At 61.0% G+C, this 461373-nt stretch carries 404 protein-coding genes, 2 tRNA genes, 12 pseudogenes and 2 riboswitches (2 of these 420 cut by a window edge); of the genes and pseudogenes, 189 read left to right on the top strand and 229 right to left on the bottom strand.

Annotation, left to right across the window (positions count from 1 at the left end; genetic code table 11):
- The 4 genes and pseudogenes from KSS96_RS16720 to KSS96_RS16700 form a co-directional block, all read left to right on the top strand.
- Window positions 1–112, top strand: a pseudogene (locus KSS96_RS16720) (ribonucleoside triphosphate reductase); it begins 2075 nt to the left of the window's first position.
- The gene (locus tag KSS96_RS16710) at window positions 109–804 is read left to right on the top strand and encodes an anaerobic ribonucleoside-triphosphate reductase activating protein (protein WP_217855112.1); all 696 of its coding nucleotides are present in this window, start codon (window positions 109–111) and stop codon (window positions 802–804) included. Before KSS96_RS16720 ends, KSS96_RS16710 begins: the two are co-directional and overlap by 4 nt.
- Before the next feature lie 68 nt (window positions 805–872).
- Complete coding sequence (locus tag KSS96_RS16705; RefSeq protein ID WP_065878807.1) at window positions 873–2492, top strand: methyl-accepting chemotaxis protein; 1620 nt, start codon at window positions 873–875, stop codon at window positions 2490–2492.
- Between the two features lie 165 nt (window positions 2493–2657).
- Entirely contained in the window at window positions 2658–3914 is a 1257-nt protein-coding gene (locus KSS96_RS16700) for an IS256 family transposase (RefSeq protein ID WP_217855110.1), read from the top strand.
- Window positions 3915–4087: 173 nt separating this feature from the next.
- Here the strand turns inward: KSS96_RS16700 and KSS96_RS16695 are convergent, their stop codons facing one another.
- The 4 genes from KSS96_RS16695 to KSS96_RS16680 are packed head-to-tail and all read right to left on the bottom strand — an operon-like array spanning window position 4088 to window position 7121.
- Window positions 4088–5428, bottom strand: a complete 1341-nt coding sequence (locus KSS96_RS16695) for a 4Fe-4S binding protein (RefSeq protein ID WP_217855108.1) — start codon at window positions 5426–5428, stop codon at window positions 4088–4090.
- Window positions 5425–6258, bottom strand: coding sequence for an FTR1 family iron permease (locus KSS96_RS16690; protein ID WP_017527376.1), 834 nt, complete (start codon window positions 6256–6258; stop codon window positions 5425–5427). Before KSS96_RS16690 ends, KSS96_RS16695 begins: the two co-directional genes overlap by 4 nt.
- A 9-nt stretch (window positions 6259–6267) precedes the next feature.
- Window positions 6268–6591: a cupredoxin domain-containing protein gene (locus tag KSS96_RS16685; RefSeq protein WP_065878812.1), complete on the bottom strand. Its 324-nt coding sequence runs from the start codon at window positions 6589–6591 to the stop codon at window positions 6268–6270.
- Entirely contained in the window at window positions 6591–7121 is a 531-nt protein-coding gene (locus KSS96_RS16680) for an iron transporter (RefSeq protein WP_065878813.1), read from the bottom strand. Before KSS96_RS16680 ends, KSS96_RS16685 begins: the two co-directional genes overlap by 1 nt.
- Window positions 7122–7300: 179 nt before the next feature.
- Between KSS96_RS16680 and KSS96_RS16675 the strand changes: the two genes are divergently transcribed.
- Window positions 7301–7510, top strand: coding sequence for a DUF3079 domain-containing protein (locus tag KSS96_RS16675; protein WP_065878814.1), 210 nt, complete (start codon window positions 7301–7303; stop codon window positions 7508–7510).
- Here the strand turns inward: KSS96_RS16675 and KSS96_RS16670 are convergent.
- Together KSS96_RS16670 and KSS96_RS16665 are read right to left on the bottom strand one after the other, a co-directional pair.
- Window positions 7499–7771, bottom strand: coding sequence for a hypothetical protein (locus KSS96_RS16670; RefSeq protein WP_065878815.1), 273 nt, complete (start codon window positions 7769–7771; stop codon window positions 7499–7501). The genes KSS96_RS16675 and KSS96_RS16670 overlap by 12 nt on opposite strands.
- A gap of 82 nt (window positions 7772–7853) precedes the next feature.
- Window positions 7854–8330, bottom strand: a complete 477-nt coding sequence (locus KSS96_RS16665) for a PA2171 family ribosome-binding persister protein (protein ID WP_065878816.1) — start codon at window positions 8328–8330, stop codon at window positions 7854–7856.
- A 293-nt stretch (window positions 8331–8623) separates the two neighbouring features.
- Between KSS96_RS16665 and KSS96_RS16660 the strand changes: the two genes are divergently transcribed.
- Entirely contained in the window at window positions 8624–8830 is a 207-nt protein-coding gene (locus KSS96_RS16660) for a PLDc N-terminal domain-containing protein (RefSeq protein WP_135196914.1), read from the top strand.
- A 64-nt stretch (window positions 8831–8894) separates the two neighbouring features.
- On the opposite strand, the gene KSS96_RS16655 is transcribed toward KSS96_RS16660, so the two are convergent.
- Window positions 8895–9455, bottom strand: a complete 561-nt coding sequence (locus KSS96_RS16655; protein ID WP_017527383.1) for a type 1 glutamine amidotransferase domain-containing protein — start codon at window positions 9453–9455, stop codon at window positions 8895–8897.
- Between the two features lie 24 nt (window positions 9456–9479).
- Complete coding sequence (locus KSS96_RS16650) at window positions 9480–9983, bottom strand: DUF4142 domain-containing protein (protein WP_065878820.1); 504 nt, start codon at window positions 9981–9983, stop codon at window positions 9480–9482.
- A gap of 184 nt (window positions 9984–10167) precedes the next feature.
- Between KSS96_RS16650 and KSS96_RS16645 the strand changes: the two genes are divergently transcribed.
- Complete coding sequence (locus tag KSS96_RS16645; protein ID WP_065878822.1) at window positions 10168–10392, top strand: hypothetical protein; 225 nt, start codon at window positions 10168–10170, stop codon at window positions 10390–10392.
- Between the two features lie 28 nt (window positions 10393–10420).
- Here the strand turns inward: KSS96_RS16645 and KSS96_RS16640 are convergent, their stop codons facing one another.
- Complete coding sequence (locus KSS96_RS16640; protein WP_017527386.1) at window positions 10421–11206, bottom strand: DeoR/GlpR family DNA-binding transcription regulator; 786 nt, start codon at window positions 11204–11206, stop codon at window positions 10421–10423.
- A 121-nt stretch (window positions 11207–11327) separates the two neighbouring features.
- On the opposite strand from KSS96_RS16640, the gene KSS96_RS16635 reads away from it, so the two are divergent.
- Window positions 11328–12488, top strand: a complete 1161-nt coding sequence (locus tag KSS96_RS16635) for an alpha-hydroxy acid oxidase (RefSeq protein WP_017527387.1) — start codon at window positions 11328–11330, stop codon at window positions 12486–12488.
- Window positions 12489–12679: 191 nt separating this feature from the next.
- Here KSS96_RS16635 and KSS96_RS16630 read toward each other — a convergent pair whose 3' ends face one another.
- A complete protein-coding gene (locus KSS96_RS16630) occupies window positions 12680–13606 on the bottom strand; it encodes an alpha/beta hydrolase (RefSeq protein WP_017527388.1) in 927 nt (308 codons plus the stop codon).
- A 143-nt stretch (window positions 13607–13749) separates the two neighbouring features.
- On the opposite strand from KSS96_RS16630, the gene KSS96_RS16625 reads away from it, so the two are divergent.
- A complete protein-coding gene (locus KSS96_RS16625; RefSeq protein ID WP_017527389.1) occupies window positions 13750–14337 on the top strand; it encodes an NUDIX domain-containing protein in 588 nt (195 codons plus the stop codon).
- A gap of 266 nt (window positions 14338–14603) precedes the next feature.
- Here KSS96_RS16625 and KSS96_RS16620 read toward each other — a convergent pair whose 3' ends face one another.
- Window positions 14604–14903, bottom strand: a complete 300-nt coding sequence (locus KSS96_RS16620) for a hypothetical protein (protein ID WP_017527390.1) — start codon at window positions 14901–14903, stop codon at window positions 14604–14606.
- A complete protein-coding gene (locus tag KSS96_RS16615) occupies window positions 14900–19504 on the bottom strand; it encodes an RHS repeat-associated core domain-containing protein (protein WP_217855106.1) in 4605 nt (1534 codons plus the stop codon). Before KSS96_RS16615 ends, KSS96_RS16620 begins: the two co-directional genes overlap by 4 nt.
- Window positions 19505–19768: 264 nt before the next feature.
- Between KSS96_RS16615 and KSS96_RS16610 the strand changes: the two genes are divergently transcribed.
- The 3 genes and pseudogenes from KSS96_RS16610 to KSS96_RS28385 form a co-directional block, all read left to right on the top strand.
- Entirely contained in the window at window positions 19769–22270 is a 2502-nt protein-coding gene (locus KSS96_RS16610; RefSeq protein ID WP_217855104.1) for a TonB-dependent siderophore receptor, read from the top strand.
- 91 nt (window positions 22271–22361) lie between these two features.
- Window positions 22362–22691 (top strand): hypothetical protein, encoded by a 330-nt coding sequence (locus KSS96_RS16605; RefSeq protein WP_026067479.1) that lies wholly within the window; start codon window positions 22362–22364, stop codon window positions 22689–22691.
- Window positions 22692–22995: 304 nt separating this feature from the next.
- Window positions 22996–23097, top strand: a pseudogene (locus KSS96_RS28385) (DUF1652 domain-containing protein); the annotation flags it as partial.
- Here the strand turns inward: KSS96_RS28385 and KSS96_RS16600 are convergent.
- Window positions 23094–23234: a hypothetical protein gene (locus tag KSS96_RS16600; RefSeq protein WP_017530580.1), complete on the bottom strand. Its 141-nt coding sequence runs from the start codon at window positions 23232–23234 to the stop codon at window positions 23094–23096. The pseudogene KSS96_RS28385 and the gene KSS96_RS16600 sit on opposite strands and share 4 nt — an antisense overlap.
- Window positions 23235–23458: 224 nt before the next feature.
- Here KSS96_RS16600 and KSS96_RS16595 point away from each other — a divergent pair, with 224 nt between their 5' ends.
- The 7 genes from KSS96_RS16595 (at window position 23459) to KSS96_RS16565 (ending at window position 29909) form a co-directional block, all read left to right on the top strand.
- A complete protein-coding gene (locus KSS96_RS16595) occupies window positions 23459–23770 on the top strand; it encodes a YXWGXW repeat-containing protein (RefSeq protein WP_017530581.1) in 312 nt (103 codons plus the stop codon).
- Window positions 23771–23788: 18 nt separating this feature from the next.
- Window positions 23789–24367, top strand: a complete 579-nt coding sequence (locus KSS96_RS16590) for an RNA polymerase sigma factor (protein ID WP_135197023.1) — start codon at window positions 23789–23791, stop codon at window positions 24365–24367.
- On the top strand, window positions 24364–24795 hold the full coding sequence (locus KSS96_RS16585; RefSeq protein WP_217855102.1) for a hypothetical protein: 432 nt from the start codon (window positions 24364–24366) through the stop codon (window positions 24793–24795). Before KSS96_RS16590 ends, KSS96_RS16585 begins: the two co-directional genes overlap by 4 nt.
- Window positions 24792–25274, top strand: coding sequence for a periplasmic heavy metal sensor (locus KSS96_RS16580; protein ID WP_017530584.1), 483 nt, complete (start codon window positions 24792–24794; stop codon window positions 25272–25274). The genes KSS96_RS16585 and KSS96_RS16580 overlap by 4 nt, the downstream gene beginning before the upstream one ends.
- Window positions 25275–25382: 108 nt before the next feature.
- Window positions 25383–25823, top strand: a complete 441-nt coding sequence (locus tag KSS96_RS16575) for a c-type cytochrome (protein WP_017530585.1) — start codon at window positions 25383–25385, stop codon at window positions 25821–25823.
- Between the two features lie 3 nt (window positions 25824–25826).
- A complete protein-coding gene (locus KSS96_RS16570) occupies window positions 25827–27248 on the top strand; it encodes a cbb3-type cytochrome c oxidase subunit I (protein WP_065878833.1) in 1422 nt (473 codons plus the stop codon).
- Between the two features lie 819 nt (window positions 27249–28067).
- Window positions 28068–29909: a nitric oxide reductase activation protein NorD gene (locus KSS96_RS16565; RefSeq protein ID WP_065878835.1), complete on the top strand. Its 1842-nt coding sequence runs from the start codon at window positions 28068–28070 to the stop codon at window positions 29907–29909.
- On the opposite strand, the gene KSS96_RS16560 is transcribed toward KSS96_RS16565, so the two are convergent.
- Together KSS96_RS16560 and KSS96_RS16555 are read right to left on the bottom strand one after the other, a co-directional pair.
- Complete coding sequence (locus KSS96_RS16560; RefSeq protein ID WP_017530698.1) at window positions 29903–30094, bottom strand: hypothetical protein; 192 nt, start codon at window positions 30092–30094, stop codon at window positions 29903–29905. The two genes, KSS96_RS16565 and KSS96_RS16560, sit on opposite strands and share 7 nt — an antisense overlap.
- Entirely contained in the window at window positions 30091–30774 is a 684-nt protein-coding gene (locus KSS96_RS16555; protein ID WP_065879140.1) for a Crp/Fnr family transcriptional regulator, read from the bottom strand. The genes KSS96_RS16560 and KSS96_RS16555 overlap by 4 nt, the downstream gene beginning before the upstream one ends.
- Before the next feature lie 135 nt (window positions 30775–30909).
- Here KSS96_RS16555 and KSS96_RS16550 point away from each other — a divergent pair, with 135 nt between their 5' ends.
- From KSS96_RS16550 to KSS96_RS16510, 9 genes are all read left to right on the top strand, one after another.
- Window positions 30910–32100, top strand: a complete 1191-nt coding sequence (locus KSS96_RS16550; protein WP_065878837.1) for an NnrS family protein — start codon at window positions 30910–30912, stop codon at window positions 32098–32100.
- 9 nt (window positions 32101–32109) lie between these two features.
- Complete coding sequence (locus KSS96_RS16545) at window positions 32110–32529, top strand: hypothetical protein (protein ID WP_068937263.1); 420 nt, start codon at window positions 32110–32112, stop codon at window positions 32527–32529.
- Between the two features lie 100 nt (window positions 32530–32629).
- Complete coding sequence (pdxH, locus tag KSS96_RS16540; RefSeq protein ID WP_017530694.1) at window positions 32630–33277, top strand: pyridoxamine 5'-phosphate oxidase; 648 nt, start codon at window positions 32630–32632, stop codon at window positions 33275–33277.
- A gap of 84 nt (window positions 33278–33361) precedes the next feature.
- Entirely contained in the window at window positions 33362–33916 is a 555-nt protein-coding gene (moaB, locus tag KSS96_RS16535; RefSeq protein WP_017530693.1) for a molybdenum cofactor biosynthesis protein B, read from the top strand.
- Window positions 33913–35139 (top strand): molybdopterin molybdotransferase MoeA, encoded by a 1227-nt coding sequence (locus KSS96_RS16530; RefSeq protein WP_017530692.1) that lies wholly within the window; start codon window positions 33913–33915, stop codon window positions 35137–35139. Before moaB ends, KSS96_RS16530 begins: the two co-directional genes overlap by 4 nt.
- Window positions 35140–35148: 9 nt before the next feature.
- Entirely contained in the window at window positions 35149–36144 is a 996-nt protein-coding gene (gene ubiU, locus KSS96_RS16525; RefSeq protein WP_017530691.1) for a ubiquinone anaerobic biosynthesis protein UbiU, read from the top strand.
- A gap of 10 nt (window positions 36145–36154) precedes the next feature.
- Window positions 36155–37045: a U32 family peptidase gene (locus KSS96_RS16520; RefSeq protein WP_017530690.1), complete on the top strand. Its 891-nt coding sequence runs from the start codon at window positions 36155–36157 to the stop codon at window positions 37043–37045.
- Window positions 37039–37506, top strand: coding sequence for a ubiquinone anaerobic biosynthesis accessory factor UbiT (gene ubiT, locus KSS96_RS16515; protein WP_017530689.1), 468 nt, complete (start codon window positions 37039–37041; stop codon window positions 37504–37506). Before KSS96_RS16520 ends, ubiT begins: the two co-directional genes overlap by 7 nt.
- 82 nt (window positions 37507–37588) lie before the next feature.
- Window positions 37589–38302: a transporter substrate-binding domain-containing protein gene (locus tag KSS96_RS16510; RefSeq protein WP_137220139.1), complete on the top strand. Its 714-nt coding sequence runs from the start codon at window positions 37589–37591 to the stop codon at window positions 38300–38302.
- Here the strand turns inward: KSS96_RS16510 and KSS96_RS16505 are convergent.
- Window positions 38288–38650: an NUDIX hydrolase gene (locus tag KSS96_RS16505; RefSeq protein WP_017530687.1), complete on the bottom strand. Its 363-nt coding sequence runs from the start codon at window positions 38648–38650 to the stop codon at window positions 38288–38290. The two genes, KSS96_RS16510 and KSS96_RS16505, sit on opposite strands and share 15 nt — an antisense overlap.
- Before the next feature lie 127 nt (window positions 38651–38777).
- On the opposite strand from KSS96_RS16505, the gene KSS96_RS16500 reads away from it, so the two are divergent.
- The 3 genes from KSS96_RS16500 to KSS96_RS16490 all read left to right on the top strand — a co-directional run bounded on the left by KSS96_RS16500 (window position 38778) and on the right by KSS96_RS16490 (window position 42051).
- A complete protein-coding gene (locus tag KSS96_RS16500) occupies window positions 38778–39758 on the top strand; it encodes a Gfo/Idh/MocA family protein (protein ID WP_017530686.1) in 981 nt (326 codons plus the stop codon).
- Between the two features lie 37 nt (window positions 39759–39795).
- Complete coding sequence (locus KSS96_RS16495; RefSeq protein ID WP_017530685.1) at window positions 39796–40425, top strand: ribonuclease T2 family protein; 630 nt, start codon at window positions 39796–39798, stop codon at window positions 40423–40425.
- Window positions 40426–41463: 1038 nt separating this feature from the next.
- On the top strand, window positions 41464–42051 hold the full coding sequence (locus KSS96_RS16490; protein WP_017528584.1) for a LysE family translocator: 588 nt from the start codon (window positions 41464–41466) through the stop codon (window positions 42049–42051).
- On the opposite strand, the gene KSS96_RS16485 is transcribed toward KSS96_RS16490, so the two are convergent.
- From KSS96_RS16485 to gloB, 10 genes are all read right to left on the bottom strand, one after another.
- A complete protein-coding gene (locus KSS96_RS16485) occupies window positions 41993–42868 on the bottom strand; it encodes an AraC family transcriptional regulator (RefSeq protein ID WP_065878841.1) in 876 nt (291 codons plus the stop codon). The two genes, KSS96_RS16490 and KSS96_RS16485, sit on opposite strands and share 59 nt — an antisense overlap.
- A gap of 64 nt (window positions 42869–42932) precedes the next feature.
- On the bottom strand, window positions 42933–43523 hold the full coding sequence (locus KSS96_RS16480) for a hypothetical protein (RefSeq protein WP_217855101.1): 591 nt from the start codon (window positions 43521–43523) through the stop codon (window positions 42933–42935).
- On the bottom strand, window positions 43495–44073 hold the full coding sequence (locus KSS96_RS16475; protein ID WP_135196823.1) for a hypothetical protein: 579 nt from the start codon (window positions 44071–44073) through the stop codon (window positions 43495–43497). Before KSS96_RS16475 ends, KSS96_RS16480 begins: the two co-directional genes overlap by 29 nt.
- Window positions 44074–44281: 208 nt before the next feature.
- Window positions 44282–45886, bottom strand: a complete 1605-nt coding sequence (locus KSS96_RS16470; protein ID WP_017528581.1) for an ABC transporter ATP-binding protein — start codon at window positions 45884–45886, stop codon at window positions 44282–44284.
- A gap of 1 nt (window position 45887) precedes the next feature.
- Window positions 45888–46907, bottom strand: coding sequence for an ABC transporter permease (locus tag KSS96_RS16465; RefSeq protein WP_065878847.1), 1020 nt, complete (start codon window positions 46905–46907; stop codon window positions 45888–45890).
- Between the two features lies 1 nt (window position 46908).
- Window positions 46909–47982, bottom strand: a complete 1074-nt coding sequence (locus tag KSS96_RS16460; RefSeq protein ID WP_017528579.1) for a microcin C ABC transporter permease YejB — start codon at window positions 47980–47982, stop codon at window positions 46909–46911.
- On the bottom strand, window positions 47983–49821 hold the full coding sequence (locus KSS96_RS16455) for an extracellular solute-binding protein (RefSeq protein WP_065878849.1): 1839 nt from the start codon (window positions 49819–49821) through the stop codon (window positions 47983–47985).
- Entirely contained in the window at window positions 49818–51647 is a 1830-nt protein-coding gene (locus tag KSS96_RS16450) for an extracellular solute-binding protein (protein ID WP_217855099.1), read from the bottom strand. The genes KSS96_RS16455 and KSS96_RS16450 overlap by 4 nt, the downstream gene beginning before the upstream one ends.
- Before the next feature lie 205 nt (window positions 51648–51852).
- Complete coding sequence (locus KSS96_RS16445; protein WP_017528576.1) at window positions 51853–53259, bottom strand: lytic transglycosylase domain-containing protein; 1407 nt, start codon at window positions 53257–53259, stop codon at window positions 51853–51855.
- 98 nt (window positions 53260–53357) lie between these two features.
- Window positions 53358–54125, bottom strand: coding sequence for a hydroxyacylglutathione hydrolase (gene gloB / locus KSS96_RS16440; protein ID WP_017528575.1), 768 nt, complete (start codon window positions 54123–54125; stop codon window positions 53358–53360).
- A 65-nt stretch (window positions 54126–54190) separates the two neighbouring features.
- Between gloB and KSS96_RS16435 the strand changes: the two genes are divergently transcribed.
- From KSS96_RS16435 to KSS96_RS16415, 5 genes are all read left to right on the top strand, one after another.
- Window positions 54191–54949 (top strand): class I SAM-dependent methyltransferase, encoded by a 759-nt coding sequence (locus KSS96_RS16435; protein ID WP_017528574.1) that lies wholly within the window; start codon window positions 54191–54193, stop codon window positions 54947–54949.
- 45 nt (window positions 54950–54994) lie between these two features.
- Window positions 54995–55447, top strand: a complete 453-nt coding sequence (rnhA, locus tag KSS96_RS16430) for a ribonuclease HI (RefSeq protein ID WP_017528573.1) — start codon at window positions 54995–54997, stop codon at window positions 55445–55447.
- An 82-nt stretch (window positions 55448–55529) separates the two neighbouring features.
- Window positions 55530–56270 carry a DNA polymerase III subunit epsilon gene (gene dnaQ / locus KSS96_RS16425; protein WP_175404218.1) on the top strand — a complete coding sequence of 247 codons (741 nt, stop codon included), beginning with the start codon at window positions 55530–55532 and terminating at the stop codon, window positions 56268–56270.
- 134 nt (window positions 56271–56404) lie between these two features.
- Entirely contained in the window at window positions 56405–58660 is a 2256-nt protein-coding gene (locus KSS96_RS16420; protein WP_065878857.1) for an Orn/Lys/Arg family decarboxylase, read from the top strand.
- A 20-nt stretch (window positions 58661–58680) separates the two neighbouring features.
- Window positions 58681–59250, top strand: a complete 570-nt coding sequence (locus tag KSS96_RS16415; RefSeq protein ID WP_017528570.1) for a GNAT family N-acetyltransferase — start codon at window positions 58681–58683, stop codon at window positions 59248–59250.
- Here the strand turns inward: KSS96_RS16415 and KSS96_RS16410 are convergent.
- On the bottom strand, window positions 59247–60140 hold the full coding sequence (locus KSS96_RS16410) for a LysR substrate-binding domain-containing protein (RefSeq protein WP_017528569.1): 894 nt from the start codon (window positions 60138–60140) through the stop codon (window positions 59247–59249). The genes KSS96_RS16415 and KSS96_RS16410 overlap by 4 nt on opposite strands.
- A gap of 195 nt (window positions 60141–60335) precedes the next feature.
- On the opposite strand from KSS96_RS16410, the gene KSS96_RS16405 reads away from it, so the two are divergent.
- Window positions 60336–60674, top strand: a complete 339-nt coding sequence (locus KSS96_RS16405) for a hypothetical protein (protein ID WP_065878859.1) — start codon at window positions 60336–60338, stop codon at window positions 60672–60674.
- A gap of 61 nt (window positions 60675–60735) precedes the next feature.
- On the opposite strand, the gene KSS96_RS16400 is transcribed toward KSS96_RS16405, so the two are convergent.
- Window positions 60736–60972 (bottom strand): hypothetical protein, encoded by a 237-nt coding sequence (locus KSS96_RS16400; RefSeq protein ID WP_016979714.1) that lies wholly within the window; start codon window positions 60970–60972, stop codon window positions 60736–60738.
- A gap of 228 nt (window positions 60973–61200) precedes the next feature.
- On the opposite strand from KSS96_RS16400, the gene KSS96_RS16395 reads away from it, so the two are divergent.
- Entirely contained in the window at window positions 61201–61758 is a 558-nt protein-coding gene (locus KSS96_RS16395) for an NADPH-dependent FMN reductase (protein ID WP_017528567.1), read from the top strand.
- Between the two features lie 54 nt (window positions 61759–61812).
- On the opposite strand, the gene poxB is transcribed toward KSS96_RS16395, so the two are convergent.
- Together poxB and KSS96_RS16385 are read right to left on the bottom strand one after the other, a co-directional pair.
- Window positions 61813–63537: a ubiquinone-dependent pyruvate dehydrogenase gene (gene poxB, locus KSS96_RS16390; protein ID WP_017528566.1), complete on the bottom strand. Its 1725-nt coding sequence runs from the start codon at window positions 63535–63537 to the stop codon at window positions 61813–61815.
- 77 nt (window positions 63538–63614) lie between these two features.
- A complete protein-coding gene (locus KSS96_RS16385) occupies window positions 63615–64847 on the bottom strand; it encodes an NADH:flavin oxidoreductase/NADH oxidase family protein (protein ID WP_065878860.1) in 1233 nt (410 codons plus the stop codon).
- 71 nt (window positions 64848–64918) lie between these two features.
- Here KSS96_RS16385 and KSS96_RS16380 point away from each other — a divergent pair, with 71 nt between their 5' ends.
- Window positions 64919–65329 (top strand): MerR family transcriptional regulator, encoded by a 411-nt coding sequence (locus tag KSS96_RS16380; protein WP_135196820.1) that lies wholly within the window; start codon window positions 64919–64921, stop codon window positions 65327–65329.
- Window positions 65330–65443: 114 nt separating this feature from the next.
- Here the strand turns inward: KSS96_RS16380 and KSS96_RS16375 are convergent, their stop codons facing one another.
- Window positions 65444–65938: a DUF934 domain-containing protein gene (locus KSS96_RS16375; RefSeq protein ID WP_017528563.1), complete on the bottom strand. Its 495-nt coding sequence runs from the start codon at window positions 65936–65938 to the stop codon at window positions 65444–65446.
- Complete coding sequence (locus KSS96_RS16370) at window positions 65922–67580, bottom strand: nitrite/sulfite reductase (RefSeq protein WP_065878862.1); 1659 nt, start codon at window positions 67578–67580, stop codon at window positions 65922–65924. Before KSS96_RS16370 ends, KSS96_RS16375 begins: the two co-directional genes overlap by 17 nt.
- A 422-nt stretch (window positions 67581–68002) precedes the next feature.
- On the opposite strand from KSS96_RS16370, the gene KSS96_RS16365 reads away from it, so the two are divergent.
- Window positions 68003–69082: an ABC transporter substrate-binding protein gene (locus tag KSS96_RS16365; RefSeq protein WP_217855097.1), complete on the top strand. Its 1080-nt coding sequence runs from the start codon at window positions 68003–68005 to the stop codon at window positions 69080–69082.
- Window positions 69083–69099: 17 nt separating this feature from the next.
- Here the strand turns inward: KSS96_RS16365 and KSS96_RS16360 are convergent, their stop codons facing one another.
- On the bottom strand, window positions 69100–69318 hold the full coding sequence (locus KSS96_RS16360; RefSeq protein WP_065878864.1) for a DUF2970 domain-containing protein: 219 nt from the start codon (window positions 69316–69318) through the stop codon (window positions 69100–69102).
- A 52-nt stretch (window positions 69319–69370) separates the two neighbouring features.
- Window positions 69371–73081 carry a methionine synthase gene (metH, locus tag KSS96_RS16355; protein ID WP_135196818.1) on the bottom strand — a complete coding sequence of 1237 codons (3711 nt, stop codon included), beginning with the start codon at window positions 73079–73081 and terminating at the stop codon, window positions 69371–69373.
- Between the two features lie 165 nt (window positions 73082–73246).
- Here metH and KSS96_RS16350 point away from each other — a divergent pair, with 165 nt between their 5' ends.
- Window positions 73247–75538 carry a fatty acid cis/trans isomerase gene (locus tag KSS96_RS16350; RefSeq protein WP_068936627.1) on the top strand — a complete coding sequence of 764 codons (2292 nt, stop codon included), beginning with the start codon at window positions 73247–73249 and terminating at the stop codon, window positions 75536–75538.
- 94 nt (window positions 75539–75632) lie between these two features.
- Window positions 75633–76217: a Fe-S biogenesis protein NfuA gene (gene nfuA / locus KSS96_RS16345; RefSeq protein WP_017528557.1), complete on the top strand. Its 585-nt coding sequence runs from the start codon at window positions 75633–75635 to the stop codon at window positions 76215–76217.
- A gap of 176 nt (window positions 76218–76393) precedes the next feature.
- On the opposite strand, the gene cobM is transcribed toward nfuA, so the two are convergent.
- The 4 genes from cobM to KSS96_RS16325 form a co-directional block, all read right to left on the bottom strand.
- Window positions 76394–77140 carry a precorrin-4 C(11)-methyltransferase gene (gene cobM / locus KSS96_RS16340; protein WP_017528556.1) on the bottom strand — a complete coding sequence of 249 codons (747 nt, stop codon included), beginning with the start codon at window positions 77138–77140 and terminating at the stop codon, window positions 76394–76396.
- A 70-nt stretch (window positions 77141–77210) separates the two neighbouring features.
- On the bottom strand, window positions 77211–77603 hold the full coding sequence (locus tag KSS96_RS16335) for a cobalamin biosynthesis protein (RefSeq protein WP_065878870.1): 393 nt from the start codon (window positions 77601–77603) through the stop codon (window positions 77211–77213).
- The gene (locus KSS96_RS16330; RefSeq protein ID WP_017528554.1) at window positions 77600–78304 is read right to left on the bottom strand and encodes a CbtA family protein; all 705 of its coding nucleotides are present in this window, start codon (window positions 78302–78304) and stop codon (window positions 77600–77602) included. The genes KSS96_RS16335 and KSS96_RS16330 overlap by 4 nt, the downstream gene beginning before the upstream one ends.
- An 11-nt stretch (window positions 78305–78315) precedes the next feature.
- Entirely contained in the window at window positions 78316–78504 is a 189-nt protein-coding gene (locus KSS96_RS16325; protein ID WP_017528553.1) for a CbtB domain-containing protein, read from the bottom strand.
- Between the two features lie 97 nt (window positions 78505–78601).
- Window positions 78602–78806, bottom strand: a riboswitch (cobalamin riboswitch).
- Between the two features lie 42 nt (window positions 78807–78848).
- A riboswitch (cobalamin riboswitch) is annotated at window positions 78849–79047 on the top strand.
- Window positions 79048–79141: 94 nt separating this feature from the next.
- Here KSS96_RS16325 and cobW point away from each other — a divergent pair.
- The 4 genes from cobW to KSS96_RS16305 are packed head-to-tail and all read left to right on the top strand — an operon-like array spanning window position 79142 to window position 85628.
- Window positions 79142–80203: a cobalamin biosynthesis protein CobW gene (cobW, locus tag KSS96_RS16320; protein WP_017528552.1), complete on the top strand. Its 1062-nt coding sequence runs from the start codon at window positions 79142–79144 to the stop codon at window positions 80201–80203.
- 3 nt (window positions 80204–80206) lie between these two features.
- The gene (gene cobN / locus KSS96_RS16315) at window positions 80207–83974 is read left to right on the top strand and encodes a cobaltochelatase subunit CobN (protein ID WP_116078528.1); all 3768 of its coding nucleotides are present in this window, start codon (window positions 80207–80209) and stop codon (window positions 83972–83974) included.
- A complete protein-coding gene (locus tag KSS96_RS16310; protein ID WP_116078529.1) occupies window positions 83974–84972 on the top strand; it encodes a magnesium chelatase ATPase subunit I in 999 nt (332 codons plus the stop codon). The genes cobN and KSS96_RS16310 overlap by 1 nt, the downstream gene beginning before the upstream one ends.
- Before the next feature lie 53 nt (window positions 84973–85025).
- Entirely contained in the window at window positions 85026–85628 is a 603-nt protein-coding gene (locus KSS96_RS16305; RefSeq protein WP_065878878.1) for a vWA domain-containing protein, read from the top strand.
- Window positions 85629–85668: 40 nt separating this feature from the next.
- Here KSS96_RS16305 and KSS96_RS16300 read toward each other — a convergent pair whose 3' ends face one another.
- The gene (locus KSS96_RS16300) at window positions 85669–86616 is read right to left on the bottom strand and encodes a DUF1853 family protein (protein ID WP_065878879.1); all 948 of its coding nucleotides are present in this window, start codon (window positions 86614–86616) and stop codon (window positions 85669–85671) included.
- 156 nt (window positions 86617–86772) lie between these two features.
- Here KSS96_RS16300 and KSS96_RS16295 point away from each other — a divergent pair, with 156 nt between their 5' ends.
- The 10 genes from KSS96_RS16295 to KSS96_RS16250 all read left to right on the top strand — a co-directional run bounded on the left by KSS96_RS16295 (window position 86773) and on the right by KSS96_RS16250 (window position 96504).
- On the top strand, window positions 86773–87663 hold the full coding sequence (locus KSS96_RS16295; protein WP_003217892.1) for an NAD(+) kinase: 891 nt from the start codon (window positions 86773–86775) through the stop codon (window positions 87661–87663).
- Window positions 87660–88634 (top strand): metallophosphoesterase, encoded by a 975-nt coding sequence (locus KSS96_RS16290; RefSeq protein ID WP_161979896.1) that lies wholly within the window; start codon window positions 87660–87662, stop codon window positions 88632–88634. Before KSS96_RS16295 ends, KSS96_RS16290 begins: the two co-directional genes overlap by 4 nt.
- Window positions 88631–89500, top strand: a complete 870-nt coding sequence (locus tag KSS96_RS16285; protein WP_068936621.1) for a rhomboid family intramembrane serine protease — start codon at window positions 88631–88633, stop codon at window positions 89498–89500. Before KSS96_RS16290 ends, KSS96_RS16285 begins: the two co-directional genes overlap by 4 nt.
- Before the next feature lie 14 nt (window positions 89501–89514).
- Window positions 89515–89775: a YeaC family protein gene (locus KSS96_RS16280; protein WP_017528545.1), complete on the top strand. Its 261-nt coding sequence runs from the start codon at window positions 89515–89517 to the stop codon at window positions 89773–89775.
- Window positions 89772–90602: a DUF2797 domain-containing protein gene (locus tag KSS96_RS16275; protein WP_017528544.1), complete on the top strand. Its 831-nt coding sequence runs from the start codon at window positions 89772–89774 to the stop codon at window positions 90600–90602. Before KSS96_RS16280 ends, KSS96_RS16275 begins: the two co-directional genes overlap by 4 nt.
- A gap of 13 nt (window positions 90603–90615) precedes the next feature.
- Window positions 90616–93273: an aminopeptidase N gene (pepN, locus tag KSS96_RS16270; RefSeq protein WP_217855095.1), complete on the top strand. Its 2658-nt coding sequence runs from the start codon at window positions 90616–90618 to the stop codon at window positions 93271–93273.
- 344 nt (window positions 93274–93617) lie between these two features.
- Entirely contained in the window at window positions 93618–94334 is a 717-nt protein-coding gene (locus KSS96_RS16265; RefSeq protein ID WP_026067310.1) for a helix-turn-helix transcriptional regulator, read from the top strand.
- Window positions 94335–94385: 51 nt separating this feature from the next.
- Entirely contained in the window at window positions 94386–94721 is a 336-nt protein-coding gene (locus KSS96_RS16260) for a nuclear transport factor 2 family protein (RefSeq protein ID WP_017528541.1), read from the top strand.
- 15 nt (window positions 94722–94736) lie between these two features.
- A complete protein-coding gene (gene zapE / locus KSS96_RS16255; RefSeq protein WP_017528540.1) occupies window positions 94737–95840 on the top strand; it encodes a cell division protein ZapE in 1104 nt (367 codons plus the stop codon).
- Between the two features lie 169 nt (window positions 95841–96009).
- A complete protein-coding gene (locus KSS96_RS16250) occupies window positions 96010–96504 on the top strand; it encodes a GNAT family N-acetyltransferase (RefSeq protein WP_017528539.1) in 495 nt (164 codons plus the stop codon).
- Window positions 96505–96603: 99 nt separating this feature from the next.
- Here KSS96_RS16250 and KSS96_RS16245 read toward each other — a convergent pair whose 3' ends face one another.
- From KSS96_RS16245 to KSS96_RS16230, 4 genes are all read right to left on the bottom strand, one after another.
- On the bottom strand, window positions 96604–96813 hold the full coding sequence (locus tag KSS96_RS16245; RefSeq protein WP_017528538.1) for a hypothetical protein: 210 nt from the start codon (window positions 96811–96813) through the stop codon (window positions 96604–96606).
- 142 nt (window positions 96814–96955) lie between these two features.
- Window positions 96956–99178 (bottom strand): TonB-dependent siderophore receptor, encoded by a 2223-nt coding sequence (locus KSS96_RS16240; protein ID WP_217855093.1) that lies wholly within the window; start codon window positions 99176–99178, stop codon window positions 96956–96958.
- 114 nt (window positions 99179–99292) lie between these two features.
- Window positions 99293–101050, bottom strand: coding sequence for a phosphoethanolamine transferase CptA (locus tag KSS96_RS16235; protein WP_017528536.1), 1758 nt, complete (start codon window positions 101048–101050; stop codon window positions 99293–99295).
- A gap of 160 nt (window positions 101051–101210) precedes the next feature.
- Window positions 101211–101390: a DUF6026 family protein gene (locus KSS96_RS16230; protein WP_256095647.1), complete on the bottom strand. Its 180-nt coding sequence runs from the start codon at window positions 101388–101390 to the stop codon at window positions 101211–101213.
- Between the two features lie 271 nt (window positions 101391–101661).
- On the opposite strand from KSS96_RS16230, the gene gnd reads away from it, so the two are divergent.
- The 3 genes from gnd to KSS96_RS16215 are packed head-to-tail and all read left to right on the top strand — an operon-like array spanning window position 101662 to window position 104995.
- Window positions 101662–102645 (top strand): phosphogluconate dehydrogenase (NAD(+)-dependent, decarboxylating), encoded by a 984-nt coding sequence (gene gnd, locus KSS96_RS16225; RefSeq protein WP_065878886.1) that lies wholly within the window; start codon window positions 101662–101664, stop codon window positions 102643–102645.
- Window positions 102642–104165, top strand: coding sequence for a glucose-6-phosphate dehydrogenase (gene zwf / locus KSS96_RS16220; RefSeq protein ID WP_217855091.1), 1524 nt, complete (start codon window positions 102642–102644; stop codon window positions 104163–104165). Before gnd ends, zwf begins: the two co-directional genes overlap by 4 nt.
- Window positions 104162–104995, top strand: coding sequence for a Cof-type HAD-IIB family hydrolase (locus tag KSS96_RS16215; RefSeq protein WP_017528532.1), 834 nt, complete (start codon window positions 104162–104164; stop codon window positions 104993–104995). The genes zwf and KSS96_RS16215 overlap by 4 nt, the downstream gene beginning before the upstream one ends.
- A gap of 58 nt (window positions 104996–105053) precedes the next feature.
- Here KSS96_RS16215 and KSS96_RS16210 read toward each other — a convergent pair whose 3' ends face one another.
- Window positions 105054–105314: a hypothetical protein gene (locus KSS96_RS16210; RefSeq protein WP_017528531.1), complete on the bottom strand. Its 261-nt coding sequence runs from the start codon at window positions 105312–105314 to the stop codon at window positions 105054–105056.
- Window positions 105315–105657: 343 nt separating this feature from the next.
- Here KSS96_RS16210 and KSS96_RS16205 point away from each other — a divergent pair, with 343 nt between their 5' ends.
- Window positions 105658–106980 (top strand): sigma-54 dependent transcriptional regulator, encoded by a 1323-nt coding sequence (locus KSS96_RS16205; protein ID WP_017528530.1) that lies wholly within the window; start codon window positions 105658–105660, stop codon window positions 106978–106980.
- Between the two features lie 68 nt (window positions 106981–107048).
- Here the strand turns inward: KSS96_RS16205 and fapF are convergent, their stop codons facing one another.
- From fapF to KSS96_RS16165, 8 genes are all read right to left on the bottom strand, one after another.
- Window positions 107049–108350 carry a fibril amyloid transporter FapF gene (gene fapF / locus KSS96_RS16200; RefSeq protein ID WP_068936613.1) on the bottom strand — a complete coding sequence of 434 codons (1302 nt, stop codon included), beginning with the start codon at window positions 108348–108350 and terminating at the stop codon, window positions 107049–107051.
- Between the two features lie 49 nt (window positions 108351–108399).
- The gene (gene fapE, locus KSS96_RS16195) at window positions 108400–109143 is read right to left on the bottom strand and encodes a fibril amyloid subunit FapE (RefSeq protein ID WP_017528528.1); all 744 of its coding nucleotides are present in this window, start codon (window positions 109141–109143) and stop codon (window positions 108400–108402) included.
- 38 nt (window positions 109144–109181) lie between these two features.
- Window positions 109182–109862: a fibril amyloid maturation endopeptidase FapD gene (gene fapD / locus KSS96_RS16190; RefSeq protein ID WP_017528527.1), complete on the bottom strand. Its 681-nt coding sequence runs from the start codon at window positions 109860–109862 to the stop codon at window positions 109182–109184.
- 61 nt (window positions 109863–109923) lie between these two features.
- On the bottom strand, window positions 109924–110667 hold the full coding sequence (gene fapC, locus KSS96_RS16185) for an amyloid-like fimbrin subunit FapC (RefSeq protein ID WP_065878893.1): 744 nt from the start codon (window positions 110665–110667) through the stop codon (window positions 109924–109926).
- 67 nt (window positions 110668–110734) lie between these two features.
- Window positions 110735–111283, bottom strand: coding sequence for a fibril amyloid subunit FapB (gene fapB, locus KSS96_RS16180; protein ID WP_017528525.1), 549 nt, complete (start codon window positions 111281–111283; stop codon window positions 110735–110737).
- A complete protein-coding gene (fapA, locus tag KSS96_RS16175) occupies window positions 111283–111732 on the bottom strand; it encodes a fibril amyloid chaperone protein FapA (RefSeq protein ID WP_026067309.1) in 450 nt (149 codons plus the stop codon). Before fapA ends, fapB begins: the two co-directional genes overlap by 1 nt.
- A 328-nt stretch (window positions 111733–112060) precedes the next feature.
- Complete coding sequence (locus KSS96_RS16170; RefSeq protein ID WP_017528523.1) at window positions 112061–113056, bottom strand: FecR family protein; 996 nt, start codon at window positions 113054–113056, stop codon at window positions 112061–112063.
- 220 nt (window positions 113057–113276) lie between these two features.
- A complete protein-coding gene (locus KSS96_RS16165) occupies window positions 113277–114386 on the bottom strand; it encodes a DUF6543 domain-containing protein (protein ID WP_217855089.1) in 1110 nt (369 codons plus the stop codon).
- 172 nt (window positions 114387–114558) lie between these two features.
- Here KSS96_RS16165 and KSS96_RS16160 point away from each other — a divergent pair, with 172 nt between their 5' ends.
- The gene (locus KSS96_RS16160; RefSeq protein WP_017528518.1) at window positions 114559–115593 is read left to right on the top strand and encodes an Ldh family oxidoreductase; all 1035 of its coding nucleotides are present in this window, start codon (window positions 114559–114561) and stop codon (window positions 115591–115593) included.
- A gap of 17 nt (window positions 115594–115610) precedes the next feature.
- Here KSS96_RS16160 and KSS96_RS16155 read toward each other — a convergent pair whose 3' ends face one another.
- Window positions 115611–115931 carry an ElaB/YgaM/YqjD family protein gene (locus KSS96_RS16155; RefSeq protein ID WP_017528517.1) on the bottom strand — a complete coding sequence of 107 codons (321 nt, stop codon included), beginning with the start codon at window positions 115929–115931 and terminating at the stop codon, window positions 115611–115613.
- Between the two features lie 164 nt (window positions 115932–116095).
- Between KSS96_RS16155 and KSS96_RS16150 the strand changes: the two genes are divergently transcribed.
- The gene (locus tag KSS96_RS16150) at window positions 116096–116350 is read left to right on the top strand and encodes a hypothetical protein (protein ID WP_003190904.1); all 255 of its coding nucleotides are present in this window, start codon (window positions 116096–116098) and stop codon (window positions 116348–116350) included.
- Here KSS96_RS16150 and KSS96_RS16145 read toward each other — a convergent pair.
- Window positions 116322–117242 (bottom strand): LysR family transcriptional regulator, encoded by a 921-nt coding sequence (locus KSS96_RS16145; RefSeq protein ID WP_116078548.1) that lies wholly within the window; start codon window positions 117240–117242, stop codon window positions 116322–116324. The two genes, KSS96_RS16150 and KSS96_RS16145, sit on opposite strands and share 29 nt — an antisense overlap.
- A gap of 91 nt (window positions 117243–117333) precedes the next feature.
- Here KSS96_RS16145 and KSS96_RS16140 point away from each other — a divergent pair, with 91 nt between their 5' ends.
- Window positions 117334–118260, top strand: a complete 927-nt coding sequence (locus KSS96_RS16140; RefSeq protein ID WP_065878903.1) for a carbon-nitrogen hydrolase family protein — start codon at window positions 117334–117336, stop codon at window positions 118258–118260.
- A gap of 49 nt (window positions 118261–118309) precedes the next feature.
- Here the strand turns inward: KSS96_RS16140 and KSS96_RS16135 are convergent, their stop codons facing one another.
- Both KSS96_RS16135 and KSS96_RS16130 read right to left on the bottom strand, forming a co-directional pair.
- Entirely contained in the window at window positions 118310–118771 is a 462-nt protein-coding gene (locus KSS96_RS16135) for an LEA/WHy family protein (RefSeq protein WP_017528514.1), read from the bottom strand.
- A gap of 13 nt (window positions 118772–118784) precedes the next feature.
- Entirely contained in the window at window positions 118785–120212 is a 1428-nt protein-coding gene (locus KSS96_RS16130) for a nucleobase:cation symporter-2 family protein (protein WP_065878905.1), read from the bottom strand.
- 233 nt (window positions 120213–120445) lie between these two features.
- Between KSS96_RS16130 and KSS96_RS16125 the strand changes: the two genes are divergently transcribed.
- A complete protein-coding gene (locus KSS96_RS16125) occupies window positions 120446–122071 on the top strand; it encodes a methyl-accepting chemotaxis protein (protein WP_065878908.1) in 1626 nt (541 codons plus the stop codon).
- Window positions 122072–122134: 63 nt separating this feature from the next.
- Here KSS96_RS16125 and KSS96_RS16120 read toward each other — a convergent pair whose 3' ends face one another.
- Genes KSS96_RS16120 through KSS96_RS16100 form a run of 5 tightly spaced genes read right to left on the bottom strand, consistent with a single transcriptional unit; the run spans window position 122135 to window position 127220 of the window.
- On the bottom strand, window positions 122135–123112 hold the full coding sequence (locus KSS96_RS16120) for a 2-hydroxyacid dehydrogenase (protein WP_065878911.1): 978 nt from the start codon (window positions 123110–123112) through the stop codon (window positions 122135–122137).
- On the bottom strand, window positions 123109–124401 hold the full coding sequence (locus KSS96_RS16115; RefSeq protein WP_017528510.1) for an MFS transporter: 1293 nt from the start codon (window positions 124399–124401) through the stop codon (window positions 123109–123111). Before KSS96_RS16115 ends, KSS96_RS16120 begins: the two co-directional genes overlap by 4 nt.
- Window positions 124402–124446: 45 nt before the next feature.
- Window positions 124447–125388 carry a sugar kinase gene (locus tag KSS96_RS16110; RefSeq protein WP_017528509.1) on the bottom strand — a complete coding sequence of 314 codons (942 nt, stop codon included), beginning with the start codon at window positions 125386–125388 and terminating at the stop codon, window positions 124447–124449.
- Window positions 125381–126163, bottom strand: coding sequence for a sugar phosphate isomerase/epimerase family protein (locus KSS96_RS16105; protein ID WP_217855087.1), 783 nt, complete (start codon window positions 126161–126163; stop codon window positions 125381–125383). Before KSS96_RS16105 ends, KSS96_RS16110 begins: the two co-directional genes overlap by 8 nt.
- A 43-nt stretch (window positions 126164–126206) precedes the next feature.
- Window positions 126207–127220, bottom strand: a complete 1014-nt coding sequence (locus KSS96_RS16100) for a LacI family DNA-binding transcriptional regulator (RefSeq protein ID WP_068936601.1) — start codon at window positions 127218–127220, stop codon at window positions 126207–126209.
- 234 nt (window positions 127221–127454) lie between these two features.
- Between KSS96_RS16100 and KSS96_RS16095 the strand changes: the two genes are divergently transcribed.
- The 3 genes from KSS96_RS16095 to KSS96_RS16085 all read left to right on the top strand — a co-directional run bounded on the left by KSS96_RS16095 (window position 127455) and on the right by KSS96_RS16085 (window position 134095).
- Window positions 127455–129383: a hypothetical protein gene (locus tag KSS96_RS16095; RefSeq protein ID WP_217855085.1), complete on the top strand. Its 1929-nt coding sequence runs from the start codon at window positions 127455–127457 to the stop codon at window positions 129381–129383.
- Between the two features lie 169 nt (window positions 129384–129552).
- Window positions 129553–131598, top strand: a complete 2046-nt coding sequence (locus KSS96_RS16090) for a hypothetical protein (protein WP_217855083.1) — start codon at window positions 129553–129555, stop codon at window positions 131596–131598.
- 235 nt (window positions 131599–131833) lie between these two features.
- Complete coding sequence (locus KSS96_RS16085; protein WP_068936597.1) at window positions 131834–134095, top strand: autotransporter outer membrane beta-barrel domain-containing protein; 2262 nt, start codon at window positions 131834–131836, stop codon at window positions 134093–134095.
- Between the two features lie 121 nt (window positions 134096–134216).
- On the opposite strand, the gene KSS96_RS16080 is transcribed toward KSS96_RS16085, so the two are convergent.
- The 3 genes from KSS96_RS16080 to KSS96_RS16070 all read right to left on the bottom strand — a co-directional run bounded on the left by KSS96_RS16080 (window position 134217) and on the right by KSS96_RS16070 (window position 139244).
- Window positions 134217–134858 (bottom strand): DUF1345 domain-containing protein, encoded by a 642-nt coding sequence (locus KSS96_RS16080; protein ID WP_065878924.1) that lies wholly within the window; start codon window positions 134856–134858, stop codon window positions 134217–134219.
- Between the two features lie 126 nt (window positions 134859–134984).
- Window positions 134985–138083: an efflux RND transporter permease subunit gene (locus KSS96_RS16075; protein WP_017528502.1), complete on the bottom strand. Its 3099-nt coding sequence runs from the start codon at window positions 138081–138083 to the stop codon at window positions 134985–134987.
- A gap of 6 nt (window positions 138084–138089) precedes the next feature.
- Window positions 138090–139244, bottom strand: coding sequence for an efflux RND transporter periplasmic adaptor subunit (locus KSS96_RS16070; protein ID WP_217855081.1), 1155 nt, complete (start codon window positions 139242–139244; stop codon window positions 138090–138092).
- A gap of 206 nt (window positions 139245–139450) precedes the next feature.
- Here KSS96_RS16070 and KSS96_RS16065 point away from each other — a divergent pair, with 206 nt between their 5' ends.
- From KSS96_RS16065 to KSS96_RS16055, 3 genes are all read left to right on the top strand, one after another.
- Complete coding sequence (locus tag KSS96_RS16065) at window positions 139451–140152, top strand: response regulator (protein ID WP_017528500.1); 702 nt, start codon at window positions 139451–139453, stop codon at window positions 140150–140152.
- A 3-nt stretch (window positions 140153–140155) separates the two neighbouring features.
- Window positions 140156–141460: an ATP-binding protein gene (locus tag KSS96_RS16060; RefSeq protein WP_017528499.1), complete on the top strand. Its 1305-nt coding sequence runs from the start codon at window positions 140156–140158 to the stop codon at window positions 141458–141460.
- Window positions 141461–141706: 246 nt separating this feature from the next.
- Complete coding sequence (locus KSS96_RS16055) at window positions 141707–142492, top strand: sulfite exporter TauE/SafE family protein (protein ID WP_017528498.1); 786 nt, start codon at window positions 141707–141709, stop codon at window positions 142490–142492.
- Window positions 142493–142565: 73 nt separating this feature from the next.
- Here the strand turns inward: KSS96_RS16055 and KSS96_RS16050 are convergent, their stop codons facing one another.
- Window positions 142566–143804, bottom strand: coding sequence for an acyl-CoA dehydrogenase family protein (locus KSS96_RS16050; protein ID WP_017528497.1), 1239 nt, complete (start codon window positions 143802–143804; stop codon window positions 142566–142568).
- A 269-nt stretch (window positions 143805–144073) separates the two neighbouring features.
- Between KSS96_RS16050 and sfnG the strand changes: the two genes are divergently transcribed.
- Both sfnG and KSS96_RS16040 read left to right on the top strand, forming a co-directional pair.
- On the top strand, window positions 144074–145159 hold the full coding sequence (gene sfnG / locus KSS96_RS16045) for a dimethylsulfone monooxygenase SfnG (protein ID WP_017528496.1): 1086 nt from the start codon (window positions 144074–144076) through the stop codon (window positions 145157–145159).
- Window positions 145160–145444: 285 nt separating this feature from the next.
- Complete coding sequence (locus tag KSS96_RS16040; protein ID WP_217855079.1) at window positions 145445–146464, top strand: 2-oxoglutarate and iron-dependent oxygenase domain-containing protein; 1020 nt, start codon at window positions 145445–145447, stop codon at window positions 146462–146464.
- A gap of 59 nt (window positions 146465–146523) precedes the next feature.
- Here KSS96_RS16040 and map read toward each other — a convergent pair whose 3' ends face one another.
- Together map and KSS96_RS16030 are read right to left on the bottom strand one after the other, a co-directional pair.
- Window positions 146524–147276 carry a type I methionyl aminopeptidase gene (gene map / locus KSS96_RS16035; protein ID WP_068936593.1) on the bottom strand — a complete coding sequence of 251 codons (753 nt, stop codon included), beginning with the start codon at window positions 147274–147276 and terminating at the stop codon, window positions 146524–146526.
- The gene (locus KSS96_RS16030; RefSeq protein WP_003190946.1) at window positions 147276–147476 is read right to left on the bottom strand and encodes a ParD-like family protein; all 201 of its coding nucleotides are present in this window, start codon (window positions 147474–147476) and stop codon (window positions 147276–147278) included. Before KSS96_RS16030 ends, map begins: the two co-directional genes overlap by 1 nt.
- A 271-nt stretch (window positions 147477–147747) precedes the next feature.
- Here KSS96_RS16030 and ilvA point away from each other — a divergent pair, with 271 nt between their 5' ends.
- Together ilvA and KSS96_RS16020 are read left to right on the top strand one after the other, a co-directional pair.
- Window positions 147748–148758, top strand: a complete 1011-nt coding sequence (gene ilvA, locus KSS96_RS16025; RefSeq protein ID WP_017528493.1) for a threonine ammonia-lyase, biosynthetic — start codon at window positions 147748–147750, stop codon at window positions 148756–148758.
- Window positions 148759–149004: 246 nt separating this feature from the next.
- On the top strand, window positions 149005–149277 hold the full coding sequence (locus KSS96_RS16020; protein WP_026067307.1) for a DUF1652 domain-containing protein: 273 nt from the start codon (window positions 149005–149007) through the stop codon (window positions 149275–149277).
- A gap of 59 nt (window positions 149278–149336) precedes the next feature.
- Here KSS96_RS16020 and KSS96_RS16015 read toward each other — a convergent pair whose 3' ends face one another.
- The 10 genes from KSS96_RS16015 to KSS96_RS15970 all read right to left on the bottom strand — a co-directional run bounded on the left by KSS96_RS16015 (window position 149337) and on the right by KSS96_RS15970 (window position 160406).
- On the bottom strand, window positions 149337–149594 hold the full coding sequence (locus tag KSS96_RS16015; protein ID WP_017528491.1) for a DUF2790 domain-containing protein: 258 nt from the start codon (window positions 149592–149594) through the stop codon (window positions 149337–149339).
- A 100-nt stretch (window positions 149595–149694) separates the two neighbouring features.
- A complete protein-coding gene (locus KSS96_RS16010) occupies window positions 149695–150633 on the bottom strand; it encodes a carbohydrate kinase family protein (protein ID WP_065878928.1) in 939 nt (312 codons plus the stop codon).
- Between the two features lie 12 nt (window positions 150634–150645).
- Window positions 150646–152127 carry a xylulokinase gene (gene xylB / locus KSS96_RS16005; RefSeq protein ID WP_017528489.1) on the bottom strand — a complete coding sequence of 494 codons (1482 nt, stop codon included), beginning with the start codon at window positions 152125–152127 and terminating at the stop codon, window positions 150646–150648.
- A gap of 56 nt (window positions 152128–152183) precedes the next feature.
- Window positions 152184–153665 carry a mannitol dehydrogenase family protein gene (locus KSS96_RS16000; RefSeq protein WP_217855077.1) on the bottom strand — a complete coding sequence of 494 codons (1482 nt, stop codon included), beginning with the start codon at window positions 153663–153665 and terminating at the stop codon, window positions 152184–152186.
- 18 nt (window positions 153666–153683) lie between these two features.
- A complete protein-coding gene (locus KSS96_RS15995) occupies window positions 153684–154787 on the bottom strand; it encodes an ABC transporter ATP-binding protein (RefSeq protein WP_068936589.1) in 1104 nt (367 codons plus the stop codon).
- Between the two features lie 23 nt (window positions 154788–154810).
- Complete coding sequence (locus KSS96_RS15990; RefSeq protein WP_017528486.1) at window positions 154811–155641, bottom strand: carbohydrate ABC transporter permease; 831 nt, start codon at window positions 155639–155641, stop codon at window positions 154811–154813.
- 10 nt (window positions 155642–155651) lie between these two features.
- Window positions 155652–156542 carry a carbohydrate ABC transporter permease gene (locus KSS96_RS15985; protein ID WP_065878930.1) on the bottom strand — a complete coding sequence of 297 codons (891 nt, stop codon included), beginning with the start codon at window positions 156540–156542 and terminating at the stop codon, window positions 155652–155654.
- A gap of 94 nt (window positions 156543–156636) precedes the next feature.
- Entirely contained in the window at window positions 156637–157920 is a 1284-nt protein-coding gene (locus KSS96_RS15980; RefSeq protein ID WP_370737729.1) for an ABC transporter substrate-binding protein, read from the bottom strand.
- 218 nt (window positions 157921–158138) lie between these two features.
- The gene (locus KSS96_RS15975; protein ID WP_017528483.1) at window positions 158139–159044 is read right to left on the bottom strand and encodes an AraC family transcriptional regulator; all 906 of its coding nucleotides are present in this window, start codon (window positions 159042–159044) and stop codon (window positions 158139–158141) included.
- A gap of 72 nt (window positions 159045–159116) precedes the next feature.
- Window positions 159117–160406: a glycosyltransferase gene (locus KSS96_RS15970; protein ID WP_065878932.1), complete on the bottom strand. Its 1290-nt coding sequence runs from the start codon at window positions 160404–160406 to the stop codon at window positions 159117–159119.
- A gap of 159 nt (window positions 160407–160565) precedes the next feature.
- Between KSS96_RS15970 and tpx the strand changes: the two genes are divergently transcribed.
- The 7 genes from tpx (at window position 160566) to KSS96_RS15935 (ending at window position 173361) form a co-directional block, all read left to right on the top strand.
- Window positions 160566–161066: a thiol peroxidase gene (gene tpx, locus KSS96_RS15965; RefSeq protein ID WP_065878933.1), complete on the top strand. Its 501-nt coding sequence runs from the start codon at window positions 160566–160568 to the stop codon at window positions 161064–161066.
- 232 nt (window positions 161067–161298) lie between these two features.
- Window positions 161299–162597: an MdtA/MuxA family multidrug efflux RND transporter periplasmic adaptor subunit gene (locus KSS96_RS15960; protein WP_065878934.1), complete on the top strand. Its 1299-nt coding sequence runs from the start codon at window positions 161299–161301 to the stop codon at window positions 162595–162597.
- Window positions 162594–165695, top strand: a complete 3102-nt coding sequence (locus KSS96_RS15955; RefSeq protein ID WP_017528479.1) for an MdtB/MuxB family multidrug efflux RND transporter permease subunit — start codon at window positions 162594–162596, stop codon at window positions 165693–165695. The genes KSS96_RS15960 and KSS96_RS15955 overlap by 4 nt, the downstream gene beginning before the upstream one ends.
- On the top strand, window positions 165692–168799 hold the full coding sequence (locus KSS96_RS15950) for an efflux RND transporter permease subunit (protein ID WP_017528478.1): 3108 nt from the start codon (window positions 165692–165694) through the stop codon (window positions 168797–168799). Before KSS96_RS15955 ends, KSS96_RS15950 begins: the two co-directional genes overlap by 4 nt.
- Window positions 168796–170268: an efflux transporter outer membrane subunit gene (locus KSS96_RS15945; RefSeq protein ID WP_017528477.1), complete on the top strand. Its 1473-nt coding sequence runs from the start codon at window positions 168796–168798 to the stop codon at window positions 170266–170268. The genes KSS96_RS15950 and KSS96_RS15945 overlap by 4 nt, the downstream gene beginning before the upstream one ends.
- Before the next feature lie 193 nt (window positions 170269–170461).
- Entirely contained in the window at window positions 170462–172558 is a 2097-nt protein-coding gene (locus KSS96_RS15940) for a putative bifunctional diguanylate cyclase/phosphodiesterase (protein WP_017528476.1), read from the top strand.
- Between the two features lie 56 nt (window positions 172559–172614).
- Window positions 172615–173361, top strand: a complete 747-nt coding sequence (locus tag KSS96_RS15935; protein WP_017528475.1) for an SDR family oxidoreductase — start codon at window positions 172615–172617, stop codon at window positions 173359–173361.
- Window positions 173362–173421: 60 nt separating this feature from the next.
- Here KSS96_RS15935 and mapR read toward each other — a convergent pair whose 3' ends face one another.
- The 3 genes from mapR to KSS96_RS15920 all read right to left on the bottom strand — a co-directional run bounded on the left by mapR (window position 173422) and on the right by KSS96_RS15920 (window position 176822).
- The gene (gene mapR, locus KSS96_RS15930; RefSeq protein ID WP_017528474.1) at window positions 173422–174831 is read right to left on the bottom strand and encodes a GntR family transcriptional regulator MpaR; all 1410 of its coding nucleotides are present in this window, start codon (window positions 174829–174831) and stop codon (window positions 173422–173424) included.
- A gap of 157 nt (window positions 174832–174988) precedes the next feature.
- Window positions 174989–176398, bottom strand: a complete 1410-nt coding sequence (gene ccoG, locus KSS96_RS15925; protein WP_217855076.1) for a cytochrome c oxidase accessory protein CcoG — start codon at window positions 176396–176398, stop codon at window positions 174989–174991.
- 184 nt (window positions 176399–176582) lie between these two features.
- The gene (locus tag KSS96_RS15920) at window positions 176583–176822 is read right to left on the bottom strand and encodes a DUF3203 family protein (RefSeq protein ID WP_017528473.1); all 240 of its coding nucleotides are present in this window, start codon (window positions 176820–176822) and stop codon (window positions 176583–176585) included.
- Between the two features lie 121 nt (window positions 176823–176943).
- On the opposite strand from KSS96_RS15920, the gene KSS96_RS15915 reads away from it, so the two are divergent.
- Complete coding sequence (locus KSS96_RS15915; RefSeq protein WP_017528472.1) at window positions 176944–177438, top strand: MgtC/SapB family protein; 495 nt, start codon at window positions 176944–176946, stop codon at window positions 177436–177438.
- Here the strand turns inward: KSS96_RS15915 and KSS96_RS15910 are convergent.
- Window positions 177416–177592: a hypothetical protein gene (locus KSS96_RS15910; RefSeq protein WP_178084527.1), complete on the bottom strand. Its 177-nt coding sequence runs from the start codon at window positions 177590–177592 to the stop codon at window positions 177416–177418. The two genes, KSS96_RS15915 and KSS96_RS15910, sit on opposite strands and share 23 nt — an antisense overlap.
- 203 nt (window positions 177593–177795) lie before the next feature.
- Between KSS96_RS15910 and KSS96_RS15905 the strand changes: the two genes are divergently transcribed.
- The 4 genes from KSS96_RS15905 (at window position 177796) to KSS96_RS15890 (ending at window position 186667) form a co-directional block, all read left to right on the top strand.
- Window positions 177796–179784 carry an alpha-1,4-glucan--maltose-1-phosphate maltosyltransferase gene (locus KSS96_RS15905; RefSeq protein WP_217855074.1) on the top strand — a complete coding sequence of 663 codons (1989 nt, stop codon included), beginning with the start codon at window positions 177796–177798 and terminating at the stop codon, window positions 179782–179784.
- Window positions 179785–179867: 83 nt separating this feature from the next.
- On the top strand, window positions 179868–183215 hold the full coding sequence (gene treS / locus KSS96_RS15900) for a maltose alpha-D-glucosyltransferase (protein ID WP_217855072.1): 3348 nt from the start codon (window positions 179868–179870) through the stop codon (window positions 183213–183215).
- Window positions 183212–185449: a 1,4-alpha-glucan branching protein GlgB gene (glgB, locus tag KSS96_RS15895; RefSeq protein ID WP_217855070.1), complete on the top strand. Its 2238-nt coding sequence runs from the start codon at window positions 183212–183214 to the stop codon at window positions 185447–185449. Before treS (KSS96_RS15900) ends, glgB begins: the two co-directional genes overlap by 4 nt.
- 51 nt (window positions 185450–185500) lie before the next feature.
- Window positions 185501–186667 (top strand): GGDEF domain-containing protein, encoded by a 1167-nt coding sequence (locus tag KSS96_RS15890; RefSeq protein ID WP_017528468.1) that lies wholly within the window; start codon window positions 185501–185503, stop codon window positions 186665–186667.
- A gap of 8 nt (window positions 186668–186675) precedes the next feature.
- On the opposite strand, the gene KSS96_RS15885 is transcribed toward KSS96_RS15890, so the two are convergent.
- The 3 genes from KSS96_RS15885 to KSS96_RS15875 all read right to left on the bottom strand — a co-directional run bounded on the left by KSS96_RS15885 (window position 186676) and on the right by KSS96_RS15875 (window position 191176).
- On the bottom strand, window positions 186676–188862 hold the full coding sequence (locus KSS96_RS15885) for a GAF domain-containing protein (RefSeq protein WP_135196797.1): 2187 nt from the start codon (window positions 188860–188862) through the stop codon (window positions 186676–186678).
- Between the two features lie 166 nt (window positions 188863–189028).
- Window positions 189029–189880 (bottom strand): CAP domain-containing protein, encoded by an 852-nt coding sequence (locus tag KSS96_RS15880; protein WP_017528466.1) that lies wholly within the window; start codon window positions 189878–189880, stop codon window positions 189029–189031.
- An 81-nt stretch (window positions 189881–189961) separates the two neighbouring features.
- Window positions 189962–191176, bottom strand: a complete 1215-nt coding sequence (locus KSS96_RS15875; protein WP_217855068.1) for an MFS transporter — start codon at window positions 191174–191176, stop codon at window positions 189962–189964.
- Between the two features lie 113 nt (window positions 191177–191289).
- Here KSS96_RS15875 and KSS96_RS15870 point away from each other — a divergent pair, with 113 nt between their 5' ends.
- Window positions 191290–192171 (top strand): LysR family transcriptional regulator, encoded by an 882-nt coding sequence (locus KSS96_RS15870; protein WP_137220125.1) that lies wholly within the window; start codon window positions 191290–191292, stop codon window positions 192169–192171.
- Between the two features lie 55 nt (window positions 192172–192226).
- On the top strand, window positions 192227–192904 hold the full coding sequence (locus KSS96_RS15865; protein ID WP_017528464.1) for a GNAT family N-acetyltransferase: 678 nt from the start codon (window positions 192227–192229) through the stop codon (window positions 192902–192904).
- 40 nt (window positions 192905–192944) lie between these two features.
- Here the strand turns inward: KSS96_RS15865 and KSS96_RS15860 are convergent, their stop codons facing one another.
- Both KSS96_RS15860 and KSS96_RS28380 read right to left on the bottom strand, forming a co-directional pair.
- Entirely contained in the window at window positions 192945–194009 is a 1065-nt protein-coding gene (locus KSS96_RS15860; protein WP_439653356.1) for a methyl-accepting chemotaxis protein, read from the bottom strand.
- Window positions 194010–194237: 228 nt separating this feature from the next.
- A pseudogene (locus tag KSS96_RS28380) lies at window positions 194238–194510 on the bottom strand (PAS domain-containing protein); the annotation flags it as partial.
- Between the two features lie 162 nt (window positions 194511–194672).
- On the opposite strand from KSS96_RS28380, the gene KSS96_RS15855 reads away from it, so the two are divergent.
- Window positions 194673–196874: an OsmC domain/YcaO domain-containing protein gene (locus KSS96_RS15855; RefSeq protein WP_065878960.1), complete on the top strand. Its 2202-nt coding sequence runs from the start codon at window positions 194673–194675 to the stop codon at window positions 196872–196874.
- Between the two features lie 67 nt (window positions 196875–196941).
- On the opposite strand, the gene dapA is transcribed toward KSS96_RS15855, so the two are convergent.
- The gene (dapA, locus tag KSS96_RS15850; protein ID WP_017528461.1) at window positions 196942–197796 is read right to left on the bottom strand and encodes a 4-hydroxy-tetrahydrodipicolinate synthase; all 855 of its coding nucleotides are present in this window, start codon (window positions 197794–197796) and stop codon (window positions 196942–196944) included.
- 282 nt (window positions 197797–198078) lie between these two features.
- Window positions 198079–198576 (bottom strand): VOC family protein, encoded by a 498-nt coding sequence (locus KSS96_RS15845; RefSeq protein WP_017528459.1) that lies wholly within the window; start codon window positions 198574–198576, stop codon window positions 198079–198081.
- 239 nt (window positions 198577–198815) lie between these two features.
- Between KSS96_RS15845 and KSS96_RS15840 the strand changes: the two genes are divergently transcribed.
- Together KSS96_RS15840 and KSS96_RS15835 are read left to right on the top strand one after the other, a co-directional pair.
- Window positions 198816–199691 carry an AraC family transcriptional regulator gene (locus tag KSS96_RS15840; protein WP_065878962.1) on the top strand — a complete coding sequence of 292 codons (876 nt, stop codon included), beginning with the start codon at window positions 198816–198818 and terminating at the stop codon, window positions 199689–199691.
- A 115-nt stretch (window positions 199692–199806) separates the two neighbouring features.
- Window positions 199807–200526 (top strand): type 1 glutamine amidotransferase, encoded by a 720-nt coding sequence (locus KSS96_RS15835; RefSeq protein WP_017528457.1) that lies wholly within the window; start codon window positions 199807–199809, stop codon window positions 200524–200526.
- A 62-nt stretch (window positions 200527–200588) separates the two neighbouring features.
- Here KSS96_RS15835 and KSS96_RS15830 read toward each other — a convergent pair whose 3' ends face one another.
- From KSS96_RS15830 to KSS96_RS15800, 7 genes are all read right to left on the bottom strand, one after another.
- A complete protein-coding gene (locus tag KSS96_RS15830; protein ID WP_017528455.1) occupies window positions 200589–201926 on the bottom strand; it encodes an MFS transporter in 1338 nt (445 codons plus the stop codon).
- Window positions 201927–202013: 87 nt separating this feature from the next.
- Window positions 202014–202985, bottom strand: coding sequence for an EamA family transporter (locus tag KSS96_RS15825; protein WP_032883464.1), 972 nt, complete (start codon window positions 202983–202985; stop codon window positions 202014–202016).
- 587 nt (window positions 202986–203572) lie between these two features.
- Window positions 203573–204355 carry a hypothetical protein gene (locus KSS96_RS15820; RefSeq protein ID WP_223495731.1) on the bottom strand — a complete coding sequence of 261 codons (783 nt, stop codon included), beginning with the start codon at window positions 204353–204355 and terminating at the stop codon, window positions 203573–203575.
- A 74-nt stretch (window positions 204356–204429) separates the two neighbouring features.
- Window positions 204430–205158 (bottom strand): hypothetical protein, encoded by a 729-nt coding sequence (locus KSS96_RS15815; protein WP_017528451.1) that lies wholly within the window; start codon window positions 205156–205158, stop codon window positions 204430–204432.
- Between the two features lie 165 nt (window positions 205159–205323).
- On the bottom strand, window positions 205324–206031 hold the full coding sequence (locus KSS96_RS15810; RefSeq protein ID WP_223271464.1) for a hypothetical protein: 708 nt from the start codon (window positions 206029–206031) through the stop codon (window positions 205324–205326).
- 497 nt (window positions 206032–206528) lie between these two features.
- A complete protein-coding gene (locus KSS96_RS15805) occupies window positions 206529–208391 on the bottom strand; it encodes a TonB-dependent siderophore receptor (protein WP_137220123.1) in 1863 nt (620 codons plus the stop codon).
- A gap of 21 nt (window positions 208392–208412) precedes the next feature.
- Window positions 208413–208904: an Lrp/AsnC family transcriptional regulator gene (locus KSS96_RS15800; RefSeq protein WP_217855064.1), complete on the bottom strand. Its 492-nt coding sequence runs from the start codon at window positions 208902–208904 to the stop codon at window positions 208413–208415.
- 121 nt (window positions 208905–209025) lie between these two features.
- Here KSS96_RS15800 and KSS96_RS15795 point away from each other — a divergent pair, with 121 nt between their 5' ends.
- On the top strand, window positions 209026–210063 hold the full coding sequence (locus tag KSS96_RS15795) for a histone deacetylase family protein (RefSeq protein WP_217855062.1): 1038 nt from the start codon (window positions 209026–209028) through the stop codon (window positions 210061–210063).
- 61 nt (window positions 210064–210124) lie between these two features.
- Entirely contained in the window at window positions 210125–211531 is a 1407-nt protein-coding gene (locus KSS96_RS15790; protein ID WP_065878971.1) for an amino acid permease, read from the top strand.
- Between the two features lie 45 nt (window positions 211532–211576).
- Here the strand turns inward: KSS96_RS15790 and KSS96_RS15785 are convergent, their stop codons facing one another.
- The 20 genes and pseudogenes from KSS96_RS15785 to KSS96_RS15695 all read right to left on the bottom strand — a co-directional run bounded on the left by KSS96_RS15785 (window position 211577) and on the right by KSS96_RS15695 (window position 236189).
- Entirely contained in the window at window positions 211577–214108 is a 2532-nt protein-coding gene (locus KSS96_RS15785; protein ID WP_217855060.1) for an autotransporter family protein, read from the bottom strand.
- 281 nt (window positions 214109–214389) lie between these two features.
- Window positions 214390–215151, bottom strand: a complete 762-nt coding sequence (locus KSS96_RS15780) for a PIG-L deacetylase family protein (RefSeq protein ID WP_017528444.1) — start codon at window positions 215149–215151, stop codon at window positions 214390–214392.
- Between the two features lie 176 nt (window positions 215152–215327).
- Window positions 215328–215987, bottom strand: coding sequence for a glycosyltransferase family 2 protein (locus KSS96_RS15775; protein WP_068931958.1), 660 nt, complete (start codon window positions 215985–215987; stop codon window positions 215328–215330).
- On the bottom strand, window positions 215984–216583 hold the full coding sequence (locus KSS96_RS15770; RefSeq protein ID WP_068931957.1) for an SAM-dependent methyltransferase: 600 nt from the start codon (window positions 216581–216583) through the stop codon (window positions 215984–215986). The genes KSS96_RS15775 and KSS96_RS15770 overlap by 4 nt, the downstream gene beginning before the upstream one ends.
- On the bottom strand, window positions 216580–217338 hold the full coding sequence (locus KSS96_RS15765; protein WP_017528441.1) for a PIG-L deacetylase family protein: 759 nt from the start codon (window positions 217336–217338) through the stop codon (window positions 216580–216582). The genes KSS96_RS15770 and KSS96_RS15765 overlap by 4 nt, the downstream gene beginning before the upstream one ends.
- Window positions 217335–218360, bottom strand: a complete 1026-nt coding sequence (locus tag KSS96_RS15760; RefSeq protein WP_017528440.1) for an acyl-CoA dehydrogenase family protein — start codon at window positions 218358–218360, stop codon at window positions 217335–217337. Before KSS96_RS15760 ends, KSS96_RS15765 begins: the two co-directional genes overlap by 4 nt.
- A complete protein-coding gene (gene glgX, locus KSS96_RS15755) occupies window positions 218332–220491 on the bottom strand; it encodes a glycogen debranching protein GlgX (protein ID WP_065878983.1) in 2160 nt (719 codons plus the stop codon). The genes KSS96_RS15760 and glgX overlap by 29 nt, the downstream gene beginning before the upstream one ends.
- Window positions 220492–220624: 133 nt before the next feature.
- Complete coding sequence (locus tag KSS96_RS15750) at window positions 220625–220891, bottom strand: DUF2934 domain-containing protein (RefSeq protein ID WP_017528438.1); 267 nt, start codon at window positions 220889–220891, stop codon at window positions 220625–220627.
- A gap of 24 nt (window positions 220892–220915) precedes the next feature.
- Complete coding sequence (locus KSS96_RS15745) at window positions 220916–223666, bottom strand: malto-oligosyltrehalose synthase (RefSeq protein WP_217855057.1); 2751 nt, start codon at window positions 223664–223666, stop codon at window positions 220916–220918.
- Window positions 223663–225747 (bottom strand): 4-alpha-glucanotransferase, encoded by a 2085-nt coding sequence (gene malQ, locus KSS96_RS15740; protein ID WP_065878989.1) that lies wholly within the window; start codon window positions 225745–225747, stop codon window positions 223663–223665. Before malQ ends, KSS96_RS15745 begins: the two co-directional genes overlap by 4 nt.
- Entirely contained in the window at window positions 225744–227489 is a 1746-nt protein-coding gene (gene treZ / locus KSS96_RS15735) for a malto-oligosyltrehalose trehalohydrolase (RefSeq protein WP_068931955.1), read from the bottom strand. Before treZ ends, malQ begins: the two co-directional genes overlap by 4 nt.
- Before the next feature lie 19 nt (window positions 227490–227508).
- Window positions 227509–229062, bottom strand: a complete 1554-nt coding sequence (gene glgA, locus KSS96_RS15730) for a glycogen synthase GlgA (protein ID WP_026067302.1) — start codon at window positions 229060–229062, stop codon at window positions 227509–227511.
- A gap of 473 nt (window positions 229063–229535) precedes the next feature.
- Window positions 229536–230489 carry a D-2-hydroxyacid dehydrogenase family protein gene (locus KSS96_RS15725; protein WP_017528433.1) on the bottom strand — a complete coding sequence of 318 codons (954 nt, stop codon included), beginning with the start codon at window positions 230487–230489 and terminating at the stop codon, window positions 229536–229538.
- Between the two features lie 24 nt (window positions 230490–230513).
- Entirely contained in the window at window positions 230514–231515 is a 1002-nt protein-coding gene (locus tag KSS96_RS15720; RefSeq protein WP_137220120.1) for an alpha/beta fold hydrolase, read from the bottom strand.
- A 47-nt stretch (window positions 231516–231562) separates the two neighbouring features.
- Window positions 231563–232006, bottom strand: coding sequence for a YqaA family protein (locus KSS96_RS15715; protein WP_189654375.1), 444 nt, complete (start codon window positions 232004–232006; stop codon window positions 231563–231565).
- A gap of 3 nt (window positions 232007–232009) precedes the next feature.
- The gene (locus KSS96_RS15710; RefSeq protein ID WP_017528430.1) at window positions 232010–232456 is read right to left on the bottom strand and encodes a DUF411 domain-containing protein; all 447 of its coding nucleotides are present in this window, start codon (window positions 232454–232456) and stop codon (window positions 232010–232012) included.
- An 82-nt stretch (window positions 232457–232538) separates the two neighbouring features.
- Window positions 232539–232997 carry an SRPBCC family protein gene (locus KSS96_RS15705; protein WP_017528429.1) on the bottom strand — a complete coding sequence of 153 codons (459 nt, stop codon included), beginning with the start codon at window positions 232995–232997 and terminating at the stop codon, window positions 232539–232541.
- 81 nt (window positions 232998–233078) lie between these two features.
- A pseudogene (locus KSS96_RS28375) lies at window positions 233079–233591 on the bottom strand (methyl-accepting chemotaxis protein); the annotation flags it as partial.
- A gap of 348 nt (window positions 233592–233939) precedes the next feature.
- Window positions 233940–235073 (bottom strand): annotated as a pseudogene (locus KSS96_RS28370) (HAMP domain-containing protein); the annotation flags it as partial.
- 120 nt (window positions 235074–235193) lie between these two features.
- Window positions 235194–236189 (bottom strand): aldo/keto reductase, encoded by a 996-nt coding sequence (locus KSS96_RS15695; protein WP_137220119.1) that lies wholly within the window; start codon window positions 236187–236189, stop codon window positions 235194–235196.
- A 115-nt stretch (window positions 236190–236304) separates the two neighbouring features.
- On the opposite strand from KSS96_RS15695, the gene KSS96_RS15690 reads away from it, so the two are divergent.
- The 3 genes from KSS96_RS15690 (at window position 236305) to KSS96_RS15680 (ending at window position 238471) form a co-directional block, all read left to right on the top strand.
- Window positions 236305–237216: a LysR family transcriptional regulator gene (locus KSS96_RS15690; RefSeq protein ID WP_217855055.1), complete on the top strand. Its 912-nt coding sequence runs from the start codon at window positions 236305–236307 to the stop codon at window positions 237214–237216.
- Between the two features lie 97 nt (window positions 237217–237313).
- Complete coding sequence (locus KSS96_RS15685) at window positions 237314–237616, top strand: hypothetical protein (protein ID WP_217855053.1); 303 nt, start codon at window positions 237314–237316, stop codon at window positions 237614–237616.
- A 660-nt stretch (window positions 237617–238276) separates the two neighbouring features.
- Window positions 238277–238471 (top strand): hypothetical protein, encoded by a 195-nt coding sequence (locus tag KSS96_RS15680; RefSeq protein WP_017530556.1) that lies wholly within the window; start codon window positions 238277–238279, stop codon window positions 238469–238471.
- A gap of 1 nt (window position 238472) precedes the next feature.
- Here KSS96_RS15680 and KSS96_RS15675 read toward each other — a convergent pair whose 3' ends face one another.
- Window positions 238473–238853, bottom strand: coding sequence for a hypothetical protein (locus tag KSS96_RS15675; RefSeq protein WP_017530555.1), 381 nt, complete (start codon window positions 238851–238853; stop codon window positions 238473–238475).
- Between the two features lie 236 nt (window positions 238854–239089).
- On the opposite strand from KSS96_RS15675, the gene pvdQ reads away from it, so the two are divergent.
- From pvdQ to KSS96_RS15655, 4 genes and pseudogenes are all read left to right on the top strand, one after another.
- Window positions 239090–241378 (top strand): bifunctional acylase PvdQ, encoded by a 2289-nt coding sequence (gene pvdQ / locus KSS96_RS15670; RefSeq protein ID WP_065879006.1) that lies wholly within the window; start codon window positions 239090–239092, stop codon window positions 241376–241378.
- 212 nt (window positions 241379–241590) lie between these two features.
- Window positions 241591–241664: transfer RNA gene (locus KSS96_RS15665), tRNA-Cys, on the top strand.
- 268 nt (window positions 241665–241932) lie between these two features.
- Window positions 241933–242163: pseudogene (locus KSS96_RS15660) on the top strand (IS1182 family transposase); the annotation flags it as partial.
- 419 nt (window positions 242164–242582) lie between these two features.
- Entirely contained in the window at window positions 242583–243440 is an 858-nt protein-coding gene (locus KSS96_RS15655; RefSeq protein WP_065879011.1) for a class I SAM-dependent methyltransferase, read from the top strand.
- 402 nt (window positions 243441–243842) lie between these two features.
- Here the strand turns inward: KSS96_RS15655 and KSS96_RS15650 are convergent, their stop codons facing one another.
- The gene (locus KSS96_RS15650) at window positions 243843–244364 is read right to left on the bottom strand and encodes a DUF2846 domain-containing protein (RefSeq protein ID WP_017530550.1); all 522 of its coding nucleotides are present in this window, start codon (window positions 244362–244364) and stop codon (window positions 243843–243845) included.
- 65 nt (window positions 244365–244429) lie between these two features.
- The gene (locus KSS96_RS15645; protein ID WP_017530549.1) at window positions 244430–244903 is read right to left on the bottom strand and encodes a hypothetical protein; all 474 of its coding nucleotides are present in this window, start codon (window positions 244901–244903) and stop codon (window positions 244430–244432) included.
- 243 nt (window positions 244904–245146) lie between these two features.
- On the opposite strand from KSS96_RS15645, the pseudogene KSS96_RS15640 reads away from it, so the two are divergent.
- Window positions 245147–245332 (top strand): annotated as a pseudogene (locus KSS96_RS15640) (IS66 family transposase); the annotation flags it as partial.
- A 54-nt stretch (window positions 245333–245386) separates the two neighbouring features.
- Here the strand turns inward: KSS96_RS15640 and KSS96_RS15635 are convergent.
- On the bottom strand, window positions 245387–245644 hold the full coding sequence (locus tag KSS96_RS15635; RefSeq protein WP_017530547.1) for a hypothetical protein: 258 nt from the start codon (window positions 245642–245644) through the stop codon (window positions 245387–245389).
- 297 nt (window positions 245645–245941) lie between these two features.
- On the opposite strand from KSS96_RS15635, the gene KSS96_RS15630 reads away from it, so the two are divergent.
- From KSS96_RS15630 to KSS96_RS15620, 3 genes are all read left to right on the top strand, one after another.
- Entirely contained in the window at window positions 245942–246550 is a 609-nt protein-coding gene (locus tag KSS96_RS15630; RefSeq protein WP_026067474.1) for a LysE family translocator, read from the top strand.
- A 342-nt stretch (window positions 246551–246892) separates the two neighbouring features.
- On the top strand, window positions 246893–247873 hold the full coding sequence (locus tag KSS96_RS15625) for a GlxA family transcriptional regulator (protein ID WP_032883602.1): 981 nt from the start codon (window positions 246893–246895) through the stop codon (window positions 247871–247873).
- A 49-nt stretch (window positions 247874–247922) separates the two neighbouring features.
- Window positions 247923–248852 carry an ADP-ribosylglycohydrolase family protein gene (locus KSS96_RS15620; protein ID WP_217855051.1) on the top strand — a complete coding sequence of 310 codons (930 nt, stop codon included), beginning with the start codon at window positions 247923–247925 and terminating at the stop codon, window positions 248850–248852.
- Window positions 248853–248877: 25 nt separating this feature from the next.
- Here the strand turns inward: KSS96_RS15620 and KSS96_RS15615 are convergent, their stop codons facing one another.
- The 3 genes from KSS96_RS15615 to KSS96_RS15605 all read right to left on the bottom strand — a co-directional run bounded on the left by KSS96_RS15615 (window position 248878) and on the right by KSS96_RS15605 (window position 252169).
- Window positions 248878–250125 (bottom strand): NAD(P)/FAD-dependent oxidoreductase, encoded by a 1248-nt coding sequence (locus KSS96_RS15615; RefSeq protein WP_217855049.1) that lies wholly within the window; start codon window positions 250123–250125, stop codon window positions 248878–248880.
- 137 nt (window positions 250126–250262) lie between these two features.
- Entirely contained in the window at window positions 250263–251210 is a 948-nt protein-coding gene (locus KSS96_RS15610; protein ID WP_017530542.1) for a dihydrodipicolinate synthase family protein, read from the bottom strand.
- Between the two features lie 32 nt (window positions 251211–251242).
- On the bottom strand, window positions 251243–252169 hold the full coding sequence (locus KSS96_RS15605; protein ID WP_017530541.1) for a 4-hydroxyproline epimerase: 927 nt from the start codon (window positions 252167–252169) through the stop codon (window positions 251243–251245).
- A 196-nt stretch (window positions 252170–252365) separates the two neighbouring features.
- On the opposite strand from KSS96_RS15605, the gene KSS96_RS15600 reads away from it, so the two are divergent.
- Together KSS96_RS15600 and treS (KSS96_RS15595) are read left to right on the top strand one after the other, a co-directional pair.
- Window positions 252366–253145, top strand: a complete 780-nt coding sequence (locus KSS96_RS15600; protein WP_217855047.1) for an AraC family transcriptional regulator — start codon at window positions 252366–252368, stop codon at window positions 253143–253145.
- 83 nt (window positions 253146–253228) lie between these two features.
- On the top strand, window positions 253229–255292 hold the full coding sequence (treS, locus tag KSS96_RS15595) for a maltose alpha-D-glucosyltransferase (protein ID WP_065879020.1): 2064 nt from the start codon (window positions 253229–253231) through the stop codon (window positions 255290–255292).
- A gap of 64 nt (window positions 255293–255356) precedes the next feature.
- Here the strand turns inward: treS (KSS96_RS15595) and KSS96_RS15590 are convergent, their stop codons facing one another.
- The 5 genes from KSS96_RS15590 to KSS96_RS15570 are packed head-to-tail and all read right to left on the bottom strand — an operon-like array spanning window position 255357 to window position 263073.
- Window positions 255357–256586, bottom strand: coding sequence for an alginate lyase family protein (locus KSS96_RS15590; RefSeq protein ID WP_065879023.1), 1230 nt, complete (start codon window positions 256584–256586; stop codon window positions 255357–255359).
- Window positions 256583–259651: an efflux RND transporter permease subunit gene (locus tag KSS96_RS15585; RefSeq protein WP_217855045.1), complete on the bottom strand. Its 3069-nt coding sequence runs from the start codon at window positions 259649–259651 to the stop codon at window positions 256583–256585. Before KSS96_RS15585 ends, KSS96_RS15590 begins: the two co-directional genes overlap by 4 nt.
- A complete protein-coding gene (locus tag KSS96_RS15580; protein ID WP_065879027.1) occupies window positions 259648–260766 on the bottom strand; it encodes an efflux RND transporter periplasmic adaptor subunit in 1119 nt (372 codons plus the stop codon). Before KSS96_RS15580 ends, KSS96_RS15585 begins: the two co-directional genes overlap by 4 nt.
- Before the next feature lie 16 nt (window positions 260767–260782).
- Window positions 260783–261595: a MipA/OmpV family protein gene (locus tag KSS96_RS15575; protein WP_217855043.1), complete on the bottom strand. Its 813-nt coding sequence runs from the start codon at window positions 261593–261595 to the stop codon at window positions 260783–260785.
- Window positions 261592–263073: an efflux transporter outer membrane subunit gene (locus tag KSS96_RS15570; RefSeq protein ID WP_217855041.1), complete on the bottom strand. Its 1482-nt coding sequence runs from the start codon at window positions 263071–263073 to the stop codon at window positions 261592–261594. The genes KSS96_RS15575 and KSS96_RS15570 overlap by 4 nt, the downstream gene beginning before the upstream one ends.
- Before the next feature lie 96 nt (window positions 263074–263169).
- Here KSS96_RS15570 and KSS96_RS15565 point away from each other — a divergent pair, with 96 nt between their 5' ends.
- The 4 genes from KSS96_RS15565 (at window position 263170) to KSS96_RS15550 (ending at window position 267301) form a co-directional block, all read left to right on the top strand.
- Window positions 263170–263859: a response regulator gene (locus KSS96_RS15565; RefSeq protein ID WP_017530533.1), complete on the top strand. Its 690-nt coding sequence runs from the start codon at window positions 263170–263172 to the stop codon at window positions 263857–263859.
- A gap of 5 nt (window positions 263860–263864) precedes the next feature.
- Window positions 263865–265040 (top strand): sensor histidine kinase, encoded by a 1176-nt coding sequence (locus KSS96_RS15560; protein ID WP_017530532.1) that lies wholly within the window; start codon window positions 263865–263867, stop codon window positions 265038–265040.
- Between the two features lie 345 nt (window positions 265041–265385).
- Window positions 265386–266867, top strand: a complete 1482-nt coding sequence (locus KSS96_RS15555) for an APC family permease (protein ID WP_017530531.1) — start codon at window positions 265386–265388, stop codon at window positions 266865–266867.
- A gap of 170 nt (window positions 266868–267037) precedes the next feature.
- Window positions 267038–267301, top strand: a complete 264-nt coding sequence (locus KSS96_RS15550; RefSeq protein WP_080598193.1) for a hypothetical protein — start codon at window positions 267038–267040, stop codon at window positions 267299–267301.
- A gap of 83 nt (window positions 267302–267384) precedes the next feature.
- Here KSS96_RS15550 and KSS96_RS15545 read toward each other — a convergent pair whose 3' ends face one another.
- Entirely contained in the window at window positions 267385–269316 is a 1932-nt protein-coding gene (locus tag KSS96_RS15545; RefSeq protein WP_068931941.1) for an acyltransferase family protein, read from the bottom strand.
- 90 nt (window positions 269317–269406) lie between these two features.
- On the opposite strand from KSS96_RS15545, the gene KSS96_RS15540 reads away from it, so the two are divergent.
- Window positions 269407–269598, top strand: coding sequence for a hypothetical protein (locus KSS96_RS15540; RefSeq protein WP_065879031.1), 192 nt, complete (start codon window positions 269407–269409; stop codon window positions 269596–269598).
- A 37-nt stretch (window positions 269599–269635) separates the two neighbouring features.
- Here KSS96_RS15540 and KSS96_RS15535 read toward each other — a convergent pair whose 3' ends face one another.
- Window positions 269636–270238: a helix-turn-helix domain-containing protein gene (locus tag KSS96_RS15535; protein WP_065879032.1), complete on the bottom strand. Its 603-nt coding sequence runs from the start codon at window positions 270236–270238 to the stop codon at window positions 269636–269638.
- A 161-nt stretch (window positions 270239–270399) separates the two neighbouring features.
- On the opposite strand from KSS96_RS15535, the gene KSS96_RS15530 reads away from it, so the two are divergent.
- Entirely contained in the window at window positions 270400–271095 is a 696-nt protein-coding gene (locus KSS96_RS15530; protein WP_217855039.1) for a B3/B4 domain-containing protein, read from the top strand.
- A 26-nt stretch (window positions 271096–271121) separates the two neighbouring features.
- Here KSS96_RS15530 and KSS96_RS15525 read toward each other — a convergent pair whose 3' ends face one another.
- On the bottom strand, window positions 271122–272006 hold the full coding sequence (locus KSS96_RS15525; protein WP_217856487.1) for an alpha/beta fold hydrolase: 885 nt from the start codon (window positions 272004–272006) through the stop codon (window positions 271122–271124).
- A 412-nt stretch (window positions 272007–272418) separates the two neighbouring features.
- Window positions 272419–272505 (bottom strand) — tRNA-Leu (locus KSS96_RS15520).
- 281 nt (window positions 272506–272786) lie between these two features.
- Between KSS96_RS15520 and KSS96_RS15515 the strand changes: the two genes are divergently transcribed.
- Window positions 272787–272978 carry a DUF2188 domain-containing protein gene (locus KSS96_RS15515; protein ID WP_083221580.1) on the top strand — a complete coding sequence of 64 codons (192 nt, stop codon included), beginning with the start codon at window positions 272787–272789 and terminating at the stop codon, window positions 272976–272978.
- Between the two features lie 150 nt (window positions 272979–273128).
- The gene (locus KSS96_RS15510) at window positions 273129–273587 is read left to right on the top strand and encodes a GFA family protein (protein WP_017528104.1); all 459 of its coding nucleotides are present in this window, start codon (window positions 273129–273131) and stop codon (window positions 273585–273587) included.
- Between the two features lie 2 nt (window positions 273588–273589).
- On the opposite strand, the gene KSS96_RS15505 is transcribed toward KSS96_RS15510, so the two are convergent.
- The 5 genes from KSS96_RS15505 to KSS96_RS15485 form a co-directional block, all read right to left on the bottom strand.
- Window positions 273590–274117 carry a DinB family protein gene (locus KSS96_RS15505; protein WP_065879036.1) on the bottom strand — a complete coding sequence of 176 codons (528 nt, stop codon included), beginning with the start codon at window positions 274115–274117 and terminating at the stop codon, window positions 273590–273592.
- A 5-nt stretch (window positions 274118–274122) separates the two neighbouring features.
- Window positions 274123–274734 carry a LysE family transporter gene (locus KSS96_RS15500; protein WP_017528102.1) on the bottom strand — a complete coding sequence of 204 codons (612 nt, stop codon included), beginning with the start codon at window positions 274732–274734 and terminating at the stop codon, window positions 274123–274125.
- Between the two features lie 82 nt (window positions 274735–274816).
- Window positions 274817–275287, bottom strand: coding sequence for an arsenate reductase ArsC (locus tag KSS96_RS15495; RefSeq protein WP_217855037.1), 471 nt, complete (start codon window positions 275285–275287; stop codon window positions 274817–274819).
- A gap of 1 nt (window position 275288) precedes the next feature.
- Window positions 275289–276572, bottom strand: a complete 1284-nt coding sequence (locus tag KSS96_RS15490; protein ID WP_017528100.1) for an arsenic transporter — start codon at window positions 276570–276572, stop codon at window positions 275289–275291.
- A gap of 19 nt (window positions 276573–276591) precedes the next feature.
- A complete protein-coding gene (locus KSS96_RS15485) occupies window positions 276592–276948 on the bottom strand; it encodes a metalloregulator ArsR/SmtB family transcription factor (RefSeq protein ID WP_116078745.1) in 357 nt (118 codons plus the stop codon).
- A gap of 174 nt (window positions 276949–277122) precedes the next feature.
- Between KSS96_RS15485 and KSS96_RS15480 the strand changes: the two genes are divergently transcribed.
- From KSS96_RS15480 to KSS96_RS15465, 4 genes are all read left to right on the top strand, one after another.
- A complete protein-coding gene (locus tag KSS96_RS15480; protein ID WP_017528098.1) occupies window positions 277123–277338 on the top strand; it encodes a hypothetical protein in 216 nt (71 codons plus the stop codon).
- A gap of 71 nt (window positions 277339–277409) precedes the next feature.
- Window positions 277410–278105 carry an AzlC family ABC transporter permease gene (locus tag KSS96_RS15475; protein WP_065879037.1) on the top strand — a complete coding sequence of 232 codons (696 nt, stop codon included), beginning with the start codon at window positions 277410–277412 and terminating at the stop codon, window positions 278103–278105.
- Window positions 278102–278413 carry an AzlD domain-containing protein gene (locus KSS96_RS15470; RefSeq protein WP_065879038.1) on the top strand — a complete coding sequence of 104 codons (312 nt, stop codon included), beginning with the start codon at window positions 278102–278104 and terminating at the stop codon, window positions 278411–278413. Before KSS96_RS15475 ends, KSS96_RS15470 begins: the two co-directional genes overlap by 4 nt.
- Window positions 278414–278583: 170 nt before the next feature.
- Window positions 278584–278937 carry a hypothetical protein gene (locus KSS96_RS15465; RefSeq protein ID WP_026067277.1) on the top strand — a complete coding sequence of 118 codons (354 nt, stop codon included), beginning with the start codon at window positions 278584–278586 and terminating at the stop codon, window positions 278935–278937.
- A gap of 142 nt (window positions 278938–279079) precedes the next feature.
- Here KSS96_RS15465 and KSS96_RS15460 read toward each other — a convergent pair whose 3' ends face one another.
- From KSS96_RS15460 to KSS96_RS15415, 10 genes are all read right to left on the bottom strand, one after another.
- Window positions 279080–279784, bottom strand: coding sequence for a YoaK family protein (locus KSS96_RS15460; protein WP_017528094.1), 705 nt, complete (start codon window positions 279782–279784; stop codon window positions 279080–279082).
- Window positions 279785–279877: 93 nt separating this feature from the next.
- Window positions 279878–280906: a DNA topoisomerase IB gene (locus tag KSS96_RS15455; protein WP_065879039.1), complete on the bottom strand. Its 1029-nt coding sequence runs from the start codon at window positions 280904–280906 to the stop codon at window positions 279878–279880.
- 73 nt (window positions 280907–280979) lie between these two features.
- Window positions 280980–282065 carry a molybdenum ABC transporter ATP-binding protein gene (modC, locus tag KSS96_RS15450; RefSeq protein ID WP_065879040.1) on the bottom strand — a complete coding sequence of 362 codons (1086 nt, stop codon included), beginning with the start codon at window positions 282063–282065 and terminating at the stop codon, window positions 280980–280982.
- On the bottom strand, window positions 282065–282745 hold the full coding sequence (gene modB / locus KSS96_RS15445; RefSeq protein ID WP_065879041.1) for a molybdate ABC transporter permease subunit: 681 nt from the start codon (window positions 282743–282745) through the stop codon (window positions 282065–282067). Before modB ends, modC begins: the two co-directional genes overlap by 1 nt.
- On the bottom strand, window positions 282746–283498 hold the full coding sequence (gene modA / locus KSS96_RS15440; protein ID WP_065879042.1) for a molybdate ABC transporter substrate-binding protein: 753 nt from the start codon (window positions 283496–283498) through the stop codon (window positions 282746–282748).
- A gap of 114 nt (window positions 283499–283612) precedes the next feature.
- Window positions 283613–284671, bottom strand: coding sequence for an NAD(P)H-dependent flavin oxidoreductase (locus KSS96_RS15435; RefSeq protein WP_017528089.1), 1059 nt, complete (start codon window positions 284669–284671; stop codon window positions 283613–283615).
- Window positions 284672–284776: 105 nt separating this feature from the next.
- Window positions 284777–285823 (bottom strand): bifunctional DNA-binding transcriptional regulator/O6-methylguanine-DNA methyltransferase Ada, encoded by a 1047-nt coding sequence (gene ada, locus KSS96_RS15430; RefSeq protein ID WP_017528088.1) that lies wholly within the window; start codon window positions 285821–285823, stop codon window positions 284777–284779.
- Window positions 285824–285898: 75 nt separating this feature from the next.
- A complete protein-coding gene (alkB, locus tag KSS96_RS15425; RefSeq protein WP_068931863.1) occupies window positions 285899–286564 on the bottom strand; it encodes a DNA oxidative demethylase AlkB in 666 nt (221 codons plus the stop codon).
- Window positions 286565–286567: 3 nt separating this feature from the next.
- Window positions 286568–286735, bottom strand: coding sequence for a hypothetical protein (locus KSS96_RS15420; RefSeq protein WP_017528086.1), 168 nt, complete (start codon window positions 286733–286735; stop codon window positions 286568–286570).
- A 25-nt stretch (window positions 286736–286760) separates the two neighbouring features.
- On the bottom strand, window positions 286761–287063 hold the full coding sequence (locus KSS96_RS15415) for a DUF1883 domain-containing protein (protein ID WP_003173824.1): 303 nt from the start codon (window positions 287061–287063) through the stop codon (window positions 286761–286763).
- A 212-nt stretch (window positions 287064–287275) separates the two neighbouring features.
- On the opposite strand from KSS96_RS15415, the gene KSS96_RS15410 reads away from it, so the two are divergent.
- Window positions 287276–287626, top strand: coding sequence for a hypothetical protein (locus tag KSS96_RS15410; protein WP_017528085.1), 351 nt, complete (start codon window positions 287276–287278; stop codon window positions 287624–287626).
- Between the two features lie 22 nt (window positions 287627–287648).
- Window positions 287649–287879: a hypothetical protein gene (locus KSS96_RS15405; RefSeq protein ID WP_017528084.1), complete on the top strand. Its 231-nt coding sequence runs from the start codon at window positions 287649–287651 to the stop codon at window positions 287877–287879.
- A 7-nt stretch (window positions 287880–287886) separates the two neighbouring features.
- Here the strand turns inward: KSS96_RS15405 and KSS96_RS15400 are convergent, their stop codons facing one another.
- Window positions 287887–288168: a hypothetical protein gene (locus tag KSS96_RS15400; protein ID WP_017528083.1), complete on the bottom strand. Its 282-nt coding sequence runs from the start codon at window positions 288166–288168 to the stop codon at window positions 287887–287889.
- A gap of 142 nt (window positions 288169–288310) precedes the next feature.
- Window positions 288311–288496, bottom strand: coding sequence for a hypothetical protein (locus KSS96_RS15395; RefSeq protein ID WP_017528082.1), 186 nt, complete (start codon window positions 288494–288496; stop codon window positions 288311–288313).
- Window positions 288497–288807: 311 nt separating this feature from the next.
- Here KSS96_RS15395 and galU point away from each other — a divergent pair, with 311 nt between their 5' ends.
- Window positions 288808–289647 carry a UTP--glucose-1-phosphate uridylyltransferase GalU gene (gene galU, locus KSS96_RS15390; protein ID WP_003173830.1) on the top strand — a complete coding sequence of 280 codons (840 nt, stop codon included), beginning with the start codon at window positions 288808–288810 and terminating at the stop codon, window positions 289645–289647.
- 106 nt (window positions 289648–289753) lie between these two features.
- Window positions 289754–291112, top strand: coding sequence for a glutathione-disulfide reductase (gene gorA, locus KSS96_RS15385; protein WP_017528080.1), 1359 nt, complete (start codon window positions 289754–289756; stop codon window positions 291110–291112).
- Here the strand turns inward: gorA and KSS96_RS15380 are convergent, their stop codons facing one another.
- Window positions 291113–292120 carry a DNA-binding protein gene (locus KSS96_RS15380; RefSeq protein ID WP_068931862.1) on the bottom strand — a complete coding sequence of 336 codons (1008 nt, stop codon included), beginning with the start codon at window positions 292118–292120 and terminating at the stop codon, window positions 291113–291115.
- A 171-nt stretch (window positions 292121–292291) separates the two neighbouring features.
- Here KSS96_RS15380 and KSS96_RS15375 point away from each other — a divergent pair, with 171 nt between their 5' ends.
- The 3 genes from KSS96_RS15375 (at window position 292292) to ahpF (ending at window position 295614) form a co-directional block, all read left to right on the top strand.
- Window positions 292292–293224 carry a site-specific integrase gene (locus KSS96_RS15375; RefSeq protein ID WP_065879046.1) on the top strand — a complete coding sequence of 311 codons (933 nt, stop codon included), beginning with the start codon at window positions 292292–292294 and terminating at the stop codon, window positions 293222–293224.
- A gap of 133 nt (window positions 293225–293357) precedes the next feature.
- Window positions 293358–293921 carry an alkyl hydroperoxide reductase subunit C gene (gene ahpC / locus KSS96_RS15370; protein ID WP_003191303.1) on the top strand — a complete coding sequence of 188 codons (564 nt, stop codon included), beginning with the start codon at window positions 293358–293360 and terminating at the stop codon, window positions 293919–293921.
- 127 nt (window positions 293922–294048) lie between these two features.
- Window positions 294049–295614 (top strand): alkyl hydroperoxide reductase subunit F, encoded by a 1566-nt coding sequence (gene ahpF, locus KSS96_RS15365; RefSeq protein WP_068931860.1) that lies wholly within the window; start codon window positions 294049–294051, stop codon window positions 295612–295614.
- 50 nt (window positions 295615–295664) lie between these two features.
- Here the strand turns inward: ahpF and gloA are convergent, their stop codons facing one another.
- Window positions 295665–296186: a lactoylglutathione lyase gene (gene gloA / locus KSS96_RS15360; RefSeq protein ID WP_017528076.1), complete on the bottom strand. Its 522-nt coding sequence runs from the start codon at window positions 296184–296186 to the stop codon at window positions 295665–295667.
- Between the two features lie 198 nt (window positions 296187–296384).
- Between gloA and KSS96_RS15355 the strand changes: the two genes are divergently transcribed.
- Window positions 296385–296921, top strand: a complete 537-nt coding sequence (locus KSS96_RS15355; RefSeq protein ID WP_017528075.1) for a DUF4946 domain-containing protein — start codon at window positions 296385–296387, stop codon at window positions 296919–296921.
- Between the two features lie 113 nt (window positions 296922–297034).
- Here KSS96_RS15355 and KSS96_RS15350 read toward each other — a convergent pair whose 3' ends face one another.
- The 3 genes from KSS96_RS15350 to KSS96_RS15340 all read right to left on the bottom strand — a co-directional run bounded on the left by KSS96_RS15350 (window position 297035) and on the right by KSS96_RS15340 (window position 300089).
- Window positions 297035–297394, bottom strand: coding sequence for a histone-like nucleoid-structuring protein, MvaT/MvaU family (locus KSS96_RS15350; protein WP_017528074.1), 360 nt, complete (start codon window positions 297392–297394; stop codon window positions 297035–297037).
- Between the two features lie 198 nt (window positions 297395–297592).
- Window positions 297593–299134: an EAL domain-containing protein gene (locus KSS96_RS15345; protein ID WP_068931859.1), complete on the bottom strand. Its 1542-nt coding sequence runs from the start codon at window positions 299132–299134 to the stop codon at window positions 297593–297595.
- Between the two features lie 85 nt (window positions 299135–299219).
- On the bottom strand, window positions 299220–300089 hold the full coding sequence (locus tag KSS96_RS15340) for a LysR family transcriptional regulator (protein ID WP_065879051.1): 870 nt from the start codon (window positions 300087–300089) through the stop codon (window positions 299220–299222).
- A gap of 76 nt (window positions 300090–300165) precedes the next feature.
- Between KSS96_RS15340 and KSS96_RS15335 the strand changes: the two genes are divergently transcribed.
- The gene (locus tag KSS96_RS15335; protein ID WP_065879052.1) at window positions 300166–301089 is read left to right on the top strand and encodes a DMT family transporter; all 924 of its coding nucleotides are present in this window, start codon (window positions 300166–300168) and stop codon (window positions 301087–301089) included.
- A 241-nt stretch (window positions 301090–301330) separates the two neighbouring features.
- On the top strand, window positions 301331–302407 hold the full coding sequence (hppD, locus tag KSS96_RS15330) for a 4-hydroxyphenylpyruvate dioxygenase (protein ID WP_017528070.1): 1077 nt from the start codon (window positions 301331–301333) through the stop codon (window positions 302405–302407).
- Between the two features lie 54 nt (window positions 302408–302461).
- Here the strand turns inward: hppD and rarD are convergent, their stop codons facing one another.
- The 3 genes from rarD to KSS96_RS15315 form a co-directional block, all read right to left on the bottom strand.
- On the bottom strand, window positions 302462–303343 hold the full coding sequence (gene rarD, locus KSS96_RS15325) for an EamA family transporter RarD (RefSeq protein WP_017528069.1): 882 nt from the start codon (window positions 303341–303343) through the stop codon (window positions 302462–302464).
- A gap of 186 nt (window positions 303344–303529) precedes the next feature.
- The gene (locus KSS96_RS15320; RefSeq protein ID WP_065879053.1) at window positions 303530–304540 is read right to left on the bottom strand and encodes an aldo/keto reductase; all 1011 of its coding nucleotides are present in this window, start codon (window positions 304538–304540) and stop codon (window positions 303530–303532) included.
- 83 nt (window positions 304541–304623) lie between these two features.
- Complete coding sequence (locus KSS96_RS15315; RefSeq protein ID WP_017528067.1) at window positions 304624–305526, bottom strand: LysR family transcriptional regulator; 903 nt, start codon at window positions 305524–305526, stop codon at window positions 304624–304626.
- A gap of 101 nt (window positions 305527–305627) precedes the next feature.
- On the opposite strand from KSS96_RS15315, the gene KSS96_RS15310 reads away from it, so the two are divergent.
- The gene (locus KSS96_RS15310) at window positions 305628–306332 is read left to right on the top strand and encodes an SDR family oxidoreductase (RefSeq protein ID WP_017528066.1); all 705 of its coding nucleotides are present in this window, start codon (window positions 305628–305630) and stop codon (window positions 306330–306332) included.
- A 48-nt stretch (window positions 306333–306380) separates the two neighbouring features.
- On the opposite strand, the gene KSS96_RS15305 is transcribed toward KSS96_RS15310, so the two are convergent.
- The gene (locus KSS96_RS15305) at window positions 306381–307691 is read right to left on the bottom strand and encodes an MFS transporter (RefSeq protein WP_065879055.1); all 1311 of its coding nucleotides are present in this window, start codon (window positions 307689–307691) and stop codon (window positions 306381–306383) included.
- Window positions 307692–307866: 175 nt separating this feature from the next.
- Between KSS96_RS15305 and KSS96_RS15300 the strand changes: the two genes are divergently transcribed.
- From KSS96_RS15300 to KSS96_RS15285, 4 genes are all read left to right on the top strand, one after another.
- Window positions 307867–308973 (top strand): sugar diacid recognition domain-containing protein, encoded by a 1107-nt coding sequence (locus KSS96_RS15300; protein ID WP_065879145.1) that lies wholly within the window; start codon window positions 307867–307869, stop codon window positions 308971–308973.
- 91 nt (window positions 308974–309064) lie between these two features.
- Window positions 309065–310204, top strand: coding sequence for a glycerate kinase (locus tag KSS96_RS15295; protein ID WP_065879056.1), 1140 nt, complete (start codon window positions 309065–309067; stop codon window positions 310202–310204).
- Between the two features lie 52 nt (window positions 310205–310256).
- Entirely contained in the window at window positions 310257–311327 is a 1071-nt protein-coding gene (locus tag KSS96_RS15290; protein WP_065879057.1) for a DUF1176 domain-containing protein, read from the top strand.
- 61 nt (window positions 311328–311388) lie between these two features.
- The gene (locus KSS96_RS15285) at window positions 311389–311901 is read left to right on the top strand and encodes a GNAT family N-acetyltransferase (protein WP_065879058.1); all 513 of its coding nucleotides are present in this window, start codon (window positions 311389–311391) and stop codon (window positions 311899–311901) included.
- Here the strand turns inward: KSS96_RS15285 and KSS96_RS15280 are convergent.
- Window positions 311898–312590 (bottom strand): aspartate/glutamate racemase family protein, encoded by a 693-nt coding sequence (locus KSS96_RS15280; RefSeq protein WP_065879059.1) that lies wholly within the window; start codon window positions 312588–312590, stop codon window positions 311898–311900. The genes KSS96_RS15285 and KSS96_RS15280 overlap by 4 nt on opposite strands.
- A 193-nt stretch (window positions 312591–312783) precedes the next feature.
- Between KSS96_RS15280 and KSS96_RS15275 the strand changes: the two genes are divergently transcribed.
- The gene (locus KSS96_RS15275) at window positions 312784–313455 is read left to right on the top strand and encodes a DUF3313 domain-containing protein (RefSeq protein ID WP_017528059.1); all 672 of its coding nucleotides are present in this window, start codon (window positions 312784–312786) and stop codon (window positions 313453–313455) included.
- Here the strand turns inward: KSS96_RS15275 and KSS96_RS15270 are convergent.
- The 5 genes from KSS96_RS15270 to KSS96_RS15250 all read right to left on the bottom strand — a co-directional run bounded on the left by KSS96_RS15270 (window position 313452) and on the right by KSS96_RS15250 (window position 322038).
- Complete coding sequence (locus KSS96_RS15270; RefSeq protein WP_065879060.1) at window positions 313452–314438, bottom strand: DUF3829 domain-containing protein; 987 nt, start codon at window positions 314436–314438, stop codon at window positions 313452–313454. The genes KSS96_RS15275 and KSS96_RS15270 overlap by 4 nt on opposite strands.
- Window positions 314435–315985 carry a J domain-containing protein gene (locus KSS96_RS15265; RefSeq protein WP_065879061.1) on the bottom strand — a complete coding sequence of 517 codons (1551 nt, stop codon included), beginning with the start codon at window positions 315983–315985 and terminating at the stop codon, window positions 314435–314437. Before KSS96_RS15265 ends, KSS96_RS15270 begins: the two co-directional genes overlap by 4 nt.
- 37 nt (window positions 315986–316022) lie before the next feature.
- A complete protein-coding gene (locus KSS96_RS15260; protein WP_065879062.1) occupies window positions 316023–317423 on the bottom strand; it encodes a DUF1254 domain-containing protein in 1401 nt (466 codons plus the stop codon).
- A gap of 152 nt (window positions 317424–317575) precedes the next feature.
- A complete protein-coding gene (locus tag KSS96_RS15255) occupies window positions 317576–317938 on the bottom strand; it encodes a response regulator (RefSeq protein WP_217855035.1) in 363 nt (120 codons plus the stop codon).
- A 251-nt stretch (window positions 317939–318189) separates the two neighbouring features.
- Entirely contained in the window at window positions 318190–322038 is a 3849-nt protein-coding gene (locus KSS96_RS15250) for an Mcf1 protease effector domain-containing protein (RefSeq protein ID WP_225913292.1), read from the bottom strand.
- Window positions 322039–322298: 260 nt separating this feature from the next.
- Between KSS96_RS15250 and KSS96_RS15245 the strand changes: the two genes are divergently transcribed.
- From KSS96_RS15245 to KSS96_RS15225, 5 genes are all read left to right on the top strand, one after another.
- Window positions 322299–325796, top strand: coding sequence for a response regulator (locus tag KSS96_RS15245; protein ID WP_065879064.1), 3498 nt, complete (start codon window positions 322299–322301; stop codon window positions 325794–325796).
- On the top strand, window positions 325797–326627 hold the full coding sequence (locus KSS96_RS15240) for a CheR family methyltransferase (RefSeq protein WP_017528052.1): 831 nt from the start codon (window positions 325797–325799) through the stop codon (window positions 326625–326627).
- Window positions 326624–327223 (top strand): chemotaxis protein CheB, encoded by a 600-nt coding sequence (locus tag KSS96_RS15235; protein ID WP_017528051.1) that lies wholly within the window; start codon window positions 326624–326626, stop codon window positions 327221–327223. Before KSS96_RS15240 ends, KSS96_RS15235 begins: the two co-directional genes overlap by 4 nt.
- Window positions 327217–328410, top strand: a complete 1194-nt coding sequence (locus KSS96_RS15230; protein ID WP_116078774.1) for a hybrid sensor histidine kinase/response regulator — start codon at window positions 327217–327219, stop codon at window positions 328408–328410. The genes KSS96_RS15235 and KSS96_RS15230 overlap by 7 nt, the downstream gene beginning before the upstream one ends.
- A gap of 78 nt (window positions 328411–328488) precedes the next feature.
- On the top strand, window positions 328489–328866 hold the full coding sequence (locus KSS96_RS15225) for a response regulator (protein ID WP_068931852.1): 378 nt from the start codon (window positions 328489–328491) through the stop codon (window positions 328864–328866).
- Window positions 328867–328910: 44 nt separating this feature from the next.
- On the opposite strand, the gene KSS96_RS15220 is transcribed toward KSS96_RS15225, so the two are convergent.
- From KSS96_RS15220 to KSS96_RS15205, 4 genes are all read right to left on the bottom strand, one after another.
- Window positions 328911–333614, bottom strand: coding sequence for an Mcf1 protease effector domain-containing protein (locus KSS96_RS15220; RefSeq protein ID WP_217855033.1), 4704 nt, complete (start codon window positions 333612–333614; stop codon window positions 328911–328913).
- A gap of 139 nt (window positions 333615–333753) precedes the next feature.
- Window positions 333754–335424: an ATP-binding protein gene (locus KSS96_RS15215; RefSeq protein ID WP_065879066.1), complete on the bottom strand. Its 1671-nt coding sequence runs from the start codon at window positions 335422–335424 to the stop codon at window positions 333754–333756.
- Window positions 335424–336923, bottom strand: a complete 1500-nt coding sequence (locus KSS96_RS15210; protein WP_026067273.1) for an ATPase domain-containing protein — start codon at window positions 336921–336923, stop codon at window positions 335424–335426. The genes KSS96_RS15215 and KSS96_RS15210 overlap by 1 nt, the downstream gene beginning before the upstream one ends.
- Before the next feature lie 144 nt (window positions 336924–337067).
- On the bottom strand, window positions 337068–338126 hold the full coding sequence (locus KSS96_RS15205; RefSeq protein WP_017528045.1) for a tetratricopeptide repeat protein: 1059 nt from the start codon (window positions 338124–338126) through the stop codon (window positions 337068–337070).
- A 269-nt stretch (window positions 338127–338395) separates the two neighbouring features.
- Here KSS96_RS15205 and KSS96_RS15200 point away from each other — a divergent pair, with 269 nt between their 5' ends.
- The 4 genes from KSS96_RS15200 to KSS96_RS15185 are packed head-to-tail and all read left to right on the top strand — an operon-like array spanning window position 338396 to window position 342285.
- Complete coding sequence (locus tag KSS96_RS15200; protein ID WP_217855031.1) at window positions 338396–339163, top strand: SDR family NAD(P)-dependent oxidoreductase; 768 nt, start codon at window positions 338396–338398, stop codon at window positions 339161–339163.
- Window positions 339164–339175: 12 nt separating this feature from the next.
- Window positions 339176–340360 carry an acetyl-CoA C-acyltransferase gene (locus KSS96_RS15195; RefSeq protein ID WP_217855029.1) on the top strand — a complete coding sequence of 395 codons (1185 nt, stop codon included), beginning with the start codon at window positions 339176–339178 and terminating at the stop codon, window positions 340358–340360.
- 12 nt (window positions 340361–340372) lie between these two features.
- On the top strand, window positions 340373–341500 hold the full coding sequence (locus KSS96_RS15190; protein WP_135196678.1) for an acyl-CoA dehydrogenase: 1128 nt from the start codon (window positions 340373–340375) through the stop codon (window positions 341498–341500).
- An 11-nt stretch (window positions 341501–341511) separates the two neighbouring features.
- A complete protein-coding gene (locus KSS96_RS15185; protein WP_017528040.1) occupies window positions 341512–342285 on the top strand; it encodes an enoyl-CoA hydratase in 774 nt (257 codons plus the stop codon).
- A gap of 76 nt (window positions 342286–342361) precedes the next feature.
- Here KSS96_RS15185 and KSS96_RS15180 read toward each other — a convergent pair whose 3' ends face one another.
- The 12 genes from KSS96_RS15180 to arnC all read right to left on the bottom strand — a co-directional run bounded on the left by KSS96_RS15180 (window position 342362) and on the right by arnC (window position 355339).
- Window positions 342362–343513 carry an acyl-CoA dehydrogenase family protein gene (locus KSS96_RS15180; protein ID WP_017528039.1) on the bottom strand — a complete coding sequence of 384 codons (1152 nt, stop codon included), beginning with the start codon at window positions 343511–343513 and terminating at the stop codon, window positions 342362–342364.
- Window positions 343514–343516: 3 nt separating this feature from the next.
- A complete protein-coding gene (locus KSS96_RS15175) occupies window positions 343517–344623 on the bottom strand; it encodes an enoyl-CoA hydratase/isomerase family protein (protein ID WP_017528038.1) in 1107 nt (368 codons plus the stop codon).
- A 139-nt stretch (window positions 344624–344762) separates the two neighbouring features.
- A complete protein-coding gene (locus KSS96_RS15170; protein WP_017528037.1) occupies window positions 344763–345473 on the bottom strand; it encodes an HPP family protein in 711 nt (236 codons plus the stop codon).
- Window positions 345474–345636: 163 nt separating this feature from the next.
- Entirely contained in the window at window positions 345637–345846 is a 210-nt protein-coding gene (locus KSS96_RS15165; RefSeq protein ID WP_017528036.1) for a type VI secretion system contractile sheath small subunit, read from the bottom strand.
- A gap of 190 nt (window positions 345847–346036) precedes the next feature.
- Entirely contained in the window at window positions 346037–347659 is a 1623-nt protein-coding gene (locus KSS96_RS15160) for an ArnT family glycosyltransferase (RefSeq protein ID WP_217855027.1), read from the bottom strand.
- A gap of 3 nt (window positions 347660–347662) precedes the next feature.
- Window positions 347663–349042 (bottom strand): UDP-glucose dehydrogenase family protein, encoded by a 1380-nt coding sequence (locus tag KSS96_RS15155; protein ID WP_017528034.1) that lies wholly within the window; start codon window positions 349040–349042, stop codon window positions 347663–347665.
- Window positions 349039–349440 (bottom strand): 4-amino-4-deoxy-L-arabinose-phosphoundecaprenol flippase subunit ArnF, encoded by a 402-nt coding sequence (arnF, locus tag KSS96_RS15150; protein WP_065879072.1) that lies wholly within the window; start codon window positions 349438–349440, stop codon window positions 349039–349041. Before arnF ends, KSS96_RS15155 begins: the two co-directional genes overlap by 4 nt.
- Complete coding sequence (gene arnE, locus KSS96_RS15145) at window positions 349437–349784, bottom strand: 4-amino-4-deoxy-L-arabinose-phosphoundecaprenol flippase subunit ArnE (RefSeq protein ID WP_017528032.1); 348 nt, start codon at window positions 349782–349784, stop codon at window positions 349437–349439. The genes arnF and arnE overlap by 4 nt, the downstream gene beginning before the upstream one ends.
- Entirely contained in the window at window positions 349781–351436 is a 1656-nt protein-coding gene (arnT, locus tag KSS96_RS15140) for a lipid IV(A) 4-amino-4-deoxy-L-arabinosyltransferase (RefSeq protein WP_065879073.1), read from the bottom strand. The genes arnE and arnT overlap by 4 nt, the downstream gene beginning before the upstream one ends.
- Entirely contained in the window at window positions 351433–352317 is an 885-nt protein-coding gene (arnD, locus tag KSS96_RS15135; protein ID WP_017528030.1) for a 4-deoxy-4-formamido-L-arabinose-phosphoundecaprenol deformylase, read from the bottom strand. Before arnD ends, arnT begins: the two co-directional genes overlap by 4 nt.
- On the bottom strand, window positions 352317–354308 hold the full coding sequence (gene arnA / locus KSS96_RS15130; protein WP_017528029.1) for a bifunctional UDP-4-amino-4-deoxy-L-arabinose formyltransferase/UDP-glucuronic acid oxidase ArnA: 1992 nt from the start codon (window positions 354306–354308) through the stop codon (window positions 352317–352319). Before arnA ends, arnD begins: the two co-directional genes overlap by 1 nt.
- Complete coding sequence (gene arnC / locus KSS96_RS15125; protein WP_017528028.1) at window positions 354305–355339, bottom strand: undecaprenyl-phosphate 4-deoxy-4-formamido-L-arabinose transferase; 1035 nt, start codon at window positions 355337–355339, stop codon at window positions 354305–354307. The genes arnA and arnC overlap by 4 nt, the downstream gene beginning before the upstream one ends.
- Before the next feature lie 413 nt (window positions 355340–355752).
- On the opposite strand from arnC, the gene KSS96_RS15120 reads away from it, so the two are divergent.
- Window positions 355753–356565, top strand: coding sequence for a M949_RS01915 family surface polysaccharide biosynthesis protein (locus KSS96_RS15120; protein ID WP_217855025.1), 813 nt, complete (start codon window positions 355753–355755; stop codon window positions 356563–356565).
- A 108-nt stretch (window positions 356566–356673) separates the two neighbouring features.
- Window positions 356674–357588 (top strand): site-specific integrase, encoded by a 915-nt coding sequence (locus KSS96_RS15115; protein WP_017528026.1) that lies wholly within the window; start codon window positions 356674–356676, stop codon window positions 357586–357588.
- 5 nt (window positions 357589–357593) lie between these two features.
- On the opposite strand, the gene KSS96_RS15110 is transcribed toward KSS96_RS15115, so the two are convergent.
- Window positions 357594–358802 carry a multidrug effflux MFS transporter gene (locus KSS96_RS15110; protein ID WP_017528025.1) on the bottom strand — a complete coding sequence of 403 codons (1209 nt, stop codon included), beginning with the start codon at window positions 358800–358802 and terminating at the stop codon, window positions 357594–357596.
- Between the two features lie 158 nt (window positions 358803–358960).
- On the opposite strand from KSS96_RS15110, the pseudogene KSS96_RS28365 reads away from it, so the two are divergent.
- The 5 genes and pseudogenes from KSS96_RS28365 to KSS96_RS15090 form a co-directional block, all read left to right on the top strand.
- A pseudogene (locus tag KSS96_RS28365) lies at window positions 358961–359716 on the top strand (MCP four helix bundle domain-containing protein); the annotation flags it as partial.
- Window positions 359711–360574 carry a methyl-accepting chemotaxis protein gene (locus tag KSS96_RS28360; RefSeq protein ID WP_370737697.1) on the top strand — a complete coding sequence of 288 codons (864 nt, stop codon included), beginning with the start codon at window positions 359711–359713 and terminating at the stop codon, window positions 360572–360574. The pseudogene KSS96_RS28365 and the gene KSS96_RS28360, both read left to right, overlap by 6 nt.
- A 147-nt stretch (window positions 360575–360721) precedes the next feature.
- Complete coding sequence (gene rbsK, locus KSS96_RS15100; protein WP_065879076.1) at window positions 360722–361642, top strand: ribokinase; 921 nt, start codon at window positions 360722–360724, stop codon at window positions 361640–361642.
- A 28-nt stretch (window positions 361643–361670) separates the two neighbouring features.
- Window positions 361671–363002, top strand: a complete 1332-nt coding sequence (gene fucP, locus KSS96_RS15095; protein ID WP_017528022.1) for an L-fucose:H+ symporter permease — start codon at window positions 361671–361673, stop codon at window positions 363000–363002.
- The gene (locus KSS96_RS15090; RefSeq protein ID WP_217855021.1) at window positions 362999–364045 is read left to right on the top strand and encodes an aldose 1-epimerase family protein; all 1047 of its coding nucleotides are present in this window, start codon (window positions 362999–363001) and stop codon (window positions 364043–364045) included. The genes fucP and KSS96_RS15090 overlap by 4 nt, the downstream gene beginning before the upstream one ends.
- On the opposite strand, the gene deoR is transcribed toward KSS96_RS15090, so the two are convergent.
- On the bottom strand, window positions 364042–364800 hold the full coding sequence (gene deoR / locus KSS96_RS15085; RefSeq protein WP_065879078.1) for a DNA-binding transcriptional repressor DeoR: 759 nt from the start codon (window positions 364798–364800) through the stop codon (window positions 364042–364044). The genes KSS96_RS15090 and deoR overlap by 4 nt on opposite strands.
- Window positions 364801–364928: 128 nt before the next feature.
- Between deoR and deoC the strand changes: the two genes are divergently transcribed.
- Entirely contained in the window at window positions 364929–365612 is a 684-nt protein-coding gene (gene deoC, locus KSS96_RS15080) for a deoxyribose-phosphate aldolase (protein ID WP_068931844.1), read from the top strand.
- 188 nt (window positions 365613–365800) lie between these two features.
- Here the strand turns inward: deoC and KSS96_RS15075 are convergent, their stop codons facing one another.
- Window positions 365801–366223 (bottom strand): hypothetical protein, encoded by a 423-nt coding sequence (locus tag KSS96_RS15075; protein WP_139113510.1) that lies wholly within the window; start codon window positions 366221–366223, stop codon window positions 365801–365803.
- A gap of 202 nt (window positions 366224–366425) precedes the next feature.
- Here KSS96_RS15075 and KSS96_RS15070 point away from each other — a divergent pair, with 202 nt between their 5' ends.
- From KSS96_RS15070 to KSS96_RS15040, 7 genes are all read left to right on the top strand, one after another.
- Window positions 366426–368603 carry a type VI secretion system Vgr family protein gene (locus KSS96_RS15070; RefSeq protein ID WP_065879080.1) on the top strand — a complete coding sequence of 726 codons (2178 nt, stop codon included), beginning with the start codon at window positions 366426–366428 and terminating at the stop codon, window positions 368601–368603.
- A 17-nt stretch (window positions 368604–368620) separates the two neighbouring features.
- Window positions 368621–369067 carry a DUF6484 domain-containing protein gene (locus KSS96_RS15065; protein WP_017529828.1) on the top strand — a complete coding sequence of 149 codons (447 nt, stop codon included), beginning with the start codon at window positions 368621–368623 and terminating at the stop codon, window positions 369065–369067.
- A gap of 15 nt (window positions 369068–369082) precedes the next feature.
- Window positions 369083–370195, top strand: a complete 1113-nt coding sequence (locus tag KSS96_RS15060) for a DUF2169 family type VI secretion system accessory protein (RefSeq protein ID WP_017529827.1) — start codon at window positions 369083–369085, stop codon at window positions 370193–370195.
- Window positions 370192–371232, top strand: a complete 1041-nt coding sequence (locus KSS96_RS15055) for a 3-oxoacyl-ACP synthase (protein WP_026067418.1) — start codon at window positions 370192–370194, stop codon at window positions 371230–371232. The genes KSS96_RS15060 and KSS96_RS15055 overlap by 4 nt, the downstream gene beginning before the upstream one ends.
- Complete coding sequence (locus tag KSS96_RS15050) at window positions 371232–372422, top strand: PAAR-like domain-containing protein (protein ID WP_217855019.1); 1191 nt, start codon at window positions 371232–371234, stop codon at window positions 372420–372422. The genes KSS96_RS15055 and KSS96_RS15050 overlap by 1 nt, the downstream gene beginning before the upstream one ends.
- 224 nt (window positions 372423–372646) lie before the next feature.
- Window positions 372647–373369, top strand: coding sequence for a hypothetical protein (locus KSS96_RS15045; RefSeq protein WP_217855017.1), 723 nt, complete (start codon window positions 372647–372649; stop codon window positions 373367–373369).
- Between the two features lie 45 nt (window positions 373370–373414).
- Window positions 373415–374653 carry a TIGR02270 family protein gene (locus KSS96_RS15040; RefSeq protein WP_116078801.1) on the top strand — a complete coding sequence of 413 codons (1239 nt, stop codon included), beginning with the start codon at window positions 373415–373417 and terminating at the stop codon, window positions 374651–374653.
- A gap of 5 nt (window positions 374654–374658) precedes the next feature.
- Here KSS96_RS15040 and KSS96_RS15035 read toward each other — a convergent pair whose 3' ends face one another.
- Both KSS96_RS15035 and KSS96_RS15030 read right to left on the bottom strand, forming a co-directional pair.
- On the bottom strand, window positions 374659–375993 hold the full coding sequence (locus KSS96_RS15035; protein ID WP_065879084.1) for an LLM class flavin-dependent oxidoreductase: 1335 nt from the start codon (window positions 375991–375993) through the stop codon (window positions 374659–374661).
- 20 nt (window positions 375994–376013) lie between these two features.
- Window positions 376014–376970: an ABC transporter substrate-binding protein gene (locus tag KSS96_RS15030; RefSeq protein WP_065879085.1), complete on the bottom strand. Its 957-nt coding sequence runs from the start codon at window positions 376968–376970 to the stop codon at window positions 376014–376016.
- 302 nt (window positions 376971–377272) lie between these two features.
- Here KSS96_RS15030 and KSS96_RS15025 point away from each other — a divergent pair, with 302 nt between their 5' ends.
- The gene (locus KSS96_RS15025; RefSeq protein WP_017530672.1) at window positions 377273–378142 is read left to right on the top strand and encodes an isocitrate lyase/PEP mutase family protein; all 870 of its coding nucleotides are present in this window, start codon (window positions 377273–377275) and stop codon (window positions 378140–378142) included.
- A gap of 64 nt (window positions 378143–378206) precedes the next feature.
- Here KSS96_RS15025 and KSS96_RS28355 read toward each other — a convergent pair.
- Both KSS96_RS28355 and KSS96_RS28350 read right to left on the bottom strand, forming a co-directional pair.
- Window positions 378207–378683, bottom strand: a pseudogene (locus KSS96_RS28355) (methyl-accepting chemotaxis protein); the annotation flags it as partial.
- Between the two features lie 111 nt (window positions 378684–378794).
- A pseudogene (locus tag KSS96_RS28350) lies at window positions 378795–379472 on the bottom strand (PAS domain-containing protein); the annotation flags it as partial.
- A gap of 335 nt (window positions 379473–379807) precedes the next feature.
- Between KSS96_RS28350 and KSS96_RS15015 the strand changes: the two are divergent.
- On the top strand, window positions 379808–380188 hold the full coding sequence (locus KSS96_RS15015) for a RidA family protein (RefSeq protein ID WP_017530670.1): 381 nt from the start codon (window positions 379808–379810) through the stop codon (window positions 380186–380188).
- Window positions 380189–380256: 68 nt separating this feature from the next.
- Window positions 380257–382236 (top strand): peptidase U32 family protein, encoded by a 1980-nt coding sequence (locus KSS96_RS15010; RefSeq protein ID WP_017530669.1) that lies wholly within the window; start codon window positions 380257–380259, stop codon window positions 382234–382236.
- Here KSS96_RS15010 and KSS96_RS15005 read toward each other — a convergent pair.
- Window positions 382214–383116 (bottom strand): DMT family transporter, encoded by a 903-nt coding sequence (locus KSS96_RS15005; protein WP_065879086.1) that lies wholly within the window; start codon window positions 383114–383116, stop codon window positions 382214–382216. The genes KSS96_RS15010 and KSS96_RS15005 overlap by 23 nt on opposite strands.
- A gap of 109 nt (window positions 383117–383225) precedes the next feature.
- Between KSS96_RS15005 and KSS96_RS15000 the strand changes: the two genes are divergently transcribed.
- Window positions 383226–383669 carry an Lrp/AsnC family transcriptional regulator gene (locus KSS96_RS15000; RefSeq protein ID WP_065879087.1) on the top strand — a complete coding sequence of 148 codons (444 nt, stop codon included), beginning with the start codon at window positions 383226–383228 and terminating at the stop codon, window positions 383667–383669.
- Between the two features lie 71 nt (window positions 383670–383740).
- Here KSS96_RS15000 and xylB (KSS96_RS14995) read toward each other — a convergent pair whose 3' ends face one another.
- The 6 genes from xylB (KSS96_RS14995) to KSS96_RS14970 form a co-directional block, all read right to left on the bottom strand.
- Window positions 383741–385201 (bottom strand): xylulokinase, encoded by a 1461-nt coding sequence (gene xylB, locus KSS96_RS14995; RefSeq protein WP_217855016.1) that lies wholly within the window; start codon window positions 385199–385201, stop codon window positions 383741–383743.
- A gap of 7 nt (window positions 385202–385208) precedes the next feature.
- Window positions 385209–386210 (bottom strand): LacI family DNA-binding transcriptional regulator, encoded by a 1002-nt coding sequence (locus KSS96_RS14990; RefSeq protein WP_017530665.1) that lies wholly within the window; start codon window positions 386208–386210, stop codon window positions 385209–385211.
- 29 nt (window positions 386211–386239) lie between these two features.
- Entirely contained in the window at window positions 386240–387172 is a 933-nt protein-coding gene (locus KSS96_RS14985) for an ABC transporter substrate-binding protein (protein WP_065879090.1), read from the bottom strand.
- A gap of 34 nt (window positions 387173–387206) precedes the next feature.
- Entirely contained in the window at window positions 387207–388193 is a 987-nt protein-coding gene (locus KSS96_RS14980; RefSeq protein ID WP_026067484.1) for an ABC transporter permease subunit, read from the bottom strand.
- The gene (locus KSS96_RS14975; RefSeq protein WP_017530662.1) at window positions 388186–389718 is read right to left on the bottom strand and encodes a sugar ABC transporter ATP-binding protein; all 1533 of its coding nucleotides are present in this window, start codon (window positions 389716–389718) and stop codon (window positions 388186–388188) included. The genes KSS96_RS14980 and KSS96_RS14975 overlap by 8 nt, the downstream gene beginning before the upstream one ends.
- Window positions 389719–389884: 166 nt before the next feature.
- Complete coding sequence (locus KSS96_RS14970) at window positions 389885–390427, bottom strand: cytochrome b (protein ID WP_065879092.1); 543 nt, start codon at window positions 390425–390427, stop codon at window positions 389885–389887.
- Between the two features lie 182 nt (window positions 390428–390609).
- Between KSS96_RS14970 and KSS96_RS14965 the strand changes: the two genes are divergently transcribed.
- Genes KSS96_RS14965 through KSS96_RS14935 form a run of 7 tightly spaced genes read left to right on the top strand, consistent with a single transcriptional unit; the run spans window position 390610 to window position 396907 of the window.
- A complete protein-coding gene (locus KSS96_RS14965; RefSeq protein ID WP_017530660.1) occupies window positions 390610–391287 on the top strand; it encodes a thermostable hemolysin in 678 nt (225 codons plus the stop codon).
- The gene (locus KSS96_RS14960) at window positions 391277–392755 is read left to right on the top strand and encodes an AMP-binding protein (RefSeq protein WP_065879093.1); all 1479 of its coding nucleotides are present in this window, start codon (window positions 391277–391279) and stop codon (window positions 392753–392755) included. Before KSS96_RS14965 ends, KSS96_RS14960 begins: the two co-directional genes overlap by 11 nt.
- A complete protein-coding gene (locus KSS96_RS14955; RefSeq protein WP_017530658.1) occupies window positions 392752–393426 on the top strand; it encodes an iron-containing redox enzyme family protein in 675 nt (224 codons plus the stop codon). Before KSS96_RS14960 ends, KSS96_RS14955 begins: the two co-directional genes overlap by 4 nt.
- Complete coding sequence (locus KSS96_RS14950; RefSeq protein WP_065879094.1) at window positions 393413–394222, top strand: SDR family oxidoreductase; 810 nt, start codon at window positions 393413–393415, stop codon at window positions 394220–394222. The genes KSS96_RS14955 and KSS96_RS14950 overlap by 14 nt, the downstream gene beginning before the upstream one ends.
- A complete protein-coding gene (locus KSS96_RS14945; protein ID WP_017530656.1) occupies window positions 394219–394863 on the top strand; it encodes a tetratricopeptide repeat protein in 645 nt (214 codons plus the stop codon). The genes KSS96_RS14950 and KSS96_RS14945 overlap by 4 nt, the downstream gene beginning before the upstream one ends.
- 11 nt (window positions 394864–394874) lie before the next feature.
- A complete protein-coding gene (locus KSS96_RS14940; protein WP_017530655.1) occupies window positions 394875–395537 on the top strand; it encodes a response regulator in 663 nt (220 codons plus the stop codon).
- Window positions 395534–396907, top strand: a complete 1374-nt coding sequence (locus KSS96_RS14935) for a sensor histidine kinase (RefSeq protein ID WP_017530654.1) — start codon at window positions 395534–395536, stop codon at window positions 396905–396907. The genes KSS96_RS14940 and KSS96_RS14935 overlap by 4 nt, the downstream gene beginning before the upstream one ends.
- A 9-nt stretch (window positions 396908–396916) precedes the next feature.
- On the opposite strand, the gene KSS96_RS14930 is transcribed toward KSS96_RS14935, so the two are convergent.
- Window positions 396917–398155, bottom strand: a complete 1239-nt coding sequence (locus tag KSS96_RS14930) for an MgtC/SapB family protein (protein WP_017530653.1) — start codon at window positions 398153–398155, stop codon at window positions 396917–396919.
- A 228-nt stretch (window positions 398156–398383) separates the two neighbouring features.
- Between KSS96_RS14930 and KSS96_RS14925 the strand changes: the two genes are divergently transcribed.
- From KSS96_RS14925 to KSS96_RS14910, 4 genes are all read left to right on the top strand, one after another.
- Window positions 398384–399307, top strand: coding sequence for a universal stress protein (locus KSS96_RS14925; RefSeq protein ID WP_026067483.1), 924 nt, complete (start codon window positions 398384–398386; stop codon window positions 399305–399307).
- 213 nt (window positions 399308–399520) lie between these two features.
- Window positions 399521–400867, top strand: a complete 1347-nt coding sequence (locus tag KSS96_RS14920; protein ID WP_065879095.1) for a sensor histidine kinase — start codon at window positions 399521–399523, stop codon at window positions 400865–400867.
- Entirely contained in the window at window positions 400852–401235 is a 384-nt protein-coding gene (locus KSS96_RS14915) for a response regulator (protein WP_017530650.1), read from the top strand. The genes KSS96_RS14920 and KSS96_RS14915 overlap by 16 nt, the downstream gene beginning before the upstream one ends.
- 9 nt (window positions 401236–401244) lie before the next feature.
- The gene (locus tag KSS96_RS14910) at window positions 401245–402486 is read left to right on the top strand and encodes an EAL domain-containing response regulator (protein WP_065879096.1); all 1242 of its coding nucleotides are present in this window, start codon (window positions 401245–401247) and stop codon (window positions 402484–402486) included.
- A gap of 60 nt (window positions 402487–402546) precedes the next feature.
- Here KSS96_RS14910 and KSS96_RS14905 read toward each other — a convergent pair whose 3' ends face one another.
- Window positions 402547–403347 carry an alpha/beta fold hydrolase gene (locus KSS96_RS14905; protein ID WP_065879097.1) on the bottom strand — a complete coding sequence of 267 codons (801 nt, stop codon included), beginning with the start codon at window positions 403345–403347 and terminating at the stop codon, window positions 402547–402549.
- Window positions 403348–403489: 142 nt separating this feature from the next.
- Here KSS96_RS14905 and KSS96_RS14900 point away from each other — a divergent pair, with 142 nt between their 5' ends.
- Window positions 403490–404341, top strand: a complete 852-nt coding sequence (locus tag KSS96_RS14900) for an AraC family transcriptional regulator (RefSeq protein WP_017530647.1) — start codon at window positions 403490–403492, stop codon at window positions 404339–404341.
- 30 nt (window positions 404342–404371) lie between these two features.
- Here the strand turns inward: KSS96_RS14900 and KSS96_RS14895 are convergent, their stop codons facing one another.
- The 3 genes from KSS96_RS14895 to KSS96_RS14885 form a co-directional block, all read right to left on the bottom strand.
- Window positions 404372–404509, bottom strand: coding sequence for a hypothetical protein (locus tag KSS96_RS14895; protein WP_175404216.1), 138 nt, complete (start codon window positions 404507–404509; stop codon window positions 404372–404374).
- Between the two features lie 11 nt (window positions 404510–404520).
- The gene (locus KSS96_RS14890; protein WP_017530645.1) at window positions 404521–404733 is read right to left on the bottom strand and encodes a hypothetical protein; all 213 of its coding nucleotides are present in this window, start codon (window positions 404731–404733) and stop codon (window positions 404521–404523) included.
- 68 nt (window positions 404734–404801) lie between these two features.
- Window positions 404802–405347 carry a hypothetical protein gene (locus KSS96_RS14885; protein ID WP_017530644.1) on the bottom strand — a complete coding sequence of 182 codons (546 nt, stop codon included), beginning with the start codon at window positions 405345–405347 and terminating at the stop codon, window positions 404802–404804.
- 399 nt (window positions 405348–405746) lie between these two features.
- Between KSS96_RS14885 and KSS96_RS14880 the strand changes: the two genes are divergently transcribed.
- Together KSS96_RS14880 and KSS96_RS14875 are read left to right on the top strand one after the other, a co-directional pair.
- Window positions 405747–407156 carry a circularly permuted type 2 ATP-grasp protein gene (locus KSS96_RS14880; RefSeq protein WP_017530643.1) on the top strand — a complete coding sequence of 470 codons (1410 nt, stop codon included), beginning with the start codon at window positions 405747–405749 and terminating at the stop codon, window positions 407154–407156.
- A gap of 3 nt (window positions 407157–407159) precedes the next feature.
- Window positions 407160–408110, top strand: coding sequence for an alpha-E domain-containing protein (locus KSS96_RS14875; protein WP_017530642.1), 951 nt, complete (start codon window positions 407160–407162; stop codon window positions 408108–408110).
- Between the two features lie 64 nt (window positions 408111–408174).
- Here KSS96_RS14875 and KSS96_RS14870 read toward each other — a convergent pair whose 3' ends face one another.
- Together KSS96_RS14870 and KSS96_RS14865 are read right to left on the bottom strand one after the other, a co-directional pair.
- Window positions 408175–410433: an ATP-dependent DNA helicase gene (locus KSS96_RS14870; protein WP_217855014.1), complete on the bottom strand. Its 2259-nt coding sequence runs from the start codon at window positions 410431–410433 to the stop codon at window positions 408175–408177.
- Window positions 410430–412079: a VRR-NUC domain-containing protein gene (locus KSS96_RS14865; RefSeq protein ID WP_217855013.1), complete on the bottom strand. Its 1650-nt coding sequence runs from the start codon at window positions 412077–412079 to the stop codon at window positions 410430–410432. The genes KSS96_RS14870 and KSS96_RS14865 overlap by 4 nt, the downstream gene beginning before the upstream one ends.
- 186 nt (window positions 412080–412265) lie before the next feature.
- Between KSS96_RS14865 and KSS96_RS14860 the strand changes: the two genes are divergently transcribed.
- Window positions 412266–412490: a YgdI/YgdR family lipoprotein gene (locus KSS96_RS14860; protein ID WP_017530639.1), complete on the top strand. Its 225-nt coding sequence runs from the start codon at window positions 412266–412268 to the stop codon at window positions 412488–412490.
- 82 nt (window positions 412491–412572) lie between these two features.
- Here KSS96_RS14860 and KSS96_RS14855 read toward each other — a convergent pair whose 3' ends face one another.
- The 8 genes from KSS96_RS14855 to KSS96_RS14820 form a co-directional block, all read right to left on the bottom strand.
- Window positions 412573–413997 (bottom strand): polyurethane esterase, encoded by a 1425-nt coding sequence (locus KSS96_RS14855; RefSeq protein ID WP_217855012.1) that lies wholly within the window; start codon window positions 413995–413997, stop codon window positions 412573–412575.
- Window positions 413998–414038: 41 nt separating this feature from the next.
- Window positions 414039–415376 (bottom strand): TolC family outer membrane protein, encoded by a 1338-nt coding sequence (locus KSS96_RS14850; protein ID WP_017530637.1) that lies wholly within the window; start codon window positions 415374–415376, stop codon window positions 414039–414041.
- 2 nt (window positions 415377–415378) lie between these two features.
- On the bottom strand, window positions 415379–416692 hold the full coding sequence (locus tag KSS96_RS14845; RefSeq protein ID WP_017530636.1) for an HlyD family type I secretion periplasmic adaptor subunit: 1314 nt from the start codon (window positions 416690–416692) through the stop codon (window positions 415379–415381).
- The gene (locus tag KSS96_RS14840; protein ID WP_068931830.1) at window positions 416689–418440 is read right to left on the bottom strand and encodes a type I secretion system permease/ATPase; all 1752 of its coding nucleotides are present in this window, start codon (window positions 418438–418440) and stop codon (window positions 416689–416691) included. Before KSS96_RS14840 ends, KSS96_RS14845 begins: the two co-directional genes overlap by 4 nt.
- A gap of 102 nt (window positions 418441–418542) precedes the next feature.
- Complete coding sequence (locus tag KSS96_RS14835) at window positions 418543–418911, bottom strand: AprI/Inh family metalloprotease inhibitor (protein WP_135196251.1); 369 nt, start codon at window positions 418909–418911, stop codon at window positions 418543–418545.
- A gap of 49 nt (window positions 418912–418960) precedes the next feature.
- Window positions 418961–420394, bottom strand: a complete 1434-nt coding sequence (locus tag KSS96_RS14830) for a serralysin family metalloprotease (protein ID WP_017530633.1) — start codon at window positions 420392–420394, stop codon at window positions 418961–418963.
- 366 nt (window positions 420395–420760) lie between these two features.
- Entirely contained in the window at window positions 420761–421864 is a 1104-nt protein-coding gene (locus KSS96_RS14825; RefSeq protein WP_065879103.1) for a DmpA family aminopeptidase, read from the bottom strand.
- Window positions 421865–421873: 9 nt separating this feature from the next.
- Window positions 421874–423238 carry an APC family permease gene (locus KSS96_RS14820; RefSeq protein ID WP_017530631.1) on the bottom strand — a complete coding sequence of 455 codons (1365 nt, stop codon included), beginning with the start codon at window positions 423236–423238 and terminating at the stop codon, window positions 421874–421876.
- A 199-nt stretch (window positions 423239–423437) separates the two neighbouring features.
- Here KSS96_RS14820 and KSS96_RS14815 point away from each other — a divergent pair, with 199 nt between their 5' ends.
- Window positions 423438–424223: a helix-turn-helix transcriptional regulator gene (locus KSS96_RS14815; RefSeq protein WP_017530630.1), complete on the top strand. Its 786-nt coding sequence runs from the start codon at window positions 423438–423440 to the stop codon at window positions 424221–424223.
- 54 nt (window positions 424224–424277) lie between these two features.
- Here the strand turns inward: KSS96_RS14815 and KSS96_RS14810 are convergent, their stop codons facing one another.
- The 4 genes and pseudogenes from KSS96_RS14810 to KSS96_RS14795 all read right to left on the bottom strand — a co-directional run bounded on the left by KSS96_RS14810 (window position 424278) and on the right by KSS96_RS14795 (window position 427813).
- A complete protein-coding gene (locus KSS96_RS14810; protein WP_065879104.1) occupies window positions 424278–425357 on the bottom strand; it encodes a polyamine ABC transporter substrate-binding protein in 1080 nt (359 codons plus the stop codon).
- 60 nt (window positions 425358–425417) lie between these two features.
- Window positions 425418–425513: pseudogene (locus tag KSS96_RS14805) on the bottom strand (cupin domain-containing protein); the annotation flags it as partial.
- A gap of 34 nt (window positions 425514–425547) precedes the next feature.
- Window positions 425548–426954, bottom strand: coding sequence for an NAD(P)/FAD-dependent oxidoreductase (locus tag KSS96_RS14800; protein WP_068931828.1), 1407 nt, complete (start codon window positions 426952–426954; stop codon window positions 425548–425550).
- Window positions 426955–427003: 49 nt separating this feature from the next.
- Window positions 427004–427813 (bottom strand): helix-turn-helix transcriptional regulator, encoded by an 810-nt coding sequence (locus KSS96_RS14795; protein WP_017530627.1) that lies wholly within the window; start codon window positions 427811–427813, stop codon window positions 427004–427006.
- Between the two features lie 256 nt (window positions 427814–428069).
- On the opposite strand from KSS96_RS14795, the gene KSS96_RS14790 reads away from it, so the two are divergent.
- Window positions 428070–428342 carry a DUF1652 domain-containing protein gene (locus tag KSS96_RS14790; protein ID WP_003174017.1) on the top strand — a complete coding sequence of 91 codons (273 nt, stop codon included), beginning with the start codon at window positions 428070–428072 and terminating at the stop codon, window positions 428340–428342.
- A gap of 65 nt (window positions 428343–428407) precedes the next feature.
- On the opposite strand, the gene KSS96_RS14785 is transcribed toward KSS96_RS14790, so the two are convergent.
- Window positions 428408–430855 carry a UvrD-helicase domain-containing protein gene (locus KSS96_RS14785; protein WP_068931826.1) on the bottom strand — a complete coding sequence of 816 codons (2448 nt, stop codon included), beginning with the start codon at window positions 430853–430855 and terminating at the stop codon, window positions 428408–428410.
- 217 nt (window positions 430856–431072) lie between these two features.
- Between KSS96_RS14785 and KSS96_RS14780 the strand changes: the two genes are divergently transcribed.
- On the top strand, window positions 431073–431768 hold the full coding sequence (locus KSS96_RS14780) for a pirin family protein (protein WP_017530625.1): 696 nt from the start codon (window positions 431073–431075) through the stop codon (window positions 431766–431768).
- A 117-nt stretch (window positions 431769–431885) separates the two neighbouring features.
- Here KSS96_RS14780 and pgm read toward each other — a convergent pair whose 3' ends face one another.
- The 4 genes from pgm to KSS96_RS14760 all read right to left on the bottom strand — a co-directional run bounded on the left by pgm (window position 431886) and on the right by KSS96_RS14760 (window position 438177).
- Window positions 431886–433532, bottom strand: coding sequence for a phosphoglucomutase (alpha-D-glucose-1,6-bisphosphate-dependent) (gene pgm / locus KSS96_RS14775; RefSeq protein WP_065879108.1), 1647 nt, complete (start codon window positions 433530–433532; stop codon window positions 431886–431888).
- Between the two features lie 96 nt (window positions 433533–433628).
- Window positions 433629–435035: an aminotransferase-like domain-containing protein gene (locus KSS96_RS14770; RefSeq protein WP_017530623.1), complete on the bottom strand. Its 1407-nt coding sequence runs from the start codon at window positions 435033–435035 to the stop codon at window positions 433629–433631.
- Window positions 435032–436450, bottom strand: a complete 1419-nt coding sequence (locus tag KSS96_RS14765) for a hypothetical protein (RefSeq protein ID WP_137220089.1) — start codon at window positions 436448–436450, stop codon at window positions 435032–435034. Before KSS96_RS14765 ends, KSS96_RS14770 begins: the two co-directional genes overlap by 4 nt.
- A gap of 704 nt (window positions 436451–437154) precedes the next feature.
- The gene (locus KSS96_RS14760; RefSeq protein ID WP_017530621.1) at window positions 437155–438177 is read right to left on the bottom strand and encodes a zinc-dependent alcohol dehydrogenase family protein; all 1023 of its coding nucleotides are present in this window, start codon (window positions 438175–438177) and stop codon (window positions 437155–437157) included.
- A gap of 268 nt (window positions 438178–438445) precedes the next feature.
- On the opposite strand from KSS96_RS14760, the gene KSS96_RS14755 reads away from it, so the two are divergent.
- Together KSS96_RS14755 and KSS96_RS14750 are read left to right on the top strand one after the other, a co-directional pair.
- Complete coding sequence (locus tag KSS96_RS14755; protein ID WP_010210548.1) at window positions 438446–439360, top strand: LysR family transcriptional regulator; 915 nt, start codon at window positions 438446–438448, stop codon at window positions 439358–439360.
- Window positions 439361–439939: 579 nt separating this feature from the next.
- Complete coding sequence (locus tag KSS96_RS14750; RefSeq protein ID WP_217855011.1) at window positions 439940–441319, top strand: DUF6035 family protein; 1380 nt, start codon at window positions 439940–439942, stop codon at window positions 441317–441319.
- A 233-nt stretch (window positions 441320–441552) separates the two neighbouring features.
- Here the strand turns inward: KSS96_RS14750 and KSS96_RS14745 are convergent, their stop codons facing one another.
- The 6 genes from KSS96_RS14745 to KSS96_RS14720 form a co-directional block, all read right to left on the bottom strand.
- Complete coding sequence (locus tag KSS96_RS14745; RefSeq protein ID WP_217855010.1) at window positions 441553–442050, bottom strand: GIY-YIG nuclease family protein; 498 nt, start codon at window positions 442048–442050, stop codon at window positions 441553–441555.
- Window positions 442051–442119: 69 nt separating this feature from the next.
- The gene (locus KSS96_RS14740; RefSeq protein ID WP_217855009.1) at window positions 442120–442929 is read right to left on the bottom strand and encodes a TIGR02391 family protein; all 810 of its coding nucleotides are present in this window, start codon (window positions 442927–442929) and stop codon (window positions 442120–442122) included.
- Window positions 442930–443024: 95 nt separating this feature from the next.
- The gene (locus KSS96_RS14735) at window positions 443025–443810 is read right to left on the bottom strand and encodes an aldo/keto reductase (protein WP_217855008.1); all 786 of its coding nucleotides are present in this window, start codon (window positions 443808–443810) and stop codon (window positions 443025–443027) included.
- Complete coding sequence (locus tag KSS96_RS14730) at window positions 443807–444388, bottom strand: AAA family ATPase (RefSeq protein WP_217855007.1); 582 nt, start codon at window positions 444386–444388, stop codon at window positions 443807–443809. Before KSS96_RS14730 ends, KSS96_RS14735 begins: the two co-directional genes overlap by 4 nt.
- On the bottom strand, window positions 444385–444999 hold the full coding sequence (locus KSS96_RS14725) for a 3'-5' exonuclease (protein ID WP_217855005.1): 615 nt from the start codon (window positions 444997–444999) through the stop codon (window positions 444385–444387). Before KSS96_RS14725 ends, KSS96_RS14730 begins: the two co-directional genes overlap by 4 nt.
- Complete coding sequence (locus tag KSS96_RS14720) at window positions 444999–446135, bottom strand: radical SAM protein (RefSeq protein WP_217855003.1); 1137 nt, start codon at window positions 446133–446135, stop codon at window positions 444999–445001. The genes KSS96_RS14725 and KSS96_RS14720 overlap by 1 nt, the downstream gene beginning before the upstream one ends.
- Window positions 446136–446482: 347 nt before the next feature.
- Between KSS96_RS14720 and KSS96_RS28115 the strand changes: the two genes are divergently transcribed.
- Entirely contained in the window at window positions 446483–446614 is a 132-nt protein-coding gene (locus KSS96_RS28115) for a hypothetical protein (protein ID WP_256585992.1), read from the top strand.
- Window positions 446615–446674: 60 nt separating this feature from the next.
- On the opposite strand, the gene KSS96_RS14715 is transcribed toward KSS96_RS28115, so the two are convergent.
- From KSS96_RS14715 to KSS96_RS14700, 4 genes are all read right to left on the bottom strand, one after another.
- The gene (locus tag KSS96_RS14715; protein WP_217855001.1) at window positions 446675–447181 is read right to left on the bottom strand and encodes a hypothetical protein; all 507 of its coding nucleotides are present in this window, start codon (window positions 447179–447181) and stop codon (window positions 446675–446677) included.
- Window positions 447182–447241: 60 nt separating this feature from the next.
- A complete protein-coding gene (locus KSS96_RS14710) occupies window positions 447242–447913 on the bottom strand; it encodes a hypothetical protein (RefSeq protein WP_217854999.1) in 672 nt (223 codons plus the stop codon).
- 68 nt (window positions 447914–447981) lie between these two features.
- Window positions 447982–448413, bottom strand: coding sequence for a hypothetical protein (locus KSS96_RS14705; RefSeq protein ID WP_217854997.1), 432 nt, complete (start codon window positions 448411–448413; stop codon window positions 447982–447984).
- A gap of 96 nt (window positions 448414–448509) precedes the next feature.
- Window positions 448510–449301: a pentapeptide repeat-containing protein gene (locus KSS96_RS14700; protein ID WP_225913291.1), complete on the bottom strand. Its 792-nt coding sequence runs from the start codon at window positions 449299–449301 to the stop codon at window positions 448510–448512.
- A gap of 342 nt (window positions 449302–449643) precedes the next feature.
- Between KSS96_RS14700 and KSS96_RS14695 the strand changes: the two genes are divergently transcribed.
- Window positions 449644–450806, top strand: a protein-coding gene (locus KSS96_RS14695) for an IS3 family transposase (protein WP_217854995.1) whose coding sequence is annotated in 2 segments (ribosomal slippage) — window positions 449644–449899 and window positions 449899–450806 — 1164 coding nt in all. Because the reading frame shifts where the segments join, the coding sequence is not laid out codon by codon here.
- Here the strand turns inward: KSS96_RS14695 and KSS96_RS14690 are convergent.
- Complete coding sequence (locus KSS96_RS14690) at window positions 450737–451666, bottom strand: hypothetical protein (protein WP_217854993.1); 930 nt, start codon at window positions 451664–451666, stop codon at window positions 450737–450739. The genes KSS96_RS14695 and KSS96_RS14690 overlap by 70 nt on opposite strands.
- Window positions 451667–452256: 590 nt before the next feature.
- Between KSS96_RS14690 and KSS96_RS14685 the strand changes: the two are divergent.
- The 5 genes and pseudogenes from KSS96_RS14685 (at window position 452257) to KSS96_RS14665 (ending at window position 460335) form a co-directional block, all read left to right on the top strand.
- Window positions 452257–453407: pseudogene (locus KSS96_RS14685) on the top strand (IS3 family transposase).
- A gap of 335 nt (window positions 453408–453742) precedes the next feature.
- Entirely contained in the window at window positions 453743–456286 is a 2544-nt protein-coding gene (locus KSS96_RS14680; protein ID WP_123333254.1) for a DEAD/DEAH box helicase family protein, read from the top strand.
- 121 nt (window positions 456287–456407) lie between these two features.
- A complete protein-coding gene (locus KSS96_RS14675) occupies window positions 456408–457412 on the top strand; it encodes a hypothetical protein (RefSeq protein WP_217854991.1) in 1005 nt (334 codons plus the stop codon).
- Entirely contained in the window at window positions 457412–458932 is a 1521-nt protein-coding gene (locus tag KSS96_RS14670; RefSeq protein WP_217854990.1) for a phospholipase D-like domain-containing protein, read from the top strand. The genes KSS96_RS14675 and KSS96_RS14670 overlap by 1 nt, the downstream gene beginning before the upstream one ends.
- The gene (locus KSS96_RS14665) at window positions 458929–460335 is read left to right on the top strand and encodes a sigma-54-dependent transcriptional regulator (protein ID WP_217854989.1); all 1407 of its coding nucleotides are present in this window, start codon (window positions 458929–458931) and stop codon (window positions 460333–460335) included. Before KSS96_RS14670 ends, KSS96_RS14665 begins: the two co-directional genes overlap by 4 nt.
- A 428-nt stretch (window positions 460336–460763) precedes the next feature.
- Here the strand turns inward: KSS96_RS14665 and KSS96_RS14660 are convergent, their stop codons facing one another.
- Window positions 460764–461373 carry the 3' end of a protein NO VEIN domain-containing protein gene (locus KSS96_RS14660; RefSeq protein ID WP_217854988.1) on the bottom strand. It continues 3686 nt past the right edge of the window, so only the last 610 of its 4296 coding nucleotides appear in the window; the start codon falls outside the window, past its right edge; it ends in the stop codon at window positions 460764–460766.

The following is a 461373-nucleotide window of genomic DNA, read 5'->3' as shown; positions in this document are numbered from 1 at the left end:
CCGGGTGATGGGTTACCACCGGCCGGTGTCGGCCTTCAACCCCGGCAAACAGTCCGAGCACAAGGAGCGTGTGCATTTCACTGAAGCGGCCGCCGTGGCCGGGCGCCAATGAGTCGAGCGCTACGGGTCGGGGGCCTGGTGCCCCTGACCACCCTCGACTATCCCGGCATGCTTGCCTGCGTGCTGTTTTGCCAGGGCTGTGCCTGGCGCTGCCGTTACTGCCACAACCCGGACCTGATCCCGCCGCGCGCAAGCACTGAGGTGGATTGGCGCCGGGTGTTGCTGTTTTTGCAACGGCGTCAGGATTTGCTCGACGCCGTGGTGTTCAGCGGCGGCGAACCGACCTTGCAGGAAGGCTTGCCGGCGGCCATGGATGAAGTGCGCGCGATGGGGTTTCGGGTCGGCCTGCACAGCGCGGGGATCAAACCGACCGGTTTTGCCAACGCGCTGCGCCATGCCGATTGGGTCGGTTTTGATGTGAAGGCGCTGGCCGAAGACTGCCGCTCGATCACCCAGGTCAAGGGCAGCGGCGCCGCCAACTGGCGCAGCCTGGAGGCCTTGCTGGCCAGTGGCGTGGACTACGAATGCCGCACCACGGTGCACTGGCACCTGATCGACCCCGCCCGCCTGCTACTGCTGGCCCAGCGTTTGCAAGCCAGTGGCGTAACGCGTTTCGCCGTGCAGCTGGTGCGCACGGCCAGCATGCTCGACCCGCACTTGGCGCGCGCGCCGGTACAGGCGGCACTGCCCGAGCTATGGGGCCGACTGCGGGCGTTATTCCCCGCGTTTGTACTGCGAGGGTGATGCACGCCCTCAACAGGATTTTTATAGATGCTGCCCATGTTGGGCAGGCTTTCATCAGGGATATCAGAATGAAGCAATTAACCACGGCTCAACGCATTGTCATCGGTTTCGCGATTGCGCCGTTGGCCCTGGTCGGCTTGGTGTTTTACGCCCTGCACGACCTGGCAACCCTCAAGCAGCAATCGGAACAGATCGTGCAACAGGACTGGCCGAAAATCGCGCCGATCATGGTGATTGCCACCGGTGTGCGCGATAACGGGCGCAACACCCGCGACCTGCTGATCGACCAGGACAACCCACAGGCCCAGGCCGCCATCGGCACTACGCGCCAGCGCATCACCGACGCTTTCGGCGCCCTCGAACCGCTGCTCGATACCGCCGAGGGCAAGGCCGCGTATGCCACCTTGAAAACCCATCGTGAAGCCTACGTGGCCGCGTTTACCCAGGTGCAGGCGCTGATCAGACAGGGCGCCCGCGAGCAGGGGCTGGCGCAGCTCAAGCAACAGGTGATGCCGGCCGAACTGGAAGTGTTCAAGAGCCTGGATGCCCTGATGACCCTGCAGGGCCAGGTGTTCGCCGAGCGCCGGCAGGCGGCGCAGAGCCTGTATGACGAGGCGCGGCGCAACATGCTCGGGCTGTTCGTGCTGTGCCTGGCGCTGGTGATAACGGCTGCGGTGATGGTTACCCGCAGCGTGCTCCGGCCCTTGGGCGGCGAGCCGTCTGAAGCGGCGCGGGTGTTGAACCATATCGCCGAGGGCGACCTGACCATCGTGGTGCCCGTGGGCAACAGTGCCGAGGGCAGCGTGATGCGCAACCTGCACCGGATGCAGCAGAACCTGAACCAGATGGTGCGGCACATCGCGGCGTCGGTGGACGGCGTGGCCAGCTCCTCCGAGGAGTTGAGCGCGGTCAGCGGCCAGACCAGCAGCAGCTTGCAGGCCCAGGGCCAAGAGATCGAACAGGCCGCCACGGCGGTGAATCAAATGACCGCCGCGGTCGATGAAGTGGCGCGCAATGCCGTGAGCACCAGCGAGGCCTCGCGTCTGTCCGAGCAGACCGCCCAGCGCGGCCAGGCCCAGGTGCAGCAAACCGTGGCGTCGATCAACACCCTGGCCAACGGCGTGGTGGAAACCTGCGAACGCATCCAGCAACTGGCCGTGCGCGTGCAGGACATCAGCGGCGTGCTGGAGGTGATCCGCAGCATTGCTGACCAGACCAACCTGCTGGCCCTCAACGCCGCCATCGAAGCGGCCCGCGCCGGGGACGCCGGGCGCGGTTTTGCCGTGGTCGCCGATGAGGTACGTGCGCTGGCCCATCGCACTCAAACCTCGACCCAGGAGATCGAGCAGATGATCGGCAACATTCGCCATGACACCGAACACGCGGTGGCGGCGATGCACAGCAGCAGTGAGCGGGTGCAGACCACCTTGGGCGTGGCGCAGCGTTCGGGGGAGGCGTTGGAGGAGATCACTCGGTCTATTTCGCAGATCAACGAGCGCAACATGCTGATTGCCAGCGCCACCGAAGAGCAGGCGCTGGTGGCGCGGGAGGTGGATCGTAACCTGGTGGGGATTCGTAGTTTGTCCCAGCAGGTATTGCAGGGCGCATTGCATACAGAGACGGCAGGGCACGACTTGGCGGGGATGGCGGGGGCGCTGCATCAGATGGTGGCGCGGTTCAAGGTCTAGTAACCGACCGGTATTGTTCGTCGATCACAGTTCCACAGGTGGATCTGCCTAAATCGGGTGGACCTCAGTCTGTTGCGCCGTTCAAACGCGAGCCGTTACCCAAACAACGGATGGGCCTGTCATAAATTTTGTGTTCGGGCATAACATGTTGATAGAGGTGCATGTATGCCGACCAAAAAGAAACCGGCCCGTGAGGCCCCGCGAGACCTTCCATCCATTCCCCAAGAGCTGATCGACCAGTTCGTCAGCGGCCCGATGAGTGCCGAAGCCATTCAGGATGCCTCGATGGCGTTCAAAAAGGCGCTGATCGAGCGAGCTCTTGGTGCCGTGGGCCACCACCTTGGCTACCCTCAGGGCGCGGAGCGCCCTGAGGAATCGAGTAACCAGCGCAACGGCAAGAGCGGAAAAACGGTGCTAACCGATGACGGTCCGCTGCGTTTGGACATTCCCAGAGACCGTGATGGAAGCTTTGCTCCGATTCTGATCCCCAAACACGAACGGCGTTTTACCGGCTTCGATGACAAGATTATCGCGATGTATGCCCGAGGCATGACGGTTCGCGAAATCCGGGCGTTTCTCTCTGAACAGTACGGAACAGACGTCTCTCACGATTTCATCAGCTCAGTCACTGACGCAGTGTTGGAGGAGGTTACCGCCTGGCAACAGCGACCGCTTGAACCGATGTACCCGGTAATTTTCTTCGATGCATTGCGAGTCAAAATTCGCGACGAAGGCCTGGTTCGCAACAAAGCGATCTACTTGGCACTGGGAGTATTGCCGGACGGAACGCGAGATATTCTGGGCATTTGGATTGAAACAACCGAAGGCGCCAAATTTTGGATGAAGGTCTTTAACGACCTGAAAACCCGAGGCGTCGAAGACGTCTTGATCGCCGTAACTGACGGTCTCAAAGGCATGCCCGAAGCGCTGAGTGCTGTGTTTCCTGAGACGACGTTGCAGACCTGCATCGTCCACCTGATCCGTAACAGCCTCGATTACGCCCCGTGGGATAAGCGCCGTGAGCTGGCCAAGGCACTGAAACCGATCTATCAAGCACTCAATGCTGACGCCGCAGAACAAGCGCTACTGGCTTTCGAAGCCGGGCCTTGGGGTAAGCAATATCCGACAGTCGTATCGGCTTGGAAACGTGCTTGGGATCGAGTTATACCGTTCTTCGTGTTTCCCCCGGCAATACGCAAAGTGATCTACACAACCAATGCCATCGAGAGTATCAATGCCCAGTTGCGCAAGGTCATCAAAACGCGAGGCCACTTCCCAACGGATGAGGCCGCGACAAAGCTAATCTGGCTGGCATTACGAAATATCACCGCGAACTGGGGCAGTGCGGCTCATGATTGGAAGAACGCAATGAATCAATTTGCGATTCTGTACGGAGATCGATTTATCAGGCCGACCTGGTAAAGATAGGGCCTGCCTGACGGCAGGCCTTAACCGGCCCGAACACAAAAAATCTGACACTCTCACCGGTATTGTTCGTCGATCACAGTTCCACAGGTGGATCTGCCTAAATCGGGTGGACCTCAGTCTGTTGCGCCGTTCAAACGCGAGCCGTTACCCAAACAACGGATGGGTACTCATCCCCAAAACTGCAACCACCCTCCAAATCCCACCACCCCGTTACTCACCAGAACACACAACCAAGCCGCCCACCGCGACTGCACCCCACCCAGCTGCCGCCACCCCAACCACAAACACCAGCCCATCGCGCCGAGCAAAATCGCCGCGCGAACCGGCTGCACCCAGCCCAACACCCACCCCTCATAGCGCAACAACTTCACCGTGGTCGCCGACAAGCCCAGGAACAACCCCGCACCACCCAAGGGCGTCAAGGTCAGGGCCAGGGGCCGAAACAGTGCGCGATCACCCGCTACGCGCGCGGCCAGGCGCAGCAGCAGCCAGCATCCGCCACCGAGCAGCAATGAGCTGCCCGCCAGATACAGCACGATGCAAACACCGTCGAGCCAACTGAAACTGTCATTGAGCTGCGGATAATGGGTCAGCAGCCACCACGGTGCATTGTCTTGCAGCGGCCATAGCCAATCATGGCTCACCAGCCATTCGGCCAGGCCCTGCTTGAGGGCGATGAACCACGGGCTGATGGTCCAGTGGAACGCGCCCATGGCCAAGCCGATCACGCCAAACAGCAGCAGCCGTGCATCCCACACCGAGCCGGGTTGGCGCGGTGCCTGGAGGATTTCCTGGTTGCACGAGCGCGCGATCAGTTGGACCGCCCCCCGTTGCCCGCTGCAGCGCCCGCACGCGTGGCACTCGCTGGCGCCTTGCAGGCGGCGGATGTCCAGCAGTGGCGCGCAGTTGGGTAATGGCAGGCGCGGGGCGCTATTGGCTTTCCAGCGTTGTTCATCCACCGCAAAGTGCACGGGCGCCAGGCGGGCGAGCAGGGCGAATACGCCGCTGACCGGGCACAGGTAGCGGCACCACACGCGTTTGCCGCGTACGAACAGCAGGCCGACGATCACCGCCGCCACGGTCGAGCCACCGAGGATCAGCAACGCAGCCTGAGCGTAGTCATACACGCTGATCAACTGGCCGTAGAGGGTGGTCAGACCAAAACCTACGGTGGGCCAGCCACCCCAGCGCAGCCAGTGTGGAATGCCCAGGCCACGGCCATGCCGGCTGGCCCATTCGCTCAATGAGCCTTCCGGGCAGAGCACGCCGCACCACAGGCGCCCGAATAACACCATCGACAGCAATACGAACGGCCACCAGACACCCCAGAACAGAAATTGTGCGAGCCGCGTCAGGTTGTCCAGCAGGCGCGCCTGGCTGTCCGGTAGCGGCAGCAGGGCGGGCACCACCAACAGCACGGCGTAGGCCAGCACCACCACCCATTGCACGGCGCGGATCAACCGGGCATGGCGGCGCATACCATCGCCCAGGGGCTGCAGCCAGTTCATGGCCGTGACCGGCGCAAGCCGTTGCCCACCGCCAACCAGTAGCCCAGCAGCACCAGCAAGGTGATCAGGCTGGGTGCGGCGCGGTAGCCGGCAAAGTCGGCGAGCAGCGCGCCCAGGCCATGGCTGTCACTGAGCAGGGCGCTGCTGTCCCAGCGGCTTTCGCCGACAGCGCTGTAGACCCAGTCGGGCATGTCCATGGCCAGCAGTTGCCCGCTGATGCGGTCCACGGCGGCGACCAGCAAGGCACCGCCCAACAGCAGCAACAGCGCTTCGCTGAGGGCAAAAAAGTGCGACCACGAGATAAAACGCCGACTGCTGCGCAACAACACCACCGTGAGACCGGCCAACACCAGGCCCAGCACGCCGCCGATGGCGAACAAGCCCAGCGCCGTATCGTGCAGCCGTGCGCCGGCACCGTACAGGAACACCACGGTTTCGCTGCCTTCGCGGCTCACCGCCAACAGCGCCAGCAGCATCAGCCCCCAACCGCCCTGATGGGCCAGGCGCTGGTCGGCTTCGCGTAGCAGGCTGTGCTTGAGCGTGGGCGCGTGGCGGTGCATCCAGAACACCATCTGCACCATCAACCCGCTGGCCAGCAGCGTCATCAGCGCTTGCAGCCATTCACCCTCGGCGCCGGTCATGGTGTCGCCGGCCCACAGCATCAACCCGGCCAGGCCCGCCGAACCCAGCAACCCCGCCAACACCCCGGCCCAAAGGAAACGGGCCAGGCGCGAATGGCCGCTCTGGCGGCTGATCCAGGCCTGCAAAATGCCGATCACCAACAGCGCTTCGACGCTTTCGCGCCACACAATAAACATCGCTTGATTCATCAACGGCTCCTAATCGGCGCGGATGCTGCCTTCGGGCAGTTGTGGGTTGAATTCATCGAAAAACGGGTACACGCCGGGTTGCAGGGGATGGATCACCACAAACGTGGTCACGCCGGGTGACAGCACTTTCTCCACGCGCAGCGGTGTGCTCTCGAATTCGGCAGGCCCAAGGCCCGTGTTCTTGAGCACGATCTTGAAGCGCTCGCCGGCCTTGACCACCAATTGCGGCGGGGTGAAATGACCGTCTTGCAGGCTCAGCTCATAGGTGGGCAGCGCTGCCGCCCACGCCGCGCCGTTCAGCAAAAAGCCGCCCAACAGCAGGGCGCGGCGCATCAGTAGCCGCCTTTTTTACCGATACCGGCATAGACGAATTCGTAATGCACCTCGCAGCGTTCGAACCAGGGCGCCACGCCGGTTTCCTTGTCGGTATGACGGCCCAGGGCGTGGTGACCGGTGGGCGGCCGCACGCTGAAGGTAAGGGTGTATTTGCCGGGGCCTTGCAGCTTGACGTTATCGCCATAGTGCGGCCCATCGTTGGCGACCATGGCGTGAAAGTCACCGCTGATTGGCGTATCGCTGCCCTGTTTTTTCAGCGAGAACGACAGGTTCAGATAGGGCACGAAACTGCCTTCCTGAAAGCCCTGGGCATTGTCCGCCGTGGCCCGCACATCGGCTTCCAGGTGCACGTCGGAGTCGGCGGTGGCGCGCATCATGCCGGCCGGGGCCATTTCAATCGGTTGCAGGTACACCGCGCCGATTTCCAGGCCGGGGCACTGTTGCGGTTCGCCGATGGGGTACTCCTTGGCGAGCGCCGCAGAGGTGGATAACAGCAGGGCGATGGGGAGCAGGGGGAGGGTACGCATAGGGGCTTCCAGACGGGTAAGTAAAGAGAGCCCGAGTCTAGGAAGGTCTGGCGTAAACAATAATGATTCTTGTCAAGTTCGCACGATATTTCATGCGTGCCAGGCTTGATATCGGTCAAGGCTGGGGGCGGGTATCAGGGCTAGGGTGGTGAGGTCGCCCTTCGGTAAGGAGCACTGCAATGGCCAAGCCTTTTCCGCTGCACCCCAAACACCCCGAACGCATCTGCTGGGGCTGTGATCGCTACTGCGGCGCCGCCGACCTGGCGTGCGGCAATGGCGCCGACCGCACCATGCACCCGGCCGAGATGCTCGGCGACGACTGGTACGAACACGGCGACTGGGGGCTGGCGCCCGAGCCGCCGAGTGCGGATGAGCCGTCAGCTGCCTGAGCGCGGTTTTTTCTGGGGTTCTTTATCGGAATCGGCAGGTTTGGAGGTCTTTTCCTGTTGTTTGTCGGTGTCCTGGGTTTTTTTGTCGCTGTCGGAAGGGCTGCTCGGGTAAGTCCCCGGCGGCAGGGCAGAACCGGCAGCGCTGTCGCCGGCCAAGGTGTTGGCCGCGCGTGTGGGGTTGTCACCAAACGCGGCGAGGGCGGGTGGACCGGACAGGGCTGTGAGGCACAGAGCAAGCAGCATCCTTTGCACGTACTTCATGGTTCAATCCTCTTCCTCTTGATCAAGAACCGGAGCCTTTCCAACAACCGGCCCCGGTGGCGGAACCAGGCGACAAGCAGCGTCAGGCCGCTATCGACTTGGCGCTCATGGTTTTTTTATACGCAGCTTTCATGGCTTCCATTTCGGCACCCAGCTCTTCGAGTTGCGCTTTGCCCAGCAGTTTTTTCGCTTGAGGGAACATCTCGGTTTCCTCTTCTTCGATGTGATGTTCCAGTAACTCCTTGACCACTTTGACCCGCCCGGAAAACTCGGTGGTGGAGGGCTCGGTCTGCTTCAAGTCAGGCAGCACCAGGGTGTCGACGGTGCGGTGCTCTTCCTTGGCTTCGTGGTACATGATGTCCTGTTCCTTGCCACCGGCTTTACGGAAGGCGGGGTAGAGAATCTCTTCTTCAAGCTTGGTGTGCAGGGTGATTTCCATCTCCAGCTTGGCCAGCAGTTCAGTGCGCTTTTTCACGCCGCGCTCGGTGGACTCGCTCAGTTGGGTCAGCAGCGCTTTTACACGTTCGTGGTCGGCTTTGAGAAGGTCGATGGCATTCATGATGAAACCTCACAGACTGGGTTCGGGCGCGTCGAAGTGCGCGCCTCGTCTGGTAGAAGATTGCATCAGCTGTACCAACTTGAGCGATTACATAAATCGTATGTTTATCAATGGGTTAAGTAGGTTCTGCGCGGGTTGGGATCGTGCAGCTTGCATGGTCGTGGCCGCAGCGGATTGCATTACACCCTGAGCGCTTGATGCCCTCGGTGGGCAGCCACCACGCCCCTTGGTAAATCCGATGGAACCCTTGGCGCAGATGCTTGACTTAACCCATAGACCTCAGGAGGTGAAGCATGCAAATAGAATATGTCTGGATCGGGTTGGCGGTGATTCTGCTGCTGTTGGAATTGTGGGCGATCAATGTGGTGTTGCGCAGCACCGGCGGCTGGGAGACCAAAGGCTTATGGTTGGTGATTCTGATTTTCGTGCCGTTGTTGGGGCTGATCGCCTGGGCGATGTTCGGGCCCAAGCGCGAGATGGCGCAACAGCGTAAAAGCTGAGGGTTGAAGCCTTTGGCAAACAGGCGCCCCATGGGGCGCCTGTTTGCGTTCAGGGGCGCCGCAATCAGCCGGCCAGCGCCTGGGCAATCGCCGTGTTGAACGCAGGCAGATCATCCGGCGTGCGCGAGGTGATCAAGGTCCAGCCATTGGCTTTGCATTCCTTGACCTGAGCGTCGACCCAACCGGCGGCGCCGGCGTTTTCCAGGTCGATGCGCACGCTTTTATACGAGGTCAGCGTCTTGCCCTGGACCACGCCCGCGTCGATCAATGTCCAGGGGCCGTGACAGATGGCCGCGATGGTCTTGCCGGCGTCGGCGAACTCTTTGATCAAGCGCAGCGCCGCAGCGTCCTGGCGCAGTGTGTCGGCGTTGACGGTACCGCCGGGAATGACCAGCGCGTCAAAATCGCTGCTCAGCACATCCGACAGTTGCACGTCGGATTCCACGGTCTTGTCTTTTTCGGTATCACCGACAAAGGTCTGGGTGGTACCGCCCTTGCTCGAACCGTGGGTCACGGTCGCGCCAAACTCGCGCAGTGCTTGCAGCGGCTTGACCAGCTCATCGCGCTCGATGCCGGTGTTGGAGGTGATGATGAGGATTTTCTTACCGTTGAGTTGCGAGCTCATGGTCGAGGGTCTCCTGGTCGGGGATTAATGGTCGTATTTGGCCTGCAGCTCCTTGGCCATTTTCAGATGGGCTTCAAGGGTGGGCAGGGTCTTGGTGGCGAATGCTTTCAGCTCGGCGTTATCCGAGGAAGCGGCTTCTTTCTTGAACAGCTCGACGGTTTTTTCATGAGCCGCCACCTGGTTGTTGGCGTAAGCCTTATCGAACGACTCGTCGCGCATTTCCAGGATGGCTTTCTTGGCCTTGTCGGTCAGGGCGGCATCATCCGGCACTTGGATATCGAGCTTTTTCGCCAGTGTCATCAGTTCCTGATTGGCCTTGGTGTGGTCGGTGACCATGTGTTGGGCGAAGGTCTTCACGTCGCCAGCGCTGCTTTTTTCCAGGGCCAGTTTGCCGGCCTCGATTTCGGTGATGCCACCTTCGGCCGCGTTGTCGACGAAGTCGTTGGAGGTGGCGGCCATGGCGGTGGACATTGCGCCGGCGACCAGTGCGAAGGTCAGGCCCATCTGTTTGATCAGCAGAGTAGTCATGGTGGTTCTCCTTGAACGTGGTGGGATGCCGTTACCTGACTGTTGAGCGGATGCCTGGGCAAAAGGTTTAAATTTTTTTTGCGTTGATTTCGCGGCTGCAATTTCCTTGAACTATCGAAATACCCCAGGGCTCTGCTGCACAACGGCGCATGTTTTTTTGCGCCTCATTGCCTGGAGAGACTTCGTGACCGATCACAGAACTGCCGACAAAACATCCAACCCCATCAGCTCGGAACAAGCCCAGAAAGGCGCCGGCACCCCCGACAAGGACCAGGCGCTGGAGCGTCCAGATCCGAACACGGAAAGCGTCGACAAGGTGCTGACGCCCACGTCGATCAAGGACGCTGAGCGCCAGGCCGGTGCGATCAAAGAGCAAGCCGCCAAGGCTGAGCGCAAGCTGGGCCACTGAGGGGGATCGGCGCCACCGCCACGTCTAGCTACTCGACCTCAACCCGCAGCACTTCCAGCCCCAACTGCTCATACGCCTGCACGTTCGGCACATGCCACTCGGTAATCAACGTGTGAATACGGCTGCACGGCGCCACCACAAACGGCTCTACCGCGCCGAGTTTGTCCGCCATGGTTACCGCCACCACGTGGGAGGCGCTATCGAGCAAAGCTTGCTTGACCGCCACTTCATCAAAATGCAGCGAGCTCATGCCTACCTGCGGGTGCAGCGCGCACACGCCGGTAAACAGCAGGTCGGCCTTGATGCTCTGGATCAGGCGTATGGCGTCATGGCCGCCAGTGGAGAGCGTGGCCGGGTTGAGTTGGCCGCCAGCCAGAATCACCTTCACGTCACGATGGTCAGCCAGGGCGATGGCGATCATCGGCGAAGCGGTGACCACGGTCAGGCGTATGGAGTGCGGTAGTGACTGGGCGATCTGCAGCGTAGTGGAACCGGAATCGAACAGCACAATCTGGCCGTCTTCGACTCGGTTTGCCGCCAGTTGCGCGAGGTGGCGCTTGGCAGCGTTGGTCTCGCCGACGCGGGTGAAGAAGTCCTTGCCGGTATCTTTGGGCCGAGGCAAAGCGCCCCCGTGGACCCGTTGCAACAGGCCGGCGGCGGCAAGCTCGCCAAGATCACGGCGGATGGTGTCCTGGGACACGGCAAAGTGCTCGACCAATTGTGCAGCGGTGACTTTGCCGTCGCGTTCCAGCAGCAATAGGATCTTCTGTTTGCGCAGGGAAGGCAGGTCAATGGCTTGATGGGAGTTGTGCATGTTTATGCGCTATTTTGCGGGTTTGTGCGAGGTTAGTCTGCCGTCGCTATAAACGCAATGGCTGGTTGGGCGACCGTTGGCCGGTTACTCTCTGGGCTCAGTTCAGGGAGAGGTGACCTAGATGTCGTTGATCACAACCATCGAAGACTTACGCAGGCTGGCGCAAAAACGTGTTCCAAGGATGTTCTACGATTACGCCGATTCCGGTTCCTGGACTGAGAGTACCTACCGGGCGAATGAAAGCGATTTTGCCGCGATCAAATTCCGCCAGCGGGTGGCGCGCAATATTGATGAACGCTCGATCCGCGCCAGCATGCTCGGCCAGGACATGGCCATGCCGGTGGCGCTGGCGCCCACCGGCCTTGCGGGCATGCAGCATGCCGACGGCGAGATTCTCACCGCCCGCGCCGCCGCCGCGTTTGGCCTGCGCTACACCTTGTCGACCATGAGCATTTGCTCGCTTGAAGACATTGCCGAACACGTCGGCCAGCCGTTCTGGTTCCAGTTGTACGTGATGCGCGACCGCGCGTTTATCGAACAGTTGATCGAACGGGCCAAGGCCGCAGGCGTGGATGCCTTGGTGCTGACCCTGGATTTGCAGATCCTCGGGCAACGGCACAAGGACTTGATCAACGGCCTGTCGGCACCGCCCAGACTGACCCTGCCGAACATCCTCAACATGGCGACCAAACCGCGCTGGGTGATGGGCATGCTCGGTACCCGACGCCGTGGTTTCGGCAATATCGTCGGGCATGTGAAGGGCGTTGCGGACATGAGTTCGCTGTCGGCGTGGACCGCCCAGCAATTCGACCCGCGCCTGAGCTGGGACGATGTGGAATGGATCAAAAAATGCTGGGGCGGCAAGCTGATCATCAAGGGCATCCTTGATGTGGAAGACGCGCGCCTGGCCGCCAATTGCGGCGCGGATGCGTTGGTGGTGAGCAACCACGGTGGCCGTCAGCTGGATGGCGCGCCGTCGAGCATCAGCCAGTTGCCGGCGATTGTCGACGCGGTGGGCGAGCGTATTGAAGTGTGGCTTGACGGTGGCATCCGCTCCGGCCAGGACGTGCTCAAGGCGATGGCCTTGGGGGCCAAGGGCACCATGATCGGTCGGCCGCATTTGTACGGTTTGGGTGCCTTGGGCGAGGCGGGCGTGACGAAGGCCCTGGAGATCATCGCTCGGGAGTTGGACGTGTCGATGGCGCTCTGTGGGTATAACGATATACGCGATGTGAATCGCCAGATTTTGTTGCCGGGGACATATCCAGAAAGCAACGGATGAGCAAAAAAATCGTAAAAAAATAAAAAGAGTTGTCCACGAAAACCGTGGGTATCTCTGTGGATAACTTTGCGAACGCCCGGCTGGCTTGGCGATTTAACCTACGGTTAATATTTGATCAACTTTCGATTTGGGCCAGCATGGGCAGGGTTTGCGCTTGACAGCCAAGCGCGAAGCCAGTGCCGAAAAGCACTTTATGAGTCGCCTTTACGGCCTGTGGAGTGCGTGACAACCTGCGCCGGCATCCTGGCCTGCATCAGGTGGTCGAGTGCCTGGCGATAGCTGCGACCGGCCAGGCTCATGCTGTTGTTATGGCTGGCGCCGGGCACCAATAACAACCGCTTGGGTTCCTCGGCGGCTTCAAACAATTGCTGGCTGAAACGCGGCGGCACATAGCGGTCATCAAGACCGTGTACCACCAACAACGGCATATGGATGTCGGCAATCTTGTCGATGGAGTCGAATTTCTGCGACAGCAGCCAACGGACCGGCAACGAGGTGTTGGCCACCGCCGTGGCCACATCCGCCAGGGACGTGAAGGTGGATTCGATCACCAGCCCGCGCACCGGCAGCGGCGTCTGCTGGCCCAGTTCAACGGCCAGGTCGATGGCCACCGCGCCACCCAGCGAGTGCCCGTAGATCAGGCGCTTGCTCGGGTCCGGCTGCAGCAGCTTGAAGCGTTCCCAAGCGATGCGCGCGTCTTCGTATACCGTCGTTTCCGAAGGCAGGTCACCTTGGCTTTGGCCAAAGCCGCGATAATCGATGGCCAGCACCGAATAGCCGAGTGCATGCAATTGCTCGATGCGAAACAACTGCCCGGTAAGGTTCCAACGCACGCCGTGCAGATAGAGCACTGCCGGTGCATCTTTGTTGCCCGCCGGGTACCACCAGCCGTGAATGTTCTGCCCCGACTTGAAACTGGCGGGCTTGAGTTCGAATTCCTGCACGGCCTTGGGCAAACCGCTGTACCAACTGGCGGTGCCCGGCTCGATGCGGAACACCAGCTCACGCTCCTTTTGTTGCAACACGCTGCAACCCACCGGCAGGCCGACGATCAACAACGCCATGCACAGCAAGGGCAGCCAGCGCAGGCGCAGGCGCGGCAGAAAACGAGAAGACATGAAGGTACCCAGGTGAAGGTGAAGCAGGGGTTTTACCAGATGGCCTACACCCACAGGTATAAATTCGACAGCCGTTGAGGGTGATTGCTTGCAAAGTGTTACAGCGTTGACAATGCTCCCCACTTTGAACAAAAGGCCTGACCATGGACAACAGCCCCGTTCGCATCACCGCCGAACAAACCCTCTCGGACAACTGGTACCTCCTCAAGAAATACAGCTTCGACCTGCGCCGCCGCGACGGCAGCTGGCAGGCCCAGACCCGTGAGGTCTACGACCGTGGCAATGGCGCGACCATCCTGTTGTACAACCGCGAGCAGCGTACGGTGTTGCTGATTCGCCAATTCCGCATGCCCACGTTCGTCAATGACTACCCCGGCTACCTGATCGAGACAGCGGCCGGGTTGCTGGACAATGCCAGCCCCGAGGAACGTATTCGCCTGGAGGCGGAAGAAGAAACGGGCTACCGCGTGGGGCATGTGGAAAAAATCTATGCCGCGTTCATGAGCCCGGGCTCGGTGACTGAGCGAATTCATTTTTTTATCGGCGAGTATCAGCCGGCGGATCGAGTTGGCAGCGGTGGTGGGCTGGAAGAAGAGGGCGAGGATATCGAAGTGTTGGAGCTGGGGTTTGAGCAGGCGCTGGGCATGGTGCAGAGCGGGGAGATTGTGGATGGGAAGACGATTATGTTGTTGCAGCATTTGGAGTTGCGGATGTTGAAAGAGGGGTGGTGAATCGGCAAATTCGGTTGATCGGGTTGTTGGCTTGTGGAGAGCGGGTTTGCGCTGTGTGGGGCTGCGAAGCAGCCCTTGAGTGGGTGGTTGTTGTTTGCACTGACTTGAGTGGCGTTCACATATGTGTGGGATAGAGCTGGATTCTTATTGGGCTTATCTCAACAAAACCTGCCTTTACAGCCATCATCGTGGTGCTTTTAAGCTCTGGTGTTCAGGTCTCCTCAGGGTAGTTTAAGGGGAGCGTGGGCTATAATTTTGGCGTTTTTTTAGCGCTGCATTAATTGAGATTGTGTGAGCAGAAGCTGCTTAATCAGAGCCCTAATTGATTGCGCGGTAAACTTTAAAACAGGGGAGTCCCAGTCATGGTTTTTGACGACTTTTATTTGAAAGTGTCCTTTTACATCGAATGAAGGAAACCAGCCTACGTCAAGTAATAGTCCGTCTGGGTACACCACCTGAAGCATATCCTCCTTCAAGTTGTGTACTTGATCTTCAATCGCGGAGTCTTCCAGCAAAGAAAGATCATCGTAGGTGATGTTGCCTTGTATGAAGTCTAATGAAATCACTTGATTAATCTCCGGAATTCTTGCTCTGAAATGGGGTGGCCGTGAATCGTTTTCGAGCTTAGTTCTACCCGGATCCAGCGACTTGGAGCCCCCTCGCTTGCGCCGATGCTTTCAGCGTACTCCATGACCTTCCAAGGTTTGCCATTCGTAGTCATCCTGCCGTTTTTATAGGCTTCCCTCTCTAGGCTTTCAATATCTATCCCTGGCCTGTATTTTGCCGGACCAGATTTTGTCGTTGCCAAAATATCTTTCCAAGGTATTTTCTTTGAAGGACTGTGCTTATAGCCATGGGCCGTCCATTCAATATCTTCAGGAGAAGGGAGCGGTGGTTGACCTTCATTCGCTTTCGCGCTGCTCGAAAAACTCTCAGAGCTTTTAGCCGGATCACAGTTGCCAGGGCATTTGCTTAGCCCTAGCGGATCCACCCACCCCGTAGGGTTAGGCACGTACTGGTATGCGTTGATCCCACCCGCCAGCTTCACCGGATCCGGCGTCAGGTAGCGACCAATGTCCGGATTGTAGTAGCGATGGCGGTTGTAGTGCAGTCCGCTTTCCGGATCGAAGTATTGGCCTTGGAAGCGCAGCGGGTTGTCGACTTTTTTTACGTCGAGACGGCTGATTTGGCCGTAGGCGCGGTAGTGGGCGGACCAGACGATTTCGCCGTCTGGAGTGGTGAGTTCCTGGGGCGTGCCGAGGTGGTCGAGTTGGTAGTGGTAGGGCTTGGTGTCTTGTGGGCCGAAGCCTTCCAGCAGGGCGAGCGGCCTAAAACTATCGGGTTCGTAGAGGTAGCTGCGATGCCGATCCGCATGGTGTTCGGCGATCAGTTTGTCGCCTTGCCAGAAAAACTCGGTCGTTATGCCATCGACGGTTTTGCTGATGCGTCGCCCAAACGGGTCGTAGCGGTAACTCGCGGTTTGGCCGTTGGGCTGGGTGAGGCCGATCAATCGATGCTGGCAGTCGTAGCGGTACTCGGTAACGAGTTGATGGCCCTTGCCGCGCCGTTCACGGATCAGGTTGCCGAAGGCGTCATAGTCGTAGTGCCGGTCGCCCTGGATCATCAACCGATTGCCGGCGACGATGTCCGGGCCGGGGCGGTCGTGCATCAGCAGGTTACCGGCAGGGGTGTGGCCGAAGCGTTCTTGCAGGTCTTGCGAATGGTCTGCGCGGGTGAGGCGGGCTAGCGGGTCGTAGCGGTAGTGGTGTTCGCCCTTGCGGGTGTCGTTCAGGCGGGTGAGGTTGCCGGATTTGTCGTAATCGTAGTGGCGTTGGTAGAGGTGGTTTTCCTGTTGGGTGATGGTGTGGGCGTGCAGGCGGTGTTGGTCGTCGTAGTGGTAGTGGCTGAGGAGTTGGCCTTGTTGGCGTTGGTGTTCTTGGCCGGATTTGAAGAGGTGAGAAGTCAGTAGTGCACCGTTGAGTTCGACGGTAGCGAGGTCGCCGCCTCTACCGTGACTAAAAACCAGTCGGTTGTTGTCCGGCAGGCGCAGGTGTTGCAATTGGCCGCAGGCGTCGTAGCCATAGCGCAAAGTGCCCCAGCCCTGATGCTCGCCGGTGAGGCGGTTTTGCGAGTCGTACTCGTACGCCAGCGCCCAGTGGCCGTCGTCGACGCTGAGGAGGTTGCCCTGGCGGTCGTAGGCGTAATCAACGGTATTGCCGTCGGGTAAGGTTTTTCGTACGAGTCGGCCGGCGTGGTCGCGCTGGTAAACGGTAACTAGCTGACGGCCATCGTCGCCGTGTTCGGTTTTTTCCTGCAGGTGGCCGTTAAGGTCGTAGACGTAGGCGGTGCGCTGGCCGTCAAAGCCGATTTCCTGCTGGATCAGGCCGTTGGGGTGGTAGTTGAGCCGGTAGGTTTCGCCGACTTCGTTTTCGATTTCGGTGAGCAACAGCCGAGCGTTGTCGTAGCGGTAGTTGACCTGGCTGCCATCGGCGTTGAGGCGGCGGCTGATCAGGTGCAGGCCGTCGGCGTATTCGTAGCGGGTGACGTGGCCGAGTTCGTCGCGTTCGGTGGTGATTTTTCCGTAGGGGTTGTAGCTGTATTCTCGCGTGGCACCGCCTGGCAACACGATGCGAATCAACCGGCCGACGCTGTCCCATTGGTATTGGGTCAGCGCGCCTTGTTCATCCTCGCGGGCAATCTGGCGGCCCAGATCATCGTAGCGATAGCGCTTGGCGCCGCCATTGGGCCGTTGTTCTTCAATGAGCTGACCGCGTTCATTCCACACCAGGCGGTGACAACTGTGGTCGGGATACCAAACCCCCGTCAGTTGCCCATATTTGTTGTAGCTGTAGTCCGTCACCTCACCATCGGGATCGGTCCTGCGCGTCACGTCGCCCTGATCGTTACGCTCATATTTCCAAACCGCCTCGCCACGCCGCACGACCCGTACGAAACCGTTGTCATGCTCGTAGGATGTCGGCTCGTCATCGCCGGGAAACACCGCCACCAAGCGTCCGGCATCGTCGTACTGATACGCCGTCACCGCCCCCAGCGGATCCTGCTCGACTGTCAGTCGACCCTTGTCATCGTAGGATTTGAAGTGCTGGGCGCCGTCCGGATCAATGCGCTGCACCAGCCGTGCGCGGTTATCGTGGACATACTCTTCCTGACTGCCATCGGCGTTATGCACGACCACGCGGCCGTTGTCCTCCCAGACATACCGCGTATCCATCTGCGAAAAACTGGCCCAGTGCCGGACACACCGCGCCGCCTTGCCAGACCGCTCCCATTCCCAAAAGAAGCTCGCGCCACCGGCCAAGCCCCGCTCAAGAATCACATGCTGCTCGTCGTACCGATAAACCTCGCTTTCGCCGACGGCGTTGGTCGCCGAAAGCAGTCGTCCCGCGTCGTCATAGGCGTAGGAAGCAACGTTCTGTTCCGTGATCCATTCGTAAGGCTCGTACCCCTTGGCCCGCTGAACCTGGTAATCCACCGCCACCATGCGGCCCAGTTCATAGCGCAAACACAACGAGCGCCCGACGCCGTTATCCAGCCGTGCAATACGCCCCAACACATCCCGCGAAATCCGCAGGCGGTTGTCATACGCATCGCTGATCGAGACCAGCACCCCGTCGCGAAAGTGATAAAACCGCGACGCCTGGGCCAGCACTAACTCATCCGGCGAAGATCCCAAATAAATCGCCGCTTCAGCCAGGCTGTTGGTGATCGCCGGTCGCGCAACAGTCGGCAGTGGAAACGAAACAGCGCGGTTTTCATGGTCGGTCCACACCACCGAATCGCCCGAAACAGAAAGCCGCTGCGCCAGCGAATGACTCCAGCCAAACCCCAACCCAACATCCACGTCCACCGCGCTGGTGCGGTACAACCGTGTCCACTCAAACGGCAAAATCCCGTCTAAAACGCCATCGGTGAGGGTGAGCAGTTCTTCCCCGGTGACCATCGACACCGGGCAGCCATTGGTGACGGTCTTGTCCGCCGAAGCCGCCGCATCTCCGTTCGGGGTTTTCCCCGAAACAGGCACATCGTCGACATGCTCCTTTTGCTTCAGCACCGCGTTCTGCCGCGCCCGCCAGCGCATCTGCAGCGTGCCTTGCTTCACCCCACCGACGACCCCGCGCACCGCCACCGCTTTGTAGCGATCCACCGCTTGCATGAACTTCGCAAGAATCGCCAGCACGCTCTGAACAAAACCAACGGCCGCCTTCACAATCTGCGCGCCGTACCTGGCCAGCCGCAGGCTCAGATACGCCACAGCCGCCGCCGGCAATGCGATGGTCAGCACCGCGCCAATCACAAGGTCAATCAGCAGCGACACCACAAACCCAGCGGCCACTTGCGCAATCTCACTGGGCGGCAATGCGTCCAGCCAGATCATCGCTGTGCGCACCAGCAGAAACAGCGCCGCCTCGTCACTGGCGAGCAACATCGCCTGTTCCATGACCTTGGGCGCGTCGGTGGCGATCTGCGCCAATTTGGCGGCCTGATCACCGAGCTCTTCGACGTATTTAAGCGGGTCTTCAAGAACCGCCTGCACCCGCTTGACGCTGTCCCACACGTCCATGATCGCGGCCCAACTGCCCGCCAGCACGCCGCTGCCAATCGCACTCGCGGTGGACTGTTCCCAATAGGGCTTGAAGGTTCGCCACTGCTCGCGAAGCCACTGCTCCAGGTCCGCTGTCAGCCCGGCATAGGAGGTAAACAGTGCATCGACCTGTTCTGCCGACACGCCGCCCTGCACCCGCACTTGATAGCGCCCGCCGGCAGCGCAGTGGTGCGAGCCCTTGCCGTGCTCATCCAGCATGACTGGCGTGGAGCTGCCGTCATCCAGCCCGACCACCTCGACCGCAATGCCGCCAATCGGCACGTCATACAGCGACTCGAATTTGCTCTCGATCTTCAGCTCGCCGCCCGCACGGCAGCGGGCCACGGTGGAAAAATCCGCATCGGAAATACTTACCGAACGCTGCGAGTCCCCGACCCGCACCACCCGATCCATCCCCAACAAGGACGGTATATCTGCCGCGTGGCTCACCGAATCCAGCGCCCGCGAATACCAGGCACCCATCTGCTGGCGATAAATCACCAGGCTCTGATGAAAGCCATCCAGCTCATGTTCGATAGAGGCAATGTGGGAGGCGTGTGTCATCCGTGACGTCTCGGCAGAAGGCAAGGCGTCGGAGTCTGCCGCAGCAAAAAGCGGCTGGATGAACGCTTGGAAAAATCAGAATGAGCTGACCGACGACGGGGAAAAAACGCCTGAACCCGCCTCAACGAGCTACACGAAAAAACGACCCGACTGATTGCAGCAAGGGCTGAAAAAACACTCTCAAATAAAAATCGCTCTCATCCTTACCCGATTTTCCGACCTGGCCGTCATGGTTAATAGAACCTCCCTTACGCAGGATTTCCCATGTCGCGCCTCGCTCGTCCCTTGCATCCACTGGCCCTGTCAGTGGCGATGGCTTTTGCTGTTGTGCCGTTGCTGACTGTTCAGACTTCCGTCGCCGAAGAAAGCACCCAGGCTGTGCACAGCTTTCAGGTCCCGGCCGGTGACTTGAGCCAGGCGCTCAATAGCCTGGCCGAGCAGGCGGGGTTGGTGTTGGCATTTGATGCACGTTTGACCCGAGGCAAACGCAGCGATGGCCTGAGCGGGGAATACGCCATTGATGTGGCCCTGAACCAGTTGCTGGCCGGCAGTGGCCTGCAGGCTTTGAAGATCTCCGCCGACCGCTATCGCCTGGAGGCCATTGCGGATAACGGCGGCGCCATGGAGTTGCAGGCCACTACCATCAGCGGCGCCTACCAGGCCGAAAGCCCCACTGGGCCGGTGTCCGGTTATGTGGCGACGCGCAGCCTGTCGGGTACCAAGACCGACACCGCGTTGATCGAAACCCCGCAGTCGATCTCTATTGTCACCAAAGACCAGATGCGCGCGCAGAACGCCGAGAGCCTCAACCAGATCCTGCGCTACAGCGCTGCCGTGGTCCCGGAAACCCGTGGCGCGACGGCTTCGCGCCTGGACCAACTGACCATCCGTGGTTTCTCCCCGGCCACCTACCTCGATGGCCTGCGCATGCCATCGAGCCGTGACGCGTTGCCGCAAAAAGACGCCTTCGACCTGGAGCGCGTTGAAGTCCTGCGCGGCCCGGCGTCGGTGCTGTACGGGCAGGGCACGCCGAGCGGGGTGATCAACATGGTCACCAAGCGCCCGTTGGACACGCCGTTTCATGAAGTGGGCGTCGAATACGGCACCTTTGACAAAAAGCGCACCACCTTCGATTTGAGTGGGCCGATTGACGATCAGGGTGTTTATTCCTACCGGGTTGCCGGGCTTTTCGATGATGCGGACGGCCAGGTCGAGCACACGCAGACCCGCCGCCAGTCGCTGTCCACCGCTTTCACTTGGCGCCCTGATGACGCCACCTCGCTGACCTTGCTCGGGCATTTCCAAAAAGACCCCAAGGGTGCGTCCTACGGTTCGGTGCCGGCCTGGGGCTCGGTATTGCGCAGCCCGACGGGGCGCAGCATCGATGTGGACTTTTACGACGGCGAAAAGAGCTTCGAGAAGAGTGACCGCGAGTATTACTCCCTGGGCTATGCCTTCGAACATCACTTCGATGAGGTCTGGACGGTGCGCCAGAATGCGCGTTACCTGCGCAGCGAAGGCCAGTACCGCAGCCTCTACAACAACTACCTGATGGCGGATTATCGGACCATCCGCCGCTCGACCATCGCCACCGACGTGGACATGGACGCCTACACCCTCGACAACCAGGTGCAGGCCACATTCGACACCGGCCCGCTGCAGCACACTGTGTTGATGGGGCTCGATTATCAGAACACCCGCACCGACACCCTGTCGGGCTCAGGCACTTACACCGCCGGGCCGACCCTGGATATTTTCAACCCGGTCTACGGCGCGGCCGTTGCGGTACCGGCGTACACCACCGACGGCACGTCGCGCAGCGAACAGACCGGCGTGTACCTGCAAGAACAGCTCAAATGGGACAAATGGGTGCTGCTGCTGGGAGGGCGTTATGACTGGGCCAGCACCGATAGCAGCACCAAAACCCTGCGCACCGGGGGCAAGAGCCAGTCCTCCCTGGACAGCAAGGCCTTTACCGGCCGGGTCGGTCTGGTCTATCTGTTCGATAACGGCCTGGCGCCTTATGCCAGCTACTCGGAGTCGTTCAACCCGCAGTCGGGTACGGGGTATGGCGGTTCGGTATTCAAGCCGACCGAAGGCAAGCAGTATGAGGTCGGTATCAAGTACCAGCCGCCGGGTAGCAATAGCTTCATCACTGCCGCGATCTTCGACCTGCGCCAGACCAACGTGCTCACCACCGACCCGGACCCCACCCACCTGTGCGGCACCGGGCGCTGCCAGAGCCAGGACGGCGAGGTGCAATCGCGTGGCTTTGAGCTGGAAGGCAAGGCCAGCCTCAACGACAACCTGGATATCACCGCGGCGTACGCTTACCTCGATAACCGCATCAGCCAATCCAACAGTACCGTGAGCTATGCGCCCATCAGCGACATCGGCGTAGGCCCGGCGATCAATGCCGAGGGCACCACCACTTACGCGGTGCCACGCCACACGGCCTCGGCGTGGGCGGATTACACCTTCCATGACGGCAACCTCAAGGGCTTCGGCATGGGCGCCGGTGCGCGTTATATCGGCTCCTCGTGGGGCGACACGGCCAATACCTTGAAAGTACCGGGTTACACCTTGTTCGATGCGGCGGTGCACTACGACATCAAGCACCTCCTCAACCTCAAGGACAACCTGCGCCTGGCGCTCAATGCCAGCAACCTGGCGAATAAAGAGTACGTCGCGTCGTGTTACTCGTACTCGTGGTGCTGGTATGGCTCCCAGCGCACGGTGCAGGCGAGCGCGACCTACCAATGGTAATGACGCGCCGATAAGGCAATTTAATGGCCCCTTTGTAACAAAATCCTCGCCAGAATCGCGTTCATTTTCAGGTGGTTAGGTGGGGATGCAAATGCGTAATGTTGGAATCATGCTGATCGCCTGCTCCCTGGCCGGCGGCGCGGCCGGTGTGCAGGCAAGGGAGCTGCGCGAGGGCGACAAGTACATGTGCAGTTGGGGCGCCGGCACCGCCGCCAGGGCCCAGGAACTCAAGCTGTCGGGGGTGTCGCTGTACGCCGCCCGGCAGAAGATCCAGACCCTTAAGTTCAATAAATCGTGGATGCGCATGATGGCCATGGGCATCACCGAGCAGACGTACGACAGCCGTTCAAGACTCAAGCCCGAAGCGATCCGCCAGAGCTTCTATCAAGACTGCGTGCGCTACAAAGTGGCGCGTAAATAGCGCCTGGTTATTGAGTTAATAACCCTCATATGTAAGCGGGTATATAGGCGGTAGTTGCACCAAAAAGTGGCATAAATAGGTTTCACTACCTTAAAAAACATGTGGTTATTGAAGGACTTACAGCGTTTAGAATCCGACGAAAGGATCAAAATAATCTTGTTACACGTTATTGCAGTGGTTACTATAGCCCGGCGTTCACCTCCCACGGTTTATGCATTTTTAAATCCCAAGTTTCCATCAGCTACTTGGGATTTTTTTTGCCTGCGATTTGCGCTCCGGCACTTTTGCCGCTGCTGACCATGCAGCCCCCGAGGGGTTGGACGGCATCCATGCCATATCGAACCTCATTGGCGAACTGCGCACCGAGATCAAGGCCGGGCGCCACGGGTTTGCGGTGCTGAGCTAGCCGTTGACGGTGCTGGTGGGGGCATCGGTTGCGCCGTAGTAACGCCAGCAGCAATGGCGATGCTCGGGCACGATCACGCAGCCGCTGAGGCTGACGATCAACAGGGCGGCAACCAGCATGGATAGACGACGGGACATGGTATTTCCTCTTGGTGTGCGCAGCGTTATTCCTTGAACGCCGCCACGGGGGAAAATCCGTCGCGATCCTTTCAAATATTTCATCAAGTCCCGCCAACACCCAGGCAATACTGCCCTCGACCCCCTGCCCGAAGAAAAATCCATGCCGCCGCGACGGATTTCTCGCTACCCGCCGTTCAACCCTACAGAGGCGTGTACGGGTACACGTCGATGAAGGAGTTGCCATGAAAGTCCTGACGCTATTGCGCTATGCCTTGCTTGCTCCACTGGCCTTTGCCGCGTTTGTCAGCACGCCGGCCTTTGCCCAGACCGAGATCATCATTCGCCAGGCACCGCCACCGCAGCGTGTGGAAGTGGTCCCGGTCGAGCGACCCGGTTACGCCTGGGACCGGGGGCACTGGCGCTGGGAAGGGCAGGGGTATGCGTGGGTGCCGGGCCACTGGCAGCCGGTGATGCGAAACGCACGCTGGGAGCCTGGCCACTGGGAAGCCCATGGCCCCAATTGGTATTGGCGTGAAGGGCATTGGGTCCGCTGATTTTTTGGAACTGCCCGATTGAAAGACATTGATCCGGACGTTGAGCTGCTGGCGCGTATCGGCAACAACGAACCTGCCGCCGTCAACGAGATGGTCACGCGCAAGCTCCCGCGTTTGCTGGCGCTCGCCAGCCGGTTGCTGGGGGATGCCGACGAGGCCAAGGACGTGGCCCAGGAAAGTTTCCTGCGCATCTGGCGGCACGCCGCCGGTTGGCGCAGCGGCGAGGCGCGTTTCGATACGTGGTTGCACAGGGTGGCGCTCAACCTGTGCCACGACCGTTTGCGTCGGCGCAAAGAGCGAGCTCTGCACGATAAAGACGTGCTTGAGCTGCCGGACAGTGCGCCATCGGCCGATGAGCAACTCGAAACCGCCGAGCGCAGCGCGCGCATGGCTGCCGCCTTGGCCGCGTTGCCCGAGCGCCAGCGCGAAGCCATTGTGTTGCAGTACTACCAGGAGCTGTCGAACATTGACGCCGCAGCCCTGATGAATATCAGCGTCGAGGCACTGGAAAGCCTGCTGTCGCGGGCCCGCCGCCAGTTGCGCAGCCAACTTGCCGACACACCCGGGCTTGCCCGCCCAGGAAGGGGAACCACATGACACTTGAACGCTTTGCCTACCTGGCCGATGCCTACGGCGCCGATCTGCGGCGCTGGCCTGCCGCTGAACAGGACGCGGCCCAAGCCCTGCTGGACAGCGGCAACCTTCACGCGCGCCAGACCCTGGCGACGGCGGGTTGGCTGGATCGGCAACTGGACAGCCATCAACCGGCATGCGCCGCCCCGGCGCTGGCCCGGCGGATTCGTCAGTCGGCAACCGTACGCCGCTCTTTCTGGTCGCGCTATGCCGATTGGCTCTCGCCCGCGAGCCTTGTTGGCGCGGGCATCGCCGGTGTCGTCACCGGGATGTTGGTGGCGTCCTTGAGCATGCCGTTGCCCAGCCTGCCAGCCGAGATATTGCCCAGTGTCTTTGATCAGGGCGATGCGCAGGTCGTCTTCAACGTCAACGCGCAGGAAGCCGAACAATGACAGCCAGATCCCTTAAGCCTTGGTTGTTCGTGTCGGTGTTGCTCAACGTGTTTTTGATCGGTGGGGTAGGGGGCGGCCTTTATCACTGGATGACCGTTGCCGAGCCGGCTGAAGCGATGGTCAACCAACATGGGTTGCGCCAGGCCATGTTCAAGTTGCCGCCGCAGCGCCGCAAGGAATTGCGTCAACTGCTGCGGCACAACCGTGCCGACAGCCAGCCGCTGGTCATGGCCGGGCGTGAGGCGCGCATGGGCGTGATCAGGCAACTGCAGGCGCCGACCCTGGACCGCGACGTACTGGTGGCCGAACTGGCCAAGGCGCGCGAGGCGGATGCGGCGCTCCGGGCGTTGGTGGACACGACGTTGGCGCAGTTTGCCAGTGGGTTGCCTCAGGATGAGCGGCAAAAGCTGGTGGAGGCGTTGTATCTGCGCGGGCAGGCCAAAGGCAAGGCGCAGCAAGCGCTTGAAGCGGTGCATTGAGCGGCGAAAATATCCCAGCGCTTCGATCAACAATTCTTGATCGCCATCAAGCAGCTTTGCCTCCCCACCTTCCTATCATGGCCACCGCCAAGCCATGAGGAAGCGAGCATGTCAGAGACCTTCACCAAAGGCATGGCCAGGAATATTTACTTTGGAGGAAGCGTGTTCTTCTTCCTGATTTTCCTGGCCCTGACCTATCACACCGAACAAACCTTTCCCGCCCGCAGCAACGTTGACCAACTGACCGACGCGGTGGTGCGCGGCAAAGGCGTATGGGAGCGCAACAACTGCGTCGGCTGCCACACCTTACTGGGCGAAGGCGCGTACTTTGCGCCGGAGCTGGGCAATGTGTTCAAGCGCCGGGGCGGTGAAGAGGGCTTCAAACCGTTCCTGCATGCCTGGATGAAGATGCAGCCTCTGGGTGTGCCAGGACGCCGGGCCATGCCGCAATTCAACCTCAGCGACCAGGAGGTGGACGACATGGCGGAGTTCCTCAAGTGGAGCTCGAAGATCGATACCAATAACTGGCCACCGAACAAGGAGGGCTGAGCCATGCGCAGCGCCAATCCCTATCTGAAATTCCAATCCCAGGCCGTGGCCAAACCCTATTTTGTGTTTGCCTTGATGCTGTTTGTCGGCCAAGTGCTGTTCGGCCTGATCATGGGCCTGCAATACGTCGTGGGTGACTTCCTGTTCCCGCTGATCCCCTTCAACGTGGCGCGGATGGTTCATACCAACCTGCTGATCGTGTGGCTGTTGTTTGGCTTCATGGGCGCGGCTTATTACCTGGTGCCTGAAGAGGCCGACCGCGAACTGCATAGCCCCAAACTGGCGATCCTGTTGTTCTGGGTATTTGCGGTGGCGGGCGTATTGACCATCCTTGGCTACCTGCTGGTGCCCTATGCGGCGCTGGCCAAGCTGACCCACAACGAACTGCTGCCGACCATGGGGCGTGAGTTCCTGGAGCAGCCGACGCTCACCAAGATGGGCATTGTGGTGGTGTGCCTGGGCTTTTTGTACAACATCGGCATGACCCTGCTCAAAGGCCGCAAGACCACCGTGAGCATGGTGATGATGACCGGGCTGATCGGCCTCGCGGTGTTCTTCCTGTTCTCCTTCTACAACCCCGGCAACCTGGCGCGGGACAAGTTCTACTGGTGGTGGGTGGTGCACCTGTGGGTGGAAGGTGTGTGGGAATTGATCATGGGTTCGATGCTGGCGTTCGTGTTGATCAAGGTCACCGGCGTCGACCGCGAGGTGGTGGAGAAATGGCTGTACGTGATCATCGCCATGGCCTTGATCACCGGCATCATCGGCACCGGCCACCACTTCTTCTGGATCGGCGCACCGCAGGTGTGGCTGTGGGTCGGTTCGATCTTCTCGGCCCTCGAACCATTGCCGTTCCTGGCGATGGTGATGTTCGCCTTCACTATGGTCAAACGCCGCCGGCGCCAGCACCCCAACCGTGCGGCCACGTTGTGGGCCAAGGGCACCACCGTCACGGCATTCTTCGGCGCGGGGGTTTGGGGCTTTCTGCATACCTTGGCACCGGTCAACTTTTACACCCACGGCACCCAACTTACGGCGGCTCACGGGCATCTGGCGTTCTTCGGTGCCTACGCGATGATCGTGATGACCCTGATCAGCTACGCCATGCCGCGTCTGCGGGGGCTGGGTGAAGCGCCGGATGCGCGTGCGCAGACGGTTGAGGTGTGGGGCTTCTGGATGATGGTGTTGTCGATGGTGATGATTACCCTGTTCCTCACCGCCGCGGGTGCCGTGCAGGTGTGGTTGCAACGCTGGCCGGTGGACGGTGTGGCGCTGCCGTTTATGGCCACGATGGATCATCTGAAGGTGTTGTTTTGGGCGCGGTTGGGCAGTGGTGTGGTGTTTTTGGTGGGGTTGCTTTGTTACCTGTATAGCTTTCGGCAGCGTGGTCGGGTGGCTGAAGCAGCGGTGCGGATCGTTTACTGAGGGTGCTGCGATTCAGATGGGGTTGAGGGGGGCGTGGCGGCCTTAGGGCCGACCAGGTTCTTGGGTTGGGGCGGGTACATATCCGTTGCTGCGGTCACGGCGGCTATGGGTTCCGCTCTTACAGCGGGTCACTTTTGGAAAAGCCGGAATGCCGGACCAGCCAAAAGTAACCAAAAACGCTTCGCCCCACCACTCGGCACCTCGCCTAGGCTCGGTGTGCCCGTAATCCGACAGTGATTTGGGGGGCCGCCGCCACGCGCCATCCATGGCGCGGGGCGGCTAAACCGGCATCCCTGCCGGTTTACCCCCCAAATCACTATCGAATTCCGGCCAGCGTGGTTAACGGGGCGCTCCAGATCAAAAACAAAGCGAGGCGGCCTTAGAGCCGACCTGATCAGTGAAGCGTACGCGGTGCAGCTTCTACTTCCTTAACTGCTGACGAAGTCAGCAATCTTTTGATCTGGCTTTTGCTTTTGCTTTTGATCTTAGGCGCCCCGTTAAACACGCTGGCCGAACGCAGGCTTGAATCCGTGGGTAACCCGGCAGGACGCCGGGTTAGCCGCCCCGCGCCATGGATGGCGCGTGGCGGCGGCCCACGGATTCAAGCCTGCGTTCGGGCACACCGAGCCTAAGCGAGGTGCCGAGTGTTGGGGCAAGAGCCTTTTGGTTACTTTTGGGCTCTTTCCAAAAGTGACCCGCTGTAAGAGCGGAACCCATAGCCGCCATTACCGCAGCAACGGATATGTACTCGCCCCAACCAAGAACCTGGTCGGCCCTAAGGCCGCCACGCAACCCCTCCCAACAATCGGAGCACACCCAATGGCCTTTACCCTGGAACTGGAAGAGTGGGTCGGCAGCGCCTGGCACCGCTTCATCACGCGCCGCGCCAGTGTGGCCTTCCCCGAAGCGCAGGTTCAATTGGCCGACCACCAGCGCAGCCTCGCCCTGCTGTTTCGCGCCCTCGGCGGTGCCGCCGGTATCACCCTGGAAGCCGCCGCCGAGCGCGATCTGCTGCTGCGGCGCAATGTGCTGATGCGCATCGCCGGCACCTGCAAGCAAGCACCGTTGGCCAGCTGTGACGGCAGTCGTCTGCGCCTGCCGGCGAGCCTCGCGGTGTTCCCCCAGGCCGCGCTGAACCGCGAACTCTATCGGTGGCTGGCGCTGCTGGCGGCGCAGTCGGGGCCGATGACACATTGGGCACGCGACAACCAGCGCTGGACCTGGCTGCTGTTGCAGCGTTACCCGGCACTGCGGCCCAGCTACCGGCGCCTGGTGGACGCGCACATTGCCCTGCGCCCTGAACCCGCCAGCTTGCCCCCCGACGAAGCGGCCGTGGAAAAAGCCTTGCGCAAGGCCCTGCGCGAGCCCGGCAGCGTGCGCCATGTGCCGCGCAGCGAGCGGGCCGCCTGGCCGTTGCCCCTGTGGTTGTACCCGCCCTTGCAACTGGACACGCCCCAGGGCGGCGCCCTGGATGACGACGGCGAAGACCTGGCGACCCCGCCAGGCCAACAAACCGGCGCCCCCAAGCGCGCCACGCGCCTGGACGACAACAGCCGCGACGGCGGCCTATTGGTGGTGCGCCTGGAAAACCTGTTCAGTTGGACCGAGCACATCGACCTTGATCGCTGGTCCGACGACAGCCAGGACCCGGACGCCGCACGCGTCGCCGAAGACCTCGACCAGTTGAGCCTGTCGCGCCAGCGCGTGCGCAAGAGTGGCGGCCTGAAACTGCACCTGGACCTGCCACCGGCCGACGTCGACGATATCCCTCTGGGCGAGGGCATCAAATTGCCCGAATGGGACTACCGTCAACAACGCCTGCAAGACGGCTTCGTCAACCTGCAACTGATGCAACCGCGCGACGCGCAACCCCAGCCGTTGCCGCAGCGTCTGGTTGCCCAGGCCCGGCGGCTGCGCCGGCAATTCCAGCACTTGCGCACTGACCGCCAGTGGCAACGCCAGCAACCCCAGGGCACAGAGCTCGACGTGCAAGCCTGGCTGGATTTTCACGTGCAGCGTCAGCACGGTGCCTGTGCCGAGCGCGGCCTGTTCATGGAGCAGCGCCACACCCACCGCGACCTGGCATGCCTGCTGCTGGCGGATCTGTCGATGTCCACCGATGCGCACTTGAACGATACGCAAAAGGTCATCGACGTGATTCGCGACAGCCTGCTGCTGTTCGCTGAAAGCCTGGCGGGGGCGGGGGATCGGTTTGCGCTGTACGGCTTCTCATCATTGCGTCGGCACCAGGTGCGCCTGCAGGCGCTCAAGGCATTCCAGCAACCTTACGATGATCAAATACGCGGGGCGATCCAAGGGCTGAAACCGGGTTATTACACCCGCATGGGCGCGGCGATTCGCCAGGCCACGAACCTGCTGGGCGCATGCCGGCAGCGGCGCAAATTGCTGTTGCTGCTCACCGACGGAAAACCCAATGACCTGGACCTGTACGAAGGCCGCTATGGCGTGGAAGACACCCGCCAGGCGGTGCTGGAGGCGCGGCGCCAAGGCTTGGTGCCGTTTTGCATCACCATCGACAAACAGGCCGGCGACTATGTGCCGTACATGTTCGGCGCCCACGGTTTTACCTTGATCCGCCAGCCCGAACAGTTACCGCAGCGCTTGCCGCAGCTGTACCGCCAACTCACCGAGCGTCAGTAGAAACTGCGCGGCAGCCAAAAGAACATGGCGATGCAAAACAGCGTGAGGCCCAGGCAAAACCATTGGAAGCGACTCAGCCGTCGCGCCTGGGTGACGGCTTCGGAGGCGGGCAGGGGCATCGCGCAGCGTTCGCAGGTGTCGCGCTGCTCGGCATTGCGCTGTTGGCAATACAGGCACTTTTTCACTCAAATTGCTCCAGGCGCGGGCGGTCGAGTATGGCGATGTGGCGACCGTCCTGAGTGATGATCCGTTCGTCGATCAAGCGTCGGATAATCCGTGAGAACGTTTCCGGCTGGATCGACAAGTGCCCGGCGATCAATTGCTTGGCCATGGGCAACTCGAAGCGCGTCGCGTCGGCGTGCAGGTGCATCAGTTGGGTCAACAGGTAGCGCACCACGCGGTGGGTGGCGTTTTTCAGCGACAGGGTTTCGATCTCATTGACCCGCTGATGCAGGCGCACGGACAACTTGGCCAGCAGGGCAAACGTGAGGCGGCTGTTGCTCTGCAGCAGGCGCATGTACGTGGCGTTGGACAGGCGATACAGCTGGGTGGGGCACACCGCTTCGGCACACGCCACGTAGTTGGGGGTGTCCATCAGCATCATCGCTTCGGCGAAGGTCTGGCGCTCGCCGATGACCTCGAACACTTTCTCCTGGCCGTCCGGGGTCAGACGGTAGATCTTCACCGCGCCGGCAATCACAAAATAGAACGCGTCGGCGGGCTCGCCCTGGCGAAACAACGGCTCGCCTTTGTCGACGCTGAGCAATTGGCTGCTGCTCATCAGCTCATTGAGTTGGGCCTCGTCCATGGGCTCGAACAGGTGATGGCTGCGCAGGATCTGGTGATGGACACGATGGAGCACCATCATTACCTCGGTACACAAGGGGGGGAAGGGGCTCAAGGTTAATCCAGGGCGCCTTGGCGCAGCTTGATCTGCGACAAGGGCAACGCCCGCGCACCGGCGCAAAATTCGCGCAATGATGAGTGGAGGAGCCGTGGCATGCACGTACTGGATCGGCGCAAGGCAATGTCGATTACCCCGTTGTTTCGCTTGGCCTTCCGGCCATTTTTCCTCGGCGCGTGCCTGTTGGCGGCGCTGGCGATTCCCTTGTGGTTGCTGGCCCTGGGTGGCGCCACCGGCGGTTGGCAGCCGGCCGGCGGCTGGCTGGCGTGGCATCGGCATGAGTTGCTGTTTGGCTTTGGCGTGGCAACGATCGCCGGGTTCCTGCTCACGGCCGTGCAGACCTGGACCGGTCGCCCCGGCCTCAGCGGCGGGCCGTTGGCGGCGCTGGCCGGGCTGTGGCTGGCGGCGCGGCTGGGCTGGTTGCTGAACCTGCCATGGCCGTTGCTGGCGCTGCTGGAACTGAGTTTCCCGCTGGCCGTGGCCGGGGTGATGGGGTGGACACTGTGGCAGGTACGGCAGAAGCGTAACTACCCGATTGTGCTGGTGCTGGTGCTGCTGGCCGTGGCGGATGGGATTTCGCTGTACGGGCTGTTGCGTCAGGACGATGGCTGGCAGCGCCAGTCGGTGCTCACCGGGTTATGGCTGGTGGCGGCGATGATGGGCCTGATCGGCGGCCGCGTGATTCCGTTTTTTACCCAGCGCGGGCTGGGCCGGGTCGAGGCGGTAAAACCCTGGCCCTGGCTTGATCGCCTGTTATTGGGCGGCGCGATCCTGGTGGCGCTGGCCTATGCCGCAGGTCTGGCGGCTGCGCCCGGAGTGTGGCTTGGCGGCTTGTTCGCCGCCCTGGGCCTTGGCCATCTGTTGCGCCTGGCGCGTTGGCATGATCGTGGCCTGTGGCGCGTGCCGCTGCTGTGGTCGTTGCACCTGGCGTATGCCTGGCTGGCACTGGCGTGCCTGGGCATGGCGCTGTGGCACTTGGGGGCGCCGCTCAACCCGAGCCTGGCGGTGCATGCGCTGACCGTAGGCGCCATGGGCGGTTTGATCCTGGCGATGATCGCGCGGGTCAGCCTGGGCCACACCGGCCGGCCCTTGCAGCCGCCAAGCGGAATGACCCTGGCCTTTGTGCTGCTGAACCTGGCGTGTGTCTGCCGGGTGTTGATGGTGCCGGTGTGGCCGGTGGCGGCGTTGTGGTTGGCCGGCCTGTGCTGGTCCGTCGGCCTGGGGTTGTACCTGTGGCGTTATGGGCCGATGTTGTGGCAGGCGCGCGTCGACGGGCACCCCGGTTAGGAGAACCCCATGCTGTATTCGTGGCTGTTGATTGTGCATCTGCTGGCGGCCGTCGCCTTTATCGGCACGCTGTTTTTTGAAGTGGTGATTTGGCACAGCGCCCGGCAAGAACTGGCCTGGTCGGCGCAGTTCACCGCCGAGCAGGCAATTGCCCGGCGTTCACGCCAGGTACTGCATGGCGTGGTGGTGCTGCTGTACGGCGCGGGCATCGGTTTGGCCTGGCACTATTGGGGCATGCCGTGGACCGGACGTTTTGCGCTGCTGTTGAGCCTGAAAATCACCCTGGCCCTGAGCATCATCGGCCATTACGTGTTGCTGGCGTACTGGCTGACCCACCAACGCCTGAGCCCCCGGCGCGCGGTGTGGATCCGGCGCAGCATCCTGCTGCATATGGTGTTGATCGTGATCCTGGCCAAGTCGTTGTGGTAGCGGTTGTGCGGCGTCATGCCGCGCACGAATGTTGATCGCGATCAAGGGATAACGCAGCGGCAGTTCCCACACTGTGGCGAACTTTCTGGAGGACCGCGCCATGCCCCTGTCTCTTGCACAACTGCGCCGCAACTACACCCTGTATGGCTTGAGGGACGACCTGGTACAGGACGATCCCGTGGCACTGTTTGGCCAGTGGCTCGATCAGGCGCGCAAGACCGAAGTGCCCCCGGCCGAGGCCAACAGCATGGCCCTGGCCACGGTCGACCGTGACGGGCATGCCCATTGCCGCATCCTGTTGCTTAAGGGCTTTCGCGCTGACGGTTTTTTCTTCTTTGGCCATTATCAGAGCGCCAAGGGCCAGGAGCTGGCGAGCAATCCCCACGCCGCCATGACGTTTTTCTGGCCGGGGCTTGAGCGCCAGGTGCGCGTCGAAGGCCCGGTGGTACGGGCGGATGCGCAGCTGTCGGACGACTATTTCGACGCCCGTCCCGCCGCCAGCCAGTTGGGCGCCTGGGCCTCGCCGCAAAGCCAGCCGCTTGGCCATCGCAGCGAACTGGAAAGCCGCTTGCGCGAGGTCACCGAGCGTTTCGCCGGCCATCGCCCGCCACGGCCCGAGCATTGGGGTGGCTACTGCCTGCAACCGCGGCGCATCGAGTTCTGGCAAGGCCGCCCCGACCGCCTGCATGACCGTCTCGACTATCGCCTGCACGATGGCGCATGGCAGCGCACACGCCTCGCCCCCTAACGGCATACCTCCTCCGAGGAATAGGCCCTGCGCCCATTGCGGTGCAGGCTGACGACTACTTTTCTGACGTTTGGAGCCTCCATCATGGCCCATTTGAAACAACGGCATTTCGTCCCCCTGAACATCGCCGTACTGACCATCAGCGACACCCGCACCCTCGACACGGATACCTCTGGCCAGACCCTGGTGGACCGCTTGCTGGGCGCCGGGCATGTGTTGGTGGACCGTGGTTTGGTGACGGACGATATCTACCAGATCCGCGCGCAGGTCTCCCTGTGGATCGCCGACCCTGAGGTGCAAGTGGTGCTGATGACCGGCGGCACCGGCTTCACGGCGCGCGACAACACGCCTCAAGCGGTACTGGCGTTATTGGATAAACAGGTCGACGGCTTTGGCGAGCTGTTCCGCCAGGTGTCGCTGGCCGAGATCGGCATGTCGACCCTGCAATCGCGTGCCCTGGCCGGCATGAGCAACGGCGTGTTGGTGTGTTGCCTGCCCGGTTCGCCTGGCGCCTGTCGCACCGCGTGGGACCAGATCCTGCTCAGCCAACTGGACAGTCGCACCGGCCCGTGCAATTTCGTGCCGCACCTTAAACCGCAGGCCGCTCAAGTACTCGGCGTCTGCGAGGCGCGGTCATGAGCGTGTGCGACAGCGGCGACTTGCTGGCGGTGGACGCCGCCATCGAGCAGTTGCTGGCCCAGGCGCCGCCGCCACCGTCCACCGAAGTCATTGCGTTGGGCCAGGCCCTTGGCCGGGTGACCGCCGAAGAGGTGTTCTCGCCTCTGGACCTGCCGGGCTGGGACAACAGCGCCATGGACGGCTACGCCCTGCGTGCCTTTGATGTGCCGGAGCAGGGCGGTTACCTGATGCTGGCCGGGCGGATCGCCGCCGGTCACAGCAGCGATGTGCCGTTGCAAGCCGGGCAAACCGTGCGGATCTTTACCGGTGCGCCACTGCCGCCTGGTGCTGACAGTGTCGTGCCCCAAGAGCGTTGCCGTGTGTATGGCCAGCGCATCTGGTGCCCGCCGTTGCGCCTGGGTGAACACGTGCGCAAGCGTGGCGAAGAACTGCAACGCGGCCAGCGCGTGTTGAGTGCCGGAAGGCGTCTGCGCGCCCAGGAAATCGGCTTGTTGGCGGCGGCGGGCATCGGGCGGGTCAAGGTCTACCGGCCGCTGCGGGTGTGCCTGCTCAGCAGCGGCGATGAACTACGCGAACCTGGCCAGCCGCTGGCGCCGGGGCAGATTTACAACAGCAACCGTCACCTGGTCGCTGCGTTACTGCGCGGTTGGGGCGTGGAGGTGCATGACTACGGCGTGATGGCCGACGCCCTGGCGGCCAGCCGCGACGCCTTGGTGCTGGCGTCGTCCGAGTGCGACCTGCTGCTGACCACGGGCGGCGTGTCGGTGGGCGAGGAGGACCATCTCAAACAGGCGATTCAGGCATTGGGCAATGTGGATTTCTGGCGCCTGGCGATCCAGCCCGGCAAGCCCCTGGCCTTTGGCCGCGTGGCCGGCAAACCCTGGATCGGCCTGCCCGGCAACCCCACCGCCGCGCTGGTTACCGCGCTGGTGGTGGTGCGTCCGTTTTTGCTGCGCGCCCAAGGCGCGGAGCGGGTGCTGCCGGTGCCGGTCAACGTGATGGCCGGCTTTGAATGGCTTAAGCCCAACAAGCGTCGCCAATACCTGCGTGCCCGCTTGAAACCAGGCGTGGATGGGCAATTGCGCGCCATCCTTCACCCCCAGCAAAGCTCGGCGATGCTCACGGCGGCGTGTTGGGCCGATGGCCTGGTGATAATCGAGTGCGAGCAACAAGTGCTCAAGGGCGCGCCGGTCGCGTTCGTGTCGTTTGCCGATTTTGAATAAGGAGCTGTGATGCAACTGGTCTGCCCGGCAGGCAACCTGCCCGCCCTCAAAGCCGCTGTGCGCCAAGGTGCCGACGCGGTGTACGTGGGGTTTCGCGATGACACCAATGCCCGACATTTTGCCGGGTTGAACATGGACGACAAGCAGTTCGACGCCGCCGTCGCGCATATCCGCCAACACCAGCGCAAGCTCTACGTGGCGGTCAACACTTACCCGCAACCGAAGATCTGGCCGCGCTGGCAACGTGCGGTGGACCGCGCCGCCGACCATGGCGTGGATGCGCTGATCGCCGCCGACCCCGGCGTGCTCGGCTACGCGGCCGAGCGCCATCCGCAGATGGCGTTGCACCTGTCGGTGCAGGGTTCGGCCACCCATGCGGCGGCGCTCAAATTCTACGCCGAGCGCTACGGTATTCGCCGCGCGGTGTTGCCACGGGTGCTGTCGCTGGCGCAGGTCAAGCAAGTGGCGGCCAGCAGCACGGTGCCCATCGAAGTCTTCGGCTTTGGCAGCCTGTGCATCATGGCGGAAGGGCGTTGCCACCTGTCTTCTTACATCACCGGCGAGTCGCCCAACCTGTGCGGCGTATGCTCGCCGGCCAAGGCGGTGCGCTGGAGCGACGACGCCGAGGGCCTCAGCGCACGTCTGAGCGAAGTGCTGATCGACCGCTACACCCCCACCGAACCCGCCGGCTACCCGACCCTGTGCAAGGGCCGCTTCCTGGTTGGCGGCAAGCGCTTTCATGCCTTGGAAGAACCCACCAGCCTCGACACTCTGGACCTGTTGCCCGAGCTCAGTGCGATTGGCGTGGCAGCGATAAAAATCGAGGGCCGCCAACGCAGCCCGGCCTATGTGGAGCAAGTCACCCGCGTGTGGCGCGCGGCGCTCGACGCGTACCGCGGCGCCCCGGCCAACTTTGTGGTGCAGGAGCCGTGGCGACGCGCGCTCGCCGGGCTTTCCGAAGGCAGCCAGACCACTCTGGGGGCTTACCACCGTGCATGGCAATGAGGAAAAATCGATGAAACTCAGCCTCGGACCGGTGCTGTTTTATTGGGATAAGGACCACCTGGGGCGCTTTTATGCCGACATGGCCGGCTTGCCCCTGGACGTGATCTACCTGGGCGAAACCGTGTGCTCCAAGCGCCGTGCGTTTTCCCTGGACCATTGGCTGGGCCTGGGCCGTGAGCTGCAGGCGTGCAGCTCGGCGCAAATCGTGCTGTCGAGCCTGACCCTGATCGAAGCCGCCTCGGAACTCTCCAGCCTGCGCCGCCTGTGCGACAACGGCCAATTGTTGGTGGAGGCCAACGACATGGGCGCGGTGCAATTGCTGATCGAACGCAACCTGCCCTTTGTCGGTGGCCCGGCGCTCAACCTCTACAACGGCCACGCCCTGGTGCAACTGCTCGATGCCGGCATGCAGCGCTGGGTGCCGCCGGTGGAATGTTCCCAAGGCCTGATCGCCGATGTGCTGGCGCAAGTGCGCGAACTGGGCCGGCCGTTGCCCGAGGTGGAAATCTTCGCCTACGGCCATCTACCCCTGGCCTACTCGGCGCGCTGCTTTACCGCCCGTGCCGAAAACCGCCCCAAGGACGATTGCCAGTTCTGCTGCCTCAACTACCCCGACGGCATGGCCCTGACCAGTCAGGAGGGGCAGCCGTTGTTTACCCTGAACGGCATACAGACCCTGTCCGCCGACGTCACCAACTTGCTGGCTGATTATCCCGCGTTGGTGCATTGCGGCGCCGACCTGCTGCGCCTGAGCCCGCGGGCCGAAGGCATGATCGAGGTGGTACGCGCCTTCGACCAGGTGCGCCAGGGCGCCACGCCGCCATTGTTTGTCGAAGGCTGCAACGGCTACTGGCATGGCCAGGCCGGCATGCTGCGGGTCGAGGAGGTGGGGCTGTGCTAAGTCGCAAACAATGGCTGCTCAAGGGGGCGGACCGCGTGTTGCCGCTGATCCGCCGTGTGCCGTTCGGCATGCAGCGGCTGGCCTTGCAACAGGCCCTCAACCGCTGCCTGGCCGAGCCGTTGCGCGAGGGCGGCTTCGACCTGCTACGTGGGCGCTGGCTGTGTTTACGCATTCCGGACCTGGGGTTGTGCTGGTACCTGACCCTCGGGCGTGACGGGCTGCGCATCGCGCAACAGGCTGAGGCGCAGGTGACTATCCGTGGCAACTGGCGCGAGTTTTTGTTGCTGGCCAGCCGGCAGGAGGATCCGGATACGTTGTTTTTTCGGCGACGCTTGGTGATCGAAGGCGACACGGAGCTGGGGCTGGGGTTGAAGAACCTGATTGATAGTCTGGACCCCGACGTGCTGCCCGGCTGGCTGTGGCGGGGGTTGGAAAGGGCTGGGCGAGGCGTGGCGGTTTGATCGGCTGGGTAGACGCCGCGTTGCAGGGCATAATCGGCCCGATCACCCAATGCCGCGCCACGAACCTGACAAGGAAGCCCCGATGATTGATCCCCAAGTCCTACACCAACTGGCCCCCAATGGCGTGCTGCGTGCCGCCATCAATTTCGGTAACCCGGTACTCGCCCAACGCGGTCCACATGGCGAGCCCCAGGGCGTCAGCGTGGTGCTCGCCAATGCACTGGCCGAGGCGCTGGGTGTCACGCTGGAATTGATCACCTTCGAGGCGGCGGGCAAGGTCTTCGCCGCGTTGGCCGATGATGTGTGGCGCGTGGCGTTCCTCGCCATCGAGCCGGTGCGTGAACGGGAGATCGCCTTCAGCACGCCGTACGTAGCGATCAAGGGAACCTGCCTGGTGCCGGCCAATTCGCCGCTGACCCACGCTGCGCAGTTGGACGCACCGGGCACGCGTATCGCCGTGGGCCAGGGGGCCGCCTACGATTTGTACCTGAGCCGTACGCTGCAACACGCCGAACTGGCGCGTGCGCCGACGTCCGCGGCTGCGGTGGACTGGTTTATCGAACAGCGCCTGGAGGCGGCAGCCGGTGTGCGGGATTTCTTGCGTACCCGGGTTTCGGAGCAATGGCGCCTGCTGGAGGATGACTTCATGACCATCCGCCAAGCCATGGCGGTACCGGTGGCTCATGCGGCGGCTGCCGCGTTCGTCAATTCCTTTGTCGAACGGCAAAAAGCCAACGGTGAGGTGAAACGAGGGTTGCTGGGCAGCGGGCAGAGCGCTGAACTACAGGCGTCGTAGAAAGGATTTGACGATGTGCCGGGTGGCGTCGGTGGTGTCCAGTTGCTCCAGGGCGTTATAGGCATGCCACTGGCAGTCGACGATTTCGTTGCAAGGCCGCGCTTCGTCGATATTGATTACCGAGGCTTCAAACACATGGTGCAGCGTGTCGCGCGCCTTCAGCTCTTGCAAGTACAGCAACCCGTCAACGTTCAGCCCGGTTTCTTCTTCCAACTCGCGCTCGGCGGCGCCCACCGGGCGTTCGTCGCGTTCGACCTTGCCGCCGGGCAAGGCCCATTTCGATCTGGCCTTGCGCACGAAGAGGATATGCCCCTCGTTTTCGCAAATAACCGTTGCCCTGATTTTCATCGTCTGTGCCCCCGCAGCGGGATGAGTGTCACAAAAGTGTAATGCAATTGTCATGCTAAGTGGTTATGGCGCGCGGGCGCCTGTATGTGGATACTGCCCGACGGACCAAAACGCACGAGGAAAACTGATGAGCACCGTACGCTGGGGCATGATCGGCTGTGGCAGTGTCACTGAGGTAAAGAGTGGACCCGCTTTCTACAAAGCGCCAGGTTCGGCCCTGGTAGCGGTGATGGGGCGCCGTGAGGCCGCAGTGCGCGATTATGCTGCACGCCATGGCATTGCCCGTTTCTATACCGACGCTCAGGCACTGATCAACGACCCTCAAGTGGACGCGGTGTACATCGCCACGCCGCCTGACAGCCACCTGGAATACAGCTTGATGGTGGCGGCCGCCGGCAAACATTGCTGCGTCGAGAAGCCGATGGCGCTGAATGCCGAACAGAGCGCATTGATGCAACGCACCTTTGAGCGCGCCGGCCTGCACCTGTTTGTGTCTTACTATCGCCGCTCGCTTCCACGTTTCCAGCAAGTGCGCGAGTGGCTGCGCAAAGGGCGCATCGGCGAGTTGCGCCACCTCACCTGGACCTTATGCAAACCGCCGGCTGCCGAGGATGCCAGCGCCGCCAACTGGCGCACCGACCCGCTGATTGCCGGGGGTGGCTACTTTGCCGACCTGGCCAGCCATGGCTTTGACCTGTTCCAGTACCTGGCCGGAGACATCATTGAAGTCTCGGGCTTTACCGCGCGCCAGGCCGGACGCTATGCCGCCGAAGACGCGGTGACGGCGTGCTGGACGTTCAGCTCCGGCGCGTTGGGCATGGGCTGCTGGAACTTTGTCGCGGATCGCCGTGAGGATTGGGTCGAGTTGGTCGGCAGTCGCGGGCGTATCCGCTTTTCGGTGTTCGAAGACCAACCGCTGCACCTGGAAGGCGAGACCCACGAAGTGCTGGAAGTGCCATGCCACGCCCATATCCAGTGGCACCATGTGGTGGCCATGAACGCGCATATTCGCGGTGAAGCCGAGCATCCGTCGCTGGCGATCGAAGCGCTGAAGACCGACCGGATCCTGGACAAGGTGCTGCAACGTAACCCCTATTTGCCTGGGTAGTCGTGGTTGGCTGGTTTTTTTTCAAGGAATTGGACGGATGAAATATTGGATCGCGTTGTGGCTCGTAGTTGCTACCAGCGCAATGGCTGCCCCGCGCAACCAGGGTGCGCCTGGGGAGTTTGATTTTTATGTGTTGTCGTTGTCATGGTCGCCGACGTTCTGCCTGACGCACCCCGACAACGAACAGTGTTCAGGCAAGGGTTACGGTTTCGTACTGCACGGGTTATGGCCGCAATACGCACGGGGCGGGTGGCCGGCCTCCTGTGATTCGCAGTCGCGCTTGTCGGGTGAGGCGATAGACAAGGGCGCCACGCTGTTCCCCACGCGTTCGCTGCTCAAGCACGAATGGGCCAAGCACGGCACCTGCAGTGGGCTTGAACCGCTGGCGTACCTGGAAAAAACCGACGCGGCACTGGGGGCGGTGGTCATTCCGCCACAATTGCAGCCATTCAATACCCCGCCTGCGTTGCCGGCCCGTGAGATCGAGGCGCTGTTTCGCCAGAGTAACCCGCGTATGGGCAACCATGGGCTGGCGGTGATTTGCAAAGGCAAGGTGTTGTCGGAAGTGCGGGTGTGTCTGACCAAGGACCTGGCCTTTGCTGGGTGCCCGCGCAGTGTGAAAACCCAATGCCGTGAGGGTGATATCCGCATTCCTGCGCAGCGTTAGGGCAGCATCGCCAGGCGATAGTGCTCATTAAAATCTTTGGCCAATTGCGCCAGTGTCATTGTGTTCAGGTGCTTCAACAGGGTGAGTTAGGCGATGGGCCGATGGGGTCTTATCGGCATACCAATGAAACTCGCCAGACTTGCGTGCCGGGGGGAAGGGGCGGGCATTTGTACTTTAATGGTCTGAGTACATATCCGTTGCTGCGGTAACGGCGGCTATGGGTTCCGCTCTTACAGCGGGTCACTTTTGGAAAAGAGCCCCAAAAGTAACCAAAAGGGCTCTTGCCCCAACACTCGGCACCTCGCTTAGGCTCGGTGTGCCCGAACGCAGGCTTGAATCCGTGGGCCGCCGCCACGCGCCATCCATGGCGCGGGGCGGCTAACCCGGCGTCCTGCCGGGTTACCCACGGATTCAAGCCTGCGTTCGGCCAGCGTGTTTAACGGGGCGCCTAAGATCAAAAGCAAAAGCAAAAGCCAGATCAAAAGATTGCTGACTTCGTCAGCAGTTAAGGAAGTAGAAGCTGCACCGCGTACGCCTCAACGGTCAGGTCGGCTCTAAGGCCGCCTCGCTTTGTTTTTGATCTGGAGCGCCCCGTTAACCACGCTGGCCGGAATTCGACAGTGATTTGGGGGGTAAACCGGCAGGGATGCCGGTTTAGCCGCCCCGCGCCATGGATGGCGCGTGGCGGCGGCCCCCCAAATCACTGTCGGATTACGGGCACACCGAGCCTAGGCGAGGTGCCGAGTGGTGGGGCGAAGCGTTTTTGGTTACTTTTGGCGCTTTTCCAAAAGTGACCCGCTGTAAGAGCGGAACCCCATAGCCGCCGTTACCGCAGCAACGGATATGTACTCACCCCAACCCAAGTACATGGTCGGCCCTAAAGCCGCCACGCAAACAAGCTCTCTCGCTCGAAAAACGCCCCGTACTCCGTCGACAGACTCGTCAACCTAACCCAGGGCAATTTTGTTCAATACCCTTCCAGCCTAGCCCTATACCGTGGTGACCTCTTTACGCTCCTCATAAAAAAAGGTAACCCCAATGAGCTTGATCATCTCCATGGCCGCCTTCGCACTGGCCACCTCCATCACCCCGGGACCGGTCAATGTGGTGGCGCTGAGTTCCGGCGCCCGCTTCGGTTTTGTCGCCAGCCAAAAACACGTATTCGGCGCCGCCGTCGGCTTTACCCTGCTGCTGGTGTTGATCGGCCTGGGCCTGCATGAAGTGCTGGTGCGCTGGCCCCTCCTGACCCAATTGATCCAGTGGGGCGGGGTCGCCTTTTTGCTGTACATGGCCTGGAAACTGGCCGCGGACAATGGCCAGTTGGATGCCGATGGCAGCGCCACCGCGCCGTCGATGCTCTATGGCGCGATCATGCAGTGGCTCAACCCCAAGGCGTGGCTGGCGTGTGTGGCGGGGATGGGCTTGTTTGTCGCCGATGGCGATGCGGCACAAGTCTGGTTGTTTGCTGGCCTCTACCTGGTGATCTGCTACTGGTCGGTAGCGTGCTGGGCCTACGCCGGGACCTTTCTGCGTCGTTACCTGAGCAACCCGAAGGGCGTGCGGTTGTTCAACCGTTCAATGGCCGCGTTGCTGGTGGCCAGTGTGGGGTATTTGCTGATGGCTTGAGCCGGTCGCGATATTGCCCCGGCGTGGCGGCGACGTGTTGTTTGAAGGTGCGCTGGAAGTGCGCCTGGTCGGCAAAGCCGGCGGCCAGCGCCACCTCGGCGATCAACTCGCCCTGGCGCAGTTGGCTGCGGGCAAACTGGATACGCTGGTTCACCAGGAAAGCATGGGGTGTAAGCCCGTAATACTGTTTGAAGGCGCGGATCAGGTAAGACGGCGACAGCTCGGCCGCCAGGCAGATGTCCTCCAGTTTCAGCGCCTGAGTGCAGTGCTCGCGGATGTAACAGGCGGCCCGCTCCAGCTTGTGGTTGACCTCCCGCACGGGCGCAGGCGACGGGTTCAGACGCTCCTGGAGCTCGCTGAAATAACTCACCAGCGCGCTCTGTTTTTGCAGGAGTTCAGCCTGCTCATCCACCAGCATCCGATAGAGCTCCAGCAAGCCGTTGTACAACAGCGGGTCGCGGGTATGGGGGGTGTTGAACGGGCGGTAGCCCTGCTCGGTGCTGAAACCCAGTTGGTATTGCAGGTCGGTCAGCCAGGCCGTGTCGAGATAGAGCATGTGGTAGGACCAATGCTCGTTTTCGATGGGGTTGCAGGCATGCACATCGCCTGGGTTCATCAATACCAGCGTGCCGGCGCTGATCTCGAACGTCTGGGTGCCATGGTGGTAATAGCTGCGCCCCCGAGTGATTGCCCCGATGGAAAAATGCTCATGGGCATGCCGGGTGTAAGTCACGTTGCGCCCGTCGGCAATGGTCCGTGCTTCGACAAAAGCCAGCGCAGGGTCACGCCAGAAAAGCGGTGCGGTGGCGGCGGTCATGAGCGGGGCGTCCAGGCGATGAGCGGACAGCCAGCCTTATATAAAAACCGTGATTGTTCAAGTATCAGTCGGGCTCAAGCGCTGCGTTGCGCAGGTAATCGGCCCAGGGGGCACTGCCGCTGACCGCTTCTTGCAGGGTGAGCGGTTGCTTGGCTTTTGCTTGTAAGGCCAGGCTGTCGAGCAACATATGCTGCTCCAAGATGACATTCGCCAGGGCATGGGAGCGCGGGGAGTCAAAGGTCCGTGGCACGCGTCGCCCTGCGGCATCCAGGGGTGGCGGGTCGGCGATTTCACCCAGTTCGTGGCCAAGGTTGTCGATCAACAGATCGGTTATCGCTGAAGTCTGCGCCCATTCGGCCGGCTCGGAGCCGAATGCATAGGCTGGCCAGTCGAAGCGCATCCACGGTTGGTTGGTGACGGTGTCGACGGCGTGCAGGAGTTGTGTGTAGTCGAGGTCGGCTCGTTTGCGGATCAATAGGCGTCTGGGGAAGAACTCATAGAAGGCGCTGTCGCTGTAATACGAGACGTACACCAGCACGCCATATCGGCCCACAGTGGAGGGATCGCCGGGCCCCGAGCCGCGCATTTTCAAGCGGAAAAACTGCACGTAACCGTATTCCAGCGCTTCACGCCAACGCAGGGGCAGGTGAGACATGCCCTGACAGAGGTATTCCCTGTAAGCGGCTTTCAACTGTTCGAGTTTCTGATTGAACGCGTTGGAAAACAGCGTATTGATCTGCCCCAACAAATGAAACCGCTTGGCCATTTCCCGGTATTTGATAGCCCTGTCCGAGGAGTGCCAGTGTTTGGAGGTGGCATCCAGTTCGCCGGCCATAACCGACATGCTGTCGATAGCGGTACAGCTCTTTAAACGAACGCGCGGTGGGCAGCACGACAGGCGTCGCCGGAGCTGGCCATTGGCGCAGGCGTTTGACCAGCGCGCGGATCTGCATCTGGCTGCGCGGGCGCTTGATGGCGTAGGCCTGCAATGCACTCAACACGCTGAGGCTTTGATCGGCGTAGATGTCGAGCGCCAGGTGTTCGCCGAGCAGCGCCAGCCGCGACCAGCGCGTATCGGAGGCGACAGGCATGAGGGTTTTGCGCCGGTATGCGTAGTCGGGCGCCATGACATAGATGACCTTCAGTTGATGGTCGAAATACCCGGTTGCCGGTGTGTTTGAAGACTCGGGGTCGTTTTCATCCATAAGCGTCTGCACCAGCTGCGCGCCTTGCTTGAGACGTCCCACGCCAGGGCGAGGGGCTGAAAGTCATCCATGAGGGGGTTCCGTGTTGAGGAAACCCCGATGATCCCGCGAGATGCCGGTGCGTCAGTAGCAGGTGGTTCCTGCAATGGCGTGGCTTGTGTCAGTCAACTCGGCAGGAGGCAGCCAGGGCCAGGCTCCTCCCGCCGTTTCATCCGGTGGGTGCCAGAAACGCCGCCTCCAGCAATTGCCGCGTATACGCATGCTGTGGGTCAGCAAAAATGGTCCGCGCGTCGCCTTGCTCCACCACCTGCCCATGCTTGACCACCATCAACTGGTGACTCAGCGCCTTCACCACCGCCAGATCGTGGCTGATAAACAGATAGGTCAGGTTGTACTTGACCTGCAGGCTGCGCAGCAATTCGACCACCTGGCGTTGTACCGTGCGGTCCAGCGCCGAGGTGGGCTCGTCGAGCAGGATCAGGCGCGGCTTGAGCACCAACGCGCGGGCGATGGCGATGCGCTGGCGCTGGCCGCCGGAAAATTCATGCGGGTAACGGTGCCGGGATTGCGGGTCCAGGCCCACTTCCTTGAGCGCGGCAATGATCGCCGCTTCCTGTTCGGCCGGGGTGCCCATCTGGTGAATGCGCAGGCCCTCGCCGACGATCTCGCTGACGCACATGCGCGGGCTGAGGCTGCCGAACGGGTCCTGGAACACCACCTGCATTTCCCGGCGCAGGGGGCGTACCTGTTGCTGGGTCAGGCGGTCCAGTTGCTGACCTTCGAAGCGGATCCCGCCTTTACTGCCGATCAGGCGCAAGATCGCCAGGCCCAGAGTAGATTTGCCCGAGCCACTCTCGCCGACGATGCCCAGGGTCTGCCCCTGGGGCAGGCTGAAGTTGATGCCGTCCACCGCCTTGACGTAGTCGACGGTGCTGCGCAAAAAGCCCTTCTTGATCGGGAACCAGACTTTCAGGTCATCGACCTCCAGCACCGGCGGCCCGATCTGGGTATCGGCTGGGCCGCCGCTGGGTTCGGCCGCCAGCAGTTCCTGGGTGTAAGGGTGTTGCGGCGACTGGAACAACGTCTCGCAGTCGGCCTGCTCGACGATGCAGCCCTGTTGCATCACGCACACTCGATGGGCAACGCGCCGTACCAGGTTCAAGTCATGACTGATCAGCAGCAACGCCATGCCCAGCCGCGCCTGCAACTCCTTGAGCAGCTCCAGGATCTTCAGTTGTACGGTCACGTCGAGGGCGGTGGTCGGCTCGTCGGCGATCAGCAGCTCCGGCTCGTTGGCCAGCGCCATGGCAATCATCACTCGCTGGCGCTGGCCACCGGAAAGCTCATGGGGCAGGGCCTTGAGACGTTTGTGCGGTTCGGGAATACCCACCAGTTCCAGCAGTTCCAGGGTGCGCAGGGTCGCGACTTTGCCGGTGAGCCCCTTATGCAGGCCGAGCACTTCGTTGATCTGCTTTTCGATGGAGTGCAGCGGGTTCAGCGAGGTCATCGGCTCCTGGAAGATCATCGCGATGCGGTTACCGCGAATATGCCGCAGGGTCTTTTCCTTGAGCGTCAGCAGGTCTTGCCCAGCGTATGAGAGGGTGCCGCTGGGGTGGCGGGCCAGCGGGTAGGGCAGCAGGCGCAGGATCGAATGCGCGGTCACCGACTTGCCCGAGCCGCTTTCGCCGACCAGGGCCAGGGTTTCGCCGCGCTTGATATCGAAGCTGACGTTATTGACGACCCGGTGGACGTGCTCGCCGGTGACGAACTCGACGCTGAGGTCGCGGATTTCGATCAGATTGTCCTGATTCATCTCATTTCCTCGGGTCGAACGCATCGCGAGCGGACTCGCCGATAAACACCAGCAAACTCAACATGATCGCCAGTACGGCAAAGGCACTCATGCCCAGCCACGGCGCTTGCAGGTTGGATTTGCCCTGAGCCACCAGTTCGCCCAGTGACGGTGAACCGGCGGGCAAGCCAAAGCCTAAGAAGTCCAGGGCGGTGAGGGTGCCGATGGCGCCGGTGAGAATGAACGGCATGAAGGTCATGGTCGAGACCATGGCGTTGGGCAGGATATGGCGGAACATGATCGCGCCGTTCTGCATGCCCAGCGCCCGTGCCGCGCGCACGTATTCCAGGTTGCGCCCGCGCAGGAACTCGGCGCGCACCACGTCCACCAGGCTCATCCATGAGAACAGCAGCATGATCCCCAGCAGCCACCAGAAGTTGGGCTGCACAAAACTGGCGAGGATGATCAGCAGGTACAACACCGGCAAGCCGGACCAGATCTCCAGGAAGCGCTGCCCGGCGAGGTCGACCCAGCCGCCGTAAAAGCCCTGCAAGGCCCCGGCGATCACGCCGATGATCGAGCTGAGCACGGTCAAGGTCAGGGCAAACAACACCGACACGCGAAAGCCGTAGATGACCCGAGCCAGCACGTCGCGGCCTTGGTCATCGGTGCCCAGAAGGTTCACCGAAGAAGGTGGCGCCGGGGCCGGCACGCGCAAGTCGTAGTTGATGCTCTGGTAGCTGAACGGGATCGGCGCCCACAGGGTCCAGGCGTCCTTGGCCTTGAGCAGTTCGCGGATATACGGGCTCTTATAGTTGGCCTCCAACGGGAATTCGCCGCCGAAAGTGGTCTCTGGGTAGCGCTTGAGCGCCGGGAAATACCAGCCGCCGTCGTAGTGCACCACCAGCGGTTTGTCGTTGGCGATCAGCTCCGCGCCCAGGCTGAGTACGAACAGCGTCAGGAACAGCCACAGCGACCACCAGCCACGCTTGTTGGCTTTGAAACGTTCGAAGCGGCGGCGATTGAGGGGGGACAGGTTCATCTCAATGCTCCCGGCTGGCGAAGTCGATGCGCGGATCGACCAGGGTGTAGGTGAGGTCGCCGATCAGTTTCACGATCAACCCCAGCAGGGTGAAGATAAACAGCGTGCCGAACACCACCGGGTAGTCGCGGTTGATCGCCGCTTCAAAGCTCATCAGGCCCAGGCCGTCGAGGGAAAAGATCACTTCCACCAGCAAGGAACCGGTGAAGAAAATACCGATAAAGGCCGAGGGGAAACCGGCGATCACCAGCAGCATCGCGTTACGGAATACATGGCCGTACAGCACGCGGTGGTTGGTCAGGCCTTTGGCCTTGGCAGTGACCACGTACTGCTTGTTGATCTCGTCGAGAAAGCTGTTTTTGGTGAGCAGCGTCATGGTTGCGAAATTGCCGATCACCAGCGCCGTGATGGGCAAGGCCAGGTGCCAGAAGTAGTCGAGGATCTTGGCGCCCCAACTCAGTTCGTCGAAGTTGTTGGACGTGAGCCCGCGCAGCGGGAACCAGTCGAAGTAACTGCCGCCGGCAAACACCACGATCAGCAGGATAGCGAACAGGAACGCCGGGATCGCATAGCCGACGATGATCGCCGAACTGGTCCACACATCGAAATGGCTGCCATGGCGCGTGGCCTTGGCGATGCCCAGGGGGATCGACACCAGGTACATGATCAGCGTGCTCCATAACCCGAGGGAGATGGACACCGGCATCTTTTCCTTGATCAGGTCGATCACCTTGGCGTCACGAAAGAAGCTGTCGCCAAAATCCAGCCGGGCGTAATTCTTGACCATGATCCATAAACGTTCCGGCGCCGATTTGTCGAAGCCGTACATTTTTTCGATTTCCTTGATCAGCGCCGGGTCCAGGCCCTGGGCGCCGCGGTAGCTGGAACCGGCCACCGCCACTTCGGCACCGCCTCCGGCGATGCGGCTGGTGGCGCCGTCAAAGCCTTCGAGCTTGGCGATCATCTGTTCCACCGGCCCGCCGGGGGCGGCCTGGATGATCACAAAGTTGATCAACAGGATCCCGAACAGCGTAGGGATGATCAGCAACAGGCGGCGAATAATATAGGCCAGCATTTAATCGCCTCCGCTCGCCGTGTCGGCGCTCGTCTGGGGTTCTGGGGCCACTGCGGGGGGCACGTCGGGCTTGCTCCACCACGTGGAGATGCCAACGTCGTACAGCGGTGACACTTTTGGATGACCGAGGTTGTTCCAATAGGCCACGCGGAAGGTCTTGATGTGCCAGTTGGGGATCACGTAGTAGCCAAATTGCAGCACGCGGTCCAGAGACTTGGCGTGGGCAATCAGGCTGGCGCGGGTGTCGGAATCGATCAATTGTTCCACCAGTTGATCGACGGCCGGGTCTTTGAGGCCCATGTAATTGCGGCTGCCGGGTTTGTCGGCGCTGGTGGATGTCCAGAATTCGCGCTGTTCGTTACCCGGCGACGAAGACTGCGGAAAGCTGCCCACGAGCATGTCGAAATCCCGCGACCGCAGGCGTGTGACGAATTGCGACACGTCCACCCGGCGGATCACCAGGTCGATGCCCAGGTCCGCCAGGTTGCGCTTGAACGGCAGCAGGATGCGCTCGAACTCGGTCTGGGCCAGCAGGAACTCGATGGTGACCGGTTTGCCGGTGGTGTCGACCATCTTGTCATCGACGATCTTCCAGCCGGCCTCTTGCAACAACTGGTACGCCTCGCGCTGCTGGGCGCGGATCATGCCGCTGCCGTCGGTCTTGGCCGGTTCGAACGCTTCGGTGAACACCTGCGGCGGGATTTTGTCGCGCAGCGGTTCGAGAATCTTCAGCTCGTCGGGGCCGGGCAAGCCCGTGGCGGCCATGTCCGAGTTTTCAAAATAGCTGCGAGTGCGAGTGTAGGCGCCGTTGAACAGCTGCTTGTTGCTCCATTCGAAGTCCAGCAACAGGCTGATGGCCTTGCGCACGCGCACATCCTGGAACATTGGCTTGCGCATGTTGAACACGAAGCCCTGCATGCCGGTGGGGTTGCCGTTGGGGATCTCTTCCTTGATCAGGCGGCCCTGCGTCACGGCGGGCACGTTGTAGGCATTCGCCCAGTTCTTCGCGCTGAATTCCGCCCAGTAATCGAACTGCCCGGCCTTGAGCGCTTCCAGGGCCACGGTCGCATCGCGATAGTAGTCGGTGATGCGCTGGTCGAAGTTGTACAGGCCTTTATTGATTGGCAGGTCTTTGCCCCAGTAATCCTTGACCCGTTCGTAGCGCACCGAGCGCCCGGCATGGACCTGCGCCACTTTATAAGGGCCGCTGCCGAGGGGGAACTCCAGGTTGCCCTTGGTGAAGTCGCGCGTGGCCCACCAATGTTTGGGCAGTACCGGCAGTTGGCCGAGGATCAGCGGCAATTCGCGGTTGTTGGTGCGCTTGAACTTGAACAGCACACGCAACGGGTCCTCGGCGACCACTTCGTCGACATCGGCGTAATAGGTGCGGTACAGCGGGGTGCCATCTTTGATCAAGGTCTGGAAGCTGAACACCACGTCGTCGGCGCGTATGGGGTGGCCGTCATGGAAGCGCGCCTCGGGGCGCAGGTAAAAGCGCACCCAGCTGTTGTCCGGGGCTTTTTCGATTTTGCCGGCCACCAGGCCGTATTCGGTGAAGGGTTCATCCAGGCTCTGGGTGGCCAGGGTGTCGTAGATCAGGCTGATATTGTCGGCAGGCACGCCTTTGCTGATAAACGGGTTGAAGCTGTCGAAGCCGGCCAGGCTCGATTCGCGAAACGTACCGCCCTTGGGGGCGTCTGGGTTGACGTAATCGGTGTGCTTGAAATTGGCCGGGTATTTGGGCGGTTCGTTGTATAGGGTCAGCGCATGCTGCGGGGCCGCTTGGGCCGCGCCGCACAGCAAGAGGGTGCTGATCAGAGCGTTGCGCACATACATCATTGGGCTTTCTCCGAAGCTTTCAGCCACCACGCGCTCAGGCCCAGGCTGTAGGGCGGCGTGGTGACAAAGGCGAACCGGTTGCGGTACGCCAGGCGATGATAGTTGAGGTACCAATTGGGAATGCTGTAGTGCTGCCACAGCAGCACCCGGTCCAGGGCGCGCCCGGCGGCCAGTTGTTCTTCGCGGGTCTGCGCCGCCAGCAGTTGTTCCAGCAGGTGATCGACGATGGGGTTGGCGATGCCTGCGTAGTTCTTGCTGCCTTTGATCGCGGCCTGGCTGGAGTGGAAGTACTGCCACTGCTCAAGGCCGGGGCTCAAGGTTTGGTTGAGGGTGATCAGGATCATGTCGAAGTCGAACTGATCCAGGCGTTGTTTGTACTGCGCACGGTCGACGGTGCGCAAGCGCGCGTCGATGCCGATGCTGATCAGGTTCTCGACGTAGGGCTGCAGGATGCGCTCCAGGTTCGGGTTGACCAGTAATATTTCGAAGCGCAGCGGCTGGCCTTCTTTATTGACCAGGCGCTGGCCCGACAGCTTCCAGCCTGCGTCGCCCAGTAGGGCCAGGGCACGGCGCATGGTTTCGCGAGGAATGCCGCGCCCATCGGTCTGGGGCAGGCTGAACGGCTGGGTGAACAGGTTGGCCGGCAGTTGCTCGCGGTAGGGCGAGAGCATCAGCCATTCATGGCCCACCGGCACGCCAGTCGCCGAGAACTCGCTGTTGGGGTAGTAGCTCAACGTGCGTTTGTAGGCATTGCTGAACAGGGTGCGGTTGGTCCACTCGAAGTCGAACATCATGCCCAGGGCTTCGCGCACCTGGGTCTGGCTGAAGGTGGGCCGCCGGGTGTTCATGAACAGGCCCTGGCTCTGGGTGGGGATCTGGTGCGCGATCTGCGCCTTGATCACTTCGCCACGGTTGACCGCAGGGAAGTTGTAGCCGTTGGCCCAGTTTTTGGCCTGGTGCTCAATGTAAATGTCGAACTCACCGGCCTTGAAGGCTTCGAAGGCCACGTCGCTGTCGCGGTAGAACTCGACTTCGACCTTGTCGTAATTGTAGAAGCCCTGGTTGACTGGCATGTCCTTGCCCCAATAATCCTTGACCCGTTCGAACACCAGCTGCCGGCCGGGGGTGACTTTGCTGATGCGGTACGGCCCGCTGCCCAGCGGTGGCTCAAAGGTGGTGGCCTTGAAGTCGCGGTTTTTCCAGTAGTGCTGGGGTAGTACCGGCAACTCGCCCAGGCGCAGGATCAGCAGCGGGTTGCCGGCGCGCTTGAACACAAAGCGGATACGGTGACGGTTGAGCACATCCACCCGCGCCACTTCCTGAAGGTTGGTGCGGTACTGCGGATGGCCTTCGGTGAGCAAGGTGCGATAGGAAAATGCCACGTCATCGGCGGTGATCGGCTTGCCGTCGTGAAAGCGTGCTTGCGGGCGCAGGTTGAACACCACCCAACTGCGGTCTTCGCTGTATTCCACCGACTGCGCGATCAGCCCGTAACTGGACGTCGGCTCATCGCCCGAGGGCGCGTATTGGCCGGTGCCGACCATCAGCGGTTCGTTCAGCTCATTCACGCCGTATTGCAGGAAATTGGGCGTGGAAACCGGGCTGGAGCCCTTGAATGTGTAAGGGTTGAGCGTATCGAAGGTGCCAAATGCCATGACCCGCAAAGTCCCGCCTTTCGGCGCCGCAGGGTTAACCCAATCGAAGTGGGTGAATTTGGCCGGGTACTTGAGCACGCCGAACTGCGTATAACCGTGGCTCTCGGTAATCGTCGCGTTCGCGCAAAAGCTCAAGGCCAGACTTATTAGTAGAAGGAGGGGACGCTTCAAGTCAGAGATCCGATCCAGGCGGCTTGGGCTTTGTGATCGGTACAGTAACAGCTTGTTCCGGTTGGAAAAAGCCGGTGGGACGATGTAGGTCCAATGTGGGAGGGGCTTGCTCCCGATAGCAGTTTGTCAGTCACCAGATTCGCTGGCTGATACACCGCTATCGGGGTGCCCCCTCCCACATTAGCTCGCCAGTGTTCTCGAAGTCTTAGCGCGGCCCGGAAACCACCAGCATCTGGCCCGGCTTCAATGCCTGGCCGGTACGCGGGTTCCAACGCTTGAGATGTTGCATCTCGACGTTGAAGCGCTTGGCGACGATGTACAGTGAATCGCCTTTCTTGACCTTGTACTGCACCGGTTTCTTGCTGCTGGCCGCGGCGCGGCGCGTGTCCTGCATCACCAGGGTCTGGCCGACCTTGAGTGCCTGGCCGTTGAGCTGGTTCCAGCGTTGCAGGTCATGCACGTCGACCTTGTTGGCCTTGGCGATCAGCGTGAGGTTGTCGCCGTTGCGCACTTTGTAGCTACGGGTACGCCCGGCCACACGTGCGTTCTCGACTTCGTCGAACACCTGTTTTTTCGGGCGCATGGCCAGCAATTCTTCCGGCTTCATCGTCGACAGCGTGCTGGTGAGCAATTGTGCCTTGGAACTGGGTACCAACAGATGCTGCGGGCCATCCAGGGTGGTGCGTTGTTTCAGGGCCGGGTTGAGCTGGAACAGTTCGTCCTCATCGATTTCCGCCAGCGCGGCGACCCTGGACAAGTCCATGCTTTGCTTGACTTCAACCACTTCGAAGTACGGCGTGTTGGCAATCGGGTTCAGGTTGACGCCGTAGGCCTCGGGCGCCAACACCACTTGGGACAGCGCCAGGAACTTGGGCACGTAGTCCTTGGTTTCCTGGGGCAGGGGCAGGTTCCAGTAGTCGGTAGGCAGGCCGAGCTTTTCGTTGCGCTCGATGGCCCGGCTCACCGTACCCTCGCCAGCGTTATAGGCAGCCAGCGCCAGTAGCCAGTCACCGTTGAACATATCGTGCAGACGGGTCAGGTAGTCCAGGGCGGCGGTGGTGGAGGCGGTGATATCGCGGCGGCCGTCGTAGGCGCGGGTCTGGCGCAGGTTGAAGTAGCGCCCGGTGGACGGGATGAACTGCCACAGGCCGACCGCATCGCTGCGCGAATAGGCCATTGGGTTGTAGGCACTTTCGATCACCGGCAGCAGTGCCAGCTCCAGGGGCATGTTGCGTTCTTCAAGGCGTTCGACGATGTAATGGATGTAGAGACTGCCGCGTTCCCCTGCGTTTTCCAGGAACGACGGGTTGCTGGCGAACCACAGGCGCTGTTGCTCGATGCGTGGGTTGACGCCGAGGTTGTCCTGCAATTGAAAACCCCGGCGCATGCGTTCCCAGACATCCTGGGGCACTTCGGGGGTAGGCTTCTCTGAGAGCCAGATGGGTTTTTGCTTGATCTTGGCGGCAAGATTCGGTTTGGGTTGCACGGTGGATTGTGCGGCGAAATTTGTCGATTGGCAGCCCGCCAGCGTTGCGCAGACGCCCACCGCCACAGCTTGAGCCAGGCGGGTCAATGCGTCTGAATGGTTGGATTTACGAATAGATGACGACATTGGCTGGAAGTAAGTTCCGGGCAAAAATGTCGGGCGATTCTAGAAAGCGCTTCGGTTCCGGTCAACCATTCAGAAATTACGTATCAGATTGCGTCCCGTTAGAACGTATCTTTCCATGCCCTCAAGCTAGCAAACACCTCGGCCCCAGCGCGGTTGTCGCGCCCATTCCGTTCGTCCGCTTTTTGTTTAACAGATGTTTCGGTGGTACGTAAAAAGGGGTTGGTGCGCAATTCCAGGGCCAGTGTGGAGGGCAGCGTCATTTCGCCGCGAGCCCTTAATTGGCGCACGTTTTCGACGCGCTCGGCGATATCGGCATTGTGCGGTTCCACCGCTTGGGCAAACTTGAGGTTACTTTGTGTGTATTCGTGGGTGCAGTACACCAACGTGTCGGCGGGCAGCGCGGCCAGACGCTCAAGGGAGGTGTGCATCTGCTGCGGCGTGCCCTCGAACAGGCGGCCGCAGCCGGCGGCGAACAGGGTGTCGCCGCAAAACAGCACGCCCTGGTGATAGAAGGCGATATGACCGAGGGTGTGTCCGGGCACGCTATATACGTCGAAGTTCCAGCCGAGCACCGAGAGGCGATCGTTGTCCTGCAGGGCGACGTCCCGCGCCGGGATCTGTTCGTTGGCCGGGCCGTAGACCGTGGCGCCGGAGGCCTTTTTCAGCTGTTCGACACCGCCGACGTGGTCATGGTGGTGGTGAGTGATCAGGATGTCGCTGAGAGCCCACTCGGGGTTTTGTTTCAGCCAGGCAAGCACCGGCGCGGCATCGCCGGGGTCGACCACGGCGCAGCGTTGGGTGGCAGGGTTGCGTAACAACCAGATGTAGTTATCGGTGAAGGCGGGCAGGGCACTGATCTGTATCATTCTTCGATTCGCCAAGCTGAACACATTGGTGCATCTTAGAACGTCTAGGCGAGTTGGAGAATGCAATGACTGATAAAGCGTTCGCCCAGGCCGATCCTGAGTGGCTGGCCCTCATCGGTGCGGCCCGTGAATGGCTGTCCGGGCCTGTCGGGCAATTTCTGTTGGACGAAGAACGCCGCATGCTCGAAGACGAGCTGGAGCGTTTCTTTGGCGGTTACCTGGTGCATTACGGCCCTTCCGCGCAAACGCCGCCCTCTGCGCCGCAGGTGCAACGCAATGTGCGCCTGGGCGCGCCATTGCCGGGGGTGGAGATCGTCTGTGAAGAACAGGCCTGGCCTTTGAGCGAGCATGCGGCCGACGTGGTGGTGTTGCAGCATGGCCTGGACTTCTGCTTGTCGCCCCACGGTTTGCTGCGCGAAGCGGCGAGCAGCGTCCGGCCGGGTGGCCATTTGCTGATTGTTGGCATCAACCCCTGGAGTTCCTGGGGCCTGCGCCGCGTGTTCGCCCATGATGGCTTGCGTCGGGCGCGCTGCATCGCGCCGTCGCGGGTAGCGGACTGGTTGAACCTGCTGGGCTTCGCGCTGGAGAAACGCCGCTTCGGGTGCTATCGTCCGCCGCTTGCCTCGACCACGTGGCAGGGCCGCCTGGCCGGCTGGGAACGCCGCGCTGGCGCCTGGCAGCTGTCGGGCGGCGGCTTCTATCTGTTGGTGGCGCGCAAGATCGTGGTCGGGCTGCGGCCGGTGCGCCAGGTCGCGCGCCAGCCCATGGGCAAGCTGGTGCCGATGCCGATGGCCAAGGTCAACCGCAAGCAAAGCCAACCGTAAACCTCTTTCTGATTTCAGACCTGCCTGCTTTGATGGATGTAACCGATGACCGATAGCGTTGAACTCTTCACCGACGGCGCCTGCAAGGGCAACCCCGGCCCTGGCGGCTGGGGCGCCTTGCTGGTATGCAAGGGCGTCGAGAAGGAACTGTGGGGCGGCGAAGCCAATACCACCAACAACCGCATGGAGCTGATGGGCGCCATTCGCGGCCTGGAAGAACTCAAGCGTCGCTGTAGCGTGCTGCTGGTGACCGACTCGCAATATGTGATGAAGGGCATCAACGAGTGGATGGTCAATTGGAAGAAGCGCGGCTGGAAAACCGCAGCCAAGGAACCGGTCAAAAATGCCGACCTGTGGCAGTTGCTCGATGAACAATGTAATCGCCATGACATCACCTGGAAGTGGGTGCGCGGCCACATCGGCCATCCCGGCAACGAACGCGCCGACCAACTCGCCAACCGTGGCGTGGACGAAGTGCGGGGCTACAAGCAGAGCTGACGTCGGCTGACGTGTTAACATCGCGCCCTTTGACGCACACCACACTGCACACCACACCGTTGAGAGCTGAACCCTGATGGCCATCCGATCTGTTGTACTCGATACCGAAACCACCGGCATGCCGGTGACCGACGGCCACCGGATCATTGAAATCGGCTGTGTTGAACTCATGGGTCGGCGCCTCACCGGGCGCCATTTCCACGTTTACCTGCAACCGGACCGCGACAGTGACGAAGGCGCGATCGGCGTCCACGGCATCACCGACGAATTCCTCAAGGGCAAGCCGCGTTTTGCCGAAGTGGCCGATGAGTTCTTCGAATTCATCAACGGCGCCCAGTTGATCATCCATAACGCGGCGTTCGACGTCGGCTTCATCAATAACGAATTTGCCCTGATGGGGCAGACCGATCGCGCGGATATCTCCAAGCACTGCTCGATCCTCGATACCTTGATGATGGCCCGTGAACGTCACCCAGGCCAACGCAACAGCCTCGATGCCTTGTGCAAGCGTTATGGCGTCGACAACTCCGGCCGTGAACTCCACGGCGCCTTGCTCGACTCCGAGATTCTCGCCGACGTTTACCTGACCATGACCGGCGGGCAGACCAGCCTGTCCCTGGCCGGTAATGCCTCCGACGGCGCGGGTTCGGCGGAAGGCTCGGGCAACCGTCCTTCGGAAATCCGTCGCTTGCCGGCCGATCGCAAGCCGACGCCCATCATTCGTGCCAGTGAGCAGGACCTGGCCGAGCACGCGGCACGGTTGGAAGCGATTGCAAAGTCGGCGGGTGCGCCGGCGCTCTGGACTCAACTGACCCAACACTGAGAGTGAGGTCAAGACGGTGGGAGGGAGCTTGCTTGCTCCCACAGTCGATCTCCCTTGCCGATGAAATCTTCATTCGCCACATCCGCGCCTAGCTTCTACCCTTGAGTGCATAGCCCTCAGGACTCCACGCCCTCATGTACAAAGACCTGAAGTTCCCTGTTCTTATTGTGCATCGCGACATCAAGGCCGACACCGTTGCCGGCGACCGGGTTCGAGGCATCGCCCGCGAGTTGGAACAAGAGGGCTTCAGTATTTTTTCCGCCGTGGACTACGCCGAAGGCCGGCTGGTGGCGTCCACCCATCATGGTTTGGCCTGCATGCTGATCGCCGCCGAAGGCGCCGGCGAAAATACCCACCTGCTGCAAAACATGGTTGAGCTGATCCGCCTTGCGCGGGTGCGGGCGCCGAACCTGCCGATCTTTGCCCTCGGCGAGCAAGTCACCCTGGAAAACGCTCCGGCCGATGCCATGAGCGAGCTCAACCAGTTGCGCGGTATTCTCTATTTGTTCGAAGACACCGTGCCGTTTCTAGCCCGGCAAGTGGCCCGCGCCGCACGCACCTACCTTGATGGCCTGCTGCCGCCATTCTTCAAGGCCTTGGTGCAGCACACCGCCGACTCCAATTATTCCTGGCACACCCCCGGCCATGGCGGCGGCGTGGCTTATCGCAAAAGCCCGGTAGGGCAGGCGTTCCACCAGTTTTTTGGGGAAAACACCCTGCGTTCGGACTTATCCGTATCAGTGCCCGAACTGGGGTCGCTGTTGGACCACACCGGGCCTCTGGCCGAAGCCGAGGCGCGTGCCGCACGCAACTTCGGCGCCGACCACACCTTCTTCGTGATCAATGGCACATCGACCGCCAACAAGATCGTCTGGCACTCCATGGTCGGCCGCGATGATCTGGTGCTGGTCGACCGCAACTGTCACAAATCGGTGTTGCACTCGATCATCATGACCGGCGCCATACCGCTGTACCTATGCCCTGAGCGTAACGAATTGGGCATCATCGGCCCCATCCCCTTGAGCGAATTCAGCCCTGAGTCGATCCGCGCCAAGATCGACGCCAGCCCCCTGGCCCGTGGCCGTTCGTCGAAAGTGAAGCTGGCCGTGGTCACCAACTCCACCTACGACGGCCTGTGCTATAACGCCGAGCTGATCAAGCAGCAACTGGGCAACAGTGTCGAGGTATTACACTTTGACGAAGCCTGGTACGCCTATGCGGCGTTTCACGAATTTTTCGCCGGGCGCTACGGCATGGGCACTTCGCGTACCCCGGAGAGCCCGCTGGTGTTCACCACCCATTCCACGCACAAGCTGCTGGCGGCGTTCAGCCAGGCTTCGATGATCCACGTGCAGGACGGCGGCGCGCGCCAGCTGGACCGTGACCGTTTCAACGAAGCCTTCATGATGCATATTTCCACCTCGCCCCAATACAGCATCATCGCCTCGCTGGACGTGGCCTCGGCGATGATGGAGGGCCCGGCCGGCCGTTCGTTGCTGCAGGAAATGTTCGACGAAGCCCTGAGCTTTCGCCGCGCCCTGGCTAACCTGCGTCAGCATATCGCCGCCGAGGACTGGTGGTTTTCCATCTGGCAGCCGCCCTCGGTGGCGGGTGTCGACCGCGTTATTACGGCGGACTGGCTGTTGCAGCCGCAGGATGATTGGCATGGCTTTGGGGATGTGGTCGAAGACTATGTGCTGCTCGATCCGATCAAGGTCACCCTGGTGATGCCCGGCCTGAATGCCGGTGGTGCCTTGAGCGATTGCGGGATTCCCGCGGCGGTGGTCAGTAAATTCCTTTGGGAACGCGGGCTGGTGGTGGAAAAGACCGGGCTGTATTCCTTCCTCGTGCTGTTTTCCATGGGTATCACCAAAGGTAAATGGAGTACCTTGCTCACCGAGTTGCTGGAATTCAAGCGCAGTTACGACGCAAATGTCAGCCTGGCCAGTTGTTTGCCTTCGGTGTTTGCCCAGGGCCCGACACGCTACCAGGGCCTGGGGTTGCGCGACCTCTGCGACCAGCTGCACAGCTGTTATCGCAGTAACGCCACCGCCAAACACCTCAAGCGCATGTACACGGTATTGCCGGACATTGCGATGAAACCGGCCGACGCCTACGACCAATTGGTCAGGGGCGAAGTGGAGGCAGTGTCCATTGATGCCTTGCCAGGGCGCATCGCAGCCGTGATGCTGGTGCCCTATCCGCCGGGCATCCCGTTGATCATGCCGGGCGAGCGCTTTACCGAGTTGACGCGCTCGATCATCGACTACCTGGCGTTTGCGCGCACGTTCGATAACAGTTTTCCCGGTTTTGTCGCAGACGTTCACGGGCTACAACACGAAGATGACGGCAGTGGTCGTTGTTACACCGTCGATTGCATCAAGGGTTAAGGATGTTTATGCAAGCTGTAATGAACCCGAAGTATCCAGGGCTCAGTGTGCGGGTCGCCGATGAAGGCTTCGACGCCTATGTGTGGGGCAATGATTTCAGTTTCGAGGTCAGCGCCTATGGAGTGCCGCAGATGGGCGCGCGCGTCGATAAGTGGCCAGTGGAACGCATTGTGCCGTACCGCAAGTGCTATGGGATTGACCCGGAGGAATTCGCCAGCTTTCGCGACGCCCCAGACAGTGCCATCTTCATGGCCTTCCTGGACGACTGCCCGGTGGGGCATATCGTGGTCAGCACCAATTGGAACGGTTTTGCCCATGTCGATGAACTGGCCGTGGCCTTGCCCGCGCGTCGCCACGGCGTCGCCAAGGCATTGCTGGACGTGGCGCAGTTCTGGAGCCGCAAGAAAAACCTGCCGGGCATGATGCTCGAAACCCAGAACAACAACCTTGGCGCCTGCCGTCTGTATGAACGTTGTGGCTATGTGATGGGCGGCATCGACCACTTGCGCTATCGCGGCATCGACCCGCAAACCCGTGAAGTGGCGATTTTCTGGTATCGCCTGTTCAAGACCGAAGCCGACCGGGGTTAGCTCACCAGCAGGCTTTCGGCCTTCTGGGTGACGATCTCCAGCAGCGCATTCAAGGCGGGTGAGGCTACGCCCTCCTTGAGCGTCAACGCATACAGGCTGACCATGATCGGCGGCGACACGGGGCACGCGTCCAGCCCGGCCTCGCGCGCGCCAAAGGCCGTAAACGGGTCGACAATCGCCAAGCCTTCTCCCGCCTCCACCATGCTGCGCATCATCTGGTAGGTCTGTACCCGTGTCTGCACCACCGGCAACGGTCGCAAGGCTTGCAGCTTGGCATCCAGCAGGCGGCTCAGCGGGTCGTGGCCCTCCAGCCCGATCATCGACTGCCCGGCCAGGTCCGGCAGCGCAATGTACTTCTGCTTGGGTTTGAGCCAGCCATGGGGCGCCAGCAATTGCAGTTTGCCCTGGGCCAGCACCGTGCTGTGGATTTGTGGATGTTCCGGATCATGCAGGCCCAGGCCCACATCGGCTTCGTGCAACAACAGGCTTCTGACGATTTCCCGGGTCGGCTGGCTCGACAGGTTGCACGGAGTGTCCTGGAAACGCCGGCGCAGCACGGCGATGCTTTGCGGTAGCAGTTGATTGGCCAGCGGCGGGGTGCACAGGGCACGCAAGGTGGGGGCGTGATGGTGTTTGAGGCGGCCGGCCAGGCGTTGCACCGGCTCCAGCGCTTCGTACACATGGGCGATTTCTGCCTGCAGCTCCAGGGTTTCCCGGGTCGCCTGCAAACGTCCGCGCACGCTGGCGAACAACATGAAGCCCAATTGCAGCTCAGCCTCCTTGAGCGCTGCGTCCACATCGCCCACGGAGAGTTGCAACCATTCGGCGGCCGTGCCGAGGTGTCCGGTCTGCAAGATGGCCTGAATCACTTCGATATGACGTAAACGCATGGCCGGAGTCTATGTGCAGCGCGGTGGGTATTCAATGGCGCGAACCCGCCTGTGAAAAAAAGTGTGCGTAAAAAAGACGGTGTGGGTCGCTCAAGCCTATGGCGTTCGGTCGCGACCCCACTAAAATGGCGGGTCTGATCATCAACGACCAATGCCGGGTACCGGCACATACAACAAAAACAGGTCTGGTCTCATATGCTGATTCCCTCGACGTTCTTCGGGGTAACGGCCAAGCAACTGATGGTCCTGGTGACCGTGGGATGCGTGGCTGCTTATCTCTTGCGTAATCAAGACGACACCCCGCCGGAAAACCTCGCGCTTGAAGCGTTTATCCGTTCCCAGGAACAGGTGAGCGAGCAGGTGGGGACAGTGTTGGGGCTCACGCTGCTCAGGCAGGTGCAGGCGTACCCCGCGTACAACACGTCGGGCTACACGCGTTCGATGTACGCCGTGGAAGGGGAGCGGGGGCATTTGACGGTGACGCTCAAGCAGGATGAGCAGGGCATTGAACTCACGCAGATCCGCAATCCCTGATCACGCCAGCCCAGTCAATGCCATCAATGGCCAGGACTGAGCAGGTCGTTAAGGCGAGATCTTATGACGCGAGGGTGGTTTGCGACTCGCGGACAAGAATCGTGCCCGACTGAATCAGTTTGAATTCATCGCCTTCCAGTTTTTCTACACGATCGCCAATGGCCAGCTTGTAGGTAGTGGTGGGCGCCGAGCCAGCCAGGTCGCCTTGCGCCGGGTTGGATTCCTGGAATTCATGCACGGAATACACGCGGCCTTCCGCGTCTCTGGCATGGAACTGTCCGACAAGTACTGCTGCCATCTGTTTAGAACCTCTGGAGATAAAACACTCGATATATGGTTGTGTAGACCGTCATAAAGAGGCGTAGTTTGCCTACGGAAAAAAAATACTATTCGTTGAGGTTTTTGGACGTTTCCTACAGGGCATAGCCTGAGCCAAACGTCTGAAAGGTTCTCAAAACCTGCTGGTGATCACGCCACGAAGCCTCTATAACTACAAGCTCCTTTAATCAGACGTCGGGAACCCCCAATGAGCAAGGTCTACACGATTGCCGTCCTGGTTGGCAGCTTGAGAAAACAGTCGATCAACCGCAAGGTCGCCCTGGCATTGGCCGAACTGGCCCCTGCCAATCTGAAATTGAATATTGTGGAAATTGGCGATTTGCCGCTCTACAACGAGGACATCGACGGTGATTCACCGCCGGCAGCCTACAGTACTTTCCGCCAGCAAGTGAGCTCATCCGACGCGGTGCTGTTCGTGACCCCGGAATACAACCGTTCGGTACCGGCCCCGTTGAAAAACGCAATCGATGTAGGCTCGCGCCCTTACGGGCAAAGTGCCTGGAGCGGCAAGCCGGGCGCTATCATCAGCGTGTCGCCGGGTGCGATTGGCGGTTTCGGCGCCAACCATCACCTGCGCCAGTCCCTGGTATTCCTGGACGTGTGGTGCATGCAGCAGCCCGAAGCCTACCTGGGTGGCGCGGGCAGTGTGTTTGATGAGTCGGGCAAGGTATCGGAAAAGACCAAGCCGTTTTTGCAGGCGTTCATCGATGCCTACGGCCAGTGGGTGGAAAAACACAAGGGCTGACAGACGCAGGCGCCAAATGTGGGAGGGGCCTCCCACATTTGAATCAGCTTTGAGTCAGCGCAGCCAGTTGGTGCGTGCCAGCTCGATCACTTCATCCCCGCGCCCACTCATCACCGCCTTGAGCATATACAGGCTGAACCCCTTGGCCTGTTCCAGCTTGATGCTCGGCGGCATCACCAGTTCCTGGGTGGCGGTCACCACGTCCACCAGCACCGGGCCGTCATGGGCCAGGGCGCGGCGCAAGGCCGGTTCCAGCTCTTCGGATTGCTCCACGCGGATACCGAGAATGCCCATGGCGTTGGACATGGCCGCAAAATCCGGGTTTTTCAGCTCGGTGCCGGCCTCCAGATAACCGGCGGCCTTCATTTCCATGGCGACAAAACCCAGGGATGAGTTATCGAACACGATGACTTTTACCGGCAATTTCAACTGCGCCAGTGAGATGAAGTCGCCCATCAACATGGCGAAACCGCCGTCGCCCGACATCGAAATCACCTGCCGGCCCGGGAACGCAGCCTGCGCGCCAATGGCCTGGGGCATGGCGTTGGCCATGGACCCATGGTTGAACGAGCCGATCAGGCGGCGCTTGCCGTTCATTTTCAGATAGCGCGCCGCCCACACCGTGGGCGAACCGACGTCGGCGGTGAAGATTGCATCCTCGTCCGCCAGTTCGCTGAGCAACCGCGCCACATATTGCGGATGAATCGGCCGATTGGCCTTGGACGGTTGGGCCAGGTCATCCAAGCCCTGGCGGGCTTTTTCATAATGCTTCAAGGAGGTGTCGAGAAAGCGGCGATCCGTCTTGCGGGTCAGGCGCGGCAACAGGGCGTCGAGGGTTTCACCTACATCGGCGGCGATCCCTAGGTCCAGCGTGGCGCGACGGCCGAGGGCCTGCGGGTTGCGGTCGACCTGGATGATTTTCGCGGCGGTGGGGTAGAACTGGCGATAGGGGAAGTCAGTGCCGAGCATGATCAGCGTGTCGCAATTGAGCATGGCGTGATAGCCCGAGCTGAAGCCGATCAGGCCGGTCATGCCCACGTCGAACGGGTTGTCCCATTCCACATGCTCCTTGCCGCGCAGGGCATGCACCACCGGGGCGCCCAGCGTATCGGCCAGCGCCACCACTTGTGCATGGGCGCCGGCGCAACCGCTGCCGCACAGCAACGTGACTTTGTCACTGCCCTTGAGGATTTCGCTCAATTGCACCAGGTCGGCTTCGGCCGGCAACGTGCGCGGCGCGTTCAGTACCGGCCAAGGCTTGAGCGTGTCTTCGACTTCCAGCAACGACACGTCCCCCGGAATCACCACCACCGCCACGCCGCGATTGAGGATCGCCGAGCGCATGGCACGGTGCAGCACGTGGGGCATCTGTTCGGGGTTGGTCACCAGTTCGATAAAGTGGCTGCACTCCTTGAACAATTCCTGGGGATGGGTTTCCTGGAAATAGTTGAGACCAATCTCTGAGGAGGGGATCTGCGCGGCAATCGCCAGCACCGGCACATGGTTGCGATGACAGTCGAACAGGCCATTGATCAGGTGCAGGTTGCCCGGCCCACAACTGCCGGCGCATACCGTCAGCTCACCGGTGGCCGCGGCCTCGGCACCGGCGGCGAACGCGGCGACTTCTTCGTGGCGCACGTGCATCCATTCGATGCTGTCCATGCTGCGCAACGCATCGGTGAGGCCATTGAGGCTGTCGCCGGTCAGGCCCCAGATGCGCTTGATACCCGCCTGTTCAAGGGTGGTCGCCAGTTGCTGGGCCAGGTTGATTTTCGCCATGAGGCACTCCAATCGTCAGTGAGGTTAAGAACAGCTGATCAATAGGGGACAGTTCGATCACGGCGAATGCTGCGCCTTTAATGTGAAGATTGCTTCATGGCCGCGCGATATTGCCGGGTGCGGCGCGCGGTAAACCACTGGTCGCACGCCAGGGCCAGCCAAGGGGCGACGTTGGGGTTGGGGCGGCGGCCACGGCTCAAGCGGCGCATCTGGTCACGCACCACGGCCAGGGTGGCGAGTGAGGCGAGGGGCTTGCGCTTCCAGTCGATAGGCTTGAGTTGCGGGTCGAGGTCGCGACCTGCGCGCCACTGTTTGATCAACTGCGGTTCCAGGGTCAGGGCGGTGGCGATCCCGGCCATGGCGATGCCGCTATCGAGTACTTGCTGCACGATTGGTAGGCGTCGGATGCCGCCGGTGACCATCAGCGGCATGCGAGCGACACTGGCCATTTGCGCGGCAAATTCGAGGAAGTACGCTTCTCGGGCCAGCGTGCGGCCGTCCCGCGCTTCGCCTTGCATGGCCGGCGCTTCATAGCTGCCGCCGGACAATTCCAATAAATCGATGGGCAATGGATTGAGCATCTCTACCACCGCGCGCGCATCGGCCTCATCGAAGCCGCCGCGTTGGAAATCCGCTGAATTGAGTTTTACCGACACGCAAAACGCCGGGCTGACGCTAGCGCGCACGGCGTGGATCACTTCCAGCAACAGCCGCGCGCGGTTCTCCAGCGTGCCGCCCCAGCAGTCGGTGCGGTGGTTGCTCAGCGGGGAGAGGAACTGGCTCAGCAAGTAGCCGTGCGCCCCGTGGATCTGCACCCCGCTGAACCCGGCTTTCTCGGCCAGGCGCGCACTGGTGGCGAAGCGCTGGATCACGTCCTGGATCTCGTCTTCGCTCATGGCCTTGGGTGTGGCGAACATCTTGGAAAAACTGCCCAGGTCAAGGGCGAGGGCCGATGGCGCGAGGGCTTGTTGACCCAGGTTGGCCATGGTCTGGCGCCCTGGGTGGCTCAGCTGTACCCAGAAGTGCACGCCCTTGGCCCTGGCCACGTCGGCCCATTCGCGAAAGCTGTCCAAGTGTTGTTCGTTTTCCAGCGCAACGCCGCCGGGGCCGGTCATCGCACGCCGGTCGATCATCACGTTGCCGGTGATCAGCAGACCGGGTTCGCCGTCCGCCCAGGTCTTGTACAACTGCTTCAATTCGCGGGACGGTGCCTGATTGATATCGGCCATGTTTTCTTCCATCGCCGCCTTGGCGATGCGGTTGGAAATGATTTGGCCATTGGGCAGTTGCAGCGCTTCAAAGGGTGACATGGGTTGACTCCTTAGCGGGGGAGGCCTCAGGCTAAGCTTAAAGTTAACTTTAATGTCAAGCAGGTGTTGTGATGAATATTGGTGAGCTGGCAAAACAGAGCGGCCTGGCGGCATCGCGTATCCGCTTTTATGAAGCCGAAGGGCTGATCAGCCAGGTGGGCCGCCAGGCCAACGGTTATCGGCGCTATGCGCCCGAAGCCTTGCAGACGCTGCAATTGATCCAGAGCGCGCAACAGGCCGGGTTCACCTTGCAGGAACTCAAGGCGTTGATGCCGGCTCCCGGCGAGCACAAGCGCGAGGAATTGATTGAGGCATTGGAGCGCAAGGTGGCGCAGATCGAAGTGATGCAGGCGCAGTTGGCGCACAACAAGGCGCAATTGCTGGGCGTGATCAAAGCGGTACGGGCGCAGCCGGAAGGCGTGCCGTGCTCCATGGGGCAGAAACAGGTGCTGGCGTCGATCAAGATCAACCCGCCATCCTGAACGTGAGGAGTTTGCACTGTGAGAGGGGGCTTGCTCCCGATGACGGAGTTTCAGTTACCGGATAAGTAGCTGAACCACCGCTATCGGGAGCAAGCCCCCTCGCACATTTGTTACTCAGCGTCGGCGAAAGAGTGGTAGCGGTTCGTCCGTTGCGGCCTGATAGGTCACCGAGAAGTCCTTGAGGCTTTCCAGCGCTTCGTACGGGTCTTTGTCGGCGCGCAGGGCGAAGGCATCGAACCCGCAGCGGCGCAGGTAAAACAGTTGGTCGCGCAGCACATCGCCAATCGCACGCAGCTCGCCTTTGTAACCGTAGCGGTCACGCAGCAGGCGTGCGTTGGAGTAGTTGCGCCCATCGGTAAAGGCCGGGAAGTTCAGGGCGATGACTTGGAAGTGCTGCACGTCATCACCGATTTCTTCGGCTTCTTCATCCGCGTCCAGCCACACACCCAGGCCACCGTCACGGGCCTTGAGGGCGTGGCCGTGTTCGCGCCACAGCGCCAACGGCACGATCAGGTCGTCGCAGTTGGAAATACCGTCGAAGCTCGCGTCCTTGGGCAGCAGGTGCCAGGTTTCGTCGACGACTTCGTTGTTCTTAATGATTCGCTGCATAGACGCGCTCCTTGAACAGGTCAATGCCGATGCGCTGGTAGGTATCGATGAAACGCTCATCTTCGGTGCGCTGTTCGATGTACACATCGATCAGTTTGCCGATCACCTCGGGCATGGCTTCCTGGGCGAAGGACGGGCCGAGGATCTTGCCCAGGCTCGCGTCGCGGCTGGCGCTGCCACCCAGGGACACTTGGTAGAATTCTTCGCCTTTCTTGTCCACGCCCAGGATGCCGATGTGGCCGACGTGGTGGTGACCACAGGCGTTCATGCAACCGGAGATGTTCAGGTCCAGCTCGCCGATGTCGAACAGGTAGTCCAAGTCGTCGAAACGGCGTTGGATCGATTCGGCGATCGGGATCGACTTGGCGTTGGCCAGGGAGCAGAAATCACCCCCCGGGCAGCAGATGATGTCGGTCAGCAGGCCGATGTTCGGCGTGGCGAAGCCGCCTTCACGCAGTTCGCCCCACAGGGTGAACAGTTGGCTCTGCTCAACGTCTGCCAGGATGATGTTCTGCTCGTGGGAGGTGCGCAGTTGGCCGAAGCTGTAGCGTTCGGCCAGGTCGGCCACGGCGTCCAGTTGCTTGTCGGTGATATCGCCAGGGGCGACGCCGGTGGGCTTGAGCGACAGGGTCACGGCCACATAGCCCGGCTTTTTGTGCGCCAGGGTGTTGCGCACACGCCAGCGGGCAAAGCCTGGGTGCTGTTGGTCGAGCGCGGCGAGTTCGGCGTCCTGGTTGCTCAGGGCCTTGTACTCGGGGTCGACGAAATGCTTGGCGACGCGATGCACTTCGGCTTCGGTCAGGGTGGTCTGGCCGCCGCGCAGGTGTTCCATCTCGGCGTCTACCTTCTGGGCGAACACCTCGGGGGTCAGCGCCTTGACCAGGATCTTGATCCGGGCCTTGTATTTGTTGTCGCGACGGCCGTAGCGGTTGTAGACCCGCAGGATCGCGTCGAGGTAGCTCAACAGGTCCGGCCATGGCAGAAACTCGTTGATGAACGCGCCGACCACTGGCGTACGGCCCAGGCCGCCACCCACCAGCACACGGAAGCCCAGTTCGCCTGCGGCGTTGTACACCGGCTCCAGGCCGATGTCGTGGACTTCGATGGCCGCACGGTCCGAGGTCGAGCCGTTGATGGCGATCTTGAACTTGCGCGGCAGGTAGGCGAATTCCGGGTGGAAGGTGGTCCATTGACGGACGATTTCGCACCACGGGCGCGGGTCGATCAGTTCGTCGGCGGCAACGCCGGCGAATTGGTCGGTGGTCACGTTACGCAGGCAGTTGCCGCTGGTCTGAATGGCGTGCATCTGCACGGTCGCCAGCTCAGCCAGGATGTCCGGCACATCTTCCAGTGCCGGCCAGTTGAACTGCACGTTCTGGCGGGTACTGATGTGGGCGTAGCCTTTGTCGAAGTCGCGGGCAATCTTGGCCATCATGCGTGTCTGGCGCGAAGTCAACTGGCCGTAGGGCACGGCCACCCGCAGCATCGGCGCAAAGCGCTGCACATAAAGGCCATTTTGCAGGCGCAGAGGGCGGAACTCTTCTTCGCTCAGTTCACCTGCCAGATAGCGTCGGGTCTGATCACGGAACTGCTTGACGCGGTCCTCGATGATGCGCTGATCGTATTCGTCGTATACGTACATATAGGTCCTGTTCTCGGCAAATCTGCGCGCACGGCCGCGCACTCCCAACGGAGCCGGCGCACGATACCAGTTTGCGTTTATGCGCAAAAGTGATGTTTGAGTATATGCACATAACCAAAATGACTAATGAGAAGGTTTATCGCGATACCCACATTTGTCATGCGGGCAATCCTGGACTTTACTGTGCTCGTGTCTTAGTGCAATCACCTATAAAACCGACAAGAGGCGATGCGATGAGCAATCCGACTAAAGCCCGTAAACCCGACAGTACCGTGGACGCCTGGGCCATCCTGTTCTTGATCATCCTGGTAGTGGGAACCGCTGTGTTCTGGGTCAGCCATCAATAAGCAGGGTTGCCTGAACCTCGATTGACAGCCGCATTGCCACTATCATGGCGGCTTCTTTTGAAGGTTCAAGCCAGCATGTTGAAGGTTCTGATTGCGTCTGTGGGGTTGTGGGGAGCGACCTTCGGGTTGATGGCCCATGCGACATCGGTGGTGTTTCTCAACCCAGGCACGTCGACGGAAACCTTCTGGGTCGGCTACACGCAGTTCATGCAGGCCGCGGCCAAGGACCTCGGCCTGGATTTGCGTGTGCGTTATGCCGAGCGCGATAACCAGAACACCTTGAGCCAGGCGCGTGAAGCTCTTCAAGGCGGCCGGCGGCCCGATTACCTGGTGCTGGTCAATGAGCAATACGTGGCGCCCCAGGTCCTGCGCATGGCGCAGGGCAGCGGGGTGAAGTTACTGATGGTCAACAGCACGCTGACGACCGACCAGGCGCACCTGTTGGGCGCCCAAAGCGGCATTGATGTGATCGGCAGCCTGGTCGCCGATGACGAACGGGCCGGCTACCTGATGCTCGTTGACCTGTTGCGTCAGCACGGCCCCATTGCACCGGGCGAATCCCTCGACCTGTTGGCGTTTTCCGGGGTCAAGACCACGCCGGGCGCGCAGCTGCGCGAGCAGGGCTTGCGCCGGGCGCTGGCCGAACATCCCCAGGTGCGACTGCGCCAGTTGGTTTACGGCGAGTGGACCCGCGAACGCGCCTTTGAGCAGGCCACGCAGCTGTTCAAGCGCTATCCGCAGACCGCGCTGGTGTGGTCGGCCAATGACCAGATGGCGCTGGGTGCCATGCAAGCGCTTGAGGACAGCGGGCGATCGCCGGGCAAGGACGTCCTGTTCAGCGCGGTCAACAGCTCGCCGCAGATCCTGCAGGCGCGCCTGGACGGGCGCTTGTCGAGCCTGGTCGCCGGGCATTTCACCCTGGGCGGGTGGGCCATGGTGCTGATCAACGATGATGCCAAGGGCATAGATATCCGCCGTCATCGGGACCACGAACCGCAGGTGGCGCTGTTCGAACTGATAGACCCGGCCCAGGCGCGACAGCTGCTTGAACTCCAGGCCAAACACCACTATCGCGTGAACTTCAAGGCGCTTTCGGCGCAGGCCAAGCCCGAGGGTTATCGTTACCCGTTCGGCTTGGAATTGTTGATGCGTTAAGCGTGCGCCTGTGTGCCTTAAACCCCGGCCAGGTGCAGCACCAGTTTGACGATACCGAATAGCGTCAGGGCAAACACCCCCGTGAATAGAATGCCCAGCATCACAAAGTGGCTGGGCTTGCCGTGGGTAAAGTCGCGGGCGCGGTTCTTGCCGCTTTGCACGCCAAAGGCGGCGGCCACCACGCTGTGCAGCATCTGCCAGAAGGAAGGCGGTTTGTTATTGACTGGATCGTCCATAAGTCCCTCGACACCCGGTGTGTGAGGGACAGCATAGACAATCCTGGCGGGCTTAGTTGTCGTAGCCCAGGTTGGGCGCCAGCCAGCGCTCGGTCACGGCCAGGTCCTGGCCTTTGCGCGCGGTGTAGCTCGTGACTTGGTCTTTGTCGACTTTACCCACCGCAAAGTACTGCGCCTGCGGGTGGGCGAAGTACCAGCCGCTCACCGCCGCCGCCGGGAACATCGCGTAGTGTTCGGTCAGGAACACACCGCTGCGACCGGCCTGCATTTCGCGGGCCTCGGGGTCGAGCAATTGGAACAGCTGGGCCTTCTCGGTGTGATCCGGACACGCCGGGTAACCGGGGGCAGGGCGGATGCCGCTGTATTGCTCTTTGATCAGCGCCTCGTTATCCAGCTGCTCGTCTTTGGCGTAGCCCCAGTAATCTTTACGCACTTGCTGGTGCAACCATTCGGCGCAGGCTTCGGCCAGGCGGTCGGCGAGGGCCTTGACCATGATCGAGTTGTAGTCGTCGCCCGCGTCCTGGTAAGCCTTGGCCACTGCCTCGGCGCCGATGCCGGCGGTGGTAATGAAACCACCGATGTAGTCGGTGATGCCGCTGTCTTTGGGCGCGACGAAGTCGGCCAGGGAGAAGTTCGGTTTGCCGTCGGTCTTGATGATCTGTTGGCGCAGGTGGTGCAGCCTGGCAATCGGCTGGCCGTCGTCACCGTAGACTTCCAGGTCATCGTCCCGCACCTGGTTGGTCGGCCAGAAACCGAACACGGCACGTGCGCTGATCAGCTTTTCATCGATCAGCTTGCGCAGCATTTCGCGGGCGTCGGCATACAGCGCGGTGGCGGCTTCACCCACCACTTCGTCAGTGAGGATGCGCGGGAATTTACCGGCCAGGTCCCAGGAGATAAAGAACGGTGTCCAGTCGATGTACTCGGCCAGAACGTTGAGGTCGATGTTGTCCAGCACCTTGGCGCCGGTAAACGTCGGCACAACCGGGGTATAGCTGCTCCAGTCGAACTGCGGCTTTTTGGCGATGGCCGCCGGGTAACTCAGGCGTTCGGTGCGGGCGCTGCGGTTGGAGGTGCGCTCGCGTACGTCGATGTATTCCAGGCGGGTTTTCTCGACGAAGCCGGCCTTCAGTTCCTTGGACAGCAACTGCGTGGCCACGCCCACTGCGCGCGAGGCGTCGGTGACGTAGATCACCGCATCGTTGCTGTACTTGGGCTCGATCTTCACCGCCGTGTGCGCCTTGGAGGTGGTCGCGCCGCCGATCATCAGCGGCAGGTGGAAATCCTGGCGCTGCATCTCACGGGCCACGTGCACCATCTCGTCCAGGGACGGCGTAATCAGCCCGGACAGGCCGATAATGTCGCACTTCTGCTCTTTGGCGACTTGCAGGATCTTCTCCGCCGGTACCATCACGCCCAAATCGACGATGTCATAACCGTTGCAACCGAGCACCACGCCGACGATGTTCTTGCCGATGTCGTGTACGTCACCCTTTACCGTGGCCATCAGGATTTTGCCCTTGGCCTGCGGCTTGTCGCCTTTTTCCAGTTCGATGAACGGGATCAGATGGGCCACGGCCTGTTTCATGACACGGGCGGATTTGACCACCTGCGGCAGGAACATTTTGCCGGCGCCGAACAGGTCGCCGACGATGTTCATGCCGGACATCAGCGGACCTTCGATCACTTCGATCGGGCGCGCGAACGACAGCCGCGACTCCTCGGTGTCCTCGACGATATGCGTGGTGATGCCCTTGACCAGCGCGTGTTCCAGGCGCTTGTTCACCGGCCAGCCACGCCATTCTTCGGTTTCGGCTTCCTTGACGCTGCCGTCGCCCTTGTACTTGTCGGCGATGGCGAGCAGGGCGTCGGTGCCGTCCGGGGTGCGGTTGAGCACCACGTCTTCCACCGCGTCGCGCAGCTCGGCCGGGATCTGGTCGTAGATCTCCAGCTGGCCGGCGTTGACGATGCCCATGGTCAGGCCGTTGCGAATGGCGTACAGCAGGAACACCGAGTGGATCGCCTCGCGCACCGGGTTGTTGCCGCGGAACGAGAACGACACGTTGGACACGCCGCCCGAGGTCAGCGCGTACGGCAGTTCGTCACGGATATAGGCGCAAGCGTTGATGAAGTCGACGGCGTAGTTGTTGTGCTCCTCGATGCCTGTGGCGACCGCAAAAATGTTCGGGTCGAAGATGATGTCTTCCGGCGGGAAGCCGACTTCATTCACCAGGATGTCGTAGGAGCGTTTGCAGATCTCTTTCTTGCGTGCTTCGGTGTCGGCCTGGCCGGCTTCGTCGAAGGCCATCACCACCACCGCGGCGCCGTAGCGCTTGCACAGCTTGGCATGGTGAATGAACTGCTCCACGCCTTCCTTCATGCTGATGGAGTTGACGATGCCCTTGCCCTGGATGCACTTGAGGCCGGCTTCGATCACGTCCCACTTGGAGGAGTCGATCATGATCGGCACGCGGGAGATATCCGGCTCGCCGGCGATCAGATTGAGGAAGGTCACCATGGCCTTCTTCGAATCGAGCATGCCCTCGTCCATGTTGATGTCGATCACCTGGGCGCCGGCTTCAACCTGCTGCAGCGCGACTTCCAGGGCTTCGGTGTAGTTGTCCTCGCGAATCAGGCGGGCGAACTTGGCGGAACCGGTGATGTTGGTGCGCTCGCCGACGTTGACGAACAGCGAGCTGCGATCGATGGTGAACGGCTCCAGGCCCGACAGGCGGCAGGCCTTGGGAATGTCCGGGATCGGGCGCGGGGCATAACCGGCCACGGCCTTGGCGATGGCTTCGATGTGGCCTGGGGTGGTGCCGCAGCAGCCGCCGACAATGTTCAGGAAGCCGCTCTGGGCGAACTCTTCGATGACCTTGGCGGTTTGCGACGGCAGTTCGTCGTACTCGCCGAATTCGTTGGGCAGGCCGGCGTTGGGGTGCGCCGAGACGTGAGTGTTGGCCTTGTTGGACAGCTCTTCCAGATAAGGGCGCAGTTCGCTGGCGCCGAGTGCGCAGTTCAAACCGACCGAGATCGGCTTGGCGTGGGCCACGGAGTTCCAGAACGCTTCGGTGGTCTGGCCCGACAGCGTACGGCCGGAGGCGTCGGTGATGGTGCCGGAGATCATGATCGGCAGTTCGATGCCCAGTGCTTCAAACACCCCTTGCACGGCGAAGATCGCAGCCTTGGCATTGAGGGTGTCGAAGATGGTCTCGATCAGGATCAGGTCGGCGCCGCCTTCGATCAGGCCTTTGGTGGCTTCGGTGTAGTTTTCCACCAGCTCATCGAAGGTCACGTTGCGGTAGCCGGGGTTGTTCACATCCGGCGACAGCGAGCAGGTACGGCTGGTCGGGCCGAGCACGCCGGCGACGAAGCGTGGCTTGGCCGGGTTCTCGGCGGTCTTGGCGTCGGCGATCTTGCGTGCCAGGCGTGCGCCTTCGACGTTCAGCTCGTAGGCCAGCTCTTCCATGCCGTAGTCGGCCATGGAAATGCGCGTGGCATTGAAGGTGTTGGTTTCGAGGATGTCGGCGCCGGCATCCAGATAAGCCTTCTCGATGCCGCCGATCACGTCCGGACGGGTGATCACCAGCAGGTCGTTGTTACCCTTGACGTCGCTCGGCCAGTCGGCGAAGCGTTTGCCACGGTAATCGTGCTCTTCCAGTTTATAGCTCTGGATCATCGTGCCCATGCCGCCGTCGAGGATCAGGATGCGTTCCTTGAGGGCGTGGTGAAGGGCTTGCAGACGAGCGCTACGATCGGACATGGGACTACTCTGGTCAGGCATTACGGAGGGGGTGGATCATAGCAAACCTGTGCGGATTTGCGGCATGTGCGGGTTTTGCATGAATATCGCTCATGTTGGGCGGAGTCATGGCCCGGTAGAATCACCGCCACTTTTTTACCGCACGTATTGATCGGGACCGGATACATGTCACTTCGTCTTATCGTCAGCGCCTTCCTGGCCTTGATTGCCAGCGCTGCCCAGGCTGAAGGTCCCGCGCCGGCGATCTCCTACACCCGCGATATCCAACCGATCTTCACCGAAAAGTGCGTGGCCTGTCACGCCTGCTACGACTCCGCCTGCCAGCTCAACCTGGGCAGCGCCGAAGGGGCGGCGCGCGGCGCGAGCAAAGTCCCGGTGTACGACGGCGAGCGTAGCCAGGCCACGCCGACTACCCGTTTGTTCTATGACGCCTTCGGCAAACAGGCGTGGCGGCAGAAGGGCTTTTATTCGGTGCTCGACGCCCAGGGCAGCCAGGCCGCGCTGATGGCGCGCATGCTGGAGTTGGGCCATAACGCGCCGTTGCAACCCAACGCCAAGCTGCCCGAAGACATCGTGCTGGGCTTGAATCGCGAAAACACGTGCGCCATGCCCGCCGAGTTCAACGCCTACGCCGGCAGCCATCCCAAAGAAGGCATGCCGTTGGCGGTCACCGGCCTGACTGACCAGCAATATCAAACCCTGCAACGCTGGCTGGCCTCCGGCGCGCCCATCGATGAACAGGGCCTGGCGCCGAGTGCCAGCGAAGCCTTGCAAGTGCAGCAGTGGGAAAACCTGTTCAACCAGCCAGGCGCCCGTGAAAGCCTGGTGGCGCGCTGGCTGTACGAGCATTTGTTTCTCGCCCATCTCTACTTTGAGGGCGGCGAGCCGGGGCATTTCTTCCAGTGGGTGCGCTCGCGTACGCCAAGCGGGCAGCCGATCGACTTGATCAATACCCGCCGTCCGAATGACGACCCCGGCACCCGCGTGTATTACCGCCTGTGGCCGGTGCAGGGCGTGATCGTGCATAAAACCCACATCACTTACCCGTTCAGTGCGCAGAAGATGGCGCGCATCAAGGCGCTGTTCTACGCCGGCAACTGGCAGGTCAGCGCCTTGCCGGGCTATGGGCCGGGGCGTCGGGCCAACCCGTTCGACACGTTCGAAGCTATCCCGGCCAAGGCCCGTTACCAGTTCATGCTGGATAACGCCGAATATTTCGTGCGCACCTTCATTCGCGGGCCGGTGTGCCGGGGGCAGATCGCCACGGACGTGATCCGCGACAATTTCTGGGCGCTGTTCCAAGACCCTGACCATGATTTGTATATCACCGATGCGCGGTATCGCGGCCAGGCGACGCCGTTGTTGGCCATGCCGGGGCAAAACGACGACGTGGGCAGCGTGCTGAGCCTGTGGCTGGCCTACCGCGACAAGCGCAACGAATATGAAGCGCTGCGCCGCGACAGTTACGCCGATTTGCCACCGCCGAGTTGGTCAAGCCTGTGGGCGGGTAACGACAGTGCCTTGCTGAGCATCTTCCGTCACTTTGACAGCGCGTCGGTGACCAAGGGCCTGATCGGCGAAGTGCCGCAGACGATGTGGTTATTCGATTACCCCCTGTTGGAGCGCACCTATTATCAGTTGGCGGTGAATTTCGATGTGTTCGGCAACGTCTCGCACCAGGCCCAGACCCGCCTGTACTTCGACCTGATCCGCAACGGCGCGGAGCAGAACTTCCTGCGCCTGATGCCTGCCGACACCCGCGACGGGTTTATGGACGACTGGTACCAGAACAGCGGCAAGATCAAACTCTGGCTGGACTACGAAGCCATCGACGACGACAAGCCGAGCGGTCTGCACCTGGATGAAAAAGACCCCAAGCGCGACTTTGCCAACCAGTTGCTCACCCGTTACGGCGATTTGAATGCCAGCCCGGACCCGATCAACCGTTGCGCGGGCGCCTATTGCTCACGCAACGGTATCTCCGCGACGTTGCAGGATGTGGAACAGGCCCTCAGTCGCCTGACCTCGCGCCCGGCGGCGGGGCTCAAGGTGATCGATCAATTGCCCGAAGCGACGATGTTGCGTATCGAGACCGCCAGCGGCCAGCGCATGGTCTACAGCCTGCTGCGCAACCGTGCCCACAGTAACGTGGCGTTCCTGCTGGGTGAGGCCTATCGCTATCAGTCGGGCCTGGATACCTTGACCGTTTACCCGGGCGTGCTCAGCAGCTACCCCAACTTCATGTTCAATATCCCGGCCCGGGAAGTGCCTGCATTCGTTGCGCAGATGGAACAGGCCAAGGACGCCAAGCAGTTCGAAGCCATCGTTGATCGTTGGGGCGTGCGCCGCAGCCATCCGCTGTTCTGGCAGTATTTCCATGATTTGTCGCAGTACATCCGCGAGACAACGCCTGTGGAAGAGGGGGTGTTGGACATGAATCGTTATGAAAACCTCTGACAGGCAGGTCGACGCTTTTCCGACAAAAATACTCGGACTTTGTACCTGCGTAATATTTTGGCGTAAACTGCCGGCAAGCCTGTGAGGAGTTTCCATGACTGCCATAACCATTACCGACGCCGCCCACGATTACCTGGCCGACCTGCTGTCCAAGCAGAACACCCCAGGAATCGGTATCCGCGTCTTCATCACCCAGCCCGGCACCCAGTACGCCGAGACCTGCATTGCCTACTGCAAGCCTGGTGAAGAGAAGCCTGAAGACACCGCCCTGGGGCTGAAAAGCTTCACCGCGTACATCGACAGCTTCAGCGAAGCCTTCCTTGATGACGCCGTGGTCGACTACGCCACCGACCGTATGGGCGGCCAGTTGACCATCAAGGCGCCCAACGCCAAGGTGCCGAATGTCAACGCCGACAGCCCGGTCAACGAGCGCATCAACTACTACCTGCAGACCGAGATCAACCCGGGGCTTGCCAGCCACGGCGGCCAGGTCAGCTTGATCGACGTCGTCGAAGACGGCATCGCTGTCCTCAAGTTCGGCGGCGGCTGCCAAGGCTGCGGCCAGGCCGACGTGACCTTGCGTGAAGGCATCGAGCGCACCTTGCTCGAGCGTATTCCGGAGCTCAAGGGTGTACGTGACGTGACCGACCATACGCAGAAAGAAAACGCCTACTACTGAGTAAGGCGTTCACTGCGAAAATAAAAAACGGCGCCCCGTGAGCGCCGTTTTTTATACTTTTAATTCAGTGGGTTACGTTGTTTATCTCAGACGGAAGATTAGGTGTGGGGCTTGCTTCCGATAGCGGTGCCTCAGTCGCCTCGACCGCTGGCTGATACACGCATCTGGTAAAAAAGCTAAGGTCGATAAAGATGCGCATGCCCAGCCCGATACAGCGATGACTCGCTGAAACTGTCATTGGCCAGCACCCGACCCACCACAATCAGCGCCGTGCGCCGAAAGCCCTTGGCGGCGACTTTGCCGGCGATATCAGCGAGCGTGCCGACCGCCCAATCCTGGTCCGGCCACGTCGCGCGGTGCACCACGGCAATCGGGCAATCCGCGCCGTAATGCGGCAACAGCTCGGTGACGATCTTTTCCAGATGATTGACCCCCAGGTGAATCGCCATGGTCGTGCCGTGGCGGGCCAGGCTGTCGAAGTCTTCGCCGACCGGCATGCTGGTTTTATCGGCGTAGCGCGTCAGGATCACGCTTTGGGCGATGTCCGGCAGGGTCAGTTCGGCCTCCAGCAACGCAGCGCAGGCCGCCACTGCGGTGACGCCGGGGATGATCTGGAAGGGAATGTCCCATTCGCGCAACTGGCGGATTTGCTCGCCAATCGCGCCGTACAGGCTCGGGTCGCCGGAATGCACACGTGCCACGTCCTGGCCTTTGGCATGGGCGGCCTTGATCAGGTCGATGATTTGCTCCAGGTGCAATTCGGCGCTGTTGACCACCTGTTCCGCCTGATGGCCGTCCAATACCGCTGCGGGCACCAGGGAGCCGGCGTAAATGATCACCGGGCAACTGCGGATCAACCGTTGGCCCTTGATGGTAATCAATTCCGGGTCGCCGGGGCCGGCGCCGATGAAGTAGACGGTCATGGAGAGTTCCTGTCGAAAAACGGGCGAGCATGAAGGATGCTCATGATCGGAAAGCGCGATTATCGGGATTTTAGCCGGCGCAGGCCAACGCAAAGGTGGCCTGGGCGGTTTTCCGGCGGGTGATCAACAAGCGGGCAGGGCCGCCGCAGAGCTGTTCGGCCAGGGCCAGGGCGGCGCTTTCGGCGATGCCGTAACAGCCGGTATGGGCGAAGGCAACTGCGGATTTATGGCTCAGCCGCGCTTCATAAACGGCCAGTTGCCCGGCGCTGAAGCACCGCAAGGGCAGGTCGAGCCATCGGGCCAGGGCGAGTAGCCCCGGCTCGTTTTGTTTACGGTCGATGCTGGCCAGTGCCGTGACACGGTGACGCTCGATGCCGCCCTCGGCGAGGGCCGCATCAAACAGGCTCAACAGGGTGGCTGCATCACAACCGCGCTGGCAGCCCAGGCCGACCACGTAGGTCATGCCGAGTAGCGATCATCGCGGTTGCGACGGAACAGCCAGGCGCTGATCAGGCCTAGGGCCAGCCAGAACGCCATATTGGTCAGCTGCGAGGCGATCTTGAACTGCGCCTCCAGGGCTTGCGGCGCGAGCATTGAATGCACTAGCGGCTGCGGCGCGCCGAGTATGTGCGGCACCGCGAGGATGGCTGCGCCCAGCACTTTGAGCAGCCCATTGCGGCCGAAAACGATCAGCGCAATACCGGCGGCAGTAGAGGCGGCGGTGCCGATCCACCATGCCTGGCGTAGCGCCAAGTCAGCGGCGGCAGTGCCCGGCAACTCCGGTGGCAGGCCGAGGGTTGGCGCCAGCACAAAGGTCGCGTAACCCGCCAGGCCCCACAGCAGGCCCTGGGCGGTGCGAGTCGGCGTGCGCAAGGTGTAAAGGCCAGCCAGCATCAGCGCAAAACCGACGGCTACCACCAGGTTGGCGCCCGTGGTCGAGAGCACGCGCTGCCAGCCGTCTTCCGGCTCCCAGGCTTCGGCGTCATGGGTGTGCGCGGCAGCGCCGGCGGCGTGCTCATGCACAACCTCTGTGGCGGCCGGGGCTTTTTCAAAGGTTTCCGCCTGCAGAATCAGCGGGGCAACCCAGAAGCTTTGCAGCAGGGTCAGCAGCAGGGCGGCCAACAGGCCGCTGAACCCTGCGGTTTGCGCAATACGCTTGATCATGTCGGCAGGTCTCAATGGCACGGGAACGCGGCGCTGTGGCGGGTATCGTGGGCAGCGTTGTGCACCGCCTCAATGTGCGAGAAACCGGCGAAATACACCAGGCACGCACCGAGGATCGACGCGCCGATAGCGGCGCTCAGGCGTTGGCTCAGGGTGGAGGTGCTGCTGGCGGTGTGCGAGGTGCTGCTGATGATCGACATGGCGCGTCCCTTTCAGGTGTCAGGGTGAAACGAGCGCATGAAAACCCCGCGAGCCAGGCCCACAGGGTTCTGAACAGCGCCCGCCCACCGCGGGTTTGTTATCTGAAGTTTTCGGGCCGGTCTCCGGGCTTGCGAGGGACACTGGGTCTATAAAGCATCGCCTTCCCATGCCGTACAGGCACAGTGGATCTGACGCTTCGCTCGCTTACCGTTGCGGGGGCAGCACCGGACTTGCCATACGGATATGACGTACCGGTTTCCCGTTTCACCCTGTGAAGGGCACCCGAAACAAGGCTTGTAGGAAAGCATGCAGAGCGGCGGTAGTCAAATTGACCGAGCCCCTGTAGCCTTGCACCCTTCGAGGTTCTTCGGCCCAGGCCGAAGCTAAGAAGGGAACGCGGTTCAAGCCGCGGCTGCCCCCGCAACTGTGAAGGGTTTACCGACTGCCATGCCACTGCCGATCAGGCGGGAAGGCGCAGCCGGCGCCGGTCGTACGGCCCGCAAGCCCCAAGCCAGGAGACCTGCCTCGCAACCGATTTTCCAATTCAACCGGGCGGGGTGATCCGGTGACGAAATCCGCTGCTGCGCGCTGTCGCAGGGCCAATCGTCCCGTATGCCCGCCCCAAAAGGGCATCCGATGAAAACACTGGCCAAACTTCCCGTCACCATCGTTACCGGCTTCCTCGGCTCGGGCAAAACCACCTTGCTGCGCCATATGCTCGACAACGCCCAGGGCCGTCGTATCGCGGTGATCGTCAACGAATTCGGCGAGCTGGGTATCGACGGTGAAATCCTCAAGCAGTGCTCCATCGGTTGCACCGAAGAAGAAGCCAACGGCCGTGTCTACGAATTGGCCAACGGCTGCCTGTGCTGCACGGTGCAGGAAGAGTTCTTCCCGGTGATGCGCGAACTGGTGGCCCGTCGTGGCGACCTCGACCATATCCTCATCGAAACCTCGGGCCTGGCCCTGCCAAAACCGCTGGTGCAAGCGTTCCAGTGGCCGGAAATCCGCAGCGCCTGCACGGTTGACGCGGTGATCACCGTGGTCGACAGCCCGGCCGTGGCCGCCGGCACCTTTGCCGCGTTCCCGGACCAGGTCGACGCCCAGCGCAAACTCGACCCGAACCTGGACCACGAGTCGCCGCTGCACGAGCTGTTCGCCGACCAACTGGCCAGCGCCGACCTGGTCATCCTCAACAAGTGCGACCTGATCAGCCCTGAAGACCTGGCCCGCGTGCGCCTGGAAGTCGCCGAAGAGCTGCCGCCGGCCGTCAAGGTCATTGAAGCGAGCAGCGGTCGCCTGCCGCTCGACGTGCTGATCGGCCTGGGTGCCGGCTCCGAGGAGCACATCGATGGTCGCCACAGCCATCACGATCACCACCATGAAGGCGAAGACGATCACGACCACGATGCGTTTGATTCGATCTCCATCGACCTGCCGCAAGCCGACGAAGCGCTGCTGCTCGACGCCCTGACCCAACTGGTGGTGCAACACGGCATCCTGCGCATCAAAGGGTTCGCCGCGATCCCCAACAAGCCGATGCGCCTGCTGATCCAGGGCGTGGGCACGCGTTTTGACAAGCATTTCGACCGCGCCTGGGGCGCAGACGAAGCGCGCATTACGCGCCTGGTGCTGATCGGCCAGGAGCTGGATGCCGCCGCCCTTGAAGCGCAATTGCGCGCCGCGCTCAGCGCTTAACCCATGCACCTGCTCAGGACTCAGCCCGGTGGTTTCGTCGCGGACGACAATATTGCCGACCTTGGTCAAACCCCCGCCGAACTGGTGATCCTGTGTAGCGGCGATTCGAGCCTGGCGCTGCTGGCCGAAGCGGCGCAGCAACTGCCCGAGGATTACCCCAGCCTGCGCCTGGCCAACCCGATGCAGGTGCAGAACCACGCCTCGGTCGACCTCTACGTTGACGAAGTGCTGCGCCACGCCAAGGTCATCCTGATTTCGTTGCATGGCGGCATCGCTTATTGGCGTTACGGCATCGAACGTCTGGTGGCGTTGGCCGAGCGCGGCGTCACGCTGATCCTGGTGCCGGGCGATGATCGTCCCGACCCCGAACTCAGTGGTCTCAGCACGGTCAACGCCGAGCAACGCGAGCGCCTGTGGCAATTTCTGCGTCAGGGCGGCTTGGGCAATGCGCTGGATTTCTATCGCTGCCTGGCCAGCGGTTATCTGGGCCGTGATTACCCGTGGGCCGAGCCGCAACCCCTGGCGCGCACCGCGATCTATCACCCGCGTAAAGCCAACGCCCGGCTCAATGACTGGCAGGCCGATTGGCATGCCGAACGGCCCGTGGTCGCGGTGTTGTTCTACCGTTCGCATTTGCAGGCGGCGAATACCGGTTTTATCGACGTGTTCTGCCAACGCTTGCAGGTGGCGGGCCTGAACCCGTTGCCGATGGCGGTGGCCAGCCTGAAAGAGCCCGGTTGCCTGACGGTGGTCGAGGACCTGCTGGACGAGGTCGGCGCGGCGCTGATTCTCAATACCACCGGCTTTGCTCAATCAAGCCCCGAAGCTCCGCACCTGCGCCCGTTTCGCCGCAATATCCCGGTGATCCAGGCCATTTGCGCCCAAGACAACAGGCCCGGCTGGCAGGCCAGCGAACAGGGCCTGGGCCCGCGCGATTTGGCCATGCACATCGCTTTGCCGGAGCTGGATGGGCGCATCATCAGCCGCCCCATCAGCTTCAAAGACCTGGCCTGGCGCAGCGAGCGCAGCCAGTCTGACGTGGTGTGCTACCGCGCAGCGCCCGAGCGCATGGATTTTGTCGCCGAACTGGCACGGCGCTGGGTCGAGTTGGCGCGGGTACCGAATGCAGACAAGCGCATCGCGCTGATCCTTGCCAATTACCCGACCCGCGACGGGCGCATCGGCAACGGTGTGGGCCTGGACACCCCGGCGGCGGCGCTGAATATCCTGCGGGCGCTGCAAGCCGAAGGGTATTCGCTGCCGGATGCATTGCCGGACAGCGGCACGGCATTGATCCATGAGCTGCTCGGTGGCGTCACCAATGATCTGGACAGCCTTGACCTGCGCCCTTGCCATCAAAGCCTGGGCCTGGATGACTACGAGGCGATGTTCCTGCGCTTGCCCGAGGCCAATCGCCAGGCCGTGCTGGAGCGCTGGGGTACGCCCCACAACGACCCGATGTTTCGGGATGGCCGCCTGATGATTGCCGGGCTGCGCCTGGGCCTGACTTTTGTCGGCATTCAACCGGCGCGGGGTTACCAGGTGGATGCCAGTGCGGTGTACCACGACCCGGACCTGGTGCCGCCGCATGGTTACCTGGCGTTCTATTTTTGGTTGCGCCACACCTACGGCGCCCATGGCGTGATCCACGTGGGCAAGCACGGTAACCTCGAGTGGCTGCCGGGCAAGGGCGTGGGCTTGTCGGAAAACTGCTGGCCCGACGCGCTGCTGGGGCCGCTGCCGAATATCTACCCGTTTATCGTCAACGATCCGGGCGAGGGCGCCCAGGCCAAGCGGCGCACCCAGGCGGTGATCATCGACCACCTGATGCCGCCGCTGACCCGCGCCGAAACCTATGGCCCGCTGCGTAACCTGGAGCTGTTGGCGGACGAGTACTACGAAGCTCAATTGCTCGACCCGCGCCGCGCCCGTGAGCTGCAAAAAGACATTCTCAAGCTGGTGCGCGAAACCCGTATCGACCAGGAGCTTGAACTGGACGGCGACGCCGATGCCGATGCCGCCATCTGGCTGCCGCGCCTGGACACCTACCTGTGTGACTTGAAGGAGTCGCAGATCCGCGACGGCCTGCATATCTTTGGCGAGTCGCCCCAAGGCCGTCTGCGCATTGATACCTTGCTGGCCTTGCTGCGTATTCCCCGTGGGGATGGCCGTGGCCCGCAATCGAGCGTGCTGCGGGTGTTGGCCAAGGCGTTCGAGCTGGGCTTCGACCCGCTGGACTGCGCCCTGGCCGAGCCCTGGACCGGACGCCGCCCGGGCGTGTTGCAAAAGATCGATACGCAACTGTGGCGTACCGCCGGTGATACTCGCGAGCGCCTGGAGTTGTACGCCGCGCGCTTGATCGAACAGGCGCTGGAAGGCCCGGTGGAGCAGTTGCAAGCGCCCGGTTGGGAGGATGTGAACGCGGTGATCGAAAGCCTGCGCAGCGTCGTGGCCCCGCGCCTGGATGCCTGCGGCCCCGCCGAAATGCGCGGCCTGCTGGACGCCCTGGGCGGTCGTTTCGTACCCGCGGGGCCGAGCGGCGCGCCGAGTCGCGGGCGCCTGGATGTACTGCCCACGGGGCGCAATTTTTTCACGGTCGACGTGCGCAACCTGCCCACCACCACGGCATGGCGTATCGGTTTTCAGTCGGCCAACCTGGTTCTTGAGCGGCACTTGCAGGATCACGGCGACCACCTGCGCCAACTCGGCCTGTCGGTGTGGGGCACAGCCACCATGCGTACCGGCGGCGACGATATCGCTCAGGCCATGGCGCTGATGGGCGTGCGTCCGGTCTGGGCCACGGGCAGCCAGCGAGTGGACGACTTTGAAATCCTGCCGATCAGCCTGCTCGACCGCCCGCGTGTCGATGTGACGCTGCGCGTGTCCGGGTTTTTCCGCGATGCGTTCGCCAACCTGATCCGCCTGTTCGATGCGGCGGTGCAAGCGGTGGCTGCCCTGGATGAACCAGATGACATGAACCCGTTGGCCGCCAAGGTGCGCAGCGAGCGCGAAGCCTTGCGTTTGTCGGGCCTGGACGAAGACGCGGCCGCGAAACAGGCCGGCTGGCGTATTTTCGGCGCCAAGCCCGGTGCCTATGGCGCGGGCGTGCAAGGGGCGATTGACGGCCGCCTGTGGCAAAGCCGCGAGGATCTGGCCGAGGTCTATCTGAACTGGGGCGGTTACGCTTACGGTGGTTCCGATGAGGGCACCGCCGCCCGTGGGCAATTTGCCCAACGCCTGAGCCAGGTGCAGGCTGTGCTGCAAAATCAGGACAACCGCGAGCATGACCTGCTCGACTCCAACGATTACTACCAATTCCAGGGCGGCATGCTCGCCGCCGTGGAGACCCTGAGCGGCGACAAGGCCGCCAGCTACCATGGCGACCATAGCCAGCCGGACCTGCCGAAGATCCGCACCTTGAAGGAAGAGCTGAACCGGGTGATCCGTTCCCGCGCGGCGAACCCCAAGTGGATCGACGGCGTGAAGCGCCATGGTTATAAAGGCGCCTTCGAGATGGCGGCGACGGTGGACAACCTGTTCGCCTTCGATGCCACTACCGCGCTGATCGACGATCATCAATACGCCTTGCTCGCCGACGCCTACCTGCTCGACCCGGATACCCGGGCGTTTGTGCAACAGCACAACCCTGCGGCACTGCGCGACATGACCGAACGCATGCTCGAAGCCCAGCAGCGCGGCCTGTGGCAGGAGCCGGGGGCGTACCGTGAGGCCTTGGAAAACCTGTTGCTGGATATAGAAGAAGACAGCTGATGACTGACATTCCCCATTTTCCGCTGTCCGCCGTGGTCGGCGCCGATGACCTGAAGCTGGCGCTGTGCCTGACTGCCATCGACCCGAAGATCGGCGGTGTGCTGATCGAAGGACCGCGCGGCATGGCCAAGTCGACCCTGGCCCGTGGGCTGGCCGACCTGTTGGCCAGCGGCCAGTTCGTGACATTGCCCTTGGGCGCCACCGAGGAGCGCCTGGTGGGCACCCTTGATCTCGACGCGGCACTCGGCGAAGGCCGCGCACAGTTTTCCCCCGGTGTATTGGCCAAGGCCGATGGCGGCGTGTTGTATGTCGATGAGGTCAACTTGCTGGCTGATCACCTGGTCGACCTGCTGCTGGATGTCGCTGCCAGCGGCACCAACCTGATCGAGCGTGACGGTATTTCCCACCGGCACGCGGCGCGCTTTGTGCTGATCGGCACCATGAACCCGGAGGAGGGTGAGTTGCGCCCGCAACTGCTCGACCGCTTCGGTTTCAATGTGGCGCTGGGCGGGCAGACCTTGCCGGCCGAGCGCGGACAAATTATCCGCCGTCGCCTGGATTTCGACAGCGACCCGGTGGCGTTCTGCGCGCAATGGGCCGCGCCGCAGGCAGCCTTGCGTGAACGGTGCACGGCTGCGCGGGCACGCTTGGGCGGCGTCGCGATGGACGACCAGGCCCTGGCGCGGATTACCGAGCGCTGCTTTGCCGCCGGTGTCGACGGGTTGCGCGCCGACCTGGTCTGGTTGCGCGGCGCCAGGGCTCACGCGGCATGGCGTGGCGCAGATGAAATTGGCGAAGAGGATATCGAGGCCGTGGCCGAATTTGCCCTGCGCCATCGCCGCCAGGAGCACTCGCCACCGGCCAGCCCGCCAGAACAAGGGCAATCACCCAAGCCGTCGGACACCTCTCCCGGCCAGGGCCAATGGGGCGATATGCCCGCACCGGCCTTGCCCACCGGCGCCCGCCGCAATGTGCCCACCTGGCCAAAAAAGCCCTAGGCATCCGCCCCCGGCCTGACACGGGGGCGGATGCCCGTCCCAAGGCGGGGCGCTTGAATGCTGGCAGGCAGGGCAAGGCCCGCAGCGCACAACAGGGGGCGGTCAACTGGCCAGGCACCTTGCTTGGCGGTCGGCCGCAGGCCCGTGAAGACCTGTTGTTTCACCTGCGCAGTCGTTCGGCCCAGGCGTTGTGGCTGGTGATTGTCGATGCGTCGGCCTCGACTCGCCGGCACCGCGCATTGACCGATGCCAAGGGCTTGTTGGCCCAACTGTTTGATGATGCCTACCGCCAACGCGCGCGCATGGCGTTGCTGACGGCCAGCGGGCCGTCGCCGAAATGGCAGGTGCAGGGGCTCAAAGCCGCGAAAAGCTTGACCGGCTGGCTGGATCAGCTGGGTGCCGGCGGCGGTACGCCGTTGCTGGCGGCGTTGAGCGAGGCGCAGCAGTGGTTGGCGGCGCGGCGCAAGCGCTATCCCGCCGAGCAGCAACAGCTGTTGGTGATTACCGATGGGCGACTCAAGGACATCAGCGGGCTGCCGTTACTGGCGTGTGCGGGGGTGCTGGTGGATATCGAGCGTGGGCCGATCAGGTTGGGGCGGGCCCAGGCGTTGGCGGCGGGGTTGCAGTTGGATTATCGGCATATCGATGAGATGTAGTGCCTGTACCGCCGCCATCGGGGCAAGCACTGCAAGACCATCAGCCCGCCCCCGGCACATTCGGCCAAAGATCCGCTACCAGGAACAAGCGCTCCGCTTCCTGCCAATCCTCGCCGGTGCGCACCATCCGTACCAGCAACTGCGCGGGTGCCATCGGGTCGAGATCGGTCAGCCATGCCTGCATGCGCTCTTCGCTCCACACCTCATCCGCCAGGTAATGCGCCGGCGCCAGCCATGCATGCCGGGGCAGGGGTTGCCAGCGCCCGGGCGGGCTGGCACTGACAAAGGCCTTCCAGTCCCGTTGATGCAACCAGCGCCCGCGCAAATGCTGCGGGTGGGCGCCGTGAGGCGAGGTGGCAAGGCCCGGCCAGGGGTAGAGCAAATACCCGCCCAGCCACAAGTGCGCATCGAACTGCTGGATATCCAGCGCCGCCAGCACTTCGCGGCTCTCCGGGCGGGCCGAAATCGGCAGTTGGTGCTGCGCCAGGTGCGCCAGTTTACGGTCGAGCCGGTCATGGCAGCCGGGGCCCAGCCACTGGGCGGTGTCCAGGCCGTCGCCGTTCTGCGGCCCGAGGTAGAGTTTGATCGCCAGTTCCAGGTGGTGCACGCCATCACGGTCCCGCAGCAGCATGTCCAACTCGCCCAGGGTGTGCCCGGCGCGGCGGATCGGCAGGTTGGCGGCCAGCAACTCCACACCCGGCGCATGCTGCACCGCGAACTGCCACAAACGCTCGTAATACAGGCCCAGGCGGCGCGTGCGTGACAGGCTCAGCCACTGCTGCAAGGCGCGGCTGTCCTGGTCCAATTGTCGCAGCCAGTGCTCGAGCCGGTCGGGCGCCTGCACCCAGTCGCTGCCGGCCAGCGGGTGGCGCTGCGGCCAGGGCGTGTGCGCGAGCATCGGCGGGGCGAGCATCACCCACGCCAGGTCGCGCACTTCGGGGTGGCGCAATTGGCGGGGCAAGGTGTGCAGATCGGGGAATAGAGTCATGGTCCGAGCATAGCCTTTCAAGCCGGGAGCGGAGGCCGCAGGACCCCTGAGAACCATTGTCATCAAGGCTTCACGGCGACAAAGGATTTTGCCTCAAGCGGCCTTTCGCCCATAATCGTTTCTTTTTTGCCACACCCCACATCCCGCAGGAGCCCCATGGAGCAATTTCGCAATATCGGCATTATCGGTCGCCTGGGCAGTACCCAGGTGCTGGACACCGTCCGCCGGCTGAAAAAATTCCTGCTGGAACGCCACCTGCATGTGATCCTCGAAGACACCATCGCCGAGATTCTCCCCGGCCACGGCCTGCAAACCTCGTCGCGCAAGATGCTCGGTGAAGTCTGTGACATGGTCATCGTGGTGGGCGGTGACGGCAGCCTGCTCGGCGCGGCGCGGGCGTTGGCGCGGCATAACGTGCCGGTGCTGGGGATCAACCGGGGCAGCCTGGGGTTTCTGACCGATATCCGCCCCGATGAGCTGGAAGTGGAAGTGGCCAAGGTGCTTGACGGCCATTACCTGGTGGAAAACCGCTTCCTGTTGCAGGCCGAAGTGCGCCGTCATGGTGAAGCCATCGGCCAGGGCGATGCGCTCAATGACGTGGTGCTGCACCCCGGTAAATCCACGCGCATGATCGAGTTCGAGCTGTATATCGACGGCCAGTTCGTGTGCAGCCAGAAGGCCGATGGCCTGATCGTCGCCACGCCCACCGGGTCGACTGCCTATGCGCTGTCGGCCGGTGGCCCGATCATGCATCCCAAGCTCGATGCCATTGTGATTGTGCCGATGTATCCCCATATGTTGTCCAGCCGGCCAATTGTGGTCGACGGCAACAGTGAGCTGAAAATCGTGGTGTCCAAAGACATGCAAATCTACCCGCAAGTCTCCTGCGACGGGCAAAACCATTTCACCTGCGCCCCCGGTGACACCATCACCGTGAGCAAAAAAGCGCAGAAACTGCGGTTGATCCACCCACTGGATCACAACTACTACGAAGTGTGCCGCACCAAGCTTGGCTGGGGCAGCCGCTTGGGGGGTGGAGGCGACTGATGCTCGATCCCGCGCGTAGCTACGACCTGATTGGTGACGTGCACGGATGCGCCCATACCCTTGAGCACCTGCTCGACCAGATGGGTTATCACAAGCAGGGCGGCACCTGGCGCCATCCGTCGCGCATGGCGGTGTTCCTCGGCGATATCATCGACCGTGGCCCGCGCATCCGCGAGGCGCTGCACATCGTGCATGACATGGCCGAAGCCGGCCAGGCGCTGTGCATCATGGGTAACCACGAGTTCAACGCCCTGGGCTGGGTCACACCCGCACCGCCCGGCAGCGGCCGCCAGTTCGTGCGTGAGCACACGCCGCGGCATGAACGGTTGATCCACGAGACCCTGACGCAGTTCGAGCACCACCCGACTGACTGGCATGACTTCCTTGGCTGGTTCTACGACATGCCGCTGTTTGTCGACGCCGGGCGTTTTCGCGTGGTGCACGCGTGCTGGGATGAGGGCTTCATCCAACCGCTGCGCGCGACCTTCCCGGATGGCTGCATCGACCAGCACTTCCTGCAAGCCGCCGCCGTGCCGGGCAGTTTTGCCTGTAACGCATTCGACCGCCTGCTGCGCGGCACGGATATGCGCCTGCCCGATGGGCTCACACTCACCGGCGGCGATGGCCTGACGCGTTCGTTTTTTCGCACCAAGTTCTGGGAAGACGACCCGAAAACCTACGGCGACATTGTGTTCCAGCCCGATGCATTGCCGGAGCCGGTGGCGCGTACGCCGTTGTCATCGACGCAAAAAAATTCCCTGCTGCGCTACGGCGTCGACGAGCCCTTGTTGTTCGTCGGCCACTACTGGCGCAGCGGCACACCGGCGCCGATCCGCCCGAACCTGGCCTGCCTGGATTACAGCGCGGTGCTGTACGGCAAGCTGGTGGCGTATCGACTGGACCAGGAAACCCGCCTGGACCCGCGTAAATTCGTATGGGTCGACGTTGAGCGGCCTGAGGTCATTAAATGAGCACCGTGGCTGTATTGCGCTTGCCCCTGAGCGTTGACCTGGGTGGTTTCGTCAGCCTGCTGCAACGCATGCAAGTGCCCCACCGCGTCAGTGAGGAGGCGGGGGAACAAGTGTTGTGGGTGCCCGAGAGCATCAGCGATGACGTGCGCGTGTTGTACCAGCGGTTTCCCGCCGGTGATCCGGACCGGCAATTGGACATTCCCGAACAGGCGCCGTCGACTCGACCCGGCTTTGCCCAACAGGTGCGGCACAGCCCGGTGACGGCGCTGGTGCTGCTGGCCAGCCTTATCGTCGGCGCGGTGACCCTGCTCGGCGAGAACCTGCAAGCCATGGCCTGGCTGACGTTCCTGCCATTCCGGGTGATGGGGGAGTACATCCAGTTCACGCCGTTCGCCGACATGTTGGCGTCGGGGCAGTGGTGGCGGTTGGTCACGCCGATGCTGATCCACTTCGGCATCCTGCACCTGGCCATGAACGGCATGTGGTACTGGGAATTGGGCCGGCGCATCGAAAGTCGCCAGGGTGGTATCAACCTGCTGGGCCTGACGCTGTTGTTCAGTCTGGTCTCCAACTACGCTCAATACGCCTATGGCGGCCCTGGCCTGTTCGGCGGTTTGTCCGGCGTGTTGTATGGCCTGCTCGGGCATTGCTGGATTTTTCAATGGTTGTCGCCCAACCCGGCTTACCGCCTGCCCCGTGGGGTGCTGGTGATGATGCTGGTGTGGCTGGTGCTGTGCCTGTCGGGGCTGGTCTCGATGATCGGCTTCGGTGAAATCGCCAACGCGGCCCATGTGGGCGGCTTGGCTATCGGTTGCCTGACCGGTTTGCTCGGCGGTGTGTACAACCGTCGCAAGTCGTCTATTTGATAAGGAAGAGCCGCATGTCCTCTTTTGCTGAAATGATCGAAAACATCACGCCCGACATCTATGAGAGCCTCAAGCTCGCCGTGGAAATCGGCAAGTGGTCCGATGGGCGCAAGCTCACCGCCGAACAGCGCGAGCTGTCGCTGCAAGCGGTGATCGCCTGGGAAATCCAGAACCTGCCGGAAGACCAGCGCACCGGCTACATGGGCCCGCAGGAGTGCCAGTCCAAATCGACCACCGTGCCGAACATCCTGTTCAAGTCGGATGCGATCCATTGATTGAGATTGGTCGCGGTGCAGTCAGCAAAATGTCGGCGCAACTCGGTGAGCCGACCGTTCAATACGCGTTTCGTCTGGGCGATACCGAGGTGCCGGTCAACCCGCTGATCGGTACCCATATACGCCTGGAGTACCTCGGTGCCATCCATTGCAGCCATTGCGGCCGCAAGACCAAGACCAGCTTCAGCCAGGGTTATTGCTACCCGTGCATGACCAAGCTGGCCCAGTGCGACCTATGCATCATGAGCCCCGAGCGTTGCCATTACGACGCTGGCACCTGCCGCGATCCAGGCTGGGGCGAGCAATTTTGCATGACCGACCACGTGGTGTACCTGGCCAACTCGTCAGGCATCAAAGTCGGTATCACCCGCGCCACCCAGTTGCCCACGCGCTGGCTGGACCAGGGCGCGAGCCAGGCGTTGCCGATCATGCGTGTGGCCACGCGCCAGCAATCGGGCTTCGTCGAAGACGTGCTGCGCAGCCAGGTGGCCGACAAGACCAACTGGCGCGCACTGCTCAAGGGCGATGCCGCGACGGTGGACCTCAAACAGGTGCGCGATGAACTGTTCGCGTCCTGTGCCGATGGCCTGTTGCAATTGCAGGAACGCTTTGGCCTGCAGGCCATCCAACCGGTTACCGACATCGAGCCGCTGGAAATCCGCTACCCGGTGGAGCAGTATCCGGCCAAGATCGTCAGCTTCAACCTGGACAAGAACCCGATTGCCGAAGGCACGCTGCTGGGGATCAAGGGCCAATACCTGATCTTCGACACCGGCGTAATCAATATTCGTAAGTACACGGCCTACCAGCTCGCCGTGCATCAGTAAAAGGATGCCACCCATGCGCACCGAACAACCGAAGATGATTTACCTGAAGGACTATCAGGCGCCGGACTACCTGATCGACGAGACGCACCTGACCTTCGAGTTGTTCGAGGACCACAGCCTGGTCCACGCGCAGTTGGTGATGCGCCGTAACCCCGAGCGCGGCGCCGGTTTGCCGCCGCTGGTGCTGGACGGTCAGCAACTGGAGCTGTTGAGCGTCAATTTGGCCGATCTGGAATTGACCGACACTGACTATCAGTTGACCGACAGCCACCTGACCGTGCACCCAAAAAGCGCCACGTTTACCCTCGACACCACGGTCAAGATCCACCCGGAAAGCAACACCGCACTGGAAGGCCTGTACAAGTCCGGCAGCATGTTCTGCACCCAGTGCGAGGCCGAAGGCTTTCGCAAGATCACCTATTACCTCGACCGCCCGGACGTGATGAGCACCTTCACCACCACGGTGATCGCCGAACAGCACCGCTATCCGGTGCTGCTGTCCAACGGCAACCCGATCGCCAGCGGCCCCGGCGAAGACGGCCGCCACTGGGCGACCTGGGAAGACCCGTTCAAGAAGCCGGCCTACCTGTTCGCGCTGGTCGCCGGTGACCTGTGGTGCGTCGAAGACAGCTTCACCACCATGACCAATCGTGAGGTGGCGCTGCGCATCTACGTCGAGCCGGAAAACATCGACAAGTGCCAGCACGCCATGACCAGCCTGAAAAAATCCATGCGCTGGGACGAAGAAACCTACGGCCGCGAGTACGACCTCGACATCTTCATGATCGTCGCGGTCAATGACTTCAACATGGGCGCCATGGAGAACAAGGGCCTCAATATCTTCAACTCCAGCGCCGTGCTGGCCCGCGCCGAAACCGCCACCGATGCCGCGCACCAGCGCGTCGAGGCGATTGTTGCCCACGAATACTTCCATAACTGGTCGGGCAACCGCGTGACCTGCCGCGACTGGTTCCAGCTGTCGCTCAAGGAAGGCTTTACCGTGTTCCGTGATTCGGGCTTCTCGGCCGATATGAACTCAGCGACGGTCAAGCGCATCCAGGATGTGGCGTACCTGCGTACCCACCAGTTCGCCGAAGACGCCGGCCCCATGGCCCACGCCGTGCGCCCGGACAGCTTTATCGAAATCTCCAACTTCTACACCCTCACCGTGTACGAAAAGGGCTCGGAAGTGGTCGGCATGATCCACACCTTGCTCGGTGCCGAAGGCTTCCGTAAAGGCAGCGACCTGTACTTCGAGCGCCACGACGGCCAGGCCGTGACCTGCGACGATTTCATCAAGGCCATGGAAGATGCCAACGGCGCTGACCTGAGCCAGTTCAAGCGCTGGTACAGCCAGGCTGGCACCCCACGCTTGGCGGTGAGCGAGTCCTACGACGCCGTGGCCAAGACCTACAGCCTGACCTTCCGCCAGAGCTGCCCGGCAACCCCGGACAAGGTGGAAAAACTGCCGTTCGTGATCCCGGTGGAATTGGGCCTGCTGGACGGGAAGGGCGCGGGCATTGCCTTGCGCCTGGCCGGTGAAGCCGCCGCCGCTGGCACCTCGCGGGTGCTTTCGGTGACCGAAGCCGAGCAGACCTTCACCTTTGTCGATATCGCTGAACAGCCGCTGCCTTCGCTGCTGCGCGGTTTCTCGGCACCTGTGAAACTGAGCTTTGCGTACAGCCGCGATCAACTGATGTTCCTGATGCAGCACGACAGCGATGGCTTCAACCGCTGGGATGCCGGCCAGCAACTGGCGGTGCAGGTGTTGCAGGAGTTGATTGGCCAGCATCAGGCCGGCCAGCCGCTGAAGCTTGACCAACGCTTGATCGACGCGCTGCGCACGGTGTTGAGCGATGAGCGCCTGGATCAGGCGATGGTCGCGGAAATGCTGTCGTTGCCCGGCGAAGCCTACCTGACGGAAATCAGCGAAGTGGCGGATGTCGACGCCATCCACGCCGCCCGCGAGTTTGCCCGCCAGCAACTGGCAGAGCACCTGTTCGAAGCGCTGTGGCTGCGTTATCAAGCCAATCGTGAACTGTCCAAGCAGACGCCTTATGTCGCAGCGGCCGAACACTTTGCCCGGCGTGCGTTGCAGAACATCGCGCTGTCGTACCTGATGCTCAGCGGCAAGCCTGAAGTGTTGGCGGCCACCCTGGACCAGTTCGACACCAGCGACAACATGACCGAACGCCTGACCGCGCTGGCGGTGTTGGTGAACTCGCCGTTCGAAGCGGAAAAGGCCAAGGCACTGGCGGTATTCGCCGAGAACTTCAAGGACAACCCGCTGGTCATGGACCAATGGTTCAGCGTACAGGCCGCCAGCACCCTGCCGGGCGGCTTGGCGCGGGTGCAGGAGTTGATGGAGCACCCGGCGTTCACCCTCAAGAACCCGAACAAAGTGCGCGCATTGATCGGCGCGTTTGCCGGGCAGAACCTGATCAACTTCCATGCGGCCGATGGTTCGGGCTATCGCTTCCTGGCCGACCTGGTTATCCAACTGAACGGCTTCAACCCGCAGATCGCATCGCGCCAATTGGCGCCACTGACCCGCTGGCGCAAATACGACAGCGCGCGCCAGGCGCTGATGAAGGCCGAGTTGGAGCGCATTCGTGCTTCGGGCGAGCTGTCGAGTGATGTGTTCGAAGTGGTCAGCAAGAGCCTTGCGTAAGCATGGGTAAATGCACTTGAACTTGTGGTGAGGGCGCTTGCTCGCGTGACGGCCGGGCAGGCGATCAAGTTGCAAGACAAGTAAGCGGTTCAAATGTGGGAGCGGTGCATCAGGTCAGTACCGGGGCGCCAGTCAACTCGTCACGGGAGCAAGTGCCCTCGCCACAGGCTCAACCTGGCACCTGAGATACGTAGATAACCATGCTTGCATGAGCGTAGCTATTGAAAAAACGGTCATGACAGGCCGTTTTGTTCTTTAACCGAAAGGCCTACCTTGCTGCTGACACTTTCTGTCAGGGCGCTCTGCTAAGCTGCGGCACTTTTGGCTTTTTCGGTGGGATCAACGTGTCGCGTACCGCTCGCTTACTGACCTTGCTGCAGGCCCTGCGGGGTAAGAAACGTCCTGTCACCGCCGCCGCGCTGGCGGCGCAGTTGGAGGTGTCCGAACGTACGCTGTACCGCGATATCGCCGAGTTGACCGCCCTGGGAGCGCCTATCTTCGGGGAGGCCGGCGTGGGTTACGTGTTGCGCAATGGCCTGTTTTTACCGCCGCTGATGCTCAATGCCGAGGAAACCGAAGCCGTGGTGCTGGGCTTGCGTTATGTGGACCAACGTGGGGACGAGGTGCTCAGTCGCGCGGCTGCCAACGCGTTGGCCAAGATTGCCGATGTACTTGACCCCGCCGCCCAGGAGGCCTTGCGCAACCCGACGCTGTTGCCCGGCCCGCCGGGGTTTGGTTACCCGGAAAACCGCGTGCCGCTCAATGTGTTTCGCGAGGCCATTCGCACTCAGGCCAAGCTGCATATCGATTATGCGGACGCCAGCCAGACCCAGAGCCAGCGACTGATCTGGCCGCTGGCCCTGGGCTTTCTCAATGAAGTGCGGGTGATCGTGGCGTGGTGTGAGTTGCGCGGCGCTTATCGCACCTTTCGCACCGACCGTGTGGCGAGTGCGCAGGTTCAGGGCGAGCGTTATCCGGGGCGGCGTAGCGACTGGTTGCGAGCCTGGCGCAAGCTGATGGAGCAGAACGAATCCGCGCCGTTCACTCCTGACAAAAACTGACACACCCTTGGCATAGCATGGCGCTATAAATCACCAACAAGGAGTTGTGCCATGTCCCTTCCCGAATTGGCCCCCGCCATCGCGGCCTATCTCGTGGCGACCAATACCCATGACACCTCGGCCGTCGCCCAGTGTTTTGCCGACGACGCCAATGTGTTCGATGAAGGCCAGCACCAGGTCGGAACCGCCGCCATTGCGCGCTGGATGGAAGACACCGCGCGGCGCTACCAGCCCCGGGTGGAGGTGCTCAAAGTGCAGCATCGCACCGGCAAGGTGTTGGTCAGCAACGTGGTCTCCGGCAATTTCCCCGGCAGCCCTTTGGAGCTGCGCTACACCTTCCGTCTCAACGAGCAGGGCAAGATTTCACGGCTGGATATCTCGCTGTAGGTCATAATCGCGGGCATGACTTTCGACTCGCCCCTCGCCGCCTATCAACACGCCATCGCCCAACAGGGCTTCGTCGCCGACGCTGCCCAGCGCCGGGCGGTGGACGCCCTGCAAAGCTGTCATCAGGCCCTGCATCAAGGTCATGCGCCGATCAACGGCGTTTACCTGTGGGGGCCGGTGGGGCGCGGCAAAACCTGGTTGATGGACCAGTTCTACCAAAGCCTGCGGGTACCCGCGCGTCGTCAACACTTCCACCACTTCATGGCGTGGGTGCATCAGCGCTCGTTCCAACTGACCGGCACCCCCGACCCGTTGCAGGCCCTGGCGCGTGAACTGAGCCAGGCTGTGCGTGTGCTGTGTTTTGACGAATTGTTCGTCAATGACATTGGCGACGCGATCATCCTTGGTCGCCTGTTCCAGGAGATGTTCGCGCAAGGCGTGGTGATGGTCTGCACGTCCAACCAGCCGCCGGACCAGCTGTACGCCGGAGGTTTCAACCGTGAGCGGTTTTTGCCGGGTATCGCGGCGATCACGCGGCACATGCAGGTGGTGGCGGTGGATGGAGCTGAAGACCACCGGTTGCATCCAGGCATCGGCCTGCAGCGCTATTGGGTGAATCAGCCTGACGCGCTGGCCGGCGTATTCAAGCAATTGGCCGCAGGGCAGGGGGGCGGCAGCGGGCCGGTGGTCGTCGGCCATCGTTGCATCACTGCCGTGCACGCCAGTGACAGCGTGCTGTGGTGCCGCTATGCCGACCTGTGCGAGCAGCCCTTGGCGGCGATGGACTTTATGCTGCTGTGTGATCGCTTCAAGGCGATTTTGCTGGGTGAAGTGCCCGACCTGAGTGCGCAACAGCGCCCGGGCCGAATTGCCCGTGGTACCGAAGATGGCGTTCAGCGTGTAGCGGCGGGCGACCGCGAATTGCCGCAATTGTCGGTGCACGATGACAGTGTGCGCCGGTTCATTGCCCTGGTGGATGAGTGCTACGACCGCAAGGTGCCCTTGTTTATCGAAGCGCGGGTACCGTTGGAACGCCTCTATACCGAGGGCTACCTGGCGTTTCCTTTCCGACGCACCCTGAGCCGCTTGCAGGAAATGCAGCTACAGCGTTTCGGCTGAGTGCTGTGCGAAAAACACCGGGCGTGTGCAGCCGGCGCGTTTTTATCGGCGTATCTTTCGTGCTTTCGGGCCGACATTTGTAGTTAATCTCCTTCATCCGCTGCCGACTCCGCGCTTACAATCGAGGCCCCAAAGGGAGACGATTCCCTTGTTGTGATCGAGGAAGGCAATGGAAACCCCAGATATCCTGGTGCTGCAAGCCAGCTACACCAACCCTGTGCATGCCGAGGCGATTGGCCGCGTGCTCAATAACTACGCTGAAGACCCGATGGGCGGTGGCCATAGCCTGCCCGCTGATTTATTGGCGCAACTGCCCGGCGAACTGGCCAAGCGCCCCCATGCCTTCAGTGTCCTGGCGTTTGTGGGTGGTGAGCCGGCGGGGCTGGTGAATTGCTTCGAAGGGTTTTCCACGTTCGCCTGTCGGCCGTTGGTCAATATCCACGATGTGGCGGTAATGGATGAGTTTCGTGGCCTGGGCTTGAGCCAGAAGATGTTGCAGAAAGTCGAAGAGATTGCTCGCCAGCGCGGCTGCTGCAAGATCACTCTGGAAGTACTTGAAGGTAACGCTGTGGCTCAGTCTGCGTACAAAAAGTTTGGTTTTGATGATTCAAGATTTGATCCGGCGTACGGGCGTATGTTGTTCTGGAATAAATCGCTTTTATAAATAACCGGCAAAAAAAGGGCGCCACTTAATGGCGCCCAGAGGTACCGATGCCAAAGGAGCGGAATGGCAAAGGGGAGTGCGGATTAACTAAGTATTAAATTAACTTTTCGGTTGTGCCTGATCAGCGGTGTCGCTCTTCAGTGTTTTGCCGTCGGCGGATGCCATTTGTTCGGCGGTGCCATGAAGTTCTTGCTGGACGAAGGCGAAGTCGTTATAGAACGCCTTGGAACGCTCCGAGCCGCCCTCGGCAAACGCTGCGGCGGAGGTCAGGGTGATCAGGCTGGCAAGCATCAAGGTCGACAGTTTCATAGCAATGTTCCCATTAAGAGTGATAGGTACCCGGTCACGTCGTGATCAGATTCATGGCGCGACTATGGGGCTATCTTATTAAGTGGGAGTTAACCCCGGGATGACCCGACGTTAACTATTTTGTTAGCGGTGCCGAGCGTGTTTACAGTGTCCAGTCCAACGCGAGCGTGAGGGTGCGCGGTGCTCCCCAATAAACGCCGTTATAAAAACCGACACGCTCGTAATATTTTTTATCCAGTAGATTATTAATAGTCAGCGAAGTGGAAAGATGCTCGTCGAATTGGTAGCGGGACATCAGGTTGACCACCGTATAAGCCTGTTGAGTGATCTTTGTCGATTGCGTGTTCAGATTGCCGTCGGCGTCTCGCCCACCGGTAGGGCGTTGGGCAAATTCAAAGAAATCGCTCTGCCAATTCACGCCGCCACCCACCGTCAACCCGCGCCATGTACCCGGCAGGCGATAGGTGGTCGAGGCCTTCAGCATATTCAGGGGCAAGTTGGTGTTGTTGCGTTGCTTCTCGCCGTTGAGTGAATGGGTATAGGTGTAACCCGCCGTGAGGTTCCAGTCCGGCATGACCTCGCCGGATATCTCCATTTCAAAACCCTGCACCTTGTTGCCCTTGCCGCCGGTTTTATAGAACTGCTCGCCGGTTTTGGGATCCGGCGGGGCGGTGTTGTCGAGTTCCGCCACGTTATCCTGGGTGCTCCAGAAAAACGCGGTGGCCAGGTTCAAGCGCTCGTTCAGCAGGCTGCCCTTAAGGCCTATTTCGTAATTGCTGCCCACCACCGGTTCCAGGTATTTCTTGCCGGCGTCGCGTTCGTCCTGCGGGTTGAAGATGTCGGTGTAGCTGGCGTACACCGTGTATTCGGGCGTCAGGTCGTAGAGCACACCCGCATAAGGGGTCCACATATCATTGTGGGTCTGGCTGGTTTTGCTGGAGGAGGTCAGTTGGTTTGCGAGGTTGTAGTCCGGGGAAGTGCTTTGGATCTCCCAACTGCCATATCGGCTGCCCAGCACCGCGTGCAGTTTGTCTGTAAGGCTCAGGCGTGTGGCCAGGTAGCCTGCCTTCTGTTTTTTGCTGCTGTGTTCGCCCTTGAGGCCGGTGGTGCGATCGGCAAATTTGCCGATGCCGCCCATGTGTTTCCAGTCTTGAATTGTTTCATAGCCTGCCGGCGTCGAAAAACGCTGGAAGGGCGACGAGTCCCGTTGCGCGGACTCACCATAACCCACCATTAACTCGTGCTCGCGCCCCAGCAATGAATAGGCGCCGGCAAGGTTGAAATCGAGCGCATCCATTTTGGAGGTGCCGACCATCTGGCTGGTCCAGGCGGTCATGCCGCTGCCGTCCGCGTTTGGAAACCCCGAGCCGCCGTAATACACCTTGCCGTCGCTGTCGCTTTGCCGGTGGGTATAGGCCGCTTTGAGGCGCCAGTTCGCGGTGAGTTTGTGGTCAATCGAGGCGAAGGTGGTTTGGTCTTTCAGCGGCCAGGAACTCCACGTTGTCGCCAGGTTCGCCGAGCGCGATAGCCGAGCCTTGCTGCCGTCACTGTTCCAGTACGGTAGCGTGCCCCAGGAGGAGCCCTGGACGTGCTTGTTCTGGTAATCGAAGCCGACGGCCACCACGGTATCGTCCGTCATGTCGGCTTCAAGAATGCCGTAACCCACCTCGCGTTGTTGCGCGTAATTGTCGCGATAGGACTGGCTGTCGCGGTAGGCGAACACCGTGCGCCCGCGCAGGCGTCCGTCAAAGGCCAGGGGGCCGCCCACATCCAGGTAGCTGTAGTAATTGTCATGGCTGGCGCCGCTGACGCCGGCCTTGGCCTGCCACTGTGAGGTGGGGCGTTTGCGGATCATGTTGACCGTGGCGGATGGATCGCCCGCGCCGGTGGTCAAGCCCGTGGCCCCACGCACCACCTCGATACGGTCGTAAATAATGGTGTCGGAGTCGGACTTCATGCGCCCGAACGTATTGAGCATGCCGTCGACCTGGAAGTTATTGATTGAATAACCTCGGGCGGAATAACCCGCGCGGTCCGAATCCATATGTTGCACGGTCACGCCGGTGGTCTGGCGCAGCACGTCGGTCAGGGTATTGAGGTTGAAATCATCCATCTGCTCGCGAGTGATCACCGAGATCGATTGTGGGGTTTCCTTGACGGACAGGTTCAAGCGCGTGGCGGTGCTCATCGAGCCGGTGGTGTATGCCCCGGTGTGCTCGGTAGTGGCGCCCAACCCTTCGGCGGTGATGCTGGTGGCATCGAGTTCAAGGGCTTTGGTGGTGGCTTCAGCCAGCAGAACCGGGCTCAGGGCTACGCTGAAGAGGCCAAGTGTGAAGCGCATGGTACGGGTGGAAGGCACGAACATCGCGGGAGACTCCTTGTCGTCTTTGCGGCCTTCCCGGTAGGGAAAGGCCATGGTTCAAAGACGAAAGGAGTGGTGGAACTTTAGGCTTAAACGAGAATGATTGTTATCTTTGTGTTACGGAGCGGGTTTTTCCTGGAGCACCACATCAGTCGGATTGGGCTTTTTCGGCTTGATCAGGCTGAAATCAATCAAGGCTTTCTGCTGACGCTGGTAAGGGTCGCCGATCAGCAGCGGGCGTGGCTTGAAGCTGTCACTTACCAGGCTTTTGCTACGGTCCAGTTCGTTGAAACTCAGCCCGGCCAGGTCGGCCCAGGTGTGTATCAGTTGCGAGCTGCTGTAGGGGCGCTGCAGGTCGCCGGCAAAATTCCAACTGTGGCTTTCGCGCCATTTGGGCGAGGCATAGGCCATGAACGGAATGGTGTACATCGGTGCCGTCGGTTTGCCTTCGTTACGGCCCAGCGTGGTATGACCGGCCGAGTCGAATACGTCTTCGCCGTGGTCCGACAGGTACAGAAGAAAACCGTTGGGGTCAGTCTTGGCGTAGTCCTTGATCAGGCTTGACACCACGAAGTCGTTGTATAGCACCGCATTGTCGTAGCTGTTGTAGACCGGCAGTTGATCGTCGCTGATCCCGGCCGGTACGCCTTGGCGGTCGGTGAACGTGTCGAAGGTCGGCGGGTAGCGGTACTGGTAGCTCATGTGGGTGCCCAGCAGATGCACCACGATGAACTTGCGCTCAGCCGGATCGGCCAGGGCCTTGGCAAACGGTGCGAGCACGTCGCCATCGTATTGGCGGGCGTTCTGGTTGCGGTTGTTGTTCAGGTACACCTGCTCATCGGCTTGTTCGGAGAACGTGGTGAGCATGGTGTTGCGCTTGGTCATGGTCTGCTGGTTGGTGATCCAGTACGTCTTGTAGCCGGCCTGCTTCATTACGCTGACAATCGACGGCGTTTTGAGGTACAGGTCCGGGTTCTCCTCGTCGGCGAACGTCAGTACCTGTTGCAGCGCTTCGATGGTGTAGGGGCGCGGGGTGATGACGTTGTCGAACACCGCCAGTTGGTCGCGCAGTTTGTCCAGTTCCGGCGTGGTGTTGCGCGGGTAACCGTAGAGGCTCATGCGCTGGCGATTGGTGGACTCGCCGATCACCAACACCAGGGTCGAAGGCTGGTCTGCCATGCTGTCTTTAAAACCAGTCAAAGGCGGGATCTGGCTGGCGCTGTCGAGCATGCCCTGCATGTTGTCCAGTTGCTCGGTGTAGCGGCGATACGCAACGATCATCTGCCAAGGCACGGCGGGCTCGATACGGGTTTCGAAACCGTCGATGGCGTGTTCCAGGTTGTCGTTGGTGGCGATCTGCTTGACCAGCGGGTAACCGACCACCGCGAGCACGATTGCCGCCGCTGCCAGCATGGCCTGGCCACGGGGCAAGTACACCGGGCGCAGGCGGGTCCACAGGAAAATCGCCATGGCGGTGTGGGCAATAAAGGCCAATACGATCCACCAGGCGAAGTACTGGGTGGCGTATTCACCGGCTTCAGAGATGTTCGACTCGAACATGATGAAAATGACGCTTTGCGAAAATTCCTGCTGGTAGATGAAGAAATAACCCAGGCTGGCCATTGAGCAGGCCCACAGGACTACGCCGATCAGTGCCGCGAGCAAGCGCGTGCGGCGCGGGAACAGCAACATGGGGGCGAGCCAAAGTGCGCTCATGAAGAAGGCTTGGCGAAAGCCACTGAAGCCGGAAGTGCCGCTGAGCTGGATCAGCAGTTGGGTGATACCCGAGAAATACCAGAAAAACAGGAATAGCCAGCCAAGACCGGCCCAATCAAAGCCTTTCGCAGACGTGGTGCTGCGTTCGAACATCGCCATCCAGCGCTCCAACCCGATAATTTGTCAGTTGACGCGCAGGTGTGCACGCAACAGAGGCCATCCTGCGTGGGATGGCCCTTGGGGGCGGGAGTATCGAGAACAGCGTGTGAAAACTTTGTGAGATTTTTGTAGCCGTTATCTTACAAAGTGATGACGGGACTCAGCAGAGCGCTGGCTGCACACCGGCGGGCTGGTCCAGTTGGGCCTGGATGATATGCGCGCGCAGGCGCAGGATTTCCTGCTGCAGGTGATCGCGTTCGTCTTTCAACTGGCGCAACTCATCGCGACGGATAGAGACGTAGAGAGTCTGTGGGGGGCGGGTCATCTGTGCTGTGCTCATTGCTTGCCTCGCAAATAGGCGGTGTGTCGCGGCGTGCCAGAACGCTTGAGTCGAGGTTCTCGGCAACAGTCGGAAGCAATTCTGAATTCTTTTTCGCGGCAATGGAACTTTTTTATTTTTGGCGGTCGTGTGACTTTGGTGGCAGTGATGGTGAAACGATGGCAACTTTTTTGCCATGAAACTACACGGATCTGGCCCTGACTAACCCTCATTAGCCTCATTGCGCTATAAACTATGTCACACATTTTTTAGTAGTTAGGAGCATCAGCACATGCAACTGGGGATTATCGGACTAGGCCGCATGGGCGGGAATATTGCACGGCGCCTGATGCTCAATGGGCATACCACCGTTGTCTACGACCGTAACGAAGCATTTGTCAAAGGCTTGAGCGAGGAGGGCGCCACCGGCGTCGCCAACTTGCAGGCCCTGGTTGCCGGGCTGCAAAAGCCTCGCGCCGTCTGGGTGATGTTGCCGGCAGGCGACCCCACCGAAAGCACCATTAATGAACTGAGTGAGCTGCTGGAGCACGGTGACGTGATCATCGACGGCGGCAACACCAACTACAAGGACGACGTGCGTCGCGGAAAAGCACTCGCCGAGAAGGGCCTGCATTACGTGGATGTCGGCACCTCCGGCGGCGTCTGGGGCCTGGAGCGTGGCTACTGCATGATGATCGGTGGCGACACCGAGACCGTGCAACGCCTGGACCCGATCTTCAAAAGCCTGGCCCCTGGCCTGGGCAGCATCCCGCGTACCAAAGACCGTTCGGCCGCTGCCGACCCGCGTGCCGAGCAGGGCTACATCCACGCCGGCCCTGCAGGCTCAGGGCATTTCGTCAAGATGATCCATAACGGCATCGAGTACGGGATGATGCAGGCGTTTGCCGAAGGCTTTGACATCCTCAAGACCAAGAACTCGGACAACCTGCCGGAAGATCAACGCTTTGACCTGAACGTTGCCGACATTGCCGAAGTCTGGCGCCGTGGCAGCGTGGTCTCGTCCTGGCTGCTGGACCTGACCGCCGACGCCTTGGCCACCGACCCTAAACTGGACGGCTACTCCGGTTCCGTGGCCGACAGTGGCGAAGGCCGCTGGACCATCGAGGCTGCGATGGAGCAGGCCGTGCCGGTGCCGGTGTTGTCCACGTCGTTGTTCGCGCGTTTCCGCTCGCGCCAGCAGAGCACGTACGGTGACAAGATGCTGTCTGCCATGCGCTTCGGCTTTGGTGGTCATGTGGAGACCTCCAAAAAATGACCGCCAACGGCAAGAAACCCAAGGCCGAACCTGCTCCACCCACCACCTTGTTTCTGTTTGGCGCCCATGGCGACCTGGTCAAGCGCCTGCTCATGCCGGCGCTGTACAACCTCAGTCGTGACGGTTTGCTGGGCGATGGCCTGCGTATTGTCGGCGTCGATCACAACGCGATCAGCGATGCCGACTTCGCCGCCAAGCTCGAGGCGTTTATCCGCACCGAGGCCGCGAGCAAGGTCAAGGGCAATGCCGATAACGCCCTTGACCCGGCTTTGTGGGCGCAACTGGCAAAGGGCATCAGCTATGTCGAGGGCGACTTCCTCGACGACCGCACCTATGCCGACATCGGCAACAAGATCGCCCAAAGCGGCACCGGCAACGCGGTGTTCTACCTGGCCACCGCACCGCGTTTCTTCAGTGACGTGGTGCAGCGCCTGGGCAATGCGGGCCTGTTGACCGAGACCGATGACAGTTTCCGTCGCGTGGTCATCGAAAAACCGTTCGGTTCAGACTTGGCCACCGCTGAAGCCTTGAACGCCTGCCTGCTCAAGGTAATGAGCGAGAAGCAGATCTATCGCATCGACCATTACCTGGGCAAGGAAACGGTGCAGAACATCCTCATCAGCCGTTTCTCCAACGTGCTGTTCGAGGCGTTCTGGAACAACCACTACATCGACCACGTGCAAATCACCGCCGCCGAAACCGTCGGCGTGGAGACCCGGGGCAATTTCTTCGAAAAAACCGGCACCCTGCGCGACATGGTGCCTAACCACCTGTTCCAGTTGCTGGCGATGGTGGCCATGGAACCGCCGGCGGCGTTTGGCGCCGATGCGGTGCGGGGTGAAAAGGCCAAGGTCATCGGCGCGGTACGCCCCTGGTCGCTGGAGGATGCGCGGGCCAACTCGGTACGGGGCCAGTACACTGCGGGTGAAATCGCCGGCAAGCCCTTGCCGGGCTATCGCGAAGAGGCCAACGTCGCGCCTGACAGCAGCACCGAGACCTTCGTGGCGCTCAAGGTGATGATCGACAACTGGCGCTGGGTTGGCGTGCCGTTTTACCTGCGCACCGGCAAGCGCATGAGCGTGCGCGACACCGAGATCGTGATCTGCTTTAAACCGGCACCGTATGCGCAGTTTCGCGACACCGAAGTCGATGAGCTCAAGCCTACCTACCTGAAGATCCAGATCCAGCCCAATGAAGGCATGTGGTTCGACCTGTTGGCGAAAAAGCCCGGGCCGACCCTGGACATGGCCAACATCCAACTGGGGTTCGCCTATAAGGACTTCTTCCAGATGCAGCCTTCGACCGGGTACGAAACCCTGATTTACGACTGCATGACCGGTGACCAGACCTTGTTTCAGCGCGCCGACAACATCGAGAACGGCTGGCGTGCGGTGCAGCCGTTCCTGGATGCGTGGAAGCAAGACGATGGGATCCAGGCCTACAAGGCCGGTGAAGATGGCCCGGCGGCGGCCGATGCGTTGCTGGCCCGCGATGGCCGTACCTGGCACACGCTCGGATGAGTGACGCCGCGATCCATCCCATCCGTTTTATCCTGAGTGACGTGGACGGCACTTTGCTGCATCCCGATCACCGCTTCAGCCCACGTACGTTGGATGCGGTACACCAGCTGCGCGAGGCTGGGGTGTTTTTCAGCCTGGCCAGCGGGCGCCCGCCCAAGGCCATGCTGCACTTGGTCGAGGCGTTCGGCATCGATATTCCGGTGGCGGGCTTCAATGGCGGCACACTGATCAACCCGGATGGCAGCATCCTGGTTGCCCACCATCTGCCGGCCGAGGCGGCGCTGATTACGCTGGCGCTGTTTTCGGCCGAGCCGGAGGTGGAAGTCTGGGTGTTTGCTGACGGTGACTGGTTGCGCCGTGATCCACCGGGGCCGATGGTGCAGCGCGAAGCCGACGGCCTGGGGTACGGGCCGGTGGTGGTGGAGAGTTTCGAGCCCTACCTGGACCGGGTCGACAAAATTGTCGCGGCCAGCAACAACGCCCAATTGCTGGTGGAGCTCGAAGCACGGCTGCAGCCCAAGGTGCAGGGGCTGGCCCAGGTGTCGCGTTCGCAACCGGTGTATCTGGATGTCACCGCCATGTTGGCCAACAAGGGCGAAGCCTTGAAGACCTTGGCACACCATCTTGGCGTACCACTGGAGCAAACGGCGGCGATCGGCGATGGCGGCAATGACCCGGCGATGTTTCACGTGGCCGGGTTGTCGATTGCCATGGGGCAGGCCGAAGAAACGGTCAAGCGCCAAGCACGCGTGGTCACCGGCAGTAATGTCGACGATGGCGCGGCCGAGGCGATTGAACGGTTTATTCTGGCGGCGCGACGAGCACCATAAGTGATACGACGCAACTTTCGATCACTGTTTTGCAGTGATCGAAAGTGTGCACGTTGACTTACTTGGGCATTGCCCAGGACTGCAACTGGTGGCCATCTTTGTCGAGCTCGGCGCGGGCTTGCAACAGCAAGTTTTCCAATTGCGCCGGGTCGCTATAAGTATGCGACGACAGTTGTTTGCGCCCGATACGGGTATTGGTACGGTCGATGACGCTCAGGCTGAGGGCGCCGTTGCCATCGTGCCAGGCCACGCACTGAAAGGGTTGGAAAGCACGGTCTGCGATCAAAAGAGCTTCGTTGATGCGGAGCGGGGCGTTCATGTGGGTCTCTCTCTAAATGCCCATTCAAGTGAGTACCGGCGGTTGGGCGGACCGTGCGGTGGGTTACTTGTACTGATGCACGATGGCGGGGTACGGGTCACATGTTAGCGCCACAATTTTCAACTTTCTGTGATTGGCGTCAGGTAAGCGGCTGTTTTAAAAGCTGAATGAAAGTTTCCAAGGCCTGCAACTTTTTTGTCTGAAGTCTGCGCAAGTGGCTTTTTGCCAACTCTTATAGCAAAACGGTACAAGCCCCGCGTCAATAGCTTGCTAGTGTTAGCGCCAGGCATCACAAACCGTTGTTTCTAAATACTTTTAACAATTTTGACGCCAAGGAACAGTCATGGGTGTGCCCGCCGTCCAACGCCGTTTGCTCGTGGTCGACCCCTGCGACGATTGCCATGGCTTATTGCCCGGCTTGCGCACCGCCGGCTGGGAAGTCGATAGCTGTGCGTTGGAAGCGGTAGGTGACCGATCCTGCGATATCGGCCTGCTGCGCCTGCAGCCCTATCACCTGGAACGACCCGAAGCCGTCAAGGAACTGATTGGCCGCAGCGGCACCGAGTGGATCGCCGTGCTCAGCCAGGATGTGCTGCGCTTGCAAAACGTCGGTGACTTTGTGTGCGAATGGTTTTTCGACTTCCATACCTTGCCCTTCGACGTTGCCCGCGTGCAGGTCACCCTGGGCCGCGCTTTCGGCATGGCGCGCCTGCGCGGCAAGGGCCATACCCCGGTGGACGAGGGCCATGAACTACTGGGTGACAGCCGGCCCATCCGCGAACTGCGCAAGTTGTTGTCCAAGCTGGCACCGACGGAGTCCCCCGTGTTGATCCGGGGTGACAGCGGTACCGGCAAGGAATTGGTGGCCAAGACCCTGCATCGCCAATCCCAGCGTCACGCCAAGCCCTTTGTGGCGATCAACTGCGGGGCGATCCCTGAACATTTGATCCAATCGGAATTGTTCGGCCATGAAAAGGGCGCGTTTACCGGTGCCCACCAGCGCAAGGTCGGGCGTATCGAAGCGGCCCACGGCGGTACCTTATTCCTCGATGAGATCGGCGATCTGCCGATGGAACTGCAAGCCAACCTGCTGCGTTTCCTGCAGGAAAAACACATCGAGCGCGTGGGTGGCAGCCAACCCATTCCGGTGGATGTGCGCGTGCTGGCGGCCACCCACGTCGACCTTGAGGCTGCGGTGGCCAAGGGCCGATTCCGCGAAGACTTGTATTACCGGCTCAACGTGTTGCAAGTGGTCACTGCGCCCTTGCGGGAGCGCCATGGTGACGTGGCGATGCTGGCCAACCACTTTTCACGTTTCTACAGTCAGGAAACCGGCCGTCGGCCCCGCAGCTTCAGCGAAACCGCGCTGGTGGCCATGGGGCAACACCCGTGGCCCGGCAATGTGCGTGAGCTGGCCAACCGTGTGCGCCGTGGCTTGGTACTCGCCGAAGGGCGCCAGATAGAAGCCGTTGATCTGGGCTTGCAAGGCGAGCAGGCAATTTCACCCCCGATGGCTACACTGGAAGACTACAAGCACCGCGCCGAACGCCAGGCGCTGTGCGATGTACTCAACCGGCACAGCGACAACCTGAGTGTCGCGGCCCGCGTGCTGGGAATTTCCCGGCCCACGTTCTACCGGTTGCTGCACAAACACCAGATCCGCTAGGGCGGGTAAACCGAAAAGCCCCGCAACGACCCTTATCGTTGCGGGGCTTTTCCTTGTGTGAACCTCAGTTAGAAGTAGTAAGGGAATTTCAGGCTGAACGTAAAGTCCGGCGCATCGTCGGTCATGCCGATCGCCAGGTTCGGCACGATCGTCAGGTTATCCGAGGCCGCAATCGTCATCCCCACGTTGAAATACCCGGCGTTGGCATCGCTGGATACCACCGACTGCCAGTCGCCGCCATCGGGCTTGAGTTTGCTTTTGCGCTGCACCAGGTCGGACACCGAGAACGACATACTCATCTTCTCGTTGAGGGCAAAGGCTACGCCGACGCCGAACTGGAAGCTGTCGCCCAGCCTGACTTTGCCGCCGACTTTCTGGTTGACGTCGCTGCTGATGTCATCGAACGAGTCTTCGAAGTTGTGGGTGTAGGACACCGAACCAAACAACACCGCCGGGTCGAAGGTCTTGACCAGCGAGATCCCCGGAGTGACCGACCAGACGCCGTTGCCCGTGGGCAGGCTTTCCGGCACGTACAGGTTGTCGTTGCCCGGCTTGTTGACCAGCTTGATGCCAAACGGCTCTTTACCTGTGGGCGCCTTGACCCGCACCGACACCACGGCATCGGGCAGGGTAGGGGTTTCGTCGAGGAACTTGTAGGCCACGCCGAAGTTGACGTCGCCAATGGTCGGGTCGCGGGTGACCGACTGTTCGGAGGTGGCGGTGCCGTTGTTACCCGCGCCGGCAGACTGGTAGGTAGAGTCGCGGTAGACCACCGGCACGTTCACGTCGAACTGCCAGCGGTTATCGACGTTGTAGCGGCCGGTGAGGTCCAGGGTCCAGTTGTCGGACTTGATGCGGTCCAGGTTGATATTGCCGAGGAAGATCGAGTCCAGCGCCAGGAAGCCGTTGAGCGTCAACTGGCGAGCGTCGTAGCGGGCGTAAGTGATGCCGGTTTCAAAGCTGAACTTGCCGTTGCCGAAAAAGCCGCTGGCTTCGTTATACAAGTTGCTCACACTTTGCGCGGGGGCCGAATCGTCCTTGAGGGACTGGCCATAGGAACTGCCGCCACCGGCGCCGCCGGATGCCGCCGCGGCGCCCGTGCCCGCCACCGTGGTGCCGTTGGCTTTTTGAAAGTCTGCCGGGGATTTGGCCAGGCGCCGTGGCGCGGGAGTCGCCGGCTGGTCTTCGACTTGACGCACCCGTTGTTCCAGCACGGCCAGGGCTTTTTGCTGCACTTCGTACCGCTGCTTGAGTTCCAGGAGTTCCTGTTTGAGGGTTTCGATATCGGCATCCGGCGCGGCATACAAAACGGATGCGGGCAAGAGCGTACTTAAACAGACCACCGCACGGAGCGATAACGATCGATGCATGAAATAAGCCGTCCTTTTCTAATGCGTAAGTGTCGAGGGTCAGCGTAGTTCAATAACCGAGGGTGCGTAGGCCTTTGAGTTGATCCAAATTGCAGTTCAATGCGCCGTTGTTCAAACCGTTATTGTTCATTACCACGTTGAGTTGGGTCATGTTGTTGACGAAGTTGGTGTTGCCGGTCAAAACCGTGCCTTGCAGCACGTTTCCACCGCCGATCTGTTGCAGGCTGTTGCCCTGGTTATGGTTGGCCTGGATCGCCATCTGTAACCCGCCGTTATTGGCCGACACGCTTACACGGCCAGCCGCGCTGTCGCCGGTCACCGTACCGCCGGCCACCAGCACCTGCCCCGATTGCGCGAGGTTGGCGGGGGCAAGGCCGTTCTCGACGGTGATCCCCACGTTGTTGTAGGCGGTGTTGCCGTCGCCGGCGGTGCGCACGCTTTGCGTCACCCCCTGGCCGCTGCCCAGGCCGGCGCCGCCGGTGACAGTGCCGGTACCGGTGTTCGGGTTCGTACCGTTGCCGGTCGAACCGGTGGTTTGCACATAAAATTGCGGAGTGAGGGTGGACGAGTCGACCTGCATGCTCGCCTTGCCGGTGATGCTGTCGCCCACGGCATTGGTCCAGGTGCTGCTCATGACAATGCCGAAACTGATGATGCGCCCCGGCATGACATAACGGCCGCGCAGGTCGGCCATTTCCGAATCCTTGAGTTCGATCGGTTTGAATGCCGATGAAGCATAAGCGGGCATCGAGGCTGCCAGACACATGACCGTCAGCCAACGGGAAGTGTTCATCTTCTGCTCCTGGAGCGTCCTGCCCCTTATTGCGCTTCTTAAAAGAAGTCGCTCTGTATGAAACCGAAATCCATCAGCTCGGCATCGCCTACGGGCCTGAACTCATTCAACTGGTTCTTGGCGGTCAGCGGCGCAGGTGGGTCGAGCAAGACATTGGCCTTGTCGTAACCCTCACCCAGCACGGCGAAGACGATGCCATTCCAGCCCTTGACGAAATCATCGTGGGAATAGCGCTTATGGCCCAGCACCGGGTCGCCGATATAGACCCAGTCCTTGTCGGCTCGCTGCAGCACCACGAAGTGCTTGTAGCCACGAATTTCCAACAGCACCACCACGGGGATCTTCACGGTAACCAGAGTGTCTGGCGCAATTTTGTAGCCCCGGGCACGCATGCCGATACTTTCGAGGTAGCGCTTCATGTCCAGCATGGAAAAACCCTGGGTACGCACCAGGTTCTGGTCGGCGGTGACCAGCATGCCTTTGATGATGTGATCTTCGTCGACGTCCAGCCAGTAGGCTTGGCGCAGGATGGTGGCGAGTGCCGCGGCACCGCAGCTGAAATCGGTTTTCTGTTCCACCAGGTTGGCGAACCGGCGTTCACGAATACTCTCGACCTTCTTGAAAATCACTGCACCGCCAGGCATGGCGGAGATCGCCATGGTGCCTGCCCACGTGGGGCCGGTGAGCAACATCAGGAGGGTGAGGGTCGCGAGGCGCATGATCGTATGACCTGCTGGACACGGGAATAAAAAAGGGCCTTGTCGCCAAGGCCCCGTTGGATCAGAAGCGCACGCCGCTGGCGCAGACGGTGCAACCTTGACCGATCGACAGGCTGTTGCTGCCTTGGTTGCCCGAGCCCGATTGCAGGTTCACACCCACGTTGCCGGAGTTGCGGTTAACCGAGTTGTCGAGGCTGGAGTTGTTGGACACGTATTGGGCCTTGCCGCCATGGCCATAGCCGTGGCTGGTAGCGGCCGTGTTGAGGTAGCTGTTGGCGAGCGAGTTTTGCTCGGTGTTGGCGGCCGCGGCGATGTTTTTGCCGTCGGCGGTCACGATTGCCAGGTTGTTTTTACCCTGGTTGCCTTGACCGGCCTGGCCGTTGTAACCCAGGTTGCCGGAGTTACCGTTAACCGAGTTATCCAGCGAAGCGTTGTTTTGGGTGCCTTTGTTGACGAAGCTGTTCGCCGCGCTGTTTTGGTTCACATCGACCACGCCGAAGACGGTGGCGGCATCACCTTTGGCGCTGGAGATGGCGGCTGAGTTGTCTGCCTGGTTGCCACTGCCTGACTGGACGTTGACCCCAACGTTACCGCTGTTGCCGTTTACCGAACCATCGGCCGAGGCGTTGTTTTCGGTTTTGGTGTCGTCAAACTTGTTGATCGCGCTGTTTTGTACATCCGTCACGACAGCGGCGATGGTGCCGGTAGGTTGAGGCGCAGGGTGCCAGCCACCTGCTTGAGCTGCGGCAGCCATGAGTGCGGCGAGAGCGAAAACCAGTGGTTTCAGAGCCATTTGAGGTTTCATGGTGTTTCTCCTTGCTTCTAATTAGTGAGTTAAGTGTTGGTACGGTCCAGCCAGTGCTACCAAGCGATTACTTGATAGTGATACCCAGGGTGTTAGCCACTCGGTTCCCCACCCCGGCACTCTGGTTCACCTGAATCACTCCTCGGCTGCCTGTGAAGGCCTGGTCGCTGGTAACGACAAGGCGGCTGCCAGTGGTGGGGGTGAGCCCTGAGTCGGTCAACTGCGTCGTGTTCTGTTGCAACAGGACGCTGTCATCGATGCTTTGCGGGCCAGGGTTGATGCTGATCCGCACGGCGTTGATGGATTGGTTATTGGCCCCGGCCGACTGGTTGATGCCCAGTACACCGTTGCCGCTGGTAAAGGCGTGGCCCTGGATCGCCGCCTTGGCGTTCAGGGACGGGTCGACGCTGCCGTCCATACGCTGGATGTTCACGTTGGTGGCCTGGCCACCAACGGCAATGGCGCGACTGTTGGACGTTTGGTTCTGGTTGCCGGCGGCCTGGTTGATCGACAGAACACCGCCGTACTGTGTGCCGCTGTTGTTGATCACGGCGCTGTCGTCGGCGAATGCGGGGGCGCCGGCCAGCAAGGCGAGGATGAGCAGGGAGCGATTCATTACTTGCCCCCCATCATGCTGCCGATGTTATTCAGGGGCGCCATGCCGCGTTGGATCGAGTCGCTGATCTGCCCGCCCATATTGCTGCCGCTGCCATGACCGGCGGCTGAGCCGGCCCCCAGGGTCGACAGGCTGCTTTGGGTGGCATGCGGGCCGGTCAGGCTGCCGCTGGTCTGTATGGCGCGCACGATGCTCGAGCCGCTGCTGACACCGCCGATATCGCGGTCACTGAGTTCGCCGGTGGCGGCCATGATTTCTTGGCTGGGATTGGCGTTGGCGGTGGTGGGGTAGGGGTCCTTGCCAAAGGCGGCGCGGCCGTACATATGCGCCTGCACGTTGCGGCCGGTCACGATCACGCCGTCACCGGCAACGCTCGGCGCACTGATGCCGACGCTGAGTACACAGCTGATCAGCAGTACGTTCATCGAACCTTGAGTGAGTGTGGTCACGGCGGCATTCCTTATTGTTCGCGCTGACCCTAAACAGCGCTGTAAGGGACAGAGCAGAAGCCGTGCCGTTTTTTATTTATTGTTGTTATTCAAAGGCTTGTGATTTTTTGCGTAGCGCGTGATGTTGCGGCTGTTTCATGGCTGATACAGCTTGTCGTTCAGGCGCGCTTATACCGTCACACCCCAAACGATTCACCCGTCTGTATCAGCGCTGTAACACTGCACATGACAAAACGATGAATCCGCTCACGGCGTGCGGTTCAGGGCGGGGAGGTGTTTCAAAAATGGACACAACAGGCACGCGTAAACCCCGGCCTGCGGGCAAGGCTCAGCCTTTTGGGGTTTTACGCGGGATGGAGTTGAGTACGGGGTTGCCGTCCTGGTTCTGGGTCAGGTACACCGGCAGAACCTTGGGCAGGGAGGGGATGAGGTTGTTGACCTCATGGGTGTTGTAGATGCCGCCAATCCGAATGGCCCCGGTGGTGGCGTCCGCCAGCATCACCGGTTTGCTCAGGTAGCGGTTGATCAATGGCAACGCATCGGCCAGGGCCAGGTTGTCGAGGATCAGCTTGCCCTGGCGCCAGGCCAGCGCGCTGTCATTGGGGTTGATCGTTTTTACCCGTGGCGTGGCGTCGCCCAATTGATAGCTGGCCTGCATGCCGGGGGTCAGGGGCACACTGCCGTGTACGGGGTCGCTGGCAATTTGCACCGAGCCTTCTAGCAACGTCACCCGCACTTGGTCGCCATATTTCCAGACGTTGAATTGCGTGCCGGTGACCCGTACCTGGCCTTCGCCGGCACGCACGATAAACGGATGCGCGCTGTCATGACTGACGTTGAAAAAGGCTTCGCCTTTTTTCAGCGTGACGCGGCGTTGGTCCTTGTAATTGCTATAGACCAGCTGCGTGCCCAGGTTGAGTTCCACCTGGCTGCCATCACCCAACGTCACCTGGCGCAAACCGGTGGTCGCTTCGAAGCGTTGATAGGAACTCGGGAGCCAGCCCGCTTCCCAGCCGGTAAAGGCGGCCAACGGCAACGCAGCGAGGCAGATCGCCGCCGCTACGGCGTAAGTGCGCAGCCGGCTGCGGGGTTTGAACGGCACCACCACCGCCACAGGTGCAGTGCGTGGCAGGTGGTCGGCGACGTCCCAGATTTCCAGCATGGCCGCGTATTCAAAGGCGTGCAGCGGATGCGAGTCGTGCCATTGCTCAAAAGCCAAACGTTCATCGCGGGTGCAGTCACTCGCATGCAAGCGCATGCACCAATGCGCGGCGGCGTCGGTGATGGCGTCATATTCGGCTTCTAAAAGGGGCTTTTCGCTCATTGACTCATCCTGATTTCGCACATTCTAACCCCCACAGGACTACGACGAGAACAGCCGTCATGGCGATTGCACATCAATTGGAAGCTATTCTCGTTTGGACGCGCCTTGAAGTTTCAGCACATTCGCGCCATGGCATGCGAAAAATCTGCGGAAACCCCCGGTTGCCCTGAGCCACCAGCGCGCGGCTCAGGCTCACGGGTCCAGCGCGCGACCCGCTTGGCTAATCATGTAGGCCACCGAATCGGCATTGGCCAGGAGGGTGTCGATGCGCTTGTCGCTGTTGCTCATGAAGATCGCGCGGGCATCCTCCAGGGTCTTGGCACCGGTGGTCGTCAGCACTGTTTTTTTCTGCGTTGAGGTTGAACTGTCGGAGCCGAAATCCTCCCATTCCTGAGTGAACGAGTCCCACGTTCTGAACAGCATGCTCGCCGGGGTAGAGAGCGACAACGCGCTTTTTCAAGCAGTTTTGATAGATGTCTATCGGAGGGGGCGAAAAAACGGTCCAGCAGGTAGATTTTATGCTCTGCATCCTTGAGCAGGATGAACGCAATGGTGTCCTGTTGGGTTTCGCGAGCGGTGCCGCTGACAAAACGCATTGAGTCAGGCCCGACAGCGTGTGGTTGATCAACTCATCCAGCACTTCGTCCACCCGCCGCTCGACTCGTTGTACCTGCTCGGGCGTCAGTGCGATAACGCCGAAGAGTTCGCTGAAAAAGCGCCCCAGACGACTGTCTGGCCCGCGCAGTGTCGCAAAGTTTTCAAGATGGCGTTTGGCGGTCACCGCATAGTACGTCGCGACATTGAGTGCTTCATTGATACATTGGGCTTTCCAACTCGACATCGCGGTAATTGCGCGCATGCCCACCGCCTCTACATTGATGGCGTCTCTTTCATCAAGCCACGTAGACACCTGACCCATATAGCGACTCAAGATTTTGCCGTAGCGCGGGTGATGCGTGTCGAGGTCTAGCGTCCATTGGCCCTGCGCATTGCGCAGCAGATAGGGGCCGTGCTGCTTACCCTTGCTCAGGCGCCAGTGCTCACCGGCTTTTTTTACCGCGTACACCTTGCCCGCCAAGGGCACAACGTTCTGGGCGCCGCTCTTGTCCCGGTAAATATGACTCAGCGTGCTGTGCTCCAGGTCGTTCAGGGCAACCTCGTGGTTTTCGAAGATGTGCAGTTGCGTGCGTTCAGGCGCCGTCAGGTCCAGCTCAGCCGGCGTGATGGTGGCCGGCTGGCGCGGCTTGAGCCATTGCTCCAATGAAACCGGCATTTTGTCGGGCCGGGCTTGTGGAAAGGGTTGTTGCAGTTCGCGGCGCAGTGAAGCCAACTCGGCCCCGCGGTTTGGAGTCGAGCCAGCGGCGCTCGTCCCCAATCGAAGCAACACCGCGCGCAAGGCGGTAGATAACTGAAGCGGGCGTTGACAGGTGGCAGGTGAAGCATTGTTTAATCAGCGGTCTGGATGCTTGTTGTCTCTTCCAATTACAAAATCGGAGCTACAGATGTCTGCCCAGTCTTCCCTCATTGACCACGCAACGGCGCTTATTGGTTTCGACGAACTGGTGGGACTGCTGCACGCGGTGTTTGTAAAGCACGGAACATCCCCGGAGGCGGCGGCGATCCTGGCGCACAATTGCGCCAGCGCCGAGCGCGACGGCGCCCATAGCCACGGCATCTTCCGCATTCCTGGTTACCTCAGCACGCTGGCCAGCGGCTGGGTTGACGGCAACGCCACGCCGGTTGTCACGGATGTGGCATCGGGCTTCGTGCGGGTAGATGCATGCAACGGTTTTGCTCAACCGGCATTGGCGGCGGCGCGGGCACTGCTAATTGAAAAGGCACGCAGCGCCGGCATTGCGCTGCTGGCCATTCATAACTCCCATCACTTTGCCGCCCTGTGGCCCGACGTCGAACCCTTCGCCGAAGAAGGGCTGGTGGCGCTGAGCGTGGTCAATAGCATGACCTGCGTAGTGCCCCACGGCGCCGACCGCCCCTTGTTCGGGACCAACCCCATCGCCTTCGCCGCGCCGCGTGCCGATGGCGCACCGATCGTATTTGACCTGGCCACCAGCGCCATTGCCCATGGCGACGTGCAGATCGCCGCGCGCAAGGGCGAGCGGTTGCCGCCGGGGATGGGCGTCGACAGCCTCGGCCAACCCACCACCGACCCGAAAGCCGTGTTGGAGGGCGGTGCGTTGCTGCCGTTCGGCGGCCACAAGGGTTCGGCGTTGTCGATGATGGTGGAGTTGCTGGCGGCGGCCCTGACCGGGGGCAACTTTTCCTTCGAGTTCAACTGGGCCGACCATCCGGGAGCGCGTACGCCCTGGACCGGGCAGTTGCTGATCGTGATCGACCCGAGCAAAACCGCCGGGCAAAGCTTTGCCGAGCGCAGCCAGGAGCTGGTGCGGCAGATGCATGCGGCGGGTTTACGGCGCTTGCCGGGGGATCGACGTCATCGCACGCGGGCGAAGTCGTTGCAGGAGGGGATCACGGTGGAGGCGCAAGCGCTGGCGCAGTTACGCGACTGGGCGCTCTGAGCCCCCACCGCTGTCAATCAGTTGCGGCGGCCCAGCAACAAGCCGACCACCAGGCCGAAGCCTGCGGAAATCGCCACCGTCTGCCACGGATGACCGCCGATATAGGTTTCGGTGGCATCCACCACCGGCTTGCTGCGCTCGCGCACATTGGACACCGAGTCCAGGGCTTGCTTGAGTTTGATCGCCACCTGCTCGCGCAGGGTTTCGCCTTCTTCACCGACCAGGGAAGCACTGCTCTTGAGCAATTTGTCTGATTCTTCGATCAACGCCGTGAGTTCGCTGAAGGCTTGATCCTTGATTTGTTCTTCGACGGCTTGGGCAGCGGTTTTGCGGGCCATTGTGTGACTCCTTGCGGGTGAATGTGGCAGTGAACAATGGAGTATCGGGCGTGCGCAAAAGTTGCAGTTTTTTTGCGCAAGCGTGGCCTTGAGCCAAATCCGAATCTGGAAATTTCGACCTACAGTGTAAGATGTCGCCTATTTGTGCAGCAGGTAATTCAACCATGAGCTTCAATCTCGCCAACAAGACCCTCGCCGAACGCGCCGAGCTGGAAGATGAAAAGTCGCGCCTCTACGACCTGTGGCAAACCAACCTGGGCAAGGCCAAGGGCGAAGCTGCCCGGTTGTTCGGTGAGCGCGCCAAGCGCAAGGGCAAGTGGGCCGAATGGGTTCGCGCTGAACTCGACGGCATGTCGCCGCCGGAGTTTTCCAACATGGTGCGCAGCGAAGTCAACAAACTGATGGCGGCGGCGAAGTAAAGCTCGCCACAATCGCCTCGCGCACTTTGAGCAACATTGGGTCCAACTGGGCCTGGGTGCGCCAACCCAGCTCGACCGGGTAACGCGGCAGCGCCAGCGGGCAAGCCAATACACGCAGGCCGGTCATGTGCGCGATGGCCAGCGCCGCGTGCCCGGGAATGGTCGCCACTGCCTGGCTGCCCGTGAGCAAAAAAGGCAGGGCGGCAAAATGGCTGGTCGAGGCGCACACCTGCCGGCTCAGCCCTTGGGCCGCCAAACCTTCGTCGGTAATCCCGATAAAACCGCCGGATGACACCAGTACATGCTCGCGGGCGACGAATTCTTGCAGGCTGATGCCGTGCTGATCCGGGGCCAGGCTGGCGGGGTCTACCAGGCAGCGGTAATCGCCTTCGGCCAGCACCTGTCGACTCAAGCGGCTCTGTGCAAAGCCCCCGGCGGTAATCGCCAGGTCCAGCGTGCGGTCGAGCAGGGCGCCCGCCACGATCTGGCTGTGGGTCTGGCGGAAAATCACCCGCAGTTTCGGCAAGCGCTGTGCGATTTCGAGCATCAGCCGACGGCCATAGGCAATTTCAAAATCATCGGACAGCCCCACCACCACGGAGCGCCCCTGATAATCCGGGTGATCGGGGTTGACCATGGCCAGGCTCTGGCGGCAGCGCTCCAGCGCTTCACTGATCACCGGCTTCAACTGATTGGCCCGCAACGTCGGCGCCAGGCCTCGGCCGGTGCGCACGAACAACGGGTCGCCATACACCTGGCGCAAACGTCGCAAGCCCGCGCTGATGGCCGATTGGGTGACGCCCAGGCGCACTGCCGCGCGGCTGGCGCTGGACTCGTCATGCAGGGCTTCGAAGGTTTTCAGTAGGTTCAGGTCGACCTGGGCGATATTCATTGGGTTCATATCATTCAGTACTGAGGTGGGCTTTATTCATGATCCGGGCTGGCGCGAGAATGGGCAACCCCCCTTACTCGGAGTGATCGTGATGCCTGTTTCTACTGTGGCGGCGTTGCAAATTGGCGCATTGCCGGGCGGCAAGGCTGAGACCTTGGCGCAAATCCTCGGCTATGAGGACGACATCAAGCGCAGTGGCGCGCAATTGGTGGTCATGCCTGAAGCGTTGCTCGGCGGCTATCCCAAAGGTGAAGCGTTCGGCACGCAGCTGGGCTACCGCCTGCCGGAAGGCCGTGAAGCCTTTGCCCGTTACTTCGCCAATGCCATCGACGTGCCGGGCACCGAGACCGAGGCGTTGGCCGGCCTGTCGGCGCGCACCGGGGCCAGCCTGGTGCTCGGTGTGATCGAGCGCAGTGGCAGCACCTTGTACTGCACTGTGTTGTATTTCGAGCCGGCGGGCGGCCTGGTCGCCAAACACCGCAAACTGATGCCTACCGGCACCGAGCGGCTGATCTGGGGCAAGGGCGACGGTTCCACCTTGCCGGTGATCGACGCGGCGGTGGGGCGTATCGGCGGCGCCGTGTGCTGGGAAAACATGATGCCGCTGCTGCGCACCGCCCTGTATGCCAAAGGCGTCGAGGTGTGGTGCGCACCTACCGTGGACGAGCGCGAAATGTGGCAAGTGAGCATGCGCCATGTGGCCCACGAGGGGCGCTGTTTTGTGGTGAGTGCCTGCCAGGTACAGGCCTCGCCCGAGGCGTTGGGTTTGGCGATTGCCAATTGGCCTTCAGACCGCCCATTGATCGCCGGCGGCAGCGTGATTGTCGGGCCCATGGGCGACATCCTCGCCGGGCCGCTGCTGGGGGAAGCGGGGTTGCTGACCGCGCGGATCAATACCGATGACCTGGTACGGGCCAGGTATGACTACGACGTGGTGGGCCACTATGCCCGGCCGGATGTGTTTGAGTTGGTGGTGGACGAGCGCGAGAAGCCCGGTGTGCGCTTCATCACTGACTGACCGCACGCGCTCTAAAGGCGCAGCATTCGCCGTAGTGTGAACAAGGTGCTCACCAGGTTGCAGTGTTCGGCAGGTCCAACGTGCCACGGTCGACAAAGCGCATCGTGCCGAACAGGCCGCCCGCCAGTTTGCCCCGCAGCACATAGGGCAGGTTGTTCAAGCTCTGGGTCTGGCTCAGGCCCAGGGTTTGGCGCAACACCGAAAACGCCGAAACGCTGACCGGTACCACCAGCACGGTCTCGGAAAAGCGCGGGATGCTTCCGGCCTGGTCGCTCACGCCCGCCGCCAACGGCCGGCCGTTGACCTCCAGGTCCAGAGCCACGCCGTTGTAGTCGATCGCCGTTTCATTCGGGTTCTGTATCCGCAGTTTCACCGCGAAGCGCACTTCCAGGTCCTGGCTTTGCAGCGGCTCGATGCCGACCACGTTGATGTTGACCGGGTCACGGTTGGGGAACAGCGCGCAGCTGCTCAAGGTCAGCAGCAACAGCGATAGAACCATGAGCGTGCGCATACACAAGGTGCTCCTATTTCGTGACGTCCGGGTCTTGCATGACTTTGAGGGTAGAGGACTCCGGATCAAATTCATCTTCCTCCAGCTCTATGAACGCCTCCGGCAGGAAAATGTTCAGCAAGATTGCACAGAACGCGCCCACGGTGATCGGCGACTCGAAGATGTTGTGCAGCGCCTTGGGCAATTCACGCAGCACTTCGGGCACGGCGGCAACGCCCAGGCCCATGCCAAGGGAAATCGCCACAATCAGCACATTGCGCCGGTGCAGCCCGGCTTCGGCGAGGATCTTGATGCCGGCCACGGCCACCGTGCCGAACATGATCAGCGTCGCGCCGCCCAGCACCGGCTTGGGCATCAGTTGCAGCACCGCGCCGATCATCGGGAACAGGCCCAGCAACACCAGGAGCCCGGCGATAAAGTACGCCACATAGCGGCTGGCCACGCCGGTCAACTGGATCACGCCGTTGTTCTGGGCGAAGGTCACCATCGGCAGGCTGTTGAACGTGGCGGCCATCGCCGAGTTGAGGCCGTCGGCCAGCAGCCCGGATTTGATGCGCTTGATGTACAACGGGCCCTTGACCGGCTGTTGGGAAATCATCGAGTTGGCGGTCAGATCACCGGCCGCTTCCAAGGGTGAAATCAGGAAGATCACCGCCACCGGCACAAACGCCACCCAGTCGAACGAAAAACCGTACTTGAACGGCACCGGCACGCTGATCAGCGGTACCTGCGGCAATGCCGCCAGGTCCACGCGCCCCAACAGCCAGGCCACCACAAAGCCCAGGGTCAGGCCGATTACGATCGAACCCAGGCGCAGGAACGGGTTGTTGAAGCGGTTGAGCACCACGATGGTCAGCAGCACCAGGCCCGCCAGGCCCATGTTGCCGGCTGCGCCGAGGTCGCTGGCGCCAAAGCCGCCGGCCATGTCGGTGACCGCTACCTTGATCAGCGACAAACCCATCAGGGTAATGATGGTGCCGGTCACCACCGGGGTGATCAGTTTGCGCAGCTTGCCAATGAACTGGCTGAGCACCACTTCGATAAACGCCGCGAAAAAGCAGATGCCGAATATCGTCGAGAGGATCTCATCGGTACCGCCGCCCCGGGCCTTGACCATGAAGCCGGCGCTGAGGATCACGCTGATAAACGAAAAACTGGTGCCCTGCAGGCACAGCAATCCCGAGCCGATCGGGCCGAACTTGCGCGCCTGCACAAAGGTGCCGAGCCCCGACACGAACAGCGCCATGCTCACCAGGTACGGCACTTCGCTTTGCAGGCCAAGTACGCCGCCGACAATCAGGGTAGGCGTGATGATCCCGACGAAACTGGCCAGCACATGCTGCAACGCGGCAAAGATCGCCGCGCTGAAGTGCGGGCGGTCTTCAAGGCCGTAGATCAGCTCGGATTTATAGCGGGGGCGCGGGGCTTGAGCGTCAGACAAGGTGAGGGCTCGGGTCAGAAAAGGGAGGCGCAGGATGCCAGAAACCGCCTATCGTCAGAAGTGTAAAAAAATATTTATGAATGCCCTGCATAAAACCCCTGAGCCAGCCGATAGCTCTTACAGGCCCACCGATCAGCAATCACAGTGGTGACCAAGGTCTGAGCGGTGCGTTGACACCGATTGATCGTTTCGCGGCAGGGATGCACGCAAACATTACTTTTGAGAATTCTCTTATGTCACTTCGCCATCTGAATATTGCTCCGCGCGCTTCTCTCGGTTTCGCATTTATTGCGTTGTTAGTGGTGGTGCTGGGGGTGTTTGCGGTCAACCGCATGACGTTGATTCGCGAGGCGTCGATGGCGATGAGCGCCAACCAACTGCCCAGCGTGACGAACCTGGGCACGATGATGGAGAACGTGCTGCGCATGCGCATCCTGTCGTTTCGCGTACTGGTCAACCGCGAACCGGCCGGGTTGCAGGAGGCTGAAACCCGCATAGGCGTGCTGACTGACAAGGTGAAGACCGCCCAGGCCGCGTACTCCGCGCTGCCTGCCGGGCCGGAAGAAGCGGCGCTGTTCAAGGTCTTTGGCGTCACGCTGGAGAACTATTTGAAGGCTCAGAGTGAGATGCTCGCCCTGTCCAGGCAAGGCAAGGTCGATGAGATGCGTGCGCTGATCAACAGCCGCATTAAGGAAGGCACCGACCAGATGGGCGAGCAATTGAACAAGCTGATCGCCATCAACGCTGCCGGCGCCAAGGCAGCCGACGCCGATGCCGGCCATGGGTACGACGTCGCGATCACCGGCGTAATCATCGTATCGGTGGCTGCCGCGTTGCTCACCGTGTTGCTGGCCTGGTTGCTGACCCGCAGCATCGTCACGCCGTTGCGCAAAGCGGTGGCAGTGGCTGAAACTATCGCCGCCGGCAACCTCAGCAACGTCATTGAAGATGATGGCAAGGATGAGCCCGCGCGCTTGATCGGTGCCTTGGCCGCGATGCAGGCCAACCTGCGCCAGACCATCCGGCACATCGCCGGTTCGGCCACGCAACTGGCCTCTGCCGCCGAAGAGCTGAGCGCGGTCACCGAAGAAGCCTCCAAAGGCTTGCAGCAGCAGAACAATGAAATCGACCAGGCCGCCACGGCGGTCAACGAGATGACCGCGGCGGTGGAAGAAGTGGCGCGCAATGCGGTGTCCACCTCCGAGGCGTCGGGCCAATCGAACCTGGCGGCGCGCGAAGGCCGTGATCGGGTGGTGGAAACGGTCGGCGCGATCCAGACCATGACCCAGGATGTGCAAAATACCGCCGCGATGATCGAGGGCCTGGCCACGCAAGGTCGTGACATCGGCAAGGTGCTGGATGTGATCCGCGCGATTGCCGAGCAGACCAACCTGCTGGCCCTTAACGCCGCCATCGAAGCGGCCCGCGCCGGTGAGGCCGGACGCGGTTTCGCGGTGGTGGCGGACGAAGTACGCGCCCTGGCCCACCGTACCGCGCAGTCGACCCAGGAGATCGAAAAAATGGTCGCCGGCATTCAGAACGGCACCGGTGAAGCCGTGCAATCGATGCAGCAGAGCAACCAGCGCACCCAGAACACCCTGGAAATGGCCCGCGCCGCTGGCGTGGCGCTGGAGCAGATCACCCAGTCGATCAGCCTGATCAACGAACGCAACCTGGTGATCGCCAGCGCTTCGGAAGAACAGGCCCAGGTGTCTCGCGAAGTGGACCGCAACCTGGTCAACATCCGCGACCTGGCCACGCAGTCGGCGGCGGGCGCCAACCAGACCAGCGCGGCCAGCCATGAGCTGTCGCGCCTCGCGGTGGACTTGAATGCGATGGTGGCCAGGTTTGTGATCTGACCCTTTGCAATGCAGCCAAAGGTGGGAGGGGCAAACCCCTCCCACATTGTGGTGGTTCAGGTATTACGGTTTCCAGGCTGCGAGGTTCACCAGGTTTTTCGGTTTTTCGCCGGCTAACGCCGCCAGCAGATTATCCACCGCGCACCGGGCCATCGCCTCTCGGGTCTCATGGGTCGCCGAACCGATATGCGGCGTCGCCACCACGTTGTTCAAACGCAGCAACGGCGAGCCGTGATCCAGCGGTTCCTTCTCGAACACATCCAGCCCCGCTGCGCGAATTACGCGGTGTTGCAACGCCTCGACCAGCGCGGCTTCATCCACCACTTTGCCGCGCGAGATATTGATAAAGATCGTCTCCGGGCCCATCCGCGCGAATTCCTCGGCGCCAATCAGCTTCTCGGTTTCAGCGGTGAGCGGCAGGGTCAGGCAGACAAAATCGGCTTCTTCAAGCAATGCCTGCAAGCTGCGGTACTGCGCGCCAAAGCGTTGTTCTACCTGTGGCTTGGGCGAATGGCTGTGGTAGATCACCGGCATGCCGAAGCCAAAGTGCCCGCGCTGGGCCAGGGCTTCGCCGATGCGGCCCATGCCGATGATGCCCAGGGTCTTGCCATGCACATCGCTGCCGAAGTGCGCCGGGCCGATGTTCTTGTTCCATTGGCCGGCGCGCACCATGTCGGCCAGCTCGACCACGCGTCGAGCGGTGGCCAGGATCAGCGCAAAACCGGTGTCGGCGGTGGTTTCGGTGAGCACGTCCGGGGTATTGCTCAGCAGGATGCCGCGCCCGGTCAGGTAGTCGATGTCGTAGTTGTCGACGCCCACGGACACGCTGGCCACCGCTTCCAACTGCGGCGCCAGGTCAAGTAATTGCGCATCCAGGCGCAGGCTGGCGCCCAACAAACCATGGGCGCCGGGCAGGGCGTCGCGCAGTTTGGCCAGGCCGCCGGCATCGAGTGCCTCGATCAGCGTGACCTCGGCGTGTTCGTGCAGGCGGGCCATCAGCGGCGCGGAGAGCGTTTTGTACAACACCACAGACTTTTTCATGAGGTCTTTACCTTCAACTCCAGAGTGGGGGCCGGCGAGCGGTCGCTGGCGCCGGGCTTGAGGAACATCGTCAGCACCACCGACAGCATCAACGCGCCGCTCATCAGCAGGTACGAAGCGCCGGGTGAGCCGGTGCTGCTGTTGAGGTAACCCACCAGGTACGAGCCGCCGAACGAGCCGAGCGCGCCCATGCTGTTGATCAGCGCCATGGCGCCACCGGCGACGTTGGCCGGCAGGATTTCCGGCACGATGGCGAAGAACGGCCCATAAGGCGCGTACATGCACGCCCCGGCAATCACCAGCAGGGTGTAGGACCACCAGAAATGTTCTGCACCGAGCACGTAGGACGCGTAGAACGCAATCGAGGCGATCAGCAGCGGCGGCCACACAAAGCGTTTGCGCTTTTGCAGCTTGTCCGAACCCCAGCTCACCACCAGCATGCCGATCACGGCCGCCAGGTAAGGCAGCGCCGAGAGCCAGCCGGCTTCGACCATGTCCATCTTCAAGCCGGCCTTGAGAATCGACGGCAGCCACAATACAAAGCCGTACACGCCGATGCTCCAGCAGAAAAATTGCAAGGCCAGGATGATCACCTTGGGCGAGCGGAACGCTTCGCCATAGTTCTTGACTGCCTTGATGCCTACCTGTTCGGCGGCGAGGGCGGTTTCCAGTGACTGTTTCTCGGCGTCGCTCAGCCATTTGGCGTCTTTTGGCCGCTCATCGGCCAGGCGCCACCAGATAAACGCCCACAACACCGCCGGCAAACCTTCGATGATAAACATCCAGCGCCAGCTGTAATGCTGCACCAGGTAGCCCGACACCACCGACATCCACAGCATGGTCACCGGGTTGCCGAGGATCAGGAAGGTGTTGGCGCGCGAACGTTCGGCACGGGTGAACCAGTGGCACAGGTACACCAGCATCGCCGGCATCACCGCCGCCTCGACCACCCCGAGCATGAAGCGAATGGCGATCAGCATGTAGGCGTTGGACACCACGCCGGTCAGGGTGGCCAGGCTGCCCCAGAGGATCAGGCTGACGAAAATCAGCTTTTTGACGCTGCGCTTTTGCGCGTAGATCGCCCCCGGCACCTGGAAGAAAAAGTAGCCGAGAAAGAACAGCGCGCCGAGCAACGAGGACATGCCCGGCGTGATCATCAGGTCTTCGGCCATCCCGGAGGCGGCGGCAAACCCGTAGTTGGCACGGTCCAGGTACGCCAGGCTGTAAGTGATAAACACGATGGGCATGATGTACCACCAGCGGCGGGTGGCGAGTTTCACGGTTTCCATAAGAGTGCTCCTGAGCTTGTTGTAGTTGTGGCAACAGGGAATCGGTTATGCGACGGATCGGGTGGTCAGTTCGGCGCGGGTCGGCAGGCCTTCCATATCGCCACGGCTTTGCACGGCGCGGCTGCCGATCCAATTGCCGCGCCGCACCGCCTCGGGGAAGCTTGAGTTTTCCAGCAGGGCGCTGATCATGCCCACGGCAAACCCATCGCCGGCGCCGACGGTGTCCACCACCTTGTCTACGCGCACGGCGGCGACGAAGCCCTGGTCGAGGTGAGTGCGGTAGTAGGCGCCGTCGGCGCCGAGCTTGATGGCCACGGCTTCGGCGCCCTGGTCAAGGTAGAACGCGGCGATGTCGGCCGGGTCGTCAAAACCCGTGAGCAAACGGCCTTCGCCCAGGCCCGGCAATACCCAGTCGGCCAGGCCGGCGAGGGCGTTGATTTCGCGGATCATCTGCTGCTCGTTGGCCCACAGCGAAGGGCGCAGGTTGGGGTCGAACGAGACGCTGCGCCCGGCCTTGCGCATCTGCGTCATCAGCTCGCGGGACAGCTCCTGGGTGGCGGCGGACAAGGCTGGCGGAATGCCGGTGGCGTGCAGGTGGCGCGCTTGCAGCAGTGCAGGGCTGATGGCCGCGACAGACAAATGGCTGGCGGCGGAGCCTTTGCGAAAGTACTCCACTTGCGGGTCGGCGCCGGCGTCTTCGCGGGACTTGAGCTGAAAACCCGTGGGGTGCAGCGGGTCGACGGCCACGTGGCGACAATCCAGCCCTTCTTGCGTGAGCGTATCGACCACAAAGCGCCCCAGGGAATCATTGCCCACCCGGCTCAGCCAGGCGACCTTGAAACCCAGGCGCGACAAACCAATCGCAACGTTGCTGTCGGCGCCGGCAATGCGTTTATCAAACTGCGCCACGTGGGCCAGGTCGCCGGTCTGCTCGGCCACGAACATCGCCATGGTTTCGCCAAACGAAAGGATATCGATCTCAGACATGGGCATTCTCCCCATGGGGTTGGCCAAGGCGGGCGAGGGTGGCGACCTGTCGCGCGGTGACGTCGACCAGGTCGTCGCCTTGCAGTGGGAATTCCACCGCGCGGGTAATTCCTTGGGCCATGTGCTTGAGCAGTTGTTCCCACAGATGCAGGTCGGTGGCGCCGGGCGGCAGCGCCACCAGCTTGCCGTCCGGGCGGCGCGCCACGGCCTTGCAATGCAGGTAGTCGACATGCCGGCCCAACAGGCGCGCAGCGGTGATGGCGGACTGGTCCTGCCACTGCCAGTTGCCGATATCGAAGGTCATTTTTACCGGCAGGCCCAGGCGTTCGACTTCGCTGAAGAAACGCTGCATCGGTTCGATGCGCCCGCCGTGCAGGGTCTGGTCGTTTTCCACCAGCAACTGCACCGGGTGGCGGTTGAGCAACGCGTGCAGGCTGCCCAGGTCGTTGGTGTCGGTGAAGTAACCCAGGGAGACTTTCAGCCAGCGCGCGCCGAAGGCCCCGGCGCGATCCAGGGTGGCGGCGAGCTCGGCGTTCGGCTGGGCACGGCCGGCCACCCACAGCTCCAGCGGTGATGAGAACACGGCTTCCAGGCCCTGATCGGCCGCAGCCTGGGCCAGCTCAGTGGGTTGCTCGACGGTCAATAGCTCCTCACGCCATTCGATGCGCTGGGCACCGGCGCTGGCGAGCAACGGGACAAAACTCAACTGGCCTTGCTGGCGAACCAACTCGGCGCCGTAGCTGGAAAGGCTGATGGAGACGGGGTATTTGTGCATTGTTGTTTACCTCTGAAACCGGTTTCATTTTTGTGCAAAAAATTTAAATGGGCTGAGTCGAGCCGCGAATCATCAGCTCCGGTAAAAAATCCAGGGTGCGTGTCGGCGCAGTGTCGCCGCGCAAGCGCTTGAGCAGGCAGGCGAAGGCGCTGGCGCCAATCGCCTCGGTGGGCTGGGCGAGGGCGGTGATGCCGGTGCCCACCAGCGGGTACCAATCCAGGTCATCCAGGGCGATCAGGCCGACGTCGGCAAACAGCTCAACGCCCAAGGCTTTGAGCGCGCGGGTGCAGGCCAGGGCGGCGACGCCGTTGGCGCAGAACAACGCCTTGGCGCCGGGTTTTGCGAGAAAAGCCTGCAGATGAATAGGCAGCGCGTCATCCAGTTCCAACACCGCGCCGCTCAAGCCTTGGCGCGCGGCGATTTCAGCCTTGAAGCTGGCCAGGCGCTCCAGGCGTGAGCTGGTGCCATCGGTGGCTTCGCTCACCAGTAACACCTCGCGATAACCTTGTTGCTCAAGATGTTCCACCGCCATGCGCACCGCCGCCGGGTTGTCCAGCCCCACCAGGTCGCTGTGCAGCGGCTCGACCTTGCGGTCCACCAGCACCAGCGGCATTTCCCGTTGCAGTTCCAGCAATTGGTCGAGGTGGTGGCCGAGCGTGTTCACGATCAGCCCTTCGATGTTGTACGACCGCAGCGCGGCGAGGTGCTGGGACTCCTGCGCGTCATCGCGGTCGGTGTTGCACACCACCAGGCTGTAGCCGTGTTGGCGGCAGGCGGTTTCGACGCCGTGCATCACGGCAATGGAATAGGGGTTGCGGATGTCGGCCACGAGCATGCCGATCAGGCGGGTGCGCCCGCGTTTCAAACCACGGGCCATCTGGTTGGGGCGGTAGCCAAGTTCGCTGATGGCCTGTTCGATGCGCAGGGCGATGGCGTCAGAGAGCAATGCACGGTCATCCCCGATGAAGCGCGACACGCTGGCCTTGGATACGCCGGCGCGCTCGGCCACATCAAGCATCGTCACACGGCTGCGCTGGGCGGCAGAAAAAGTGGTCACGTTGGCAGGCCTTTCTTATTGGAAGTTGTGAAGCGTTGAAACCGGTTTCAGGAAACCGCAACAACCTGAAAACGTCAAGTGTATTTGCGTGAAAACGTGGAAATCGCCGGTGCCCTCGCCCGACGAACGGCAGCGTCACCTGTCAACTTTGACAGTATCGGTAGAGCGGCATTGGGTATTCACTCTGTTTTAACGCAGTTCGTAATAGTGACTCACCGACGCGGCGGGAAAATCATGGACACGACTTCAACGGGTAATGCGATTAACACTAACGACACACCGACGCTTCCGGCACTTGAAGTTGTCAACTTGCAGCCAGACGGATTGCTTCCCGTAAAATATTTGTTTTCGGACTTGGAGATTCAAATAACGACTCCTTGGTCGCAGCTGCCTCCTAGTGGTACGAGTGATTGGATTACGTTCGTTTGGGACGTTAAGGGAGCCGCCGGTGATGAATTTCTAACAGTGGAGTTGAAGGGGCCGATTACGGACGCTGATTTTCCTTACTCAATATTCATTTCTTCAGATTACTTTCAAACTAGCGCGACAGTTGAGATTTTTTATCGTATCAGAAACGAGTTTTCAGACAGCCAAGTGTACGAGACTTCATTTACCCGCACTATCATTATCGATAAAAATCCACCGGGTGCTGGTCAGGTCCTGAATCCCGCAAAGTTTCTGATTAATCCGATTACCGAGTCCGCCTTAAGCAACCAACTGTCGGTGGAAGTGGAAGTGCCGGGCGATTACCTAGATCGCAAGACGGGAGACACCGTGTTATGTTTTTTGAGAGGCAGTGACACGCCACCCACAGGACTGGACATTCACAGGCAAGCCTTTGCCCCCATCAGTGGGCCAATGATTGTGAATATTCCAGTAGCGGAGATTCGGAAGTTTGCCGGCTTCCCCATACTTTATTTATTTTATAAGTTACGGGACCGCGCCGGTAATACTTCTGGCAATTCGCTAGTTGGCTATGTACCAATTGATTTGACCGCGCCGCCAGCCAATTTGTCGATGCCTGAGGTGCCGGCGTATGACTCGGATCTGCTGGTTAATCGGGCAGATGCACGCGCTGTTGTTTCGGTCAGGGTGCGTCAGTATGACAACGCCATGCCTGATGACCAGTGTGTGGTTGAGTGGGACGGTAGCTTGCTTCCTGCCGTGCCTGTCAACACGTTGCCTCTCACGGTTCCCGTGCCGTGGAGTGTATTAATTGCCAAGGGCGCGAACCTGCGCCGGATCATTGACTTACCGGTGCGTTACTACATTCGCCGTGCAGGGGATACGGGCCAAGGCGTGCGTTCCCGACCTAAACAGGTGACGGTGGACATGACGATCGCAGGCCAGGAAAACCCGCTGGCGCCCGCATTGCTGAACAGTCAATTGGCCTTGGTTAACATACAGGGCCAGGTTTCCAACGTTCCCAATGTCCTGGATAGCCGCGATTCCGTTGGGCCGGTGAGAGCTTACTTCACGTTGTTCGATAAACCGGTTGAGGGTCAGAAAGTAAATCTTTTCTGGCCAGGCCAGGCGGCACCCGTTGCGACTTATACCGTGAAGCTCAATGATCAAGCAGGGGCGGTTGTTGAATTTGATAATCCGATTCCCTGGCCGGTGATCCAAGCCGCCGGCAGCAATTCGACAACGTTGGTGTATTACCAAACAGATAATGGCGTCAATCAACAGTCGTCGCCTGACCAAATAGTTGCGGTCAACCTTATTACGCCTGTTGTTTACTCAAAACCGAGTTTTCCTCAGTCGTTTCTACACTCAAGCAGATTTCTTAATTGTGATACTCAACCACCTATTTGGCAGGTGGTGAACGTGGTGGTCAATCCGGCGCCGAATGTATTGAAGCCAGGGGATCTGGTGGTGCTGACATGGCAGGGGTTTCGGAGATATCTAAATGAAGATGCCATTCTCTCGACGGCTCATACCATGAGTCATGTATGGCAAGCAGGTGAAACATCTCATACGTTCCAGATAACGGACTATGAAAACCTGATCAAGCCGTTACGTGATTATTCCGCAGGGTCGGCAAAATACTCTGTGGTGCGAAATGGTGTTGAGATAGGGTATTCAGATACCAAATATGTGCCAATTGACCGCAAGAATGGAGCAGGGGGCTTTTGTGGGCCATCGGGTACCGGGTCTGAATAAAAGTATTCCTCGGTGTATTGAACGTCCGGGCGGTAACCGGAGTTGTGTGTGTTATGCGTGTCGTATGTAAATGCGTTGACAAGTAGTTTGTATGAAAAAACCGAACTCTCTTTGAATGTATGTATTTGCTCGATGAGCAGAGCATGCCGGTGATAATGGAGAACATGAAATGATAGATAAAATTTCTACAAAGGCGGTAATTATTGGCGGCTCGCCTACCTTGGAAGTTATCGAGGTCCAAGATGTAATTGATACTGCCATAGGCCTTGTTTCAAGGGTGGCGGCGACTAGCAGCCTGAGGCTGTTATGCCCTTCCGGCGACTTTTCAGAGGACGGTGATTGGATCGAAATTTTCTCGCGAGACCCGGACAGTTCACTACCCGACGCCTGGACCAGAATATTTGGTCCCGTACAGTTTTTCGGTGCGACCGCAGGCGGCAATATTTCTGTAGTGATTGATGCACCGGCAGGCTCGGGCGGATTTCCGCATGGTAAAAGACGGCTCCGTCATCAATTGTTTGTTAACGACTTTGCGGACCCGAGCATTCCAGGCAGCGTGGACAGACCCTCTGACGTGGGGGAGTACTCGCCAGAAGTGAAGGTGGAGTTCGACCAATATACTGCCTATGAAAGCATCGGCAATAAGGTGCGGCCACCCGCACCGCAATACACGGGGTCATTGCCGGCGGGTGCTCCGGTTACGGCTGCTCACCTCGCCACGGCGGGCGGTCTGCCATTTAGCATTCCCGACAACGCTTATGCGATTGAAAGCGGGAAGTGGCATCCGGGCGATGTCATCCGCTTTTACTGGACCAAAGGCGATACGGCGCTGGACGCGGAAGAAGTTGGAGGGCTCGTTCCACCACGGCCGATGCTGCAAACCGGTAACGTCTTTACATTGCCTGCAAGTGCTATCACCCAAAGTGGTGAATACAAGCTTATTTATACAATCAGTGACCGGATGGACCGGCCCGGCTTGCCATCAGTGGCTTCCAGGCCTTTCACCGTAGCGTTGGCGCCGGCACCAGAGAATCTACAGCCGATCATTATTGACCAGGCCCCGGACCTTATTGATAACTTGCTCAATATTGCCGACCTTACCCCAGGCCCTACGGGAAGCCTTGCAGCCTACACAAACTTCGACCTGACCAAAGACCAATATCAGATCATATGGGGCGGGCAGCCAGCGAGCCAGTGGTTCCCTGTTACCCAGTTCCCCATCACGCTCAATCAAGCCCTCCTGACCCCACTGGCCCTGGCTGACTACGGGACGACAAAAGGGCCGAAACCGACCGCTGTGAAATATAACCTGCGCCGAGACGGTGAGGTTATCGACGGCCCGACCACAACGATCAATGTGGATTTCAGTGTCACAGGGCCGGACAACCCCGGAACACCCGGCAGCCCGAACACCAGACTGCTCCCTGTGAAGATTTTTGGTCAGGGGTCGACTGAGCTCAACACGCTGAGATTTGCGCACGCCGGCAACCCTGTCACTGCTGAGGTTGAGTTATGGGTCGGCGCTGACGTGCCGGCACCTGGCATGTGGATTCACCTGGTATGGAGCGACGGCAGTTTAGTGGCTCCTCCCTTTGAAATTACCACTCAAGCAGAAGGCGCAATCGTCAGGTGGGAATTCCCTTGGAGCTATGTAGCTGCGGCAGGGAACGGCATTAAAAATGTCCATTATTTCATTGCATCAACGCCTGTCCCAACGGCGGCCGATAACCGCAATCGTTCGCCGGATACACCGGTCGAGGTTATAGACGCCGTGACGTCTACGCTGGTAGCGCCTCGATATTTGGGGGTCCGGGGAACAGGGCTAACTGAACAATGGAACTGCGATTCGTTAAGGGTCCTTCCGTTGACGACGCCAAACACGTTTGTAGGACAGATCTTTGTGCCGGCGGATACGAGGATGGCCGAGGGTCAACAATTGAAGCTGGAGCTGCGGTTGTTCCGACCTCGTACCGGCACTCCGATTGACGACCGCAAGCAGACTTACAGCGTGACTGTCACAAGAGTCATCAAGGACAACGGTCATACCTTCAATATACCGTTCAGTTTTCTTAAAGAAGCTCGCCTCGGGCGCGCGGAGGCGGTTGTCACGGTGGCGTTGGACGACGGCACTACCGGGCGCGGTGAGGCCGCCGTCAACATACGTACGACGCTGTCGACGAGTTATTGCGACTTGTCTCCAGTTGTCGGTCCTTAGGGCTTGTTAGTCAGATAGCGGCAGGTTCCCCCTTTCTTTCGTGGGAGGGGGAACATTCTGATCATATTGCATTTGATAGATCACTCCGCTCACAGCGGTTTAACCGTGGGAGTGCAGATTTTTCCTACATAAAAGAAAGCGTTTAATTTTTATTCTGGCGCCGCAGAGGTAAGGCCCTATTCGCAGGTAGCGAGCCGAACCGATTTTGTTGGCCTCATATTAAGAGTGATTGACCATGTCGGCACTGAATACGTTCGAGCTCAAGCCATTGAGTGCGATGATGAAAATCCCCACCGTTACATTCTGTTTGTTTGCCGCGCTGCAGGGTCAGGCACAGGCGGTGCAGGTGGGTAACGGTGAGCAAAGAACCATTGATGACACTACGCAGTCAACGGATTGGCAATTGTCGGGCCAGTCGACGCTGAATATGAATCGCGCGACAGCAACAGACATTGGCCTGACAACCTCCACGTTAAACATGAACAGTGGCAGCGTGGCGAACAGTATTCGTGCTGAACGCGGTTCTACCGTCAATATCAACTCAGCACAGGTTTCTTCGAGCGACCCTATTCTGGGCGCCGTGCGTCTTGAAAGCAGTAACGCTTTTATCAACGACAGTACGATTACCAATAGTCGCGGCGTAGCCTTGCAGGCGTTTGGTGTGTTGGGTACGTCAAATGGTTCATCGGTTCAGGTCGCCAACAGTACGATCAGCGGAGCTATTGGCGGCGCGGAAGCCAGCAGCGGCAGCGAGTTGCACTTCGAACGGGGCACTGTGGTGCAGGGTACGGGAACCGGGGCATTCGGGCTCGCCCTGTCCGGGGGCACGGCGACAGCCAGCCAAAGCACCATTCTCGGCGCCGGTCATGGGGTATCGTTCACCCGCGGTCGTGCAGATACAACAGATGGCAAACTGGTTCTGGACAACTCCATGGTCGAGGGAGCTATTGGTTCGGCTATCTCCGTCAGGGGTACGCCAAACCGAGTTCCGGTGGTAGCCATCGATGTGTTGAATGGCTCCACATTGAAGGGCGGCAATGGCAATCTGCTGAGCGTTTCTGGCGGTGCCACGGCGACGATGAATGTGGATAACAGCCGGAATCTGGTCGGCAATGTGGTTGCCGACGCCACCAGCACTGTCCATTTGAGCCTGCAGAACAACGCCGAGCTGACAGGCCAATTGCAGAATGTCTCCAGCTTGAACGTGGGCGCCGCTTCCAACTGGAACATGACCGGTGACAGTCAGGTGGGTGCGCTTAACATGGCCGGTGGCACCGTGACCATGGGCGCGCCGAATGAGTTTTATCAACTGAACCTCTCGACACTGTCCGGCGACGGCACGTTCGTCATGGGCACCGACTTTGACCAAGGCAAGACGGACTTCATCAATGTGACCGGCCAAGCTACGGGCAATCACAGCCTGGCGCTGTCGGCCAGTGGTGCCGAATTGGTCAAAACCCAGGTTGTGCACACCGGTGGCGGTGATGCGGCCTTTGCCCTCAAGGACGGTCCGGTTGACATGGGCGCCTATGCCTACAACCTGAAAAAGGAAGGCAATGACTGGTTCCTGGATACCCAAACCCGAGTCATGAGCCGCAGCGCCCGCGTGGTGACGGCATTGTTCAACACCCCGGTGACCATCATGACCGCGGAAGAGGGCTCGTTGCGCGCGCGGATGGGCGAATTGCGCTACTCCCCGAAGAGCACAGGCCTGTGGATCCGTGGTTTCGGCAGCAAATATGAGGTATCCCAGAGCTCAGGGACCGGCTACACGCAGAACTTGCAAGGTTTCTCCCTGGGTGCCGATATGCCGCTGGGCGATAGCCAATGGAAGGTAGGTGTATTTGGTGGTCACAGTAATTCCGACGTGAACCCGGTTCGCGGCTCCTCCGGTACGGTCAAGAGTTACTTCCTGGGTACTTATGCAACCTGGATGGATGAAGAAAGCGGTTTCTACTTTGATGCGGTTGCCAAAGCCAACCGGTTCCAGAATGAAGTCAAGGCAACCCTCAGTGATAACACCTCCACCAAGGGCAACTACAGCAATGTGGGCGGTGGTCTGTCGGCGGAGTTCGGCCGTCATATCACACTCGGGGAAAGTTCCTATATTGAACCTTACGGCCGACTGTCGACCATCGTGGTTCAGGGCGGAACATACAGCCTGAAAAATGGTTTGCAAGTGGAAGGTGAGCGTACCCGCTCAAGGACAGCCGAGGCCGGTGCGACCGTTGGGCATGAGTTCCAGCTCGACGACGGCACACTTATTAAACCTTACTTGCGTATGGCCGTGGTCCACGAGTTTGCCGACAACAACAAGGTCCTGATCAATAATCAGGCGTTTAACAATGATTTGTCGGGCTCGCGTACCAAGTATGGTGCCGGTGTGGCGGTGAAGTTTACGCAGGATCTGCAAATGCACGCCGACGTTGAAACCAGTACCAGTGACAAAATCAAGCAGAAAGCGGCAGTGAACGTTGGCCTGCGTTATGCCTTCTAAATAAACAAGTTGTACAAAAAGCTCTGATCGAAAGATCAGGGCTTTTTTTGTAGGCGCTGTTCAACAGTTTCCCTGCTTATAAGATGATGTTCGCCCGCTGCCGGCGAAAAAACATGCAGCTTTAACTGAACAGCCCGGCGGCTATATTGATCGAGAAACCCAGGATCGCCGTATTGAACAAAAAGCCAATCAGCGACTGCCCCAGCACTACCTTGCGCATACTGCGCGTGGCCACCCCCACATCGGCCGTTTGCACCGCCACGCCGATGGTGAACGAGAAGTACAGGAAGTCCCAATAGTTGGGGGTGCGCAACCCTTCGGCAAAACGCAGCGCAGGTTCGTCACCGTCCCAGGTGTAGAACAGGCGGGCATAGTGCACGCTGAAGATCACCCCGATCAGCAGCCAAGAACCGATTACCGTCAGTGCGGTGAAACCGTAGTGAAGCAGGCGTGCGGAGCGGTCGAGGTCTTTGATGCCTATCAGGTTGAGCGTGATGGCCGCCAGGCTGGCGATCGCCGCGATGCACACCATGAACAACACCAGGCCGGCGTTCTCATCCTCGATCTCGGCGATGCGCTTTACATCGTCGGCGCGCGAGCGGCTGGTGAGCCACAACATCAGCAGCAGGTAGGTCCAGACGCCGGCATTCCAGCCGATGAGGATTTTGCTGATCAGCGTATCGGCTGGGGCCAGGATACCCACGGCAAGGCCGAGCACGGCGGCGGTCGAAAGGCGAGGGTGGGTGCGGGCGAGCAAGGGCATGGTGGTTCACGACTGGGTAGTTCAGAGCACCATAGCTTATACGGTTGTACCCAATGATGAAGGTGACCGATAACGCGTGGCGAGGGCGCTTGCTCCCTCGCCACAACTGCATCGTGTTCCGCCGGGTCAGCCTGTCTTGTGACGCTTGCGCACCAGCTTCATCACCACCACAAAGAACACCGGCACAAACACCACCGCCAGTGTCGCGGTGATCATCCCGCCGATCACGCCGGTGCCGATCGCCTGCTGGCTGGCCGAGCTGGCCCCGGTGGCAATCGCCAACGGCACCACGCCGAGGATAAACGCCAGTGAGGTCATGATGATCGGCCGCAGGCGCAACCGCGCCGCTTTCAAGGTGGCGTCGATCAGGTCTTCGCCCTGGTCATACAGGTCCTTGGCGAACTCGATGATCAGGATCGCGTTCTTGGCCGACAGCCCGATGATGGTAATCAAGCCCACCTTGAAGAACACATCGTTGGGCATGCCGCGCAAGCTCACGGCCAACACCGCGCCAAGCACGCCCAGGGGTACCACCAGCAGCACCGAGGTCGGGATCGACCAGCTTTCATACAGCGCGGCCAGGCACAGGAACACAATCAGCAGCGACAGCCCCAGCAGCAACGGCGCCTGGGCACCCGACAAACGCTCCTGCAGCGACAGGCCGGTCCATTCCTGGCCCAGGCCGGCCGGCAGTTGGCCGACCAGGCGCTGAATCTCTTCCATCGCCTCACCGGTGCTGTGTCCGGGGGCGGCTTCACCACTGATGGCAATCGCCGGGTAACCGTTGTAACGGGTCAACTGCGCCGGGCCCTGGGTCCATTTGGCTTTGACGAACGCCGACAGCGGCACCATGTTGCCGGCCTTGTTGCGCACGTTGATCTTCATCAAGTCCGCCACCTGGCTGCGCTGATCGCCTTCGGCCTGCACCACCACGCGCTGCATGCGACCCTGGTTGGGGAAGTCATTGACATAGGCCGAGCCAACCGCCGAAGACAGCACGCTGCCCACGTCTGCGAACGACACACCCAGTGCGTTGGCTTGCTTGCGGTCCACTTCCAGCTGCACCTGCGGCGCTTCGGCCAGCGCGCTTTCGCGCACATTGGCCAGCACTGGGCTCTTCGCGGCGGCTGCCAGTAACTCGGTACGCGCCGCCATCAAGGCCGCATGGCCGACGCCGCCGCGATCCTGCAGGCGAAATTCAAACCCGCTGGAGGTGCCCAGGCCGTCCACCGGCGGCGGCAGCACCGCGTAGGCCATCGCGTCCTTGAGTTCGCTGAAGGCCATGTTGGCGCGCTCGGCAATGGCCGCCGCGGAATCGTCGCTGCCGCGTTGCGACCAGTCCTTGAGCGTGGTAAACGCCAGCGCGGCGTTTTGCCCCGAGCCGGAGAAACTGAAGCCCATGATCATGGTGGTATCGCCCACCCCCGGCTCACCCGCGTTGTGCGCTTCGATCTGCTCGGCGACCTGCACCGTGCGGTTCTTGCTCGCGCCCGGCGGCAACTGGATATCGGTGATGGTGTAGCCCTGGTCTTCCACCGGCAGGAACGAGGCGGGCAGGCGCGTGAACAACCAGCCCAGCCCTGCCAGCAGCACCAGATAGATCAGCAGGTAACGGCCGCTGCGTTTGAGCGCATAGGCCACCCAGCCTTCGTAACGGTTGGTCAGTTGCTCGAAGCGCTGGTTGAACCAGCCGAAGAAACCGCCCTTGGCATGGTGCTCGCCCTGGGCGATGGGCTTGAGCAAGGTGGCGCACAGGGCCGGCGTGAGGGTCAGGGCGAGGAACGCCGAGAACAGGATCGAGGTAGCCATCGACAGTGAGAACTGCTGGTAGATCACCCCCACCGAACCCGGCATGAACGCCATCGGCAAAAACACCGCCACCAGCACCAGGGTAATCCCGATGATGGCGCCGGTGATCTGGCCCATGGCTTTGCGCGTGGCGTCCTTGGGCGACAGGCCCTCGGTCGCCATGATGCGCTCGACGTTCTCTACCACCACAATCGCATCGTCCACCAGAATGCCGATGGCCAGCACCATGCCGAACATGGTCAGCACGTTGATCGAGAAGCCCAGCAACAGCAGGGTGGCGAAGGTGCCCATCAGCGCAATCGGCACCACCAGGGTGGGGATCAAGGTGTAGCGCACGTTCTGCAGGAACAGGAACATCACCGCAAACACCAGCGCCATGGCCTCAAGCAAGGTGTAGACCACCTTGGTGATCGAGACTTTGACGAACGGCGAGGTGTCGTACGGGATCTTGTATTCCACATTGGCCGGGAAATAGCGCGACAGCTCATCCATCTTCGCGCGCACCAGGGTCGCCGTGTTCAGCGCGTTGGCCCCCGGCGCCAGTTGTACGCTGACGGCGGTGGACGGCTTGCCGTTCAGGCGCGTGGAGAACTGGTATTCCTGGCTGCCGATTTCCACCCGCGCCACATCGCCGATACGCACCGTGGAGCCGTCCGGGTTGGCCTTGAGTACGATGTCGGCGAATTCCGCCGGCGTCGACAGTTGCCCCTTGACCAGGATCGCGGCGGTGATTTCCTGGGTCTGGGGGCCCGGCAAGTCACCGATGCTGCCCGCCGACACCTGGGCGTTTTGCGCACTGATCGCGGCGTTGACATCGGCCGGGGTCAGGTTGAAACCGATCAGTTTCTGCGGGTCGATCCAGATGCGCATGGCACGTTCGGCGCCATACAACTGGGCCTTGCCCACACCGTCCAGGCGCTTGAGTTCGTTCATCACGTTACGCGCCAGGTAATCGCTGAGCGCCACGTCGTCGAGCTTGCCGTCGTTGGAGGTGAGGGTCACCAGCAGCAGGAAACCGGCGGAGACTTTTTCCACCTGCAAGCCTTGCTGGGTCACGGCCTGGGGCAGGCGCGGCTCCACCGCTTTGAGGCGGTTTTGCACGTCCACCTGGGCCATTTCCGGGTTGGTGCCCGGCTGGAACGTCGCGGTGATGGTGGCCGAGCCGAGGCTGCTCTGGGATTCGAAATACAGCAAGTGATCGGCACCGTTGAGCTCCTGCTCGATCAGACTCACCACGCTTTCATCCAGGGTCTGCGCCGACGCGCCGGGGTACACCGCGTAAACTTCCACTTTCGGCGGCGCGACGTCGGGGTATTGCGCCACAGGCAACTGCGGAATGGCGAGGAAGCCGGCCAGCAGGATAAACAGGGCAACCACCCAGGCGAAGACCGGGCGGTCAATAAAGAACTGCGGCATGGCGGGTTATTCCTTTACGGGCTGGCCGGAGGCGGGGCTGTCGTCCACTTCGACTTTGTCACCGGGGCGCGCGTGTTGCAGGCCTTCGACGACGATGCGGTCACCGGCCTTGAGGCCATGGCTGACCACCCAGCGATCATTGATCACCGGGCCCAGTTCGACCGGTTGCAGGCTGACGGTCTGCTCGGCGTCCAGTAGCAGCACCATCGGGATGCCGGCGCTGTCACGCGTAATGGCACGTTGCGGCACGCTGAGGCCTTGCTTGTCGACCGCTTGCTCCAGGCGCACGCGCACGAAACTGCCGGGCAACAGGTCCAGGTCCGGGTTGGGGAACTCGCTGCGCAGGATGATCTGCCCGGTGCCGGGGTCGACGCTGATCTCGGCGAACAGCAATTTGCCCGGCAATGGATACAGGCTGCCATCGTCCTGGATCAAGGTGGCCTTGGCCTGATCCTGGCCCACCTGCTTCAAGCTGCCGGCACGGAAGGCGCGGCGCAGGTCATTCAGCTCGCGGGTGGACTGGGTGAGGTCGGCGTGGATCGGGTCCAGTTGCTGGATGATCGCCAACGGTGTGGCTTCGTTCTGTCCGACCAGCGCGCCTTCGGTCACCAGCGCGCGGCCGATGCGCCCGGAAATCGGCGCGGTGACCGTGGCGTAGCCCAGGTTCAACCTGGCGCGCTCGACGGCGGCTTTATTGGCGGCGACTTCGGCGTTGGTCTGGCGCAGGTTGGCGCGCGCGTTGTCGTAGTCCTGGCCGCTGATCGCGTTGCCTTCCACCAACTGGCTGTAGCGCTGCTCCTGCAGGCGCGCCTGGAATGCATTGGCCTGGGCCTTGCTCAGGTTGGCCAGCGCGCTGTCCAGGTCCGCCTTGAAGGGCGCCGGGTCAATGCGAAACAGCACGTCGCCCTGTTTCACATCGTGGCCTTCCTTGAACACCCGTTGCATCACCACCCCGGCCACCCGTGCGCGCACTTGGGCGATGCGCGGCGCGGCGATGCGCCCACTCAGTTCACTGGTGATGGACAGCGGTTTGGCTTGCAGGGTCTCGACCCGCACCTTGGCCAGGGGCACTTGCGGCGTTTGCTCGGTGGACGGGCCACACGCGCTCAGCGCCAGCGTGAGGGCCAACAGGCCAAACGGCGCCAACAGATTCTTCGACATGCTCTTATCCCAATAATGACTGGCGCATCCTAAGGGCACCTGCGCCGTGGTGCTGTGAAGCTGTGTAGCTCGTGTGTGAAGAAATGTAAGGCGGCACCTATCGTCCGCCCGGGACGTATATCCTTACAAAATCGCGTAAACACCAAAGACCCCCTGTGGGAGGGGGTTTATGCACTACTCATAACTGTATTTCATGGAACACCTTAATGCCCAACATCCTCCTGGTGGAAGACGACGCCGCACTCTCCGAGCTGATTGCCAGCTACCTGGAGCGCAATGGCTACCACGTCAGTGTGCTCAGTCGGGGTGACCAGGTACGTGAACGTGCCCGCCTCAACCCGCCGGACCTGGTGATCCTCGACCTGATGCTGCCGGGACTGGACGGCCTGCAAGTGTGCCGTCTGTTGCGCGACGATTCGGCCGGCCTGCCGATCCTGATGCTCACCGCCCGCGATGACAGCCACGACCAGGTGCTGGGCCTGGAGATGGGCGCCGACGACTACGTGACCAAACCCTGCGAGCCCCGTGTACTGCTTGCCCGCGTCCGTACCTTGCTGCGCCGCAGCAGTCTGTCCGAGCCGCAGGTGGCCAACGACCAGATCATCATGGGCAACCTGTGCATCGACCTGTCGGAACGCACCGTGACCTGGCGCGACCAGGCGGTGGAGCTGTCCAGCGGTGAATACAACCTGCTGGTGGTACTGGCGCGTCACGCCGGTGAAGTGCTCAGCCGCGACCAGATCCTGCAACGCTTGCGTGGCATCGAGTTCAACGGTACCGATCGCTCGGTGGACGTGGCCATCTCCAAGCTGCGCCGCAAGTTCGACGACCATGCGGGCGAGGCGCGCAAAATCAAGACCGTGTGGGGCAAGGGCTACCTGTTCAGCCGTTCCGAGTGGGAATGCTGAGCCATGTTTCGAGTGCTGCTGCGTCTCTACCTGATCACCATCGTCACCTACAGCGCGGCGATCTATCTGATTCCCAAGCTGGTGATCCAGCTGTTCGAACACCGTTACCTGAACTACAACGTCGAGCAGTCCCGCGGCCAGCAAACGCTCATCGTCAAGCAATACCTGCGGGCACCGGTGGAGCGTTGGTCCCAGGTCACCGAACAACTGGGCCGCGAGTTTGCGCCGCAAAAGGTGCAATTGCTGTTGCGCCAGGACGCCAGCTTCACCCCTGAAGAAGAACACCTGCTGGAGCAAGGCAAGCCCGTGGTGCGCCTGGGGGAGTGGGGCTGGATGGAGGAAATCAGCTCGCCGATCAACGACCAGTTCGTGGTCAAGCTGACGATACCGCCCGACCCGATGGACATGAACGTACTCTACTGGGCCATCAACGTGCTGATCGGCGCGGCGCTGCTGGCTTGCTTGCTGGTTTGGCTGCGCCCGCACTGGCGAGACCTGGAACGCTTGAAAAGCACCGCCGGGCAACTGGGCCGGGGCAACCTGGCTGAACGCACGCATATTCCCGCCAACTCCAGCATCGGCAGCCTGGCCTCGGTATTCGACACCATGGCCGACGACATCGAGCACCTGCTCAACCAACAGCGCGACTTGCTCAATGCGGTTTCCCACGAACTGCGCACCCCGCTGACACGCCTGGATTTTGGCCTGGCCCTGGCGCTGTCCGAAGACTTGCCCGAGGCCAGCCGCGAGCGCCTGCACGGTCTGGTGGCGCACATCCGTGAGCTGGATGAGCTGGTGCTGGAACTGCTGTCTTACAGCCGCCTGCAAAATCCGGCGCAACTGCCGGAACGGGTCGATGTGGTGCTCAACGAGTTTATCGACAGCGTGCTGGGCAGCGTCGACGATGAACTGGAAAACCCCGAAATCGTCATTGATGTGGTGCTCGATTGCGCCGTGGAGCGCTTCAATCTCGACCCACGTCTCACCGCCCGCGCCTTGCAGAACCTGTTGCGCAACGCCACGCGTTACTGTGACGCGCGTATCCAGGTGGGGGTCAAGGTATGCCCGCAGGGCTGTGAGATCTGGGTGGATGACGATGGTATCGGCATTCCGCTGGACCAGCGCGAGCGTATCTTCGAACCGTTCTACCGTCTCGACCGCAGTCGCGACCGCAGCACCGGCGGGTTTGGCCTGGGCCTGGCCATCAGCCGCCGTGCCCTGCAAGCCCAGGGCGGGACCTTGACCGCGCTGGCGTCACCGCTGGGCGGTGCACGGTTCCGGGTGTGGTTGCCGACGGCAGCCGATTAGAAAACCGCTGCGCGAAGGCGCGCACTGTGCCCCCGTTTTGTCCGAAGAGAGATTGGCCATGACCGCTATGCACGCATCCGCTCAGGCCGGCACTTACGTCCAAAGCGGCTTTTCCCTACCAGACTCAAGCCTAGTGCTGCCATCGACTGACGTAAAAGGCATAAAGTCAGATCATATTGGTATAAGTCGTTATAAGAAAAATCGCTATCCTGCCGCCAGAATTTTATAAGGCCGCGGGTAGCGTTAATGGAAGTGGGTAATTTTGGTTTTGTGATCGCCGGCCTGATCGTAGGTTTTATCGTCGGCATGACCGGTGTCGGCGGGGGCTCGCTGATGACCCCGATTCTGCTGTGGTTCGGCATCAACCCGGCCACCGCCGTGGGCACCGACCTGTTGTACGCCGCGATCACCAAGTCCGGTGGCGTGCTGGTGCATAGCAAGAACAAGAACATCGACTGGACCATCACCGGCTGGCTGACCCTCGGCAGTGTGCCTGCGGTGCTGCTGACCCTGTGGTTCCTCGCCAGCCTGCATACCGACCCCAGCGCGATGAACGCGGTGATCAAGCAGGCCCTCGGCGTGGTGCTGCTGTTGACCGCCCTGGCGATCCTGTTCAAGAAAACCCTGTTGGCCTTTGCCCAGCGGCATGCGGGCGACAGCTACCATATGAACCCGCGCAACCTGAACGCGCTGACGGTGCTCACCGGCGCCATCCTCGGCACCATGGTCGCCCTGACCTCCATCGGCGCCGGCGCCCTCGGCACCGTGGCGCTGTTTATCCTCTATCCGTTCCTGGCCACGCGCCGCCTGGTGGGCACCGAAATCGCCCACGCCGTGCCCTTGACCCTGGTGGCGGGCCTTGGCCATGCGGGCATGGGCAATATGGACTGGCAACTGTTGGGCTTTCTGTTGATGGGCTCGCTGCCGGGCATCTACATCGGCAGCCACATGACCGGCAAAATCCCGGACGGCGTATTGCGCCCGTGCCTGGCGGTCATGTTGATGGCGGTCGGGTACAAACTCGCGTTTTGAGCCGTTCGCGGTCCAAACCTGAAATCCCAGCCTTGAAATACCGCCAATGTGGGAGGGAGCAAGCCCCACCTGTTCAGTCTTTGCCCGGGCCATTGCCGATCTGCCATACAAACGGCGGCTCGGTCCCATTGATCACCCAATCGCCGACAATGCGCGCCTTGTAGATCACCGGGTTGTGCGACGACACGGTACGCGCGTTGCGCCAATGCCGGTCGAGCGCCTTGCCCTGGCGGACATCCGACGCCCCCAGCGCATTGAACAACTGGCTGGTGGCGCGCTGGATCAAGTCCGACACCACCCCCTGCGCCGTCGCCGATTCAATCTCGGCCGCCACATTGGCTTCGCGCTCTGCGGCATCGTCGCCGCCAAACCGCGCCACGTAGGCCTGTTGGGCCGGTAGCGTCGCCCGCAACGCACTGGCCTCGGCGGCGTACACCAGCGCCGCCACTTCGCCCACCACCTGTTGCACCTGTGCATCCTGGCTTACATGCGGCGCATTGCCGTGGCTGTAGATGCGCTTGCGGCTGCGCACTTGATGGGCCACATCGCGCAACGCCGCGCGGCCGATGCCGGCCAGGCTGGCCAGCAGCACCAACTGGTAAAACGCGGTCTGGTATTTGAAGCGGGTGGCAAAATCGATCACGTTATCCGCCTCTACCACCGCATCGGTAAAGCGCGACGTGCCGCTGCCGGTGGTGCGCTGGCCAAACCCGTCCCAGTCGTCGCTGTGTACCACCCCAGGCTGACGCGCGCGGGTGGCGGCAATCACGTCGGCGCCGGTGTCGCTGCGTTGGGCGTACACGTCGATCCAATCGGCGAAAATGCTGCCGGTGCTGTAGAACTTTTCACCGTTGAGCTTCCACTGATCGCCGTCGGGGCTGACCTGAGTCACCACGTCGCCGATGGCCACGTTGCCGATTTCGGTCCAGGCGCAGCCGACGATGTCGCCCTCGACAAAGCGCTTGAACCACAGGTCACGCCCGGCGCTCGGCGGTGCATTCAGGCGGTCCTCGGCAAAAGCAAAATGCCCGCGCAGGGCCTGGGGCACGTTGGAGTCGGCCTCGGCCAGTTCGATCAGCAACTGGAACAGTTGCGGCAGGGACGCGCCGCCGCCGCCGTATTCCACCGGCACGCGCACCGCGCCGAAACCGGCTTGCTTGAGCCATTGGATCGGCTCATGGGGCAGGGTGCGGCTGAGTTCGCGCTGCACCGCGCCGTCGGCGATGCGCTGGAAGATCGGCCGGAAACGCGCGGCCAGCGTGGGGTAGTCGACGCCGATGGACAGCGGGTTGATGACGTGGTGTTCGGTCATGGGCAAGGCTCCGGGGGCAAGGGTGAATGTACAGGGGGGGTTGCACAGTCCGTGCCGGGTACCAGGGCCAATGTTTACAGGGGGTTCAATGCGCTTGCTGTTGCTGCAGCAACAGCGATTCGACAAACCGGCCCGATCCCTGACATTGACCTTTACCTGCGCCAGGGGCGGTTTTTTCGCCGCAGCGCCCATGGCACGGGCGTTTGCCCATGGCTGGCACGCTTGCTGCTCAAGTGCTGGGTACATCCCTGTACATGAGGTAGCGTTCGATGAGTCAGCAAGCCGTGAAATTTGCCTATTGGGTGCCCAACGTCAGCGGTGGGCTGGTGGTCAGCAAGATCGAGCAACGCACCCACTGGGGCATCGACTACAACCGCAAACTGGCGCAACTGGCCGAAGCCGCCGGCTTTGAATATGGCCTGACCCAGATCCGGTTCACCGCCGGCTACGGTGCCGACAACCAGCATGAGTCGGTGGCGTTCAGTCACGCGCTGCTGGCCGCGACCACCACGCTTAAAGTGATCGCCGCGATCCTGCCGGGCCCCTGGCAACCGGCGCTGGCGGCCAAGCAACTGGCGACCATCGACCAGCTCACCAACGGCCGCATCGCCGTGAATATCGTCAGCGGCTGGTTCAAGGGCGAATTCCAGGCCATCGGCGAACACTGGTTGGAACACGATGAGCGGTATCGCCGCTCCGAAGAATTCATCCGCGCCCTCAAAGGCATCTGGACCCAGGACGATTTCACCTTCAAGGGCGACTTCTACCGCTTCAACAACTACACCCTCAAGCCCAAACCCCTGGGCCGGCCGGAAGTGTTCCAGGGCGGCAGCTCACGGGCCGCGCGGGACATGGCGGCACGCGTTTCGGACTGGTACTTCACCAACGGCAACACGCCGGAGGGCATCAAGGCCCAGGTCGACGATATTCGCGCCAAGGCGGCGGCGAATAACCATTCGGTCAAAGTCGGCGTGAATGCCTTTGTGATCGCCCGCGACACCGAAGAAGAAGCCCGCGCCGTGCTGGCCGAGATCATCGACAAGGCCGACCCGGAAGCGGTCAACGCCTTTGGCGACGCGGCTAAACAGGCCGGCAAGGCTTCACCTGAAGGCGAGGGCAATTGGGCCAAATCGAGCTTTGAAGACCTGGTGCAGTACAACGACGGCTTCAAGACCAACCTGATCGGCACCCCGCAGCAGATCGCCGAACGCATCGTTGCGCTCAAGGCGGTGGGCGTGGACTTGGTGCTGGCGGGGTTCCTGCATTTTCAGGAAGAAGTGGAGTACTTCGGCAAGCGCGTGCTGCCGCTGGTGCGTGAGTTGGAGGCCAAGGCGGGGATCAGGCAAGTGGCCTGATCCATCGGTTGCCGCCCCGCAGCGCCTGGTTCAAATCATCGTGTGGGCAGGGAGGCCTGCCGCTGTCCCCAGTTATCGGGCCATTGACGCGCCCCGAGTAAAGTCGACAGCTGGTTATTTTCAGGCCCGCTGCCGGGGTCTATAAGGACTGTTCCCGCACGGGAACATACACGACGTACATGATCCAGGCCTGCAATGCCGGGCCTGGAGCAGTTCCGTTGATGGAGCAGTTCAGCGTCACATCCGTGAATGCACGTCTCTTTAATGGATTTAAGGAGACACGACATGACTGAGTTAACCACCTTCACCCTGCCTGAAGCCGTAACCGGCAGCCACGCCGATCACCAACTGGGCCGCAAGCTCATTGAGGCATGGCGCACTGACGGTATTTTCCAGGTCGGCACCCATGACGAACAGGACCAGAAGGTCCAGAGGGCCATGGCCGCCAGCAAGGCTTTTTTCAAGCAGCCCAGACAAGACAAGTCGCGCTGGGTCAGCGAACTGACCTATGCCGGGTATGTCGCCTCTGGCGAAGAGGTCACCGCCGGTGAGCAGGATCAATCGGAAATCTTCACCCTCTGCAAAGACCTGCCGCTGGATGATCAACGCGTCAAGGACGGCTGGCCGTGCCACGGTCCTGTGCCGTGGCCCAACGACGAGTACCGCGACAGCATGAAAGCGTTACTGGCGGAACTGGATGTGACCGGCGAGAAGTTGCTCAAGTTGGTGGCGCTGGGCCTGGAATTGGAGATAAACGCGTTAACAGCCCTGAGTCGGGATGGCTGGCATCATATGCGCGTGCTGCGCTTCCCTGCCAGCTCGGCACATACCCACCGTGGGATTGGCGCCCATACCGACTATGGCATGTTGGTCATTGCGACACAGGATGAGGTGGGTGGTTTATACATTCGCCCCCCGGTCGAAGGCGAGCAGCGCAAGCGCAACTGGCTGCCTGGCGAAAGTACCGCGGGGTTATTCGAAAATGACGAACCCTGGACATTCGTCAAACCGGTGCCACGCGTATTCACCGTATTTCCCGGTGATATTTTGCAGTTCATGACCCACGGTTATCTGCTATCGACGCCGCACAAGGTAACGCTCAACACCCGCGAACGCTTCGCCATGGCCTATTTTCACGAGCCCGCTTTCAACGCTTCGGCCCGGCCCTTGTTGGATCCGCTCAACGGTGAGCGCATTCATTACGGCACGCACTTTACCAATATGTTCATGCGCTGTTACCCGGAGCGGGTAACCACCGAGCGTATCAAGCTTCAGGACCGCCTGCGTCACCTAGAAAAAGGCTGACTCCACACGCTTGACGGTGCCCCGACCTGGTGATGCCGGGGCGGGGCGCCGGGCATGCGTCAGCCCCGTTGCAGGGTCAACACCTCAAACCCGTCTGCCGTCACCGCCACGGTATGTTCCCACTGCGCCGACAGGCTGTTGTCCTGGGTCACCACCGTCCAGCCGTCCTTGAGGCTGCGTGTTTTGGCGCCGCCCTGGTTGAGCATGGGCTCTACGGTAAACACCATGCCTTCGCGCAGTACGAGCCCGGTGCCGGGGCGGCCGAAGTGCAGGACCTGCGGCTCTTCATGCATCTGTTTGCCGATGCCATGGCCGCAGTATTCACGCACCACGCTGTAGCCGTTGGCCTGGGCGTGGCTCTGGATCGCATGGCCGATGTCGCCCAACCGCGCGCCGGGCTTGACCTGGCGGATACCGGCCCACATCGTTTCAAACGTCATCTCGACCAGGCGCCTGGCCTTGGGGGCGACATTGCCGACCATGTACATCTTGCTGGAGTCGGCGATGTAGCCGCCTTTTTCCAGGGTGATGTCGATGTTGATGATGTCGCCGTCCTTGAGGATGTCCTTGGCGCTGGGCATGCCGTGGCACACCACCTCGTTGATCGAAGTGTTGATGCAGAACGGGTAGTCATATTGCCCGAGGCTGGCCGGGCGGGCTTTCAACTCGTTGCGGATAAAGGCTTCGACAGCAGCGTCCAGCTCAAGGGTGGAACGGCCGGCGGCGACAAAACCGTCGAGCATCGTAAAGACCTGGGCCAGCAGGCGCCCGGATTCGCGCATGATTGCCAGTTGTGCGGGCGTCTTGATCATCAACTGCGCCCCCGGATCAAGTCGGGTTTATCGAGCAACAGTTTGTTGATCAGTTCGTTGTAGGGCAGGTGGGGATTGAGTTCGGCGAGCAGGCCGATCTTGATCCAGAACTCGGCCTGGGCGTTGATGGAACGGTCCATCGCGGCGCTGGCCAGGCGCAGTTGTTCGTGTAATTGGTCGGTGATCTTGACGATGCCCATGGGGTTCACTGTGATAATGGAATATACAAAGCGTATATGTTTCGTATGCTCTCCGTAAACCCCGCGCCGCTAAATGGCGGTTTGCCATTGACTTGCCGCGTCGCCGCCGGTTAATTTCGTGACATGACATTTCAAGCCTTCCGCAGCCAGCCGAGCATTATTACCGCCATTCCTTATTTGGCGGGATAGCGCTCGGCTGTACCCAAACCCGCCCTAGAGGCGGGTTTTGTTTTTCCGTCTCCAGGGCTCTGTACACAGCCAGGAGACACCGATGAGCGCCCAACCCCACGACACGGGACTGCTTGAACATTACGTAAAAAAGATCCTCGCCGCCCCGGTCTACGACCTGGCGGTGCGCACGCCGCTGCAAGCGGCACCGGCGTTGTCGGTGTTGCTTGGTAACAAGGTGCTGCTCAAGCGCGAAGACCTGCAACCGACGTTCTCCTTCAAGATCCGTGGCGCCTACAACAAGTTGATGCAACTCACCGCCGAGCAAAAGGCCCGGGGCGTGGTAACGGCGTCGGCGGGTAATCATGCGCAAGGCGTGGCGCTGGCGGCGCGAGAGTTGGGGATTCGCGCGCGCATCGTCATGCCGTGCAGCACGCCGGAACTCAAAGTGCTGGGCGTGCGCTCCCGAGGGGCCGACGCGGTGTTGCATGGTGAGAGCTTTCCGTTTGCCTTGGCCCATGCGCTGCAGTTGGCCGATACATCGGGCTGCACCTTCGTTTCGCCGTTCGACGACCCGGACGTCATCGCCGGCCAAGGCACCGTGGCCATGGAAATCCTGCGCCAGCAGCAAGGTGCGCTGGACGCGATCTTCGTGCCGGTGGGCGGGGGCGGCCTGATCGCCGGGATTGCGGCGTATGTCAAATACCTGCGCCCTGAAGTGCGCATCGTCGGCGTCGAATCCGAAGGCTCCAGTTGCCTGCTGGCTGCGCTGCGCGCCGGGGAGCGCGTGGTGTTGCCCGGTGTCGACGGTTTTGCCGATGGCACGGCGGTCGCGCAGATCGGCGCCCATGGCTTTGAGATCTGCCGGCACTGGGTGGATGAGGTCATCACCGTGAGCAACGACGAACTGTGCAGCGCCATCAAGCTGATCTACGACGATACCCGCTCTATCACCGAACCTTCCGGTGCACTGGCGGTGGCGGGCATCCGCAAATATGTGGCTGAACGCGGCGTGCGCGAACAGACCCTGGTGGCGGTTAATTCCGGGGCGAATATCAACTTCGATAGTTTGCGACATGTTGCTGAAAGAGTGGCGGCCCGCGCAGCTGTTTAACCGCAAGCGCTGGATTAAACGTTTAATCGACGCCGTTCGCCGATGTTTTAAACGGCGCTGTTAAGTTCAAATTTAGTGTCTATAAAACACTGGGTTGCTTATGAGGAAAAGTTACAACACAAGGCGGTTTTGCCGAGTACGCTTGGGTGTTGAAGGTGTCTTCCAAGGTCGGTAAGACGGCGCAGGCACGCGCCTGTCAGGCACATGAAAATCTGTTGGCAGTCTCAAAAAAAGGAGAGGTTGACCATGCTTTCGGAACTGGAACTACGCAGCATTATTGAAGGAAGTTTCCTGCCCAAACGGTGCGAATGCACCAAAGCCGAAGATGCTTCGCTGACGATCAAAGTTTATGACGACCGCGACCGTGACCGGGTGGATTTGGAAGTCAAGGGTATCAACGCGGACAAACTCGACAGCAGTCGAGCCATTTGCAACCTGATTACCGGGTTGCGTGAAGACCTTAAACAAACGCACACGCCAGTCCTGCAACGAGCAGGAGGGCGCGCTTACTACTCGTGAGTTGACCGTGCGACCCGATGGGCCTGGCATATGCCGGGCCCAGTGTTTTGCACGAGCTCTCAATTCTGCAAGCTGCACGCCTCGGACAGTTTTCGATAACCCACATCTTCGATTTTCCCGGCCTTGTCCACGAACTTGATATCGGCATCGATGACCTTGCATTCGTCTGTCGGCGTTTCGTTCATGGCAATTACATGCTTGATATTCATCGGCATGCCGTACTGGTACGGCACCGGTTTCTGATCGTCGGCCTGGGCCAGGCCGCAGGTTGCCGCCAGCGCCAGGGCGCCGGCGAGCATCAAAGTGCGCAATTTCATGGCAGTGCTCCGCAAGTGGGTTCGACTTCACTGTCGACTTGCGCGATTAACCATCGATTAATGATGGCGAGCCTGACAAAACCTTCATCAAACGCGGCGTTCAGCCCAACTGTCGGCGGTACGGCAAGTCCGGCCCGGTCTTGGTGCAGGTCAAGGCCGCGGCACGGATGGCGAAGCCCAGCATGGCGTCGATCTGCGCGCGCGTGAGCTGTTGCAGACCCTCTACCGAATCCAACCGTTGCTCGGTCAGCCAGGCAATCAACGCGGCCTGGAAGGTATCCCCGGCGCCCACCGTATCCGCCATCTGCACCTTGACCGCCGGTGCGGACCAGTTGCCATGCTGGCGGCTGAACACGCTGGCGCCATCGCCGCCACGGGTCAGGAACACCAATTGGCAACGGTGCTGCAGCCAGCCTTGCAGCACGCTTTCCGGCGCCTGGCCGGGGTAGAGCAGGTGCAAGTCTTCGTCGCTGACTTTGATCAGGTCGGCATGCTGGACCAGTTCCGCGACGCGGTCGCGCCACCGCTGGATGTCCGGTTGCGGGTTGAGCCGCACATTGGGGTCGAGGCTGATCAGGCGCTTGCCGCTTTCACGCTTGACCAGGTTGAGCAGCGTATCGCCGATCGGCTGCACCACCAGCGAGAACGAGCCGATATGCACACCGCGAACGTCATCGCCCAGCGTGGGCAGATGCGCCACTTGCAGTTGCCGGTCGGCGCAGCCTTCGCCGCGAAAGCTGTATTGCGGCGAACCATTGGCGCCCACGGCGACCATCGCCAGGGTGGTCGGCGCGACGAACTCCACCAGGAACTGCTCGCTCACCCCTTCGTCCTTGAGCACCTGCAACAGCCGACGCCCCAGGTAATCGTTGGAGATACCGGCGAAAAATCCGGCCTCGATGCCCAGGCGGCGCAGGCCCACCGCCACGTTGAACGGCGAGCCGCCGGCAATCGCCTTGTAATTGAGCTTGGATGCCAGCCCGCTGGCGTCCTCCTCGCTGAAGAAATCAAACAGCGCTTCACCACACACCAGATACATAGTCGTTCGCTCTTAAAGGGTTGCCACTAGCTGTTGATAACGTTCGTAAGCCTGTTGATAGGCGCTGACATTGGCCGCCACCGGCAGGGTGCGGCTGGTGGGGTCCACGCTCACGCATTTGTCGCACAGGCTGCTCAGGGGCTCGCCGGACTGGCTCCACGCCGCCTGGATCGCCGCGCCCAGGGCGGCGGCTTCGCTTTGTTCGGTGCAGATCACTTCGGTGTTCATGATATCGGCGACCATCTGCCGCCATACCGGGCTTTTCGAGCCGCCGCCGATCAGGCGGATGCGCAGGCTTTGCAGGCCGGTCTGGCGCAGCAGGTCGAGGCCGTAGCGCAGGCCGAACGTGGTGCCTTCGACCACGGCGCGGCACAGGTTGGCGCGGGTCAGGTTGGTCATGGTCAGGCCATGCAGGCTGCCGGTGGCGTGGGGCAGGGCGGGTACGCGCTCGCCGTTGAGAAACGGCAGCATGCTGACGCCGTCTGCGCCAATCGGCGCTTGCTCGACCAAAGCGTTGAAGGTGTTCAGGTCGAGTTCGAACAACTCGCGGATAACGCTGGTGGCATTGGTCAGGTTCATGGTGCAGATCAACGGCAACCAACCGCCGCTGGAGGAGCAGAACGTCGCCACCGACGCCTGGGGGCTCACGTTGGGTTGGTCGGCGAACGCGTAGACCGTGCCGGACGACCCCAGGCTCATGGTGATCACGCCCGGTGCGATATTGCCGGTGCCGATGGCGCCCATCATGTTGTCGCCGCCGCCGCTGGCGACCCTGGCGTTGGGGTTGATGCCCAGGCGTTCGGCGATGGCCGGTAGGATGGTACCCACGGCCTGATCGGCTTCGATCAGCTCGGGTAACGCCGCCTCCAGGCGACCGCTCGGGTCGATGTGCCGGAGCAACGCCACATCCCATTCACGGCTGCGCACATTGAAATAGCCGGTGCCCGACGCATCGCCGTATTCGGCGACAGCGCGGCCGGTCAGCCAATAGTTGAGGTAGTCGTGGGGCAGCAGCACATGGGCGATGCGCGCGAAGAGGTCCGGGTGCTGTTCGCGGGTCCACAGCAGTTTGGACACGGTGTAGCCCGGCGCGATGGCCACGCCGAGGCGCTCCAGGGAACCGCTTTCGCCGCCCAGGTGTTGCAGCAGCCGCTCGTTCTCGGGCGTGGTTTCGGTGTCGCACCACAGTTTGGCCGGGCGCAGCACCTGGCCCTGCTCATCAAGCAGAACCAGCCCGTGCTGCTGGCCGGAAACGCCGATGCCGAGAATATCCTGGCCATCCACGCCGGCCTGTTGCAGGGCGCGATGGGTGGCCTCGGTGAACGCGTCCAGCCACTCATGGGCATGCTGTTCACGCCGCCCATTGGCGCCGCTGATCAATGTATGCGCGGCGGCGCCCAGGCCAAGGACCTTGCCGCTGGAAGCATCGAGGACGATGGCCTTGGTGCCCTGGGTGCCGCAGTCGATGCCGAGGAACAGGTTTTGCTGGGTCATGATGATTTGCTCAGCAGAATTATTTTTAGGATTGGCAACCCGCCCCTCCCACATTTCTAAACCGGTTTCTTCAGGAGGTTTTGCAGGGTCGCTGTGACCCCGTTATCACGCAAGCTCACAAAACACCGCTCGAAAGCTGCCACAAACGCAGGCGAGTTGGGAATAGCCGTGCCGAAAATCTCTTCCACGCCCAACAGGCGTTTGCTGATCAACGCATCATCGCTCACCAGCCCCTGGCAGAACTCGGCACGCGGGTCGGGAATCGTGTAGGTCACGCCATTCTCATCCACACCCTTGAGGTACAACGCCCAGGCAGCCACCACCAACGCCGCGCGCTCAGTCTCACGCCCATCCGCAATCAAGCGGTTAATGGTCGGTACGGTGAATTTGGGAAACTTCGACGAGCCATCCGAACACACGCGCTCCAACTGGTCGGCAATCGCCTGGTTGGAGAAGCGCTCCACCAGCGTCTGCTTGTACGTCGTCAGGTCGATGCCGGGTACCGGCGCCAGGTTCGGCGTGACGTCCAGGTCCATGTAGGCACGCATATAGGCGACGAAGACCGGATCGTTCATGGTCTCGTGCACAAACCGGTAACCCTTGAGAAACCCCAGGTAGGTCAGCGCCAGATGGCTGCCGTTGAGCAACCCGATTTTCATCTCTTCGTAGGGCGTCACGTCGTCGGTGAATTGCACGCCGACCTTTTCCCAGGCCGGGCGGCCGTTGACGAATTTGTCTTCCAGCACCCACTGCACGAAGGGCTCGCACACCACCGGCCAGGCATCATCGATGCCGTGCTGGTCGTGCAGTTGCAGGCGGTGCGCGGTGCTGGTCATTGGCGTGATGCGGTCGACCATGGCATTCGGGAAACTCACGTTGGCCTTGATCCAATCATGCAGCCCGGCGTCGTGCAGGGCGGCGAACGCCAGCAGGGCCTTGCGCGTGACGGCGCCATTGTGCGGCAGGTTATCGCAGGACATCACGGTGAACGCCGGAGTGCCGGCGGCGCGGCGCCTGGTGAGGGCGGCGCAGATAAACCCGAACACGGTTTTCGGCGCGCCGGGGTGCGCCAGGTCGTGCTGGATCTGCGGCAGGTGGGCCATGAACTCGCCGTTACTGTCGTCGATGCAGTAGCCGCCTTCGGTGATGGTCAGCGAGACGATGCGAATCGCCGGGTCAGCCAGTTTATCGATCAGCGCCTGGGCGCCGTCCTCGGCCAGCAGCATGTCGCTGATCGCGCCGATCACACGCACTTCGGTGTCATCGGTGTCGCCCAGTTCATACAGGGTGAACAGGTAGTCCTGGCCGGCCAGGTCGTCGCGGGCCTTGCGGTCCTCGGCGCGCAGGCCGACGCCGCAGATGCTCCAATCCAGGCCTTCGCCGGTGTTCATCAAGGCATCGGTGTAATACGCCTGGTGCGCGCGGTGGAAACCACCGACGCCGATATGGGCGATGCCCTGGGAGGTGCTGGCAAGGGTGTAGGCCGGGATTTTTACCAGCGGCGCCAGTTGGGTCAGGTTCTGTGTAGTGAGCTTCATAACGTAGTACTCGCGAAATCAGGCGGCAGCGCGCAGTGGGCGGGCTACGGCCACGCCGTCGGTGTCGAACAGATGGCAGTGCGCCGGGTCCAGGTGCAGATGCAGCGTTTCGCCGTATTGGCTGGCCATGTCGCCACGGATACGCAGGGTCAACGGCTCGCCGTTGCGGGTGGTGACGTGGCAGAAGGTGTCGCTGCCCAGGCGTTCGCCGACGTCGGCGGTCACGGTCAGGGTGGTCTGGCCGGGCGTGGCGATTTCCAGGTGTTCCGGGCGAATGCCCAGGGTCACGGCGCTGCCCGCGCTCAAGGTCGGGCCACTGAGCGGCAGGTTGATCAAGGTACCGGCGTCCAGTTGCACGTCGCAGCTCTGTGACTCGACCCGTGTGACCTTGCCCTTGAGGAAACCCATTTTTGGCGTGCCGAGGAAGCCCGCGACAAACAGGTTGGCCGGCTGATGGTACAGCTCCAGTGGTGAGCCGACCTGTTCGATGCGGCCGCTGTTGAGCACCACGACTTTGTCGGCCAGGGTCATGGCTTCGACCTGGTCATGGGTGACGTAGATCATGGTCGCCTGCAGTTCCTTGTGCAGGCGCGCCAGTTCCAGGCGCATCTGCACGCGCAGGGCGGCGTCGAGGTTGGACAGTGGTTCGTCGAACAGGAAGATCTTCGGGTTGCGCACAATCGCCCGGCCGATCGCCACGCGCTGGCGCTGGCCGCCGGAGAGTTGCTTGGGCTTGCGCTCCAGCAACGGGCCCAGCTCCAGGATGCGCGCGGCTTCGCTGACTTTGCTGTCCACCAGCTTTTTATCGACCCCGGCCAGGTCCAGGGCAAACGACATGTTCTTGCGCACGCTCATGTGCGGGTACAGCGCGTAGGTCTGGAACACCATCGCCAGGTCGCGCTTGGCTGGGGTGACTTCGGTGATGTCGCGGCCATCGAGTTCGATCGTGCCGTCGCTGACTTCCTCCAGGCCGGCGATCAGGCGCAGCAGGGTGGATTTGCCGCAGCCCGACGGGCCGACAAACACCACGAACTCTTTGTCGTTCACCTCCAGGTCGATGCCCTTGATGATCGAGAAACCTTCGAAGCCTTTTTGCAGATTCTTGATTTTCAGGTTGGCCATGATGGGCCCTCCGCTAGGAATTTTTATTTAACGGCGCCGAAGGACAACCCGCGCACCAACTGTTTCTGGCTGATCCAGCCAAAGATCAGGATCGGCGCGCAGGCCAGGGTCGAGACGGCGGACAATTTGGCCCAGAACAAGCCTTCGGGGCTGGAGTAAGAGGCGATCAGCGCGGTGAGCGGCGCGGCGGCGGACGAGGTCAGGTTCAACGACCAGAACGCCTCGTTCCAGCACAGGATCAGCGACAGCAACACCGTGGAGGCCAGGCCGCCCTTGGCGATCGGCAGCAGCACGCGGACCATTTCCTGCCACAGGGTGGCGCCGTCCAGGCGCGCGGCTTCGAGGATGTCCTTGGGGATGTCCTTGAAGTAGGTGTAAACCATCCAGACCACGATCGGCAGGTTGATCAGCGTGTAGATGATGATCAGCGCAATGCGCGTATCCAGCAGGCCAAAGCTCTTGGCCAGCAGGTAGATCGGCATCAGCACGCCCACCGGCGGCAGCATCTTGGTGGACAGCATCCACAGCAGCGTGCCCTTGGTGCGCTGGGTTTCGTAGAACGCCATGGAGTAGGCGGCCGGCACCGAGATCAGCAGGCACAGCGCGGTGGCGCTGAACGAAATCAGCACCGAGTTCCACGCATAGGCAAAGTAGTTGCTGCGTTCGTTGATGTGCAGGTAGTTCTCCAGCGTCGGCGTGAAGATGAACTGCGGCGGCGTGGCGAACGCATCGATTTCGGTCTTGAAGCTGGTCAGCACCATCCAGAAGATCGGGAAGAAGATCAGGATCGCGATGGCCCAGGCCAGTGTGCCGAGCAACAGGCTCTGCAGGCGGCGGGATTGTTGAAGCGTCATGGCGCGGCCCTCAAGGCTTGTCAGTCAGGTTTTTGCCGATCATCCGCACCAGGATGATCGCCGCGATATTGGCGATGACCACGGCAATCAAGCCGCCGGCCGAGGCCATGCCCACGTCGAACTGCACCAGTGCCTGGTTGTAGATCAGGTAGGCGAGGTTGGTCGAGGCGTAGCCGGGGCCACCGTTGGTGGTGGTGAAGATTTCGGCGAACACCGAGAGCAAAAAGATCGTTTCGATCATCACCACCACGGCAATCGGGCGGGCCAGGTGGGGCAGGGTCAGGTGCCAGAAAATCGCGATGGCGCCGGCACCGTCCAGGCGCGCGGCTTCCTTTTGTTCCTGGTCCAGGGACTGCATGGCGGTCATCAGCAACAGGATCGCGAAGGGCAGCCACTGCCATGACACGATGATGATGATCGACAGCAACGGGTAGTGCGCCAGCCAGTCCACCGGCTCGGCGCCGAACAGCTTCCACACGGCGGCGAGAATCCCCGACACCGGGTGGAAGATCAGGTTCTTCCAGATCAGCGCGCCCACGGTGGGCATGATGAAGAACGGTGAAATCAACAACACCCGCACGATGCCGCGACCCAAAAACTCACTGGCCTCCAGCAGGGCACTGATCAACACGCCGAACACCACGCTGATCAGCAGCACGCTGCCCACCAGCAACAGGGTATTGGTGGCGCCGGGCAGGAAGCCCGAGTCGGTGATGAAATAGGTGAAGTTCTCCAGCCCCACGAATTGGTTTTCGCCGGGGTAGAGCAGGTTGTAGCGGATAAGCGAAAAGTACAGGGTCATGCCCAGCGGCACGATCATCCAGACCAGCAGCATGGCGACCGAGGGCGTGACAAGGAACCAGCCGGGGTTGGCCAGGCGGTTTTTGCGGGGCTTATTCATGATAATCAAGGCCAGTGCGGAGCAAGGATCGGAGTGGGGTCAATGTGGGAGGGGGGCAAGCCCCCTCCCACATTGAACTGCGGTGAGGCCCCGGTTATTTGGGGTAACCGGCCCGCTTCATTTCCCGCTCGGTGGTGGTCTGCGCCGCCGTCAATGCCGCATCGACCGTCTGCTGGCCGGTTAGCGCACCGGAGAAGAACTTGCCGACCTGGGTGCCGATCGCCTGGAATTCAGGAATGGTCACCAGCTGGATACCGATATACGGCACTGGCTCAAGCGTCGGTTTGGTCGGGTCGGCGACTTTCAGCGATTCCAGGGTCACCTTGGCGAACGGCGCGGCTTTCATGTAGTCGTCGCTGTAGGTCGAGGTGCGGGTGCCCGGCGGTACGTTGGCGATGCCGTCGGTCTTGGCGACCAGGGCGCCGTATTCCTTGGAAGTCGCCCAGGTGGTGAACACCTTGGCGGCGTCCTTGGCCTTGGAGCTGGTCGGGATCGCCAGGCTCCAGGAGTACAGCCATGAGGTGCCCTTGTCGGTTTTCTCGTGCGGTGCAAACGTAAAGCCGACGTGGTCCGCTACCTTGCTTTGGGTCTTGTCGGTGACGAAGGAGCCCGCCACGCTGGCATCCACCCAGATCGCGCATTTGCCGCTGTTGAACAGCGCCAGGTTTTCGTTGAAACCGTTGCTGGAAGCACCCGGCGGGCCGGATTTTTTCATGTTGTCGACGTAGAAGTTCAGCGCATCCTTCCACTCAGGGCCGTTGAATTGCGGCTGCCATTTCTCATCGAACCAGCGCGCTCCGTAGCCGTTGGCCAGGGTAGTGATCAGCGCCATGTTCTCGCCCCAACCGGCTTTGCCACGCAGGCACAGGCCGTATTGCTCTTTGGACTTGTCGGTGAGTTTGCCGGCGAATTCGCCGATCTGGCTCCAGGTCGGGTGCTCGGGCATGCTCAGCCCGGCGTTTTTGAACAGGTCGGTGCGGTAGTAAGTGATCGAGCTTTCGGCGTAGAACGGGAGGGCATACAGCGAACCCTTGACCGACAAACCATCACGTACCGAAGGGAACACATCATCGAGGTCGTAGGACGCCGGCAGGTCCTTCATTGGCTCCAGCCAGCCCTTGGCACCCCAGAGTGCGGCTTCGTACATGCCGATGGTCAACACATCGAACTGCCCGCCCTGGGTGGCGATGTCGGTGGTCAGGCGCTGGCGCAGCACGTTTTCTTCGAGCACCACCCAATTCAACTTGATCTCCGGGTGCTCGGCCTCGAAGGTTTTCGAGAGCTTTTGCATGCGGATCATGTCGCTGTTGTTGACGGTGGCAATGGTCAGTGTTTGCGCGCCAAAGCTGACGGCGCTGAGGGTCATGCAGGTAGTCATGCAGGTGGAGACAAGCAGTGCTTTTGCTGTGAACTTCATCGCGCACTCCATTTCCGCGCCCAGGGGGCTACAGAAGGACAGTTATTGTTGTTGTGTCTTCCTACAGAGAGTCAGGAAGAGTGTGCGTTGATTACAGCCTTCTACAGACCGGGTGACAAATCCTTGGGAACACTTGGACTGATACTTTTTTGCACTCGGTCACTGGGGCGCTGGAAGCGTTAAGCCAGGTTCTGCTCAGTGAGCCGCTGTACCGCCAGGCGTCGGTAGTGCGAAGGCGTCATGCCTTTGAGCTGCTGGAAGCGTCGGTTGAAGTTGGAGATGTTATTGAAGCCCGACTCAAAGCACACGTCCGTCACGGCCTTATCGCCATCGGCGAGCAACTCGCAGGACTTGCTGATGCGCAGCCGATTGACGAACTCGATAAACGTGCGCCCGGTGGCCTGTTTGAACACCCGCGAAAAGTACGTCGGCTTCATGCCCAGGTGCTCGGCCACTTCTTCCAGCGAAAGCTCCCGCGCATAGTGGGCAAAAATGTAATCGACCGCGCGGTTGGTGCGGTCGATGCTGTGTTCATCGGCCAGTTGCGGCGTCGTCACGCCGGACAACAGTTGGTAATCCTCGCAGGCACTGAGCACCTCCAGCAGGATAAAAAAGTGCCCCAGGCGCGCCATGCCTTGGGCGTCCTCGATGCGTTGCATCAAGGTCATGGCCTGGGCGATGGTTTTTTTACAGCGAAATTCGATGCCGTATGGCGCGCGTTCAAGCAACGGCGCCAGGCTTTTGAGTTCGGTGAAGATCTGGCTGCCACCTTCGAGCAGTTCCTCGGTGAAGTTCACCAACATGTCGCGCTTGGGCACCACTTCGTCCTCCTCCACCTGGCTGATCCAGTTATGGGGCAGGTTGGGGCCGGTGAGAAACAGGCTTTCGGGGTAGAAGTTGCCGATGTAGTCGCCGATGAACACCTTGCCGGAACTGGCGACGATCAGGTGCAGTTCGTATTCCTTGTGGAAATGCCAGCGCACCAGGGGGCAGGGGAAGCCGTGCTGGCGATAGATGATGGACAGACCGTTGTGATCGTCCATCAGCTCGTAGGAAGGGTCGGTGATTCGCGTTGCTCGGGTCATGCTGCCGTCGCTTTATTGTTGGTTGCGCCCCGAATAATGCCCCCTTGCGGGCGGCCCTGCCAGCCTCGGTGTTCAGAGGGTGCGGTTTTTGGCTTCGATCCACTGTGACATGTACTGGGTACTTTTATGGGCATGGTGGCGCAGCATGCTGCCGGTGAAGTTGGTACGTCGATGGGCGGCAAGGTTGCGCCAGCAGTGCTCCAGGCACGCCAGCAGGGCCGGGCCGTGGGCCGACTGGTCGTAGCGTCGGGCAAGCAAGTGGCGCCCGTGTTCCTGGGCCTGGTTCCAGCGTTCGCGATCCTGGTACAAGGCCACCGCAGCCGCCGCCAGGGCAGGGGCACTCTGTTCGATTGCGCCCGGCCATGGCTGTGCATCGCCCATGGCTTCGGCGCCAATCGGTGTGGTGATGTTGGGCGTGCCACACAGCATCGCGTCCGCCAGCTTGCCCTTGATGCCGGCACCAAAGCGCAGGGGTGCGAGGCAGATACGGGCGGCCGTCATCACCTGCAGCGCGTCTTCGGCCCAATTCATCACGTGAAAACCCTGGGCCGGGTTGTGTAGGGCGGTGGCTTTGGGTGGGGTGTAGGCGCCATAGACATGCAACTGCGCGCCCGGCAGTTGCTGGCGAATCAGCGGCCACAGGCTGCTTTTCATCCATAGCACCGCATCCCAGTTGGGCGCATGGCGGAAATTACCGATACTGAGAAAGTGCGCGCGGTCTTCATAAGGCGCGAACGCCGTGGTCGGCGGCACCATCATCAAAGGGCACCAGTGGAGCAGGGCGGCCGGCACCTTGAACTGCTCAGTGAGCAGGCGGATTTCCACGTCGGAGATCATCAGGCTGATGTCGCAGCGGTAAATCGCGGCGATTTCGCGCTTGGCCAGGTCGGTCTCGGCCATCAACTGGAACTCTTGCTCCAGGGCGGGCGCGAACAGCGTGCCGAAGTCGTCGCTGCCCGGGTGTGCCTTGACGTGGTCCTTGAGGCGTTGATGGCGTGCGTCGCGCAGGCTTTGCAGGTCGCTGGTTTCCAGCACGCGCAGGGCATCGGGGCAGTGCTTTTCCACGCGCCAGCCGAATTGCTCTTCCATCATGAAACGGTCGAACAACACAATATCCGGGGCGAGTTCACGGATAAAATCGTCGAAACTGCTGTTATTGAGTTCGATGGCGCATTCGGCGATACCCAGGCTGAGCAGGTCAGCCTTGTGCTCGCCGAGTGCGGCGGGGCTGCTGAAGGTAATGTCCCAGCCTTGCGTGAGAAAGGTCTCAAGGATTTGTATCATATGCCCGCCCGCCGCCGAGGAACGGGGTTCCGGCCAGACGTAACCAATGACCAGGACTTTGGTGGCGCGCGGCTTCATCAACAATGGCTTCCTTTAAGGAGAGGCGAAAAGCGCGCAATTAAACCACAACCGGCCGGCATGACAATTTGCGTCCGGCGGTAGGTAGCTCCCTTGGTTTGTGGTTAACTTCCGCCTCTCGAATTCGTTTAACCAAAACCCAGCATAAGGATTCCGTTCATGGCTCAAGTCACTCTTAAAGGCAACCCTGTCCAGGTTGAAGGCCAATTGCCGAAAGTCGGCGACAAAGCTGCAGACTTCACCCTGACCGCCGGCGATCTGTCCAACGCCACCCTGGCCACTTTCGCCGGCAAGCGCAAAGTGCTGAACATCTTCCCAAGCGTCGACACCCCAACCTGCGCGACTTCGGTGCGCAAGTTCAACGCCCAGGCCAACGATGTGGAAAACACCGTGGTGCTGTGCATCTCCACCGACCTGCCATTCGCTCAGGCGCGTTTCTGCGGCTCCGAAGGCCTGGAAAACGTGAAGAACCTGTCGGACTTCCGTGATTCGGATTTCGCCGTTGATTACGGTGTGGCGATCGCCGACGGCGCGCTCAAAGGCCTGACTGCTCGTGCCGTTGTAGTGCTGGACGAAAACGACAACGTGCTGCACAGCGAGTTGGTCAAGGAAATCGCCGAAGAGCCGAACTACGCAGCGGCCCTGGCTGTTCTGAAGTAACTGTTTCGGCGCATTACTGTCGTTTTGCAGTAACACGCGTGATACATGATTGCGGCCTGGCCTAGTCCAGGCCGTTTTCATTTACAGCTCAAATGCTTAGCGAAATAGCCGGTGGACTAAGCCGCCGCGGTTAAAAGTTGTAAGCCCAAGGTAAATAGCCGGTAAAGGCGCTTTTCTTAATGCGCTCCAGTGCTTATCTTTCAGCCTCCCCAAGTAGAAGCTTTCGCGCCCAATGGTTGATCACTCCATGCAATCCTCCCCCCGCAACTCCCGTCGCTGGCTGTTCGGCCTGCTTGTGCTGCTGGTTATCGCCGGCCTGTGCTGGAAATTCTGGCCAAGCGGCGCGGCCCACAAAGACGCACCGGCCGGCCATGCCAGCAAGACCGGCATGGCGCGCCCAGGGTTTGGCGGCTCGACCGGCCCGGTGCCCGTGCGCGTAGCCCCTGCGGTACTCGGCGAGTTTGCGGTGTACTACAAGGCGTTGGGGACGGTCACTGCACTGAACACCATCAATGTGCGCAGCCGGGTGGGCGGCGAGCTGGTGAAGATCGCCTTTGAAGAAGGGCAGATGGTCAAGGCCGGCGACCTGTTGGCGGAGATCGACCCGCGCAGCTACCAGAACGCCTTGCTCCAGGCCCAGGGCACCTTGTTGCAGAACCAGGCCCAGCTGAAAAACGCCCAGGTCGACGTCGAGCGCTATCGTGGCCTCTACGCCCAGGACAGCATCGCCAAGCAAACCCTGGACACCGCCGAAGCACTGGTTTTGCAATACCAGGGCACGGTCAAGACCAACCAGGGCGCCGTGGACGACGCCAAGCTCAACCTTGAATTCACCAGGATCCGCGCGCCCATCAGCGGCCGCGTAGGCCTGCGTCAGGTCGACGTGGGCAACCTGGTGGCGGCCAACGACACCACCTTCCTTGCCGTTATCACCCAGACCCAACCCATCAGCGTGGCCTTTACCCTGCCGGAAAACACCCTGGACACCGTGCTTGCCCGTTATCGGGCCGGCAACAAGTTGCCCGTCGAAGCCTGGGACCGTGGCGACGTGAAGAAACAGGCGGTTGGCGTATTGCAAAGCCTCGACAACCAGATCGACGTCACCACCGGCACCCTGAAATTCAAGGCGCGCTTCGATAACAAGGATCAGGCGCTGTTCCCCAACCAGTTCGTCAACGTGCATCTGCTGGCCGACACCCTGCACAACGTGGTGCTGGTGCCGTCCGCCGCGATCCAGTTCGGCAACGCCGGCACCTTTGTCTACAAACTCGACGGTGACAAGAAGGTCAAGGTCCAGCCCCTGGTCGTCGGCGACACCGATGGCGACAACACCGTGATCAAGGAAGGCCTGGTCGCCGGCGACCGCGTCGTACTCGAAGGTACCGACCGCCTCAAAGACGGCAGTGAAATCGAAGTGGTCAACGACAGCAGCGAAGTCCCGACTACCCCGACCGAACACTTGCAAGGCAAGCCCGCCGCTAAAGGGGAGACCGGCGCCAGCGCCGGCAAGGCGCAAAAGGTCGGTTCATGAACCTGTCGCGGCTGTTTATTCTTCGTCCGGTCGCCACCACGCTGAGCATGCTGGCCATCGTGCTGGCCGGGATCATCGCGTACCGCCTGTTGCCGGTGTCGGCCTTGCCCCAGGTGGATTACCCGACCATCCGGGTGATGACCCTGTACCCCGGCGCCAGCCCCGACGTAATGACCAGCGCGGTCACCGCACCTCTTGAGCGCCAGTTCGGGCAAATGCCCGGCCTCACCCAGATGGCGTCCACCAGCTCCGGCGGGGCGTCGGTGTTGACCCTGCGGTTCAACCTCGACATCAACATGGATGTCGCCGAGCAACAGGTGCAGGCCGCGATCAACGCCGCCACCAACCTGTTGCCCAAGGATTTGCCGGCGCCGCCGGTGTACAACAAGGTCAACCCCGCGGATACCCCGGTGCTGACCCTGGCCATCACCTCCAAGACCATGCTGCTGCCCAAGCTCAATGACTTGGTGGACACGCGCATGGCGCAAAAAATTGCCCAGATCAGCGGGGTCGGCATGGTCAGCATCGCCGGTGGCCAGCGCCAGGCCGTGCGTATCAAGGTCAACCCCGAGGCCCTGGCGGCCAACGGCTTGAACCTGTCGGATGTGCGCACCCTGATCGCCGCCTCCAACGTCAACCAGCCCAAGGGCAACTTCGACGGCCCCACCCGGGTGTCGATGCTCGATGCCAACGACCAGTTGGTCTCGCCCCAGCAATATGCCGAACTGATCCTCGCCTACAACAACGGCGCGCCTTTGCGCCTCAAGGATGTCGCGCAAATCGTCGACGGCGCCGAAAACGAACGCCTTGCCGCCTGGGCCAACGAAAACCAGGCCGTGCTGCTCAATATCCAGCGCCAGCCGGGCGCCAACGTGATCGAGGTGGTGGACCGCATCAAGGCGCTGCTGCCGAGCATCACCGACAACCTGCCGGCCGGCCTCGATGTCACCGTGCTGACCGACCGTACCCAGACCATCCGCGCCTCGGTGAAAGACGTGCAGCACGAATTGCTGATCGCCATTGCCCTGGTGGTGATGGTCACTTTCCTGTTCCTGCGCCGGGTCAGCGCCACGATCATTCCGTCGATTGCCGTGCCGCTGTCGCTGGTGGGCACCTTTGGCGTGATGTACCTGGCCGGGTTTTCCATCAACAACCTGACGTTGATGGCCTTGACCATCGCCACCGGCTTCGTGGTGGACGATGCCATCGTGATGCTGGAGAACATCTCCCGCTATATCGAAGAAGGCGAGACGCCGCTGGCCGCTGCCCTCAAGGGCGCCAAGCAGATCGGCTTTACCCTGGTTTCCCTGACCCTGTCGCTGATCGCGGTATTGATCCCGCTGCTGTTCATGGCTGATGTGGTGGGGCGTCTGTTCCGCGAGTTCGCCATCACCCTGGCGGTGGCGATCCTGATTTCCCTGGTGGTATCCCTGACGCTGACGCCGATGATGTGCGCGCGGTTGCTCAAGCGTGAACCCAAGGAAGAACAACAAAGCCGCTTTTACAAGGCCAGCGGCGCCTGGATCGACTGGATGATCGAAGCCTATGGGCGCAAGTTGCAGTGGGTGCTCAAGCATCAGCCGCTGACCCTGCTGGTGGCCATCGCCACCCTGGGCCTTACGGTGGTGTTGTACCTGGTGGTGCCCAAGGGGTTTTTCCCGGTGCAGGACACCGGGGTGATCCAGGGCATTTCCGAAGCGCCGCAGTCGATTTCGTTTGCCGCCATGAGCCAGCGCCAGCAGGAACTGGCCACAATCATCCTGGCCGACCCGGCGGTGGAGAGCCTGTCGTCCTACATCGGCGTGGACGGCGACAACGCCACCCTCAACAGTGGCCGCTTGCTGATCAACCTCAAGCCCCACGGCCAGCGCGACTTGAGCGCGGCCCAGGTGATTACCCGCTTGCAGCCGCAAATCGACAGGCTGGTGGGTATCCGCCTGTTCATGCAGCCGGTGCAGGACCTGACCATCGAAGACCGCGTGAGCCGCACCCAGTACCAGTTCAGCATGTCGTCACCGGACGCCGAGCTGCTGGCGCTGTGGAGCGAAAAACTGGTGCACACCCTGAGCCAGGTGCCGGAGCTTACCGACGTCGCCAGCGACTTGCAGGACAAGGGCCTGCAGGTGTACCTGGTGATCGACCGCGATGCGGCCTCGCGCCTGGGCGTCAGCGTGTCGACCATCACCGATGCGCTGTACGACGCGTTCGGCCAGCGCCAGATCTCGACGATCTACACCCAGGCCAGCCAATACCGCGTGGTGTTGCAGGCCCAGTCCGGCGAAACCCTTGGGCCCCAGGCCCTGAACCAGATCCATGTGAAAACCACCGATGGCGGCCAGGTGCGCCTGTCGAGTCTGGCCCGTGTCGAGCAACGCCAGGCGCAGTTGGCCGTCGCGCATATCGGCCAGTTCCCGGCGGTGATGATGTCGTTCAACCTGGCCCCCGGCGTGGCGCTGGGCAAAGGCGTGGAACTGATCAACCAGGCGCAGAAAGACATCGGCATGCCGCTGGGCGTGCAGACCCAGTTCCAGGGCGCGGCCCAAGCGTTCGAAGCCTCGCTGTCGAGTACCTTGCTGTTGATCCTGGCGGCGGTGGTCACCATGTATATCGTGCTGGGTGTGCTGTACGAGAGCTATATCCACCCGATCACCATTCTGTCGACATTGCCGTCGGCGGCGGTGGGCGCCCTGCTGGCGTTGCTGCTCAGCGGCAATGACCTGGGCATGATCGCGATCATCGGCATCATCCTGCTGATCGGCATCGTGAAAAAGAACGCGATCATGATGATCGACTTCGCCCTGGACGCCGAACGCAACCAGGGCCTCGACCCGCAGACCGCGATCTACCAGGCGGCGTTGCTGCGTTTCCGGCCGATCCTCATGACCACCCTGGCGGCCTTGTTCGGCGCGGTGCCGTTGATGCTGGCCACCGGCTCCGGCGCGGAATTGCGTCAGCCCCTGGGCCTGGTAATGGTCGGTGGCCTGCTGGTGAGCCAGGTGTTGACCCTGTTCACCACCCCGGTGATCTACCTGTACTTCGATCGCCTTGGCCGCCGCTGGCGCAAAGAGCCGCAACGCCTGGAGCCGCTTGAGTCATGAACCTGTCCGGACCTTTCATTCGCCGGCCGGTCGCCACGCTGCTGTTGAGTCTGGCGATCATGTTGCTGGGCGGGGTCAGCTTCAACCTGCTGCCGGTGTCGCCATTGCCGCAGATCGACTTCCCGGTGATCGTGGTCTCGGCGAATTTACCGGGAGCGAGCCCTGAGGTAATGGCCTCGACGGTGGCCACGCCGCTGGAGCGTTCCTTCGGCTCGATTGCCGGCATCACCACCATGAGCAGTTCGTCGAGCCAGGGCTCCACCCGAGTGATCCTGGCGTTCGACGCCGACCGTGATATCAACGGCGCGGCGCGGGAAGTACAAGCGGCCATCAACGCTTCGCGCAGCCTGTTGCCCAGCGGCATGCGCAGCATGCCCACCTACAAGAAGATCAACCCGTCCCAGGCGCCGATCATGGTGCTGTCGCTGACCTCGGACGTGTTGCCAAAGGGCCAGCTCTACGACCTGGCCTCCACCATCCTTTCGCAAAGCCTGTCCCAGGTGCCTGGTGTCGGCGAGGTGCAGATCGGCGGCAGCTCGCTGCCGGCGGTGCGTATCGAGCTGCAACCCAAGGCCCTCGACCAGTACGGCGTGGCCCTGGACGATGTGCGCAACACCATCGCCAATGCCAACCAGCGCCGGCCCAAGGGCTCGCTGGAAGACGGCGAGCGCAACTGGCAGATTCAGGCCAACGACCAGCTGGAAAAAGCCAAGGACTACGAGCCGTTGCTGATTCGCTACCAGAATGGCGCGGCCCTGCGCCTGTCGGATGTGGCGAAGATCAGCGATGGTGTCGAAGACCGCTACAACAGCGGTTTTTTCAACAACGATTCGGCGGTCCTGTTGGTGATCAACCGCCAGTCCGGCGCCAACATCATCGAGACCGTCCGGCAGATCAAGGCCCAGCTGCCGGCGTTGCAGGCGGTGTTGCCGTCCAGCGTCAAGCTGAGCCTGGCCATGGACCGTTCGCCCGTGATCACCGCGACCTTGCATGAAGCCGAGATGACGCTGTTGATCGCGGTAGGGTTGGTGGTCCTGGTGGTCTACCTGTTCCTCGGCAACTTTCGCGCCTCGTTGATTCCCACCCTGGCGGTGCCAGTGTCACTGGTGGGCACGTTTGCCGTGATGTACCTGTACGGGTTTTCGTTGAACAACTTCTCGCTGATGGCGCTGATCCTGGCCACCGGCCTGGTGGTGGATGATGCCATTGTGGTGCTGGAGAACATTTCCCGGCACATCGACGAGGGCGTGCCGCCGATGAAGGCCGCGTACCTGGGGGCGCAGGAAGTCGGCTTCACCTTGTTGTCGATGAACGTGTCGCTGGTGGCGGTGTTCCTGTCCATCCTGTTCATGGGCGGCATCGTCACCAGCCTGTTCCGCGAATTTTCCATCACCTTGTCGGCCGCGATCATTGTGTCGTTGATCGTCTCGCTGACCTTGACCCCGATGCTCTGCGCCCGTTGGCTCAAGCCCCATGTCAAAGGGCGCATGACCGGTTTGCAGCGCTGGAGCCAGAAGATCAACGACCGCATGGTCGCGGGCTACGCCACCAGCCTGGACTGGGTACTGCGCCATAAGCGCCTGACCTTGCTCAGCCTGTTGCTGACCATCGGCATGAACGTGGCGTTGTACGTGGTGGTGCCCAAGACCTTTATGCCCCAGCAGGACACCGGCCAGTTGATCGGCTTTGTGCGCGGTGACGATGGCCTGTCGTTCAGCGTGATGCAGCCGAAGATGGAGACGTTTCGCAAGGCTGTGCTCAAGGACCCCGCGGTGCTCAGCGTGGCCGGTTTTATCGGCGGCAACAACGGCACCAACAATGCGGTGATGCTGGTACGCCTCAAACCCATCAGTGAACGCAAGGTCTCGGCCCAGGCGGTGATCGAGCGGCTGCGCAAGGACGTGCCACTGGTGCCGGGCGGGCGCCTGTTCCTGATGGCCGACCAGGACCTGCAATTTGGTGGCGGCCGAGACCAGACCAGCGCGCAATATTCCTACATCCTGCAAAGCGGTGACTTGGCCGCGCTGCGCCTGTGGTACCCCAAGGTGGTGGCTGCCCTGCGCGAGCTGCCGGAACTCACCGCCATCGACGCCCGCGAAGGTCACGGTGCGGCCCAGGTGACCTTGATTGTCGACCGCGACCAGGCCAAGCGCCTGGGCATCGACATGGACATGGTCACGGCGGTGCTCAACAACGCCTACAGCCAGCGGCAGATTTCGACGATCTACGACAGCCTCAATCAGTACCAAGTGGTGATGGAGGTCAACCCCAGGTACGCCCAGGACCCGATCACCCTCAACCAGATGCAGGTCATCACCGCCGATGGCGCGCGGGTGCCGTTGTCGACCATTGCCCACTATGAGAACAGCCTGGCCGATGACCGGGTCAGCCATGAAGGCCAGTTCGCCTCGGAAAACATCGCCTTCGACATGGCGCCGGGCGTAACCGTAGAGCAGGGCACCGCCGCCATCGAGCGGGCAATTGCCAAGGTCGGCTTGCCCGAAGACGTGATCGCCAAGATGGCCGGCACCGCCGATGCCTTCGCCGCCACGCAGAAAGGCCAGCCGTTCATGATCCTCGGCGCGCTGGTGGCGGTGTATCTGGTGTTGGGCATTCTGTATGAGAGCTACATTCACCCGCTGACGATCCTTTCGACCCTGCCTTCGGCCGGTGTCGGCGCCATGCTTGCCATCTACCTGACCGGCGGCGAGTTCAGCCTGATCTCCCTGCTGGGCCTGTTCCTGTTGATCGGCGTGGTAAAGAAGAACGCGATCCTGATGATCGACCTGGCCTTGCAACTGGAACGCAATGACGGCCTCGGCCCCTTGGAGTCGATTCGCAGCGCGTGCCTGCTGCGGTTGCGACCGATCCTGATGACCACCTTGGCGGCCATCCTCGGCGCCTTGCCCTTGCTGCTCGGCGCTGGCGACGGCGCGGAAATGCGTCGCCCCCTCGGCCTGACTATCATTGGTGGCCTGGTGTTCAGCCAGGTCCTGACGCTTTACACCACCCCGGTGGTTTACCTTTATCTCGACCGCGCGCGCCATCGCTTCAACGCCTGGCGCGGTGTGCGTACCGACGCTGCCCTGGACACTGCGCTATGACCGATTCAACCTTTGCTCGATTGGCCATGTCTCGTGGTTCTCGCATGGCGAGCCTGCTGTTCTGCGGCGTGTTACTCAGCGCCTGCGCTGTCGGCCCCGACTACAAGCGCCCCGACGTTGTCGAACCGGCGCAATTCAAGGAGGCCCAGGGGTGGCGCCAGGCCACGCCGAGTGATTCCCTGGCCCGTGGCGCCTGGTGGGAGTTGTACGGTGACCGTCAGCTCAATGACCTGGTGGTGCGCCTGAACAACGCCAACCAAACCGTGGCCCAGGCCGAAGCGCGTTTTCGCCAGGCCCAGGCATTGGTGCGCAGCTCGCGCGGGGCGTTCTACCCCACCGTCGACCTGAGCGCCGGAAAAACCCGCGCCAGCCAGGGCACCGGCAGCAGCAGCGCCAGCTTGAGCAGTTCCAGCAGCGGCATCCGTGACACCCTCAACGCGCAGTTGGGTGTGAGCTGGGAGGCCGATATCTGGGGTAAATTGCGCCGCGGCCTGGAAGCCAACGAGGCCAGCGCCGAAGCCAGCTCGGCGGACCTCGCGGCCATGCGCCTGAGCCAGCAGTCGGAGCTGGTGCAAAGCTACCTGCAATTGCGGGTGATGGACGAGCAGACCCGTCTGTTGCAAGCCACGCTGGACACTTATCAGCGCTCCCTGCAAATGACCGAAAACCAGTACCGTGCCGGTGTCTCCGGCAAGGACGCGGTAGCCCAGGCGCAAACCCAGCTCAAGACCACCCAGGCCAGCCTGATCGACCTGATCTGGCAGCGCGCCCAACTCGAAAACGCCATCGCCGTGCTGATCGGCGAGGCGCCGGCCAACTTCAACCTGGCCGTCAGCAAGGACATTCCGGCGTTGCCGCAGATCCCGGTGAGCCTGCCGTCGCAACTGCTGGAGCGCCGCCCGGACATCGCCTCGGCCGAGCGCTCGGTGATCGCCGCCAACGCCAATATCGGCGTGGCCAAGGCTGCGTATTACCCGGACCTGAGCCTGAGTCTGGCCGGGGGTTATTCCAGCAGCACCTATGCCGATTGGATCAGCCTGCCGAATCGGTTCTGGTCGGTAGGGCCGAAACTGGCGATGACCCTGTTCGACGGCGGCCAGCGGTCGGCGGAGGTCGACCGCACCGTTGCCAGCTATGACGAGACAGTGGCCAAGTATCGCCAGACCGTGCTGGATGGCTTTCGCGAAGTGGAAAACTACATGGTGCAGCTCAAGGTGCTGGAAGACGAGGCGGTGGTCAGCAACCAAGCGCTGGAAGCGGCGCGTGAATCGCTGCGCTTGACCCAGAACCAGTACAAGGCCGGGTTGATCGCCTACCTGGATGTGGTGACCGTGCAGGCGACCGCGCTGAGTAATGAACGCACCGTATTGACCTTGCTGCAGTCGCGGTTGGTGGCCAGCGTGCAACTGATCGCCGCATTGGGCGGCGGCTGGGACGGGCAAACCCAGGTCAGCGCCAAAGAAGATTAGCGGGGGCGGACAGCGACTCCCTTGACCCTGTCCAGCCGCCTGCACGCGGCTTTTGAAGCCAGCGGATTGACGTCAAAGACACCGGTGATGGCCCTCTGATAATTAATCAACTGTCGAAGAATTATTCTCGCTACAATCCGCGGCTTTTCCACTTGGCACGGGTGTTTTCAAGCCCGTTGCCCGCGAGAATCCCATGCTTATCGGCAGCTATTCAACCTCCCTCGTCGTGATCTCCCTGTTCGTCGCGATCCTGGCGTCCTATACCGCGCTGGACCTCGCCGGGCGCATCGCGACCGCCACGGGCCGTGCCGTTTACCTGTGGATGGCCGGCGGCGCGTTGGCGATGGGGGTTGGCGTGTGGTCCATGCATTTCATCGGCATGTTGGCGCTGCGCCTGCCGTTTGCCCTGGGCTTTGACATGGGGATAACCGCGCTGTCGTTGTTGATCGCGGTGATTTCCTGCGGCTTTGCACTCTGGCTGGTCAGCCAGCCACGCTTGCCGGCCTGGCAGTTGGCACTTGGCGCCTTGATCATGGGCACCGGCATCGCCAGCATGCACTACACCGGCATGGCCGCGATGCGCATGACGCCGGGCATCGACTACGACCCCACCTTGTTTGGCGCCTCGTTGCTAATCGCGGTGGTGGCGTCGGGTGCCGCGTTGTTGATCGCGTTCAACCTGCGCCGCAACACGCCCTATGTGCGCCTGGCGCGCGGCGGGGCGGCGGTGGTGATGGGGTTTGCCATCGTCGGCATGCATTACACCGGTATGGCGGCGGCACGCTTTGCCGATGAAAGCTATTGCGCCGCCGCGCTGGATGGCTTGACCGGCAAGGGCCTGGATAACCTGGTGCTGGTGACGACCCTGGCGGTGCTCGCCATTGCCTTGTTGACATCGCTGCTCGACGCACGCCTGGAGGCCCGCACCGCAGTGCTCGCCGACTCCCTGAGCCAAGCCAACCAGGAACTGACCCACTTGGCGCTGCACGACATGCTCACCGGCCTGCCCAACCGCACCTTGCTCGCCGACCGAATTCAACAGGCCATACAGGCGGTCAAGGAGCAGGGCGGTTGCTTTGCGCTGATGTTCATCGACCTGGACGGCTTCAAACCGGTCAACGATGCCTTTGGTCACCATTTGGGCGACCAGTTGCTGCGCGAAGTCGGCCTGCGCCTGCGCGAAGACCTGCGCAGCCACGACACACTGGCCCGTATCGGCGGTGATGAGTTTGTGCTGCTGGTGCAACTCACGCAGCCGGACGATGCCCTGGGTCTTGCCGAGCGTCAGGTGGTGTTGATCAACCGGGTGTTCCAGGTGGCTGAGCATGAGTTGAAAATCTCCGCGAGCGTCGGCATCGCGATGTTCCCGGGCAACGGTAATAGCCCGCAGGAACTGCTGATGAACGCCGACGCCGCGATGTACCACGCCAAGGGCATGGGCAAAAACGGCTACAGCTTCTTCGATGTCTCGATGAACACTAACGCGCGCAAGCAATTGCAGTTGTTGCAGGACCTGCGCACGGCGGTTGAGCAGCAACAGTTTCGCCTGTACTACCAACCCAAGTTCGACGCAGTCAGCGGTCTCCCGGTGGGGGCCGAAGCGTTGCTGCGTTGGGAGCACCCGCTGCAAGGCCTGTTGTTGCCAGCGGTATTTATCGAGCTGGCGGAAAAGACCGGTTTGATCATTCCCATCGGTGAATGGGTGCTCAATGAAGCCTGTCGCCAAATGAGCCTGTGGTACGCCCAGGGCTATGAAAACTGGCGCATCGCCGTGAACTTGTCGGCGCTGCAGTTTTGTCACGCCGAGCTGGTCAACAGCGTGGCCACGGCCTTGGGTCGCCACCGGTTACCGGCCAACAACCTGACGCTGGAGATCACCGAGACCACCGCCATGAGCGATGCCGATGCAAGCATGATGGTGTTGCAACAGCTCTCGGACATGGGCGTCGACCTGTCCATCGATGATTTCGGCACCGGTTATTCCAGCCTGATGTACCTCAAGCGCCTGCCGGCCAATGAACTGAAGATCGACCGTGGTTTTGTGCGTGACCTGGAGCACGACAGCGACGACGCGGCAATCGTCTCTGCCATCGTCGCCCTCGGCCAGGCCCTTGGGCTACGCATTGTTGCCGAGGGGGTGGAAACCGATATGCAGCAGCGTTTCCTTACGCGCCTGGGGTGTAACTCGCTGCAAGGTTACCTGTTGGGCCACCCGTTGCCGGCCGAAGGCTTCATGGCGGATATTCGGCGCGCCGAAGCGACGCAGGAGCCTGACAAACGCGATACATGACGGGTATTCTTGGATCCGATCCTATACACACCAGGTTGAATCAGGAGATCGCACGCATGGACAAAGTCGTCATCATCACCGGGGGCAGTCGGGGGATTGGCGCCGAGACGGCGTTACTGGCCGCTCGCCAAGGCTATCGCATCTGTATCAACTTCCAATCGGACGAAGACGCCGCCCATCGTGTGCTCGAACAGGTTCGTGCGCTTGGCGCCCAGGCGATTGCCGTGCGCGCCGATGTGAGCATCGAGGATGAAGTGATTGCGTTGTTCCATCGTGTCGACGCCGAATTGGGCCGCGTCACGGCACTGGTCAACAATGCCGGCACCGTGGGCCACAAATCGCGGGTCGATGAGATGTCTGAATTCCGCATCCTTAAAATCATGAAGACCAACGTGCTGGGGCCGATCCTGTGTGCCAAGCACGCGGTACTGCGCATGTCGCCCAGGCATGGCGGGCAGGGCGGTAGCATTGTCAACGTGTCTTCGGTGGCGGCGCGCCTCGGTTCGCCGGGTGAATACGTCGACTATGCGGCCTCCAAGGGCGCACTCGATACCTTCACCATTGGTTTGGCCAAGGAAGTCGCGGGCGAGGGCATTCGCGTGAATGCGGTGCGCCCCGGCTATATCTTTACCGACTTCCATGCCCTGAGCGGTGACCCCGACCGCGTCAGCAAACTGGAGTCCGGTATCCCCATGGCCCGTGGCGGGCGACCGGATGAAGTGGCGGAGGCGATTATCTGGTTGTTGTCGGACAAGGCTTCTTATGCCACCGGTACTTTTCTGGACCTGGGCGGCGGCCGTTGAGTCGATAGCCAACGCTGTGCAAGGGCATGCCGCCTGGCTTTTGCCCTGCACCGGTGGCCATTAGAACGAACGCACAATCCGTCCCAGCGTCTCCATCGCCTTCTCCGACGCCTCGGTCCATGGGCTGCCATAGTTCAAACGAATGCAATTGCGAAAGCGCCGGGTCGCCGAAAAGATCGGGCCCGGCGCAATGCTGATGCCTTGGGCCAGGGCCATCTGGAATAACTTCAGCGAGTCGGTCTGTTCCGGCAATTCCAACCATAGGAAATAGCCGCCGGCCGGTTGGCTGACGCGGGTCTGCGCCGGGAAGTACCGGGCGATGGCGGCGAGCATGGCGCTTTGTTGTTCTTCCAGGGCATAGCGCAGTTTGCGCAAGTGCCGGTCATAGCCGCCATGTTGCAGGTAGTCGGCGATCGCGGCCTGGGCCGGCATCGAGGGGCATAACGAGGTCATCAACTTCAGGCGCTCGACCTTTTGCGCGTAACGCCCGGCCGCCACCCAGCCGACGCGATAACCCGGCGCGAGGCTCTTGGCAAACGAGCCGCAGTGCATCACCAGGCCCTCGGTATCAAAGGCCTTGGCCGGCTTGGGTGCCTGTTGCCCGTAATACAGCTCGGCGTACACATCGTCCTCGATCAGCGGTACCTGATGGCTGCGCAGCAGTTCCACCAATGCCTGTTTCTTGGCTTCCGGCAAGGTGGCGCCCATGGGGTTCTGGAAACTGGTCATGGTCCAGCAGGCCTTGATCGGGTAGCGTTCCAGGGTTTGTGCCAAGGCGTTAAGGTCGATGCCGTCGCGCGGGTGCACGGGGATCTCCACCGCCTTGAGCTTCAAGCGTTCCAGTACTTGCAGGCAGGCGTAGAACGCCGGGGCTTCGATGGCCACCAGGTCGCCGGGTTCGGTGACGGCTTGCAGGCACAGGTTCAGCGCTTCCAGGGCACCGTTGGTGATCAGCAGTTCTTCCATCGGCAGCATCAGGCCACCGACCATATAGCGCAGGGCAATTTGCCGACGCAGCTGCGGGTTGCCGGGCGACATGTCGGTGACCACCAGCCGTGGGTCCATTTCACGGCTCGCGCTGGCCAGGGAGCGGGCCAGGCGTGGCAGCGGGAACAGCATAGGGCTGGGAAACGCCGAGCCGAACGGCACGGTGTTGGGGTCTTTGATCGAGTCGAGTACCGAGAACACCAACTCGCTCACATCCACCTCGGTGGACTCATGCACCTGCTCGCTCACCACCGGCTCGGAAAACGGGCTTGGCGCATGGGTGTTGACGAAGTAGCCGGAACGCGGCCGCGCACGGATCAGGCCTCGGCGCTCCAGCAGGTAATACGCCTGGAACACCGTGGACGGGCTGACGCCGTAGGTCTGGCTGGCATAACGCACCGACGGCACGCGCTGGCCGGGCCCGAGGACGCCGGAGCGGATCAGTTCTGCGATGTCGTCGGCGAATTTTTCGTAGCGTTTCATGAGTGGCCTTGAACAGATTTTTCAGTCGGTACACAGGGTAAAGTGTGGGAGTGGGCTTGCTCCCGATAGGGTGTAACCGTCAGCAGAATCGGTGCTGACCCACCGCTATCGGGAGCAAGCCCCCTCCCATATGAGTCTGCCTTTCTCCAGATAAATTTCAGCGGTTCAGCGGTGCGACAAACCGGCTTTCGGCTGCCGTATGGATCCACGGTTCATCCACATCCGTCACCTTGAACCGCAGAGTCTGCGAACTGCTCGCCGGTGTATCCGCCAGCAACGCCACCGACACCGGCACATCCACAATTTCCCCCGGCGCCAGGCTGATCCGGGTGTTGCCTTGCAGTTGGAACCCCTCGGCCTCCACCAGCGCCAAGCGGTAGTCCTGGCGTTGTTGGGTCTTGTTGATGACCTTGAGGCTGTAGATGTTCTCGATCAGGCCCTGGGCGTTCTCCCGGAACAGACCCCGGTCCTTGGTCACGTCCAGCGACACCATCGGCCGCTCCACCAACGCCACGACCAGCGCGGCAATCATCACCAGCAGCACGGCACTGTAGCCGATCAGGCGCGGTCGCAGCAGTTGGGTCTTGCCCCCTTGCAACTGATGCTCGCTGGTATAGCTCACCAGGCCGCGGGCGTAGCCCATTTTGTCCATGATCGAATCACAGGCATCGATGCACGCCGCGCAACCGATGCATTCCATTTGCATGCCGTCGCGGATGTCGATGCCGGTGGGGCACACCTGTACGCACAATTGGCAGTCGATGCAATCACCCAGGCCGACCTCGGACGGCATCACTTCACGTTTGCGCGGGCCACGGCGCTCGCCTCGGGCGCTGTCGTAGGAGATGGTGAGGGTGTCTTTATCGAACATCACGCTCTGGAACCGCGCATACGGGCACATGTGCATGCACACCGCTTCACGCAGCCAGCCGGCATTGATGTAGGTGGCCGCGGTAAAAAACAGCACCCAAAACAAGCTGACGCCGCCCAACTGCCAGGTCAGCAATTCGCCCGCCAGCGGGCGAATCGGTGTGAAGTAGCCGACGAACGTCAGCCCGGTCAGCACGCTGATGCCCAGCCATAAGATGTGTTTGGCCGAGCGCCGCGCCAGCTTGTTCAGGCTCCAGGGCGCGGCGTGCAGTTTGATGCGTTGGTTGCGTTCGCCTTCGGTGACTTTCTCGCACCACATGAACAGCCAGGTGAACGAGCTTTGCGGGCAGGTGTAGCCGCACCAGACACGGCCGGCAAACACCGTGATCGCAAACAGGCCGAACGCGCAGATGATCAGCAGCGCCGACAGCAGGATGAAATCCTGGGGCCAGAACGTGGCCCCAAAAATGTGGAATTTACTCTCGGCCAAGTCCCACAGCACGGCCTGGCGTCCCCCCCAGTTCAGCCACACGGTGCCGAAAAACGCCAGGAACAGCAGGCCCGCACCCGCCACGCGCAAGGTGCGGAACAGGCCGGTGAAGCTGCGGGTATGGATCAAGTTGTCGCCGGGTTTGGCCTTCACCTTCTTTGGGTGCAGGGGCTCAAAGGTTTCCACGGTTGGGATTCGTTCGCTCATGGTCGTTCGCTCATCAGCCTCCATCAGGCCAATCAACTATGAGCGCCGGTCTGTTTGCAGAACAGACTCAGGTATGGCGATTAAAAGCGGATCAGATGCGCCGGTGGGCACCCTCTGTGACAACTTGCTGCACCCCAGGCCGCCTGCGGTACAGCAATAGTGAACATAGGCTGATACAGGTCAGCTAAATCGCCGAACCAGGCTCGGTGGCTTTCTTATGCCGGCGCCCATCGGTGGCACCGGCCACTGTCAGGGCATCGGCTTGCTGCTCAGTGATGTAAACCTTGTCACCGTTCACGTCGACATAGGACATGGCCTTGGCGATGTCCGTATTCACCGTCACCGCGGTCGCCGGCAGGCGCTGTTCCTGGCCGTCGTCGTTGACCGTGAAATAGCACGTTTGATTTTCGATACGTACGGGCATGGTGATCTCCTTTTCATGGGGTGGTGATGCTTAGGCCCCCGCCCAGGGCCGGGTGTTCCAGGCAACTGACTGGCGGTCGCGGCTGTCCATGCTTTACCAACAATGACAAAGGACGATGCTGATGGACGCTTGGTGGCATGAAGTGTGGCTGACGCTGCAGGCCGAATTTGCCGACCTTGGCGACGCCCGGCAGCTCACGCAAATCACCGTACGCTTGCTGATCGCCGCCTTGCTGGGTGGCATTCTTGGCTTTGAACGCGAGCACAAGGGCAAGGCCGCCGGCGTGCGCACCCATATGCTGGTGGCAATGGGCGCCGCATTGTTTGTGATGGTGCCGCAGATGTCGGGCAACCAGGCGGATGCCATGAGCCGAGTCGTACAGGGGGTGATTGCCGGGATCGGCTTTCTGGGCGCTGGCACCATTCTTAAAGGCAAGGAAGATGAAGAAGGTCAACACGTAAAGGGGCTGACCACTGCCGCCGGCTTATGGATGACCGCCGCCATTGGTGTGGCGGCGGGGTTGGGCCGTGAATCGACGGCGGTGCTCAGCACCTTGTTGGCGCTTGCGGTGTTCAGCGTGATGCCGATGATCGTCAAGCGGCTGGACAAGGACTGACGATCACTGGCGGCATGGTCGTCGGCGGCTCTTGCACCGGTGGCGACGGGTTTTCCGGAGGTTCTTTCTCGGGGATCGGCTCGGGTTCGGTGGGCGGCAGTGTCGGGTTATCGATATTCGGGTCAGGCGTCTCAGCCGGGATCGGGATATTCATCGGTGTGGCCTCCTTTGTGCTTTGCTCTAGCGGTGGACAACCACGGGGCAGGTTTGATTCCCGCTCAGTGGCGGCACATTCACCTGAACTTTTGACTGGCGCTCGCGCTCGGACCTATAGCGGCCCGTTCAGGGAAAACGCGGCCGGTTGAACAATTCGGATCAAGCAAAGAGCGTCCATAGGGCGTAAGGGGAAGATGCTCGATGACTGCTGAAACACAGGTTCCAGACGACGCCTTGTTACCGCTGTCCCAGGCGCTGTTGCTGCCCAGGATCGCAATCGAAAGCACCATGCCGGTGATCGACGGCGGCGAATTTGCCGTCAAGGCCGTGGTTGGCCAACGGGTCAACGTCACCAGCAAGGTGTTCGCCGACGGCCACGACAAGCTCGCCGTACTGGTCCGCTGGCGTGCGCTCAAGGACGAGAGCTGGCACAGCGTGGTGATGACTGACGTGGGTAACAATGGCTGGGAGGGCGCGTTTACCGTCACCGCCGTTGGGCCGCACGAGTATTGCATCGAAGCCTGGATCGATACCTTCGCCAGCTTTTGCTATGAACTGCGCAAAAAGCATGAGGCCGGCGTGCCGGTCAGCCTGGAGTTGCAGGAAGGCCGCAGCCTGGTATTGCAGGCCGCCGAGCGCAGTGACAATGAACTGCGCGACCGCCTGATGTTGCTGCACCATGAACTCTCCGGCCTGCTGGAAACCGAGCAGGTCGCGCTGTTCCTGCACGAAGACAGTGCACACCTGATGACCCAGGCCGACCACCGCGCTTACTTGAGTGTCAGCACCCTGTACCCGGTGGATGTGGAGCGCGAACGCGCGCAATTCGCCAGCTGGTACGAGCTGTTTCCGCGCTCGATCACCGACGATCCCGCGCGCCACGGCACCTTCAACGATGTGCATGCGCGCCTGCCGATGATCCACGACATGGGCTTTGACGTGCTGTACTTCCCGCCGATCCACCCCATCGGCCGCAGCCATCGCAAGGGCAAGAACAACGCGCTGACCGCAGGCCCCGACGATCCCGGCAGCCCTTACGCGATTGGCAGCGAGGAGGGCGGCCACGAGGCCATCCACCCGCAACTGGGCAGCCGCGAAGACTTCCGTCGACTGGTCAAAGCCGCCGCCGAGCATGGCCTGGAAATCGCCCTGGACTTCGCCATCCAGTGCTCCCAGGACCATCCATGGCTCAAGCAGCACCCGGGCTGGTTCAACTGGCGTCCGGACGGCACGATCAAATACGCGGAAAACCCACCCAAGAAGTATCAGGACATCGTCAACGTCGATTTCTACGCGGCCGATGCCATTCCGGGCTTATGGACAGAACTGCGCGACATCGTGGTGGGCTGGGTGGAAGAGGGCGTGAAGACCTTTCGCGTCGACAACCCTCACACCAAGCCGCTGCCGTTCTGGCAATGGTTGATCAGCGACGTGCGCGCCAAGCACCCGGAGGTGATCTTCCTCGCCGAGGCCTTCACCACCCCGGCGATGATGGCGCGTCTGGGCAAGGTCGGTTATTCCCAGAGCTACACCTATTTCACCTGGCGCAACACCAAGGCTGAGTTGAGCGAGTATTTCACCCAGTTGAACCAGTCGCCGTGGCGTGAGTGCTACCGCCCGAACTTCTTCGTCAATACACCGGATATCAACCCCGGCTTCCTGCACGAGTCCGGGCGCGCGGGCTTTTTGATCCGCGCCGCGCTGGCCACCCTGGGCTCGGGCCTGTGGGGCATGTATTCAGGGTTCGAATTGTGCGAAGCCGCGCCGGTACCGGGCAAAGAGGAATACCTGGACTCGGAGAAATACGAGATCCGCCCACGGGACTTCGCCGCGCCGGGCAACATCATTGCCGAAATCGCCCAGCTCAACCGCATCCGCCGGCAGAACCCGGCATTGCACACGCACCTGGGGCTCAAGCTGTACAACGCGTGGAACGACAACATCCTGTACTTCGGCAAGCGCAGCGAGGACGGCAGCAACTTCATCCTGGTGGCGGTCAACCTGGACCCGTTCAATGCCCAGGAGGCGCATTTTGAACTGCCGCTGTGGGAGATGGGCCTGCCGGACGATGCCCAGACCCAGGGCGAGGACCTGATGAACGGCCATCGCTGGACGTGGTATGGCAAGACCCAGTGGACGCGGCTGGAGCCGAAAATGCCGTTTGGGGTTTGGCGCATCACTGCTTCCTGAGTCTTGCGCACATCACATGTGGGCGGGAGCAAGCCCCTTCCCACATTGACTGCATTCTGCCTGCTGAATTTCAGGAGTTTCCAATGGCGAAGAAACCCAAGGCTGCCACCTTTATCAAAGACCCGCTCTGGTACAAGGACGCGGTGATCTACCAGGTTCACGTCAAATCCTATTTCGACTCCAACAACGACGGCATCGGCGACTTTCCCGGCCTGATCGCCAAGCTCGACTACATCGCCGACCTGGGCGTGAACACCATCTGGCTGCTGCCGTTCTACCCCTCGCCCCGTCGCGATGACGGCTACGACATTGCCGAATATCGCGGCGTGCACAGCGACTACGGGACCCTCGCCGATGCCAAGCGCTTTATTGCCGAAGCCCACAAACGCGGGCTGCGGGTGATCACCGAGCTGGTGATCAACCACACGTCCGACCAGCACCCCTGGTTCCAGCGCGCGCGCAAGGCCAAGCCCGGCTCGGCCGCGCGGGACTTCTACGTGTGGTCCGATGACGACCAGAAATACGACGGCACCCGCATCATCTTCCTCGATACCGAAAAGTCCAACTGGACCTGGGACCCGGTCGCCGGCCAGTACTTCTGGCACCGTTTCTATTCCCACCAGCCCGACCTCAATTTCGATAACCCGCAAGTCATGAAGGCCGTGCTGTCGGTGATGCGCTACTGGTTGGACATGGGCATTGACGGCCTGCGCCTGGACGCCATTCCGTACCTGATCGAGCGCGACGGCACCAACAACGAAAACCTGGCCGAAACCCACGACGTGCTCAAGCAGATCCGTGCCGAGATCGACGCCAATTACCCGGACCGCATGCTGCTCGCCGAAGCCAACCAGTGGCCCGAAGACACACAGCTGTATTTCGGCGATCGCAAGGGCGACGACGGCGACGAATGCCACATGGCCTTCCACTTCCCGCTGATGCCGCGCATGTACATGGCGCTGGCCCAGGAAGATCGCTTCCCGATCACCGATATCCTGCGGCAAACGCCGGAGATCCCCGCTAACTGTCAATGGGCGATTTTCCTGCGCAACCACGATGAACTGACCCTGGAAATGGTCACCGACAAAGAGCGCGATTACCTGTGGAATTACTACGCCGCCGACCGCCGCGCGCGGATCAACCTGGGGATTCGCCGGCGCCTGGCGCCCTTGCTGGAGCGCGACCGCCGCCGCGTGGAGTTGCTCAACAGCCTGCTGCTGTCGATGCCGGGCACGCCGACCCTGTATTACGGCGATGAAATCGGCATGGGCGACAATATCTACCTGGGCGACCGTGATGGCGTGCGCACGCCCATGCAGTGGTCCATCGACCGCAACGGCGGGTTCTCCCGCGCCGACCCGGCCAGCCTGGTGCTGCCGCCGATCATGGACCCGCTCTACGGCTACCTGTCGGTCAACGTCGAGACCCAGACCCAAGACCCACATTCGCTGCTCAACTGGAACCGACGCATGCTGGCGGTGCGCAAGCAATCCAAGGCATTCGGCCGTGGCAGCTTGAAAATGCTCTCGCCGACCAACCGCCGCATCCTGGCGTATACCCGTGAGTACACCGGCGAGGATGGGCACACCGAGATCATCCTGTGCGTGGCCAACGTGTCCCGCAGTGCCCAGGCGGCTGAGTTGGACCTGTCGGCGTTCGCCGGCATGGTGCCGGTGGAGATGCTCGGCGGTAACGCCTTCCCACCGATCGGCCAACTGAATTTCCTGCTGACCCTGGCGCCGTACGGCTTCTACTGGTTTGTACTGGCGGCGGAAAACCGTATGCCCAGCTGGCATGTGGAGCCGGCGCAAAGCATTCCCGATTTCACCACTCTGGTATTGAAAAAACGCATGGAAGAACTGCTTGAAGAACCTGGCCGCACCACCCTTGAGCAAACGTCGTTGCCGGCCTGGCTGCCCAAGCGGCGTTGGTTTGCCGGCAAGGACGTGGCCATCGACAGCGTCCGCATTGTCTACGGCGTACGGTTTGGCGACCCGCAGCATCCGGTGTTGCTCAGCGAGCTGGAGGTGAGCGCCGCCGGGCAGGTCAGTCGTTACCAGTTGCCGTTCGGTTTCCTGGCTGAAGACCAGTTCACCAGCGCCTTGCCCCAACAACTGGCCCTGGCCCGCGTGCGGCGTACGCGCCAGGTAGGGCTGGTGACCGACGCCTTCAGCCTGGAGCACTTTGTGCGCGCGGTGATCCAGGGCCTGCAAGCCGGCACGGTGTTGAATTCCAGCGACGGCGACCTGCGCTTTGAGGCCACGCCCCACTTGGCCGAGCTGCCACTGAGCGACGAAACGCCGGTGCGCTATTTGTCGGCCGAGCAGTCCAACAGCTCGGTGGTGGTGGGGGAGTGCCTGGTACTCAAGTTGATCCGCAAGGTCAGTGCCGGCGTACACCCGGAGCTGGAGATGAGCGCCTACCTGACCGCCGCCGATTACCCGAATATCTCGCCGCTGATGGGCGCCGTGATCCGTCGCGATGGCAATGGCGAAGACAACCTGCTGATGATCGCCCAGGGCTACCTGAGCAACCAGGGCGACGCCTGGAGCTGGACCCAGAACAACCTCGAACGCGCGATTCGCGACGAACTGGCCGAGGCCATTTCCGAGCAGGAACAGCACTACAACGCGCTGGGCGAACTGGCGGACTTTGCCGGCCTGCTCGGCCGGCGCCTGGGCGAGATGCACCTGGTGCTCGGGGCGAAAACCGCCAACAAGGACTTCCAGCCTGAGGTCACGACCGCCAAGGACACCCAAGCCTGGAGCAAGGATGTCGGTGCCCAGATCGACCGCGCCCTGCATCTGCTCAAGCTGCAGCAAAACCAATTGAACCCGGCGGATCAGGCGTTGGTCACTGATTTGTTGGCGCACAAAAAAGCCATCCGCGAGCACGTCCAGGCGTTGGCCAAGGCCACTTTGGGCGGGCTGCGTATTCGCGTTCACGGTGATTTGCATCTGGGCCAGGTGTTGGTGGTGAAGGGTGATGCTTACCTGATCGACTTCGAAGGCGAGCCGGCCAGGCCGCTGCATGAGCGTCGCGGCAAGCACAGCCCGTACAAAGACGTGAGCGGTGTACTGCGCTCGTTCGATTACGCGGCGGCCATGGCCCTCAATGAGCAGGGCGTGGATCACTCCGAACAGGCCGACCAGGCACGCAAGCGCGTGACTGATCGCTACCTGAAAGAAGCACGCCTGGCATTTATCCAGGCTTATCAGGCGGCTACGTCTACACTGGCGCATGACTGGCAGGATGCCAAAGGCCAGGACGCCGCGCTGACGTTGTTTAGCCTGGAGAAGGCCGCGTACGAAGTGGCCTACGAGGCGGAAAATCGCCCGACCTGGTTGCCGGTGCCGTTACAGGGCCTGCATAACCTGTTGAGCGAGTTGTTACCTAAATCCAAGCATGCACGCGGTGGGGAGACGTCATGAGTTTTACATATAAAGAACCGCTGCAGCCCAAGCTGACGGCAATGCCGGCGTCCAGGGACGTCGATGCGCTGGTGCGCGCCGAGCACCATGACCCGTTCTCTATTCTCGGGCCGCACGATGATGAGCAGGGCGGGCAATTTATCCGCGCGTTCCTGCCGGAGGCCCTGAGCGTTCACGTACTGGCGCGCGACAGTGGTGAGCCGATCGGCAGCCTGGATGCCACCCAGGTGCCGGGTTTGTTTGTCGGGCACTTCAACCATCGCCAGGCGTACCTGCTGAAGATCCAGTGGGCCGGTGGCGAGCAGATCACCGAAGACCCGTACAGTTTCAGTCAGTTGCTGCTGGGCGAGATGGACCTGTACCTGTTTGCCGAAGGCAACCATCGCGACCTCAGCAGTTGCCTGGGCGCCCAGGTGGCTAACGTCGATGGTGTGGACGGGGTGCGTTTTGCCGTGTGGGCACCGAATGCGCGGCGCGTGTCGGTGGTGGGCGACTTCAATATCTGGGACGGTCGCCGCCACCCGATGCGCCTGCGCCATCCCTCCGGCGTGTGGGAAATCTTTATCCCGCGCCTGCAACCGGGTGCGGCTTACAAATACGAGATCCTCGGCGCCAACGGCATCCTGCCGCTCAAGGCCGACCCCATGGCGCTGGCCACCCAGCTGCCGCCGGACACCGCGTCGAAAGTCGCGCCGCCTTTGCGGGTGGACTGGCAAGACCACGAATGGATGCAGTCACGCGGCGAAAAACAGAAGTCCACGGCGCCGCTGTCGATCTATGAATTGCACGTCGGTTCCTGGCAGTGCGAGCTGGATGAGGCCGGTGAAGTGGCCCGGCAATATGGCTGGCGCGAGCTGGCCGAACGGCTTGTTCCCTATGTGCAGCAACTGGGCTTCACCCATATCGAACTGATGCCGATCATGGAGCACCCGTTTGGCGGCTCGTGGGGCTATCAAGCGTTGTCGCAGTTTGCCCCGAGCGCGCGTTTTGGCTCGCCGGAAGATTTCGCGTATTTCGTCAACGCGCTGCACCAGGCCGATATCGGCGTGATCCTCGACTGGGTGCCGGCGCATTTCCCTACCGATACCCACGGCCTGGCGCAGTTCGACGGCACCGCGCTGTACGAATACGCCAACCCGCTGGAAGGCTTTCACCAGGACTGGGACACGCTGATCTACAACCTGGGCCGCACCGAGGTGCACGGCTTTATGCTGGCTTCGGCGTTGCACTGGCTCAAGCACTTCCACGTCGACGGCCTGCGCGTTGATGCGGTGGCCTCGATGCTGTATCGCGACTATTCGCGCAAGGCCGGCGAATGGGTGCCCAACCGTCATGGCGGGCGCGAGAATCTGGAAGCCATCGATTTTCTGCGGCACTTGAACGACGTCGTGGCGCTGGAGGCCCCCGGTGCGCTGGTGATCGCCGAGGAGTCCACGGCCTGGCCCGGCGTGAGCCAGCCCACCCAACAGGGCGGCCTGGGGTTCAATTACAAATGGAACATGGGCTGGATGCACGACTCCCTGCATTACATCCAGCACGACCCGGTGTACCGCGCCCATCACCATAACGAGCTGAGCTTCGGCCTGGTCTATGCCTGGTCCGAGCGCTTTATCCTGCCGATCTCCCACGATGAAGTGGTGCACGGCAAGCACTCGCTGATCGACAAGATGCCGGGCGACCGCTGGCAGAAGTTTGCCAACCTGCGTGCCTACCTGGCGTTCATGTGGATGCACCCCGGCAAGAAGCTGCTGTTCATGGGCTGCGAGTTCGGCCAGTGGCGTGAGTGGAACCACGACCAGCAGCTGGATTGGTACCTGTTGCAGTACCAGGAACACCAGGGCGTGCAAAAACTGGTGGGTGACTTGAACCGCCTGTACCGCGAGGAGCCTGCGTTGCACGAACAGGACGATGCGCCCCAGGGCTTCCAGTGGCTGATCGGCGATGACGCGATCAACAGCGTCTATGCCTGGCTGCGCTGGAGCAAGGACGGCAAGCCGGTACTGGTGGTGGCCAACTTCACCCCGGTGCCGCGCGAAGCCTACGCCGTGGGTGTGCCGTTTGCCGGGCGCTGGAGCGAGGTGATCAACAGTGATGCGGACACCTATGCCGGCTCCAATTTCGGCAACGGTGGCGAAGTGTTCACCCAGGACGAGCCGCGCCATGGTCAGCCGGTGTCGTTGTCGCTGAACTTGCCGCCGCTGGGGGTATTGATTCTGCGGCCTGAAGCGCGTTGAAGGCTCTGCTGTGAGGGATTCGGTTGTCCGCGGTGCTGGCAGGGTGCCACAATGGCACCTTTGTCGCGGCAGTCGAATCAGGCGAATTTCATGAATGGCCTTGGGCGTGAGCAGGACCAGGATTGCTTTATAGAAGAGCAGGTGCGCACCGACCGTCTGCACCAACTGTTTCGGCAGTCATTTGCGGCCATTTTCGGCAGTTATCTGGCGGCAGCGATGCTCTGCTGGCTGTGCTGGGATCGCTTCGACCACACCGTCATGCTGGGCTGGTTGGTGCTGCTGACGGCCTCGTCGATGCTGCGGATCAAGATGTTCATGGACTGGTTTCGCTGCCCCAACAGCGAACGCACGCCGGACCGCTGGGAGCGCCGCTACTGGATCACCCTGACGCTCTCGGCCAGTATCTGGGGCGCCGGCGCGTTTGCGGTGATGCCCGCCGATGACCGTTTGTCCCAAGTGCTGGTGATGCTGTTCACCGTGGGCATGTCGGTGAGCGCGGTCTCGTGCTATTCGGCCTATCGCAACATGACGCTGTTGTCGATTGCGCTGGTGCTGCTGCCCTGTACGGTGTGGCTGCTGTTCCAGCCGTCCTCGATGCAGGTGGGGGTAGCGATCGCGGTGTTGGTGTTCAGCACGTTTGTGGTCAGCGCTACACGCAAACTCTCCGATGCCCTGGAAAAAGCCTTTCGCCTGACCCGGCAAATGGAGCGTGCCCACAATATTTCCACGCGTGCGGCCCAAACCGACGAGCTGACCGGCTTGATGAATCGCCGCGCGTTTTTCGAACATGCGCACCTGTTGTACGCACAGTGCCGCCATCACCAGCAACCCTTGTGTGCGTTGATGATGGACATGGACCATTTCAAGCAGATCAACGATACCTACGGGCACCAGGCCGGTGACCAGGTGCTGCGCCAGATTGGCGGGGTGATCAGCGCATCGTTCCGCAAGGCCGATGTGTACGGCCGCCTGGGGGGCGAAGAGTTTGCCGTGCTGTTGCCCAACACCACCTTGGAAACCGCGCGGGAGATTGCCGAACAACTGGTCAAGGCCATCTCCGGCCTGGCCTGCGACCCGGTGCATGGGCTCAGCGCCAGTTTGGGAGTGGCCTTCGCCAATGCGTTGGATCAAGACCTGCACGGCTTGATGAATACGGCGGACAAGGCGCTGTACCGGGCCAAGGCCCAAGGCCGCAACCAAGTGGCACTGGCGGAGTAGGGCGCCGTTCAGTCCTTGCAGATGGCCTTGGTCAACACCCGCGAGACCTGCTCGGCGGAGTACGGTTTGGCGAGAAACTCGAACCCTTCGTAGCCGCTGTCGGCCAGCTCTTCGCTGTAGCCCGAGGTGAGCACCACGGGCAGGTCGGCACGGCGCCGGCGCAGCAGTTTGGCCATGGCCACGCCGGTGATGCCGGGCATTACCACATCCGAGAAGACCACATCGAACGCCATGGCATCCTGGCCCGCGAGGGTCAGCGCCTGCTCGCCATCCGTGGCCCAGGTGGTCTGGTAGCCCAGGTCTTGCAGAATCTGGGTGGCAAACCGCCCGACTTCGAGGTTGTCCTCCACGATCAACACGCGGCACTGGGCGGTATTGTGGGCGGGCGCCGGGGGCTCCTGCGGGATGGCATGTCGCGATGCCAGCGCTTCTACCTGCGGCAGGTACAACGTGAACACGCTGCCTTCGCCGAGAGTGCTGGCCACGTCGATATTGCCGCCGGACTGCTTGGCAAAGCCGAACACCTGGGACAGGCCCAGCCCGGTACCTTTGCCCACGGCCTTGGTGGTAAAGAACGGCTCGAATATGCGCTCGATGGTTTGCGGCGCAATGCCTTGGCCGGTATCGGCCAGCGAGACGGCGATATACGGCTGGCCGGCCCCCGCATCGCCACGGATGCTCGGCAGCGGCTGCCCGCCGACGACCCGCAACGTCAGCGTGCCCTGGCCGCCCATGGCATCGCGGGCATTGAGGGCCATGTTGATCAGCGCGGTTTCAAATTGGCTGGAATCGACCCGTGCGAAGCAGGCATGCGAGGGCAGCTCGACCTGTACGTGAATGCGCGCCCCGGTGACGCTTTCGAGCATCTCGCCGATATTCCGCACCTGCTGGCCCACGTCGAAGACTTCCGGGTTGAGCGGTTGGCGGCGGGCAAAGGCGAGCAGTTGGCTGGTCAATTTACTGGCCCGCTCCACCGTGTCGGACACCGCACTCATGTAGCGTTGGCGCCGATCTTCGGGCAGGCCCGGCTGGCGCAAAAAGTCCACCGATGAGCGAATGATTGTCAGCAGGTTGTTGAAGTCATGGGCCACGCCACCGGTCAATTGACCGATGGCTTCAAGTTTCTGCGACTGGCGCAACGCGGCTTCGGCCTGGGCCAACGCAACGGTGCGCTCTTGCACGCGCTGTTCCAGGGTCCTGTTCAGTTCGGCAAAGGCGGCCAGGCCTTGGCGCACGTCGGCGTCGGCGCGCACCCGCTCGATATGCGCCCAGGAACGCTCGGTGACCTCGCGCAGCAAGGCCAGGTCGTAAGGTGACCAGGTCCGAGGTGAGTGGTTGTGTACAGCCATCAAGGCGGTCAGGCGGCCGTTTTTGATCAGCGGCATGCAGAGGGTGGCGCTGACGCCCAGGGCCCGGAAGCTGGCAGATTCCGCGGCAGGCAATTCGCGCAGGTTGTCCTGGATCACCAGCGGTTCGCCGGCCTTCAGGCTGGTCACGGCGCGTTCCCCGAACGCTGCCAGGCTGTAGCGCCCAACGATGTTCGGCGAACCTGGGGCAGCCCAATTGTCGCGGATGGTGAAGCCGTCCTCGTCGGCGTCCATGTCGGCGTAGGCGCAGTTGCTCACGCGCAGGTGTTCGGCCAGCAGACGGGTGGTGCTGGCCATGATGGCTTCGGCATCGGCGGCATTGACCACGGCGTGACCGATGGCATCGAGCACCGCCAGGCGCCGGGTGAGGAATACGGTGGCGGTGGTTTCGGTCACCGTATCAAGCATGCCCACCACGGCGCCCTGTGGGTCGCGGATCGGGCTGTAGCAGAAGGTGAAGTACGCCTGCTCCTGCGCCTGGCCGCGTTCGATCACCAGCGGGAAATTCTCGATATACGTGGCGTGGCCTTGGAAGGCAGCGTCGCAAATGGGGCTGATCTCAGCCCATGCCTCGCTCCACACTTCGCTGAAGGGGCGCCCGAGTGCGTAGGGTTTGTTACCGAGGATTGGCGTAAAGGCGTCGTTGTACAGCGTGATCAACTGCGGCCCCCAGACAATCGCCTGGGGAAAGCTCGAAGCGAAACACAGTGCCACGGTGGTTTTGAGCACATCCGGCCACTGCTCCAGCGGCCCCAGGGGCGTACCGGCCCAATCATGCTGACGCACGCGTTCAGCCATTTCGCTGCTGCTTTGCAGCCAATTCATCATTGGGAGAACACCTTTAACCAGAATCCACAGCGCGCTTGAATGCCCGGCGCAAAGCTACAGACCCGTGCCGACGCTGTCAGTTCAGCGCGAATATCCGCGAGCGGGCGGCTGGCTGCTCTATGCGTTTGAGCAGGCCGGGCCGCCCGCCGGGTGTTGGCCCAGCCCGTTATTGCGTGCCGAACAGACCGGTCCAGTAGATGCCCGCATCGCTCTTGGGGTCCATCGCATACGCGGCGCCCAGTTCACGAAATTGCGGGTTCATCAGGTTGGCGCAGTGACCGGGGCTGGCGAGCCAGCCATCGACGACTTTGCGTGGGGTATCCAGGCCGGCGGCAATATTTTCGCCGATGTTCTTCGCGATGTACCCGGCCAGTTCGGCGCGGTCGCCAGGGGTGCGGCCGTCGTGGTCCAGGTGGTCGAAGAAGTTGCCGTTGGCCATGTTTCGGGTATGGCTGTTGGCGGCGCTGGCCAGGGTGTCGTTCCACGACAGCGGCGTGGTTGCGCTGAATGCCTGGGCGCCGCATTGGCGGGGTTGGACGCGGGCGGTGTTGATCAGGTCCAGCAGTTTCCTGCCTTCGGTTTGCCAGTCGCCCAGGCCGCTCGATAGCAGCGGGCGGGCCAGCACGATGCGCCAGTCCTGGCCGCTGTTGCTCACGCCGATGTCGACGAATTGCGGGTCCAGCACCACCCGGCAGAAGCTTTCGCGCACGGCCTTCATGGCGGCCTGGGCATCCTTGGGGCCGGACAGGCTGATGGCCTGCACATTCACCATCGGGTAAGCGGCGCGGGCCAGGGCCTGCTGCAAATCGCCGACGTTGTTGGCCGGGAGCACCAGCCGCGTGTCGCTGGCCAACGGTGGCAGTTCCTGGGAACCCTGGTCACCGCAGCGCTGCACCTGGCTGCGGTATTGGTTGATCTGTTGTACCAACTGACTTTCTTCATTCGCCATCGCGCTGGCGCAGAACACCGTACTGGCGGCCAGCGTCGTGAGGCCCATCATCAATGACAGAACGCGCATGGACGTTACCCTTGAGCTTGAAAGTGCCCATGATGCGCGATGTAACCCGGTCTGGCGCAACGCCTTTTTTGTTTTTTTGCCTCAACGGGTGTTCTGCACGCCGTTCGCCGCACAGGTGTGGCCCCATGCCATCGCCATGGCGACCAGGATCAAGCCGACGGCCACGGCGAAGGTGGCGTGCAAGCCATGCGTCACCGCCTGCGGCGCGGCGTGGGTGACGTTGGGGGTGACCCAGGCGAACACCGCGCCCAGGGCCGAGGTGCCGACAATCAGGCCCAGATTGCGCGACAGGTTGAGCAAACCGGAGATTGTCCCCCGGCGTGCGGCCTCCACATCGCTCATGACGCCTGTGTTATTGGCGGCCTGGAACAGGCTGTAACCCGTGGTCAGGATCATCAGCGCGGCCAGGTAGGCAATCAACCCCGAAGTCAACGACAGCAGCAGCGCGCCACACAGCAGAATGCCCAGCCCGGCGCGTGTCATGCGCTGGCTGCCGAGGCGGTCGGTGAGGCGGCCGGCGGGTACGCCGGTGAGCGCCGCGACGCACGGCCCGACGGCCAGCGCCAGGCCCATCCACTCAGGGCCCAGGCCCAGGCCGCGGGACAGGTAAAACGGCCCGACCACAAAGGTGGCCATGATCACGGCGGCGATCAACGTGCTCATTGCCAGGCCTGTGCGCAGCGCTGCATCGTTGAGCGGCGCCCAGAGGCTCAACCGCGCGGCTGACTGCGTGCCGTGCCGATCCGGCGGCAGGCAGCGCCACGCCAGCGCCACCGCCAGCAGCCCCAGGGGCATGCCCGCCAGGAATAACGCGCGCCAGCTCCACAGGCTGAGCAGCATCCCACCCACGCTGGGCCCCATGGCGGTGCCCACGGCCGACACGGTGCCGAGCAAGCCCATCGCCCGGCCGGTGCGCTCTTTGGTGACGGTATCGCCGACCATGCCCAGGGCCATCGCCATCATGCTCGCCGCGCCCAGCCCTTGCAGGACCCGCGCGGCGATCAACGCATTCAGCGACGGCGCCACGGCGCATACGCCGCAGGCGAAAGTAAACAACAGCAACCCGCCCAGCAGCAGGCGGCGGCGCCCGAGGCGATCACCCAGGCGGCCGGCATTGACGATGACGGCCGTGATCGCCAGCAGGTAGGCCAACACCACCCACTGCACCGCGTGAAACGACGCATCGAACGCCAGCGCCAGGCTGGGAAGGCCGACATTGGCGATGCTGGTGCCGAGGGACGCCAGCAACATGGACAACGACAGGCTGACGAGACCGCCGCGTGGGGAGGAGGGCATGGGAGATTCCTTGAGTGACTGCAACTGTCACAACTCTACGGCGTGGCCTAACATGGCGGAAGGCGCATGGTTTGCACTCAATACCTGCATATGACGCCTGCCAAGGAGCGCTGATGCCCGATCTGAATCTGCTGATCACCCTGGATGTGCTGCTCGCCGAAGGCAGCGTTGCCGGCGCAGCCAAGCGCCTGGGCCTGAGTGCCTCGGCCATGAGCCGTGCGCTGGCGCGTCTGCGCGACACCACCGGCGACCCGCTGCTGGTGCGTGCCGGTCGTGGCCTGGTGCCAACCCCGCGAGCGCTGGAGTTGCGCGAACAGGTCAGCCGTCTGGTGCAGGACGCACACGCCGTGTTGCGCCCGACGTTGAGCCTGGATATGCATCAGGTAGAGCGCACCTTCACCCTGCGCACCAGTGAAGAGTTCGTCGAGCACGTGGGCCCGGCGTTGCTCGCGCGTATCGCCCAAGAGGCGCCTGGGGTGCGCCTGCGCTTCGTCAACAAGACCGACAAGGACAGCGCCTTGCTGCGCGATGGCCGGGTGGATCTGGAAACGGGTGTGGTCGACCCCGCCGCCAGCCCCGAAGTGTTGACCCAGGCGCTGTTTCGCGACCGCTTGATCGGCGTGGTGCGCAAGGGCCATCCCCTTAGCCGGGGCGCCATCAGCGCACAGCGTTTTGCCGAGGGCCGGCACGTCTACGTCTCGCGTCGCGGGCAGGACCGTGGTCAGATCGACGCTGCGCTCGAGCGCTTGGGCTTCACGCGACAGATCACCAGCATCGTCGCCGGCTTCTCCACGGCCATGGCCCTGGCACGCGACGGCGACTTGATCGCCAGCGTGCCCGAGCGCTACACCGCCCACCGCCACGACCTGTTCTGCTTTGCACTGCCGGTCAGCTTGCCGACCTTCACCGTGGCGATGCTCTGGCACCCACGGCTGGACGCGGACCTCGCCCATCGTTGGCTGCGTGGCTGCTTGCGTGAGGTGTGTGGGCAATAACCCCTGCGCAACGGGTACAATCGCCGCCGCCTTGACGCGAAACCCAGGAATTTGCATGTTCAGCCTTACCCGCTACACCACGCCGTGCCCCGAGACCATCAATGGCCAGATCCTGCAACTGGTGGTGGACAACCTCACCGACATCAGTAGCGTGGCGCTGCCGCCGAGCAACCTGCTCTACAACATCTACCAGTATGCGATTGGCTTTGAAGTGCACCTGTACCTGGAGGCGCTGAAGGGCGACAAGGGCATTGCAGTGGAACTGATCGTCGCCACCGATGCGCAGGATGCCGAGCGGGTTCTCGGCTTTTTGTTGTGCTTGCCGGTCAAGGATGATCCCCAGGCGTGCGGCATTGCCTTTATGGCGGTGCAGGCCGGTTGCCGCCGACAGGGCGTGGCGCGGGGCATGATGCAGGACGTGCTCGCGCGCTACCCCCATGCCGAACTGGCCTGTGCGGTGGAAAAGGTCGCGGCCTTCGAAGCCATGGGTTTTCAAGTACGCGCTGCGCGCGGCACCCAAGTGCTGATGAACACCCGCGACTACGCCACCGATGGCTTGATGGGCGTGCTGGATGTCGCGCCGATCTACAGCTCGCTGGAGGTGCGCCAGATCCACACCTACCTGCTGCAGAAACACGGCAAGCGCGCCATGGTGGACGCTGAGAAACAGCGGGATCGGCACCTGGATCAGTTGACGCGTAAAGCCCGGTTGTTCGTGCAGTCTCGCGGTTGAGCGCGTCTGGTCAACGCGCTCAAGCCCCGTCGCGTTTTACTCAGCGATTGAAACGTTCTACCAGCGCATATTGAGTGGCGGCGGTGTTGGTCAGCTCTTTGCTCAACCCGGTGGATTGATGGGCTTGCAGCGAGGTCTGGTCGGCCAACTCGGCGATGGTGGTGATGTTGCGGCTGATCTCCTCGGCGACGGCACTTTGTTCTTCGGTGGCGGCGGCGATCTGGGTGGTCATCTCCGTAATGTGCGACACCGCTTCGCTGATGCCCACCAACGCCTGATCCGCTTCCAGCACCCAGGCCACGCCTTCCTGGGCCTGGCGTTGGCCGTTTTCCATGCTGAGCACGGCATTGTTGGAAGACGCTTGCAATTGGGTGATCAGGGCGTGGATCTGCGTCGTGGACTGCGAGGTGCGCTGTGCCAGTTGGCGCACTTCATCGGCCACCACGGCAAAGCCACGGCCTTGTTCGCCCGCGCGGGCGGCTTCGATGGCGGCGTTGAGCGCCAGCAGGTTGGTCTGATCGGCGATGCCTTTGATCACGTCCACCACGCTGCCGATTTCATCGCTGTCGCGGGCCAGTTGCGCCACGGTGGCGCCCGTCTCGCCGACCACGGTAGACAATCGCTCGATGGCCTCGCGGGTATCGCGCGCCACTTCGCGGCCGCGGCCGGTCAGCACATTGGCTTGCTGGGTGGCGTCGGCGGTACGTTGCACATGGCTCGCGACTTCCTGGGTGGTGGCCGCCATCTGGTTGACCGCCGCCGAGACCTGTTCGGTTTCGACGCGCTGACGGTCAAGGCCCCTGGAACTGGCGGTCGCCAATTGATCGGATTGCCCGGCCAGCGCGCTGAGTTGTTCGGCACTGTCCTGTAGGCGCGTGAGGCAGGTTTTCAGGCGTGCATGCTGGCTGAGGAATGCTGTTTCCAACCGCGCTTGAGGGCCGCGTGCGTCGCTGTACATCTGGGCGATCAAGGCATCCGACGTCGAGGGTTCGACCCCCTCCAACAAACGCAAGGTGCTGCCTTGGCGCCAGCGTGCGCAGAGCATGCCCACCGGTACCGCGACGGCCACCGCCACGGCGATGGCGGCCGGTGCGCTGAGGAACAGCCCGCCGAGGGCGCCGGCAACACCGGTGACGGCATAGGGCGCGCAGCTCAAAAGCGCCGGCAGCCAGGCATCCTGCAGCGAAACGCCGGATTTGCCTTGGCCCAGGCGTCGATACAGCGCCTGGGCGCGACGGATTTCGTCGGCGCTGGGCTTGACCCGCACCGACTCGAAACCCACCACCCGGCTGCCTTCGAAGATCGGCGTAACGTACGCGTTGACCCAGTAATGGTCGCCGTTTTTCGAGCGGTTCTTGACGATCCCCATCCACGGCAGGCCTTTTTTCAGCGCACTCCACATGTGCGCAAAGACGGCCGGCGGTACGTCGGGGTGACGCACGATGTTCTGCGGGGCGCCGATCAGGTCGGCTCGTTCAAAGCCACTGATCTCGACAAAAGCATCGTTACAGTAGGTGATGCCACCCTGCGTATCGGTGGCAGAGATAAGTTTTTGCGATGGTGCGAGTGAAATTTCGCGTTGTGTTACGGGCTGGTTATTGCGCATTCCGACTACTCCCTGGTTGCACCCAGTGCATCGGCACTAACCGGCAGAAGATTAATGCACATGGGCTATTTCTCCCGCCATTGGTCAAAAGCCTGAAATCAGTCGACGAAAAACCTCATAATGGCCGCCATTTTTGTTTAGCCCGTATTCTGGTGTGCCCCCATGGAAATCAAGGTCAACTTTCTCGACAACCTCCGGCTTGAAGCCAAGTTCGATGACTTCACGGTGATTGCCGACCAACCCATTCGCTACAAGGGCGATGGTTCGGCGCCGGGGCCATTCGACTATTTCCTCGCTTCGTCGGCGTTGTGCGCGGCGTACTTTGTGAAGTTGTACTGCCAGACCCGCAATATCCCCACCGACAATATTCGCCTGTCGCAGAACAATATCGTCGACCCGGAAAACCGCTATAACCAGATCTTCAAAATCCAGGTGGAGTTGCCGGCGGATATTTCCGATAAGGACCGCCAGGGCATCCTGCGCTCCATCGACCGTTGCACCGTGAAGAAAGTGGTGCAGGCCGGGCCGGAGTTTGTGATCGAGGAAGTGGAAAACCTCGACGCCGATGCCCAGGCCTTGTTGATGCCCGGCAGTACCTCGCAAGGGGGCACGTACATTGCCGGCAAGGACCTGCCGCTGGAGCAGACCATCGCCAATATGTCGGGGATCCTCGCCGGCCTGGGGATGAAGATCGAGATCGCCTCGTGGCGCAATATCGTGCCTAACGTGTGGTCGCTGCATATTCGCGATGCGCACTCGCCGATGTGCTTCACCAACGGCAAGGGCGCGACCAAAGAGGGCGCCTTGGCGTCGGCGCTGGGCGAGTTTATCGAGCGGCTCAATTGCAACTTCTTCTATAACGACCAGTTCTGGGGTGAGGAACTGGCCAACGCGCCGTTCGTTCACTATCCGGATGAGCGCTGGTTCCAACCGGGACCCAACGACGAATTGCCCAGCGAAATCCTCGACGCCTACTGCCGCAAGGTCTACGACCGCGAAGGCGAGTTGCGCGGCTCGCACCTGTTCGACACCAACTCGGGCAACGAAGCGCGTGGCATTGTTTCGCTGCCGTTCGTGCGCCAGTCGGATGGCGAGGTGGTGTACTTCCCGTCCAACCTGATCGAAAACCTTTACCTGAGCAACGGTATGAGCGCGGGCAACACCTTGGCCGAAGCCCAGGTGCAATGCCTGTCGGAGATCTTCGAGCGGGCGGTCAAGCGCGAAATCATCGAAGGGGAATTTGCCCTGCCGGACGTGCCGGCCGAGGTGCTGGCCAAGTACCCAGGCATTGTGGCGGGCATTGAGGGCTTGCAGGCCCAGGGCTTCCCGGTACTGGTCAAGGACGCGTCGCTGGGCGGTGAATTCCCGGTGATGTGCGTGACCTTGATGAACCCGCGCACCGGCGGCGTGTTTGCCTCGTTCGGCGCTCACCCAAGCCTGGAAGTGGCGCTGGAGCGCAGCCTTACCGAACTGCTGCAAGGCCGCAGTTTCGAAGGCTTGAACGACTTGCCGCAGCCGACCTTCGAAGCCCAGGCCGTGACTGAGCCGAACAACTTCGTCGAACACTTCATCGATTCCAGCGGCGTGGTGTCGTGGCGTTTTTTCAGCGCGCAGTCGGAATATGAATTTGTCGAATGGGACTTCTCGGGCGAGGGCGAAGACTCCAACGCCCAAGAGGCCGCGACCTTGTTCGGCATTCTCGAAGGCATGGGCAAAGAAACCTATATGGCGGTGTACGAACACCTCGGCGCCACCGCCTGCCGCATCCTGGTACCGGATTACTCGGAAATCTACCCGGTGGACGATCTGATCTGGGACAACACCAACAAAGCGCTGTTCTTCCGCGCCGATATCCTCAACCTGCACAGCCTTGACGAGGACGAGCTGCAAGCGTTGGTCGAGCGCCTGATCGAAAGCGAGCTGGACGACTACACCGACATCACCACGCTGATCGGCATCGAGTTCGACGACAACACGGCGTGGGGCCAACTGACCATCCTGGAGTTGAAGCTGCTGATTTTCCTGGCCTTGAAGCAGTATGAAGAAGCCAAGGAATGCGTAGAGATGTTCCTGCAGTACAACGACAATACCGCCGAACGTGGGCTGTTCTATCAGGCGATGAACGCGGTGCTGGAGATAGAACTGGACGACGACCTGGAACGGGCGGATTACGCGGTCAACTTGCGCCGCATGTTCGGCGATGAGCGCATGGACGCAGTGATGGGGTCGGTGGACGGCAGCGTGCGGTTCTACGGCTTGACGCCGACCAGCATCAAGCTGGAAGGGCTGGACCGGCATCTGCGTTTGATCGAGAGCTACAAAAAGCTGCACAGCGCGCGGGCTCGCGTCACCTCGGCAGGCTGATGTAGGCGTTTCAACAATGTGGGAGGGCGCAAACCCCTCCCACATGGGTTCTTGGTTGCTCGCGGGGCTAGCTGAGCAGGCTGTTCAGTTGAGTCCGGGTCGCGTCGCTGGCGCTTTGCAGCGGTGCCCGCAACTCGCTGCCGATCAAGCCCTGTAACGCCAGGGCGGCCTTCACGGGGGCCGGGTTGGGTTCAATGAACAAGGTGTTGATCAGCGGCAACAATGCGAAGAACGTGGCCCGCGCTTCGACCCATTGGTTATCCCGTACTTGCTGGCACAGCGCCACGAACTCTTCGGTGCGCACATGGGCCGACGCCGCAATCGCCCCCGTGGCACCCAGGCACAGGGCGTTGAAGATCTGCACATCCTCGCCGCACAACACGTCCACTTCACCACTGGCCAACAGCGCCAAGGTATTACCCAGGTTGCCGCCACAGTCCTTGATCGCCACGATGCGCTCATGGGCGACGATGCTCAGCAAGGTGGCCTGCTCAAAGGTCGCGCCGGTGCGGTAGGGAATATCGTAGAGAATGATCGGCACGCTGGACGCATCCGCCACGGTGCGAAAGAACGCCGCAAGGCCGGCCTGGGACGGGCGGATGTAACTTGGCGCCGGCACCAGCAAGCCCGCCACCGGGCGCTTGAGGATTTCGCTCTGAAACCCCAACAACTCAATCTGGTTATTGCCTGCCAGGCCCATCACCACACGGTGCGCGGGCGCCACTTGCAACACCGCATCCAGCACCGCCAGTTGTTCCTCTCGGCTGAGCGCGGCAGCTTCGCCGGTGGTGGTGCACACCATGATCCCGGCCACGTGCTTTTCCAGCAGATGGCCGACCAGCCGGCGCAGGCCGATGAAGTCGATGGCGCCGTGATTGAACGGTGTGACTACGGGAACCCAGATACCTTGAAACGATGACATGCATTTTCTCCTGAGGATGGACCAGTCAAGTCACCGTCAGAAGGGCAGGGGCAATTGTGCAAGGGGGGAGGGAGTCCGCGCTCAATGTCCTGTCAGCTCATCTGACGGGACAGCGCGCCCCGGTCACATGAGCGACTGTTTCTTCGATTTGAGGGCGTGCGCCACGCAACCTTGCGCCTTGGCAACCGAGCCAATGACGTAAAGGTTAACCCACGTGGTTGCGGACATAAGCTGACACACCCTGAAGAAGGGCTCCATCTTCAGGGGATGTCAGCAAATGTGTCAAGTATGACCTGCTGAATGCCCAGCCACGGCGGCTTCGATGGCGGCAATGTCGATTTTTGTCATGGTCATCATCGCTTCAAACGCACGCCGAGCTATTTGCGGATCGGTGTGTGCCACCGCATCCGTCAACACGCGAGGCGTGATTTGCCACGACAACCCCCACTTGTCCTTGCACCAGCCGCAAGCGCTGGGCTGGCCGCCGTTGTCGATAATGGCGTTCCAGTATCGATCCGTTTCGGCCTGATCATCGGTGGCGATCTGGAACGAGAACGCCTCGCTATGGGTAAACATCGGGCCGCCGTTCAAGCCGATGCAAGGGATGCCCAGTACGGTGAATTCGACGGTCAGTACGTCGCCTCGTTTGCCGGACGGGAAATCACTCGGCGCCCGGCGTACGGCGTTCACCGCGCTGTCGGGGAAGGTCTTGGCGTAAAAGTTGGCAGCCTCCTCGGCGGTGCCGTTGTACCAGAGGCAGAGGGTGTTTTTAGCAGTCATGTTGGCTCTCCACGGAGTGAGTGGTCCCAGGAGTCTAGTTTTTTTCAGGTCCTTCGTGGCATCAAGTGGCGTGAGGCGGCTGGACAATGCGCGCGTTGGCTCTGCAAGCGACTTCGCGTTGAAACCACAGGCATAACCCCGCGTAAATGCCGGGCGTCCATTTGAGCAAACACGGCTAGGCGCGGGTCGATGCAATCGCCCAAGCTAGTGCCTGGCGTATATCCAGGAGCCTTTATCCAGTGTCTGACTTGCCGAGCAATGCCGCCTACAGCAAACGTTTCGATGCGGTACTCGCCTTTATCGAGGCGAACCTTGAAGGCGACCTGTGCGTGAAGACGTTGAGCCGTGTGGCGAATTTTTCGACGTTTCACTTTCACCGGCAATTCACCGCGTTCGTGGGCGTGCCGGTTTCACGTTATGTGCAACTGATGCGACTACGGCGCGCGGCGCACGGCTTGTCTTCCAGGGCTGATTATTCGGTGCTGGACGCCGCCGTTGGGGCGGGCTTCGAAAGCCCCGAAGCGTTTTCCAGAGCATTCAGGCGGGCGTTCGGTATGGCGCCGAGCGCCTTTCGAAAACGACCGGATTGGCATGTGTGGAACGCGGTATTCGCCATCCCTCATTTTTCCAGGAGCGTTGTCATGCAGGTAAGAATTGTAGAGTTTCAAGCCGTCAGGGTTGCCGTCCTCGAGCACTGCGGTGCGCCAGCGCGGGTGAGTGAAAGCGTGGGTCAATTTATCCAGTGGCGCCTGCGCAGTGGACAGTCGCCGGTGGCATCCAGTCGCAGTTTTGGTATTGCGTTCGGTAACCCTGATACGACCCCGGCCGATGAGTTCCGGTTTGCGATCTGCGGCGAAGTGCGCGAGGCGGTAAGCGCGAATGAGTTTGGCGTGACTGAGCGCGTTATCCCCGGCGGGCGTTGCGTCGTGGTGCGGCATACGGGCTCGCCGGATCACATCGCAGAATCGATTTATCCGATCTATCGCGATTGGCTGCCCGGCAGTGGCGAGGAGCTTCGCGACCACCCGCTGTTCTTCGAGTACCTGAGTGTTTTCCCCGAGACACCGCAGGATCAGTGGCAGACCGATATTTACGTGCCGTTGCAATCGCTTTGAGCTTGTAAGTGACACAATGTGTCATTAGTATGCGCCTTGTGTCTTTCCGGGCTGGTCGGATAAGGCATTGACCCCTGGTAGCCGTGCGGCCTGCGCTCATTTTAAAGGTGAAGAATTGAACGTCCATTTTCTGGTGCATGAGTCTTACGAAGCCCCCGGTGCATTTGAAGGCTGGGTAACCGCTCGCGGTTATCAAGCGACGTATTCGCGCGTCTACCTGAATGAAGCGCTGCCGGCCGATGCGGGCTCATTCGACCTGTTGGTGGTGCTGGGTGGCCCACAAGACCCGGCGACTACGCCCGCACAATGCGCGCATTTCGACGCCGCGGCCGAGTGTCAGCTCATTCACACCGCCATTTTGTCGCGACGCGCTGTGGTTGGGGTTTGCCTGGGGTCGCAATTGATAGGCGAGGCATTGGGGGCCGCTTTCGACCACAGCCCCGAGAAGGAAATCGGCAAATTTGCGATTTCCCTGACCGCTGAGGGGTTGGCTAATCCAAAGTTTTCGCACTTTGGAAGCACCTTGGACGTCGGCCATTGGCACAACGACATGCCAGGGCTTACCCCGGATGCCAAAGTCATTGCCCACAGCGAGGGTTGCCCGCGTCAGATCGTCGAATACACGCCTTTGGTGTATGGCTTTCAATGCCATATGGAACTCACCAGAGACGTCGTGGAATTGTTGATCCAGGCCTCTGAAGCGCAATTGCGAACGCTCACCGACCACCGCTTTGTTCAGCAGCCCGCCGAGTTGCGAGATAACGATTACGCTGAAATGAACCAGAAGCTGTTTGTGTTTTTGGACAAGCTGGTCGCCGATTACCAGGCAGGATGAAACCAGGGGTAGGTCGCGCAGTCTCGCCGGTGTTCGACATCGTTGAGCGGCAACGCGCGAACCTAACGCGAGGGCAACGGCGCTGCGCCTTTTTCCTCCGAGCCCACGTCATGCAGGGAAATTCTCGACGTCTCCGGCAACGCCAACCCGCCGGCCAGCGCCAGCAACGCCACCGCGATCAGATAAAACGCCGGTGACAGGTTGCTGCCCGTGGTGCTGATCAACCAGGTCGCCATCAGCGGCGCGGTGCCGCCGAAGATCGTATAGGCCATGTTGTAGGTGATCGCCGAGGCGGTATATCGCGTACGGGTGGGGAAAGTTTCCGACAGCAACGCCGCCGTGACCACCCCACATAACACCGCACCCACCGCCAGCAACATCACGCCGACGACCGACGCCGCGAACGAACCGGAACTGGCCATCAAGAACGAGGGGTACACCACCACCATCAACAATAGACACGCTGTCATCACCGTGACCCGACGCCCCACTCGGTCCGAATACAGCCCGGCCAGCGGGCAAATGGCCGCTGCGAAAATCAGGGCAATCAGCGACACCAGCAACGCAACCGCCCGACTCAGCCCGCCCGCCACTTGCAGGTACGTCGCGAAGTAGGTGGTGAACATATAAAACGACAGCGCCGTCAGCGATACAAAAGCGCCCAGGCAGCAGATCGCCGCAGCATGGTGACGCAGGGTGTCCTTGAGCGGCGAATGGGCGACCGCGTGTTCCTGTTTCACGGCCTGGAAGGCGGGCGTCTCATCCAGTTTCCAACGCAGGTAAAGCCCCACCAGACCCAACGGTGCGGCGATCAGGAACGGCAGGCGCCAGCCCCAACTGCCCATCGCTTCGCCAGACAATGACGCTTCAAGGGCATACGCCACCACTGCTGCGGCGGCGAAGGCCGAGAACGTCGACACCGGCACGAAGCTGCCGTACCAGGCGCGTTTGTCGCTGGGCGCGTGCTCCATCAGATAGGCACAGGCCCCGGCGTATTCGCCCCCGGCCGAGAAGCCCTGAGCGCAGCGGATCAGCGACAACAGAATCGGCGCCGTGACACCGATGGCAGCGTAGGTGGGGAGCAGGCCGATCAAGGTTGTGGCGCCGGCCATCAGCAGGATCGTCATGGCCAGGGTGCGCTTGCGGCCAATGCGGTCGCCGAGCATGCCGAAAAAAATCCCGCCCAGGGGTCGAAAGGCGAAGGCCACGGCAAATACCGCGAAGGTCTTGAGCAGCGCCGCGCTGGCATCGCCGCTGGGGAAGAACTGCTGGGCGATGGTGGTGGCGAGGAAACCGTAGACGGCGAAGTCAAACCATTCGACGAAGTTACCGATGCCGGCGGCGATGATCACCTTTCGCAAGGTTTGGGGGCTGACCTGTTCGGTGGAAGGGCTCGTCATGGGGAAACGCCTCGGGATGCGCCAATAGAGCGCTGATTATCCGAGGCGGCGCTCAGGTGGCGACGTTCAAAAGAGGCCTCTGCATAGTCAGCAGCGACCTGATGGGCTCGATCCAGGCAAGACCTGCGCCTTGACGGGCGGGCGGGGCGACGTGCGATAAGTCAGCAGCACGATGGCCGTCACCACAATGACACCCCCCAGCATCTGCCCGACGCTGAGCAGTTGGTCGAGCACGATCCAGCCCATCAGCAGCGTCGCCAGCGGCTCAATGTTCATGACCGGCGCGTTTCGCGGCATATCCAGGCGAGGTACCGACATGAACAACACGATAAAGGCGGTGCCATACAGCACCACCAACGTGGCCAGCGCCAGCCAGCCGGTCGCGGTTGCCGGCGTGTCGAGGCCGCCGGGCAGGGCGCCACTCAGGCCCGCAAAGTTGACGCTGGCGAACACGATGAAGATCGTCAGCAGGCTGCGCACGGAACCGCGTACCTGGGACAACTTGTGGTCGGTGATCCACAGCGCGCAGGCAAATACCCAGGCGGCGCAGAAGGCCAGGGCGACGCCGACCAGCCATTGCGGGCCATTGCCGGCCTCGCTCGACAGGCGCCCGGGCACGTCCAGTACAAACACCAGCCCCACCAGGATCAACCCCATCAGCAACGCAGTGCGAGCAGTGGGGCGCGGGCCACCCAATGCCCAGGTAAGCAGTGCCAGCAACATCGGAAACACGTTGGCTACCAGCAACGCCAGCGCGACCGGTATACGGGCTACGGCGGAATACAGGCACAGGCTTTGAGTGGCGATGAGCAGGCCCAACAGCACTTGCCAACGCCAGGCACCCGGCGGCAGGCGCAGACTTTGGCGTTGCCACAGCACCCACCCGGCCAGCACCAACAACGTGCCGCCGGAGCGCAGCAAAATCGCCAGCAGCACACCGGCGCCATCGTCAAAGGCAACGCGCGCAGCGACATGATTGCCGGCGAAGGCGCAGCCCATGCAGAGCAGAATCAATACCGCGATAGGTCGGGAGAAGAGAGCGGGGGCAGGGGGTGTCATGATCAGAACTCGGGCAATGGCGCCATTGTCGAGAATGGCTATTTATTGTTAGGTTGTCGTACGACTTGAGGGGCTTTTTTAGCGCGTTTGGAGGGCAGGGGCAAGGAGGAATTTTAGAGTGCGGCCTTAATGCTGGGCATTTTCGGCTTTTTTTGCTGGGTTTTATGCGTGGTTTGTTTGGCGGGGATAGATAAGGCTGAGCCAGTTCTGTCCTAGAGGTCGTACGACTTCAAGAACTGGCTCTTACCGCGTGGCTAGACCTCCTTGAACCTCGCCATCTGGATTCCGGGTGCGCCCTGGGCAATGCAGATGACCGAGATCTGTGGTCGATTCCCGTCTCTGAGGAGGTAACGATCATTCACCGTAGGCCCGGTCAGGGGAAGGCAGTTTGGAACATCCCAAAGAAGCGTGCCTGCACTTACGTAAGGCCCGCCGTTGGCAACGACTGTGTTGGTCGCTGAGCTATACACTTGCGTCATAGTGGTATCCATCCCTTTTGCGTTATTAAGAAGCGGGGCCCAGTGCCGAACCCACCGTTGCAGGCTATGACGGGCGGTCGAATGTCGGTAAGTATCGTTACCGTAACGCTACTTGGGATAAGGGCCCGGGGAGAACGCATTGATGGACGTATCAAAGTGAATGCCAGCCTGATTCTGTGCATCGAACGGTACTTGCAGGTATCGACTGAGTTGGAACGTTGAGCTCACGCCAACCGAGGCGTAGGAATACGATGAGTAAGCGAATAGAGGGGTGAATACGCTGGTCGGCAACACACTGCCGCTACTGATATCGCTGCCTACCAACGCCCATACAACCGCTGTTGGCTGTGAAATATAGCGAGTCTGAAAGCGGTTCAGCGTGAAGAGGTTGAGCGCTGACGGCGTGTCGGGTTTGCCGGATGCGCTGTCGTAAATATAGAGCGCCAACCCCGTGATCAACGCCTGCGAGTCGGGGGGAGCATCGTAGTAGATACCGATACTGCCGTCCTTGCCTTTGCCGTTTCCATTAATTTGCACGCCGTTGAAGACATAGCTGTTGCCATAGGCGACGGGGCTTGTCATGCCCATATTAATCACCTCGACAGAGGCGACGGTGCCATTGGCTATATAAAGGTTGGCGTCCTGTTCAATCACCAGGTTCATCGAGTCGCCGATGGGGGGCGGTAAAGTGATCGCAATGACGGTGTTATTCGCCTCGGAGGCCGGGTTGGGCACGGCGATGACAATCGATTGATTATTGGCATTCAAAAACCTCCTCGCATCGGTATCCAGGTAGAGGGTGAGCTGTAATGTCCCCGCCTGGCTAATGAGGGCAAACAAGCCTGCTGCAACGCCTGCGCATAACCGAAGCCACGGCTTGTATCGAGCCACGGGACACCTCTACAGGAATAAAAAACCCGTTTGCGCTGAAACGCAAACGGGCGATACCCAGTCATTAATCCCGATCAGCCGCCCGAGTTAATAATGGTGCCAATGGTCGACCCTGAGCTGACCGGAGACACCGACGGCGTCCCGGCCAGGTTGGTAATGGTGTAAGTGCTCGCCAACACTTGCAGATCGTATTCGATGGTACTGGCGGAAAAAGAGAAGGTGCAGCCCGGCGCCGAGACTACGGCCTGTACGTTACCCGACTGCAGGTTTTGCTGTGCGGCTACCAGCAGGATGTTTTCCAGTGGTTTCATCACGATCGAGCCCTGAGGGTTCAACGTGAAGGCACAGAACGGCAGGTATTGGGTGCCCGAGGGAGTGGTCACGAGGCCCGCAAGGCCCACCGTCAGGGGCGGGGTACCCGAAGGGCGATTATTGAACAGCCCCAGGCTGTCGGCGGGCACGCTGGCGACGCCGCCAGAAACGAAGGTGCCGTCCTGATTGAAGGTTTGCGCACTGCCAAGTGGCAACGCGGTGGAGATCGACTGCATTTGAATCGTCGTATCGGCCGCGATGTTACCTTGGGTGGTGACGTACAGCTTGTACATAGGCTGGTAGTCGATATCGACTAACCCGAACATAGTGCCGAACGGTACAGCGAACCACGTCGGTACACCCGTGGTGAGTTGGTTAGGACCTACTGCGCCCTTATAGGCCAACAGGTTGTAACCCTGGGTCTGCAACTCCTTGAGTACGGCCTTTTGATCGGCTGAGTTGAAGTCAAACTCTATCGTGAACGTCGTCATTTTTTCACCGTTAATCCCTAACGCATTAAAGTTTGTCAGCCGCTTGATCCGCGCGACTGTTTAGTTGAATCACCGGACTGTTTTGCGCATCCCGGTGATTCAATTCGCAGGTTAGGGAGAGGTGTCAGCAAGGGTAAGTATCGTTACCGTAACAATGCGTCGCCGTTAAGTGGCCACGGCGCGCCCTGGTGTTACACCGCCGTCTACCGCAAGAAAACCCTGGAGGGCATGACAGATTGACGACGCCAGTTCCTGTTGATGGGCGATCGCGGTGTAGGCCGCGCGATTGAATTGTTCCGACCAGGCCACATAGCCGGTTGTCACGTCGATCAAACGCACGGACGTTCTAACGCGCTCTGAATCAACATGAACGCTGCCTTCCAGGCGGTGACCAATGCCCTCATGCGCAAACGCGGCAATGGTTTTATCGGGCGCGTAAAGGGTGCGAGTGCCTGCATAATCGACGATTATTTTTCGTCCCAGGTTTTTGTATAAGTGGTGGGTCAATTCTTCGTGCAGCCCTTCGGTAAAACAGAGCCAGCCTGCGTTTGAAGAAAGACATTTGAAGGGGCAGATACAAAACACACTGGCGGTTTGAGCGCCGTCGAGATTGATCGAGCAGCGCTGGAAAGTCGGCATGTAACACCCCAGGGGAATCACTATTCTCAACTTCGCGTCTGCACCGTAAGTGGCATAGTAATTCTTCAATTTCGCCCTTAAGCGGCCCACTTGAACGCGAACCACCGGGTCGTCCCCCGTGCTGTACGAAACCGGGTTTCGGTCAAATACACCGATGCCAATGGCGTATTCACTGGTATCCCGCACGGACTCCCGAATCGCCTGTTCAACCAGGTAAGTCAGCAAGCGACTCATACGTGGGGAGTGCTTGAATATATCACTGGATAACAATATGTCTCTGGCGGACCTGATATCACATGGTTCAACAAGGTCGCGACCCAAATACGTGAGACGTGTATCAGTCATAGCAAAATTTCCTCTGCGTCCGTTCATAGAAAAAGTGCTTGCATGCTAAATGACTGAGTTCGATACGCTCCTGCGCAGCCTGGTATTTGCCAATTAGCATGGTTCACAACGGCTGCCCATTGCGCTCGAATCAAAACGTTTTTGTGAATGTCTATCGCCGTCAAACTGCTTTCAACTTGCTCCGGTAGTCTAGTCCCTAATCGACCGCTGCCTAAGTATCTTTACCGTAGCGCGCTCCAGGTTCGCCGCCGGCTACTCACGGGCGAAGCTGTCGAGGTTCAGCGGGGCTGTGCAGCCCCGCGCGGGACACGCCCGCTCACCCCAACAGCCTATTGGCCCTGGATTTTTCGCTCAGCGAAAGTTGGGTAGATACCTATGCCTATCGGTCAGAACGTGTACTTGGCCGTCAGCATCATGTTGCGTGGGTTGCCGTAGGCGTCGCCGCCGTAGTCCGCGGAGTTGGCGATGGTGGAGTAGTAGCGGCGGTCGAAAATGTTGTTGGCGTTGAGTTGCAGGTCTATGTGTTCGTTGACCTTGTAGCCGGCCATCAGGTCGGTGACGGCATAGGCGCCCTGTTGCAGGCGGTAGCTGCTGCCATTCGCCAGTGCGATGTCGTTGTACATGCGGCTCTGCCAGGAGATGTTGCCGCCCACGCGGAATTTTTCCAGCGGGCCCTGAAGGTTGTAGCGGGTGGTCAGTTTGAACAGGTGCTCCGGTGTGTCGGTGTCGAACTGCTGGTTAACCTTTTGCGGGTTGGCGTCATCTTTGATGGTATGGGTTCGCGCGTAGGTGTAGCCACCGCCGACCTGCCAGTTGTCGGTCAGCGCGCCTTGCAGTTCGAAGTCGATACCCTGGCTGCGGATCTCGCCGGAGGCTTCGTAGCACTCGGTCTGTGGGCAGTTTTGCACGGTCACTTTGGTGGCGCGGTTTTGCTGGTCGACACGGAACAGCGCCACGCTCGCATTCAGCGCGCCACCGAGGTATTCGCCTTTGATGCCGACCTCGTAGTTCTTGCCGACAATCGGCTTGACCGGCGTACCGGCGGTGTCCTTGGCACTCTGCGGGGTAAAGATATCGCTGTAGCTGACGTACACCGAATGTTGGTCGTCCAGCTCGTAGATCAGGCCCGCGTAGCGCGTGAGGTTGCGGGTGACCTTGTAGTCGCTGGCGTTGCTGCCATGGGCGTCGTAGTCATACCAGTCCAGGCGCCCGCCGAGGATCAGCTTCAGCGGGTCGGCCAGGCTCAGGCGCGTGGTGAGGTAGAAACCGTCCTGGGTGGTGATTTCACGGGTGTCGGTGGTATGGAGAAAGTCCGGTTTGCCGGCTGTCAGCGGCCAGTAGCTGTCATACGGGCTGTAGTCATGGGTGGTCATGTCGTAGATGCGCCGGCTGGCGCCCACCACCAGTTCATGGGTGCGCCCGAACGCCTGGAACGGGCCGCTGGCAAAGGCATCGACGCCGGCCTGGTTTTCATCGTAGGCGGCCTGGTAGACCGTGCGCGCCAGCGTCTTGTCGGCGGCCCAGCGCGATTGGTAAGAGCCGGAGAACAGCGCATTCTGTTCGGCGTAGTTGGCGTTGATTTGCAGCTTCCAGTCATTGGCCAGTTGCTGGCGCAGTTCGGCGAAGACGGTGTTGATTTCCTGGTCTTTGTTCTCCCAATCGGTGCCTGGGTTGTAGGCGCGCGGCAGGTCCAAATGATGGCCGTCCCGACCGATCATGGAGGCGCCCCAGAAATAGTTGGTTTTGTCCTTTTGGTTCGAATAGCCGAGGGTCAGGGTGGTGTCCTCGCTCAAGTCGGCCTCGGCGACGGCGTAGAACAGGCCGTGATACTCCTCGGCGTGATCGATAAAGCTGTTGGCGTCGCGGTACGAGGTGACAACCCGGCCACGCCAGGTGCCGCTGTCATTGAGCGGGCTGGAGGCGTCGAGTTCGCCACGGTAGTCGTCCCAGCTGCCGGCGGCCCCGGTTAGGGTGACTTTCTGTTCATCCAGCGGGCGTTTGCGGATCAGGTTGATGGCCGCCGAAGGGTTGCCCGCGCCGGTCACCAAGCCGGTTGCGCCGCGCACGACTTCGACGCGATCGAACATCGCCAGGTTCGGCTGGGCGCCGACCGATGCGCCTTTGTAACCGCTGGGGATGCCGTCATACATGAGGTTGTCGATGTCGAAACCGCGTGCGGTATAGGACTGGCGGCCAGGACCATTGGAATAGTTAAATTTTTCACGCCCATTCGGCAGGCTTTTTGCCACTACCTGCCGAAATTGGCCGCTTCAATCGCGCTGTGGAATCGCCACCCGACTCGTCGCTTTCACCTCGCGCAACGCCAGGCTCGACTGGATCGACGCAATCCCCAACTGGCGCCTCAGCACGCTCTCGACAAACTCGCTGTAGCTGTCCAGGTCCTCGGCCAGCACTTGCAACAGGTAATCCGCATCGCCGGTGATTTTGTGGCACGACAGCACCTGGGGCAGGTCCCGGACCACGGCTTCAAAGGCATCCGGCGCGTGATCGGTGTGGATGGCAAAGCGCACATGCACAAACGCCATGATGTCCAGCCCGAGCATCTTGCGGTCCAGGTTGGCCTGGTAGTCCTTGATCACGCCTTCTTCCTCCAGGCGTTTGCGCCGACGCCAGCAGGGCGTGACGCTCAGGGCCAGGCGCTCGCTCAGTTGGGCGTTGGAAATACTCGCATCCTCCTGCAACAGGGCGAGGATGGCGAGATCGGTGTCGTCAAGAGCGACCTGCTTGGTTTTATTTTTCATAAATGGCTGCCACAAGGGTAAAAACACCCGATAAAACTACCAGTGCCGGAAGTAAAAGCAAAGAAAGCCCCGCATCCCCAGAACAAAATGGAGCCTGTCTTTTACTGGCGGATGTACACACATGCTGACTGTTTTTAGCGATGCCCACCGTTTGCACCATGGCACCGAATTGAAAGATGGCGTGCTCAAGCCTTCGTTCGAACAACCGAGCCGCGCCGACACTGTTCGTGACCGCGTGCGGCATGTGGGGTTGGGCGACATCATCGTGCCACGCAGGTTTGACCGCGCCTGTTACGTCAATGCCCACAGCGAACGCTATGTGGCGTTCCTTGAAACCGCGTGGGCCGAGTGGACGGCCATCGGCCGCAGCCATGACGCGCTGCCGCTGGTATGGCCGGTACGCGACCTGGCCAACCAACACGTGCCGGATTTCATCGACGGCAAATTGGGCTTCTTTGCCATGGATGCCGGTTCACCGATCACCGCCACCACCTGGAATGCGGTCAAGACCAGCGCAGACATCGCGCTCACCGGCCTGGCCCTGATCGACGAAGGCCACTACAGCGCCTTCGCCCTGTGCCGCCCACCCGGCCACCATGCGGCGCGCGAATACATGGGTGGTTATTGCTACCTCAACAACGCCGCGATTGCCGCGCAACAGGCCATTACCCAGGGCGCCCGGCGCGTCGCGGTACTGGATGTGGATTTCCACCACGGTAACGGCACGCAGAACATTTTCTACGACCGCCCGGACGTGCTGTTCATCTCCCTGCATGGCGACCCGTCGGTGTCCTACCCCTATTTTTCTGGCGCACGCGCTGAGCGCGGCAGCGGAGCCGGGGAGGGTTTCAACCTGAATTATCCGCTACCCAAAAACACCGCCTGGGGCCACTACCAAACCGCCCTGGCCGATGCGTGCCGGCAATTAACCGCCTTTGCCCCTGAAGTGCTGGTGATCTCCCTGGGCGTGGACACCTTCAAGGACGACCCCATCAGCCACTTCCTGCTCGACAGCGAGGACTTCATCGGCATGGGCCAGATCATCGCCGGTGTGGGTGTGCCGACGCTGTTTGTAATGGAAGGCGGCTACATGGTCGATGAGATCGGCATCAACGCCGTCAACGTGCTGCACGGTTTCGAAAGTAAAACCGCCGGATAACAACAAACGCTCCACCGCCTTTTTTCTGCCAAAACTCAAAAACATAACAAGAGGTTTTGTGATGAAAACAACCACGCCCGGGCTTTGCGAAAAGCCTGCGTTGCAACGCACCCTGAGCAACCGCCATATCCAACTGATGGCCATGGGCGGTGCGATCGGCACCGGCCTGTTCATGGGCTCCGGCAAGATCATCGCGCTGTCGGGTACTTCGATCATCCTGATCTACATGATCATCGGGCTGTTCGTGTACTTCGTGATGCGCGCCATGGGTGAGCTGCTGCTCTCCAACCTGAATTTCAAGAGTTTCGCCGACTTTGCCGGCGCCTACCTGGGGCCGCGTGCGGCGTTCTTCCTCGGCTGGTCGTATTGGCTGAGCTGGAGCGTGGCAGTGGTGGGGGATGCGGTGGTGGTGGGCGGGTTTTTCCAGTACTGGTTTCCCGACGTGCCGGCCTGGATGCCCGCCATGGGCATGTTGCTGACGCTGTTCGCATTGAACGTGCTGACGGTCCGGTTGTTCGGTGAGGTGGAGTTCTGGTTCGCGATCATCAAGATCGTGGCCGTGGTAACTCTGATCAGCGTGAGTGCAGTGCTGATCGCCAGCTCGTTTGTTTCGCCCACCGGTGTCACCGCGTCCCTGGCTCACTTGCTGGACAAACAGGCAGCGTTCCCCAACGGCCTGTTCGGGTTTTTCGCCGGGTTCCAGATGGCGATATTCTCGTTCGCCGGCACCGAGCTGATCGGCACCGCCGCCGCCGAAACCCGTGCGCCCGAGAAGACCTTGCCCAAGGCGATCAACTCGATCCCGTTGCGCATCATTCTGTTCTACGTGCTGGCCTTGGCGTGCATCATCGCGGTGACGTCGTGGCAGCAGGTGTCGCCGAGCAAAAGCCCGTTCGTGGAGTTGTTTCTGGTGGCAGGGTTCCCGGCCGCGGCGGGCATCGTCAATTTCGTGGTGCTGACCTCGGCGGCATCGTCGGCCAACAGCGGGGTGTTTTCCGCCAGCCGCATGCTGTTCGGCCTGGCCGACTTGGGGGATGCACCGGGGATTTTCCGGCGCCTGTCGCGCAGCAGCGTGCCGTTTATCAGCCTGGCGTTTACCACCCTGTTGATGGTGCTCGGCCTGGTGTTGCTGTTCGTGGTGCCGGAGGTGATGACCGCCTTCACTATCGTGTCGACGGTGTCGGCGATCCTGGTGATTTTTACCTGGTCGACCATCCTGGCGTCCTACATCGCTTACCGCAAAAAACGCCCGGACCTGCATGCCAGCTCCGTCTACAAAATGCCCGGCGGTGTGCCGATGGCCTGGTTCAGCCTGGCATTCCTCGCCTTTGTGCTCTGCCTGCTGGCGTTGCGCCCGGATACGCGCCTGGCGCTGTGCGTGATGCCGGTGTGGTTTGCCTGGCTGGCGATTGCCTTCCAGTTTTCACGGTTCAAGGCTGTCGGCGTGGCCAACCCCGGTCACCGGTGATGGGCGTCAGTGACTGGCGTGGCGAAGGGCGCGGGCGTTTGCTGATCAGAACGCCATGCGCAAGCCGAGGGTGCCTTGGCGGCCATTGTCGGCTTGGCTGTCGAGGTTGCGCCTGTACCCGGCTTCGCCATAAATGCTCAGGTGTTCAGCGACCTTCAATGTGGCACCGACACTCACATCGAGGGTGCTGGCCTGCTGTTCTGTATCAATAGCGGTGTGCCCCTCAAACGTGGCGGTGTTTTGCCCGGCGCGGCTGTGCCACACATTCGCCCGCGCGTACGGCTGAAACGGCAGGCTACGCCATTGATAGTCGCCACGCAGGCGTACGCCAAGGCGTGTCGTGAGCGTGGTGTCGGCCTCGTACGACACGCGCGAAATGCCGTCGTTCTGGCTGTCGAGGCGGGTTTTGCCGACGATCACTTGTGCCTGAGGCTCCACCACCCACTGGCGGGTCACCGGCAACGGCCAGCCAATTTCAGCGGACGCCGTGAGGTTATGACCGCGGGTTTTCATCTTCACCCCACGGTTCGACTCGTTGTTGCCGTTGAAGCGCGTCCCCATCAACACCAGGTCGAGGTAAGCCTGGTTGGCGCCGATCAACGTCCAATAAACCCCCAGGCTGTCGCCGCGCAAGGTGGTCTTGCCGGCGTCCTTGTCCTGCCAGCCACCGTTGAAGCCTTTGACATTGCCTTTGAGCGTGCTGTGGCCAACGAAGAACCCGCTGCGTTGCACATGACCGTTTGCAGTGGTGCCGGCATACAGATCACTGCCCACTTGGAAGCCGAACAGCGAACGGTCGAGCGTCGGGCTGACCGTGCCGGCAAAGCTCTGGCGCGCGCTGCTGCCATACACCCGCCCCCAACCGGCCTGGAATGCACCACTTTGCCGTTGTTGGCTCTGGTCGCCCATGCGTTCGTGGAAGGTGCCGAGCATGCCACGCACCATCTGCTCGGTGGCGGGGAACAGGGCGGCGTAAATCGACACTTCCGGCCGGTAAAACGGCGTCGGCGCGCCCCCCGTGCTGGCCGGCAGCGGCGGGGTGCCTGGCGCGGGGACGACTTGCGGGGCCGCCGGCAGGGTCGAACGCAGGTAGAAGTTATCGGCGGTGCCGGGCGTTACGCCGCCCTGGAACAGATGATATTCATACGCACCGGCCGACAAGGGTGCCTCAAGGCTGAAGGCCGTGGCGCTGCTGGTGGCACCGTTGAGCGCCTGCACCACCTGGATGCCATCCTGCAACGTGGCGGCGCCGGCGCCGCCTGCGTTGATCACATTCAGGCGGGTGGTGCCGTCGAGGCTGCCCTGGCTCACCACCAATCTATCGCTGGGCGAGCCGTCGCCGTCGAGCCGGCTGTTGAGCGCGAGCCGCCCGCCATTGCCGGTGTAATTTCCGTTGATCGTCAGGGTATCGCCAGTGCCCGCATTGGCGGCAGCCATGTTGATAAGGCCACTGTTGTTGACGTTAACCCGCTGGCCGGGTGTAAACGCTTCGATTACGCCGGTAGCGGCCTGCAGCTCACTCGTACTGTCGAGGTTCAGCGTACCGGTGCCGGACGCGCTATCGCCCAGCTTGAGCGTGCCGCCCAGAGACAGTTGCGCGCCGTTGCGCATGTCAATGGTTTCCCAGTTGGGCAACACGGCCGGGTCGCCGGCTTGGGTGTTGTCCAGGGTCAGCGTGTCATTGCCCAGGCCGCCGTCAACCCACTGTGCCGCAGCCAGTTGGGCACGCGTCAGGTTGTGCAACGACGCGGTGTCGTCACCCGGCCCTGCCATCACCGGGGCGTGGAGGTTGCCACCCGTCCAGGTGAACCGGTCATTGCCGAAGCTGAGCAACACTTGGCCCTTGACCTCACCCCCGGAGACGGTCACACGGTCGTCGCCGCCGCTGACGCTGATATTGCCGCCAATAACGCTGGTGCCCGACACCTCGATGGTGTCTTTGCCGAACCCGGTCACCAGGTTGCCGACAATGGTGCCTGCGCTCATCTTGAACACGTTGTCATCGAGCTTCATATCAACCCGCCCGATGGTGCCCCCGGTCATAGTCCCATGGTCACCGTCTTCAAAAGCCCCGGTGATGGTGCCGCCGCTGATCTCAAATTCGTCCAGGCCGTCTCCCTGGGCGAGTGAGGCGATGGTGCCGTCAGTCATGACAAAACGGTCCTGGCCCGAACCTTGGACCATCGCGCCGGCCTGGCCGCCGCTCACCTCTATCACGTCTTTGCCGTCGCCCTGATGCACCTCCCCCGTGATGCTGCCCAGGTCCAGCCGAAAGAAATTGTTGCCGTGGCCCTGGTCGAGGTTGCCATCGATGCCCGCATTCGGGCCGTTCACGTTGACCCTGTCGTTGCCGTCGCCATAGCTCACGTTGCCGGCGATCCGACCCGTCGCGGTGAGCGTCAAGGTGTTGTTGCCGCCGGTATCGGTAAAGCCCGGCGCCGTGGCGCTGTCGCAGTTGGATATGTCATCGCCGGCGGTGTTGTTGACGCTGCACGCCCCCCGCGAGGCTAATGGCCACGTCGCCAATGCAAGCGTCAACGCAATACCCAGGTACAACGAAAGTGTCCGTGTGCGCATGATCCGTCCTCAATCGAGGTGAATAGTGCCCCAGCGCCTGCAAAGGCAGGTGCGGGCCAGACCATGACAACGTCACGCGCGATACGGAACAGGGACTGCGGGTTACCTTTCGAAAACACCGGCCAATGCAAGGGGTTGGCATGGCTTTCTCGACTGCACCTTACCTGTGCAGCACTTTTTGCACCTTAGCCACACATCAAGCAGCGGGCTACTGTCAGAACTTACAGGTCTAGACGAGTGGCGGGCTGACGGGAGCCGCTCGGGGAACTCCCGCCTACCGTCTACAAAAACACGATCTCATAGGGCTCGCGCATGCGCTCAAGCAGCACCTGCGCCAATATCGGCGGCAGGCCGATCTCGGGGTCGCCCATCAGTTGGCTGGCGTAGGCGTGGGCGGCGTGGAGCTTGCGTGCCACGGCCCAGCTGTTCAAGCGCACTTTGCGTGCACGGTGCCAGGGGATCGCCGCGCTTTCGCGGGCGGGCCAATGCCAGGCCCGGATCGGTAATTCATAGAGCTGCGCGCCCACCTGGCTGCACGCCTGGGCACTGGCGCGGCCAACGGCATCGTGGTCGGCGTTGCCGTCATCGCGCCAGGTGGTAAACACCACGTCGCCCGGTTGCAGGTAACGCGCGATAAACGGGCTCAGTTGCGCTTCGCGGGCCGCCAGGGCGTTGTCACAAAAACCGCCACGTATCCACTTCAAGCTGTGCAACGGCATGCCCAGGCGGCGCAGCGCTTCGGCGCTTTCCTGGGGGCGCACCACGCTCAAACGGCTGGCCGGCCACACCTGGGAACCAGGGTGGCTGGCGCTGCCATCGGTGATGGAGATCAACTTCAAGGGGTGTTCCAGGGTGCTGAGCAATTGCAGCAGACCGCCGCAGGCCAGCACTTCATCACCGGGGTGAGGCGCGATGACCACCACGCGTGCGCCGGCGGGCACCAGCGAGGCAGTGGCGATCGGCGGGATTTGCGCCAGTTGCGGCGCGCTGTTCCAGATTTGTGCGGGGCCGCGACGGCCTTCGCTTAAGTAGGCAGGCTTCATGGTGTTACATCCTTGTCGATTGATGCCGGGTCGTGCCCCGTTGACGGGACGACACTCTTTTATTCACCACAGACTCCGCCGTGGTGGGCGCATGGCCATTCAGTCCTGAATGACCAGCAAGGCGTCATCAGCATAGTCAAGTATCCAGGGCTTGACCTTCAGCACACTGGTTTTTTTCAGGGCGCCTGCATCAAGCTCTTCAAATAATCACCAAAGCCACCCTGGGCACGGGACTCCAGGCGTGCGCTGGTGGTCACTTGGGGGGCATGGCTCCAGGCGATGGAGGCACCGCAGCGTTCCAGATCGCGCACCAGTTGAGCATCTTCATGGCACGCCAAGGGTTCGAAGCCACCCGCACGTATATACGCATCCGCGCTCACCCCCAGGTTGGCGCCGTGGATGTGCCGATGCCCGTCGCGTGCCTGGTAGTTCTGGTGATAGCGGATCTGCGCGGCGGGGTCGAAATCTTCATCCCAGGCTTGTACCGTCACCGTGCCGCAGACCGCGTCGGCCTCAAGCGCGAGTTGTGCCACCAGCCAGTCCGGCGCGACCCGGCTGTCGGCGTCGGTGCAGGAAATCCAGCGCGCACCTCGGTCCAGCAAATACTGCGCACCGATGCCGCGTACCTGGCCGACATTGCGTGCTTGTACTTCCAGCCTGTGTACCGGGTACGCCTGGGCAATGACCGCACTGGCGTCGCTGCAACTGTCGAGCACTACCAGGATCTGTACCGTTTCGCCCAGCAAGCCTGGATGGCGCGCCGCGATCATCGCGGCGTCCAGGCACTCGGCCAACAATGCTTCTTCGTTGTGTACCGGGATCAGAATGCCGATCATCGCAGGCCCTCAAGGCTGGCGACCGAAGTACCGTCGCGGCACCACAGGTCGAGGAGAAAGTCGTGTTCGTGATGGCTGGCGACTCGTGACATGCCCAGCCGTTGCTCAAGCAGGGCATGTACCTGCTCGGCAGTCTGCGGGCACCCCTCGATAGGTGGGCGCCAATGGCAGGCGAGCAATTGGCCGTCGTCGCTTAAAGAGGCGAGGGCGCGTTCTATCACGCGGCACAGGTCGTCGGCATCGAGGTAGTAACACAACTCGCTGAGCACGATCAGCTCAAATTGCCCCGCAGGCCACTGCTCGGGCAAGCGAGCCTGCCGCACCTGCGCGTGGGGCACACCCAGCAGGCGGTTGCGCGCCAGGTTGACTGCCGCCGTGGCGGTGTCGCAACACAACAGTTGGTCGCAACGCGCGGCCAGTTCAACGCTCAGTTCGCCATTGGCGCAACCCGGCTCGAAGATCGCGGCGTAGCGCGGGCGCGTCAGCATCGCCAGGGTCAGGGCACGCTTGCGGCGCTCATACCAGCGTTGGCGGAATGCCCAGGGGTCATCGTTTTCGGCAAACAGCCGGTCGAAATATGGGGTGGCCACACTCATACGAATACCACTTCAAAGGGTTGCAGCAAACGCTCCACCACATAAGGCGCCAGCACCGGCGCAAGGCCGATCTGCGGGTCGCCTTCTAACTGGCTGGCGAAGGCATGGATAGCGTGGCGCTTACGGGCCACGGCTTCGCAGGTCAGGGGGATTTTGCGTGCGCGGTGCCAGGGCACCAGGCGGTCTTCGGGGGTCGCCCAGTGCCAGGTCCACACCGGCAGCTCGTACAGCGTGGCGCCCACTGCCTGGGCGGCCGCGGCACTGGCCCGCCCCACGGCTTCGTGGTCGCAATGGCCGTCTTCGCGCCACGTGGTGAACACCACATCGGTGGGTTTTAGGTAGCGCTGGATAAACCTCATCAACTCGTCTTCGCGTGCGGCGACGTTGCTGTCGGCAAAGCCTGCGCGCAGCCACTTCAAACTGTGCAAGGGCAGCCCCAGGCGGTGCAGCGCCTGCGCCGACTCCTGCGGTCGCACCACGCTCAGGCGCTCCGCCGGCCAACGTCGGGAGCCTGGGTGGCTGGCGCTGCCGTCGGTCACCGAAATCAGTTGGATGGGCCTCCCCAGTGCGGCCAGCCCCTGCAACAGGCCACCGCAGCCGAGCACCTCATCGTCTGGATGGGGGGCGATGATCACCGCGCGATGGCCCTCGGGCACCAACTGTTCGACGCTGATCAGCGCAAGCTCGGCCATGCGCGGCGAGGTTTGCCAACGATGCAGCGGCGTACCTTGGCCGACAATCGGGTTGGGTTTCATAGCTGCCACCTCCCTGAGGGCGCGCCGGCTACCTGCTCACCGAGGCCGGCAAGATCACGTTCGGCATGGCTTTGGCGCATGTACACCGGCAAGTCCGCCATCAACTGGGCAAAGTGCGGGTCCTTGCAATACGGCCCGGCACCGAGCGCGCGGCCGACATGGTGAATCACTTGCTCCACGCTGTCTTCGATGCACGCCCGCGCTTGCTGAGCCAGTTGCCGGGCATCGGCGATGGGCGCACGGTCGATGCGCGCAGCGCTTGCGCGCAACACGCACGCGGCGCTGTGCAGTGCCCTGTCGACGGCGCCCAGATGCGCAAGCGCGTGGGGTTCAGGGCGTTGGCTGCAATGCGCGCGCAATGCCTCTGCAAGCTGTTGCGCCGCGCCGTACCAGCACGCGGCGACGCCGATCCCGCCGTGCCAGAAACCAGGGCGGGCGAGGTAATCGCCTGGTCCACCTACAGCAAGGCCTGCGGCCTCATCGAAGACAATCTCGACACTGCCCGTCGCCGCCATGCCCACCGCGCACCAGCCTTCATCCGTCACCGTAACGCCTGGCTGTTGCATCGCAACCGCCACCAATTGCTGACGGTCCGTTTCATCCCAGGCGGTCAATAACCCATGGCTCACCACCGCCGCACCGGAACACCAGGCTTTGCGCCCCAGTACCCGCAAATGCTCACCCTCACGGTACACCCGCACCTTGGCCGTTGGCGGCTCGGCGGCCCACATTCCCCACGTAGTGCCTGGCGGGGGGAGGGGGCTGTCGAGTTCGGCCATGATCGCCAGCGCGTCGGTATGGCCTTCGAACAACTTGCACAGGCGCACATCATGCGCGGCCACCTCGGCCAGGCGTCTGAAGCGCTCCAACGTCTGGCCACTGCCGGGCAATGGCAACCGATCCAGGCCCTCTGCCTGAAGGGCCTCCAGCGCCCGGCCGAGGGCTTGCGTGTCCGAGTAGCCCTGGTATTTAAGGCATCTGTGCACGCCTGTCTCACACCTCGTCTTCGCGCTGCAGCTCAAACAGCAACAGCGAGCGCCCGGTCACGGCATATTCGTGATCGAATTCAAAACGTTCCTGGCCGCGCACGGCCGGGTCATTGGTGTCGAGCATGCAGCTCCAGCTTTCACCTTCGGGCACCGGCGGCAGGCGGAAGTTGACCATGTCGTGGTGCGCATTCACCACCAGCAACAACGTGGCATCGGCGCCGGCACGGCGGATCCCGGTTTCCTGGGCGCGGCCATCCATCAGCATGCCCAGGCAGCGGCCCTGGCTGTCCTGCCATTGTTCGGTGGTCATTTCGCTGCCATCGGGCGCAAGCCAGGTCACGTCCTTCACACCGATGTCTTCGTTGTAGTCACCCACCAGGAAGCGCCCGCGACGCAGGATCGGATATGCCAGGCGCAGCTTGATCAAGCGCTTCACAAACTTGAGCAACGACTTGCCGTCATCGTCCAGGTCCCAGTTGACCCAGCCGATCTCGCTGTCCTGGCAATAGGCGTTGTTGTTGCCGTGTTGGGTACGGGCGAACTCATCACCGGCGACGATCATCGGGGTGCCCTGGGCCAGCAGCAGCGTGGCGAAGAAATTGCGCATCTGGCGCAGGCGCAGCGCGTTGATGTGCGGGTCGTCGGTGGGGCCTTCGACGCCATGGTTCCAGGACAGGTTGTTGTTGCTGCCGTCCTGGTTGTTTTCGTCGTTGTCCTCGTTGTGCTTGTCGTTGTACGACACCAGGTCGTGCAGGGTGAAACCGTCGTGGGCGGTGATGAAATTCACCGAACTGTACGGACGCCGCCCTCGATGGTTGAACATCTCGCCCGAGGCGGTCATGCGCCCGGCGAAGTCCGCCAGTTGGCCGTCGTCGCCTTTCCAGAACGCGCGCACGGTGTCGCGGAAGCGGTCGTTCCATTCCGCCCAGCCCGGCGGGAAGTTGCCCACCTGATAGCCGCCGGGGCCGCAGTCCCAAGGCTCGGCAATGAGTTTGAGCTGGCGCAGTATCGGGTCCTGGCGGCAGGCGACGAGGAAGCTATGGCGCTCGTCGAAGCCGTCGCGGTAGCGGCCGAGGATGGTCGCCAAGTCGAAGCGAAAGCCGTCCACATGCATCTCGGTGGCCCAGTAGCGCAGTGAGTCTGTCACCATCTGCAGCACGCAGGGGTGGCTCAGGTCCAGGGTGTTGCCGGTGCCTGAATCGTTGATGTAGAAGCGCTTGTCGTCGGGCATCAAGCGATAGTACGAGGCGTTGTCGATACCGCGCATGGACAGGGTCGGGCCACGTTCGTTGCCTTCAGCGGTGTGGTTGTAGACCACGTCGAGGATCAGTTCGAGCTTCTGCTCATGCAGGTGCGCGACCATTTCCTTGAACTCGGCGATCTTGCCGCTGGCCAGGTAGCGTGGGTCGGGGGCGAAAAACGCGATGCTGTTGTAGCCCCAATAGTTCGTCATGCCTTTTTCCAGCAGGTGCTGGTCGTTGACGAAAGCGTGGACCGGCAACAGTTCCACCGATGAAATACCCAACTGGCGGATGTGCTTGAGCACGTCGTCTTCCATCAGGCCGGCGCAGGTGCCCCGCACCGATTCGCCCACCGAAGGGTGGCGCATGCTGATGCCGCGCAGGTGGGTTTCGTAAATGATCGTGCGGTCCCATGGCACCCGCACCGGCTGGTCGTTGCCCCAGGTGTGCGCCGGGTCGATGACCTTGCACTTGGGCACGAAGGGCGCGCTGTCGCGTTCGTCGAAGCTGAGGTCGTCGTCGGGATGGCCGATGGTGTAGCCGAACAGCGCCTGCGACCATTTCAACTCACCCACCAATTGCTTGGCGTAGGGGTCGATCAGCAGTTTGTTGTGGTTGAAACGATGCCCGTTGGCCGGGTCATACGGACCGTACACGCGGTAGCCGTAAATCAGCCCTGGGTGGGCGTCGGGCAAGTAACCGTGGAAGATCTCGTCGGTGTATTCGGGCAGTTCGATGCGCTCCAGTTCAACTTCACCGGTGTCGTCGAACAGGCACAGTTCGACCTTGGTGGCATTGGCCGAGAACAGCGCAAAGTTGACGCCCAGGCCGTCCCAGGTGGCGCCAAGGGGGAAGGGCAAACCTTCACGAATCCGCGACGGCTCGCTGCCCGGCGTCGATGGGGTTTTATGGGGTTTGCTCATTGAGTGTTGCTCCTGCAAGGGTCTTTTTCCGGGCCGAACGCGGCCGTGCTGACCAGGGGTCAGTTGAGAAATCTGAAACGTGGGGTCACCTCCTGCCGACTGCGTCGGGAGGAGGGTTATGGCGCTATAAGGGTCAGGGTTTGGGCTTTTTCGGCGCAGCCGGTTTTTTCGCTGGCGGCGGGGCCGGTTTGCTGGCCGCCGCCGGTTTGGCTTTCGCTGCGGCGGGCTTGGGCGCCGTCTTCGGTTTGGCGGCCGGTTTTGGCTTGCTCGGTGTCAGCGCTTCGGATTCGGCCAACTTGCGCGCCATCTCCCAGTGGCGCGCGTCCTGGCCATGGGGTTTGCCTTCAGACTCCCAGATCTGATGCGCCAGTTCGCGTATGCGTTTGTCTTCGGTACTCATCGCAATGCTCCTCACAGAAAATTTTCAGCTTTCTTGATCATCAGGATTGATAAAGACATTGACCGGGAAATCCCCCAGGGCAGTGCTGATCAACAGCTCCTTGTCTGGTGTGACTGCACCTGTATGAAAAAGTCCCTTCCAGTTTTGAGTTGGCGCGGCGAACGGTAATTTCAGCCGGGTATCGCCCCAAACCTGCGCATTGATCTGTGGACGCACACCATTTTCCAGCAGTGAATGGGGCCAGCGCGGCACCACCACCAGCAGGCGTTTGCCCTGATGTTCGCGGCAGAATGCGATCACCCGTTCGGCGTGTTGCCCAACCACCTCCAGCGGCGTGTAGTGGCCCTGGCGAAACAGCAGCGGATGGGCCTTGCGCAAGGCCAGTACCTGGGCGATCAACGCCTGTTTGATACGCCCGTCACGCCAGTTGAACAACAGTTCGCCGATATCCGGTGGGGTATTCAGGGCGTGTTGCCGCGCCTTGAAATCCACCGGGCGACGGTTGTCCGGGTCCACCAGGCTGAAGTCCCAGAACTCGGCGCCCTGGTACAGGTCCGGCACCCCCGGCACCGTGATGCGAAGCAAGGATTGCGCCAGCCCATTGAGCGCGCCCGCCGGGGCAATCGCCTGGGCCGCCGCGCCGATCGCGGTGCGCAAGGGGCGGCCTGCGTCACTGAGCAACAGGCGCGACAGGAACGCTTCGACACCGTGCTCGTAGGCCTCGTTGGGGGCGCTCCAACTGCTGTGCAACTTGGCTTCGCGCAGGGCCTTTTGTTGCCATTGCCACAGGCGCTGCTGGTAACTCGCAACGTCATCGGTGAGGTCCAGCGGCCAACTGCCCAGCAACACCTGGTACAGGATCAACTCATCGCCCGCCGACGGGCTGGCCGCGTCGCTGCGCAAAGGCTGTGCAAGGGCTCGCCATTGCTCGACCTGTTCGGCGTACCAGGCGGCGCACTCACTGAGTACCGCCAGGCGCGCGCGGGTGTCTTCGCCGCGTTTATGGTCGTGGGTGGCGGTGGCGAGCAAGTTGTCCGGGAAGGCGTGCAAGCGCTGCTGGTTGACCGCGTGGAACTCGGCCAACGGCGCGCTGAACCGCTCGGTGCAAAAGCCCACGTCGTTACGCGACAGCAGCACCGCAGAGCGGTAGAACGCGGTGTCTTCCACGGCCTTTGCCGCCGCCGGCGACGTCAGTTGCTGGAAGCGCACGCAGGCATGCTTGAGGATCTTGCGCTCACGGCCCACCGGGCGCTCACGCCAGGGCTGGCCGCCGAGCCATTTTTCCAGGTGGTCGAGCACCGGCCAGTCGCCTTCGCTCAAGGTGCCGCGCGCGCCTTCCAGGGCTTGCTGGAAAACCTGGTCGTCGGCGGCGCTCCGGCCACGGGCGCTGATATAGGTGCGGTACACCGGGAAGTCCACGATCAGTTCCTGCAACGCGCGGCGAATCGCACCCAGGGTCAGGTCGCGGGTCATCACGTCATCGCGGGCCACTTGCAGCAGGGCCTGGGCCACGCTTTCAAAGTCGCCGCCCAGGGAGCCGTTGAGGATCTGCTGGCGCGCCAGCCAGGCTTCTTCGATAAACGCCGAGGGCCGCTCGCTGTGGCGCGTCCACACGTCGGCCAGGGGTTCGAAGCCGTCCGGGTGGTGCTGCAACAGCGACAGTTGGTTCATGAATTCGTAGCCGGTGGTGCCGTCCACGCACCAGTCTTCGCGCAGGGTTTCACCGTCGCCAAGAATCTTCTCGACGAAAATCGGCAAGTGCCGCCCAGGCGCCAGTGCATCCACCCGGCGCCGCAGCTTGCGGCAGTAACCGCGCGGGTCGGCCAGGCCGTCGATATGGTCGATGCGCAGGCCATCCACCAGGCCTTCGCTGATCAGCTCGAAGATCTTGCCGTGGGTGGCCTCGAATACCTGCGCGCGTTCAACGCGCAGGCCGCCCAGTTCATTGACGTCGAAGAAGCGGCGCCAGTTGATATCGTCCGCCGCCGTGCGCCAACTGGCCAGGCGGTAGCTTTGCTGTTCGAGCAGATGATGCAGGCGCTCGAAGCCTTCCTGTTCGCGCCCGTCGAAGCGCGCCAACCGTTGTTGGATGGCCGGCAGTACGTCGCTGGCGTGCTCGGCCAAGGCCTGCTTGAGCACGGCCGCCTGCGCATACGCATCGTTTTGATAGGCCAGGGCGGCGAATTGCTCAGCCAGCGGTTTGAGCGGTTCATCGCTGCCCAGAATCAGCGCGTAATCGCGTGGGCAGATCGGGAAGCGGTGTTCGTAGTGCTGCGCATAAAACGCTCCGTGTTCGGCATCGAACTGCAGCGTCAGCGTGCCGGCCTGCAAGGCTTCGCCATAATCGCTGCCCAGAAACGGCATCAGCAGTTGGCCCTTGAGCAAGGGGTCGGGCGAGTGCCACTGGATATCGAAAAATTCGCTGTAGGGGCTCAAGCGGCCCCACTCGAGCAGGTCCAGCCACCACGGGTTATCGGCACCGCCAACGGCCATGTGGTTGGAGACAATGTCGAGGATCAAGCCCATGTCGTGTTCGCGTAACGCGGCGACCAGACGGCGCAACGCCGCTTCACCGCCCAACTCGTGGTTGACCCGCGTGGGGTCGACCACATCGTAGCCGTGCATGGAGCCGGCGCGCGCACTGAGCAGCGGCGACGCATACAGGTGGCTGATGCCCAACCGGGCAAAATACGGCACCAGCGGTACCGCGTCGTCGAGGGTAAACCCCTTATGAAATTGCAGGCGCTGGGTTGCGCGCAGTTCGAGTGTGTTCATCGGTCACGCTCATAGGCCTGGTTGCGTGCGACGGCCAGCAGTTCGAGGCGGCGCGCGGCACCGGCATTGTCGAGCAGGCTCGAGGCTTCACCCGCCAGGCGCCGGCGCCAGTTGGGGTGGGTGTCAGTGGTGCCGGGCAGGTTGGCTTGTTCTTCCACGCCCAGCGCATCCTCCAGCGGCAGCAGCACCAGCGGCGCGCGGGTGTGGCCGAGGTAGCGCACGCTGGCGTCGATCATGTGGTCGGTTTCGTTGCGGATCTCTTCCACGAAATTCTGCGGGTCCTGGCTCAGGGCCTGGCGCAGCGCCTGGCGTTCGCGCAGGCGGTGTTCGCTCCATTGCTCCACGGTGGGCGCATCGATCAGGCCGAGCTGGATGTTCCAGTCGATATCGCGGCTGTGCCACCAGCCGTTGAGCGTGGGCAGATCGTGGGTGCTGGTGGTGGCCAGGGCGTTGTCCGGCCAGTCGAGGATAGGTTTGAACCGGCCGTCGTGGTCTTGTTCGAACAGCAGCACGCGCATGCCCAGAATCGAGCGGCCGATGAGTTTTTCGCGCAGGCCATCGGGTACCGTGCCCAGGTCTTCACCGAGCACGATGGCCTGGTGGCGATGGGATTCCAGCGCCAGCAGCCGCAGCATGTCGTCCACCGGGTAATACAGGTAGGCACCTTCGCGTGGCGAGGCGTCCATGGGGATCACCCACAGGCGTTGCAGGCCCATCACGTGGTCGATGCGCAAGCCGCCGGCATGGGCGAAGTTGGCGCGCAGCATCTCGATAAACGCGCGAAAGCCGTTGCGCTTGAGGCCTTCGGGGGAGAACGCGGAAATGCCCCAGCCCTGACCGGCGCGGTTGAGGATGTCGGGTGGCGCGCCCACGGTCAGGTCGGCCAGCAGCTCATCCTGGCGGCTCCAGGCCTGGCTGCCGCCGCCGTCGGCCCCCACGGCGAGGTCGGCGATCAAACCGACGCCCATGCCGCTGCCTTTGGCCGCTTGCTGGGCGCGTTGCAGGCAGCGGGCGATCAGCCATTGGGTGAACGCGAAGTAACCGATTTCGTCACGGTTTTCCTCGGCGAACTTCGCCAGCGCCGGGCTTTGCGGGGTGCGCCACGCCTCGGGCCAGTGGCGCCAGTCGAGGTCTTCGCCTGCGGCTGCACGGGCCGCTTGCACGGCTTCGAAGCGACAGTGGTTTTCCAGGGCTTCACCGCCGGCCTGGCGGAAGCTCAGGAAGTCGGCATGTTGCGGGTGCTGGCCGTGGCGGAAGTCTTCATACAGTGCCCGCAACAGGCGTTGCTTGGCATTGGCGGCGGCGGCCCAGTCGATCAGGCTGCCCTGTTCCAGCGTGTGCAACGCCTCCACCAGGCCGATGGCCTCGATGGCGTTGCGCACTTCGCGTTCGCCAAGGATGCACGCCGGCGAGGCATACAGGCTGTTGAGAAACAAGCGGCTCGATGGCGAGTAGGGGCTGTAGCGCGAGGTGTCGGCGCTGAACATCGCGTGCATCGGGCTGATCGCCAGGGCATCGGCACCGCGTTCGGCGGCTGCGCGCACCAGGTGTTCCAGGGCCAGGGTATCGCCGAAGCCACCATCGCCCAGGCGACGCAGTGAATACAGCTGCGCGCTCAGGCCCCAGGCACGCGCGGGTTGGCTGTCGACCGCTTCGGCCACGCTGTAGCAGTGGCTGGGCGCAACCGCCAGGGTGAAGGTCTGATCGTTGACATGCACCTGGTGATAACCCAGGGCGATCACGCCGGGCAGCACCGCGTTGCTGTCGAGCCTCAGCTCCAGGGTTTCACCGTTTTCCAGGCTGACGCGGCACAGGGTGTCGGGTTCGAAATAGTGCGCCAGGTCAAGGCCGTGGCCGCTGTCCACGGTCAGTAAAGGTGGCAGCTGTTTGGCCTGTTGAGCCTGTTCCAGTTCATGCAGGCTCGCGTCGATCTCGGCATCGGTATCGGCCGGGTGGCCGAGGCCTTTGAGGACGGCGCGCAGGGCGTCGGGTTGCACACGTTGCGGGCGGCCGTTGGCGTCGATCCAATCGACGGCCAGGCCCGCGCGGCTGGCGAGAGTTTCCAGTTTCGCTTCGCTCAAGGGTGTTCTCCAACAGGGGAAAGGCTGACGCGTGCGCTGTACGGCGGCAGTTGCGCGCCTTGGTCGGCAGGCGTCGCAAAAATGATCGGCTGCGTTGTGGTGTGAGCCACCGCCGCTGCACTCAGGTTGATGTCGATTTGCAGCACGCGGCCGTTGCCCAGGCGCCAGCGCGCGGTCACGGCAGCGTTTGCCAGCACCTGCGCGCCCAGTGCGACGCTGCCGGGCAGGTGCGGCACGAGGTGTTCGCGGCGCAGGCCGAGCAGATGGCGGTAGAACTCGGTGTGCGCGTTATCGGCCAACGCCGGGGCTGATTGCGCAAAGGTGGACAGGGCGTTCGGGTCGGGGATGCGCGCACGGCGCTCGGGGTCGTGGAACGCGGCGAAATCGGCGAATTCATTGCGTCGGCCTTCACGTACCGCTGCGGCGAGATCGCCGTGGTGGTCGGTGAAAAACAGAAAGGGCTCGCGGGCGTTGCTCTCATCGCCCATGAACATCAACGGGATCATCGGCGACATCAACAGCAATGCGGTTGCGGCCTTGAGCGCGTCGGGCGAGCAGAGTTGATGCAGCCGTTCGCCGAGGGCGCGGTTGCCGATTTGGTCGTGGTTCTGCAAAAACGCCACGAAGGCAGTGGGCGGCAATGACGCGCTGGGCTCGCCGCGAGCGTGGCCATGTCGGGTGGCCTGGCCCTGATAGATAAACCCTTCGCCCAGGCAACGCGCCAATTTGGCGGTAGCGTCTGTGGCGAAGTCGCTGTAATACGCATCGGTTTCGTCCGTGAGCAGCACATGCAGCACGTTGTGGAAGTCGTCGTTCCACTGCGCGTCAAAGTCCTGCTGCAACAGGCTGGCCTGGTTCAGCTCGTTTTCCAGGACCAGCCACACATGTCGACCGATGTCGACCTGCTCTCGCACGCGGTGTGCCAGTTCCTGCAGGAAGCCGGGGTTGTCGATCGCGTGCACGGCGTCCAGCCGCAGGCCGTCGAAGCGGTATTCGAGCAACCACATCAAGGCGTTGTCGAGAAAGAAATCGCGCACTTCGCGGCGGTTGAAGTCGATACCCGCGCCCCACGGCGTGTGGATGTCCTCCTGGAAGAAGCCTTTGGCGTACTGGCCCAGGTAATTGCCGTCGGGGCCGAAGTGGTTGTAGACCACGTCGAGGATCACGGCGAGGCCGTGCCCATGGGCGCTGTCGATCAGGTGTTTGAGTTGCTCGGGTGTGCCGTAGGACGATTGCGGTGCGTAGGGCAGTACGCCGTCGTAACCCCAATTGCGCTCGCCGGGGAACTGCGCCAATGGCATCAGTTCAATCGCGGTAACGCCCAGCTCGGCCAGTCGTGGCAGGTGTTTCTCGACCTCGGCGTAGCCGCCCAGCGCGCCGACGTGCAGTTCGTAAATCACCGCTTCGTGCCACGGCCGGCCATGCCAGTTGGCGTGTTGCCAGGTATAGGCAAGGGGGTCGACCACCAGGCTCCAGCCATGTACGTCTGAAGCCTGGGCCCGGGACGCCGGGTCTGGCACATCCCGTTCGCCGTCGATGTTGTAGCGGTAGCGCGTGCCCGCCGGGCACTTTATTTCAACTTCAAACCAACCATCGGCCTGGGGCAGCATGGCGATGGAGTTGCCGTCTTCCAATTCAACGCTGACATAAAACGCGTCTGGCGCCCACAAAGCAAAACGCGTGTGTTGCGCGTCCAGCATGATTGCGCCGTGGGGCCAGGTTTCCATATTCCGTAATGGCATCTATAGAGACCTCCCTTGATTACTTGGTTTGTTTCCCCAGCGCTTTAGCGACCAGTTGTTCATACAGTTCGGCGTAGGGTTCCACCGCCTGGCACCAATTGAAGGGTTGAGTCATGGCCCGGCAGCGCATGGCATTGAGCAGGCCGGGGAAGGCAAACACCTTGAAGGCGCGACTGAGCGCTTCTTCGTAGCTTTGTACCGTGGATTCATTGAACAGGAACCCGGTTACGCCATCCTCGATGGTGTCGGCCAGCCCGCCGGTATTGCGCGCTACCGGCAGTGAGCCGAAGCGCTGGGCGTACATCTGGCTCAAGCCGCAGGGCTCGTAGCGCGAGGGCATCAGCAGGAAGTCGCTGCCGGCGAACATGCGGCGTGCGTCGGTCTCATTGAAGCCGATGCGCACACCGACCTGGCCGGGGAAGCGCAGCGCCAGTTCGCGCATGGCCTGTTCTTCTTCCGGCTCGCCACGGCCGATAATCGCGATCTGGCCGCCGTTTTCGACGATGAAGTCGGCGACCGCTTCGGTCAGGTCCAGGCCTTTTTGGTAGACCAGGCGCGAGACCACGGCAAACAGCGGGCCGGTGGAGTCATGCAGGCCGAACAACTCGCGTACATGGGCGGCGTTGATCGCCTTGCCTTCCCAGTCGCCGATATTGAAGTTGTGGACCAGATGCTCGTCGGTGGAGGTTTCCCAGCTTTCATCGATACCGTTGGGGATCCCGCTGAGCAGGCCTTGCTGGGTCTTGGCGGCGAGGAAACCGTCGAGCCCGCAGCCGAATTCCGGGGTGGTGATTTCCTGGGCGTAGGTGGCGCTCACCGTGGTGATATGGCTGGAGTACGCCATGCCGGCCTTGAGGAACGACATTTTGCCGTAGAACTCCATGCCTTCCTGTTGCAGGGCGTGAGGCGGAATGCCCAGCTCCGGCGTGGAGGCCAGGCTGACCACGCCTTGGTAGGCCAGGTTGTGAATGGTGAACAGGGTGGGCGTGCGTGACCCACGCCAGTGCATATACGCCGGGGCCAGGCCGGCGGGCCAGTCGTGGGCGTGCACCAGGTCCGGGCACCAGTGGATCTGCGCCAGGTTGGCGGCCATGTCGGCGGCGGCCAGGCCCAGGCGGGCGAAGCGAATATGGTTGTCGGGCCAGTCGCGGCCGTTGTTGGCGCCGTAGGGCGTGCCTTCGCGCTCGTAGAGCTCGGGGCAGATCAGCACATAAATGACCAGGCCGTCCTTGAGGTCCATGCGCCCGATCTTGCACGGCGGCAGCGCGGCGTGGCCACCCAGCTCGCCGATGATATGGATCGGGTTGTCGCTTTCCATCACCTGCGGGTAACCGGGGATCAGCACGCGCACATCATGCAGATGCGCCATGGCGCGGGGCAGGGCGGCCGATACGTCGCCCAGGCCGCCGGTCTTCACCAGGTCGGCAAATTCAGACGTTACAAACAGCACTTTCTTTCGATTGGGGTTATGACTGGACACCGGCCGCACCGTGTTGAGGTCGACTAAAGGGGTCGACCCGCCAACTGGCTGACTAACACGTTCTCCCTGAATACTTGCTGCGGCACTGATCATAATTCTCTCCACGTGTTGGTCGGCTAATGGCCCGCTGCCATTAGCTCCGATGACCGCATCCTGCGGCCAGGCGCACAAGCGCATTACGAACTGGCAAGGCGTATGCCAGCTCCACGGTTAGCTTAAAAAGATTGGATGGACGGGCATGTAGCGTGAATCGCGGTGTGCTCGCCTTGCCTTAAAACTTGACCAAGGGCCGAGTTGAAAAGTTTAGTTTTTTTGCGGGGTTTTTGTTTTGAAACGGACCCATCGGTCATGAGTCTAGGACAGATCCCAGAGCCTGTAGGGTTTCTGGAAGGTTTTTGTAGGACAAAAAACTTGTAACCTTATGCAGCTTTATAAAACGACCTGCATCCGAGACGAGGCAGCTCTGTTGCGCCGGGTCGTGAAGCGGCCCCAATTCGGGGCCGTCACGCCGGTGGAGAGGCACTGTGTGCAGGGCAACAGCAGCGCGCGCGCACTTAAAAGGTGCATCAGCCGAGCAGGCGAATCGGCGACCCTTGGGCCCACGCCTGGATATTCTCAATCATCTGCCCATAGAACTGCCGGTAGTTCTGCTCGCTCACATAGCCCACATGAGGCGTGGCCAGTACATTCGGCAACTGGCGGAAGGGGTGGTCCGACGGCAATGGCTCTTCGCCATAAACGTCCAGCGCAGCCCCTGCCAGACGGCCGCTCTGCAACGCCTGCACCAGCGCCGGTTCATCCACGATCGGCCCACGCGCGGTATTCACCAAACGTGCGCCGGGCTTCATCCACCCCAACGCCTCGGCATCCACCAGGCCACGGCTGCGCTCGCTGAGCACCAGGTGGATGGTGAGGATATCGGCCTCTTCGAACAGCGTTTTTTTGCTGACCCAGGTCACGCCCGCCTCGGCCGCGCGCGCGGGCGTGAGGTTTTCACTCCAGGCAATCACGCGCATGCCGAACACTTGGGCAAAGCGCGCGACCTTCTGGCCAATGCTGCCCAGCCCCAGGATGCCCAGGGTCTTGCCATGCAGGTCGCCGCCCAGGCCCACCTGCCAGTGGCCGGCCCGCAGGGAATTGGCCTCGGCGAGCAGGTTACGGCTACTGGCCATGATCAACGCCCACGTCAGTTCCGGCGCCGCGTGTTTATAGCTGTCGGTGCCGCAAACCTGAATGCCCAGGCGCTTGGCGGCGGGAATGTCGAGGGCCGCGTTGCGCATGCCGCCGGTCACCAGCAGCTTGAGGTTGGGCAGGCCCTGCAACAACGCCGAGTCGAAGGTGGTGCGTTCGCGCATGACGCAAATCACCTGGAACCTGTGCAAGCGCTCGATCATCACGGCGGTGTCCGCCGGGTAATCGTGCAGAAAATGCACCTGGCCCACGGCCTTGAGCGCCGACCAATCCACCACGCCACTGGCCACGTTCTGCCAATCATCAATGACTGCGATCTGTACCGACATTGCCCTTGCCTCACAAAGGTTGGATTAAAGCGCGTTCAAACCTTGCAACAGCGCCGTGTGGAATTTTTCCGGCGCTTCCATCTGCGGTGCGTGCCCCAGGCCGGTGAATTCCACCAGGGTGGCGCGGGGAATCAGCTTGGCCACCTGTTTGCCCAGCCTGTCGTAGTGACCGATGCGGGCCTTGACCTGTGGCGATGCAATATCTTTATTGATCGCCGTGGTGTCGGAAGTGCCGATCAGCAGCAGGGTGGGCATCTGCAGGTTTTTGAACTCGTAGTACACCGGCTGGTTGAGGATCATGTCGTAAATCAGCGCCGAGTTCCATGCAACCCGCTTGCGCCCGGGGCCCGTGGCGAGGCCGGCGTACATGTCCACCCAGCGCTCGTACTCGGGCTTCCAGCGCCCCACGTAATAGGTGTTGAGTTGGTAGTTGCGAATCCCCTCGGCGCTGACGTTGAGTTCACGCGCGTACCACTGGTCCACGGTGAGGTAGGGCACGCCCAGGGCTTTCCAGTCTTCCAGGCCGATGGGGTTGACCATTGCCAACTGCTCGGTCTGCTCGGGGTACATCAGCGCGTAACGCGTCGCGAGCATGCCGCCGGTGGAGTGCCCCAGGAGGGTGGCCTTTTGAACGCCGAGCTTTTCCAGTAATTGATGGGTGTTGCTGGCCAGTTGCTGGAAACTGTACTGGTAATAGGCGGGCTTGCTGGAGGTGCAAAAGCCAATCTGGTCCGGCGCGATCACCCGGTAACCGGCGTCGCTCAGGGCCTTGATCGAACTTTCCCAGGTAGCGCCGCAGAAATTCTTGCCGTGCATCAGCACCACGCTGCGGCCATTGGGGCTGCCTTTGGCAGGCACGTCCATGTAGCCCATTTGCAGGGATTGGCCCTGGGATTGGAAGTTGAAATGTTTCAAGGGGTAGGGGTATTTGAAACCTTGCAGTTCAGGGCCGTAGGTGGCCGCAAATACGGGCGTGACGCTGGTTGTGAGCAGGCCGATGGCACAAAAGGTGCGGCGTAAAGACATGGGCGAGGGCTCCGAAAAAAGGGTCTTCGGATGCTGTTGCGAGGCGATTAACGGGGGATTAACACCCAGTGCAAGGTCACGGCGGCGAGCACTGCGTAGCGCAGGCTTTTGGCCAGCGTCACCAGCAGCAAAAAACGCCACAGCGGTTCACGCATCACACCGGCCACCAGGGTCAGCGGGTCGCCGATGATCGGCAGCCAACTGAGCAGCAGCGTCCAATGCCCCCAACGCTGGTAATGAACACGTGCTTTTGCAAGTTGCGTGTCGCTGACCGGAAACCAGCGCCGTTGCTTGAAGTGTTCCACCCAGTGCCCCAGCAGCCAGTTGACCAGCGAGCCGAGTACGTTGCCCAGCGTGGCGATACCCAACAGCCACCACAGGCTGTAATGCCCGCTGACCAGCAGGCCGACCAGCACCGCTTCCGATTGCAACGGCAGCAGGGTCGCCGCGCCAAACGCGGCCAGGAACAGCCCGAGGTAACCCATCAGCACCGATCAGCGCGCCGGGTAATCGGCCACCACCACATCGTTACCGTCGCGCGTCAACCCGATGACTTGATAGGCCTCGCTGCGCCCATCCACTTCCATGCCGGGCGAACCCATCGGCATGCCGGGTGCCGCGATGCCGAGCAGATCGTCACGTTTGCGCAACGCCAGCACCTGGTCGGCTGGCACATGGCCTTCAACGAACTTGCCGTCGATCACGGCGGTATGGCAGGAGCCCAGGCGCGGGACCACGCCCAGGCGTTGCTTGACGGCGCTCATGTCGGCCTCGACATGGTCATTGACCTTGAAACCGTTGCTTTGCAGGTGGCTGATCCACTTTTTGCAGCAACCGCAATTGGCGTCACGGTGCACGTCGATAGGGATCAGCTCCGCGGCCTGGGCCAGGTTGGTGGTGAACAGTGCACAAAGCAGGGCCAAACGCAGTGGGGTTTTCATCGTGGTGTCGTCCGATTTCCAGGCAGTAAGGCGGGCATTCTCCCTACTTTTATCGGTGTGACGTCAGGGTAATGTTTCAAGATTATACAAAAGGCGGGTGTTCCAGACGATGCTTGAGCCGGTCCAGGGCGGTGCTCGACAGGTTGAGCATGCGCTCATGCAGGCTGGCCAACTGCAACTCGGTTCCATAGGTCAGCACGCGCTTGAACAGCGTGCCGTCAGCGCAGGGTTGCAGGACATAGTGGATCGAACCGTCGACGGCCATGGAGGTAAACACCGTCTTGAACTCATCGGGGCGGCGGGCGATTTGTACGCGATAGCTCATGGGTACGCGGATACCCAACAGGTCGATCATTTCGGTAAACCGCGCACCGGCGCAGAGGGAGCCGGTGGTGCCGGTGTCGGCACTGAGGGAGGAGGGGTGCCATTCGTGCCAGCGATCCGGTTGAGTCACATAGTCATAAACGGTATCGATGGGGGCGTTGATAATGCGTTCCTGACTGATCCGCTCCAAGCGGACCGACTGCTCGACAGCGCGCATGGCACACCTCCTGTGTCGCAACTATGAGCTGTCAGAATAGCCCTACTCCCGTGCTTTGCACGGGAGTCTGGATGCCATTGATCAGCGCACTTTGAAGCGGCTCATCAGGCTGATCACCCGGCCATTCGCGTCGAGCAGACTTTGCGTATTGGTTTCAGTGGCATGGCCGCTTTCCACCAGTTCTTCGACCATATGCCTGATCTGCACCATGCTGCGGTTGATCTCCTCGGTCACCGCGCTTTGCTGCTCGGCGGCCGTGGCGATCTGGGTGCTGAGGTTGTTGATATGGCTCACGGAGCCGGCCATTTCATCCAACCCGGTGTTAACCCGCGCCGTGGCGTCCGCCGCCGATTGGCAACTGGCCTGGGTGTTTTCCATGGCCGCCACCGACGAACTCACGCCGCTGGTCAGCCGCGCCAGCATTTCATTGATCTGCGAGGTGCTGGCCTGGGTGCGCGCGGCCAGGGCGCGCACTTCGTCGGCCACCACCGCAAAGCCTCGGCCTTGCTCACCCGCCCGTGCGGCCTCAATGGCGGCGTTGAGCGCCAGCAGGTTGGTCTGCCCGGCAATCGCACCGATCACACCCAGGGTCTCGGTGATGCGCGCGGCGTCCTGGCGCATGTTTTCCACGCTTTGGGTGGCGCTGGACACTTCGCCGATCAAGGCGCCGACGCTGCTCGACGCTTCCCCCACCACCACGCGGGAGCGGTCGGCATGCTCGTTGGCGCGTTGGGTGAAGGCGGCCGTTTCGGCGGCATTTTGCGCGACGGTGTCGGCGGTGGAACTCATCTCGGTAATCGCGGTGACGGTCTGATCGGTTTCCGAGGCGTGGCGCACCAGGATCTGGTTGGTGTGCGCCGAGGTGCGTTGCAATTGCTCAAGGCCTGACGACATGGCGCCAGTGGCCTGGGTCACTTCGCCGATCATGTTTTGCAGGTACACGATAAAACGGTTCACCGAGTGACCAATCGCGCCCAGTTCGTCTTCGGCGCGGATGGTGATGCGTCGGGTCAGGTCGGCGTCGCCCGTGGACAGGGCGTCGATGTTGGTTTTGAGAGTCTTCATGCGCTGCACCAATTGGCGGATCGCATACAGCGCCAGCAGCACCAGCAACACCACCATGGGGATTTGCAACAGGGCCAGGCTGCCGAGCACGTCGTCACGCTGTGCGGTGATCAGTGAGGTGGGCAGGGCGGTGGCGAGGAACCACGGCGTGCCTTCGATGGGGCGCATATAAAAAGTGCTGGCGACGCCGCCATTGTCGAATTCGCTGCGTTGCAAGGCCTGGTCGCGATGCGCCAGGGCTTTGCTGACCTGGGCGGCAAAGGCTGATGTGCCGGTCAGTTCGCTGATGTTCTTGAGCACTACCGGGCTGCTCAGGCGCGAGCTGTTGCTGATGATCTTGCCGTCGCCTTCGACGATCAGCATTTGCCCGCCGATGTCCTTTTCCTTGCTGGCCACCAGGTCGTTGAAGAAACCCAGGGTCACATCGATAGTCGCTACGCCATACGCGGCGCCGTCGCGCTGGATCGCCATGGCGCAGTTGGTGCGCGGCTCCTGGCTGGCGTCGTCCTTGTAGGCGGCGGCCCAGGCGCATTGCCCGCGCGGTGCGGCGAGGCCGCCTTTGTACCAGCTCTGGTCGTAATAGTTGGGCGCCGGGTCACTGTTCCAGAAGGTGTTCACCATCAGCTTGCCCGACGCGTCGCGGTGCCAGAACGTACTGTGCTTGTTACGCCCCGGTGTGCGTTGGTTGGGCAACGGCCAGATGCCGCCGCCAAACACTTTGAGCTCACCGTACTGGTCCACCAGGCCGGGCAGGACCTTGTCGATGGCGTCGCTGTCGAGCAGGGGCACGGTCTGCGTGATGGTGCGTTGCTGGGCCTGAACCTTGTTGAGCTCGCCCTTGATCCGTTCGGCCACCTCGGCGACGCGGTTGAGCACCACCTGTTCTTCGGTGTGACGCAGCGTCGGCGCGACCAACTGGCCGATGCCGACGACGGTCAATACGAACAGCACCAGGACGAACAGCACCAGAAACAGGGTGTAGCGGGCTTGGATAGAGCGCAGTGGGGGCATGGGGCCGTCCTTACGAAGCGTTATTGTCGACGCGGCTTTATTAGAGCTTCGTAAGGCTATCGGCCCGGCGCACGGGAGCTTTAGGTACGTGCGTACAAGAAAGTCGGAGCGCCGCGCTCCTCAGATATCCAGCATCGCCATGACTTCTTCGGGGTAGCGCAGGCCTGCGGTGGCATCGGCGGGGAAGATCGCTTGCAGCGCCCCCAGCTCGGCCGGGCTGAGGCTGATCGACACGGCCGCGACGTTCTCTTCCAGGTACTTGCGCTGCTTGGTCCCCGGGATCGGGATGATGAAGTCGCCTTGCGCCAATACCCAGGCCAGCGCCAGTTGCCCGGCCGTTACGCCTTTGTCCGCCGCAAGGGTTTGTACCTGTTTCACCAGTTGCAGGTTTTTGGTGAAATTCTCCCCCTGAAAGCGCGGGTTGAAGCGGCGGTAGTCATCGGCACCGAAATCGTCCGGGCTTTTCAGCGCGCCGGTGAGAAAACCACGCCCCAACGGGCTGTAGGGCACAAACGCGATGCCCAGGCGTTGGCACGTGGCGAGGCAGCCGTTGTGCTCCTGGTCACGGCTCCACAGTGAGTATTCGCTTTGCAGGGCGCTGATGGGGTGCACCTTGTGCGCCCGTTCCAGGGTCGCGGCGGACGCTTCGCTCAAGCCGAGGTAACGCACCTTGCCCTGTTGCACCAGCTCGGCCATGGCGCCAATGGTTTCTTCGATGGCCACTTCAGGGTCGATGCGGTGTTGGTAGTACAAATCCAAGGTGTCGACGCCAAGCCGTTGCAAGGTGCCGTTGATGGACTCGCGGATGTACTCGGGGCGGCCATTCACACCGCGCAGGGCCGGGTTGGCCGGGTCGCGCACGATGCCGAATTTGCTCGCCAGGAACACCTGGTCGCGCTTGCCGGCAATGGCTTTGCCGATCAGTTGCTCGTTGGTGTGAGGGCCGTACATGTCGGCGGTGTCGAGGAAGTTCACGCCCAGCTCCAGCGCGCGGTGCAAGGTGGCGATGGCTTCGGTGCTGTCGCTGCCGGGCGTGTAGAAATCGCTCATGCCCATACAGCCGAGGCCGATGGCGGAAACACGTGGGCCGTTTTTACCGAGTTGACGAGTGTGCATGGGTGCAGCTCCTTGGGATGAAGGCGTCATTGTTACGCTCGACAGAATCGGGATAAACAGGCTAAAAGCACTATCACTATTCGTAATATCTAAACAATAAGCCGGGGTGCCGCCGTTGGACCGTTTTAATGCGATGCGCGTGTTTACCCGGATCGTCGAGCTGGGCGGGTTCGCCAAGGCCGCCGACAGCCTGCAACTGCCTCGCGCCTCGGTGACGATCCTGATCAAACAATTGGAAGCGCACCTGGGCGTGCAGCTGTTGCAGCGCACCACGCGCCAAGTCAGCCCGACCCTCGACGGCGCGGCGTATTACCAGCGCTGCGTGCAGTTGCTCACCGACCTGGAAGAAACCGAGGCGGTGTTTTCCACCCAGCGCCAGAACCCGCGCGGCACGTTGAGCATTGATATGCCGGCGGGCATCGGCCGCTACCTGGTCATCCCGGCGCTGCCGACGTTTACCGCGCGTTACCCGCACATCGCCTTGGAAATCGGCCTCAACGACCGCCCGGTGGACCTGATTCGCGAGGGCGTGGATTGCGTGTTGCGCGGCGGCCTGGCCCTGGACGAATCGCTGGTGGCGCGGCCCTTGGCGATGATGGATCAAATCACCTTGGCCAGCCCCGCCTACCTGGCGCGCATGGGCGTGCCCGAGACCCTGGACGACCTGGCCCGGCACCAGATGGTCGAGTACGTTTCCAGCGCCAGCGGCAAACGGTTTGGCTTGGCGTTTGAAGTGGGCGGCGAACTGCGCGCGGTCAACCTGCCCAAGGTGGTCGCGGTCAACGGTGCGGATGGCTACTTTTGCGCCTGCGAGGCCGGGTACGGGTTGATCCAGGCCCCGTACTATCACGCCGTGCAACGCTTGGCCCTGGGCGCGCTGGTGGAAGTACTGCCGCAGGTGGCCGTGCCGAAAATGGCGCTGACCGCGCTGTACCCGCCGCATCGCCAGTTATCACAGCGGGTGCGGGTGTTTGTGGATTGGCTGGTTGAGCTGTGCGCCACGCCGGGTACCGGGTTGCAACGTTAAGGCGCAAATCGGTCAGTTTGCCTTCCGAATCCCTCAGTTGGTCATAGCGGCTGGTGCCTTTGGCTGCCTGGACTGCATCCTCATTGTCGATATCAAGGTGCTCGACAAACACATCGGCAATGGCCTGTGTTCGTGCGCTTGCATAGCTCAGGGGCACCGGCAGTGGGGCGGCTGCGGGGGCGGCGTTGAGCCATTGGGCTTGGCCGACGCGGGTGGGGGTGAATTTTTCTATCGGATAGACCCGGTTGGAGGTGCGCTGCCGTTGCTGGGTCAGCTCGGTGCCTGGAACCCCGGTAATGGCCCCCTGTTTCAAATCGATTTTATAAACGGTTTCACCTGCCACGCCGGAGGCTTTAACCAGCAGCGTTTGGTTTTTTTCTTCGAGTGTTCTGCCGAATAAGCCCGTACCCAGCGTGTAGGTATTGTTTTGATAGAACTCGAGCTTGGCGTATTCCAGGTTTTGCCTGTCGGGCAGCGGCAGTTGAGCGATCAGGTGTTTGATCGTCGCAGTGATGCCTTTTTTGCGCGAGTCGATCGCCTGATTGAATTGCTCGTTGAACGTGGCGTTTACGTCGAGTGCGACGAGCGTACGTTGCCGCTCAGGGCTGAGGGGGAATGGCCATGACAGCCCGCCGCCGAAACTGCCCAAGGGATGTTCCAGGGCTCTGTTGAACACGGCCCCGGCCAGGGCCGTCAATGCAAAGTGGCTGGTGGGTAGCGCCAGGCCTCGGGACCGGAGGTAATCCAGCAGGGTAACGGAGGCCTCGGCTTGGCTGCGCTCCGGTGAAGCGGGGTCGATGATCATGGCCGTTGCTTTCAACGCTGCCAGGATCGCCTGGGGCGTTGCGTTTTCTCCCAAACGTGTGGCGATCTCATTGAGTTTTTGCCCCAGGGTTTTGAGGTTTAGTCTGTCGCCCAGCAGGCGTGGCAGGCCATCGCTGAATCCGGCGTCGGACGAGCCAAAGCGTTTTATCGTCTGTAAGATACGAGTTTGCCGACCCGATGCCTCGCATGTTCGGCGATCATTCAGTGCATACACTTTCAGCTTCAGGACCCCGTCATGACCCAAAAGCAACGCTTGAAATACTCGATTCTGATTTCCCTGGTGGTACTGGGATCGATGTTCGGCCTGTCCTACCTGCAGAACACCGGGGCTATCAGCGAAAAAACCTTCCAGTACATCGCCATTGCGATTGCCGTGGTGGTGGTGGTGATCAACGGCGTGATGCGTCGCAAGGTCAAGCCTAACCTCTGAGTCAGGCGCGGCCTTCGAGCACTTTGGCGGCCTCTTCATGGAGGCTGTAGCTCTTGTCGGTGTTGAGGGTGATCACGCCCTCGCTGCACAGGCGCTTGAGCACCTCGCGCACACTGAGAAACGACAGTGGAATGCCCAGCTCGAGCAAATGGCTGTGCACGCCGCGCACCCCAAGGGTGCGCTGGTTGCTGGCGGCGGTGAGCAGGGCATCGATGACCTTCAGCCGAATCAGGCTGGTACGCAAACCAAAACATTTGAGCAAATGGCGGATACGCTGGTTGCCTTGCTGTTCGGGCGTTTTACCGAACGCTTGCGCGCCGCTGCCGAAATTGGCATCGGCGGCCGTTGAATGTCCTTCCGTGGGCACTGTCGGGTTGTACATGCAAAAACTCCTTATCAGAGCCTGATCAGGAAAATGATGGCGCTCTTAGTAACTAAGACGAACGAGCGAGCGAAATCATGAAGTGAAGGATGTAGAAATTTTGTCGGTATCGGTTTTGTCACACAGCCATCGCCCTGAATAAACCGCGCTGGCGCTAAATTCTTCCCGGTTGATTGCGTTCTTACGGTGGGGTGGTTGCCCCTTGTGAGGGTGTTCAATTTGACGGTGGAGTCTGCGTGATTATTTCCAATCGGGTGTCCAGGGTATGTGTGACGGGTGTGTTGCTGGGGCTGAGCCTGGCCGCATCGGCGCGGGAGCAGGTGGCGCAGGCGTCGGCGGATATCCGGCGCACCAGTTTCGGCGTGCCGCACATCCGCGCTGACGATGAGCGGGGCCTGGGCTTCGGCATCGGTTACGCCTATGCCCAGGACAACCTGTGCCTGCTGGCCAATGAGGTGGTCACGGTGAACGGCGAGCGGGCCAGGTACTTCGGCCCCGAACAGGCGACCCTCGAAGAGCGCAACAACCTGGCCAGTGATGTGTTTTTTACCTGGCTGAATTCGCCGGGTGCGGTTGCCGCGTTCTGGAAGGCGCAGAGCCCGCAGATCCAACAGCGTATCGAAGGCTACGTCGCCGGTTACAACCGCTACCTGAAAGAGCAGGGCGCCCCCGCTCAGTGCCAGGCGACGTGGGTGCGGCCACTGGTTGCCGAGGATCTGGTCAAGCTGACCCGCAGGCTGTTGGTCGAAGGCGGTGTCGGCCAGTTCGCCGAAGCCCTGGTCGGCGCCACGCCACCTCACGCCACCGCCGCCGTGCACACCGGCGCCAAGGCCTTTGAACTGGCCGCGGCCAATCAACAACGCTTCAGCCTGGACCGCGGCAGTAACGCGGTGGCGGTGGGGCGTGATCGCTCGTTCAACGGGCGCGGCATGCTGCTGGCCAACCCGCATTTTCCCTGGGTAGGCGGCATGCGGTTTTATGAAATGCACCTGACCATTCCCGGGCAATTGGATGTGATGGGCGCCGCGTTGCCGGGCTTGCCGGTGGTGAACATCGGCTTTAACCAACACGTGGCGTGGACCCATACGGTAGACACGTCCAAGCATTTCACCCTGTACCGATTGACCCTGGACCCCAAGGATTCCACGCGCTACATGCTGGATGGCAAGTCCGTTGCAATGGATAAAACTTCGGTGAACGTGCAGGTCAAACAACCCGACGGCAGCGTTAAAGCGGTGAACCACACGGTCTACAGCTCACTGTTCGGCCCCGTTGTGCAATGGCCCGGCAAGCTCGATTGGGACCGTCACACGGCTTTCAGCCTGCGCGACGCCAACCTTGGCAATGACCGCGTGCTGCAACAGTGGTACGCAATGAACCGCGCGGCCAGCCTCAAGGCGTTGCAAAACTCGGTGCACACCCTGCAAGGCATCCCGTGGGTCAACACCCTGGCCGCCGACGACCAGGGCCAGAGCCTGTACATGAACCAGTCGGTGGTGCCCAACGTCAACGCGGCCAAACTCGCGCAATGCAGCGACCCACGCGCCGGCGTGCAACTGATCATGCTCGACGGCGCTCGCAGCGCCTGTGCCTGGGACATTGACCCGCGCGCCGCCCAGCCCGGCATCTTCCCGGCCGAACAATTGCCGCAACTGGAACGCACCGACTTTGTGCAGCATTCCAATGATTCCGCCTGGATGGTCAACCCCCAGGCGCCGCTTGCCGGGTTCTCTGCGGTGATCAGCCAGGACAACATCAGCCTTGGCCCGCGCGCGCGGTTTGCCCTGCAACGCCTGCAATCCCTGGCCAAGCAGCCGATCACCGTTGCGGACCTGCAACACATGGTGATGGACAACGAGGTGTACCTGGCCGGCCAGGTCATGCCCGACCTGCTGCAGTTCTGCGCCAGACAACTGGGCACCGATGCGCAGGCGTTGAAGCCGTTGTGTGCCAGCCTCCAAACCTGGGACCGGCACGCCAACCTCGACAGCGGCATCGGCCTGGTGCACTTCATCAACTTGATGGAACACCTGCAGCAACTCCCCGACGCCTGGCGCGTAACCTTCGACCCGGCGCAGCCCCTGACCACGCCTCGCGGCCTGGCCATCGACCGCGAACCCGTGGCCAACGCCTTGCGCGAAGCCATGCTGGCTTCCACGGCCGACGTCGCCAAACGAGGCCTTGGCGCGCAAAGCCACTGGGGCGATGTGCAACGCTCCGGGCAAACCCCGATCCACGGTGGCCCGCAGGAACTGGGCGTCTATAACGCGATGCAAACCGTGCCCCGCGCCGACGGCAAGCGCGAAGTCGTCAGCGGCAGCAGCTACCTGCAAATCGTCACCTTCGACGACAAGGGCCCCCAGGCCCAGGGCGTACTGACGTTCTCCCTGTCCAGTAACCCTGCGTCGAACTATGCCAAGGACCAGACCCAAGCGTTCTCCGAGAAAAAACTGCGTTCGCTGCCCTTCACCGAAGCCCAGATCAAGGCCGACCCGCACTATCAATTACAGCGCATCCAGGAGTAGGCCATGCACGCAAACCCTTGATGCCGCTGCGAAATATTTTTGAAATCAAGGGGTTGCAGGCATTGGCAAATGAGTACATAATGGCGCCCATCGAACGCAACGAAGTATTAAAAACTTCAATGTATTCAATGAGTTAGAGTAGAGGTAGGGCTTTTGGGCCCACTCAAGTTTTTATGCGGTGAGTGCCAGTGGTAAAGGCATTGATCGTTTGAGGCCGAGTAGCAAAATGGTTATGCAGCGGATTGCAAATCCGCCTACGCCGGTTCGATTCCGACCTCGGCCTCCACTCTTGAAAACCCCGTAGATTAACGTCTACGGGGTTTTTTATTGTCTGGGATTTGGTCATCGCTTTCGCAATTTTTCGGATCGCTTCCGCATCCCTACCTTTTTTCGGGAAATTTAAGACGCCGTTATCGGTATGCCTCTCCCCGATTGGGCGTGGGATTGTGCTCGAGGCTAAGAAGCCTGAGCGTCTACTAACGGCCCAGAGTGTGTAAAAACACCTTCGCGAACCCTTGCTATGATTTCTGAGGATTTCATCGCAGGGATCGCCCATGAAGCGCTTTATCCAAGGTGAACATCGAGGCCAAGGCATCTTACTTCCCGAGAGCCTCGACGACGACGTCAGCGATACCAATCCGGTGCGCGTAGTCGACGTTTTTGTCGACGAACTCAACCTGGTTTCCTTGGGTTTTGACGGTGCTATTCCGGCTGACACAGGCCGTCCCGCTTACCACCCCTCGATCCTGTTGAAGATATACATCTACGGCTATCTCAACCGCATTTGATTTCGCTGGTGGCGGATTCAGCCCCACCGGTTATTACAAGGACACAAATGGAATTGTGCGGCTTCGCGGCTCTATAAAGTCAGGCACTGTAGGCACTGCTGCGTTTCTCCTGACGACTGGATTCCGGCCGGCCGGCGACTCCAATTTTGCGTGCGTATCCAATAACTTATTCGGGTTCGTCATTGTAAACGCTGGTGGTGCCGTGATTGTTCAGGCAGGCAGCAACTCTTACGTATCTCTCGACGGAATCTCATTCCGAGCTGCGTAGTGGTACGGGCCCATCAGTGGACACTCGCTGGCGGGCCTTTGCATCAAAATTCTTGACCCTTGGCTGGCCGGATGGGCGTCTGATTGGAAGCGAAAACGCTCTGTAGTATGCTGCCCCGCGATCACCAATATGGATATCAAGGACTTACATGAATAATAATGTCTGCCCAGTATGTAGAGGGAAGCTATCAGTTGGTGTTCAGGCATGGCACTTTACTTGCCATAGTTGTAACTATGAAAAGGGCGATCTGGAGCCTGTTATTAATGAGGTGTCTCCGCACAAACTTGTTAATGAAACAGTCAGAGAGACCGGCCTGCGCGATATTCGCGTCGGGAATTTCAATAAACTACTTGGCGTAATTTCAGCGCTTAAGCCCGGCGGCGGCAAGCTGGTAGATGTTGGGTGCGCCCACGGCTGGTTTGTTGAAGCGGCAATGCATAAGTTTGAATCATTGGGCGTTGAGCCTGATGAAGTCGTATTCAAGGCGACTCATGCGCGCGGGCTCCCTGTTCGCAAAGGTTATTTCCCTGACACCTTGAAAGACGGTGAGATGTTCGATGTGATTGTGTTCAATGACGTGATTGAGCATATCCCCGACATCGTCAAGGTGCTTTCCGAGTGCCATAGCCGACTGAATAGCGGAGGCTTGCTTGTTCTGAACCTGCCCAGCAGTGACGGTATTTTCTATAAAATCGCCAGGGCATTTTGCCGCATCGGCAAGTACAGCTACTTCGAAAGGCTTTGGCAGAAAGGCCTCCCATCGCCACATGTTCACTACTTCAACCCAAAAAACCTTTCTGATCTTTTGGCCAAAAACAGATTCACCGCGGTGAAATCTGGAACGCTTCCTACGCTTGGACTGCCTGGCCTGTACGCCAGAATTTCATGCGCCGGCAACCTTGGGAAGCTCTCAACGATCGTCATCTATTGCGCGGTAGCCTGCGCCATTCCGGTCTTGCGCCTGTTGCCGAGTGACATCGTTTACGTAGTGGCCGAGAAGGACTAGTAGGTAAATCGATAGGGCGTCTGTAAGGGTGGGACAATCCTGGGACACTGGATGTCCCATATATCCCTGCATGGATATACAGCATGAGTTGCACAAAGCCAGTAAATACGGGCACTTGAGTCTAAAGGCCCAATGAAATAGGGACCGGTTAACGGACTGCAAATCCGCCTACGCCGGTTCGATTCCGACCTCGGCCTCCACTCTTAGAAACCCCGTAGATTAACGTCTACGGGGTTTTTTATTGTCTGGGATTTGGTCATCGCTTTCGCAACCCTGTCTTTTTTGTTTGGAAATTTGGGACGCCTTTATCGGAATGGCGCCCCTCGATTGGACGTAGCATTGTGCTCAAGAGTAAGGGGCTTGAGCATCCACTAACGTCCGATTCTGTTGAAAAAGTCGTAGTTACGGTGCAGTTCCCGGCAACTCCTGGCACCACTTGATGGAACGCAACGCTTCCTCGGCAGGCACAAGCGCGTAGCGCGAGTAAAACATTGCTCCACTGAAACGACGGCCGTCGACTTCACCCAAGGTCTGCCCATCCGTGAAGTCGACGGTGCTGAGTTGATCGGCGATGTAATACACCTTTCCATTTTCGACGGTGATATCGAAACGCTTGTTAACCATACCGCTGATGATGGGGGGCGAGGTGGAGGCGACGCTGTGCTTGCCGGCGGGAATGCCGGCCTTGAAAAAACTACCGGAAGGCAAGCTGCCGATGGCGCGGCCATCGACCTGAATGGTCGGGGCCACCCCATTACCGATGCTGGCCGAGGTGCGATAGAAGTACACCGTGGCCTCATCCGCACGGGGTTCAGCCGGTGATGTGAAGAACGGTTGGCCTTTGAGGTCCGGACCGCCGATGCAGCCGGTCAGTGAGGCCAGGGCGGCGAACAGGCCGACCCAGAGTAGCGTACAGCGCTTCATGGCATGAAATTCCTTGAACGTGGATCAATGGGCGTCGGGTTCGATGACTGTCACCGTTACCGGATTCAGATCTTGCACAGCCCTTTACCGAAGTCAGTGGCATCAGAACTCGGCCAAGGCGCAAAACCGCTCTTCGGCGTCAGATTCACGATGTTGCGGTCCTTGAGCATCGGGTACTTGCGCTTGAGCGCCTGCACCGTGTCCTCGGCGTTGTTCACGTTGGACAGGCAAAAGCGCAGGGCATCGGCGCGCAGATCGCCGATATAGAGGGTTTCCCCGGCCTTCACCGAGAAAACCGCAGGCACAGGGCGCGGCATCGATTTTCCGGCGTAATACACGTAATGCCACTGCGTGTACTCATACTCACCAGGCGGCACTTCATACATGAAGTAATGGCCCAGCACAGAGGGTGATGGCTGATCATCTTCATTGCCCAGCGTCGTCAGCCGTATTGCGGTACCGGGTGCTCCCTGTTGGTCGATTTCAACCACCAGCCCATGGGGCTGCATCATCGGAAAGCTCTCACCAATCGCACCCATGATGATCGCCTTACTCGGGTCCGGTGCGTGCTTACCGTCGTAGCGTGATGTAGCGCACCCGGACAGAAGGGTTGCGCAGAGCGCGACCGCGCCCCAGACGAGATGTTTATTGCTGACTTTCCCTAGCATTGGTCTTTTTTCCGATCAGTAATCTTGCAGTTCGTAGATCCCAGCTGAGCGAACCGAAAACGCGCAAACACAGTTCCACGTTGCCGGCTCGTCCGGTCCTATTGCCCAGCAAGAAAAGCCGTGCCGGTAATGGATAGGTCGCATGCCTGGATGATCGCCCAGCGTGATGCCGTGCCCGAAGGTTCGGTTATCAGCAGGGCGCTCGATAATAGCTTGAAACACTGGCCAGCGCTGTCCCGCTACCTCGATAACGGCGCCGTCCCCATTGACAACAACTGGGCTGGGAACCAGATCCACCCCGTAGATTAACCTCTACGGGTTTTTTATGGCTCATCGAAAATGGCCGGTCATGGATCAACCATCCCCCTCAGACCGGATGATGCGCTGAGATTTGGCTTCAGCCGCGTACCGATCAAGCTTTTCCTGTTGAGCCGTCAGCAGCGCACATATCTTCGCCAGGGTCGCTGCCGTTGACGGCGGGCTGCCCGCAGTCGGCATCGCTGTCAGCTCTACCACCGCCCATCCGACAATCGCCGCCGCATCTTCCAGATCGTAAAACAACGCCTGTTGCGCGGTTCTGGGGCCGTCGAGGCCTTGTATCAACTTTTTCATCTACGGCTCCGCTGGGGATGTTCAGGCCATTGGCCGCTGGGGAGGGGCACGGCGGTGCGTGCTTTTTGCCTGCGATTAATCCGGGCAAAGAAAAGCCCGCGTTGGGGAGCGCGGGCTAAAGGGGATGTTCACTAGGAGCTGGGTTCACCCTAGGCGCTCGTCTGTGAAAGCTTCGTGAAAGCCTCGCAATTATTTGAACGAGAAGTGTATGGCTGGATTCGACCCTGGCTGTACGGGGCATCGGGCGGCTTAACCCACTACTGTCGCAGGCCTCTCACAGCGTTTGGGTGCCGCCTCATGTTCATGTCTACCAGCCTGCTCTCAGCCTTCGTGCTGTTCGCCTTCGTGTCTTCGATCACGCCCGGCCCCAATAACACCATGCTGTTGGCTTCGGGGGTGAACTTCGGGTTCCGCCGCTCGATGCCTCATGCGCTGGGGATCAGTATCGGGTTCATGCTGCTGGTGATTTCGGTCGGCCTGGGGTTGGGAGAAGTGTTCAAGGTGTTCCCTTGGGCCTATACGCTGTTGCGCTACGTCGGCGCGGCGTATCTGCTTTACCTGGCGTGGAAGATCGCCACGGCGGGGGCGCTGTCCGACAGCCACGATGAACACGCAAAACCCATGACGTTCCTGGGCGCGGCTGCGTTCCAGTGGGTGAACCCCAAGGCCTGGATCATGGCGTTGGGAGCGATTACCACCTATACGCCCGCTGAGGGCTATGTCACCAACGTGCTGGTTATCGCCCTGGTTTTTGCCGTGGTGAACCTGCCCAGTGTGTGCGTGTGGGCAGGCTGTGGCAGCGGCTTGCGCAATGTGCTGAGCGAACCGCGCCGGCTAAGGGTGTTCAATGGGGCGATGGCCGGGTTGCTGGTGTTGTCGCTGTATCCGATGGTGTTTGCCAACTAACGGTCAGACCGGCGAGATGGTCGCCAGCAAGCCGATGCCGATGGTCAACACCAAAAAGCCGAACAGGAATATTGCCATCTTGGTCATACGGCCTCCGAAGGGGAAGGAAGGGGGGATGTGGCCATTGTCCACCCGCGCGGCATTTCGATACAGGCGCAGATAACAACTAAAAAACCATATCAGATGCGCTTCCCACCGTTCTGCTGCGGGCTTTGGCCGGTTGTGCGTTTGTCGAGATCAGGGCGTGAGACAGCCAATGCATTTGCCCCTAAGATGACGCCCATCGCATCAACAATAAAAGTGGGCCAACCCTCGATGGAAAGACGTCAATTCAGCGGTGGCATGAAGGGCAAGAACCTGCGCTACCTCAATGAAACCTCGCAGCCGGCGTCGGTCAGCCGCGTGGGCTTCCTGTTGCTCGAACACTTTTCCCTGCCGGCCTTTACCCAGACCCTCGACACGCTGGTCACCGCCAACCTGCTGCGCCCCGAGCTGTTCGCCTCGCGCACCTACGGTTGCGACGAGGGTGAAGTGATCAGCGACCTGGGCCTGGTCATTCGCCCCGATGCACGCCTGGATGCCGATGCGCTGCATGAAGTGGACTTGCTGGTGATCTGTGGCGGGTTCCGCACCGAACTCAAGGCCGGCGAAGGCTTCATCCAACTGCTGCGCAGCGCTGCCGAACAGGGTATCCACCTGGCGGGGTTGTGGAACGGCGCCTGGTTCCTCGGCCGCGCCGGGCTGTTGCAGGATTACCGCTGCGCCATCCACCCGGAACACCGTCCGGCATTGGCCGAAGTGTCCAAGGCCACCCATGTGACCAGCGAACCCTACGTGATCGACCGCGACCGCCTGACCGCTTCAAGCCCTTCCGGTGCGTTCCATATGGCGCTGGACTGGATCAAGGGTCTGCACGGTAAAGCCCTCGTCGAAGGCATCGAAGACATCCTGGCCTTCGAAGAATCGCGCTACCGGCGCATCAAACCCACCGAAAACGTCAGTGTCAGCGCGCCCCTGCGTGAAGTGGTGAAATTGATGGATTCCAACCTGGAGGAACCCCTGGAGCTGGACCAACTGGCCGTCTACGCCGGTCGCTCGCGCCGCCAGTTGGAGCGCTTGTTCAAGGAGCAATTGGGCACCACGCCGCAGCGCTACTACATGGAGTTACGCGTCACCGAGGCCCGCCGGTTGTTGCAGCACACCGAGCTCTCGCAGGTGGAAGTGCTGGTGGCGTGCGGGTTCGTGTCGCCGAGTCATTTCAGCAAGTGCTATAGCTCGTACTTCGGATATCGCCCCTCCAAAGAGAAGCGGTTGGTCAAGTAAAGTGCTGGTTGATCCATGCACTCCAGCATGGCCTTTTCAAGGAAGACACATGTCTCTTACGCTTTCGGATCGTTATCGCGGCTGCCTGCTGGGCCTGGCCTGCGGCGATGCCGTCGGTACAACCGTCGAGTTCATGCCTCGTGGCACATTCACTCCACTTACCGATATGGTCGGAGGAGGGCCGTTCAACCTCAAGCCCGGCCAGTGGACGGACGACACCTCGATGGCGCTGTGCCTGGCGGAAAGTCTGCTGCACAAAAAAGGTTTTGACCCGCGGGACCAGATGGGCCGCTACCTGAACTGGTGGAAGTGGGGATACCTGAGTTCCACCGGCGATTGCTTTGATATCGGCATGACGGTTCGCCAGGCGCTGGCGACATTTGAGACCACCGGCGACCCGTTTGCAGGCTCAACGGACCCGCGTTCGGCCGGTAATGGTTCGATGATGCGTCTGGCCCCCGTCGTGTTGTTTTACTTTCCAGACCCGGAAAATATTCGTGCCTACACCCTCCAGAGTTCGCGAACTACCCACGCGGCGCAAGAGGCGCTTGAGTGCTGCCTGGTACTTGCGCAGGCGATCAGCAACGCGCTGCGCGGCGAGCCAAAGGATGACGTGTTGCGCTTATCCAGCGCAGGATTGTCCGCGCCCAAAGTCATCGCCATAGCGCATGGCGAATATCGCAGCAAGTCGACAACCGAGATCACTGGAACAGGGTATGCAGTCGCGTCCTTGGAGGCAGCGCTGTGGTGTTTCCACCACACTGACAGTTTTGCCGAGGCAGTGCTCGGCGCGGCAAACCTTGGGGATGACGCCGATACCACTGCGGCAATCGTGGGGCAATTGGCGGGCGCTTACTACGGTGCTCAAGCTATCCCTGCTGATTGGACAAACAAACTGTGGCTGCAGGATGAAATCGAGGGCATTGCTGACGCGCTATTGAGCGCGTCCGCGCACCCTGGGCAAGCGCCCACGCTTTAAGGCGTCGCGCGCAGGCCCACCTCTTTCAAAACCGATCCAGCCGATACGGCCCTGGCGCCGGCACATCTGTTTGCCCAACGCCGGCACACGCCAGTTGCCCTATCCTTTCTGCCGTCACCGCCGCCTGCGTCAACCCCAAGTGCTGATGACCGAATGCGAGCAGTACTTTTGCGTCACACACCCGGTCAATGACCGGCAGCGAGTCCGGCAGGGATGGCCGAAACCCCATCCATGGCGTTGCGTCCCGCACATTCAATTCCTCACGAAACAGCCCCTGGCTCAACCGATGCAACTGCCAGGCGCGGGCCATGTTCGCCGGGCGCTCCAGGCCGGCGAATTCCACCGTGCCGGCCAGGCGCAGGCCGCCGGTCATGGGGGTCATGATGAATTTGCGTTCCAGCGAGGTGACGGCAAACGGCAGGCGCTGGTGCTCGTGGGGCAGCATCAAGTGATAGCCGCGCTCGGTGTCCAGCGGGATTTTTTTGCCGGTGAGGCAGGCGGTGAGTCGGGCCGAGTGGGCGCCGCAGGCGATGAGTACCTGGCGTGCGGTGAGAGTGCCCTGGTCGGTCGTCAACACCACGCCATCAGCGTCAACCCTTGCATCGCGCACCTGACGCGTGACGAATTGCACGCCGCTGGCCTTGGCCGCTTCCACCAGTTCGCATAGCACGTGGTAAGGGTCGACAAAATGCCCCGTCGCGGGAAAAAACAGCCCGCCCAGGACCTGCTCGCTTAACTGCGGCACGGCCTTGCGAATGGCCTCGGCGGGCCAGAAATCCACCGCCACATTTTGTTGGCGCATCCGCTGTTGCAAGGCGTCGAGGGCGGGACGCGAGTCGGCCCGTTCGTACACCAGCAGCGAGCCCTCTTCGCGCAACAGTTCAGAACGATGGATGCTGGCCAGCAAACGCTGCCAGGCGCCGAGGCTGCCTTCGTTCAACGCGCGAATACCCACCACGGTGCGCTGGTATTGCGTCGCACGCAGGTTCAGCAACAGCCGCACAAACCAGGGCAGGGCGCGAGGCAGGTATTTCCAGTCCAGGCGCAAAGGGCCCATGGGGTCGGTGAGCATGGCGGGCAAGCGCTTGAGGATCGACAGGTCGGCGATGGGAAACACCTGTTCCGTCGCCAGGTGGCCGGCGTTGCCATAGGAGGCGCCCCTGCCGGGCGCCTGCGCGTCAAGCACCTTCACCCGCCGACCTTGGCGCGCCAGCTGCAAGGCGCAGGCAACCCCGATAATACCGGCGCCGACCACGACGAAATCTTCGGCCATGGCCTATACCTCTCTCTGGCCGTCGCGATGGCCGCAGAGCAAGTGCCGACCGCTCAACAGCGTGCCTGTCAAAGTCATGAGAGCGTCCTGGAAAAACACAGTTGGCCGCTGTGAACAGCACAGCGGCGCCTAAACAATCAGCCGACGTTCTGTTCGGCCGACCAGTTGGCGTACCACTGGCGGAACAGCGCGTACTGGGTTTCGGCATAGCGGCGCTGGGCGTCGCTGAGCACGTCGGTTGCATTGAAATGCAAGTCGTAGCCGGTGTCGCCGTTGAGCACCATCAAGTGTTTGTAATACAGCACCAGGTCACCGCCTTCATCGAAGGACGACAAGACCGCCAACGCGGCCTCCAGCTCATGCGCCTGGCGCCGGGCCGTGGCATCGCCCCTGGCCGCCTGTTTGCTCAGGGCCACCAGTTGCAGCACTTCCCGTGGCAGCGCGTTGCCGATGCCGGTGATTGCGCCGGTGGCGTTGCAGTTGACGAAGCCGTGTACCACCTGGGTGTCGACGCCGACCATCAGGGTCACGTTATCGTCCTGGGAGGTGATGTGTTCGGCGGCGTATCGCAGGTCGGCGCCGCCGCCGAACTCTTTGAAGCCGATCAGGTTGGGGTGTTCGCGACGCAGCTCGAAGAACAGATCGGCGCGGGTGGCGAAGCCGTAGTACGGGCTGTTGTAGATCACGGCCGGCAGCTTGGGCGCGGCTTTGAGGATCGCCGAGAAGTGGGCCTTTTGCGCGGTTGCAGAGGCGCCCCGGGACAGCACGCGCGGAATCACCATCAGGCCGTGTGCGCCAACCTTGGCGGCGTGGGCCGCATGGGCCTGCGCTTCACGGCTGTTCACCGCGCCGGTGCCGACGATGGTCGGCACCCCGGCCGCCACCAGACGCGCCACGCCTTCCTGGCGCTGGGCCTCGGTGAGCAACGGCCAGTCGCCCATGGAACCGCAATACACCACGGCGTTCATGCCGATATCGACCAACTCGCGGCCCTTGGCGACCAGTGCGTCGAAGTCCGGTTGGCGCGCGGTGGTGCACGGGGTCATCAGCGCGGGGATACAACCGGTGAAGATGTTATCGCTCATGGTTCCAGCTCCGTTCAATCAAAGGAGGGGGCTCAGATGCCCCAGGCAAAAGGGTCTTGCTCGTCGATCAGCAGGGTGCTGTCGGCGGTCATGTAGGCGCGGCCGGTAATCAGGGGAATGACGCGCTCGCCCGCCCACTCAAACCGGCCTTCGAATTGGCTGCCGGTGATGCTGGCCTGTCTCCAGGTCTGCCCTTCGACGAGCTTGCCGTCGGCGGCCAGGCACGCCAGTTTGGCGCTGGTGCCGGTGCCGCACGGCGAGCGGTCGTAGGCTTTGCCGGGGCACATCACGAAGTTGCGGCTGTCGGCGCGGGCGTCGTCGGCGAACAGTTCGATATGGTCGATCAGCGCGCCGTCCGCGCCACCGATGCCCTGATCTTCCAGGGCCTTGAGCATCGCCCAGGTGTAGTCGGTGAGGGCGTCGACGTTGCTCATCTCCAGCGCCTTGCCGTGCTCGGACACCAGGAAGAACCAGTTCCCGCCCCAGGCGATATCGCCATGGACCGTGCCATGCCCCGGCACCCGCACCGGCACCTGTTGGCGATAGCGATAGGCGGGCACATTGCGCAGGGTCACGCTGCCATCTTCGTGCAAAGTGGCCGCCACCGGGCCCACCGGGGTGTCGATGCCGTGTACGCCCGGCTGGATGCGTCCCAGGTGGTGCAACGACGCGATCAGGCCGATAGTGCCGTGGCCGCACATGCCGAGGTAACCGGCGTTGTTGAAGAAAATCACACCGCAGGTTGCCTCCGGCGTCACCGGCGCGCAGTACAACGCGCCGACCAGTACCTCGTTGCCACGCGGTTCGAGCAGGCAGGCGCGGCGCCATTGGTCGTGTTCGGTGCGCAGGTTGTCGAGCTGCTCGGCGAGCGTGGCGCCCCTGAGCGCGGGGAAACCGTCCATCACCAGGCGCGTGGGCTCGCCGCCGGTGTGGGAGTCGATCACATGCAGTCGCTTCATAACGGGCTCCAGACGGTGGGTAGCGGGACGCTGGCCAGGCGGCAGTGGTCCTATCCTGAACGGGCGGGCGGTGGCGCGATTGATGTTTTTTGCCGACATCGATGACGAATTCAGCACAGTGCGCATCGCTCGACAGCACCGCCATGCATCGGGCAATCTGCTACGCGTCTAGGCGATCAGCAGGGGCTACACAGTGATGATGCACAGCGCATTTGCCGGCCTTTGCCAAGGCAGCGAGACGAGCCGCCCGCACGACATCCAGCAGTTGGTGGCCGGCGTGGCGCAGTTGCTGCCGATGCTGGATGCGATCCCCAACGCCGCCATTTTCATCAAGGACACACACGCGCGTTACGTCCTCGCCAACCGCACCCTGGTGCAACGCTGCGGCCTCAAGCAGTTGCAGCCGCTGCTGGGCAAGACCAGCGCTGACGTGTTCCCGGCGCCGCTGGGCCCGGGTTATACCGAGCAGGACCGGCGCGTGCTGCAGCAAGGTTTGGTGCTCGAAGACCAGTTGGAACTGCACCTCTACGGCACACGGGAACCCGGCTGGTGCCTGACCCGCAAATGGCCGTTATACAACCACCAAGGCCACATCATCGGCTTGGCCGGGATTTCCGTAGACCTGCAATCGGCCAGCGAAACCCACCCCGCGTATCAACGCCTGGCGGCGGTGGACGAGCACATCCGCATGCATTTCAACCGTCGCGTCACCCTCGGCGAACTGACGCGCATCGCCGGTATTTCAGTGGCGCAACTGGAGCGTTACTGCAAGCGCGTGTTCCACCTCACCCCCCGGCAAATGATCCAGAAGGTCCGGCTGGACCATGCCCATCGCTTGCTGCACGGCGACCTGCCGATCACCGAGGTGGCGCTGCAGTGCGGGTATACCGACCACAGCGCGTTTACCCGGCAGTTCAAGGCCTCGACCGGGTTTACTCCGCGTCAGTATCGCCAGGCGACGCAGGGGTTGGCTTAGCAGAGCCATAACAATGCAACGAATGGCCCGCGTACCCCTCATATGTCTACGAGCGATTTTTTACAACGACAGGGACCAAGCTTATGACCGCGGCTGACAACAACCATGTGAACTGGCTGGTGGAACAATCGATGCTGCACGCAGCCCGCCAGCGCGCCAAGCTCTACTCCGGGCAAGGCAGGTTGTGGCAACAGCCCTTTGCGCAGACGCGACCGCGCGACGCTTCGGCGTTGTCCTCGGTGTGGTTTACCGCGTACCCGGCCTCGATTGTGACCCGCGAGGGCGGCACGGTGCTGGAGGCGCTGGGGGACGAAACGCTGTGGCACACCCTGTCGAAAATCGGTATCCAGGGCATTCATAACGGCCCGCTGAAAAAGTCCGGTGGCCTCAACGGCACACTGCATACGCCGACCATCGACGGCAATTTCGACCGCATCAGCTTCGAGATCGACCCGCAACTGGGCACCGAGGCGCAGTTGCAGGCGCTGACGCGCATGGCGGCGGCGCACAACGCGGTGATCATTGACGATGTGATCCCGTCCCATACCGGTAAGGGCGCGGACTTCCGCCTGGCCGAGATGGCGTACGAAGACTACCCCGGTCTTTACCATATGGTAGAAATCCGTGAGGAAGACTGGCACCTGCTGCCCGACGTGGCCGAAGGCCGCGACGCGCAGAACCTCAGCCCCTTGCAGGTGGACGCGCTGCGCGACAAGCACTACATCGTCGGCCAGTTGCAGCGGGTGATCTTCTTCGAGCCGGGCGTCAAGGAAACCGATTGGAGCGCAACCCAGGTGGTGATCGGCGTGGATGGAAAACCGCGACGCTGGGTGTATCTGCATTACTTCAAGGAAGGCCAGCCGTCGCTCAATTGGCTGGACCCCACGTTTGCCGCGCAGCAAATGATCATCGGCGACGCACTGCACGCCATCGACGTGATGGGTGCGAAGATCCTGCGCCTGGATGCCAACGGGTTTCTCGGCGTGGAGCGCAAGCTCGATGGCACGGCCTGGTCAGAGAGCCATCCATTGTCGATCACCGGGAACCAGTTGCTCGGCGGGGCTATTCGCAAGGCGGGCGGCTTCAGCTTCCAGGAGTTGAACCTCACGGTGGATGACATCGCCTCGATGTCCCATGGCGGTGCCGACCTGTCCTATGACTTCATCACCCGGCCTGCCTACCAACATGCGCTGCTGATGGGTGATGCGGAGTTCCTGCGCTTGATGCTGCGCGAGATGCATCGCCAGGGTATCGACCCCGGCTCGCTGATCCATGCGTTGCAGAACCACGACGAGCTGACCCTGGAACTGGTGCACTTTTGGACACTGCACGCCCATGACAGCTTCCTGTACCAGGGGCAGACCTTCCCCGGCAACATTCTGCGCGAGCACATCCGCGAGCAGATGTATGAACGCCTGACCGGCGAACATGCGCCGTACAACCTCAAGTTCGTGACCAACGGCGTGTCCTGCACCACGGCCAGCATCATCACCGCGGCGCTGGGTATTCGCGACCTGGAGGCGATTACCCCGGCGGACATTCAACAGATCCGCCAGATCCACCTGCTGCTGGTGATGTACAACGCCATGCAGCCGGGGGTGTTTGCCTTGTCCGGCTGGGACCTGGTGGGGGCATTGCCACTGGCGGCGGCGGACGTTGCGCATTTGATGCAGGACGGCGACACCCGCTGGATTCATCGCGGCGCCTATGACCTGGTGGACCTTAACCCCGACGCACACTTATCCGCCGGGCAGATGCCACGCGCCAAAAGCCTGTACGGCAGCCTGAACAGCCAGTTGCAGGACCCCGAGTCGTTTGCCGCGCAACTGCAAAAAATCCTCGCGGTGCGCCGCGCTTACGACATCGCCGCCAGCCGCCAGGTGCTGGTGCCGGATGTGCAAAACCCCGCCCTGTTGATCATGGTCCATGAACTGCCGGCCGGCAGAGGCACGCAAATCACCGCGCTGAATTTCGGCGCCACGCCGATCACCGAAACCGTGAACCTGCCGGATATTGCAGCGGGGATGGTGGTGGACATTATCAACGAGCGGGTGGAAGGGGACCTGACTGCGCAGGGGGAATTCACTATCACGCTGGATGCCTATGAAGGGCTGGCGTTGCGGGTGGTGAGCAATTCGCCGATCTGATAGTCACCGCCTTCCAACGGTGGGAACGGGGCCTTAGCCGACGCATGGGGCAGTTGATGCATCGCTAAGGCACCAGTTCAGCGTTTGACAGGCCGTACTCCCCCAGCGAATAGAGCAAGGTCCCGTACCCCAGTTGGTCGTAGCCACCGCTGTTGGGACCATAATCCCCGCCACCGCCTTCCACCTGGGCTTTGTTCGCGAAGGCCTTCACGTTCGGTGCGCTGAGGCCTTCAAGCACCCCGTAGTGGTTGTAGAGCAGCTCCCAGATCGGACGGATTTCGCCTCGATGCTCGGCCGAGATGGTCGTCTGCTTGAACGCGCTGTTGGTGAAGGTGGTGAATGGCACATCCTGGCCCAGGTTGTATTTGGCCACGTATTCGGCGCCTTGCAGCACGCGGTTGTTCTGGTAACCGAACAGGTCATCGCCCTGGTTCCAGGCCATTTGGCAGAAGCTACCGAGCAAGGCGATGTCGAGCAGTGTGTGCGCCTGGTCGCGCCCGCTTTCCTGGACCTGGCCCAGGCCATTGCCGTAGAGCTTCCAGACCACGTGTTCAATGGAACCGTTGCCGGCGCCATGTTTGAAATAATTGACCGCTTCATCATAGATATCGCGACGGTCGGTCAGTACGCCGATGGCCAGCATCGCGTTCATATTGGCCAGGTCCCAGTTGGCCCAATAGTGGTCGACCAACGCGTTATTGTGATGCGCCAGGAAATCATGGTTCATCGGGTAGAAGACCGTGAGCATCATGCGCTGGAACTGCTGTAAGTCCGCCGCCTTCCACTTTGGATAACCGCGCAGTATTTCGGCGGCATTGGCGAGCTGGTATCCGTACAAACCGGCGGCGAGAAATCGGTCCGAAGTGCCCTCAATGGCGGTGAGGGTGGTGGACCACTGGTTCAACAAAGCGACGGCTTTGTCGGCATACGCAGGGTCGCCCGACAGCTGCCAGCGCAGGGCCAAGGCGTACGCGGCGGCTGCGTCGTTGAATAACCTGGCGTAGTTTTCCGGATGTTGGCCATCCGCGCCCCGGTACACCACCGCGACGGGGCTCGGGTTCCAGGCCAGCGATGCATGCCGGTTGGCGATCAATTTTTGCCAGCCGGCCAGCCACGGCTGGTTATGGTTGGCCAGTTTTTCGCGGATGCGCAGGAAGTCTTGCTGGGTCTGCAACAGGCCTGGGTGGACGAACGCGGAGGCTTGAGCACCGAGACTCAGCGAAAGCGCGCCGAGCAGCACGGCCCCGCGGGTTGTGCGCTTGAGGTTGCGCGTTGCCTTCAACGAAAAAATCATGCTGTGCTCGCCTTGATATGTGAGTGTTTACGCGGTGTAAACAGCAATACGTACAGCACCGGGATCAGCCCCAGCGTGACCAATGTGCCGAGCGCCAGGCCGCCCATCAGCGTGATCGCCATGCCTTCCCACAGCGGCCCGGCAAACAGCATCAGCGGCACCAGCCCGATGATGCAGGTCAGTTTGGTCATGACGATGGGGCGCAGGCGCTTTACGGCGGCGTTCACCACCGCCTCGTAAACCGGCAGGCCCTCGTGGAGTTCGGCCTCGATACGTTCCAGCAACAGCACGGCGTTGTTCACGATAATCCCTGCCAGTGACAGCAGGCCGAACGTGGCCATGAACCCGAACGGGTAACCAGTGATCAGCAGCGCAACGGCCACACCGATCAGGACGAAGGGGATGGCGGAAACCACAATCAGCAACTTGCGAAACGAATTGAATTGCCAGACAAACAGCAACAGCATGGCGACCAGCGCGTGGGGCAGGTATTGCAGCAACGCCTGGTTGGCGTCCGCCGAGTCCTCGATCTCGCCGCCCAGTTCAATGCGATAGCCCGGCGGCAGCGCCAGTGCCGCCACCTGCGGCGCGAGTTGCTCGACGATGGACGTCGCCGTCAACGACGGGTTATGCCCGACCACGGTAATGGCGCGTTCCTGATTGCGCCGCATCAGCGTCGAGGGTTCGCTGGCCGCGACGATGCGGGCAACGGCCGCCAACGGCACGGGGGGCGAGCCGTCGGCCGGGTAGACCAGGATGCCGCGCAGATCGGGGGAGGCCTCGGTTGTCGTCGCAGGCTCGCGCACCACCAGCGGGACGCGGGTTTGTTTATCCTGCAATGCCGAAACCTGAATGCCGCCGAAGTGCAGTTGCAAGGCCTGGCCGATGGCTTGGGTGTCGACACCGGCGCGGCGCGCACTCTGCTGATCGACCTCGACGGTGTAACGCGTCAGGCGAATGCTCCAGTCGTTGCGCACATCCAGCGTGCCCGGCACTTCACGCAGGGCCTTTTCGATCTGGCCGGCCAGGCTGCGCAGTACCTGTTCGTCCGGGCCCAGCACACGATAGATCGCCACACCGGCCTCAGTGGTGCCCAGGGAAAAACGCTTGGGCTCGGCGCGCAGTTCCGGGTGTTGCTTGAGCAGATAGCGGCGGGTATTGGCGATCACCGCATCGATATCCGTACCGGGCTTGACGCTGACGGTGAAGTACGCGGTTTCCGGTGCGGGCAAAGGCGGGTTGAGGCCCAGCACGATTCGTGGCCCGCCGTCGCCGACATAGCCGATGCTGTCGGCTACCTGGGGCTCCTTGCTCAGCCACAGGCTGATCTCGCGCACGCTTTGCAAGGTCTTGCGCGAGCCGCTGCCGGGTTCCAGGCTGATGGGTACCTGGAACTGCAAGCGGTCCGATTGAGGCAGAAAGTCATAGGGCACGCGCATCAGTTCGAAGATCGCGGCGGCGAGTAACACCAGCATCGCCATCAGAAACAGTGCTTTGTGTTGCAACACGCGGCCGATGACCGCGCGGTAGCCTCGGTAAAAACCGCTGTCGTAACTGTCTTCCGACGCCTCGTGGCGCGCAGCCTTGGCGAAATACAGGCACAGCAGCGGCGTGACGGTGATGCTCAGCAACCACGAGCCGAGCAGCGTCAACGCCAGTACGACCGCCAGTGAACGCAGGTATTCATTGGTGCTGGTCTGGCCGAGGAAGAACGGCGAGAACGCCAGCACGATCACCAGCGACGAGGTCAGCAGCGGAATCGCCAGGGTGCGCCCGGCGTCTTCGCAGGCCTGGCGTCGGTCCTCGCCGGCATGCAGCCGGCGCTCGATGTCCTCGGCGATCACGATGCCGTTGTCCACCAGCAAGCCGAGCGCGAGGATAATCGCGGCAATCGACACGGTTTGCAGCTCGACCCCGAGCATGCGCATCGCAATCAACGTACCGAGGATGGTCAGCGGCACAATCGCGCCGACCACCAGCCCGGTGCGCCAGCCCAGAAACAGCATGACTACGGCCATGACGATGACCACCGTCTCGATCATCACGTGTTTCATCTTGGCCATCTGCTGGTCGACCACATCGGCCTGGAACGTCACCATATGGGCCGTGAAACCCAACGGCAGCTGCTGTTCCAGCTCGGCCAAGCGCTTGCGCAAGGCCACGCCGAATTGGTGCACGTTCTGTCCTGGCGCCATGGACACCGCCAGCACCACCGCGTCCTGGCCTTGATAGATCGCGGCGCTCTGGGGCGGGTCGGCAGCCATCACCGAGATCTGCGCGATGGCGCCGAGGGCCACCGATTGCGCGGTACCGTTGGCGCCGGGCAGTTGGATCGGCAACTGGCGCAGTTGCTCCACGCTGAGCACTTCGCCGGTCACGGTGAGGGTGGTGATCTGCCCGCCAATGTCGGCGATACCACCGGGCGCCAACACGTTCTGTTGCTGCACTTGCTGGAACAGTTGCTGCGGGGACAAACCCAGCCCCGCCAGGCGCTGCGGGTTGAAATCGATCGAGAGTTGCTGGTCCTGCACGCCGTGCAACGTTACCTGGCCGATGCCGGGCAACCCGCCCAATTGGTCGCGCAGGCGTTTCAACGGCCCGCGCATTTCGCTCATGCTGTAGCCGGGCGCGGTGACCGCAATGGAGGCGACGGCGACGCGTCCGAAATTATCATCGACAAAAGGCCCTTGGGTGCCAGGTGGAAATCCGGCGCCGGCCTCGGCGACTTTATTGCGTACCTGCTGCCACAGCACGCCCAGGTCCTTGATTTCATCGCGGGCCGTCACCTGGATAATCACGCTGCCGGGGTGGACGGTGGTCACGATGTTTTTGATCTGCGACAGCTCGCGCAGCTTTTCTTCGGTGGGCCGGGCCAGCAACTCTTCGGCGCGTTCGCTGGGCAGGCCGGGAAACTGGATGCTCACCAGCGCATCGCGGATGGTCACCGAGGGTTCTTCCTGGGTCGGGAAACTCAGGAACGTCGCCACGCCCGCGAGCAGGATTAGCAGGGCGGTGAATAACGTCAGGCGGCTCGCGCCCAATGCGTGACGGGTCAGGTTGATCATTCGGGCGCGCTCAAACGGCTGGAGGGTGCAAGCAGGTTGACGGGCTGGCCGTCGGTGAGGAACGCCACGCCGGTGACGACGACTTGTTCGCCATCCTTGAGGCCGCTATCGAGGGCGACACGGCCCTGGTCGATCAGGCCGATCCTGACCTCACGCAGGGCGACCTTGCCCTGGGTCGGGTCATAGACGAACACCTGCACCTGGCTGGCGTCGCCGCCCATGCGCAGCGCCTGGGTCGGAATCGACAGCGCGAGCGCGGCAGGGGTCGCCAATCGCACGTTGAGGTTCACGCCGCTGGGCAGCGCCAGGTCGCGGGCGTCCAGGCGAAAACGCGCGCTTTGCAACATGCCGTTCTGCGCGCGTGTCGACAGGCCCTCCAGCACCAGCGGCAGGGTCGATCCGGGCGCGGCCGGGTCGTTGGCGACGGCGTGGTCGCCAGGCTTGAGGCCGGCGGCCTGTTCCACCGGGACTTGCACGATGACCTGCAACGCGCCGCTGGCTTCCAATTCCATCACCACTTGGCCGGGCGATAACTCGCTGTACAACTGCGCGGGTCGTGCCACGACGCGACCGTCAAACGGCGCGATCAACTGGCCCTGGCGTTGGTCGCGTCGCACCAGGTCCAGGGCCGCTTCATCGGCGGCCTGCTGCGCTACGGCGGCCTGCCACGCGGCTTCGGCTTGCTCCACCGCGCTGGCCGCGACGCTGCCCTGGGCATACAGCAGTTGCTGGCGCACCTTGTTACGCTTGCGCTCGGCGGTTTGCGCCACGCTGGCGAACAAGGCCGCCTGCGCTTGTTTCAGGCGCAACCGCACGGCCGCCGTATCGAGGCTCGCCAGCACCTGGCCTTGTTTTACGCTATCGCCGATGTCGACATTCAACGCCACCAATCGGCCCGCGCCTTCGAAGGCCAAGACCGCGCGCTGGCGTTGGCGCACCACACCGGTCAACGGCGCGGCGTCGGCGCCGTAGGCGCGCACGCTGGCGACTTTCACCGACCTTATGGCCGGCTCCGGCGCCGCCTCCTCGTGCGAACAGGCCACCACCATCAGGCAGGCAACGCCGAGCACCAGGGGGCGGCCCCAAGGACGGAACAACTGAGCAAAACCCTGCATGCCTGGCGCCTCGTTATCAGAAGGTGTAGTTGATGGCGAACATGCCCAGGCCGGCGCTTTCACGCTTGACCAGTGGGCTGTTACGGGCCTGGTCGGCGTACTGGGTCAGCGTCAGGCTGGCCAGCGTCGACCAGTGCGCGTCCAGGCTGTGCTGCCAGTTCAAGGCGGCGGAATAGGCGTAGATCCCGGCATCGGCGTTGTATCTGCCGTAGAGCGAACGCTGGCTCTGTGCCTGTGTGACGCCGAAGAAGGTCTGGTTGTAGCGGCCATCGCCGGCATGGGCGTCGATGTCCAGGGCCAGGGTGTCGCTGTCTGTGTGAAACAGCACGCCTTCGAGGCCAAAGCGGTAGCGGTTGCCACGGTGCTCGCCGGCCATGCGCAGTTCCGCTTCGCCGCTCACCGAGAGCCAGTCAAGCAGCTGCTGGCTGAGGGTGAAGTCGGCGACGGTGGCGCCGCCGATATCGCCCATGCCTTTGAGCTCGCGGTCGCCGGGGCGGCTGGTGCTGTCCTTTTCCTTACGGCCCAGGTCGTAGTTGATTGCCGCGCTGGCGCTAAAGCCGCTGTCGGATTGAAATTGCAGGCCCACCCCACGGGTGGTGTCGGCGAACAGCACGCCACGCTGGATGCTGAACATCGGCAGCACCAGTGAGCGGTAGCGGTCGGCGCCCATGTAGCGCGGCGCGACGCCCATGCCAAGGCCCAAAGTTGCGGTGGTCTTGTCGGCTGCGGGGCTGGCGTCGGCGGCCTGCGCCTGGGGCACGAGGGCGCAGGCCATCAGGGCGGCGGCGCCCCAGAGCACGGTACGGGTAGGGGCAGTGGTCAATGTCATGGTGAAACCCTTTCTTTGGATGAAAACAATGGTGCGCCGGACAGCGCGCGATACAGCGCCAGGCGGTTGAACAACACCTGGTAGTTGGCCTTGCGTAACTCGATGGCCGATTCAGTCAGGCGAATGGCAGCGGCCAGGTACTGCGAACGCGCAGCCGCGCCGGCGGCAATCTGCTGGTCGACACGCTTGGCCTTTAATGCCGTCGAAGCGGCCAGGTCGATGTGTATGGTGGCGTCGGCCAATGCTTGTTGGCGTTGGCTCAACAGGTCGGCGATTTCGCGGAAGGCGTCCTGCACGGTCTTTTCGTATTGGGCGACAGCCGACTGTTGGCGCGCAGTGGCCAGGTCAAGATTGGCTCGGTTGCGGCCGCCGTCGAACAGCGGCAGGTTCAGTTGCGGCGTGAACAGCCAGGCGCCGCTGCCGGATGAAAACAGGTTGCTCAAGCGCGGGCTGGCGATGCCCGCGCCGGTGCTCAAGGTGATGGAGGGGAAGAGCGCCGCACGGGCGGCACCGATGTTGGCGTTCGCGGCGCGCAGGGCTTCTTCGCACTGGCGCACATCAAAGCGTTGCAACAGTCGTTGGGACGAGAGTTCGATCAGCCAGGGCGGGGTATCCAAGTCAATTGCAGGGTCTGTCGCGGTAGAGGTCGAAGACGCGGCCTGGTAGCCGGTCACCCATGCCAGCGCCTGCTGTGCACTGGCGTGATCGGCGCTTGCGTCCTGCCATTGCTGGGCGGCACGCCGAACCTCCATGCGCTGGGTGTCGACCGTGTCCTGGGCGACGAGGCCTTCTTTTTGCTGACCGTCGAGTACGCTCAGCAGCAGGTTTTGGTTGTCGAGAATGGACTGCGTGTCGGACTGCACGCCTGCCTGCAAACGCTCTTGCAAATACAGGCGTGCCACTTCAACGATCAGCGCCTTGCGCGCGGCCAAAGCCCCATAGCGTGTGGCCAGGTAGTCATGCTGCGCCGCCTCGGACAGGCTGCGCACTCGGCCGAAAAAATCCAGCTCGAAGTCCGATACGCCGACGGACGCCACCGCAATGTCTTGCCCATAACGTTCGTCGGCGGCCTTGTCGTGCAAGTGCTGGCGGTTGCGTTGCAGGCCCAGGGCCACGGTGGGCAGGCGATCGGCGCGGGAAATGCCGTACTGGGCACGGGCCTGCTCGACACGCAGCAATGCCAGGCGCAGGTCGCGATTGTAGTTCAGGGCTTGTTCAACCCGATGCGGCAACTGCGCCGATGAATTTAGGCCGGCCAGCAATTGTCGCTCCTCCTCGGAAAGCCCCTCGACCTCACCGGTCACGGAAGAGGGCGTGCCCGTCGAAGGTTCGCCCTGCAGGGTCTGCGGAACCGGCAGCACGGGCGCCTGGTACTTAGGCGCCAGCGAGCAGCCGGCCAGCGTGCCGACCAGCAGCAAAACCGCGACGAGGCGTTCAGGCAGCTTGATAGGCTTGGACAGCAGTGTGGTGGTCGGCATAGGATCGGTTCGCGAAAGTCGGCGTAGGGCAATACTGGCAGCGGACTTTCAATAAACCGTTCGTGAATTATCAAGGTTTCATCAAGAGGCTTCTTTGTGTCAGGAAAACGTATCCTCATCGTCGAAGACGACGCCGACAGCGCCAACATTCTCGAAGCGTATCTGCGCCGGGACGGCTTCGAGGTGGCCCTGGCCGAAGACGGCCAACGCGGTCTGGACCTGCACAAAAGTTGGCGGCCCGACCTGATCCTGCTCGACGTGATGCTGCCGCGCCTGAGTGGCACCGAAGTGTTGTCCGCCGTGCGTCGCGGCAGTGACACGCCGGTGATCATGGTCACGGCCATGGGCGACGAGCCGGAAAAACTCGGCGCGTTGCGCTATGGCGCCGACGACTATGTGGTCAAGCCCTACAGCCCGCGCGAGGTGGTGGCGCGGGTGCATGCGGTGTTGCGGCGTAGCGCGGGCAGCCAACCGGTGGAACAGGTGCTGCGCTATGAAAACCTGCGAGTCGACCTGCTCGCGTTCACCGCCGCCATTGAGCACCGCGATGCGCCACCGCAGTGGCTGGAACTGACACCGACTGAATTCAAGTTGCTGGCGACGTTGCTCAAGACCCCGTCCAAAGCCTTTACCCGCGATGAATTGCTGGAAATCTGCCTGCCGGAAAGCGAGGCCCTGGCCCGCGTCGTCGATGCCCACGTGCACAACCTGCGGCGCAAGCTCGAAACCCATGGTATCGCCGGAGTACTGGTGACGGTGCGCTCCATTGGCTATCGGTTCAGGTGAGCAACATGCTGGAAAAATCACGGGCCAACGATAAACCTCTGTGGCGCTGGGTCGGCATGCGTATGAGCCTGTTGGCCATCGGCGCGGTGGTGGTGATCGCCGTTTGCATGTGGATCAACTTCAGGCTGTCGGACCAGTATTTTTTGCAGCGCCTGCCGCCGGCGGCGCGCGAGGAGTTGCTGCAGTTGCGCGCCGAGCCGCAGCTCAATGAGACACGCTTGCGCCAACTGGTGGCCGAGTACTATCCGGTGGAGTTCTTCCAGCCGGATATGGCCAACCGTGACTGGCTGATCCTGGCTTGCCTGGTGCTGGCCGCTATCCCGATCATCATTCTCTGCGGTTTGTGGTTTTCGCGGCCCTTGTCCAGCCAGTTCTCGGCGATTGCCCAGGGCGCACGGCGGGTCGCCGGCGGTGATTTCCTGACGCGCCTGCCGGTTCACCACGACGCACCCGACGAGCTGCAACGCCTGATCAGCGACTTCAACAGCATGACCACCCAACTGGAACGTTATGAGCGCGATGTGCGTGAGTCCAGCGCGGTCATCGCCCACGAACTGCGCACACCGTTGAATGCCGCGATGGGGCGCGTGCAGGGCATGCTCGACGAGGTATTCCCCAGCGATGCCACGCAGTTGGGCATGGTCAAGCGCCAGCTCGATCAACTGCGTAAATTGGTGGACGACCTGCACCTGCTGTCGATGGCCAGGGCAGGGCAACTGGTGCTGGAGCGCAGCGATTTTCCCCTGGCGGCGTTGGTGAGCGAACGACTGGCCTGGTTCCAGCCGCAATTGGACGAGGCCGGTGTGCAGGCACGGGTCAGTATCGAGGACGGGGTTCGTATCCATGCCGATCGTGATCGCCTGGGTCAGGTGCTGAATATCCTGATCGACAACCTGCTGCGCTATGCGGCGGCGGGCGGCGAATTGAACATCATGGCGCGCCAGGTCGAAGACCGCGTCGTGATTGAGATGGGTGACCGAGGGCCGGGCATCGAAGCACAACACCTGGACAGCGTGTTTGACCGCTTCTGGCGGGCGGAGCGCTCCAGGGCGCGTTATTCGGGGGGCAGCGGGCTGGGCTTGTCCATCGCCCGTGCGATCTGCCAGGCCCATGGCGGCACTATCGCTGCCAGCAATCGTGCCCAGGGCGGCACCTTGATCAGGGCGCAATTTCCGTTGTAGTTCGGCGCAGCAGGTGCGTGAGGACGTCTTGGGATCATGGCGTTACCCAGTTATCTATTTAATCGAACGCGGCGTTCAGTATTTAATATTTGCCGGACTCTGCCGCGGCTATTAGCCTCTTTCCAAGCCTCCAACGAAGCGCCGGACTTCAGGAGGCTGCTGCAATAGCCACACGAACAGAGCACTCGCCAAAAGACGTGCGCGCCTGCGAAAACCGCGCCCGCCAGTGGATGCCCAGGCAACCCCCCACACCCATTACAAGAATACCGAGCCGGGACGAACCTTGAGGGTTTGGCCACGGCTTCGGACAGCCAAAATCTGCCGATTTTCTGGAGCCACACCGCCATGAGTGCACGTCCCCAAACCGGCGTAGACGCCGATAGCGACGCCGAACAATTGCGCAAACTGGGTTACACCTCGAACTTCAATCGCAGCATGAGCCTATGGGAAAACTTCGCCCTGGGCTTTACCTACCTGTCGCCGGTGGTGGGTGTCTACACCCTGTTCGGCCTGTGCCTTGCCGCCGGCGGGCCGCCGATGTTCTGGGCCTACCTGCTGGTGGGCTGCGGGCAATTGCTGGTGTGCCTGATCTTCGGCGAAGTGGTTTCGCAATTCCCGATTTCGGGCGGCGTCTACCCTTGGGCCCGACGCCTGGTGGGTAAGCGCTGGGCATGGATGGTCGGCTGGATCTACTCCATCGCGCTGTGCGTCACCATTGCCGCCGTCGCGGTCGGAGCCGGGCCTTACCTCGCGGCGATGCTCGGTTTCGAGGCGAGTAACAACACCAATATCATCATCGCGGTGGTGCTGACGCTGTTCGCCACCCTGGTCAATCTCAGCGGCACCAAGGTGCTGGCCCGCATCGCCATGTTCGGCTTTCTGTGTGAGCTGGTCGGCGCGGTAATCGTCGGTGTGTACCTGTTGGTATTTGAACGTCATCAGCCCATCAGCGTGCTGTTCAACACGTTTGATATCCGTATCGACGGTTCCTACTTGCCGGCGTTCCTCACTGCATCGCTGGCGGGCATGTTCCTTTACTACGGCTTTGAGGCCTGCGGCGACGTGGCCGAGGAAACCCCCAACCCGAGTAAACAAATCCCGGTGGCCATGCGCATGACCATATATATCGGCGGTGTGGCCGCGATGTTCGCCTGCCTGGCGCTGATCCTCGCCGTGCCGGACATGCAAGCGGTGATCAACGGCACCGATAAGGACCCGGTAACTACCATCCTCAACAATGCCTTTGGCAGCGTCGGTTCGAAGGTGGTCATGGGCGTGGTGATGATCTCCTTCATCTCCTGCGTCATCAGCCTGCAGGCCGCCGCCAGTCGACTGCTGTATTCCTACGCCCGCGATGAGATGGTCATCGGCAGCCGCCTGCTCAAGCGGATTTCGCCGACCACTCAGGTGCCGGTGGCAGCGCTGTTCGTCTCCGGTGTGCTGCCGACCCTGATCATCACCCTCGGTTTCTTCCTTCAGGACGCGGTGGCGACCATCGTCAGCTTTGCGGCCATCGGTATCTACCTGGCCTTCCAGATGATCGTGCTTGCGGCCCTCTACGCTCGCGCCCGGGGCTGGAAACCCAGCGGCAAATTCGCGTTGGGGGCCTGGGGCCTGCCGGTGAATATCGGCGCGCTGATCTATGGCGTCGGTGCAATCATCAACATGGCCTGGCCGCGCACACCGGATGCGGCCTGGTACATCAACTACGCGATGGTTCTCAGCACGGCCATCGTGATTGGCCTGGGCCTGCTCTACATGTGGCTGGGCAAACCCTATGACCGTGGCACCGCACCCGCCGGCGATGCCTGGGAAGTCAGTCGATAGCCGGGGGAGGCGCGGGCTGAGTCTTGCAGGCCACTCGCTGGCTTGAATGGTTCTATGAAATGCTACAAAAGTGGATCTTTTTACCGAACCATTTCGTTCCTATAGTCGCGCCGTATCTTGAGCACTCAGCGCTGTTCGCTGAGTGCTCCTACCCTACGGGAACGCGATCTATGAATTATCAAAAATGTTCTATCGGCCTTGGCGCTTGTGCACTGTTGGTTTTGTCCGCGCTGCGATTGTCCGCCGGCCAACCGCCGGCCAGGGAAGACTTTATAAAATATCCCTCCCTGCGACAAAAGTGGTCGGCAATATGCGACCCGCGCAGCAACCTCGCCGAAGTTAACGCTGAAGGTTGCGAGCATTTACATCAATGGACGGCCGCCAGCGAATTCTCTGTTTTGGATAACTTAATGAATCAAAACCTGGGCAAGTAACAACGCTCGCTGCGGTGTTGCGGCATGTCGATTACTTAAAAAGCAGCGTCATGCCGGAGTTTGCATTGCTGTCGCTCAGTCACTCAGAGATGCCCGCTTTGTTTGAGCTTCTTGGCCAGGTATCGAGAGCCTTCAATGGTCAGGTGGTTCGGATCCCTGAATAGCAGTTTGCCGCCGCTCACCATCGAGCAATCGTTGGTGTTGCAGAAGTACTGGAGCACCGGAACGTATTTCACATTCGGCGATTTCTCAACAGCTTCAGCCAGCGCTTTATGGTACAGGGCCTTATTTTTCATCTGTTGATCAAAAGGCCCGGTGCAGGTTGGGCCGTCTGCGCTGAACCTGCGCCCGTATTTGCATGCCTCAGGGTCAAACAAGAAGGTTGGAACATCATCAAGTAGGGTGACGGATTTATGGTTGTCGGTGAAGAGTTTGAAGGTTCTTTCAAGCTGGCCGGCCGGATCTTCAGTGCTGGGTTGGATCTTTTGTTCCCAAAGCGCGGAGATGAAAACCTTTTTGATGGCTGGGTCTGCCGCGACTCTTTCTATAGCTTCACGCATGACTGGGCTGTCAAGTGCGGGCAATTGTTTTTGAGAGAAAGAGGCGACATTGCTGCTGTTGAATTCATCTGCAAACCCTGCGAGCAAGTGCTCTGCATGGCTATCGCCCAATAGCAAAATATCAATCGATCCAGTTTGTTTTGACTGAAAGCAGCGATATCCGAACTCAAGGTCTTTGAATGACAAATTCCTCAGTGCTTCGTCCGAGCATTTGTAGAAGTTTTTGCTCATGTACGTGATGTACGGATACCTGCCAAGATCTTCGGCGTAGCGCGCAACTGGCTTCGCTGCCTCGCGAAATGGAAGGCCGTCACCCACCTGAATGCCGAGCGCGGTAACTGTCGTGACGACCATCGCGCCGCACAAGCCCTTGATGGCCGTGTTGCGGTCTATGCGCTGGGTACGAATAGGCGATTCGATGAAGCGGTACGTCGCCCATGCAAGCACCAAGGCTGCCACAATGGCCGTGGCTCTTATTTCTGGCGAAGGCGTTGCGCTCTGGATGATCCTCGGGAAGACCAGCAGCGGCCAATGCCACAGGTAGAGTGGGTAACTGATGAGCCCGATACCGACCATCAGGCGATTGGAAAGAACGAAGCGATTAACCATCCCCTCAGGGCCCGCTGCGATGATCAAAACGGCACCCGCGACAGGCACCAGGGCAAGCATTCCGGGGAATGCGGCAGCGCTGGTGATAGTGAGCAGGCCGTATCCAATCATGGCAGTCCCGGCCAAGGACATAACGTTTGCCCAAATGGCTGACGGTGCCGCTCGAAGTGCCAGGCAAGACAGTAACGCGCCCGCCAGCAGTTCCCAGAATCGTGTTTGCGGAGAATAAAAATCTGCCGTTGGATTGTGGGATGCCTGATACAGATTCAGGCCAAATGACACTGCGATGAGCAGCCCTATAGCAATCGGCAGGTTCGTGCGCAGACGCCAGAACGCGAGTAACAGCAGCGGCCATACGAAGTAGAACTGCTCTTCAATACCCAGGCTCCACAGATGTAGAAGCGGTTTTGTGTTCGCGGCTACATCAAAGTAACTGGTCTCGCTCCACAGCAATAGATTTGAGACAAATGCGGCGCCTGCAATCGAATGTTTGGCAAGTGACAGGTACTCATCTGCCAACATCGCGAGCCAACCGAATGACAGGCATGACACCAGCACGACTATAAGTGCTGGGAATATTCTGGCGGCACGCCGGGCGTAAAATCCAGAGAGTGAAAACTTATCCTCGCGCAGCGCTTGGATGAGAATGGACGATATCAAAAATCCGGAAATGACGAAGAATATGTCAACCCCGATAAAACCACCGGTAAGTGCTGATGGGAATGCGTGAAATATAACAACAGACATCACGGCTACCGCTCGAAGCCCATCGATATCGCGTCGGTATTGGAGTGGCGTTTGGGTCGATGCCGCCTGTATTTGTTGTTCAAGTCTTAGTGACGTCATGCTCAAGAGACCTCCGGGGCTCGCTGCGAAGCGCGCATAGCCTAACCGTTGGCGACCTCTCGTCAATATTTATCTATGACGTGCGCCATTATGCCGACCAGCAATAAAGTTGGTCGCGTCCTGCTAGAGCAAAGCGTCGCGTTTAGCGAGATGTTTGCCATTTGCGCCGCATTTTCAGCGCCCCACGTACACAGCGGGATGATCGCCTCGGCCAAGCTGCGACCGAGCAGCTTCATGACCGCCAGCGAGGTCGCTCCTGACGGCGGCCTGGCACAAATCTGAAGCACGATGCTCTCACCGGCTGCCAGCCTGCAGGTATTTACTGATGCATCTCCGTCACAGACATCGTGAATACCAATTTGGATCGGCCAGCGTTGGAATAGGAATGGGGGACGTCAGTTTTGGCCACTGCCGAACTCCCCGCAGGGATGACCAACTCTGTTTCCCCTACCACGCATTTCAGCGTGCCTTTCTCCACATGAAACAGTTCCAGCGTGCCCTGCGGATGCCCCGGTGAAGCGAAAGATTCGCCTGGGTGCATTTCCCAACGCCACAGCTCGATCATGTCGGGGCCCGACGTTCCTGCCAGAAGGCGTGCCGTTCCGCCCAGGTCCCCGGTCCACAGTGTGGGGATGTCTTGGCTGTGGATGATGTGGGCGGATGGAGCTTCGGTCACGTTGACGATGTCTGCTACGGACAGGCCCAGCGCGGCGGCGATTTTGCAAAGGATGCCGATACTGGGGTTCGCCGTACATTTTTCTATTTCGACGACCATCCCCTTGCTCACCCCTGCGCGACGGGAAAGCTCATCCAATGTGATTTTCTGGGCTTTGCGCGCCTGTTTGAGCGTGCGCGCGACGGCCAGGCTGACGGCTTGAGCATCAGCGCCAGGGGTAGTCGACAGGGTGGGCTTCGTGGCCATTGATGAGGGTCATGAGGAAAAATGTGCGGGGATTCTCGGCCCCTATCAGTCGCTCCGTCAATCGGCGCGCCCGCTATAGTGGCTGATAATGGTCATTATATTGACTTTGCTGGTCGTCGCTGACTAGCATGAAATGACATTTAGGTACCTGGAGGTTTTTGATGCTGTCCGTACTGCCGTTGATCGATCAAGCCGTTGCCGAGCTGGCGCCACAGTTCCGGGCCCTGAGCATCGTGGTGCAAGCGGCGCCACTGGCCAACCCTGAGGTGGCCCAGGCTGCGCTGGACCGCGCTTGCAAGGTTGTGCAGGAAGGTGGGCCGAGCTGGGGTGAAGCCCATCTGGCCGAGTGGGCGCAAGCGTTCCGAAAATTTGGCGCCAAGCCGCAGCGCACGCCTTGTTCGGCTGAGGCACTGCGTAAACGGGTTTTACGTGACGGCAGCTTGCCGAGCCTGGATCCCATCGTCGACCTCTACAACGCAATCAGTCTTGAGTACGCCATCCCGGTGGGTGGGGAAAACATTGAAGCCTACGTAGGCTCTCCACGGCTCGTAGTTGCAGATGGCACCGAACCGTTTGACACCTTGAAAGAGGGGGCTCCTGCTGTCGAGTATCCAGACGCCGGCGAGGTTATCTGGCGCGATGACCAAGGCGTGACCTGCCGCCGTTGGAACTGGCGACAAGGTGTCAGGACCCGTCTGGGTGCCGACGCAAAGAGCATGTGGTTCATTCTGGAGAGTTTGCCGGCGATGCCGCTTGAAGCCTTAACGGAAGCGGGGGACAAGCTGATCGAGGGGCTGCAGCAAATGATGCCCGGCGTCCAGATCCAACGTTCACTGATTGGTCCTGGCGGCCAATAGTCAGGTACGGCTATTTCGCCATGAACTCAACCACTGAGGCTCAAAATACCGTCGGCAAATTTTTCCGGTGCCTCTTGGGGTACGTTGTGCCCAATGCCTTCCAGGCGCTGGCGCCGATACGGCCCGGTAAAATAGCCCACGAATGGGTCGTCCTTGGCCGGGGGGTCGACCGCATCGGCCGCACCCTCCAGAACCAGTGAAGGCACGGTGATCGTTGGTTGCGCGGCAAGTCGGGATTCTATATGGCGATAGGCTGGATCGCCGTCAACCAATCCGAAACGATGGCGGTACGAGTGTATGACCACCTCCACAAAGTCGTCGTTCTCAAACGCGGCGGCAGTCGTCTCAAACGCCGCCTCGGTGAACCGCCAGGTTGGGGACCACAGGCGCCATAGCAAATGGCAGAACGCCTTGCGGTTCGCGGTCAACCCAGCGCGCCCACGGCTACCGTGAAGATAGTATTGGTACCAGAGAAGATGCTCAGCTTCGGGTGAAACGGGCGCGTGCTCCTTAGCGATATTCTGGATGCTGTAGCCGCCACAGCTAACCAAACCGCTTACCCGTTCCGGCCATAGCGCGGCGACAACGCAAGCCGCTCTTCCACCCCAGTCATAGCCCGCAAGCACAGCTTTTTCGATCTTCAGGGCGTCAAGAAAAGCCAACAAGTCGGCGCCTATGGCCGCCTGCTCGCCAGAGCGCATTGCTTGCCCATCTAAAAACCGGGTGGGACCAAAACCACGAAGGTACGGAGTGAAGCATCGCTTTCCAGTCGAGGCCAGGATCTTGGCGACTTCATCGTAGGCATGCACGTCATAGGGGAAGCCGTGGAGCAACACTATGGGGGGGCCGTCTACCGGGCCGAGTTCCAGGTAGGCGATTTGCAAACTACCGGCTTTAACAGTTTTCATCATGCCCTCCGAAATAGCGCCTGCAATCGAAGGGTTGGACAAACAAAACACGCCCATGCTCAAAAAAGCTGGGCGTTCAGGAGCGACCTCACGCCCGCTATGCAGTACGACCGCCGAGCACTTCAGCCACCCAGTCGGCAATGTTCATGAACTAGTCGCGTTCGGCGAGGTTATTGACGGTGTTGAGCGGTGACAGGTACGCGATGGACAGTTGGGCGTTGTAGCCTTTGCGGGCGAGGGTGGCCAGGGCGATTGAACAGTTCGACATCCAGGCCTTGGCACAACAAGGCCATGGCTTCCCTAAAAAGCTTGGAATCCCCCGGAAAACGACGGAACGCCACAAACGAAAAAACCCGCCGAAAGGCGGGTTTTAAAGGGCTCCACGGACTTTACTGGCTGTCCGTGGAACTGGAGATGGTGCCCGAACCCGGAATCGAACCGGGACGCCCTTACGAGCGGGGGATTTTAAGTCCCATGCGTCTACCAGTTTCGCCATTCGGGCGGTAGCGCGGTTAAGCAGGGTTGGGAATATATAGATCCAGGCGCGTATGTGCAAGGTCGCACGCTAGCTTTCTTGTGCGCGGGAATGGATGAAAAAGCTCGGAAGATCAGTGAGCTACGCGGTTTTGAGGGGCGATTCGGTACTGGGGTCGAGTCGGGGGGTACTGTCTATAAATGACAGAAGAGCCTTTGAAGCCCGCGACATGTGGTCAGCCTTCCTGGCGGATGCGGGTGTAAGGTAGGCCGTGCAACCCGTGGAAATCTCAGGAAAGCGAGGTGACTATGAGCGTTCCAATGCTGAAGAAGCTGCATCTGAATGGATACCATATCGTGCAGGTCAATTACGGCCCCTGGCGAGTGTGTACGCATAGCGACCGGTTGGCGTCCTTCAATTCCCGTGAACAGGCACTGGCGTACGCCGCCACGCTGCCGGCGTACAAGGCGCGCGGCAGGCCGGTAGCCAATGATGCGTGAGGACACGTGAAAGCCCCGGTTCCGCCGGGGCTTTTGCGTATGGCGTACTGCCCCGGCGCTGATGCAGGGTTCGGTATCGTTTGCTGGCCTGTTCAACCCCAGCCGCGGGCGCTACCCTGCCACGCTTTCCATCACAAAAAGGACACGATGATGAGCGCCGAAACCCTGCTTCAAGTAGGCAGCTGCCGCTGTAACGAGGTGCGCTTTAGCCTGAGCGAGCCCCCGGTGATCACCATGGCCTGCCATTGCACCGGTTGCCAGAAGATGACCTCCAGCGCGTTTTCCCTCAGTGCGTTGTATGCCGCCGGTGCTTTCACGGTGACCCAGGGCTGCCCGGTCATTGGTGGCCTGCACGGCGTCGACCGTCACTACTTTTGCCCTCGCTGCATGAGTTGGCTGTTTACCCGGCCCCATGGCATCGACGAGTTCGTCAATGTGCGCGCGAGCCTGCTGGATAATTTCAGGGCGTACAGGCCGTTCATGGAAACCTGGACCTGCGAAAAGCTGCCCTGGGCAAATACTCCAGCGGTCGAAAGTTTCGCGAAACTGCCCGAACCCCACGACTTCCCGCGCTTGATGCAAGCCTATGCCGCGTTCGGTAAGGGCTGAGTTCAGTCGATCAGTGCCAGCAAATCAGTGTCGCCGACATCCACGCCCGCCTGGGTCAAAAGCGTTGTGACCTGGCCGCGGTGGTGGGTCTGGTGATTGAAGAAGTGCAGCAGCAGGCTCGAAAACGGCTTATCGCTCGCGACGCCACGCATGTTGCGGTAATGCAGGCGCTGGTCGAGGTCGGGCTCACGCAAGGTCTCGACCCAGTCGATGATCAGTTGGTCGAGCCAACCGCGACGGGTCGCCAGTTGCTCCAGGTCCGCGAAGGCCAAGTGCTTGAGGTCGCGGGGCATGGCGATGGCTTCCAGCGGGGCCAGTGCCGAAAAGCCTGTCGGGTGTTGGGCGAAGCGCTTGAGCCACACCGTGTCGCCCAGCGCCAGATGGTTGAGCGTGCCGAGGATCGAGCCGAAAAAGGCCTCGCGGTCCATGCGTAATTGCGCCTCTGAAAGCTGGGCGGCGGCGGCATAGACCTTGCGGTTCATCCACCGGTTGTACGCTGCCATCAGCACGATCTGTTCGATACGGTTCATGTGGTTTAAATGCCCTGAGCGGCCAGAATCGCCAGATAGATCAGCACCACGCCGCAGGCGGCATAACTGACGCGCTGCCACAGTGGCGAAGCATTTTTGCGCAAGAGGTTGACCAGGGTAGCGATCAAAAAGCATGACAACACCGAGGCCAGCATAAAACCTGCAAAAAACATCAACGTCTGACCATGGCTGGGCGTGGCGCCCACGATGCCGGACAAGGCGCTCCCCAACGCGCCCCAGTAAACAATGTTCTTCGGGTTGGCCAGGGAAATCGCGGCGCCCACCGCCAGTGCGTTTTTCCCGGAAGTGGCCGCTGCGTCGTCCATTTTTGGCAGGTGCCAGGCGTCAATCAAGCTGCGTATACCAAGCCAAGCCAGGTACAGCGCGCAGATCACCGTCAGCGGCACGCGCACGGCGTCATGCTGGATGAGCAGGGCGATGCCGGTCAGGCCGATCACCGCCCACACTGCGTCGCCCACCAGCGAGCCGATCTGCACCAACAGGGCAGGCGTGAAGCCCTGCAATAAGCCACGTCGCAGGGTCTCCGCCAGCACCGCGCCGGGCGAAAGGCAAAACACAAAACCGAATACCAGCGCGTAAAAAAAGATCGTCAGCATGCCCGCTTCCTTTCGAGAAAGTGGCAGAGCATACGTCAGCAAGGGCGCTCAAATCGACCGTTGTTTGAGCCTGGCAACGTTGTTACAACGCGGCGATACGCTCAAGTTCAATCTTCAGTTGCGCCGGGGTCAGGCTGGACAGAGGCAGGTCGAAAAGCGCTCGGCAGCGGGTTTCGATGGTATTGAGTGTCGCCTCGAACGCGGCTTCCACAATGGCTTCATCGCCCTTGACGTCAGACGGGTCCTCCAACCCCCAATGCGCCTTTACCGCAGGCCCGAAATACACCGGGCAAGCTTCACCGGCAGCTCTGTCGCACACGGTGATCAGAATGTCAGGCGGGTTGTCTTTAAAAGCGTCATTGCCTTTGCTGTACAACCCCTCGGTGCTGATACCCACAGCTTGCAGCGCGCTCAGGCTGCGCGGCAGTACCTGGCCCTTGGGGAAGCTGCCGCAGCTGAAGGCCTGGAAACCCTCCGGCGCGAGGTGATTGAACAGGGCCTCGGACAAAATACTGCGGCAGCTGTTGGCGGTACACATGAACAGGACTTTCATCTTAGATACTCAGGCGCAAGGCGAGGGCGGCGAGGGTGATCAGCAACACCGGCACGGTCAGCACTATCCCGACCTTGAAGTAGTAACCCCAGGTGATGGTAATGCCTTTACGCGCCAGGATATGCAGCCACAGCAACGTGGCGAGACTGCCGATCGGGGTGATTTTGGGGCCCAGGTCGCTGCCGATCACGTTGGCGTAGATCATGGCGTCCTTGACCACGCCCACGGCGTGGCTGGACTCGATGGACAGCGCGCCGATCAACACGGTCGGCAGGTTATTCATGGCCGAAGACAGCAAGGCCGTCAGCACGCCGGTGCCCATGGCCGCGCCCCACACGCCATAAGTGGCGAAGGTATCCAGCCAGGTCGCGAGATAGGTGGTGAGGCCGGCATTGCGCAATCCGTAGACCACCAGGTACATGCCCAGGGAAAAGATCACGATCTGCCACGGTGCGTCCTTCAAGACCTTGCGCGTGGATATTTTGTGGCCCTTGGCGGCGATCACCAGCAGCAGGACGGCGCACACGGCGGAAATCGCGCTGATGGGAATGCCCAGTGGTTCCAGGGCAAAGCAGCCTATCAACAGAATGCCCAGCACCCACCAGCCGGCCAGGAAGGTGGCGCGGTCGTGGATCGCACTGGCGGGATCGGCGAGGTCGGCGGGGTCGTAGGTGTGGGGGACGTCGCGGCGAAAGTACCCCAGCAGCACGGCCAGGGTGGCGGCCACACTCACGAAGTTGACCGGCACCATCACGGACGCGTATTCGTTGAAGCCGATCTTGAAGTAATCCGCCGAGACAATATTCACCAGGTTCGACACCACCAGCGGCAGGCTCGCCGTGTCGGCGATAAAGCCCGCGCCCATCACGAACGCCAACGTTGCCGCCGGGGAAAAGCGCAGGGCCAGCAACATCGACATCACGATGGGCGTGAGGATCAGCGCCGCCCCGTCATTGGCGAACAGCGCCGACACCAGCGCGCCGAGCAAAACCATATAGGCAAACAAACGGCGACCGCGCCCACGGCCCCAACGCGCCACATGCAGGGCGGCCCAGGCAAAAAAACCGGCCTCATCGAGCAGCAGGCTGATGATGATCAGCGCGACAAACGTACCGGTGGCGTTCCAGATGATGTGCCATACCACCGGGATATCCGCCAGGCTGATCACGCCGCAGGCCAAGGCCAGGATCGCGCCCAGTGTGGCGCTCCAGCCAACACCCAGGCCCTTGGGCTGCCAGATGACCAGAATGATGGTGACGATAAAAATCGCGATCGCGACAAGCATGAATAAACGCTCCGATGGCTCAGCAGCAGGTGCTGGCCCGTTGTGGTCTGTCGCCCATTGCATCCAGACGCTGGGCGTCGTTATGCAACCATGGCTGGTTGGCTTGCAGGGTGGTGTCCAGCAGTTGGGTGACCCAGTCAGGCAGTGCCGGATTGATGCGGTAGTAGATCCATTGCCCTTGGCGACGGTCCAGCAATAACCCGCCTTTGCGCAGTTGCGCCAGGTGGCGGGAGATTTTTGGCTGGCTGTCGTCCAGAGCATGGATCAACTCGCACACGCAAAGTTCGCCTTCACGCAGAATCAGCAGGGTGATCCGGGCGCGAGTGGCGTCCGCCAGGCATTTGAACAGGGCGGGCGGGGAAAAGAAGTCGGACATGTTCAACGTCGGTATAGAGGGGGGGCGAATATATGGAATTGCGTATATGTAGGTCAAATCCTGTTTTGCGTTGACGTGGATCAAAGGTCGTCGAATCAACCACAAGTGATTGAAATTAAACTGAAACATGAATGTCCTAAAGTGCCTGCCCATTGCTGATGAAGGAAGACCCGCGTGACCCGAGCCACTCGCAACCTGCGCAAAACCCTGGATTCCGTCGCGGAAAATAACGAAACCGCGGCGTTCGACCTGATGCGCGCCGTGGAGAAACTCGCCGATGAAGTGTTGCGTCAACGCCTGCTCAATACCATTCACCGGCTCAACCAGGACGCCTATGAACTGCGTGAGGCGCGTGATTCGGTGGAGCAGGTGTCGGTAAAACTCGCCTGAGCAAGATCGTTCAAGACATCTTTTATTTGCGCTGGCATGCTCGTCGACTGTTCGTTGATGAGTCGTTTTCCATGCCTGCTGCCATACCTCATTACGGCTTCGCTCGCGGCGCCATCGCCGCTATCCCCCTGTCCCTGGCCTGCGCGCCCTGGGGGTTGCTCGCCGGTTCCATGGCCATCGATGCGCAATTTACCCCGCTGCAGGCCCAAGGCTTGTCCGCCATCGTGTTTGCCGGTGCGGCGCAGTTGGTAGCCATCGGCATGGTCAAGAGCGGCGCCAGCCTGATTTCCATCGTGCTCACCACCTTGTTGCTGACCTCCCAGCATTTGCTCTACGGCATGCACCTGCGTCCGGTTCTTTCGCCGCTCAAGACCCGGTGGCGCATGAGCCTGGGCTTTTTGCTCACCGATGAATTCTTCGCGCTGGTCAGTCATTTTGACCGCCAGACCTTCAACCGCTGGTATGCATTGGGCGTGGGCCTGACGTTCTATATCATCTGGAACCTGTTCACCCTCGCCGGCATCGTGCTGGGTAAAAGCATTCCGGGGCTTGACCAGTTGGGCCTGGAGTTCTCGATTGCCGCGACCTTTATTGCCTTGATCACGCCCGTGGTGCGCGATGTGCCGACGGTGGTCTGCGTGGCCGTGGCCCTGCTGTGTTCGGTGTGGCTGAGTTATCTGCATTGGGAGTCGGCGGTGGTGGTGTCCGGCGTGCTGGGCATGAGCGCAGGGTTTGCCTGCAAGCGACTGGGAGTCGGGCAGCCATGATTTATCTGATGATCGTGGCCATGGGCCTGGTGGTGTTTTTTAATCGTTACCTGTTTATCGAGCCGCGCCTGCCGGTGCGCCTCAACCGCGGCGCGCGCGAGTTTCTGGGGTTTGCGGTACCGGGCATGCTCACGGCGATCTGCGGACCGATCATTTTTTTGCCCGATCACCAGCTCAACCTGAGCCCGGCCAATCCGTATTTACTGGCGGGTATCTGCGCGATAGGCCTGATGTACTGGACGCGCAGTGTGTTGATTACCGTGCTGCTGAGCATGGCGTTGTTTTATCTGTTTCGCTGGTGGGTCTGACGCGCAGGCGTAAAAAAGCCCGCGGGAGGGCGGGCAGAAGGAAGACTTCTAAAAATGAGCCTGGCCACTATAGGTGGTGAGTTCTTCCTTCACAGTGAAACAAAGTTCATGCAGGCGGCAGTCAACGCCATTGCAATGGTACAGTCGCGTTTTTTCAAGGAAGCGATGGCATGCGAAAGGTGGTCATGGGCGCATTGGTACTGGCAGCACTGGCCGGTTGCGCGGGTTCGAAGATGAAAGACGCGCGCGCGGGCACGCCCTACAAAACCCTGGCGTCGGATAAAACCACCCTGGTGGTTGCCGAGTGCGTTCAGTTTGGCTGGCAGGATGAAAGCGTGTTTGGCGTGGACGCCGGTGGTTTCAAGGAGCCGAGCGGGGCGGGCGGTTTTACCGTGTACACCACGGGCGGCGATTACTTCGTGGACGTGCAAAGCGCCGGTAGCGGATCGTCCGTCAAGTATTACGCCGCTGCCGACGGCATGCCCGCCAAGCGTCGTTTGGCCGCATTGGCGACCTGCCTGTAATCCCGTGCCTTAGGCATATTCGGAAATGCCCGGCACGACAGCCGCCGGACATTCGCTTATTATTCACACCGCTCGCCCGAGGTAATGGCTCTTTACCAGTACACGGACGTCGAGGCCAGCACGTCGGGCGAGCATCCTTCTTCTAGCGCGGCATAAACCCCAAATGCCAACGCCGAGGGATCTTCAGTGTCAAGACCCCCAGTGCCCCGGCCAACACGCCACTGACCAGCAACGCCTTCAGGCCCATCTGCTGCTCCAACAGCGCACCGATCACCGCGCCCACAAACATGCCGCCCCACGGGATCAGTTGCACCCGCCACCCGTTGCGGCGCTCCCCCAGCATCCAGCGGCCCAGGCCACGACCAAAGCGCGACAGTGCCCCCGTGACGTAGGTCAGCCCCACCGGTAAACCATTCACCTCTTCCACCGCCGCGTTGAGCATACCCATCGCCGTGATTGCCGCCAGCAAAGCGGGCAAGGCATCCTCGAACGGCCACAGCGCGCCCGCGCACAGCAATGTGGCGATGCACAGCAGCAATGGCAGTGCATGCCGCCGCCCGAAGCGGCTGACCACCACCCCCAACGCATTGCCGACAACGAAGGTGGCAACCAGCAGCAGCAGGCGTCCTGTCAAACCGAGATCACCGGCGCTGATCGCCACCGCCAGGCGCGTGGTGTTACCGCTCATGAACGACACGAAGTCACCGCTGGCCATAAAGCCAATGGCGTCGGTCATGCCGGCCAGCACCGAGAGGCTGGCCACCAGCATCAAGCCGACCCGACCGCGCCAGCGCTGTTGATGAGCAAGCGCGGCATTGGCGAACGGCTTGTGGGACGAAGGCAGCATGGGCCGTGCTCCTCAAGTGAGATTATCCGGCCACTACGGTAGGACGCTTTGCTGACGTGCGCAATGATCTCAGACAGCTTTAAGTTGCACCGCCTAACGTCCCTTGGCGAGCTGCTCAAGGAACATGGCCAGCGCGACTTCCTCGGCCTTGAGCCCCTTGCGCTTGCGCGGCTTGGGCAGTTTCGACAGCTCGCCCAGGCTGAAATGCTCTAGCACGGCGGGGTGGATATAACACTTGCGGCACACCGCCGGTGTATTGCCCAGTTGCCTGGCGACGTCCTTAACCATCGCCACCACGTGCCGCTTGGCTTCGGATTCGGGCTGCCATTGCAGTTCGCGCAGTACCGCCAGCGCCATGGCGGTACCGGCCCAGGTGCGGTAATCCTTGGCGGTGAAGTCGGCGCCGGTCAGGCTGTGCAGGTAGGCGTTTACATCGTGGGAACTGACGGTGTGACGCTCTCCCTCTTCATCCAGGTACTGGAACAGGTTCTGCCCCGGCAATTCCATGCAGCGCCGGACCACCGTGGCCAGGCGCCGATCCCTGACGCTGACCTGATGCTCCACGCCACTCTTGCCACGGAACTGGAACTTGATTTCGCTGCCCTTGATACCCACATGGCGGTTGCGCAGGGTGGTCAACCCGTAGGACTTGTTGTCGCGCGCGTACTGGGTGTTGCCGACGCGGATCAACGTGGCGTCCAGCAGCATCACCACCGTGGCCAGGACTTTCTCGCGGGTAAAGCCGGGTTCCGCCAGTTGCGCTTGCAACCGCTTGCGCAATGGGGGCAGCGCCTTGCCGAACGCCTGCAGGCGCGAGTACTTATCGCTGTCGCGCACTTCACGCCAGCGCGGGTGATAGCGGTATTGCTTACGCCCACGCGCGTCGCGGCCGGTGGCTTGCAGATGGCCGCGCGGGTCGGCGCAGATCCACACATCGGTGTAGGCGGGGGGCACGGCCAGGGCGTTGAGACGCTTGATTTGGTCAGCGTCGTTGATGCGCTCACCCTTGGCATCGAAATACTGGAACTTGCCGCGTACTTTCTTGCGGCGGATACCGGGCTGGGTGTCGTCAACGTAATGCAAATCGCGGGGTAGATCGGCGGGCAACGCAGAGTCGGGCATGGGCGGGTTCCTTGGCAACACATCAGGCCGGTATGTCTGATTGACCGCAGCCCTGTGCGGTCGTGCCAAATAGTTATGCGAGCACGGCGACCGCCTTGATTTGCGCCCACAACGCCTGGCCCGGGTGCAGTTGCAACTGATCGCGGGAGAAGCGCGTGATACGTGCCAGCAATGGCGTGCCGGCAGCCTCCAGGCGTACCAGCACATGGGCGCTGTTGTCCGCGGCTATTTCGTCGGTCACCGTCACCGGCAGGCGGTTGAGGATGCTGCTGTGTTCTTCGGCCTGCAGGCTCAGGCTCACGTCCCGCGCCTGCACCTTGACCCGCAACGCTTTGCCGACGGCCAGTGGCGCATGAGCGATGCGCATTGGCAGGGCGCTGCCAGGCAGTTGCAGCGTCAGCAGTTGATAATGCGCGTCATAGGCGCTGACGGTGCCGTTGATCATCACACCGGCGTCGTCGCCCCGTGCCAGCGGCAGGTCGAGCCGCGCCAGGGTCTCGCCGATGGGGCCGCTGGCCAGGGCCTTGCCGGCGCTGAGCAGCACGATGTGATCGGCCAGGCGCGCCACTTCATCCTGGGCGTGGCTGACGTACAGCACGGGAATATCCAGTTCATCGTGCAGGCGCTCCAGATATGGCAGGATCTCGCCCTTGCGCTGGCTGTCGAGGGCGGCCAGCGGTTCATCCATCAGCAGCAGTGTTGGGCTGGTGAGCAAAGCCCGGGCGATACCGACGCGCTGGCGTTCACCGCCGGAGAGGAACAAGGGGTTGCGCTCCAGCAGATGGCCGATGCCCAAGAGCTCGGTGGCTTGGGCCATGTCCACGCGGCGCTGCTGGCGGGGGATGCGCTTGAGGCCGAATTCCAGGTTGGCGCGCACCGACAGATGCGGGAACAGGCTGGCTTCCTGGAACACGTAGCCCAGGGCGCGTTTATGCGGGGCCACGAATAACCCGGTGCGGCTGTCCTGCCAGACCTCATCGTTGACCTGGATAAAACCGTCGTGCGCACGCGCAAGCCCGGCGATGCAGCGCAGGCAGGTGGTTTTGCCGGAGCCGGAGTGCCCGTACAACGCCGTCACGCCGCGCCCCGGCAGATGCAGGTCGACCTCTAGGGCGAAGTCGGGGTATTTGAGTTGCAGGCGTACGTCAATCGTCGACATCAGTTCCAGCCCATCCTGGTTTTACGGCTGGAGTACAGCGCCAGCAACACAAGAAACGCAAACACCAGCATGGCCCCGGCAAGCCAATGAGCCTGGGCATATTCCATGGCTTCGACATGGTCGTAGATCTGCACCGAGACCACGCGGGTCCTGTCCGGAATATTGCCGCCGATCATCAATACCACGCCGAACTCACCGACCGTATGGGCGAACCCGAGGATGGCCGCGGTGATAAACCCTGGGCGTGCCAGTGGCAAAATGACGGTAAAGAAGGTGTCCCAGGGATTGGCGCGCAAGGTCGCGGCCACTTCCAACGGGCGAGTGCCGATGGCGCTGAAGGCGTTTTGCAACGGCTGCACCACAAACGGCATCGAATAGATCACTGAGCCGATCACCAAACCGGTGAAGCTGAAGGTGAGGGTGCCCAGCCCCAGCCACTGAGTGAACTGGCCGACGTAACCGTTTGGGCCCATGGTCAGCAGCAGATAAAAGCCAATCACCGTAGGTGGCAGCACCAGTGGCAGGGCGACGATCGCGCCGATGGGGCCACGCCACCACGAGCGGGTGCGCGACAGCCACAGGGCAATCGGAGTGCCGATGACCAAGAGGATCACTGTGGTCAGCGAAGCCAGTTTGATGGTCAACCAGATGGCGGAAAAATCGGCACTCGATAGCGGCATTTATAACTCGTAACCGTAGGATTTGATAACCGCCGCGGCTTTGGGGCCTTTGAGGTATTCAACCAGCGCTTTGGCAGCGGCGCTGTCTTTGCCTTTGTTGAGGATCACCGCGTCCTGTTTGATCGGGTCGTGCATGGAGGCGGGGACGATCCATGCAGAGCCGCGGCTGACTTTGCCGTCTTTGTAGATCTGCGACAAGGCCACGAACCCCAACTCGGCGTTACCGGTAGACACGAACTGATAGGCCTGGGTGATGTTCTGGCCTTCAACCAGCTTGGCCTTGACCTGCTCGGTCAGGCCTTCTTTGGCCACAACTTGGGTCGCGGCCAGGCCGTACGGCGCGGCTTTCGGGTTGGCGATGGACAGGTGCTTGAAGTCATTTTTCTTCAAGACCTCACCGTTGGCGTCTACATAGCCTTCTTTAGCCGACCACAGCGCCAACGTGCCCACGGCATAAGTAAAGCGCGAGCCCTTGACGGTGGCGCCTTCGTCTTCGAGTTTTTTCGGGGTGGCGTCGTCGGCGCTCAGGAACACCTCGAACGGCGCGCCGTTTTTGATCTGCGTGTAAAACTGCCCGGTAGCACCATAGGCCGCGACCAGCGTGTGGCCGGTGTCCTTCTGGAAGTCGGCGGCAATCGCCTGGATCGGCGCGGTGAAGTTGGCGGCCACGGCCACCTGGACTTCATCGGCGCTGGCCGAGCCGGCCGCGAACGCGGCGACCAGCACGGCCAGGCGTGAGGCGTGAATCATCATGGAGCAGCTCCTTGGGATGTACGGCAGGTGGGTAGAAGGGCTAACCGCTATGTACGCGAATATATAGCGGTTGGCCTTTGCCGGTACAGCGCAATGTTGCCGCAGGTGGCTGGGTTACGTGAGTTTGGCCAGGGCTTGTTCGGCCAACTCGCGGGTCAGCTCATAGGTGGCCAGGTCCTTGCCCAGGCGCAGTGCCTGGCCCGACCAGAGGTTGCTGAAACCCGCTTCATCCTTGGCCTTGAGCGGCATCAACGCTCCGCCGGCCTTGGGAAATGCCGGCGCCGCCGGATTGATCGCACCCAATTCACGCATCAGCCGGTTGACGATGCCCCGCGCCGGGCGGCCAGTGAACAGGTTGGTGAGTGCAGTTTCGCTGGCCTGGGCGTGGCGCAACGCATGGTGATGGGCGGCGGTTACATTCGCTTCGGGGGTGAACAGGTATGCAGTGCCGATCTGCACGGCCGAAGCACCCAGGGCGAACGCCGCGACGATCCCGCGTGCATCGCCGATACCGCCGGCGGCGATCACCGGTACGCTCACGGCGTCCACAACCTGGGGTAGCAGGGCGAACAAGCCGATCTGCGTATTGAGATCGTCGCTGAGAAACAAGCCGCGATGCCCGCCCGCTTCGATGCCCATGGCGATGATTGCGTCGCAGCCATGGGCTTGCAGCCAGACCGCCTCTTCCACAGTGGTGGCAGAGGACAGCACCTTGGCGCCCGTGGCTTTTACCCGCTCCAGCAGGGATTTTTCCGGCAGGCCAAAGTGAAAGCTGACGACCTCAGGGCGAAACTCTTCGACGACCTGGCAGGCGGCATCGTTGAACGGCGCGCGGTTGGACACCGGCGTTGGCGCATCAAAATCGGCGCCCAATTCGCGGTAGTACGGTTCCAGCAGCGCTTTCCAGCGTTGGTCCCGCGCGTCGTCAACGGAAGGCGGTTGATGGCAGAAAAAATTGACGTTGATCGGTCGATCGCTGGCCTGGCGGATGGTGGTCAGCGCGTCACGCAGTTGTTCAATACTCAGCGCGGCAGCCGGCATGGAACCCAGCGCGCCAGCACGGTTGGCGGCGATTACCATGGCGGGGGTGGTGCCAACGGCCATGGGGGCCTGGATGATAGGGACCTCGATACCCAGCAGGTCGAGAATGCGCGTGTCTGGCCAGGTGCCCATGTTATGCGTCTCCAGCGTTAGTCGGTTTCTTCGCTGTTTTAGCAGGGCCATCGCTGCGCGGCCAGTCTGTTTTATTCACTGGACGACGCAGGTTTTTCGTGCGGTTCAATCGCCGCGTTCGCGCTCCAGCAATTGGCGCTTGCGTTCCACCCCCCAGCGGTAGCCCGACACATCACCGTTGCTGCGCACCACGCGATGACACGGGATTGCCACTGCCAGGCGGTTGGCTCCGCAGGCCTGGGCCACCGCACGAAACGACGTGGGTGCGCCGATCTTTTCGGCGATTTGCGCATAGCTGGCCGTGCTGCCCAGCGGAATTTCGCGCAAGGCTTGCCATACCCGCTCCTGAAACGCGGTGCCGCGCACATCCAGCGGCAGGTCCAGGCCCAGGGCGGGCGCTTCGATAAAACCCACCACCTGCGCGATCAACTGTTCGAAGCGGCGGTCGGCGCCCACCAGGTCGGCCTTGGGGAATTGGTCCTGCAGTTCGCGCACCAGTTGCTCGGGGTCATCTCCCAGCAGGATCGCACACACGCCGCGGGCGCTCTGTGCCACCAGGATCGCCCCCAGCGAACATTGGCCCACCGCGAACAGAATCTCGTTGTGGGCGCCGCCGGCCCTGTAATCGCTGGGTTTCATGCCCAGCAACTGATCGGCCGAGGCATAAAAACGACTGTTGGAATTGAAGCCTGCGTCATACAGCGCATCGGTCACCGTATGTTGGCCCTTGAGCCCGGCGCGCACTTTGCGTGAGCGGTGTGCGCTGGCGTAAGCCTTGGGCGTCAGCCCCGTGACGGCCTTGAATACACGGTGGAAGTGAAACGGGCTCAGGCCCGCCAACTTGGCCAGGGCATCAAGGCTGAGCGGGGTGTCGGCCTGCTCGATATGGCGGCAGGCCATGGCCACCCGTTGCGCATGCTGCGCTGCCCGCTGGGTCTGGTCGCCGACGGCACGCTTACTGGGCCGATAGCCTGCCGCTTCGGCTTGGGCGGGAGTGTCGAAAAACTCGATATTTTCCGGGCGCGGCAAACGCGAAGCACTGCTGGGGCGACAGTACACGCCGGTGGTTTTCACACCGTAGACGAACAGCGTATCGGCCTTGGGGTCGCGGGTGAGGATCGCAGCCCAGCGTGGATCTTGTTCGGTAGTCATGGCAGGCACTCGTTACAGGTCCTGGGCAGATTAGCCGCCTCGTAAAAACCTGGCACTCCGAAGCTTGCGCTCAAATCAGCCGGCGGTGCGCAAGGTGAGGTTGATGCGTTGCCGTCCCATGCGGGGGTGCACGCCCTCCTTGATGGGCATTACGCCATGAAAACGCAGGCGATCAACCCCGCCCCACACCACCACATCGCCATGAAACAACGAAATCTTTTGCGGCTTGTCACTACGCGCATGGCCGCCAAACAGAAAAACTGCCGGCAGCCCGAGGGACACCGACACGACTGGCGCGCTGTAGTCTCGTTCGTTCTTGTCCTGGTGCAGGGACATTTTCGCGCCGGGGACATAGCGGTTGATCAAGCAGGCATCCGGGGCGAAATCGTTGAAGCCGGCGTCGGCTGCCGCCAGCACCGCCAGTTCGCGCAATGCGTCGGGCAGGGCCGGCCAGGGTTGCTGGCTGCGCGGGTCCAGCGGGCTGTAGCGGTAGCCTCTGGTATCGGTGGTCCAGCCCAGTTCTCCACAGCTACTCAACGCAGCCGACATGGTAAAGCCGCCCGGAGTGACCATTTGCCGAAACGGGGATTGAGCCAGCACGCGGCGTAGCTCAGGTAGAAGCCGCTCAACCCAGGGCAGGGCGTAAGCCCGTAGCACGTAGGACTGTTCGCCGATTTGCTCGCGCCCGGCGGGTTGTTGCAGGGCGTCGTCGGCGAACAGATCGGCAGTGGGGCCGGGCATGCCTTACAACGCCTTACTCACGGTGATGTCAGTGATTTCATCGCTGGCATCGTGGATTTTCGCCAAGGCTTGCTTGGCTTCTTCCAGGCTATTGCTCGTCAGTTGGGCGAACTCAAAACGGCGTTCGCCGTTGAGTTTGTACTTGATTACATATTTGGTAGTGGCAGTCACGGCTATTTCCTATGGCGCGTTCGGATCAGCTCAGCTTGGTGCTGGTACGACGAACGATACGAATCTTGTGGGACAACGCAGGCTTGCGGGTGACGCTGATCGCCCGACGCGTGACCACGTCCAGAGTGATATTCCAGAACCCGGTGCTGGGCGCGGTGATCTTGGCGGGAAACTTGTCGAACGCACCGCCGTGGTAAGTGTGGCGACCGCCATTCTTGAAGCTGCGAAAGTTCGCATCGCTCATCAGGCGGATATTGCAGGTTTGCGAGCATTCGATGACGACGATATCTCCCTCGTTGAGGTGCTCGCGCTGGTGGATGAATTTCATGAGGGTGTCTCCAGAAGGGCTTTTTCTGAAAAATCAGAACGATACGTAGGTTAAGATGGAGTTTATCAGCCCCAGCGCGTTTATTATCGGCCCGTCTGCAATGACGTCGACAATTTAAAACAGTTATTTACCGAGTTATCAGGGATAAATCCTACGTGTGCGGGAGAAAACTACCATCCCCGCTGTCGTAGGGTCTTTATTGGAGGTTTTGTATGAAGTGGAGTGTGTTGGTGCTGGCCTTGGCGATAGGTGGGTGTGCTTCGGTTGCAGATATCAAGCAGACCCCGCCGACGTTGGCCGTCATTTCCGGGAAGAAGCCCCAGGAATACGCCGCGTGTGTGATACAGAAATTATCGGCTACCCGCCGTCCGCCGCAGATCGAACCGCACAAAGAAGGTGTGCGCGTGATCGTGCCGCAGAAATTTTCGGCCGACCCTTCGGCCATTTTCGAGATTGACGAGCGCTCCAGTGGCAGCAGTATCAAGCTTTACGAGAGCATGTCCAACGTGCCGATCCGCCCGGGCGATGTGAAAAAAGCCGGGGAAGAGTGCATTTCCGGCTGATGCCGTCGTGGAAAAACCAGATATGAAGCGTGAACACGTCAAAGCCCGCCATGCCGAGGGTGAAATCTCGGCTACCCATGTCATCCAGAACCCTGCCCACCTCGGTGAGTGGATCGTGTTCTTCAAGAAAAGTGGCGGGCGCAGCTTTTTCCTGGTGGACGAGCAAGACGAAGTCGAGTCTTTTGCCAGCCTTGACGAGCTGACCGAGCTACTTCGGGAGCTGGGTATCAAATTTGCCGAGATTCACTTGTAGGCGAGGGTTACTTGCAGACCACCACCACACTGCGACTTTTGTAGTTGCCCACATCCTGGCCCAGGGTCTTGTCGCTTTCTTTAAGCGATGGCGTGCCCTCGGTGCCGACAATGCGATAGCCGGTGCCGGCGCAAGAGGCATCGGCTTTTTCGTAGCAACTGGCCCAGGAATTGGCTTCGCCGGAGCAATCGATGGTCAGGCCTTGCTCGCCGTTTTTCAGGTAAACATCGGAAGTGGTGGTGCAGCCGGCGAGTGCCAGAACCGCTGTCAGTGCCAGGAGTTTGTTCATAGGTGTTCGTCGTCGAGGGTGTGGGAAGGCGCTGACACTATCGTGGGGCGTTTTCGGCAGGTTATAGCGAACTGCCATCAAGGTACAGAGTGATACAAAAAAAGCCCCGTCAAACGGGGCTTGTTGCGCGGGGGCTGAAGACTTATTTGCCCTTCGGTCGCTTGCTCGACGCGTGGCCGGCTTCATCCACGAACACTTCGGCTACCGCTATCGCCATGCTTTCTGTCTCGAAAACGCCAGCGACGCTGTCTCCGTGAAAGTTGATCAGGTGCCAGCCGTCCGCTCGCTTGGTGATCAGGTAGCCGTTCACGCCTTTTGGTTCTGACATCTATTAACAATCTCGTCTGGTCTGATTCAAGGGCCTAATGATAGCGCCAAATCTCACGAAGCCGCGTAAGTTATTCCAAGTCAGTGTTCCGGCTGAAAAAGCGTGCTAAAAAGACGGCTTACCATGGAAATGATGCGTGACCGGCAATTTTTGCCAAGGCGGTAGGAAGGTCTTTGTAAGATAAGTGGAACTTACGCTGACATTTTTTCTCTATGATGACATCGCAACGCCAGCAGCTGCCATTGTAAGGTGGCTGCGGCCTGATTAGACTGCGCCGAATTTCGTACGCACAGCCCTTTGTAAGGACCCATATGATCAAGAAATGCTTGTTCCCAGCAGCCGGTTACGGCACTCGCTTCTTGCCAGCGACCAAGGCCATGCCCAAAGAAATGCTGCCGGTGGTGAACAAGCCACTGATTCAGTACGGCGTGGAAGAAGCTCTGGATGCCGGTCTGAACGAAATTTCCATCGTCACCGGCCGTGGTAAGCGCGCGCTGGAAGACCACTTCGACATCAGCTACGAGCTGGAAAACCAGATCAAGGGCACCGACAAGGAAAAATACCTGGTCGGCATCCGTAAGCTGCTCGACGAGTGCTCGTTCTCCTACACCCGTCAGACCCAGATGAAAGGCCTTGGCCATGCGATTCTTACCGGCCGACCGCTGATCGGTGACGAACCGTTCGCTGTGGTCTTGGCGGATGACCTGTGCGTTAACCTGGAAGGTGATGGCGTACTGACCCAGATGGTCAAGCTGTATCAGAAATACCGCTGCACCATCGTTGCGGTCATGGAAGTGAACCCGACCGAAACCAACAAATACGGCGTTATCGCCGGTGACGACATTGGTGATGGCCTGATCCGCGTGCGTGACATGGTTGAAAAACCTGCGCCCGAAGATGCTCCGTCAAACCTGGCGATCATTGGTCGTTACATCCTGACTCCGGACATTTTCAAGCTGATCGAAGAAACCGAGCCAGGCAAAGGCGGCGAGATCCAGATCACCGACGCCCTGTTGAAGCAAGCCAAAGACGGCTGCGTGATTGCCTACAAGTTCAAGGGCCAGCGTTTCGACTGCGGCGGCGCTGAAGGCTACATCGAAGCCACCAACTTCTGCTACGAGCACTTCTACAAGACTGGCAAGGCTTATTGATTCACGCTTGCCCATGCGTTTGTAAGAGAAAGCCACCTTCGGGTGGCTTTTTCGTTTTTCAGCCCCATGTAAGTCGGTATGCTGACGGCCTGCCGAGGAGAGTGAAATGGCCTACGATTTTGACTTGTATGTAATTGGCGCCGGTTCCGGCGGTGTTCGCGCGGCGCGCTTTGCCGCCGGCTTTGGTGCCAAGGTGGCTGTGGCCGAAAGCCGCTACCTGGGCGGTACTTGCGTCAACGTCGGCTGCGTGCCGAAAAAGCTGTTGGTGTACGGCGCGCATTTTGCCGAAGATTTCGAGCAAGCCAGCGGCTTCGGTTGGTCGCTGGGCGAGGCGAATTTTGACTGGGCTACGCTGATTGCCAACAAGGATCGCGAAATCAATCGCCTGAATGGGATCTACCGCAACCTGCTGGTTAACAGTGGCGTGACGCTGCATGAAGGGCATGCACGGCTTGTTGATGCGCATCAAGTTGAGGTCAATGGCGAACGCTTTACCGCCAAGCATATTCTGATCGCCACCGGCGGCTGGCCGCAGATTCCGGAGATTCCAGGGCGTGAACATGCCATCGGCTCCAATGAGGCATTTTTCCTCAAAACGCTGCCTAAGCGCGTGTTGGTAGTTGGTGGTGGTTACATCGCTGTCGAGTTTGCCGGTATTTTCCACGGGTTGGGCGCCCAGACTTCATTGCTGTATCGCGGCGACCTGTTCCTGCGTGGCTTCGACGGTTCGGTGCGCACCCATCTAAAAGAAGAGCTGACCAAGCGTGGCCTGGACCTGCAATTCAATGCCGACATCGAGCGCATCGACAAGCAAACGGATGGCAGCCTCAAGGCCACGCTCAAAGACGGTCGCGTGCTGGAGGCCGATTGCGTGTTCTATGCCACTGGCCGTCGCCCGATGCTGGACAACCTTGGGCTGGAGAACACGGGCGTGAAACTCGACAAGCGTGGCTTCGTCGAAGTGGACGACCTGTACCAGACCGCCGAGTCGTCCATCCTGGCTATCGGTGATGTGATCGGTCGCGTGCAGTTAACGCCGGTTGCCCTGGCTGAAGGCATGGCTGTGGCGCGTCGTTTGTTCAAGCCAGAGCAGTATCGCCCGGTGGATTACACGATGATCCCCACGGCGGTGTTCAGCCTGCCCAATATTGGTACGGTGGGCCTGACTGAAGAAGAGGCGAAAGAGAAGGGCCACAAGGTGCAGATCTTCGAGAGCCGTTTCCGGCCGATGAAACTGACCCTCACGGACTGCCAGGAAAAGACCTTGATGAAACTGGTGGTCGATGCCGACACCGACAAAGTGCTGGGCTGCCATATGGTCGGCCCGGATGCCGGTGAGATCGTCCAGGGCCTGGCGATCGCGCTCAAGGCGGGCGCGACCAAGCAGCATTTCGATGACACCATCGGCGTGCACCCCACGGCGGCGGAAGAGTTTGTCACCATGCGCACACCTGTGGCGCACTGATCAGGTTTCAGGTGTTGCCTCTGGCGCCGTTGCAACGACGGCCGCCAGGCGCAATGCCTCGATACTGGCCTGGGCCTTGATAAGGTCCAGCTCCAGCCCTTTGTTGGCCTGCTGAAGCTCACTCAGCGCGTGCTGGCGTGACTCGCTTTGCATGGTTGCAACCCGCAGGCGCTCCTGCAGCAGGGTGCGTTCGCCGTCGATCTTGCTTACCTGTTCGCTCAGCTTAAGTTGCTGGGCCTGGTCCTTGCGCACTTGCTCTTGCAGCGTCGCCAACTCCTTGGTGGTTACCCGGTGCTCGATCAGCAGTCGCTCGTTGTCGCGATGCAACTGGGTGATCTCATCCTGGCGCACCATTGCGCTTTGCTGGGCTTGGCGCAGTTCTGCCTGTATCTGCTGCAACTGGCCTTCGTGGCGCCGCTGCTCCTGCTCGCGCTGTTCCTTGATTGCGTTGCGATAGTGTTCAAGCGCTTCGCGGGCGTGCAGGTGCTTGTCTTCCAGCGAACGGATCTGTTCGTCCTTGTCATTAATGCGCAATTCGTAATCGCTGCACGCCTGGCTTAGCCCGGCGTTACGGGTTTGTTCGATCTGCAGGCTGGTTCTGGCGGTTTGCAGAGCGGCACTTTCTTCCGCAAGCGCCGCACCCTGGATATCGAATTGTTGCTGCAGCTGGCCGTGGGTCTCTTCAAGCGATTTCAGCTGGGCGAGCAGGGCGGTTTTTTGTTGTTCGAACTGCGACAGAGCTAGGTCAATCGGCTCTTGGGCCTTCTCTTTCAGGCGCTGGGACAGACGCGCGACCAACTCAGCCAGCTCATCGTCAATCGGGGCTTGAGCGATGGTCAGGCGGGTTTCGCTGTCGTCCAGCTCTTTCAAGTAGCGGTGGATCGTTGTTTTCGAGCCGGTATTGCCCATCTCGATGCGTACAGCATCAATGCTGGGGTTTTCGCCGCGAGCGAGGATCGCCAGGCGTGCCGCTTGAACCACTGCTTTGTTTATTCCGCCGCGTGCCATGGGGTCTCCGTCGATTTGGTACTGTAATATGTAGTATGTAGTTACATACTATAACACTATCCAAAGCTCGTTCAAATTCGGCCGATTCACAGATGGGATATTGGCGTATTATCCCGTGTCAATAACCGTTAGGGCGCTATGCAGCCCCCAAATAGTACGAATAGGCCTCCCATGAGCGATCTGGATCGTTACCTCAATGCCGCCACCCGCGATAACACCCGGCGTAGCTATCGCGCTGCCATCGAGCACTTCGAGGTGAGTTGGGGTGGTTTCCTGCCGGCCACCAGTGACAGTGTGGCGCGCTACCTGGTGGCCCATGCAGGCGTGTTGGCGGTCAACACCTTGAAGCTGCGGCTTTCGGCGTTGGCGCAATGGCACACCAGCCAGGGTTTTGCCGACCCGACAAAAACACCGGTGGTGCGCAAGGTGCTCAAAGGGATTCGGGCCGTGCACCCAGCTCAGGAGAAACAAGCCGAGCCGTTGCAGCTCAAGCATCTGGAGCAGGTGGTGGCGTCCCTTGATGGCGAAGCGCGCGAAGCGGGCGAGGCTCAGGATCAACCTCGGCTGCTGCGCGCCAAGCGTGATAACGCGTTAATTCTGCTGGGCTTTTGGCGCGGCTTTCGCAGCGATGAGTTGTGCCGACTGAGTATCGAACACGTTCAGGCCACGCCCGGCGCCGGTATCAGCCTGTACCTGCCGCGCAGCAAAAGCGACCGCGACAACCTCGGCAAGACGTATCACACCCCGGCGCTGCTGCGCTTGTGCCCGGTGCAAGCCTATACCGAGTGGCTCAGCGCGTCGGGGTTGGTGCGTGGCCCGGTGTTTCGGGGCATTGATCGCTGGGGCAACCTGGGGGAGGAGGGCCTGCACCCCAATAGCCTTATCCCGTTATTGCGCCAGGCGCTTGAGCGTGCGGGCATCGCCGCCGAGCAATACACCAGCCATTCCTTGCGCCGGGGCTTCGCCACATGGGCGCATCGCAGCGGCTGGGATTTGAAGTCGTTGATGAGTTACGTCGGCTGGAGCGACATGAAATCCGCCATGCGCTATGTTGAATCCACACCTTTTCTCGGTATGACGTTGGCGACCCAGCCGCTGCTTTGAGTTTTCTTCTATTAATACAGTCGTCTGATAGCGAAAACCAATCGTCAGCATCAGGTTTGCCAATGAGCCATCAGTCAAGAGAGTGGGTAGGATTCACTTCATCAACTTCTTAACCCCTGACGGAGAGTCAACGATGCCTATCATCAACAGCCAAGTAAAACCGTTCAAAGCCACCGCATTCAAAAACGGCAGCTTCGTAGATGTGACCGACGCTGACCTGAAAGGCAAATGGTCCGTAGTGTTCTTCTACCCGGCCGACTTCACCTTCGTTTGCCCAACCGAGCTGGAAGACCTGGCTGACAACTACGCCGAATTCCAGAAACTGGGCGTCGAGATCTACAGCGTGTCCACCGACACCCACTTTGCCCACGCTGCCTGGCATAACACTTCGCCAGCCATCGGCAAGATCCAGTACACCATGATCGGCGACCCAACCCTGACCATCTCCCGCAACTTCGACGTACTGATCGAAGAAGCTGGCCTGGCAGACCGCGGCACGTTCGTGATCAACCCAGAAGGTCAGATCAAGATCGTTGAATTGAACGACGGTGGTGTCGGTCGTGACGCTTCTGAGCTGCTGCGCAAAATCAAAGCCGCCCAGTACGTTGCTGCCCACCCAGGCGAAGTCTGCCCAGCCAAGTGGAAAGAAGGCGAGGCCACTCTGGCTCCGTCCCTGGACCTGGTCGGCAAGATCTAAGTCTGTGAAGTCTCAAGGGCGGTATTCCGCACTTAAGTAAGCTGCATCCGCCCTCTGAACGCCCGGGCGAGATTCGCTCGGGCGTTTTTTTGTCTGCAATAAACCGAATTAACAGGAAATCGCCCGTATGTTGGACGCCAATCTTAAAGCTCAGTTGAAGTCATACCTGGAACGGGTCACCCAGCCGATCGAGATCGTCGCCTCCCTTGATGACGGCGCGAAATCCCAGGAAATGCTCGCTCTTTTACAGGACGTCGTCAGCCTCACCACGCTGATTACCCTGAAAACCGATGGCAATGATGCGCGCAAGCCCTCGTTCTCCATCAACCGCCCGGGTGCCGATATCAGCCTGCGTTTCGCCGGCATCCCCATGGGCCATGAATTCACTTCGCTGGTGCTGGCCCTGCTGCAAGTCGGTGGCCACCCGTCGAAGGCCAGTGTCGAAGTGATCGAACAGATCCGCGCCCTCAAAGGCGAGTTCAGCTTCGAGACTTATTTCTCGCTCTCCTGCCAGAACTGCCCGGACGTGGTCCAGGCGCTGAACCTGATGGCGGTGCTCAACCCGAACATCCGCCACGTTGCCATCGACGGCGCGCTGTTCCAGGCTGAAGTCGATGAACGCCAGATCATGGCGGTGCCCAGCGTGTACCTCAACGGTGTGAACTTTGGCCAGGGCCGCATGGGCCTGGAAGAGATCCTCGCCAAGCTCGATACCAGCGGCATTGAGAAGGCTGCCGAGAAAATCAGTGCCAAAGATGCCTTTGACGTCCTCGTTGTCGGCGGTGGGCCTGCCGGTTCTTCGGCAGCCATTTATGCGGCGCGTAAAGGTATTCGCACCGGTGTTGCCGCCGAGCGTTTTGGCGGCCAGGTGCTGGACACCATGTCCATCGAGAACTTTATCTCGGTACAGGAAACCGAAGGGCCGAAGCTGGCCAGCGCGTTGGAAGCCCATGTGCGTCAATACGACGTGGACATCATGAACCTGCAGCGCGCCAGTGCCTTGATCCCGGCGAAAAACGCGGGTGACCTGCATGAAATTCGTTTCGAAAGCGGCGCGACCCTCAAGTCCAAGACGGTGATCCTGGCCACCGGCGCCCGCTGGCGTGAAATGGGGGTGCCGGGTGAGCAGCAATACAAGGCCAAAGGCGTTTGCTTCTGCCCGCACTGCGACGGGCCGTTGTTCAAAGGCAAGCGCGTGGCGGTGATTGGCGGCGGTAACTCCGGCGTTGAAGCGGCCATCGACCTGGCCGGCATCGTGAGTCACGTGACCCTGCTCGAGTTCGACAACAAGCTGCGCGCCGACGCGGTGTTGCAACGCAAGCTGCACAGCCTGCCGAACGTTGATGTGATCACCAGCGCGCTGACCAGCGAAGTCAAAGGCGATGGCCAGAAAGTTACCGGCCTGGCGTATAAGGATCGCGACAGTGGCGAGTTCAAGACCATCGACCTGGAAGGTATCTTCGTGCAGATCGGTTTGCTGCCCAACACCGATTGGCTCAAGGGCACGGTTGAGCTGACCCCGCGCGGCGAGATCATTGTGGATGCCCGTGGCGAAACGTCACTGCCTGGCGTGTTTGCCGCCGGTGACGTGACGACGGTGCCGTACAAGCAGATCGTGATTGCGGTAGGCGAGGGCGCCAAGGCGTCGCTGAGTGCGTTTGATCACCTGATCCGTACGTCTGCGCCGGCGTAACGCAGGGCCTGAAAATGAAAAACCCCATGAGTGATCATGGGGTTTTTTCGTTACAGCGGCGCGGGTTGAATGATCTCGACCCAATACGCATCGGGGTCCTTGATGAATGCCAGGCTTTTCATGCGGCCATCGCTCAGGCGTTTCTGGAAATCACACCCCAGCGCTTCAAAGCGTTCGCACGCTGCAACGATATCCGGCACCGAGATGCAGATATGGCCAAAGCCACGCGGGTCGGTATTGCCGTTGTGATAAGCGAAGTCGGCATCGTTTTCGGTGCCGTGGTTGTGGGTCAGTTCAAGGATGCCCGGGATCGACTTCATCCACTGGGTGCGCGCGGCGGCGTCGGCAGGGATCTGGGATTTGTCCACCAGGGCCAGGAAGTACAGGCTGAATTCGGCTTCCGGGAAATCGCGCTTTTCAACCAGGGAGAAACCCAGGACGCGGGTATAGAAATCCAGCGACTTGGTGATGTCCTTGACCCGCAGCATGGTGTGGTTGAACACGAAGTTCGACGTGGCGGTGTCAGGTTGGGCGGTGACGCCCGGGAAGGTGTTCAGTTCGTGCAGGCTCATGGGCCCTCCAGAAAAAAATGGGGCAAACGCAGCTCCTGGTGAGAGGAGCGTTCCCTTGGCTTGCGGCTGGCATCTGTGCAGCGCAGCCATGATACGCAAGGCTCGCCTGCCGCGCCAAATGAAAAAGCTGACGCAGGCCTTGCGACCGATGGGCGCAGGGGCTCACACTTTGGTGCTTGGTTCTAGGGTGTTTTTCGCATGTTCGACGTTCGTAAACGGCTATTGAGCGCTGGGTGTTTGCTGTTGGCCAGTTCTGTTGTGTTGGCGGCCGATCCGGAAATTCATTGGCCCAGCGGCTGGCAAGCCGAAGAAGTGATTGCCGATGGCGAGGTACCGGCAAAACCGCAACCGGTCTCCCGGCAGCGTGCGATCAAGAATGATGAAAACGGCAACACGTTGATGGTCATGGAGTTAACGGGCACGCCGGTCGAAAGTGGGCATAAAGTTAATCTTCAGGGCGTTTTGCTGGAAATGCGTAAGTCCATCCAGAAAGGGTTTGCCCAAGGTGGCTACCAAAGCGTGTGCACCAAAATGCACGCTGCAACATTGAGCCGTCTTGAAGCGCTGGAAACTACTTGCGTGATTACCGAGAACGGCCGGCACGTATTGTCACAAACATTGGTGGCGGCGGTTGATACCGATAAGGCGTATGTTTTTTCATACGCTGGCCAAGCGCAAGCATACGAGGCGAGCAAGGATGAAGTCAGTTCAGTGCGCGACAGTCTCAAACTTTAAGCACGTTCGGCCGATTGCCATGGAACAAAATGAAATGTTATTTAAGTTCAGGTTCGAACGCGTGAATAAAAAAAGCCCCGCTTAAGCGGGGCTTTTTTATTAGAGCAATGCGATCAACCGCGAAGCCAGGAATCTACCGTCTCGGCGCCGTATTGTTCTTTCCAGGCCTTGAGGCCACGGTGGTTGCCACCCTTGGTTTCGATCAGCTCGCCAGTGTGCGGGTTCTGGTAGACCTTGACCACGCGCGCGCGACGCTGTTTGGGAGCCGCGGCGGCACTGGACTTGCCCGGGTTTGGATCAAGGATCAGGATGATGTCACGCAGGCCTTTGCCGTAGGTTTTCATCAATGCCTGAAGCTTTTCTTCGAATTCGATCTCTTTCTTCAAGCCTGCGTCGTTCTTCAGGGATTCCAGCTGGGCAAGCTGCTCTTGAAGGGCTTTTTCTGCTGCGCGAAATTCGGCGAGTCTGGACAAAATCTGTACTCCAATAGTGTAGTTGGCTGATATCAACTGCAGACAAAGCTATAAGCCAAGCGCTTTAAACGACTCAAAAAATACGTCGTCCTGCGAGCTCTGCACAGGCAGGAAAAATTGTAGTAGTTAATCCGCTACGAGTAAATCACGTCTTTTGTCTCAACTAAGAATATTTCAACGCGCTGAGTGTATGGCTATTCAATGACTGATCAAGGTTTGAATGAATTCATCACCGGGTAACGGTCTGCCAAACAGGTAACCCTGCAGGAAATCCACACCGTGCGCCGCCAGGTATTCACACTGCTCGGCTGTTTCGACGCCCTCTGCAACGATGCCCAGGTCGAGCTTGCTGGACAACTCTATGATGCTGTCGAGGATATGACTTGATAGTACATCTGCGCCGATCATGGCGACAAAACTCTGGTCTATCTTCAAATAATCCACATTGAAATTACGCAAGTAAGCCAGGCTGGAGTGCCCGGTGCCAAAGTCATCGAGGGCGATCATCACGCCCAGTTGATGCAGGGCATCGAACAGCTGTCGCGTGATAGCGGTGGGTTCGATCAGCTCGCGCTCGGTCAACTCCAGCACCAGCGTCACCTGGCCTGCCGGGAAAGCGGCCAGAAATTCGCGACAGTCATCCACCAACTCCAGGTCAAGGCAATGGCGTGCGGTGATATTCACCCCAATATGGAAGCCCGGGCTGATACGCGCCGCATAGGGCGCCAGTTGCGCAGCGGTCTGACGCAGCAGGGCGCGGGTCATCGGCACGATCAGGCCGCAATGTTCGGCCAAAGGAATAAACAGGTCTGGGCGCACCAAACCTTCCTTGGGGTGGCGCCAGCGCATCAACACTTCACAACCCGCCCATTCGCGCGTGTCGCCGCGCACCACCGGCTGAAAGTAAGGGACGAACTCATTCGCTTCCAGCGCTCGTTGCAATTCATGGGTGGGCGTCGAAGAGCGCTTTTGCAGCCCACGCACAAGCACACCGGCCAGAACGCCAAAAAACACCACTAGGCTGAACGACGCCGGGTAACGCTCGCGCATATAGCGCCACACTTCACCGGCGGGCATGCCGGCGTCGACACTGTACGGATAGCGCGCGGACGCCAGGTGTTGATGAGCCACGGCAAAGCCAGGCACCGGCACGTCATGCACCTTGCCGTCGGCACCGAGCCAGTGCGGGCCCACCTGCAGGGTCAGGTCCGCGTAACGGCTGATCAAGCGCAGGGCGTTGGTCAGGTGGTAGCCGTCGATAGAGGCAAAGGCGGCTTTGTCGCCGTCAACCAGTCGATGCACCAGGAGCGCGGTATCCGGCGTAACCGGGTTGCCCGTCATCAACCATAACGCGCCGTCGACATAGTCAGCCGGGTTGACGCTGGACTCATGGTCGCCGCCGAACAGTGAGCTGCAATAGATGTTCTTTTGCCAGGACAACGTGGTTGCGCGCACAAACGGTCGCCGCGTGACCTGCTCGCGCAGGGCCAGTTGGGCCGCGTCATCGCAGGGTTGGCCCGCCAGGGGCAGCAAGGCCTGGGCGGCGAGGGCGGTGTTATCAAGCATCAGGTCAAACTGGCGCACGGCTTCCTGGGCGGTGCGGACGGTACTCTGTTGCAGCGAGCGTTCGGCTTGCCAATGCAAAATGACGATGCCCAGCGCAATCGGCAGCAAGCCACCCAGCATGGTCATGAAGGTGCGAGTGGCGCGGTTTCGCGGGCCGTTGGCGGTCAGGGGCATGGGCAGAACGGCCTGTAGCAGCAATCGGGATGCGCTGATGATAGATGGCTCGCCGCCAATAAGCTCGCAGTCCAGGGCGGTGGGGTCATAGCGCCAGGCTCTGGGCGATACGGATAAACGCCAGGGTCGCCGGGGAAGACTGGCGCCGGTCCAGCACGGCCAGGCCGACCTTGCGCGGCACGGCGGGCAACAATGGCCGCTGTACATAACGCGGGTCTGGCGTGGCGGGCAAGGACGCCTGCGCCACCAGGCTCACGGCATCGCCCCGGCTCACTGTCTCCAAGGTGCTCAGTAATTGGGAGCAGCGGTAACGCACATTGGGCACTAAGCGAGCGTCACTGAACAGCCGCGTCACCAGTTCCGACGAGCCTGCCTCCGTCAGCGCAAAGGGGGCGCCGCACAAGTCCTTGAGCGTTACCTGCTCACGGTCGGCCAACGGATGATCGGTGGGCAGCAGCGCGACCATCTGGTCTTCGAACAATGGGTAGGTATCCAAGCGCTCCTGTTCGAGCACGACGAAGCCGATATCGACTCTGCGCTCGTCCAGCCAGTGGATGACTTGTCGGTCCGGCCCTTCGTCCACGTGTACTTCGATACCGGGATGCGCCTGGCGGAATCGACTGAGAATCCTCGGCAGCAAATAGGTGGAAGAGGTCGGCCCAAACGATCCAATGCGCAAGGTCCCGCGCTTCATGCCCCGGGCATCGGCGGCTTCCTGCTGCAGCGTGTTGGCGAGGCCGAGCATGGCACGGGCGCGACCGAGTAATTGCTGGCCGATATCGCTGGTTTCTACCAGGGTTTGATGGCGCCGAAACAGCGCCACGCCCAGTTCCTGCTCCAGCGCCTTGATGGCGTGGGACACCGCCGATTGGCTGATGCCCAGCCGGTGCGCCGCGCTGGTGAAACCTTGCAGCTCGGCCACCAGGGAGAATATTTCCAGTTGCGTGAGGGTCATGAGTAAATGCTCATTTTACGATGATGGCTTATTAGCTGAAGAATACGCCCATTCTCCTGTTCTTCGAGCCCACTTCATGCGCGCCACCTCTGATCGCCTCACTTACTGCAAACTCGCCGCCGTCACCATGATTTGGGGCGGCACCTTTGTCGCCGGGCGATACCTGGCGAATCAGGTCGACCCGCTATTGGCCGCCAGCCTGCGTTTTCTCCTGGCGAGCCTGGCCTTGTTACTGTTCATGGGCGTGGCCCGCATTCCCCTGGTTCGTCCAAGCCTTCAGCAATTGGCGCTGTTGGCGGTGCTGGGGTTCTTTGGGATTTTTTTCTACAACCTGTGCTTCTTCTATGGGTTGCACTACATCAATGCGTCGCGGGCGTCGTTGATCGTGGCGTTGAACCCGGCCGTGATTGGGCTGGCCTCCTGGCTGCTGTTCAAAGAGCGCTCGGGGCGCAGTAAAGTCATGGGCATCGCGCTGTGCCTGGGCGGTGCCGCCACGGTGATTGTCAGCCGCAACCCGCAACTGATGCAGGTCGCCCCCCAGAGTTGGCTCGGGGATCTGCTGATCTTCGGCTGTGTGTTGGCTTGGGGCGTTTATTCGTTGTTTTCCCGCGGGTTGAACGCCACCCTGGGCCCGTTGCAGACCGTCACCTGGTCAGTGCTGCTGGGCACGTTGATGCTGACCGCCACAACCGCACTGAGCGGCGGTATCACGCTTGAAGCGGTTGCCCGTATCGACCTGCCACAACTGCTGAGTCTGGTGTATCTGGGCGTATTGGGTTCGGCGCTGGCCTATATCGGCTACTACGACGGTCTCCGGCGTATCGGCGCGACACGCTCCGGCGTATTTATCGCACTCAACCCGCTGACCGCCGTCATCTGCGGCGCGTTGCTGCTGGGCGAGCAATTGACCGTCCCCATGTTGCTGGGCGGGGCAGTCATTCTGCTGGGCATCTACCTGTGCAACAAACCCCTTGCACGGGCGCGGGTAATGGGGATTTGATAAGAGTACGGACAAACCCTGTTACGCTGTGTAGAATCGATTTACGCATACAAGAATATGGACTTGCGCTCACGCAAGCCTCGGCCGTCAGAGACTGATGACACCATGAAGCGACACGGTTCCCCCCTCATCTTTGGTGACTTCCTCGCCCGCAGCGTGCGAGGCCTGTCCTGCGCGCCACCTGTTCGCCTCATCCTTGCTGGCAATTGACATCCGTTAATCACAAGAATGAGGCGCCGAAATGGCCGACCAATACGAAAACCCAATGGGCCTGATGGGCTTTGAATTCATCGAGTTCGCATCGCCAACCCCGGGCACCTTGGAGCCGATCTTCGAGATCATGGGCTTCAGCAAAGTCGCGACCCACCGTTCCAAAAACGTGCACCTGTACCGCCAGGGCGAGATCAACCTGATCCTCAACAACGAGCCCAACAGCATCGCTTCGTACTTTGCCGCTGAGCATGGCCCATCGGTGTGCGGCATGGCGTTCCGCGTCAAGGACTCGCAGCACGCCTATAACCGTGCCCTGGAACTGGGCGCCCAGCCGATCCACATCGAAACCGGCCCGATGGAGCTGAACCTGCCGGCGATCAAAGGCATCGGCGGCGCGCCGTTGTACCTGATCGACCGTTTTGGCGAAGGCAGCTCGATCTATGACATCGACTTCGTGTTCCTCGACGGCGTGGACCGCAACCCGCAAGGCGCCGGCCTGAAGGTCATCGACCACCTGACCCACAACGTCTATCGCGGGCGCATGGCTTATTGGGCCAACTTCTACGAGAAACTGTTCAACTTCCGTGAAGCGCGTTACTTCGATATCAAGGGCGAGTACACCGGCCTGACGTCCAAGGCCATGAGCGCGCCGGACGGCAGAATCCGTATCCCGCTGAACGAAGAGTCGTCCAAGGGCGCCGGGCAGATCGAAGAGTTCCTGATGCAGTTCAACGGTGAAGGCATCCAGCACGTGGCATTCCTCACCGACGACCTGATCAAGACCTGGGACGCGCTGAAGAAGATCGGCATGCGCTTCATGACCGCGCCGCCGGACACCTACTATGAAATGCTCGAAGGCCGCCTGCCGAACCATGGCGAGCCGGTGGATCAATTGCAGGCGCGTGGCATCCTGCTGGATGGCTCGTCCATCGAAGGTGATAAGCGTCTGTTGCTGCAAATCTTCTCGGAAACCTTGATGGGCCCGGTGTTTTTCGAGTTCATCCAGCGCAAGGGCGATGATGGGTTTGGCGAAGGCAACTTCAAAGCGTTGTTCGAGTCCATCGAGCGGGACCAGGTACGTCGCGGCGTCTTGACCGCCGAGTAAGTGCAAAAAGCCCGGCCGAGGGCAACCTCGGCCGGGCTTTCTATTGCCAGGGCATCAGGCCCGCTGCTGGCGCACCAAGTGCTTGAACCCTTCGAACACCAGTACCATCACGGCGACCCAGATCGAAATATAGGTCAGCCATTGCCCCGGCTTGACCCCTTCACCCAGCAACAGGGCCACTACCAGCAGCAACACCGGTTCGACGTAACTGAGCAGCCCGAACAGGCTGAACGCCAACAAACGGCTGGCGATGATATAGCTCACCAAGGCCGAGGCACTGATCAGGCCCAGCAAGGGGATCAACGCATACAGCTTGGGGTGCGCATCCATCACCGCAAAGCCTTGTTCGCCGCTTTGCACAAACCACCAGGCCACCGGCAGCATCAACGCCATATCCAGCCACAGCCCGCCAAGGTGATCGGTCTTGAGGTATTTGCGCAGGATGAAATACAGCGGGTAGCCGATGATCACCACCAGCGTCGCCCAGGAAAAACCGCCGGCCTGGTACAGCTCGTTAAGCACCCCGAGGGCAGCGCAAAACACAGCGATTTTTTGCAGGTAGGACAGCTGTTCGCCCCATACCAGACGCCCGGTCAACACCATGGTCAGCGGCAGCAGGAAGTAACCCACCGACACATCCAGGCTGCGCCCGTTCAGCGGCGCCCACATGAACAGCCACAACTGCACGCCAAGCAGCGCCGAAGACAGCACTACCCCGGCAATCCATCGAGGCTTGGCCACCAGTACGTAGAGCAACTCGCGCACCCGCCGCCATTCGCCGCTGACGATCATGAACACCGTCATGCACGGCACGGTCAGCAACATGCGCCAGCCGAAAATCTCCAGGCCGCTCAACGGCGTGAGAAGCGACGTGAAGTAATACATGACGGCAAACAACACCGAGGCCGATACCGATAACACAACACCTTTAGACACGCTGCCCTCGCGAAAGCCGATTGGAAATAAACAGGGAGAATCGAGAGCGGATTATGGTGCTTTCAGCGGCAAAGGGTGCGCTGTTTTGGGGCGGGAGACGGAAAATGACCAAAAAAGGTCGGTTTACCCAGATCGAATGTGGGGGCTGTCGACCCCCACATATTTCCAGTACGCCCGAGAGGCTGGCTAGGCGTACGCCGCCCGGCCCGAGACAAAGTGGCTCACATCATTGAACCCCGGCGTGGACGAATGCCCCGGTGTGACCAACGAATCGATAAACGCTTCATCCTGCGCCGTGATCTTCACGCCCAGCGCCCCCGTGTAGGCGTCCCACTGCGCCTCGGTGCGCGGCCCGACGATCGCCGAACTCACCGCCGCGTTGTTCAGTACCCAGGCGATCGCGAACTCCACAACCCCCACGCCGCGCGCTTGGGCGTACTCCTGAATCTGCTGGGCAATGCGCAACGACTCCACACGCCATTCGGTTTCAAGGATGCGTTTGTCCTGGCGCGCGGCGCGGCTGCCCGCTTGCGGGGTCACATCCGGCGCATATTTGCCGCTGAGCACGCCCCGGGCCAGCGGGCTATAGGGCACCACCCCCAGGCCATACGCCGCCGCAGCGGTGATCTGTTCCACCTCGGCCTGGCGATTGACGATGTTGTACAGCGGCTGGCTGATCACCGGTTTATCCACGCCCAGGCGCTCGGCCACGCGGATGACCTCGGCGATGCGCCAGCCGCGATAGTTGGACAGGCCCCAATAGCGGATCTTGCCCTGGCGAATCAGGTCGCCGATGGCCGATACAGTGACCTCCAGCGGCGTGGCGTGGTCTTCGCGATGCAGGTAATAGATGTCCAGGTAGTCGGTGTCGAGCCGGGTCAGGCTGGCTTCAATGGCATTGAAAATGCGCTTGCGGCTCAAACCGCTGCGGTTGGGTAAGCCGTCGGGCGGGCCGAAGCCGACTTTGGACGCCACCACCCAATCCTGGCGCTGGCGGGCAATGGCTTCGCCGACCAGTTCTTCGGAGCGGCCGCCGGTGTATACGTCGGCCGTGTCGATAAAATTGATGCCTTGGTCCCAGGCCTTGTCGATGATGCGCAGCGAGTCCTCGGTGTTGGTCTGTTCGCCAAACATCATGGTGCCCAGGGTCAGGGCGCTGACCTTCAACCCGGACTGGCCCAATGTGCGGTAAATCATGCAAAGCTCCTCAAGTCTGGGAAACGTGAGCGTCATGCAATACCAGACTCAGAGGCTCTGGAACAAGCCCCGTGCGCATTTCTTCACGTGCTCAGCAACGCCTGGCAGCGCACTTGTAGAAATCGGTGCAGCACTTTTACCCGCTCCGACACTTGCAGGCGGTGCGGGCACATCAGGTTGAATGGTGTGGGTTCGCCTTGCCAGTCCGGCAGCAGTTGCACCAGGCGGCCGGCCTTGAGGTCCCGGGCGATATCCAGGTTGGCCTTATACGCAATACCGTGGCCGGCCAAGGCCCAGCGCCGCACGATTTCACCGTCATCGCTCAAGTAGTCGCCGGTCACTTCAACTTCCTGCAGGTCGTCGCCCTGGCGAAAGAACCAGGTGCTGCTGGCCCGGCCCTGGCGCATGTAGCGCAGCGTATTGTGCTGCGCCAACTGCTCCGGCGTGGTGGGTGTGCCATGGCGCGCGAGGTAATCGGGGCTGGCGCAGGCTATGCGCCGGTGGCCCGGCACCACCGGCAGCGCCACCAGGCTCGAGTCCCTCGGCACGCCGAAGCGCAGGGCGATGTCGACGGTGTCGCGGAACAGGTCGGCATTGCTGTCGTTAAGCAGCAGTTGCAGGCGGATATTCGGGTGTTCCAGCTTGAACTCGTCCAGCCAGCCAAGCACAACGTTGCGCCCGAAATCCGACGGCGCAGCCAATTGCAGCAGGCCGGTCAGCCCTTGGCTCTGCTGCTTGAGCGCCTGCTCGCCTTCGGCCAGCGCCGCCAGGGCCTCGCGCACGCTGTCGAGGTAGCGCTTGCCTTCTTCGGTCAGGCGCATGCTGCGGGTGGAACGCGCGAGCAGGCGAATGCCCAGGCGGGTCTCCAGGCGTTTGAGCGCAATGCTGGCCGCCGCTGGGGTCAAACCCAGGCCGCGGGCGGCGGCGGACAGGCTGCCGGTGTCGGCCGTGCGCACAAAGACTTCAAGGTCGAGGATCGAGCTCATTTATAAAAATCCTTTAAAGATCCTGTCGTTTTACCGGGATTTTTCGGCGATTGCCAAGCTGGGAAGATGAACGCTCACTTTCGACCCCAAGGACCTTTCCCATGACATCCCCCCTCAACGGCAAAACCGTGATTGTGATCGGCGGCAGCAGCGGTATTGGCGCGGCGGTGGCCGAGGCGGCCATGGTGCGTGGCGCACACGTGATACTGGCCGGGCGGCGCTTGTCGTCCACTACCGACGATGGCGTACGCAGCGAACCGGTGGACGTCACCGACCCGGCATCCCTGCAACGGTTGTTCGAACGCGTGGGGCATTTTGATCATTTGGTGTATACGTCTGGCCCTTCGGTACGCGCCAACCCCTTGAGCGAGACAGACTTGGAGCAGGCCCAGGACAATTTCAATGTGAAACTCTGGGGCGCATTGCGCGCTATTCAACGGGCGCTGCCCTTTCTGGATGAGCGCGGCAGCATCAGCCTGACCTCCGGGCAACTGGGGCGTAAATTAGTGCCGGGCCAGTTTATAAAGGTCGGCATCAATGCCGCGACCGAGGCACTGGGCAAACAGTTGGCCAAGGAACTCGCACCGCGTCGGGTCAATGTGATCAGCCCGGGGGTCATTGATACGCCGGCGTACGCGGGGTTGGCCGAGGAATCGCGCCTGGCGATGTTTGCCAAGGCCGGTAACGCATTGCCGGTTGGCCGGGTAGGCCAGGCGGAGGAAGTGGCGGCGGGCTATGTGCTGGCCATGGAAAACGGTTACATGACCGGCGCCGTAATCGACATTGACGGCGGTGGCTTGCTGTAACACCGCCTCCACGGTGGGAGGGCGCAAAGCCCTCCCACACTGACCGCATCAGGCGTTGAGGCTGCGCGTCATCCGCAATGCCAACACACTGCCGGCCACAATCACTGCGGCCAGCAGGTAAAGCGCCATATCCGTGGACCCGGTGGCATCCTTCACGAAACCGACGATATACGGGCTGAGGAAGCCGGCCATCTGGCCCATGGAGTTGATCAGCGCCAACCCACCGGCCGCCGCGCCCGCGCTGAGCATGGCGGTAGGCACCGGCCAGAACATCGGCAGGCCGGTGAGGGCGCCCATGGTGGCGATAGTCAGCCCGAGGATGGCGAGCGCCGGCGTAGTGGCGAAATTCACCGCGATCACCAAGCCAATGGCGCCCATCAACATCGGCACCACCAAGTGCCAGCGACGCTCTTTGCGCAAGTCGGCGGAACGCCCCACCAGCAACATGAATACCGCCGCCAGCAGGTAAGGGACCGCACTGAGCCAGCCAATCACCAGGTTATCGCTGAACCCCAGGTTCTTGATGATCGACGGCAACCAGAAGTTGATCGCGTACACACCGCTCTGGATGCAGAAGTAGATCAGCCCGAAGGCCCAGATGGCCGGGTTCTTGAATACTTGCCCCAGCGAGTCGGTGGTGGCCTTGGGTTTGTTTGCCTGGTCGGTGGCCTGGTCGGTTTCCAGCACCGCGCGCTCGTGCGGCGTGAGCCACTTGGCGTTGGCGAAGCTGTCACTGAGCAGGAAGTAGGCGAGGGCGCCGAGGATCACGGTCGGGATGCCTTGCAGCAGAAACATCCACTGCCAGCCGGCCAAGCCACCTTGGCCGGCGGCGAAGTGGTTGAGAATCCAGCCGGAAAACGGGCTGCCGAGCAACCCCGACACCGGGATCGCCGACATGAACAGGGCCATGATCCGCCCACGACGGAACGTCGGGAACCACTGCGCAAGGTACAGCACCACACCGGGGAAGAACCCGGCTTCGGCGGCACCGGTAAACAGGCGCAGGGTGTAGAAATGCGTCGGCGTGGTCACGAACAACAGGCAGGTGGACAGGGTGCCCCACACGATCATCATCAAGGCAATCCAGCGACGTGGACCGAACCGGGTCAGCGCCAGGTTGCTCGGCACGCCGCACAGCACGTAGCCGATAAAGAAGATCCCGGCTCCCAGGCCGTACACGGTTTCGCTGAACTTCAGTGCATCGAGCATCTGCAACTTGGCAAAGCCAACGTTGACCCGGTCGAGGTAGTTGAACAGATAGCAGATGAAAATGAACGGGATCAGGCGCAGGGTAATGCGCTTGTAGATGGCGTTTTTATCGTCATCGGTGGTCAGTGGGGCAGCGGCGCTCTGTGACATGGCGTTCTCTCTATTTATTATGATTTTGCGCGATGCGCGGGTAACGTTGATCGCCCAACGAGTCTCGGCCACGCGGCGGGGTGCTGTCTTTGTGCTCGCGCACAGACAAGCCGGCTTTGCGCTGTGCCGATGAACAACCCTGCCGTGCAGGACTTTTTTCGAGGAGATGGCCCCCGTGTTCGAGCTGGATCATGACCTGGCGCAGGATATCGTCGATCGGACCATGGCGATTTTGCCCTACAACGTCAACGTCATGGACAGCCAGGGGCTGATCCTGGGCAGCGGTGAAGCCGAGCGCATCAACACCCGCCATGAGGGGGCGCAACTGGTGCTGGCCAATGGGCGCGTGGTGGAAATCGACGGCCAGACCGCCAAGCACCTCAAGGGCGTGCAGCCGGGTATCAACCTGCCGCTGATGCACGATCAGCGCCTGATCGGCGTGCTGGGCATCACCGGCGAGCCGGAGTTGCTGCGCACGTATGCCGAACTGGTGCGCATGACCGCCGAAATGCTGGTCAGCCATCGTCACCAGCAAGCCGAGCAGCACTGGCGGCGCCAGCGTTGCGATGACCTGCTGGCATTGCTGCTGGCCGACACCGGCGACTCACCGCGCCTGGTCGATGAAGCCCAGCAACTGGGGCTCAAACCGCAACTGGCGCGCACGCCTTACCTGTTCGAGCTGGGCCCTGGCCAATCGGCGGAAGCCTTGAGCACCTGGCTGACCTCGCGTTACCCGGACAGTTGGTGCGTCAGCTCAGCGCAGTTTTCGCTGTTGTGGTGCCGGCCGGCGGCCGTTCAGGTGGACAACCTGCGCCTGCTGGAGAAGCTCGACGCTCAAGGTTGGACGATCCTGCGGGTGGCCGTGGGCGGGCAAGCCAATGGTTTGCCCGGCCTGCGGCGTTGCTACCGACGCGTCGGTGACCTGCTGGCGTACGGTCGCGATGTGCTGCCGCACTCGCGGCTGCTGACGCTCAGCCGTTATCGCCTGCCGGTGATGCTCTGGCGCCATCGCAACGATGATGCCCTCGACGAACTGCTCAACCCTCTGCGCAACGTGCTGGCCAAGGACAGCAACGGCCAACTGCTGGCCACGCTGCGCAGCTGGTGCGAGCACGACGGCCAGAGCCAGGCCTGCGCCGATGCGCTGGGCATTCACCGCAATAGCCTGCGTTATCGCATGGAGCGCATCGCGGAACTCAGCGGCGTCGACCCGTTGACCCTGGACGGCATGCTTGCCTTGTACCTCGGCGTGCAGTTGCTGCCCCAGTCTTTGTCGGAATGAACAACAAAGCTCACCCGCACTTGTGCATCTGACCGGCGTCAATCCCGGTGCCAGCTGGCAGCATGGGCGTTATAAAAACCGGAGAAAGCCCATGAAAATCATCATCGCCCCCGACTCGTTCAAGGACAGCCTGAGTGCTGAAGGCGTCGCCCAGGCTATCGCCCATGGGCTGGCCCAGGTCTGGCCGGACGCACAGTTGATCCAATGCCCGATGGCGGACGGCGGTGAAGGCACGGTGGATTCGGTGCTCGCCGCCTGCAACGGCGAACTGCGCCACCAAACGGTGCGCGGGCCGCTGGGCGCGGCGGTCGACGCGCGTTGGGGCTGGTTGGCCGACAGCCGCACGGCGATCATCGAAATGGCCGAAGCCAGCGGTCTGCAACGGGTGCCGCCCGGCCAGCGCGATGCGTGCATCACCAGCACCTTCGGCACCGGAGAACTGATCCGCGCGGCCCTGGATGCCGGTGCCCAGCGCATCATCCTGGCGATTGGCGGCAGTGCCACCAACGATGGCGGTGCCGGAGCGATGCAAGCGCTGGGTCTGCAAGTGTTCGACGCCCAGGAGCAAGCGCTGGCACCTGGCGGCCTGGCCTTATCGCGCCTGGCCCGTATGAGTCTTGAACACCTCGACCCACGCTTGGCCGAGGTGCGCTTTGAAATCGCCGCCGACGTAAATAACCCACTGTGCGGCCCCCAGGGTGCCTCGGCGATTTTCGGCCCGCAGAAAGGTGCCACCCCCGAGCACGTCAGGCAACTTGATGCTGCGCTCGGCCATTTCGCCGACCATTGTGCCCGCGTGTTGCCCAGGGATGTACGCGACGAACCCGGCAGCGGCGCGGCGGGTGGCCTGGGCTTCGCCGCCAAAGCCTTCCTGGGGGCGCAGTTCCGTGCGGGTGTGGAGGTCGTGGCTGAGTTGGTCGGCCTTGATCAAGCCGTGCGCGGCGCCGACCTTGTGATTACCGGCGAAGGCCGTTTCGACGCCCAGACCCTGCGCGGCAAAACGCCCTTCGGTGTGGCGCACATCGCCCGGCAACACGGCGTGCCGGTGATCGTCATCGCCGGCACCCTGGGCGATGGTTACGAGCAGATGTACGCCCATGGCGTCGACGCCGCATTCGCGTTGCCTTCAGGGCCCACCAGCCTGGAACAGGCGTGCGCTGAAGCACCGCGTTTGTTGAGTGAGCGGGCGGCGGATATTGCGCGGGTGTGGCGGGTGGCTGCCAAGCGCTGACGCACCCGTCAGAACATGGGACAATCCGCGCCTTTTCGACACGGAGAGTCCCATGCTGCGCCCCGTACTTCTGGCCCTGCTGCTGAGCGGCACTGCCACCCTTGCTCAAGCCAAACCCGAAACCGTACCGCTGCTGCGGGAAATCAAGGAGTGGGTGATCGGTTGCGACAACCTGCGCAATTGCCATGCCCTCAGCGCGCCCAGTGGGGTCGACGAAGAGGACTACAGCTCGTTGACGTTGCACATCTGGCATCAGGCCGGGGCCGAGGGCTACCTGCGCTTGCGCTTCGACCATCGTGGCGAAGCGCTGGACCTGGCCACCTTGCGATTGGACGGTCAGCCGCTGGGCCTGGAGTTGACTCGGGATTTGCACGTCGAACTGGACGATCAGGGCGGCGATCCCGAGGTGCGGTCCTACGGTGTGATCGAGGAGGCCGCGGCCCGCCGTTGGTTGCAGGCCTTGCGCGATGGCAAGCGTCTGGAGCTACCGGATGACAAGGACGCCCATGTGTCGTTGAGCGGGCTGAGCGCTTCGCTGCTGTTGATAGATGCGGTGCAGGGGCGGGTGGATAACCTCACCGCGCTGGCCCGGCCGGGTAAAGGCGCGGCCAGTGCCGTGCCGGCGCGTTTGCCGACCCCGGTATTGCGCAAATTCCCGGGGGCACCCGCGTTGACCGCACAGGAGCAGGCCGGCCTGGTAGCGGCTGCGCTGCGCCCCATCACGCCTGAGGTCAACGGCACGGGCGGCGAACCGGAGGCCAGCGCCGGTGCGCTGACGGCGCAGCAAGCAATGACCGTGGTGCGTTATGACTGCGCGGCCTACAACTGCGAGTACGACGTGGTCAGCCGCCAGCGCCAGGCGCCATATGCCGAAACAACCCTGCAGCTTGAGTCTTTGCCACTGGAGGACGCGGCGCTGCAAGGCTCGGTCGGCTATGACCCGGCCACGGGCACCTTGAGCTACTTCTACAAACAACGCGGGATCGGCGATTGTGGCGGCGGGGGGGTGTGGGTGTTTGACGGCAAGGGCTTCCAGCTCAGCGAATTCAAAATGATGCCGCGTTGCACCGGGGTGGCCTACGGGGATTGGCCGTCTTTGTGGTCGACCGCACCTGCGCCCTAGCCATCAAGCGGGGAGGGCCTCTACACTGGCCGGCCATGTGTTATTCAAAGGATGAAGCACCATGCACACGCCTGAACCTCATATCGTCATCCAGCGCTTTACCGAGGCCCATCTTGAAGGCGTTGCGGCGCTCTATAACGAACCTGCCGTGTGCCGTCAGGTGCTGCAGATGCCTTTCCAATCGGTGGAGGCGTGGCGCAAAAAACTGGTGATGGACGATGAGCGGCGCCTGCAACTGGTGGCCGTGCATGGCGGCGAGGTCATTGGCCAACTCGGCCTGCAACAGTACCTGCGCGTGCGCCAGGCCCATGTCGGTTCGTTCGGCATGGGCGTGGCCACGGCCTGGCAAGGCAAAGGCGTGGGCTCGCGCCTGTTGACGGCCGCGCTGGACGTGGCCGACAACTGGATGAACCTGCATCGTGTGGAGCTGACGGTGTACGTCGACAACGAAGCGGCGCAACGCCTGTACCGTAAATTCGGCTTCGAGGTAGAAGGTGTGCTGCGTGACAGCGCCCTGCGTGATGGGGTGTTTGTCGACACCGTCAGCATGGCGCGCCTGCGCACGCGCGCTTAGTCCTGCAAGGCAAACGCCACCGCCGCCTGCGCATGCAGCGCGGTGGTGTCCAGCAGCGGCAACTCGCTGTGTTCGGGCTTGATCAACAGGCCGATTTCCGTGCAACCGAGGATCACCGCCTGAGCGCCGCGCGCGGCCAGGGACTGGATGACCCGTTGGTAAGTCCGGCGTGAAGTGTCGCTGATCACGCCGACGCACAGCTCCTCATAGATAACGCGATGCACCTCCTTGCGTTCATCCGCGTCCGGTAACAGCACGGTCAGGCCGTGGCCGGTCAGTCGGGACGTAAGAAAGTCCTGCTCCATGGTGAAGGCCGTGCCGAGCAAACCAACCGTCAACGTCCCGGCTTCCACGGCGGCCAACGCGGCGGCATCGGCGATATGCAGGAACGGAATCGACACTGCCGCTTCGATTCGCGGCGCCAGCTTGTGCATGGTGTTGGTACACAGCACCACGCATTCGGCGCCACCCGCCTGCAAGCGGCGGGCGGCATCTTCGAGGATCAGCGCGGTGTCGTCCCAGCGTCCGGCATGCTGGGCTTGCTCCACCGGGCCGAAGTCCACGCTGTACATCAACACTTGTGCCGAGCGCAGCGGGCCGAGTTGGTCGCGCACGCACTGGTTGATGATGCGGTAATACTCGGCGCTGGACTCCCAGCTCATGCCGCCGATAAGGCCGATGGTGCGCATGTGATGTTCCTGACAATGGATGTGGTTTCACCTTACTCACTGGCAGGGCAATAGTCATACGCAGTTACCGCGCAAATGAGCGGTGCAGTTTGGTCTGAGCGCGCATGCCAGGCGCCGTCAATGAGGTGTATTCCCCAGGATTGGCTATACCTACAGCTCATTCTTACGATGATGATCGCCAGGGAGTTCAATGATGAAGCTAAGGCTAATGATCAGCGCGCTGTGCGTCGCCTCGATCGGCATGGCGGGCTGCGCCAGCAAGGTCACGCAACCGGACGAGTATTCAGGGTTCCTCTCCAACTACAGCCAACTGAAGAAAGCCACGTCACCCTCGGGCGCTGAAGTGATGCGCTGGGTCGATCCCACGCTGGACTTGAGCCGCTACACGGCGGTGTACATCGAGCCCACTCAGTTCTATCCCACGCCACAGGCCAGCGCAAAAATCCCGCAGAGCACCCTCAGCGGCATCAACAGCTATTTCAACCAGGCGCTCAAGCGTGAGCTGGCCAAGTCATTGCCCTTGGCGAACGGCCCGGGCCCTGGCGTGATTGTGGTCCGTGCCGCAATCACTGCCGTCAGCAGTAAGACCGAAGGCCTCAAGCCCTATGAATTCATCCCGGTAGCGTTGGTGGCGGCAGCGGTGAGTACCGGCGCGGGTATTCGCGACCAGGAGACCACCTTGGGCACCGAGGCGCAGTTTCTGGATGGCGCCAACGGCAAGGTCCTCGCCCAGGTGGTGCGCAAAGGCACCGGCAAGCCGCTGTCAAATGACTCGCAGGTGATGAAGGCCGATGACGTGAAAGAGGTGATCGATGGTTGGGCGTCAGATCTGCATCAGTCCTATGTGAAGCTCAAAAAACACTAGAACGCATTGCGCGCAAGGCGGTTGTAGTAGCTCAGGAGGGCGTCGTAGCGACGCGTGACGAGGTAGTAGTCCTCACTCAGTTGCGGTGGCGCGGCGTGTGCGAGCCAGTCTTGGCGAAGGGTGGTCAACGCCGCAAGGTATGCCTCTGCCGCCGGGCTGATCGTATACCAGAGGTTACTGGCCTCTTCATCCCGAGGGTTGCCGGGGTGCAGGCGTTTGTACGCGTTGCCGTTATCCGCCGCCGCCTGCACGGCCGCGGCCAGGTCGGCGACGGTCTGCGGTGTCAGGCTGGCATCGCGCATGTCACGTTCAATCCGGTCAACGGCATGGCGCGCGGCGATCATGTAATTGAGTACGTGCCAGTGAAGGTCGCGGCCCATACGGGCTTCGATACGCGCCAACTGCGCGGGGCGTACGCTCAGGTCTTCACGTTCCAGTTGGTTGCGCAGGCCGGTTGAGACCGCCAGGTAGTCTTCGCCGACGTCGACCAGTTGGGCGAGCAGTGGTTTGTTCATGGCCTCAGCGACCATTTGCTGAACACCTTGAGGCACGCCATCGGGCGGCGGCATTGCCGTGATTTTGTCCGTCAGCGAGGTGAGTTTCTGCAGCCGGTAGGCGTACACACTGGCCAGGCCGATCAATGGGCTGCCGGGTTGCTGGCGCTCCAGTTTCAGGGTGTACAAGGACGAGCACACCGATGCTTGGATAATCCGCGGTTCGGGCTCGTTTCTGTCGCCGAAGTTGTCGTGCTCGGGCGCTTGTGGCGACGCGGCATGCAGGCGGTAGTACGCCAAACGGGTGTCCCGATCAATACGGTTCACGCAGTCAATGAGGGGGGCCAGCGCACTGGCTGTTGCCGTGGACGGGCTGTCACGCTGGTCCAGCCACAATTGCGCGTATTGCAAGGGTTTGGTCGCGCCGGCGACACCGAGCAGCCCCAGGCCCAACACCAGGCTTATGGGCACCAGCCATTTCGGATTCATCGCTTGGCCTCCTGGCCGTACCACTGCGTGTGCGTGGCGGGTGCCTGGCATTCGGTCGCGCTGCGCGGCATGCGGCTGCACAGGCGCTCGGTCCACTGTTGCAGGCCCTGGTTACGGGTGATCAGATGGCTGTTATCGAGCACCTTCAAACCGGCGTACAGCACAACTGCGCCGACGAGACCCAACGCGCCGCCCAGCACGGCCCAGCGCGGGTGGCGGGCGGACCAGGGGGTGTGGTGGTTGGTGAAGGGGCGCCTGATCAAGCCGACCAGTGCCAGCACCACGACCAGGGTCAAGCTGGCCAGCGGGTTGAACACATACCCCAGTGCTCCCGCCACAACGAGCCCCGGCAGCAGATCGCGTATCGGCAGCAACGGCAAGTGGCTGGCGCTGATCCAGCACGGCAATCGCTGGCTGAGCCGTTCATCCAGCACGCGATAGTGGTGAGCCCATGGTCGCCAGCCCTGCCAGGCTACGCCCGCGCAGACCACGGCGCCTATCGCCCACACAATGCCCTGGCCCAGGGTCGGGATGATCTTCCCGGCCAGGCTTTCAACCTGTACCAGCATGCCCACCAGGCAACTGAGCACCAGCGCGACGATCCACGGCCAGGTGTCCAGGGCCGAATCCCAGCCTTGCCAGAAATACACGGTGCCGCCGGGCATCGCTTCGGCAACGCTGATGTGGTCGGCGTAAAGATCGGCGCTGAGCTGCTGGCAGGCCTTCCAGTCGTGCTCGTCCAGGCGTTGCGCGAAGGCGCGGCGCTGGCCCAGGCTCATCGGCGCGAGCAGTAAACGCGCGGCGCGCTGTTCCGGGCTGTAGGGCGGTTCGGCGGCCAATGCGCGTTGGCGTGCGAGAAAGGCCGGCCCTTGCTGGCGTTTCAACAAGAGCGCCCACTCGTCGGCCGGGCAGGCATGATCTGCGCCACCGTGCCAGCGCTGCCCGGCACACACGGCGTTGAACAGCGTGCTTGACCAGTAATGATGATGGGCAAGCAGCCTGGCCAACCATTCATTGAACCACTCGGCATGGGGATGATTGTTCACCCAGGCATGCTCATGACGTGCGGCGTAGGCCGCCAGGAACGCGGCGTCGTCGTGCTGCCCAAGCGCCTCATACAGCGGGCGCTGCAATTGGTCGCGCTGCTGTCGCTCCAGGGTGTCGATCAATGCGCTGGGCAATTCGAGCCGTTGCCAGGCAGTCAGCCAGTTGAAGGTTTCGAAGGCCCACCGCGTGTCCTCGGCATTCAGCTCGCCTTCGATGCAGCGCTGCAACAGATGGATCTCAAGGAACAACGCCGTGCCATCGGCCATTGCCGCTTCATAGCGCTGGGCAAGGGTTTCGCCGAGGGCTTCGACAAGCACCTCGGCCTCGGGCTCCTGCTCGTTCTCACGCCAGGCCAACGCGGCTTCATAGGCTTCGCGCAGGCGCTGGAAGCCCTGTGGGTCGTCGTCCGGACGCGTCTTTTTCAACAAGGCCGCGTAGTGGCGCTTGATCGTGCGGCTATCGGCATCCGGCGCCAGGCCGAGGATGTTCCAGCAATTCATTTGCGATGCAGCTCCCTGACAACGGCCCGGCGTGCGGTTATTTGAGTGGCGTCAACGGTGGCAATTTCCACTGGCCATTGCTGGCTTCGGGCTTGGGCAGGTACACGCGCAGTACCGCATAGAACGGCGCCGGCGGGGCGGGCAGCCAGTTGGCCTGTTCCGCCTTGGGTGGCTCGTGATGCTGCAATGCCAGGGTCAGGCCACCGTCGGCGTCCAGCTTCAGGCCCGGCAGCATGCGCGAGTTGATCAGGTAACGCTTTTTATGGTTCGGCACCAGTTGGTGGGTCTTGGCGTCGTACAGGGTCAGTGACCAGAACGCATCGGCCGGCGGCAGTTGGTCCTTGCTGAAATGCACGGTATAGCTATGACGCGCGCCGTTGGCCGGTTTGCCTTCGCTGTCGTCACGGTAGGTGAATGACACGGCTTCGTCGGCGGAGTTGCCGAAAATCCCCAGGTCGGCACCGGCGTAGCGGTACAGGTAATTGTTTTGCAGACGGTCACGGCTGCCGTACAGGTCGCTGCGGGCGACCTGATGAGTGTCGATCTTGTCTTTTTTGAAGGCCGCGAATTCGGCGCGAGCATCGGAAATGCCGTCCTCCAGCGCCTTGCGCTGTTCAGCGGTCAATTGGTTGGCCTTGAACGGCGCGCCAGGCGCCACACCGATCTTGGCAAAACGCGCCAGCAGCTCTTTTTCACTGTCCTGGGGGGCGGCGAAGGCCAACATGAAGTTCAGGTAACGAAACAGCTGTGGGCCTTCGGTCATGGTCGCCATGGGCTTGGGCCAGGCGAGTTTCGGCGCCTTGGCCGGTGCGGCCTGCTTCACGTAGCTGCTCAGTGACTGCACCTTGTAGCCATTCTGGATCTGCTTGACCTTGTTCAGGTCTTTGTCATCAAACAACTGGGTGCGATACAGCGCATAGGCGACGTTGCTTTCGCTGTAGACCACGCGGTCCACGTCCACGGGTTGCTGCCCCTTCCAGTCGGGACCGGCGATCATGTAATGACCACCGTTGTTGCCGGTGCTGCGCGTGCCCAGGTAGGCGATGTTTTGCGTGTACAGGTCAACCAGTTGCACGGCGTAGTAACGGTCGTCCTCGATTTTCGGCAGCGTCAGCACCAAAGGCTCGCTGCGCAGGTCCATCCACACGAAGGAATACGCCATGTCGGCATTCGGGGTCGTCAAGGCGGTGTCTTTGGGGCTGGTCACCGGTGCGGTGGTACCGATACGGTTGAACGGCGCCTTGAATTCAACGCCGCCCTTGTCGACAGCCTGGGCGTAGAGCGTCTTGTACATCTGCACCACGGGGAAGCCGTAAAGGTAGGCTTCCTTTGCAATGGCCCGCGCTTCGCTCGGGGTTGCCGTGAAGTCGGCCAAGGCACCGCCGCTCAGCAATAAAGAGAGGCTCGCCAGCAGCAGGCGCGTGGGTTTTGCAATCATGTTGTTGCATCCTTCGTGAGTGCTTTTGAAGAAATGTGTTGAATGGCGCACGAGCGCGCTGAGTTTCCGTTTTTATTCGCCGCAGGTCACGTAAATCTGTGCGGGCCGGACACAAAAATGCCGCCCCGGAAGGCGGCACTGGCAAGCCGACATCATTCAGTGCCGAGGATAGACCTGACCTTGTCGCGCAACTGGTCGATGGAAAACGGTTTGCCTATCACGTGCATGCCTGCGGGCACATCGATGTTTTCGGCATAGCCGCTGGCAAACAGGATCGGCAGGGCGGGGTGCAATTCACGCACCTTGTTGGCCAACTGCTTGCCGTCCATGTCCGGCAGGCCGACGTCCGTCATCATCAGGTGGATGTTCTGGTCAGGGTTTTGCACGTGTTCCAACGCACGTCCAGCGTCGGCGGCTTCCAGCACACGGAACGCCAACTCCTCCAATACATCGACGATCAACATGCGCACGATGTCGTCGTCTTCGACGACAAGGATGGTGGAGGTGGAGGGCATAAAGAGGCGTCCTGAAGATGGGAGGGCGGGGGCTTGCTCAGTCCGAAGACCATCCTCTACTGAGTTGTCTGCGCCCCGGCAAGTTCCCGACAAAAGAAGGCTATTGTGCAGGCAATAGGCCTTGATGTCTTGTGACGAGGTGAAATGCCCGCCGGGAAAGGACTTGCCCGCAGGCAGGCGCAAAAACGTCAGGTTGACGGTCGCCTGGCAAATCGACCGTCGCACCTGCACTTTTGGGCCTGGGGCATGGCTTACAGATCAGTCAAAAACAAGTCCTGCACGCTACCTGGCACGGTGGCGGTCACGCTATTCAACGCGGGTTCCTCGAATACCGAAATCTTGTACTCAGGCACCTGGGGGTTCTGGCCGAAATGTGCCAACAGGTATTTAGTCCTGCCGGATTTTAATGTGCTTTCCAGCGCGGCGCTCATTTGCGCCTCCGTGGAAAAGGTCGCCTTCCCATAGTTAGGGTCGAAATAAAACCATTCCTTCTTGCCATTGGAAATAACCACGCCGGCGGTGAAGCCGTGATCGGGGCCATTGATTAAAAGGGTTTTTGAAGTGCGGGCACCGGCCAGCTCTGAAATGATCTGTGTGTAAGGAACCTGCCTCGCCTGCATACCATGATGGAATTGACCGCCCAGTATTTCCTGCAGCTGACTTATCTGGTCGTTGAACTTGGCAACTTTCGATGCCTTGAGCTCTTGGATTCCGGCGTTGACGGGGTCGGTTTTGCGCAATTGGGCAATGTCGCCGGGGCTAAGCGTAGGCACCATCGCGACATACAGGTTCTTGATAAACGTATCCTGCTTGCGATGCTTCACGGCGGCGGCCATGACATTGGAAAGCGCCGCGCACTCGCCGCCCGAGAGCGGGGAGACTTGACTGAGGTAATACCCTTGGGGAATCGGCGTTGCCTTGCCACCGGCGGCAGTGATTTCAGCGGCGAATTCCTTGAAGTTCTCCTGGCTGACTTTGATTCGTCGATTTTCCAAATACTTGACCAGCTGTCCAAACTCTTCTGATGTACGCCCGGGGGCAATGGCAAGTTCTGCGAGCTGGTAGTTAGTCAGTGTGTCTGAAAACTCGCGGATGCGTTCTGGGTTCCCCGAGTCGTAGCCTTTCTTAAACATGTCTGCGTCGACGATTTGCGCAGCTTCACGTGCGGATTTAAAACGCTCGGGCAGCGCTTCAAGTTCATCTATGCGTTTTACCAGGCTACCAAGCTCTGCTGGCGTACGGCGTTCGGCAACGGCAAGACGTTTCAAATCCTCAATACTCAGTGCTGTGGAATAGCCATAGATAGCGTCTGGTTTAACGTTGTTCTGGCCCAGTATGTAGGCTGCCTTGTCCTCGGTTTTGGCGTTGGCCACAGCGGCCATGAAGTCACGGCGATAGTTAGGGTTATTCGCAGGTGGCGCCAATACCGAAGCGATCATCTTGCCAAACCAGCTGTCGGCAAACGCTTTTATTTCGCCTTCGAGCGCAGCCACTTTCGGCGTAAAGTCTTTGAGCGCCGGGCCATACGGGCGATGGTTGATGGCGTCATAGCCATACCATTTTCCCTCCCTGAATACAGCGCTGCCGCCGACGGTCTGCTCGGCTATTTTGTAGGTGCCCAGCGCGGCGACGTCATACGTTTTACTGGCCGCTTTCAACAAGTCATAACTACCGCTCGCGCCCTTGAACTTGTTAAGCCATTCGCCGGTTTTGGCAAGCCCTTTGCCCGCCAGCTTTGTCGCGCCCATCAATGCATCGCCCGCCCCGCCGACCGGGTTGAGCGCCTCAAGCGCGGTAACGCCAATGAATTTGGCAACTTTGGCCGCCTTGCCTGCGGCGCTGATACTTTGAGCGCCCTTGGCCAGAGCTTTTGAGGCCTGAGCCGCCTTGCCTGCGCCCAACGTTACCAAGCCGATGATGTCCACCCCCAGATCAAACAAGCCGTCGCCTACCTGGCCGTTTTTGAAGTTGACGATGGCGGATCGAAAAGGGATGAGGTTCAGAAAAAACTCACCTATTGCCGCATTCACCTGTCGAGCCTTATCGTAAGAGGTGACGCCCTTGGCGTAATTCAATAAGTCTTCATTGCCGAGATCCAGGGATTTGACGAAGGCGTCAGCAATCAACTTTGTTCGAGAGCCACCGTAGCTATACGGCGTGTAATCAGCACCGGTCCACTCTGCGGTGTGATCAGCACCTACCCATCCTCCGGTTTGATTGGCACGCTCGCCGTTGTAGGGATCAAAGAGCTCGGTTCGGGAAATAATGTTCGCCGTGCGCGTATCCAACTTCTCGCGGCTGTAGGGCTCGCTGAACTTATTGCTTAGGTAGTTCTGTTTTTCGATGCTCGCCTTACGGGTGTCAATCTCATAAATATTGACTTCGCCGTTTCGCGTGGTTTTTACGTGCAGTGTATGCCCGCGTTTTTCCAAGGTGAGCGGCGAAAGCACATCCATCGCTACCTTGTAATCATTGGTGTGCAGGAACTCTATCTTGCCAAACTCAAGGTTTTTTCGATCCTCCAGCGGTAGCTTGGAAAGCAGGTATTTGACCATCCCCGCATGGCCTTCGCTTTGAGATTCCAGCGCTTCTTTGTACTGGGTATTAAACACATCAACGACGTGGAAACGCTCAGACCTGCAGTACGCATTGAATGCCGTCATCGGCACGAGACTGCGACTGCTTTCCCAACGGAAGCCGGACTGGAGTTTGTCACCCTCCATCGCGATGTCGAGCATCGAACGCAAGGTCGGATCGCCCCGACGCGTGTTCCCAAAGCGCTTTTGCAGCACCTTTTGCTCAAATATCTGGGGGTCGTGGTCGGGGAATTCCTGCTTCAGGCAGTACAGGGCAATTGCCTTGCGGCTGGGAAAGGGCGTCTGGAGCTGGGTGGAGACGTGGGTCAGCGCCTCTAACTTACTGTTGTAGTGGATTCTGATGCGTTCGATTTGCGCATCGCCCGGCACTTGTTCGGCGCTCTCCAACACACCGTTGACGACGGCCCAATCCCTCAAGACTTCACGCTGAACCCGATCATCAGCGAGCGCCATGCCTTCAGCTGCGAGCAATACCTGGGCATAGGACATGTTTTGTACGCTGCCCGGTGCCTGCGCCTCCAGCTTGGCCACTTCAATCGTTAGTTGAGACCAGGCAATGCTGCCATACGTCACGCTGGCGGGAAGGTCTTTGACCAGATACTGCGGTGCGGTGCGTGAAAGCAGGAGATGAGCGGCGAATTTGGCGGTTTGAGTGGTCGCCCGGCCACTGTCGATCAAGTGTTGACTCAGCCGGTCCACAATGACAGAAGCGTGTTGCCCCCATTGCGCCTGTGCGTCCAACTGAAAACCAGCCACAGCATTACGGACCGGGCCAGTGAGCGACTCCGGATCAAGCCCCACCTGAATGGCCGTTAATAGATAGTCATAAATGCTGGTACCTGATGAAGCGCCCTTCAAGTGCGTCTGCAGGGCTTGGCCCAGCGCCTGGGCCTTGGGCGTGTCCAGCAATTGTTGAAGCGCTGTACGTGGCGCCTGAAGGTCGGCCGCGGTTGTTGGGCTGCCGCTCAGCAAATAAGCCAATGCGCCTTTACTCGCATCCGCCAATGGTAAGCCTGCCAATGAAGTGTGAGTGGACTGCAGGAAGTCGGCGATGCTCTGCCGGCCCTCTGTTGTCATGGGCACCGGCCAGGAAAGCCCACCCCCCAGATTGCCCAGCGGGTGCAACGCGGCCTTCTGGTTCAGGGTTTTGACCAGCTCACCCAGCGCGTCCAATGAGGTCGGTACCTTCAAGCCATTTTGCAGTAAGAACGACTCAAGGCTGACTTGGCTCTCGGGGGCCAGTCGGCTCGTCACCTCGGCGCTCGTCAGTGAGTTGTCGGCAGGGACGCGTGCGGTGAGGTCCTGATGCACGGCGCTCAATTTGGCCGCCAACACCTCCCAGTTGCGTTGGTTGGCTAATGCGGTTTGAAGTCCGGAAACGCCGGCCGGGGCCTCTGGCCCTGGAGCGATGGCGGGTTCAATTGCGCTCGCGGAGGCGTGGGGCGTTTCCGCACGGGGAAGATTGACGATGGCGGGGGCCGGGAGGCTAGTGATCGAAGTCATTACATTTACCTGTCGTAATTTGGGAAGGTACCGCGCCGAAAAGTGCTTCCCTGAACCCTCGGCCACTCCCTGTGTGTGTGCAGTCGTCCTGCGTACATTCCGTTACGGTTGTCAGAATTCGTGTGCAAGTCCCGATGCCACAGCCCGCATGCGTGTCTGATATGTGTAGGCATGCTCCGCGAAAAGCATCACAAACGTAGCCCTCCAACCCCAATCTGGGGCAAACTCCCGGTTTTTCCGCACCTGGCCAAGGCATGCCCATGACTCCCGCGTCGACCGTCGATGAAAAGAGCTTTCGTACCCTCCTGAGCCGAAACGTGGCCTTGCCCCTGGGCGTGGGCGTGCTCAGCGCGGTGTTTTTCGTGGTGCTGATCACGTATTTGCTGTCGGTGGTCCAGTGGGTGGAGCACACCGACCGGGTGATCAACAATCTCAATGAAACCTCAAAGCTGACGGTCGACCTGGAAACCGGCATGCGCGGGTACTTGATTACCGGCGACGAACATTTTCTCGACCCGTACGAAGTGGCCAAGCCGCGGATCCTCGCCGACCTGCGCAACCTGCAGGAGCTGGTGGCGGACAACCCGCAGCAGGTTGATCGCCTCAAGCGCCTGGAAGCCTTGCAGCTGGAGTGGAACAAATACGCCCAGTCGATGATTGATATGCAGCGCCAGAGCGGCGACTTTCGCGGCGCCGTGAAGGCGGGGCGCGGCAAGCGCCTGACCGATGAGATCCGCAAGGAATACGACGATGCCGTGGCGATGGAGCAGCAGTTTCGTATCGCCCGCAATACCGAAGTCACCCGTACCACCGTGATCAGCGTGACCTTGTATCTGGTATTCGTGCTCGGCTTGAGTGGTTTTCTGGCGTATGCCGGCCGACGGAACTTGCTCGAATTATCCGAGAGTTACAGCGCAAACATCGCTTCACAACAGAAGATCGCACGGCGCCTGGAACGCCAGGCCTGGCTGCGCAACGGCCAGACCGAACTGGCCGAGCAGGTGCTGGGCCAGCTCAGCCTGAACATGCTTGGGCGCAATATCCTGCAGTTCTTCGCTCAGTACATGGGGTCGGCGGTCGCGGCGCTGTATGTGCGCGAAGAACACGGCGGCCTCAAGCGGGTGGCCACCTATGGTTTCTCCCGCGAGCAGGAACAGCTCGAACAGTCGATCTACAGCGACGAAGGCATTGTCGGGCAAGCCGCGCAGTTGGATCGCCTGATTCGCCTGGACGACGTGCCGGTGGATTATTTCAAGGTCAGCTCGGGCCTGGGCGAAGGCGCGACCCGCAGCGTGCTGGTGGTGCCCACCAGCGATGACGATCGGGTCAATGGCGTGATCGAGCTGGGTTTCCTGCGGCCGCTGGATGAGCGTGATGTTGAACTGCTGGAGCTGATCGCCGGCAATATCGGCACCTCCATTGAAGCCGCACGCTATCGTCAGCGCCTGCAGGAAGTGCTGGCCGAGACCCAGCAGCTCAACGAAGAGTTGCAAGTGCAGCAGGAAGAACTCAAGACCGCCAACGAAGAGCTGGAGGAGCAGTCGCGCATCCTCAAGGAGTCCCAGGCCCACCTGGAAACCCAGCAGGCCGAGCTTGAGCAAACCAACGAGCAATTGGCCGAGCAGACCCAGACCCTGGCCGAGCAGCGCGACGCCATGGACCGCAAGAACGGTGAACTCAACCAGGCCCAGCTCGAATTGCAAGACCGTGCCGAAGAACTGCAGCGCTCGAGCAAGTACAAGTCCGAGTTCCTCGCCAACATGTCCCACGAGCTGCGCACGCCGCTCAACAGCTCGCTGATCCTGGCCAAGTTGCTCGCCGAGAACCCCCAGGAGAACCTCAGCGCCGAACAGGTCAAGTTCGCCGAGTCGATCTATTCGGCCGGCAATGACCTGCTCAACCTGATCAACGACATCCTGGATATTTCCAAGGTGGAGGCCGGCAAGCTCGAAGTGCGCCCGGAAAACTCCAGCGTGACGCGGCTGATCGAGGGCTTGCGCGGGATGTTCGAACCTCTGGCGGCGGATCGCAAACTGGGCTTTGAGGTTGACGTGCAGGCTGATGCGCCCGGCATGCTGTTCACCGATCGCCAGCGTCTGGAGCAGATCCTCAAGAACCTGCTGTCCAACGCGATCAAGTTCACCGAACAGGGCGAGGTCAGCCTGTCGGTGTCGCGCGCGCCGGGGCAGGGCATTGCCTTTACCGTGCGCGATTCGGGCATCGGCATTGCGCCGGACCAGCAGGAGAGCATCTTCGAAGCCTTCCGCCAGGCCGACGGCACCACCAACCGCCGCTATGGCGGCACCGGCCTGGGCTTGTCGATTTCCCGCGACCTGGCCACCTTGCTCGGCGGTTACATCAGCGTGACCAGCGAACCCGGCAAGGGCAGCGTGTTTACCCTGGTATTGCCGGAGCAGTACGTAGAACGCGAGGCCGACGCGCCGCCAATCGAGCAGCCGCGCCAGGTCGTGGTGGCGCCTGCACCGGCCCCGGTCAAGGTGTCGCCATTACCGGTGGCCGATGCGGACCTGATCCCACGCTTTGCCGACGACCGCGACAAGGCCCCGTTCACCAGCCGCTGCATCCTGGTGGTGGAAGACGAACCCAACTTTGCGCGCATCCTGTTCGACCTGGCCCATGAGCTGGGCTACCACTGCCTGGTGGCGCACGGTGCGGACGAGGGCTACAGCCTGGCCGAGGAATACATCCCCGACGCGATCCTGCTGGACATGCGCCTGCCGGACCATTCCGGCTTGACCGTGCTGCAACGTCTGAAGGAACACGCCGAGACCCGTCATATCCCGGTGCACGTGATTTCCGTGGAGGACCGCGTCGAAGCCGCCATGCACATGGGCGCCATCGGTTATGCGGTGAAACCCACCACCCGCGAAGAACTCAAGGACGTGTTCGCGCGCCTGGAAGCCAAGCTGACCCAGAAGGTCAAGCGCGTGCTGCTGGTTGAAGACGATGACCTGCAACGTGACAGCATTGCCCGCCTGATCGGCGACGATGATATCGAGATCACCGCCGTCGGCTTTGCCCAGGAAGCCCTCGACCTGCTGCGCGGCAACGTTTACGACTGCATGATCATCGACCTCAAACTGCCGGACATGCTCGGCAATGAGCTGCTCAAGCGCATGGCCACCGAGGACATCTGCTCATTCCCGCCGGTCATCGTCTACACCGGGCGCAACCTGACCCGCGACGAAGAGGCCGAGCTGCGCAAATATTCGCGCTCGATCATCATCAAGGGCGCACGCTCGCCGGAGCGCCTGCTGGATGAGGTCACACTCTTTCTGCACAAAGTCGAATCCCAGCTGTCCCATGAACGCCAGAAGATGCTCAAGACCGCCCGCAGCCGCGACAAAGTCTTTGAAGGGCGCAAGATCCTGCTGGTGGACGACGATGTGCGCAATATCTTCGCCCTGACCAGCGCCCTGGAGCACAAAGGCGCCGTGGTCGTGATCGGCCGTAATGGCCGCGAAGCCATCGACAAGCTCAATGAAGTCGAAGACATCGACTTGGTGTTGATGGACGTGATGATGCCGGAAATGGACGGTTACGAGGCTACCGCCTTGATCCGCCAGGACCCGCGTTGGAAAAAACTGCCGATTATTGCGGTCACGGCCAAGGCGATGAAGGACGATCAGGAGCGTTGCCTGGCGGCCGGTTCCAACGATTACCTGGCCAAGCCGATTGATCTGGACCGTTTGTTCTCACTCATTCGCGTATGGCTACCGAAGATGGAACGTATTTAAGTGGAGCACTGTTTTTTGGAAAAAAGCAGCGACATCGAGCTGCGTCTGCTGATTGAGGCGATTTACCTCAAGTACAGCTATGACTTTCGCGACTATTCCGGGGCGTCGGTCAAGCGCCGCGTGGCCCATGCCTTGCGCCAGTTCGACTGCGCGACCATCTCGGCATTGCAGGAACGGGTGCTACACGACCCGGCGGCGTTCATGCAGTTGCTGCAGTTTTTGACGATTCCAGTGAGCGAGATGTTTCGCGACCCTTCGCACTTCCTGGCGATCCGCCAGGAAGTGGTGCCGCTGCTCAAGACCTACCCCTCGATCAAGATCTGGATCGCCGGCTGCAGCACGGGCGAGGAGGTCTATTCGATGGCCATCCTGCTGCGTGAAGAAGGGCTGCTGGAGCGCACGATCATCTACGCCACCGACATCAACCCGGCGTCCCTGGACAAAGCCAAGCAGGGCATCTTCTCCCTGGAGAATGTGCGGGCCTACACCGCCAACTATCAGCAAGCGGGCGGGCAACGTTCATTTGCCGACTACTACACAGCGGCTTACGATTACGCGATCTTCGACAAGACGCTGCGCGAAAACGTGACGTTCGCCGACCACAGCCTGGCGACCGACAGCGTGTTTTCAGAAACTCAATTAATTTCGTGCCGCAATGTATTGATTTACTTCAATAAAAAATTGCAAGATCGCGCATTCGGGTTGTTCCATGAGTCGCTGTGCCATCGTGGTTTCCTGGTGTTGGGCAGCAAGGAAACCCTGGATTTCTCTGCCTACGGCAAGCAATTCGAACCCTTGGTCAAGCAGGAACGGATCTACCGAAAATCATGAACGATGCTGTAGCCAGCCCGATTCGCGGGATTGAAGCCATCGTCGTCGGCGCGTCCGCCGGCGGCGTCGAGGCGTTGCTGAGCATTTTTGCCGAGCTGCCCGACGGCTTCGGCCTGCCGATCATTGCCGTGCTGCACCTGCCCGATGAACGCCGCAGCCAACTGGCGGAAGTCTTTGCGCGGCGCCTGCGCATCCCGGTGCAGGAAGCTCGCGACAAAGAGCTGATCGAAGCGGGCCGGTTGTATTTTGCCGGGCCTGGGTACCACCTATCGGTGGAGCAGGACCGTAGCCTGTCGCTGAGCCAGGAAGACCGCGTGCATCATTCCCGGCCGGCCATCGACTATCTGTTTACCTCGGCAGGCGATGCCTATGGCAAAGGCCTGTTGGGAATTTTGCTGACCGGTGCCAACCAGGACGGCGCGCGCGGGCTGGCCCATGTCAAGCAAGCGGGCGGCACCACCATCGTGCAAGACCCAAATGAAGCGCGGATTGCCGTGATGCCCCAGGCCGCCCTGGCCCTGCACACCCCCGACCATATTCTGACCTTGAGCCGCATTGCCGCGTTGCTGGCTTCCCTGGAACCCTCACCATGCTAAGTACTGTCCAGGCCAAACTGCTGATCGTCGACGATCTGCCGGAAAATCTGCTGGCCCTCGAAGCGCTGATCAAGCGCGAGGACCGCCAGGTGTTCAAGGCATTGAGCGCCGACGAGGCCTTGTCCCTGTTGCTGGAACACGAATTCGCCATGGCGATTCTCGACGTGCAGATGCCCGGCATGAACGGTTTTGAGCTGGCCGAACTGATGCGCGGCACCGAAAAGACCAAGAACATCCCGATCGTCTTCGTCAGCGCCGCCGGGCGTGAACTCAATTACGCGTTCAAAGGCTATGAAAGCGGCGCGGTGGACTTTTTGCACAAGCCGCTGGATATCCATGCGGTGAAGAGCAAGGTCAACGTGTTCGTCGACCTGTACCGCCAGAGCAAGGCCATGAAGCAACAGGTCGAAGCCCTGGAGCGCAGCCGTCGTGAGCAGGAGTTGCTGCTCACGCGCCTGCAGGCCACCCAGGCCGAGTTGGAACAGGCCGTGCGCATGCGCGACGACTTTATGTCGATCGTCGCCCATGAGGTGCGTACGCCATTGAACGGGCTGATCCTTGAAACCCAATTGCGCAAGATGCACCTGGCCCGGGATAACGCGGCGGCATTCACCCTGGACAAGATGCACGCCATGGTCGACCGCGATGAGCGCCAGATCAAAAGCCTGATCCGCCTGATCGAAGACATGCTTGACGTGTCGCGCATTCGCACCGGCAAGCTGTCGATCCGCCCGGCGCGCTTCGACCTGGCGCAACTGGTCAGCAACCTGGTAGAAAATTTCGCGCCGCAAGTGGCCGCCGCAGATTCGTCGATGCGGTTGGAGACGCAAGGGCCGGTCGAAGGCAACTGGGATGAGTTCCGTATCGAGCAAGTAATCACCAACCTGCTCACGAATGCGCTGCGCTATGGGGCCAAGAGCCCGGTGGATGTGCGGGTGTACACCGAACACGGTGAAGCGCGGGTGGAAGTGCGCGACCGTGGCATCGGCATCAGCGAAGAAAACCAGAAGCGTATCTTCCAGCAGTTCGAGCGCGTATCCGCCAGCCAGGTGTCGGCGGGGCTGGGCCTGGGGCTGTTTATCTCCGAGCAGATCGTTGCGGCCCATGGCGGCACCATCGAGGTCGAGAGCCGGATAGGCGAGGGCGCCCTGTTTCGGGTGTGCCTGCCCCTGGATTCGTCGGCATGAAATCAATCGTCACCTTGACGCAACCTCTGCGTGACCCCATGGTCGTACGTGCAGCAACTGACCGGACAAAGGCTTCCCATGAGTGAAGATGCGCAAGATGTCGTACTGATCGTCGAAGACGACGAATCCATTATGTTTGTGCTGGATGAATACCTGGCGGGCCTGGGGTATCGGGTCTTGAAGGCGGTAAACGGTAAGGAAGCCTTTGAGATTCTGGCGACCAAGCCGCACCTGGACCTGATGGTGACGGATTACCGCCTGCCGGGCGGTATCTCCGGCGTGCAGATCGCCGAGCCGGCGCTTAAAGTGCGGCCGGAACTGAAGGTCATCTTCATCAGCGGTTACCCGCAGGAAATTCTCGACTGTAACAGCCCGATCACGCGCAACGCGCCGATCCTGGCCAAGCCGTTTGACCTGGATACGCTGCAAGAACATATCCAGCGGTTGCTTGCCTGAGAATGGGGGCGCCTGAGCATCCAGGCGCCGTTTGGCTCAGAGGGTCAAGGCCGTAACGCGCGCGCATTGGCATTGAGCGTGCTGGCGGGTGTGTAGGCAAATTCCCATCCGACTTTTCCATTAAAGCCGTTCAAAAAGCGCTGAAGACCTTCGCCGTTGCCGAGCTTGTAGACGGTCACTCCACCGCTGATCTGCCCGGTATTCCCACTGCTGATCATGGCCAGGTCCAAGTCCGGGCTGTTGGTGTTGAACAGGAACAGCTCGTTGTGATGGGTCTTCTGAATGTAGACGGTGTGGGCAAATTCCCCGCCCTCATACGCGTGCCTGAAGTTCAAGAGCCCTGACTCCGTGATCTGCGCCGGATTGAAGGTGGTTTTCAGGCTGTCCGGCTTGATGCCCATCAACTCAAGATAGCCTGCGGAGTAATTGGAACCGCCTGTGCGGTTGGTGGCCGCTTTCACCGTCTCCAATACGCTGGGCGAGAGGGTCTTTTCAGCTTGCCCTATGCGTATCGACGCTTCGTAGCAGATCAGGCCCTGATTGTCCGGATGCGCGTGCAACGTCTCCCAATGGTGCTTCAATTCAGCGTTCGAGAGGCTGCGTGGCCCTTGGGAAGGCGTGATGGGCGTGTCGTAGAGGGCTTTGAGGTCTGGCGTGAATACGCTGTTTTTTTGTTGCCACGCATCATCATGATCAAAGACCTTGAATTCGAGTTTATTGCGCTCAGCGCTGTGGGTTTTATAGCCCTTGGCCAGCTTCTTGTCGTTGAACACCTTATCAAGCCCGCCTCGCATGGCTTCGGCGCTTGGAAACGTGGCAAGGCCATGGTTGGGGTCGTAAAAGTAGTAAGTCTTGTCGGCGCCGTTTATTTTTACGCCTGCCGCCATTGCATGGCCTGGCGAGTCAATCATGACCGATTTCGAGGCGTGCGCCTGCGCCAGTTCCTTGATCATGTCTTGATAGGCGACCTGCCGAATGGGCTGCCCTGCGTGGAACGCAGCCTGGGACCCCACCTGAGTTTGAAGCCTGTTTAATTTGTCGATGAAATCCCTGGACGCCGGGTCCCTGGGAAAGGCTGCGGCGGTGTACATGTTCTTGATCAGTACGTCTTGCTTTCCCTCCGCCATCGCGCTGGCCATGGCGCGTGCGAGCGCTGCACATTGCCCTTCGGCCAGTTGTGCGGTCTGAGTGAGGTAAATAACCTGCGGCATGGCCGTTACCTCACCGAATCTCGGTTCGATGCGATCGATAAACCGGGCGGAGCCACTTCGCCCGGGCTCGTAGGCGATGTCATCATATTTTCGCACCAACATCCCGACTTGCTCCGTCGTGAGGTCCTTGTTGCCGGCCAGGGTCATAACCTGCGCAATCGTCATGTTATTGCGTGCTCCGCTGATCGTTTGCGGATCGCCATACCGATAACCCTGCTCGAAGGCTTCCTTATCGGGCCCATTTCGGTGAGTCGCGACAGTTTTTTTCCAGTCGCCGACAACACGCTCATCCAGCGGCTTGCGCGCCGTGGCTGCCGTTGCCCAATTGCCCAGCCCCTGCGTATCAATATGGGCCGAGGGCAGGAAATCCTGTAAGGGCGTCCCGTAGGGTTGTCCATTGGCGGGGTTGTAGGCGTACCACTTGCCGTGCCGCATAACCGCCGGCGCCTCGACAATTTGATGGTTGATTCGGTAGGTGCCAAAGGAAGATGAATCGTAGCGTTTGCTTGCCGATATCAGGTCATAGCCGTTTGACGTATGAGCCAGCCCGCGTAATTGCCGCAGTTCACCAGCGCTGGATGACCACACTTTTTTACCGCCGGCAATCAGGCCGCGCCCGATATCGGTGACACCGTCCAGCGGGTTAAGCGTGCCCAGCGCCGCGCGCCCGATAATCTTTGTACCGTGAGCGACTTTACTTGCAGCGGACGCACCGGCATGCAGCGCTTTGGCGCCTTTAGCCGCCGCGCCCAACGCCAGGGCAAAGCCGAAGGCATCGAATACCAGATCAATCACGCCGTCACGCACGTTACCTGCCCGAAAATTCTGAATAGCGGACCGTAAGGGGATCAGGTTGAGCAGAAATTCGCGGGCTTTTTGGTAGAACGGAACCTCGGTGTCGAACGTCGTCACGCCCTTGGCCTCATCCGCCAGTTCACGGATGCCGATATGTTTTACCAGGGTGTCGGCAATGTACCGGGTTCTCTCGCTTGCAAAGCTGTTGGGCGTGCCGCTCTGGCGTTTTGCATCGGTAACGCTTGCCGAATAAGTGCCGGAAGGTGTGATTGCCTTGAGCATCGGGCTCTTATGGGTGTGACCATCGCTGTACAGTTGCGGCCCCAGCGGATAATCCTTTAGCTCAGCACGTTGGCGAATCGTATTGTCGTTCAGATTTATTTCATACACGGTAGTGTCACCGCCGAGCACCGCTTTAATCAGTAATGCACCGGGTACTTTCGTTTCGTTCAGCGTTTGACTGAAACCCGTGTGGGAGACGCGGAACTCTTGGAGCGTAGTGATCTGTGCGCACTCGATCTTTTTTCTGTCTTCGAGCGCAAGGGTCGCAATAAGGTGCTTGACTTGCGTGCCAATCGCCTTTTCAGCGGAGGAACAGTACTGGGGAAGCTCGCTTGCGAAGCGTGCATTGATGTCAGCCAGTTGGTCAGCCTTACCGGAGATAGTCCGGAAGTCGAATTGATTACCTGCTGACCAATGGGAGGCTGGAGGCGTGCTGATAGTGCCGTGCAGGTAAAGATCCAGCACCGAATAAGGCCCCGGAAAATCACGTTGTTCCGGGACGGATGTGATGCATTTTTTCTCGAATGGTATCCGGTCGCCGTAAACCCGCTTGAGCTCATCAAGCGCCATTTTCTTGCGTTCAGGCATGGGGGTGGAGAGGGCGCTTGAGGCTTCGCTCAGCTGTGCAATCTGGTCATTGAACGCCCGAGTGACGCGACTCATCTGGTCGGCGCTGTAGTCATCCGAGGTGTTCAGTTGCAGAACCCCATTGGCTACCCCCCAATCTTTAAGCGCAGCCCACTGGGCCTGCTGTTCCACCTCTTGCTCCTGCTCCGTGACGGGGGCCAGGTCGGCCCGCTTCATGACGTCGGCATAGCTCATGTGCGCGGTTGCGCCCGGCGCCTGATGCTCAAGGCGTGCCACGGCGACACTGAAGCTGACCCAACTGTGGGAACCGCATGTCACGTTGTCGGGGATGTTCTGGACCAAAAACGCCGGTGCGCGGCGTGAGAACAACAAGTGGGCCGCAATCGGCGCCATCTCCACACTGGCACGTCCCTTGGCAACCAGGTGACTGGTCAGCCCGGCGACTACGGCTGAAGGGTGCCGGCCCCAATGCGCATAGTTGGCCAGGTCAAAACCGGCGACGCCGGTTCTGACGGGGCTCGACGTGTTGCCCGCTTCGGATTCTTCGTCCAGGGTCGCGCCGAGGGCGCCCAGGGTCCAGTCGTTGATGCTATCGGGCGTCGATACCCCCTCATATCTCTGCTGCAGCGCCACGCCCAGCGCCTGGGCCTTGGGCGTCGCCAGAAGGGTTTGAATGAACTGCGTCGGGTTACTCAGCTCGGAGGTTGAATAAATTTCGTTGCGCGTCAGATAGCCCAGCAAACCTTGGCTCGATTGGTAATTCTGCAAACCACTGATGCCCAGCGTGTTTTGCCTGAGGCTACGCCTCATGCTGGACCTGTCAGCATCACTCAGCGGAATCGGCCAGGCCAATGCGCCGCCGAAGTTACCGTGAGACGCCCCTGCAAGTGGCGGGGTATCCAGTGCCTCGCCCACATTTATCAACTCGTCGATGCTGTCGGGCAGCTTCCAGCCTTTATCGCTGAGGTATTTTTCGAGGCTGACCGTAAGGGCGTCATCCAAGCCTTTGTTGAGCGAGTCGCCATGCAGCCTGAACGTCGTGCGGGCTAATTCATCGCGAATGAACGACGGCAACCGCTCGGAGGCTGGCCGCCGCCTTGGAGTTGCCGGGGCGTCAGCGAGCTTTTGCGCCTCAATGATGATAGGAATCAACTTAAAGGCCGCCGTCCTTTGGTTGTGTAGCTCCGCCAGTTTGGCCTGTTCGTCGCGCAGTACCTGTTCGGATCGCTCAGGCGCCAATCGTGCCGGACCGAAGGCTTTTGACTGCTCAAGCTCTGCGGCGCGAATGCCCAGCGCCTCACGGGTTTGCCCGGTGATGGCCTCACCATAAAAATCGGCGACTTCGCGGTAGTCGGCGGTGGTTCTGTTGACCGGGGAGTAAATATAGTCGGACCTGGAAGTGAGCGCGCTTGCGGCCTGCATGATCGGCGCCATCATCGACGTCCACAAATAGCCTTGCGCGAAGCCCGAAAACGTCTTTGGCTTACCGTCGACGACGGCAACGATGTAATTGCTCGCGGGGCTGATCTCGATAGGTTTCGAACGATCAATGCCGTTGCGGCTTGCCCACACAACAAAGTGCGGGCTCGCCATCAAATTGTTCAGGTGTGACCACCATTGGCCGAACGAGGAGGCGGGAGGGATGTTCTCTATATAACGAAGCTCGCCGGTCCTGGCCGCAAGGCGCTGTGTTTGCGCCACACGCAATGCCAGCTCACTGTCGGCTATGTCGCGCGCACTCTGCGCGGCGGTTTCAGGCACATGCCGGGGAGCCTCTTGGGGCGTCACCGCGCGTGGACGGCGCGCGGCGCTGTCGGCCGGTGTATTCGAGGGAATCTGAAGCGTTGGATGAACGAGGCGCGAAGCGATCATGGCTGGATGGGTTCCTAGGTGGATTCAGTTTCACCCCAGCGGCATATACGACGCTGCGATGGCAACTGTGTACCCTGGCCCCCTGAAGCGATTCCTTCCTTGCAGGAACGATTCGTTGCGCGATATTGCCTCGCTTGCCTTATGTCTTAATCATTTCCCTCACCTTCGCCGTTAACAGGTCGAAGGTGAACGGCTTGGTGATCAACTGCATCCCAGGGTCGAGAAAACCTCCACGCACCGCCGCATGTTCGGCGTACCCGGTGATGAACAGCACCTTGAGTTCCGGCCGCAGCTGGCGGCCGATTTCCGCCATCTGCCGGCCGTTCATGCCGGGCAAACCGACGTCGCTGATCAGCAAGTCGATACGCTGCTCGGATTCAATGATCGGCAGCGCCGTGTCGGCATCTCCGGCAACCACATAGCCGTAACCCAACTCCTTGAGCACGGCGCAGACCAGTACGCGCACCGCCGGGTCGTCCTCGACGAGCAGCACGGTTTCCCCGGCATTGGCAAAAGGCAGCAACGCCGGGTCGACCAACGGGACAGCGTGCATTTCGCCGATAAAACGCGGCAGGAACAGGCTGACAGTGGTGCCTTTGCCCACCTCGCTGTGAATGGTGACGTGGCCGTGGGACTGGCGGGCGAACCCGTAGATCATTGACAACCCCAGGCCAGTGCCCTGGCCGATGGGTTTGGTGGTAAAGAAGGGGTCGAACACCCGGCCGATAACGCTTTCGGGTATACCGCAGCCGTTGTCGCTGATGCTCAGCTCGACGTAGTCACCCGGGGTGAGGGTGCCGTAGGCGGCGGTAAAGACGTTGTCCAGGTGGCGATTGGTGGTCTCCACCCGCAGGTTGCCACCATTGGGCATGGCATCGCGGGCATTGAGCACCAGGTTGAGCAGGGCGCTTTCCAGTTGGTTGGGGTCGGCTTCAGCGGTCCACAATTGCTCGGTGAAGCGCATCTCCAGATGGATGCTTTCATTGATGCTGCGTTGCAGCAGTTCGCCCATGGAACTGACCAACTGGTTGATATTGACCGGCTTGGAATCCAGCGATTGGCGGCGGGAAAACGCCAGCAGGCGGTGAGTCAGGCCGGCGGCACGGTTGGCGGACGTGACGCCCAGGTCGATCAGGCTATCGAGATCGTCGAGTTTGCCGCGTGCCACGCGCCTTCGCAGCAGCTCCAGGCTGCCGATAATCCCGGTGAGCATATTGTTGAAGTCGTGGGCAATGCCGCCGGTGAGTTGGCCCACGGCCTCCATTTTCTGCGATTGACGCAGGGCTTCCTCGTTGTTGCGCAATTGCGCGGTGCGTTCCTCGACTTGCTGCTCAAGGGTTTCCAGGGTGCGTTGCAGGCGCAGTTCGCTCTCGCCCAGGTCGATCAGGCGGTCGCGGGCTTCATATTGGCGGCGCCGACCGCGCAGCGCCGTGCTGACCAGGCTGATCAGCGTGACGGGATGGAAGGGCCGCTCCAGGAATGTCACGTTGCCCAGCAGGCCGCTGAGGTGCGACGAGCCGTTCTGCTCGCCGCCACCGTGATGGGTCATCAGCACGATGGGCATGTCCGACCATGGCGGCTGTTGATGCAGGTACTCCAGCAGCGGCTCCAGATCGACGCCACGCAAGGCTTCGGCGGCGATGATCAGCAGGCCGGCGCCCTGTTCCAGGGCCTCGCACAACATTGGCAGGTGCGTGGCGACGATGCCGCTGTAACCCGCCTCGTTGAGCATTTGCAGGGCCAGTGCGCTGTCGCGACCCAATGGCGCCAGGATGATTGCGCGTTCGGACACACCGGGTAGAGTCGGCACTATCCCTCTTCCTTGAGCAGAGGGGAGCCGGCCCCCATGTAGGTGGGGATGCCGCGCAGTACGCCCTGGAAGTTGTCCAAGGGCTCGCCGACGGTCAAGCCTCGGCTGCTGATGCGGTATTCGCGAATCGTCGATTCGTGGGAGCCGGTGCGTTTCTTGATGATCGAAATGGCGCGACGCACCTTGCCCAATGCCTCGAAGTAACGCAGCAGAATCACGGTGTCGGCCAAATAAGTGATGTCGACCGGTGTTTGCATGTCGCCGACCAGCCCGTGCTGGGCGACAGTCATGAAGGTGGCCGCGCCGCGACGGTTGAGGTACAGCAGCAACTCGTGCATATGCAGGATCAATGCGTTCTCTTCCGGCATTGCCGCCTGGTAGCCGTTGATGCTGTCGATCACCACGGTCTTGATCCCGCGCTCGTCGACGCAACGGCGCACCCGGTGGGAGAACTCGCCGGGAGACAGCTCGGCGGCGTCCACTTGTTCAATCAAAAGGTTGCCGGTGGCCTGCAGGGCGGCGAGGTCGATGCCCATGTTTTTCATGCGCTCGAACAACAACCCCAGCTCTTCATCAAAGATGAACAGCGCGGCTTTTTCCCCGCGTGCCACGGCGGCAGCGGCGAAGATCATCGAGATCAGCGATTTACCGGTACCGGCCGGGCCCAGGATCAGGCTGCTGGAGCCGGTCTCGACGCCACCGCCCATCAGCGCATCCATTTCCAGAATGCCGCTGCTCAGGGTCTGCCGCACGTAGCCACCACGGTGTTCCGCCGCCACCAGGCGCGGGAACACGTGGATGCCGTCTTGCATGATCGTGAAATCATGAAAGCCGCCACGGTATTTCTGGCCGCGGTACTTCACGATCCGCACGCGACGGCGCTCGGCACCGTAGCTGGGCGTCAGTTCTTCCAGGCGAATCACCCCGTGGGCCACGCTGTGTACGGTTTTATCCAGGGATTCGGTGGTCAGGTCATCCAGCAGCAGTACGGTGGCGTCGTAACGCACGAAGTAATGTTTGATCGCCAGGATCTGCCGGCGATAGCGCAATGAGCTTTGCGCCAACAGGCGGATTTCCGAAAGGCTGTCGATCACCACGCGGGCGGGCTTGACCCGCTCCACCACTTCGAAGATCTGCCGGGTGGCTTCGCCCAGTTCAAGGTCCGAGGAATACAGCAGGCTTTGCTGGTGCTCGGCGTTGAGCAGGCTTTCGGGTGGGGTCAGTTCAAAAATGTGGATGTTGTCATCCAGGTCCCACCCGTGGGATTTGGCGCCCTGGCGCAGCTCGCGCTCAGTCTCCGAGAGGGTGATATACAAAGATCGCTCGCCGTTTTTCGCTCCGGCCTGGAGGAAATGCAGCGCCACGGTGGTCTTGCCAGTGCCAGGTTCGCCTTCGAGCAGGAACAGGTGGCTACGTGAGAGCCCCCCGGAAAGAATGTCATCAAGACCTTCGATGCCGGTGGCCGCCTTTTCACTGAACAGCGCTTTGGATGTAGACAAGAAGTGCCCTCGATTCAGGTACAAGTAGAGGGGCATGCCCGTCACGACATGCCATGTTCACTTGACCATGGCACTTTGCAGCCGTTCCACAATTGCTGCAATTTGTCGCTGTAAGAGGCCGCTGTACAACCCGTTTTGGCGGGTCTACAGGCCTTGTTGCAGCGCCGGATCATCGGGGTTCTGCTGTTCCAGTTGAGCCAGTAACACCTGCACATTCTGCAATTGGCCGCTCTCTTTCCAGTAGTTGACCAGCAACACCCGCGCCTTGCGGTTGGCGGGGTGGCGCTGCACGATCTCCTCCAGCTGGCGCTGCGCGGCTTCCAGTTCCTGTTGGTCGTGCAGGGTGGTGGCCAGGTCGTAGCGGTAATCCTGATGGTCCGGCTCCAGTTCCACCGCCTTGGACAGGCCGAGCAACGCATAAGGCCGCTCGCCATGGTGCAGCAGCCACATACCCAGGGCGTGTTGCAGGTACGCCGACTCGGGGTGTGCCGCCAATTGGCGCGCTAATAGTTGCCGCGACTCTTCGGTCTTGCCTTGTTTATCCAGCAACTCGATTTGCGCCACCACGGCCTGGAGGTTGTCCGGCTCCAGGCGCATCGCTTGCTCCAGGGCATTTTGTGCATCGGGCAGCAGCGCGCTGTGGATGTAAAGGCGCGCCAGTTGAATCCAGCCATCGGCGGTTTCGGGCTGGGCCTTGAGGTATTTCACGAATTCATCCAGCACTTGCTGCAACGGCCCGAAATACAGGCCCAGGGTGTCCGGCGACAAGCCGAGCAGGGCATTGGCGGCAGCAAAGCGCACGCTTTGCTCCGGGTCATCGAGCAGCGGGCCGAGCAACAGCGTGCGCTGCCCGCTGGGCACCAGGCCCACAATGCTGTGGATCGCCGCTTCGCGCACCCGTGGCGAGTCGCTGGCCAGGTCTTTGTCCGCCAGCTTCAAGGCTTGGGGGCTGGGGTAGTTGGGCAACTCGGCGTGCAATGCGGCACGACGCTCTTCAGACAGGTCCGGCCGCCCCAATTGCTGATACAGCACACGGGCGGCCCCCGGCTCGCCGTTACGGGCCTGTTTCAGGGCCTTGGAGTAACCATGGGCAATGGCAGGCGCCACCGCCACCGGGGTGGAACGGGACAAATACCAGGTGATCAGCACAATAAAGAATAGGGCGCACAGGCCAACGATGGCGTAACGGCGTGACTTTGACATGCAGGCGTCCAAAAGCTCGAACAGCGAGGGAAAAGTCGTCAGCTTCTGTCAGACCAAGGCAGGTGTCAAACCCGCATCAACGGAGTACGTACGCCACCGGATCAAGGACCGGTGCCCCCAGGACGTTGAGCCGGCGGGGTCTATGCTCCAGGAGCATTGGCCAAAACAGTCAGCCATGTTGAAGGCTTTGACCATTGCTGCTCAACGGCGCTGAAGCGACTATTCGGCCCATACGCTCGTTACCCGGTCCATCGTTCAAGGAAACAATGATGCAGATTGAAAACAAGGTTTTTCTGGTCAGCGGCGGCGCTTCGGGCCTCGGCGCAGCCACCGCTGAAATGCTGGTAGCCGCCGGTGCCAAGGTAATGCTGGTGGACCTGAACGCCGACGCAGTGGCGGCCAAGGCCAGGCAGTTGGGCGATAACGCCCGCAGCGCGGTAGCCGATATCAGCCAGGAGGCCGCTTGCGAAGCCGCCGTGCAGGCCGCTGTTGCGGCCTTTGGTGGCCTGCACGGGCTGGTCAACTGCGCGGGTGTGGTGCGCGGCGAAAAAATCCTCGGCAAGAACGGCCCCCATGGGCTGGCGAGTTTTGCCCAGGTGATCAACGTCAACCTGATCGGCAGCTTCAACCTGCTGCGCCTGGCGGCGGCGGCTATCGCCGAAACCGAGGCGAATGCCGATGGCGAACGCGGGGTGATCATCAACACCGCCTCCGTGGCGGCGTTCGACGGCCAGATCGGGCAGGCGGCGTACGCCGCGTCCAAAGGCGCGATTGCCAGCCTCACATTGCCGGCGGCCCGGGAACTCGCGCGCGTGGGTATTCGGGTGATGACCATTGCGCCCGGCATCTTCGAAACGCCGATGATGGCCGGCATGACCGAGCAAGTGCGCGACTCCCTGGCCGCCGGCGTGCCATTCCCGCCACGCCTGGGCAAACCGGCTGAATACGCCGCGCTGGTGCGGCACATTATTGAAAACAGCATGCTCAATGGCGAGGTGATCCGTCTCGACGGCGCCTTGCGCATGGCGGCCAAGTAAGGAGCGGTACTCATGAGTGATCCCATTGTTATTGTCAGTGCAGTGCGCACGCCCATGGGCGGCTTTCAGGGCGACCTCAAAGGCCTGACCGCGCCGCAGTTGGGTTCTGCCGCGATTCGTGCGGCGGTCGAGCGCGCCGGTATCGCCCCGGATGCCGTGGATGAGGTGCTGTTCGGCTGCGTGCTGCCCGCCGGCCTGGGCCAGGCGCCCGCACGCCAAGCGGCGTTGGGCGCGGGCCTGGGCAAGTCGACCCGTTGCACCACCCTCAACAAAATGTGCGGCTCGGGCATGGAGGCGGCGATCCTGGCCCATGATTCGCTGCTGGCCGGCAGCGTCGAGGTAGTGATTGCCGGCGGCATGGAGAGCATGTCCAACGCGCCGTATCTGCTGGACCGCGCCCGCAGCGGTTACCGCATGGGCCATGGCCGCGTGCTGGACCATATGTTCCTCGACGGCCTGGAAGACGCCTACGACAAAGGCCGCCTGATGGGCACCTTCGCCGAAGACTGCGCCCTGCATAACGGTTTCAGCCGCGAGGCCCAGGACGCATTTGCCATCGCCTCCCTGACCCGTGCCCAGGATGCGATCACCCATGGCAACTTCGCCGCCGAGATCGTCCCGGTACAGGTCACCGTGGGCAAGGAGCAGAAAACCATCCTCCACGACGAACAGCCCCCCAAGGCCAAGTTGGACAAGATCAGCAGCCTGAAACCGGCTTTCCGCGAAGGCGGCACGGTGACGGCGGCCAATTCCAGCTCGATTTCCGACGGTGCGGCCGCGTTGCTGCTGATGCGTGAGTCCGAAGCGTTCAAGCGTGGGCTCAAACCATTGGCGGTGATCCGCGGCCATGCGGCGTTCGCCGACGAGCCGGGGCTGTTTCCGGTGGCGCCAGTGGGGGCGATCCGCACGCTGATGAGTAAGACCGGCTGGGACTTGGCCGAGGTCGACCTGTTCGAGATCAACGAAGCTTTCGCCGTGGTCAGCCTGGTGACCATGAGCAAACTGGATATCCCCCACGCCAAGGTCAATGTCCACGGTGGCGCCTGCGCGCTGGGGCATCCGATCGGGGCCTCCGGTGCGCGCATCCTCGTGACCCTGCTCTCGGCCCTGCGCCAGAAAGGCCTCACACGAGGTGTTGCCGCCATCTGCATCGGCGGTGGCGAAGCCACGGCCATGGCCGTCGAATGCCTGTATTAAGGACTCTGCACCATGCTGCCCAATGACGAACAACTGCAAATCAGCGACGCGGCCCGGCAATTTGCCCAGGAGCGCCTGAAACCCTTCGCCGCCGACTGGGACCGTGAACACCGCTTTCCCAGGGAAGCCATCGGCGAGATGGCCGAACTGGGCTTTTTCGGCATGCTGGTGCCGGAACAGTGGGGCGGTTGCGACACCGGTTACCTGGCCTACGCCATGGCCCTGGAAGAAATCGCCGCCGGTGACGGCGCCTGCTCGACCATCATGAGCGTGCACAACTCGGTAGGGTGCGTGCCGATCCTGACGTTCGGCAACGAGCAACAGAAAGCGCAATTTCTTACGCCCCTGGCCAGCGGCGCCACGCTCGGTGCTTTCGCGCTGACCGAACCCCAGGCCGGCTCCGACGCCAGCAGCCTGAAGACCCGTGCGCGCCTTAACGGCGACCACTATGTGCTCAACGGCTGCAAGCAGTTCATCACCTCCGGGCAAAACGCGGGCGTTGTGATTGTGTTCGCGGTCACCGACCCGGCTGCTGGCAAGCGTGGCATCAGCGCGTTTATCGTGCCCACCGATTCGCCGGGCTACAGCGTGGCGCGGGTTGAAGACAAACTTGGCCAGCATGCGTCGGACACCTGCCAGATCCTGTTTGAGGACGTGAAAGTGCCGGTGGCCAACCGCTTGGGTGAGGAGGGCGAAGGCTACAAAATCGCCCTGGCCAACCTTGAAGGCGGTCGCGTCGGCATCGCCTCGCAGGCCGTGGGCATGGCCCGCGCCGCGTTTGAGGCGGCGCGTGATTACGCCCGTGAACGCGAGAGCTTCGGCAAGGCGCTGGTCGAACACCAGGCCGTGGCGTTTCGCCTGGCCGACATGGCGACGCAAATCGCCGTGGCCCGGCAAATGGTGCACTACGCCGCGGCCCTGCGTGACAGCGGCAAGCCGGCCCTGGTGGAAGCATCGATGGCCAAGCTGTTTGCCTCTGAAATGGCCGAAAAAGTCTGTTCGGCCGCCTTGCAAACCCTGGGCGGTTACGGTTACCTGAGCGACTTCCCCCTGGAGCGGATCTACCGCGATGTGCGGGTCTGCCAGATTTACGAAGGCACCAGCGATATTCAACGCATGGTCATCTCACGCAATCTTTAAGGAGCCGATACATGAGTTACGAAACGATTTTGCTCGACGTCCAGGGCCGTGTCGGGCTGATTACCCTCAATCGCCCCCAAGCCCTCAATGCGCTCAACGCGCAATTGGTCAGCGAGCTGAACCAGGCGCTGGACGGCCTGGAAGCCGACCCGCAAATCGGTTGCATCGTACTGACCGGCTCGAAAAAAGCCTTCGCCGCCGGCGCCGATATCAAGGAAATGGCCGAGCTGACCTACCCGCAGATCTACCTGGACGATCTGTTCAGTGACAGCGACCGCGTGGCCAACCGCCGCAAGCCGATCATTGCCGCCGTGAATGGTTTTGCCCTGGGCGGCGGCTGTGAGCTGGCGCTGATGTGCGACTTTATCCTGGCCGGTGATGGCGCCAAGTTCGGTCAGCCGGAGATCAACCTCGGCGTGCTGCCGGGCATGGGTGGCACTCAGCGCCTGACCCGGGCGGTGGGCAAGGCCAAGGCCATGGAAATGTGCCTGACCGGGCGCTTTATCGACGCCGTGGAGGCCGAACGCTGTGGGATTGTCGCGCGTATCGTGCCGGCCGATGAGCTGTTGGACGAGGCGCTGAAAGTCGCCACGCTGATTGCCGGCAAATCGGTGCCGATCAGCATGATGGTCAAGGAAAGTGTGAACCGTGCGTTTGAAGTGAGCCTGTCCGAAGGCGTGCGGTTTGAGCGCCGGGTGTTCCATGCGGCGTTTGCGACGCTGGATCAGAAGGAAGGCATGGCGGCATTCGTGGCCAAACGGGCGCCGGAGTTCAAGGACAAGTAACACGCTCCCAAGAACGCCGCTGACCCTAGGTGGGACGGGGTTGCTCCCTCCCACCTAGGTTTTTGTGGTGTCTCACTCAGAGCTGGTAGTTCTTCAGCTCTCTGGCAATCACCAGGCGTTGAATCTCGCTGGTCCCTTCGTAAATCTGCGTGATCCGCGCATCCCGGTAGTAGCGCTCCACCGGGTAGTCCTCCAGGTAGCCATACCCGCCATGAATCTGCATGGCTTGGGAGCAGACCTTCTCAGCCATCTCCGAGGCGAACAGCTTGGCCTGGGACGCTTCCGACAGGCATGGCTTGCCGGCACTGCGCAGGCGCGCGGCGTGCAGGATCAACAAACGTGCCGCGTTCAGGCGGGTTTGCATGTCGGCCAGCAGGTTGGCCACGCTCTGATGTTCAATGATCGCCTTGTCGAACTGCACGCGGTCGCGGGCATAGGCCAGCGCCGCTTCAAATGCGGCGCGGGCGATCCCCAGGGCTTGGGCGGCAATGCCGATGCGGCCACCTTCAAGGTTGGACAGCGCAATCGCCAGGCCCTTGCCGCGTTCGCCCAGCAGGTTGGCCTCGGGCACGGTGCACTGGTTGAGCGTGACGGCGCAGGTGTCGGAGGCGCGAATGCCCATCTTGTGTTCGGTGCGGTCCACCACAAACCCTGGGGTCTGGGTGGGGACGAGGAACGCCGAAATACCTTTCTTGCCCAATTGCGGGTCGGTGACGGCAAACACAATGGCCAGCTTCGCGCGTTTGCCGTTGCTGACAAATTGTTTGGCACCATTGATCACCCACTGGCCATCGCGCAGTTCTGCACGGGTGCGCAGGTTATGCGCTTCGGACCCGGCCTGGGGTTCGGTGAGGCAAAAGCAGCCGATCGCCTGGCCGCTGGCAAGCTCGGCCAGCCAGGTTTGCTTCTGCTCAGCTGTGCCGTAGTTGAGGATTGGCCCGCAACCCACTGAATTATGGATACTCATCAGTGCGCCAGTGGCGCCATCACCGGCGGAAATTTCCTCCACCGCCAGGGCGTAGGCCACGTAATCGACGTAGGTGCCGCCCCATTCTTCAGGCACCACCATGCCTAGCAGGCCGAGCTCGCCCATCTTCGCCACCAGGGCGTCGTCGATCCAGCCGGCTTTTTCCCAGGCTTGGGCGTGAGGGGCGATTTCACCACGGGCGAAGTCGCGCGCCATGTCGCGAATCATTACTTGTTCTTCTGTGTATTCAATATCTTGCATGACTTATCTCGCAACCTGCTCGAAGTGTTGGAAGAAGCTTTCTACATGGGCGACAGCCAACCCGTGCAGGGTGGGCGGGTTCCAGCGAGGGGTCTTGTCCTTGTCGATGATCAGGGCGCGCACGCCTTCGATCAGGTCGCCGCGCTCGAACCATTGGCGGTCCAGGTGCAGCTCCAGGGCAAAACACTGCTCCAACGGCAGGCGCCGGCCACGGCGCAGCATTTGCAGGGTCACGGCCATCGCCAGCGGCGAGCGGGTCTGCATCAGGTGGGCGGTGCTGAGCGCCCACTCATGGCTGTCGGCGACGGTCACGGCCTGCAATTGCTCGACGATGCTCGGGATGTCCGGCTGGGCGAAAAAGTGGTCGATCGCCGGGCGCAGCGCAGCCAGCGGCGCATCGGGCAGTTGTTGCACGGCCAGCTTGGCCAACAGGCCTTGCAGGTCTTTTAGCGCAGCGTCGTGCTGCCATTTCAGCTCATTGAGCTTCTGGTCCAGCTCAGCCAGCCTGGCGCTGTCCAGGTACCAGTCCGCGAGGCCGCAATACAACGCGTCGGCGGCGCGTATTTGCACGCCGGTGACGCCAAGGTAAATCCCCAGTTCACCCGGAATGCGCGGCAGAAAGTAACTACCGCCCACATCGGGAAAGTAACCGATGGCCACTTCCGGCATGGCCAGGCGGCTGCGTTCGGTCACCACGCGCAAATCCGCGCCTTGCACCAGGCCCATGCCTCCGCCCAGCACAAACCCGTCCATCAGGGCCAGGACCGGTTTGCGGTAATGATGGATGGCCAGGTCGAGGGCGTATTCCTCGACGAAGAAGTCTTCGTGCAAGGTGTCGCCGTTTTTGAAACTGTCGTAGAGGGAGCGGATGTCGCCGCCGGCGCAGAAGGCCTTTTCGCCAGCCCCGCGCAGGACCACGGCATAGACGCTGGGGTCATCGGCCCAGGCCTGCAGTTGTTGGGTGAGGCGGCGGACCATGTTCAGGGTAATGGCGTTCAAGCCGGCCGGGCGATTGAGGGTGAGGTGACCGATATGGTTACGAACGTCGGCCAGTACCTCTTCCTGGGGTAACTCGGCACGGCTTGCTTCGGATGGAACCTGAGCAGTCATCTATAACTCCCTGCTTTTATTGTTCTTTATCAAGATGTTCGCGAGCGAACCTTCTCGTGATCGTACCAGTGCAAATTTGCCCCGTACAACCCGGAATCATGCAGGTCGTTTTTGCATTTATGCAGGACGCAGCGCGGCGTCAGGGCACGCGGCTTGCCAGGACTTCGCCGATGCTGCGTCGGCGCGCGTGCGTCTCGGCGGCGTGAATCAGTTGCTCGAGTTCCGTGGGCGCCACGTCGTAGAACTGCTCCATTTCGGCCAATGCCAGCTTCAGGTCGGCGGCGGTCACCGCCGGGTCCCGAGCGGCCTCGTGGTGACTCAACATCGGCGTCGCGGGCTCAACGGCCCCCTTGGGGTAGCGAGTGCGCGTGGCGTTGTTATAGGCCAAGGCACAGGCGAGCAGGGCGCCAGCCCCCAGCAACACTGCGCCCAATTCATGCCAGCCGAGGGCGGCGGAGGCCGGGTCGGCCAGTACCAGGGTCATGGCCAGGCCACCGGCTGGCGGGTGCAGGCACCGCAGCCAACACATCAGTATCACGGCCATGCCGGCCGCCAGGCAGGCACCGCCCAATGTGCGCCCGAGCACGCGTGCCACCAGCAGCGCCACGACGCCTGCGCACAGGTAACTGCCGATGATCGACCAGGGTTGCGCCAGCGCACCGGATGACACGGCAAACAGCAATACCGCAGAGGCGCCCAGCGGGCCCAGCAGGTGCAGAGCCACCGGCATGCCGAAAACCTGGGCGCAGAGCCAGACACTGAACAAAGTGCCCAGGGCCATGCCGATCGCGGCACGGCTCCATTCGGTGGGACGGGTGTTGATAGCAGCGGGGAACCAGCGAGCACGCATTGAAAAGGGTCCATAAACGACGGGCAAAAAAAAGGCTTGTCTGGTTGCCCGGAAAAGCCTCTTGAAAGTTCCTGCATTTGGGGGAGGAACCTGCGCAGTGTGCCGTGGCTGGTAAGGCTGCGCCAATGCATATTAATGCAGGTTAAATACAAAAATAGTGAGCTCAAACGAGGTCGGTATCGGTCTCTTCGCGGAATACATGGCGCCGTAGCGTTTCCTGCATCCCCGGCTCGCCGGCGAGCGGCCCTTTGAGCGCGACCAGGGCGTTGCGCAACGTCATCAGCCGATCCAGCGGCGCAATCGGCAGATAGCCGATATGGACCTCATCGCGGGCCAGGGAAACCGGGGGATCCAGCGAAACATCATTCGGCACGGCGTCGTCCTCTCACGAAGTAGGCCCCGTTGGGCGGCGGCCTATAGCGTCCTTGTTGTTATCCATGGCCCGTGGCGGTAAAGGCTTACCGCACGTGGCCATGGAGTTTACAGTTGGGATCCGCGCGCCGAACAGTGAAATGACATCGGCCGTTACGCATAGCTATGTAGGAGTCTTCTGCGCCCCAGGTTCAAGGTTGCGAGCTTTTGGCCAAGTGCAGCAGCACATAGGGGTTTTTATCGAATTCCCCCATCAGGGTCGGTTTGATCGAGGCAAAACGCGGGTCTTTCAGCGCCTCGAAATCCGCCTGGCTCATCACCAGCCAAGCGGGGCCTTGCAGGGGCGTGAGGTCGGAAGCCTGCTGGGTGAACAACGGCACCTGGTCGCAGTCGAGGTTGACCATGTATTTGATGGCCTTGGCGTCTTTGCCCAGGCCATGCAATACCACCGGCGCCCGCTGCTGCATCACTTGTTCATGCACGCGCAGGGTAAACGTGCGGGTGTCGTAGAGCACGCGCTCCAGCGGCTCGACCACCAGAATATAGGTGGCCCACACCGCCAGCACCGCCGCGAATGCCGGGCCCACTGGCCGCAAGCGCGGCTTGAACAACGCCAGCAGTGAAAGGGCCTGCAACAGGCCAAGCAGGCCAAACACCCACGTCAGATGGCTCAACTGTTCGGGGTAGCGTGACCGCGCAAACAGCAGCGCGCTGATCAGCAAGGCCGGCAACAGGGCCCAGAGGGTCAGCATCAGCCCGCGCAGCCAGGCAAACATGCGGCCCTGCGCCACTTGGAACGGGTACGCGGCAATGATCGCCGCCATCGGCAACATCGCCAGCACATACCGCGCCTTTTTCGCCTGGGGAATCGACAGGCCCAGCATCACCAGCACACCGGCGGCCGCGCAGTACAACAGCAGTTTCTCTGCGGGCTGCGGCGAGTGCCGTCCACCCAGCGCCACGGCCAGCAACACCAGCAGCGCCAATGGATAGGCCAGCGCGTAGTTGCCCATTGAACTGGTGAAGTAATACAGCGCGCTGCTTGAACCTTCGCTGCCATCCATGCGCCCCAGGAACTGCATGCGAATCACGTCTTGCATGAAGCTTTCGCCACCGCTGAGCTTGGCCATCAGCAACAACAGGCCGACGCAAGCGACTAGCAACGCCAGGGCCAACAGACCAAAACTCAACAACTGGCGCCACTGCCGGTTGATCAGGTAATAGCTGCACAGCACGCCGGTCGGCACGACAAGGCCAATCGGCCCGCGAACCGCAAACCCCAGGATCAACAGCAGGTACAGCCAATGCAGCCGCTTACCCGCGCCGAAGTGATCATGGGCGTAACCCAGGTAGAACACCGTCAAGGTAATGGCCGCGAGCATTTGGTCCAGGGACACGGCGCGGGTTTCGCTGATAAAGGTACTGCTCAACAGCATCAGCGCGATGCTCAGCAGCCCCCAGCGCCGGGAGTAGGGCGCCGTAAGGCGATACACCAGGACCACGATCAGCGCCGAGGCAATGGCCGTCGGCAACCAGGCCGTAAGGCTGGTGACCTGGCCCAGGGGCAGCGACAGCAGCCAGGTCAGCAGCGTTGAAGTGGCCAGGTAATCGGCGTACGGCTGGCCGTAGGTGGTCGGGAAAAATCCCGGGCCATGGCGCAGCATTTCTTGGGCAAAGAGCACGAAGCGTGAGTCGAAGCCGATAATCGCCTGGTGCCAGCTGCCTGCGATAAACAGCAACAACGCCAGCAATCCCAACCCGAGGGATTGGCGGCGGATCGTTGCAGTGAGCAGGGGCGTTTGGACGTTGTTCACGTATCAGGCTTCCACGACCTGCGGCACCCACTGTTGCTGCGGAATCGGCAATTGGCACGAGTCGCCACGGCCGATCGGGAAATACTGGAAGCCCTTGCGCGACAGGCGCTCGCCATCGTACAGGTTGCGGCCATCGAAGATCACCGGGGTTTTCAGGCGCTGGTGGATCAGGTCGAAGTCCGGGGCCTTGAACTGTTGCCATTCGGTGCAGACGATCAATGCATCGGCACCGTTCAAGGTCGATTCCGGCGTGCCCATCAGCATCAGGCGCGCTTCGTCGCCGTAGATACGCTGGGTTTCCTGCATGGCTTCCGGGTCGAATGCACGCACATCGGCACCGGCGGCCCACAGCGCTTCCATCAGCACACGGCTGGGGGCGTCGCGCATGTCGTCGGTGTTCGGTTTGAACGCCAGGCCCCACAGGGCAAAGGTCTTGCCACGCAGGTTACCTTTGAAGAACGCGTTGACGCGCTCGAACAACTTGCTCTTCTGGCGTTGGTTGATGGCTTCCACGGCTTCCAACAGATCGCTGGAGCAGTTGGCCTGCTTGGCGCTGTGGATCAAGGCGCGCATGTCCTTGGGGAAACACGAGCCGCCGTAGCCGCAACCGGGGTAGATAAAGTGGTAGCCGATGCGCGAGTCGGCGCCGATGCCCAGGCGCACGGCTTCGATGTCGGCGCCCAGGTGCTCGGCCAGCTCGGCGATCTGGTTGATAAAGCTGATCTTGGTGGCCAGCATGCAGTTGGCGGCGTACTTGGTCAGCTCGGCGCTGCGCAGGTCCATGAAGATGATGCGGTCATGGTTGCGGTTGAACGGTGCGTACAGATCGCGCATCACGTCGCGCACTTCTTCGCGCTCGCAGCCGATGATGATGCGGTCCGGACGCCGGCAGTCGGCCACCGCCGAGCCTTCCTTGAGGAATTCCGGGTTGGAGACGATATCGAAGTCCAAGTGCCGACCGGCCACGTGCAGGGCTTTTTCGATATACGCACGCAGGGTGTCGCCGGTGCCCACGGGCACGGTGGATTTTTCTACCAGGATCACCGGTTCCATACGGTGGCGAGCCACCGCGTCGCCCACCGACAGTACGTATTTCAAGTCGGCCGAGCCGTCTTCATCCGAAGGCGTGCCCACCGCGATGAACAGCACTTCGCCGTGTTCGACCGCGAGTTTTTCATCAAAGGTAAAGCGCAGGCGCCCGCTTTCCAGGTTCTCCTTGACCATGGCGGCCAACCCCGGCTCGAAGATGCTCACATGGCCTTGCTGCAACAGCTTGACCTTGTTCTGATCGACGTCCATGCAGATGACATCGTGACCGACTTCGGCCAATACGGTGGCCTGCACCAGGCCGACGTAACCACTACCAAATACACTGATTTTCATGGGGCATTCCTGGGACTTGTGGCACTAGCACGACGAGAGTTGATGATCAGCACACCGAGGATGACAAGCGCCACCCCCAGGGTTTTGGAAAGCGAAAAATGTTCGTTGAACACCGGCAGGCTGGCGGCCAGCAGGTACACCAGCGCATAGCTGATGCTCAGCAGCGAGTAGGCACGCCCCAACGGCAGGTGCTTGAGCGCGCCGAGCCAGCAGAGCATCGACAGGGCGTAGGCGCAGATCGCCAGCATCACCACGCCAAGGGCGTCGAGGTCGATCCGGGCCGTCAGCCATTCGTGGGGCAGCGGTAGACGCGTCATGCTCCAGCGCATGCCCAGTTGGGCAACGCTCACCAGGCCGACGCTACCCAGCGCCAGGGCAAAGCCTTGAACCCGGCTCATACCTGGCGCCCCAGCAGCACGACACCGGCAATCACCAGCAACACGCCCAGCCAGTGGCGGCGGTCGATGGGTTCATGGAAGACAAACCGTGCCACCAGCGTGACCAATACAAAATTTAGGCTGAGCATGGGGTAGGCGATGCCCACTTCCAGGCGCTGTAGCACCAGCAGCCACACCAGCAAGCCCAGGCCCAGGCAGATCAACGCGGCCCACAGCCACGGCGAGCGCAGTTTCAGCGCCCAGCCGTCGGGCTGGGTGCGCCAACCTTCCACGGCGAATTTTTGCGCCACCTGGCCCATGCAGGTCAGCAGGCATGCGGCGAGCAACAGCAGCAAGGTCGTCACGGTGCAACCTGCGCGAAGATCAGAATTACAATATTGCCTTGCTCATACCGTTTGCCGTCCTGAGGCAGCAGGTTCAGTTCGGCGACCTCATCGTCGCCCTTGACCCGCATCACCACGCCGACAGCACCTTTTTTGCGCGCGTCGCTCATCCATTGCCGGACATGGCTTGTGTCGACCTGGTGATGGCCGGCATCCGGGTAGGCGAGGCCGTATTTCACTTCGCCAATCGTGTTGTAGAGGGTCACGTCCGGGCGTTGCAGGCGCCAGGACAGGGCCGACGCCGCGCCGAGGTCATTGCTGAGCAACGCGCTGGCCGGTTGCAGTTCCTGCAGGTGGTCGATGATGAATTGATCCGGGGTCTTGTTGTAGACCACCGAGTGCGGCAGCGCGGCCGGCAGCAGCGCAACCATCAGCCAACTGCCGAGTACCGGCGCGGCCCACAGATGCAAAGGCCGTGCAGCCTGCAGCAGGTTGACGATGATCCAGGCGAACAGGAAGGCGAACACCAGCACCAGGCTGAGGGTTTCCTGGCCGTGCTCATACACCGGTTTTTTCAGTTGAAACCAGGTCAGCGCCAGCAACCCCACGACGCCGATCACCAGGTTGAGCCAGCCATTGATGCGCAATACGCGGCCACGGCCGGCGGCCAGTTTGGCGGCCAGGGTATTGCCCATCAGCAAGGCCAGGGGCAGCAGGCACGGCATGATGTAGGAAGGCAACTTGCCCTTGGCCAGGCTGAAGAACGCCAGCGGCATCAGCAGCCACAGCAACACAAAACCGCTGCCGGCGCTGCGTTTGTCCAGCCACGCCTGCTTGAGCGTTGATGGCAGCAGCGCCACCCACGGCAGGCAAAACGCGACCAGCAGCGGCAGGTAGTACCAGAACGGCTCGGCATGCTGGGCATCGTCACCGGCAAAGCGCTGGATGTGTTCGTGCCAGAAGAAGAAGTTCCAGTAGTCCGGTTCCTGCAGATGCACCGCCAATGCCCACGGCAGGCTGACGACGATTGCCACCACCACGGCCACCACGCCATACGCCAGGAGTTCGCGAAAGCGTTTTTGCCAGATGGCATAGGGCAGGGCGATCAGCACCGGCAGTAGCCACGCCAGGAAGCCCTTGGTCATAAAGCCCATGCCACAGGCAAAACCGAGCAATGCCCAGGCGCCCAAACGGCCATTGCGGCGGGTGCTGTCAAAACAGAACCACAAGGCCACGCCGGTCAGGTTGACCCAGAAGGTGAACTGCGGATCAAGGTTGGCATACCCGCCCAGCGCCGCGACGCTGACAAAACTCATGTACAGCACGGTACTGATCAGGGTTTTCTGCGGGTCGTTCCATAGCCGACGCGACACCAGCGCCACCAGCAGGATGCTCAAGCCGGTACTCAATGCCGAGGCGAAACGCACGCCAAACAGGTTCTGGCCGAAGATCGCCTGGCCCAGCGCGATCATCCAATAGCCGCCCGCCGGTTTTTCGAAGTAGCGAATGCCCATGAAGTGCGGCGACGCCCACTTGCCGGTCAGCAGCATTTCCTGGCTGATCTGCGCGTAGCGGGTTTCATCCGGAATCCACAAGCCATGGGTGGCCAGCGGCAGCAAATAGAATGCGCCGAACGCCAGCAGGAGCAGGGGCAGCGCCCAACGTCGGATCATGCCTGTTGCACGCCGAGCCAGCCCTCGCGGCCGCTCAAGGCGCCGCGTACCAGCTGTTGCCGGGGCAGGGTGGAGAGGTCCGCCGGCAGCAGGTCGCCCAGCGGTTGGAAGTGGATGCCGCGCTGCCCGGCCTGGGCGAGCAACTGGCGAAAATCGTGGGCCATCAGAATCCCTTCTACTTCTGCGTGGATCGTGTAGACGTTGAGCTTCGACTCGGTGAACCGGTCAAGAATGAAGCGGTTGAAATCCTTGGCGGCCACCACCGGCCCGACGACTTCGTCGAAGGTCGGCAGGTCCACCGGAATTTGTGGGGTGCCCGCGCTGCCGTCGGCCAGGGTCGGTCGAAACAGGCTGGTGCCCCGGCAATCACTGTTGTAGCGAAAGTTGAAACCTTGCTTGGCTTGCACCACGCGCTCATCGGCACGCCAACCGGCGGCCGCTGAACAGTCGACGCGTTCGCCGAGGATGTCGCTCAGGGTGTCGACGCCACGGCGGATCTGCTCGAGCAATTGCGCATCGCTCCAACGCCCGGTGTTGGCCTGCCAGCCGTGGTGGTCCCAGGCGTGCAGGCCGACTTCGTGCCCGGCGGCCTTGGCCTGGCGCATCAAATGCCCCAGATCGCGGCCAATCGGCTTGCCCGGCCAGGCGGTGCCGGCCAGCAGGATGTCCCAGCCGTACAGGCCGGCGGCGTTGGAGCGCAGCATCTTCCACAGGAACTGCGGGCGGATCAGGCGCCACAAGTGGCGCCCCATGTTGTCCGGCCCGACACTGAAGAAGAACGTCGCTTTCACCCCCGCTTCATCGAGGGTGTCGAGCAGCCGTGGCACACCTTCACGGGTGCCTCGGTAGGTGTCGACGTCGATGCGCAAGCCTGCCTTCATCAGTGCTTATCCGCGATTTCGAGCATGGCTTCGCGCAGGAAGAAGTCCAGCGTGTTGCCGATGGTTTCGCTCATCGCCACGGTCGGCTCCCAGTTCAGCAGGCGCTTGGCGTTTTCGATGCTTGGCTTGCGGTGCGCCACGTCCTGGTAACCGGTGCCGTAGAACGCCTTGCTCTCCACATCGCGGAACCCGGCGAACGGCGGGAAATTGCCGCGCAGCGGGTGCGCTTCGAACTGGCGCAGCAGTTCTTCGCCCAACTGGCGGATACTGGCTTCGTTTTCCGGGTTGCCGATGTTGATGATCTGGCCGTTGCAGGCATCGTTGTCGTTATCGATGATGCGCGCCAGGGCTTCGATACCGTCGGCGATGTCGGTAAAGCAGCGTTTCTGCTCGCCACCGTCGAACAGGCGAATCGGCGTACCTTCCACCAGGTTGAGGATCAGTTGGGTGATCGCACGGGAGCTGCCGATACGGGCGGAATCCAGGCGGTCCAGGCGCGGGCCCATCCAGTTGAACGGACGGAACAGCGTGAAATTCAGGCCCTTGGCACCGTAGGCCCAGATCACGCGGTCCAGCAGTTGCTTGGAGACCGAGTAGATCCAGCGTTGTTTATTGACCGGGCCGACCACCAGGTTGGAGGTGTCTTCGTCGAAATACTGGTCCTGGCACATGCCATACACTTCAGACGTTGACGGGAAGATCACGCGCTTGTTGTATTTGACGCAGTAACGCACCAGCTTGAGGTTTTCTTCGAAGTCCAGTTCGAATACGCGCAGCGGGTTGCGGGTGTATTCGATCGGCGTGGCGATGGCCACCAGCGGCAGCACCACGTCGCACTTCTTGATGTGGTACTCGATCCACTCGGTGTGGATGCTGATGTCGCCTTCCACGTAATGGAAATTGGGATGGCTGCGCAGGCGCTCGATGGCGTCGGAGCCGATATCCAGGCCGTAGACTTCGTAACGGTCGTCACGCAGCAAGCGCTCGGACAGGTGGTTACCGATAAAGCCGTTCACGCCCAGGATCAGTACGCGGGTGCGGCGTGGCTTGCGCCCGGATTCGGCACCGCGCAGTACGGAGCCGTCGACCAGGCCCAGCTCATTGGCAAGCGAAGGGCCGGCCAGGTACAGGCCGTTATCGTTGCGCTGGCCGAACTTGACCACCAGGGAGTCTTCACCGCAGGCAATTCGCAGCGGGTTGACGCTGATCACCCGGCCCGGCGCCAAGCCTTCGTTGCCCTTGACCACCTCGGCCTGCCACACGATCAGTTTGTGCTCACCAACGGCGCAGAAGGCCCCCGGATACGGTTGGGTCACGGCACGAACCAGGTTGAACAGTTCTTCAGCCGGTTTTTTCCAGTCCAGCTTGCCGTCGGCGGCGGTGCGGCGGCCGAAGTACGTTGCCAGGCTTTCGTCCTGGGCGGTCTCGCTCAACTTGCCCTGGGCCAGTTGCGGCAAGGCATCACGCAGCAGGCTGGTGGCGGCATCACGCAGCTTGGCGTGCAGGGTCAGGCCGGTATCGCTGCGTTCGATGCTGACTTTGTGCTGGGCAAGGATCGCGCCGGCATCGGCACGCTTGACCATGCGGTGCAAGGTCACGCCGGTTTCGGTTTCGCCATTGACCAACACCCAGTTGGCCGGCGCGCGGCCACGGTATTTGGGCAGCAACGAGCCGTGCAGGTTGAACGCACCTTGGCGGGCGGTGGCCAGCAGCGGCTCGCTCAGCAGGTTGCGGTAGTAGAACGAGAAGATGTAATCCGGGTTCAGCTTGGCGATGCGCTCGATCCACAGCGGGTGGTTGGCGTCTTCCGGGGCATGCACGGGGATGCCGTTGCGCGCGCAGAGCTGGGCGACGGAACCGTAGAAGGTGTTTTCCTTGGGGTCATCGGCATGGGTGAATACGGCAGCAATGTCGTAGCCGGCCGCCAGCAGGGCTTCAATGCCTGCACAGCCAATATCGTGGTAAGCGAAGACAACAGCGTTTGAATTCATGACGAAACCTGATCGGAAGGAGAAGTAGAGGTATGGGAAGTCGCCAGGCCGTCAACCACGACGACTGGAGCCGGTGCCGCCGGGGTGTTGCGCAGCACCTTTTCAATAAAGAAGCGTGGGCGGGCGCGGACATCGCTGTACATGCGGCCTAGGTATTCGCCCAAAAGGCCCATGCCGATGAACTGGCCACCCGTAAAGACGAACAGCACCGCGAACAGCACGAACATGCCATCGCCCGCCCATTGGGCACCAAAGGCCAGGCGCAGCACGATCAGCGCAAATGCAAACAGAACGCCCACGGCCGCCAGGCTGAAGCCGACGATGGACAGCAGGCGCAGCGGCGTGGTGGTCATGCAGGTAAGCAGGTCGAACATCAGGCTGATCAGGCGCATGGCGCTGTATTTGGACTCGCCGTGTTCACGCTCGGCGTGGTGCACCAGGATTTCAGTGGTGTGGCGGGCAAAGCCGTTGGCGAGGATCGGGATGAAGGTGCTGCGCTCGCGGCAGGCGAGCATCGCGTCGACGATGGTGCGGCGGTATGCGCGCAGCATGCAGCCGTAGTCGCTCATGGCCACGCCGGTGGAACGTTGCACGGCCAGGTTGATCAGGCGCGACGGCCAGCGGCGAAAGGCCGAGTCCTGGCGGTTGTTGCGCACGGTGGCAACCACGTCGTAACCCAGGGCAGCTTGTTCCACCAAGCGCGGGATTTCTTCCGGCGGGTTCTGCAGGTCTGCGTCGAGGGTGATCACCACGTCGCCCCGGCACTGTTCGAAACCGGCCATGATCGCCGCGTGCTGGCCGTAGTTGCGGTTGAGGATCACCGCGACCACGTTACTGCCATCCTCGCAGGCGGCGTCTTCGAGCATCTGCGCGCAATTGTCGCGGCTACCGTCATCCACCAGGATGATTTCGTATTCGTAGGCCAACTGCTTGCAGGCGGCTGTGGTGCGACGCAGCAGTTCAGGCAGGCTGTCTTGTTCGTTGTAGACCGGAATAACGATCGACACACAATGAATAGGGTAGGGTTTCAAAGATTCAGGACCTCGGGGTTAGAGCAACTTGGCGCGTTGAAAACAGCAGCATTCATTGGCTGAGCAGGCAGCCCGCAGACAAACAAGGCGGCATTAAAGGTGAAGCAGAATCAATAGGTTAGTCACTAAAACGCGGATTGCCATGAAGTGCTGCAACAAAGATTAAGCGTAAAAATGTGGAACCGATATGAAAGGCAGATGAAAAACTCGTTTATTTGACAGGCAGACAGCTAGGGTTCAGCTAGTGAACCAAGGCGTTGCCGCCGTTTGTGGGTGGGCGAATCGGAACGCTTTTTGAGCGGTTTGGTTCAGGCTGGGCGAGCAGGCGTGGCCGCTGAACTTTATTCAAGAATCTTCTCTGCAATGGCGCCCAAGTGCCGGTAAAGTAAGCGCTCTCTTGCCAGGGTAATGGGATGAATAGCGTGCAGCTTTTACGCGGCCGGTTGCGGCCAGTGTTGATGGGGTTATTGGTGGGCGTGGCGTGTGTCACCAGCGTGCGGGCCGATGACGGCGTGGCGCTGACCAGCATCGACCAGGTGCCGGACGGTGTGGAAGTGCGTGGCAAGCAGGTCGCGGCCTATACCTGGGACGACCGCCAGGGCAAGAACCTGCTGGTGCTCGCCGAGCAAGTCAGCGAACGCGAAGACGATGGCACCCAGTCGGCGTTCGTGTACGCCGCCCAGTACCTGATCGACGGCAGCCGCCCCAAACGCGTGTGGATGCTCTATGACGACGTGCAGCGTTGCGAGTTCGACGCAGCGCTGCGCTTTGATCGGGGCGCAACCAAGGTCACCGACCTGACCGGCGACGGCGTCACCCAGGCCACCGTGGGCTATTCGCGCACCTGCACCAGCGATGTCAGCCCCAATGAGTTCAAATTGATCATGCACGTGGGTAAGTCGCAGAAGTATCGCCTGCGTGGCGTCGACCGCTATGGCGCCGCCTGGTGGGACGAAGAGGCCGGCGCGCTGCGCGGCATGCCGCTGCCCACGGATTGCAGCGTGGCCGGGCAGCAGGCCTTGGTCAGCCAATACAAGGAGCAGGGTACTGAGTTGCCGTTGCCGGGTTGCTATGGCGATGAGAAGGATTTTGCCAAGGCGCCCGAGGCGTACCTGGCGTTCATGCGCCAGCACTGGTTCGCCCTGATGCAAAAGCAAGACGCTGAATGGAGCCAGGCCCAGGCCCAGCCGTCGCAACCCACCGAAGAAGACGATACGGCCCCGTGATTTGGTACGAGGGCGGCTCCTGCGCTAGACTCGGCCCTCGCCAATTCCATAAATACCTAGGTTAAACAAAGGTTTGTTCAAGGTATTTAATCCAAAGTCTGATCTATTTTGACTGAGTCCATTCGCAACCCTCTGACCCTCTACCTGACCCGTCTGGCACCCTCCAGCCAATTGACCATGCGTTACGTGTTGCAAGATGCCGCCGACCGCCTGGGCTTCGAGGACATCAACCTTGAAGACATCGACTGGCACTTGTTGCAACCCGAACATGTCATCGCGCTGGTGGCAGCCCTGCGTGAGGACGGTTACGCGCCCAACACCTCGTCGCTGTACGTGAACGCCGTACGCGGCGTGATGAATGAAGCCTGGCGCATGAGCCTGATCAGCCAGGAACACCTGTTGAAGATGCGCACGGTCAAGGCCGCGCCCGGCACTCGCCTGGGCCAGGGCCGCAACCTGCGGCGCACGCTGATTCGCGAAATGATGCAAGCCTGCGCCGCCGACCCACGCCCGCAGGGCCTGCGCGACGCGGCGGTGATTGGGATTTTGTACGGCTCGGGTATGCGCAAGTCCGAGTCGGTCAACCTCGACCTGGCGCAGATCAACTTCGACGAGCGCAGCTTGCGGGTGATCGGCAAGGGCAATAAAGAGTTGGTCAAATACGCGCCGGACTGGGCGTTTGCCAAGTTGCAGGCGTGGCTGGCGTTTCGGCGCGAGCAGCTCAAGGAGGGCGAGCAGGACGATCACTTCCTGTTTAATCGTATCCGCCGGGGCAGTCATATCACCCGTGAGCGCATCACCAAGCACGCGATCTATTACATTGCCCGCCAACGCGGAGCGCAGGTGGGGGTGAAGATCATGCCCCATGACTTTCGCCGCTCGTTCATTACGCGCGTGATCGAGGAGCATGACCTGTCGATTGCGCAAAAACTGGCGCATCACAGCAATATCCAGACCACCGCCAGCTATGACGTACGTGACGACAATGAGCGGCGGCGGGCAGTGGACCGGTTTGATCTGTGACGAGGTCAGGGCGAGGGCGGTGCGCTTGCCAAATGCGCCGGCAAACGGCGCAGGGTCCACATCACCGTGAGCATCGCGGCGACAGCGCACAACGCAATGCCGATCAACATGGGCGCAGGCGTGTGGTTGGCGAACACGCCCACCAGGGTCATGCACAGCGCAGCGGTAATCATCTGGATGGCGCCCAGCAGGGCCGAGGCGGAGCCGGCCACTGCGCCATGCTCTTCAAGGGATAACACACCGGCGGCCGGCAACAGCAGGCCCAGGAACCCGAAGCCCGTAAACAGCAGGGTCATCATCAACGCCAGGCTATCGATCCAAAGCGTGGTCATCGCCAACAGGACCATGACCACCGCCACCGCCGTCACCGACCAGCGAATCACCGGCGCCAGGCCAAAACGCGCGCTCAAGCGTGCCGTCAGTTGGCTCATGGCAAAAAATGATGCGGCATTGAGTGCGAAACACAGGCTGAATTGCGTCGGCGTGAGGCCGAAATGCTCGATGTACACGAAGGGCGCGCTGCCGATGAACACAAAGAACGTCGCCAGGCCAAACCCGCAGACGACCGACAGCCCGATAAACACCGGATCGCGCAGCAGTGCCCCATAGCTGCTGAACGCGTTGCCCAGGGTCTTACCCAAGCGGCGTTCGGCCGGGTGCGTTTCGGGCAGTTGCAGGATCGTCATCACCAGGCATGCCACGGCTACCACCGCCAACACCGCAAACACTTCGCGCCAGCTCCACAGGGCGATCACCACGCTGCCGGCCAGTGGTGCGAGGATCGGCGAAACACTCATCACCAGCATCAGCAAGGCCATCAGCCGCGCGGCTTCATGGCCGGTGTACAGGTCACGCACTATGGCCCTGGGCACGACCATACCGGCACAGGCGCCGAATGCCTGCACCGCGCGAAAACCGATCAGCACTTCAATGCTCGGGGCCAGGGCGCAGCCGACACTGCCCACGGCAAAGATCACCAGCCCGGCATAAATCGGTGGCTTGCGCCCGAATACATCGCTGATCGGCCCGTAAAACAGTTGGCACACGCCGATGATCATGAAGAACACCGTCAGGCTCATTTGCACCGCCGCCGGCGAGGCATTCAAGCTCGCGCCCAGGGTGGGCAAGGCGGGCAGGTAGCTGTCGATGGCGAACGGGCCGACGGCGGTGATCAACCCCAGCAGCAGGGCCAGGTGGGCGATACTTCGTGACATGAGGCGGTTCCGGGCAGTGCAGAGGCCGGTCAGCTTAAGGGAAACGCGCAAATCCGCAAACTTAGGCTTCACTAACAGGCAACTGGTGCCGATAACACCAATAGCAATGCGCGAGCGGTTGGGTTGCCAGCCGGCAGTCCAAGTACGGGGATACCAGCATGACGATCAAATTACGCTTGATGTTGTTGATTGCGACCGGGTTGCTGACGGCCCTGGTCATGAGCCTGACCGGCTACTTGGGCAATACCCGGATGAGCGACGCCGTGGAGGACAACCAGGTCAGCATGACCGTGCTGCGTAACCACATGGAGGCCGACATGATGCACGACGCCCTGCGCGCCGATGTGTTGTCGGCCATGTTGGTGGGCTTGGGGAAGAGCACCAGCACCAAGGACGAGGTCAATAGCTCGCTGAAGGAGCATGCCGACAATTTTCGCCAGGTGCTGGGGGACAACCTTAAGCTGCCCGTGGAAGATGCAATCAAGGTCAGCCTGGAGAAAATCAAACCCAGCCTGGATACCTACATCGGCGCCGGCGAACGCATCGTCGCGCTGGCCCTGGTTAACCCCGAGGCCGCGCGCGGGGAGCTGGACGCCTTCAATACCGCCTTCAGCCAATTGGAAGATCAGATGGCGGCCCTGAGTGAACTCATCGAAGGCCATACCCTGAAAACCAGTGCGAGCACACACCATACCCTCAGCAACGGCAACGTCACCCTCGGCGCGGTATTGATTGCCAGCCTGTTGCTGCTGCTGGCCCAGGGCCGTTGGGTCATCCTCAGCATCATGGGCCCGCTGCAAACCGCCAGCCGCATTGCCGCCAGCATCGCTCGGGGTAATTTGAGCGAGCCGATTGTCGAACCGCGTCGCAAGGACGAGGCCAGCTCGTTGATTCGCAGCCTCGCCACCATGCAGCGCGACCTGCGCGGCATGATCGAGGTGGTGCGCAGCAACGCCCAGGGTGTCAACGGCATGAGCGAGCGATTGAGCCAGGGCTGCCATGAAGTGGCCGGCAGCAGCCAGCAACAAAGCAGCGCCGCCAGCACCATGGCGGCGGCGGCGAGTGAAATGACCGCCAGTATTGAAGAAATCACCCGGCATGCCGGGCGCGCCCTGGATATGGCCAACCAGGCTGAAGCCCTGGCCAAGGATGGCGGGCGCGTGATTCACCAGGTGGTCAAGGACATGGACGGCATCGCCCGTTCGGCCCAGCAATCGGCCCAGGTCATCCGCACGCTGGATAAAGAGTCCGAGGCGATCTACAGCATTATCCAAGTGATTAAAGGCATCGCTGACCAGACCAACCTGCTGGCCCTGAACGCTGCGATTGAAGCCGCGCGCGCGGGCGAACAGGGCCGTGGGTTTGCCGTGGTGGCCGACGAAGTGCGCAGCCTGGCGGGACGCACCAGTGCCTCGACCCAGGAAATCGCGAGCATGGTCGCGCGTATCCAGCAAAACACCCGCGAGGCGGTAACTAGCATGGAGGAGGGGGTTTCCCAGGTCGACAAAGGCATGGCCGTGACCGCTGAGGTCGAGCGGGCGATTCGCGAGATTCTGCAGGCCACCCTGAATACCACCGAGCTGGTCAACGATATTTCACGCACCATCGGGGAACAGAGCCTGGCCAGCAACGAAATCTCCCATCAGGTGGAAATGATCGCCGGCATGTCGGAGAACAACAGCCGCGTTATCGGTGAAACGGCTTCGACCACCGATGAGCTGGCCGGCCTGGCCGGCAAATTGTCCCAGTCGGTAGATCGGTTCAGCTTGTAACGAAGGCACATTTTCAGCCGGCCCCTGTGGGCCGGTTTTTTTTGCTCGTGCAAAATAAAGATTGAATATTCACACCTAATGTTATTTAAATAACAAAACAAGAGCGACACGACCTGCCTGGTCGTGCCGTAACAAGGTGGAATCGCAATGAGCAAGATCGCAGTCATCGGCAGCAACATGGTGGACTTGATTACCTACATCGACCGCATGCCGGCCCGGGGCGAAACCCTGGAAGCGCCGGGTTTTGCCCTCGGGTGCGGCGGCAAAGGGGCCAACCAGGCGGTGGCGGCAGCCAAGCTTGGGGCCGATGTGCTGATGCTGAGCAAGGTCGGCGACGACATGTTTGCCGACAACACGGTGGCCAATTTCCAGCGCTTTGGCATCGACACTCGTTATGTACAGCGAGTGCCGGGCGTTTCCAGCGGGGTGGCGCCGATTTTTGTGCGGGCCGACTCCCATAACAGCATTTTGATCGTCAAGGGTGCCAATGCGCATTTGTCGCCGGCGGATATCGAGGCGGCGGCCGAGGACCTGCGGCAGTGCGGGCTGATCGTGCTGCAGTTGGAGATCGCGGTGGAGACCGTGTACTACGCCATCGAATTCGCGCACCGGCACGCCATTCCTGTCCTGCTCAACCCCGCGCCGGCCCTGTCCGGGCTCAGCGCTGAACACTTGGCGCACCTGGACTTCCTGATCCCCAACGAGTCGGAACTGGCATTGCTCAGCGGGCACGTGGTCGACTCGCCGGAATCGGCGCATGCCGCCGCCCGCAGCCTGGTGGCCGGTGGCATTCGCCACGTGATCGTCACCCTCGGCGAACACGGCGCGTTGTACGTGGGGGAGGAGGGCGAGTTCCAGGTACCGGGCGTGCGGGTCGAGGCCCGTGACACCACCGGCGCCGGGGATGCGTTTATCGGTTGCTTCATTCACCACTGGAACCGCGACGGCCATATTCGTCAGGCCATGGAACAGGCGGTGGCCTATTCCGCCTGCTCGGTCATGGGCCTGGGTACACAGACGTCCTACCCCGACCGCGAAACGTTCAAGCGCTTTCAGCAACAGCCGTAACACTCTCAACCCAGCCCGGAGAACAATAATGAACAAACCTGCGCTGCAACAGACACCCGATGGTTTCTACCTGAACCGCACACCTTGGTTCGCCTTTATCCTGCTGTGCAGCATTTTTGCGCTGTGGGCCGCGGCGGCGAGCATGAACGATGTGCTGATCGCCCACTTCAAAAAAGCGTTTTTGCTCAGCGATTTCCAGACCGCCTTTGTGCAGTCGGCGTTTTACCTGGGCTACTTTTTCGTGGCGATTCCGGCGGCGATGGTGGTTCGTCGTTTCAGCTACAAAAGCACCATCCTGATCGGCCTGCTGTTGTATATGTTCGGCTGCCTGCTGTTTTTTCCGGCAGCCTCCACCGCCAAATACGGCATGTTCCTGCTGGCGCTGTTTGTGATTGCCGCCGGCCTGTCGTTTCTGGAGACGGCCTGCAACACCTACTCGACGCTGATGGGCCCTCGGGAAACCGGGACGCGGCGATTGAATATTTCGCAGACCTTTCACCCGTTCGGCGCCATGGCCGGGGTGTACGTGGGCAGCTTCGTGATGTTCAAGGACACCGACGCCACCACAGAGCAACTGACGCAGATGAGCGCCTCCGAGGCGGCGGTGCAGCAGTTGCAAATGATCCAGTCCACGCTGTTGCCTTACCAGTGGATGATTGCGGTGCTGGTGCTGATATTTATCCTGGTCGCCATGACCCGGTTCCCTGCGTGCAAAGGCAACACGCCCGCCGGCAGCAAGCCTGGCAGCTTGCGTCAAAGCCTGGGCCGGCTGTGGCGCAACCCGCGCTTCACCTTTGGCGTCTTGGCGCAGTTTCTGTATGTGGGCGCGCAGGTGGGCGTATGGAGTTTCACCATTCGCCTGGCCATGCAAATGGGCGGTATGAATGAGCGCAGCGCTTCATGGTTCCTGTTGACCACCTTTGCCGCCTACTTTGTCGGCAAGTTGATCGCCAACCTGTTGATGCGCCGTCTGCATCCGGCCAAGGTGCTGGCGATCTACGGCGTGCTGTGCATCGTGCTGCTGGCCTATACCATTCTGGTGCCGAACATTTCGGCGGTGTACGCGGCGGTCGGCGTGAGTATTTTCCTGGGGCCTTGCTGGCCAACCATCTACGGCCTGACCATTGATGGCCTGGGCGAAGACACCGGCGTCGGCGGTTCACTGCTGGTGATGAGCATCGTCGGCGGCGGGGTGATCCCGATCTTCCAGGGGCTGTTGTCCGACGCCAGCGGCGGCAACATGCAGCTGGCCTATAGCGTGCCGTTGCTGTGCTTTATCGTGATCGTGATGTATGCGCTCAAGTGCATGCGTCAACCCGGCACTTTGCCGGTGGGTGCGACCGGAGCGGTGGCCTCATGAATACACGTATCCCGTTGTACCCAACGGTGTTCGGCGAGCAGGAGAAAATCCTCCTGCAATCGCCGGCCTTCAAGGTGAGTGCCTGGGTCTATCCGTCCGGCGTGTTGGCCCTGAGCCTGGAGAACAGTCGTGGGCGATTGGTGGTATTGCCTTACCAGGGGCAGATGATCTGGTCGGCCGTGTTCGACGGTTGCGACCTGACCATGAGCAACCTGTTCGAGCAGCCCCGGCCCAGCCCGACGATTATCGACACCTACGGCTGCTTCATGTTTCACAGTGGCCTGTTGCGCAACGGTTGCCCGGCCGCCGATGACACCCATGCCTTGCACGGCGAAATGCCCTGCGCGCCCCTCGACTCGGCCTGGCTGGAGGTGGGCGAGGGCTTTGTGCGCCTGGGCGGTTCGTATGAGTACGCCAAGGGCTTCGGCGATCGCTACCGGGCGTGCCCCAGCGTGACACTGCGCGCCGATTCGGCCGTGTTCGATATCGACATGCAGGTGACAAACCTGGCCGGCAAGCCCATGGACCTGATGTACATGGCCCATATGAACTATGCCTATGTGGACGGCGCGCGTTTCGTCGAGCCATTGGGCGTGCAGCGCCAGCGCCTGCGCACCAGTGTGCCGGACCACGTCAAGCCGACGCCGGCCTGGAGTGCCTATATGGCGCAATTGGCTGAGTGTCCCACTCAACTGGGCTGCCTCGAACAGCCATCGCTGTACGATCCCGAGATCGTGTTCTTCTTCGACGGCGTGGGTACGGACACCCTGGGCCAGGCACACTTTCTGCTGGACCATCCCGACGGTACGGCGTTCTACACCCGCTACCGTCCCGGGCAATTCGAGCACGCCGCAAGCTGGATCCTGCACACACCGGATCAACAAGTGGCAGCGTTCGTGCTGCCGTCCACCTGCGAGCCCGAGGGTTATAACGCCGAGAAAACCAAAGGTCACGTGCGTCAGCTGGCCGCCGGGGCCTGCGCATCGTTCAGTGTCACCACAGGTTATTTGAATGCGCAGGAGCGCCAACGATTGTTGGGTTAAACCAGCAATTGCGCACCGCCGGCCCGAATAGCGTCCTGATACGTTCGGGGGATTTTCTTGTCGCTGACCACGTATTGAAAGTCTTCAAGGGTGGCGAAGTGAGCGGTGCGCACCGTGTCGAACTTGCTGAAATCGGCGAGCAACACGCGTTGCTGGGCCTGGCGCATGACCTTTTGCTTGACCTCGACTTCATTGAAGTTAAAGCACGTTACGCCGAACGCCTGGCTGACGCCGGCGGCGGTCACGAAAGCCCAGGTCAGGCGCACGCTGTCGAGGATGCTGCTTTCGGCGCTGCTTTCAAAGACCTGGTTCTTGCGGTGAAAGGTGCCGCCGCACAACACAATGTGGCAATTGGGCTTGTTCTGCAGCTTGAGCAGCACGTTCAACGAACTGCACACCGCGGTGAACTCCAGTGCATCAGGGATGAAATCGACCACAAAAGGCGAGGTCGTACCGCAGTCGAAAAATACCGTGTCACCGGCCTGGATCAACTGCGCGGCGAGTTTGCCGATACGGCGCTTTTCTTCTACGTGGCGCGTGTCTTGTTCGGCCACCCGGTAATCGCCGACGTCATTACCGACGCGGGTGATGTAGCCACCCAACAACCGCAGGTGATCGCTGAAATGGCTGAGATCACGGCGCAGGGTCATCTCGGAAACGTCCAGCAGGGCGGCCATTTCCCTCAGGTGAATGGCGTTCTGGTCCTTAAGGGCTTGTTGGATAAGCTTCAGTCGCTCGGCTTTTCTACTGTCCACGGGTATTCCAGGGCTTGATTGTTAGTGTTAATTAAGTAACATTAATTGTTAGTATTGTAACGCACTGGCGTGAGTATTGTGACAAGCGCCGCATCATCATTGGCAACATACAGGCAAGGACCCGTTAAATGAACAGTCTTCCACCCACCGCATTGGCCAAATATATCGATCACACCTTGCTGGCGCCGGACGCTTCCCGGGAACAGATCCGCACCTTATGCGAAGAAGCCCAGGCACACGGTTTTTATTCGGTGTGTCTGAACTCGGGGCAAGTGCCTTATGCCGCGACCTGCCTGGCCGACAAAACCGTGGTGATTTGCGCCGTGGTGGGCTTTCCACTGGGCGCCGGCCTGAGTGACACCAAGGCCTTCGAAGCCCAACGCGCCATTGCCGCCGGGGCAGGGGAGATCGATATGGTGCTCAACATCGGATGGTTGAAAGACGGCTTGCTGGACGCCGTGCGCGATGACATCGCCTTGGTCCAACAGGCCTGTGGCGCCGTACCGTTGAAGGTCATTCTGGAAACCTGCCTGCTTGACGACAGGCAGAAGGTCCAGGCGTGTGAAATCTGCCGGGAACTGGGCGTGGCCTTCGTCAAGACATCCACCGGCTTCAGCCGCAGCGGCGCTACGGTCGAAGACGTGGCCCTGATGCGCAAAACCGTAGGCACTGGGGTTGGAGTAAAGGCCTCCGGCGGCGTACGCGATTATCCGACGGCAGTGAAGATGATTGAAGCTGGGGCGACACGCCTGGGCAGCAGCTCAGGGATCGCAATCGTGGGCGGCGCCATGACCGCGGCGAGCGGTTACTGACGGCGATTTTGCTGGCAAGCACAGCCCTGTATTAATCTAACTCAACTAAATACTCATTTAGTTGAGTTAGATTCATGTTTAGGTATCAAGCATGGGCGAGGACAGTGCTGATGCGCCAGGCCGTCTCTCCATACGCATGGCCTTTCGGCGCTCACGAGGGATAGCCCGTCGGCCTTTGGGGAATTTCTTCAAGATCGATGCGCATCATCGCGTTCCGGCTGCTCAAGGGGTTGGATCCGCACTTTATCGGTTATGCCGCCGAACACACGGCTGTTTGCCGGTGCGGGCCTTGGCGAATTCCAGCCCATCGGATCAATCTCAATACGTATAGCGCCACAAGGGCCGTGCTGCGTCATTGGCCAAGCGTTGGGCGCTGGATTGGAAAGGTGCCGGTATGCTGATCGACGGATGTTCATCTGGCCGATCTCGACACAGAGGTTGGTGCCGGCACCGACCAGAAACACACAGACCTTGAAGACAGGATCACGCAGTTGCCGCCGGGTCAAAACCAGCAGCGAAATGTTCGTGGCTGGTGGCTTTGCCCAGGGTTGGCGTTGACAGGGGTTTGGTGCGTTGAAATCTGGTGGGCACTGCCGCTGATTGCGTAACATGGTATTGCGCATAATGTATATTATGTTAAATCATGTGTCTGACTTGTCACCAAGCCCACCTCAATCACCTCGGTCTTGCTGAACCTTGAGGCGCATTTGCTTTCCCCTCGTCCCGCCTTTGACGTTGAATCGTAACCGGGCATTGATTCTGCGGCCAGATACGCTAACACTCTACGGGCTACGCCAACTTGGAAGGCAATTTATGGCAATAACGCAAAACACCCGTTGGGTGCAGGTTGACAGCCCCCTCGGCGGCGATGTCCTGTTGTTGCAGAGCATGGCCGGCAGTGAAGAGCTGGGGCGTTTGTTTCACTACGAATTGGACCTCACTTCCGAAGATCAAGCGATCAAGTTCGATCAGTTGCTGGGTAAACCGATGGGGCTGTCCCTGGAACTGTTCGAGGGTGGCCGTCGCTACTTTCACGGCATTATCAGCAGTTGCCGACAACTGACCGGCCATGGTCAGTTCGCGGGCTATCGCGTCAGCCTGAGGCCTTGGTTCTGGCTGCTCACGCGCACCTCCGATTGCCGCATTTTCCAGAACAAGACCGTGCCGGACATCATCAAGCAGGTGTTCCGCGACCTCGGTTTCTCCGACTTCGAAGACAGCCTGAGCGGCAGCTATCACGAGTGGGAATATTGCGTGCAGTACCGCGAAACCAGCTTCGACTTCGTCAGCCGGTTGATGGAACAGGAAGGCATCTATTACTACTTTCGCCATGAAAAGGCGCGCCACGTATTGGTATTGGCCGACGCCTACGGCGCTCATTCCACTGCGGCAGGCTATGCGTCGGTGCCCTTCTTTCCACCTGATCGGCAAATGCGCGAGCGCGATCATTTCTACGATTGGCAACTGGCGCGGGAGGTGCAATCCGGTTCGCTGGCGCTGAACGACTATGACTTCCAGCGCCCCCGCGCCAGCCTCGATGTGCGCTCCAGTGTGCCGCGCGACCACAGCAACGGCGACTACCCGCTTTACGACTATCCCGGTGAATACGTCCAGAGTAACGATGGCGAGCACTATGCGCGTACCCGCATCGAAGCCATTCAAAGCCAGTTCGAGCGCGTGCAGTTGCGTGGTTGCCCCCGTGGTCTGGGCTCCGGCCATGTGTTCAGGCTGACTGGATACAGCCGTGAGGACCAGAACCGCGAATACCTGGTGGTAGTCGCACGCTACCAGATCCGCCAGGAACTCTACGAAAGCGGGCAGTCGGAATTGTCCGAGCAGTTCGTCAGCGAGCTGGACTGCATGGACGCCAGCCAGGCGTTCCGTCCCCTCCCCCTGACCCCCATGACCATCGTCCGCGGGCCGCAGACCGCCGTGGTGGTCGGCCCCAGTGGCGAGGAGATCTGGACCGACCAGTATGGCCGGGTCAAAGTGCACTTCCACTGGGACCGCCACGACCAATCCAACGAAAACAGCTCCTGCTGGATTCGCGTGTCCCAGGCCTGGGCCGGCAAGAACTGGGGCGCCATGCAGATCCCGCGGATCGGTCAGGAAGTAATCGTCAGCTTCCTCGAAGGCGATCCGGATCGGCCGATCATCACCGGTCGTGTCTACAACGCCGAACAGACAGTCCCCTACAAGTTGCCGGCCAATGCCACCCAGAGCGGAGTGAAAAGCCGTTCAAGCAAAGACGGCTCACCCGCCAATTTCAATGAAATCCGCATGGAAGACAAAAAAGGCGCGGAGCAGCTGTTTATCCACGCCGAAAAAAACCAGGACATCGAGGTCGAGAACGACGAGACCCACTGGGTCGGCCATGACCGCAGCAAGACCATCGACAACGACGAAACCGTTCACGTCAAACACGACCGCACAGAAACGGTGGACAACAACGAGACCATCACCATCGGCGTAGACCGTACCGAGGACGTGGGCAATAACGAAAAAATTACCATCGGTGTCAATCGCACCGAGCACGTGGGCAGCAACGAGACCATCACCATCGGTGCAAACCGCACGGAAAAGGTCGGCGCCAACGAAAAAATCACCATCGTCAGCAACCGTACCGAAGACGTAGGCGGCAACGAGACCATCGACATCACGGGCAACCGTAACGAAACGGTCAAGGGCAACGAAGGGATCGAGATCAACGGTAACCAGCGTACCCAGATCGGCCAGGACGAATCCCGTGACGTCGATCGCAACCGAACCACCAGCATCGGGCAGAACGACAGCCTGGACGTCGGCAAGCACTTTGCCCTCACCGCCGGCGACTCCATTACCCTGACCACGGGCGCATCCAGCCTCACCATGAAGAAGGACGGCTCCATCACGATTCGCGGCAAGAACATCATCATCGACGGTTCCGGCGCCATCAACATCAAGGCCAACAAGAACGTGGTGATCAAAGGGCAGAAGATCCTGCAGAACTAGGACATGGAGGTATATATATGACGGTTCAGTACCCGCTCCCCACCCAGGCCCGTATCGATGGGGTCATCATCGGCAGCCTGCTCGCCCTGCCCCATGCCGGCGCGCCCACGGTCACCTACCCCGGTTGCCCGGACAGCCGCGGCCTCGTCGCTCGCTGCACCGCGCGGCTAAGCCCGGCGGATATCGGCAGCCCGGTGGCGCTGATGTTCGAGGACGGCGACCCGATCCGCCCACTGCTGATCGGCCTTCTGCTTGACGCCCAGGCCGCCGTCGCTCCCGTCGCCAGTGTGCGACTGGATGAGCAGTGCCTGGAATTGAGCGCAGAACGCGAGATTGTGCTGCGTTGCGGCAAAGCCAGCATCACCCTGACCCGCGCCGGCAAAGTGATCATCCAGGGCGCCTACCTGTCCAGCCGTTCCAGCGGAGTCAACCGCATCAAGGGCGGCTCGGTGCAAATCAACTAGACAGGTAATCGGCCCATGGAATTGCTCAATGCCAGCAGACTGACGGCGGCCTATACCCTGGGTATGGACCGTGATGGTCGCGAATCCCTGGTCGTGGTGGCCAAAGGCACGTTTGATCTACCGCTGGACGGTCGCGCCTTGACGCTCGCCGACAGCCAGCAACCGCTGCTGATGGCCGACACCTTTCTCGGCGAACCAGGCCTGAGCGCCCCGCTGCAGGAAATGGACTTTGCGCCGGTCAAGCCCTTCTGCGATGTGCTGGTGTGCGGCAAGGCCTACGCGCCCGGCGGGCGGCCCGTGACGCAGTTGACCGCGGGTATTCGCGTGGGTCGGATGAGCAAGGCTTTTTCCGTCGTTGGCCCGAGGCAATGGCAACTGGGGCTGTTGGGCCTCTCTCCCGGCTCGCCGCAGCCTTTTACCGAACAGAACATCTCCTATGCCCAGGCCTACGGTGGCTCCCATCCTATGGTGAATGCCCCCGATATGCGTGACGGTTACCTGGACAACCCAAGCGGTTGCGGCTGGTACCCGCGCGGCCTTGATAACGCCTACATCGTCGGCAGGCCAATGCCCAACACCGAAGAGCTGGGCAAACCGATCGAAAACCCTTTTGGCAACTTTCGCCCCGTGGCCCTCGGCCCCATCGCTCGTAGCTGGCCGCAACGCGCCCGCTTCGCCGGTACCTACGACGAGGCCTGGAAAGCCGACTGTTTTCCGTTTCTGCCGGCGGACTTCGACACCCGCTACTATCAGGCCGCACCCGACGATCAGCAGGTTGATTACCTGCGCGCAGGCGAGGAGGTACTACTGCTGAACCTCACTGCCCAGGAGCGCGCAGGTTTTCGCATCCCTGAGATGGAAGTGCCGGTGACCTTTTTCCTGAAAAAAGGCGGCCATGAAACGGTGTCAGCGGTGATCGACACCCTGCTGATCGACACAGACGCCCGCCAGGTGCAGTTGACCTGGCGTACCTCCCGTCCGCTGCGGCGCAACATGTTCGAGATTGCCCAGGTGCTGGTCGGCACGCTGTCCATCGGCTGGTGGCGCGCCCGGGCATTGGGTAAAGACTACTACCCATCGCTGCGCGCCCTGGTAAACGCCAAACGCACCCGGGAGCAAACGCACTGATGCGTGCTTTGAGCATTATCGGCTCCGGCATGGTCAGCGCTGTCGGCCTCAGCGCACCGGCCAGTTGCGCGGCGATCCGCTGCGCCATCGACAACTTCCAGGAAACCCGCTTTATCGATCGGGGCGGCGAATGGCTGATTGCCGCCAGCGTGCCGTTGGAACAGCCCTGGCGCGGCCGCACCAAGCTGGTCAAGATGGCCGCGCGCGCCATTGCCGAGGCCCTGCACAGCACGCCCAACGTCGAACCGGAAAAAACCCCGCTGCTGCTGGGGCTGGCGGAGCTCGAGCGCCCCGGCCGTCTAGAAGGTCTCGATAAAGGATTGCTGCAGGCCATTGAAGCCGAACTGGGCCTGCGCTTTCACCCCGCCTCCAGCATCCTCGCCCATGGCCGGGTCAGCGCCGCCGTGGCGCTGCTTGATGCACGCACCCTCATTTATGGCGGTGGCCATCGCCACGTGCTGATTGCCGGCGTCGATTCCTTCCTCAACGGGCCAACGCTGGCTGCCTTCGAGCAACGCGAGCGCTTGCTCACCAGCCAGAATTCCAACGGTTTTATCCCCGGCGAAGGGGCTGCCGCCGTGGTGCTGGCCGCCCCCGTCGCGAGTGACACGCCGCAATTGGCCTGCATCGGGCTGGGGTTCGGCACGGAACAGGCCACGGTGGAATCCGAAGACATCCCGCTACGCGCCGAAGGCCTGACCCAGGCCGTGCGTGCAGCCCTGGGCGAAGCCGGTTGCGGGTTGGAACAGATGGATTACCGCCTGACGGACATCTCTGGCGAACAGTATTACTTCAAGGAAGCTTCCCTGGCCCTGAGCCGCAGCCTGCGGGTACGCAAGGAGTTCTTCCATCTCTGGCATCCGGCCGACTGCATCGGTGAAGTCGGCGCCGCCATTGGCCCGGCGATGCTCGCCGTGGCGCTGGCCGCCAGCCGCAAGGGTTATGGCGAAGGGCCGAATATTTTCTGCCACCTGGGCAACGACGCCGGCCAACGCGCCGTCGCGCTGCTCAGCTACCAGACCGTGAGGGCTGCCTGATGGCCAACCAAGTATTTGCCAACAACATGGAAGTCTCCTGCAAGTCGGCCGACGGCAAGTCGATCGCGTGTTTTCCGGACGTGTGCTTCACCCCACCCGTGGCCCCGCCTACCCCGCTGGGCGTGCCCATCCCCTACCCCAACACCGGCATGGCCAAGGACACGACCAAGGGCAGTCGGACGGTAAAGATCACGGGTAAGGAAATCATGCTCAAGGACCAGAGCTATTTCAAAACCAGCTATGGGGATGAGGCTGGAAACGCCCCTAAAAAGGGCATCGTCACCAACAAGATCAAGGGCAAGGTGTATTTCACCTCCTGGTCGATGGACGTGAAGTACGAAGGGAAAAACGTTGTTCGGCACATGGACCTGACCACCCACAACCATGCCTCCCAACCGGGCAATACCATGCCCTGGACCTATACGGACCGAATGGCACTGGCCAAGGATCTGGCCCAATGCGAGGGCGAACGAGGCCGGGCAAAAGACGCTTGCGGGGACCTTGAGCAGAAAATGATCTGCCCGGACATCGGCCCGCTGCAGGCCGCGACCAAAGCCCGCAAAGCCGCTAAAGACGCGGCGGGCGACGGGTTTAAAGACAACTCGGCCTATCTGGGCACGCACGCCGACGTCCAGGGCGAGTATGCGTCCCTGGCCAAAACCATCAACAGCGACCCTTGCCAAAAGGCGATGCGCTGCTTTCTCGCGCCGTTCAAACCCAACCGATGCTGCCCCGGACAAACCGGTGACCACCTAATCGATTCGGCATCCTTCACCGACGGGCCGGCCTTTCCCGGCCAACCCAGAAGCAAGCACCCGACCAAAGCCGGCTGGAGCAAATACCAGACCGACAGAGCCCCGGTGATGTGCGCGGAGGGGCCCAATCAGACCACCGCCACCCACGGCCAGATGCATACCCGACGTGGGGTGGTGGCCTTGCATGAAGCCGATGCAAACGGTGAATGGCCAAGGTCCAAGGCTACGCAGACGGGGGCCAGGGCGGCGAAGAAAACCTTTCCGGACTCCAACTGTAGTCAGGAATGCCTGGAAGCTCAGTTGAACACCTATCACGACAAAGCAAAGGACCCAGGCGAGGAAAAACCGATCAATGCCTGTGCGTCCATGACCAGCAATCAAGACGAGCGTGAGAAGGCTAGAGTCGAAATGTTCACTAGCAAGTCTCGTCGTTAATTTACTCACTTCAGGAGATCAATATGGACCCCAAAGACCCACGATTCAGCGGACTCAGCATTAGTACTGGAGTCGTTCGTTACTCAGACCTCTGCTATGTGATGGCCACGGACGACATTTCTATCAGTGAAGGTTCTACCGGTTCGATACTGTTCTCTCTGGATTGTGAAGAATGGGGGGCCGATAACGTCCCATGGCTTGCCTGTTCCGGAACCGTCTGCCACGTGCCGATCGAACGATATCTGGCTCTGGGCACCGATGGATCGGTAGAAGCCAGTGGCGGCGGCACGGTCATAGAAGAATCCATCGCCAGCTGCGGCACAGACCCCAAAAAACGCGGCCCCCTGCGTGAAATCCGTGGCATCGCCAAAGGCCGAGCCTACGCCGTAGGCGCCTGCCGACAAGCCTATGTTCGCGAGGGCGAAGACCAATGGCGTTGCATCGACCAGAGCGCCCAGGTCGGTGACACCCCGATCACCGACACCAGCTTCGAATCCATCGATGGTTTCAGCGAGCAGGAAATCTATACCGTCGGCTGGGAAGGCGAAATCTGGCGGTACGACGGCGACCTCTTCACCCAGCAGAACAGCCCCACCAACCTTGCGCTCTACAAGGTCCGCTGCGCGCCGGATGGCTACGTCTACGCCTGCGGCCAACTCGGCACCTTGCTTCGGGGGTGCAATGAACAATGGGAAATGATCGAACATGACAGCACCGACGAAGACCTCTGGGGCATGGAAGTGTTCGATGGGCAGGTTTATGTGTCGTCCACCCATTTCGTCTACCGGCTCGAAGGCGACAAACTCAAGCCCGTCGACTTCGGCGACGACGTGCCGCGAACCTGTTATCACCTGAGCGCGGCCGACGGCATCATGTGGTCCATCGGGCCCAAGGATGTCATGCAGTTCGACGGTTCAAACTGGACACGGTGCCTGCAAATTGACTAACCCGACGCGCCTGCCCTGCCCTTGTTGCATCGGGGCCCGGGACTGATGAACACACTGCCCGTCGTCCTTGACCTGCATGCCGAAGAAGCCAGCTTCCTCGCTGTCCTGCGTGATTACGCGTTACGCGCGCCACATTACGACCTGGACGACCTCGGCAAACTGGAAGACCGTATCGACGCTCATCTCGATGGCCTGCGTATCGCCGGCCCCGCAGGCCTGGAAACCGTGCTGGCCCAACTCGGCCCCCACACGGTTGGCGAGCTGTTTGCCGGCGTGGTCCTGGCCTTCGAGACACACCACACCGATGGGTTGTCGCAGCTCAGCGAACACGTGAGAAACGCGGTGGAAACCGAGCGTGGTTATCTGATGGCCCTGGGGTGGCTCGACTGGGAATGGGTCGCGCCCTGGATCGACCGCATGCTCGCCTCCCCAAAGCCCCTGTTCCGTCGCCTCGGCCTTGCTGCCTGTGGTATGCATCGTCGCGATCCCGGCGCAGCGCTGCTCGCGGAGCTTTCGCAAGCCGACCCCGGCGTGCTGGCACGCGCGGCCCGTACCGCCGGCGAACTGCGCCGGCATGACCTGATGCCGACCCTTCGTTCGCACCGTCTACATCAAGATGCAGCAACGCGCTTCTGGGTCAATTGGGCCACCGCACAGCTGGGCGATGAATACGCCCTGGAGCCACTGCGCCCCTTCGCCGAGCAACCGGGTGCGTTCCAGTACCGTGCGCTCTGCGTCCTGTTGGCCTGGCAACATCGGGAGCACAGCGTCGCCTGGATACACCAGTTGCTACAGAACCCTGCCCAGCGCCGCATCGGCATCCAGGCCATTGGGCTGCTGGGCGATCCCGTCGGCGTGCCGTGGCTGATACAGCAGATGAGCGACCCGCCGTATGCCCGTGTCGCCGGCGAAGCCTTCAGCCTGATGACCGGCGCGGACCTGGCGCTGCTCAATCTGGAGCTGCAGCAATTGCCGGATTTCGACGCGGGGCCGAACGACAACGCCGAGGACCCCAATGTCGTCATGGACCCCGATGAGAACCTGCCCTGGCCCGACCCGCAGTCAATCAGCCGCTGGTGGCAGGCCCATGGAGGCGAATTCCAGGCAGGCGTCGGCTACATAGTGGGGTTGCCTCAAAGCGAAAGCGGTTTCAAGCAAGCGCTTGCCCATGGCCTGCAACGCCAGCGCATCGCCGCCGCCTGTGGCATCGCGCGCTTTCGGCCAACCGATGTGCTTTTGCCCATTAGCGCTCCCGTCAGGCGGCAAAAAAAGTGGCTGGGGTAACCGGCTCAATTCGGCAACCCGTTGCGCTTGAACCTGGGAATGTCCAGCCCCAAGCTCTCGCGCAACGTCGTTCCTTCATACGCCGTGCGATACACGCCACGCGCTTGTAACAACGGTATGACCTGTTCAGTAAAGCGATTGAATTGTTCCGGGTGCCCAATGTAAACGTTGAAGCCATCCACCGCCCGCGCCTCGAACCAATCCGCCATTTTCTGCGCGACCGTGTCCGCCGACCCCACGAAGGCGCCCGGACGCAGTTGTCGACCGAATTCAACCGCCTGGCGCAACGTGAAGCCTTTCTCGCGAGCCTGGTCTGCAATGCGCTTGGCGGCGGTAAAAAAGCTGCTGCGGGCGGCCTCCAGGCTCTGCTGGGGAAACGCTGCGTCGAGGTCGTACTGGCTGAAGTCATGCCAGCCGAAATTACGCCCGAACTCCTTCAGCGCCAGTTCAAAGCTGTGATCGGCCTGATGGTAATGCTGCTCGATTTCCCGCGCATGCTCGTCCGTGTCGCCGACGTAGATTTCCGCGCCCGGCATAACCAGCAGTTGTTCCGGGTCGCGACCAAGCTGCACTGCCCTGCCCTTTACCTCCCGGTAGAAAGCCTGGCCCTGCTCGATGCTGGCGGCGTGGGTGAAGATCACATCGGCCGTGGCGGCGCCCAGGTCGCGACCTTGCGCTGAATCACCGGCCTGGAATATCACCGGCTGGCCTTGGGGTGAGCGCTGGATATTCAGCGGGCCCACCACCGAAAAGTGCTCGCCCCGGTGGTTCAGGCTATGCAGCTTGCTCGGGTCGAAAAACTGCCCCGTGGCACGGTCGCGCACGAACGCATCGTCCTCATAAGAGTTCCATAACCCTTGCACCACCTGAACGTGTTCGGCGGCACGGCCGTAGCGCGTGTCGTAATCATAATGCTCGTCGCGGCTGTAATTGCCCGCCGTGCCCGCATCTCCGCTGGTCACCACGTTCCAGCCGGCGCGGCCCTTGCTGATCAGATCCAGAGAGGCCAGACGCCGCGCGACGTTATACGGCGAGTTATACGAGGTGGTCAGCGTACCGACCAAGCCTATATGGCGGGTGCTGACCGCCAGCGCGGACAACAGTGTCAGCGGTTCGAGCCGGTTCAGGTAGTGCGACGGCGATCCCGGCGTGATGAACTGGCTGTCGACAATAAACACCAGGTCGAACAATGCCGCTTCGGCCTGGCGCGCGATGTCGATATACCAGTCAACGTTAACGCTGGCATCGGCCGGCAGTTGAGGGTCAAGCCACAGATTGTGGCGGCCTGGCCCGCCGCAGCCCATCGTCAAGGCCCCGAGTTTCAGTTGTCTTTTCATCATGTGGGGGCATTCCTCGGTGTTCAGGGCTGGGTCTTGGCGACGACGGGTTGCAAGGACGCGGCGAATGAATCGTCGAATAAACTGGCCGCCGCATAAGGCTTGACCAGCCCTTGGCCGGCAAAAAAGTCCACGGTTTTTTGTGCCTCTACAGGAGACTGGGCTGTCAGCGGCTCGACCGTTGTGCGTGCCCGGGCAAACCAGACACGTGCAATGTCGGCATCCGCCCGGGTGCGTTTGGCCCAGGCATCGGCATAAGCGTCTGTGTTGGCGGGATGCTGGCGAGCCCAGTCGCGCGCTTTCTTCAGGCGCTGAAGAAAATCGCTGATGGGCGCACGTTTGGTGTCGATGGCCTTGGCGTTGGCCGCAATGAAACTCTGGGCGGGAATCAGCCCTTCAGCCGTCGCGAGAACCCGCGCGCCTTGGCGTTCCTGTTGGGTGACGTAAGGCTCCCACGTCGCGATCACGTCCACCGACCCACCTTCCAATGCATGGGAGGCATCCAGCGCGCTGAGATAGCGCAGTTCCAACGCGTCTGGGCGCACGCCCGCCTTATCCAGCGCGGTCAGCAACAACTGCTGGCTCCAGGAGCCTTTCCAGATCGCCGCACGCTTGCCTGCAAGGTCCGCGAGGCTGTGGATCGACGAGTCCTTTTTTACCAGGATGGCCACGCCGTCGAGGTTTTGCCGGCTGACGGCGATCACCTTGATCGGTGCACCTAAAGCCCCCAAAAACAGCACCGGCGCATCCCCCAGCAAGCCGATGTCGAGGCTGCCGACGTTGAGTGCCTCGGCCACCGGCGAGCCTGCGGTGAATTGCTTCCATTCAAGGGTATAAGGCAGATCGTCCAGTACGCCTGCGGCTTCCATCACGGCCTGGGCGTTGTAGCTTTGATCGCCCACCACCAGTGTTTGCGCGGTCGCGCTCAGGCACAGCAGCAGGCCGGCCAACCCGGCCGCGAGTTTTGTCAGGTAACGCACGCTCGTCTCCAGATGCCTTGTCAGGCAGTTCAAGTCGATCCGCGCGTACGGTCTCGGCACTGTTCAAAGGGGTAGTCAGCCTCATACGATGGGGCCGGGCGTCGGGCATGTAAAATACTGATAATGCATAACGTAATTCTATAATAATGTCATAAGCGTATTTTTAGCCCCGTCGGTTCCATGTGCCAGCCGCATGCCTCATGCTCAAACGTCATAATCCCCGGTTCGCCTGCGTGGTAATCTCGCGCCACCACGAATAGACATTGATCGTCACTCGACGATGACCAGAGCCAGGAAAGAACATGTCCAAAAAATCTCACTCAGCGTTGCGCCGCAACTTCCGTGAACTGCTTGCAACGCCTGCGTGCGTTGAAACCGCCTCCGTATTCGACCCGATGTCCGCGCGTATCGCCGCCGACCTGGGTTTCGAGGTGGGCATCCTGGGTGGCTCTGTTGCCTCGTTGCAGGTATTGGCGGCGCCCGATTTTGCGCTGATCACACTGAGTGAGTTCGTTGAGCAGGCCACCCGAATCGGTCGTGTGGCGCAACTGCCCTTTATCGCCGACGCCGACCACGGCTACGGCAACGCCCTCAACGTGATGCGCACCGTCGAAGAGCTGGAACGTGCCGGTGTGGCCGCGCTGACGATTGAAGACACCTTGCTGCCGGCGCAATTCGGGCGCAAATCCACCGACTTGATTTCGGTTGAGGAAGGCATCGGCAAAGTCCGGGCGGCCTTGGAAGCCCGCGTCGATTCAGAGCTGTCGATCATTGCCCGTACTCACGCAGGCGTGCTGCCGACCGAGGCGGTGATCGAGCGCACCTTGGCGTATCAGCAAGCTGGCGCCGATGGGATTTGCATGGTGGGTGTCAGCGATTTCGAGCATCTGGAGAAGATCGCAGAAAAGCTCACCGTGCCGCTGATGCTGGTGACCTATGGCAACCCCAAACTCCATGACGCCCAGCGCCTGGCAGACCTGGGCGTACGCGTGGTGGTCGCGGGCCATGGCGCTTACTTCGCGGCGATCAAGGCCACCTATGACAGCCTGCGTGCCCAGCGTCAGTTGACCCATAGCACTTCGAACCTGAGCGCTACCGAGCTGACCCACACCTACACCTTGCCGGAAAGCTATGTGGCCTGGGCCGAAGAGTTCATGGATGTAAAAGAGTAAACCCTGCGTGAAGCGAGGGCAGAATCACTCTGCCCCTCTTCCTCAAGCCGCTTGGCTTGCCGGCTTAGCCAACCCAACCGACCGCCGTCTTGGGAATAACCTCGGACTCATCGAGCTTCGACGCGAACATGCTCACCGCCTGCACCGCGTCGCTGGTGCTGGTGCGGATCTGCAGGATCACCGATCCCGCCTGATCCGCAAGGTTGACACCGCGCTGCGCGCCCTCCTGGGTGGCGCTCATGCTGGCGACCGCGTCGCGGGTTTCCGAGAGGATCATGCCGATCATCTCGGCAATTTCCGCGGTAGAACGGCTGGTGCGCCCGGCCAGTTGCCGCACTTCATCGGCGACCACCGCAAAACCACGCCCCTGGTCACCCGCCCGCGCCGCCTCGATGGCCGCGTTGAGCGCCAACAGGTTGGTCTGGTCGGCGATGCCACGAATGGTGTTGACGATGGCCGTGATCTGTTCGGAGCGATCACCCAACTGGCCAACCAGACGCGCCGAGGCGCCGATATTCTCGGCAATGCGGCGCATTTCCGTGGCGGTTTCATGGATCACCTGGGTACCGTGCTCGGCGAAACGCTCGGTTTCGGATGAAATATGGTAGGCCCGCGAGGCGCCGCGTGAGTCTTCCTCGAATTTTTCCACGCGTTCGGTGATGTCGCTGGCGAACTTGACCACTTTGAGCAGCTTGCCGTCGCCGTCATAGACCGGGTTGTAACTGGCTTCCAGCCACACCACGCGCGCATGTTTACCGATGCGCTTGAATTGCCCGGTGAAAAATTCGCCGTTGTTCAAGCGGCGCCAGAAGTCCGAATACTCACTGCTGTTGATCAGCGCCGGCTCGCAAAACATGCGGTGATGTTTGCCTTTGAGCTCGGCCAGCGAATAGCCCATCACGTTCAGGAAGTTGTCATTGGCATCCAACACTTGGCCGTTCAAGTCGAATTCAATTACCGCCATGGCGCGGTCAAGCGCGGTCAACTTGCTGCGGGTTGCGGCTTCCTGCTCGACTTTGGCGGTGACGTCGAGGGCGTACTTGACCACCTTCAACACCTGGCCTCGTTCATCCAGCACCGGGTTGTAGCTGGCTTCCAGCCACACCGTGCGGCCATGGGAATCGACGCGCTTGAACGTACCCGACACAAACTTGCCGGCCTTCAGCTCACTCCAGAACTGACCGTAGGCCGGGCTGCTGGTCAGCGCCGGCAAACAGAAGTCACGGTGGGACTTGCCGGCCAACTGGTCGCGGCTGTAGCCCAGTGTTTTCAGGAAGTTGTCGTTGGCGCTCAGCACCTTGCCATTGAGGTCAAATTCGACCACGGCCATGGAGCGTCCGAGTGCCGATATCAGTCCTTTGTATTCGGTGACTTCGGCCGTCCTGGCCGCCAGTTCTGTTTTGAGTGTTGTGTTGAACATGACGTACCCTCAGCCGCGCAAAGAACCTATTTCTTATAGGGCTATCGGCGTCGGAATACGGGACTTTACGGGATTTTACGGTTTATTTTCTGGCGTCAAATAACCGTGATTGAAGTGGGTGTTCAAGGCGATTTCTGCGGCTGCGCAAGCGACGCCAGCCGCTGCTGGGCATAAGCCGCGGTTTGCCCCTGCGGTTATTTTCGGGGACCATGGCGCCTTTCCGTTCCTGCCAATGAGAGGCGCCCATGGCCAACCACGACCTGTCCTACACCCCCGATCCTGATGCCGACTCCATTTCCAGCGACGTGATCGGCTTCAACGGCATCCTGGTCTCCACCCAGATCCCGACCCGCGCCGACGGCAGCCTGGAGCTGGGCGATATCACCCTGCAAAGCGAATGCACCCTGCAAGCGCTCAAAGTTGCCTTGGAAAAGGCCGGCAGCACCATGGACCGGGTCATGCACCTGACCATTTATCTGACCGACATGGCTGATCGCGCCGCCTTCAATGAAGTCTACAAACGCTTCTTCGCCAAGCCCTGGCCCGTGCGTGCGGCGGTTGGCGTGGCGGCGCTGGCGGTGGAAGGCATGCGGGTGGAAGTCACCGCGATGGCGGCCAAGGCCTGAGTGGATGCCGGTCAGGCATTTCACAGCTACAATGCGCGCCTCAACCGTGACAAGCCTGACTAAAAACTATGTCCTTGCCCAAGCATCACCTGGAACTGCTCAGCCCTGCCCGCGATGTCGCCATCGCCCGCGAGGCCATCCTGCATGGCGCCGATGCCATCTACATTGGCGGCCCGAGCTTCGGCGCGCGCCATAACGCCTGTAACGAGGTGAGCGACATCGCCCAACTGGTCGAATTCGCGCGTCGTTACCATGCGCGCGTATTCACCACCATCAACACCATCCTGCATGACAACGAACTGGAAGCCGCGCGCAAGCTGATCCATCAGCTCTACGACGCCGGTGTCGACGCGTTGATCGTGCAAGACCTCGGTGTCATGGAGTTGGATATTCCGCCCATCGAGCTACACGCCAGCACCCAGACCGACATTCGTACCCTGGGCCGGGCCAAGTTCCTCGATCAGGCCGGCTTCTCCCAGCTGGTGTTGGCCCGTGAGCTGAACCTGCAAGAGATCCGCGCCATCGCCGACGAGACCGATGCCGCCATCGAATTCTTTATCCACGGCGCCCTGTGCGTGGCGTTCTCCGGGCAGTGCAACATCTCCCACGCGCAAAACGGCCGCAGCGCCAACCGTGGCGACTGCTCCCAGGCCTGCCGCCTGCCATACACCTTGAAAGACGACCAGGGCCGCGTCGTGGCCTTTGAAAAACACTTGCTGTCGATGAAGGACAACAACCAGAGCGCCAACATCCGCGCCTTGGTCGAAGCCGGCGTGCGTTCGTTCAAGATCGAAGGCCGCTACAAGGACATGGGCTATGTGAAAAACATCACCGCCTATTACCGCCAGCGCCTCGACGACGTCCTCGAAGACCGCCCGGACCTGGCCCGTGCGTCCAGCGGCCGTACCGCGCATTTCTTCCTGCCCGATCCGGAAAAAACCTTCCACCGGGGCAGCACCGACTACTTCGTCACCGACCGCAAGATCGACATCGGCGCGTTCGACACCCCGACCTTTACCGGCCTGCCGGTGGGTACCGTGGAAAAAGCCGGCAAGCGCGACCTGCAAGTGGTCACCCATGAGCCGCTGTCCAACGGCGATGGCTTGAACGTGCTGGTCAAGCGTGAAGTCGTGGGTTTTCGCGCCAACATTGCACAAGCCAAAGGTGAATTCGAAGAAGACGGCCAGAAGCGCTACCGCTACCGCGTCGAGCCGAACGAAATGCCCGCAGGCCTGCACCAACTGCGCCCGCATCACCCGCTCAACCGCAACCTGGATCACAACTGGCAACAGGCGCTGCTCAAGACCTCCGCCGAGCGCCGCATCGGCCTGGCGTGGGTAGCGCGCCTGCGTGAAGACCAGCTGGAAATCACGGCGACCAGCGAAGAAGGCATCAGTGCCAGCGTCGCCCTGCCCGGCCCGTTCGGCGTGGCCAACAAGCCTGAACAGGCGCTGGATACCCTGCGTGATCTGCTTGGCCAGCTCGGCACCACCGAGTACCACGCCACCCGCACCGAGCTGGATGCGCCACAGGCGTTCTTCATTCCCAACTCGCAGCTCAAGGCGCTGCGTCGCGAAGTGATCGAAGCGTTGACCGCCGCCCGCGTCAAAGCGCATCCGCGTGGCGGGCGCAAGGCCGAGACCACGCCGCCGCCGGTGTACCCGGAAGCGCATCTGTCGTTCCTGGCCAACGTCTACAACCAGAAGGCCCGCGACTTCTACTATCGTCACGGCGTCAAGCTGATCGACGCGGCGTTCGAAGCCCATGAAGAAACCGGCGAAGTGCCGGTGATGATCACCAAGCACTGCCTGCGTTTCTCGTTCAACCTGTGCCCTAAACAGGCCAAGGGTGTGACCGGGGTGAAGACCAAGGTGGCACCGATGCAGTTGATCCACGGCGACGAGGTACTGACGCTGAAGTTCGATTGCAAACCGTGCGAGATGCACGTGGTGGGCAAGATCAAGGGGCATATCCTTGGGTTGCCGCAGCCGGGCAGCGCCGTGGAGCACTTCAACCCGCAAAACATCATCTTCCAGGGTACGCACTGACGTTCGAGCGGGGCCACCACCAGCCCCGCTGCAACCCCGCCGCCGCCAGCAGAATCGCCGCCACCCCCAGCCATTGCAGCCAGCCCAGGCGATGGCCGAAGGCAACCCAGTCCACCAGGATCGCGGCAATCGGGTAGATGAACGACAGCGCGCCGGTGATGGCCGTCGGCAGTTTCTGGATCGCGCCGTACAGCAACACATACATCAAACCGGTATGCACCACCCCCAGCGTGACCAATGCCGCCCAGGCATTGCCCGCCGCCGGCAGGCTGTTCCACGGCACCAGCGGCGCCAGCAGCAACGCGCCGGTGACCACCTGGATCAGCGCCATCAAGTGCGGCGGTACTTCCTTCAAGCGCTTGATGATCAGCGCCGCCAGCGCATACAGAAACGCCGCCCCCAAGGCCAGCGCAATCCCCGTCAGGTAATCCCCGCCCCCGCTCTGCTGCTCGCCATGGGCGGTGACAATCGCCAGCATCCCGAGAAACGCCACACTCAGCCACGCCAGCTTCTGCACGGTGATTTTTTCACCCAGCAACAGCGCCGCCAGCATCACCAATATGAACGGCTGCACGTTATACACCGCCGTGCTGATGGCGATGGACGCGCGCGAGTACGATTCAAACAACAGCAACCAGTTGCCGACAATGGCCACGCCACTGAGCATCGCCAACCCAAGCTTGGCCCAACTGAGCAAATCCAGGCGCAGGTAGCCCAGCAACGCGCACACGATCAGCAGCGTCAGCCCACCGATCACGCAGCGCCAGAAAACCACCTCGATCACCGACACGCCCGACACCAGCACACACCAGCCAATGGTGCCGGAAATCAGCATGGCGGCGACCATTTCCCACGAACCGCGACGGATGGATGAATCCATGATTGATGCTCCTCAAGTGAGGCTCAATTATGGCAATCTGTTCGGCAGCGGCTCCAGCGACTAAAAAAGGCAAAACGTTTAAATCACCTTTTCTTATTAGGCCAATCCCATGATCGACACCATCGACCAACAACTGATCGCCGCCTTGATGGACGACTCACGTTTGTCCCTCAAGGCGCTTGCGGGGATCACCGGGCTGTCTTCGCCCAGCGTGGGCGAGCGCCTGCGCCGCCTGGAAGAACGCGGCGTGTTGACCCACTACACCGTCGATATCGACCCCAGTCACTTCGGCTACCTGCTGCAAGCCATCGTGCGCATCCGCCCCCTGCCGGGAAAATTGCAGGAAGTGGAACGCCAGATCCAGGCGATTCCCGAGTTCACTGAATGCGACAAGGTGACGGGCGACGACTGCTTCATCGCGCGTTTGCATGTGCGCGCCATGGACCACCTCGACAGCCTGCTCGACCGGCTCAATGCCTACGCCGAAACCAACACCGCCATCGTCAAGAAAACCCCGGTAAAACGGCGATTGCCGCCGCTGGCCAGCGACTGAACGGGAACAAACCGGCTTCTGTGGGAGGGGGCTTGCGTTTAGCTGAGCGGCATTGAGGCTACCACCGGTGGTTAGTCGTGAAGGCTCTTTGCGGCGCTCAGCAACCCCTGGAACTTGCGATAGCGCGCCGCCAACACCGGCTGCTGCCTCAGGTCTGGCTTATACCGCGCCTTGACCGGCATGCCCGCCGCCAGCAACTCCGCGCCTTGCCCAATCGCCATAAACCCCAGCTTCGCCGCGCCGATGCACGCGCTCAATTCGCTGCCGTGCAAGGTAAAAATGTCTCGCTGGAGGATATTGGCCAACAACTGCGCCCAGTACCCGCTGCGGGCACCGCCGCCTACCAGGGCGCAGGCTGTCACGTCGGCACCGGCCGATTGCACCGCGCGCAGTGCATCCAGCAGGCCGAAACCCACGCCTTCCATCACCGCATACCCGAGCATCGCCGGGGTGCAGTCATGCCCCAGGTTCATAAAGCCGCCCCGCAACAGGGGATCGTTATGCGGCGTGCGCTCCCCGGCCAGGTAGGGCAAGAACAGCGGTGTGCCCAGCGGCACGGGTTGGCCGATCGGCAACTGCGCCTGCACCTGCTCCAGCAGCGCCTGTTCATCGGCCGTGCCCGTGAGCCGTGTGACCCAACGCAGGCAACTGGCACCGGCGAGCATGGCCCCCATGGTGTACCAGCGGTCGGGCAACGCATGGCAGAAGCTGTGCACCGCACTCGCCGGGTTGCCGGCGGCGTGGTCGGTAATCGCCACAATCGCCGCGCTGGTGCCCAGGGTAATGAAACCATCACCGGCATTGATTGCACCGATGCCCACGGCGGCCACCGGGTTGTCACCGCCACCGCCGGCAATCACCACTTTGGCGGGTAAACCCAACCCGTTCAGGGTAACCTCGGCACTCGCCGCACCGCCCTCCACCAACCTGGGCAACTGCGCGGGTTCAAGGCCGGTAGCGCGCACCATGGGCGTGAACCAGTCGCGCCGCGCCACATCCAGCCACAGCGTGCCGGCGGCGTCCGACATCTCGCTGATGCGTTCGCCACACAGCCGCAAGCGCAGGTAATCCTTGGGCGAGAGCACGCAGTCGAGGGCGTTGAACACCTCCGGCTCATGGCGTTGCAGCCACAGCAGCTTGGGCGCGGTGAGCCCGGCCATGGGCAGGCTGCCGGTCACTTCGGCCAATTCAGGCCCCAACTGTTCGGCCTCGGCGACGGCGCGCGAGTCGTCCCACAGAATCGCCGGGTACAGCACGCGGTCGTCAGCGCCCAATAACACCGCACCGTGCATTTGCCCGGACAGGCCGATACACGCCACGCGGGCAAACGCTTCATGGCCGCGCAATTGCTCCAGCGCCTGCAGACAGGCCTGCCACCAGTCCTCCGGTGCCTGCTCGGACCAGCCGCTATGGCGCCGCGACACGCTCAAGCGCACGCCGGTGTGCGCCAGCACGGTTCCATCCAGGCCCATGAGGATGGCTTTGAGTTCGGAGGTACCCAGGTCAATGCCAAGGGAAACAGGACAGTTCATAGACGTGTTATTCCAATTTCGAACAGCCACAGGAGTTACGTAATTGCAGGGTCGGTGCCAGGCGCACGCTTTGCGGCGGGGCGTCGGGCGATGCCATGCGGTGCAGCAACAGGTCGACGGCGCGCGCCCCCAGCGCCTTGACCGGCTGTGCGATCAGGCTGAGGCGCGGCACGAAGAAATCGGCCCATTCAAAATCATCAAACCCCACCAGGGCCATCTGCCCCGGCACCTCAATGTGCGCGTCTCGCAGGGCATGCATCGCGCCGAGTGTCATCAGGTTATTACCGGCCATGATCGCGGTGGGTGGCGATGCCAGCCCCAACAGTTGCACCGTGGCCTGGCGTGCCGGCTCGGTATTGGAGCCGCCGTTGACCAGCAACTGCGCGTCGAACGCCAGCCCCTGCGCCTGCAACGCCGCGCGATAACCGGCCACCCGCTCATCGGTGGTGCTGAACCCGCTGCGCCCGGCGATAAACCCGATACGTCGATGCCCGTGAGCAATCAGGTGCTCAATCAGGGCCTGGGTGGGCTGGATATTCTCCACCCCGACCTGATCGAACTGCTCGCTCATCATCCGATCCACCAACACCGCCGGAATCTCGTTGGCCCGCAGATATTCCAAGGCCAATGAGCCGTTCGACGGCGCCAGCACAATGCCGTCGACCCGCCGATGATGCAGCGCCGTGACCACCCTCAGCTCTTGCTCCGGGTCGTCATGGGTGTCGACAAACAGCATCATGTAACCGTGTTTGGCGCACTCGGTTTCAATCGCGTGCACGGTTTCGCTGAAGTAGTGGTTGGACAGCGCCGAGATCGCCACGCCGATGGTGTTGGTGCTGGAACGGGCCAGCGAGCGCGCCAGGGTATTGGGAATGTACCCCAACGCCTGGATCGCCTGCTGCACCGCCAGCACCGTAGCCGGGCTGACTTTGCGGGTGCCGTTCAGCACATGGGACACGGTCGACGTCGACACCCCTGCCCGGCTTGCCACGTCGTCCATGGTGACCATGGCGCTGTTCCTCCATCAATGCCGCTGGATCAATGCTTGCTCGACCAGCCGCTGTACGTGCCGACGTTGTCGCGGGTGATCAGTTTTGGCGTCAGCAGGGTCACCGCTTCGGCTGGGGCTTTGTCGTTGAGCAGGTCGTTGCCCACGCTCACTGCGGTCTGGGCCATGGCCCACGGGTCCTGGCTGGCGGAGGCCTGGATCTGCGTATCGGTCTTCAGGGCGTTCTCGATATCCGGCGCACCGTCTACCGAGGTAATGATGATACCGCTGCGCTTGAGCTGCTTGGCCGCCAGGTCGCTGCCGATGGCCTGCGGGTCGTTGATCGCGAACAGGCCGTCGATTTTCGGGAAGCGCGTGAGGTAACCCTGCATCACATTCAAGCCGCCTTCACGCGAACCCTTGCCGTCCTGGTCGTCGGACAGCACCTTGATCTCCGGCGCCCCGGCCAGCGCGGCTTTACAGCCTTTGACACGGTCGGTCACGGCGGTCACCTGCGGGCCGTTCTGGATAATCACATTGCCCTTGCCCGAGAGTTTGTCCACCAGAAACTGGCAGGCCAGCTTGCCGGCTTCCACGTTGTCGGTCTGCACCGTGGCGTTCACCCCCTTGGCGTCCACATCCACGGCCACCACCACGATACCGGCGTCCCGCGCTTTCTTGATCGCCGAGGCCATCGCGGACGGGTCGACGGCGTTGATCAGAATCAAGTCGACCTTGGACGAGATGAAGTTATCGATCTGTGAGAACTGCTTGCTCAAGTCATAGTCGGCGGACACTGAAGTGACCTTGACGTTGGGATTCAGCTCTTTGGCGCGAGCGGTTGCACCGTCGGCCAGCGTCACGAAATACGGGTTGCCGAGCGAGCCCATGCTGATGCCAAGGGCCTTGAGTTCACGCGCTTCGACGGCTTGGGACATCAGGGCAGCCAAAGCAACAACGGGAAATATGCGTTTGAAGTTCATGCGGGTCTCTCTTGTGATTGTTGTATGAGTGAAATCAGGTACGCGCACCAGACTGGCGATAACGATCCAGCGCCACCGCGCCAATGATCACGATGCCCTTGATGATGTATTGCCAGATATCCGACACCCCCAGCAGCACCAGGCCATTGGTGAGCACCGCGATAATCAGCGCGCCGATCAGCGTGCCGCCGATGGTGCCGACGCCGCCGGTAAAGCTGGTGCCGCCGAGGATCACCGCGGCAATCGCATCCAGCTCATAGGATTGTCCCAATTGCAGGCCATTGGCGGCGAACAGGCGCGAGGCGCTCATCACCGCGCCGAGCCCGGCCAATGCACCGGACATGGCGTAGACGAACAACAGCACCTTCCACACCTTGATGCCCGACAGCCGCGCCGCTTCCGGGTTGCCGCCCACCGAATAGATCTGCACGCCCATCACCGTGCGCCGCAGGATGAACCACGACAGCGCCACCACCGCCACGGCGATCACCACCAGCCACGGCACGCCTAAGATCGAGTCATTGCCGATAAAGGCAAACGGCAAGTCGGGGTTGAACACGGTCTTGTCGTCGGCCAACAGGCGCGCCAAGCCACGCATGGCGGTAAGGGCGCCGAGGGTGACGATAAACGGCGGCAGCCGCATAAAGGCGATCAACCCGCCGTTGACCAAGCCCAGCAACAGGCCAAAGCCAATCCCGGCGGCGATCCCGAACATACCGAATTGCGGCGACATGGAGGCCTGCAACGCCACGACCGCCGACGCCGCCAGAATCGCCCCCACCGACAGGTCGATGCCCGCCGTGAGAATCACAAAGGTCATGCCCGCCGCCAACACCACGTTGACCGAGGCCTGCTGGGTGATGATCGACAGGTTCTGCATGGTCAGGAAGTTTTCGCTGGCCAGGGCAAAGCCCACCAGCAACAACACCAGCACCGGCAACATGCCCACGGTGCGCATCAGTTCACGTGCGCGCTCTGCCCTGCCTATTGTTTGTTTTGTTGCAATCATCGAATCAGCCATTGGCAACCACCTGATCGCCACCGGTGGCGAGGTCAATAATACGTTCCTGGGAAATAGCGTGGCCCGAGGCCCCGCCCACTTCGGCCACCAATTGGCCTTCGCGCATGATCAGCACCCGGTCGCAGGTGCCGATGATCTCCGGCAGCTCGCTGGAGATCACCACAATGCCGACACCGGCCTGGGCCAGTTGATTGATGATGCGGTAGATCTCGGACTTGGAGCCGATGTCCACGCCCCGCGTGGGTTCGTCGAGGATCAGCACATGCGGCTTGACCTCCAGCAGCCGCGCCAGCAACACCTTCTGCTGGTTGCCGCCGGACAACGCGCCCACATTGACCTTGCCCGACGCCACGCGGATCGACAGCGATTTGATCGCCTCATTCGCGCGTTGCGCCGCGTGGCCAAGGTCGAGCACGCCGCCGGCACGCGCATCCGGCACACAGGCGCAGACGTTGATGTTGTCGGCCACGCTCATGTCCAAAAACAGGCCCTGGGCTTTGCGGTCTTCGGTGAGGTACACCACGCCGGCGCGGATCGCATCGGCCGGGGTGCGCAGTTGGGTGACGGTCTTGCCCACCACTTCCAGGGTGCCGCTGGTACGCGGGTCGGCGGCGAAGATCAGCCGCGCCAACTCCGTGCGCCCTGCCCCCACCAGGCCGGCGATGCCCAGCACTTCACCGCCGTGCAAATCAAAGCTGCAGTTGCGCACGCGCTTGCCGTCGGCCATGTCCCGCACACGCATCACTACGTTGCCGGGGTTGTAGGCGGCGTGTTCCTTTTTATAGAAACCGGACAGGTCGCGGCCCACCATCATTTTCACCAGCACCTCGGCCGACAACGCGTCGCGGGTCAACTCGCCGATGTACTGGCCGTCACGCAGCACCGAAACCCGGTCGGACAACTCATAGATCTCGGCCATGCGGTGGCTGATATAGATAATCGCCAGGCCCTGGCCGCGCAGTTGTTTGATCAGCGCAAACAGCCGGTCGGTCTCGCGGGACGACAGCGGTGTGGTGGGTTCGTCCATCACCAGGATCCTGGCGTGGGCATGCAGGGCGCGGGCGATTTCCACCAACTGACGCTCGGCAATCGACAGGCTGCTGACTTTGGTCGCCGCGGTGAATTCCGCGCCCAAGCGTTGCAGCACCTCCTTGCAACCGTCCTGCATGCCCTTGCGGTCGATGGTCCAGCCGCGCCGCAGTTCACGGCCCAGGTAGATGTTCTCGGCCACGCTCAGGTTCGGGCACAGGCTCAATTCCTGATAGATCACGGCGATGCCGAGGGCTTTGGCGGTGGCGGGGTTATAGGTGGCGATGGCTTGGCCACCGATGCGGATTTCGCCGCCGGGATCGGCCTGGTAGGCCCCGGAGAGGATTTTCATCAGCGTCGATTTGCCGGCGCCGTTCTCCCCCATCAAGGCGTGGATTTCGCCGGGGTAGACCTTCAGGCCGACGCTTTTAAGCACGCGCAACCCATTGAAGGTTTTGCTGATGCCCTGCATCTCGAGCAAGGGTTCAAGGCTCATGGGTGAGCTCCTGGATTTATTATTTTTGTAGGTCGGCTCCCTTTGAATCAGAGCCGATTGCCACCGACTCTAATTCAGATACATTTGCTTACGCAAGCGCTTGCGTCGCCCGTTTGTCGCTAGAAGAAACGTTTCACCCAGCGCTATAAGCGTAACTTTCGCATTTCTAACGTTTTGGCAGCATTCGCGTCAGGGTGTTATCCCGCACCCAGTAATGGTGGAACAACCCAGCGGCCGCGTGCAGGCCAATCAGCCAGTAGCCGGTACTGCCCAGCCACTCATGCCAGTGCTTGAGTTGCTTGGCGTGGTCCGGGTCTACAGCCACCAGCGACGGCAGCGCCCATTCGAAATACGGCACCGGCTTGCCCGCGGCGTTGAGCATCAGCCATGCCAGCAACGGCGTGCCGATCATCAGTGCGTACAGCGCCAGGTGCATCAGGTGCGCCACGACGGTCTGCCAGGCCGGTGGGCGCGGCAAAATGGCCGGGCGCGGCGCGAGGCGGCCCAGCAGACGCAGCCATACCAGCGCGAAGATGCCGAGACCAAACAGCGCATGGCCGCCCAGCAACAGCCCCTTGAGCGCGTGCCCTCGAGGCAACAGGCCCTTGAGTTCGATACAGGCGTAGACGCCGACAAACAGCGCCAGCATCAGCCAGTGCAGGGTCATCGACAGACGTGTGTAGCGCTGGGTCAGCAGATGTTCGCTCATGAAAGGGCAACCTTGTGCGGAAGTAGAGGCCGTGTCCGGCCTGGGAAAGTCGGCGCCAACCTGCCTGCACAGTCTTAAGGCAGTCTGAAGATCGACAATACCGCTGACTTTTCCCACCTTCAGACTTCGTTAAGAAACGCCGCTGATACTCCTCCCAACTTCACTTGGGAGGCACACCACCCATGCCCCGGATCGATTGGAACATCCCCTTGCCGCTGCTGTTCGGCCAGCCCGACAGCACCACCCTGCAACTTGCCCGCGCCCTGCCCCATGACCGTGAACGTGCGGCCTTCGAGGCGTTTATCCAGCAACGTTTTCGCCTGGCCCACGGCGCCGATATCCGGCACTTCATGCCGCAATTGTTCGGCGTCAGCCAGGTCGGCGGCGAGCTGTGCGCCGTCGCCGGGGTCCGCCTGGCGGGGGCCGAACCGCTGTTTTTGGAGCGCTACCTGGATCATTCGATCGAGCCACTGATCAGCGCTGCCGCCGAACGCGCGGTGGAGCGCAGCGCCATTGCCGAAGTGGGCAATCTGGCGGCCAGCGATACCGGCAGCGCGCGCCTGAGCATCATCGCCATTACCTGGCTGCTGGCCATGGCGGGCCTGGAGTGGGTGGCGTTCACCGGCAACGTCGGTCTGGTCAATAGCTTCCACCGTCTGGGTTTGAAGCCCGTCACCCTGTGCGCCGCCGACCCGCAGCGCCTGGGCGACGAGCGCCATCACTGGGGCAGTTATTACGAGAGCCAGCCCTGGGTGCACGTCGGCAATATCCGCGCCGGCTTCGTTCATTTGCGCAACGTGGGCCTGTTTTCACGCCTGGGGTTGCCCACGCTTCTAGAGGACACTAGCCATGTCGCCTGAAACCCGTCGTTTCCATGCTGTACTGCGTGGCTATGCCGAACGCAACGACGGCGCTGTCGCCCTGTGGGGCGACACGCTGAAAATCAATTACACCGCGCTGTTTGCCGAAGTTACCTACCGCCAGGAACGCCTTCGCGATGAGGGGGTCAAGGTGGTGGCCCTGGCCCTGGACAACGGCGTCGACGCCATCTTGTGGGACTTGGCGATTTTGTTTGAAGGCCTGACCTGCCTGACCTTGCCACCGTTCTTCAGCCCTGCCCAGCGTGACCATTGCCTGGAACAAAGCCACGCCGAGCGGGTGATCGCCGAGCCTCATTTGGACGCTGAGTTACACGCTGGCGGGTATCGCAAAACCGGCGAGTTCTGGTGCCGCGCGTTTGAAGGTCGGCCGTCAATGCCGTCTGGCACCGCCAAGCTGACCTTTACCTCCGGCACCACCGGCACGCCCAAAGGGGTGTGCCTGAGCGCCGACAGCGTGCTGCGGGTCGCGCGTGAGTTGCACCAGGCCAGTCATGCCAGTGATCCACGCCATCACCTGGCGCTGCTGCCCATCGCCATCCTCCTGGAAAACCTGGGGTGCTACGCCGCGCTGTATGCCGGTGCCACCTTGAGTGTGCCGAGTCAAAAAAGCCTGGGCATCCAGGGCGCCAGTGCGGTGGACGCTGCACAGTTGCTCGGTTGCCTGGCGCTGCGCCAGCCCCACAGCCTGATTCTGGTCCCGCAATTGCTGCTGATGCTGGTGATTGCCGCCGAACAGAAGGCGTTCAGCCCCCACGGCCTGCGCTTTGCTGCGGTTGGCGGCGCGCGGGTGTCCAAGGCGTTGCTGCACCGCGCCGGACAACTCGGCTTGCCGGTCTACGAAGGCTACGGGCTGTCGGAATGCGCTTCGGTGGTGAGCCTCAATCGTCCCGAGGCGCAGCGCCCGGGCAGCGTCGGCAAACCCTTGCCCCACGTTGAGATCCGCCTGGCCGAGGACGGTGAAGTGCTGATCAAGGGCTCAACCCTGCTCGGCTACCTGGGTCAGGCCGAAGCGCCCGGAGAGTGGTGGCCCAGCGGCGACCTCGGCGCCTTTGATGCCGATGGGTTTCTTTACCTCAAGGGCCGCAAAAAGCATCAATTCGTCACCAGTTACGGGCGCAACGTCAACCCGGACTGGATCGAAGCCGAACTGACCCAGAGCGGCGTGATTGCGCAGGCCTTTGTCTACGGCGAGGCCCAGCCGCACAACCACGCCCTGCTTTGGCCACTGCGCGCCGATTGCACCGAGGCACAGCTGCAGGCGGCCGTGGACGCGGCCAACAGCGGCCTGCCCGACTACGCGCACGTGCACCGGTGGACGCGTCTGGATCAACCGTTCAGCGCCGCCAACGGCTTGCTCACCGCCAATGGCCGCCCACGGCGCGACGCCATAGTCGCCCGCTACCAAACCCTGCTTGCCCCTGCCTTGAACGAGGAAATGTCATCGTGAACTTTTTCGATACGCTCCAAGATGCCACCCAGCACGAACGCCAGGCCCTGTTCAGCCTGCCCATCATCCGCGATGCGCTGGAGGGCAAGGTCAGCCTGGAAAGCTACCGCGCCTTCCTGGCCCAGGCCTATTACCACGTTCGCCATACCGTGCCCCTGATGATGGCCTGCGGCGCTCGCCTGCCGTCGCGCCTGGAGTGGCTGCGCAAGGCGGTCTGCGAATACATTGAGGAGGAGTACGGCCACGAGCAGTGGGTGCTCAATGACATTGCCGCCTGCGGTGGCGACGCCCACGCGGTGCGTGAGGGCCGCCCCGGTTTGCCCATCGAGCTGATGGTCAGCTACCTGTATGACCTGATCTCCCGTGACAATCCGGTCGGTCTGTTCGGCATGGTCAATGTGCTGGAAGGCACCAGCATCGCCCTCGCCACCCATGCGGCCGGGAGCATTCGCGAGCGCCTGCATCTGCCGGAAACGGCGTTCAGCTACCTTAGCTCCCACGGTTCGCTGGACATTGGCCATATGCAGACCTACCGCGGCTTGATGAACCGACTGGATGACCCGGCCGACCAGGCCGCCGTGATCCACGCGTCAAGGGTGGTCTATGCGCTCTACACCGACATGTTCCGCACCCTGCCGCGCATCACGGAGACGCAACATGCGCCTGTCTGACGCGCGCGTGGTGCTGACCGGCGCCAGTGGCGGGATCGGCCTGGCGATTGCCGCCGTGCTGTGTGCCAGTGGCGCCCAGGTGCTGGCGGTGGCACGTCATCGCGCCCCTTTGGAGGTGTTGCTCGCGCAGTATCCGCAGCAGCTGTGCTGGGTGAGTGCCGACCTGACCTTCCTCGCCGACCGGCGCAAGGTGCTGGCGGCGGCCGATGCCATCGGTGGCGTCAACCTGCTGATCAACACCGCCGGGATCAACCACTTCGCGATGCTTGAGCAACTGGACGACAGCGAAATCAGCGGCATGCTGGCGTTGAACATCACCGCGCCGATCTGCCTGACCAAGCTGTTGCTGCCGCAACTCAAGCTCGCGCCGAGCGCCATGGTGGTCAATGTGGGCTCCACCTACGGCTCCATCGGTTACCCCGGCTACGCCACCTACTGTGCCACCAAGTTTGCACTGCGCGGGTTTTCCGAAGCCCTGCGCCGCGAGCTGGCCGACACCCGCGTGGGCGTGTTGTACGTAGCGCCACGGGCGACGCGTACGCGCATGAACAGCCCGGCGGCGCAGGCATTGAACGACGCGCTCAAGTCCAACGTCGACGACCCGCACACCGTCGCCTCGGCGGTGATCCAGGCCATCCTCAAGGATCGTCGCGACCTCTACCTGGGCTGGCCGGAGCGCTTCTTTGTGCGCCTCAACAGCCTGCTGCCAAACCTGGTGGACCGTAGTTTGAGCAAACAACTGCCACTGATTCGGCGCTTGAGTCACACACCTATCGATAAGGACCCCATCCCATGAAACGACTTTTTGCCGCCCTGCTGTTCACCCTGTTGAGCCCTCTGACCTGGGCAATGGACGCCGCCGACCAGCAACGCCTTACCGAAATCCAGACCCGTTGGGCACACATCCAATACAACCTGCCTGAGGAACAACGTTCCAAAGCCTTCGAACAGCTCGCCAGCCAGACCACGGCGCTTACCACGCAGCGCCCCCAGGCCGCCGAAGCGTGGATCTGGTCCGGTATCGTCACCAGCAGTTGGGCCGGCGCCCAGGGCGGGCTTGGGGCATTGAGCAAGGTCAAGGCGGCCAAGGCCGACCTCGAAACAGCGCTGGCCCTGGATCCCAAGGCCCTGCAGGGTTCGGCGTATACCAGCCTGGCGGCGCTGTACGACCGCGTGCCCGGCTGGCCCATCGGCTTTGGCGATGCGGACAAGGCCGATGCGTTGCTCAAACAGGCCTTGCAACTCAACCCGACGGGCATTGATAGTCTGTACTTCTGGGGCGATCACCTGTACCGGCAAAAGCGCTACGCCGAAGCGCGTGACGCCCTGCAAAAGGCCCTGCTCGCCGCACCACGGCCGGGGCGCGAAACTGCCGATGCCGGGCGCCGCAAAGAGATCACCGACCTGTTGGCCCAGGTCAATCAAAAACTCAACTGACAGGAGTCCATGTGCGCCTATTACTGATCGAGGATGATGTGGCGCTGGGGGAAGGCATCCAGCAGGCGCTGGTGCGTGAGGGCTACACCGTCGACTGGCTGCAGGACGGCGGCAGTGCCTTGCACGCCTTGCTCAGCGAAACCTTCGATGTGGTGGTGCTCGACCTGGGCCTGCCACGCATGGACGGACTGGAGGTATTGCGCCGCCTGCGCGACAGCGGCGCCGTTGTGCCGGTGTTGATCCTCACTGCACGGGACGCCACCGAAGACCGCATCGCCGGGCTGGATGCCGGCGCCGACGATTACCTGATCAAACCCTTCGACCTGTCGGAACTCAAAGCCCGCCTGCGCGCGCTGCTGCGGCGCAGTGCCGGGCGCGCGCGGGTGCTGATCGAACACGCCGGCATCTGCCTGGACCCCAGCACGCAACAGGTCACCTACCACAACCAACCGGTGGTGCTGACCCCTAAGGAATACCAGTTGCTGCACGAACTGCTCTCCCCGCCCGGCCGCGTGATGACCCGCGATCAGTTGATGCAGTTGCTTTACGGCTGGAACGAAGAGGCGGAAAGCAACACCCTGGAGGTGCATATTCACCACCTGCGCAAGAAATTTTCCAGCGAGTTGATCCGCACCGTGCGCGGGGTGGGCTACCTGGTGGAGGAGCGTGGATGACCTCGATCCGGCGGCGCACCCTGACCCTGATCATCGGCCTGATGCTGACCGGCCTGCTGGTGATCAGTTGGCTCAACCTGCACGACAGCAACCACGAAATCGCCGAAGTCTACGACGCGCAATTGGCGCAGAACGCGCGGCTGTTGCAGGGCGTGATGAGCATGCCGCTGGGCGGCAAAGACCAGGCCGAGCTGTATCGCGCGTTTAACAAGGCCTTGGGCAACGCCGTGCCTAAGCTGGACGGGCATCCTTACGAAAGCAAAATCGCCTTCCAGGTATGGAACCCCCAGGGCGAGCGCCTGGTGTTTACCAGCAGCGCGCCAGCGCTTGCGGCGCCTCCCGAGACTGCCGGGTTCGGCAACGTCGAGGATGTCAGCGGTCGCCAATGGCGCGGTTTCGTGCTCAAGGACAAGGACAATGGCCTGCGTATCTGGGTGGGTGAACGTGACGACGTGCGCTCGGACCTGGTGGGCCGCATCGTGCGCCATACCCTGTGGCCCAACGTGTTGGGCAGCCTGATCCTGGCCGCATTGGTGTGGCTGGCCATCGGCTGGGGCCTCAAGCCTCTGGCCGATATGGCCGCCACCCTGCGCGCCCGCCATTCCGGCTCCCTGGAGCCGATGCAACTCACACCCCTGCCCACGGAGCTGGAGCCGATGCAGGCGGCGTTGAACCGCATGCTGGCGCAAATCCAGGACATGGTCGGCCGTGAACGGCGCTTTATCGCCGACGCCGCCCATGAAATGCGCACGCCCCTGGCGGTGCTGCGGGTGCATGCGCAAAACCTGCTGGAAGCCGGTACCGAGACCGAACGGCGTGAATCCCTGGCCTTTTTGATCAGCGGCGTCGACCGCACCAGTCGCCTGGTTAATCAGTTGCTGACCATGGCGCGCCTGGAGCCCAGCGACGAGCATCTGCCTGTGCAGGCCATCGACCTGGCGGCGGCAGTGCGCGAAACGCTGATTCAACTGACACCCTGGCTGCTGAGCAAAGGCCTTGAACTGGTGTTCGACGTGGACGCCGCCGCCTATGCCGCGAGTACCGATGCGGTGGCGATCAATATCGCCCTGACTAACCTTGTGACCAACGCGGCCAACTTTTCACCGGAGCACGGCGTAATCACGGTGGGCTTGCGCAAACACGCCAACCGCTTCGCGCTGACCGTGGACGACCAGGGGCCCGGCATTGACGAGAACGAGCGCGACCGGCTGTTCGAACGGTTCTACAGCCGCGGCAATGCCCAGGGCGCCGGCCTGGGCCTGACCATCGTGCAAACCATCGCCCAACGTCTGGGGGGCCGGATACACCTGGAAAATCAGGCATCCGGAGGCTGCAGAGCCATCCTGGAGATCCCCGGTGATGCGCCGTAGGCGCAGCCGTCACGCGGCCACGGTTCCCAGCCACATCGCCCCGGTCAGCAGCAACTGCCCAGGAATCACGTAGGCCGCAAAACGCCGGCCGCCGGTGACCCAGGCCACCAAACATTTGCTCAACGCGTTGCAACTGATGGCCAGCAACACGGGGGTGGACGCGGCAACCAGCGTCAACTGGCCGCTGCTGGCCAGTGCTGCAATCGAGGCGGTCGAGGCATGGGCATCGGCGAAGCCAGCCAGGGTGGCGCTGACAATGACCCCCATTTGGCCGAAGTGATAGAGCATCACTGACGACACAACGCCAATGCCCGTCAGTGTCAACACCATGATCAAGGCCAACTTGAGGTCGAACGCGCCGCCAACCTGAACCGGCTGGCCGGTGGGCGCGGTGCGCGCTCGCAGCATCACACCCAGCGCATACAGTGCGGTGGCAGCCAGGCCCGCCAGCAGCGGCCAGGCCAATTGGCGCAGTAATGCAGGCTCCACGGCGCCCAGAATCAAAGCGGCCTGGGTCATCGTTGCCAGGTTCGACAGAATGGCGGCTGCCGCCAGGGTTCGCAGGTGGTCCGGCTCTTTGAGCGCCCTATGCCCCATGGCGGCGATGGTCACGGTACTGGACGCAAACCCCGAAGCGATGGCCCCGATGGCATACCCGTAACGGGGGCCCAGAATGCGTTCCGCCACGTGCCCCACCGCGCCTACTGCCATCAACATCACCGTCAACGTGCAGATGGTGCGCGGGTTCACCGCCTCGTAAGGGCCGATAAATCGATCCGGTGCCAATGGCAGCACCACCAACGCCACAACCAGCAGCAACAGGCCGTCGCGCATTTCTGCATCGGTCAATTGGCTGCGGGCGAAATCGTGCAGTTTCTGGCGGTAGACCAGCAAACCGGCCATCACCACGCCAATCGCCGTCGCCAGCGCAGGCGACGCGGCACACAGAGCGCCCAGCACCAGGACCGTCAACAAGGCGACTTCACTGGTGATGCCTGGGTCTTTGTCCTGACGCTTCCAGTAAGCCGTACTCACCAGCACGGCCAGGCACAGCGCGATCAGCCCAAGCAACAGCGCACCGCCGACTTGTTGGGTGACATAGCCCAGCAAACCGGTGATGGAATAGGTACGCAAACCGGCAAACGCGCGGTGTTCGCCCTCGCCTTTATGGCGCTCACGCTCCAGCCCCACCAGCATGCCGATGCCCAGCGCCGCGGCGGCGCCGGCAATGCCCAGGGTTTGCGTCATGCTGTGCCCCTATTACACGCAAGTGTGCGGTGGGTTACCAGACTGCACCGCAACGGCACGATACGTGTTGATCATGGTCAACGACGCGCCGCACCGCTCGACCGACCGTCGCCCGGCCGCTCCCCCCTGCGCGCCCCTTGATGCAGGTCAATTCAGGCAAGGCGCCTGGGGCGATGATCAACCAGAGGCGTCACGGCCCAAACCCCTTCGTTGCCACGGGAGATCAGCATGTCTGCTCAAGCACGTTTCCTTTTATTGGTTTCACCGTTGATGGAACACAGCCCCGCCCTGGAAAGAGCCGCCGCCCTGGCGAAAGCCGAAGGCGCCGCGCTGCATATCCTGGCCTTCGACTACCTCGATGGCCTGGCAACCGCGGGCCTGGTGAACGAGCAGGCATTGGAGCAGATGCGCCTGGGGTACGTGGAGCGCCACCACCAATGGCTGGAGGACCAGGCCAGGCCGTTGCGCAAGCTCGGGCTGACGGTCACCACCGAAGTCGCGTGGGTCGAACACCCGCTCAAGGAGTTGCTGCTGCGCCTCAAGGAAGAACCCATGGACCTGGTGATCAAGGCCCTGGAGCAGGAATCGTGGCTGTCGCGCCTGGTATTTACGCCGCTGGACGTGCACCTGTTGCGCGAATGCCCGGTGCCGCTGCATTTTGTGCGTCAGGTCAAACATGCGTTGCCGCGCAAAATCGTCGCGGCGGTCGACCCGTTTCATCGCGACGGCCGCTACGAGGGGTTGAACGACCGTATCCTGCATGAAGCGACAAAACTGGCCATCGCGTGCGATGCCGAGGTAGAAGTGGTGTATGCCCACGACTTGTCCGACCTGAGCGCCCAGGAGTATGGCTTTGGCAGTGGTGCGGGGTTTTTCTCTTCACAGGCCGCCAAGCTGCTGTTCGACGAGCAAGGCAAGACTTTCGACGACCTCGCGGCGCGCAACGGCATCCCGCCCGAACAGCGTCACATGATCCTCGGCAGCCCGGCCCGTGTGCTGTCCAGCTATGCCGATGCTTACAATGTCGACGTTATCGTCATGGGCCGCGTCGGCCATCACGGCCTCGATCGCCTGCTGGGCAGCACCGCCGAATCGCTGCTGTACAAGATGCCGTGCAGCGTCTGGATGGTCTCCCCCGAAGTTATCGATTGAGTACCTGACGCACCTGTCAAGGGCGGCGCTCTGCCGCCCTATTGAATTTCTGCCCATCCAATTGAGTGCAGCGACACCGCGCCGTGCGTGGTATCTGCTATTGTCAGGGCACTTCATGTCCTCCCCGTCGCCTTCGAGCGACTTTGTGTGAGCATGCTCTGCGCCCTCGCCTGACGACGACGGCGGGCCTGAACCCCATGGAACGCACAAGCGATGGACACTCCCCCGCCCTTACCGCCGCAGTCACGCGCGGAAAAAATCGTCGAGTTCAAACGGCAGAAAACCCTGCTCAAGACCGGTGCGCTGCAAGACGCCATCTTTAACAGTGCGTACTTTTCCAGCATCGCCACCGACGAAAAAGGCGTGATTCAGATCTTCAATGTCGGCGCCGAACGCATGCTTGGTTACGCCGCCGCCGACGTGGTCAACCGCATCACCCCTGCCGATATCTCCGACCCCGCCGAGCTGATCACCCGCGCCGCCGCCCTCAGCCTGGAACTCGACACGCCCATCACGCCAGGCTTTGAAGCCCTGGTATTCAAAGCCTCGCGCGGCATCGAGGACATCTACGAGCTGACCTACATCCGTAAGGACGGCAGTCGCCTGTCGGCCATGGTCTCGGTGACCGCATTGCGCAACCGCAGCGACACGATCATTGGCTACCTGCTGATCGGCACCGACAACACCGCGCGCAAACAGGAAGAGGCCCAGCGCAAACGTTTTGAGCGCGCGCTGGAAGAAAAAAACCTGGAGCTGGAACACGCCAGCCGCATGAAGTCCGAATTCCTCGCCACCATGTCCCATGAACTGCGCACGCCGTTAAACGCGGTGATCGGTTTTTCCGAGGCGTTAAAGGACGGGCTGGTGGGCGATATGAGCGATACCCAGCGTGAATATATCGGCGACATCTTCACCAGCGGCCAGCACCTGCTGTCGCTGATCAACGACATTCTCGACCTGTCCAAAGTCGAGGCCGGGATGATGGACCTGGAGCTTGAACCGGTGGAACTGACCGGTTTGCTTGCCAACAGCCTGCTGATCGTGCGGGAAAAGGCCGCCCAGCAGCGTATCCAGTTGAAGCTCGACAGCCAGGGCGACCTGGGCACTCTGATGCTTGATCAGCGCAAGACCAAACAGATCGTCTACAACCTGCTGGCCAACGCGGTGAAGTTCAGCGCGCACGCAGGCTTTGTGAACCTGGTGGTGCGCGAGGTCAGTCGTGATCAAGTCGGGCAGGTGCCGGGCGATTGGCCCGTGCACGGCTTTGCCCTGCAGCCCAGCGTGCACCAACGCTTTCTCGAATTGAGCGTAAGCGACACCGGCATCGGTATTGCCGCCGCTGACATGGGCAAGCTGTTCAAGGCGTTCAGCCAGATCGACAGCAGCCTGGCACGCCAATTCGAAGGCACCGGCCTGGGCCTGGCGATGGTCAAGCAACTTACCGACCTGCACGGCGGCAGTGTCGCCGTGGCCAGCCGTGAGGGCCTGGGTGCCCGTTTTGTGGTGTGGCTGCCGCTGCACCGCGCCAAAGCTACGGAGGCAGCATGGCCACAATCCTGATCGTCGAGGACAACGAAGCCAATATGCGCCTGGCGCGCCTGCTGCTGATCAACGCCGGGCATAGCGTGCTGTGGGCCGCCGATGCCGAAACCGGGCTGGCCATGGCCCGTGAGCAGAAACCGGCCTTGATCCTCATGGACATCCAGCTGCCGGGCATGGACGGCCTGGCCGCGACCCGCTTACTCAAGCAAGACCTGAGCACCGCACACATCCCAGTGATCGCCCTTACTGCCATGGCGATGAAGGAAGACCGCGAAAAGACCCGGCTCGCCGGTTGTGATGCGTATGTGATCAAACCCCTGCGCTACAAGGAGCTGTACCAGGTGATCGATACCCTGCTGAACCCAACCCTCACACCTCCTGTATGAGTCCTCTTCATGGCCAGCTCACCCGCAACACTGTTGATCGTTGATGACGAACCCCAGGTTCGCAAACTGTTGGAAACCCTGCTGCAACACGAGGGCTACCAGACACGCAGTGCAAGTTGCGGGGAAGAAGCCTTGGCATCGGTGGCACAGCAGCCCCCCGATCTGATCCTGCTGGACGTCATGATGCCGGGCATGGACGGCTTTGAGGTGGCCAGCCGGCTCAAGGCCAACCCGGCCACGGCGAACATCCCGATCATCATGCTCTCGGCCCTGAACGAACCCGGCGCACGGGTCAGCGGCCTGCACACCGGGGCCGAGGAATTCATCAGCAAGCCGGTGGAACACATCGAACTGTGGCTGCGCGTACGGAACCTGCTGCGGCTCAAAGCCCATGGCGACCAGTTGAAACAGCACAGCGCGATGCTGGAACAGCAACTGCAACGCCACAGCGAGGACAGCACCCGCATGAACGTGCATGACCTGGCCCGCCAGGACTTGGAAGCGGCCTTGCGCGATGCCGTTGAACGGGATGAATTCACCCTGCACTACCAGCCCAAGGTTGATGTGGCCAGCGGACGCATCTGCGCCCTGGAAGCCTTGTTGCGCTGGGACCGCCCGGGTTATGGCGCGGTATCGCCCGCAGTGTTTGTGCCGGTGCTGGAAAGCCTGGGCCTGATCGTGCCCGTGGGACGCTGGGTGATCGAGACGGTCTGCCGACAGATCGCCACCTGGCAACGTGAGGATATTGGCGCGGTTGAAGTCGCGGTGAACGTCTCCGGCCATCAATTGATCGAGGGTGACCTGATTGCCGATATCGGGCTTATTCTCGAGCAGACCGGCGTTCAGGCCCATTGGCTGGAGGTGGAACTGACCGAAGGTTCGCTGATGGACAATACCCAGCACACCATCGCCAGCCTGCAACGCCTGCGTGCCAAGGGTGTGAAGATCGCCATCGACGACTTTGGCACCGGCTATTCAAGCCTGGCGTACCTGCGCCGCTTTCCCATCGACACCCTGAAGATCGATATCGCGTTTATCCGCGAAGTCACCACCAACCCGCAGGACGCGGCCATTACCCGCACGATTATCGAACTGGCCCACAACCTGAAACTGCGCGTGGTTGCCGAAGGCGTGGAAACCCAAGACCAGATGGCGTTCCTGAAGGAAGCCGGGTGTGACCAGATTCAAGGGTATCTTTTCAGCCGGCCGCTGCCGGTGGAGAGCCTGGAGCGGCTGTTGCGCCAGCAGTGAGGCACTCACGTTGCTGCGCAGCCCAACGGGAGCAAGCTTGCTCCCGTTGGGCTGGCCGGGTTATTGAGCGTTGGCTTTGGCCGCATCGTTGATGATCGCCACCACCCGCGCCGGGTTGGAGACCATCACCACGTGGGACGCCCCTTTGATGTCTACGGTTTGCTTGGAACCCGCACGGTCGGCCATGAATTTGAGCGCGGCTTCGGGAATGTTCTTGTCCGCCGAACCGTAGATGAAATAGGACGGCACGGTTTTCCAGGCCGGTGCTCCCGACGGTTCCTTCAACGCGGCTTCTGTGATCGGGCGCTGCCCGGCGGCCATCAGTTGCGCGTCTTTCACGGCCACATCGGCGGCGAACTGGCTGTTGAACTTGTCCTGCTGGATGTACAGGTCAGTCACACCGTCCTTGGACACTACCGGTTTATCCAGGGTCGGGCCCAGTGTGCCGCCGGGGTAACGACCGGACAGTTCAAACGCCGTTTCACCTTGTTCCGGGGCAAACGCGGCGACATACACCAGCGCCTTGACTTTGTCGTTGCCATGCACCGCGTTGGAGATCACCGCACCGCCGTAAGAGTGCCCCACCAAAATCACCGGGCCCGGGGTGTGTTCGACGATATCAGCGACGTAGTCCGAGTCGGTCTTGACGCTGCGCAGCGGGTTGGCCACGGCGATCACCGGGTAGCCCTGGGCCTTGAGGCCGGCGATCACACCGTTCCAGCTGGAGGCGTCGGCGAAGGCGCCATGTACCAGCACTACCGTGGTTTTTTGTGGCGCGGCGAAGGTCGCGGTGGCTGTACCGAGGGCGAGCGCGCCCGTCATCAAGAGGGCAGCGAGGCGGGAGATCTTCAGGGCTTTCATGGTGGTTGCTCCGTTTAGAGTGGCCGTTCAAGGCGTTGAACGTGGAGCCATAATGCCGAAGCGCATTTTACAAATGGAGTCTAATAGTCGAGGATATGCGACATATCGTCTAACAAATCGTTTATCTACCCTCTGGTGAACCATGGATCGTTTATCCACGCTGCTGGTGCACTTTGGCATTGGTGCCGATACCTTTCACAGCGGGCCGCTGCACGGCGCCCTCGACACCCACGACTTACAGCAACGAGGGCGCGTCTATTTGCTCAAGGAGGGCCAGGCCGGCCTGGAGATGCCAGAGGGCACGCTGCGCATCTGCGAACCCAGCCTGATCGTAGTGCCGCGCCCCCTGCCCCATCGACTGGTGGCCGGCAAGGCGGATAACGCCCTGGTAGTGGCGGCCTCGCTGCGCTTTGACGGTGGCCTGGACAACCCGCTGGCGGTGGCGCTCACCGATTCCATCGTCATGCCGCTGGCGCAGATCCCCATGATCGCCGGCACGCTGGACTGGCTGTTCAGTGAGGCCTTCGCCGAACACTGCGGCCGCGAGGCGGTGATGAACCGGCTGTTCGAGCTGATGGTCATCCAGTTTCTGCGCCATATGATGGCCTACCACAGCATGACCACCGGCATGATGTCGGGCCTGGCCGACCTGCGCCTGGCACGGGCCATGACCCTGGTGCACAACCATCCGCAACGGCCGTGGACCGTGAATGAAATGGCTGTGGAGTCAAATATGTCGCGGGCCAGTTTTGCCGCGCATTTTCACAAGGTCGTCGGGCAAACCCCGGCCGATTATGTACTGAGCTGGCGCGTGAGCCTGGCGCAGAAGCGTCTGCGCGACGGCCGGCCCATGGCGTTGATCGCCGATGAGGTGGGTTACGAAAGCCCGTCCGCGCTGGCCCGGGCGTTCCGCCGCAAAATCGGCACCAGCCCGCGCGAGTGGTTGCAGGCGCAAGCGCCCCTGCGGGAGCGGCAAACGGTGCAACCCGCCTGAGCGCAACGCGTTAGACGCCGCCGAAGCCGATCAACCTATGGCTGCGTCGGTATTGCCCGGCTCGCCCGCTTCATCCGGATCCAGGAGCGGCACTTGCGCATCGTCCATCAGCGAGCCGGGGTCTTCGTTGCCTGGGTCGTTGGGTTCTTCGTCCAGTTCTTTTGCCATGACCGGTTCCTCTAGCCGCCCTGGGTATCGATATCGGCATCGGTTTCAGGCTTGGGCTCGCGCTCGGGCTTGAAGTCAGGGCTGTAGTCGTTGTCCCTGGCCGCAGGGTCACTGGCGGGCCTGGGGTCTTTCGGTGCATCGGCGGCGGTGCCGGGCGTCGGCTGCCCGACGTCGATGGCCGGGTCGTTACGGTTGCTCATCTGTGGGTCGTTGTCTGTGCTCATGCTTCACCTCTGCCTGTGCCGGATAACGTTAAGGCGCTGCGGCGGGGCGTGAAGTTCCATGGGATTGCTCATCGGATCGGATTATCGATCTGGATATAGAACGCGTACATCCCCAGCAACAGCCAGAACACCATGAACAACCAAGGGGCGCGCATCGAGAACAGCAGCGACTTGCGATAACCCTTGTGGGATGACTCCACTTCCGAGAACAACGGCGACTCGTCATAGGCCAAGCCCATCACCGGCTCGCTGCGCAGCAGTTCACTTTGCTTGTAGTGCCAGTGATCGATGATTTCGTAGGCCGCGCGAATGCCGGGCCAGGCGTTGAGGGAACTGAGAATGCCCAGCGCCACCAGAAATACCGGTACCACCAGCGTGAATAATTTGCCCCACTCGGGGTTCAGGTTACCCATGCCCGAGACAAAAGCGATCACCAGGAACGACTGCGCCGTCAGGTAGGCGTCGGTGCGGTTGGCGAGAATCGAAGTTTCGTACTGGATCTCGCGGCGATAAAAGTCCAGGCGATCCTTGGGTGAACCGAACATCTTCGCGTTGTGTTCATTGTGGTCGGTCAGGGCCGCTTCGGGGGTGTCGGGGGCGATGATTCTGGGCACGACGATGCTCCACACTGTTGCGAAACCCGTTAGAAGAATCACGGGTGGGCGAAGTTCAAGTTTGTTGCGCACCAAAGCGGGGCGCGCCTTGCTTTATTGTGGGGACAAGCAACAGCCCCTGTGGTGGGCGTCCACCCGCTACCCCATAGCCCGGTTATCCCTACAAAGCCTGCTGATCACCGGGTAATCGACACGCCGCTGCGGTTTAGGCACACGCATTGCTTAAACCATTCATCTGCCCCAATACAGGAACATTCGTTACCCCCCGACCCAGAGCCGACCCCATAAGAAAGTAAGGACCAGGCCTGTTGGCACCCTGCGCCACGGGCTCATAAAAACATGCGTTTTTTTAAGCGGCAGTGCCTCCCCTGCAATGCTGGGCACTGACAAGGTACTGGAATGGCTCGATCTTTCTTTGATGAAATGAATGACGCAAACGGCGTATGCCGTGCGCACTATCAAGACTTCTCCCGCTGGCTGGCCAATACGCCGCCGGAACTGCTGGCCCAGCGTCGCCGCGAAGCCGATTTGCTGTTCCACCGCGCGGGAATCACCTTCACCCTGTACGGCGACGAGCAGGACACCGAGCGCCTGATCCCCTTCGACATCATCCCCCGCAGTATCCCCGCCAGTGAATGGCGCGTGATCGAACGCGGCTGTATCCAGCGGGTCAACGCGCTGAACATGTTTCTTGCCGATATCTATCACGACCAACGCATCATCAAGGCCGGGATCATTCCCGCCGATCAGGTGCTGGGCAACGAGGGTTACCAGAAGGCGATGGTCGGCCTGGACCTGCATCGCGGCATCTATTCGCATATCTCCGGCGTCGACCTGGTGCGCGACGGCGACGGCACCTACTACGTACTGGAAGACAACCTGCGCACCCCCAGCGGCGTGAGCTACATGCTCGAAGACCGCAAGATGATGATGCGCCTGTTTCCCGAAGTGTTCGCCAGGCAGCGCATCGCTCCGGTGGACCACTACCCCAACCTGCTGCTCAAGACCCTGAAAAGCTCCAGCCGCCTGGACAACCCCAACGTGGTGGTACTGACCCCGGGCCGCTTCAACAGCGCGTTCTTCGAACACGCGTTCCTGGCCCGCGAGATGGGCGTTGAACTGGTGGAGGGCGCGGATCTGTTCGTACACGACCTCAAGGTATTCATGCGCACCACCGATGGCCCCAAGGCCGTGGACGTGATCTACCGCCGTATCGACGATGCCTTCCTCGACCCGCAGGCGTTCAACCCCGAGTCGATGCTCGGCGTGCCGGGCCTGGTCGCGGCGTACTGCGCGGGCAACGTGGTGCTGGCCAATGCCATCGGCACCGGCGTGGCGGATGACAAGTCGATCTACCCCTATGTGCCGGAAATGATCCGTTTCTACCTGGACGAAGAGCCGGTGCTGCAGAACGTACCGACGTTCCAGTGTCGCAAGCCGGATGAACTGTCCCACGTGCTGACCCACCTGCCCGAACTGGTGGTCAAGGAAACCCAGGGCTCCGGCGGCTACGGCATGCTCGTGGGCCCTGCCGCCAGCGCCGCCGAGATCGAGGACTTCCGCCAACGCATCAAGGCGCGCCCGCATGCCTACATCGCCCAGCCGACCCTGAGCCTGTCCACCTGCCCCACCTTTGTCGAAAACGGCATCGCTCCCCGGCACATCGACTTGCGCCCCTTTGTACTGTCGGGCAAGGAAACCCGCCTGGTGCCCGGTGGCCTCACACGGGTGGCCCTGCGTGAAGGCTCGTTGATCGTCAACTCGTCGCAAGGCGGTGGAACCAAGGACACCTGGGTGGTGGAGGATTGAACCATGTTGAGTAGAACCGCCGCAGATCTGTACTGGATGTCCCGTTACCTGGAACGCGCCGAGAACCTGGCGCGCATGCTGGAAGTCAGTTATTCGCTGTCGTTGATGCCCCAGGCCGGGCACACCGATGGCCTGGACGAACTGGCCATGTCGTTGCTCAGCAGCGGCACCCTGGACAGCTACCTCGAACGCCACCAAACGCTGGACGCCGAGCGCATGTTGCACTTTTTCGCCCTCGACGAAGAAAACCCCGCCAGCATCTACAACTGCCTGCGCGCCGCGCGCGGCAATGCCCACGCGGTGCGCGGGCGGATCACCGCCGACATGTGGGAAAACCTCAACGCCACCTGGCTGGAAATGCGCAGCATCGCCGCCGGCGGCCTGGCTCGGCATGGCATCAGCCACTTCTGTGACTGGGTCAAACAGCGCTCGCACCTGTTTCGCGGCGCGACCTCGGGCACCATCATGCGCAATGACGCCTACCGGTTCATTCGCCTGGGCACCTTTGTCGAGCGCGCGGACAACACCTTGCGCCTGCTGGATGCGCGCTACGAGATGTTCGGCGAGGAGTCGGAAGAGGTCAGCGACCTCTCGGCACGCGGCTACTACCAGTGGAGCGCCCTGCTCCGGGCGTTGTCGTCATTCGAGGCCTATACCGAGCTGTACCCGAATGCGCTGAATGCGCGGTCGGTGTCGGAACTGTTGTTGTTGCGCAGTGATGTGCCGCGTTCGTTGCATGCCTGTGTCGAGGAATTGAGCCATATCCTCGCCGACCTGCCCGGCAGCTACGGGCGCACGGCGCAGCGCCTGGCGGCGGAGTTTGAGGCACGGCTGAGGTACACCGGCATCGATGAGATCCTGGAAGATGGGCTGCACACTCGCTTGACCGACTTTATCGACACCGTGCGCGAGTTGGCGCGGGCGATACAAAGCTCCTATCTGGAAGTGGTCTAGCCACACCACCGATAAAACTGTGGGAGGGGGCTTGCTCCCTCCCACATGGGGAGTGCCGTCCCCATCAGCTATCGATTGACCACCACTTCGGAAACAGTTGCCGCACCCGCGCCTCGCCAAACCGGTCATCGATCAATATCACCACGCCCTCGTCCTGCTGGCTACGAATCACCCTGCCCGCCGCCTGCACCACTTTCTGAATACCGGGATACAAATAGGTGTAGTCATAACCCGCACCGAAGATCGCGCCCATGCGCGCCTTCATCTGCTCGTTGACCGGGTTCAGTTGCGGCAAGCCCAACGTCGCGACAAACGCACCGATCAAGCGTGCGCCAGGCAAGTCGATACCCTCGCCGAACGCGCCGCCGAGCACGGCAAAACCGATGCCCTGGCTGTGCTCGGTGAACTGATCGAGAAACGCCTGGCGCTCGGCTTCGGTCATGCCGCGCGATTGCTGCCACAAGGTGATTTGCGGGTGTTGTTCGGCCAGCAACTGCGCCACTTGTTGCAGGTAATCAAAACTTGAGAAAAACGCCAGGTAATTGCCCGGCCGCTGTGCGAATTGTCGGGCAATCAGCTCGACGATCGGCTGCAGGGATGCCTGGCGATGCACGAACCGCGTAGACACTCGATCAACGATGCGCACGCGCAATTGCTCGGCCTTGAACGGCGACTCCACGTCGATCCACACCGTGTCCTTGGGCAGGCCGAGCAGGTCGGCGTAATAGTGCCGGGGGCTCAGCGTGGCGGAAAACAGCACGCTGCTGCGGGCGGCCGTCAGCCGTGGGCGGATGAACTCGGCGGGCACCACGTTGCGCAGGCACAGGGTAGAACTGCTGCGCTTGGCGTTGAGCTGACGCTTACTGATATCGAAAATGAAGTGTTCGTTGAACAGCTCGGCGACCTTGGAGAACTGCAGGGCTTCGAAGTAAAAGGCTTGCAGCTCGCCGCTGAGGGAGTCGGGATGGTCGTTGAAGTAGTCGCCCATGGCGCTGGCGCACAGGCTCAGGGCCTGCAAGAGTTTTTCCGGTTTGGCGGCATAGGCCTGATACGGCGCGACTTGTTCCTTGTGCAGGGCGTTCCATTCACGGTTCAGGCGCTGCAAGGTTTTTTTCAGCGGTTCGGGCGCCGTGTCGCGCAGGGTCTTGAGGCGGTATTGATCAAGACTCGCGCTGTACATCGCGCGCGCGCGGTCCACCAGGTTATGGGCTTCGTCGACCAGCACCGCAGCACGCCATCCGTTGAGCTGGGCCAGGCCGAAGAGCATGGCGCCGAAGTCGAAATAGTAGTTGTAGTCGGCAACGACCAGGTCGGCCCAGCGCGCCATTTCCTGGCTCAGATAATAGGGGCACACGTTGTGGGCCAGGGCGACGTCGCGCAGGTTGCGCTGGTCCAACAGGCGTACGTTGGATGCGGCGATACGGGCGGCGGGCAGACGGTCGTAGAAACCCTGGGCCAACGGGCAGGAATCGCCGTGACAGGCTTTATCCAAGTGTTCGCAGGCCTTGTCCCGCGCCACCAGCTCCAGCACGCGCAAGGCCAGGTCGGGGCTGGCGGCATGCAGTACTTGCGCGGCATCAAGGGCCAATTTTCGGCCGGGAGTCTTGGCGGTCAGAAAGAACACCTTGTCCAGTTGCTGCGGCGCCAGCGCCTTGAGCAGCGGGAATAGCGTGCCAAGGGTCTTGCCGATGCCAGTGGGCGCCTGGGCCATCAGGCAGCGGCCGGTGCTGACGGCCTTGTACACCGACTCGGCCAACGCGCGTTGGCCGGGGCGAAACCCGGCATGCGGGAAACTCAAGGCCTGGGCCGCGCGGTTGCGCGCTTCACGGTGGGCCATTTCGCGCCTGGCCCAGCCAAGGAACAGCGCGCATTGGGTGTTGAAGAACGCTTGTAGTTCGGCGGACTGGAAGCGTTGACTGAGCAGGGTTTCGCCCTCGCCGACAATATCGAAGTACACCAGCGCCAACTCGATCTGCGTCAACCCGAGCTTCTGGCACATCAGCCAGCCATACACTTTGACCTGAGCCCAATGCAGTTGCCGGTGGTTAGCGGGCTGGGCGTCAAGGTCGCCGCGATAGGTTTTCACCTCTTCCAGGCGGTTGGCGTTCGGGTCGTAGCCGTCGGCCCGGCCCCGCACGGTGAGTTGCTGGTAGGTGCCTTCGAGGGCGACCTCATTCTGGTAGTGCGCGCTGCGTCGCGAAGCCACGGTGCGGTGCCCGACGATACCCTCCTGGGCGCTGGGCGATGGGGTAAAGCGCAGGTCCAGGTCGCCGACCTTGGCGGTGAACTCACACAGCGCCCGCACGGCCACGCTGTAGCTCAAGCGACGTGCTCCGCCCAGCGCACGTAGCAGACCGTGACCGGCATCTGGTGGTCGCCACAGAATTCCAGCCAGCGCAATTGATTGTCTTGCAGGCGGTCGCCGGGGCCTTTGACTTCGATCATGCGGTAGGTTTTTTGCGCCGGCCAGAACTGGATCAGGTCCGGCATGCCGCTGCGGTTGGCGCGAATGTCCAGCAGCAGGCGTTCGAACCAGTGGCGCAGGTGCGCGGCGGGCAAGCATGCCAATGCCTGTTCCAGCAGCGTTTCACTGAGCAGGTTCCAGAACACGAAGGGCGACTGAAGCCCCCATTTGTCCACGTAGCGCTGGCGAATCACGGTTTTGTAGCGCTCGTCCTGCAGTCGTTCGAAACACGCGTCGAACAGCGGCGCACGGCGTTGATGGAAGTCTTCGCTGTGCAGGTCCGCCGGCCCGCGCTGGAACGGGTGAAAAAACGAGCCCGGCAACGGAGCGAAGATCGCGTCCCAACACAGCAGGCCGAACAACGAGTTGATCAGGCCGTTTTCTACGTAATGCACCGGTGCATCGGGTTCGCTGAGGTGAGCCTGCACGCAGTATTCCACCGACATCAGCGGGTCCGGCAGCGCCAGTTCGAGGTCCAGGCGCGTGACCTCGCGAGGCTTGGACCTGGGCGCGACCGGCCCACCCAATTTGCGCCGAAGACGCGGCATGACGCGCTGCAGGTGTTGCTGCTCGGCGGCACTTTGCGGCGCCTGTTGCGCAAGGGTTGCCAGGGCCATGGCCTGCACGTAGTCCTGCTGGCGCTCCAGCACACGGATCAACCGTGAACGCGCATCGGGATACGCGCAGGCCCGGTAGATCTGCTCGGCCAGGGCCAATTGCGCACTGCGTTCACAGAACTGCCCGATCTGGAACAACAGCTTGGCGCGCCGTTTTTCCAGCCAGGGGTTGTCGGTGCTCAGGGTCGCGACCCGGTGCAGCACCTCGTCCAAGGCTTCAGCGTTTTCAAAGGCTTGCTGGCAGTGGTGCAAAAACAGAAAACCCTGTACGTCGGCACGCGTGCGCAGCCCACGGGACTCGGCGCAGAACTCGACTTTTTCATAGGTGTAAATGCCCAGGTCCGCCAGTACGAATTCGGACCAGTCCTGGTGCAGGTTGCCAAAGAACATCAGGCGCAACCGGTCGCACAGGTCCATCACGGTGAGGCTGTACAACGAATCGGCCAACTCGGGGCACCACTGGGCAAAGCTGCGGGTTTGGCTGAACTGCGCCGCCAACCCCTCCAGCCAGTCGGCCTTCTTGCCCTTGGGCTGATCGATCCAGGGGGCGAAGGCACTCAGGATTTCAGCCTTTTGCAGCAGCGCGAACAGTTCGGCAAAGCCCAGCGGGTGCTGGTCATCCACCCAACCCAGTGCCAACAACGGCACTGCGGCGGCGTGGGTGCAACCCACCTCCCCGTAGTTGAGCTTGCCCGCGCGAAAATGCACGCCTTTGCGCATCACCATGCGCACCAACAGCGCCTGGGAGGCCTGCGGCAACCTGTCAAATTGCTGAATGAAATGCTCTTCGTCAGGATCAAGCAGATCGGCATAGCGTTGCCCCAGCCAATGCAGGCCCTGGCGGAAGTTATGCAGGTAATAGAATGGGTCGTCGAGCGGATTGGCCATGGTGCGCGCTGATCAAATACTGGTTATGCATACAGAGTGCCGCCGCCGATGCTGTGTTGCAATCGGTAATAGATAAATGGCGTACGCAACTTTTTGTATAAAAGTGATCAGATGGGGGGTCGATGGCGTAACATTTACGGCCCGCAGCCCTTGGCGCGGGACTTTTCCGAGTTGAAGGTAAGGATAATGAACATGAAGAATTTGGGGCTGCCGCTGGTTGCACTCACTTTTCTGGTATTGGCCGGTTGCGCGACGCAAACCGTCGTAACCCTGCAAAACGGCACGCAGTATTTGACCAAAGACACGCCAAACGCCAAGACCGCCGACGGTTTCTACGAATTCACCGATATCGCCGGCAAGCGTGTACGCGTCAAGGCCGATGACGTGGCTACGGTGCGCAAGGAAAACTGATTTCCTTCAAGCCACACTGATCAAATGTGGGAGTGGGGCTGTTGGGGTGAGCAAGCAAGCGCCCTCACCACAACAGGCAGTTTCAGATGATCACGATCCCCTCCCCCGACAACCCGCTCACGCCCACCAATGTCACCGAATCCCCGCCAAAACTGATCACCGTGTCCCCACCCACTGCCTTGGCGTGATCACGATAGTCCGCACTGCCCTCTACCTGCGTAAACACCAGTTTGTCTGTTGGTTGGTAACCGATGATCCGGTCGTGGCCAAACGGCCCGCTGAACAGGAAGGTGTTATGCCCGCTGCTGTCGCGGATCGTGTCATTGCCTTTGCCGCCTTCGATAAAGTCCGCGCCTTTACCGCCCTGGATCAGGTCATTGCCGGCGCTGCCGATGATGAACGTGTCGCCCGTGTGCGGCTGCGCGTTGCGGTTGAGGTCTTGCACCCAGGTGGTAGCGCGCGCCGGGGCGGACAGGTTGGCGACGATAATCGTCGAATCGCGGCTCATCTGCGCATAGAACCCGGAGTCCAGGATGCGCGTCATGCCGTCGCCATACCCGGTGGGCAAGTGCGAGATCCAGGTCGGCAGGTTGATGATGGAAAACGGCAGCGCGTTCCACAGTGTCGAGGCGTAATGGTCGTTGAAGCTGACGATGTTGTCGGTGGTCGACGCATGGGGCTGGTCATGCACGCCCAGCGATGACCCGCTGAAGGATGAGCCGTCCAGCGCACGGAATACCGGGTCGTTTTCGTAGCCGACATTGAGCACCTTGTCACCGGCGCTCTGGGTCGGCGAGGCATAGGCCACATAGTTGGCGTCCTGGTAGAACCCGGCCCATCTGCCCGCGCTCAGGTCGGCCATGCTGTTGACCGCCAGGCCGCCCAGGCTGTGGCCGCTGACCACCACGTCGTGACCGCCCAGGCCATGGGCGGTGGCGTAATCGGCAACGTTGTTGAGCAAACCGCCAAAGGCCTCGCCCGCGTAGTTTTTTGCGTAATCCCTGGGGCCCAACGCGGCTAGCACGTCACTGACCAGGTCGCCGATGGAATCGCTGATCAGGCTTTCCCTGGGACCGGAGGTGCCGCGAAAGCCGATGCCGATTTCGAGCAATTTACCGGCGTCATCGTACTTGCCCAGCACTTCGGCCTGGGCCGTGGTGTAGCCGGCCTTTTCGCCAAAAAAGGTGCCCCGGGCGTCGGTTTTACCGGTATACCCCAGCGTGCCGGCGCTGATCGGCGTCCAACCGGCTTGTTGCACCGCCTGCAGCGCGGCTTTTTCCGAGTCCGGGTTCCACGGCACGCCGGGGATCACGCCCTGGGAATCACTGCTGCCCAGCAACGCACCGACCAATGTGGCCGGCAAGCCCAAGCCCAGCCCGTTGTGCTGGTAGCCCACGGCAAAGCCGTTATCCAGGTTGTGGTAGGTGTACAGCGTGATCGCCATGGCATCGGCGAACAACGCTTTGGAACCCTCGGCTCCGAGGCTCTTATAGTCAAACACACCCATGGTATTGCCTCTTTTGTTGTTGCAATTGTCGAGAACGCCCCTTAACGCGGTGCCGGCCCGAAGGCTTCATCCACCTTGGCCAAGTCGGTGTCGCGCAGGTTGCCGGCGTAGTAATGCAATTTGGTCCAGGCCATGAGGTAGTCGTAACGCGCCTGGGCCAGGTCGCGTCGGGTGCTGTACAGCTGTTGTTCGGCATTGAGCGCATCGAGGTTGACCCGCTCGCCGCCGAGGATGCTTTGCCGGGTCGACACCACCAGCGCTTCGGCAGACGCCAGGGCCTTTTGATAGGCGCGCAGTTTGCTCACGCCGGACAAGCAGGCGCTGAACTGGCGACGCAGTTCGATCAGGGTTTCGCGGGTCTTGCCCTCCAACTCGTACTCGGCCTGCTCCATGGCGCGACTGGCCTGGCGGGTGGACGCCGAGATGCCGCCACCGGCATACAGCGGCAGGCTCACTTCGACGCCTATCGTGTTGGTGTCGTAGCGCTGGTTGTAGGTGTTGCCGCTGTCGGATTCCTGCTGGCGCGAGCTGGCATACGCCGTGACCTTGGGCAGGTGCCCGGCGCGGTTGCGTTCCACTTCATAGCGCGCCACTTCCAGGGCCTGGCGCTGGGACGCCAGCGTGGGGTTATTGCCGATCGCCAGGGCATGCCAACTGTCGTAGTTGGCCGGGGTTAACGTAAACGCTGCAAAGCCTTGGTTGAGCGGCGCCAGGTCGTGGATGTTGACGCTCTGCACGCCGATCAGCGCGCCCAATTCTCGTAACGAGGCGTCCTGTTCATCCAGCGCCTGGATCTCTTCGGCGGTGGCCAGCTCATAGCGCGACTCGGCTTCGAGGATATCGGTGCGGGTGCCCTCGCCCTGCTGGAACAGGTGCTGGTTCTGCTGGAACTGCTGCTCGAAGGCTTTCTTCTTGGCGCGGGCGATGTCGATCTGGTCCTGGGCAAACAGCGCCTGGGTGTAATAGGTCAGTACCCGCACCAGCAACGCCTGGCTCTTGTCGCGAAAACTCTCGTCGGCGAACAGCGCCTGGGCCACGCCCTTGCGATAGTTGGCGTAGGCTTCGTAGTCGAACAATGGCTGTTGCAAGCTGAAGGTGGAGCCGTAGCTGTTGTAGTTACGGTCGTCGCGGTAGCTGCCGCCGCGCCCGTCCGGCAAATGCGCCTCGGAGTTGTTGCGGCCCTTGTTGTAGTTATAAGACAGCTTGGGCAGCAGGCCGGCGCGGCCGATGGTGCGGTTCTCCAGGCCCGCGTCGCGCTCCTTGATGGCGCCGAGGAACACTGGGTCGTTGCGCAAGGCTTGCTCGTACACATCGAACGGGCCCATGGCGGCCTGGGCGCTGGTGCAGGTCAACAACAAGGCGATAAACACCGGTTTCATGTTCATTCCTCGGTCAACGCGGAGCCGGCGCGGTCGAGCAGCGGCTTGAACAGATAATTGAGCAGCGAGCGTTCGCCGGTGCGCACGAACATCTCGGCCGGCATGCCGGGCTTGATCACCAGGCCCTGAAGTTTCTCCAGTGCGGCCTCGCTGACGGTGGTGCGCAACACGTAATAGGGCGCGCCGGTTTTTTCATCGAGCATCTGGTCGGCGGAAACCAGGCTGACCTCCCCCGGCACCCTCGGGGTACGGCTCTGGTTGAAGGCCGTGAAGAGAATGTCGACCGGCAAGTGTGTACCGACCTTGTCCACCAGATGCACCGGTAAGTGCCCCTCCACTTCCAGGCGCGTGCCCTGGGGCACGATTTCCAGCAGGGTTTCGCCGGCCCGCACCACGGCGCCTTCGGTGTGCACGCCGAGGTTGACCGCAACCCCATCGGCGGGCGCATTGATTTGGCTGTGCTGCAAGTCGAACCCGGCCGAGGTGAGTTGCTGCTCCAGGGTCAGGCTGCGCAGTTGCGCGTCGGCCAATTGGCTGCGTACCTCCTTCTGGTACTCCTCGCTGTGCTGCTGCAACTTGAGGCGCGATTCGAGGATGCCCTGCTCCACCCGACCGCTTTCACCGGTGTTCTGCGCCAGGTCCTGTTGCACTTGGGACAACTGGCGCTGGTATTCCATCAAGCGGTTACGCGGGATGTAGCCGTTGTCGGCCAATGGTTGCAGATTACTCAGTTGGTCACGCAGCGATTGCGCCTGGGCGGTCAGGTCGCTGCGGGCACGGCGCATGCCATTGAGTTGCGCGGTGGCGCCGTCGATATTGGCGCGAATACCCGCCTGTTCACGGGCGAAGGCTTCACGGCGGCTGCTGAACAGTTGGCGCTGGCCTTCCAGCACCAACGCCAATGCGGGGTCGGGGTTACTGCTCAGTTCGGCGGGAAAGCGGATGCCGGCGCTGTTGTCCCGTTCGCTCTGCCAACGCGCCACGCTCGCCCAGGCCATGCGGTATTGGGCTTGCAGCGAGTGCACATCGGCCTGGCTCTGGGTCTGGTCGAGGCGAAACAGCGGCTGGCCTTGCTTCACCCATTCGCCCTCGCGCACCAGAATACGGCTGACCACGCCGGGGCTGAGGGTTTGCACGGCCTTGCGCTTGCCCGACACCACCACCGTGCCCTGCACCGGGATGCCTTGATCGAGCGGCGCGAGGCTGGCCCAGAGGAAAAACCCGCCAGCGCCGACCACGGTCAGCAGCCAGCCCATCCGGGCAAAAAAACCGGCATCGCGTTCTTTGAAAGGGGGTTCAACAGTGAGGCTGTTCATGCGCCGGGCTTCCTTGCGGCTGAGTACTGACGACTGAAACTGACGCCGGGCTTGTCTTTTGGCGCTTCCTGCTGGCCGGACAAGGCACGCAGCACCTCCTGGCTCGGCCCGAACGCCTGTAGGCGCCCTTCGTTGAGCACCAGCAATTTGTCGGCCTGGGCCAGCGCCGAGGAGCGATGGGTCACCAGCACCACGCTGCTGCCCTGGGCCTTCATCTGTACGATGGCGCTGGCCAGCGCGGCCTCGCCGACGGTGTCGAGGTTGGAGTTGGGCTCATCCAGCACAATCAAGCGCGGCCCGCCGTACAGCGCGCGCGCCAGGGCCACGCGCTGCTTCTGGCCGCCGGACAGGCCGCCGCCGTTGTCGCCCAGCACCGTGTCGTAACCCTGGGGCAAGCGCAGGATCAGTTCATGCACGCCGGCTTGTTGTGCCGCCTTCACCACACACTCAGGGTCAGCCTCGCGAAAACGCGCAATATTGTCGGCGATGCTGCCGCTGAACAACTCAATGTCCTGGGGCAGATAGCCGATATGCGGGCCGAGGTCGTCGCGGTTCCAGCGATGGATGTCCGCGCGGTCCAGGCGCACGGTGCCCGCCAGCGTTGGCCACACACCCACCAGCACGCGGGCCAGGGTGGATTTGCCAGAACCGGAAGCGCCCAAGACACCGAGCACTTCGCCGGCGCCGAGGTTGAAGCTGACCTGATGCAAGCTGGCCAAACGATGCCCCGGTGGGCCCGCGCTGACGTGTTCGACACTTATCTGCCCGTTCGGCGCCGGCAACGCCATGTGCTCCACGTGCGGCGGGAATTCGCGCAGCAGTTCGTCCAGCCGCTGGTAGGCCAGCTTGGCCGAGCTCCATTGCTTCCACACCGCGATCAACTGGTCGATGGGGCTGAGTACCCGGCCCATCAGGATCGAACCGGCGATCATCATCCCGGCGGTCATGTCGCCACGGATCACCAACAGCGCACCCAGGCCCAGCACCAGCGATTGCAGGCACAGGCGCAGGGACTTGCTCAGCGAGCTGATCACAGAACCGGTGTCACTGGCACGGTTCTGCAACCCCAGGAACTGCGCATGCACGGCAAACCAGCGCTGGCGCAGCGCGCCGAGCATGCCCATGGCCTGGATGGTCTCGGCGTTGTGCAAGTGGCTGGTGGCCAGCTGGGTGGATTGCTGGGAAAAACCACTGGCCTCGCCCAAAGGCTTTTTGGTCAGGTATTCGTTCAGGCAGGCCAGGCCGATCAGCAGCAGCGCACCGGCGGTGGCCAGTACGCCGAGCCATACGTTGAACAGGAAAATCACCAACAGGTAGAGGGGAAACCACGGGGCATCGAAGAACGCGAACAGCGCCGGCCCGGTGATGAATTGACGGATATGGGTCAGGTCGCCCAAGGATTGCCCGGCATGCCCCTGGCCGCGTTGCAGGTTGCGTTCGAACGCGGCCTTGTACACGTGCAGGTTGAAACGCCGCTCTAACTGGCTGCCGATGCGGATCACGATAAAACTGCGGATCACTTCAAGTGTGCCAATAAATGCAAAAAAGCCCACGACCATCAGCGTCAACATCACCAGGGTGGTTTCGTTCTGGGAGGACAGCACGCGGTCATACACTTGCAGCATGTAAATCGACGGCACCAGCATCAATAGGTTAATCAAGGCGGTGAAGCAGCCAATACTGATCAAGATGCTTTTATATTCACCCAGCGCCTTGAATAAAGGAGCAGCAACAGGGGGCTTGGCCATAGGTGTTGATCTTCCTTGAACCGGATTGCACGCATAAGCTGCCCGAGCCACAGATACAGGCCGAGCAACTAATAAAATCGAGTAATACGCGTATAGCGATAACTAAGGCATTCGTTTTAGTTCAATAACGTCGCCGGTTTTATTACGCACCTGATAACCACCGCCCTTCTGGCGATTCAAGTGTGCGATGCCGCTGCCCACGGCGTTGAACAGCCAGATGCCGTCCGGCGTAGGTGACCAGGTCAGGGGTTTTTCTCCCAGCCACTGTTCGGCGCAGGCGACGTCACCGCCCAGCGCATTCGCCTGTTCGAGCAGGTCCAGGGCGCACACCTGGCCCTGCTGGTGCAACTGCCAATGCCCGGCCAACTGGGCCGTGGTGGGTAAAACAAGACTGCTCGCCATTGCGTGGGCTCCTGCCGACACGAACATCACCTGCAACCCGCAGGCGATCCAATTGAAAAAACGCTGCATCCGCACGCTCCCTCGTGAAGGCGCGACGCGCAAGCGCCGCGCCCTTGTATCACGCGACGATGTCGCTGACTGCCGCCTGGCCGACGGTGGTGACGAGGAAGTCCGCCACGCCGTGCCCGGAGAAGTCCACCGCCAAGGTACCCAGGTTGCTGCCTGCCGCATAGGTCAGGACCGCGTCGCCGGCATGCCCGGTAAACGCATTGACGAAGCTCAGGCCGGCGCCTTTGGTGATGCCGCTGAGGTCGATCTTGTCCGAGCCCGAGGTGAAGTCGAAGAGCTTGTCTGCAGCCCCTGGCTTGGAATCGGAACTGGCGCCGAACACAAAGGTGTCGCTGCCCGCGCCGCCCCACAATTGGTCGGCACCACCCCCGCCATAAATCAGGTCATTGCCGGCCCCGCCTTTGATCACGTTGGCCGCGTTGTTGCCGATGATCAGGTCGTTGCCCGCGCCGCCGAAGGCGTTCTCCACGGTGACGCCCTTGGCGATGGACACGTTGCCCACCAGGCCGCCGACGTCGGAGAACGCGGTTTCATTGAGGTTGATCTTCTGGTTCTGGGTGAACCCGGAGAAGTCCAGGGTGTCATTGCCGCCACCGTCCCACACCGAGAACACCAGCTTGTCGGCGTTGGAGCTGGCGCTGAGAAAATCACGCCCGGTATTGGAGTTGAAACCGTAGGTGGTGTCACCGGCACGGGTGTTGTAGTTGGCGCCGTAGAGCTTCTGGATCGCCGCGATATCGTCGATCAACGGCCCCGAGGCATAGGCCTCGACCCCGCCTTTGCTGAAGTTCTGGTTAGTGTTGCTCTCGCTCCAGTAACTCATCAGGCTGTAGCCGCGCGTGTCCTGTCCATAGGTCGCGTCGTTGTAGGTGGGCGCGCCTTCGCCGGCGTTGTAGTCGCCGGGGTGAGCCAGGCCCAGGGTGTGGCCGATTTCGTGGGTGAGCGTCTGCCGGCCATAGTTGTTCAGGTCCGGGGTTTTGTTCGGCGTGTAGCTGTTGTTGGTCAGGTACCACGAGGTGCCGTCGTAGCCCGCGCCGGTGCCGGGCAGGTAGGCGAAGGCCGCCGCGCCGTCCTGGCCACTGCTGTAGTTGCCGAAGGTCATGTGGCCGTCACCGCCGCTGGCTTTCTCGGTGAACGCGACGTTGGCCACGTCTGCCCAGGATTGCATGGCCAGCACGGCCTGGGCCTTCTGCTGCGCGCTGAACTGGCTGAAGCCCGAAATGCCGTGTTTGTTCAGGGTGCTCGAGGAGGCCGAGGTGAGGAACGTGTAGGTCAGGTCGATCTTGCCGTTGCCGTCGAAGTCCCGGTACGCGGCACCGTCGCGCAGCAGCTGGGTGGCTGCCTGGTCGACGGTGTAGGAGGGTTTGCCATTGATCGTGAGGTTGCCGCCACGGTCATACAGATGGCTGAAGCTATCGATTTGCGCGTAAGCGGTGCTGGCTTGCGCCGCCGACACGATAGCCTTGTCTTTTACTTTTGACATAAACGTACTTCCTTGTGTGCAAGTGCATCAGTCTTTGATCGATAGGAACCCCGCTGGCGAGATCGTCCTATCACTCGCCTCTTTTGAAGGCGTCACGAAACTGACACAACTTGAAATCTTTCGTCCACCTCTATTTCCAAGGTTAAAAACGCGCCATCCGACAACTTAGGGAAGTCGGGTGCCGTATTTATTGGGGCACTCGGATTTTGTCCAACAAAAAACACCGGGCTCGTATTTAAATATTAAATATCGCTAACGCCGCGTAACTTCAGCGACGTCACGAATAATTGGATCCACTCTATTGCCACGGTGGCATTGGCAATATTAAACAGCCACTCCTTCAACTAACGATCAGGTTGCTCGCCATTACCGGGGCACACTCCAGCCGCTGTTTTTTAATGCCTGCAACAGCGTGTCGCCCGTGAGGCCCGGCACCCGTACGCCGTCATCGGTGGTCATGTCCTCCCCGGCCAGAATGGCGTTGATGATCGCCTCCTCCACCGCCTCGGCCGCCGCGCTGAACAGCGGCGAAATATGGTCGTTGTTGAGCATCTGCAACGTGCTGCTGAACGGCAGGCCTGCACGCGCGTAATCCGCCGGCGGCAGGTCCCTGTTGCCGGTGGCGAAGGCCAGGAACAGGTCGCCGCTGGAGTCCTCGGTACCGCCGCCGGTGCGGGCGATGCCAATGGATGCGCGTTGTGCCAGGCGCTGGCACTGGTGCGGCAACAGGGGCGCGTCAGTGGCAATGACCACCACGATCGAGCCCATGCCCGGCGTGCCGCGTTCGGCGAAGGGCGAGGCAATGCCCATCAGTTGGCGCCCCACCGGGTAGCCGTCGACCCGCAGCTCCTGGCGCTTGCCATGGTTGGCCTGCACCAGCACGCCAACGGTCCAACCGCCCTGCTCCGCCGGTAAACGTCGCGACGCGGTGCCAATACCGCCCTTGAACTCATGGCAGATCATCCCGGTACCGCCACCCACCGCGCCTTCCTGCACGGGGCCGGTCTCGGCGTTGTGCAGCGCCTGGCGCACGTGCTCAGGCTTGACGTGTTGACCCCAGATATCGTTGAGCAGGCCGTCGTAAGTCTCCATCACCACCGGCATGCACCAGTACACCGCCGGGTCCGCCAGGCGTTCGCGCTCCAGGGCGATCAGGGTGTCGCGCACAATGCCCAGGCTGTGGGTGTTGGTGATGGCCAGCGGCGTGGTCAACAGCCCGGCTTCGCGGATCCATTCAAGGCCGGTGGCATCGCCATTACCGTTGAGCACGTGGTAACCGGCGAAACACGGTTGTTGCCGCGCCTCGCCGGCGCGCGGCTGGACCACGCTGACGCCGGTGCGCACGTGTTTGCCGTTGATACGCGTCTTGAGTGTGCTGTGGCCGACCCGGACGCCCGGCACATCGGTGATTGCATTCAACTCACCGGGCGTACCCAGCCCCAACGTGATGCCCAATTGACGTGCGCGCATACCCACTCCTTACAGTTTCTGGAAGACCGGACTCGACCGGCCGCTGATGCAATAGAAAATCACCGACACGGCCAGCAAGCCGAGGATGACCATGATGTCGCGCACCGAGGCCGCCATGACCAACGTGATCAACAGGTACCCCGCGCCCAGTACCGCCAGCAACGCGGGCAACGGCCACAGCGGCATGCGATAGGGATGCTCGCGGTCGCGCAGCAGCGCACGGCTCATCAGTGCGCTCAGCGCCACCACCAGGTACACCAATATGATCAGCAACACGCTGAACGACGTGAGGTCGGCCAAATTCGAGCTGAAACTGAGCAGCGCCGAGGGGATCGCCAGGAACAGCGTAGCCAGCCAGGGCGAATCCCAGCGCGGGTGGATCCGCGTGAACAGGGTGTTGATGCTGGGTGTCCAGAGCGCATCGCGCCCGCTGCTGAACACCACGCGGCCGATCTGGATGACGATGGCGACGATGGCGTTGAACACCGACAGGAAGATCCCCGCGCTGACCAGCCGCGACAGGGTTTCATTGCCGTGGCTGGTGAGCAGGTAGCCGATAGGGTCGGGGCTGCTGATCATCGCGCTCAGGGAGGGCGCGCCGATCAACAGCGCGGTGATCGGTACCAGTTCGATGATCACCACCAGCCCCAGGGACCACAGCACCGCCTTGTGTACGCCTTTGCCGGCGCATTTCATGTCTTCGGCCAGCAACACTGCGGTGCCGTAACCGTTGTAGGAAAACAGGCCGATGCCCACCGCACCGATTACCAGGGCCCAGGGCGCCAGGTGCAGTACGCCGTTCTCGACGATCTGCGGCTGGAACAACACACTCGCGGGCTGCACCGGGTTGCCGAAGCCGATAAACACGATGACCAGCAACGCCGCCACTTCCAGCAGCAGGCACGTGCCGGTGATCCACGCATTGAGCTTGATATTGAGAACGCCCAAGGCGTAGCTGCATGCCACGATCACCAGGGCGACGGTTTGTGAATCAAAGCGGGTGCCCAAGGCGTTGTTGAGGTAGGTCGCGGCGCCGGTGGCCAATACCGGCGGGATAAACAGCAGCATCACCAGCACGGTGAGGAAGGTCGCATAGCCGGCCATGCCGCCGAACACGCGCTTGGCATACACATACTCACCACCGGCGCTGTTATGGGCGCGGCCCAGTTCGGCGTAGCAAAAGGCGAACATCAGTGCGAGCAAACCGGCCATCACAAACGCCAGGAACACCCCGCTGCCGGCCTGCTGGATGGCGAACGGTGCGATCACGAAGACCGAACTGGCGGGTGTCACGGCGGAAACCGTGATGGTCACCACATCGAAGACGCTCAGGGTGGGTTTCAGCACGCCGTCAAGCGTGGGGGAAGTGCTCATATCGTTATCCTCTGTCGTTGTTCTTGGTGTGAGGCAGAAACGAAAAATGATGTGTTGGCGGGATATGTTTCCCGCTGAATAATGGTGAAATTAAACGCTGCGTTTATGTCAGCCAATTCCCCTATTGGCGTACTCCCCTTGACGGCCTGCGGCAAAAGCCGAACCCTGGGCCGATCTTTGGGTGGCGGGAGCCTGTCATATGAGCCTGTTTCGCGAAGTCGGCATGCACGCCGGCCTGGGCCGCACCGTCTCGCATATCGGCACCGAGCGTTTCTGGAAACCGTTGGTGTTGTTGCTGCACCAGTGCGTGCCCTTCGATAACGCCCTGGCGATCTTCTACCCCCTGGATGGCCCACCCCGGGCCCTGGAAGAGTACGACGCCCAGCCCACCAGCAAACCCGCTTCGATGCTGGTGTACCTCAATGGCCTGTACCTGCTCGACCCCTTCTACCAGGCGTGCCGTGAAGGCAATGCCAGCGGCGTGTATCGCTTGGAAGAAGTGGCGCCGGATCATTTTCGCCAGAGTGAGTACTTCCTCAACTACTTTCACGACAACGTGCTGGAAGACGAGGTGCAGTTCATCCTGCAACTGCCGGGTACCGGCACGCTGTCACTGTCGCTGGGCATGCAGCGGCGCTTCAGCGGCGAAGAGGCAGGCTTGCTGACTACGCTTGCGGCCTGGGTGCTGCCGCTGATGCAACAGCATTGGCAACAGAGCACTCAACGGGTGCCGGCCATGGACAGCCAGATCAGGGATGCATTGAGCCAGTTCGGCAGCGGTGTGCTGTCGGAGCGCGAACTGGAAATCGCCCGGCTGGTACTGCGCGGGTTTTCTTCCAAAGCCATGGCCGAGCGCCTGAATATCTCGCCGGACACGGTAAAAGTGCACCGCAGGCACCTGTACGCGAAGCTGGACATATCGTCACAACCGGAGTTGTTTTCGTTGTTTATCCAGTCGCTGGGGCATGACTTGGAAAACCCCTGAGATCGTTCCCCCGCCAGGCGGGGAACGATCAAACCCATCAAGACAGATGGTTTTTCAGCGCCCCATGCGAATGGTGTTCCAGACTCGCGTGCGAATCCGGTCGATATTCAGCGGCATGGCTTGCAGGGCAAACAACTTACCCATCATGTCCGCGCTGGGGTAGACCTTGGTGTCGCCTTTGATTTCAGGGTTGACCAGGCTGTCCGCCGCGCTATTGCCGTTGGCGTAGTGCACGGCGTTGGTGATCTCCGCCATGACCTGGGGCTCCAGCAGGTAATCCATAAAGGCGTAGCCGGCCTTTGCATCCGGCGCGTCGGCGGGCATGGCCACCATGTCGAACCAGATCGCGGCGCCTTCCTTGGGGATCTGATAACCGATCTTCACGCCATTGTTGGCTTCGGTGGCGCGGCTCTGGGCCTGCAGCACGTCGCCGGAGAAGCCGACAGCCACGCAGATATCGCCATTGGCCAGGTCACCGGTGTATTTCGAGGAGTGGAAGTACGCCACATACGGCCGCACTTTCATCAGCAGGGCTTCGGCCTTTTTGTAGTCCTCGGGGTTCTTGCTGTGGTGCTCAAGGCCCAGGTAATTGAGGGCGATGGGCAACAATTCCGGGCCGTTATCGAGGATGGCCACGCCACACTTGCTGAGCTTTTGCATGTATTCGGGCTTGAAAATCAGGTCCCAGGAATTCACGGGGGCATCGTCCCCAAGCACCGCCTTGACCTTGTCGATGTTGTAACCGATGCCGGTACTGCCCCACAGGTACGGGAAACCGTGGGCATTGCCCGGGTCATTGTTCTCCAAGGCCTTGAGCAGCACCGGGTTGAGGTTTTTCCAGTTGGGCAACTGGCTCTTGTCGAGCTTTTTCAGCGCGCCACCCTGAATCTGCCGGGCCATGAAGTGGTTGGAAGGAAACACCACGTCATAGCCGGAGTTACCGGTCATCAGCTTGCCGTCGAGGGTTTCGTTGCTGTCATACACGTCGTAGCTGAAACCGATCCCGGTCTGTTTCTGGAAGTTCTTCGTGGTATCCGGGGCGATGTAGCTGGACCAGTTATAGATTTTCACCGTCTCGGCGGCCTGGCTGACAGAGGCCAGCAACATCAAGGGCAACAGGGCAATGGCTTTCATGGTTCGATTTCCTGGCGGTTTTAGGGCTGTTTTTATGGCAGGCGATCAAGGATCAAAGCGTTACAGAATCAATACGTAGGTCTTGCGCACGGTTTCCTGGATATCCCACACGCCCGTGCTGTTGGCCGGCAACATCAGTGCATCGCCGGCTTGTATATGCTCATGGGTGTTCTCGTGTGAGTGAAACGGCTCAGTGCATGAAACCTTCCATGAACCCGGCCACGCCGGTCGCCCATTTGCGACGCCACGGGGCGGAGTTGGGGTTGGCCAGCACCTGGTCTTCATGGACAAAACTGCGAATGATCGCGTTGTAGCCCAGCCAGCGGCAGGGCTCGGGTTCCCAGGCCTTGAGCGCGTCGAGACCACGTTCGCGAATGACCCAGGGCTGTTTGGTCAGCGCTGTATCGCGCCCGAGGATCAAGTCCGCCAGGGTGCGACCGCCGAGGTTGGCAGCGCCGACGCCCTCCCCGCCATACCCGCCAGCCAGTGCGATGCCGGACTGTTGATCACAGAGCATGTGCGGCCGGAATTGGCGCGACATGCCGAGATTGCCGCCCCACGAATGGCTGATCCGTGCGTTTTTCAACTGTGGGAACAGCTCACTGAACAGGTAGCGACGCAGCTCGACTTCGCTGTCGGTCAGATCGAAGTTGTGGCGCAACTGTCCGGCGAACTGATAGCCGCCACGGGCGCCGAATACCAGGCGGTTGTCCGCCGTGCGCTGGCCATAAGTGACCTGGCGGCTGCTTTCGCCGAAGGCCTGGCCGTGGCTCAGGCCAATCTCGTCCCAGGTGCTGGCCGGCAACGGCTCGGTGGCGACGATCAGGCTTTGCACCGGCAATTGGTAGCGGCCCAAGGGCGGCAACGTGTTGGCATAGCCCTCGACGGCCGGTACCACCCACACCGCGCGCGCACTGGCCTTCGCCGTGCGCAGGCCGCCGGACTGCCACTGGGTTACCGGACTGTTTTCATAAATCTTCACGCCCATGCGTTCCACCACCCGCGCCAGGCCGCGCACCAGCTTGGCCGGCTGAATCGTGGCGACATGGGGTGCATAGATACCGCCATAGGGCCTGGCGATGCGGAGCTGTTCGGCCAACTGCTGCGGGCTCAGCCAGCGGTAGTCGGCGTCGGTGAGGCCCTGGCAATAGAGCTTGTGCAGATAGGCGCGCAGGCTGGCTTCTTGCTCGGGGTAGCGCGCGGCACAGTACAGGGCGCCCCCCTTGCGGTAGTCGCAGTCGATGCCTTCGCGGGCCAGTACCTGCGCCACTTCGTCGGGGATGCCGTGCAGCAGATCGAACGAGGCGCGGCGCGCTTCGGCGTGCAAGCCGGCCAGCAGCCGATCTTCGCCGAGCAGGTTACCCATCAGCCAGCCACCGTTGCGCCCCGAGGCACCAAAACCGGCGGTTTGCGCCTCGATAATCGCGATGGTCAACTCAGGCGCCTGGCGCTTGAGGTAGTAGGCGGTCCATAGCCCGGTGTAACCGGCGCCGATAATGGCCACGTTGACGTCCAAGTCATGCTCAAGGCACGGCCGAGCCACCAGCGGGTCGTCCAGTTGATCCATCCATAAACTGATGTTGCGCCATTGCGGCATGCCAGGCTCCCCTACCTCATTTCGATAGAGGGGATCCTAGAGCGCGGGGTTATTCGCTGTCTTGCGCGCGTGCACGCAGGGAAATTTGCTTGACGTAGGCTTTGGGCGACTGCCCGGTGTGCTGGCGGAAGGCGCTGTAGAACGCCGACAACGAATTGAAACCGGCGGCGAAGGCCAGGTCGTCGACCTTTATCGGCGGTGTGGCGTCATCCAGCGCTGCCAGCAAGTGCTGGAGCCGGGCCTGGTTGACGTAGCGGTAAAAGCTTTGCCCCAGCACTTGGTTGAGCAGATAGGAAATCTGGTTTCGGCTGTAGCCACACTCCTTGGCGACGCGCTGCAAATCCAATTCGGGGTCCAGGTAGGGTTGCCTGCGCTCGAAGTACTGCTGCAGGTCCTTGGCCATGTGCCCCAATTGCTGGGGCGACAGGCCCAGGCGGCTGACCGTGGGGCGCAAGGCCTGGGTGGGCTGCTCATGCACCAGTGACGCGTATTCATTGACCCGCCAGATCAACCCGTCGCGCACGGTAATGGCTTCGCTGGTACGAAACGACACCAGCCCCTGGCCGCCCCGCAACGTGATGCGGTACTGGATGAAGGCGGTGTCGCCCTCGGCACGGATGCGATCGGTGTGCTCAATGGCCTCATCGGCCTCACGGGGCATGCTGGCGTGCAGGTACTCACGCAGGTCGGCGTAACCAATGACACGGTTCTGGAAAAAGTCGTGGTACTGGATGTCCGGGTGGTAGTAGGACATTACCCCGTCCAAGTCGCGGTGGCGCCAACACAGATGGTGGCGCAACACCAGCTCACGCGTGGCGTGGGTGTGCTGGCAATCATCGGCGGCGGCGATGTCGGGCATGGGCGGTTCTGCGCTGGGTAAACCGTGGAGCTTGCCGAAATTCCACAGTGCCGACAACGGCCAATTGCGACCGCAGAGTAATGGCACTGTGCCCAATCCTGAGCAGGGCTTGACCTGCATCAACCTTATGCAAAACAACCGCCGAACGGGGCAAAAAAACTCGACTCGCGTTTGCGAACGAATGCTATTTTTAAAGCTCCGACGCCACGACCACTGACGGTCATGGCTCCCTGCCGCGAGCTAAAGGAAGCGCTCAATGAACAAGGTGGGCAACATGAACAAAGTGACGTTCCCCAACGCCTGCCAGTTGATGCGCTGGCATTTCCATCCGATGGGCTTCGAGGGCAGCATGGACGCGCCCGGCAGTATGGTCGCCCGCCTGTTCGACCGCGCCAGCGGCGAAACCCTGATTGCCATCGCCGGCATCCCCTGTGCCACGGTGATGAATGCCGCCGATGTGGAGCGCATCATTGAAGCGGTGGAAGACGAGCTGGCGTCCTTTGTACCGCCGTTGTCGTTGCGGGCGTGAGGTGAAGGCGGGAACGCCCACACCTCATCCGGACAGTTGCTCCCACAGTAGAGCCGGTGCGGCTTTCAGCCGCGCTGGTCATCGAAAAATGCCTTTTTTCCATCGACCCGTTCCGAAGCCCTGGGCACATTCACAGCTTGGCCTTCGGGCTTTTCCACATACCAGTAGCACTGGCTGATGGCCCGGGTAATGCCGACGTAGGCCAGGCGCAGCACCTCGTCCTGTTGCGCCGTGTCATACGGCTCGCTGTCGCCGTCCTTGCCCAGACCCGCCATGCGATACACCTGATTCTTGTAGGGCGAACGGGTCACGTGCTGGCAATCCCCAAGCAGAAAGACCGCATCGGCCTGCAGCCCCTTGGCGCTGTGGTAGGTCAATTGCTTGAGCCTGCGCGCTTGAGGCGGCAAGCTGGAATCCACATTAACTACTGACTGAATATGCTCTTGAATCAACAGCTTATCGCTGCTTTTTCGATACAGCATTAATATCGAATCACCCTTTTGGTAGTGCTCCAGCAATCGACGGCCCAGCGCTGCGTCATCACGCGCAAACACTTTGACCGGCTCCAGCGCCTTGGGCGTGCCGCTGGCCTTGGCCTTCTTGCCGGGAATCGCCGGGGCGGCCCGCACAATATGCTCGGCTGCATCAATGATGTGCTGATGGCTGCGGTAGTTCTCGCCGAGCATTACGCGGGTGGTACTCGGTGCGGGGAATTCTGTGTTGAATTGCATGAAGTATTTCGGCGAACTGCCGCGCCAGCCATAGATCGACTGCCAGTCATCCCCGACGCACAGCAGCGAAGAATGCTGTGCGCCACGCCCCACGTGCATCGCCGGGCCCCGGCTACGGATTTCGCGCAAGCTGGCCCGCAGCCACGAGACGATCTGCGGCGACACGTCCTGGAACTCGTCGATCATCAGGTGCGACAAGGGGCGCAGCAACGGATCGCTGAGCAACTTGAGGTTTTCCGGGGTGTTTTCGCCAAATAACGAGAACATGCGGTTATACGTCATGATCGGCGGCGATTGGTCGAGCAAGTGATCTTCCAGGGCCTTCCAGAAAATGCTCAGGGCCTCGAAGAAGAAGCGGTCCGGATCGTCTTTGGCAAAGCTCATCCGGCCCACGGCGGTGGGCACGTCCAGGCCGAGGTTCTCAATGAAGCCGGCCGCCATGACAAAGCTGTCGAGCAACGGTGCGCTGGCCAACTCACCTTTGACCTTGTAATCAAAGCCCGGCCCGGCGCTGGCATCTCCCGCCAGGCCGCTCGCAAGACGGCCGGATGATTCATAACTCTCGAACCAAATCAGCGGCTTACGACAGAAAGCTTGAAACAGGGTGCGCTTTACCGCCCATTCCGCGCGTACCGACAGCTTGGCATTCGGTCGGCTGAGCTGAGGGTTTTCCCGTGGATCAAAGCCCAGCACCACCCAGGCATCCAATTCGGGGATATAGCCGTGGCAGTGAAACTGTGCGCCATTGACCTCCACGGTCTGACGGTTGGGCTCAATCCCCTTGATCGGCCAGGCGCCGGCGCGGAACCACAGGTCCTCGATCACATCGCACAGCTCTTCATCGCGCTTGGCCGCCAGTTCGGTGACCGCCGCACGTTTCTGTACATCCGGATGGTCACGCTCCAGCTCCTTGAGCTGCAGGCCCTGACGAGCCAGCGGTGCGATCAGCTCGCGGAAACGCGGGTGCTCGCCCTGCAACCGGTGATAACAGGCGTTCATCTGCTGACGCTGGGCGTCATTGATGCGCAGGTCGAAGGGGTTGCTGTCGGCGTCTTCGAAGCCGGAACTGAGGTTTTCGAACGCTTGCAGGCGCTCAAAGCCCGGCAGGCTGCGCACCATCGGCAGGATGCGCGAGTGAAAGGTACGCACCACCGCCTGGGCATCTTTCATATCAAGCGGTTGGCCCCACAAGCTCATCATTTGCATGAGCTTGTGGATGAAGTCCTTGCGTGACTCGCGGGTAAAGGTCACCACCGTCATTGAGCTCAGCTCGAAGCCCAGATAATGGGTGAGCAGCAAAATGCGCAGTACCAGCGAGGTTGATTTACCGGCCCCGGCCCCGGCAATGACGGATGTCGAAGGCGTATCGCTGAAAATCATCTTCCATTGCGCCGCGCTGGGCTGGGCATGGGCCGGCAGCAACCGCGCCACGTCGGCCTTGAGACGTTTTTTCAGGTCGGCGGTCAGGGGCAACCGCCAATCGTCGAACAGGCTGTCGTCGATGCCGGGGGCTCGGTGCTCATCCGGGCGGAAATCACGAATCAACAGGACTTGTCGGCCCTCTTCGATGCCATCGGCCTTGCCTTCGCGATAGCCATACTCCACGCCGGCTTCGTGACCACTGCGAAACCCATCGGCTTGCCCGTGCAACCACGAAAACCGGTGCTGTGCGCGCAAGCGGGTCAGGCCGTGGCCAAACAAACGGGCGGCGAGGCGTTTCAACAGCGGCATTTGTGCCAGTGGGCGCAGTTCAGGGGGCAGATCAGGCTTGTGTTGCGGCACGCGGACTCCTGCGATGAGCTGGGTTTGACAGGTGCGCCATGGTCGCCGGAAACGCCGCGCAGTTCCAGCCAATTGCTGTGGCGTCATGCAGTTAGGCGATGAACTGAAAGTCAAAGCAGCGCAAACCAATCAATTTAGCTGATAGGAATCAGGCATTTTTTACGCTTTTTATCGATGTTGGGCTGACGGATGATGCCGTCATCAACAGGAGGCAATCATGCTCGAACTTCGACCTTTCAAATCCCTGGGCGGCGCCCATCATGGCTGGCTTGACGCTCATCATCACTTCTCGTTCGCCGAATACCACGACCCCAAGCGCATGCACTGGGGCAACCTGCGTGTGTGGAACGACGACATCATCGCGCCAGGCACCGGCTTTCCACAGCACCCGCACCGTGACATGGAGATCATCACCTATGTGCGCGAAGGCGCGATCAGCCACGCCGACAACCTGGGCAATAAAGGCCGTACCGAAGCCGGTGATGTGCAGGTGATGAGCGCGGGTACCGGGATCGCCCACAGTGAATACAACCTGGAAGCCACGCCGACCAAGATTTTCCAGATCTGGATTATTCCCAACGAAGCCGGGCTGCCGCCGTCATGGGGAGCCAAGCCGTTTCCCAAAGGTGAGCGCGAGGGCTTTGTGACCCTGGCCAGCGGCAAGGTCGGTGACAGCGAAAGCCTGCGCATTCGTGCTGATGCGCGCCTGGTGGCGGCCAATTTGAAGGCGGGCGAAAGTGCTGAGTACCGACTCGACAGCGGCCGCCGTGCCTATCTGGTACCGGCCACGGGTGTGATTGACGTCAATGGCGTGCGTGCGCAGGCGCGAGACGGCGTGGCGGTCGAGGATGAGCAGGTGTTGCGGGTGACGGCGCTTGAGGACAGCGAGATCGTATTGGTCGATCTGGCCTGATCGAAAGGTGGGAGGGACGGTGCGACCTGCTCCCGATAGCGGTGTGTCAGTCAGCTGATTGAATAACTGTCGCACCGCTATCGGGAGCAAGCCCCTCCCACATTTTTTACAACTGTGTCAGTTGGAGCTGATTGCGCCATCTACCAGCACTTGCGCCTCTTGCACCAATTGCTTGAGGTGATCTTCGCCAATAAAGCTTTCGGCGTAGATCTTGTAGATATCCTCGGTGCCCGATGGCCGTGCGGCAAACCAGCCGTTTTCGGTCATCACCTTCAAACCGCCAATCGCCTGGTTATTGCCCGGCGCGTGGCTGAGGATCTGCTGGATGCCTTCCCCGGCGAGTTCGGTGGAGGTCACCTGCTCCGGCGACAGTTTACCCAGCAAGGCTTTCTGCGCGGGCGTGGCCTTGGCGTCCACACGAATGGCGAACGGTTCGCCCAGGGCGTCGGTCAGGCCACGGTAGATCTGGCTTGGGTCCTGGCCTTTGCGCGAGGTCATTTCCGCCGCCAGCAGCGCCGGGATCAAGCCGTCCTTGTCGGTGCTCCACACGCTGCCGTCTTTACGCAGGAACGACGCGCCGGCGCTTTCTTCCCCACCGAAACCCAACGAACCTTCGAACAAGCCGTCGGCAAACCACTTGAAGCCCACCGGCACTTCATACAGACGGCGGCCGATGCGGGCCGCCACCCGATCGATCAGGCCGCTGCTGACCACGGTCTTGCCCACGGCCGCATCGGCGCGCCAGTCAGGACGGTTCTGGAACAGGTAGTCGATGGACACCGCCAAGTAATTGTTCGGCGCCAACAGGCCGCCGGACGGGGTGACAATGCCGTGGCGGTCGTGGTCCGGATCGCAGGCGAAGGCGACGTCGAAGCGCTCCTTGAGGCCGATCAACCCCTGCATGGCATAGCTGGAGGACGGGTCCATGCGGATCTGACCGTCCCAGTCAACGCTCATAAAGCGGAAGGTGGCATCGACTTCGGTATTCACCACCTCCAGGTTCAGGCGGTAATGCTCGGCAATCGCCGACCAGTAGCGCACCCCTGCTCCGCCCAATGGGTCGACGCCCAGGCGCAGATCGGCGCTGCGGATCGCGTCCATATCGATCACGTTGACCAGGTCCGCCACGTAGGTATTGAGGTAGTCGTGACGGTGGGTTGTGTCGGCCTTGAGCGCCTGGGCATGGGAGATGCGCTTCACCCCGGCCAGCTTGTTGGCGAGCAGCTCGTTGGCCTTGGCCTCGATCCACTTGGTCACATGGGTATCGGCCGGGCCGCCGTTGGGCGGGTTGTACTTGTAGCCGCCACTTTGCGGCGGGTTGTGGGACGGCGTGATGACAATGCCGTCGGCCAGGCCGCTGGTACGGCCACGGTTGTAGCAAATAATGGCGTGGGAAATTGCCGGGGTCGGCGTGTATTCATCACCTTCGGCGAGCATCACATGCACACCGTTGGCTGCCAGGACTTCCAGGGCGCTGGCGCCGGCCGGCGTCGACAGTGCGTGGGTGTCCAGGCCGACAAACAGCGGCCCGTTGATGCCTTGGGCTTCGCGATACAGGCAGATCGCCTGGCTGATGGCCAGCACGTGCCATTCGTTGAAGCTCAGCTCGAACGAGCTGCCACGGTGCCCGGACGTACCGAAGGCCACGCGCTGGGTGGAGATCGCTGCATCAGGCTGGCCGGTGTAGTAGGCCGTGACCAGTCGCGGGATATCCACCAGCAACTGGGCCGGCGCCGGTTTGCCCGCAAAAGGACTGATTGTCATGCATAAACCTCGGAAAGAAGGATGTGGAAAAATGGCAGTTTACTGAGAGTTGGACTACTGCGCGACGGTATCGATCCTACAACACAAATAGAAATTTCACCCAGTCTGCGCCTGGCGCAAGGCGTCGCTCAATGCCGCCAGGGCAATGTCCAGATTAGGGTGCCCATGGAAGGTGTGGCTCACGCGCAGGTTCTGGTGATGCAAGCCGCTGACGCTGAACAGCTCACCGGGTGCAACCACCACTTGCTGTACCAGCAAACGCTGGAATACCTGGCGCATATCCACGGCACGCGTGGAGGCCAGCCAGAACGCCGCCCCAGCCGCCGGCATTCGAAAACTCACCTGCCCTCCCAACTGTTGCTCCAGGCGCAGGCTCATCCGCACCGCTTGTTCGCCGAGCTGTTGGCGCAGCGTGCGCAGGTGCTGATCGAAACGCCCGCTTTGATGTAAGCGGGCGATGGCACGTTGGCGAATCGACGACAAGCGAAATGAGCGCAACAGGAATTGACGCTGCAACTCAACGCCCAGGCGCCGCGCCAGCAAAAAACCATAGGGGGCTTCCGAGCCGAGCAGTTTTTCGAATGAAGAGAACACGATCACCCGGTCAGGGTTCACCAGATCGCGCAACGCCGTGTGGGACGTATCGAAACTCAGCCGGCCGAAGGTGTCGTTTTCCAGCAGCCAGCAATCGTGTTGGCTCAGCAGCCGCGCCACTTCCAGCCGCTCGTAGAGCGACATCGTCACCCCCGAAGGCAAGCTGACCGTGGAAGAGAACATCACCAGGTGCACCGCTTCGTCGCGCAGCAGCCGCTCCAGGGTCGGGCGGTCCAGGCTACCCTCGGGTGTCCAGGGCAACTCAAGGATGCGCACCCCTGCGTCCTGGAACAGGCGCAGGATGAGCCAGTCACAAGGTGACTCCACGATGACCGTGCTGCCCCGCAGGCCCAGCACTTCAATCAGGATGTCCAGCACGCCGCGCAGGTCGGCACCGATGTACACATTGTCGGCGTGCCAGCAGTGGGTGGGCGACGAGGTGTAACGTGCGGCCAATGCGGCCCGTAATTCCCAGACCCCGTACGGCTGGGACCAGGGCTGCAAGTTTTTCGGGTACTGGCGCACCAGTTCGCGTTCCAGGCGCAGCAGGGCTGTGTCCAGTGAGGCCAGCAACGCGGGCTCATCGCCACTGAGCACGGCCATGCCGGGGCGTCGGGCTGCCGCGTAGAGGCGGTCGAGCAAATCCCCACCCGCCCACGCCGAGGGGTTGGCAGACATGGGCCAGGCGTAATAACCGGACTTGGCCACCGAATACACACGGCCTTCTTTTTCCAGCAACGCATAGGCGTACTGGATCGTCGAGATCGACACGTTCAGGCGCCCGGCCAACTGCCGCAATGACGGCAGCTTTACGCGGGTATCAGTACTGACCTCGTTGATCAGGGTAATCATGTAGCGGTAGACCGCCTGATACGCGAAGTCCGCCTGACGCTCGCCGCGCAGGGTCATTGCCCGGACGAATGCACGGCCAGGACGGCGCCGTGGGTTGCAGGGGCACGCCGTGCGCCATGGACGTCGACAAGGGGACGTTTGCGATACAGGTGCTGCAACAACGGCAAGGGCACGCCGCTGGTGTCCGTGACCCACTGTTGCAGCATATCGGCAGACGGCTTGCCCTGAAGCACCTTGTGCAGTTCCGGCAGCGCCACCAGCATGCCCGGATGGCACTGGCGCAAATAGCTTTCCAGGCGCTCACCATGATGAATGAACGGCGAAAACAACAGGCAGATCAGTTGGGTTTCATCCAGGCCGAAGAATGACTCGGCAAAAGTGCTTGAGAGCAAGCGCCCTTCAGCCGTGCCGGCCTGGGCGAGCAGTTCTTGGGGCATATGCAGGCCAAGCATGTACGGCGTTGCCTGCTGGATAAAATCTTCGACGCCCTCGGCGTAGTCCAGATCCCGCAGGCACTCAGCCTGCAGCCCGCGCAAATGGGCCATCAACAGCGGGTTGGAATAAGCCGGGTGCGTGAAGTGAAAACCCAGCGGGTCGGGGGTGTAGGCCATGAACTCAGTCAACAAGGACGATGAGCCCAGGTCGACGTCCTCCAGCAGGTCTGCCACACCGATGTAGGCGAGGTGGCGGTGGCTGGCCTTGCTGGGATCGTCATGGGCGACATAGTGGTCGCCGAATGCATCACGGTAATAACCGCTGCTCCACTCCTCCATTCGGGCGAACAATGCGTTGAGCGATAGCGCGCGGCCTTTGGCTATCGGCATACCGGCGCCCACGGCGGCTTTCTTGAGCCAGGCGAGAAACTGGCCTTGCTTGCGCGGGGAGTCACCGCTGACCAGCGCATGAACGCCGCCATTGCAGGTGGTGACACGCTGATAGAAGTCTCCAAGGGCCAGGTATGTGTCGTTGCACAGCATGGCGCGGCAGTCGCCGGAACTCAGGTGCCCGATCAACAACCTGGCGCGCCGGCTGATGTCTCGGGCCACTGGTGAGGCCGGGCGCAGGTGATTGAAGGGTTGTACCTCGTGGTTTTCCACCATTAACAACTCCACGCGCGGGTCGTCGTGGAGGAACAAACGGCCATAGCCCCGATTGAGGGTGTCCAATTGGCTTTCCGTGATGCCCGTATGACGCAGCGTTGCGACCCGCAGGTGAAAGGTACGGGGCGCACGCCCGGCAATGCTCAACTGGGCGGCGCGCAACAGCGCCAGGGTGTAGCTGCTGACTTCACCCCCGCCATGGGCCAACAGTATTTTGAAATCCCCCACCTGCTCCATGCCCCCTGCCGCCACAACGATGCGCTGTACCAATAACTGGAGTGCCGTTCGCCCGGAGCGACTGAAGTGCCCAATCAAACGCTGCAGAACTTGTTGGTAAACATGGTTCATCGCCTGCTCGTGAATAGTGCTCATAGTTCTACTACCTGAGTTGAAAGATCAGTTTCAAGCAACTGCTGGACAGTGCGTGCTCGACTTATTTTGCGTGTGGGAAAATCGCGCACTGCCTCGTGCGTCGATAAATAAACACTAGCAGCCTGTTGCCAAATCCCTGGGGCTTTGGCCAGCATCCAGTAGCCAGCACACGCACACAAGCTGCTGATATTTATGAAATAATTTAATATTCCCAATACCCTTAAGACCATTCCTACAGTTTCCTACAGTGTTTTAGCCAGCGTTTTAAAGAAGCTTCCGACAAAGCATTAAAAACAACTTTTCGATATAGGGGCTAGCGACTTTTTATAGAAACACCTATGCGCTGCGCACGCAGAAGCCCTGCCTAGAGTTCGAATAACTAGCGGTGACCGCGTCATTGAATCAATCATTGCTCAATCCTTGAGATGAAAGTGAAGGCGTAATTATCAGTGCTGGAATAATGATTAATAGATACAGAACTTGGCCAAAAACCAGTGCAGATGAACAGGCGTGGCTGCATAAAAAGCGCACACACAACAACGCCGCGCTGTGATTCAGCGCGGCGTCAGGGACCAAGAGCAGGATTCAGGGGGCTAATGCGCCGAACGGTACCTTATGGCGCCCGCAGGTTAAGCCCTGACAAATGGCGCATTTGCCCCATTCGTTGAGAGACTGGAGCATTCATTTGCGAATACTCCTACAGCTCAAACAGCTTCAACCTGCAATGCCACACGCTCGCGGCACGGGCATTCGTCCATATAGCGGTGCGCTTCGACGAATTGGCTGAACGGAAACACGGTAGTTTTCAGCGGCACAAGCACACGGTCAGCGGTCAACTGGTTGATATCACGCAACGCACGTTGCAGTGCAACCTGGTCCTGGATGATGCCCAGTTCCGGTTTTCCGGTGAAATTACCGATGCAGTGCACAAAGAACTGAATATTCTTCTGGAACGCCGCGCACGCCGGGAAGGGTGTCTGGTTACCGCCCTGCAGGCCATACAGCACCAGGCTGCCGCGCGGAGCCAGCACATCGCCGAGCAGCGACATCTGCGGGCCACCCAAGCCATCGAACACCACATCAACGCCGCGGTTGTCGGTGAACTTGTTGATTTGCATCAGCAGGTCCTGTTCTTCGGTGACGATGACCTTCTCCGCACCGAGAGACAGCAGGTATTCACGCTCGTCACTGTTTTTGGTCGCCGCGATCACCCGCACACCCAGGGCTTTGCCCAGTTGTACGAACGAAGGACCGGCGCAATGACTGGCGTCGGTGACCAGCGCAAATTGCCCCGGTTTGACCCGGGCCAAGTCCATATAAGCAAAGTAGGCAATCAACAGCGGTGTGTAATGCACACTCGCTTGAATCGGACTCAAGACGTCCGGGTAGCGGGTCAGGGCCGAACGGGGCAGGACGATCTGTTCGCCATACACCGGGTAATCGTTGGGGCTCTCGGCCGGAAAACTGGCCACTTTATCGCCCACGGCCAGATCATCCACGCCGTCACCCAGGGCTACCACGACCCCGGCCATTTCATGGCCCAGGCCAGAAGGAAGACGTGCATGGGAAGACGCCAGGTTCTGGCGCCACAAAATGTCATACCAGCTGATGCCAATCGCTTCGACACGCACCTGCACTTCGCCCGGCGCGGGCTGTGCGGCTGCATGCTCTTCGCACTTGAGCACCTCGGCCGGACCAAACTTGTGAAAACGAATCGTGCGGGACATCGCAAACCTCGCCAAAGTAACCTCTAATGCCATGAACTCTATCTGGGCTTTCCAGGTAAGGCCACCGGTCGCCGTTAATAGTCGACATGTCTGTCATTGATTCCGCATGTGAGGAATAGACCTCAGGCGTCGTGGGAAAACTCCATTGACCTGTAGGAAAACTCAATTAGCCGGTGCAGAGTACCAGCCTTTCCCCGTAAGATTCACGCCGGGCATTGTTCCTATATGACCGCTCTCGTCAAGTTCGCTGACTCTTCCAGGACACAAGATGAACCGTAACGACCTGCGTCGTGTCGACCTTAACCTCTTGATCGTATTCGAAACCTTGATGCACGAGCGCAGCGTGACCCGCGCCGCCGAGAAACTCTTCCTCGGTCAGCCGGCCATCAGCGCGGCGCTGTCACGCCTGCGCGGGTTGTTCGATGACCCGCTGTTTGTGCGCACCGGCCGCAGCATGGAACCGTCGGCCCGCGCCGTAGAGATCTTCGCCCTGCTCTCCCCGGCCCTGGACTCGATCTCCACCGCCGTCAGCCGCGCCGCCGAGTTCGACCCTGCTACCAGCACTGCGGTGTTTCGCATTGGCCTGTCCGATGACGTTGAATTCGCCCTGCTGCCTCAACTGCTCAAACGCCTGCGCGCGGAAGCCCCCGGCATTGTGCTGGTGGTGCGCCGCGTCAACTACATCCTGATGCCGGGCCTGCTGGCCTCCGGCGAAATCTCCATCGGCGTCAGCTACACCGCCGACCTGCCGGCCAACGCCAAGCGCAAAGTACTGCGCCGCAGCCTGCCCAAACTGCTGCGCGCCGACAGCGTGCCCGGCTCCTTGAGCCTGGACGACTTCTGCGCCCGCCCTCATGCCCTGGTGTCGTTTGCCGGTGACTTGAGCGGCTTTATCGACGAAGAGCTGGAAAAACTCGATCGCAAACGCCACGTGGTACTGGCCGTACCGCAGTTCAATGGGTTAGGCACGCTGCTCGCAGGCACGGACATCCTGGCCACCGTGCCGGACTACGCCGCTGAAGCACTGACCTCGGCAGGCGGCTTGCGCGCCGAAGACCCGCCATTGCCGGTGCGCAGCTTTGAACTGCACATGGCCTGGCGCGGCTCGCAGGACAATGATCCGGGGGAGCGGTGGTTGAGGTCGCGGATTCAGATGTTTTTTGGCGACCCTGAGAGTCTCTAGGTATCGTTGGGCAGGCTGTTTAGCTGATCATTTCTGCCGCTCCATAGGCAATGGAGATCCATCCACTTCCAGTGGATTGCTACATTGGGGGCATATCTGAGGGCATGCTTTGGATGGTTTGAAAAGGATGCCCCCAGCCTGAGGTCCAACAGCCCCTTCTCGAAAAAGTCATACGCTTCTGCTCCCAAACCGCCGTCGAGCGCTATCCGATCACCTCAGCTTGTCGGTTACTATCTTCTGGCACCTCTGAAATACTGCCGGCCCGGTGCAGGGACGCGATACTGTCCTCCCCCCGAACATAGCGGCATGACCCAAGGGTGACGGAGACCAACACGATCAATGAGGAACGGGTGTAAGCGTATGGCGAATTACACTCTAGCTCTTATGGCCGGGATCGGGTAGGTGAGTTGCCGGACGGCTAGCCATTTTCTTCCCGTAAGTCCCACCTAAGTCAATGCACGGCCGGTTGAGGTTTGACTCAATGGGCGTGATGGCACCATAGCGGCCCCGCGACCTTTCAATAGGAATGGTGCGTTCCACCCATCAGACCAGGATGCAAGACCAATCAGGGAGTGATCGATGTTCACCTATGACGTAGCCCAGCCTACGGATCAAATGCTGCTAAACGAAATCCTAAATCTCGATAACGGGGAGCCTCTGGACGTAGACACGTTCCTGAGGCGCGATTTGGTGATCGTAATACAGGATAGGAACGAACTCGCCGGCCGCTACGCTCGCAACCCGAATCAGCCATGGCTGGTATGCAGGATTTGCGGCGGTGCGGTGATGCTCGTGCTTACGCAACAGCGGCGGTTTCACTTCCGTCACCATCCGGATGAAGAAGGCACCAGGGGCTGCCCGATATCAACTAAAGGGGCATTCAGCGCCGATCAGATCAATCGGATGAAATACAACGCTGCGAAAGAAAGCGCGGCTCACCTGCGACTCAAAGGCATTATCAGGGACAGCTTGTATGCCGATTCGGCCTGCTCGGAACCAGAGGTTGAAAAGGTATGGCGTGGGATGCCCATCGCTGACCGGGCAACATGGCGCAAGCCTGATGTTCAAGTTTACCGGAAGCAGCAGCGGTTTGCGTTTGAAGTGCAGCTGTCCACTACCTTTCTTACGGAGATCGTAGGCAGAAGAGAGTTCTACCGCGTCAACGGTGGTGCCATCGTATGGGTTTTCGAGGGCTTCAATCCCCAAGAAAACCGTACCGCTGAACAGGATATTTTCTACCTCAATAACCTGAACGTCTTCGTTGTGAATGAGCGAACGTTGGAGCGCTCCCGAGAAGCAAAACGTATGGCGCTGACCTGCTGGTACGCGGTTCCACACCTCAAAGGTCGGATGATCTTTAACGAATGGCATGAAGAAGAGGTGTTTCTTGATCAGCTAACTGTCGATACGGAACAGCAACTGGTCTATTTCTACGACTATGTGACTCACCGAAAAGAGCTGGAGGAAACGATCGCTCCTGCCCGACTTCGCCAAGAATTCCACGACTTTTGGCTAGAACACGGTACCAGCGAGGAGCCCGAGGCTGACTTGGCCTGGAGCGAGCTGCGAGAACGTATGACTCTCGCAATGCCTCAGGTTTCGCTGCCTCGCTCATTTCATGAGGGCCGATTTCATGGCGCAGTATCCATTGTTCTCAGCGCAAGATATGGTCGCCCCATTGGCTACCGCCTGCCCCGCCTGATCAATGTGACGAACACCGCATTCGACTACTACAAAGCCTATTTGTTGCCTTTCGGCTGGACACTGGAAGCTTTCCACCAAGCAGAGTCGTTGGCCTCCCAGGACACGAAAAAGACGTGGGAAAAACGCCGCAAAATCATTCGAGAAGCTCTGCGAAGCAAAGATCCGGCGTACCGCCAAGACCTCAAATACAATCGGTTGTTTGCGTTCTTGGTGCCTGAGATCAAGGAAGAACTTGCGGCTGAGAGACATTGGTGAGAAAAGGCTTGGCTCACCCTAGGCCTTTCATGCCTAGTAGCTCATTGTCGCGTTAACTCTCCACATGAGAATCGCCTTCGACAAGCGCATGCTGGCTTAGACGTTGATCACCCCCACCCCGCCACGAATACCCAGTCTCGCGTTTCGTCACAGGACCACCAATCCGCGGCAGCGCCTTCACTTAGCGAACCTTTGTTTCACGGCCATGATCGAGAAAGTTCGAGGCGCGAAGATCAATCACGATCGTCCCGCGAGATATCCGAAAAGTCTGTGAGCACATCACAATTGATGCAGTGGTACATGCAGGAAGCGTCTTGGTAATGCATACCGCAAAAGCATCCACAAAACGGGCAGCACTCTTGGATCTCCAAATCACCCCATGCCCAGACGCCCATATATTCCGGTAATGCGTCTCGCCCATACCCCGTAATTTCGAATGCATCAGCATTTTTCGCTATGAATCCATCCTCGCCTTCATCCATCAGGATGGGCAAGACGTCAGCAGGTTCGATCCGGAACCATTCTCCTATCTGCCTCTGTGGAGCGAAATGGATGTGGAGCTTCCCTTCAAGAGCTGCATCATTTTCTGAATGAATCCAGCCCATTACTTCCAAGGGAAAGGGGCTACCGGTCTGTAGCTGACCCCGCCGGCGCGTTATGTCGCTAGCGCGCCCAATTTTGATGTGAATGCAATTGTTGGCCTGTACCTGACCAATGAAATAGACCGGCATCGCATTTTTCTCGATAGAGGTGAGTCGGCACAAGGCGGCTGAAGAAATCCGCTGGCCCGCCCTATGAACCTAAGGGTTTATCTTGCGGGTGACATCAAGCTTACGATGCATCAGCGATACCATCGTCAGAATGTCGAGCGCGTCTTGCTCGGACATAGGCCAATCTATTTTCGTCGCATGCGCCAAAGGATTGCGGACGGCGCCGAACAGTCCGATTAGCAGATTCGCGAATCCCTTCTGCTCACTTTTCTCAGACTCTGTGGCCAAGGGGCCCACGGCAAGCATAGGGCTTTGCCCAAGGAAAGCCTTTGCCACCAAATCGGCGCCATCACCATTCAAGCCCGACAGATTTCGGATTCGTGCCGCAATCCCCTTTGTAGCCTCAAATACAGCGTGGAAGTAATTTTCGCTCAACAATTCTGCACGGCAATATTTCACAACCTCCTCATGCACTGCTCGGGCTTCTAGCGCAGCTTTGAGCCGGCCTACACGGGCGCGGGCCACATCCAGAGTGGTTGCCTTGTCCGCACGCCCGACCTTTCCATCATCGCGTACATAGAATCCCGAGAATGCTAGGACAACGTTGAGCTCATCCCTGCGCCAAATAAAGGCCTCACGATCCCGGGCGTAGCTCACAGGATTCATAGCGCTGTTGATGAAAAGGATGAGATGGTTCCCGACCTGATGCTGGTTTTGCATTTGTGCCAACGCGTTGAACAAGCGTTTCCACTTGGTGTTGTTGGCGTCGGCGTCTGGAACGCGAATGTCTTGGAGGAGATATCCAATTTGAGTGCCGCTCAAGCCACGTTCCGTATCAGCGAGAACACGACATGCAGCTTCTAGGTGTTGCGAACTAAAAGGTGGGATGCGGGTACTCAAAGCCAATCTCCATCGGTAAACACTAGAGTGCCGCTTGAGCACCTGGGAAAAATAGCCCATAGGCCAATGTGTCGAATGAGAGAGCGCACGAGGTGCTAGCCCTCAATATCCGATCTGAGGTTTTCCTCCAGATGCTCAACTCTGGATGTGCCCGGAATTGGGAACATGGCCGGCGAGTAGTTCAGAAGCCATTTCAAGGCATGGGTTGCCGAGGCAAGCTGGTCTCGAACCTCACCGGTTGAAAAATACCTTCCGGCGCTCAAAGGCGCGTAGGGAATGAACGCTGTTTCGTTCTGCTCACACCAGCGAATCACATCCTCGGACTGGTTATCCAGGATGCTAAATTGATTCTGAACCGCGGCGATGGGTGCAATCGCAATCGCCTGCGTGAGTTGAAGAATATCGACTTTCGACAAGCCCAGGCATTTGATCTTCCCTTCTTGACGCATCTTCTCAAGCTCCCCGACCTGGTCAGCCAAAGGGACATTTGGATCGACACGGTGCAAGTAATACAGATCTATCGCTTCGACGTTGAGCTGCCTGAGGCTCATCTCAACGCACTGGCGCAAATACGCTGGAACGCCGCATGGCGTCCACTTGCCGGGGCCTTGGCGGGTGAAGCCACCTTTAGTCGCAATGATCAGGTCGTCGGCATAGGGAAACAACGCTTTACGAATTAGCCCCTCGGCCACATTTGGCCCATAGGCGTCAGCGGTATCGATGTGTTGCACGCCCAACTCCACCGCTTTACGCAGGAGCTGAACAGCTTCAGCTTCTGAAGCTGGTGGGCCCCAGATGCCCGGCCCCGTGAGCCTCATGGTGCCAAACCCGAGGCGCCTAACCTGCTGTCCTGCCAAGAGTCCCGTACGGGCGGCGGTCATAAGTGCTCCAATTTTCGAAGGATATGGGTGTGTAAGCTATCGAGAAGAGCATCCCGTACGTCAGGAACAAGCATCTGATGCTGGATCCCGAAGTCGCTCAAAATCTGGTGCAAATGGCTGTCGACGGACGCCCTGAAAGGCAAGTTGGTATCGCGTCCTGGGCCAAGAGCAATGGAGCTATCAAGCCTGGTCGCAACGATCGTCGTGTAGCCAGGGAGCTGGCTGGTGATTAATGATTTGACCACGTCTACCTGGTGCATCGGTGCAGGTGTACCTCGATGCTCGACTGCGGCATTCCAATACGCCACGGCATCCATGATCGGTCGATCGAGCAATATCACCTCGGCAGTGTCAGCCGCTGCTCGTTGCGCCTCGAGCGTACGGTCGATAAACCACATCGTGGAGTCGTAGGTATGCTGAGTGAGCAGCGGGATACCTTGCTGTACCGCAAGCTTCCCGAACGATGGGATGGTAGCAACGCAGATGCCTTTGCACTCAAGTGAAACTTTGAGCGCTTCACAGAAGGTGGATTTCCCCGTGGAGTGGGTTCCAGTGACACCTAAAAGAACAGGCTTCACCATAGGCTTCCTTGCTCCGGGGGAGGCGATTGCTCGTCAGGTTGCGTTTTGAGCTGCGCGATTTTGCAGATGTCCTGCCAAGTGCTGGCAGATGACTTTTCGATAAGATGATCAAGCAATAAGGCCGTCGCATAAGCATCATCTGCTGCTCGGTGGAGCTGGTCGGCGACCCTATCGCGCAGCCCTGTATCAATGAGCAATGACTCAAGCCGATGGCTCTTGGCGTTAGGGTAAACGTGACGAGCAAGTTTCAACGTGTCGATGACCCCCACTGGCGACCAGTCGGGCAAGTGACGCTTCATAACGCCATAGTCGACCGACGCATTGTGCGCGACGAACCATCGGTTCTGCAGGTGCTGCTCGACGTCATCCATGATCTCAGCCCAGGATGGGCAATTTTCCAGCTCCGCGTTTTTAATGCCGTGGATGCGCTGGGCCTGCCAAGTGATCCGGTTGACGGGCTTGATTAACCAAGACAAAAGCTCGCGGTTTTCCATCGGTGGAAATGAGGCGATTCCCACTTCGACCAAGTCGGGTGGCGTATGTCCATTGCCCTCAACGTCTACGATGATGATTGGTTCAGAGGGCCAGGCGAAGTCTGTTTTCAGCATCAGAGATTCCTTGTTGCCTCGGCGCGGCCATGGCGCGCGTAGTGATGGGGCTTGTCAGCGTCGTGCACCTGATAGCCTAGGGAGTGCTGTAAATAGTAACGACGCTGTTCGTCCAGACCACGAACGACAATCGCACGGTCGTTCACATGCGGGTCTTCCACAGCACCCAGCTCGTGGCACATTCGATTGAGAATCTGCTGATCTGGCTTCTTCCATGCCGCCTTGCAGATGGAGAATTGCGAGCTAGGGCAGGTATCGCACAGTTCGGTGATGCCGAAGTGTCCGTTGTAATCGGGTTGCAGATGCGCATAGGCGACTCCGCAAGAGGTTTTGTGGAAGATCGGTGTCACCTGATTCTGCTCCCCGTACAACCTCAATAGCCTCTGCTCATCTTCCAGTGGGAGGAGCTTTCGCCTGGCCGTCATTTTGTATGGCTCAGGGATTCCTTGGCTCTGGTAAAACTCGGCTATCTCCTTTCGATAGAACAGCCCGCTAAATACGGTCGCGTGGGCATAGTTAGCGAGCGCCGCGGCCTTTGCAATGTGTTCTGACGAGTCGTTTAGCCCTGGAACGATCGGGCGCCAATACAACACCACTTTGTAGTGCCTGGCATGGCGGAACAGCATCTTCAGGCTGTTGGCAGCGATCGAAGACTTGATGGGTTCGATCTTCGGATCATCAATTCCTGAGTAGGTAACCAGCACTGTCAGCTTGATATTTCTGAGCGTATTGAAGCGCTCGCAATCGTCCTGAGATACACGCCATCGAGTGATCACAAGCACATTGTTGGTTAGCCCAGCCTCATCAAGCATACGCAGCAGATTGTGGGTATGACTCTTGACCTCGGGGAGCATCGGGTCGGTGGCCCGGTTGAACAACTGAATAGGTGTGATATGAGGCTGGAAATACCTGTGATTGATAAATCGCTGGAAGGCTTCTTCATCGCTCATCAGCGCCTGCGGCATGCGCTGATCGAAATTTCCATAAAGGTGACGAACGCAGTAGCTGCAATCGAGTGGACAGCCAATGATGTGATTCAAACTGAGCCCGCTTTTGCGGTACCCGACTGGATCTACAAGATTCGGGTTCGCGTTTTGTAACTGCGTCGAGTCGATGATTCTGACCTGGGATCTCACTGCGATTCTCCTTGCTTGCCATCGGATCATCAGATGGAGTGAGCGCCCATTTAGGGTGCCTACCCGCCCATCCTTGGTAGGTAACAATAATGGCCAGATGATAGCTTGATTTCTGAGCTCGCGGGCAAGCCCAGCTCGTATGGCTGAGCCAATAGTTTCGATATCCGCAGCATTCCACGTTCAAGTGCCACCAAGATGTGATCCAAAACAATTGCGAAACCGGCCAGAACGCACTATGTTGTGTTCAGGCAAATCAAAAAACACTACATACTGTGGTTATCGCTTGATGCGCCCGCTGTCTACCGATGTATTTTCGTAAGATCCTTAACGCATGAAGGAGATTTCGTATGACAGATCGTCGCCCTATCAACAAAGACGTCAACGTTCCTAAACCAGGCGGTGGTGAGCAGCCGCGTTCTCGCAATCAAGATGGACAGATTCGAGATAAACGGAGTGATGCGGGCAAACCCCGCAAGTGACGTGTAACAAATTCAGCAGAGGGCGCACACCCCTCTGCTGATTTTTGACGTCCTACAAAATCACGCGATTTTCGCGTCTTTTGCACTACTGATACCTTCGAGCACCGGTCGCATCACCTCGGCTGTGTAACGCGGGAGAGGTATCTTGAAGCTACCATCGGGGTCGTCCAGGATTAGGCTGTAAATGACCTCAGAAATCTGGCAGATTTTAGATCCCTTCAATCGGTCATATTCATACTGCTTTTCCTCCTCAGCTATCCGCACGATGGCAGACGGAATCCAGTTACCGGCGTGGGTGGCCCCCTTAAAAACTCCTTTCTCAAACGATTTATCCGCTTGTTTAACAGCCTTCCAGATAATGCTAAATATGTTGCTGACAGAGCTAGAGGCAAGCAATGGCCTCAAAACCTCGCGTGTTGCGCGTTCGGCCTTGAATACTACTGATGCGTTCTCCACTCGGTAGCTCAGATACTCCATGAGCTCTTCTTCAGCAACCTCATAGGTTAGCGCCTTCAAAACGGGTTCAAGTTCAGCCTTGTTTTTTTGTAGATCGTAAGCGATTAGCATCTGAAGGGACTGAACATCTAGTGCCAGGCCACCAGAATCATCACTGACATTAGGATTCCACTACAAAAAATCATATCGTTCATATTGACGGTAGAAATCTAGAGCATCAATTGATGTTTCTGACGATACCAGAATGATATGCCTGCTGAATAACTCGCTGATGCACTTATTTTGATACTCTGACGTAGGTGCCAACCGGCGATGCCATCGCTGAAGCTGCACAAACGATAAACATGCCACATCAGTTGGGCCTGCCATCGTAAGAGCAGCGAGCAAGATTATCTTTTCACGAAGCGTCAGTCCCTCATAAGGAACTCTGCAGTGAATGCCGTTACCATTTAGCTGACCCAGGTATTCATTTACACAGGCGCTACAACCACAAGTATCATCCCGACAAATCGGAAAAATGTGATCACACCCAGTGCACACTGGCTTATTCGCAGTATTACTCCTGGCAGCACGCTTCTGAGTTGCATGGGAAGCGCAATGAGGACACGTAAGATCTTTACGCTCCAAATGAGGCAGGAGTGGTAAGAGTGAGTTTACATTAGTCTTGATGGAGAACTCAGTAAATAAATCCCTGACCTTTTCGCCTTCTAAATATCGCTGATAAATACTTTCAACTTGCTCGGCAGAGAGATGACCTAGTGGATCAGCAATCACTTCCGTCGTCTGGACTAACGCGACTTCGCCAGCATCAGAGGTGAGCTCATCAAAATCTTCAGGTGGCATATGTGTCAAAAATCCTGTTTCCGGGGGCTATTGGGTGCGCACCTACGCAGCGCTTCAATTGCTTATTATTACCGTCCAGGGATGTCAGATTTCGACCTGCTGAGATCAATGACAGCGCTTGACGTAACCACACCTATGACGACAGCCTTCATTTGACCGAAGGCCTCCCACTCACTCAAACCAATCCCTGCACCAAGTAGAAGTGTGGTGATGAGGAGGAACCGCCAGCTTGGAGCGAGCAGTAACAAGAGCTTAATTAACGACGTCTGCGCGAGAAGCTCATCAACGTACTTCCGGTACTCTCGACCGAGAAAAAGAGCGATAGCCATCATGGCGCAACCAATAGTGAACGCCATTTTCTGAGTGATCGGGATGAAAAACAGCGCACCACCTCCAATGCTAAGCCAGTTTCCAGCTGTGGCTAAATTTCCGATGTATTTTTTGGCAACCTCTTGCCCTCTCCAAGACAAAGAAGGATTGAAACCGCCGATCATCAACATGGTGTTATCCTCAGTGTTCGTTGTTTATTTGGATAGTAAACTCAACGGCTTCCATTTGGCACTTTGAACAATGGTAGCCGGTGAATAATAGTAGGTTTATGCCCCTATCTTATCCATATGCCATACGGATGATTCCACTTCGCCCGCCTTGTAAGGCCCCTTGGCTCCAGTCAGGCGGCTTTCGTATAAATTTGCGTTACGAAGGTCGGCTCCTTCTAAATTCGCCCCGAAGAAATCCGCCCCACGCAGATACGATCCACGCAGGTCTGCACCCGCAAGATTGGTGTGTGCAAAATTGCCTTCGTAGATATTCGTACCAGGGCGGATTGTTGGGTCTTCGTATAGGCGCACGAACTTGCAGTTTCTAAGATCTGCTCGTTCAAATGTGGTGCATTGGCTTAGCCACTCTTCCCAAATAACAGAATTTTTAGCGCTCACACCGTAGAAGTTGAGCGTCAGCGCCCCTACCTTAGCAATCAAATACTCAAGCAGCGAACTACTGAAATCGAATTGATCAAAAGTTACATCATGCTGCGCCGCAGTTTCAGCCAGGGAGCGATTACGATCTGCGGCATCTTCTAAGGCTTGAAGCTGCCGCGAGTAGACATCAGGCTGATAAACGAACCGGACAGGTATATCCCAAAAGCGCCTTTGGACGTTGAAATCACAATAAGCTTCGAACAACTTGCTTTCGCGAGAAACTTGGTTGTACTCCAGACCCAACTCGCGAGCGGTGATCTGCAACCAATGACTGTGCTTCAATGGGCGGCCAGCAAGATGCTGCAGCATCCCACGACCTTCAGGCGTCAAAGGTGCTTCTGGATCGCTCAGGCGGCGTTTAGCAAGGTAAGCGATATGTTGGAGCAGAGGCGATACGGTAGGTTTCATGGCCTATTCCTTTTGGGCGGCAGTGTCCTAGTCCCTGCTACCAAAAAGAATGGCAAAAGAGGATGACGCATGAATAAACGGTGCTATTGCTCTACAGGATCTAGGACTGAAGGTGGCCGCTCCACGAGAAACAATCTTGAATCTAGGCATCAATAATTGTCAAGTCGCGATCGTTTCGCTATGAACGAGGTTCCTGTCTCCATGAGGCTCGGCTGTGATATTGCGTATGCTGAAGTCGACGAATCTGCCACTCCGCCCTTCCCCCCAACAGTAAGAACTGTAGTGGTCTAATGAAACCGGACACCCATTTAGGCGAGAATGCTCGCCAGATCGAGGTGTCAGATGACCAAACAACGCCGCTCCTTTACTCCTGAATTCAAACGCGAGGCTGCCGACCTCGTGCTCAAACAAAACTACAGCTACATCGAAGCCAGCCGTTCACTCGGCATTGGTGAGTCGGCATTGCGCCGCTGGGTTGACCAGATTCAGAAAGAACATAAAGGCATCACCCCGCAGAGCAAGGCTCTGACTCCGGAACAGCAAAAAATTCAGGAGCTGGAAGCCCGGATTGCTCGGCTTGAGCGAGAGAAATCAATACTAAAAAAGGCTACCGCGCTCTTGATGTCGGAAGATCACGAGCGTTCGCGCTGATTGACCAGTTGAGTGCACATGAGCCGGTTGATTGGCTGTGCAAGGTGTTTGACGTCACGCGCTCGTGTTACTACGCCCAGCGCCTGCGGCGCCGCACGCCCGATGTTGAACGGCTTCGATTGCGAAGTCGCGTCAGTGAGCTGTTCTCGCAAAGTCGCAGCTCTGCGGGCAGTCGCAGCATCTTGTCGCTGATGCGTGAAGACGGTGAGCAACTCGGTCGATTCAAAGTGCGTAGCTTGATGCGCGAGCTTGATTTAGTCAGCAAACAACCTGGCTCCCATGCCTACAAACGAGCAACAGTAGAAAGACTGGATATCCCGAACACATTGAACCGCGAGTTCGACGTGCCAGCGCCCAATCAAGTCTGGTGCGGCGATATCACCTACATTTGGGCGCAAGGAAAGTGGCATTACCTGGCTGTCGTCCTGGATCTTTGTACGCGTCGGATCGTGGGCTGGGCGCTGTCGGAAAAGCCAGACGCTGAGCTGGTGATCAAAGCGCTGGATATGGCTTACGAGCAGCGTGGCAGGCCTTCGGATCTGCTATTCCACTCGGACCAGGGATCGCAATATGCAAGCCGACTCTTTCGCCAGCGGTTGTGGCGATACCGCATGCGCCAGAGCATGAGCCGACGAGGAAACTGCTGGGATAACGCACCGATGGAGCGCGTATTTCGCAGCTTGAAAACAGAATGGATACCGACCGTGGGCTATCGAACTGCGCAGGAAGCACAGCGCGATATCAGCCATTTTTTGATGCATCGCTATAACTGGATTAGGCCTCATCAATTCAACGATGGGTTGGCCCCAGCGCGGTCCGAGGAAAAACTTAACGTCGTGTCCGGGATTAGTTGACCACTACAATCCCCCTCCTGGTCTGCCAAAATCTCTTTTCGTACCAGTGCTTTCGCAGCCTTCAGCTCATCAGTTCCTCGATCCAGCTGGGCTCCAATTTTAGTCTTTTCTGCTGGTGACTCCGGAGCCTTACGAACCGCCTGCATCAACTCTTCTACTTCTCGCTGTAGCGGCGCTCCTAGGACGACTGTCTCCTGCTCACCAAGCCGCCGATACTTGAGCGTCGCGTACTTCGGAAATTCATCTGTTAATACGACCTCCACATGGTAGAGAACTGGCGTTCTTGCATCCCAGCAATAGAGCGCCACAGCCAGCTGACAGCTAATAGATCTGAAAGAGTTTTGATCCAGCAACCGGTGTGCAGAAACGTCCTTCAAGGCACGCCGTATGACATGCGAGATTACCTCCATTTGGAAATCTGCCGCTAAGGAAGGCAGGTTCCGGGATTCGAACACGATGTCATCGGCCCACGTTACAGCATAATTTTTTTGAATGGCCTCACTGGAGCAGTGTTTGACGATCTTGTATTGACCGTCAATGAAGGTGTAGCGGAGCTGTCCGAGGTGCTCTTGAATACCATTCAACATATGACTAAAGGTCAGTGTACTGCCTGCGTAAGCAATGACGCACGAGCTGGAAAAGGACTCGATATACCGATTGAAATGCCCATCAGTATCGAAATGAGGAGTCCAAATTTTTACCGGAATGCGTCGAACCTTCTTGAAAATTTCGATGAGGCGCTCACGTGCATCGGTTCGACCCTCAGCAGACAAAAGCGTGTCGCCCACGAAAAAAATACGGTCATAATTTTTTTTCTTCCAGAAGGTGACGCCTGTGTAACCCGCAACAATTAATGTCATGCCCTGCTCCTCACCAATCCATATCGAGCAAGATATCTGGTTTACTCGCCAACTAGGTATCGCAGCCATTTCTGGTTAACCGACGTAGGCGGCTTGTCACCTGATGATGGTGCCGTCGCTGAAAAGATATCGGCTGCCATCGCAAGCCCCATAGCCCACCACTAACGCTTAGCTCATAATGATTTGGCATGGACGAGACATACAGACATCCATGCCAGTTTGACTAACTCACTCAGCCTTGCCCCCGCTGCTCCGAAGCCTCAGCCCAGCACGACCAGCTTTAAAGAAGTCGAGCCAGCCGTCACAGTGAATTTCGCCCGTATCTTCGAATTGGTCAGCATCCTCAGCATCTGGAAACGTCCCCAGATGCCGGCCATCCATCGTGCCGAAAACCTCAAACTTCCCCCCGTCTACCGAACTCCATACCGACCCGCTGACTGACCATCGATTATCAATTTCGACCCAGTACGGTGAGGTTGCCGTAGTATTCTCCATCACAGCGATGACTCGCTCATCAGAAAGAATGATTGAATCGCCCCGGATTTTGTAGACACCTCCATGCCTTAAACTGAGGCCAATCAGGAGGTGCCATGAGCAACCCACGTTATCCCGAAGAATTCAAAATCCAAGCAGTCAATCACGTGACCGAAAAGAAGCTACCCGTTGCTGAGGTAGCGGCCCGTCTCGGCGTGTCGACGCATAGCCTCTATGCCTGGATAAAGCGCTACAGCAAACCTCTAGAAGAGCGACAGCAGGACGATGATCAGCACGCTGAACTGCGTCGTCTGCGAGCTGAACTCAAGCGGGTCACTGAAGAGCGGGACATCTTAAAAAAGGCCGCCGCGTACTTTGCCAAGGAGTGCGGCTGAAGTACGCCTTTATCAAGCTGCGCGCGGGGGACTATTCGATTCGACGGCTGTGCCTGACGCTGAAAGTCCACCCCAGTGGTTATTACGCGTGGTTGTCTGAGCCACAATCTATACGCGCCAAAGACGACCAGCGACTGGTGGGTTTGATCAAGCATTCATGGCTAGAGAGCGGCGGAGTTTATGGCTATCGCAAAATTCATGATGATCTGCGCGAGGTCGGTGAAGACTGTGGTCGGCACCGTGTGGCGAGGCTAATGCGTCTTGAGGGACTGCGCTCTCAGACAGGTTATCGACGTCGCCCAGGAAAGTATGGCGGTAAGCCAGCGGTCGCCTCACCCAATTTGCTGAAGCGCCAGTTCGATGTCGTGGAACTCAACAAGGTTTGGGTCACCGACATCACCTACATCCGTACGTATGAAGGCTGGTTGTATTTGGCGGTGGTGCTGGATCTGTTTTCTCGTCAGGTCGTTGGCTGGTCAATGAAGTCGCAGATGACCAGTGATCTGGCTATTGATGCGTTGTTGATGGCGGTTTGGAGGCGTAAACCGAAGCAAGAGGTGATGGTTCATTCCGACCAAGGCAGCCAGTACAGCAGCTCCGATTGGCGCAGCTTTTTGAAGGCAAACAATTCGGTTGCCAGCATGAGTCGCTGAGGCAACTGTCATGACAATGCCGTGGCCGAGAGCTTTTCCCAGCTTCTGAAACGGGAACGGATCAAGCGAAAAATCTACACCACGCGGGAAGATGCTCGGAGTGATGTGTTCGATTACATCGAGATGTTCTACAACGCGAAACGTCGTCATGGCTTCAACAATCAGCTGTCGCCGGTAGAGTTTGAAAAGCGTTACGCAATGAGCTTGCAAGGTGTCTAGAGAATCCGGGGCGATTCAATCAACTGATCGGGCGAAGGGAGAGCGCTGGTGCTCAGAGGCTCAAGAACCCCACTGAAGCCTGGGACCTCAGAAGGCATTTTGATGGGCAACCAAATCCGCATCGGCGCCATTGCTCTCACTCTCCAAACGGGACAGCAGGCTACAAAGAAATAAAGAAACGCATAGACAAATATGTCTCATAAAGTCAAATATGACCAGTTAATCAACCCAAAAAAATATTAATATCTTTATAAATCATCATATTAGATAGATATCACGCTTAGGCACATCGCTTGCAATGGAGTTTGCTGACATTCACCCACAGGAATTGACCGATGGCATTGCTTTACTATCAAAACCTTGAGCGCCACCGTCCCGACATTCTCATGAGTCGGGCTTTTTATGGCCTCAAGGACTTCAGCGACTTTCTTCAGCAAACCGAAAAGCACCTCAACAGCGACCACGCCGTTAAGCGGCTGGCCTGGACAGCCGCTTCTCGACCTGAGGGCGATGAAGACAACGCACTGGGCGCTTGGATCAGTCTGGAGGCTCCCGAAGATCGGCCAGGCGAGCCGGAAGCGACCTTCCGTGCATTTCTAGACGAAGACGCTCGTGAGGTATACGAGCAAGGCGCACCAGAAGGCCGCCGCGTGGAATTCAGGTTTGGTCGCCAGCATTCAATCCGCATCCTTGATCGGGATCCCGCCGGCCAGCGCCTGCTGCTGGAACGGCAACCCACCGAGAGTCAGTTGTTGCTGCGCCCCAACACCAACATGCTCAAACGGCAGTTGGAAGCCATCGCCTGCCTGCAAGACACCCCCTCAGCTGAGCACCGGCCCTTGCTGCGCTTGCTGGAGGCCAACGACCATGCATGCTGGCCAGCGTTTGCCGCGCCACCACTGGCTGTCGACGCCTGGAAACTGTTGCTAGACCTTGAGCGCCCCGGCACCGACGAACAGCGTCGCTTCGTCGAGCAGGCCTTGCACACCACGGACTTCATGTTGTTGGAAGGCCCCCCGGGCTCCGGCAAAACCACCGCTATCTGCGAGCTGATCCTGCAAATGGCCGAACAAGGCAAGCGGGTACTGCTTTGTGCCTCGACCCACGTGGCCGTCGACAACGTCCTGGAAAAACTCATGGACGTCCGTAACGAGCATCGCGACCAGATCATTCCCATACGTATTGGCGATAAACGAAACGTCTCCGAAAAAGCCCGCGAATGGCAGTTGGAGAGCTTTCGTACAACCGAACGCAAGCGCCTGCAAGCGGCATTAAGCCGTCAGCGAGACTTGAGCCGGGCTCAACAGACATTGTTGAGCGCTTTGCGTCAGGACGAGCACGTCATAACACAACTGGTGCTCAGTACGGCCAACCTAACCTGCGGAACAACCACAGGCATCCTGCAGCATCCGGATCTGAAAAACCGGCGCAGCAACCACCCACCGTACGACATGCTGATTCTAGACGAGGCCTCCAAGACCACGTTCCAGGAATTTCTTGTCCCCGCAGTGCTAGCAAAACGCTGGATCATCGTCGGCGATCCGTTGCAGCTGTCACCTTATGTCGATGAACAGGCCATGGCGGCAAACCTTGACGCTTGCCTGCCCCAGGCATGGCTGCGCAACGCCTGTGTCGATACGTTCATGGCCCGTACCCGGCGACGCACCTCAGTGATTGCCAGCCCCGACAAGAATGCTCGGCAGGCCTACAAGGCTCAAGCCGAGGCACTGGGAGTCAACCTTGCACAAGCTGAGGACGGCACTTCGCTGTGGGATGCCTCGATCGTACTGGGAGCCAGCGAAACCCTGAGCGCACGCCTGGATGAACTGCCTCTGGACACGACCACCGTACGGGGCGAAGCACCTGTTATACTTGAGCGTCGTGCAGCAGCAGCCCGCCAGCGGAACCGGCAACTGAGGACAGCGGAGCCCCTACCCGATTGGAGCACCGAGTTGGCGTGGCGTATCAATGCCCACTACGAGCAACGCCAGGGTAGCAACGACGCCGGCTCCGAACAGACGCGCAAGTCCCAGCAGATCGAACAGTTGATGCCGGTCGAAGGAACGGGAGCAACGCTTGATCACGTTCAAAGGAACGTGGAACGGGTCCGTAAGGTTGCCCTGCCTTCTATCCTTGAATCCCTACAGGAAGGCTTTGGCCGTAACGCTTGGGAAAAGGCCGGCAACGCACTGAGTGATGGCCTGCCCTCCGACGTCATGGCTTCACGACACATACGGCTGAGTCATCAGCACCGTATGCACCCTGATATTGCTGCTTTCTCGCACCATCACATCTATAAAGGCCAAGCGCTGTTCACCCCTGAGCGGATGACGACAGACCGTACCTGGAGCTACGACAGGCAAGCGGCCTCCTGGCGCCATGTCAAGGCACGCTTCGATGCTCAATCGAACAGCAACACGGCTGAAGTCGATGAAGTCATCGCAGAACTCAAGCGCTTCGAGCGTTGGGCCAGAAAAAACCGCAGGAAGGACGGTCACCCCTGGGAGATCGCGGTGCTCACCTACTACCGCGGACAGGAACGCGCACTGCGTAAAGCCCTGCGTAGCTGGTCCGGAAATGGCTATGCCCAGCGCCACTTTAGCAAGGGCACGAAAGGCAACCCCTACATCACGCTGGATCTGTGTACGGTCGATCGCTTCCAAGGGCACGAAGCCGACCTGGTGCTGCTATCGCTGGTGCGTAATCACATGACGGCATTTCTACAGAGTCCAAATCGCCTGAACGTTGCACTGACTAGGGCACGCTACTGCCGAATCATCGTGGGCGATCGCCATCGCCTGGGCAAATACAAGGACAGCCTGCTCAGCAAGCTGGCGGATGAAAAGAACTGGGAGACATCGCTGTATGACAAGCACTAAAACCGAACGCGGCGATATCGTACTGACTCGCGAGGTATCCATTTCCTGCTGGCACGTGCTAGGTGAGGTCGCCCGGGCTACCCAACGCCCGGAGTTGCTGCCGCTTCTGCAACGTGCCGGCATGAAGAGCGCCATCGACGCCCTAGACATCGCCATTCACCTTTTTTGCGAGCCCTCCCGCCAAACTGCGGCCCGGCGCCTGCTGGAGATCGCCTGCGGGTTGGGCCTACTGCAACTGCTGCCAGAGTTCAGCGGATCGGGAGCCAACCGTGGAGCCTACGGCCTGACCGAACTAGGCCGGGAAGCCTTGCAACGCGAGGAGGTGTTCGTGCCCGAACACGCCTGTTGGCGGCTGTGGGCCAGCGATGATCCTTTGCTGGAGTGCCCGGTGCTGCTGATCGAACCGATCAAGGAGCCTGGTGCCAAGCAGGAAGTCCATAAAAAAGAGCAACCCGTCCCGGAAAAAATCCCTTCCTGGCTGAACCAGGTCCTACGCAAGACCATCACGCCCCCTGGCAACAAGGAAGCGTTGCGCATCGAGCAGTTGGAGAAAAACCTGCAGCCTCAGGAAGTACAGGCGACGCTTATGGCCACCTGGGACGTTGACAACACCCGCTTGCAATTGCACGGTAAGCTCGATGAAACGCTCATCGACACGCCCTCCTGCGCACCAAAAGTAACGGCACAGGCCGTCTGGCAAGGGTTGTTGCAGTCGGCGGGGCTGCACGAGGACTGGGACACCGAGACACTCGCATTAAAAAGGTCCTTCGACGCCAGCAACGCTGCTGAGCGCAATAGCCTGCGTGCCGACCTGCATGTGTCCACACCGCAGCTTCCGAAGTTGGGCCGTTTCGATGATCTGAGCATCGGTCGTGTGGCACTGACCCCGTGTTCGCCTGACGATGCACAACGCTGGGCACAATGGCGCCTGCTCGAACACATCAATCTCTATGCCAGCACCGAACAGTTCGAAACCTGGACTACGCAGGCCCACGCCCCTTTCCACACCTTCAAGCTGACCACACCACAGCGTAAAGAGCTCGCCGAACAGACCTGGCAACGGCGGGAAAACAGCCGCGCCACCACCACTTGGCACCTAGTTGCCGCTGAAGATTGGGGACTGTAATGACTACGAACACAACCAACCCCTGGGTGCGCACTCACACCGAGGTGCTCGACCAGCGTGCCTTGCCAATGCCAGCTGCCTGGCAAGCGACTCAAGTGAACCGCCTGCCAACACTGGAAGTCGGCCGTTCGATCCACATCTCCGGCAATCAGGGAGCCTTGCGCGACGAACTGATTACACTGCTGAACCAGGCAGTGGACATGGCAGTGGTCTGCAGTTTCCTGATCGCCGATCCGGCCATTGAGGCAGCGCTGAAGGTCACTGCCGAGCGTGGCGTGCGGGTGTATGTGATGCTGGCTTCGGAGGCCCGGCTAGGCAGTGAACCGAATCAGGGCGAGTTCGACCAGAAGACGCACGCGCAACACAAGGCAATGCTCAAGACATTAGGCAAGTCCGTCCTTTTCCGCACGGCGGCACATTTCCATGCCAAGGTAGTCCTGGTCGACCCATATACCCGGCCAGCAGGCGTCCTGCTCACCGCCAACCTCACCCAGGAAGCCCTCACGCGCAACGAAGAGCTCGCTGTCCGCCTGAGCCCGACACAAGTCGAAGGCATCGCCGGTTACCTGCGTTGGGCCATGTGGCAAACCGCGGAACATGAACTGCTTGATGGTCACGACTTCAAGGCCGCCAAACTCGTCAGCAGCGTGCAGCACCCGACGCCCCAGGGTGAAATCTGCGCCACCACGATGAAGCATAGGGGCATCGCCAAACAGTTGCAGCAGGCCCTGAAGAACGCGTCAACCCACATCATCGTCAGCAGCTTTGGCTGGGACGTGCAGCATCCTGTGGTCCAGCAGCTCTGCCAACGCGCCCGCGAGGGCCTCAAGGTGACGGTGCTGGCTCGAGTACGCACGGCGGCCATGCCGGCACTGTTGGCGCTGGCAGAGAGTGGTGCACAGGTTTACGGCTTCAAGTGGTTGCATGCCAAGGCGCTGTGGACCGATGCCGGAGACGCCATGGTGATGTCGGCGAATCTGGAGGCGCACGGTCTGGACGATAGCTTCGAGCTGGGCGCGTTGCTGGATGTGCGGCAAGCTGAAGAACTCAAGGTACGCCTGGAGCACTGGCAAAATATTGCACCCTGGCACCTGTTGCCAGCCCCGACGCTGGGGGATCTGAGTGGCGAGGTGCAATTGTGGCGCAACGGCCAGTTGAATCGGGTGCAGGTACTGACTGAAGCTGAAGTCAACCTGGGCGAGGTGGTTGCCCAGTCCGCCCACCAGTTGGAGACACCCCGTCCGGGAGTCTCCAACCCCTCGCAGAGCGATGATCCGGCCCACCAGTTGAAATGCTGCTGGACAGCAACAGCACCATACAGCCATCCAAAGGCGAGCCCTCAAATGCGTCCTGCGCAAGGCAACGAAAAACCCCAACCCTACTCCCCCAAAGTGCTTCGGGAACCTGACGGCCGCCTCACGATAGCCATTACCCAGCCGAGCGAGCTCAACGCTGCAGTACAGTTGCTCGGTGAAATGGGCGCCGCCGCGATCGTCATCGACAGGGGGCAACGCCCATGAGCGATACGCTGCTTTGCTGGCACGCGGAAAGAGCCGGCCTGGACGTACTGGAAGGAGCGCTCGGTAAACTTGCCGAGCGCGGCATTCAGATCAGCCGAGTGATGTATCTGATCCAGGCGCAGAGCCATGCACGCATCCCACCCAGCATCAACGATGCGCGAGTGGAACCGATCAGGATCGATCTGGTCGATCCGACTCGGCATCAGCTCATCTATGAAGCGATCCAGGAGCAGGTACTACCCAGGCTGAACACCGTCGCTGGTCGCCTGCACCTGAACCTCTCGCCGGGTACTCCTGCCATGCACAGCGTCTGGCTGATCCTGCATGCTGGCGGGGTGTTTGCCCCTGGCACCCGCCTGTGGTCATCCCAGCCCGACCGGCTTGATCCCGTGCAATTTGAGGTCAGCACCTACCTCGCCGAGATTCGTCGGCACCAGCGGCTGGATCCGAAGGTGCCTTCCTACAATCCGGAAGCCCGCTCAGCAGCACGCCGCGAGGCAATGAACAGCCTGTTTCGCTACGCCCGGGTGACGGGTGCTCCGTTGCTGATACTGGGAGAGCGCGGTACCGGCAAGAGCCGTCTGGTGGAGACCCAGGTGGCCACGCTCAAGCAGCGACCGAACAAGGTGGTCACCCTTGCTTGCGGCGGCCTGGAGTCGACGCTGGCCGAAAGCCTGTTGTTTGGCCACGTCAAGGGGGCCTTCACGGGTGCAGCACAAGAGCGCAAAGGCCTTCTTGCGCAGGCGAATGGCGGCATTCTGTTTCTTGATGAAATCCAGGATCTACCACGGCCAGTACAGCGCCAGTTGGTGCGGGTGTTCCAGGATCGCCAGCGGCGCTACCGCCCCATCGGCAGTGACAAGGAGATTAGTGTCGACTTCGAACTGGTCTGCGCCTCTAACCTTCCCATGGGGCAACTGCGCGAACGCCTGGACGAGGACCTCTGTGATCGCTTGAGCCACCTTTGCGTGTCGCTACCAGCCTTGCGCGATTGCCGCGAGGATTTGCATGAAGACTGGCAACGGGTTTGGGGAGATTGCCGTGTAGATGCAGACCTTCCCGTAACAGCCCCCTGGTCAAATGCCCTAGCGAAACGGTTGGCAGAGCACCCCCTGACCGGCAACCTGCGCGACCTGCAGCGTCTTGCGGCGCTGTGCATGGCCTGGTTCGAACCCGGCAACGAGGCCCATTGGCTGGACAAGGCTCTTCAGCAGTGGTCCGGTGCAGCCCATGACTCATCAACTGCCGAGCTTATAAGCATGGGCAGCCGCGAGGAGCAAACCAAGTATTTCCATGCAGAATTGGCACTACGAACCAAAGCAACTGAAGGGAGCTGGAAGGCTGCTGCCAAGGCGTTGGATTGCAGCGTAAAAACACTGCAACGCGACGCCGAGGGATACTGAGGCCTGCCAGAAGAACTAAATACTAATTTAAGGGAATACATTGAAAGCCATACGAATCCATCTTGGTCTCTGTCAGAAATCGCAACTCGCGATTGCTCGCAAACCTGATGCAACTGGGGGCAAGATTGGGGGCATAACTCATATTTTTTGATCTGAAATTACAGAGCTAGAGCTCAGTCAAAATGTTCTTTGGCGACCCTGAGAGTCTTTAGGAGTCGCCGGACAGGCTGTTTATCTGATCATTTCTGCCTTTTCATAGACTATGGAGATCCAACCACTTCCAGTGGATTGCCACATTCGGGGGCATATCTGAGGGCATGCTTTGAATAGTTTGAGAAGGATGCCCCCAGCCTAACGCTCAACAATCCCCTTCTTGAAAAATCACTCGCTGCTCGCCGTCGAACGCTTTGCAATTGACCTAGAGAGATTCAATCCAACTTTTCGATATTGGCGCGCAACATGCCGAGTTCAAGCGTGATCTGTCGCGCCCCAAGCATGCGCGATGGGTTGGTGAAGCACTTTGCCACGGGTGCCTTATCGGCAACGCGATAAACGCGCCACAACTCGTAGCGGTCCCGTTCACGTAATGCCTTTTCAAACTCTCTGCGGGGCCATTCAAACCTGCCATCCACACCTGTAGTTGATTTCACTTCAATCCACCGCGGCTGCCCGTTGATGTCAATGGAGCGGATGTCATGGTCGGCGCCCGGCTCGTCTTGCGATGTCCATACGACGTACTGTTCAGGATTCGCGTAGCCCATATCTCGCACTTTCTGAAGCTCCATGCGATAGACCAGTTCCTCGCCACGTTGCCCCACGCGACTAGCCCGTTCATTCTCCGCAGCCGTGGGTGGTAGCCAGACATTCGTGGCTCCACCGCCACCGCCCCCCCCTCCTCCGCGTGGTTCTATTTCTACTCCTTGGGTCGGCGCAACCGTTAGTAAGACATCTTCGAGATTTGGTAAAGCGAAAGTAGGTGCCACAGGTGGAAGCGTTGACGGCTCGTTAATAATGCGCGGCGTAGCGGTATCAACGGGC

The sequence above is a fragment of the Pseudomonas asgharzadehiana genome, assembly GCF_019139815.1.
GTDB classification, from domain to species: domain Bacteria; phylum Pseudomonadota; class Gammaproteobacteria; order Pseudomonadales; family Pseudomonadaceae; genus Aquipseudomonas; species Aquipseudomonas asgharzadehiana.
Note: the sequence above shows the minus strand (reverse complement) of the source record. Positions and strands in the feature narration are given on the sequence as shown.

Coding starts and splice junctions, on each gene's coding strand:
- KSS96_RS16710 (WP_217855112.1), top strand. CDS start 109: ATGAGTCGAGCGCTACGGGTCGGGGGCCTGGTGCCCCTGACCACCCTC.
- KSS96_RS16705 (WP_065878807.1), top strand. CDS start 873: ATGAAGCAATTAACCACGGCTCAACGCATTGTCATCGGTTTCGCGATT.
- KSS96_RS16700 (WP_217855110.1), top strand. CDS start 2,658: ATGCCGACCAAAAAGAAACCGGCCCGTGAGGCCCCGCGAGACCTTCCA.
- KSS96_RS16695 (WP_217855108.1), bottom strand. CDS start 5,428: ATGAACTGGCTGCAGCCCCTGGGCGATGGTATGCGCCGCCATGCCCGG.
- KSS96_RS16690 (WP_017527376.1), bottom strand. CDS start 6,258: ATGAATCAAGCGATGTTTATTGTGTGGCGCGAAAGCGTCGAAGCGCTG.
- KSS96_RS16685 (WP_065878812.1), bottom strand. CDS start 6,591: ATGCGCCGCGCCCTGCTGTTGGGCGGCTTTTTGCTGAACGGCGCGGCG.
- KSS96_RS16680 (WP_065878813.1), bottom strand. CDS start 7,121: ATGCGTACCCTCCCCCTGCTCCCCATCGCCCTGCTGTTATCCACCTCT.
- KSS96_RS16675 (WP_065878814.1), top strand. CDS start 7,301: ATGGCCAAGCCTTTTCCGCTGCACCCCAAACACCCCGAACGCATCTGC.
- KSS96_RS16670 (WP_065878815.1), bottom strand. CDS start 7,771: ATGAAGTACGTGCAAAGGATGCTGCTTGCTCTGTGCCTCACAGCCCTG.
- KSS96_RS16665 (WP_065878816.1), bottom strand. CDS start 8,330: ATGAATGCCATCGACCTTCTCAAAGCCGACCACGAACGTGTAAAAGCG.
- KSS96_RS16660 (WP_135196914.1), top strand. CDS start 8,624: ATGCAAATAGAATATGTCTGGATCGGGTTGGCGGTGATTCTGCTGCTG.
- KSS96_RS16655 (WP_017527383.1), bottom strand. CDS start 9,455: ATGAGCTCGCAACTCAACGGTAAGAAAATCCTCATCATCACCTCCAAC.
- KSS96_RS16650 (WP_065878820.1), bottom strand. CDS start 9,983: ATGACTACTCTGCTGATCAAACAGATGGGCCTGACCTTCGCACTGGTC.
- KSS96_RS16640 (WP_017527386.1), bottom strand. CDS start 11,206: ATGCACAACTCCCATCAAGCCATTGACCTGCCTTCCCTGCGCAAACAG.
- KSS96_RS16635 (WP_017527387.1), top strand. CDS start 11,328: ATGTCGTTGATCACAACCATCGAAGACTTACGCAGGCTGGCGCAAAAA.
- KSS96_RS16630 (WP_017527388.1), bottom strand. CDS start 13,606: ATGTCTTCTCGTTTTCTGCCGCGCCTGCGCCTGCGCTGGCTGCCCTTG.
- KSS96_RS16625 (WP_017527389.1), top strand. CDS start 13,750: ATGGACAACAGCCCCGTTCGCATCACCGCCGAACAAACCCTCTCGGAC.
- KSS96_RS16615 (WP_217855106.1), bottom strand. CDS start 19,504: ATGACACACGCCTCCCACATTGCCTCTATCGAACATGAGCTGGATGGC.
- KSS96_RS16610 (WP_217855104.1), top strand. CDS start 19,769: ATGTCGCGCCTCGCTCGTCCCTTGCATCCACTGGCCCTGTCAGTGGCG.
- KSS96_RS16605 (WP_026067479.1), top strand. CDS start 22,362: ATGCGTAATGTTGGAATCATGCTGATCGCCTGCTCCCTGGCCGGCGGC.
- KSS96_RS16600 (WP_017530580.1), bottom strand. CDS start 23,234: ATGTCCCGTCGTCTATCCATGCTGGTTGCCGCCCTGTTGATCGTCAGC.
- KSS96_RS16595 (WP_017530581.1), top strand. CDS start 23,459: ATGAAAGTCCTGACGCTATTGCGCTATGCCTTGCTTGCTCCACTGGCC.
- KSS96_RS16585 (WP_217855102.1), top strand. CDS start 24,364: ATGACACTTGAACGCTTTGCCTACCTGGCCGATGCCTACGGCGCCGAT.
- KSS96_RS16580 (WP_017530584.1), top strand. CDS start 24,792: ATGACAGCCAGATCCCTTAAGCCTTGGTTGTTCGTGTCGGTGTTGCTC.
- KSS96_RS16575 (WP_017530585.1), top strand. CDS start 25,383: ATGTCAGAGACCTTCACCAAAGGCATGGCCAGGAATATTTACTTTGGA.
- KSS96_RS16570 (WP_065878833.1), top strand. CDS start 25,827: ATGCGCAGCGCCAATCCCTATCTGAAATTCCAATCCCAGGCCGTGGCC.
- KSS96_RS16565 (WP_065878835.1), top strand. CDS start 28,068: ATGGCCTTTACCCTGGAACTGGAAGAGTGGGTCGGCAGCGCCTGGCAC.
- KSS96_RS16555 (WP_065879140.1), bottom strand. CDS start 30,774: ATGGTGCTCCATCGTGTCCATCACCAGATCCTGCGCAGCCATCACCTG.
- KSS96_RS16550 (WP_065878837.1), top strand. CDS start 30,910: ATGCACGTACTGGATCGGCGCAAGGCAATGTCGATTACCCCGTTGTTT.
- KSS96_RS16545 (WP_068937263.1), top strand. CDS start 32,110: ATGCTGTATTCGTGGCTGTTGATTGTGCATCTGCTGGCGGCCGTCGCC.
- pdxH (WP_017530694.1), top strand. CDS start 32,630: ATGCCCCTGTCTCTTGCACAACTGCGCCGCAACTACACCCTGTATGGC.
- moaB (WP_017530693.1), top strand. CDS start 33,362: ATGGCCCATTTGAAACAACGGCATTTCGTCCCCCTGAACATCGCCGTA.
- KSS96_RS16530 (WP_017530692.1), top strand. CDS start 33,913: ATGAGCGTGTGCGACAGCGGCGACTTGCTGGCGGTGGACGCCGCCATC.
- ubiU (WP_017530691.1), top strand. CDS start 35,149: ATGCAACTGGTCTGCCCGGCAGGCAACCTGCCCGCCCTCAAAGCCGCT.
- KSS96_RS16520 (WP_017530690.1), top strand. CDS start 36,155: ATGAAACTCAGCCTCGGACCGGTGCTGTTTTATTGGGATAAGGACCAC.
- KSS96_RS16510 (WP_137220139.1), top strand. CDS start 37,589: ATGATTGATCCCCAAGTCCTACACCAACTGGCCCCCAATGGCGTGCTG.
- KSS96_RS16505 (WP_017530687.1), bottom strand. CDS start 38,650: ATGAAAATCAGGGCAACGGTTATTTGCGAAAACGAGGGGCATATCCTC.
- KSS96_RS16500 (WP_017530686.1), top strand. CDS start 38,778: ATGAGCACCGTACGCTGGGGCATGATCGGCTGTGGCAGTGTCACTGAG.
- KSS96_RS16495 (WP_017530685.1), top strand. CDS start 39,796: ATGAAATATTGGATCGCGTTGTGGCTCGTAGTTGCTACCAGCGCAATG.
- KSS96_RS16490 (WP_017528584.1), top strand. CDS start 41,464: ATGAGCTTGATCATCTCCATGGCCGCCTTCGCACTGGCCACCTCCATC.
- KSS96_RS16485 (WP_065878841.1), bottom strand. CDS start 42,868: ATGACCGCCGCCACCGCACCGCTTTTCTGGCGTGACCCTGCGCTGGCT.
- KSS96_RS16480 (WP_217855101.1), bottom strand. CDS start 43,523: ATGTCTCACCTGCCCCTGCGTTGGCGTGAAGCGCTGGAATACGGTTAC.
- KSS96_RS16475 (WP_135196823.1), bottom strand. CDS start 44,073: ATGGATGAAAACGACCCCGAGTCTTCAAACACACCGGCAACCGGGTAT.
- KSS96_RS16470 (WP_017528581.1), bottom strand. CDS start 45,886: ATGAATCAGGACAATCTGATCGAAATCCGCGACCTCAGCGTCGAGTTC.
- KSS96_RS16465 (WP_065878847.1), bottom strand. CDS start 46,907: ATGAACCTGTCCCCCCTCAATCGCCGCCGCTTCGAACGTTTCAAAGCC.
- KSS96_RS16460 (WP_017528579.1), bottom strand. CDS start 47,982: ATGCTGGCCTATATTATTCGCCGCCTGTTGCTGATCATCCCTACGCTG.
- KSS96_RS16455 (WP_065878849.1), bottom strand. CDS start 49,821: ATGATGTATGTGCGCAACGCTCTGATCAGCACCCTCTTGCTGTGCGGC.
- KSS96_RS16445 (WP_017528576.1), bottom strand. CDS start 53,259: ATGTCGTCATCTATTCGTAAATCCAACCATTCAGACGCATTGACCCGC.
- gloB (WP_017528575.1), bottom strand. CDS start 54,125: ATGATACAGATCAGTGCCCTGCCCGCCTTCACCGATAACTACATCTGG.
- KSS96_RS16435 (WP_017528574.1), top strand. CDS start 54,191: ATGACTGATAAAGCGTTCGCCCAGGCCGATCCTGAGTGGCTGGCCCTC.
- rnhA (WP_017528573.1), top strand. CDS start 54,995: ATGACCGATAGCGTTGAACTCTTCACCGACGGCGCCTGCAAGGGCAAC.
- KSS96_RS16420 (WP_065878857.1), top strand. CDS start 56,405: ATGTACAAAGACCTGAAGTTCCCTGTTCTTATTGTGCATCGCGACATC.
- KSS96_RS16415 (WP_017528570.1), top strand. CDS start 58,681: ATGAACCCGAAGTATCCAGGGCTCAGTGTGCGGGTCGCCGATGAAGGC.
- KSS96_RS16410 (WP_017528569.1), bottom strand. CDS start 60,140: ATGCGTTTACGTCATATCGAAGTGATTCAGGCCATCTTGCAGACCGGA.
- KSS96_RS16405 (WP_065878859.1), top strand. CDS start 60,336: ATGCTGATTCCCTCGACGTTCTTCGGGGTAACGGCCAAGCAACTGATG.
- KSS96_RS16400 (WP_016979714.1), bottom strand. CDS start 60,972: ATGGCAGCAGTACTTGTCGGACAGTTCCATGCCAGAGACGCGGAAGGC.
- KSS96_RS16395 (WP_017528567.1), top strand. CDS start 61,201: ATGAGCAAGGTCTACACGATTGCCGTCCTGGTTGGCAGCTTGAGAAAA.
- poxB (WP_017528566.1), bottom strand. CDS start 63,537: ATGGCGAAAATCAACCTGGCCCAGCAACTGGCGACCACCCTTGAACAG.
- KSS96_RS16385 (WP_065878860.1), bottom strand. CDS start 64,847: ATGTCACCCTTTGAAGCGCTGCAACTGCCCAATGGCCAAATCATTTCC.
- KSS96_RS16380 (WP_135196820.1), top strand. CDS start 64,919: ATGAATATTGGTGAGCTGGCAAAACAGAGCGGCCTGGCGGCATCGCGT.
- KSS96_RS16375 (WP_017528563.1), bottom strand. CDS start 65,938: ATGCAGCGAATCATTAAGAACAACGAAGTCGTCGACGAAACCTGGCAC.
- KSS96_RS16370 (WP_065878862.1), bottom strand. CDS start 67,580: ATGTACGTATACGACGAATACGATCAGCGCATCATCGAGGACCGCGTC.
- KSS96_RS16365 (WP_217855097.1), top strand. CDS start 68,003: ATGTTGAAGGTTCTGATTGCGTCTGTGGGGTTGTGGGGAGCGACCTTC.
- KSS96_RS16360 (WP_065878864.1), bottom strand. CDS start 69,318: ATGGACGATCCAGTCAATAACAAACCGCCTTCCTTCTGGCAGATGCTG.
- metH (WP_135196818.1), bottom strand. CDS start 73,081: ATGTCCGATCGTAGCGCTCGTCTGCAAGCCCTTCACCACGCCCTCAAG.
- KSS96_RS16350 (WP_068936627.1), top strand. CDS start 73,247: ATGTCACTTCGTCTTATCGTCAGCGCCTTCCTGGCCTTGATTGCCAGC.
- nfuA (WP_017528557.1), top strand. CDS start 75,633: ATGACTGCCATAACCATTACCGACGCCGCCCACGATTACCTGGCCGAC.
- cobM (WP_017528556.1), bottom strand. CDS start 77,140: ATGACCGTCTACTTCATCGGCGCCGGCCCCGGCGACCCGGAATTGATT.
- KSS96_RS16335 (WP_065878870.1), bottom strand. CDS start 77,603: ATGACCTACGTGGTCGGCCTGGGCTGCCAGCGCGGTTGTGATGCAGCC.
- KSS96_RS16330 (WP_017528554.1), bottom strand. CDS start 78,304: ATGATCAAGCGTATTGCGCAAACCGCAGGGTTCAGCGGCCTGTTGGCC.
- KSS96_RS16325 (WP_017528553.1), bottom strand. CDS start 78,504: ATGTCGATCATCAGCAGCACCTCGCACACCGCCAGCAGCACCTCCACC.
- cobW (WP_017528552.1), top strand. CDS start 79,142: ATGAAAACACTGGCCAAACTTCCCGTCACCATCGTTACCGGCTTCCTC.
- cobN (WP_116078528.1), top strand. CDS start 80,207: ATGCACCTGCTCAGGACTCAGCCCGGTGGTTTCGTCGCGGACGACAAT.
- KSS96_RS16310 (WP_116078529.1), top strand. CDS start 83,974: ATGACTGACATTCCCCATTTTCCGCTGTCCGCCGTGGTCGGCGCCGAT.
- KSS96_RS16300 (WP_065878879.1), bottom strand. CDS start 86,616: ATGACTCTATTCCCCGATCTGCACACCTTGCCCCGCCAATTGCGCCAC.
- KSS96_RS16295 (WP_003217892.1), top strand. CDS start 86,773: ATGGAGCAATTTCGCAATATCGGCATTATCGGTCGCCTGGGCAGTACC.
- KSS96_RS16285 (WP_068936621.1), top strand. CDS start 88,631: ATGAGCACCGTGGCTGTATTGCGCTTGCCCCTGAGCGTTGACCTGGGT.
- KSS96_RS16280 (WP_017528545.1), top strand. CDS start 89,515: ATGTCCTCTTTTGCTGAAATGATCGAAAACATCACGCCCGACATCTAT.
- pepN (WP_217855095.1), top strand. CDS start 90,616: ATGCGCACCGAACAACCGAAGATGATTTACCTGAAGGACTATCAGGCG.
- KSS96_RS16260 (WP_017528541.1), top strand. CDS start 94,386: ATGTCCCTTCCCGAATTGGCCCCCGCCATCGCGGCCTATCTCGTGGCG.
- zapE (WP_017528540.1), top strand. CDS start 94,737: ATGACTTTCGACTCGCCCCTCGCCGCCTATCAACACGCCATCGCCCAA.
- KSS96_RS16250 (WP_017528539.1), top strand. CDS start 96,010: ATGGAAACCCCAGATATCCTGGTGCTGCAAGCCAGCTACACCAACCCT.
- KSS96_RS16245 (WP_017528538.1), bottom strand. CDS start 96,813: ATGAAACTGTCGACCTTGATGCTTGCCAGCCTGATCACCCTGACCTCC.
- KSS96_RS16240 (WP_217855093.1), bottom strand. CDS start 99,178: ATGTTCGTGCCTTCCACCCGTACCATGCGCTTCACACTTGGCCTCTTC.
- KSS96_RS16235 (WP_017528536.1), bottom strand. CDS start 101,050: ATGGCGATGTTCGAACGCAGCACCACGTCTGCGAAAGGCTTTGATTGG.
- KSS96_RS16230 (WP_256095647.1), bottom strand. CDS start 101,390: ATGAGCACAGCACAGATGACCCGCCCCCCACAGACTCTCTACGTCTCT.
- gnd (WP_065878886.1), top strand. CDS start 101,662: ATGCAACTGGGGATTATCGGACTAGGCCGCATGGGCGGGAATATTGCA.
- zwf (WP_217855091.1), top strand. CDS start 102,642: ATGACCGCCAACGGCAAGAAACCCAAGGCCGAACCTGCTCCACCCACC.
- KSS96_RS16215 (WP_017528532.1), top strand. CDS start 104,162: ATGAGTGACGCCGCGATCCATCCCATCCGTTTTATCCTGAGTGACGTG.
- KSS96_RS16210 (WP_017528531.1), bottom strand. CDS start 105,314: ATGAACGCCCCGCTCCGCATCAACGAAGCTCTTTTGATCGCAGACCGT.
- KSS96_RS16205 (WP_017528530.1), top strand. CDS start 105,658: ATGGGTGTGCCCGCCGTCCAACGCCGTTTGCTCGTGGTCGACCCCTGC.
- fapF (WP_068936613.1), bottom strand. CDS start 108,350: ATGCATCGATCGTTATCGCTCCGTGCGGTGGTCTGTTTAAGTACGCTC.
- fapE (WP_017528528.1), bottom strand. CDS start 109,143: ATGAACACTTCCCGTTGGCTGACGGTCATGTGTCTGGCAGCCTCGATG.
- fapD (WP_017528527.1), bottom strand. CDS start 109,862: ATGCGCCTCGCGACCCTCACCCTCCTGATGTTGCTCACCGGCCCCACG.
- fapC (WP_065878893.1), bottom strand. CDS start 110,667: ATGAAACCTCAAATGGCTCTGAAACCACTGGTTTTCGCTCTCGCCGCA.
- fapB (WP_017528525.1), bottom strand. CDS start 111,283: ATGAATCGCTCCCTGCTCATCCTCGCCTTGCTGGCCGGCGCCCCCGCA.
- KSS96_RS16170 (WP_017528523.1), bottom strand. CDS start 113,056: ATGAGCGAAAAGCCCCTTTTAGAAGCCGAATATGACGCCATCACCGAC.
- KSS96_RS16160 (WP_017528518.1), top strand. CDS start 114,559: ATGTCTGCCCAGTCTTCCCTCATTGACCACGCAACGGCGCTTATTGGT.
- KSS96_RS16155 (WP_017528517.1), bottom strand. CDS start 115,931: ATGGCCCGCAAAACCGCTGCCCAAGCCGTCGAAGAACAAATCAAGGAT.
- KSS96_RS16150 (WP_003190904.1), top strand. CDS start 116,096: ATGAGCTTCAATCTCGCCAACAAGACCCTCGCCGAACGCGCCGAGCTG.
- KSS96_RS16145 (WP_116078548.1), bottom strand. CDS start 117,242: ATGAATATCGCCCAGGTCGACCTGAACCTACTGAAAACCTTCGAAGCC.
- KSS96_RS16140 (WP_065878903.1), top strand. CDS start 117,334: ATGCCTGTTTCTACTGTGGCGGCGTTGCAAATTGGCGCATTGCCGGGC.
- KSS96_RS16135 (WP_017528514.1), bottom strand. CDS start 118,771: ATGCGCACGCTCATGGTTCTATCGCTGTTGCTGCTGACCTTGAGCAGC.
- KSS96_RS16125 (WP_065878908.1), top strand. CDS start 120,446: ATGTCACTTCGCCATCTGAATATTGCTCCGCGCGCTTCTCTCGGTTTC.
- KSS96_RS16120 (WP_065878911.1), bottom strand. CDS start 123,112: ATGAAAAAGTCTGTGGTGTTGTACAAAACGCTCTCCGCGCCGCTGATG.
- KSS96_RS16115 (WP_017528510.1), bottom strand. CDS start 124,401: ATGGAAACCGTGAAACTCGCCACCCGCCGCTGGTGGTACATCATGCCC.
- KSS96_RS16110 (WP_017528509.1), bottom strand. CDS start 125,388: ATGTCTGAGATCGATATCCTTTCGTTTGGCGAAACCATGGCGATGTTC.
- KSS96_RS16105 (WP_217855087.1), bottom strand. CDS start 126,163: ATGCACAAATACCCCGTCTCCATCAGCCTTTCCAGCTACGGCGCCGAG.
- KSS96_RS16095 (WP_217855085.1), top strand. CDS start 127,455: ATGGACACGACTTCAACGGGTAATGCGATTAACACTAACGACACACCG.
- KSS96_RS16090 (WP_217855083.1), top strand. CDS start 129,553: ATGATAGATAAAATTTCTACAAAGGCGGTAATTATTGGCGGCTCGCCT.
- KSS96_RS16085 (WP_068936597.1), top strand. CDS start 131,834: ATGTCGGCACTGAATACGTTCGAGCTCAAGCCATTGAGTGCGATGATG.
- KSS96_RS16080 (WP_065878924.1), bottom strand. CDS start 134,858: ATGCCCTTGCTCGCCCGCACCCACCCTCGCCTTTCGACCGCCGCCGTG.
- KSS96_RS16075 (WP_017528502.1), bottom strand. CDS start 138,083: ATGCCGCAGTTCTTTATTGACCGCCCGGTCTTCGCCTGGGTGGTTGCC.
- KSS96_RS16070 (WP_217855081.1), bottom strand. CDS start 139,244: ATGTCGAAGAATCTGTTGGCGCCGTTTGGCCTGTTGGCCCTCACGCTG.
- KSS96_RS16065 (WP_017528500.1), top strand. CDS start 139,451: ATGCCCAACATCCTCCTGGTGGAAGACGACGCCGCACTCTCCGAGCTG.
- KSS96_RS16060 (WP_017528499.1), top strand. CDS start 140,156: ATGTTTCGAGTGCTGCTGCGTCTCTACCTGATCACCATCGTCACCTAC.
- KSS96_RS16055 (WP_017528498.1), top strand. CDS start 141,707: ATGGAAGTGGGTAATTTTGGTTTTGTGATCGCCGGCCTGATCGTAGGT.
- KSS96_RS16050 (WP_017528497.1), bottom strand. CDS start 143,804: ATGACCGAACACCACGTCATCAACCCGCTGTCCATCGGCGTCGACTAC.
- sfnG (WP_017528496.1), top strand. CDS start 144,074: ATGAGTCAGCAAGCCGTGAAATTTGCCTATTGGGTGCCCAACGTCAGC.
- KSS96_RS16040 (WP_217855079.1), top strand. CDS start 145,445: ATGACTGAGTTAACCACCTTCACCCTGCCTGAAGCCGTAACCGGCAGC.
- map (WP_068936593.1), bottom strand. CDS start 147,276: ATGATCAAGACGCCCGCACAACTGGCAATCATGCGCGAATCCGGGCGC.
- KSS96_RS16030 (WP_003190946.1), bottom strand. CDS start 147,476: ATGGGCATCGTCAAGATCACCGACCAATTACACGAACAACTGCGCCTG.
- ilvA (WP_017528493.1), top strand. CDS start 147,748: ATGAGCGCCCAACCCCACGACACGGGACTGCTTGAACATTACGTAAAA.
- KSS96_RS16020 (WP_026067307.1), top strand. CDS start 149,005: ATGCTTTCGGAACTGGAACTACGCAGCATTATTGAAGGAAGTTTCCTG.
- KSS96_RS16015 (WP_017528491.1), bottom strand. CDS start 149,594: ATGAAATTGCGCACTTTGATGCTCGCCGGCGCCCTGGCGCTGGCGGCA.
- KSS96_RS16010 (WP_065878928.1), bottom strand. CDS start 150,633: ATGTATCTGGTGTGTGGTGAAGCGCTGTTTGATTTCTTCAGCGAGGAG.
- xylB (WP_017528489.1), bottom strand. CDS start 152,127: ATGACCCAGCAAAACCTGTTCCTCGGCATCGACTGCGGCACCCAGGGC.
- KSS96_RS16000 (WP_217855077.1), bottom strand. CDS start 153,665: ATGAAGCTCACTACACAGAACCTGACCCAACTGGCGCCGCTGGTAAAA.
- KSS96_RS15995 (WP_068936589.1), bottom strand. CDS start 154,787: ATGGCCAACCTGAAAATCAAGAATCTGCAAAAAGGCTTCGAAGGTTTC.
- KSS96_RS15990 (WP_017528486.1), bottom strand. CDS start 155,641: ATGACGCTTCAACAATCCCGCCGCCTGCAGAGCCTGTTGCTCGGCACA.
- KSS96_RS15985 (WP_065878930.1), bottom strand. CDS start 156,542: ATGAATAAGCCCCGCAAAAACCGCCTGGCCAACCCCGGCTGGTTCCTT.
- KSS96_RS15980 (WP_370737729.1), bottom strand. CDS start 157,920: ATGACTACCTGCATGACCCTCAGCGCCGTCAGCTTTGGCGCGCAAACA.
- KSS96_RS15975 (WP_017528483.1), bottom strand. CDS start 159,044: ATGACCCGAGCAACGCGAATCACCGACCCTTCCTACGAGCTGATGGAC.
- KSS96_RS15970 (WP_065878932.1), bottom strand. CDS start 160,406: ATGAAGCCGCGCGCCACCAAAGTCCTGGTCATTGGTTACGTCTGGCCG.
- tpx (WP_065878933.1), top strand. CDS start 160,566: ATGGCTCAAGTCACTCTTAAAGGCAACCCTGTCCAGGTTGAAGGCCAA.
- KSS96_RS15960 (WP_065878934.1), top strand. CDS start 161,299: ATGGTTGATCACTCCATGCAATCCTCCCCCCGCAACTCCCGTCGCTGG.
- KSS96_RS15955 (WP_017528479.1), top strand. CDS start 162,594: ATGAACCTGTCGCGGCTGTTTATTCTTCGTCCGGTCGCCACCACGCTG.
- KSS96_RS15950 (WP_017528478.1), top strand. CDS start 165,692: ATGAACCTGTCCGGACCTTTCATTCGCCGGCCGGTCGCCACGCTGCTG.
- KSS96_RS15945 (WP_017528477.1), top strand. CDS start 168,796: ATGACCGATTCAACCTTTGCTCGATTGGCCATGTCTCGTGGTTCTCGC.
- KSS96_RS15940 (WP_017528476.1), top strand. CDS start 170,462: ATGCTTATCGGCAGCTATTCAACCTCCCTCGTCGTGATCTCCCTGTTC.
- KSS96_RS15935 (WP_017528475.1), top strand. CDS start 172,615: ATGGACAAAGTCGTCATCATCACCGGGGGCAGTCGGGGGATTGGCGCC.
- mapR (WP_017528474.1), bottom strand. CDS start 174,831: ATGAAACGCTACGAAAAATTCGCCGACGACATCGCAGAACTGATCCGC.
- ccoG (WP_217855076.1), bottom strand. CDS start 176,398: ATGAGCGAACGAATCCCAACCGTGGAAACCTTTGAGCCCCTGCACCCA.
- KSS96_RS15920 (WP_017528473.1), bottom strand. CDS start 176,822: ATGCCCGTACGTATCGAAAATCAAACGTGCTATTTCACGGTCAACGAC.
- KSS96_RS15915 (WP_017528472.1), top strand. CDS start 176,944: ATGGACGCTTGGTGGCATGAAGTGTGGCTGACGCTGCAGGCCGAATTT.
- KSS96_RS15910 (WP_178084527.1), bottom strand. CDS start 177,592: ATGAATATCCCGATCCCGGCTGAGACGCCTGACCCGAATATCGATAAC.
- KSS96_RS15905 (WP_217855074.1), top strand. CDS start 177,796: ATGACTGCTGAAACACAGGTTCCAGACGACGCCTTGTTACCGCTGTCC.
- treS (WP_217855072.1), top strand. CDS start 179,868: ATGGCGAAGAAACCCAAGGCTGCCACCTTTATCAAAGACCCGCTCTGG.
- glgB (WP_217855070.1), top strand. CDS start 183,212: ATGAGTTTTACATATAAAGAACCGCTGCAGCCCAAGCTGACGGCAATG.
- KSS96_RS15890 (WP_017528468.1), top strand. CDS start 185,501: ATGGCACCTTTGTCGCGGCAGTCGAATCAGGCGAATTTCATGAATGGC.
- KSS96_RS15885 (WP_135196797.1), bottom strand. CDS start 188,862: ATGATGAATTGGCTGCAAAGCAGCAGCGAAATGGCTGAACGCGTGCGT.
- KSS96_RS15880 (WP_017528466.1), bottom strand. CDS start 189,880: ATGCGCGTTCTGTCATTGATGATGGGCCTCACGACGCTGGCCGCCAGT.
- KSS96_RS15875 (WP_217855068.1), bottom strand. CDS start 191,176: ATGCCCTCCTCCCCACGCGGCGGTCTCGTCAGCCTGTCGTTGTCCATG.
- KSS96_RS15870 (WP_137220125.1), top strand. CDS start 191,290: ATGCCCGATCTGAATCTGCTGATCACCCTGGATGTGCTGCTCGCCGAA.
- KSS96_RS15865 (WP_017528464.1), top strand. CDS start 192,227: ATGTTCAGCCTTACCCGCTACACCACGCCGTGCCCCGAGACCATCAAT.
- KSS96_RS15855 (WP_065878960.1), top strand. CDS start 194,673: ATGGAAATCAAGGTCAACTTTCTCGACAACCTCCGGCTTGAAGCCAAG.
- dapA (WP_017528461.1), bottom strand. CDS start 197,796: ATGTCATCGTTTCAAGGTATCTGGGTTCCCGTAGTCACACCGTTCAAT.
- KSS96_RS15845 (WP_017528459.1), bottom strand. CDS start 198,576: ATGACTGCTAAAAACACCCTCTGCCTCTGGTACAACGGCACCGCCGAG.
- KSS96_RS15830 (WP_017528455.1), bottom strand. CDS start 201,926: ATGACGAGCCCTTCCACCGAACAGGTCAGCCCCCAAACCTTGCGAAAG.
- KSS96_RS15825 (WP_032883464.1), bottom strand. CDS start 202,985: ATGACACCCCCTGCCCCCGCTCTCTTCTCCCGACCTATCGCGGTATTG.
- KSS96_RS15815 (WP_017528451.1), bottom strand. CDS start 205,158: ATGACGACGTTCACGATAGAGTTTGACTTCAACTCAGCCGATCAAAAG.
- KSS96_RS15810 (WP_223271464.1), bottom strand. CDS start 206,031: ATGAGTCGCTTGCTGACTTACCTGGTTGAACAGGCGATTCGGGAGTCC.
- KSS96_RS15800 (WP_217855064.1), bottom strand. CDS start 208,904: ATGAAAAATAAAACCAAGCAGGTCGCTCTTGACGACACCGATCTCGCC.
- KSS96_RS15795 (WP_217855062.1), top strand. CDS start 209,026: ATGCTGACTGTTTTTAGCGATGCCCACCGTTTGCACCATGGCACCGAA.
- KSS96_RS15790 (WP_065878971.1), top strand. CDS start 210,125: ATGAAAACAACCACGCCCGGGCTTTGCGAAAAGCCTGCGTTGCAACGC.
- KSS96_RS15785 (WP_217855060.1), bottom strand. CDS start 214,108: ATGCGCACACGGACACTTTCGTTGTACCTGGGTATTGCGTTGACGCTT.
- KSS96_RS15780 (WP_017528444.1), bottom strand. CDS start 215,151: ATGAAGCCTGCCTACTTAAGCGAAGGCCGTCGCGGCCCCGCACAAATC.
- KSS96_RS15775 (WP_068931958.1), bottom strand. CDS start 215,987: ATGATCGGCATTCTGATCCCGGTACACAACGAAGAAGCATTGTTGGCC.
- KSS96_RS15770 (WP_068931957.1), bottom strand. CDS start 216,583: ATGAGTGTGGCCACCCCATATTTCGACCGGCTGTTTGCCGAAAACGAT.
- KSS96_RS15765 (WP_017528441.1), bottom strand. CDS start 217,338: ATGAAACCCAACCCGATTGTCGGCCAAGGTACGCCGCTGCATCGTTGG.
- glgX (WP_065878983.1), bottom strand. CDS start 220,491: ATGAGCAAACCCCATAAAACCCCATCGACGCCGGGCAGCGAGCCGTCG.
- KSS96_RS15750 (WP_017528438.1), bottom strand. CDS start 220,891: ATGAGTACCGAAGACAAACGCATACGCGAACTGGCGCATCAGATCTGG.
- KSS96_RS15745 (WP_217855057.1), bottom strand. CDS start 223,666: ATGAACACACTCGAACTGCGCGCAACCCAGCGCCTGCAATTTCATAAG.
- treZ (WP_068931955.1), bottom strand. CDS start 227,489: ATGCCATTACGGAATATGGAAACCTGGCCCCACGGCGCAATCATGCTG.
- glgA (WP_026067302.1), bottom strand. CDS start 229,062: ATGATCAGTGCCGCAGCAAGTATTCAGGGAGAACGTGTTAGTCAGCCA.
- KSS96_RS15725 (WP_017528433.1), bottom strand. CDS start 230,489: ATGTCGGTACAGATCGCAGTCATTGATGATTGGCAGAACGTGGCCAGT.
- KSS96_RS15720 (WP_137220120.1), bottom strand. CDS start 231,515: ATGTCTTTACGCCGCACCTTTTGTGCCATCGGCCTGCTCACAACCAGC.
- KSS96_RS15710 (WP_017528430.1), bottom strand. CDS start 232,456: ATGAAAACCCCACTGCGTTTGGCCCTGCTTTGTGCACTGTTCACCACC.
- KSS96_RS15705 (WP_017528429.1), bottom strand. CDS start 232,997: ATGCGCGCTGTCGAGCAGTCGGTCCGCTTGGAGCGGATCAGTCAGGAA.
- KSS96_RS15695 (WP_137220119.1), bottom strand. CDS start 236,189: ATGCACACTCGTCAACTCGGTAAAAACGGCCCACGTGTTTCCGCCATC.
- KSS96_RS15680 (WP_017530556.1), top strand. CDS start 238,277: ATGACCCAAAAGCAACGCTTGAAATACTCGATTCTGATTTCCCTGGTG.
- KSS96_RS15675 (WP_017530555.1), bottom strand. CDS start 238,853: ATGTACAACCCGACAGTGCCCACGGAAGGACATTCAACGGCCGCCGAT.
- KSS96_RS15655 (WP_065879011.1), top strand. CDS start 242,583: ATGAATAATAATGTCTGCCCAGTATGTAGAGGGAAGCTATCAGTTGGT.
- KSS96_RS15650 (WP_017530550.1), bottom strand. CDS start 244,364: ATGAAGCGCTGTACGCTACTCTGGGTCGGCCTGTTCGCCGCCCTGGCC.
- KSS96_RS15645 (WP_017530549.1), bottom strand. CDS start 244,903: ATGGGTGCGATTGGTGAGAGCTTTCCGATGATGCAGCCCCATGGGCTG.
- KSS96_RS15635 (WP_017530547.1), bottom strand. CDS start 245,644: ATGAAAAAGTTGATACAAGGCCTCGACGGCCCCAGAACCGCGCAACAG.
- KSS96_RS15630 (WP_026067474.1), top strand. CDS start 245,942: ATGTTCATGTCTACCAGCCTGCTCTCAGCCTTCGTGCTGTTCGCCTTC.
- KSS96_RS15625 (WP_032883602.1), top strand. CDS start 246,893: ATGAAGGGCAAGAACCTGCGCTACCTCAATGAAACCTCGCAGCCGGCG.
- KSS96_RS15620 (WP_217855051.1), top strand. CDS start 247,923: ATGTCTCTTACGCTTTCGGATCGTTATCGCGGCTGCCTGCTGGGCCTG.
- KSS96_RS15615 (WP_217855049.1), bottom strand. CDS start 250,125: ATGGCCGAAGATTTCGTCGTGGTCGGCGCCGGTATTATCGGGGTTGCC.
- KSS96_RS15610 (WP_017530542.1), bottom strand. CDS start 251,210: ATGAGCGATAACATCTTCACCGGTTGTATCCCCGCGCTGATGACCCCG.
- KSS96_RS15605 (WP_017530541.1), bottom strand. CDS start 252,169: ATGAAGCGACTGCATGTGATCGACTCCCACACCGGCGGCGAGCCCACG.
- KSS96_RS15600 (WP_217855047.1), top strand. CDS start 252,366: ATGATGCACAGCGCATTTGCCGGCCTTTGCCAAGGCAGCGAGACGAGC.
- treS (WP_065879020.1), top strand. CDS start 253,229: ATGACCGCGGCTGACAACAACCATGTGAACTGGCTGGTGGAACAATCG.
- KSS96_RS15590 (WP_065879023.1), bottom strand. CDS start 256,586: ATGATTTTTTCGTTGAAGGCAACGCGCAACCTCAAGCGCACAACCCGC.
- KSS96_RS15585 (WP_217855045.1), bottom strand. CDS start 259,651: ATGATCAACCTGACCCGTCACGCATTGGGCGCGAGCCGCCTGACGTTA.
- KSS96_RS15580 (WP_065879027.1), bottom strand. CDS start 260,766: ATGCAGGGTTTTGCTCAGTTGTTCCGTCCTTGGGGCCGCCCCCTGGTG.
- KSS96_RS15575 (WP_217855043.1), bottom strand. CDS start 261,595: ATGACATTGACCACTGCCCCTACCCGTACCGTGCTCTGGGGCGCCGCC.
- KSS96_RS15570 (WP_217855041.1), bottom strand. CDS start 263,073: ATGCCGACCACCACACTGCTGTCCAAGCCTATCAAGCTGCCTGAACGC.
- KSS96_RS15560 (WP_017530532.1), top strand. CDS start 263,865: ATGCTGGAAAAATCACGGGCCAACGATAAACCTCTGTGGCGCTGGGTC.
- KSS96_RS15555 (WP_017530531.1), top strand. CDS start 265,386: ATGAGTGCACGTCCCCAAACCGGCGTAGACGCCGATAGCGACGCCGAA.
- KSS96_RS15550 (WP_080598193.1), top strand. CDS start 267,038: ATGAATTATCAAAAATGTTCTATCGGCCTTGGCGCTTGTGCACTGTTG.
- KSS96_RS15545 (WP_068931941.1), bottom strand. CDS start 269,316: ATGACGTCACTAAGACTTGAACAACAAATACAGGCGGCATCGACCCAA.
- KSS96_RS15540 (WP_065879031.1), top strand. CDS start 269,407: ATGCCGACCAGCAATAAAGTTGGTCGCGTCCTGCTAGAGCAAAGCGTC.
- KSS96_RS15535 (WP_065879032.1), bottom strand. CDS start 270,238: ATGGCCACGAAGCCCACCCTGTCGACTACCCCTGGCGCTGATGCTCAA.
- KSS96_RS15530 (WP_217855039.1), top strand. CDS start 270,400: ATGCTGTCCGTACTGCCGTTGATCGATCAAGCCGTTGCCGAGCTGGCG.
- KSS96_RS15525 (WP_217856487.1), bottom strand. CDS start 272,006: ATGATGAAAACTGTTAAAGCCGGTAGTTTGCAAATCGCCTACCTGGAA.
- KSS96_RS15515 (WP_083221580.1), top strand. CDS start 272,787: ATGAGCGTTCCAATGCTGAAGAAGCTGCATCTGAATGGATACCATATC.
- KSS96_RS15510 (WP_017528104.1), top strand. CDS start 273,129: ATGAGCGCCGAAACCCTGCTTCAAGTAGGCAGCTGCCGCTGTAACGAG.
- KSS96_RS15505 (WP_065879036.1), bottom strand. CDS start 274,117: ATGAACCGTATCGAACAGATCGTGCTGATGGCAGCGTACAACCGGTGG.
- KSS96_RS15500 (WP_017528102.1), bottom strand. CDS start 274,734: ATGCTGACGATCTTTTTTTACGCGCTGGTATTCGGTTTTGTGTTTTGC.
- KSS96_RS15495 (WP_217855037.1), bottom strand. CDS start 275,287: ATGAAAGTCCTGTTCATGTGTACCGCCAACAGCTGCCGCAGTATTTTG.
- KSS96_RS15490 (WP_017528100.1), bottom strand. CDS start 276,572: ATGCTTGTCGCGATCGCGATTTTTATCGTCACCATCATTCTGGTCATC.
- KSS96_RS15485 (WP_116078745.1), bottom strand. CDS start 276,948: ATGTCCGACTTCTTTTCCCCGCCCGCCCTGTTCAAATGCCTGGCGGAC.
- KSS96_RS15475 (WP_065879037.1), top strand. CDS start 277,410: ATGCCTGCTGCCATACCTCATTACGGCTTCGCTCGCGGCGCCATCGCC.
- KSS96_RS15470 (WP_065879038.1), top strand. CDS start 278,102: ATGATTTATCTGATGATCGTGGCCATGGGCCTGGTGGTGTTTTTTAAT.
- KSS96_RS15465 (WP_026067277.1), top strand. CDS start 278,584: ATGCGAAAGGTGGTCATGGGCGCATTGGTACTGGCAGCACTGGCCGGT.
- KSS96_RS15460 (WP_017528094.1), bottom strand. CDS start 279,784: ATGCTGCCTTCGTCCCACAAGCCGTTCGCCAATGCCGCGCTTGCTCAT.
- KSS96_RS15455 (WP_065879039.1), bottom strand. CDS start 280,906: ATGCCCGACTCTGCGTTGCCCGCCGATCTACCCCGCGATTTGCATTAC.
- modC (WP_065879040.1), bottom strand. CDS start 282,065: ATGTCGACGATTGACGTACGCCTGCAACTCAAATACCCCGACTTCGCC.
- modB (WP_065879041.1), bottom strand. CDS start 282,745: ATGCCGCTATCGAGTGCCGATTTTTCCGCCATCTGGTTGACCATCAAA.
- modA (WP_065879042.1), bottom strand. CDS start 283,498: ATGATGATTCACGCCTCACGCCTGGCCGTGCTGGTCGCCGCGTTCGCG.
- KSS96_RS15435 (WP_017528089.1), bottom strand. CDS start 284,671: ATGGGCACCTGGCCAGACACGCGCATTCTCGACCTGCTGGGTATCGAG.
- ada (WP_017528088.1), bottom strand. CDS start 285,823: ATGACTACCGAACAAGATCCACGCTGGGCTGCGATCCTCACCCGCGAC.
- alkB (WP_068931863.1), bottom strand. CDS start 286,564: ATGCCCGGCCCCACTGCCGATCTGTTCGCCGACGACGCCCTGCAACAA.
- KSS96_RS15415 (WP_003173824.1), bottom strand. CDS start 287,063: ATGAAATTCATCCACCAGCGCGAGCACCTCAACGAGGGAGATATCGTC.
- KSS96_RS15410 (WP_017528085.1), top strand. CDS start 287,276: ATGAAGTGGAGTGTGTTGGTGCTGGCCTTGGCGATAGGTGGGTGTGCT.
- KSS96_RS15405 (WP_017528084.1), top strand. CDS start 287,649: ATGAAGCGTGAACACGTCAAAGCCCGCCATGCCGAGGGTGAAATCTCG.
- KSS96_RS15400 (WP_017528083.1), bottom strand. CDS start 288,168: ATGAACAAACTCCTGGCACTGACAGCGGTTCTGGCACTCGCCGGCTGC.
- KSS96_RS15395 (WP_017528082.1), bottom strand. CDS start 288,496: ATGTCAGAACCAAAAGGCGTGAACGGCTACCTGATCACCAAGCGAGCG.
- galU (WP_003173830.1), top strand. CDS start 288,808: ATGATCAAGAAATGCTTGTTCCCAGCAGCCGGTTACGGCACTCGCTTC.
- gorA (WP_017528080.1), top strand. CDS start 289,754: ATGGCCTACGATTTTGACTTGTATGTAATTGGCGCCGGTTCCGGCGGT.
- KSS96_RS15380 (WP_068931862.1), bottom strand. CDS start 292,120: ATGGCACGCGGCGGAATAAACAAAGCAGTGGTTCAAGCGGCACGCCTG.
- KSS96_RS15375 (WP_065879046.1), top strand. CDS start 292,292: ATGAGCGATCTGGATCGTTACCTCAATGCCGCCACCCGCGATAACACC.
- ahpC (WP_003191303.1), top strand. CDS start 293,358: ATGCCTATCATCAACAGCCAAGTAAAACCGTTCAAAGCCACCGCATTC.
- ahpF (WP_068931860.1), top strand. CDS start 294,049: ATGTTGGACGCCAATCTTAAAGCTCAGTTGAAGTCATACCTGGAACGG.
- gloA (WP_017528076.1), bottom strand. CDS start 296,186: ATGAGCCTGCACGAACTGAACACCTTCCCGGGCGTCACCGCCCAACCT.
- KSS96_RS15355 (WP_017528075.1), top strand. CDS start 296,385: ATGTTCGACGTTCGTAAACGGCTATTGAGCGCTGGGTGTTTGCTGTTG.
- KSS96_RS15345 (WP_068931859.1), bottom strand. CDS start 299,134: ATGCCCCTGACCGCCAACGGCCCGCGAAACCGCGCCACTCGCACCTTC.
- KSS96_RS15340 (WP_065879051.1), bottom strand. CDS start 300,089: ATGACCCTCACGCAACTGGAAATATTCTCCCTGGTGGCCGAGCTGCAA.
- KSS96_RS15335 (WP_065879052.1), top strand. CDS start 300,166: ATGCGCGCCACCTCTGATCGCCTCACTTACTGCAAACTCGCCGCCGTC.
- hppD (WP_017528070.1), top strand. CDS start 301,331: ATGGCCGACCAATACGAAAACCCAATGGGCCTGATGGGCTTTGAATTC.
- KSS96_RS15320 (WP_065879053.1), bottom strand. CDS start 304,540: ATGATTTACCGCACATTGGGCCAGTCCGGGTTGAAGGTCAGCGCCCTG.
- KSS96_RS15315 (WP_017528067.1), bottom strand. CDS start 305,526: ATGAGCTCGATCCTCGACCTTGAAGTCTTTGTGCGCACGGCCGACACC.
- KSS96_RS15310 (WP_017528066.1), top strand. CDS start 305,628: ATGACATCCCCCCTCAACGGCAAAACCGTGATTGTGATCGGCGGCAGC.
- KSS96_RS15305 (WP_065879055.1), bottom strand. CDS start 307,691: ATGTCACAGAGCGCCGCTGCCCCACTGACCACCGATGACGATAAAAAC.
- KSS96_RS15295 (WP_065879056.1), top strand. CDS start 309,065: ATGAAAATCATCATCGCCCCCGACTCGTTCAAGGACAGCCTGAGTGCT.
- KSS96_RS15290 (WP_065879057.1), top strand. CDS start 310,257: ATGCTGCGCCCCGTACTTCTGGCCCTGCTGCTGAGCGGCACTGCCACC.
- KSS96_RS15285 (WP_065879058.1), top strand. CDS start 311,389: ATGCACACGCCTGAACCTCATATCGTCATCCAGCGCTTTACCGAGGCC.
- KSS96_RS15280 (WP_065879059.1), bottom strand. CDS start 312,590: ATGCGCACCATCGGCCTTATCGGCGGCATGAGCTGGGAGTCCAGCGCC.
- KSS96_RS15275 (WP_017528059.1), top strand. CDS start 312,784: ATGAAGCTAAGGCTAATGATCAGCGCGCTGTGCGTCGCCTCGATCGGC.
- KSS96_RS15270 (WP_065879060.1), bottom strand. CDS start 314,438: ATGAATCCGAAATGGCTGGTGCCCATAAGCCTGGTGTTGGGCCTGGGG.
- KSS96_RS15265 (WP_065879061.1), bottom strand. CDS start 315,985: ATGAATTGCTGGAACATCCTCGGCCTGGCGCCGGATGCCGATAGCCGC.
- KSS96_RS15260 (WP_065879062.1), bottom strand. CDS start 317,423: ATGATTGCAAAACCCACGCGCCTGCTGCTGGCGAGCCTCTCTTTATTG.
- KSS96_RS15255 (WP_217855035.1), bottom strand. CDS start 317,938: ATGCCCTCCACCTCCACCATCCTTGTCGTCGAAGACGACGACATCGTG.
- KSS96_RS15250 (WP_225913292.1), bottom strand. CDS start 322,038: ATGACTTCGATCACTAGCCTCCCGGCCCCCGCCATCGTCAATCTTCCC.
- KSS96_RS15245 (WP_065879064.1), top strand. CDS start 322,299: ATGACTCCCGCGTCGACCGTCGATGAAAAGAGCTTTCGTACCCTCCTG.
- KSS96_RS15235 (WP_017528051.1), top strand. CDS start 326,624: ATGAACGATGCTGTAGCCAGCCCGATTCGCGGGATTGAAGCCATCGTC.
- KSS96_RS15230 (WP_116078774.1), top strand. CDS start 327,217: ATGCTAAGTACTGTCCAGGCCAAACTGCTGATCGTCGACGATCTGCCG.
- KSS96_RS15225 (WP_068931852.1), top strand. CDS start 328,489: ATGAGTGAAGATGCGCAAGATGTCGTACTGATCGTCGAAGACGACGAA.
- KSS96_RS15220 (WP_217855033.1), bottom strand. CDS start 333,614: ATGATCGCTTCGCGCCTCGTTCATCCAACGCTTCAGATTCCCTCGAAT.
- KSS96_RS15205 (WP_017528045.1), bottom strand. CDS start 338,126: ATGTCAAAGTCACGCCGTTACGCCATCGTTGGCCTGTGCGCCCTATTC.
- KSS96_RS15200 (WP_217855031.1), top strand. CDS start 338,396: ATGCAGATTGAAAACAAGGTTTTTCTGGTCAGCGGCGGCGCTTCGGGC.
- KSS96_RS15195 (WP_217855029.1), top strand. CDS start 339,176: ATGAGTGATCCCATTGTTATTGTCAGTGCAGTGCGCACGCCCATGGGC.
- KSS96_RS15190 (WP_135196678.1), top strand. CDS start 340,373: ATGCTGCCCAATGACGAACAACTGCAAATCAGCGACGCGGCCCGGCAA.
- KSS96_RS15185 (WP_017528040.1), top strand. CDS start 341,512: ATGAGTTACGAAACGATTTTGCTCGACGTCCAGGGCCGTGTCGGGCTG.
- KSS96_RS15180 (WP_017528039.1), bottom strand. CDS start 343,513: ATGCAAGATATTGAATACACAGAAGAACAAGTAATGATTCGCGACATG.
- KSS96_RS15175 (WP_017528038.1), bottom strand. CDS start 344,623: ATGACTGCTCAGGTTCCATCCGAAGCAAGCCGTGCCGAGTTACCCCAG.
- KSS96_RS15170 (WP_017528037.1), bottom strand. CDS start 345,473: ATGCGTGCTCGCTGGTTCCCCGCTGCTATCAACACCCGTCCCACCGAA.
- KSS96_RS15155 (WP_017528034.1), bottom strand. CDS start 349,042: ATGAAAATCAGTGTATTTGGTAGTGGTTACGTCGGCCTGGTGCAGGCC.
- arnF (WP_065879072.1), bottom strand. CDS start 349,440: ATGAGCCGGGTTCAAGGCTTTGCCCTGGCGCTGGGTAGCGTCGGCCTG.
- arnT (WP_065879073.1), bottom strand. CDS start 351,436: ATGATCCGACGTTGGGCGCTGCCCCTGCTCCTGCTGGCGTTCGGCGCA.
- arnD (WP_017528030.1), bottom strand. CDS start 352,317: ATGAAGGCAGGCTTGCGCATCGACGTCGACACCTACCGAGGCACCCGT.
- arnA (WP_017528029.1), bottom strand. CDS start 354,308: ATGAATTCAAACGCTGTTGTCTTCGCTTACCACGATATTGGCTGTGCA.
- KSS96_RS15120 (WP_217855025.1), top strand. CDS start 355,753: ATGAATAGCGTGCAGCTTTTACGCGGCCGGTTGCGGCCAGTGTTGATG.
- KSS96_RS15110 (WP_017528025.1), bottom strand. CDS start 358,802: ATGTCACGAAGTATCGCCCACCTGGCCCTGCTGCTGGGGTTGATCACC.
- KSS96_RS28360 (WP_370737697.1), top strand. CDS start 359,711: ATGCAGCGCGACCTGCGCGGCATGATCGAGGTGGTGCGCAGCAACGCC.
- rbsK (WP_065879076.1), top strand. CDS start 360,722: ATGAGCAAGATCGCAGTCATCGGCAGCAACATGGTGGACTTGATTACC.
- fucP (WP_017528022.1), top strand. CDS start 361,671: ATGAACAAACCTGCGCTGCAACAGACACCCGATGGTTTCTACCTGAAC.
- KSS96_RS15090 (WP_217855021.1), top strand. CDS start 362,999: ATGAATACACGTATCCCGTTGTACCCAACGGTGTTCGGCGAGCAGGAG.
- deoC (WP_068931844.1), top strand. CDS start 364,929: ATGAACAGTCTTCCACCCACCGCATTGGCCAAATATATCGATCACACC.
- KSS96_RS15075 (WP_139113510.1), bottom strand. CDS start 366,223: ATGTTACGCAATCAGCGGCAGTGCCCACCAGATTTCAACGCACCAAAC.
- KSS96_RS15070 (WP_065879080.1), top strand. CDS start 366,426: ATGGCAATAACGCAAAACACCCGTTGGGTGCAGGTTGACAGCCCCCTC.
- KSS96_RS15065 (WP_017529828.1), top strand. CDS start 368,621: ATGACGGTTCAGTACCCGCTCCCCACCCAGGCCCGTATCGATGGGGTC.
- KSS96_RS15060 (WP_017529827.1), top strand. CDS start 369,083: ATGGAATTGCTCAATGCCAGCAGACTGACGGCGGCCTATACCCTGGGT.
- KSS96_RS15050 (WP_217855019.1), top strand. CDS start 371,232: ATGGCCAACCAAGTATTTGCCAACAACATGGAAGTCTCCTGCAAGTCG.
- KSS96_RS15040 (WP_116078801.1), top strand. CDS start 373,415: ATGAACACACTGCCCGTCGTCCTTGACCTGCATGCCGAAGAAGCCAGC.
- KSS96_RS15035 (WP_065879084.1), bottom strand. CDS start 375,993: ATGATGAAAAGACAACTGAAACTCGGGGCCTTGACGATGGGCTGCGGC.
- KSS96_RS15025 (WP_017530672.1), top strand. CDS start 377,273: ATGTCCAAAAAATCTCACTCAGCGTTGCGCCGCAACTTCCGTGAACTG.
- KSS96_RS15015 (WP_017530670.1), top strand. CDS start 379,808: ATGGCCAACCACGACCTGTCCTACACCCCCGATCCTGATGCCGACTCC.
- KSS96_RS15010 (WP_017530669.1), top strand. CDS start 380,257: ATGTCCTTGCCCAAGCATCACCTGGAACTGCTCAGCCCTGCCCGCGAT.
- KSS96_RS15005 (WP_065879086.1), bottom strand. CDS start 383,116: ATGGATTCATCCATCCGTCGCGGTTCGTGGGAAATGGTCGCCGCCATG.
- KSS96_RS15000 (WP_065879087.1), top strand. CDS start 383,226: ATGATCGACACCATCGACCAACAACTGATCGCCGCCTTGATGGACGAC.
- xylB (WP_217855016.1), bottom strand. CDS start 385,201: ATGAACTGTCCTGTTTCCCTTGGCATTGACCTGGGTACCTCCGAACTC.
- KSS96_RS14990 (WP_017530665.1), bottom strand. CDS start 386,210: ATGGTCACCATGGACGACGTGGCAAGCCGGGCAGGGGTGTCGACGTCG.
- KSS96_RS14985 (WP_065879090.1), bottom strand. CDS start 387,172: ATGAACTTCAAACGCATATTTCCCGTTGTTGCTTTGGCTGCCCTGATG.
- KSS96_RS14980 (WP_026067484.1), bottom strand. CDS start 388,193: ATGGCTGATTCGATGATTGCAACAAAACAAACAATAGGCAGGGCAGAG.
- KSS96_RS14975 (WP_017530662.1), bottom strand. CDS start 389,718: ATGAGCCTTGAACCCTTGCTCGAGATGCAGGGCATCAGCAAAACCTTC.
- KSS96_RS14970 (WP_065879092.1), bottom strand. CDS start 390,427: ATGAGCGAACATCTGCTGACCCAGCGCTACACACGTCTGTCGATGACC.
- KSS96_RS14965 (WP_017530660.1), top strand. CDS start 390,610: ATGCCCCGGATCGATTGGAACATCCCCTTGCCGCTGCTGTTCGGCCAG.
- KSS96_RS14960 (WP_065879093.1), top strand. CDS start 391,277: ATGTCGCCTGAAACCCGTCGTTTCCATGCTGTACTGCGTGGCTATGCC.
- KSS96_RS14950 (WP_065879094.1), top strand. CDS start 393,413: ATGCGCCTGTCTGACGCGCGCGTGGTGCTGACCGGCGCCAGTGGCGGG.
- KSS96_RS14945 (WP_017530656.1), top strand. CDS start 394,219: ATGAAACGACTTTTTGCCGCCCTGCTGTTCACCCTGTTGAGCCCTCTG.
- KSS96_RS14935 (WP_017530654.1), top strand. CDS start 395,534: ATGACCTCGATCCGGCGGCGCACCCTGACCCTGATCATCGGCCTGATG.
- KSS96_RS14930 (WP_017530653.1), bottom strand. CDS start 398,155: ATGACGCAAACCCTGGGCATTGCCGGCGCCGCCGCGGCGCTGGGCATC.
- KSS96_RS14925 (WP_026067483.1), top strand. CDS start 398,384: ATGTCTGCTCAAGCACGTTTCCTTTTATTGGTTTCACCGTTGATGGAA.
- KSS96_RS14920 (WP_065879095.1), top strand. CDS start 399,521: ATGGACACTCCCCCGCCCTTACCGCCGCAGTCACGCGCGGAAAAAATC.
- KSS96_RS14915 (WP_017530650.1), top strand. CDS start 400,852: ATGGCCACAATCCTGATCGTCGAGGACAACGAAGCCAATATGCGCCTG.
- KSS96_RS14910 (WP_065879096.1), top strand. CDS start 401,245: ATGGCCAGCTCACCCGCAACACTGTTGATCGTTGATGACGAACCCCAG.
- KSS96_RS14905 (WP_065879097.1), bottom strand. CDS start 403,347: ATGAAAGCCCTGAAGATCTCCCGCCTCGCTGCCCTCTTGATGACGGGC.
- KSS96_RS14900 (WP_017530647.1), top strand. CDS start 403,490: ATGGATCGTTTATCCACGCTGCTGGTGCACTTTGGCATTGGTGCCGAT.
- KSS96_RS14895 (WP_175404216.1), bottom strand. CDS start 404,509: ATGGCAAAAGAACTGGACGAAGAACCCAACGACCCAGGCAACGAAGAC.
- KSS96_RS14890 (WP_017530645.1), bottom strand. CDS start 404,733: ATGAGCACAGACAACGACCCACAGATGAGCAACCGTAACGACCCGGCC.
- KSS96_RS14880 (WP_017530643.1), top strand. CDS start 405,747: ATGGCTCGATCTTTCTTTGATGAAATGAATGACGCAAACGGCGTATGC.
- KSS96_RS14875 (WP_017530642.1), top strand. CDS start 407,160: ATGTTGAGTAGAACCGCCGCAGATCTGTACTGGATGTCCCGTTACCTG.
- KSS96_RS14865 (WP_217855013.1), bottom strand. CDS start 412,079: ATGGCCAATCCGCTCGACGACCCATTCTATTACCTGCATAACTTCCGC.
- KSS96_RS14860 (WP_017530639.1), top strand. CDS start 412,266: ATGAACATGAAGAATTTGGGGCTGCCGCTGGTTGCACTCACTTTTCTG.
- KSS96_RS14855 (WP_217855012.1), bottom strand. CDS start 413,997: ATGGGTGTGTTTGACTATAAGAGCCTCGGAGCCGAGGGTTCCAAAGCG.
- KSS96_RS14850 (WP_017530637.1), bottom strand. CDS start 415,376: ATGAAACCGGTGTTTATCGCCTTGTTGTTGACCTGCACCAGCGCCCAG.
- KSS96_RS14845 (WP_017530636.1), bottom strand. CDS start 416,692: ATGAACAGCCTCACTGTTGAACCCCCTTTCAAAGAACGCGATGCCGGT.
- KSS96_RS14840 (WP_068931830.1), bottom strand. CDS start 418,440: ATGGCCAAGCCCCCTGTTGCTGCTCCTTTATTCAAGGCGCTGGGTGAA.
- KSS96_RS14835 (WP_135196251.1), bottom strand. CDS start 418,911: ATGCAGCGTTTTTTCAATTGGATCGCCTGCGGGTTGCAGGTGATGTTC.
- KSS96_RS14830 (WP_017530633.1), bottom strand. CDS start 420,394: ATGTCAAAAGTAAAAGACAAGGCTATCGTGTCGGCGGCGCAAGCCAGC.
- KSS96_RS14825 (WP_065879103.1), bottom strand. CDS start 421,864: ATGCGCGCACGTCAATTGGGCATCACGTTGGGGCTGGGTACGCCCGGT.
- KSS96_RS14820 (WP_017530631.1), bottom strand. CDS start 423,238: ATGAGCACTTCCCCCACGCTTGACGGCGTGCTGAAACCCACCCTGAGC.
- KSS96_RS14815 (WP_017530630.1), top strand. CDS start 423,438: ATGAGCCTGTTTCGCGAAGTCGGCATGCACGCCGGCCTGGGCCGCACC.
- KSS96_RS14810 (WP_065879104.1), bottom strand. CDS start 425,357: ATGAAAGCCATTGCCCTGTTGCCCTTGATGTTGCTGGCCTCTGTCAGC.
- KSS96_RS14800 (WP_068931828.1), bottom strand. CDS start 426,954: ATGCCGCAATGGCGCAACATCAGTTTATGGATGGATCAACTGGACGAC.
- KSS96_RS14795 (WP_017530627.1), bottom strand. CDS start 427,813: ATGCCCGACATCGCCGCCGCCGATGATTGCCAGCACACCCACGCCACG.
- KSS96_RS14790 (WP_003174017.1), top strand. CDS start 428,070: ATGAACAAGGTGGGCAACATGAACAAAGTGACGTTCCCCAACGCCTGC.
- KSS96_RS14780 (WP_017530625.1), top strand. CDS start 431,073: ATGCTCGAACTTCGACCTTTCAAATCCCTGGGCGGCGCCCATCATGGC.
- pgm (WP_065879108.1), bottom strand. CDS start 433,532: ATGACAATCAGTCCTTTTGCGGGCAAACCGGCGCCGGCCCAGTTGCTG.
- KSS96_RS14770 (WP_017530623.1), bottom strand. CDS start 435,035: ATGACCCTGCGCGGCGAGCGTCAGGCGGACTTCGCGTATCAGGCGGTC.
- KSS96_RS14765 (WP_137220089.1), bottom strand. CDS start 436,450: ATGAGCACTATTCACGAGCAGGCGATGAACCATGTTTACCAACAAGTT.
- KSS96_RS14760 (WP_017530621.1), bottom strand. CDS start 438,177: ATGTCCCGCACGATTCGTTTTCACAAGTTTGGTCCGGCCGAGGTGCTC.
- KSS96_RS14755 (WP_010210548.1), top strand. CDS start 438,446: ATGAACCGTAACGACCTGCGTCGTGTCGACCTTAACCTCTTGATCGTA.
- KSS96_RS14750 (WP_217855011.1), top strand. CDS start 439,940: ATGTTCACCTATGACGTAGCCCAGCCTACGGATCAAATGCTGCTAAAC.
- KSS96_RS14745 (WP_217855010.1), bottom strand. CDS start 442,050: ATGCCGGTCTATTTCATTGGTCAGGTACAGGCCAACAATTGCATTCAC.
- KSS96_RS14735 (WP_217855008.1), bottom strand. CDS start 443,810: ATGACCGCCGCCCGTACGGGACTCTTGGCAGGACAGCAGGTTAGGCGC.
- KSS96_RS14725 (WP_217855005.1), bottom strand. CDS start 444,999: ATGCTGAAAACAGACTTCGCCTGGCCCTCTGAACCAATCATCATCGTA.
- KSS96_RS28115 (WP_256585992.1), top strand. CDS start 446,483: ATGACAGATCGTCGCCCTATCAACAAAGACGTCAACGTTCCTAAACCA.
- KSS96_RS14715 (WP_217855001.1), bottom strand. CDS start 447,181: ATGCTAATCGCTTACGATCTACAAAAAAACAAGGCTGAACTTGAACCC.
- KSS96_RS14710 (WP_217854999.1), bottom strand. CDS start 447,913: ATGCCACCTGAAGATTTTGATGAGCTCACCTCTGATGCTGGCGAAGTC.
- KSS96_RS14705 (WP_217854997.1), bottom strand. CDS start 448,413: ATGTTGATGATCGGCGGTTTCAATCCTTCTTTGTCTTGGAGAGGGCAA.
- KSS96_RS14700 (WP_225913291.1), bottom strand. CDS start 449,301: ATGAAACCTACCGTATCGCCTCTGCTCCAACATATCGCTTACCTTGCT.
- KSS96_RS14690 (WP_217854993.1), bottom strand. CDS start 451,666: ATGACATTAATTGTTGCGGGTTACACAGGCGTCACCTTCTGGAAGAAA.
- KSS96_RS14680 (WP_123333254.1), top strand. CDS start 453,743: ATGGCATTGCTTTACTATCAAAACCTTGAGCGCCACCGTCCCGACATT.
- KSS96_RS14675 (WP_217854991.1), top strand. CDS start 456,408: ATGAAGAGCGCCATCGACGCCCTAGACATCGCCATTCACCTTTTTTGC.
- KSS96_RS14670 (WP_217854990.1), top strand. CDS start 457,412: ATGACTACGAACACAACCAACCCCTGGGTGCGCACTCACACCGAGGTG.
- KSS96_RS14665 (WP_217854989.1), top strand. CDS start 458,929: ATGAGCGATACGCTGCTTTGCTGGCACGCGGAAAGAGCCGGCCTGGAC.